The sequence below is a fragment of the Streptomyces sp. NBC_00223 genome, from assembly GCF_036199905.1.
GTDB lineage: Bacteria > Actinomycetota > Actinomycetes > Streptomycetales > Streptomycetaceae > Actinacidiphila.
Genome location: NZ_CP108109.1, coordinates 1,949,304 through 2,410,676, shown reverse-complemented (window position 1 = coordinate 2,410,676; position 461,373 = coordinate 1,949,304). Strand labels below are relative to the sequence as shown.

The following is a 461,373-nucleotide window of genomic DNA, read 5'->3' as shown; positions in this document are numbered from 1 at the left end:
GGAGAGATAGGACTTCGCCTGGGCCTCGATACCGGCCAGTTGCCTGGCGTAGTTGCTCGTGGCGGAGGCCCAGTGCTCGCCCGAGGAGTCCACCGTGTCGCCGTAGTACGCCTTGATCTGGGAGACCACGTCGGTGAGGTTGGGGATCTCCTTGTCGCTGCGCGGTACGGAGTTGTTCGCGGTGGCGGCGCCGACGCCGTAGAACGTGGCGCCCAGGGTGACCGCGGCGGCGGTCACGGCGAGCGCTCGGGCGCGGGCGGACAAGCGGGCACGGGGCATGACGGTGCTCCTTCAACGCTGAGTTGGTGCCGCGAAACGTAGACCCCAGCATCAGGGCAGGTCAAGCCTTGTCTACGCGCGTGGTGAAAACCCGGGCCGCCACCCGGTGCTAACGCCCTGTTCAGGGGCCCGTCACCACCCCGAGGCAGTCAGAATCCGGCTCGCGGCCGCCGCGGAGTCCACCAGCGGATGCAACGCCAGCGCGCGCAGCGCCGCCGTGCGCGAACCGGTGGCCGCCGCCTCGATCACCGCCCGCTCCACGGCTTTCAGCGCCAGCATCAGCCCCGCCTGGTGCTCGTCCGGCGGTGCCACCGGCAGCGGCCGCGCCCCGAACGCCCCGACCTCGCACGGAACTTCGACCACCGCGTCCGGGTCGAGGACAGAAACCGCCCCGCCGCCGGGCACATTGAGGATCAGTACGGTCCGCTCGTCGCGTGCCACCGCCCGCATCAGCGCCAGCGCCACCCGGTCGTAGCCGCCGCCGTCCAGGTCGTGCGGGTCGCGCTGCCAACCGCCGCTGGCGGCACGGCTGTCGGCCATGTACGTCTCCTCGCGCTCCCGCCGGGTCCGCTCCCACAGCCGGTACGCCTCGGCCGGTGACGCGTCCGCCGACGCGAAGAAGTCCGACTGCTGCCGGTCCAGGAACTCCCCCCGGGTCGCGGCCGCTTCCCGTACCGCGGCCAGGGCCTCGCGCCGGAAGTAGTAGTAGTGCAGATACTCGTTGGGCAGCGAGCCGAGCGCCGCCAGCCATTGCGCGCCGAACAGCCGGCCCTCCTCGAAGGTGCCCAGCGCGGCCGGGTCCGCGAGCAGCGCGGGCAGCAGGTCGCGGCCGTCCACGGTCAGCCGTCGCAGCCAGCCCAGATGGTTCAGGCCGACGTAGTCGTAGCCGAAGCCCGGCGCGTCCGGGTCCGCGCCCGCCGCCCGCGCCGCCCGCCGGACCAGGCCCACAGGCGAGTCGCAGATGCCGATCACCCGGGGACCCAGCACCCGGGACATCGCCTCGGTGACCATGCCCGCGGGATTGGTGAAGTTGATCACCCACGCGGAGGGCGCGACCGCCTTGACGCGTTCGGCCACCTCGACGGCCACCGGCAGCGTACGCAGCCCGTACAGCACCCCGCCCGCGCCCACCGTCTCCTGCCCGAGCACCCCCTCGGCCAGCGGCACCCGCTCGTCGCGCACCCGGCCGGCCGTGCCGCCGACCCGGATCGCCGAGAAGACGAAGTCCGCCCCGCGCAGGGCGTCGTCCAGGCCGGTGGCGACCCGTACGGCCGGCCCGCCGGGACCCGCCCCCGCCAGCACCGCCCCGATCACCCGCAGCCGCCGCGGGTCCGTGTCGTACAGCACGACCTCGTCCACCGTCGGATCGTCCCGCAGTGCCCGCAGGACCAGCGGCACCCGGAACCCGCCGCCGCCCAGAATCGTCAGCCTCATCAGATCTCGTTTCCTCACGGTCCCACGGCGGTGCTACGCCTCCGCCCGGTCATCGTGCACAGTGTCAGCCATGGACGACCAGCCCGTTCTCGACCCGCTCGGCGCTCTGCGCACCCCGGGGGATCCGGCGACCGACGTCTACCTGACCGGCACCGTCTTCCTCGACATCATCTTCACCGGCCTCGACAGCGCCCCCGTGCGCGGCACCGAGTCCTGGGCCCGCGGCATGGGATCGAGCCCCGGCGGCATCGCGAACATGGCCACCGCGCTGGCCCGGCTCGGTCTGCGCACGACGCTCGCCGCGGCCTTCGGCGACGACATGTACGGCGACTACTGCTGGGACAGCCTGCGGGCGGGCGAGGGCATCGACCTCACCCCGTCCCGGCGCATCCCCGGCTGGCACTCGCCGGTGACCGTCTCCATGGCCTACGAGGGCGAGCGGACCATGGTCAGCCACGGCCACCGGGCGCCCCCGCCCGAGGGCGCGGTGCCGGCCTGCCCACCGCCGGCCCGGGCGGCGGTCGCCTCGCTCGGGCGGCGCGGCGAGCACGGGCCGGGGGAGGGCGAGCAGGAGTGGATCGCCGAGGCCGCCGCCACCGGCACCCGGATCTTCGCCGACGTCGGCTGGGACGAGACCGGCCGCTGGGACCCCGCCGACCTCGACGGGCTGCGGCACTGCGCCGCCTTCCTGCCGAACGCCGAGGAGGCCATGCGCTACACCCGCGCCGCCTCCCCCCGCGAGGCCGCCCGCAGGCTCGCCGAACGCGTGCCGCTGGCGGTCGTCACCCTGGGCGCGGAGGGCGCCTACGCGGTGGACTCCGCGAACGGCGAGACCGCCGAGGTGCCCGCCCTCGCGGTGGAGGCGCTGGACCCGACGGGCGCGGGAGATGTCTTCGTCGCCGGGTTCGTCACCGGCACGCTGGCCGGCTGGCCGCTCGCCGACCGGCTGGCCTTCGCCTCGCTGTGCGCGGCCCTGTCCGTCCAGGAGTTCGGCGGGTCGCTCTCGGCGCCCGGCTGGATCGAGATCGCGGGCTGGTGGGAGCAGGCCAAGGCGTACGCGGGGCAGACCGCGGACCACCGGGAGGCGGTCTGCCGCTACGGCTTCCTCGAAGCGCTGCTGCCCACCGGGACGCGGCCGTGGCCGCTGCGGCGGGCGGTCCCGACGATCGGTTTCCGCCCGGCCTGAGGGCCCGCTCGCGCGGCGGGTTCGCGGCCCGGTGCGGGTGGCTCCGGGTCCCGGGGCGCCCGGCCCCTGCCCCGGGCCACCTCCGACGGCCGGTTCCGTCCGGCATCAGGGGCCGCTCGCGCGGCGGTTCTCGGGGCCCTTGCTGACCCGACAGTCGGCTACGTGGCTCTCGCCACCCGGCTTCGTGGAGCGCAGTGGCGGCCCGGTGCGGCTGTCTCCGGGTTCCGGGTGCCCGGTCCCTGCCCTGGGCCACCTCCGACGGCCGGTTCCGTCCGGGGTGAGGGTTCGCTCGCGCGGCGAGTTCGCGGGCCCTCGCTGGTCCCGCAGTCGGCCATGTGGCTGTCGCCATCCGGCTTCGCGGCGCGCAGTGGCGGTCCGGTGCGGGTGGCTCCGGGTTGCGGGGTGCCCGGCCCCTGCCCCGGGCCACGTCCGACGGCCGGTTTCCGCCCGGCGTGACGGGTCGCTCGCGCGGCGGTTCACAGGGCCCGGGGCCCGGCGGCCTGCTACCGGGCCCAGGCGGCCCGCCCCCGGGGCTCCGACGCCGCCCATACCGTCCGTAATCACCCGTCGGGCCCGGCCGCGAGGCCGCCCGTACGACCCCACCGGCAAATCCCCTCGGCGGGCGGCGCCCCGAGTCGTAGGCTTGGTAGCCCAAGGGCCCTCCGGGCCCTCGATCAGCAGAAGGCGGGATGAGCAGGCCTTAGCGCCGGCCCATGACTCAGACACCGACAAAGCAGCAGCCGCAGCCGCCGCAGCAGGCGCGCGCCCACTTCGTCGTACCGGCCAAGCACCCCATGGTGACCGTCCTGGGATCGGGAGACGCCCTTCTGCGCGTGATCGAGCAGGCGTTCCCGGCCGTCGACATTCACGTACGCGGCAATGAGATCAGCGCCGTCGGCGACGCCCCCGAGGTCGCGCTCGTGCAGCGGCTCTTCGACGAGATGATGCTCGTGCTCCGCACCGGCCAGCCCCTGACGGAGGACGCCGTCGAGCGCTCCATCGCCATGCTCCGGGCCAACGGCAGCGCGGTGGACACGGACGCGGAGACCCCCGCCCAGGTCCTCACGCAGAACATCCTCTCCAGCCGCGGCCGCACGATCCGCCCCAAGACGCTCAACCAGAAGCGTTACGTGGACGCGATCGACCGTCACACCATCGTCTTCGGCATCGGCCCGGCCGGTACCGGCAAGACGTATCTGGCCATGGCCAAGGCGGTCCAGGCCCTGCAGTCCAAGCAGGTCAACCGGATCATCCTGACCCGGCCGGCCGTCGAGGCTGGCGAGCGGCTTGGCTTCCTGCCCGGCACCCTGTACGAGAAGATCGACCCGTATCTGCGCCCGCTCTACGACGCGCTGCACGACATGCTGGACCCGGACTCGATCCCCCGTCTGATGGCCGCCGGCACGATCGAGGTCGCCCCCCTCGCCTACATGCGCGGCCGCACCCTGAATGACGCGTTCATCATTCTCGACGAGGCGCAGAACACCAGCGCCGAGCAGATGAAGATGTTCCTGACCAGGCTCGGGTTCGACTCCAAGATCGTCATCACCGGTGACGTCACCCAGGTGGACCTGCCCAGCGGGACCAAGAGCGGGCTGCGCCAGGTGCAGGAGATCCTCGACGGCGTCGAGGACGTCCACTTCTCCCGGCTCACCAGCACCGACGTGGTCCGTCATAAGCTGGTCGGACGCATCGTGGACGCCTACGAGCGGTACGACAACGCCGTCGCCGAGGCCACCACGGATCGCGCCGGCAACCGCTCGGGCAACGGCAGGTCCGTCGCCAACGGCAACCGCGCCAGGACCAACGGAAAGTAACCAACCCACCCCATGGCGATCGACGTCAACAACGAGTCCGGCTGGGAGATCGACGAGCGGGCGGTCCTCGACACCGCCCGCTACGCCCTCCAGCGCATGCGCATCCATCCGCTCTCCGAACTCTCGGTGATCGCGGTGGACGCGGACGCGATGGAGCAGCTTCACCTCCAGTGGATGGATCTGCCGGGGCCCACGGACGTCATGTCCTTCCCGATGGACGAGCTGCGTCCCGGCAAGGAGGACGAGGAGCCCTCGCAGGGGCTGCTCGGTGACATCGTGCTGTGCCCCGAGGTCGCGAAGAAGCAGGGCGAGGACGCGCCGACCAAGCACTCGATGGACGAGGAGCTGCAACTGCTCACCGTCCACGGCGTGCTGCACCTGCTCGGCTACGACCACGAGGAGGCGGACGAGAAGGCCGAGATGTTCGGTCTCCAGAAGACGATCCTCGACGACTGGCGGGCCGAGCGCGGTCTGGACGGGCCCTCGCCCGCTCCCACCACCCACTGACGGCGACGGCACCCTTCGGATGATCGTCTACGCCGTACTGCTCGTCGTCGTCGCCTGGCTGGCCGCCTGCGCGGAAGCGGGTATCGCCCGGATCTCCCGCTTCCGCGCCGAGGACGCGCTGCGTTCGGGCCGCAGGGGCGCCGCGAACCTGCTCGCGGTCGCCGCCGACCCGACGCGCTACCTCAATGTGGCGCTGCTGGTCCGGGTCGCCTGCGAGACGTCCGCGGCGGTGCTCATCACCGTCGTCTGCGACCGGCACTTCACCGCGACCTGGCAGGTGCTGTGCGTCGCGATCGGGGTGATGGTCCTGGTGTCGTACGTGGCCGTGGGCGTCTCGCCGCGCACGATCGGGCGTCAGCACCCGATGAACACCGCGACCGTCGCGTCCTACGTACTGCTGCCGCTGGCCCGGGTGATGGGGCCCGTGCCCGGGCTGCTGATCCTGATCGGCAACGCGCTCACGCCCGGGAAGGGCTTCAAGCGCGGGCCGTTCGCGAGTGAGGCCGAGCTGCGGGCCATGGTGGACCTCGCGGAGTCGCAGTCGCTGATCGAGGACGAGGAGCGCCGGATGGTGCACTCGGTCTTCGAGCTGGGTGACACGATCGTGCGTGAGGTGATGGTGCCGCGCACGGAACTGGTCATGATCGAGCGGTTCAAGACGGCCCGTCAGGCGATGACGCTGGCGCTGCGCAGCGGCTTCTCGCGCATCCCGGTCACCGGGGAGAGCGAGGACGACGTGGTCGGCTTCGTCTACCTCAAGGATCTCGCGCGGCGGGTGCACATCAACCGGGAGTCCGAGAGCGATCCGGTCTCGTCGCTGATCCGGCCGGCGGCGTTCGTGCCCGACACGAAGAACGCGGGGGATCTGCTGCGGGAGATGCAGCGGGACCGCAACCATGTCGCGGTCGTGGTGGACGAGTACGGGGGTACGGCGGGGATTGTCACGATCGAGGACATCCTGGAGGAGATCGTCGGCGAGATCACCGACGAGTACGACCGGGAGACGCCGCCGGTGGAGGAGCTGGGCGAGGACCGTTACCGGGTCACCGCGCGACTCGACATCGGTGACCTGGGGGATCTGTACGGGGTGCTGCTCGACGACGACGATGTGGAGACGGTCGGGGGGCTGCTCGCGAAGGCGCTCGGGCGGGTGCCGATTCCCGGGGCGACGGCGGTGGTCCCGCTCCCCGAGGACGCGTCCCCGGCCGGCCGGCACCCGGCCGCCCTCCGCCTCACCGCGGAAACCCAGGCCGGCCGCCGCAACCGCATCGGCACGGTCCTGGTAGAACCCACCCCCCCCGCTTCCAGCCCGGCCTAACCACCCCCGCCGTGCCCCGGCGCTGCCTCTCCGCCTCCGGCGCAGACTTGTGACGACGGCGTCGCCCCTCACTTCTCCGCCGCGACGGCGGGACGCGGGACGGCGCAACCCGGCGGTGCCGAACCCGCCGCCGTGGCGGAAAGTGGGGGTGACGCCGAGTCACAAGGTACCGCCGGGGGCGGAGGGGGAGAGGAAGGTGCGGGCGTGGTGGGTGAAGGCGCGAGCGGCCGGCCCGGCAGGGGCACCCGTGCGCCACGCCAGGACCAGCCTTGACCTCAGCGCGGGGCGCGCGACCCGCACTACCCGCACGCCCGGAGACGCCGCCGCCAGAGACTCCGGCAGCATCGCCACCCCCAACCCCTGCGCGGCGAGCGCAACCAGTACCTCCGGATTCCCCGCCTCGAACCCGATCCGGGGCCTGAACCCCGCCGCCGCACACCCCGCGTCCACCGCGGCCCGCAACCCCGTCCCCCGCGGCAGCGTGATCAACGGCCGTTCGGCCAGCGCGCCCAGCGCCACCGACGTACGCCCGGCCAGCGGATCCCCGGGCGCCACGGCCGCGACCAGTTCCTCGTCGCGGACCGTCTGCGTACCGACCCCCTCGGGCGCGTCGCCCGCCAGCCCCGCGAACGCCAGGTCGTAGCGCCCGTCGAGCAGCCCCCGCAGCAGCCGGTCCGACGTGTCCTCGGCGAGCGTGATCTCCACCCCGGGGTGCGCCCGGTGGAAGCCGGCGAGCAGCCCGGGAACGTTCATGTCCGCGCCCAGCGAGGTGACCGTGCCGATCGCGACCCGCCCCCGGACCAGCCCGGACAGCTCCTGGACGATCAGCCGCGCCCCGGCCACCGCGTCGAGGGCGGCCCGCGCGTACGGCAGGACCGCCTCCCCCGCCTCGGTGAGCCGTACCGTACGGCCCGTACGGTCGAACAGCGGCTGCCCCAGCTCCCGTTCGAGCTGCTTGATCTGCGCGCTGACGCCCGGCTGGGCGACACGCAGCCGGGCCGCGGCCCGCGTGAAGCCGCCCTCGTCGGCCACCGCCACCAGGTATTCGAGCTGCCGCAGTTCCATAACCAAACATGCTAGCTCGCAGAAGATCCAGATCTTGGACTTATGGAACGCGGCCCCCCACCATGGAAGGGAAGGCGCAGGAAAGCACACCGCACGGCGTACCGAACGGCACACCGCACGGGGGACGAACGAGGGAGAACCACCATGACCGAGAACCGTGAGCGGGCCACCCACCCCGAGGACATCGCCCGGCTGTTCGTGGCCCGGGTGAACTCCGGTGATCTGGACGGGATCCTGGAGCTGTTCGAGCCGGACGCGGTGGTGGCCTTCCCGATCGACCACCCGTCGCAGGGCACCGCGGCGCTGCGCGAGCTGTACGCGGGGCTGCTGGCGGCCAAGCCGGTCTTCGAGGTCGAGGAGCCGCTGCCCACGCTGATCAGCGGGGACCTCGCGCTGACCTCGACCCGCCCGAAGGACGGCACCGGGGGCCGGGTCCAGGTCGCCCGCCGCCAGCCCGACGGCAGCTGGCTGCGTGTGATCGACCGCCCGGAGTCCTGACCCCGCGCAACCCGGGCCGGCCCGGGGGCCGGCCGCGCTCAGAACGAGATCTGCCCGATCATGCCGAACAGATTCGTACTGACCGACTGGATCGACGTGGCCAGGCTCGTGTCGGAGAGATAGAAGCCGAAGGCCCCGCAGGCCAGCGCGTGCGAGAACTTGAGCGAGCCGCTGCGGTGCAGGAAGAACCAGGCGACGGCGAGCGCGATGACCAGGGGCAAGTGCAGAAACATGGCGTACCACCTCGGGTGAGGACGCTGCTGGCCCCAGGCTAGGCGCGGGTCGCCGAACGCGCATGTGCAACCGCGCAGGGTGACGGACCGAGGCGACGCCCTATGATCGCCCGTATGAGCGAACCGCAGCCGCAGGGCGCCGCCGCCCCCGCCGCCCCCGAGAACCCCGAAGACCGCAAGCTCATCACGCTGGCCAGGTCCGCCCGGGCCCGCAACGGCGTGTCGGAGGGCGCGGCCGTACGCGACGAGACCGGCCGCACCTACGTGGCCGGTTCCGTGACGCTGGAGTCGCTGCGGCTCACCGCGCTGCAGACCGCCGTGGCCATGGCGGTGGCCAGCGGCGCGGAGTCCCTGGAGGCGGCGGCGGTCGTCACGGCCGCCGACCGCGCGGCTGACACCGACCGGGCCGCCGTACGCGACCTCGGCGGCCCGGACACCCCGGTGATCGTCGCGGGCCCCGACGGCACGGTACGGTCCACGGTCACCGCGGGCTGAGCCCCGGCCACCGCGCACACCACCGCGCGGGAAGCCCGGCCCCGGCCCCGGCACAGCGCCCGGCCCGGCTCACAGCGCGTCAGGCCCGCGTTCCCCGGTCCTGACGCGCACCGCCGTCTCCACCGGCACCGACCACACCTTGCCGTCGCCGATCTTCCCGGTCCTGGCCGCAGCGACCAGCGCGGCGATCACCGCCTCCGCCTCCGCGTCCTCGACCAGCACCTCGACCCGCGCCTTCGGCACGAGGTCCACCCGGTACTCCGCGCCGCGGTAGACCTCGGTGTGCCCGCGCTGCCGCCCGTAGCCGCTCGCCTCGGTGACGGTCAGGCCCTGCACCCCCATCTCCTGGAGGGCCGTCTTCACGTCGTCCAGCTTGTACGGCTTGATGACGGCGGTGACCAGCTTCATGCCAGTGGGCTCCTGTCCTGGGCGGATGAGACGGCGCGTGTGGCGGCCGAGTGCGACATTCCGTGCGTGAGTACGCCGTGATCGTAGGCGGTCTCGGCGTGCACGGTCAGGTCCAGCCCGGTGCGTTCCTGCTCCTCGCTCGCCCGGAAGCCCATCAGCCGCTCGACGGCCAGGCCGATGCCGTACGTCATGGAGAACGCGTACGCCCCGACCGCCGCCACCGCGACCGCCTGCCGGCCCAGCTGGCCGAACCCGCCGCCGTACAGCAGGCCCTCCCGGCCGCCGGTCATCGTGGCCGTCGCGAGCAGGCCGATCAGCAGGGTGCCGACGATGCCGCCCATCAGGTGTACGCCCACCACGTCCAGCGAGTCGTCCACACCCCAGCGGAACTTCCAGCTCACCGCGTACGAGCAGACGATGCCGGCCGCCAGGCCCACCGCGACCGCGCCGATCAGGTCCACGCTGCCGCACGACGGGGTGATCGCCACCAGGCCCGCGACCGAACCGGACGCGGCGCCCAGCGTGGTGGCGTGGCCGTCCCTGCGCTTCTCGACCAGCAGCCAGCCCAGCAGCCCGGTGCAGCCCGCGGCCTGGGTGTTGAGGAAGGCGGCGGCCGCGAGCCCGTTGGCGCCCATCGCCGACCCGGCGTTGAAGCCGAACCAGCCGAACCACAGCAGGCCCGCGCCCAGCAGCACCAGCGGTACGTTGTGCGGCCGCATCGACTCCTTGCGGAAGCCCAGCCGCGGTCCGAGCACGATCGCCAGTGCGAGACCGGACGACCCCGAGCACACCTCGACGACCGTGCCGCCCGCGAAGTCCAGTGCGTGCAGTCTGCTCACGATCCAGCCGCCGGTGCCGAACACCCAGTGCGCGACGGGTACGTATACCGCCAGCGTCCACACCAGCACGAAGACCATCCACGCGCCGAACCGGGCCCGGTCGGCGACGGCCCCGCTGATCAGCGCGGCCGTGATGATCGCGAAGGTCAGCTGGAAGGTCGCGAAGAGCAGCGTCGGCACATGGCCGGTGACCGACTTCGGCCCGATGCCGCGCATGCCGAGGTGGTCGAGGTTGCCGATCAGGCCCAGGCCGTCCGCGTCCCTGCCGAAGGCCAGGGTGTAGCCGGCGATCAGCCACACCACCGTGACCAGCGCGATCGACACGAAGCTCATCATGAACATGTTGAGCACGCTCTTGCTGCGGACCATGCCGCCGTAGAAGAGCGCGAGGCCGGGCGTCATCAACAGCACCAGGGCGGTGGCGGCAAGCAGCCAGGCGGTGTCGCCCGCGTCGAGAGCGGGCTGACCGGCGGACAGGAGCAGCACGGGGGCTTCCCTTCGATCGGCGGTTACGAAGAGAGTCGGCCGCGCGCGTTACCGGATGTGGGCATATGTGTTTCCGCCGTGTTTCGTGTTGCGCGGGGGTTGCGAGGGGGTTTCGGTGCGTTCGGCGGGTCCGGGCCGCGCCCTGTCTCCGGCCTTGTCATGGCCGGTGCGCGGCCGGGCGTGCTCGTACCCCTTCCGGATCGGGGAGAATGGGGCCATGAGCGCTCGTACCCCTGCTTCTCCCGCTGCTCCCCGGACCGCTGCCGACCCCGCGCACCGGTCCGGTTTCGCCTGCTTCGTCGGCCGTCCCAACGCCGGGAAGTCCACCCTCACGAACGCTCTGGTCGGCCAGAAGGTGGCGATCACCTCCAACCGGCCGCAGACCACCCGGCACAGCGTGCGCGGCATCGTGCACCGGCCGGACGCGCAGCTCGTGCTCGTCGACACCCCCGGGCTGCACAAGCCACGTACGCTGCTCGGCGAGCGGCTCAACGACGTCGTGCGCACGACCTGGGCGGAGGTCGACGTGATCGGCTTCTGCCTGCCCGCCGACCAGAAGCTCGGTCCTGGCGACACGTTCATCGCGCGCGAGTTGGCCGGGATCAAGCGGACCCCGAAGATGGCGATCGTCACCAAGACGGACCTGGTCGACGCGAAGGTGCTGCGGGAGCAGCTGCTCGCCGTCGACAAGCTCGGCCGGGACCTGGGCATGGAGTGGGCCGAGATCGTGCCGGTCTCGGCGGTCGGCGGTGAGCAGGTCGACCTGCTGGCCGACCTGCTGATCCCGCTGCTGCCCGAGGGGCCGATGCTCTACCCCGAGGGCGACCTGACCGACGAGCCCGAGCAGGTGATGGTCGCGGAGCTGATCCGCGAGGCCGCGCTCGAGGGGGTACGGGACGAGTTGCCGCACTCCATCGCGGTCGTCGTGGAGGAGATGATCCCGCGCGAGGGGCGCCCGGAGAACCGGCCGCTGCTCGACATCCACGCGAACCTCTACATCGAGCGGCCGAGCCAGAAGGGCATCGTCATCGGCCCCAAGGGCGCGCGCCTCAAGGAGGTCGGCATGAAGTCCCGCGCGCAGATCGAGGCGCTGCTGGGCACGCCGGTCTTCCTCGACCTCCACGTCAAGGTGGCGAAGGACTGGCAGCGCGACCCGAAGCAGCTCCGCAAACTCGGCTTTTAGCCCTCCCGGCGGGAAGTCCCGGGGCCGGCGCGGCCCCCAATCGCGCCGGCCCGGCCAGCTGTCCGGAGGCCGGCGTGGCCCCTGGGGGTACCCCTGGGCGAAGCCTGGGGGAGGAACTGCGCGGGCGACCCACCACCGGCCCGGTGGTCGGGCGCGGGTGTGTGTGGGCGCGTCCCCGATTTTCCGCCGCAGCGGTGTTCAGCCACGGTGGTGTGGCCCGGCGGTGTTGTTCCGGCCGGTTGGGTGCCGCCGGGTTCCGGCGTTCCGCTTCCCGCCGTTGCGGCGGTTCAAGGGGGGCGCCCTTTGCCCTGTCCGGGCGTGGGATTGCGGGGAGGCGTGCGTCCCCGATTTTCCGCCGCAGCGGTGTTCAGCCACGGTGGTGTGGCCCGGCGGTGCCGTTCCGGCCGGTTGGGCACCGCCGGGTTCCGGCGTTCCGCTTCCCGCCGTTGCGGCGGTTCAAGGGGGGCGCCCTTTGCCCTGCCCGGGCGTGGGATTGCGGGGAGGCGTGCGTCCCCGATTTTCCGCCGCAGCGGTGTTCAGCCACGGTGGTGTGGCCCGGCGGTGCCGTTCCGGCCGGTTGGGCACCGCCGGGTTCCGGCGTTCCGCTTCCCGCCGTTGCGGCGGTTCAAGGGGGTGCCCTTTGCCCTGCCCGTGGGGGCGGGGGTTGTGGGGCCAGCTGCCCCCCGGGCGCGCGCGGGGGTTGTGGCGGGCCGCCCGCCGGGCGGAGGGGGGCCACGGCCCGCGAGGGCTGGGCGGATGGTTGGACACTCCCCAGTGGCCCTACGTGCGGTCGCTTTCCGCGAGGTGGGGGCTCGCCGGGTCCAGGCGGGGGCTGGAGCTCTTCAGGGTGCGGTGGATCGGGGCCGTCTCCGTGTGGCGCACACCGGGCAGTGCCGCGACCGGCCCGGTCACGTAGCGGTAGAGCGCCTCGGAGTCCCGGCAGTTGACCGTCGCGTAGATGTTCGTCGTTCCGGTGGTCGCCCCCGCGAAGGCCACCTCCTGGTGCGCCGCCAGCGCCTCGCCCGCCTCGGCCAGCCGGGACGGCTCGACCTCCATCCACAGCGCCACCCGCAGATCGGGCAGCAGCGCCCGCCGGTTGAAGTCGAGGTCGTAGTAGAGCGCGCCGGACGCCCGCAGCTCCGACAGCCGGCGCCGTACGGTCGACCGCGACCAGCCCGTGGCGGCGGCCAGCTCCGCCGTGGGCGTGCGGCCGTCGATCGAGAGCAGTTCGAACAGCCGCAGGTCGCCCTGGGTGACCCGCACCGGGTCCGTCATTGAGGCGACCAGCGGCCGCGGCGGCGCGTCCTCCGGGGTCAGCGCGCGCACCTCGTCGGGCGTCAGCGGACCCTTGCGGCTGACCGGACTCAGATCGCGCCCGAAGAAGACGTGCAGCATCGCGTGCGCGGTCACCTGGAGCACCTGCGGGGTCCGCGGCAGCTTCTGCAGCAGCGGCGCGTCGCCCCGGCCGGGGGTCGCGGCCTGCGCGAGGCAGAAGATCTCGGTGCCGCCGGAGAGCAGGCTCACCCACCGGGTGTCGGTGCGCCGGGCCAGCGCCTCGCCGATCGCCCCGGCCGCGTCCGGCGTGGAGCGCACCCGCAGCAGCCACATCGTCAGCCCGACCCGCAGCGGGTCGGCCAGACCCACCACCCGGAAGGTCGCCGTGGACCGCATCCGGCCGTAGCGCCTGGCCACCGTCTGGTCCGAGACGCCCAGCACCTCGCCGATCCGGCGGAAGGGGGCGCGGCCGTCCACCTGGAGGGCCTGCACGATGCGCTGGTCGAGTTCGTCGAATCCGCTCATCGGGCGCCATGTGGTGTCGGAATCCATCCCAGAAGGCTAGAGGATGTCGGATTGTGGCGTAACCAAGCCGGTGGCTGCGGTAACGGCCGGGCGTGCCGGATTGTGGGACCGCCACACTCCCACGATCCCGAAACGGAGTCCCCTCCCATGCGTAAATGGCTGCCCCTCGTGGCGATCTGCCTGGGCGCCTTCATCCTGCTGGTCGACGTCACGATCGTGAACGTCGCCCTGCCGAGGATGGCCGACGAACTGCACGCGTCCTTCGCGTCACTCCAGTGGGTGATGGACGTGTACGCGCTCGCGCTCGCCGCGCTGCTGATGGTCGCCGGTTCGCTCGCGGACCTCTTCGGCCACCGGCGGCTGTACGCGGCCGGGCTGGTCGTCTTCGCCCTGGCCTCGCTGGGCTGCGCGCTCTCGCCGAACGCGGCCGTGCTGATCACCTTCCGGGCCGTACAGGGCGTGGGCGGCGCGGCGATGTTCGCCACCTCGGCGGCGCTGGTCGCCGCGACCTACCAGGGCCGGGACCGCGGGGTCGCCTTCGGTGTGTGGGGCGCGGTCAACGGCGCCGCCGCCGCGGCCGGCCCCATCATGGGCGGGCTGCTCACGCAGGGCTTCGGGTGGGAGGCGATCTTCCTGGTCAACCTGCCGATCGCGGTCGTCGCGGTGGCGCTGACCCTGCGGGTGCTGCCCGCCGGGCGGCGCGGCGCGGGCCGGATCGACCTGCCGGGCGCGACGACCTTCACCCTGGCCGCGGCCGCGCTCACCTACGCGCTGATACGCGGCGGCGAGCATGGCTGGAGCGGTCGGCCGACGCTGGCCGCCTTCGTGGTCGCGGCGCTCGCCTCGGTGGCCTTCGTGGTCGTCGAGCGGCGGTCCGCGCACCCGATGCTGGAACTCGCGCTGCTGCGGCGGCCGTCCTTCGCCGGTCTGATGGCCGGCGCGCTGCTCTACCAGGCGGCGGCGTTCAGCGGACTGGTCTTCGTCTCGCTGTGGCTCCAGAACGTGCTGGGCCTGAGCCCGGTGCGCGGCGGGCTCGCGGTGATGCCGCTGGCCGGTACGGCGTTCGTGGCGGCGGCGCTGTCCGGGCGCTTCCTGCACGGGGTCGCGCCGCGGGTGCCGATCGGCGGCGGGCTGCTGCTCATCGCCGTGGGATCGCTGACGATGGGTCTGACGATCTCCGAGGGCTCCGGGCAGTCGGCGCTCTTCGCCGGTCTCGCGATCGTGGGCGTCGGGGTCGGCGTGGCCACGCCGGTGATGGTGTCGGCGGCCGTGGAGTCGGTGCCCCCGCAGCGGGCCGGAATGGCGGGCAGCGCGATCAACACCTCCCGGCAGCTCGGGATGACGCTGGGCATCGCGCTGTTCGGGGCCGTCTTCACCAGCCGGCTGCGCTCGGTGCACGGTGTCCGGGCGGCGTACGCGTCCGGGCTCGACCGGATCTCCTTCTACGCGGCGGGCGCCGCTCTGGTCGGCGGGGTGCTCGTACTCGCCCTGGTCCGCGCCTCGCGCCACGCGGAGGCCGTCCCGGCGCCCGCGCCGCAGGCCAAGGTCCCTACGGCCGGCTGACGCGGGGATCGCCGTGCCCGTCCCCCACTGCGACGGGCACGGCGACGTGTCACCCCCGGCGTACGGGCTCGGCGCCCACCGGCTCCGGCACCGACTCCCGTACCGGCGTCGGCACCGACTCCCGTACCGGCTCCGGCGCCCGCTCGTCGCCGAGCCGCCCGCGCAGGGCCTCCAGGCCGACCAGGTCGTCCGGGCGGGCGTCCGGCACCGAGGTGTCGAAGCGGGCCAGCGCCGGAAGGCGCATCGCGAAGACCGCGACCGCGGTGAGGACCAGCGCGAACAGGACGTACGCGAGGGCCAGTCCCCGCCCGGGCCCGGTGCCGACGACCCGGCCGACGGTGTCCGCCAGCGCGCCGTGCGGACCGAGGCCGGACTGCAGGGCGTGCGCCACCCCGGGGCCCACCAGCAGATAGCCGAGGGGCATCGTGCACCAGGCGAAGACCGTGTTGACGGCGAACACCCGGCCGTGGAAGCGGGCCGGGATCTTCACCTGGATGATCGTCGCGTAGATGGTGTTCATCAGGGTCAGTCCGAGGAACATCCCGAACACCCCGGTGGCCACCAGCGGCAGCGACGGGCGCAGCCCGGTCAGCAGGAAGCCCGCCGTCATCAGCAGGAAGCTCAGCAGCACCCCGCGCATCCTGCGCTGCGCCGGGCCGCCCCAGACGGCCATCAGCACGCCGCCGAGGGCGATGCCGAACCCGCCGGCCAGCGAGACCCGGGCCACGTCCCCGAGGTCGCCGAAGCCCAGCACCATCGGCTGGAAGAAGATGAACATCGGCCCGACCAGCAGATTGGTCCCGGCGAAGAACATCAGCATGGCCCGGAATCCGGGGTTGCCCATCGCCAGCCGGAATCCGGCCCTGATCTCCTCGCCGACGCTCTCCCGCCGCCGCCAGCCCATGTTCTGCGGGAACCTCAGCGAGCCGGTGACCGCCACGGCGACCACGTAGCTGCACACGTCGACGACCAGGATGCCGCGCAGCCCGATCGTGGCCAGCGCCGCGGTCGCCAGCAGCGGTACGGCGAACTGGGCGATGCCGGTGCCCGCCTGGATCAGTCCGTTGGCGTGGCCCAGGAACCGCTTGGGGGCCAGCTGCGGCACGGCGGCGGAGTAGGCGATGCGCTGGAAGGTGAGGGCCACCGAAAGCAGCGTCATACAGGTGTAGACGGCGGGTCTGCCGAGGCCCCCGGAGAGCAGCAGCAGGAGCATCGTGCCCTGGACGGCGCCCGCGCAGACGTCCGCGACCAGCATGACCCGCCGCCGGCTGAACCGGTCGGCGACCGCTCCGGCCAGCGGCGCGGTGGCCAGGCCCGGCAGCAGTGCCAGGGTCGCCAGCAGGGCCAGTTGGAGCAGGGAGTCGCTGCTGAGGAAGAGCCACAGCGGCAGGGCGAACTCGGTCAGCGCGCTGCCCGTCATGGAGACGAGCTGACCGGCGGCCACGGCCAGGAAGCGCGGCATGCTCGGCGCGGGGGCCCGGTCGCGGTCCTTCCCGGGGGCCGGGGTACGGGGATCGGCCGTCCCGTCGGTGTCGCGCGAGACGCCCGCCAGGCGCCAGGTGGACGGGTCCGGGCCGGAGCCCTCCGGGACCTCGGACCCGGGTTCGGCTTCCGCGTCCGACAGCTGCGGGTGGATTCCCGTGACGATCGCGGCCACCTCGTGGGCCCGGTACTTCAGGAAGTAGTGCCCGGCCTCGTCCAGGACGACCAGCGCGGTGGTCGGCGTGACGAAGTGCCACTCCTTGAACCGCTCGCCGTAGTACATGGTCATGTCGTCGCGTTCGCCGACGACGGAGATCACCGGGGCGGTCAGCCCGGGGCCCCCGCCGGCCATGACGCCGCTGAAGTACTCCTCGGCGTCGAGGCTGTCGTCGCGCATGTCCTTGACCATGCGGCGGGCCTGGCCCGGCTCGATGTCGTCCAGGCTGACGCCCAGTGAGGTGAGCCAGTCGCGGTAGCGGCGGTCGCTGCTGAAGCGTTCGAGGGACGTCATCAGCCGTACGACGGGCCCGCGCGGGCGGGCGAAGGGGAAGATCGCGCCGGTGTAGACCGCCACCGCGGGCCGGCCCGCCTCCTCCAGGGCGAGGGCCAGCGCCACGGCCAGCGCGCCGCCCACCCCGCAGTGACCGTAGAGCGCGACCGGGCCCGTGACCCGTTCCATGATCTCCTCGACCACCCGCGGGACCAGCTCGGGCAGGGCCGGGCGGCGGCCGGTCAGCCCCATCTCCTCGCCCGTGCCGGCCAGCGCGAACAGCGAGTGCCCCGGCGGCAGGGCGTCGGCGAGCGGCTGGTAGACGGCGGCGCTGCCGCCGCCGTACGGCACGCACATCAGGGTCAGTTCCGGTGTGACGCCCTCGGGCGGGGCCGGGGTCAGTTCGTGCAGCGCCCCGGCGGGCGGGCGGTCCCCCGCCGGGGTGTCGATCAGCGCGGCCAGACCCCGCACGGTCGGGTACTTGAAGAGGTCCATCAGCGACAGCGTCCCGGCGTCCGCGTACTCCTTGCGGAGCTTGGCGATGACCCGGATGCCGAGCAGGGAGTGCCCGCCGAGCGCGAAGAAGTCGTCGTCCCGGCCGGGTTCGGGGCCGCCCAGGATCTCCGTCCACACGGCGGCGACGGCCCGTTCGGCGTCGGTGGCCGGCGCGCTGTGCGGCACGTCGGTCGCCGGGCCGAAGGCGGGCGCGGGCAGCGCGCGCCGGTCGAGCTTGCCGGTCGGGCCGGTGGGCAGGGCGTCGAGGGCGACATACGCCGACGGCAGCATGGAGTCCGGCAGCATCCGGCGCAGGCCCTCGCGCAGCAGTTCGCGCAGGGCGCCCGCGCTCTCCTCGGCGGGCAGGGCGCCGGGGGCCAGGACCACGTAGGCGACCAGCCGCCGGTCGCCCGGGCGGTCCTCGCGGATCGTCGCGGCGGCGTCGGCGACCTCCGGCAGGGCGCGCAGCGCGGACTCGATCTCGCCGAGCTCGATCCGCAGGCCGTGCAGCTTGACCTGCTGGTCGGTCCGGCCCAGGTACTCGATCGTGCCGTCCGGCAGATACCGGGCGAGGTCGCCGCTGGCGTACATCCGGCTGCCCGGCGGGCCCCACGGGTCGTCACGGAAGCGCTGCGCGGTCAGCTCGGGCAGCCCGAGATAGCCGCGTGCCACCCCGGCTCCGGCGATGTGCAGTTCACCGGGCATGCCGACGGGTACGGGGGTGCCGTGCGGGTCGAGCAGATACGTCCGCGTGTTCTGGATCGGCCGCCCGATGGGGGTACGGCGCAGCCCGGCCAGGTTCTCGGCGGTGCAGGTCCACGAGGTGCAGTCCACGGCGGCCTCGGTGGGCCCGTAGAGGTTGTGCAGGGCGCAGCCGCCGAGCCGGTCGAGCAGCCGGCGGGCGAGGTCGGCGGGCAGCTCCTCGCCGCTGCACATCATGTGCCGCAGGCTCGTGCACCGCTCGACGTCCTCCTCGGCGAGGAAGACCGCCAGCATCGACGGGACGAAGTGGATCACGGTCACGCCGTGGCGTATCACGGTGTCCCGCAGATAGCCGCCGTCCTTGTGGCCGCCGGGGCGGGCCATCACCAGCCGCGCGCCTTCGCGCAGCGGCCAGAACAGCTCCCACACGGACACGTCGAAGGCGGCCGGGGTCTTCTGCAGGAGGGTGTCGCCGTCGCCGATCGGGTAGGCGCGCTGCATCCAGTCCAGCCGGTTGTGGATGCCGCCGTGGGTGTTGACGACGCCCTTGGGCCGGCCGGTCGAACCGGAGGTGAAGATGACATAGGCGGCGTCGTCCGGCCCGGCGTGGGACGGTCCGGCGTCGTCCGTACCGCTTTCTGACGGCTCCCACAGCCTGGCGTCGTCCAGGCTCAGCACCTGGGTGCCGGCGGGCAGTGTCTCCGGCAGCCGGTCGCGTACGGCGTCCTGCGCCAGCAGTACGACGGGTTCGGCGTCCTCCACCATGCCGGCCAGCCGCTGCTCGGGGTGGTCGGGGTCGAGCGGCAGATAGGCCGCGCCCGCCTTGAGGATGCCGAGCAGCGCGGCGACCAGATGCCAGGACCGCTCGGCGCACACCGCCACCACCGCGCCCGGTCCGACCCCGGCGCGGCGCAGTCGGGCGGCCAGCGCGGCTGCCCTGTCGTTGAGTTGACGGTATGTCAACTCCTCTGCTGGGGCTCCGGGTTCGGGGCCGTCCACCACCAGGCAGACGGCGTCCGGGGTGCGGGCGGCCCGCTCCTCGATGGGGCCGTGCAGGGTACGGGGTCCGTCGAGTTCCCGCGCGGTGTCGTTCCACTCGTGCAGTACGGTCCGCCGCTCGGCCTCGTCCATCAGGTCGAGGCGGGAGACCGGCAGGTCCGGGTGGAGCACGATCTGCCGCAGCAGCCGCTCGAAGGTGCCGGCCAGCCGGGCGATGGTCTCTTCGCGGAACAGGTCGGTGCCGAAGGTGAAGAACCCGTTCACCTCCTCGCCGTCCTGCCGCAGATACAGCTCGACGTCGAAGCGGGTGGAGCTGGTGAGGGCGGGGCGGTACTCGGCCGTGAGGGCGTCCGGGTCCGTCGCTGCGGCGTCCCCCGTGGTCTTGGTCCGCTCGTAGTTGAGCAGCGTGAAGGACGTCTGGAAGACCGGCGGCCGGCTGAGGTCGCGGGGCAGGCCCAGCTCGTCCACCAGCTGCTCGAAGGGCATCTCCTGGTGGACCATGTCCTCCAGGAAGCGTTCCCGCGTGGCGGTCAGCAGGGCGGTGAAGGACGGGTCGCCGGTCAGATCGGCGCGCAGCGCCAGGACGTTGGCGAACAGGCCGGTCAGCGGCTCCAGTTCGGGCAGCGTACGGCCCGCCACGGTCGAGCCGACCGCGAAGTCCTGCTGCCCGCACCAGCGCGAGAGCAGCACTTGATAGGCGGCGAGCAGCGTCATGTAGGGCGTGGCGCCCCGGGCCGCGCCGAGGGCGAGCAGCGCCTTGCTCAACTCCCGGTCGATACCGATGCCGTGGCCTGCACCGCGGAAGCTCGGCTCGGCCGGCCGGGTGAAGTCCGTGGGCAGGTCGAGCGGGGGCACCCCGGCCAGCCGCTGCCGCCAGTGCGCGAGGTCGGCCTCGCGGACCGCGCCCTGGTAGCGGGACCGCTGCCAGGCGGCGAAGTCGCCGTAGCGGACCGGTGGTTCGGGGTCCTCGCCGATGGCCGGGGCGCGGTCCTCGCGGTAGGCGGCGAGCAGTTCGCGCAGGAAGAGCTCGCTGGACCAGCCGTCGGACACGATGTGGTGGTGCACCAGGACGAGAACCTGTTCGCCCTCGTCGTCACCCGCGGCCGGGTCACCGGGCGCGCTCAGCAGGGCCGCGCGCAGCACCGGGCCGGTGGCCAGGTCGAAGGGCCGGCCCACCTGCTCGTCGATCCACCGCGTCAGCTCCCGCTCCCGTTCGGCCGGGCCGAGTCCGGGCGCGGTGGCGCGGACGGTGAGCCGTACACCCCCGTCGGCTTCGACGACGGCCAGCGGGGAGCCGTCGGGACCGGCGGGGAAGCGGGTGCGCAGACTCTCGTGCCGCGCGACCAGCCGGTCCACCGCGCGCGAAAGACGGTCGGCGTCGACGGTCCCGCGCAGCCGCAGCACCTGGGGGATCGTGTACGCGGTCGAGCCCGGCACGAGCTGGTCCATGAACCACAGCCGCTCCTGCGCGAAGGACGGCGGCGGCTGCTCACCGGCCGGCCTGCGCGGCACGGTCAGCCGGGGCGTCCCCACCGCCGACCGCGCGGCCCGCAGCCTGCGGGCCAGCAGTTCGGCCCTGGCCGCCGCCGCTCCGGCGGGCGGCGCGGTGCCGGTCGGCCGGTCATCCTGGGGCTTGGGAGTGGTCGTCGTCATCCGGCCGGGGTTCCTTCCTCGATCAGGGTCTCGACCTCGGCGTCGCTCAACGCCTCGATCTCGGCGAGCAGCAGTTCCTCGACGGCGGCCGCGGTGCCCTCCACGGTCGTCGCGCCGAACAGGATCCGCACGGGCAGGTCGATACCGAGGGCGGAACGCAGCCGGGCGAGCACCCGGGTGGCGAGCAGCGAGTGCCCGCCGAGGGCGAAGAAGTCGTCGAACGCGCCCACCCGGGTCAGCCCGAGCACATCCGCCCACGCCTCGGCGACCAGGTGCTCCGCGTCGGTCCGCGGCGCGGTGTACGGGACGCCGGCCGTCTCGGCGGGCCCCCCGGCGCCGGGTGCGGGCAGCGCCGCCCGGTCGACCTTGCCGCGGACGGTGAGCGGCAGCCGGTCGAGGAACACGCAGGAGTCCGGCACGAGATGGGCGGGCAGGAGCCCGCGCAGGTGCCGCAGCAGCTCGGCGCGGTCGGGTCCGGCGCGGTCGGGTCCGGTGCGGTCCGGTTCTGCGGGGTCGCTACGGCTGGGCTCCGCGGGGTCGGTACCGCCGGGCCCTGCGGGGTCGGCACGGTCGGGCTCCGCGGGCGCCGGGCGGCGGACCACCCAGGCGGTCAGCGACTGCCATCCCGCGTCGTCGTGCAGGTCCACCACGGCCTGGGCCACGCCCGGGTGACGCAGCAGCGCGGCCTCCACCTCGGCGGGCTCCACCCGGTGGCCGCGTACCTTGATCTGCCGGTCGCCGCGCCCCAGGAACTCCAGGGTGCCGTCCGGGCGGACCCTGGCCAGGTCGCCGGTCGCGTACATCCGGCCGCCCGGCGGGCCGTACGGATCGGCGGCGAAGCGCTCACCCGTCAGTTCAGGCCGGCCGAGGTAGCCGTCGGCGAGGCCGGCGCCGGAGAGCCACAGTTCGCCCGGCACCCCGGGCGGCACCGGGCGCCGGGCCGGGTCGAGCACATAGGCTCCGGTGCCGCTCAGCGGCAGTCCGATGCCGGGCCGGGTGAGCGCGTCGACCGGGCCGAGGCGGGTGGCGGTGGCGATGACGGTCGCCTCGGTGGGCCCGTAGGTGTTCCACAGCTCGACCCGGTCGCCGAACCGCTTCCGCCAGGCCGCCACCCCGGCGCTCTGCGCCTGGTCCCCGCCGAGCACCACGGTCCGCAGCGCGGGCGGCCAGCCCACCGCGGGCCCGGCGTCGACCAGTTCCTGCCAGTACGCGGTGGGCAGGTCGAGCACGGTGACCGTACGGCCGGCCGGGCCGCCCAGCCAGTCGGGCAGCTCGGCGGAGGGCACGGGCAGCAGCACGACGGTGGCCCCGGCGGTGAGCGCGGGGAAGATCTCCTCGACGTGCGTGTCGAAGCCCAGCGCGGCGAATTGCAGCACCCGGTCGCCGGGCGCGAGCCGGTACGCCGTACGCATCCAGTCGACCCGGGCCGCGAGCGCCCGGTGCGGGACGGCGACGGCCTTCGGCTCACCGGTGGAGCCCGAGGTGTACAGCACATAGGCGAGGGCGTCGGGCCCGGGGCCGGGCGGCAGTTCGCCGCCCTCGGCCGCCTCGACCGGGGGCAGTACGGCCACGGGGACGGCGCAGTCCGCGGGCTCCGCGCCGCCCTCGGCCAGGACGGCGGTGGCGCCCGCCGCGGCCAGCATGTCCCGCAGCCGGTCCGGCGGCAGGGCGGGGTCGAGCGGCAGATAGGCGTGTCCGGCCAGCAGCACGCCCAGCATCCCCGCGACCGTCTCGGCACTGCGCCCGCCGCACAGCCCGACGGGCGTACCGGGACGCACCCCGAGCCGGGTCAGCCGACCGGCCACCGCGCGCGCGGCCGCGAGCAGTTGGCGATACGTCAGGGCGCGTTCGCCGTCCTCGACGGCGGGCGCGTCGGGCGTAAGCTCGGCCTGCCGCGTCAACAGCGCGACGACGGTGGCGAGTTCGGGGCGGGTGGTGGCGTCGGCGGTGGGCCCGGCGACCGGCCCGGCGGGCGTGGCGCCGACCGTGGTTTCGGACGTGGCCGCGTCCGGTCCGGCGTTCCGGTCGGTGGTCGGTTCGGTGGGCGTGGTGCCGGTCGTGGCGGCAGATGTGGCCGCGTCTGGCCCACCGTCTCGGTAGGCGGCTGGCCCGGCGGGCGTGGCGCCGACCGTGGCTTCGGACGTGGCCGTGTCCGGTCCGGCGTTCCGGTCGGTGGTCGGCTGCCCGGTGGCCGGGCCCGCCGTCGGCCCGGCGGTCGTAGCGCCGGATGTGGCGTCGGCCGTCGTACCCGTTGCGGCCCCGGCCGTCGTACCGCCCGTCAGGGCCGAGCCCTCCAGGGGCGGGCCGAACAGCAGGGAGCCGTGTTCGCCCGGTGCCAGCAGGGGCAGTTCGGCCACCGGCAGGTGCGGCTCGCGGACGGCGGCCTCGGCGAGCAGTGGGAGCCGGTCGAGTACGGTCCGGGCGGTGGCGCCGTCGAGCACCGCCGGGTCGAAGGTGAGGACGAGGTCAAGGCCGTCGGGCGCGGGCCAGGCGTCGAGGGAGAGGTCGTAGGGGCTGGGCGGCGGGTCGCCCGGCACCGGCTCCAGGACCGGGCCGGCCCCCTGATCCGTACCCGTCCGGCCGAGGGCCGCCTCGGTGTGGAGGTTGAACCACGTGCGGAACAGCTGGCGTTGGTCGCCGTCCCGGGCCGTGCCGAGCGCGCCGAGAAGTTGCTCGTACGGCACCTGCGGGTGGGTGAGCGCGCCCGTGACGGTCTCCCGGGTGCGTTCCAGCAGGCCGGCGAAGGTCACCTTGTCGCCGAGATCCGCGCGCAGCGGCAGGACGGCGGTGAAGCAGCCCGCCAGCGCCTCGTCCTCGACGCGTTCGCGTCCGGCCGTGGGCGCGCCGACCACGATGTCCCGCTGGCCGGTGTGCCGGGCGACGAGCACCTGGTACAGGGCGAGCCACGCCATGAAGGGGGTGCAGCCGTGCGTCCGGGCCAGCCCTTCGACGGCGGCCGCGGCGGCCGCCGGTATCCGGGTCCTGACCGGCTCGGCGTCCGCCGCCCGCCCGCCCGGCCCGGGGGCCGGCGCGAACGGCAGCCCGGGGCCGGGCGGCGCGGCCAACTCAGCGGTCCAGTACGCCAGGGCCCGGTCGGCGGCCGGCCCCGTGGCCCGGGCCCGCTGCCACATCACGTGGTCGCCGAAACTCCCCTTGAGCGGGGGCAGTTCGGCCTCCCGTCCCACAACGGCGGCCGTGTGCACGGCGGTCAGCTCGTCGAGCAGGAGTTGGATCGACCACCCGTCGGAGACCAAGTGGTGGGCGCCGAGCAGCAGTACGTACGCGTCCTCGGCGGTGCGGTAGAGCGCCACCCGCAGCAGCGGACCCCGGTCCATCCGGTACGGCTCGGCGCCCCGCCGTACGGCGGCGCGTTCGGCCTCGCCCTGCGGGTCGGCGGCGCCGCGCAGATCGTGCAGCTCCACGGGGACATGGGCGCGGGCGGCCACCCGCTGCACGGGCGCGCCCTCCACCTCGTGGAAGGACGCGCGCAGCGGCTCGTGCCGGGCGACCACGGTGTCCACCGCACGCCGCAGCGCCGCGACGTCCAGGCCGCCGGTCACCCGCCGTACGGTGGCCAGGTTCTCCGAGGTGTCGTCCGGGTCGAGGCGCTGGAGGAACCACATGCGCTCCTGGACCGGCGTGAGGGGGTATTCGCGCTCGGGACCGCCCGAGGCGCCCGTACCCTGAGCGCCGTCCGGGCCGGCCGTGTCGTACGCGGGGATGCCGCCGGCTTCATCGGACATGGCGTTCCTCCTCCAGGAGAGCGGTGAGGGCCGCGCCGAAGCCGGCCGGGGTGGGGGAGTCGAAGAACACCCGGATCGGCACCTCCGCGCCGAAGCGCTCCTCGATCCGGGCGACGATCCGGACCACGGCGAGCGAGTCGCCGCCGAGCGCGAACAGGTCGCCGTGGTCGTCGACGTCGTCGCGGCCCAGCACCTCGCGCCACAGGGCCCGCAGTTCGGCGACGGTCTCCGCTTCGCGGGCGGAGGGCGGCGGGTCGCCGTCCCCGGCTTCGGCGGTACGTACGGGCGGGAGGTCACCCGCGGCCGGCTCGTGGTCCCGGCTGAGGTCCCGGTCCCGGTCCTGGTCGCGTTCCGGGTTTCGCCACGCCTCGGCGGTCCGCAGCTCGCCCACCGGCTCCTGCGGCCGGGCGGCGAGCAGCGCGTACAGCTCCGTCAACTCCTGGGCCAGCAGGTCGACCGCCTGCCGGGAGAACCGTTCCAGCGGATACGTCAGCACCAACTCGGCGCCCTCCGGCCCTACCGTGGCGGCGAGCGTGAAGTCGTAGGCCGTGCTGTTCACCTCGCGGCCCCAGGGACGCTGGGCGAAGCCGGGGCCCCAGCCGTGCGCGGGATCGTCGGGGTAGGTGAGCGCCTCCTCACGCTGTACGAACAGCACCTGGAACAGCGGGTGCACGCCCGGCGCGCGCCTGGGTGCCACGGCCGAGACGACCTGGTCGAAGGGCGCCGCCTGGGCGAAGGCGGCGGCGAGCGTGTCCCGGACCCGTACGGCCAGCCGGCCGAAGTCCGGGGCGGCGGCCACGGAGACGCGCAGCGGCAGCAGATCGGTGAAGCAGCCGACCACGTCGTCGAGTTCGGGGTGCGAACGGCCGCCCCAGACCACGCCGACCGTCAGGTCGTCGCGGTCGGCACAGCGGCCGAGCAGCACCAGGAATCCGGCCAACAGGGCGGTGTGCGCGGTCAGTTGGCTGCCGGTGCCGCCCGCAGAACGCAGCCGGTCGAGTGTCGCGGCGTCCACGTGGGCCAGCGCGGTCGCGGTACGGCGTTCGCCCGGGTGGGGGCGGCGGGCCGGCGCGGGCAGATCGGCGTCGAGCAGCGGGGGAGCGCCCGCCAGCCGGTGGCGCCAGTACGCGAGCCGTTCGGGCAGCACCCGGTCCAGTCGGCGCCGGGACCAGGCGGCGTAGTCCGCGTAGTCGGCCCGGTCCGCGCCGGGCGGGGCCTGCGGCGGCTGTGCGTCCGTTGCCAACGCCCGGTAGGCGGAGGCGAGTTCGGCGAGCAGGATCTCCATCGAACGCCCGTCGGCCGCGATGTGGTGGCAGACCAGCAGCAGCCGGTGGCTGTCGGGCGCCAGCCGCAGCACGGTCAGCCGCAGCATGGGTCCGGTGGCCAGGTCGAACCGGTGGTCGCCCGCTTCCACGGCGAGCGACTGCGCGACGGGCTCGCGCTCGTCCTCGGGGAGGACCGAGAGGTCGACCGTGTCCACGAGGGCGTTCGCCTCGCGCGGGGTCAGGGGGGCGGCGGGCGGGATCTGGCGCGGCTCGCTGCCCTCCGCGGTGTAGCGGGTGCGCAGGATCGGGTGGCGGTTCACCACGGTGGCCAGCGCGGTGGTCAGCCGGGCGGGTTCGAGCGGCCCTTCGAGGGCCAGCGCGGCGGTCGACGGGGGCACGACGCCCGGCTCGCCCATCCGCTCCGCCAGCCACACGCGCCGCTGCTCTGCCGAGCACTCCAGCGGGCGCCCGTCCCTGGGCTGCCGCGGAATCCCCCGCTCCCCGCCCCCGGCCCGCCGCCGCGCGGCCAACAACCGCAACGCCAAAGCCCGCCGCCCGCCTCCGGCGGTCGCCTCTACGTCGGCCCGCGCGGCCGGCGCGGCAGTCGTCCGCACATCCGCCCCTACGGGCTCGGGCGCCCGCGCCTCCGCCGGTGTGCTCATCGGTACGGGCCCGGGCGGATGTACGTCCGCCGCTATCCGGTCGGTCTCCTGGGCGGCCGCCAGTTCGGCCCCGGCTGTCGGCCATGCGTCTGCCGGTGCCGAGCCGACGGGTGCGTGTGCGGGCGGCTGCACGGCCGTTGGAGCGGAGGCGGCGGTTCGTGGCGGTGCGTCCGCCGGACGGTGGCCGGGTGCCTGTGTCGCCACCGGCGCGTGTGCGGGCGACCGAGCGTCCGCCGCTGCCCGGCCGGTCGCCTGGGCGACCGCCAGTACCGAGCCGACGTCGGCTGCCGGTACCGCCGCCACTGCCTGGTCAGTCGCCCGGGAGGCCGCTATTACCGAGCCGACGGGTGCGTGTGCGGGCGGCTGCACGGCCGTTGGAGCGGAGGCGGCGGTTCGTGGCGGTGCGTCCGCCGGACGGTGGCCGGGTGCCTGTGTCGCCACCGGCGCGTGTGCGGGCGGCTGTACAGCCGCCGGTGTGTCTCCGGCCGTATGGGTGTCCGCCTGCGCGGGCGCGGCAGTTGGCGATACGTCGGCCGACGTGGGGTCGGCTGCTTGCGCGGTCTGCGGTTCGCGCGCGGGTGGCTGCACGCCCGCAGGAGCGGGGGCGGTGGACGCGGTGTTCGGCTGTGCGTGCGTGGCCGGTTGTATGTCCGCCGGTTCGGCCCCGGCCGTCGGTGCGTCCGCCGGTGTGGGCTCGGCCGTCGGCCGTACGTCTGCCAGTACCGGGGCGGCGCGTGCGTGTGCGGGCGGCTGTACGGCCGTCGTCGGGGTTGTCGCCGATGCGGGATCGGGCCGTACGGGCTCGGGTGGGCGTACCGTCGGGGCGGGTTGGGTGGAGCGGGGCTCGTTGGAGACTTGGGTCATCGGTCGTCACCCGCTGCCAGGGGCAGGGGCGTTTCGAGGCCGTCCTTGACGCCGCGCAGGAGCGCCACCACGTCTCGGCCGTTGACCAGCCGGTGGTCGAACGCCGCGCCGACCTGCACGAGGCTGCGTACCCGTACCGCCCCCTCGTCGTCGGGCACGGCGACCCGGCGGGGAGAGGCCAGGGACAGCGCGCACGCCTGGCCGGGGAAGACGATCGGCAGGGCGAAGGACACCCCGGGGTCGGTGTGCAGCGTGAGGGTGATGTTGGCGCCCTGGAGGTCCCGGTCGCGGAAGGTCCCGCGCAGCGCCGTCATCCGGTGGGCCATCAGTGCCCGGGCCAGTTCGCCGAGCCCGGCCCGGTCCGCGTCGCGCACGACGGGGACGAACAGCCCGTTGCCGAGGTCGAAGGTCACCCCGATGTGCGCGCCCGGCACGAGCCGGGTGGCGGCGCCGTCGTCGGTGAGCGCGGCGAAGCACCCGGGGTCGGTGGCCCGGCGGGCGGCCAGCGCGGCGAGGGTCAGTTCGGCGAGCCCCACGAGGGTGCCGAAACGGGCGGACAGCGCGCGTGCCTCGGCCAGCGCGTCCGTGACGTCCACCTCGACGGCGGTGAAGGCGGCGGGCACCTCCCGGTGCGACGAGGTGACGGTGGCGGCCACCGCCCGTTGCAGCCGGGACAGCGGGGCGATCACCGTCCCCGGCGGGTCGGCCTCGGGCGCCCGCCGCGCGGCCTGCCCCGAACCGTCCGAATCCGAAGACGTCTCCGCCGCCCCGGCGGCGGCCCGCGCCGCGGCCAACTGCTCGACCTCCGCGCGCCGCACCAGCGGCACGCCCAGGGCCCGTACGGCCTCCTCCGGTATGCCGAGTTCGGCCAGCAGGGCGCGCGCGGGGGCGGTCACCACGGGCCCGGGCCCGTCGGCCGTACCCGGCGCGGTCACAGCGGCCGAAGCGACCTGCGCGGCCGAAGCGACCCGCGCGGCGGCGGCGAGCGTCGCCGTCCGCGAGGCGTCCAGCGCCCCGGCGTCCTCGTGCAGCCGGGCCAGCAACGCGCCCGGCGCGTACTCCCGCCCGGGCTCCGCCAGGATCTCCACCAGGCCGCCGGACGGGGCCGGCAGCTCCTCCACCGCCTTGGAGGTCTCCACCTCCAGCAGCGGATCGCCCTCGGCGACCTTGCCGCCGTCGGGCACCGCCCACTCCAGCAGGACGTACGCGGCGTCGTTGTTGTTGATCTTCGGCATGCGGTACTCGGTCATGGCCGCCGCTCCTGTCCGTGGTGAACTGCGTGGTCGGCGTGGTCGGCGGTCATCGCGAGGACGGCGCCGCGGATGTCCCCGGCGCTCGCGAACACCCGCTCCTCCAGATGGGGTGCGGCGGGGATCACGCTGTCCGCCGCGCTCAGCACCCGGACCGGCCGGCCGAGCGTCGACCACAGCCGGTCGTGCAGGACGTGCGCGACCTCTGTGCCCCAACTGCCGCCCGGCGTACCGTCCTCCACGACCAGTACGGCCGGGGCGTCGCCGCACAGCGCCGCGAGTCCGTCCCCGTCCAGCGGGTGCAGTTGCGCCGGTACGAGCAGCCGGCAGCTCACCTCGTCCTGGAGCAGCAGCTCGCGCACCGCCTCCAGGGCCCGGTGGGCGAGGCCGCCGGGCGCGATCACCACCGCGTCGAAACGCTCGATACCGGCCGGTCCGACGACCGCCAACGCCGGTTGCGCGCCGACCAGTTCGTAGCGCAGCACGTCATCCACCGTGCCCCCGGTGAACCGGCGTTCGGTGTAGAGGATCTTGTCCTCGAACAGCACGGCGGGACCGCCACGGCCGAGCGCGTGCCGCAGCAGCGGGCCCGCGTCGTGGAACGGCGTGAGTTCGTACAGCGCCAGGTCCGGCACACCGAGCAGATGCTTCTGCGGACTCTGGCTGTGCGTCGGCCCGTAGCCCCGGCGGCCGCCCACCGGGCAGCGGATCAGCAGCGGTACGGGCACCGGACGGCCGTACATGGTCACGGACTTGGCGGCGAAGTTGACCAGTTGGTCGAAGGCGAGCGTGACGAAGTCGCCGAACATCATCTCCACCACGGCCTTGCCGCCCGCCAGCGCGATGCCCGCGCCCGCGCCGACGATGCCGCCCTCGCTGAGCGGGGTGGAACGTACCCGGTCGCCGAAGCGGGTGGACAGCCCCCGGGTGATCTTGAACGCGCCGCCGTAGGGGTCGCTGACGTCCTCGCCCAGCAGCTGGACGGAGGGGTCGGCCTCGAAGAGGTCGTGCAGCGCGCGGTTGAGGTTCTGGGCGACGCGTTCGCGGGCGGGGCCGTCGCTGTCCGTGGGGGTGGGCGTGGGCGTCGGTACGCCCGGCGCCCTGTCGGCGGTCGCGCCGACGGACGCGGCCCGCCCGTCGGACGGCGGCCGCGCGGACACCTCGGCGACCAGGGCGCGTACGGCGTCGGCCTGACGGGCGTCCCACTCCGCGAACCGCTCGGGGAACGCCGCCGCGTACCGCGCGTACCAGTCCTCCGCGCGCAGCGCCGCCACCTCGTCGGCGGACCGGGTGTCGTCGCCCTTGCTGTGCGGGCCGAGCCGGTCGGTGGCCAGCTCCACCACCAGCGGGCCGTGGCCCTCGCGCACCCGCCCGATCAGGGGGGCGAGTTCGGCCCGCAGCGCGGCGACGTCCCGCTGCGCCGAGTGGTGGTAGTCGGCGCCGAAGGCCCGGGCGCGGTCCCGGATGGTGCCGGCGAGCTGAGCGGAGGTGGGCGTGGACTGCGCGATGCCGTTGTTCTCCACCACGACCACGACGGGCAGCCGCCACAGCGCGGCCATGTTCAGCGCCTCGTACACCGAGCCCTCGCCCCACGTGCCGTCGCCGACGAAGGCCAGCGCGAGGGCGCCGGGCCGGGTGCGGCGGCTGTGCAGGGCGGCCCCGACGGCGACCGGCAGGCTCTCGCCCTGCACACCGGTGGACAGATAGCCGCCGGCGTATACGTGCTGGCTGCCGCCGACCCCGCCGCAGACCGCGCCCGCCCGGCCCATGACCTCGGCGAGCAGGCCCTCGGCGTCACCGGTCCTGGCCAGATAGTGGCCGTGGCCGCGGTGGTTGCTGAAGACGAAGTCGTCCGCGCGCAGCAGCGGGGCGACGGCGACCGGGACGTACTCCTGGCCCAGGCAGGTGTGTGTGGTCCCGCTGATCCGGCCCTCGCCGAAGAGGGTGAGCAGGGACTGCTCGAAGTGGCGGATCAGCAGCAGGAGTGCGAGGTCCTGGTCCGAGGGTTCGGACGACTCGGAGGATTCGGTGGGTTCCGGGAGTTCCGACGGTTGCGAGGGCTCGGGGGCTCCGCCGCGCGTGGTGGGTGCCGCGGTTCTCAACATGGCTGTGCGCCCTCTCCGTTCGTTGCGTCGGCCGTGACGGACCGGGGGTCCGGGGCGGCCACGCCGTATCGTTCGTCCGCGCCGGGTCCGGTGCCCGCGTCGGCCTTCACGGCGGTCGGGACCGGGGCCGTGCGCAGGGCGGCGGCCCGCCGTGCCGCCAGTACGCGCAGTGCGGCCGTGCGGGTGGCCGTGGTGTGACGGGGCCTGGGGGAAGGGGAGCCGGGGGTGTCGTCCGTGATCTCGACGTCCCGTAGGGCACGTTCGAAGTCGCCGGGGTCGATCCCGGTGACAAAGCTCTCCGCGGCCGCCCGGGACGCCCGAGCCCGGTCGTCGTAGTGCGCCCGGTCGGTGAGGAGTCGGTCCAGGGCCGTACGCCACGGGCCGAGGTCCTGCTCGGGGACGACGGGGACGGGCCTGGCCTGTCCCTCGCGCGCCGCGTACCGGGTCACCCGGCGTACCGGCAGCAGACCGGGGACCCCGAGCTTGGCCTCGCCGAGCCCGCCGACCGCCGACGCCAGCACCGGGATGCCGCGCAGCATGGCCTCCACGCAGGTGTAGCCGAAGGTCTCGTCCCAGAGCGAGGGCATCAGCAGCACACCGGTACGGCGCAGCACCTCGTCGATGTCGTCCACGGGTGCGACGGTCGTGATGTTGGGCCGCCGCCGCAGCTCGGCCAGTTCGTCCGGCTGGGTGCCCCAGGTCGGTACGGCGAGGAACGGGGTGTCGGGCAGCGCGTCCGCGAGCGCGAGCAGCACGGTGATGCCCTTGTAGCCACAGGGGTTGACCATCGTGACGGCGCCCCGGCCGAAGACGCCGTACGCGGGGAACGGGCCGCTCCCGTACACCTGCGGGTACACCAACCGGGCCCGCAGTCCGGCGTGTTCGCGTACGTAGTCCTGGCCGGCCTTGCTCACCGCGATCACCGCCGCGGCCTTGCGCACCAGCCGGGTGCCGGCCTCGCTCGGGTAGAACGCGCCCGGCCCGAAGGGGAGTTGCTGGAGGGTGTGGACCAGGTAGACCACCCGCGTGGGGGTGGCCGCGAGGGCGGCGCCGAGCATCATGTGCCCGGGGTCGTCGCCCGGTACGAGGGTCCGGTCCGGTACGAGGTCCCGTGCGACGGTCCGTACCCGGGCGGGCAGCAGCGACGGCGAGCGGACGGCGTGCACGGTGACGCCGCGGTGGGTGTAGACGACGGCGTCGGGGCCGTCGGACAGGAGGGTGACGCCGCGGGCGAGCAGGGCGTCGGCGGCGGCGCCGGGGTCGGCGTCGGGGCCGGGGTCGGCCGTGCCCGTGTCGTGGGTGGCGAGTGCGCCGGTCAGGGGGCTCACGACATGGCAGTCGTGGCCGCGGGCCGCCAACTGTTCGAGCAGCAGGCGGTTGGAACGGTTGGCGCCGCCGTGCGAGGGGAGGTGGATGAGGTTCTGCGCGAGCAGAATCCTCATCCGCCCGCCCCGGCTGCCTCCGACGGCGCCGCCCGTCGCCGCGACGCCGGGCCGCGACCCGCTGTTACCACGAACATCCGGCTCAACCGGGCTGGCCGGTATGCGAGTTGCCGCGGTCCGCTCGTCCGGCCCACCGGCCACGGTCGCCGCCGCGGGTGCGCCCGGCTCGGTGCAGTCGTCCGGCGAGGACGGGTGGTCGGCCGCCTCGGACAAGCCGCCCGGCGTGCGGGCCCTGGCCGAGCCGGCCTCCTCGGGCGTGACATCCGCCGCCGCGCGGGTGCGGGTTGAGGTGGTCCGCTCGGGCGGGTTGGGGCCCGTGGACAGGCGGTTGGCCGAGGCGGGCCGTACGGACTCCGCGCCCGGTTCGGCCCTGCTGCCCGGGGCGGGCAGAGCGTCCTGCTTGGGCAAGTCGCCCGGCGGGTGGGCCCCGGCCGAGCTGGGCGCCTCGGGTGCGCTGATCGATGCGGCGGGGTGGGACCCGGCTGTCGGGGGCGGTAGGGGGAGGCGGTGGCGGAGGCGGGTCAGGAGGTGGGCGCGTTCGGCGGGGGGCAGGCCGCGGAGGCGGTCCGCGAGGGCCGCGCCGCCGCGTGCCGGCCGGGCACCGGACTCGCGCCCGTGCGGGAGCGCCGCGAGCAGTTCGGCCGCCACCTCCAGGGCCGGACGGCCCTTCCCCGGCCCGGCGACCGCCCGCACCCGCGCCGAACACCCCGTGTCGCGCGCGGCGGCCCGTATCCGGCGCGCCAGCACGTCCGGCTGCCAGTCGGTGGCCGGCACCGCGTGGGCGAGACCGTGCCGGGCGAGCCTGGCGGCGTTGTCGGGCCGGTCGATCCCGTCGGCCATCAGCACCTGCGGCGTACCGGCCGCCAGCGCACGCGCACACGTACCGATGCCGCCGTGGTGCACGATCGCGGCGGCCTTCGGCAGTACGTCGGCGTAGCGGAGCCCCGGGCTCCAGCGGACGTTGCGCGGCAGCCGGGCGGGCAGCAGCTCACGGTGGCGGGCGACCAGGACGGTGGGCAGCTCGCTCAGCTCCGCGGCCGCCACCAGCGCCGGGTAGTAGTCGGGGCGCAGCATGCGCCCGGTGCCGCCGGTCGCCAGGACCGGGCGGACCTCCTCGCCGAACAGCTCGTTGAACGCGGTGAGGGAACCGGCGGCCCCCACGCCGCCGGTCCCCGTCGTGGCCCCCAGCGCGTCGGACGCTCCGTCCGCGAGGGGGAATCCGGTGAGCACGACCCGGTCGGGCGAGTGGTGGCCGGCGGCGTCGAACCAGCCCGGCCAGAGCCCGATCTCGGTGTCGCACCCGGCGAACCAGCCGCGCCACTCGTCCAGCGGGGCCAGCCCGAGCCGCCGCCGTACGTCGGCGAACCCCTCGGCGAGCTGGGTGCCGTAGACATGGGCGGCCACGGGCACTGCGGCGAGCTGGATCGGTGCCACCGCCACCCAGGCGACGGGCGCGCCGAGCAGTTCGGCGGCGAACCGTACGGAGACCGCGGAGGTGTGCCGGCCGACCAGTACGGTCTCGCCGGGCCGGTGCAGCCTGCGCAGCGCGGCCGTCTCGGTGACGATCTGCTCGAAGAGGCCGTTGCGGCGGTAGAAGGCGTCCCACGGCTGCCGGTCGCCGCCGAGCAGCGTGGGGGTGTCGGCGAGAGTGCGCTCGAACTCGGCCTCGCCGTCGATCGGTTCGAAGCCGAGACCGGCGGCGAGCGCGGCGTCGCGGTAGGGGGCGTGGGTGAGCAGTACGGCCCGGTGACCGGCCCTGGTCAGCGCGGCACCGAGGCCCACGAACGGGAGGACGTCGCCGTCACTGCCGTGCGTGACCAACAGGAAGAGAGCCATGGCGCGTTACGACTCCTCCGCGAGGAGCACACGGATCTCGTCGTCGCTCAGTGAGTCCAACTCGGCCACGAGCGTGTCCAGTTCGTTCGGGTCGACCCCGGCCAGCAGCAGTTCCTCGACGGCCGCGGCGGCGTACGAGACGGAGAAGCCGCCGGTGAAGAGCTGGTCCATGGGCAGTTCGACGCCGTAGGTGTCCTGGACGCCGCCCAGGAAACGGACCAGCGCGAGCGAAGTGCCGCCCACGTCGAAGAAGTCGGCGTCGAAGCTTGGTGGTTGCCGGCCGAGGGCGTCGGCCCAGAGCCGGGCGATCCCCTCCTCGACCGGGTGGGCGCCGGGGTTCTCCGCGGGACCGGTGACGGCGCTCATCGCGGGCCTCCCCGGCCTGCGACACCGTGGGGGGCACACGCGACATCCATGGCGGATCTCCTTGCGGGTAGTACATGAGCTGACGTCCTGACGGTCCGTCACCACACCGAAGCGGGGATGCGGATGGCGTTTTCGGATGCGGCCGGCGGGTGGGGCGGCGATCCGGCGGACGGACGACAGGTATCCCGGGAGATGGCGATGCCAGCAGCGTGGGAACGCTCCCACTTCGACCCTGATCTAACCTGTGACCCCCGTGATCAACCGACATTTGAACAAGTGCCGCAGGTGCTGTCAACGTATCGAACGGTGTTAACTTTCGGCGGTTTTTCGAACACGTTCCGCGATGTCCGGGGCTCCGGCGTGCGGGGATCGCCGTTGACCTGCGCGGGGTCGGTCACACCCGAATCGGCGGTCGGCGACTCCTGAAACCCCTGGTGGGCGTGGTGGTTCTGGGGTTGGGAATCGGCGAGCGGGTCGTAGGGGTCGGCGGCAGGGGGTGCGGGGACGTGTGCGGCTCGCAGTGCCCGCCCGTGCCGCCGCCCGCGCCGCCGATCCGCCATCCGCGCCGTATCCGGATGTACTCACGCTGCCCGGAGCGTCCCGCGGCCCGGGGCGGGGCATCGTAGAAGGGAGCGCGCCGGACCGGCGTACTCCTGGTACGAGAGGACGGTAGGCGGGACATGACGGTGAAGATCCTTCTGGTGACCGGCGACGCGGCCGAATCGATGGAGGTGTTCTACCCGTACCAGCGGCTGACCGAGGAGGGGTACACGGTGGAGATCGCCGCGCCCTCGCGGAAGAAGCTGCGGTTCGTGGTGCACGACTTCGAGGACGGCTTCGACACCTACACCGAGAAGCCCGGGTACACCTGGCCGGCCGACCTCGCCTTCGAGGAGGTCGACCCGGCGCAGTACGCGGCACTGGTCATCCCCGGGGGCAGGGCGCCCGAGTATCTGCGCAACAACCCGGCGCTGCAACGGATCGTCGAGCACTTCTTCCAGCAGGACAAGCCGGTCGCCCAGATCTGCCACGGCCCGCTGATCTCGGCCGCGGCGGGCGTGCTGTCCGGTCGGCGTACGGCGGCCTACCCGGCGCTCGAACCCGATGTCGTGGTGGCCGGGGCGCAGTACCAGGACGGTGACGCGGTGGTGGACGGCACGCTGGTCTCCGCTCGGGCCTGGCCGGATCACCCCGGGTGGATGCGGGCGTTCATCGACATCCTGCGCAAGACCGCGCCGCCCGCCTGACCCTGAGGGCCCGATTCCGCGCGGCCCGATCCACGCGTTCCGGCTCCGGTGGCGTACGGCCCACCGGTCAGCCCTCCCGGGGCCGGTTCGGCCCGGTGGCCGAGGACAGCCGAACCGCTCACCTCGCCCGGTGGGGAGTGCGGGCGCCCGAAGGCCGGGCGTCGGGGATGTCCGCCTTGGCCGCGCTGAGCGTATCGCCGGGAATGATGACCAGCCGCTCGTCGGCCCGGAGGGTGACGCCGTCGGGCAGCCGAGTGGCATAGGCGGCGGTGAGGTCACGGCCGATGACGGCGATGTCGCCGTTGTCCAACTGCCAGATGTCCGGGGACTTCTTCTCGTTCTGCGAGTTGCCCGGTTCGGCTGCCGACTTCCCCAGACGGTATGTGAACAACGCCGACGGATCGGCTTCCCACGATGGGGCCATGGCGGCCTCCGGCTTCCCGGGCGATGTCACGGACGGTTGTCACCAGGATACCGGGAGTCGACACCCCCGGCACAGTCCATCTTTCCGCCGTCCGGACCTGGGCCGCGCCGGCGACCGGAACAGGCCGATGTCACCGGCCGGAAGTCGTCCAGTCGGCGAGTTCCGTGACGAAGTCCGTGTACGAGCGGTTCCTGCCGTCCGGCCGGGTCAGGAGCCCGAGAGCCTTGGCGGCTTCCGCGATCCGCGGGCCGTCACTCTCTCGGAACCGCGGGGCAGGGAGGGTGCGTTGCAGCATTTCTTTGGGATTCGCGAGTGCGCCGGTGTCCTTGCCCTGCATGGCGGATGGGATCTTCCATCGGGACTGCACATGAGCGAAGGCGTCCGGGAAGAGCATCAGCCATGCCTCCGACTCGAAGGCGGTCAGTGCCAGAGCACAGTCGCAGGGGCTCTGCCGGCGTAACTCCCCAGCGATGCTCCTGCGTATCGCCTCGTACTTCGCGTCGGTCACACCGTCGAGATCCTCGTGAACGACGAGCCCGAGCAGATCCGCTCTCGCCCGGAGCGCACGGCCCTTCGCCTTGCCGATCAGCGTCCTGACCCGGTCGGCCCGGGTGGCGTCGTTGGAAGCGCCCCTGAGTCGTACCTTGTCGGTGATCTCCACCATTTTGACGTTGCCGATGTGCGCCCGGATGACCTGGGCGACGATCCGGCAGTCATTGCTGTCCTCGCCGGCCAGCACGATGACGCCGCGCCCCCGTGAGTCACGCGAGGCGGACTTCGCCTCCTTGCTCACAGTTCGTCTCCCGTGAGGTCGCCGCCGAGTACACCGGAGAACCACAACTCGCCCAGTGCCTGGTCCCCGGTTTCCTTGACGATCTCGTGCACGTCCTTCGCCGATATGGCCGGAATGATCGAAGCGCCTTCCCGGTCGCGCTCGCAGATGACGAACTCCTCGGGACGGAGACGGTCGACGAGGGCCGGAGAGTGCGTGGCGACGATGTACTGGCTGCGCTCACTCGCCTCTCGCAGCCGTTCGACGATGAGCCGGAGTGCCTGAGGATGGAGTCCGTGGTCGATCTCCTCCACGCAGGTGAGCGCGGGGGGATGGGGGTCGTAGAGCAGCGCGAGAAGTCCCAGGAACCGGACCGTTCCATAGGACGCGTCGGCCAGCGGGGTCGTTCGCCGCAGACCGCGTTCCTGGAGATGGACGGCGATATGGTGAGCCGATCCGCCGGTCGCGTCGAAAACGATGTGCTCAAGCTGAGGAAGCACGGTCCTGGCGTCTTCGAGAAGCCGGTCCCAGAGGTCCTGGTTCCGCTGGAGTTGGAAGAAGAAGGCGGCGAGGTTCCCGGCGTCGGGGGTGAGCGGGAGTTCGTTTCTCGGCGGAATGCGGGCCGGCGAACGGGCGGCGTCGACGTTGACGTCGAAGACCCGGAACGAGGAGAGCCGGTCGGCGACGCGTGCCACCTCGTTTCCGCCCTCCGACTCCGCAAGGCGCGGCAGCGTCGACAGGCCGCTGCTCAGCCGCTGGATCCCGATTTGTTTCTCGGACTCCTCAGCGGCGTTGGTGTCCGTCACCGTGGCTCGTTCGCTGGAGATGGTGATACGGCGCCCCTGGCCCTGGGTGCGTTTGAAGGCGAACTTTTCGCGTCGGGCGAGTGCGTAACCGGGTAGTTGGTTGGGCGCGGCACGTCGGTGAACGGTGAGTTCGTATGCGTCGGGTGCGGTCTGGCTCGAGTGAGTGGTCCAGGTGGCCTTGAGACCGATACGCATCGACGTCGGTGGTTCGGTACCGCCCCAGAACGCCACCTCGTCAAATCCGCCCCGCCTGGACAGAGCCGGCTCCAGATCGCTCTGGATGATGTCGGCCAGGAAGTCGAAGACCTTGAGCACATTCGTCTTGCCCACGCCGTTCGGCCCCACGAGCACGGTCAGGGGCCCCAACGGGATGGTGACATCCCGCAGACTGCGGAAGTTCTGCACATGCAGTTCGAGCAGGCGGCCGGTCATGAGGGGAACTTATCGGAAGGGTCCGTCATGGCGGCCTCATTCAGGCGCATTTCGCAGGGCGTGGGCCGCGGCGGGAACGCGGCCGAACGCCTGGCGCCGGGGCCGGAGGTCTTGCAACGAGGGGGCGCGCACGACAGCGGGCCCTCGACTGACGTGACCCTGGCGGACGAGGAAGATCACCCATGTGGGTGAGTGATCATCCGGAAATCGGAGGGGCGCGACAAGGGGGCGGTCAGGCCGACGCCCCGGTTCGGCCGCGGCAGCGCCGGGTGCTCGCCCGCGTACGGCCTGCGCCCCGCCCACACCGCCTACGCCCGGCCCGCCTGCGCGTACGGCCCGCGCCCTCCGCCCGCGCGCGGGCGGAGGTGCTAGGCCCCCTCGTTCAGGATTGTCCGGATCAACTCTCGTTGGGGCGGGGTGAGATGAGGGTCCGCGCAGTGGAAGGCGCGGGAGTCCGCGGTGATGTCGTAGGAGAAGCCGTCCGGAATCGGGCGGTGGGGCGGCGGCGCCGGGGGAGCCGCGAGGATCTCCGCGACCAGTGACTCCAGCCGGGCCCCGCCGGGGTGATCCGCCGTGTCGACCACGGCCCGGCGGGCGATCCCCGCGAAACCGCCCGAGCGGACCACCTCGATACGCACAGCGCTTATGCCTCCTGCGTCTGGTCGCTGCCCGGCGCCTGGTGCGGCACCTCGGCGACCGCGGGAGCCGCCACGGACACGCCCACCTGCTCCCACGCGTGCCGTACCGCCTCGACCTGGTCCCCGTCACCGTAGCGGGCCTTGGCCGCCGCCGTGGTCGCCGCCGCGAAGTCGGCGAACTGCGCCTGCGCGGAGAGCGATCCGCCGGTCAGCGTGTCGTACCAGATCTGGCCGGCCTGCTCCCAGGCGTTGCCGCCGAGGGTGCTCGCCACGAGGTAGAACGCGTGGTTGGGGATACCGGAGTTGATGTGCACCCCGCCGTTGTCCTGCGAACCGGACACATAGCCGTCCATCGTGCCCGGCTGCGGGTCCTTGCCGAGCCGCGGGTCGTCGTACGCCGTGCCCGGCTCCTTCATCGAGCGCAGCGCCGTGCCGTTGACACCGGGCGCCAGCAGGCCCGCGCCGATCAGCCAGTCGGCCTCCTCCGCGCTCTGCCCGAGTGTGTACTGCTTGATGAGGCTGCCGAAGACGTCCGAAACCGACTCGTTGAGCGCGCCGGACTGCCCGTAGTAGTCGAGGTTCGCGGTGTACTGCGTGACGCCGTGGGTCAGTTCGTGCCCGATGACGTCCAGCGGGATGGTGAAGTCGAGGAAGATCTTGCCGTCGCCGTCGCCGAACACCATCTGCTCGCCGTTCCAGAAGGCGTTGTTGTACCCCTGGAGGTAGTGGACGCTGGCCACCAGCGGCAGTCCGCGGTCGTCGATCGAATGCCGCCCGTACGCCTTGAGGTATGTCTCGAAGGTCGCGCCGAGCGCGTCGTACGCCCGGTTGACACTGGCGTCCTTCGTCGGCTTGTCGCCCTCGCCGCGCACCTTGCGACCGGGGAGCGTGTCCTTGTGCTTCGCGTCGTCGATGGTCCGGCGCGGCTGGTCGGACGCGACCGCCCCGATCACCCCGGTGGTGCCGATGACCGTGGTCAGCCGGCGGCGGGTGCGCTCGCGCGCGTCGTGTTCCAGCGTACGGCGAGCGAGTCCGGCCAGGTCCGGGTCACCGGCCTGGGCGAGCTTGTCGAGGACGTGAGGCGGCACGATCGTGCAGAAAACTCCCATGCACCCACTGTGACTCTCCGGCTACGCCATGTCACTGGTTTGCGCCATGATTGACGAAAAGGAGGGAATCATCACGGTTTTACTGGACAGACCGGGCCGTCTTGCATACTGAGAGGAAGTACGCATCGGCTGCGTGATCCCGCCGTACTCGGCTAAGGTCGACCCATCATGCGTTTCGGGCTGCTTCTCCTTAGCTGCCGCGGCGAGGGCCTGTAGTCATAGGCCGACCCCCTCCCCGCGGAGTTCTGGCGTGCATCGCCGTCGGCCGCCCCGAGCGGAGCCCGAGGAGCCAGAGCCCATGTCCACCCCGAATCGTGTAGGCCGCCCCACGCCCATCACCACGGCGACCGCGACCCAGCGCCCCACCGCGATGCCGATCCACAAGTACGGCCGGTACGAGGCGGTGGACATCCCCGACCGCACCTGGCCCGACGCCCGCGTCACCAAGGCCCCGCGCTGGCTGTCCACCGACCTGCGCGACGGCAACCAGGCCCTGATCGACCCCATGTCGCCCGCCCGCAAGCGCGAGATGTTCGACCTGCTGGTGCGCATGGGCTACAAGGAGATCGAGATCGGCTTCCCGGCCTCCGGCCAGACCGACTTCGACTTCGTGCGCTCCATCATCGAGCAGGACGCGATCCCCGAGGACGTGACGATCTCCGTCCTGACCCAGGCCCGCGAGGAACTGATCGAGCGGACCGTGGAGTCCCTGCGCGGTGCCCGCCGGGCCACCGTGCACCTGTACAACGCGACCGCCCCCGTCTTCCGCCGGGTGGTCTTCCGCGGCACCCGTGAGCAGGTCAAGCAGATCGCGGTGGACGGCACCCGGCTGGTGATGGAGTACGCCGACAAGCTGCTCGGCGACGAGACCGTCTTCGGCTACCAGTACAGCCCGGAGATCTTCACCGACACCGAGCTGGACTTCGCGCTGGAGGTCTGCGAGGGCGTGATGGACGTCTGGCAGCCCGAGGAGGGCCGCGAGATCATCCTCAACCTGCCCGCCACCGTGGAGCGTTCCACCCCCTCCACGCACGCCGACCGCTTCGAGTGGATGTCCCGCCACCTGTCGCGGCGCGAGTACGTCTGCCTGTCCGTGCACCCGCACAACGACCGCGGTACGGCGGTGGCCGCCGCCGAGCTGGCGCTGATGGCCGGCGCCGACCGGATCGAGGGCTGCCTGTTCGGGCAGGGCGAGCGGACCGGCAACGTCGACCTGGTCACCCTGGGGATGAACCTGTTCAGCCAGGGCGTCGACCCGCAGATCGACTTCTCGCAGATCGACGAGATCCGCCGCACCGCCGAGTACTGCAACCAGATGGAGATCCACCCGCGCCACCCGTACGCGGGCGACCTGGTCTACACGTCCTTCTCCGGCTCCCACCAGGACGCCATCAAGAAGGGCTTCGAAGCCATGGAGGCGAGCGCGGCCGCCGCCGGGAAGACCGTCGACGAGATCGAGTGGGCGGTGCCCTACCTGCCGATCGACCCCAAGGACGTCGGACGCTCCTACGAGGCCGTCATCCGGGTCAACTCGCAGTCCGGCAAGGGCGGCGTGGCGTACGTGCTCAAGAACGGGCACAAGCTGGACCTGCCGCGCCGGATGCAGATCGAGTTCTCCCGGATCATCCAGACCAAGACCGACAGCGAGGGCGGCGAGGTCACCCCGGCGCAGATCTGGTCGGTCTTCCGCGACGAGTACCTGCCGACCCCCGACAACGCGTGGGGCCGGATCACCCTGCGCTCGGCCCAGACCTCCACCTCCAGCGACGGCACCGACGCGCTGACCGTCGAGGCCGTGGTCGACGGCGCCGAGACGGTGCTGACCGGTACCGGCAACGGTCCGATCTCCGCCTTCTTCGACGCCTTGGCGTCGATCGGCATCGACGCCAGGCTGCTGGACTACTCCGAGCACACCATGAGCGAGGGCGCCTCCGCGCAGGCCGCCTCGTACATCGAGTGCGCCATCGACGGGCGGGTGCTGTGGGGGATCGGCATCGACCCCAACACGACGCGGGCCGCCCTCCAGGCCGTGGTCTCCGCCGTCAACCGCGCGGGCCGCTGATCCGCCGATCTCTCGCGTGGCGACGGCCGCGACCGCCCTTCGGAGGGTGGTCGCGGCCGTCGCGCGTGGGGGGTTCGCGGGGCGCGTACGGGGTCGGTACGGCGGTGTGTCCGGGCCGCTTCCGGGCGCCGTCGCGGCGGGCGCGTACCCGGATTGGGGCCGATTCGTGCCCTCTCGGAGAGCACATCGGGCGAAACAAAGGTGAATTGCCCCCGTACGCGGTACTGACGGGCCTCGTTGATGTGGCTAACATCACGCGTACGGCACCGTTGCCGGGGCGTTTGCGCGCGCGTGCGGGCCGACTGAGGTGCGTACCGGGACGAAGACGGCCGGAGGGTGCGATGAGGTTGGGGCTTATCTGGGGTGTGCGCACGTCCTGGCACACCGAGGACGACGGTGAGTTCTACTGCCCCGACTGCGGCGGTGACCGGGCGTACCACCGCAGGACCGGCACCCGCAGGCTGACCGTGCTCAATGTGCCGCTGCTCGCCCGCGGGCCGGCCGGCACGGTCATCGAATGCACGGCCTGCCACCGGCAGTTCGGGCCCGAGGTGCTGCTCTGTCCGACCACCACGCGCTTCTCTGCGATGCTGCGGGACGCCGTGCACACGATCGCGCTCGCCGTCCTGACGGCGGGCGGCGCGTCCGAGCGGCCCACCCGTGAGGCGGCGGTCGGCGCGGTGCGTTCGGCGGGCTTCACGGACTGCACCGAGGACCAGTTGCTCGGGCTGCTCGCGGCGATCGTCGCCGACGAGGGGCGCTTCCGCCGCTCCGACGAGCTGGGTCCCGACTCCTTCGCCGAGGCCGTCGACGGCTGCGGCAGCTGGCTCTCCATCGAGCTGCACGAGGCGCTGGAGCCGCTGGCCGACCATCTGGAGCAGCTGGGGCGCGAGCGCGTGCTGCTCCAGGGCGCGCACATCGCGCTCGCCGACGGGCCGTATCTGCCCGCCGAGCGGGATGTCCTGGAGGCGGTCGGGCGGTGCCTGTCGCTGCACACGGACGACATCGACCGCCTGCTGAAGGCCGCGGCCGCGGCCGCCGCCTGACGTACTCCCGGGGGAGTAACGGCGGGCCGGCCGTCATCCCCCGGGCGTCACCCGGATCCCCCCACGGCCCGACGCGGTCCCCACCTGCCACGGGGCACCCTTCCCCCATGCCCCGCGCCACGTCTTCCGCCCCCGCGCCCCACCCCGCCCGCCGCACGCTGCTCCCCTTCGTCGCGGACCCCTTGCGCCCGCGCCGCCCGCGGCCGGGCCTGCCAGGCCGCTACGGCGTGCTCGCTGTGGGTATATGCGGCCTTCCGGGGTCCGGTTCGGTTGCCGGGCAACGTCGCCGTTGGTCGAGGGCAGCGACGCGGGCTGCGCCCGGCTCTTCGCCGGCCAGCACGGCCGCCGCGGCGGGGTGCTCGGGGGTGGGGGACGTTCTGTCCCGCCCCCGGTCGGCCACCGGGGGCGCCTTGTCCGGAGAGGCGGGCCCCCAGGCACGGGTGCGCCTGCGGCCCGGGGCTGTTCGCGCGTCGCTCGACGTGGGCTGCCCAGGCCGGTGTGCCGCGCGCGGTCCGACCCGTCGGCGTCGGTACGGGCGGCCTCCGGCCCCCGGCCGGGGTCGCTCGGCCACTGGTCGGCCACCGGGGGCGCCTTGTCCGGAGAGGCGGGCCCCCAGGCACGGGTGCGCCTGCGGCCCGGGGCTGTTCGCGCGTCGCTCGACGTGGGCTGCCCAGGCCGGTGTGCCGCGCGCGGTCCGGCCGTCGGCATGGCACACGACCCCCGGCCCCCCGCAGGGTGCCTGCGGCGGTCCCGCCGCAGGACTTCGCTGCCGTGCGGCCTCCCGGCCCGAGGTTGGCAGCCTTTTGGGCGGCGTGGGGTCGGTAGTGTCGTAAGGGTGGGGGCGTTTTCGTAGGTCCGGGGGGCTGGCCCTGACGCCGACGAGCCCGTTGGGTCGTCAGGGCGTTGCCGATTCGGGGGGTGATCGAGGAGGGAGGGTCGCGTGGCTTTCAGGCTCGCGTTGCGGCGCGCGTCCTTCGTTCCCGTGGGGCGGGGGCCGCGGGTCTCGCGGAACGACGTCGCGCTCGCCGCGCTCGTCCTCGCCGTCGAGGCGGCGCTCGCCGTCACCCTGCCGGAGAGCGCCGTCAGCCACCACCCCGACCTGCTCGGATGGGCGCTGCTCGTGGGCAGCGCCGCCACGCTGGCGTGGCGGCGGCGTGCCCCGATGTGGTGCCTCGTCGGCATGGTCGCGTGCGTCGCGCCCTACCACGCCATGGGGAACACCCAGACCGCGCCGATCCTCTCCAGCGTCGTCGCCCTGTACGCGCTGGCGGTCGCGGGCCCGCCGGTCCGCACGTATCTGGTCGTACCGTCCGTCGTCCTCACCATGTCCGCCGTGATGTCCACCGTCGGCAAGCCCCACGCGGGCGGCGAAATGCTGCAGAGCGCCGGGTGGATCGTCGCGGTCGCGGTCGTCGGCGAAGTCGTCCGCACCCACCGCAACTACGTCGCCGCCATCATGGAACGCGCCGAGCGGGCCGAACGCACCCGCGAGGAGGAGGCCGCCCGCCGGGTCGCCGAGGAACGGCTGCGGATAGCCCGCGATCTGCACGACCTGCTCGCCCACAGCATCACCCTGATCGGCGTCCAGACCTCCGTGGCCGCGCACATCCTGCTCGCCGACCCCGACCGGCTGGACCGTACGGCGGTGGCGGGCGCGCTCGACACCATCGCGGCCACCTGCCGGGAGGCCCGCGCCGAACTGCGGACCACCCTGCGGGTGCTGCGGGCCGACGGCGACGGGCCGCTGCCCGACCTGGCCGGCATCCCGGCCCTCGCGAAGGCCGCCGAGGCCGCGGGCGCCCGGGTCGAGCTGACCATGGACGGTACGGCCGCCCCCGGCACGGCCGCCCCGGACACCGGTACGGACGCCCCGGACACCGGTACGGACGCCCCGGACACCGGTACGGACGCCCCGGACACCGGTACCGCCCCCGCCCACGCCCCCGTACCGCCCGCCGTCGGCGCCGCCGCGTACCGGATCGTCCAGGAGTCGCTGACCAACGCCGTACGCCACGCGGGCGCCGCCGCCGGGCCGCGGATCAGCGTCCGGGTGGACCGTACGGCCACCGCCCTGCGGCTGCGGATCGTGGACGACGGCTCGCACGCCGTACGGGTCCCCTCGCCCCGCCCGGAGGGCTTCGGCATCGCCGGCATGCGCGAGCGCGCCCGCAGCGTCGGCGGCACCCTCACCGCGGGCCCGCGCCCGGACGCCCCCGGCTTCGCCGTCACGGCGGAACTGCCCCTCACCGCGGAGGCCCCGCGCGCCACAGAACCGCCGCCCACGCCACCGCCCACGCCCCCGCTCGCCGCAGACCACCAGGGAGACCCCCGATGACCGTCCCCGCGCCGCCCAGGGCGGAGCCCATCCGCGTGCTGCTCGCCGACGACCAGACGCTGGTGCGCGCCGCGTTCGCGATGCTCGTGGAGTCGGCCCGGGACATGGAGGTCGTCGGGCAGGCCGCGAACGGCCTGGAGGCCGTCGACCTGGCCCGTACCGCCCATCCCGAGGTGATCATCATGGACATCCGGATGCCGGAGCTGGACGGCATCGAGGCCACCCGCCGGATCGCCGCGGACGATCGGCTCGCGGGCGTCCGTATCCTCGTCCTGACCACGTACGACGACGATGAGCACGTGGTCGCGGCGCTGCGCGCGGGCGCGTCCGGCTTCATGGTCAAGGACACCCGGCCCGCCGAACTCCTCGACGCGATCCGTACCGTCGCCGCCGGGGACGCGCTGCTCTCGCCCGGGCCCACCGCCCGGCTGATCGCCCGGGTGCTGCGGCTGCCGGACCGGCCGCCGGCCGCCGCGCCCGTACCGGCCCGGCTGGCGTGCCTGTCCGACCGCGAGCGCGAGGTGCTCACCCTGGTCGCCCGCGGTCTGAACAACGCCGAGACCGGCGAGGCACTGGGCCTGAGCCCGCTCACCGCCAAGACCCACGTCAGCCGGATCATGGGCAAGCTGGGCGCCCGCGACCGGGCCCAACTGGTCATCACCGCCTACGAGTCCGGGCTGATCTCACCGGGCGTGGACCGCTGAGCCCACTGTCCCGGCCCGCTGATCGCGTCGCGCCCGGGCCGTTGCGACCCCCGTACGGCCCGCTGATCCTCCCGCCACGGACCCCTGAGCCGTCCCCTGAGCCGACCCCCGAGCCGCCCGCCCCGACCGCGGCGGCCCGCCCGGCGCCGCCGTACGGGAGAATGGCCGCATGAGTCTGTTCCGCGACGACGGCATCGTGCTGCGCACCCAGAAGCTGGGTGAGGCGGACCGGATCATCACCCTGCTGACCCGCCGGCACGGCCGGGTGCGGGCGGTGGCCAGGGGAGTGCGGCGCACGAAGTCGAAGTTCGGCGCGCGCCTGGAGCCGTTCAGCCATGTCGACGTGCAGTTCTTCGCCCGCGGCGGCGAGCTGGTCGGCCGCGGACTGCCGCTGTGCACCCAGAGCGAGACCATCGCGCCGTACGGCGGCCCGATCGTCGCCGACTACGAGCGGTACACCGCGGGCACCGCGATGCTGGAGACGGCGGAACGCTTCACCGACCACGAGGGCGAGCCCGCGATACAGCAGTATCTGCTGCTGGTGGGCGGTCTGCGCACGCTCGCCGCGGGCGAGCACGAGGCGCGGCTGGTGCTGGACGCCTTCCTGCTGCGCTCGCTGGCCGTCAACGGGTACGCGCCGAGCTTCGACGACTGCGCCCGGTGCGGCATGGCCGGGCCGAACCGGTTCTTTTCGGTCGGCGCGGGAGGAGTCGTCTGCGGCGAGTGCCGGGTGCCCGGAAGCGTCGTACCCTCACGGGAGTCACTGGAACTGCTCGGCGCGCTGCTGGGCGGGGACTGGGAGACCGCGGACGCCTGCGACCGCCGCCACTGCCGTGAGGGCAGCGGGCTGGTCGCGGCGTACCTCCAGTGGCATCTGGAGCGCGGTCTGCGGTCGCTGCGGTTCGTCGAGAAGTAGCGCCGGGGAAGACGGCGCAGGGAGATGAGCGCCGATCCGGGGCTCACACAGCTGTCAGGAGTAGTACGACCATGGCACGTCGCGGGATTCTGACCCGTCATCGCAGCTCGTACCGGACGCCGGACCCGCATCCGTCGGGCGCGCGGCCGCCGAAGATCCCCGGGGATCTCGTACCGAAGCATGTCGCGGTGGTCATGGACGGCAACGGGCGCTGGGCGCAGGAGCGCGGGCTGCCGCGCACCGAGGGGCACAAGGTCGGCGAGGGCGTGGTCCTCGACGTGCTCAAGGGCTGCCTGGAGATCGGCGTCAAGAATCTGTCGCTGTACGCCTTCTCCACGGAGAACTGGAAGCGGTCGCCCGAGGAGGTCCGCTTCCTGATGAACTTCAACCGCGATGTGATCCGCCGCCGCCGCGACGAGATGAACGAGCTGGGCATCCGTATCCGCTGGGTCGGCCGGATGCCGAAGATGTGGAAGTCGGTCGTCCAGGAGCTCCAGGTCGCCCAGGAGCAGACCGTCGACAACGACGCGATGACGCTCTACTTCTGCGTCAACTACGGCGGTCGCGCGGAGATCGCGGACGCGGCGCAGGCGCTGGCCCGCGATGTGGCCGAGGGGCGGCTGGACCCGGCGAAGGTCAACGAGAAGACGTTCGCGAAGTATCTGTACTACCCGGACATGCCGGACGTGGATCTCTTCCTGCGCCCGAGCGGTGAGCAGCGCACCTCCAACTACCTGATCTGGCAGAGCAGTTACGCGGAGATGGTGTTCCAGGACGTGCTGTGGCCGGACTTCGACCGCCGTGATCTGTGGCGGGCCTGCCTCGAATACGCCCACCGCGACCGCCGCTTCGGCGCCGCGCTCCCCAACGAGCCGACGTCGTAACCCGACCGGGAATCACCACCGGCGGGTGACAGACCGTGGACGGCCCGTACAAGCGTTACGGCAGGCGCTTGATGAAGGCGGGCGCCACGGTACGGATGGTCTCTTCGGGGATGTCGCCGGCATGGGCGTCAACGGCCAGGTTGACGCCGGGTGCGGCGGCACCTCCGAAGAGGTCGCGAAGGTGACCGAGGCCCTCCTTGGCGACAGTGCCGATACGCGGGTGCTCCACAAGGGCAGCGAAGGAGGCTGCTACCTGGGCGGCCGGAACAGCCGCCATGATGCGGTAGACATCGCCTGCGTCCTTGTTCGTAAGCCGGTCCGGACGCCGGTCGGCCTCGGCGACTCGCTCACTGATCTTGTAGGCCTTGGCGACCAGCAGAGCGGCCGACCCGGCGACGTGGGTGCTGATCCCGCGCTGGTCGCCGGGTTCGAGGCTGGTGATGAGCATGGGGGAGCGATCGACTGCGCTGACCTCCAGGCCGGGCGTCCATCGAGCGGACATCTCGCCGTGCGGAGGGATCTTGGCGCTTCTCCTGCCGATCCTGGTGGCCAGTTTCTTGGGAATCAGCAGATCCAACTCAACCCGGACGGTCAGTTCGCCGACCCGTTCCGGCCGACCCCAGAGGCCGGGCTGATTCTCGTAGAGCAGGTCGAACCCGGCGGCCCGCAGCGCCTCGTCAAGGTGCGGCTGATCCCCGAGCTTCAGCGGGTCGATGCTCAGATCGCCGTCGGACGTGAATGGGGCGTTGCGCATTGAGGCGTTGGGCGTCCGAAGGTAGACGGCCTGAGCCCCTACGACGGTGAGTGCGTCCAGGTGATCGTGAAGGGCTGTGAGGCCGTCGAGCAGGACGCGCCGTGCGACGATGTCCAACTGCCGTCGGTCAACACCATCGGGAACCTTGGACATACCGCTCCTGCTTATATCTGGTCATACTGTCAGGAATGTCATTCTATAGGTGCTAGACCGTGGACACGTCGGGGAGTTGGGCTGCTCGCCACGACTTTTCGTGTGTCCGCATGTACGTCAGAACGGCCTCCCCCTCAGCGGGCATTCGTCCCGGGCCGGAGAGACAGTCCAGAACAAGCTGGCTCAGGGCGACCCGACGCAGCCCCTTCATGTCGGCGGTTCGTGCGAAGACGACCTCGTCATGGGCACGCAGCAGCAGCACATTGGCGCCCTGGTCCACGCGGAGCAGTCCGAGGCGGTCCCCGAGGTCGTCGGGAGTGTGCGGACCATGGGGGACGTAGAGCATCAGTTGTCCTCCGACGGCCAGAGGCGCCACTGAATGAGCGGCGTACGAGCCGGTGACGGCCACTCGACCGCGCTCTTCACCGGTCATGCCGCGCAGGGTCGCGAGCGTCGCGTCGATGCCATTCGGGGAGACCATGCCGACGTAGGGGTTGTGGCGCAGCAGATTGAGCTGCTCCGCGCGGGCCCGTAGCAGCTGGACCCAGTCCACAGTGGTGATGATCCGGCCTTGGCGCCGGATCAGAAGCTGATCCTCCAGCGTGCCCAGGAGCCGTGATACGTAGGGAAGGCTGAGGCGGGCGGCTTCGGCCAGTTCTCCGGCCCGGTACGGAGGGGACACGTCCGCGAGGAGTCGGACGAGCCGGCCAACTTTCGGTCCCGCCAGTGTGGCCTTCTCGCTGCGCCTGTTGACGGAGCGCGGTGAGCGGGCGTCCCCCTGTGTGCGGATGACAATCGTAGGCCGGGGGGTGCGCAGGGATACGTTTCCTGTGAAGTCCAGGTAATTGATGTCGTGCTCGCGCAGGAGCTCTTGGACGCGCGGTGAGATCCATGGGGAGATCACCAGCGGCGACGTGTAGTGATTCACCTGCCGCAGCAGGTCCAGCTTGGGCAGCAACTCCGTTTCGACCGTGCGGGGAGTAACGCCGTCCCTCACATCGACCAGCAGTTGGGCGACGTGTCCATCGCTCGTCGGCTTCAGTTCGACCAGGGCGTCCACATGACGTGTCGTGCTTCTCGCCGCGGCCGTCGGGTCCGCCCTGAGTGTGACCTCCCAGGCCCCTCCCAGCAGGTCGCGCAGGGCCTGCAGGCCCTTGCTGAGGGAGTTCTCGACAGGTGAATCGTTGGAGTCCACGGTGACAGTGTGACACAAGAAAGTTACGGAAAGAAGAAAACTTGCCCGGATGGGCTACTTTCCTGGTCTGGGAAAGTCTTCCTTTTGGGCAAGTTTTCTCTTTCTCAAGGCTTGCTCGATCGGGGCAAGTCGCTCTCGGGGCAACCGGCCCGCCCGCGCCCGGGGGTCAGCAGCCCAGCAGGCGGGAGCCGAGGTAGGTCTCGACCTGGTCGAGCGAGACCCGCTCCTGCTTCATCGTGTCCCGCTCCCGCACGGTCACCGCGTTGTCGGTGAGCGTGTCGAAGTCCACCGTGACGCAGAACGGCGTGCCGATCTCGTCCTGGCGGCGGTAGCGGCGGCCGATCGCGCCCGCGTCGTCGAACTCGATGTTCCAGTTCCTGCGCAGCGCCGTCGCCAGGCCCTTCGCCTTCGGCGACAGCTCGGGGTTGCGGGACAGCGGCAGCACGGCGACCTTGACCGGGGCCAGCCGCGGGTCGAGCCGCATGACCGTGCGCTTCTCCATGGCGCCCTTGGCGTTGGGCGCCTCGTCCTCGTTGTACGCGTCGAGCATGAAGGCCAGCATCGCCCGGTTCACACCCGCCGCGGGCTCGATGACGTACGGGAACCAGCGCTCGCCCGCCTCCTGGTCGAAGTAGGAGAGGTCCTGGCCGGACGCCTTGGAGTGCGAGGAGAGGTCGAAGTCCGTACGGTTCGCCACGCCCTCCAGCTCGCTGAACTCCTGGCCGCCGAAGTTGAAGCGGTACTCGATGTCAGCGGTGCGCTTGGAGTAGTGGGAGAGCTTCTCCTTGGGGTGGTCGAACCACCGGATGTTCTCCTCGCGCAGGCCCAGGCCCGTGTACCAGTTCCAGCGCTCCTGCATCCAGTACTCGTGCCACTTCTCGTCCTCGCCCGGCTTGACGAAGAACTCCATCTCCATCTGCTCGAACTCGCGGGTGCGGAAGATGAAGTTGCCCGGCGTGATCTCGTTGCGGAACGACTTGCCCATCTGGGCGATGCCGAACGGCGGCTTGCGCCGCGAAGTCGTCTGCACCTGGGCGAAGTTGGTGAAGATGCCCTGCGCGGTCTCGGGCCGCAGATACGCGACGGAGCCCGCGTCCTGGGTCGGGCCGAGGTGCGTCTGGAGCATGCCGGAGAACTGCTTGGGCTCGGTGAACGCGCCCTTCGTACCGCAGTGCGGGCAGTTGATGTCGGCGAGGCCGTTGGCGGGAAGCCGGCCGTGCTTGGCCTCGTACGCCTCCTCCAGGTGGTCCGCGCGGTAGCGCTTGTGGCAGGAGGTGCACTCGGTCAGCGGGTCGGAGAAGGTGGCGACGTGACCGGAGGCCACCCACACCTCGGGGGCGAGAATCACCGACGAGTCGATTCCCACCACATCGTCACGCGAGGTCACCATGGAGCGCCACCACTGGCGCTTGATGTTCTCCTTGAGCTCGACGCCCAGTGGCCCGTAGTCCCAGGCGGCCTTGGAGCCACCGTAGATCTCACTGCTCGGGAAAACGAAGCCACGGCGCTTGCTCAGGCTGACGATGGTGTCGATCTTGTCGGCTGCCACGGTGCTCTCTTCAGTACGGCGAAGCGGTCAGTTGTCCCAGATTACCGGCGAGTGCGGGGCGCATATCAAATCCGTTCGGCGGGCTGCAAGGACGTGCGGGGGGCGAAGCGTCACAAAGAGCGGAGATTGACAATCGTTTCCACATAAGATGAAAATGACAGTCATGAAGAAACACCGTTCCCTGATACCCGCCACCGCCCTCGCCGCCGTGGCCGCGCTCGCCCTCCCCGTACTGTCCGGGTGCTCGGGCTCCACCGCCGCGGACGGCAAGAACGAGGGAAAGGTGCAGGTCACGGCCTCTTTCTATCCGCTGGAGTTCCTGGTGGCCCAGATCGGCGGCGACCATGTGCGGATCACCGACCTGACCAAGCCGGGCGTCGAGCCGCACGACCTGGAGCTTGCCCCCCGGCAGATCGCCGCCCTGAGCCGGTCCGACGTGGTCGTCTATCTGCACGGCCTCCAGCCCGCCGTCGACAGCGCGATCACCCAGGCCGGGGTCCGGCACACGGTGGACGCGGCGAAGCTCACCTCGCTGGAGGAGCACGGCACCGAGGTCGACGGACGCCGGCACACCAGCGGCGACAACGGCAGCGGCGGCGACAGCGAGGACGACGCCGGCGCCGACCCGCACATCTGGCTCGACCCGGTGAAGTACGCCGAGGTCGCCCGGGGCGTCGGCAAGGCGCTGGAAGAGGCCGACCCCGCCCACGCGGCCGCCTACGCCAAGAACACCGACACTCTGGTCGGCCGGCTCCACGTACTCGACGGCGAGTTCGCCACCGGCCTGCGCGACCGTACCTCCGACACCTTCCTCACCACCCACGCCGCCTTCGGCTACCTCGCCGAGCGCTACGGCCTGGTCGAGGAGGCCATCAACGGCATCGACCCCGAGAGCGAGCCCAGCGCCGCCCGGATGAAGGCCCTCCAGGACCTGGCCAGGGACAAGCACGTGACCACCGTCTTCTTCGAGACGCTGGTCAGCGACCGTACGGCGAAGACGCTCGCGGGCGATCTGCGGGTACGCACCGACGTGCTCGACCCGATCGAGGGCATCACCGACAAGTCCAAGGGCACGGACTACTTCGAGGTCCAGCGGAGCAATCTGCAAGCCCTGCGGGCCGCGTTGGGGGCCAAATGAAGAGGCAGGGGCAGGGGCAGGGGCAGGGGCAGGGGCAGGGGCGGGGGCCCGGGCCGGGGCCGGAAGAGGTCGTGCGCCTGCGCGGCGCCACCGCCCACCTGGGCGCCCGCCCGGTGCTGCGCGGAGTCGACCTCAGCGTCGGCCGCGGCGAGGTCGTGGCGCTGCTCGGCGCGAACGGCTCGGGCAAGTCGACGGCCGTACGCGCGGTGCTCGGCCGGGTCCGGCTGACGGCCGGCACCCGGGAGCTGTTCGGCACGCCCGGCGCCCGGTTCCGGCAGTGGGCGCGGATCGGATACGTGCCCCAGCGGACGACCGCGGCCGGCGGGGTGCCCGCGACCGTACGCGAGGTGGTCTCGTCCGGGCGGCTGGCCAGGACCGGGCTGCGGCCGCCGCGCCGGGCCGACCGCGGCGCGGTGGACCGGGCGCTGGCGCTGGTCGGCATGGCGGACCGGGCCCGGGACTCGGTGGACGCGCTGTCCGGCGGCCAGCACCAGCGGGTGCTGATCGCCCGGGCGCTGGCCGCCGAACCCGAACTGCTGATCATGGACGAGCCGATGGCCGGGGTGGACCTGGCCAGTCAGCGGATCCTGGCCGCCACGCTGCGCGAGCAGGTCGCCGCGGGCGTCACCGTCCTGCTGGTACTGCATGAACTCGGGCCGCTGGAGCCGCTGATCGACCGGGCGGTCGTGCTGCGGGACGGCTGCGTCGTGCACGACGGCGCTCCGCCGCAAGGCGTCGGGCAGCACGCGCTGCCCGGGCACGACCATGTGCACCCGCACGCGGGCCCCGGCGCGGTCGTGGCCTCGGCGTCGGTCACGGCGAAGGGGCTGGTGCGCTGATGGAGATCCTGGACTACGCCTTCATGCAGCGGGCCCTGCTCGCCGCCCTGCTGGTGGGCGTCACCGCGCCCGCGGTCGGCATCTACCTCGTCCAGCGCCGCCAGGCGATCATGGGCGACGGCATCGGGCATGTCGCCCTGACCGGTGTCGCGCTCGGCTTCCTGCTCCAGGTCAGCCCGGTGTGGATGGCCGTTGCGGTCTCCACCCTGGGCGCGATCGTCATGGAGCTGATCCGCTCCTACGCGAAGGCGCGCGGCGACATCGCGCTGGCCATGCTCTTCTACGGGGGCATGTCCGGCGGTGTGATGATCATCTACCTGGCGCCGAACGGGTCCAACGCCAACCTCACCACCTATCTCTTCGGGTCGATCAGTACGGTCGCCCCGCAGGACATCCCGCCGATGATCGCCCTGGCGGCCTTTGTGCTCCTGGTCACCCTGGGGCTGCGGCGGCAGCTGTTCGCGGTGTGCCAGGACGAGGAGTTCGCGCGGGTGAGCGGGCTGCCGGTGCGGGCGCTGAACCTGCTGCTCGCGGTGACGGCCGCGGTCACCGTCACGGTGGCGATGCGGGCGGTCGGACTGCTGCTGGTCAGCGCGCTGATGGTGATCCCGGTGGCCGCCGCCCAGCAGGTCACCCGCGGCTTCGCCTGGACGCTCGCGGTGTCGGTGGCCATCGGGGTCGTGGTGGCGCTGTCCGGCACGGTCTTCTCGTACTACGTGGACGTGCCGCCCGGGTCGAGCATCGTGCTGGCCTCGATGGCGGTCTTCCTGGTCATGGCGGTGGTCGCGGCCCCGCTGACCGCGAGACGGGCCCGGCGGGCGGCGGCCGCGGAGGCGCACGGCGGCCTGGACGTGGAACTGCCCGCCCCGGACAAGGCGGTGGAGGTGCCCTCCTGAGCGGCGCGGCCTGGCACAATGGGCCCTGTCCGGACACATGCGCGAGGCGCCCGGCGCGGAAGCCGAGCATGTCCGGCGGGACCGAGCACGACTGAGAACGACCGAGAAAGGGAGGCACCGGTGAACACCACCAACCATCCCGTGCGTGGCCGTTCGACCCGGCAGCGGGCCGCGGTGGCGGCAGCCCTCGACGAGGTCGACGAGTTCCGCAGCGCGCAGGACCTCCACGACCTGCTCAAGCACCGTGGGGACTCGGTCGGCCTCACCACTGTCTACCGGACCCTCCAGTCGCTCGCCGACGCGGGCGAGATCGATGTGCTGCGCACCGGCGACGGCGAGTCGGTGTACCGCCGCTGCTCCGGCGGCGGCCACCACCATCACCTGGTCTGCCGGGTGTGCGGCAAGGCCGTCGAGGTCGAGGGGCCCGCGGTCGAGAAGTGGGCGGAGACGGTCGCCGTGGACCACGGCTTCGTGGACGTGGCCCACACGGTGGAGGTCTTCGGCACGTGCGCGGACTGCGCCGCGGCCGCGGACGCCGCCGACCCGGCCGCCCAGAGCTGAGCCCGGTCGCCGCCGCGCCGGGCCTCCCCGCCCAGAGCTGAGCCCGCGTGCAGCGCCTGGGCGCTGCCGCGTCACCGCCACGCCCAGGTCGGGCCGACGCCGCAGGACGGTCGCGGCCGGTGCGAGCAGACCGACCTCCTGGGTTACGGAGTCCGTCGGCACGGTCCGGCGGCGCTCCCAGGGTTCTCCCTAGTCCTGGCCGGGACGGGCTCCCGGTGCGGATGGCGGGTGCTCTCATGTGTTCCGCCTGTAGGAACAGGTGGAACACCATATGGGGGGCACCATGATGGACCGTCTTGACCGTGGCCGGCCGGACACCGGCGACCGGCCCCGCGGTGGGAGGCGTACGGGCCTGAGACTGCTCGCGCCGGTCGTCTCAGCGGCCGTCGCGGCCGTCGCCACGGTGGCCGTCACACCTTCCGCCGCGGTGGCCGCGAGTGCCACCGACTCGATCACGCTGTCCTGGGGCGGTAACCCGTACGGAGAGCTGGGCAACGGGACCACCAGTACCACGAGCACTCCTCCCGGCCAGGTGATGTCCGGGGGCGGCCTGGTGCAACTGGCCGCCGGCGCACAGTCCAGCCTCGCGCTGACCTGGGACGGCCAGGTCCGCAGCTGGGGCTACAACGCCCACGGCGAACTGGGCGACGGCACCACGACCGACCGCAGCACGCCGGTGACCGTCCCCGGGCTGAACGCGGTGGTACAGGTCTCCGCGAACTCCTACGACAGCGCCGCCGTGCGGTCGGACGGCACCGCGTGGACATGGGGCTCCAACGATGACGGCGAACTGGGCGACGGCACCACCACGGACCGTCACTCCCCGGTCCAGGTGAAGGGCCTGACCCACGTACGGCAGATCTCCGTCGGCTACCTGCACGACCTGGCCGTCCGGACGGACGGCACGGTATGGGCCTGGGGCCTCAACAACCACGGCCAACTGGGCAACAGCGCCACCACCTTGAGCACCGTGCCCGTGAAGGTGGCCGGCCTCACCGGGATCGTCCAGGTCGCGGCGGGCGACGACGACAGCTTCGCGCTGCGGTCGGACGGCACGGTGTGGGCCTGGGGCGCCAATCCCGACGGTGAGTTGGGCGACGGCACCACCGTCTCCCGGAGCACCCCGGCGAAGGTGACCGGCCTGTCCGGCGTGACGCAGGTGTCGGCCGGTGTCGGCCACGTCGTGGCCCTCCGGTCCGACGGCACCGCGTGGACGTGGGGCTACAACGACGACGGTGAGTTGGGCGACGGCACCACCGTCTCCCGGAGCACCCCGGCGAAGGTGGCCGGCCTGACCGGCGTGACGCAGGTGTCGGCCGGCACCTGGCAGACCGCGGTCGTCCGGTCGGACGGCACCGTCTGGTCGTGGGGCAGCAATCTCTACGGGCAGCGTGGCGACGGCTCCTCGGCCGCCCAGACCGACACGCCCGTCATGGCGTCGGTGAGCGGGGTGACCCAGGTGGCCGCCGGCGGCACCCACACCCTGGCGCTCAAGGCGCTGAGGCCGATCAGCAAAACCGCTCCCACTGTCAGTGGCAAGACCGCTGACGGCAGTGTGCTGAGCGCCGCGCACGGCACCTGGACCGGCACCGGCCCGATCACCTACACCTACCGCTGGCAGCGCTGCACCGCCGACGTGTCCTCGTGCCCGGACATCGCGGGCGCGACATCGGCCACCTACCGGCTCAAGCACGCCGACGTGGGCAGCCGTATCCGCGTGGGTGTGTCCGCCGGCAACCTCGGCGGTACGGCCAGGCCGGTGCAATCCCTGACCACGGCCGTGGTCAGGAAGGCCCCGCCGGTGAACAAGAAGGCGCCGACGGTGACCGGTACGAAGACCAGCGGCAAACTCCTCACCGGCCACCCCGGCACCTGGACCGGCCTGACCCCGATCACGTACGCCTACCGCTGGCAGCGCTGCACCGCCAAGGGCACCGGCTGCAAACCCATCAGCGGAGCCACCCACACCACCTACCGCCTCACAGCAAAAGACACAGGCAAACGCGTACGCCTGAACATCACCGCCACCAACGCCGACGGCCACACCACAGCCCACTCCCCGGCCACCCCGGCGATCAAGAAAAACTGACAACCACCCGCACCCCCGGCACCACAGAACACAGCACCACCCACCCACCGCATCGCCGCCCACACCAGCGGCGATGCGGCCACTCCACAGCTCTCCTCGATCCACCCGGGCACGGTTACTCTCATCGCCAATGGAGACATTCGTCGGCAGGCGGCACGAACTGGCCGTTCTGCGAGCCGCGTTGGAGAGCGCCCGAGCGGGTTCGGCCCAATTCGTCCTGGTGGAGGGCGACCCCGGCGCGGGCAAGTCGACGCTGCTCGCGGAGTTCACCGGCCGGACGGCGGGCACGCGCGCCCTGTGGCTGCGCGGCGAGGAGGACGAGCGGCTGCTGACCGGCGCGGCCCTCGACACGATGGTGCGGAACACGGGCGCGGCGCGCAGAAGCGCGCCCCCGGCGTCCGGCGGGCACCCGCGCTCTCCGCTGCGCGACGCCGCCGAGCTGATCGACCTGCTCGGCGCGCTCCCGGCGACGGCGACAGGGACGGGGTCGGCGCCAGGGACGGGCACGGGCACCATGGCGGCAACAGAGGTGACGGCAGGCTCGGGGCCCGGGGCCGTCGTCCTGATCGTGGACGACCTGCAATGGCTGGACCAGCACTCCGCCGAGGCGTTGCTGCTCGCCCTGCGGCGGTTGCGCAATGACTGCCTGCTGACGCTGGCCACTGTGCGCAGCCGCTCGCTGCCGGTGCTGGGTGAGCCGTGGCTGCGTTTCCTGAACGGTGATCCCCTGGTGACGCGGCTGCCGCTGGGCTCGTTCAGCGTCTCCGACATCTGGAAGCTGGCGTCGGTCCGGGGCACCGCGGTCACTCCGCAGGTCGCCGCCGCGGTGCTCCGGGACACCGGCGGGAACCCGCTGCACTGCCGGCTGGTGCTTGACGCCCTCGACCCGGCGGCGCGGGCCGGGCTGACCGCGGACCTGCCGACCCCGGTCTCCATCGACCAGATGGTGCGGCACCGGCTGAACGCGCTGTCGGCGCCGGCCCGGGCGGTCGCCGAGGCGGCGGCCGTACTGGGCCCGCGCCCGCCGCTGCGGGACGTGGCCGTGGTCGCCGCCGTCGACGACCCGTCCGGGGCCGCCGCCGAACTCGCCGCGGGCTATCTGCTCGACGAACAGCCCGGGACGGCGGACGCCGAGGTCCGCTTCACCCACCCGCTGATCCGGCGCGCGGTCGAGGCGACGATCCGCTTCGAGCGCCGCCGGGAGCTGCACGCCCGGGCCGGCACCCTCGGCGGCCCGGTCGGTCTGGCCTACCGGGCCGCCGCCGCGTCCGGCCCCGACGACCGACTGGCCGCCGAACTGGAACAGGAAGCGCGGAACGCGGCGGCCGCGGGCGCGGTCGAGCCCGCCGCGGAGCTGCTGCGCCGGGCCGCCGGGCTCTGCGGCGACGCACGAGAAGGCCACCGGCTGATGCTCGACGCGTTCGAGACGCTGCTCGACTCCGGCAACGCGGGGGCCGCCGAACCGTTCGGCCGCCGGTTCCGTGCCGAGGCCGCACCCGACGCGCGGACCGCGGCGCTCCTGGGCCGCCTCGACATGCTCGGCGGACGCGTCGCCGAGGCCGAGCGGCTGCTGGACCACGCCTGGCACACCCGCGACGGCCAGGATCGTGGGCCAGGACCGCGCGCCGGTCCCGGGCCCGCCCCCGCTCCCGCTCCCGGCCCGGACCGGACCCTGTCGGCGGTGGCGACGGGCGCCGCGCAGCTGGCCAACTTCCTGGTACTGATGGGCGACGGCGACGGCGCCGGGCGGTGGATCGGCCGCGCCATCGACATCGGAGGCGCCGAGAACTGCGCCACCGCCTGCGTGCTCGGCATCGTCCGGGCCATGGTCGGGGATCTGGCCGCTGCTGCCGACGCCTTCGCCCACCTGCCGCAGGCGTCGGTGCGGACCCGTCCGGAGGACACCGACGCTCTCACCATAAGAGGCCTGGTCCGGACGCTCGGCGAGGACTTCTCCGGTGCGATCACGGACCTGTCGGTCGCGTGGTCAAGGACGCGTTCCGGCTGGCCTTCCAGGCTGGCCAGCCAGACGCTGACCTTCCTCGCCGACGCCGAGTACCGGCAGGGCCACTGGGGCGACGCGGCCACCCACACCGAACTGTCCGTGTCGCTGGCGCACGACGCCGACCGCGTGTGGGAGCTGCCCTTCATCCACGGCTATGCCGTCCTCGTACCCGCCGCCTGCGGCAACACCGGCCTCGCCCAGGCACACGCGGAGGCCGCGCGGTCCTCGGCGATCGCGGTCGGCATACCCGCCGGACTGGTGACCGCCAGCGCGGCCTGCGCCGTCGCGGCCGGTGCGCGGGGCGACCACAGCGGTGTCCTGGCCGCGGCGGAGCAGTTGCGGGCCATCGGGGACCCGGCTCCCTTCGACAGCCTCGGCCTGTGGGAGTGGCGGCCCGCCGAGATCGAGGCGTACCTCGCCCAGAAGCGGTGGACGGAGGCCGAACGCGCGCTGGACGAAATGGACCGGATGCCGAGCCGTTCCGCGACGGCCACCCGCGCCACCGAGGCGGCCAGGCTGCGCGCCGGACTGGCCCTCGCCCGCCACAACCCGGCCGCCGCGGCCATCGCCTTCGAACGGGGACGCGCCGCCGCGCCCCGCGCCGGCCGGTACACCCGCGCGCTGCTCGACCTGGAGGAGGGCCGCCGGCTGGCGGCCGGCGAACGCCGCCGCGCCGTCGCCCTGCTCACCTCCGCCCGCGAGGTCTTCCGTACGCTCGGCGCGCGCCCCGCACTGGCGGCGGCCTCGCGTGAACTCGCCTCCCGTGACGTACTGGTGCCGGCCGCCCCGTCCCGCAGGATCAGCATCACCCCGGCCCAGGCGTCCGTGGCCCGACTGGTCACCGCCGGCCGCTCCAACCGGGAGATCGCCGCCGAACTCGTGGTCAGCGTCAAGACGGTGGAGTACCACCTCGCCCAGATCTACGCCGCCAACGGCATCCGGTCACGCACCGAACTGACCGCGCTGCTGGTGGCCGGCGGCTGGCCCGGCGCGCGCTGAGCGGCGCCCCGCGCTCGGTCCCGGCGTGTTCCCGAAGCGGTTCCGCGGCGGGCGCGACCGTGTCCGTGGAGTGGCCGCATCGCCGCTGGTGTGGGCGGCGATGCGGTGGGTGGGTGGTGCTGTGTTCTGTGGTGCCGGGGGTGCGGGTGGTTGTCAGTTTTTCTTGATCGCCGGGGTGGCCGGGGAGTGGGCGGTGGTGTGGCCGTCGGCGTTGGTGGCGGTGATGTTCAGACGTACGCGTTTGCCCGTGTCGGCTGCTGTGAGGCGGTAGGTGGTGTGGGTGGCGCCGCTGATGGGTTTGCAGCCGGTGCCCTTGGCGGTGCAGCGCTGCCAGCGGTAGGCGTACGTGATCGGGGTCAGGCCGGTCCAGGTGCCGGGGTGGCCGGTCAGGAGTTTGCCGCGGGTCTTCGTACCGGTCACCGTCGGCGCCTTCTTGTTCACCGGCGGGGCTTTTTTGACGATGCCGGTGGTCGTGGACCAGATGGGTCCGTTGGTGCCGCCGAGGTTGCCGGCGGACACGCCCACACGGATGCGGCTGCCCACGTCGGCGTGCTTGAGCCGGTAGGTGGCCGATGTCGCGCCGGCGATGTTCGGGCAGGAGGACACGTCTGCGGTGCAGCGCTGCCAGCGGTAGGTGTAGGTGATCGGGCCGGTGCCGGTCCAGGTGCCGCGGGTGGCGCTCAGCACACTGCCGTCAGCGGTCTTGCCACTGAGGGTGGGAACGGTCTTGTCGTACGGGCTCAGTGCCAGGAGCACCAGAGAGTGGACCTCGCCGGCGGCCACCTGGGTCGCCCCGCTCACCGACGCCATGACGGGGGTGAGCGAGCCGGGGTCCGGGGACCCGTTGCCCAGTTCCCCGAACATGTTGCTGCCCCACTCCCAGACGCTGCCGTCGGACCGGACGGCGGCGGTGTGGTAGAAGCCGGCCGATATCTGGGTCAGGCCGGACAGGCCGGCGACCTTCACCGGTGCGGTGGTGCTGGTGGCCGTGCCGTTGCCCAGCTGGCCGTCGGCGTTGTAGCCCCATGTCCTGGCGGTGCCGTCGGACCGGAGGGCCGCGGCGTGCAGGGTGCCGGCCGATATCTGCTTCACGCCGGTGAGGCCGGGCACCTTCGCCGGTACGCTGCGGTCGGTGATCGAGCCGTCGCCCATCGTGCCGTAGCCGCCGTAACCCCAGGCCCACACCGTGCCGTCCGACCGCAGCGCGAGGCTGTACTCGAAGCCCGCCGCGACCTGGACGACATCGGTCAGACCGGACACCTTCACCGGTGCGTGGCGTGTGGTGGTGGTGCCGTCGCCCAGTTCGCCGTCGCCGTTGAGGCCCCAGGCCCACACGGTGCCGTCCGTCCGCACGGCCAGGTCGTGCTGGTAGCCGACGGAGATCTGCCGTACGTGGGTCAGGCCCTTCACCTGGACCGGGGAGTGGCGGTCGGTCGTGGAGCCGTCGCCCAGTTGGCCGTAATAGTTGGAGCCCCACGTCCACGCGGTCCCGTCCGACCGCACAGCCGCGCTGTCGTAGCCGTTCGCGGCTATCTGCACCGCACCGTTCAGTCCGGACACGGTCGACATGGTGGTGCGGTTGAGGGTGCTCCCGTCGCCCAGTTCGCCGTAGGCGTTGTAGCCCCAGCTGCGGACCTGGCCGTCCCAGGTCAGCGCGAGGCTGTGCTCGAATCCCGCGGCCAGTTGCACCATGCCGGCCCCGGACGCCACCTGGATGGGCAGGATGCTTTTGCCGCTGCTGCCGCCGTTGCCCAGCTCTCCGTAAGCGTTGCTGCCCCAGGACAGCGTGATCGAGTCGGTGGCGCTCGCGGCCACGGCGGCGGAAGGTGTGACGGCCACCGCGGCGACGGCCGCGACGGCCGCGGAGACGACCGGCGCGAGCAGTCTCAGGCCCGTACGTCTCCCACCGCGCGGCCGGTTGCCGGTGTCCGGCCGGCCACGGTCATGACGGTCCATCATGGTGCCCCCCATATGGTGTTCCACCTGTTCCTACAGGCGGAACACATGAGAGCACCCGCCCGCGGTAACCGGGGGCCCGTCCCGGCGAAGACTAGGGAGAACCCTGGGAGCCCGCGCCGCGGACGCCGCGCCCGCGGGCGCCGACTGCCCGTCCCGGCGCCGGTCGACCCGGCCGTACCGGGGTACGCGGCGGCGCTGCACGGGGTCGAACTGCTGGGCCCTGTGCCGGTGGTGTGTCACTGAGGCGAGGACGCTCCCGCCGAGGCCGGCGGGGCCGGAGCCGGGTCGGGGGCGGAGCCGGGTCGGGGGCGGGGCCAAGGGGCGACGCTGCCGCGACCGGGCGGTCGGTGTACGGGCCGCGAGCGGTCTGTCGGTCGGCGGAGCCGGCGCGTCGAGGTGCGGGCAGACGTGCGGGCCGATGTGCCGACCGAGGTGCGGGCTGAGGTGCGCGTCGAGGTGCGGGCTGAGGTGCGCGTCGAGGTGCGGGCGGATGTGCCGACCGAGGTGCGGGCTGACGTGCGGGCCGACGTGCGCGTCGATGCGCCGACCGAGGTGTCGATCGAGGTGCGGGCTGGGGTGCGCGTCGAGGTGCCGATCGAGGTGCGGGCTGAGGTGCGGGCAGACGTGCCGGACGGCCGGTTGCGGCGGCGCCGGACCTCAGCCCCGGGCCAGGGCGGCCGCGAGATCGGCGCGGCGGGTCACGCCGAGCTTGGCGAAGGCACGGGCGAGATGGCCGTCGACGGTCCGGGGCGAGACGGTGAGCCGTTCGGCGATCTGCCGGCTCGACAGGCCGCTCACGGCCAGCCCGGCGACCTCGCGCTCGCGCCGGGTCAGCGGCGAGGGCAGGGCGCAGGCCAGGAGCGCTGCCGTGACGGGCCGGCCGCACCGGTCGGCCAACGCCGCGGCGCGTGCCCGGGCGAGGTCGGCCGGGCGCGACAACCCCGCGCGTTCATGGGCGCCGGCCGCCTCGGCGGCGGCTTCGGCGGCGAGCAGCAGCGCCCCGAACTGCTCGAACCGCGCCGATACCGCGTCGAGCCGACGGCCGTCGTCGTCGCGCACGGCAAGGGCGTGGTCACGACAGCACACCGCGAACGGGCCGTCCGTCAGCGCCGTGGCGGCAGGCAGCAGGCGTGCCGCCGGACCGGCCCGGCCCAGGCGCAGGGCGTCGTGCAGGGCGGCGACTTCGAGGGCGTGCCGACCGCTCCGCCGGGCCTGCTCGGCCGCTGCCAGGGCCAGATCGCCCGCACGGGTCGACTCCCCGCGTGCGTGAGCCACCCATGCCTCGGCCAGGCCCACCAGCGGCGCGAAGGCGCGGTTCCCGGCGGTCAGGTACGTCGACGCCCGGTCCAGGGCCGCCTCGGCTCCGGCGAGATCCCCGGCCTGGGCGCAGGTCTGGGCCAGGCTCGCCAGCCCCAGGGGAAGCGGCCCGGTGGCCCCCTTCCGGGGGAAGGAGGCGGCGGCTTCCCGCAATCGGTCCCGCGCGACCGGGAGGTTCCCGGCCGCGAGCGCGGTGAAGCCGAGCAGTACGCTCGCCAGCGCCGTGGCGGTGAGCTCCCGGTGTGCCAGGGCCTCGTCGTACACGGATCCGCCGAGCTGCTCGGCCCGCGCCAGATCCCCCATGAACACGTGGGCGAAGGCGATGTCGGTCACCAGCCGGGCCCGGCTCACGGGCTCGGTGTCCGGTGCGACCGCCACCGCCGCCAGGGCGGTCTCCGCCCAGCCGAGCGCTTCCGCCGCCCGACCGCACAGGACGAGCGCGGGCACTACCGCCGTCAGCGTCCGGACCACGTTGCCCGGGGCGGCGTCGGGGTGGCGAAGGACCGTGTCGCCGGTGGCCACCGACTCCGGCGCCCGGCCGTCCAGCAACTGGACGGCGGCCCGCAGAGCGGTGAGTTCGTGCCGCGGTGCCGGGTCCGCGATGACGTCCTCGGCGTCGAGCAGCACTCGCTCCGCCCGGGCGGCCAGCCCGCGTCCCCAGAACAGGGACACCGCGGTCGCGAGCGCGACCCGGGTCCGCTCGGCGTCCGAGGCGGCGAGCAGGGAGAGTTCGGCCAGCAACCGGTCCGCGCTGTCGGCCCGCCCCTGCCAGGCCAGGGTTTCGGCCAGCAGCAGCCCGCCCTCCAGCCTGGCCCCCGATTCCATGGCGGCCCGGGCCAGTTGCTCCGCCAGGGCGGCGTCCTGGAACGTGTGGGTACGCCGTGCGGCCCGCAGATAGAGATCGGGGTGGTCACGGCTGCCGCTGCGCAGCCGCCACACGGCCACCCGGATCTCGTCGCGCCCCCGCCGAGGACCGGCGTCGGCCGCGTCGGCGAGCCGTCCGCACAGCGTCCCGACCCGCAGGGACCCGAGCCCGGCCCGGACGACCTCCCCGTGGAGGGGGTGCGCGATCCGCAGCAGCCGGTCCGTGTCGTCGTGGTGGACCGACACCAGGCCGCGCTGTTCCATGGACTCCAGATCGGCGTCCGGCACCAGGTCCGCCGCGTGCCGCAGCCGGAGGGGTTCGCCCAGGGCCAGCAGTTCCAGGATCTCCCGCTCGGCGGGACCGACCCGGCCGAGCCGGGAAGCGACCAGGTCGGCCAGCCGGGCGCCCGGAGCGGGCCGGTCGTCCCATCGCCACACGCCCGCGCTGCTGTGCAGTGCCCCCGTCGCCAGCGCGTCCTGGATCAGATCGTGGAGCACCAGCGCGTTTCCGCGGCTGAACTGCCATATCTGTTCCAGGGTGAGCCCGGCGACGTGGCCGCCCAGGACGGTCCTGACCAGCTCGGCGGTCTCCGCGTGGTCGAACGCCTGGATGTCCACCCGGCGCACGGACCCGTCCTGCCACGCGCCGTCCTGCCACAGCCTGGACACCGAGTCCGGGACGGTCTCGCCCGAACGGACCGTCAGGACCAGCCGGGCGTCCGCCGTGCCGACCAGGTGCAGCAGAAGCAGCGCGGAGCAGTTGTCGAGCAGATGGGCGTCGTCCACGCCGAGCAGGAGGGGCCGGCCCCCGGCGCGCCGCGTCACGGCCGCGGCGATCGCCCGGCTCACCCCGAGCGGATCGCGCGCCTCCACGGCGTCCGGCAGCAGCCCCGCGACCGCGCCGAAGGGGATGTCGCAGGCGCCGGCCGTCGCCACCACCCACCGGGTGGCCATTCCGCCGGCCGCCGCTCGTCGCAGAACCTCCCTGGCCAGCCGGGTCTTGCCGACCCCGGCCGGGCCCGCCAGCACGACTCCGCGCGGGTGCGCCCCTTCGGCCGAGAGCGCGCTCTCGACCAGAGACAGCTCCCGGTGCCGGCCGGTGAAGGACCACGCGTTGTCCATGGCGACGGAGCTTAGAGGCTTCGCGGACACCTCCGCCCACCCTGTCGCTGGGGCTCCCCACGCCGCCTGTCCGCGCGAATTCCCCTGTGCGGTATCCGCAGGCCCTTACCGAAAAGCAGGTAACGACTACTCGGTTTTTCACGCGGCCCCGCTTCTACGCTCCGCAGGGTCACAGCACGAGCAGCGGCAGTGCACCCGCACCGACCGGCCGCTGGCATTCAGGGGGAATGATGAAGATCGTCAAGGCACTGGCCGTATGCGCGGTGGTCGGGCTGGCCGCCGGCTGCTCGTCCGGTTCGGGGTCCGGCCCGGGGTCCGACCCGGCCGTCAAATCCACCGGCAGCGCGCAGACAGGAGCGAAGACGGGGGCCAAGGACTCCGGGGCCTGCAAGGGGACCATCGGCGTCACCTTCTGCTACCGGATCAAGATCTCCGGGGCGGCCACGGCCGACGGCACCGCCACCGGCGGCGGCCCGCACGGCACGTGCGCCGACTGGGTCAAGGGCGAGTCGGGCTCCAGCGGCCTCGAACTGGTGATCCCCACCACCGGACTCCTGCTGAGCACCCCCAGGGTGATGATGAACGACGTCATCCTCACCGGGTACACCGGACCCGGCACGTACTCCACCGACCAGGTCACCGCCGAGGCCGGATTCGGCATGGTGATCGACGACAAGCAGTTCGACATGGACTCGACCGACGGGACGACCGCCTCGGTGACCGTCAACGCGGACGCCTCCGGGACAGCCACGTTCAAGAAGCTGGAGATCCGGAGCGAGCCGGCACCGCGTCCCGCCGTGGACGCGACCTTCTCCTGGACCTGCGCCGACTGACACCCCCGTTCCCGTCCTGCCCGGGTCCGGATACGGGAGCCGGACCCGCCGTACGGGACCCGCACGGCGGGCCGGACCGGAAGCCCGTCCCGTACGGACACGGACCGACCCTCCGCCGTACGGGACAATGGACGGCATGACCGCTGACGCCACCTTGACCCGGCCCGGAACCAGCGCGCTGCGCATCGGCCCGCACACCGTGCACCCGCCGGTCGTGCTCGCCCCGATGGCCGGCATCACCAACGCGCCCTTCCGCACGCTCTGCCGGGAGTTCTCCGGCGGCAAGGGCCTGTTCGTCAGCGAGATGATCACCACCCGCGCGCTGGTCGAGCGCAACGAGAAGACCATGCAGCTCATCCACTTCGACGCCACCGAGACCCCGCGCTCGATCCAGCTCTACGGCGTCGACCCGGTGATCGTCGGCAAGGCCGTACGGATGATCGTGGACGAGGACCTGGCCGACCACATCGACCTCAACTTCGGCTGCCCGGTGCCCAAGGTGACCCGCAAGGGCGGCGGCTCCGCGCTGCCCTTCAAGCGCAACCTGCTGCGGGCGATCCTGCGCGAGGCGGTCGGCAACGCGGGCGACCTGCCGGTCACCATCAAGATGCGCAAGGGCATCGACGACGACCATCTGACGTACCTCGACGCGGGCCGGATCGCGGTCGAGGAGGGGGTGACGGCGGTCGCGCTGCACGGCCGTACCGCCGCCCAGCACTACGGCGGCACCGCCGACTGGGACGCCATCGCCCGCCTCAAGGAGCATGTGCCCGAGATCCCGGTGCTCGGCAACGGCGACATCTGGTGCGCCGAGGACGCGGCCCGGATGATGCGCGAGACCGGGTGCGACGGTGTGGTGGTCGGGCGCGGCTGCCTGGGTCGGCCCTGGCTCTTCGGCGATCTGGTGGCGGCCTTCGAACCCGGCGGGCCGGCCCCCGCCACCCCGGACTTCGGGCAGGTCGCGGTCGTGATGCGGCGGCACGCCGAACTGCTCGGCCAGTGGCTCGGCGACGAGGCCCGCGGAGTGATCGACTTCCGTAAGCACGTGCCCTGGTACACCAAGGGCTTCTCCGTCGGCTCCGAGCTGCGCCGCGCCCTGGCGACGTCCTCGTCGCTGGCCGAGATGGACGAGCACCTGGCACGGCTGGACCACGCCCAGCCGTGGCCCGCGCACGCCGACGGGCCGCGGGGGCGGACGGCGGCGGGCAAGCGGGTTGTCCTGCCGGACGGGTGGCTCGACGACCCCTACGCCTGCGCTGCGCTGAGCGAGGACGCGGAGTCCGCCACGTCCGGCGGCTGAAAGCGGCCCCGTTAGGGGCGCGAGGAACTGCGCGGGCAACCTGCCACCGGCCCGGTGGTCCGGACACGGCAGCAACAGCCCCTTTGAGTCGGTGACGACCCGCGGCCGCGTCGTGGCCGATCGCGCAGTTCCTCGCACCCCTAGCGGAGCGTAGACCGCGTACGTTCGGAGGATGAGACAGCACATCAGCGTGCCGCGTGATTCGCGCCACGCTTGATAACCCTCGCGCTCAAACGAGCGCACAAAAGAGCACTGCACCTCTCGAATGAATGGCACTCAGTGCCACCCCACCGCCTCCAGGCAATCACATCAACCCTCACTCACCGTACACAGAACCGATCCTGCGGCTCGCTCAGCGAAGCCGTCCCTTCGACTCGTGAACGAGTACCGAACCTCCCGCGTCTGTCCGCCGACATTGGATCTGTCGGCAGACGGGCGGTTACACCCGTGTGTCGTGCTGATGGACGTACTGGGATGCCTTCGAGATGGGTACGCTCCCCGCCGTCAGGGCATCCCGGACGCGAGGAGTCGAAGACCCGTGTCGGCACGACAGAAGAAGCAGAAGTTCGTCTACGACTTCACTGAGGGCAACAAGGACCTCAAGGACCTGCTCGGCGGGAAAGGTGCGAATCTCGCCGAGATGACCAACCTCGGACTGCCGGTCCCTCCCGGCTTCACCATCACCACCGAGGCGTGCAGGGTCTATCTGGAGTCCGGAGCGGAGCCCTCCGCGCTGCGCGACGAGGTGAGTGCGCACCTCGACGCGCTGGAGCAGCGGATGGGCAAGAAGCTCGGCCAGCCGGACAACCCCCTGCTGGTGTCGGTGCGTTCGGGCGCGAAGTTCTCCATGCCCGGGATGATGGACACCGTTCTCAACATCGGTCTGTCCGACGCCTCCGTGGTCGGACTCGCCCAGCAGGCGGGCAACGAGCGGTTCGCCTGGGACTCGTACCGCCGCCTTGTGCAGATGTTCGGCAAGACGGTGCTGGGCGTGGACGGCGAGCTGTTCGAGGAGGCGCTGGAGGAGGCCAAGCGGGCCAAGGGGGCCGACAGTGACCTCGGCCTGGACGCGGCCGACCTGCGGCAGCTCGTGGACGACTTCAAGGCGATCGTCGCCAAGGAGGCCGGGCGGGACTTCCCGCAGGAGCCGCGCGAGCAGATGGACCTCGCCGTCCGCGCGGTCTTCGACTCCTGGAACACCGACCGGGCCAGGCTCTACCGCCGCCAGGAACGTATCCCCGGCGACCTCGGCACCGCCGTCAACGTCTGCTCGATGGTCTTCGGCAACCTCGGCCCGGACTCCGGCACCGGGGTCGCCTTCACCCGTGACCCGGCCAGCGGCCACCAGGGCGTCTACGGCGACTACTTGCAGAACGCGCAGGGCGAGGACGTGGTGGCCGGCATCCGCAACACCGTGCCGCTCGCCGACCTCGAAGCCGTCGACCGGACGTCGTACGACCAGCTGTTGACGATCATGGAGACGCTGGAGACGCACTACCGGGACCTGTGCGACATCGAATTCACCATCGAGCGCGGGCACTTGTGGATGCTCCAGACCCGGGTCGGCAAGCGGACGGCGGCCGCCGCCTTCCGGATCGCCACCCAACTCGTCGACCAGGGGCTGATCGACGAGGCCGAGGCGCTGCGGCGGGTGAACGGGGCCCAGCTCGCGCAGCTGATGTTCCCCCGCTTCGAGGAGTCCGTGGCCGACAGCGCCGGGGTGCGGCGGATCGGCTGGGGCATCGCGGCCTCGCCGGGCGCGGCGGTCGGCAAGGCGGTCTTCGACTCGTACACGGCGGTGAAGTGGTCGCGCTCGGGCGAGCGGGTCATCCTCATCCGCCGCGAGACCAACCCCGACGACCTCGACGGCATGATCGCCGCCCAGGGCATCCTCACCTCCCGCGGCGGCAAGACCTCGCACGCGGCGGTCGTCGCCCGGGGCATGGGCAAGACCTGTGTGTGCGGCGCCGAGGAGCTGGAGGTCGACACCAAGCGGCGACGGCTGACCGCTCCCGGGGGAGTGGTGATAGAGGAGGGCGACCTCATCTCGATCGACGGCTCCACCGGCAAGGTGTACCTCGGCGAGGTGCCGGTCGTGCCGTCCCCGGTGGTCGAGTACTTCGAGGGCAGGATGCACGCGGGCGCCGAGGAGGCCGACGAACTCGTGCGGGCCGTGCACCGGATCATGGCGTACGCGGACCGCAGGCGCCGGCTGCGGGTGCGGGCCAACGCCGACAACGCCGAAGACGCCTCGCGGGCCCGGCGGTTCGGGGCGCAGGGCATCGGGCTGTGCCGGACCGAGCACATGTTCCTGGGCGAGCGGCGGGAGTTGGTCGAGCGACTGATCCTCGCCGACACGGACGCCGAGCGCGAAGAGGCGCTGGGCGCTCTGCTCCCCTTGCAGAAGGCCGACTTCATCGAGCTGTTCGAGGCGATGGACGGACTGCCGGTCACCGTACGGCTGCTGGACCCGCCGCTGCACGAATTCCTGCCGGACATCACCGAGTTGTCGGTCCGGGTCGCGCTCGCGGAGTCCCGCAAGGACGCCAACGAGAACGATCTGCGGCTGCTCCAGGCCGTGCACCGGCTGCACGAGCAGAACCCCATGCTGGGGCTGCGCGGGGTGCGGCTCGGGCTGGTCGTCCCGGGGCTGTTCGCCATGCAGGTGCGGGCCATCGCGGAGGCCGCGGCCCACCGCAGGTCGGTCAAGGGCGACCCCCGGCCGGAGGTGATGATCCCGCTGGTCGGCACCGTGCAGGAGCTGGAGATCGTACGCGAGGAGGCCGACCGGGTGATCGCCGAGGTCGAGGCGGCCACCGGTACGCGGCTCAACCTGTCCATCGGCACGATGATCGAGCTGCCGCGGGCCGCGCTGACGGCCGGTCAGATCGCGGAGGCGGCCGAGTTCTTCTCCTTCGGTACGAACGACCTGACCCAGATGGTGTGGGGCTTCTCGCGCGACGACGTGGAGGCGTCCTTCTTCACGGCCTACCTGGAGAAGGGCATCTTCGGGGTCTCCCCGTTCGAGACGATCGACCGGGACGGCGTGGGCGCGCTCGTACGGTCGGCGGCCGAGTCCGGGCGGGCCACGCGCCCCGGCCTCAAGCTCGGGGTCTGCGGGGAGCACGGCGGCGACCCGGAGTCCGTCCACTTCTTCCACGAGGTGGGCCTGGACTACGTCTCCTGCTCGCCGTTCCGCATCCCGGTGGCCCGGCTCGAAGCGGGGCGCGCGGCGGCGAAGTCCGCGGAGGCGGGCACCCGATGACCACCTGACCGGGCCGGACCCGGACCCGTCGGCGGAGGCCTTTGCCCTGGGGCCTACCCTCACCGCCCGCCCCCGGGACCCGGCCCACCCCGCCGGGGACGGCGCTTCGTGCGGAGGCGCCGTCCCCGGCCTTTTCATTCATGTGAGCACCGACTTCCGGCAGGCCCGGCAGGCCCGGCGGGCCCTTGGTGTGCGGCTCCGCGAGCTGCGCACCGAGGGCCGCTGTCCTGGACGAGCGACCAAGTCCTGCCCCCGGGGGCTGCCGGAAAGGCGGCTGCGCCGCCGATCCCGGGCCGATCCCGGGCCGACTCCAGCCGGATCCGGACGCACACCATGAGTACCGCGAGGCCGGACCCGCCCCCGGACCCGCCCCCGGACCCGCGCCGGATCCCCCGCCGGACCGGCGCCGGACCTGCCCCGGACCTGCCCCGGACCCCCCCGCCGGACCCGCCGCCGGACCCGCGCCGGCTCCCCGTAACAACACCCGGCTCCCCTCCGGACCCGCATCCCGTGAGTGGGCCACGGAAAATGGTTGTACGGTAGTAATCATTAGACGAATACAATCATGGGAGTCCACTGAGATGCCCGAGCCGACGTACCGGCGGCGCATGCTCGTCCTGGCGATCTGCTGCATGAGTCTGCTGATCGTCAGCCTGGACAACACGATCCTGAACGTCGCCCTGCCGTCCATGCAGAGGGACTTCCACTCCTCGATCTCCGGACTCCAGTGGACGATCGACGCCTATCTGCTGGTCATCGCCTCGCTGCTGCTGCTCTCCGGGTCCACCGCCGACCGGATCGGGCGCAAACGGGTCTTCCAGACCGGGCTGGTGCTCTTCACCACCGGGTCGCTGCTGTGCAGCCTCGCGCCCGGCCTCGGCTGGCTGATCGCCTTCCGGATGGTGCAGGCGGTCGGTGGCTCGATGCTCAACCCGGTGGCGATGTCGATCATCACCAACACGTTCTCCGACGCGCGGGAGCGGGCGAAGGCGATCGGGGTGTGGGGCGGCGTCGTCGGCATCAGCATGGCGGCGGGCCCGATCGTCGGCGGAACGCTGGTGCAGTCGGTCGGCTGGCGGTCGATCTTCTGGATCAACCTGCCGATCGGGCTGGCCGCGCTCGCGCTGACCGCCCGCTACGTCCCCGAGTCGCGGGCGGCCCGGGCCCGGCGGATCGACCCGGTCGGCCAGGTGCTGGTCATCGCGCTGCTCGGCCCGCTGACCTACGGCATCATCGAGGGCTCGCACGCGGGCTGGGACTCCCCGCTGATCATCGGCTGCTTCGCCGTCGCGGCGCTGGCGGTTACATCCCTGGCGGTGTACGAGAAGCGGCGGATCGACCCGCTGATCGACGTACGGTTCTTCCGCAGCGCGCCCTTCAGCGGGGCCACGGCCATCGGGGTGAGCGGCTTCGCCGCGATGGGCGGCTTCCTCTTCCTCAACACCCTCTACCTTCAGGACCAGCGCGGTCTGTCCGCCCTCGACGCGGGTCTGTACATGCTGCCGATGGCCCTGACGTGCCTGATCTGCGCGCCGATCTCGGGGCGGCTGGTCGCCTCCCGGGGGCCGCGGATCTCGCTGGTCCTGGCGGGCTCCGCGATGACCGTGAGCGGGGTGCTCTTCGCGGCGCTCGACGCCCAGTCCTCGAACGTGCTGCTGTTCACCTCGTACGTCCTCTTCGGGGTCGGCTTCGGCCTGGTCAACGCGCCGATCACCAACACGGCGCTCTCCGGGATGCCGCGCGCCCAGGCCGGGGTGGCCGCCGCGGTCGCCTCGACCAGCCGGCAGATCGGGCAGTCGCTGGGCGTCGCGGTGGTGGGTGCCACGCTCGCCGCGGGACTGCACCTGACCGCCTGGTGGATCATCGCGGGCTGCGGCGCCTGCGTGCTGGTTGTGGGTACGCTCACCAGCGGCCGCTGGGCCCGCGGCACCGCGGAGCGTACGGCCGCCGGCCTGCGGGAACCCGAGGCGGACGAGACCCTGATTGCGGTGAAAGCGTCATGACGACCACTCCTGGGACCACCACGGCCGACGCGACCGCGTCCGCGTCCCACCAGGACGAGAGGGCCGAGACCGCCGAGCGGGTCTGGCGGAACATGCGGACGCTGGTGCTGGAGCGCAACGAGCGCCGCAAGGAGACCGCCGACGCGCTCGGCATGAGCTTCTTCCGGGTCAAGGCGCTGCGCCGGATCGTCACCGCCCCCGCCCGGCTCAGCGAACTCGCCGACCGGCTCTCCTCCGACCGGCCGTACCTCACGCTGGTCGTGGACGACCTCGCCAAGCGCGGCCTGGTGGAACGCCACCCGGACCCGACGGACCGCCGCGGCAAGATCGTCCGGGCCACGTCGGAGGGCCGGGCGGCCGCCGCCCGCGCGGAGGCGATCCTCGGTACGCCCCCGCCCGCCCTGACCCGGCTGTCCGCCGCGGACCTGGCGGAGCTGGACCGTATCGCGGCGATCCTGGCCACCGAGTAAGCCGGAGCCGAGTTCGTACGTCCGTACGTCCGCGCGCCCGAAGCCCCGCACGCACCAGGCGCCGCACCGGCGGCGCGAGCGCGCGGTCGCCGTGCGCGGGGGCGAAATCCGGTGGCTGCGGCCTGCGGTGGCCCGTAGCATCCGCGCGTGACCGAGAACGCGCCCGACACGGCGGACCCCGAGAGCTACGAGGACACCGGGAATCCGGCCGGGGAGGACCGGGAGATCTGCTGGCGGGGCCGGAAGGTCGCCTTCACGCCGCTCGACGCCGACGACGCCGAGCTGATCCAGCGCTGGCGCTTCGATCCCGTGGCCGCGTTCGAGATAGATTTCTGGCCGCGCTCCCTGTCGGCGCTGCGCGCGCGCCTGGAGGTGGACCGCGACGACGGTGACCGTGACGACTTCCTCATCCTGCTGCCGGACGGCACCCCCGTCGGCCATGTCGCCCTGGTCGAGCAGGACATCGTGGAAGGTACGGCGGAGATCCACATGATGCTCGACCCGGGTCACCGGGGGCAGGGCCTCGGCACGGACGCGCTCGACGCGCTGACCGACCTGGCCTTCGGCGAGCTGCCCATGCACCGGCTGGAGGCGGTCACGCACTGCGCCAACGAGGCCGCGCTCGGGGTGCTGGCGAAGTCCGGCTTCGTACGGGAGGGGGTCCGCCGGTCGGCCTGTCTGCACCGGGGCCGCCGGCACGACGTGGCGGTGCTGTCCCTGCTCCGCCCCGAATGGGAGGCCCAGAACCGCCCCCGTTCCTGGGATCTGTGACCGCCCGCCGGCCTGACCCGCCCCGACGCGGCCGGTCAGGACGAGGAGTTGCGGATCGCGCGGACGATCAGGGCCACGACCGCGATTGCCGCGAGGATGCCGAGGACCGCCCACAGGCCGCCGCCCGAGCCCGAGCCGCCGCTGCTGTGAAGGCCGTGCGAGTGCGAGCTGTGGGTGTGCCCGTGCGAGTGAATTCTGCTGACCAGACTGAGTCCCCCGGATTTCATAGCCCGGATTCTAGGCGGCGGCCGCCCCCGCGCGGTGTCACAGCACTGTCACAGCGAACCCGTGCACGGGGCGGGTGGCACCCGCGCCGGGCCGGTGACGCCTGGCCTCCGGGCCGCTCCCGGCCCCGGGCCCGGCCCCGGGGCCCCGGGCCCACCGCCGGCTCGCCCCCGGACCCGCTCCCGGGCCGCCGCGGGCCCCGCGCGCGAGCGGAACCGCGGGCCGCTCGCGGCGAACTTTCGATCGACCATACGAATGTTTCCGGTGCGGCGCCATGGCCGAGACCGTAGTGGGGGTCTCGGGTGGGAGGGGGTGCCGGGGCTACGATCGCTGGCATGAGTGCCCCAAGCGTTCAACACCCTCGTGACGACCAGCCGGAAACCCCCTCCGACGGTACTGCGACGCTCGCCGAGATCGCCCGCGCCGCGGGCGTCTCGGCGCCGACTGTTTCGAAAGTGCTCAACGGCCGCGGCGATGTCGCCCCCGCCACCCGCAGCCGGGTGGAGGAACTGCTGCGCAGGCACGGCTACCAGCGGCGGCGCGGCAGTATGCAGCCCGCGCCCCTGCTCGACCTGGTCTTCCACGAACTGGAGAGCTCCTGGGCGATGGAAGTCATCCGCGGCGTGGAGAACGTCGCCCGCGACGAGGGCCTGAGCGTGGTCCTCTCGGAGTCCGCGGGCCGCCTCAGCCCCGGTCAGACCTGGGTCGACGGAGTCCTCGCCCGTCGGCCCACCGGTGTCATCCTCGTCCTGTCCGGCCTCGCCCCCGCCCAGCGCGCCCAACTGATCAGCCGGGACATCCCCTTCGTGGTCCTCGACCCGGCCGGCGACCCGGGCGAGGACGTGCCCGCGATCGGCGCGACCAACTGGCAGGGCGGTCTGGCCGCCACCCGCCACCTCCTGGAACTCGGCCACCGCAGGATCGGCGTGATCGGCGGCCCGGACGGCATCATGTGCAGCCGCGCCCGTATCGACGGCTACCGCGCCGCGCTGGAGACCGCGGGCATCCGCTACGACCCGGCGCTCATCAGGGGCGGCGACTTCCACCACGAGGCCGGCTACACCAAGGGCCTGGAACTGCTGCGGCTGCCCGACCGCCCCACCGCCGTCTTCACCGGCAACGACCTCCAGGCGCTCGGACTGTACGAGGCCGCCCGTGAACTGGGCCTGCGCATCCCCCGGGACCTGAGCGTGGTCGGCTTCGACGACCTGCCGCTCGCCCGCTGGATCAGCCCTCCGCTGACCACCGTGCGGCAGCCGCTGACCGAGATGGCCGAGGCCGCCGCGCGGCTGGTGCTCGACCTCAGCAGAGGGCGGCAGCCCAGCACGCTACGGGTCGACCTGGCGACACGGCTGGTCGAGCGGGCCAGCAGCGCGGCCCCGCCGCCGGCCGCCGCGGAAGTCGCGGTCCCGGAAGGTGCGGTGCCGCACGTCGTGGTCCAGGGAGGGGCGGCGGACGCCGGGACGTCCGAAGTGCGGTGAAAGGCGGAGGTGTTGACGGCCCGGCGGGGCGGTCATAGGGTCGGCGCGCAGATCGGAATTACTCCCGAAACTTTCGAGGCGTCTCATGCCGGAGCTCGCCCCACCCGCCCGGGCCGTGTCCGACGCGGACACCGCCGGGGCCGCGCCGGGCCCGGGGGTGGCGCCCGGGCGGCGGGGCGGGGCCAGGACTTCCGGAACCTGGACCTCAACCGGGGCTGCCGGAACGGGAGTCGGGCCCGGGGGGAGGACGGCGACCGCACGCGTCGTCCACTCCGTCGGTGACACCCTCGCCGTCCGCGCGGCGGGCACCGAGATCCTGCGTCACCGCTACCGTCCGGTGCCGCACCCCACCGAGTGCCCCAGCCCGTTCGCTTCCCCGCTGCGCACACTGGCCGGCCGCCCGGTCACGGCACCCCAACCGTCCGGCCGGCTCCCGTCCGGGCAGGGCTCGTACGAACTGGGCCCGCACGAGCAACACCCGTACGTTCAGCGACCGTACGACCAACCCCGGTACGAGCAGCGCCCGTACGACCTCCGCGCGTACGGCCGCTCGCACCCGTACGGCCAACCGTGCCCGTACGACCGCCGGTTCGAGGGGGCGGGACCGGCGCGTCCGGCCGGGCGGGAGCCGCCCGACGGCGGGCACACCCACCACGGGCCCGGCCACGGCTACGCCGAACCGCCCGGCGTCGGACGGCTCGACCGCACCGGCTTCACCGCGCTGGCCGCGAACGGCAGGACCGCCTTCACCGAGACCGTCGACTGGCTGACCGAGGGCGGCGAACGCTGGATCGCCGAGGAACGCTCCTGGGAGATCCGCGACCTCGACACCGAAAACGGCTGCTGGACCCTGGAGTTCCGCACCGCGCTGCTCAACGTACGCGGCCGAACCCTGCACTTCGGTGCTCCCGGCGCTCAACAGCCCGCCGCCTGCGGTGCCTTCTGGCGTGGCCCGAGCGACTTCGCCGGGGGCGCGGTGTGCACCCCGGACGCCGAGGGCGACGCCGTCACCGGCCGCCGCGCGCCCTGGCTCGCCCGTACCGCCGAACCCCGGGGCGCCGGCGGCCCCGGCGCCCACCCGGGGCCCGCCACCCTGGTCTTCGCCGCCGACCCCCGGCTGCCCGGCGGCGCGCCCCGCTGGTCGGTGCGCGGTGGGCCGGCCCCCGTCGTCAGCCCGTCCCTCGCCCTGGGCGGCGCGCTCCCGCTCGCCCCGGCCGCCGCCCTGCGGCTGGCCTATCGGCTGGTGATCGCCGACGGGGTGTGGGACCGCGACCGTATCGCCGCGTATCTGGCGGCCCACCCCTGGTGAACCGCGCCTCGGCGGGGCGAGTGAATGCCCAGGACGTTACGGACACCAGGGAATGTGCGGCCGGATTGACACATCCGGCCCACCCGTCCGTATGAACACAGGAAGAATCGCCTGTATCAGGGTGCGCCCCCACGCGCACCCGACTGCCTGATCCAATCCCCCACTTGGAGAGAGGTACCCCCGATGTTTTCGAAGCGAGTCCAGAGGTCCGCCGTCGGCGGATCGGGCGTCGCGCTCCTGGCGGTCGCCGCGACGCTCGTCGCCGTCGCCATACCGTCGGCCCACGCCGCCGGCGCGCCGCTGCGCGACCTCGCCGATGCCAAGGGCATCTACATGGGCACCGCGGTGACCGCGAGCAAGCTCAGCGGGACCTACGCCGACATCGCCGGACTCCAGTTCAACTCGATCACGCCCGGCAACGAGATGAAGTGGGACGCGGTCGAGAAGACCCGCGGCACCTACAACTGGAGCGGCGGCGACGCGGTCGTCAACTTCGCCCAGCCGCGCTACATGCAGGTGCGCGGCCACAACCTGGTGTGGCACAGCCAGTTGCCCGGCTGGCTGACCTCCGGCAGCTTCAGCAACACCGATCTGCACAGCATCCTGGTCAAGCACGTCACCGACGAGGTCACCCACTTCAAGGGCAAGATCACCCACTGGGACGTGGTCAACGAGCCCTTCAACGAGGACGGCACCTACCGCGCCGACCTCTGGTACAACCAGCTCGGCGTCTCCTACATCGCCGACGCGCTGACCGCCGCGCGCGCCGCCGACCCGGCCGCCAAGCTCTACGTCAACGACTACAACATCGAGGGCACCGGCGCGAAGAGCGACGGCATGTACAACCTCGTGAAGTCGCTGAAGCAGCAGGGCGTGCCGATCGACGGAGTCGGCTTCCAGGGGCACTTCATCCTCGGCCAGGTGCCGTCCACCTTCAAGGCGAACCTCCAGCGGTTCGCCGACCTCGGCGTGGACGTGGCCATCACCGAGCTGGACATCCGGATGACGACGCCTGCCACGGCCACCACCCTCCAGCAGCAGGCGAACGACTACACCACGGTCGTCAACGACTGCCTGGGCGTCTCCCGCTGCAAGGGCATCACCGTCTGGGGCTTCACCGACAGCGACTCGTGGGTGCCGAGCACCTTCCCCGGCCAGGGCGCGGCGACCCCGTACGACGAGAACTACCAGCCCAAGCCCGCCTATTACGCGATCCAGACGGCGCTGGGCGGCAGCGGTACGGGGACGACCCCGCCGAGCAGCCCGACGGCCCCGGGCACGCCTCCCACCACGCAGCCGCCGGTGACCCCGACGTCGACCACGCCGACCCCCGCGCAGCCGGGCTCGACCTGCGCGGTCAACTACGCGGTCAACCAGTGGAACACCGGCTTCACGGCGAACATCACGCTCACCACCACCTCGGCGGCCGACGGCTGGGTCGTGAAGTGGACGCAGTCCGGCGGGACACAGACCGTCACCCAGGCGTGGAACGCGACCATCACCAAGAGCGGCACGACCTACACCGCCACGAACCTGTCGTACAACAACCGCCTTCCCAGCGGCGGCGGCACGGTGACCTTCGGCTTCAACGCCGACTGGTCGGGGTCCAACCCCGCGCCGACCGGATTCACCTTCAACGGGCTCGCCTGCACGCTCAGTTGATCTCCCCGCGCGGCTGATGACCACGGCCCGCCGGGCACCCCTCGTATCAGGAGGGCGCCCGGCGGGCCGTGTCGCGCGGTCGACTCAGGCCACCCGCACCTGATACGTGGCCACCGCCACCGTGTCGTCGTCCAGGCAGTGCCCGTCCGCGAGGTCGAACCGCTGCTTGAGCAGCGGCGAGGCGACGTACGGGCGGCCGTCCGCCGACCCGACCAGGCCGTGCGCGAGCACGCCCGCGCCCGTGAACGGGTCGACGTTGCCGATCGCGTGCAGCCGGTCCGCGCGGTCGCGGAAGAGCGCGGCCTGGGCGCCGTCGGGGAGCAGTACGGCCACCCCCCGTCCGGGTTCGAGCAGTTCGGGCGCGCACACCGGGAACCAGCCGTACGCGGTGCGCAGTTGGACGCTGCCGGTGCCACTGATGACGCGGGCGGCGGGAGCGGTCGGAGCGGTCGGATCGGTCGTGGCGGTCATACGGTCACCGTTTCCGGGACGGCCGGCAGCACCGGCGCGGGCTTGATCTGGTCGCGCTCGGCGACGAACCGGACGGTCGGGTCCGGGGTGTCGGGCGCGTTGACGAAGGACACGAACCGGCGCAGCCGCTCCGGGTCGTTGACGGTGTCGGCCCACTCGTCGCGGTAGCCCGCGACATGCTCGGCCATCAGGGCCTCCAACTCGTCGCAGATGCCCAGCGAGTCGTGGACGACGACCTCGCGGACGTGTGCCAGACCGCCCGGTACGCGTTCCAGCCAGACGCTGGTGCGCTCCAGGGGGTCGGCGGTGCGGATGTAGAACATCAGGAACCGGTCGATCAGCCGGACGAGTTCGGCGTCCGAGAGGTCCTGGGCGAGCAGATCGGCGTGGCGCGGGGTGGCGCCCCCGTTGCCGCCGACGTACAGATTCCAGCCGTTGGCGGTGGCGATCACCCCGAAGTCCTTGCTGCGCGCCTCCGCGCACTCGCGCGGGCAGCCGGACACCGCGGACTTGAGCTTGTGCGGCGAGCGCAGTCCCCGGTAGCGCAGCTCAAGATCGATCGCCATCCCTACGCTGTCCCGCACGCCGAACCGGCACCAGGTCTGCCCGACGCAGGACTTCACGGTCCGCAGCGACTTGCCGTACGCGTGCCCGGACTCGAAGCCGGCGTCCACCAACCGAGTCCAGATCAGCGGCAGTTGCTCGACCCGGGCGCCGAGCAGATCGATCCGCTGGCCACCGGTGATCTTCGTGTAGAGGCCGAAGTCACGGGCCACCTCGCCGATCACGATCAGCTTGTCCGGGGTGATCTCGCCGCCGGGGATGCGCGGCACGATCGAATAGGAGCCGTTCTTCTGCATGTTGGCGAGGAAGTGGTCGTTGGTGTCCTGGAGGGCGGCCTGTTCGCCGTCGAGCACATGCCCGGGGGCGCCGATGGCGGTCGCGAGCGAGGCCAGGATCGAGGCGACCGCGGGCTTGCACACCTCGCAGCCCTCGCCGCCGCGGGCGCCCTCCCGGCCGTACCGGTCGAGCAGTTCGCGGTAGGAGCCGATGCGCAGCGCGAGCACGATCTCGTACAGCTCGGCGCGGGTCCGCGCGAAGCAGCCGCACAGGCCCTTGTCGACGGTGACGCCGTTCGCCTCCAGCTCCGCGGACACCAACTGGCCCAGCACCTTCACACAACTGCCGCAGCCCGTACCGGCCTTGGTGCACTTCTTGACCTCCGGCACCGAAGCGCACGAGTGCTCGGTGACCGCGCCGCGGATCGTCGCCTTGGTGACGTTGTGGCAGCCGCAGATCACCGCGGTGTCCGGCAGCGAGGCCGGGCCGAGCGAGACGGCGCCGCCCGCGCCCGCCGGCAGCACCAGATGCTCGGGCGCGACCGGCGGCACCGAACCGGTCAGCGACCGCAGCACCGCGTACGACTCGGCGTCGCCGACCAGGATCCCGCCGAGCAGGGCGCCGTCCGCGCCGACCACCAGTTTGCGGTAGACCCCGGAACGGGCGTCGGAGTAGACGACGTCGAGGCAGCCCTCGGCGGCGCCGTGCGCGTCGCCGAAGCTCGCCACGTCCACGCCGAGCAGCTTCAGCTTCGTGGACAGGTCGGCGCCGGTGAAGGCGGCACCGCCGGAGGCGCCCGCGATGACCTCGGCGGCGGTCTCGGCCATCTCGTTGCCGGGCGCGACCAGTCCGTAGACCCGGCCGTCGGCGGCCTGGGCGCACTCGCCGATCGCGAAGACCGCCGGGTCGGCCGTACGGCAGGAGGTGTCCACCACGATCCCGCCGCGCTCGCCGACCGGCAGCCCGCAGGCCCTGGCCAGTTCGTCACGCGGCCGCACCCCGGCGGAGAAGACCACCAGGTCGGTGGGGAGCGCCGAACCGTCCGACAGCGCCATCGCGGTCACCCGGCCGCCGGGGCCGGTCACGATCTCCCGGGCGCCGACGCCCGTACGCACCCGGACGCCCAGGCCCTCGACACCGCGCCGGAGCGCCTCGCCGCCGCCCTCGTCCACCTGCGCCGGCATCAGCCGCGGCGCGAACTCCACCACGTGCGTGTCCAGGCCGAGCCCCTTGAGCGCGCCCGCCGCCTCCAGGCCGAGCAGCCCGCCGCCGACCACCGTGCCGGTCCGGGCTCCGGCGGCGTACGCCTCGATGGCGAGCAGGTCCTCGATCGTGCGGTAGACGAAGCAGCCCGCCGCGTCCCGGCCCGGCACCGGGGGTACGAACGGGTACGAGCCGGTGGCCAGCACCAGCGTGTCGTAGCCGAAGGTCAGGCCCGAACGGGCGGTCACCGTACGGGAGTCACGGTCCACGGCCACCGCGGGGTCGCCGACGCGCAGCTCGATACCGTGCCGCTCCATGAAGCCGTCCTCGACCAGGGAGAGTTCCCCGGGAGTGACGCCCTCGGAGAAGTACGAGGTCAGATGGACCCGGTCGTATGCCGGGCGGGGCTCCTCGCACAGCACGACCACCCGGGCGCGTGCCGTCACGCCGCGCTCGGCCAGCGCCTCAAGGAACCGCTGGCCGACCATGCCGTGACCGACCAGCACGATCGTCGTCCTCGGTGTGCTCGAAGCCATCGTCAGTCACCTTCCGTCGGCGGGCGGACCCTGTCCCTGACCGGAAGCGTGCGCGGCCGCTGTTTCCCGCCCGCATCCCCGCCATTACCCGGGCGCAACGGTGCGCTCATCGCCGCGGGCGCCGGGCTGTGAGCGTCCGCGCGTCCGGTTCCGTCCTCGATTGCCGGACGGGCTGAAAATCAGCCCGTCCGGCGATCGAGGACACCGCGCGGCATGACCGGATCGTTCCGCACCGGGTCACGATCATGCCTGGCCCGGCACCCCGGCTCGGAGCCATGCTCGGGGCATGACCACGAACCAGAACCCCGGCGCCACGGGCGCCCCCTCGACCGGTACCGCGCTGATCGTCATCGACGTCCAGGAGTCCTTCCGGCAGCGCGAGAGCTGGCAGGCCGCCTCCGACCCCGAGGTGGCCCAACAGGTCGCCAGGCTGGTCGACTTCGCCCGCGGGCGCGGCGACCTGGTGGTGTGGGTGCTGCACACCGAGCCCGGCGGCGGCACCGTCTTCGACCCGACGCTCGGCCATGTCCGGCTGATCGACGGGCTCACGGCGGCGGACGGCGAGCCCGTACTGACCAAGACCTCGCACAACGCCTTCACCACCACCAACCTCGGCCAGATCCTCACCGAGCGCGGCATCCGCTCGCTGATCACCTGCGGCATCCGCACCGAGCAGTGCGTCGAGACCACCACCCGGCTCGCCTCCGACCTCGGCTACGACGTCACCTTCGTGATCGACGCCACCGCCACCGAGCCGATCCCCCACCCCGACGCGCCCGTCGGCCGCCCGCTCGCCGAGGTGCTGGCCGACCCGCTGACCCTGCTCCCCGCCGACGTCATCGAGCGCACGCGCTACGCTCTGGAGGGCCGTTTCGCCACTGTCACCACCGTCAAGGAGCTGACCGGATCGTGACCCGGGTGGTCTTCCTGCTCGTCCCGAGGGTGCATCTGCTCGACCTCGCGGGCCCGGCCCAGGTGTTCTCCACCGCCGCCGACTACGGCCTCGGTTACGAACTGCACTTCGTGGCCGAGCGGGAAGACGTCCCCAGCGCGCAGGGGCTGCCGCTGCGGGCGGCCGTCGACTGGCCGCCGCTGGAACCCGACGACCTGCTGATCGTCCCCGGCTGGCGCTCGCCCACCCTGCGGGAGACCGGCGAGGTCTCGGCGCCGGTGCTGCGGCGGCTGCGCGACCACCACGCCGCGGGCGGCACCGTCGCCAGCGTCTGCGCGGGGGCGGACGCGCTCGGCCGGGCCGGGCTGCTCGACGGCCGCCGCTGCACCACCCACCACGACGTGCAGGACGAACTCGCGCTTCGCCACCCGCGGGCCACCGTCGTCCGCGATGTGCTCTACGTCGTGGACGGCCGGGTCGTCACCTCCGCGGGCATCGCCAGCGGTATCGACCTCGCCCTGCATCTGCTCGCGGTGCGCCACGGGCCGGGCGCGGCCGCGCGGGTGGCCCGGCAGATGGTCGTCTACGCCCGGCGCAACGGCGACGAGCAGCAGGTCGGCGCCATGCTCCGGCACCGAGGCCACCTCAGCGACGCCGTCCACCGCGCCCAGGACCTCATCGACGCGCGCTTCACCGACCGCCTCACGCTCGCCGGCCTCGCCGCCCGGGCCGGTCTCAGCGAACGCACCCTGACTCGCCGCTTCACCGCCTCGACCGGGCTCACCCCGCTGCGCTACCAGCAGGAACTGCGGGTCGAGCGCGCCGAGCACCTGATCTCGCAGGGCACGACCGTGGAGTCCGCGGCGCGGGCGGTGGGGTTCCAGGACGCGCGGATGCTGCGGCGACTGCGGGCGCGGGTGGCACCGGGGGCGGGCGGGAGCGCGGGGGAGGCCGATGCGGACCGGCGTCCGGCGGCCGGGGACCCGGGTCCGGGCGGGCGCGGGGGTGCCGGGGACCCGGGTCCGGGCCGGCGCGGTGGTGCGGGGAACCCGGGTCCGGGCCGGGCTGCGGCGGGCGGGGGCGGTACGGCCGATTCCGGGCGGTCCGCTCCGGCCGGGCGGTGACAGGGTGAAGGCATGGACTTCTTCGACTCCTTCCCGCCGCCGCCCCCGCCCCCGAGGCCCGTACGGCAGCGCCGTCGGTCCTGGTACCAGCCCGACCATGTCCTGCCCGCGTCCGTGCCGGGCGAGGCGCTGCTGATCCGTACCGACGACGCCGCCGTGTGGGTCGGGGCGATACGGGTGTACCCGAACGGCTTCGAGTTCGCCCTGCGCGCGGTCCGCCGGGAACTCCCCGACGGCTCCCCGCGGATGGGCCGCCCCTTCCCGCACCACCACCCGGACCCGTTCCGCGCCGAGGACCGCGACACCGGGCTGCGGCTGGGCGTCGAGTACGCGGACGGGCGGCGGGCCGCCACCGGGGACGGCCTGCCGTACGCCCGGGCGCAGATGTCGGAGGACCCGGGGACCCTGCGGATCATCGAGCACGGGGGCGGCGGCAGCGATCTGCGCTGGGACGCGCAGTTCTGGGTGTCCCCGCTCCCGCCGGACGGGCCCGTGACCCTGGTCGGCGCCTGGCTCGACGCGGGCGTGGGCGAGCGGCGGGCGGAGCTGGACGGCACGGCGATCCGGGCCGCGGCGGACCGTACGGTCGTGCTGTGGCCGGAGGACGAGTACCTGGACGACGAGCGGGGCACCACCCGCGGTGTGCTGATCGTCGAGAGCCCCGACCCGCCGGAGCCGGCCGAGGGATGAAGGTCAGCCCTCCGCGGCGGGCCGTACGGTCGCGGTCGGCTCGTGGCGGACCGGGAAGTTGACCGAATTCGCGATGAAGCACGTGCGGTGGGCCTCGTCGTGCAGCGCCAGCGCCTTCTCCGTCATCCCGGCCTCGGCGACCTCGACGGCGGGCCGCAGCACCGCCTCGGTGAAGTGACCGCCGCCGTCCGCCGTCTGGGCCATCGTGCCGGTCGCCCGGTCGGTGTACGCGGTCACGGTCACGCCGTTCACCGCGCACAGGTGCAGATACGCCAGCAGATGACACTGCGACAGCGCGGCGAGCAGCATCTGCTCGGGGTTCCAGCGGGTGGCGTCACCGCGGAAGGCCGGGTCGGCGGAGCCGAGGACGGCCGGCACGCCCGGGGCGCGAACCTCGTGGGACCGCTCGTAGGAGCGGTAGGTGGCCGTACCGGTGCCGGTGTTGCCGGTCCAGACGAGTTCGGTCTCGTAGCTGTGGCGCAGGTGGGACGGCATGAGGGTTCCTCCCGGGCGGACATCCACTGGACTGTTCATCGTATCGGCGTCAGGGGCAGGAGCCGGGGACGCCGACGGCGTCAGCGGGCGGGTACGGGCGCCGGTGTCGGGGAGGGCGCGGCCAGGGCACGGGCCACCCCGGTCTCGTGGGGGCCGAGGAAGTGCGGGTCGGGCCGTACGGTCAGGTCGAACGCCGCCTTGTCCGCGGCGAGCAACTCCCGGGCGCCGCCCGCGAACCAGGTCACGTCGTGCTTCTCGTCCACCCCGACGCCGTACGCGTCGATCCCGGCCGCCCCGCACAGCGCCAGCGCCCGGCGGATGTGGAACCCCTGGCTGACCAGCACCGCCCGGTCCACCCCGAAGATCCGCTTCGCCCGGCTGCACGAGTCCCAGGTGTCGAACCCGGCGTAGTCCAGCACGACCTTGGCCCGCGGTACGCCGTGCGCCGCGAGATAGGTCCGCATCGCGCCCGGCTCGTCGTACGAGGTACGGCTGTTGTCGCCGGTCACCAGCACGACCTTCACCTTGCCCGCCGCGTACAGCCGGGCCGCCGCGTCCAGCCGGTGGGCCAGATACGGCGACGGCCGCCCACCCCACAGCCCCGCCCCGAACACCACCGCCACGGGCTCGCTCGGCACCTCCGCCTCCGACCGCACCCGGTCGTCGGTGGTGAGCCGCAGCCAGGTGGCGGGCAGCAGGGCGAGTACGCAGACCGCGACCGTCCACCGGAGCAGCCGGCGCCGGCCGTGCCGGGTGCGCGGCAGGCGGAGCCGTGCCCACGGGGGTGTGCGCATACCGGTCCTCCGCGGTGGCCGACGGTCCTCTACACCGTGAGGGACGTGTGCCGGGTCCACGCGGTTGCCGTGAACTCGCGGGCGGCCGCCCGGACATACACGGCCGCGGCCAGCCACGCCAGGGCGAAGGCGTCCGGGTCGGCGGGCAGCATCGCCCCCAGCGCGTCCGGGCGGCGGGCCCTGGCGGTAGCGGCGAGCGCGGCCGCGCAATCGGCGGCCGTCGGCAGCCCGGCCGCGCGCAGCCGGGCCGGGAGCGCGGGGTCGACCGCCGCGGCGGCCACGGCCCGGCCACCCGCGACGGCCCGGCCGACCGTACGGTTCAGCAGATCCCACTCGACGGGCGGCAGCGCAAGCGCCACGCCCGGCGGGGGGTCGGCGGACGGCGGGGGGCCCGGGGGCAGACGGTCGAGGCCCAGATGGAACGGGGTGCCACCGAGCGACAGGGCCAGCGCGGTCAGGCCGGTCGGCCGGTCCGCGGCCAACCGCCCGACCACCCGTACGCGCGCGCCCGCGTGCCGGATCAGCAGCCGCAGATTCTCCGCGTACGCCAACTCCGGTCGCTCGTCCGGCGCGTGGAGTACGGGCGCGGGGCCGCCACCGGACTCGCCGGTCGACAGCGCGAGGGCGGGCCGCCCGGCCACCACCGTGACCGTACCGGTCAGGAAGAGCAGATCGCCGCCGGCCGGGCGCTGGTCCACGGGGATGTCCCGCCAGGCCAGCGCGGTGCGTATCTGTTCGTCCACGGGCCGCGCCCACAGCGCGTCGAACGGTGCCTCGTCCCAGCCCGCGCCCGGCGCCGCGACCGAACGCAGCCCGGCGCCGCCGCCGATCCGGCCGTCCTCGGTCACGGTCGCGCCCGTCGCGATCAGCCCGCCGCCGCGGCCGAGTTCGCGCAGGGTCAGCGCCGCGCCGCCGGGTACGCGGGCCGCCGCCGAGGCCGCCACCCGCTCGGGGCCGCCGGGCGCGACGACCGCGACCGTACGGAACTCCCCGTCCGGGGTGGCCAGATACGCCGTCGCCCCCGCGTACCCCGACGCCGTCACCACGGGCTCGGTGAACAGGCCGTACAGCCGCAGCGATCCGGCGGCCCGGTACGTACGGCGGGCCGTCCCCGCCGCCTCCCGCGCGGCGGCCGAGTCCGGGGCGTCCCGTACGGCTCTCGCCTCGCCGAGCAGCGCGGCGAGGTCGTCCGTCAGATCGGCCAGCCGGAAGGCGCTGTCCGCGTCGGCCGCCTCGGTCAGCCGGCGGGCGACCCGGGTCGCCGTCGCGGCGGGCCGGTGGAGGCCCGCGAGGCGGGCGGTGTGGGCGGCGTGCAGCAGCCCCGTCCGGGGGAGGGCCGAGGTCCGGGCGCCCGCCTCCAGGGCGGCGACCGCGGCGGTCCACAGCGCGTGTGCCGCGCGGGCCGCGCGGGCCGCGCCTGGCGCGGCCGTGGGTGCCGGTTCCGGCTCTGCCGGCTCCGCCGCGGGGGTGTCCGCTTCGGCCAGCGGGGCCGCGGCGAGGACCGCGGCGCGGTGCAGGCAGGCGGGGGCGAGCAGGCAGGTGCAGGTCACCGCGTCGGCGGTGGTGATCGTGCCGGTGGGGGAGAGGGTGAGGGTCACTGTCGTGTCGGCGTCGACGTGGAGGGTGAGGGCGTTGCCGTCGCGGGTGGCGTCCCACGTCCTCGCCTTGGCGGCGGTCACCTCCAATCGCTTCCGCAGCCGCGGGGGCAGGGCGTTCGTTGCCTCGGCGGCGGCGTTTGCCGCCACGGGCGGCAGCGGACTCGTCATGCTGCGGTTCCCTTCCAATCTCTACGCGAGCGCGCCCCACTGCGTGGGGCCTTACGGGGTGCTGCCCCGACGTTCTCCGCAACGTGCACGTCCGTGGCGGGTGTGTTTCCCTCCCGGCCCACCCGTGCGGGGTCGACTCCGTCTACGGTTCGCCCGGTACGGCGGGTGCGGGTTCGTCCGGGGTCGGGCCTTTTCATCCCCGCCCCGCCCACCCGTGCGGGTGCGTTTCCGTCTGCGGGTGCAACCGGTGGGTGGGTCGGGGCCAGTCCGGAGGTATCTCCTCGAACTGCGAACGTTTCCGTTTCGTTTTCGGCTTCACCGCCGGTGTTGCGTTCGCAGTTCTGCGGGGACACCTCCTCCCCGTCCCCTCCGGCATCGTTGGCGGCTGACGGCCGCGGGGTGGTTGAGGGGGCTGCCCCTACGTCCCCCGCAACGTGCACGTCCGTGGTGGGGGTGTTTCCCGCCCTCCCCCAGAGCTTCGCCTGGGGGTACCCCCATCTCGCTTCGCTCGCCCGTGCGGGGTCGACTCCGTCTGCGGGTCTTCTTGTGGGCCCGCGTCGCCATCGGCGGCTGTCGGTTCTTACGGGGTGGCCAACTGGCAGGTCGGGATAACCCACACGCTTCTCCGGTCGGACCCGGTTTTTTGACCACCCCCAGCGACCGTTCGCCGCCAACCGGTCGGAGGGGACGGGGAGGAGGCGTCCCCGCAGAAATGCGCAAACTCCCGTTACCCAACCTGGGAAAACGCCACATGCGCAGTTCGAGGAGTCACCTCCGGACTGGCCCCGACCCGACCACCGGTTGCACCCGCAGACGAAGACGCACCCGCACGGGTGGGCGGGGTGGGAACGAAAAGCCCCCCACGCCAGTGGGCGCACCCCGCGCAGGGGCCCCTCACGGGGCCCGGACCTTCGCCGCGACCCACCGCCCCAACTCCAAAGGACTCAGCGCGGCGACCGACATACCCGCCGCCACCAACTGACCCGCCACCCCCACGGAGTACCGCGGCCTCCCCGCCGCGTCGAGCGACGCGCACCCGAGGACGTGGCACCCCGAATCCACCAACGCCCGTACCTCCGCGAGCAGCGCCCCCACCGGCCCGCCCTCCTCGAAGTCACTGATCAGGACGACGATCGTCCGCGACGGCACCGTCACCAGCGAGCGCGCGTGCCGCAGGCCGTGCGCGATCCGCGTACCCCCGCCGACCCGCACCTCCAGCAGCAGGCTCAGCGGATCGGCCACCTGGTCCGTGAGGTCCAGCACCTCCGTGGAGAAGGCCACGAAGTGGGTGCGGAGGGCCGGCACCCCGGCCAGGACCGCCGCCGTGACCGCCGACCAGATCGTGGACGCCTCCATGGACCCCGAGACGTCGACGACCAGCACGATCCGCCAGTCCGCGGCCTTCCGCGCCCGGGTCCGGAAGACCGGCCGCTCCGGAAGGATCGTCACCCTGCCGTCGGCCGGATCGCGGCGCGCGGTCGCGAGATTGGCCCGTACGGTACGCGCCAGGTCCAGCGGTCCGCCCGGGCGGCGGGTCGGGCGCGGGTGGGTCAGGCCCGCGAGCGCCGGACGCAGCCGGGTGGCCAGCGCGTCCGTCAACTCCCGTACCAGCCTGGCCACCAATGGCCGCAGTCGCGCCAACTGGCCCTCCGGCAGGCCGCCCGCGTACGACAGCACCGTACGCAGCAGCTCCACCGAGGGCCGGGCCGCCGCCGGGTCCAGCTCAAGGGCCGCGTCCATCCGGCCCGTCGCCGCGGCCGCCGCCAGCACCTCTTCGCGTACGCCCTCGCCGAAGAGCGCCGCCAACTCCTCCGACCAGCCGCGGACATCGGGGTACGGCGGCTCGCTCCCGGCGCCCCCGCCGCCACCGGCCCCCGCCCCTTCGCCGCGGCCGGTCCCGTACAGCTCGTCCAGCGCCGTGGCGATCCGCCCCGCCCGACCGGTCCCGGACGCCCGCTCGTCGAGCCGGCCGAGCAGCAACTGCCAGCGCAGGTCCGGGGTGAGGGAACCGGCCTGCGGCGCGGGGTCCGCGGCCGTGTCCTGCGGGGCCGGCTCGGCCACGACCGGCGGCGGGGGCAACAGGCCCAGTCCGGCCAGCACTTCGCGGGCCGCCAGGTCCGCCGCCGCGTGCCGGGCGAGCGTGGCCGGGTCCGGGGTCCGGGCGGGCAGTCCCGTCGTGCGGACGGTCGTGAGAAGGCGGTCGCGGGCCGCGGGGGACAGGGCCTGGAAGCCTTGGCGCAGCGCGGGCAGTCGGGTGAGGAACGGCCGGTCGGGCAGCGACTCGATCCGCGCGGTGAAGGGTTCGAGCAGCGGGCCCGCTTCGAGGAGCGGCCCGGCCGCGGTGAGCGCGCCGGTCAGATACGCGGCCAGATCCGTGCGGAGTTCGGGTGTGGTCGCGCTGTCCGTGCGCGAGGCCAGCAGCGTGCCGAACGCGGCGGCCCCGCTCTCGCCGAGCAGCACCCGGGCGGCCGCCGCGGCGCCCCGGATCAGCGCGGTGCCCTCGGCCGCGAGCCGGTCGAGCGCGTCGGTCATCCGCAGGCCCGGCGTGGCCCGGGAGGCGAGTTCGGCCAGCGCCAGGGCGTCCGCCGGGTCCTCGGAACCGGCCAGCCCGTCCAGGGCGCGCACCCCGGCCGCCGCCAGCTCGGCGAGCGCGGCGGACACGGCCGCCGTCTCCCACTCCGCGGGCAGCCCGGGTACGAGCCCGGCCGCGATCCGGTCCAGCAGCGCCATCGCGGCGAGCAGTTCGGGCAGCGTGCCGGTGGCGGGCAGCAGCTGGGCGCTCTCGTCGAGCCGGTCGGCGGCCGGGCCGGTCAGCCCGCAGTGCGCCGCGTCGGCGAGACCGGCCAGCACCTCGGCCGCCGTCGGCCCGCCCTGCCGCCGCTCGCTCAGCGCCCGCTGCCGCAGCAACCCCTCGGCGGCCTGCGGCAGTTCGCTGCCGTGCGCCGCCACGGCGTCGATCATCGCGGCGGTCGCGGGCGTCCACCCGACCGTCCACCGGGTGCCGACCCCCGCCGCGCCGCCGGTGCCCGCCACGTCCGCCGGCTCCCCGTACGGCACCCGGCAGACCGCCAGTTGCCGCAGCGCGATCTCCCGCCGCCGGTCCAGCGGCGAACGGTACGGGTCCAGCCGCAGTTCGCGCCGCTCCGGCGCGGCCGGCCCCGGCAGCCCGAGGTCGGCGAGCAGCCCCTCCACCGCCGGGCCGAGGCCGGAGCGCGGGGTGCCGGGGGCGAGCCGCCCGTGCCGGGTGCCGACCAGTACGGTCTCCAGGGCCCGGGCCACCACCCGCCCCCGGCCGAGCAGTTGGCCCTGGGTGAGCACCGTCTCCACGGCTTCCAGGAGTTCGCCCCGCCCGGCCGCGGGCAGGCCGCGCAGTGTGGCGAGGTCGCGGGCGTGCCGGACAACCTCACGGGCGTCCGGCGGCCCGCACGGATGACCGGCCGCCCGTACGGCCGCGCAGATCCGTACCGCCGTGGTGACCAGCAGGTCGTCCAGCCGCGCCGGGTCGCCCGCCGCGAGCAGCACGCCCTGCTGCCACTCGGGGTCGCGGATGCCCGCCGGGTAGCCCGAACGCTCGTCCAGCAGCGGATACGCGTACGGCACCAGGGAGGTCGTCACCGCCACCGGCTCCGTCTCCACCGGTTCCTCGGACGCGGCGCCCGGGAGCAGCGCCGGGCCGTGGAAGGCGCCCACGAGCGCGGCGGTCCGCTTGCCGGGGTGTTCGGCCAGCCGCCGCCGCATGTGCGCCTCGCGCCGCAGGTCACGCGGGTCCAGCCGGCCGGACTCCGCCGTGTCCCGGCGCAGCGCCCACCCGACCAGCAGCGCCGCCCGCCGCAGCTCCTGCGGGCTTCCGCCGGGCGCGGCGGCCTCCACCAGCCGGTCCCACAGGTCCTCGCCGCCCCCGGCCCGGGCCCGCAGCGCCCGCTCCAGCGGCCGGCCCCCGGTCCCGGACGGGTCCGGGGAGCCGGGGTGCGCGCCGCCCCCTCCGCGGCGCGCACCCCCGGCCGGCGGGCCGTCCGCCGCGTCCCGGCCCGGTCCCGCCCCGACCGGCAGATCGAAAGGGACGACCGGCACGCCCGCCTCCCGGGCCCAGCGCAGGGCGGCCAGTTCGGGCGAGAAGTCGGCGAACGGCAGGAAGACCAGCCCGCCCGGGCCGTGGCCCGCCAGGGCGACCGGCGGCCGGGTCTCCGGGTCGGCCAGGAACGGAATCCAGTTGGTGAAGTCCGAGGGCAGCTCCACGAAGAGCACCTCGGGCGCCGCGTCTTCCAGCAGCTCGGGCATGGCGGCTGCCAGCGCGGGCGAGTGGTGCCGTACCCCGATCAGATACGGCGTCCGGTTCTCCGTCAGCTCTTCCATCGCGTCCTCGGGTGTCAGGTGTCCCATCACTGCCTCCGGTCGGTCGCTCCCGTCCTTCGCGCCCCTCGGCGCCTTCTTCTCAGCCGAGCGCATCGCGCAGCTCCCACAACGTGCGCCACAGCGGCGCGCCCTGCTCGGCCCGGCGGCGGACCGGGCCGTCCCAGTAACCGAGCAGCCGGGCGTGGTCGGCCGGGTCGTCCTTGCGCACGGTGCCGAGCAAGTGGCCGGGCAGCGTGCGCAACGGGTCCCGGCCGTCCGGGAGATACGCCGCCCCCAGGCCCATGGACGTGGCCACGTGGACCGCCTCGGCGGTGCTCATCACCGTGGAGGGCCGCTCGATCTCCCAGCCCTCCGCGCTCTGCCCGGTCCGCAGATCGCGGAAGGCGGTGACCAGCGCCTCCAGCACGGCCTGGTCGACCGTGAACCTCGCCCCGGAGCGGGCCAGCGCCGCCGTCGCCTGGGAACGCACCAACTCGGTCTCCGCGTCCAGGTCGGTGATCGGGCCGACCGTCTCGAAGTTGAAGCGCCGCTTGAGCGCCGCGGACATCTCGGAGACCCCGCGGTCCCGGAGGTTGGCCGTGGCGATGACGGTGAAGCCGGGCGCCGCGTGGACCGTGCCGCCGTCGCCCTCGGCCAGCTCGGGCACCGCCATCCGCCGCTCGGACAGGATCGACACCAGGGCGTCCTGCACCTCGGGCAGACAGCGGGTGACCTCCTCGATCCTGGCCACCGCGCCGCGGGTCATGGCGGTGAGCACCGGGGAGGGTACGAGGGCGTCGGGGCCGGGGCCCTGGGCGAGCAGCATCGCGTAGTTCCAGCCGTAACGCAGCTGGTCCTCCGTGGTGCCCGCGGTGCCCTGCACGGTCAGCGCGCTGCTGCCGCACACGGCGGCCGCCAGCAGCTCGGACAGCATCGACTTGGCGGTGCCCGGCTCGCCGACCAGCAGCAGCCCGCGCTCCCCGGCGAGGGTCACCACACAGCGCTCGACCAGCGCCCGGTCGCCGACGAACTTCCGGGTGACCGTGAGCCGTTCGCCGTCCGAGGCCCGGTGCAGCGGCTCGCCGCCGGAGCCGCAGACGAAGGTCACCACCGCGCGCGGGGTCAGCCGCCAGCCAGGGGGCCGCGGCCCGTCGTCGTAACCGGCCAGAAAGGCCAGCTCGGCCGCGTGGCGGTCCTCCGGCAGCTCGATCTGCCGGGCCGCCGGCCGTGTCTCGGTGCTCATCGCCGGGCCCCTCCCCGTCCGGTCCGCCGCGCGGCGAACTCCTCGAATCCGGGCGCGTCGCCCGCGATCACCCGCTGCCACGCCTGCCGCAGCAGCTCGGGCACCGGCCGGTCGGGTACGACGAACCCGTCGTAGCCGTCCGCCGGGAACAGCGGGGTCTTCCACGTCTCCATCGGCAGGCTCGGCGCCTTGGCGTCGAGCCAGCCGCCGGGCAGGAAGAGGGTGCGGCCCGCGCGGGCCCGCTTGGCCTCCACCACCAGGTCGGTCGCGGCCAGTTCGGCGCGGGTCCGCTTCATACGGGCCGGCTTCCACCCGGTCCACACGGTGACCTGACGGTCGGTCGGATCGGGCAGCGCCAGCAGCATCAGATAGAGCGCGGCGGCGTCCTCGGACAGCCCGAGCCGCGCGGACGCCTCCGTGACCAGCTCGGGCGCGCTGTGCGCCGGGCAGTGCGGCCGGCCCGCCGGGCCGTCGGCCGCCACCAGCTCCGTCAGACCGTCGCCGACCACCTCCCGCAGCGCCCACAGTGTGCGGGCGGCGGGCCGCAGCCCGGTCAGCAGGGTCAGCGCCGGGTGGCCGGGGCCGCCGTCGGGGGACGTGCCGGGCAGCAGGGCCGAGGTCCGCAGCCATACGTTCTCGCAGTGGCCGTAGCGGTCGGGCAGCAGCACGATCGCGGGTCCGGCCGTCACGAATCCGTCCCGGTCCGCGCCACCGGTGGCCGGCAGCCCGTACGCCTCCCGGACCGCCACCGAGGACGGCTTGCCCTCCGAGGTCCAGTCCGCCTCGGCGTGCAGCAGCAGTCCGTCGTCGGCGAGCCGGGCCCGCAGCGCCCGCAGGGTGGCGGGCAGCACCGCGCGCAGCGGGTCGCCGTACGGCAGCCGGTAGGCCAGCCAGCGCAGGGCGCGGACGTGGTGGCTCAGCTCGCCGCCGGTCAGCAGGGCGTTACGGTCCTCGGGGGCGAGCAGGCCGTCGACCAGCCGCTGCCGGGTGCGGCCGGTCAGCTCGGGTTGCAGCTCGGGGTTGAGGGCGCGGACGACGCTGTTGCCGAGGTTCGCCTCCCGGTCGGCGCGCTGGAACAGCTCGATGGAGACCGGGCGTTGTCTGCCGCGCAGCGCGATCCACTCGGCGGCGAGCGCGTCCGGGTCGAAGCCGTCGCGCCACAGGAGGTCGACGGCCTCGGGGTCGGCGGGCACCAGCCGGGCCAGCAGCCGGACCCGCTGGGAGGTGACCACCGGCCGCAGCGCCTGACGCGCGCCGGCCGCGACGGTCGGCCGCAGCCCGGCGAGCGCCAGCACCTCGGGGGAGGGCAGGCTCTCGGAGCCGAAGCTGTCGGTGCCGGTCAGCCCGAGCAGCAGCAGCGCGGCCGAGGAGGCGTCCACCCCGGTGAGCTCAGCGAACCGCTCGGCCGCCGCCGGACGGTACGGCACCGGGCCGTTCTCCCGCACCCGCGCGACCAGCCGGCGGATCGCCGCGGTGCGCTCGGGGTCGTCCGGGGCGCCGAAGGTGGTCTCCTTGACCAGCTCGAACCCTTCCCAGGGCCCGAACCTCCCGTCCGGCGCGTACTCCACGCCGGTCCAGTGCTGCCGGTTGGCGGGCACCCAGGAGAAGTCGAGGATCAGCAGCAGCCGGCCGCCCGCCCGGTGCACCCGGACAAGGCCCTCGCCCTTCGCCGGGGCCGGTCCGCTCAGCTCGACGGCCCGCAGTCGGCCGCGCGGGTCGGCGAGCGGGGCCGCGCCGCCGGTCGCCTCGTCCAGGAACTCCAGCAGCGCGGCCCGGTCCTCGTCCGGGGTACCGGGCGAGGCGGCCCGCTGAGCGGCGGCGGCCAGACCCGGGCCGATCAGTGACGACCAGCCGACCAGCGAGCCGTTGAGCGGCAGGGTGGCCGGGCCGGGCGGGACGGCGGCGGTCAGCGCCCGGCGCACGGACTGCGCCAGCTGCCGCAGCGGCCCGCCCGCCGGCGGCTCCGCGCCCGGAGCGGCGCCGGCCAGCAGCCCGTGCAGGGCCCGCATCTGCTCGACGGCGGCCGGGGCGTGCCGCGTGGAGCCCGACGAGCGGTAGGAGTTGCCGCCCGACTGGAGCCCGGCCAACGCGACGTTGAGCGGGCCGTCGAGGGCGTGTACGACCGGGACGGTGCCCGCGTCGGCGGGCTCGTCCGCCTTCGCCAGCCGCTCGCCGAAGGCGGCGATCCGGCCGGCCGCGCGGGCGGCCTCGGCGGCGAGCGCGGCGATTCCCTTGACCAGGGCCGGGTGCGTGACGCCCGGCAGCACCCGGCCTACGGCGGCGACCGCGTCGGCCTTCTCGTCCGGCAGCGCCGCGAGCAGGGCCGCGGCCTGCCGGTCGGTGACGGCCCGCAGCACCGCGGACCCGGCCTCGTCGCGCGGGCGCAGCGCGTGCCAGTACCAGACCGGCGGGACGAGTTCGGTGCCGCCCGTGTACTGATTGCCGCGCGCGCCGCCCTCCACCAGGGCCAGTTCGACCCCCGCGGGGTCGAACAGCCGCACGGTCTCCGAGGAGTGGCCCGCCGTCACCGGGTGGAGCACCGCACCCCCCGGCAGCCGCAGCGGCGGCAGGGGCATGGGACCGCGCCCGTACCGGAAGCCGTCCATGCCGTCCGGGCAGGGCAGCGCGCGGCTGCGGGTGCCGTCCACCGAACAGGCGGTCAGGGTGCGGGCGGCCGGGTCGTACCGCACCCACCAGCCGAGCAGACCGTCCTTGCTGCCGAACGGCGAGCCCTCAAGACCCGGCTGGACCGGCAGCAGCCGGGACGACGCCTCCATCAGCGCGGCGTCCGGCACCCCCTCGCCGAGCGCGCTGTCGAAGAAGCCGGGCACCGAGGCGCGGCCCCGGGTCGCGGTCGCCGGGTCGTACTCGTACCAGCGCTGTTCGTGCAGCACCCAGTACGAGATACCGTCCGAGGCGACCGGACGGCGGTCGCCGAAGGACCGGTCGCCCGCGAGCATCGGGCGGGTGCCGAAGAAGCGGCCACCGCCGGGCAGCGGCAGCGACACCGTGCCCGGACCGCGCCACGGCGTCTCCAGCGTGCCCTTCGGGGGGAAGACATCGGCGGGCCGGCCCGACCAGGCGGCCCGGCGGTCGTCACCGCGCCCTGAGGCGATCAGCCACTGTCCGTCGGTCCAGCGCAGCACCGCCCGGTCCCAGCCGTAGGTGTGGGGGGCGGGCAGCGCGAGCGTACGGTCGTCCAGCACCCCGTCCGGGCCCACGGCGATCCCACGGGTGCCCTGCACGACCAGCAACGCGGGCCAGGCGTCGTCCAGATGAGGTCCGTCGGCGGGCTGGGTGCCCGGCGGGGTGGACGGCCGGATCACCTTCACGGCCTCGTCCAGCGCGGACCAGCCCAGCTCGTCCAGCACACCGGCCCGCAGCGCGCCTGCCAGGACGGGCGCGACGTCGAAGGCGGCGATCCGCGCGGACGCGGCGGGCGCGGTGGCCAGCGCCGCGTGCGACGTGAACCGGGACAGCCGGTTCAACTGCCGCTCCAGCTCCGGCAGTCCGAGCGGACGGCCCAGATCCTCCGCCCGCTCGGCGAGCCAGGACCCGGCGACCGGCCCGAGCACCGGGTCCGCGGCGATCCGCTCCAGATGGCCGGGTCCTTCCGAGCCGGCCGCCGCCTTCTCGACGGCGGCCCGCAGCAGCGGCGCGTACCGCGGGTCGGCCGCGACCGCCGCCAGGTCGCGGCGGCCGGGCTCCTTGTCGTCCAGCCACTCCGCCAGGTCGAGTGCGGTGCCCCGGCGCGGATCGGTGACCGGCACGCCCGCGGCCAGGCAGGCGTCCAGCAGGTCGAGCGCGACCTCGTGGTGTCCCTGCTCGGTGGTGAGCCGGACCGGCTCCCCGTCGCGCACGAGCCGCGGGGCCAACCGCTCCACCAGGTCCAGCTCCGCCGCGATCCGCCCGGCCCGCCGCCAGTACCCCCGCTGCCGGTGCCAGGCCCACGCCCCGAGCCATTCGGCGGCCCCCGGCGCCTCCTCGCAGGCCGCCGCCGGGTCGGTGAGCAGGGCGAACGAGCCCGCCGCCGCCAAGGTGTCGAGCCACATCAGGTACGCCGCCGGGGTCCGGTCGCCCGCGGTCGGCAGCACATGGAGGAGCCGGGCGCGGACGGCCGGGCTCTGCCGGGCCGCGGCGACCAGCGCCGGGCGGACCGTCTTCCAGAACGACTGCGGGGCCCGTGCGACGGTCCCGGAGGGCAGCAGCTCCGTGACGAGCGAGACCTCCTCCGCGAAGACATCGCGGCCCGCCGCCTTCGCCAGGCGCCGCAGATCCTCGACCATGCCCGCGTAGGGCGCGAGGCCGGCCGCGCCGCGCTCCAGGCACAGGACGCGGAACTGCTCGAACGCCGCCGCCGGATCGAGCCGTTCGGCCAGGCCCTTCGCCTGCTCCCGCAGGGTCTTGCCGCTCAGCGCGCCCGCCGCCGCGAACTCGAGGAACACCTCCCGCAGCCGCTCCTCGTCCACCTCCAGCGCGTGCCGCCGCTCGGCGTCCCGCGCCTTGCCGAAGAACGAGGACGCGTACGTCGGCGACTCCGCGGCCACGAAGAGCCGGGCCACCTGCTCGTAGTACGTCGGCAGGAAGTGCGGCACCGAGCGGTCCAGCCGCGTGGCGATCTCGTCGAAACCCTCCTTGGCGTGGCCCGGCTTGGTCGCGGCCATCCGCGCGAGGCGTTCCATCTCCTTGACGACGGCCAGCGCGTGCCTGCCGTTCGCCGGGTCGTGCACCAGCGCCCAGGCGGGGAAGCCCAGCGACTGCCGCGCCACCCGGCCGACCCGCTCACCGCCCTCGGCGGCGAACCCCAGATACTCCAGCGCCAGGTCCTCGGCCTCGCCCAGCGCCTCGGGCACCAGACGGACCACGGTCCGCCCGTCCAGCGCCGGGTGCCGGTAGCCGCGCGCGGCCAGCACGTCGCCCTCGGCCGGCACGTCGCCCTCGGCCGGGAGCCCGGGCGCCGGCGCGCCGAGCGGCAGCACCGCTCCCGCCTCCAGCAGATCCCGCTCGTTCACCGGTCCCCCTCCTCTTCCTCGTCCACAACCCGTCCCGCGTACAGCAGCGAGGCCATCCGCTCGCCCTCCGACCAGGCCACCGGCCCGACCTCGCCCAGCCGCAGCCGGGCGCCCCGCTCCCCGTGCCACTCCAGGCCCCCGGTGACGGACTCCGCCTCCGGGTAGTCGTCACCGAGCCACAGCGCCGCCTCCACCGTCCGGCCGTCCTCCACGACCTGGCAGACCGCGTGGCCGCCGCGCACCCGGTAGCCGTGCTGCGCCGCGCGGGCCGTGGCGTGCCGCAACTCCTTGAACCTGCCGCCCGCGTACGTGTCCAGCGCGTACGCCCCCGCGTCCACGCCCGGCTCCCGCCGCCACACCTCGCGGAAGAGCTGGCCGATGCTCTGGGCCACGTCCAGCTCCGCGGCGAACTCCCGCAGCTCGCCCAGGTCGGCGGGCTCCACCAGCAGCACCGGGTGCGGTATCAGCACGGACCGCGCGGTCAGCCGCACCGAATCCCCCGCCAGGTCCACGACGCCGAGGCCGCGCTCCGGATCGGCGTCCCGCAGAAAGCCCGCGCGGGTCAGATCGGGGCCGCCGTCGGGGGCGGCCGGGGCCACCACCAGATCGCGCAGCGCCTTGCGCCAGGCCGCGTCGGGCCACACCCGGGCCAGCAGCGCGGCGGGCACCGGCAGCGACCGCACCAGCCAGGTGTCCGCCTGCGCCAGGCACTCCCGCTCGTGCCGCTCCAGCCACTCCGCGAGCTGCCGCAGCCGTACGACCTCGGGGTCGTCCCGCAGCTTGCCCGGCACCTGCTTCAGCGCGCGCCCCGCGGCATTGCGGCACACCACCTTCGCGCCGTCCAGCGCGACGGCGTACCCGCCCGCCGCCGTCTCGATCCACCCCATGACCCGGCCTCCCCGACCTTCCGTCTGCGATGTGGATCACATTAGAAGCCACCACTGACAATCGGTCCCCGAGACCGCCATGACCCCCTTCCCACCTGTGGGTTTTCCCACGACGGCCCGTCCGTGGCCGCTTGTTGGCCGCCTGTTGGCCGCCCGTCGAGTGCCCGTCGGGCGCCCGCGGCCGGCCCTGCCCGGCCGGCCCCGGCGGTTCCGGTCACCGGTCGCGGCTCCGGGCCGGCCGGGGACGGGCTGTCCCGGCCGCCGGGTTCCCCGTGGGAACATTTCCCTGACCAGGGAGTACCGGAGAAGGAGACGTGTCTGCCCATGTTCGACGCCCTGAAGAACCTCAAGGACAAGGCCGAGGAGGTCGCCGAGGCGCACGGCGACAAGATCTCCGAAGGGCTGGAGAAGGTCGGCCACCTCGTCGACGAGAAGACCGGCGGCAAGCACGGCGACAAGATCGACACGGCGGTCGACAAGGCCCAGGACTTCGTCGAGAAGCTGGGCGAGAAGAAGAAGGACTGACCGTCCCCGACGGCCGTGGACCGGTCCGGGTACCGCGCTGCGGTACCCGGACTGTTTCCTTACGGGCCCGACCCGCCGACCGTCCCGCTTCCGCGTGGCAGCGGCCCCCGGGGGCAACTACCGGACGCGCGGGGGGTGTTCACTCCATGACGCCGAGGTGGTTCGCGGCGCCTCCTCGCCATTCGATGAGGAACAGGGAGGAGTCGTCGCTGGTGATGCCGCCGCGCTCGCGTTTGAGTTCGTGCGAGAGGGTACGTGCGATCGCGCGGACTCCTCCGTTCGCGTGGGCACGTACGGTGCGGTTGATCGTGTCGATGAACTGAGCCTCGCCGAACGGGTCTCCGCCGACGTGGTGTTCTTCGATCAGCCCGTCGGTGAAGCACAGGAGCCGGTCGCCGGGCTGGAGGTGACGTTCGCTCACCCGCGGCGGTTCGCCGCCGCAGCCCAGGGGCAGGGTCGTCGGGCCCTCCAGCCGTTCGTGTACGGAGCCGGCCCGGATCAGCACCGGCGCCGGGTGGCCGGCGTTGACCCACTTCAGATGACCGGTGGCGACATTGAGGTGCATCATCTGGGCGGTGACGAAGTGGTCGGGGCTGAACTGCTGCTCGATGGCCCGGTCCATGAACGCGTACATCTGCGACAGGTCGGTGTTGGCGCGCCGGGTGTGCCGGTAGGCGCCGATCGCGACGGTGGCCATGGTCGCGGCGTCCAGGCCGTGTCCCATCGCGTCGATCATCGCGGCGTGCAGGATGTCCCCGTTGAGGGCGTAGTCGAAGCTGTCGCCGGCCACCCGGTAGGCGGGCTCCAGGATTCCCGCGACCTCGACCTGGGGAACGGTCATCGACAGCGGGGGCAGCAGCGACCACTGGATCTCGGCCGCCACGCTCATCGGGGCCCGGCGTCTGGCCTGGAAGAACTCGTCGGTGTAGGCGTCCTTGGTGACGATCATGTCGGCGACCAGAGCGGCCAGTCGGCGCAGCAGCCGCCGGTCGTCGTCATCGACACGGTCGAGGGTGACGACCATGACCCCGATCTGGTCGCTGCCGTCCAGCAGCGGCAGATACATCCGGACGCCGTCGTTCTCGGCGACCTCCACGGACCGGCGGAGCAGAAAGGACTCACCGGCAGGGGAGCCCACGACCGGCTCGGGACCGGAGATGGTCAGCCGCCGGCCCGGCAGGGGCACGAGCAGCAACTGCTCGTAGTCCTGCAGGAGGATCGAGACCTCCCGGCCGCCGATCCGGCTCACCTCCTCGGCGACCAGCGGAGCGATCAGCTGCGCCGGCATCTCGTGCGCCCGGTCGAGCAGGGTGCCCAGCAACCGCTCGCCGAACCCCTCGGACCGGTCCTCCCTCAGACCTCCACCGCGCCGCCGCCGACCGATAGCCACAAGCCGTCTCCTTTCCCCGGCCCGAACGCGCCGAAATCGGGCCGGCCGCACGCGAAGCCGACTCTCACGCCCCTGAACCCTCTGCCACCGGCCCGGGCCGGATGCCGATATGTCCCCCGAAGCGTGCCATCAACCCCCGCCACCACCGTTCTCCCACACCGTCCCGCCCCCGGCGCGGTGCGCCTGTGTCCTCGGGCCCGGCCGGCTCGCACCGGCCTGGCCGGAACCGGTCCCGAACCCCTACGGGAGGGTGCGGTGATCCGCGATGCTTGACGCATGCTGCTTCCCGGCGCCGGCGCGCGAACCGAGCTGATCGAGGTCGTCCGCGTCACCTCGGCCACGCGGGACGTGTTCCCGGGCCCGCTGGACGGTGAGGACGTCGCACTCTGGGCGGAGGACGAGGTCCGGCAGGTGCCGGCGTTGATCACCGAACTGCCGGAAGGCGCGAGGCGGCGCTGCTTCACCCCGGGCTGGGGCATCCGGGCCCACGGCGCCACGGCCCTTCTCTTCGAGATCTCCTTCTGCTTCAGCTGCAACGGAGCGCGCCTGTGGGGACCCGAAGTCCCCGCCGAACACGAGGACATTCATGTCTTCGACGCGGACAGCCCGTCAGCCCACGCACTGCTCAGCCGCTTCCGCGCCGCCGGGTCGGGTTGACAGTTGATCAACACGACGCGCACCCAACCGAACACACCGCCGCGGCATCTCCGGCCGGCCGGGCGGAAACCGACCCCCGCCGCCCGGGCCGACACCGGTCCGGAAGCCCGGCGGCCCGGCGACAATCAGCTTCGGAGGCTGCTGTGATCTCCCCGCGTCTGCCGTTCTTTCTCTACGGGACGCTGCTGCCCGGCGAGCGCAATCATCGGCTGCTGCTGCACGAGCACTCGCTGTCCTGGACCCCGGCCGTGCTGCACGCCGCCCTGCTCTTCCAGGGCCCCGGCTACCCCTACGCGGTCCCCGACCCGACCGGCGCCGGGACCGTGCGCGGCGCGGTCGCCGTACTCGACGGGCCCAGCGCGGCGGCGTACGAGCAGGTGCTCGCGGCACTCGACCGGCTGGAGGGATACGTCCCGGGCAGCGCGGCGAACCATTACGAGAGAGCGCGGCGGAATGTGCTGACCGAAAGCGGCGAGATCGACGCCTGGGTCTATTTCGCCGCCGACCGTACGGCCCGTGAGCTGCTGCTTTCCGGCTCCCGGATCGACAGCGGCGACTGGCTGGACCGCGCGGAACCGTAGGCCCGCCGCAAGCCCCGCCGCAAGCCGCGTCGAACGCCGCCCGGCCCCTCACCGGAGGCGGAAGCCCCCGTGAGAGCGCCGACATCATCCGTGACCGGCCCGAAACGGTCGCGCAATCCGCACCCCGCAGGATCGTTGTATGACGATTCCGACAGCGCCGACCCGCCGGCCGGCCCTCGTGGCCGTCGCGCACGGCAGCCGCGACCCGCGCGCGCTGCGGACCGTACGGGCGCTGCTCGACCGGGTCCGGGCCCTGCGCCCCGGCCTGGACGTACGCCTCGGGCACATCGAGCTGAACGATCCGCCGCTCGCCGACACACTGGCCGGGCTGAGCGGCGAAGCCGTCCTCGTACCGCTGCTGCTCGGCCGCGGCCACCACGTCAAGCGTGATCTGCCCGCGGCGCTCGCCGCCGCGCCGCACCTGCGCGGCGTGGTCGCCCCGGCGCTCGGCCCGCATCCGCTGCTCGCGCTGGCGCTGCACGCCCGGCTGCTCGCGGCCGGCTGGGACGCCGAGGGCCCCGGGCAGGCGGTCGTGCTGGCCGCCGCCGGGTCGCGCGACCCCGACTCCGCGGTCGACACCGCCAGGACCGCCGCCCTGCTCGGCGCGCGGCTGGGCGGCGTCCCGGTCGTACCCGCGTACGCCTCGGCCGCCGCGCCCACGGTCCCCGAGGCGGTCGCCGCGCTCACCGCGCGGGGGCTGCGGCGGATCGCGGTCGCCGCGTACTTCACCGCGCCCGGCCGCTTCGCCACGCAGAGCGTGGGCGCCGCGCCCTGGATCGCCTCGGCCCCGCTCGGCGCGCACCCGGCCATGGCCCGGCTGGTCCTGTACCGCTACGACCAGGCCCGCTACGACCAGGCCCGTCACGATCAGGCCATCTCCGCCACCCCCGGCGCCCATCGGCTGTTCGCGGTCGGAGCCCCCTGACCGGTTACGGTCGTTCTTATGAACGGCAACGATGCGGCGACCGCGTACCCCTACGCCGACGCGGACACGGAACGCTACGTGCCCGAGCCGGAGAAGCGCCCCGGCCGCACCGCCTTCCAGCGCGACCGGGCCCGGGTGCTGCACTCGGCGGCGCTGCGCCGACTCGCCGGGAAGACGCAGGTCGTGGACCCGGGGGTGGGCGGCAGCGCCGTCACCGACACCAGTCCGCGGACCCGGCTCACCCACTCCCTGGAGTGCGCGCAGGTCGGGCGTGAACTGGGCGCCGCGCTGGGCTGCGACCCCGATCTCGTGGAGACCGCGTGCCTCGCGCACGACCTCGGGCACCCGCCCTTCGGGCACAACGGCGAACAGGTACTGGCCGAGTTCGCCGCGGAGTGCGGCGGTTTCGAGGGCAACGCGCAGAGCCTGCGGCTGCTGACGAGGATTGAGCCGAAACGTTTCTTCGACGCCCCCGGCGGCGCCCTCGTCAGCGTCGGCCTCAACCTCACCCGGGCCGCCCTCGACGCGGCGACCAAGTACCCCTGGCCGCGCGGCGGCCACCCCACGGCCCCGCACAGCCGCAAATTCGGCGTCTACGAGGACGACCTGCCGATCTTCCGCTGGCTACGCGAGGGCGCGCCGGACGAGCGGCGCTGCTTCGAGGCGCAGGTCATGGACTGGGCGGACGACGTCGCCTACTCCGCGCACGACGTGGAGGACGGCCTCCAGGCCGGGCACATCGACCCCCGCGCGCTGCTGTCAGGCCCGGAACGCGCCGAGGTCTTCGCCTGCGCGGCCGCGCGCTACGCCCCGCCCGGCACGGAGTCCGACGCGCTCGCCGAGGCCCTGGACCGGCTGATCGGCCAGCCGTGGTGGCCCCGGCGCTACGACGGCTCCGCGCTCGACCAGGCCCGGCTCAAGGACGCGGCCTCGCAGCTCATCGGGCGGTTCTGCCAGGCCGCGGAGAGCGCGACACGCGAGTGCTACGGGGACGCGGGGCTGACCCGGTACGGCGCCGAGCTGGTCGTCCCGGCGCAGCAGCGCCTGGAGTGCGCGGTGCTCAAGGCGGTGGCCGACTGCTGCGTCATGCAGCGGGCCGCGCAGGCGCGGCGCCGGGCGGAGCAGCGGGTGGTGATAGGCGAGCTGGCGGAAGCGCTGCTGGCGCGGGCGCCGGAGGGGCTCGATCCGCAGTTCAGGGGGATCTACGAGGACGCCTCGGACCCTTTGGTGCGCAGGCGTACGGTCGTGGACCAGATCGCGGCGCTGACGGACGCGGCGGCGACGGCCCTGCACGCGCGCCTGGCATAGTCGCCGGGAATGCCCCGGAGCGGCGCCGCGAACCTCCCGCGGACGACGCGCCCACGACACCCGTACGGCGCGGCGCCCTTCCGGAGGGACCCGGCGTGCGGGACGCTGACGTGCGGCACGCGCGCGGACGGACCCGCGCGGGTATCCAGGGAACAACCCGCAGGGGAGGCGCACAGTGGTGGACGCACACCAGACCTTCGTGATCGTCGGAGCCGGGCTCGCCGGGGCGAAAGCCGCCGAGACCCTTCGCTCCGAGGGATTCACCGGCCGGGTGATACTGATCGGCGACGAGCGCGACCACCCCTACGAACGGCCACCGCTGTCCAAGGCGTTCCTGGCCGGCAACGCGGAGCGCGACTCCGTCTTCGTCCAGCGCAACGCCTGGTACGCCGAGCACGACATCGAACTGCACCTCGGCCAGCCCGCCGTGCACCTCGACCGCGCCGCCCACACCGTCACCCTCGGCGACGGCACCACCTTGCAGTACGACAAGCTGCTCCTCGCCACGGGCAGTGAACCGCGCCGCCTCGACATCCCCGGCACCGACCTGGTCGGCGTCCACCACCTGCGCCGCCTGGCCCACGCCGAGCGGCTGAAGCACGTCCTGGCCAGCCTCGGCCGGGAGAACGGCCATCTGGTGATCGCCGGGGCCGGCTGGATCGGCCTGGAAGTGGCCGCCGCCGCCCGCGGCTACGGCGCCGAGGTGACGGTCGTCGAGCCCGCGCCGACCCCGCTGCACTCCGTGCTCGGCCCCGAACTGGGCGCCGTCTTCACCGATCTGCACACCGAGCGCGGGGTGCGCTTCGCGTTCGGGACGCGGCTGACCGGGATCACCGGCCAGGACGGCGTGGTGCTGGCCGCGCTCACCGACGACGGCCAGGAGCACCCCGCGCACGACGTGCTCGCCGCGATCGGCGCCGCCCCGCGCACCGCGCTCGCCGAGGCCGCGGGGCTGACCCTGGTGGACCGGGCCGACGGCGGCGGTATCGCGGTCGATGCCTCCCTGCGCACCTCCGATCCGGACATCTACGCCGCCGGGGACGTCGCCAACGCCGAGCACCCGCTGCTCGGCCGCCGGCTGCGGGTCGAGCACTGGGCCAACGCCCTCAACGGCGGCCCCGCGGCCGCCCGCGCGATGCTCGGCCAGGAGGTCTCGTACGACCGGGTCCCGTACTTCTTCTCCGACCAGTACGACCTCGGCATGGAGTTCTCCGGCTGGGCGGCGCCCGGCTCGTACGACCAGGTGGTGTGCCGCGGGGACGTCGGCAAGCGGCAGTTCATCGCCTTCTGGCTGAACGAGGGCCGGGTGCTCGCCGGGATGAACGTGAACATCTGGGACGTCACCGAGCCCGTCCAGAACCTCATCCGCTCCGGCCGCCCGGTCGACCCCGAGGCGCTGTCCGACCCTGCCGTACCGCTAGCCTCTTTCCTGGACTGATCAGGAAGGACACCCGTATGCGGACCGCCGTCGTACCCGTCGAGGAGATCTTCGCGCTGCGATGGGCGGTGCTGCGTACCGGGCTGCCGCGCGAGACCGCCGTCTATCCGGAGGACGCGCACGAGGGTGTCTTCCACATAGCCGCGTACGACGCCGAGGGCGCCGTACGCGGCTGCGTGACCTTCTTCCCCGACCCGCTGTCCGGCGACGCGGCCCCCGCGTACCGCTTCCGCGGCATGGGCACCGCCCCCGAGGTGCGCGGCCAGGGATACGGTGTCGCGGCCCTGCGGGCGGGGCTGCGCGAGGCCGCCGCCCGGGGCGCCGGGATCGTCTGGTGCAACGGCCGGATCGCCGCCGCCGGCTTCTACGAGCACGCCGGTTTCACCGCGATCGGTGAGCAGTTCGAGCTCGCGCCGAGCGGTCTGCACTACCGCTTCGTCACCAAGGATCTCGGCCGGCCGTAGCAGTCGGCCGCGGCGCCGGATCGCGCGGTCCACGGCCCTGTGATGTCCGGGCAGGGGACCGCGCGGCCGTCACTTCGACAGGTAGAACGCCAGCAGTCCCGACGCGTCCATGTCCAGCGCGGGTTCCGAGCTCTGCCACGACCTGACGTCGTCCACATAGCGGCTGCCGTGCCCGTTGAAGGCGCCGAACGGGTCCGCGCCGCCCGCCGGGCAGGCCCGCATGCCGTCCATGTAGTCGCCGAGGCCGTCGCTGAACTGCTCGGCGCCGTTGGGCCCGTTGACGATCGCGCCGACTTCGAGCGGCCGGGAGCCCTTCAGACCGCCCGCCAGGTTGCCCAGTTCACCGGCCGTGCACCTGGGGAAGGTCTTCCCCTCGCCGACCATGAACGACGTCCCCCAGGCGTTCGCCCCCAGCAGCCAGCCGAACTGCTGCGTGCCGAACCTGTCGTACGACGCGTCGCCGGTCACCGCCTTGTACAGCCGGACCGTGGCCGCCAGACCCATGGTGTGCGAGTCCGCGTCGAAGTCGTCGTAGACCGCGCCCGCGTGGAAGGGGTCGGCCTTCGCCCGCTGCTGCCCGGCCTTGATCTGGCCCTTCACATAACCGATGAGCTGCTGATACGTCACCGCCAGGCCGTGCTGCCTGCCCGCCGCCTTGAGCGCGCGGGCGAGATCGAGGTCGGCGAGCGCGCTGGTGTCGTACATGTTGAGGGTGTCCGCGCCGGCCTCGCTCTGGTGACCCTTGGCCCAGTGGGCGGCCTGCGCGAGCCACTGGGAGGCCCGCGGGTCGTGCAGCTTCTGTGCGGCCAGGGCCAGTTCGGCGCCGCCGAGGGCCAGGTCGTCCTTCCAGCTGGTCTCCGGGTAGTAGCCGTACGGCACGGTCGTCACCAGGGTGCCCGGCTTGGTGTCGGCGAGGGCGTAGATCTGCGCGGCCGTCCGCAGATACCCGCGGGCCTTCGCCGGGCTGGTACGGGCGTAGCGCTGCGCGCCGAGCGCGAAGTCGGCGGCCAGCCGGCCCGCCTGGTTGGGGCTGATCTTCGCGCCGGGCGCCCCGGCCCGGAAGACCGGCCGGTTCTTCAGGAACGGGTGCGCGGAGTCGGTGTCGTCCTTCTCCGGCAGCCGCCACACGTCGTGGTCGCCGACGACGCTGCCGCTGTCCGTACCCGAGCCGAGTCCGACCTGGATGTAGAGGGTGCGGGTCTTCTCGTCCCACATCTTGTCCAGCCAGTCCAGGCCGTGCTGGGCCTCGGCGGTCAGCGCGGCCGGCGGGTGGGCGCCGCTCTGGCGGGCGGCGATCTGGAGCGCGGCGACGGCGTAGGAGGTGGTCTCGGTGAATTTCAGATAGTCGCCCGCGTCGAACCAGCCGCCGGAGACGTCCACCGGGCCGCCGATCTTCTTCGGCGCGGCCTTGATCGTGTCGCCGTCGGGGTCGGTGAAGGTGGGCCAGGCGTAGACGGCGGCCTTGGCGTCGTTGAGGTGCGCGGGCTTGCGGTGCAGGGCGCCCGGTACGGTGTGCGCGCCGTCGCGCTGGGCCTGGAAGAAGGCGGTGGCGTCGGCGGCGGGCTTGCCGAAGACGGCCGCGCGGGAGCCGATGGTGAAGGCGGGGGAGGAGGCGGTGGCCGCGCCGCCGACGACCAGGTGGTAGCGGCCGTGCCGGTGGACCTTGCTGAAGTCGATCAGATAGACCGCCGGGTAGCCCTTGTTCCACTTGCCGAGGCTGCCGCCCGTGCGGCCGTGGGCGGCGACCTTGCCGTGGCTGTCGAGCAGCTTCCAGGACGCGTTCGACACCTTGCCGTGGGCCAGCAGGAAGGCTTCCTTCGCGGCGCCGTCCGCGTAGCCGGCCTGGTTGACCCGGACCAGTCCGGTGGTGGCGGCCTGCGCGGTGTCCGCGCCTTCAGCCAGGGCGAGCGCGGCCACCAGCGCGGCGGCGGTGACGGCGGTCGTGACGACGGTGGCCCTGCGGGCGGCGATGGGCATACGGGCGCGGCTCCTTGACAAGTTAGGAAACCTTCCTAATAAATGCCGAAGCTAGTCCTCCCCTTTCGAGCCGGTCAATACCCGTGCGGCCGGCACGCGGGTTTGTACGGACGCCCGTCCGGGCGGGGGGTCGCGCGACGTCGTGCCCGTGCCCGTGCCGGGCGGCGTGCGGTTTGTGCGGCTGCCCGCGCCGGGCGGTGCCCGCGGCCGCGCCCGCGTCGGGTGGGGTTCCGCGCCGCGGAGGTGGGCTTCGGTCCGCGACCGAGCTGGTGGGTGTCCGACCGGGCCCGTACGCTGCGCCGGGTTGTGTGGGTGCCCGCGCCGGGCACTGTCGCCTGTGTCCGTGCCGGGCGGGGTTCGCGCGTGATCGGCGCGGTGGCGATGCCCGTGCGGAGGGTGCGCCCGTACGGTGCCGGGTTGTACGCGTGCCGGGTGGTGTCCCCGGCCACGTCGGGTGGGGGTTCGCGCTGCGGAGACGGGTTTCGGTCCGCGACCGGGCCCATACGCTGCACGGGTTTGTACGGATGCCCGTCCTGGGCGGGGGCCGCGCGTATCCGGCGCGGGCCGGTATCCGTGCGGGTGCCCGCGCCGGGCGGCGCTCGCGGCTGCGGCCGCGGCGGGCGGCGGTTCGCGCCGCGGAGACGGGCTTTGGTCCGCGACCGAGCTGGTGGGTGTCCGACCGGGCCCGTACGCTGCGCGGGGTTGTGCGGCTGCCCGCGCCGGACGGTGTCCGCGCCTGTGTCCGTGCCGGGCGCGAGGGCCGCGCGTATCCGGCGCGGGCCGGTATCCGTGCGGGTGCCCGCGCTGGGCAGTGGCCGCGGCCGCGGTGGGTGGGGTTCGGGCGGAGGCCGGAGCCCGTACGTGTCCGAGCGGGCCCGTAGACTGCACGCGTGGCAGGCAGGATCAGGGACGAAGACGTGAAGGCGGTACGGGACGCCGTTCCGATCGATGCCGTGGTCGCCGAATACCTCCAGCTCAAGAACGCCGGCGGCGGCAATCTCAAGGGCCTGTGCCCCTTCCACGACGAGAAGTCCCCCTCCTTCCAGGTCAGCCCGGCCAAAGGTCTATACCATTGCTTCGGGTGCGGGGAAGGCGGCGACACGCTCGCGTTCGTGATGAAGGTCGATCATCTGACCTTCGCCGAGACCGTGGAGCGCCTGGCCGCGCAGGCCGGGATCACGCTGCGGTACGAGGAGGGCGGGCACAGCCACGGCCGGCAGCAGGGCGACCGTATCCGGCTGGTCGAGGCACACCGGGCCGCCGCGCTCTTCTACGTCGAGCAACTGGGCGGCGCCGAGGCCGAGATCGGGCGGAAGTTCCTCGCCGAGCGCGGCTTCGACCAGGCCGCGGCCGAGCACTTCGGGGTCGGCTACGCGCCCGCCGGCTGGGACCACCTCGTGCGTCATCTGCGCGGCAAGGGCTTCACCGACAAGGAGCTGATGGTCGCCGGCCTGGCCTCGGAGAGCCGCCGCGGCGGCGCCATCGACCGGTTCAGGGGCCGGCTGATCTGGCCGATCCGCGACATCACCGGCGAGGTGATCGGCTTCGGCGCCCGCAAGCTGCGCGAGGACGACCAGGGCCCGAAGTACCTCAACACCTCCGAGACCCCGCTCTACCACAAGTCCCAGGTGCTCTACGGGATCGATCTGGCCAAGAAGGAGATCGCCAGGACCGGCCGCGCGGTCGTCGTCGAGGGCTACACCGATGTGATGGCCTGCCATCTGGCCGGGGTCACCACCGCGATCGCCACCTGCGGCACCTCCTTCGGCGGCGACCACATCAAGATCCTGCGCCGGCTGCTGATGGACAACTCCACCGCCGAGGTCGTCTTCACCTTCGACGGCGACGAGGCCGGGCAGAAGGCCGCGCTGCGCGCCTTCGAGGACGACCAGAAGTTCGCCGCCGAGACCTCGATCGCGATCACCCCCGGCGGCATGGACCCCTGCGAACTGCGGCTCGCGGAGGGCGACGCGGCCGTACAGCGGCTGATCGACACCCGTACCCCGCTGTTCGCCTTCGCCCTGCGGTCGATCGTCGGCCGCTACAACCTGGACACGGACGAGGGCCGGGTGGCGGCGGTCGACGCGGCCGTCCCGGTGGTCGCCGCGATCAAGAACCAGGCGCTGCGCGACCGTTACGCGATCCGGCTGGTCGGGATGGCCGGGATCGCCACGCAGTCCGAGGAGCAGTCGATGATCCGCCGGGTGCGGGCGATGTCCCGGGCCAGGGCGGCCGGGGGAGCGGCGCCGGAGCGCGGACGGCCCGCGCGGGGGGCGTACGCGCAGCCGCAGACCGCCCCCGCCGCGCCGCGCGGACCCCGGCTCGATCTGCGCAGCCCCGCGCACCGGGTCGAGCGCGAGCTGCTCAAGCTCGCCCTCCAGTACCCGCAGCTGGTCTCCCCGGCCTTCGACGCCTATGGCGAGGACGAGTTCACCGGCCCGCCGTACGCCGCGGTACGCCGGGTGATCATGGAGGTCGGCGGGGTCGAGCGGGCCGACGGCGACTATCTGACCCGGGTGCGCGAGGCCGCGCCCGACGACACCGTACGGATGATGATCACCGAGCTGGCGGTCGAGCCGGTGATGCACAAGGTCCCGGAGCTCTACGCGGGTGAGGTGCTGGTCCGGGTCCGGGTGAACGCGGTGGAGCGCCGGATCGGCCAGGTCCACGCGACCCAGGCCCGGCTGGCCGCGCAGGGCGTCCCCGCCGACTCCCCGGAGACGATCGCGGTCAGGAACGAGCTGTGGGCGCTCCAGCAGTACGGCCAGCGGCTTCGCGTCCAGGGCGCGGCGGCGCTGTAGCGGGGGGCGTACGGAGGCGTACGCGGGTGCGGAAGAGGGGAGCCGGGGGTACGCCATGGCGCCCGCTCGCCCGTGTCCGGCGGACCGTACCCTTCCGCGTCACCAGGCGGACGCACGTGGTGACGTGGCGTGAAAAAGGGGGCGCACGACCCTCGTAGTGGGGGTGCGTCGTGAGCCACACTGGGTGGGCGCCCGGCCCTGACGCTCTTCGAGCCCAACGACGCGCTCACCGCGGAGGTCGCTTCCGTGCAGCCCCATACGCAGACGCAGATCGAGACGCAGACACCGCCCGACTTCCCGGTCCTCCCATCAGTGGCCGAGGTGGTGGGCACGGCGCCCCCGGTGGCCCTGGCCACGGCGCCCCCGGTGGACGAGCCGGGCCCGCTCGGGGTGCCCGGCCGGCGGCAGGACGACGTCGCCCTCCTGGAGGTCCCGCTCCTGGCGGCCCCTCTCCTGGAGATCCCGCCCGAAATCCCGCCCGACCTGCTGGCCGAGGCCCCGCCCGACCTCCTGGCCGATATGCCTGATGTCCCGTCCGAGATCCTGCCCGAGATCCTTCCGGAGACCGACCTTGAGGACGAGCCGGCGCCGCGCCCGCTGCGCGCCGAGTCGGCCGGCCCCTCCGCCGATCTGTTCCGCCAGTATCTGCGCGAGATCGGCCGTATCCCGCTGCTCACCGCGGCCGAGGAGGTCGAGCTGGCCCGCCGGGTGGAGGCCGGGCTCTTCGCCGAGGAGAAGCTCGCCGCCTTCCCCGTACTGGACTCGCAGCTCGCCGTGGACCTCGACTGCCTGGTCGTCCGGGGCCGGATGGCCAAACGCCGGCTGATCGAGGCCAATCTGCGGCTGGTCGTCTCGGTGGCGAAACGTTACATCGGACGCGGGCTGACCATGCTCGACCTGGTCCAGGAGGGCAACCTCGGGCTGATCCGCGCGGTGGAGAAGTTCGACTACGCCCGCGGCTACAAGTTCTCCACGTACGCGACCTGGTGGATCCGCCAGGCCATGTCACGGGCGCTGGCCGACCAGGCACGGACGATCCGGGTGCCGGTGCACGTCGTGGAGCTGATCAACCGCGTGGTCAGGGTCCAGCGCAGACTGCTCCAGGAGCACGGCCACGAACCCACCACCGAGGAGGTCGCCGCACAGCTCGATCTCACCCCGGAACGGGTCTGCGAGGTGCTGCGGCTGGCCCAGGAACCCGTCTCGCTGCACGCGCCCGTCGGTGAGGAGGACGACGTCTCGCTCGGCGACCTCATCGAGGACGGCGACGCCGCCTCACCCGTGGAGTCCGCCGCCTTCCTGCTGCTGCGCGAGCACCTGGAGGCCGTGCTCTCCACCCTCGGCGAGCGCGAACGCAAGGTCGTCCAGCTGCGCTACGGCCTCGCCGACGGCCGCCCCCGCACGCTGGAGGAGATCGGCCGCATCTTCGGCGTCACCCGCGAACGCATCCGCCAGATCGAGTCCAAGACGCTCGGCAAGCTCCGCGACCACGCCTTCGCCGACCAGCTCCGCGGCTACCTCGACTGAACCCGAGCCGCCCGGGCCCGTGAAGGTCCTCAGCCGTCCCCGCGCAGCCGGGACAGCGGCCGCGGAGTGACGATGAAGCCCTCGGCCCTGGCACTGGCCAGTCCGATCCGCGGCAGATGCGCGCTCTTGGCGAAGAGCAGGAAGCGCGGCTCCCAGATCGGCCGGTACTTCGCGTTCGCCCGGTACAGCGACTCCAGCTGCCACCAGCGCGAGAAGAACACCAGCGCCGACCGCCACAGCCGCAGCACCGGCCCCGCGCCCAGCCGCGCGCCGCCCTCGAACACCGACCGGAACATCGCGAAGTTCAGCGAGAGCCGCTCCACGCCCACCTCGCGGGAGCGCTCGATGAGGTCGAGGACCATGAACTCCATCAGGCCGTTCTCGCCGTCCCGGTCCCGCCGCATCAGATCGAGCGACAGCCCCTTGGGCCCCCACGGCACAAAGCTCAGCAGCGCCCGCAGCTCGCCGTCCCCGTCGTGGCACTCGATCATCACGCACTCCCCGTCGGCGGGGTCGCCGAGCCGGCCGAGCGCCATCGAGAAACCGCGCTCGGTCTGCCCGTCCCGCCACCGGTCGGCCGCCGCGATCAGCTGGGCCATGCAGCCCGGCGAGATCTCGCGGTGGCGGCGGATCCGGGTGGTGTAACCGGCCCTGCGCACCCGGTTGTACGCCTGCCGCACCCCCCGCATCGCCCGCCCGTCGAGGGTGAACTCGTCGGTCTCCACGATCGCCTCGTCGCCCAGCTCCAGCGCGTCCAGGCCGTGCCGCGCGTAGACCGTGCCGCCCTCCTCGCTCGCGCCCATCACCGCGGGAATCCACGCGTGGTCGCGGGCCTCCATCAGCCAGGCGTCGATCGCGCCCGGCCACGCCTCCACGTCACCGATCGGGTCGCCCGCGGCCAGCGCCACCCCGCCGACCACCCGGTAGGCGACGGCCGCCTTGCCGCTGGCGGAGAAGACCACCGCCTTGTCACGGCGCAGCGCGAAGTAGCCGAGCGAGTCACGGGCGCCGTGCCGTTCCAGCAGGGCCCGCAGCCGGTCCTCGTCGCCGCGGCTCTGTAGCTCACGGCCGCGCGGGGAGCGGAAGAGCGCGTAGAGCACGGTGAGCAGCAGGACCAGTCCGCCGAGGTTGAGCCCGGCGTTGACCAGCGTGTTGGCGTGCAGATTCGGCTCGATGTCGGAGTTGCGGCTGAGCGTGGTCAGCCGCAGCGCCACGTACCAGACCCGGTCGCCGACGCTCGCGCCGTCCGGGCCGACGGCCGTCACCAGGGTGGTGCCGACCAGGACGGACAGCAGCGCGCCGACCCCGAGGACGGCGAGCGCGAGCTGCGGGTTGGTGCGGTCGCCCTTGCCGTGGAACTCGCGCCGGCCCAGCAGTGCGAAGGCCAGCACCACCAGGGTGATCGCGGTGGAGACCCAGTTGAAGGGGTGCCGCCGGAAATCCGCGTAGCACAGGCCCCACACCGACAGGATCGCGTAGCCGCCGCACAGCACGACGAAGACCAGCCACGCCACCCGCTTGCGCCGGGCCAGCATCATCGCCATGAACACCGCGGCAGCCGCCGAGCCGAAGCCCGCGAAGAGCATGAACGGGGTGAACAGCTCACCGCTGTTGTGCGTCGACACCTCCTGACGGACGGTCAGGGACACCGCCGTGGTCAGGTTGAGCAGCCCGATCACCCGCAGGTACCAGATCGGCACCCGCGCGCCCCGCCGCTCCAGGGCCGTACCGCCGCTCGGGCAGTGCGGCCCCGGATCGGCCGATGGGGTACGCCCGTTACGTCCCTTGCCGCGTGGATCCGCGCCCTGGGTACGGGCGTGCGGGGGCGTGGTGACGGTACCGCTCATGATCTCTGCCTTCCGGGCCGACCGCCCTGAATCGTGTCCCCGGGCCCCTGAGGCCGCGCGGGAACGCGCGCACAGGCTACCAACGCCCCGCGCTCCCTTACCCCGCGCGGGTCCACCCCGTTCGTCCCCCCGGCCCGGCCGGCCCGGCACGTCAGTCCACCTCGGCCACCGCCTGGGCGAACTGCGCCGCGTACAGCCGGGCGTACGCCCCCTGCGCGGCGAGCAGTTCGGTGTGCGTGCCGTGCTCCACGATCGAGCCGGATTCCATCACGAGGATGACATCGGCGTCGCGGATCGTGGACAGCCGGTGGGCGATGACAAAGCTGGTACGGCCGTGGCTGAGCTTGGCCATCGCGCGCTGGATCAGCACCTCGGTACGGGTGTCGACGGAGCTGGTCGCCTCGTCCAGCACCAGGATCACCGGGTCGGACAGGAACGCCCGGGCGATGGTGATCAGTTGCTTCTCGCCCGCGCTGACGCCCGTGCCCTCGTCGTCGATGACCGTGTCGTAGCCGTCGGGCAGGGTACGGATGAAGCGGTCGGCGTGCGCGGCCCTGGCCGCGGCCTCGATCTCCTCGCGGTTCGCGTGCTCGGAGCCGTAGCCGATGTTGTCGGCGATCGTGCCGCCGAACAGCCAGGTGTCCTGGAGCACCATGCCGATCGAGGAGCGCAGCTCCTCGCGGGACATCGCGGCGATGTCGGTGCCGTCCAGGGTGATCCGGCCGCCGGAGACCTCGTAGAACCGCATCAGCAGATTGACCAGGGTGGTCTTGCCCGCGCCGGTCGGGCCGACGATCGCGACCGTGTGGCCGGGCTCCACCGACAGCGACAGACCGTCGATCAGCGGCTTCTCGGGGTCGTAGCGGAAGGCGACGTCCTCGAACGCCACCCGGCCGTGCAGCTCCTCCGGGCGGGCCGGCGTCTTCGGCTCGGCCGACTGCTCGTCGGCGTCGAGGAGTTCGAAGACCCGCTCGGCCGACGCGACCCCGGACTGGATCAGGTTCGACATGCTCGCGACCTGCGTCAGCGGCTGGCTGAACTGCCGTGAGTACTGCACGAACGCCTGTACGTCCCCGATGGACAGCGCGCCCGACGCGACCCGCAGTCCGCCGACCACCGCGACCAGCACGTAGTTGAGATTGCCGATGAACATCATCAGCGGCTGGATCGTGCCCGATATGAACTGGGCCTTGAAACCGGACCTGTACAGGGCCTCGTTCTGCTCCTCGAAGGCCGCCGCGGACTCCTCGGCGCGCCCGAAGACCTTCACCAGCGAGTGGCCGGTGTACATCTCCTCGATGTGCGCGTTCAGTTGCCCGGTGGTCTTCCACTGCTGCACGAACTGCGGCTGGGCGCGCTTGCCGACCTTGGTCGCGACGATCATCGTCACGGGCACGGTCACCAGCGCGACCAGCGCCAGCAGCCAGGAGATCCAGAACATCATGGCCAGCACACCGACGATGGTCAGCACCGAGTTGACCAGCTGACCCATGGTCTGCTGCATCGTCTGGCCGATGTTGTCGATGTCGTTGGTGGCCCGGCTGAGCACTTCGCCGCGCGGCTGCTGGTCGAAGTACGACAGCGGCAGCCGGGACAGCTTCTCCTCGACGCTCTCCCGCAGCCGGTACACCGCCCGGTTGATGACCTTGGTGGCCGTGCGCATCTGCATCACGCTCAGCAGCGCGGCGCACACGTACACCCCGAGGGCCAGCAGCAGGATCATGCCGATGGCGTGGAAGTCCATGCCCTGGCCGGGGGTGAAGTCGATGCCCGAGAGCATGTCGGCGACCCCGCCCTTGCCGTGCTCGCGCAGGTAGTGCAGGGCCTGGGCCTTGGTGGTGCTGTGCCCGGTGTCGCCGAGCTGCCGGCCGATCACGCCCGCGAAGATCAGGTCGGTGGCGTGCCCGAGGATACGCGGGCCGGTCACGGTGAGGGCGACGCTGGCCGTGCCGAGCGCCAGCACCGCGTAGAGGAACCAGCGGTCGGCGCGCATCAGGCCCACGAGGCGCCGCAGCGACCCCTTGAAGTCCATCGAGCGCTCGATCGGCCCGCCGCTCATGAAGCGCGCGGGTCCGCCCATGGGCGCGGGTCCGCGCCGGATGGGTGTCTTCTGCAACGAGTCGTCGCTCATGCCGCGGCCTCCTGCTCCGTGAGCTGCGACAACACGATCTCCCGGTAGGTCTCGTTCCCGGCCATCAGTTCGGTGTGGGTGCCCGTGCCGACGACCCGGCCCTCGTCCAGGACGACGATCCGGTCGGCGTCGCGGATCGTGGACACCCGCTGGGCGACGATCACCACGGTCGCCTGCGCGGTCTCGCTCGCCAGCGCCCGCCGCAGCGCCGCGTCCGTCGCGTAGTCCAGCGCCGAGAAGGAGTCGTCGAACAGATAGATCTCCGGCCGGCGGACCAGACATCGGGCGATCGCCAGCCGCTGCCGCTGCCCGCCGGAGACATTGCTGCCGCCCTGGGCGATCGGCGCGTCCAGCCCGCCTTCGAGCCCTTCCACGAAGTCCTTGGCCTGCGCCACCTCCAGCGCGTGCCACAGCTCCTCGTCGCTCGCGTCCGGCTTCCCGTAGCGCAGATTGGTCGCCACGGTCCCGGAGAACAGATACGGCTTCTGCGGCACCAGCCCGACGGTCTCGGCGAGCAGCGCCGGATCGATGTGGGCGACGTCCTCGCCGTCGACCAGCACCCGGCCGCCGGTCGCGTCGTACAGCCGGGGGATCAGGCCGAGCAGGGTGGACTTGCCGCTGCCGGTCGAGCCGATCACCGCGGTGGTCTGGCCGGGCCGGGCGACGAGGTCGATCCCGCGCAGCACGGCCGCCTCGGCGCCCGGGTAGGCGAACTCGACGCCGGCCAGCTCCAGGTGGCCGTGCCGGCGTAGGTCCGTCACGGGCGCGGAGGGCGGTACGACGCTGGAGTCCGTGCCCAGCACCTCCTGGATGCGCTCGGCGCACACCTCGGCGCGCGGCACCATCATGAACATGAACGTGGCCATCATGACCGACATCAGGATCTGCATCAGATAGCTGAGAAACGCGGTCAGCGCGCCGATCTGCATCCCGCCGCTGTCGATCCGGTGGGCGCCGAACCACAGCACGGCGACGCTGGAGATGTTCACCACGGCCATCACGACCGGGAACATCAGGGCCATCAGCCGGCCGGTGGCCAGGGAGACCGCGGTCACGTCCTCGTTGGCCCGGTCGAAGCGCCGCTGCTCGTAGTCGTCCTTGACGAAGGCCCGGATGACGCGGATGCCGGTGATCTGCTCGCGCAGCACCCGGTTCACCGTGTCCACGCGGCGCTGCATCGTACGGAACAGCGGGCGCATCCTGCGGATGATCAGGCTCACCGCGATGCCCAGCGCCGGGACGACCGCCAGCAGCAGCGAGGACAGCGGCACGTCCTGGCCGAGCGCCATGGCGATGCCGCCGACGCACATGATCGGCGCGGACACCATCAGGGTGAACGACATCAGCACCAGCATCTGCACCTGCTGGACGTCGTTGGTGGTACGGGTGATCAGCGAGGGCGCGCCGAACTGGCCGACCTCGCGGGACGAGAAGCTCTGCACCCGGTCGAAGACGGACTTGCGGATGTCCCGGCCGACGGCCATGGCGGTCCTGGCCCCGAAGAAGACCCCGCCGATCGAGCAGCACACCTGGGCGACGGTCACCGCGATCATGACGCCGCCCAGGGTCATGATGTAGCCGGTGTCCCCCTTGACCACGCCGTTGTCGATGATGTCCGCGTTCAGGGTGGGCAGATAGAGGGCGGCGATGGTCGCCACCAGCTGGAGCAGTACCAGCAGCCCGATGGGGCGCTTGTACGGTCCGATATGGGACCGGAGGAGTCGGATCAGCACACTGAATACCTCGGTGTCGGCTCTGTCGGCATGACGATGGAACGCCGACTGTGGCAGGGACGTCCACCACGGAAGGACGCGTCAGCCGTACGGCGGGTTGACATGCCCGGCGCTCCGGTCGTCACAGGCGCCCGGCGTGCGGGCACGGGGGCGTGGCACGGGCGGACGTCGCCGTTGCCCGGCGGGCGTCGGCGCGCAACCCTATCTTCCGGGGTCGGCGCAACGCACGGGGTTTGTGGCGACGAGAAATCGAAGCGGTCGGGCCCACGACGGCGTGGGCCCGTGACGACCCCACCCCGGCTCGCGCGGCGCCCACGCGGGCGGCCTCCCGGCCCGGGACTCCTCGGGCTCGGGGGGTGCGCCCCGGGTCACGACTTCTTGGGCTCGCGCTCCTGCGCGCCGGGGCCGGGCGGCGGCCTCCCTGCGACGTAGCTGTAGAGGCCCGTGCTCGTCGGATATGGCCTTCCCGCCGGGCCTCTCGGGTCCGGTCCCGTCCCGGGCTTCCGTCGCCGCGCGGCCGGGGCCTCGCGGGGGTGCCTGCCCCCGCTGTTCGTGGCCCGGGCCGGGTCGGGCTCCGCGGGTGCCCGCACCCGTCGCTGCTCCCCGGCGCCCGAGGCGTTCCTCAGGGCTGGGCGAAAGCGCCCGGGTGGGTGTGCTCGCGGACGGCCACGTACTGCTGGCGTACCGCCGAGCCCACCGCCGTGTCGTCACCCGGGTCGAGCAGCCGGGACTCCGCGCCCGGCCAGTGCGGCGGCTCGCTCTGCGACTGCGAACCCAGCACCGCGCCCAGCGACCAGGCCGCCTGCCGGGCCGCGCCCAGCGCCGCGTACTCCGCCGCGGGCGGTACGACCACCAGCGTCCCGAACAGCGCGGGCGCGATCGCCTGGACCGCGGGCAGCTCGGCCGCCGCGCCCAGCAGAAACACCCGGCGCACCTCCGCGCCCTTGTCCCGCAGCACGTCGAGCGCGTCCGTCAGCCCGCACAGCATGCCCTCGAACGCCGCCCGCGCCAGGTGCTCCGGCTTCATCGAGTCGCGCCGCAGCCCGGCCAGCGTGCCCGCGGTGTGCGGCAGGTCGGGGGTCCGCTCGCCCTCCAGATACGGCAGCAGCACCAGCCCGTACGCCCCCGGCGTCGAGCGCAGCGCCAGCTCCGACAGGCCCGCGAGATCCGTTCCCAGCAGGTCCGCCGTGCCGCGCAGGGCCCGTACGGCGTTGCGCACCTGGACCAGCGGCAGGTGGTGGCCGGTCGCGTCGGCGTAACCGGTGACCGTACCGGTCGGGTCCTTGAGCGCGTCGTGGTGCACGGCGAAGACCGTGCCGCCGGTGCCGAGCGAGACCACCGCGTCGCCCGGGCCGAGGCCCAGGCCCAGCGCGGCGGCCATCGTGTCGCCGGTGCCGGCCGAGATCAGCAGGCCCTCGGGGGTCTGGCCGGCCGGTTCCGCCGGGGCCAGTACGTCGGGCAGTGCCACCTGGTGGCCGAGGGCCAGCTCGACCAGGTCCGCGCGGTACTCGCCGGTGGACGCCGACCAGTAGCCGGTGCCGGAGGCGTCACCGCGGTCGGTGGTGCGGCGGGCGGGCCGGCCGAGCAGTTGCCACACCAGCCAGTCGTGGGGGAGCAGCACCTGGGCGATGCGCTTGGCGGCGGCCGGTTCGTGCTGGGCGAGCCAGCGCAGCTTGGAGACCGGGTACGCGGCCTGGGGCACCGAGCCGACCGCCTCCGTCCAGCCGGCCGGGCCGCCCAGCTCCTCGGTCAGATCCGCGGCCTGCACCTGCGCCCGCTTGTCCCCGCGCAGCAGCGCCGGCCGTACGGTCACCCCGCCCGCGTCCAGCGCGAGCAGGCCGTGCTGCTGCCCGGAGATCCCGATCGCCTGCACACCTTCGAGCACCCCGCCGGACGCGGCCTCGCCCAGCGAGAGCAGCCATGCCTCGGGGTCGATCTCGGTCGGCTTCTCGCCTTCTCCGAGCGGGTGCGGGGCGTGCCCGTGCCGGAGCACGGCCCCGGTGTCGGTGTCGCACACGACGATGGTGGTGCCTGTGGTCGAGCTGTCTATCCCGGCGACTTTCCCCATGCCGCTGATGATGCCCCACCTCGGGCCCCCCGCGCCTCACCGAACGGATTCCCATGGCCGTTCGGCGGCCTTTCGGGGGGCCTTCGCCGGTCAGGTGTTCGAAGTGCCCCACTCGTCCTCGGGCGCGCCGCCGTTGCGCAGCGCCCGTACCTTCTGCCGTACGGCGGACGGCATCCGTTCACCGAACCGGCTGTCCACGCTGTCGGCCGCCTTCGAGGCGGCGCTGCGCCCCTGCTGGCGGGCGCTCTCCGCGGTGTTGCGCACCGCGGGGTTCTTGGCGATCTGCTGTGCCTTGGCACGCAGCTGCTCGTACCGCTCCCGCCCGGCGCGCGCGCCGAACACGTAGCCGACGAGGGCTCCGGTGATGAACGTCAGCCGGTAGCGCATGGCTCCACCCTTCTCCGTCCTTCTCGGACTCTTCGGCGCCTACCCAGCGTCCTGTCCGGCAACCTCGGCGCAAGCGGTTGGCGGAGCACCCCCCCACTTGCGCTAATGTATGTGTCGCACCGGATGCGCGCTCCTCGGGAAGCTTCCGAGGGGTGCATTCGGCGCAGGCAGAGCGATCCCCTGTAGCTCAATTGGCAGAGCAGCCGGCTGTTAACCGGCAGGTTACTGGTTCGAGTCCAGTCGGGGGAGCTCGGTCCCCTGTAGCTCAATTGGCAGAGCAGCCGGCTGTTAACCGGCAGGTTACTGGTTCGAGTCCAGTCGGGGGAGCGCCGGATCAGGACCCTTCGGGGTCCTTTTTCATGCCCTCGGGAACCGTGCGGCCGTGCCCCGATGTCCACTTGACGACGTGTCTGTGACCCGCGAGGGCGACAGATCGTATGAGCAGCTATGCTGCGGCAGACGGCGCGCACGGCGTGCCGTACGGGGCGGTAGCTCAGCCGGTTAGAGCAGCGGACTCATAATCCGTCGGTCGTGGGTTCGAGTCCCACCCGCCCCACTCGGCGGAATTGCTCTGACCTGCGGAAACGCCAACTTCAGAGGCTTGGGCCGAGCCGGACGCCACACAGGCCGCCTCCTGTGACGGCTCCTATGGCTTCCTTCGAACCCAATCAGCGTAAGTCCGCAGACTGCTCCCACGCGGTCGTCCGGCGTGCCGGCGGTCCCCGCGCGGGAGGCGGTTCAGGGCATCGCCTCCCGCGGCGTGGTGGATGCCCGCGGCGCCGCTCAGCGCCAGTTCCAGCAGGGCGGCAGCCAGGTCTGATATGTGGACCGGGCAACGGATGTCGTCGGTGAACAGGGTTCCGTCGAGCGCGCCTGCGGCGAGTTGGTGCACCGGACGCTCGTGCACGGAACGACCGTGGCCGATGATCAGCGACGTGCGGACGACTGCGGCCTTCGGGTGCACCGCGAGAACCCCGGTCTCCGCAGCGGCCTTGGCCGCACCGTACGGGGTGACGGGGTCCGGGAGACAGGACTCGTCGTAGTGGACGCGGCCGCGCCATCGGGGTTCGAGGTAAAGCTGCTTCGGCTCGTGGCCTTGGAGCACCAGGAGCCCGACCAGGGTGTTGCCCGTGACGGCCACCCAGGTTTCGTACTGCGGCACGAGCACGCGGGCGAACCAGGTTGTCGGTGTAGTCCAGCTCCGGGTTGCGGACCATCGCCGTGGGCACGGCCTGCGGGTCGTGGATGGTGACGGTGGCGCCGGCCTGCCGGAGGGCCTGGGAGAGGGCGAGGGCCGGGGACTCGCGTACATCGTTGGTGCCGGGCTTGAACGCGGCGCCCCACACGGTGACCCGGGCGCCCTTGATGGGGCGCTCGCCCAAGGCGCGGGTGATGAGGCCGAGGGCGACGTCGCCGCCCGCGGCCTCGCACATGTCGGCGACGGCGTTGATGTAGCTGATCTTCAAGCCGAGGAAGGTGTTCGCGGCGCCCTTGGCCAGTTCGGCGGTGTGCGGGTCGGTGACGAAGATCGGCACGCCCGCCTCGATGATCCCGGCGTACACGGCGCGGATCGCCTTCTCGCCCTCCGCGGTGGTGACACCGGCGATGAGGCGGTCCGGGCGCAGGGTGTCCTCGACGGCGTGACCTTCGCGCAGGAACTCCGGGTTCCATACGACGTCGACCTGTTCGCCGGCGGGGGCCAGGCGCTGGGCGAGGGCGGTGACCTGGTTGGTGGTGCCGACGGTGACGGTGGACTTCCCGACGATCGTGCACGCCCGGTCGAGGTGGGGGGGCGAGCTGACGGACCGCGCCGAAGACCTGTGCGGTGTCGTAGGAGCGGCCGTCGGCGTCGATGGGGGTACCGACGCCGATGAAGTGCGGCCGCGGTGGACTTGTACGCCGTCGGCGTCCACTGGGCCCTGGGGGACGCGGGCGCCGCGCTGGAGTCCGGCCGTGATCTGCGCGAGGGGCAGTTCAACACCACCGAGCGCAAGGGCAGGATGCACACCGACCTCGGCCGGGCATGGTGGCAGTGGGGCAAGTCGGAGCAGACGGCCGCCGAGCTGCTGTCGGCGGCGCGCGTCTCCCCGAGCGAAGTGCGGGACCGGCCCGCGATCCGGCAGATCGTCAGCGACCTACGGTCCCGTCACCCCCGGGTGACGGGCGTGCGCGAGCTGGTAGCGGTTGTGGGCTCGGCGGCCTGACAGATCCTCGACTACGCCTCGGCCGAGAACCCGCCATGGGCACCTTCGGCCGATCGCGACGGCCCCGCCGAAGGCCGGCGCGGGTCCGGATCGCCGGAGGCACGGAGTCGATCGTGACGGCCTCAGCCCTGTCTATGACCGCCGTGTCACGGTAGGCAGACCGCCGTGGTTCTGTCTGTGCACGGCTCGGCTCGGTCGTGGCAGGTCCCGACTCGGAGTCTCCCCGAGCCACAGCCACCCTGAGGATCTGTTCCGCGCGTGCCGAGGACAGTCGCATTGTGCCGTACGGACCCACCGAGTATCCGGTGCGATGCCCGCGCAGATGCGGTTCCGCCACCGCTTGCACGCCTGCGTGCACCTCCTGCACGTCGTTCAGGGGAAGCGCGTGCAGCTCTTCCTTCCCCTCTCAGCCGAGATCACGGAGCACGGCCCGTGCTTCACCTGGGCTTGGCGTTTTTGATCGGCCGCGGGCGAGTGAAATCAGGGCATTGATTCCTGAATCTTCGGCGTCGTGAGCTCGGCTCGAGTGATACCGACCGCGCGGAGCTCCTCGATGACGATTTCGAGGACGGTGCGGGCCATGAGTGGGAAGACGTCACCCTTGCAGTCCAACCAGATCAGGGGGGCGTCCTCATCGACGGCTACGTAGTTCGGCGTGTACCAGGGCCCAGGAGGGCCAGTGAGTCCGACTGTGATATCCGGCTGCACGCTGCCGTCGTTGGCGACGAGGTAGAGGCGCGGTTTTGCCGCATTCAGGGCGACAATCGCGCGGGCCGGATCATCGCAATGCACAGCGATACGCCAGTCCTGGTGATCAGCGATCCACCGGTCGACGTCGTATTCCATGATGAGGATCGGCAACGTCAGGTGGTCCACGACGATACCGTCCGGGTCGCTGAGGGACGCCGCCCCCTCTGCCATCCAGCGCGCGGCCCCGCCGTCAGCCTCCTGCGCGTAAGCCTCGGCCGCGTGCCACACCGTCGCGCGGTCGCCGTTTCGTGCGATCTCGAACGGGATTTCCGCATGCCGACGTTCATCGACGCCAGCCGTCGCAACAATCCGGCATCCGAGCTCGAGTGCGGCTTGCGGGTCGTTGCCGAGTGCTGCTATCAACTGATCTCTATCCACCAGCCATGTCTACCAGAGCCCTCGGACATGCCAGCCGCGAGCGCAGCCATCGACAACACCAGCGAACCCGAGCAGCGCTTCGTCCGCGAGGCCGACGACCCAGTTCGAGCGGGCTTACATGGCCTAGTTCAGAGAATCCTTCGTCCGATGCCCGATGCTTTGGCCCGACCCCGCCCAGCGTGACCGGCTCGTTGAGATCACGGAGACGGTCATCCGCATCTGATGGCGGAACTGGCACTTGATCAGGTCCCAGTCGATTGTGTGCTTGCCCGGCTCCCCGAACAGCGCGTCGATGTGCCGTACTCGGCCTGCTTGGAGGGCCGGTAGAAGGTCAGTTCTTTCCAGTTCCTGACCCCGGGCATCAAATTGAAGCCCAGCAGGTGGGCGAGTGCAAAGACCGGGAAGCTCTGGCCCTGCGTAGCTGCGTGCACGGTGTTCGTACCAGGTCCGGAGGGCTTCGCGTGATCGGCTGTGTCAAACCTTGATCGGAAGTGGCGAGCTGTGTGGCGAACGCTTAGCCGCTCCCGATCGAGCCGCATCGAGGAGGGCACAGCCGGACGGGAACGGCTGGATATGTCCGTATGGCAGAGGGGGCGGACGTGCGGCCCACGCGTCACAGCCCTGTGACAACGTGTGCAACCGCCCTGAGCATCCGTCACACTCTCCCTGACCACCAAGGGGGAGAACCATGCACACACGCACCACCGTTGCGATCGGGCTCGGGCTGGCGGCCGGCGCACTCGCGCTCACCGGCTGCTCCAGCGGCAGCGCGCACAGCACGCCCGTGCACAGCGCCACCGTCCGAGCCACGCCCGCCACCGTGCCCGCCGCAGCAGCCGCACCGAAGTCGAAGCTCTCCGTGGACGCCAAAACCGCCGCGTGCTGGTGGGCAATCCGCGACCAGTACGCACCCGGCACCGCCGAGCTCACCGGCGCGCCAACGCCGCCGCCCCAGTGCGCCGGCCTGGATGCGGACGACCTCTCCGACGTCGTCACGGACGTCATCAAGCACCAATCGGACTGACCCGGGCTTTCCCGGAGTCTGCCGGGGTCGGAACATCCGCGACCTGGGATAACCGGAGCCGCCGACCGGACGAGGCTGAAATTCGCCTGGGCGGCCATCGCCGACCCTCTCCCGACCTCACCGTCCGCCCGCGCGCCGGGCGATCCCGCCGCGAGCCTTCGAGTCCGGCCCTGGGGACCGGCAACCTGCGCGGGCAGTGCTGGGCGAAGCAGCGTCCCTCGGCGAGCCGCCCCCGGAGCACGGGCGTCCGGGGTGAGCAGGGTGCCGTCGGCCGCAGGCGGCGATGGCTCAAATGTTGCAGATATGCAATAGTTGCGCCATGCGCGGCGATGCTCTGGGGGTGCTCTCGGCGGTCGCCCAGGTCCAGTGGGGCCTGGTCACGGCACGCCAGGCTGTCCACGAAGGCGTTCAGCGGTGGGACCTGAGTCGGCTGGTCGGCGACGGGGCGCTGGAGGCCGTCGGGTACGGCGTGTACCGCGTCGCCGGTGCTCCGACGTCGGAGCACCTGGAGCTGAAGGTGGCCTGGCTGCAACTTGCACCCGACGTGGTCGCCGAGGACCGGACGGCCGCGCAGGGGGTGGTCTCCCACGCCAGTGCGGCCGCACTGTACGGAGTGGGCGACTTCGAGCCGGAGCACTTCGAGTTCATCGTTCCGCGGCGCAAGCGCACCCGGCGCCCCGACGTCGTGCTGTACACCCTGACGCTCGATGAGAGCGACGTGGACTGGGTCGATCAAATGGCGGTGACCCGGCCCACCCGGATGGTCGGCGATTTGATGCGGGACCGTCACGACGGCGAGCACGTCGGCCGTGTGCTGCTCGACCTGCTCGACAAACGTCAGGCCACACCCGCGCAGCTGGCCGCGGCGACCGAGCCCCATGCCGCGGCCTACGGGCTGGCGGGCGCCGACGGCAAGCGGCTCATCACTCATCTCATGTCGCTGGTCGGCACGCCCGGTCAGCGCTTTTCCGGGGGAATCTGATGCCCGAACCAGCCGAGCGGTCCTTCCCCTACGCGACGCCGCGAGCCTTCGAATCCGCACTGACCGCCCAATTCAAGATGCTGGCGGCCGACAGCCCTCACAGCCACAGCCAATTACGGCGCCAGTTCGCCTACGACCGACTGCTGGCCCGCTGCTTCGCCGCTGCCGACGCCCACAGGTGGGTCCTGAAGGGCGGTATCTCCATGCTCGCCCGCCTGCGGCAGGCCCGGCACTCGGCCGATGTCGACCTGGTCACCCTCGCCGAGGACCTGCCCACCGCCTTGGAGGGAATGCGGGCAGCCGCTGGAGTGGACCTCGGCGACTTCTTCCTCTTCGACCTGGGCGAGCCCAGTCATCTGGTGCAGGGTGTGGAAGGCGTCCGGGTTCCGGTGACGGCCCGCCTCGGTCGGCGTCCGTACGAGACTTTCCACGTCGACCTCGTCACCGCGGTTCAGATCACTGGCGTCCCGGAGACCGCGTCTCCGATCGTGGCGGTCGACATCCCGGGACTCGTCCGTCCCGACTACCGTATTTATCCCCTGGCGGACAGTGTCGCCGACAAGGTCTGCGCCATTCTGGAACGTCACCAGGGCCGCCCCAGCACCCGGTTCCGTGACCTGGTCGACCTTGTGCTGGTCGCCCGCAACCGCGAACTGAACGCGGCGCAATTGCGTACGGCCTTGATCTCCGAGCACCGTCGGCGCGCTTCCGGAAGTGGGCCGACTCGATGTGCCCGACCTGGCGCTGTGGGAGGGCGGATACGCCAAGGCCGCGTCCAGAGTTCCGGGCCTGGACGGTTTTCGAACTCTGGAACCCGCCGTCACCCTCGCGAAGGCGTTCGTCGATCCCGTGCTCACCGCGGAACGATCGACGGGCACATGGGATCCCACCGCGACCGACTGGACCGACTGACCGTCGGGGGTGGTCACGCGCGCAACGGACTTGGGAGGCGCGGTGTCGGCGGGCCGGGTTCGGGTGGGTCGTGCGGGGTGGTGAAAGGGCGTGTGGCGGTGGGGAGTTGGCCGGGGGTGGGCGTTTAGTCTGGGTGGTTACGGGCGGGGATCTGTCGTCTGTGCACGTGCGGTGGCATCCTGGGACGAAGGGACCTTCCATGTGTGGATCGTGCGGCTCCAGTGATGGGAGACGGCTGAACAATGGCAACTGGCAGTGCAACAAGTGCGGAGGGGTCACCGCAGGCTGATGCCTGGGAGGCCATAGATCCGGAGACGCGCGCCCGGCTGCCGTTCCTGGGCCCCGAGGACTTCATGATCGGTACGACGCCGGAGCAGCGCGAGGACTGGGCGCGGGCGATGGCGACGCTTGAGCGCGCGGAGCGGTTTCGCGCCACGTGAATTGCGCTGCGTGAGCAGAACACCCCGACGGCCCCCGATCGCTCCCGGTCGGGGGCCGTCCGCGCGTCGGGCGGTCGGCGGAGGTCGATCGCGCGGACGGGCCGGCCGGCGAGTCGGCTCCGGCTCCGGCGGCCGGCGTCGTGGCGGGCCCCGGGGCCGGGCCTGGTGCGGGTATGGGCCCGGCGGTCGTGGTGGTGGGCGCCGCGGGGCCCGCCGGAGGCGCCGGGGTGGTCATCGGGCCGTGCCCGGGGCATGAACGATCTTGTCACCGCCGACGACATCGCCGTGGACAGTGCCGACCTCGATGGTGCTGCCCCGCGCGGGGCAGCAGCGGCCAGCCGGGCGGACCCGGCGGCCCGCAGTACGTCCCGCAGCGGCCGCGCGTCCACGAGCCGGAAGGCCGTGTTGATCGCGTCGCCCGACCAGCCGAGTCCGTCTCGCTCGGCCAGGCCCTGGCGCAGCGCCGGCCGGATCCGCAGGGCGTGGGCGGCGCTGTGGAAGGCGGCCTGCTCGCGCAGCGCGTCGTCGAGCGCGCGGACGAAAGGACCGGCCAGCCGTACCGGCGCGACCGTGGGCGGCACAAGCATCAGGATGCCGTCGCCGCGGTCCTCCCACACGATCTCCCCGGCGGGTACTCCGGCCGCTTCGAAGGCGCTGTGCACCACGTCGTACATGGCCGCCCGCAGGGACCGCTGGACGGGATCGGGCCTGGTGCTGAAGTTCTCCACGTCCAGTACCAGGATCCGGTAGTGCGGCGCTTCGGATGTCATCGAGCTCCTCCCGCATCACCGGTCGCTGTCCGGTTGGTCCTGTCCTACGGCACGGTTCGGAGCCCGTCTGCGCCAGATGGCGCACAACGCGGCGGACCGGGCGGCGGGGACACCGACCTCCCACCCGGGGGGCCGACTTGGGGTGCACGCCGGCCCAATAGCGGACCTGTGCGCCCATGTCCGGACCTGTGCGCCCGTATCCGGACCTGTGCGCCCGTATCCGGACCTGTGCGCCCATGTCCGGACCTGTGCGCCCGTACCGGGCCGGCCCGGTACGGGCGCACAGGTCCCGAGAGCCCGACCGGGTCAGCCGCCGGGGGTGTTCTCGCCCTGGGTGCAGACGACGTACAGCGTGAGGTTGGCCGGCTCCGCGTGGTGGTGCCGGTCGACCGGCTTGACGAGCTTGCGGACGGCGACCGTCCAGCCCGTCGCGTCCGCGGTCGGACGGCTCGCCAGCACGTCCGACGGAGTCGACTCGAAGTGCCGCCCCGCGCCGGGCGAGACGGAGAAGCCGCCGCCCATCGCGTTCTCCTCGGGCGGACACATCAGCGTGCGCGGAGCGCCGTCGGCGCCCTTCACGATCAGGTTGCCGGTCACCGCCTGCGGTTGGACGGCGTTCTGCGGGGCGGACACCGCGCTGTTCGCGGTCACGGCCACGAGTACGGCCGCGCCCACGGCGGCGGCGACCCGGTAGTGGGTCCTGCTGATCACGGAATGCGCTCCTTCCAGTTCCAGGGAAGCGGTTTTCGGTCATTGCAGCACGGCCCCGCGCGGGTGGGACCGGGAAGGGAGTTCGACACGCAGAGTCACCACGAAGGGGTGATCGCGCCGATCGTACGGCGGTGTTCGCGTCCAAATCACTACTGTACGTGATTGTCTCGTCGCCGTACGCGTCAGTCGCCCGGCGTGCGGCTGTCGTATGCGCGTGCGCCCGAGGTAAGGAGTTCCATGTCCCGCAGGAGACAGTCGCAGGTGCTGGCGGCCTGTGCCGCCGTACTCGCCTTCACGACCACCACCGTCCTGACCACACCCCTGTCGTCCGCCTCCGCCGCGTCGTCCGCCTCCGGCCCCCTCGCGGGCAAGGGCGGACCGCGGATCACGCAGGACGAGGTGCGCTCGGAGGTCAGGCCGGAGGAGGTCAGGGCGTTCGGCCAGCCCGCCGCCGAATCGCTGGCCAAGGACCGGATCGGCCTGCGCGCGGTCCAGACGGACTACCCGCAGACCACCCGTACCGCCCGGCTCAAGGCGCTCACCGAGTCGCAGGCGGCGGCCAACGAGAAGTTCGACCCGGCGAAGTTCGGCAGGTTCACCGACTACTTCTCCAGCCCGGACTTCGGCGTGCACGTCGCCCTGCTGCCCACCGGCAAGGTGCTGCTGTTCTCGTTCGAGAGCGTCGAGGACAACCCGCAGAAGGAGACCGCGCCCACCGATGTCATCGGCGCCGCCAACGCCGGCCGCGCGTATGTGTGGGACCCGGCGCGCGGTGAGGGCCCGGACGCCTTCAAGGCCGTGCCGCCGCCGATCGTCGACATGCCGGACGGCACCGACGAGCCGCGGCCCGCGCCCTTCTTCTGCGCGGGGCACTCCTACCTGCCCAACGGCATGGTCGGCGTCTTCGGCGGCAACCTCGGCGGCAACGGCGGGACCGGCGCCAAGCTCTCGCTGATCTTCGACCCGTGGACCGAGACCTGGCACCGCGAGCAGGACATGTCGGTCGGCCGCTGGTACCCGACCGTGGTGACCGGCGCCGACGGCCGGCAGGTCATCATGTCCGGCCAGTCCGAGCTGGGCTGGGGCACCCCCACCCCGGTCATCGAGCAGTTCCCCCAGAAGAGCGTCCCCGTCTCCTACGACCCGGCCCACGCGCCGGACAACGTCGCCGTCGACAAGTGGAAGGCCGACGCGCCCTACCGGATGGACTACCCGCAGCTGTTCTCGCTGAACGACGGCAAGATCTACGGCTTCGGACGTGACGCCGACCAGCAGTGGCTGTTCGACCCGGCCACCCAGTCCCGTACGTCGCTGCCCGACCGGCCCGACGGGGGCCTGCGCAACTACGGTTCGGCGGTCGCGCTGCCCAACGGCGCCGCGGGCCCGAACTCCGCGCTGGTGCTCGGCGGCAACCGCAACGACCCCAACACCTATCTGTTCTCCGGCGGCAAGTGGAGCACCTCCACCCCGCGCGCCTTCGGCCGCACCCAGGACGACACGCTCATCCTGCCGGACGGCAATCTGTTCACGGTCAACGGCGCCTACGACATCCGGGACTACGGCAACGGCCCGTACAACCCCAACGCCGACCTGAAGTACCGTCAGACCGAGCTGCGCGACGCCGACGGCAAGTGGACGCTCGGCCCGGTCCAGCGCCTGCCGCGCGGCTACCACTCCAACGCCGTCATCCTGCCCGACGGCCGGATCATGGTCACCGGTGACGAGCTCCAGCAGATCGCCAACAACCCGGACATCAAGTCGGGCCAGAACGGCACCATCGAGATCTACGAGCCCGCGTATCTGCACCAGGGCGCCCGGCCGGTGCTGAGCGCCGCGCCCACAGGCCCGGTCGGCTACGGCACCAATCTGCGGGTCAGCACCACCACGCCGACGCAGGTCAGCCGCGCGGTGCTGCTGGCGCCGATCACCTCGACGCACTCGGTGGACACCAGCCAGCGGTATCTGGACCTGCCGATCGCCAGCCGCGCGGGCAACCAGCTCGTGCTCAAGGCCCCGCCGTCCGCCAAGGCGGCCCCGCCCGGCTACTACCTGCTCTTCCTGCTCAACGACAAGGGTGTGCCCAGCGTCGCCAAGTGGGTCCAACTGGCGCCCGGCGCCTGACCTGCGGGCGCCCGATCCTCGGGCGCCCGACCCCCAGTGCCCGACTCTCCCCGGTGCCCCGGGCGGCCACCGCCCGGGGCACCCCTCCGTACTCCACACCCGCCCCGCGCTCATGCCCGACGGAGACCACGATGGCCGCAGACCTGAAGTTGCGAGAAAGCACCGAGATCCAGGGCGACATCCTCGCCGGATTCAAGAAGGACCATGTGACCATGCTGTTCCTCCAGTTCGGGGACCTCATGGCGTCCCGGTCCTGGCTGGAGGACATCACCCCGCAGATCGCCACCACCGCGCAGGTGGCCGCGTTCAACAAGGAGTTCAGCGAGGCCCGCAAGCAGTCCGCGGGCGACGACCCCCGCAGCTACAAGGCCCTCTGGCTGGGCCTCGGCCTCACCCACGAGGGCCTGAAGTTCCTCACCGCCGGCCAGGAGGTGTTCCCCCGGGTCCCGGTCGGCACGACGATCGAGGCGTTCGTCCAGGGCCCGTACGAGCGGGCGCTGGCGCTCGGCGACACCGACGACAGCGACCCCAAGCACTGGCTGTTCGGCAACAACCACCACCGGACCGTGCACGCGGTGCTCACCCTCGCCGCCGACTCCGAGGCCCAGCTGACCACCGCCCTCATGGCGCAGCGCGAGGCCGCCTCCAGGGCCCGCGCCCTGATCGTCTTCGAGCAGGCGGCCGCGACGCTGACGGGCGGCCGCAGGGGCAAGGAGCACTTCGGCTTCAAGGACGGCGTGAGCGAGCCGGGCGTACGGGGCTTCGACGAGGAGGACCCCGAGCGCAAGGGCTACGCGAAGGGCCACCCCGGCACCCGGCTGATCGACGCCGGGGAGTTCGTCATCGGCGAGGAGCCGTCCCCCGCGCACTCGCCGGACACCTACGCCCGTAAGGACATGCCGGCCTGGATGAACCACGGTTCCTTCCAGGTGATCCGCCGGCTCGAACAGGACGTCCCCGGTTGGTGGGCCCAGGTGTCCGACGCGCTGCGGACGCTGATCGACCGCAAGGTCGTACCGCAGGGGACGAGCACGGAGTGGCTGGCCGCGCGGATGGTCGGCCGCTGGCGCTCCGGCGCCTCCGTGGCCAAGTGCCCGGTCAAGCCGATCACCACCCCGGACGCCGAACCGGACAACGATTTCAGTTACGCCGACGACCCCGACGGCATCGGTACGCCGCTCTTCTCGCACCTGCGCAAGAGCAATCCGCGCGACGGGCTGGTCGACGGCGGTGAACTCGTCGACGAGAAGTTCATCGACGCCCGCCGGATCATCCGCCGCGGTGCCCCGTACGGGCAGCCCTTCGACCCGACCTCGGACGACGAGGGGTCCTCGCCCGACGCCTCCCGCGGGCTGATGTTCGTCAGCTACCAGGCCGACCTGGTGGGCCAGTTCGAGTTCATCCAGGCCGACTGGATCAACGACCCCGACTTCCCGCACGGCCGCGAGGACCGGCCGGGGCCCGACGCCATGGTCAGCGGCAAGCTCGCCGACACCAACGACGGGAAGGTGAGCTTCGAGAGCCACTCACCGTCCGGCGAGCGGCAGGCCACCACCTTGAACCTCAACCAGTTCGTCAGGACCCGCGGCGCGGTCTACGCCTTCGCCCCCGCCATCAGCACCCTGCGGCTGCTCTCCCAGGGCTGTCTGAACGGCGAGAGCCCGGCCGGCCGCTGAGCCGCCGGAGTTCCTTCGCCGGGGCCGGCCATGTCGACGCCGTGCTGGCCCGCCCCGGCTTCCGCCGACGCCGGGCAGCGGGTCAGTTCAGGTCCTCGGCCGCCTGCCGGTAGTCGGCGGCCTGGGACGGGCCCATGACCCACGAGACGCGGACCAGGGAGCCGCCCACGTAGAAGTGGTACTCCTCGGCGGCCGGGCCCTGCGCGTGGGCGACGATCTCGTCGGCGCGGGCGTGCGCCTCCGCCGGGGTCGCGAAGGTCTCGATGCTGCCGCCGCGCTCCACCGCGTCGTCCGCCTTGCCGTCGACCTCGGCGGGGGGCACGCGGGAGTCGGAGAACGCGATCTTCGACGAGTATCCGTCCTTGGTGCCGAGCAGGTGCTCCGGGTCGGTCGTCTTGTTGTAGACGACCGTGGTCTGCATCGTCGAGACTTCCTTGGCCAGGGCGGTGGCGACCTGCTCGGCGGTGCCGAGACCGACGACCGAGGACTTCTTCGCCACGTCCGTCCCGGCGTCGCCCTTGCCGCCGCCGGACGAGCAGCCGGCCAGGAGCACACCGGCAGCGAGCAGGGCCGCTGTAGTGGCGCGGAAGTGCATGATCCCCCCAGAACGGGTAGTGAGGGGCACACCGTACGCCCGCGGCGCGGCGGGGGGCAGAGCCTTGTCACGACGTTGCCCGTCCGTGCCTTTCATGTGATCACTCCGACATGACGGGACATGTCATTTGCCATCCCCACTGCCGACAGGCCCCACACCCCTCACCCGTCACGCCCCGGGTAAGCCCCACGACCCTGCGTCCCGGACCGGTTCGCGCACCCGGCCGGGGCCCCGGCCCGACCCCGCCCCGCGGCCGGCACTCGGGCACCGCCCGCCGGGAGCGGCACCCGCGCCCGCGGCCCGAGCGCCCTCGGGCGTCGGCGCCGAATGTGCCCGGAGGCCGCCGGGAGCGACTGCGCCGGGCATGCCGGAAGACCACCTACCGCTGTAGCGCGGGCGACGGCACGCGACAACCGTCCTGCGACGGCCCCGCAGCGGCCCGGGGCGCCCTCGGGCGTCGGCGTCGGCGCCGGCTCGGAGTGTGGCCCGGGCCGGTGGGCGGGTGCGGTCGGCCGGGGGCGCCGGTGTCGGGGGACGGGCGCGGAGGGCGGGGTGGGTCAGAGGGGGGTGCGGGTGACGTTGAGGCGGCCGGTCTGGTACTCGGGCGTCAGATCCACCTGCACGCGATGCGTCGTCCCGCGCTCGACCCCGCCGCCGGCCTCCGCCGTGACCACCCCGATCCGCAGTCCCCCCTGGGCGGAGCCCGACTTGTGGACCTGCACGGTGAACTCCAGGCTGACCTTCTCCACGGTGAAGCCCAGCGCCTGGTCCCTGGCCTCCTCTCGGGCCTGCTCCAGCTCGCCCCGGATCTGGCGGATGACCTCGGCCAGGCCGACGAACTCCGTCGGGTCCCCCATGGCGTACCTCCGGGCGGATCGGCGTCGCGGGCGTCAATTGTACGGCTTTCGAAGGGACATGGCGGTGCGTCAGGCGTAGAGTGAGGCCCATGGAGGCCGATGGGGGAATCGGTGTCGGGTCCTCTCTGGAAACACCGCACTGGGCCGCACGGATCAGGCGGGCCGACGGAAAGATCGCCGGCACCGGAATCCTGCTGAGCCCCGACCGGGTCCTGACCTGCGCACACGTGGTCGCCGAGGGAGAGCGGGTCACCGCGGAGTTCGTGGGGGCGCCCGGCCATGTCGTGCCGTGCGTGCCGGCCCGGGTGCTAGCGGGCGCGTACCGCCCGGAGACCAGGGACGCGGACGGCGACCCCAGTGGCGACGTCGCCCTGCTCAGACTCGACCGCCCGATGCCCGTACAGGCGGCCACCTCCCTCTACCGGCTCTCCGCGCCCAACCGCCAGGTGCGGATGTACGGCTTCCCCGAGTCGTACAACGGCGGCATCTGGCTGCGCGCCACCATCATCGGCGGCTGCGGGCGCGACGGGCAGGTGCAGTTGGCGCCGCACACCCCCGGCGAGCTGGCCCGCCCGGGGTTCAGCGGCGGCGGTGTGGTCGACATCGTGACCGGCGAGGTCATCGGCATGGTGCTCAGCAGCGCGCCCGAACGCGCGGGCGGCGGCTTCTCGTTCATGAGCCCCGCCGAAACGATCGTGCAGCACCTTCCGCGGGTGGCCGCCTGGACCCGCGGCCGTACCGCCGTGGACGAGCAACTGTACTCGAAGGACTCCGACGACGAGGAGCCGCCGCTCGACGAGCAGTTCGCCCAGCGGCTCGCCGACTGGCTGCGCGGCGACGCCCGCGACCTCCGCGATTCACGCGACCACCGGGACCCCCGAGACCCCCGCGACGGACGCGACGGGCGCGACCCCCGCGCCCGCCCCCTCCGCCGCGACAGCCGCCAGGTGAAGATCAGCCTCGTCCGGCCCGGCGACCGCGCCCGCGCGGCCACCCTGCGCCGCGCGATCACCCTGGCCGACCGGGAGTTACGCACCGGCGTCTCCGCCGACCGCGCCTCGCTCGACCCGCCGGAGACCGTACCGGCGGCGGGCGGGCTCGACCTCGCGGTGGACGCCACCGGCCACAGCACCGAGCGGATCGCGGAGCGGATCGCCGAGCGGATGGGCCTGTGGCACCACGGGGAGCGCCCGGTCACCGAGCAGATCAGGTCCGCCCGGCAGACCCTCACCCTGGTCATGGTCGGCGTGGACGAGGCCGCCGACCCCGCCGGCCTGCTCGACCTGCTGGCGCTGCTGCGCGAGCAGGGCAGCCGGCTGCTGCTGGTCTTCCGCGCCGTCGGCCCGCACTACGCCCGCGCGAAGAGCGAGCTGGTGACCGGCCCCGACGAGCGGCGGCGGGCCCGGCTGGCCGAGCGGCTGACCGAGATCACCGGCCCGCTGGCCGAGGCGCTGCACACCCGCGCGGCCCGGATCCGCACCGACACCGACCGGGCGGTGGCCGCGGTGATCCGCGCGCACACCGTACGGGCGGAACTGGGAGGCGCAGCAGGAGCGGGCGGCGGGCGCGCGGGACCCGGGCCGGGGCGGGACCTGGCGCGATACGAGCGGACCGTCGACCGGGCACAGGCGCGGGTCCGGCAGACCATCGAGCGGCTGGACGAACTGCTCGCCAGGCGCGACGAGTTACGCGGCAGGCTCGGCCCGTACCACGCGCTGCACCGGGACGCCACGGACCACGAGGACCTGGAGGCGGAGGCCCACTATCTGACCGCCCACCGACTGCTGCACGACGAGCCGTGCGACCTGGCGGCGGCCGAGGAGGCCGTACGCGCCTACATGGACTTCGTGGAGCGGGATCGGGACCGCCCGCCCGACCGTGACCGCCGTCCGGACCGCCCGCCCGAACCGGACCGCCCGCGTCACCCGGACCGCCCGCCGGAACCGGACCGCCCGCGTCACCCGGACCGCCCGCCGCACCGGGAGCCCCCGCCGCCCCCCGAAGGTGGTGACCCCTCATGACCGCCCCGGCCGCACTCCTCGGCCCCTGCCCCCGCGACCCCTGTCCTGGCAGCATCACGGTCACCGGCTTCTGCGACACCTGCCTGCGCCGCCCGCCCGCCGCAGCGCCCGACCCCGGACCGCCGCCGGACGTGCGGCCGCAGGACGTACCCGGCCCGCGCCACGCCCCCGCGACGGCGGGCGGTCTTGACCGGGACGGCCTGGTCCAGCTGCCGGACATCCCCGAACCCGCCCTCGCCGAGATCGTCCGCACCACCGCCCGCCCGCCGGACGGCGGTCGGCGCTGCGGCGTGGAGAAGTGCGCCGGCACCATCGGCGTGGCCTACGACGGCGGTCCCGTGCCCGACCACGGCTTCTGCCCGGTGTGCGGGACGCCGTACTCCTTCCGCCCGCAGCTGCGGCCGGGCGACGAGGTCGGCGAGCAGTACCGGGTGCTCGGCTATCTCTCGCCCGGCGGCACCGGCTGGGTCTACCTCGCCGAGGACATCCAACTGCCCGACCACCGCGTGGTGCTGAAGGCGCTGATCAACACCGGTGACGCGGTCGCCCGCAGGCGCGCGGTCGAGGAGCGCCGCTCGCTGACCACGCTGCACCACCGGGACATCGTCCGCATCATCACCTCCAAGCAGCACCGGGTCGCCGGGGACGCCGAGCCGACCGACTACATCGTCATGGAGTACATCGGCGGCCGACCGCTGGACCAGCTGCTGCGGGCGCCGGACGAGGAGCTGGCGGAGCTGTTCGGGGAGCCGTTCGGCATCGACCATGTCCTCACCTACGGCTGCAAGATCCTCGGCGCCCTGGAGTATCTGCACGACCAGGGGCTGCTCTACTGCGACATGAAGCCCGAGAACGTCATCCACTACGGGCGCGAGATCAAGGTGATCGACCTGGGCGCGGTCCGCCGGATCGACGACGGCGCCACGGGCCTCGTCTACACCCCTCGGTTCGCACCGCCCAGGCGCGAGCGCGAGAGCCGGGGCTTCGCGGTCGACACCGACCTGTACACCGTCGGGCGGACACTCCAGGCGCTGGCCGCCCGTACCGCGCCCGCCGCCGGGCTCGCCGCCCGCTCCTTCGACCGGCTGATCGGCCGGGCGACCCACGACGAACCGGCCGCCCGCTTCACCTCCGCGCCGCAGATGTCCCGGCAGCTGTGGGAAGTGCTCAGGGAGCACCGGGCGCTCAGCGGGCACGAGCAGTACCCCGAGCGGTCCACCCGGTTCGAGCCCAACGCGGTGCTCTTCGGCGCGGCCCTCGGCACGGTCCCCTCCCCGGCGCACTGGACCGGGCGGACCGGCGAGGCCCCGCCGGACCTCGCCATCGGCCCGCCCGGCCCGCAGGAGGCCGCGCGCGGACTGCCGGTGCCGATACCCGACCCCGCGGACCCCGCCGCGGTGCTGCTCGGCCCGCTCGCCGCCGGGACGCCGGAGCGGATCGCCGAGCGGGTACGGCGGGACCCGGCGATGCGTACGGTCGAGGTCGCCCTGTGGCTCTGCCGCGCCTATCTGCGCCGCCCCGACCCCGGCGGGACGGAGGCGGCCCGCTGGCTCGGCGAGGCGGCCGCGCTGATGGGCCCCGACCTCGCGGGATACGACTGGCGGCTGGCCTGGCACCGCGGCCTGACGCATCTGACGGAAGGCCGGGTCAAGAACGCCCAGGGCGAGTTCACCGCCGTGTACGCCACCGTGCCGGGCGAGTGGGCGCCGAAGCTGGCGCTGGGCTACTGCTCGGAGGCCCTCGGCGGCCGCGCGCGGGAGACCGAGGAGTTCTACGAGGCCGTCTGGGAGCGCGACCGTGCCCAGGGCAGCGCCGCCTTCGGGCTGGCCCGGGTCCATCTGCGCCGCGGCGACCGGGAGCGGGCCGTCCAGGTGCTCGACCAGGTCCCCTCGACCTCGCGGCACTACGACGCGGCCAGGATCGCGGCCGTCCGGGTCCTCGCGGGCCGGCCGGCCGGGGTCTCCCCGCCGCCGGCGGCGCTGCGCGAGGCCGCCGCCCGGCTCGCCGAGCTGCGGCTGGGCGAGGCCAGGGACCGGCTGATCGCCGAGACCCGGGAGAACGTGCTGGCCGCCCTTCCGGCGGACGGCGGCGGGGACTTCCCCGTCCTGCCCGAGGGCGACCTGTTCGCGGGGGCCGACAGCAGACGGCGGCTCGCCGAACTGCTCTACGGCTCGCTGCGCGGGCTCGCCGACCGGGCGCACGACGCCGACGAGCGCGGCGACCTGCTCGACCGCGCGTACGCCGTCAGGCCCGAGACCAGATTCTGAGGCACGCCGGGGGCGTGCGGAGCAGCGGTGAGGAGGAGGCACGGGCACCGTGGACACGCAGGGGAAGCCGGGTACGACGATCGGCCTCGATGTCAGCCGGATGAGGTACCTCCCGGCCCGGGCGGGCGTGCAGGAGCTGCACGTCATCGTGACCGTCCGGGTCGAGGGGGCGGGCGGTACGGGCGCGGGCCCGGGACTGGCCGAGGTGCTGGTGATCGACTGCTCCAGCTCGATGGACCGCCCGGAGGAGAAGTTCCGCGCGGCGAAGAACGCGGCCGTGGCGGCGCTGCGGATACTGCCCGACGGCACGCCCTTCGCCGTCGTCAAGGGCACCCACGAGGCCGAACTCGCCTACCCCGCCGCCGGACCCATGCCCGCGGCCACCCCCGCGCTGCGCGCGGAGGCCGAACGCGCCGTCCACGGCCTGCTCGCCGCGGGCGGCACCTGCGTGGGCAACTGGCTCGACCTGTCCCGGCGGCTGCTCGCCGAGCGGCCCGCGCCGATCCCGCATGTGCTGATGCTCACCGACGGCCGCAACGAGCACGACGAGCGGCGGCCGCTCGCGGGCGTGCTCGACGACTGCGACGGGCGGTTCGTCTGCGACGCGTGGGGCATCGGCGACGGCTGGGACGCTCAGGTGCTGCTCGGTGTCACCCGCAGGCTGCACGGCACCGCCCACGGCGTACGGGAGGAGGCGGCGCTGCCCGGCGAGTACCGCGAACTGGTCCGCGGTCTGCTCACCAAGAGCGTGCCCGAGCTGGTGATCCGCGTCACGACCCCGCCGGGCAGCACGGTCCGCTACCTCAAGCAGGTCTATCCGACGGAGGTCCCGCTGCCGCGCACGGCCGATCAGGACCCCGGCTCCGGTACGGGCACCCCCGGGTCCCGCTCCGGCTCGTACGGCTTCGTCACCAAGGCGTGGGGCGACGAGACCCGCCGCTACCAGCTGTGCCTGACCGTCGACCCGGCCGGGCGCCCGCAGGGCGAACCGCTCCAGGTCGCGGTCGTCGCCGCCGAACTGCCCGGCGGCGGCCCGGCGACGCTGTCGCCGCCGAGCCCCTGCGTCGTGCAGTGGACCGACGACCCGGTGCTCTCCCGGCAGGCGGACGACCAGGTGCTGCACTTCACCGCCTACCAGCGGCTCGGGCAGGCCGTCGCGCGGGCGGCCGACGCCTACCGCCAGGGGCAGCCCGGCCGGGCCGAGGAGCGGCTGGGCGAGGCCGTCGCGCTCGCCCACGGCCTCGGCGCCCGGCGCCAGCTCGCCGAACTGCGCAGGCTGGTGGAGATCCACGACGCCGCGGCCGGCCGGGTCGAGCTGCGCCGGGAGCTGCGACCGGTCGACTTCGAGCATCTGATCACCTCAAGCAGCTACAGCACCTACGGTCCCGGCGGCGGCGCCGACCCGGAGGCCGGCCCGCCCGCCGGCGGGCTCGCGCCCTGCCCGCACTGCGAGCGGCCGATCCCGGTCGGCGCCAGGTTCTGCCCGCACTGCGGACGTCCCCCGGAGGCGGCATGAGCACCACCGCCCGCGATCTGGCCGGCCGGCTGTGGCTGCTGCTGGCGCTCGGCGCGGTCACCACCGTCGCGCTGTTCGGCGCGTACCGGGGGGTGCACGCCGACGCCGTACCGCTGTCGTCCTCCAGCGCGTCGGGGGTGCTGGCCGTGGACACCGCCAAGTACGCCCTCGCGCGGGCCCAGGAGGGCGCGCTGCGGGACGCGGCGAGCGACGGGGCCGGCACCGGGGACTTCCACACCCAGATCTCGGTCGCCAACGCGAGCCTGGCGCGGGCCGCCGCCGACGACGTCACCGGGCTGACCGGACGGCAGACCCTCCAGACGGTCGTCGGGCTGATCTCCGTCTACAACGGCCTGATCGAGAACGCCGCGCAGCAGCCCAGGAACTCCCCGCTGCGCGACGCCTTCACGCACTACGCGCAGAGCCTGCTCGGCACGGACGACGCGGCGGCCACCGGCACCCCCTCGGCGTCGGCCGACCCCTCGGTGATGGGCCGGCTCAACGCGCTCCAGCACGAGCAACTGGCCGTGGTGGACCGGCAGGCGTCCTTCGGGCCGCTGCTGTGGCTCGGCTGGGCGGTGGCGCTGGCGCTGTGTGTCGCGCTGCTGGCCGCGCTGGCCGAGGCGCACCGGTTCTCCCGGGCGCGCTTCCGGCGGCGCTGGAACCGTCCGCTGGGCGCCGCCGCCGTGCTGCTGGTGGCCGGGACGGCGGTCCTGGCGCTGTTCACCCGGTGGACGCACGCCGGAATGGCCGACTCCCGCGCGGAGTTGCGCCGCCCGCTGACCGGCACGGGCATCCACCGGGCCGGTACCGACGTGGCCGGCCATCTGGCGGGCGTCGGCTTCCGCGCCGCCGCGGCCGGGTGGATCCTGGCCGGAGGGGCCGTACTGATGCTGCTGATCGCCCTGGGGCTGCTGCCGAGGATCAACGAGTACCGCTTCAGGACGTCCAGGTGAGGCGGCCGCGCAACCGCACCCTGGGCGTGCTCGCTGTGTGCCTGGCGCTGCTGGCCGGGGCGGGGGTCGTCGCGGTACGGGCGGCCACCGCGTGGCACGGCTCGGTGACGCTGCTGGCCAACTGGACCGGCCGCGACGAGGACCAGTTCCGCCGCAAGGTGCTCGACCCGTTCGAGAAGAAGTACCGGATCCACGTGGTCTACCAGGGCAGTTCGGCCGAGAGCCAGGTGCTGGCCGCCGATGTGGAGTCCGGTACACCGCCCGACCTCGTGGTGCTGCCCGGTCCGGGCGAACTGGCGGACTACGCGCGGCAGGGCCGGCTCGTACCGCTGGACGGCCTGGTGCGCGCGGCGGACTTCGGCGCCACCTGGGCGCCGAAGGCGAAGGGCGCGGACGACCGGGTCCACACCTACTGGGTGCCGGTGAAGGCCGACCTCAAGAGCATGGTGTGGTATCCGTCCGGGCTGGCCGCCGACCGGCTCACCGCCCTCGCCGGCCAACCCGCCTCCTGGTGCCTGGGCATGGGCTCGGACGCGACCTCCGGCTGGCCGGGCACCGACTGGCTGGAGGACATCCTGCTCCAGCAGGCGGGCCCGGAGGTCTATCAGCGATGGGCGACCGGCCGGCTCACCTGGAAGGACCCGCGGGTGCTGCGCGCCTGGCGGACCTGGGGCACGCTGGTCGGCGCGGGCCGCGAACCGTACGCCCGGCGGGCGCTGATCACCGACTACGACGCCGCCTCCGCCGGGGTGGCGGCCCACCCGCCGACCTGCCGGCTCGAACACCAGGCGACCTTCGTACGGGGCAGCAAGGCGTGGCAGACCGTGGGCGCCGCCTACACGCACTCCGCGGCCCTGATCCCGGGCGCGGCCGTGGACTCCGCCGCCTGGGAGGTCTCCGGCGACCTGGCGGCCGTGCTCCGCGACACCCCGCAGGCCGGAAAGCTGATCGGCTACCTCGCCTCGGAGAGCGCCCAACGGGCCTGGAGCACCACGCAGGCGGGCTTCTCCGCCGACACCCGCGTGCCGCTCTCCGCCTACGCCCGGCTCGGGCCGACCGCCGAGAGCATCGCCCGGACGCTGAGCGACCCGCACGCCGTCCGCTGCTACGACGCCTCCGACGCGATGCCGCCCGCGATGCGGGACGCGTTCGATCTGACCGTGCTGCGCTTCCTGGCCGACCCCTCGACGCTGGACGGCCGGCTCACCGTCCTGGACGACATACGCACCCGCGCGGGCAGCGCCTGGCTGCCGACGGTGTGCGGGGGCGGCTGACCGGGCGGCTGACCGGGCGGCTGACCGGGCAGTTGGGGCTGAGCCACGGGCGGCTCAGCCGAAGAGCTGCCCGCCCCAGTCCTGTCCGGCCGACAGCCCCGGCGGCGTGACGAACAGCCCGCTGCCGATGTGCTGGATGTACTCGTTGAGCGAGTCGTGCGCGCCCAGCACCCGCTGGAGGGTGATGAACTGGTCCGGGCTCTTCATGAACGCGATGAAGAACAGCCCGCCCAGCAGGTCCCCGGTCTGCGGGTCGATGCCGTCGGTGTACGAGTAGCCGCGGCGCAGGATGCGCAGCCCCTTGTTGTTCTCGTGGGCGGCGAGCCGGATGTGCGCCCTGGCCGGGATGACATAGCCGGTGTCCGACCGGGCCGAGAAGTCCGGGGTGTCGGTCTCCTTGCTCCCGGTCAGCGGGGCCCCGGAGCCCTTGAAGCGGCCGAAGACGTCCTGCTGGTCGCCGAGCCGGTCGCGGTCCCACTGTTCCATCCGCATCTTGATCTTCCGGCTGACCAGGTACGAGCCGCCGCGTATCCAGCGCTGCGGCTCCTCCTCGCCGATCCAGACGTGCTGCCCCATCATCGCGGTGTCGGTCGCGTCGATGTTGCGGGTGCCGTCCTTGAAGCCCATCAGATTGCGCGGGGTGGCCTGTTGCGGGGAGGTGGAGGAGGTGCGGCCGAAGCCGAGTTCCATCCAGCGCGGCACGACCGTGCCGAAGCCGAGCCGCCGCAGGTTGCGTATCGCGTGGAAGGCGACCTGCGGGTCGTCGGCGCACGCCTGTACGCACAGGTCGCCGCCGGTGACGGCCGGGTCCAGATTCTCCCCGGGCAGCCGCGGCAGCGTCTTGAGCGCGGAGGGGCGGCGCTTGGCCAGGCCGAAGCGGTCGTCGAAGAGCCCGGGGCCGTAGCCGAGGGTGATGGTCAGCCGCCCGGGGGTGAGGCCGACCGCCTCGCCGGTGTCGTCCGGCGGGGTGTTGACGTCGCCGACGTCGCCGGGCACCGGCTCGCCCCGGGTCATCGCGACGGCCGCCGCCGTCCAGGTCTTGAGCAGGTCGGCGATGTCCGCCTTGCTCGCGGTCGGTGTCACGTCGAAGGTCGCGAAGCACAGCCGGTCCTGCGAGGGGGTGGCGATGCCCGCCTGGTGGCTGTCGTGGAAGGCGACGGTGGCCGCCCCGGCGTCGGGCTCCGCCGCGCCGGACCCGGGGGAGCCGGAGTTCCCGTCACGCGTGGCCAGCACGGCGCCGCCCGCTCCCAGGGCGGCGCCGGCCACGGCCGCTCCGGCCCCCACCGCGCCGAGGAGGCGACGCCTGCTGACGGCGGGGACCTGCTCGGGCGCGCGGTCCTCGGGGGTGATGTCCGGAGTGTCGGTCACAGGTCAGGCAATCTTTCCGGCGAGCTTGGAGACGGCCTCGGCGTAGGCGTCCACGGTCTGGGACAGGGTACGCCGCTGGTCCGCGGTGACCTTGCGGTAGTCCACGTAACCGGTCTGCTCGTAGCCGGGCTTGGCCACGTACTTCGCCAGCGCGTCGGCGGTCTGCTGGTAGCGGGTGGCGATGGTGTCGGCCAGCTCCGGGTCCTTCTGCTTCAGCGTCGGCAGCAGCACGGAGACGGCCTCGTTGGCGCCCGCGAGGTTGCCCTCGAAGTCCAGCAGGTCGATGTGCGAGTAGCGCTCCTCCTCGCCGGTGATCTTGGAGGACTGGATCTCGTTGACCAGGTCGGTGGCGCCGTTGGCGATCACCGCGGGCTGGTACTCGACCGTCTGCACCTTGGTGTACAGGTTCTGCACGTCCGCGTTGAGCTGGTCGGCCAGCTTCTCGGTGCCGGCCAGCGACTTCTTCTCCCAGATGGCCTGCTCAAGGCGGTGGAAGCCGGTGAAGTCGGCCGGGGTGGTGGCGTCGTCGGCGCGGCCGTCGATCCGGCCGTCGATGTCGCCCCAGATCTCGGCGGTCGGCTCGACACGCTCGTAGTGGATGCGCGCCTTGCCGTAGAGCACCCGGGCCCGGTCGAGGTCGCCGGCCTTGACCGCGGCGGTGAAGTCGGCGGTGGAGGAGACCAGTTCCTTGACCTCGCCGTCGATCCAGGTCGCGTAGCCCTGGGTGGCGGCGACCAGCTGCGGGTCGTCCTTCCAGGTCTTCTTGGCGGCGCCGGTGACCGTGAAGTCGGTGTGGTCGGTGCCCGCGTTGGGGCAGTAGACCTGGTACTTGCCCGCGTCCAGGGTGAGGGTGAAGTCCCCCGAGAGGCCCGGCGTCAGGTTCTCCTTCTCGCCGAGCATCTTGCCGCCGTCCATCACCTCGGCCTCGGTGACCTTGCCGGAGTTCTTGTTGTGGACCTTGAACTTCACCGTGCCGGCCGGGACGGAGGCCGGGGTGGGGGCGCAGTCCTTGTCCGTGATCTCGATGCTCACGTTCGAGGTCTTGTCGCCCGCGCCCTTGGCGTCGGCTCCGGAGGAGTTCTTCGAGTCCCCCTTGTCACCGCCACAGGCGGTCAGCAGCAGACCCGCGGATATCACGGTCGCGGCGCAGACCAGGACACGGTGGTGGGCGGCACGGGGGTTCACTTTCGGCTCCTGTCGGAAGTCCCGCGCGGCGCACGGGGGAAGAAGAGAAGAGGGGCAGAGGGGCAGAGGGGCAGAGGGGCAGAGGGGCAGAGGGGAAGAGGGGCGAGGGGTACGGGCGGACGGTCGGGGGAGTCGGGGCCTCAGCCGGCTTCGGCCTGTACGGCTTCCGCTTGAACGGCCTCGGGACGCTGCGCGGGGGCCTTGCGCCTGCGGGCGGGCCACAGCACGAGCAGCGACATCGGGATCGCGTAGACCAGCCAGCCGGTCACCATCGGCCAGTTGGGGTTGGACTGGATGCCGAGCACACCGGTGACCACCGAGGACAGCGGGGTGCCGGGCCGGACCAGCCAGGACAGGTCGAACGCCTGCGAGCCGCGGTCGAGCCAGCCGCCTTCGTACGCGGTCATCAGCGCGGTGGAGACAAGCCCGGCGGCGACCAGGACCAGCACGAAGCCGGTGATCCGGAAGAAGCGGGAGAGGTTGATCCGCACCCCGCCGCGGTAGATGCCGTAGCCGATCACGGCCGCGAGCACGACGCCCAGCGCGGCGCCGGTGCCGCCGTACGCGGGGTTGTCGCTCTCGTTGAACGTCGCGAGCAGGAACACCGCGGTCTCGAACCCCTCGCGCAGCACGGCGAGGAAGGCCATCAGGACCAGGGCGGAGGCAGAACCGGAGGACAGCGCCCGGCCGGCCGCGCCTTCCAGGTCCTTGCGCAGGTCGCGCGAGTGCCGGCGCATCCAGATGATCATGTAGCTGACCATCACCACGGCGACCGCGCCGACGACGGTCTCCAGCTGCTCCTGCTCCTTCTGCGGCAGGTCACTGGAGAAGATCTGCAGGCCGACGCCGACCGCGACGCAGATCGCGACGGCTGTACCGACTCCCAGCCACACCTTCCGCAGTTCGTCCCGCCGGCCCTGCTGGCCGAGGAAGGAGGCGATGATGCCCACGATGAGCGCCGCCTCCAGGCCTTCTCGGAGTCCGATCACGAATGTGGGGAGCATGGGGGTCCTTCTGGATACCGGATCGGCCTGTCAGCCAAGCCTGCCCTTTGTTAGGTCAGCCTAATTAGAACGGTCTCGCCCGCTTGTACGTCAAGCCACGCACTTCCGCAAACCTGGGCATAGTGGGCGGTCGGATGACGGAAATCACGTGGATTTGACGGGCTCTTTGCCTATGGGGCCGTGGCCGGAAGGTGAAGCGGAAGGGGCGGGCGCTCCCGTACGGCGGCGGCGCGCGTCCGGGTGGACGGCCGCTCCGGGGGTACGTGAGATGTCGCCAGGAGGCCCCCACCTGCGCGGATTTGGGACGGGCGGGAGTTTCACGACAAAGCCATGACAAGCGGAACCTCGGGGTTCCCTTGTGCCTCAGCAGTCCCCTAGGGTCCATCCCGCCATGAACTACTGCCAGACCTGCCGACGCCATCTCAACGGCGCCTACTCGTGCCCGGGATGCGGTGCTCCCGTGGACCCCGCCGCGGAGCCTCCGGCGGAGACCACGGTCCGGCTGCCCGCCGTCACGGGGGAGGGGCCGGGCGCCGGGCTCCTTGCCGGGGAGGGCGCGCAACTCCCGCCGCCCGAGGAGGCGTTCGCGTCCCGGTCGGCCGAGGCGCCGCGCGGCCGGACCCGGCGCGGGCGGCAGCGGTTCGCGGTCTACGGAGTGGGCGCCGTCGCGGTGGCGGGCGCGCTCGCGATGTTCTCCATGGCGGCGCTCTCCGGCGGTACGGGCGGCGGTGATCCGGCTCCCGCGCCCTCGGTCCAGCTGCCCCCGCCGCCCACCGCCACGGCCTCCGCCCCCGGCCGGGCGGCCCCCTCCACGCCGTCCGCCGGCCGTACGACGACCCCGCCGTCGGCCACCGCCCCGCCCACCGGGTCCGCGTCCGCCTCCGCCTCCGCCACGCCCTCGCGTCCGACGGCGTCCGTCACCGGCACCGTCGCACCCGGCACCTCGGCGCCCGCCGGCGCCGACCCGACGGCCACCGCGACCCGCACCCCCACCGAGACCCCGGCGAGTCCGCGGCCGACGGACGAGCCGTCCGCGACGGCGACGCCGTGCAAGCCGGTGCTGTGGTGGTGCGCGTGACCCGCCGGGCGGGCTGAGGCTCACCAGGGCGGGCGCGGGCCCGGGTTCAGTGCTCCTGCTCGGGCCCCAGCATCCGCTGGAGCAGATCGCGCAGCGACGTACGCTCGCGCTCCGACAGCTCCGCGAGCGGTTCGCGCGCGAAGTCCAGTGAATCCCGCACCTGTTCGGCCGTCTCGCGCCCCCGCGCCGTGGCCGCGGCCAGCTTCACCCGGCGGTCGGCCCTGTCCGGCAGGCGCTCGGCGAGGCCCTGCGCCTCCAGCCGGTCGACGATCCCCGTGACGTTCGACGGCTCGCACTTGAGCCGCTGCGCGACCTGCCGCATCGGCAGCGGCCCGGCGGCCAGCAGCGCGAGCACCCGGGCCTGCGCGCCGGTCAGCCGGTGCTCGGCGGCCGCCACCTCGTACTCGTGGTAGTAGCGCGCCACCACGGTGCCGATCAGGTCGACGACCTCGGCGGTCAAAGGGTCCATTCGGCGGGTCATTGGACAAGACTACTCCGATGCTTGACATCATGAAACATTCGGGTCGATGATTAATTCATCACCTCAACCTTTGCCATGGTCACGCTGTGGCGGGAGGAGTACCACCCCATGCCCACGAGCCGCGAATGGCATCTGACCGCACGGCCGCACGGCGAGCCGGTCCCCGGCGACTTCGCCCTGGTCGAGACCGAGGTCGGCAAGCTGGGTTCCGGCCAGATCCTGGTCCGCAATCTGTATCTGTCGGTGGACCCGTACATGCGCGGCCGGATGAGCGACGCGAAGTCGTACGCCCCGCCCTACGCGCTCGGCGAGCCGATGTTCGGCGGCGCCGTCGGGCGGGTGGTGGCCTCGCGCGCGGAGGGGATCGCGGTCGGCGACCATGTGCTGCACGGGCTCGGCTGGCGGGAGTACGCGCTGCTCGACGCCACGCACGCGGCCGTCGTCGACCCGGAGGCGGCGCCGCTGTCCGCGTACCTCGGGGTGCTCGGGATGCCCGGGCTCACCGCCTACGCGGGGCTGCTGCGGGTGGCCGGGTTCGCCGCGGGCGAGACGGTGTTCGTCTCCGGCGCCGCGGGCGCGGTCGGCAGCCAGGTCGGCCAGATCGCCCGGCTCAAGGGCGCCGGGCGGGTGATCGGCAGCGCGGGCTCGGACGAGAAGACCGCGCTGCTGGTGGCGGAGTACGGCTTCGACGCCGCGTTCAACTACAAGAAGGGCCCGGTGGCCGAGCAGTTGGGGGCCGCGGCGCCCGACGGCATCGACGTCTACTTCGACAACGTCGGCGGCGAGCACCTGGAGGCGGCCATCGGCGCGCTGCGGCTGCACGGCCGGGTGACGATGTGCGGGGCCATCGCCCAGTACAACGCCTCCGAGCCGCCGCCCGGCCCGCGCAACCTCGCCCAGCTCATCGGCAAGCGGCTGACCCTGCGCGGGATGCTGGTCGGCGACCACCACGACCTCCAGCCGGAATTCGTCCGCGAGGTGGGCGGCTGGCTGCGCGAGGGGAAGCTGCGCTACCGCGAGACGGTGATCGACGGAATCGAGAAGAACGTCGACGCGTTGCTGGGACTGCTGCGCGGCGACAACATCGGAAAGATGGTCGTCCGTCTTCCGGAGTGACGGGCAGGCGGTCCCTGGGACCGGCAGGCGGTCCCTGGGGTCGGCAGGGGGTCCTCGGGCCCTTGCCCGCCGGTCCGTGGGGACGGCCGGCCCGCGCGCGTACGACACAACACCCAGTGGGAGGACCCGCTCATGAGCATTCAGTCCGTGGACGTCCTGTACACCGCCGTCGCCACCGCGGAGAACGGCCGCGACGGCCGGGTCTCCAGCGACGACGGCAAGCTCGACGTCGTCGTCAACCCGCCCAAGGAGCTGGGCGGCAGCGGCGCCGGCACCAATCCGGAGCAGCTGTTCGCCGCCGGGTACAGCGCGTGCTTCCAGAGCGCGCTCGGCGCCGTCGCCCGGCAGGCCAGGACCGACATCTCCGGCTCGCGGGTGACGGCCAAGGTCGGTCTGGGCAAGACCGGGTCCGGCGGCTTCGGGCTCACGGTCGAGCTGGCCGTGTCCCTGCCGGGCGTGGACGGGGACACCGCGAAGGACCTGGTGGAGAAGGCGCACCAGGTGTGCCCGTACTCCAACGCCACACGGGGGAACATCGCGGTGGAGCTGACGATCGTCTGACGGCGCGGTGCCCGACCGGCTGACGGTCCGGCCGGTGCGTGTGGGCACGTCCGGTCGGGTAAGGGTCGCACTCCCCGGAGTGCGGCCCTTACCCGTTCACGTCGCCGGCCGCTCGGCCCCGGCGTCGGCCCCGGCGTCGGCCTCGGCGGGGGCCGCGTCCTGCGGCGGATTCAGCAGCGTCAGGAAGTCACGGAAGGCGGCGGGCATGTCCACGGCCGCCGGGTCCAGCAGCCACTGCACCTGGAGGCCGTCCATCACGGCCGCGAGCAGCGTCGACGCCTGCTCCGGCGTGAGCCCGCCCGGCAGCCGGTCGCCGAACTGCGCGCGCAGCGCCTCCGCACCCCCCTCGCGCACCTTGGCGTAACGGTCCCTGAAGTACGCCTGCGCCGGGTGGCCCTCGGTCACGCTGTCGCCCACCAGCACGGTGAACGCCTGCACGATGCCGGGCCGGGTCGCGTTGTACTCCACCAGGTTCGCCACCACGTCGAGCGGCCAGGCCCGTCCGTGCAGCGCCGCCGACGCCACGTCCCACTGGTCGCGCGCTTCGAGCACGGCCACCAGGAGGGCGTCCTTGGTGGGGAAGTAGTGCATCAGACCCTGCTGGGTGAGGCCCACGCGCTCGGCCACCGCCACCAGCGTCGCGCCCCGGTAGCCGCGCTCGGCGATGACCTCCGTCGCGGCCTGGATGATCTCCGCACGCCGTGCGCCGCGGTCGCCCCTGGTCCTGGTCACGCCCCCAGCCCCCTTCCCGGTGCTTGCGAAGAGCGTACAAGATAACGTAATGGTAACTTTGCCTACCCTTGGACAGGCGTGGGGGCGGTGACGGACCAGGATGGCGACCCAGAGGCGGCCGGGGGCGGTTCCGTACGGGGGAGGGCCGTACGCGGGAGGGCGTTACGCCGCACAGCGCGCCGCACGCGCCGGAAACGAGCACGGCCGCGGGCCAGGGGACAGGCACCGCGAACGACGACGGGACGGGGACGCACGATGACGCCGTACGCGCAGGGAGCCGAGGCCGAGCGGGAGCGGGCCGTCGAGGCCGCACTCGGCAGGCTCGGTCTCGACGCGAAGACGCGGCTGCTGGCCGGTCAGGACATGTGGACGCTGCCCGCCCTGGGCGAGATCGGCCTCGGTTCGCTGGTGATGTCCGACGGCCCGATCGGCGTACGCGGCAGGCGCTGGACCACGGACGACCCCTCGGTCGCGCTGCCCAGCCCCACCGCGCTGGCCGCCACCTGGGACCCCGCGCTCGCCCGCCGCGCCGGGCGGCTGCTCGCCCAGGAGGCCCACCGCAAGGGCGTCCATGTGCTGCTCGCGCCGACCGTCAATCTGCACCGCAGCCCGCTGGGCGGACGGCACTTCGAGGCGTACAGCGAGGACCCGTTCCTCACCGGCGAGATCGGCACCGGGTATGTGCTCGGGGTGCAGGACGGCGGGGTCGGGGTCACCGTCAAGCACTTCGTCGCCAATGACGCGGAGACCGACCGCTTCACCGTCGACAACCGGGTCGACGAGCGGACGCTGCGCGAGCTGTACCTCGCGCCCTTCGAGACGATCGTCGCGAACGCCCGTCCGTGGGGCGTCATGGCCGCGTACAACTCGGTCAACGGCGTGTCCATGACCGAGCACGACGCGCTCGTCAACGGCGTGCTGCGCGGCGAGTGGGGCTTCGACGGCGTCGTCGTCTCCGACTGGCTCGCCGCGCGCTCCACGGTCGGCGCGATCCGCGGCGGCCTCGACATCGCCATGCCGGGGCCGTTCACGGTCTACGGCGAGGCGCTCGCCGCCGCGGTCAGGGCCGGTGAGGTGGAGGAGAGCCTGGTCGACGACGCCGCCCGGCGGGTGCTGCGGCTGGCCGCGCGGGCCGGGCTGCTCTCCGGGACGCCGGCCGCCGTCGCGGTCGCCGAGCGGCCTCCCGGGATCGACGGGGACATGCTGGCCCGCGAGCTGGTGGCACGCGGCTGCGTGCTGCTGCGGAACGAGGTGCGGGGGGCGGCGCGGGTGCTGCCGCTCGACCCGGCTCAGCTGTCCGGTCCGGCTCGGCTGTCCGGTCCGGCCGGCGCCGCGGGCTCTGCTGACACCGCCCTTTCCGCCGCCTCTGCCGCCGGGCGCGGGATCGTCGTGATCGGGGCCGCCGCCCGGGACGCGCGCATTCTCGGCGGGGGTTCGGCGCAGGTCTTCCCCGACCATGTCGTCTCACCGCTCGACGGACTGCGGGCCGCGCTGCCGGACGGGGTGCCGGTGACGTACGCGCTCGGCGCCGACCCCAGCGAGGAACTGGCCCCGGCCGGGCCCGGGTTCACCCTGCGGGCGGTCGCGCGGGACGCCGCCGGGCGCGAACTCGGCGCCGAGGCCCTGCCCGGCGGCCACTTGCAGTGGCTCGGCGACCTGCCGCGCGGGGTCTCGTACGAAGAGCTGCACACGGTCGAGGCGCGCGGGGTGTTCGTCCCCCGGGTGAGCGGGGCGCACCGCTTCGGTACGCGGGGGACCGGCGGGTTCCGGCTCACCGTCGGCGGGCGGGTGCTCTTCGACGGGGAGCAGGCGGACGGCCACGGCGACCCGTTCGAGGCGTTCTTCGGGCAGCCGACCGAACGCGGGTCCGTGGAACTGGTGGCCGGCCGGCCCGTTGAGGTCAGTCTGCTGCACACTCCGCCCAAGGGGCTCGAACTGCCCATCCAGGCGGTCGGGTTCACCCTGCTGCACGGCGAACCCGAGCGTGACCCGGAGGAGTTGATCGCGGAGGCCGTCGAGGCGGCGGCCGCCGCGCACACGGCGATCGTGGTCGTCGCTACGACCGAACGGGTGGAGTCCGAGGGGTTCGACCGCTCGGACCTGCGGCTGCCCGGGCGGCAGGACGACCTGGTCGCGCGGGTCGCGGCGGTCAACCCGCGGACGGTCGTCGTCGTCAACTCCGGTTCGCCCGTGGAGCTTCCGTGGCGCGAGGACGTGGCGGCCGTGCTGCTCGCCTGGTTCCCCGGGCAGGAGGCGGGCGCGGGGCTGGCCGACGTCCTGCTCGGCGTCGAGGAGCCCGGCGGCCGGCTCCCCACGACCTGGCCCGCGCGGCTCGCGGACGCGCCGGTCACCCGGGTCACCCCCGAGGACGGCGTACTCCCTTACGACGAGGGGCCGTTGATCGGCTACCGGGCGTGGGAGCGGCGCGGCGACCCGGCCCCGGCGTATCCCTTCGGCCACGGACTCGGCTACACGGAGTGGGAGTACGTGTCGCTCACCGTCGAGCCGGGCGACGCGGAGGAGGGCGTCCTCGCGACGGCCCGGGTCCGCGTACGCAATCGCGGGACGCGCGCGGGACGTGAGGTCGTCCAGCTCTACGCGTCCGCCGGTCCTGAAGGGGAGCCGGGCCGGCGCCTGGTCGGCTTCGCCTCGGTCCGCGCGGCGGCGGGCCGTACGGTGGAGGCGGTCATCCCCGTCCCCCACCGCGCGCTGCGCACCTGGTCCCCCACCGGCTGGAACCTCCCCCCAACCCCCCTCACCCTCCACTGCACCCCTTTGCCCCCCGTAACTCTCCCCACCTAGCCCGCCCGGCGTCTGAGGTAGGCAGCACAGAGGCCCGCCCCCATCGTCTGGGGCGGGCCTGGCAGCCACTTTTCACGGACCGAGGCACTGTCCGCCGAGCCGGGGACGGCGTGGGCTGAGCCCGTGGGACGGATCAGCCGAGGACGTAGGTCTCGTCACCGAAGTCGGCGACGATCTTCAGCTTGCCGCCGAGTGCCTTGACATAGGCCGCGAGAGTATCGACCTCACTGCGCTCGAACTGGCCCTTCTCGATTCGGGAAACACGACCCTGAGTGACACCCATGGCTTCGGCGACCTGCACCTGAGTGGCGTGCTGCCGCTTGCGCAGCTCGGCGAGGCGATGCACGCGGGAGGCGGTGATCATCGCCTGCGCGCCCAAGGCGATCTGCTCCTTCTCGTCATCGGTGAAGGCGAAGTCCTTGGTCAAGTCTCCCCAGGAGGCGGCCTGCGGGTCCTTCAGGTGATCAGTCATCGTTTCCCGTCCTCTCCTTCGATGCGCTTCAGGTGATCTGCGTAGGCCTGTTCCGCCCGCGGTACCGCGGCACGGTACCAGCCGGACCAGTTGCCCGCTTTGTCGCCGCCGACCAGGATCACGGCTTGGCGGTCAGGGTCGAAGACGAACAGTAACCGCACTTCCGTGGCCCCGGCCGAGCCGGGACGGAGCTCCTTGAGGTTGGAAAGCGCCGAGCCCTTGATCGTGTCGACCAGAGGTCGGCCCAGAGCGGGGCCCTCCTCCTGGAGAGCGGCGACGGCCCGGCTGACCTGGATGAGGGTGTCCCGGTCGCTGCGGCGTAGGCCGTGAAGCCACGACAGAGCCGGCTCGACCACAACGATCTCCCAAGCCATACACCTGACCCCCATCCCCACTTATTACACCAGTAGCATACACCATCAGCGTCATAATTTCCGGCTACTGGTCCCCGCACTACGACCGTCGGCCACCTTCCAGCCCGCCCGGCGTTTGAGGGCGAATCTGAGCCCGCGCGGCGATTGAGCGCATATCCGAGCCCGCCCGGCGTTTGAGGGCAGAGGCGTGGAGCGAGGGTGGGCGCGGAGGCAGATCCAAGCGTGCCCGGCGATTGAGGGCGGAAAGGGGTGCGCGGGTCAGGCCGTCGCGAGCTCGGGGAGGGGGGCCGCGTCCGCGGCCTCGCCGTCGTAACCCTCCGCGGAGCGGACCTCGCGGGGCAGGAAGAAGGCGAGCGCGAAGGCCAACCCGATCAGCCCCGCCGTGCACAACGCGGTCGTCGACGCCGCCGACAACGCCGCGCCCACATGCCCCGCACCCCCGACCGGCGAGGTCCCGAGCACGTTGAAGAAGACCGTCCCGAGCACCGCGATCCCCAGCGTCATCCCCAGCTGCTGCAACGCCTGAAGCGTCCCGGACGCCGACCCGATCTCCCGCGCGTCGACCCCGCTCAGGATGATGTCGAAGAGCGGCACGAAGATCATCCCCATCCCGGCCCCGCCCACCAGCAGCGGAGCGACGAAGTCCCAGTGGGTGATGCCCGCGCCCGCCCACTGGAAGACCCCGTAGAGCGCCAGGATGCCGCCGCCCATCAGCAGCAGCCCGAGGTGCAGCACCCGGCGTCCCAGCCGCCGCATGCTCATCGCGCCGAACGCGGACCCGAACAGCGCCCCCACCGCCCACGGCGCCGTGGTCAGGCTGGAGTGCAGCGCGCTGTAGCCGAGGCCGAGTTGGAGGAAGACCCCGAGGGTCAGGATCATGCCGCCCATGGACGCGGTGAAGGCGATCGCGAAGCCGACCCCGGAGACGTACGCCCGCTTGGTGAAGACGCTGGGCTCGACCAGCGGGGTACGGCCGGCCCGGCCGCGCAGCACCTGGTGCCGGGCGAAGACCCCGAGCACCGGGAAGGCGGCCACGAGCATGACCAGCGTCCAGGCGGGCCAGCCCAGTTCACGCCCCTGGACCAGCGGGAAGACCAGCAGGAAGGCGCCCGCGCCGGCGAGCAGCACGCCCACCGTGTCCAGCCGGGTGCCGCGCGCGGTCGGCGTGACGTCCGGCAGGTACTTCGCGCCCATGAAGAGCGCCAGCGCCCCGATCGGCAGGTTGATGCCGAAGATCATCCGCCATCCGGTCCCGAAGAGGTCCGCGTGGATCAGCACCCCCGCGACCACCGGTCCGAGCACCGCGGACAGGCCCATCATCGGCCCGAAGATGCTCCACGCCTTCTTCGTCTCGGCCGGCCCGAACAGGTCCCGGGTCAGCCCGAACCCCTGCGGCAGCATCACCGCCCCGCAGGCCCCCTGCACGATCCGCGCGGCGATCAGCGTCGAGGGCGTCTGCGCGACAGCGCACAGCATCGAGCTGAGCGTGAAGCCCGCCACCCCGGCCAGCAGCACCCGCTTGCGCCCGTACATGTCACCGAGCCGCCCACCGGTCAGCAGCGCCACGGCCATCGCCAGGGTGTAACCGGCGGCGATCCACTGGAGGTCGGCGTACGACCCGCCGAGCCCGGTACGGATCGAGGGGGCCGCGACATTGGCGACCGTGGAGTCCAGCAGGTCCATCATGCTGGCGGCGAGTACGGCGACGTAGCCGAGCCAGCGCCCGGGCAGGGCCGGGGGCGGCCCTCCGGCGGCGGTGGGGAGGTCGGGGGCGAGCTGGTTCGTGGTGTCCATGGGGAACACGCTAGGAAGCCTCGCGGTCAGCTTCTGTCCGCGTTGACCCGCCGGTCAGAGCGGATCGCGTTCCCGTCGCCGCCCGTTCACCGCTACGCCGGGGTGAACGCCACTCCCGCGAGAATCCGCGCGAGCGCCGCTTCCCCCCGCTCGTTCGGGTGGAACCAGTCCCACGTGCTGAGGTCGTCCTTGGTGAACCGGTAGCGGAAGACCGCGCCGTCGTCGTACCGGCAGCGCTCGTACCGCGCGCACACCTGTCCGAGCGCCGAGTTGTACGCGATCACCCGGTTGCGTACGGCCGTACGTCTGCTGTGGGCCGCCGCGCTGTGCGAGTCCGGGTCGTCGAGCATCGTCGGGCACAGGCCGAGCTTCCAGACCTCCTTGCCGAGCGGGTCGCCGCGCCCGACCGACCAGAGCCGCTGGAGGTCGGGAATGCTGGCCACCAGCACCTGGGTGCGGGGCAGTACGCGGTGCAGATACGCCAGCGCGCGGTCGAAGTCGGCGCGGAAGTCGGCCACCGGGGTCATGCCGCCGACGGTACGGGCGCAGGCGTCGTTGGCGCCGATCAGCACGGTGACCATGGCCGGGCGGTGCGCCGCGGCGGCCCGCGCCTGGGCGGGCAGGTCGGCGACACGCGCACCGGTCCCGGCGAGGTTCCAGCTGCTGGCGGCGGGTGTGGCGAGCCGCCGGCCGATGCTGTCGACGGCCGTACGCGAGCCGGTCGCCCAGGAGACCTCGGGGCAGTCGGAGAGCGGATGGCAGGCGTCGAAGCCGCGGGTGATGGAGTCGCCGAGGGCCGCGACGGACGGCGGGCGGGTGTTCCACGGCCGGGCGGGCGCGGCCCGGTGTTCCGCGCCCGGCCCGCCGGGGGAGTGCGAGGAGGGCGCGGGGCGCGCGGAGGCGGTCGTCGCGCCCCCGCCCCCTCCGTGCGGCGGTGAGCCGCCCGTCGAGCAGCCGACCAGCAGAAGGGCGGTCACGGCGAGTGCCGACCAGTAGCGCGACCGTGTCCGCATGGTGCCATTCCCTCCGACGAGTGGGTGACATCCGGTACGAGCCCGACGGTACGTCACTCTCTCCAAGACGCCGCACGGTAGCTTTTTCCCTGACAGCCGCGTGAACTGACGGGAGGTCGGCGACGGTCGGATGTCACAAGTGAATGTTGTCCCGTTTGGGATGAATAGTGCAGAATGAATGATGTTGCCCCTGGTTCATCCGGTTCGGGTGTGAGGCCGCTGGGGAAGGCGAACCTCGTCCCACACTGGAGGTACCGGTGACGACACGTGGAGTTCTGTACGTGCACGCCGCGCCGCGCGCGCTGTGCCCGCATGTCGAGTGGGCCGTCGCGGGCGTCCTCGGCGTGCGCGTCAGCCTGGACTGGATTCGTCAGCCCGCCGCTCCCGGCACGTGGCGCGCCGAGTTCTCCTGGCAGGGCGAGCCCGGTACGGCCTCGAAGCTGGCGTCCGCGCTGCGCGGGTGGCACATGCTGCGGTTCGAGGTCACCGCGGAGCCGTGCGCCACGGCGGAGGGCGAGCGGTACAGCGCCACGCCCGAACTGGGCATTTTTCACGCGGTGATCGGTATGCACGGTGACATTTTGATCCCCGAGGATCGGCTGCGCGCCGCGATGCAGCGGGCGCGCCGGGACGAGGCGGATCTGGAGAGCGAGCTGGCGAAGTTGCTGGGGAAGCCGTGGGACGACGAGTTGGAGCCGTTCCGCTACGCCGGCGAGGGCGCGCCGGTCCGCTGGCTCCACCAGGTCGTCTGAGGGTCCCTCAGGGCCGGGCGGCTGAAGGTCGTCACCGTCCGGGCGGGGCAGTCTGTGCCGTGTCCGGACCACCGGCCGGTGGTGGGCTGATCGCGCAGTTCCTCCCCCAGGCTTCGCCCGGGGGTACCCCCAGCGCCCCTGACGGGGCACGTCCTGTCCGTGGCTGAACCGCGGCGCCATAGCCTGCCGCGACTTGGCGGCCCGTTTAGGGGCGCGAGGAACTGCGCGGCCAGCCACGACGTTGCTGCGGGTCGTCACCGTCCCGAGGGGGCTGTTGCTGCCGTGTCCGGACCACCGGGCCGGTGGTGGGCTGATCGCGCGGATTCTCGCGCCCCTCGTGGCCGGGGCGCGGGGGCACGCATAGCGTGGGGGGATGGCTGAAACTCTTACCGTCGCCGTCCTCGGCACCGGCATCATGGGTGCCGGAATGGCCCGCAACCTGTCCGCGGCCGGACACGAGGTCCGCGCCTGGAACCGTACGATCGCCCGCGCCCAGCCCCTCGCCGCCGACGGCGTCCACATCGTCGCCGACCCGGCGGAGGCCGTACGGGACGCCGACGCCGTCGTCACCATGCTGCTCGACGGCCCTGCCGTCCGCGAGGTGATGGAAACCGCCGCGCCCGCGTTCAAGGACGGCGCCGTGTGGGCGCAGACCAGCACCGTGGGCCCCGAGGCACAGGCCGAACTCGCCGGGCTGGCCAGCGAGCACGGCCTGCTCTTCCTTGACGCGCCCGTGCTCGGCACCCGGCAGGTCGCCGAGTCAGGACAGCTCACCGTGCTGGCCGCAGGCCCCGTCGCGGCCCGCCCGGTCGCCGACCGGGTCTTCGACGCGATCGGCCGCACCACCGTCTGGCTCAGCGAGGACGCCACCGACGGCTCGGCGAGCAACCTCAAGCTCGTGCTCAACAGCTGGGTGCTCGCGGTCACCAACGCGACCGCCGAGGCGATGGCGCTGGCCAAGGGCCTCGGCGTCGACCCGGACCACTTCTTCGACGCGATCGACGGCGGCCCGCTCGACCTGCCGTACCTGCGGACCAAGGCCGCGGCCATCCGCGCCGCCGACTACACGCCGAGCTTCACCGTGGAGGGCGCGGGCAAGGACCTGCGGCTGATCGTGGCGGCGGGGGAGCGCAACGGCGTACGGCTGGACCTCGCCGCGGCCGGCGCCGAGCGCTTCCGGCGGGCCGCGGAACAGGGCCACGGCGCCGAGGACATGGCGGCCTCGTACTTCGCCAGCTTCGACGGCGAGCCCCCCGCGTAACCCCGGCCGTACGCCCGCGCGGCCCCGGCCTGCGGCACACAACCGCGCAAGCCCCCGGACAGCAGAGCGCCCCGGTCGGGCGAACCGGCCGGGGCGCAGCTGACGTATCGGCTGACGTACCGTCAGCGGGCCACCGTACGCAGTGCGAGCACCACGTTGTGACCGCCGAAGCCGAAGGAGTTGTTGAGCGCCGCGATACTGCCCTCGGGCAGCGGGCGGGGCTCCGCGCGGACGATGTCCGCGTCGGCCTCCGGGTCCGGGTCGTCGAGGTTGATCGTCGGCGGGGCGATCCGGTGGTAGAGCGCCAGTACGGTCGCCACCGTCTCGATACCGCCCGCGCCGCCCAGCAGATGGCCGGTCATGGACTTGGTGGCGGAGATCGCCATGTGGTCCACGTCGTCGCCGAAGACCTTGCGCAGCGCCTTGATCTCCGCGACGTCGCCCTGCGGGGTCGAGGTGGCGTGCGCGTTGACGTGCACGATCTCGGCCGGCTTGAGGTCGGTGTTGTCCAGCAGGTTGTTCAGCGCGGCCGCGATCCCGCGGCCGGACGGCTCCGGCTGCGTGATGTGGTGGGCGTCGGAGGAGATGCCCTGGCCGACCGCCTCGCAGTACACCCGCGCGCCGCGCGCGGCCGCGTGCTCGGCCGACTCCAGCACGATCACGCCCGCGCCCTCACCGAGCACGAAGCCGTTGCGCCCGGAGTCGTACGGCCGCGAGGCGCCCTGCGGGTCGTCGTTGTTCTTGGACATCGCCATCATGTTGCCGAAGGCGACGATGGGCAGCGGGTGGATGGCCGCCTCGGTACCGCCCGCGACCACCACGTCGGCGCGGCCGGTGCGGATCATCTCGACCGCGTAGCCGATCGCCTCGGCGCCGGACGCGCACGCGCTGACCGGGGTGTGCACACCGGCCCGGGCGTTGACGTCGATGCCGACGTTCGCCGAGGGGCTGTTGGGCATCAGCATCGGCACGGTGTGCGGGGAGACCTTGCGGACACCCTGCTGCTTGAGCACGTCGTACTGGTCGAGCAGAGTCGTTACGCCACCGATGCCGGAGGCGATGACCGTGCCGAGCCGGTCCGGGTTCACCGCCGGGTCGTCCCCGGCCTTCGCGGTGAAACCGGCGTCCGCCCATGCCTCGCGGGCCGCGATGAGCGCGAACTGAGCGCTGCGGTCCAGCTTGCGGGCCAGCGGGCGCGGCAGCACCTCGCCCGGCTCCACGGCGATCCGAGCGGCGATCCGCACGGGCAGCTCGGCCGCCCAGTCCTGCTTCAGCGTCGACACGCCGGACCGGCCGGCGAGCAACGCCTCCCAGGTCGACGCGCTGTCGCCACCCAGCGGTGTGGTTGCTCCGATACCGGTGACGACCACGGTGCGATTGGTCGGGCTCACAGGAATTGTCTCTCCACGTCTAGAAGGGCGGGCGACAGGCGCGTCGTCCCGAGGGTCGGGTCCGAGGGACCGGCTCAGCCCTGAGCGTTCAGGATGTAGTCGACAGCGTCGCCGACCGTCTTGAGGTTCTTGACGTCGTCGTCCGGGATCTTCACGCTGAACTGCTCCTCGGCCGCCACGACGACCTCGACCATGGACAGCGAGTCGACGTCCAGGTCGTCGGTGAAGGACTTGTCCAGCTGGACGTCCTCGGTGGGGATACCGGCGATCTCGTTCACGATCTCGGCGAGACCGGCGACGATCTCTTCCTTGGTGGCCATTTTTACGGCGCTCCTTGATGTGTCTTCGACGGTGTGTCTGTGGCGGTACGGCGTACGGGACCGCACGCCGCGAGGTGATGTGACTAGGGGAGAGTAACGACCGTGGCCGCGTAGACCAGACCCGCCCCGAAGCCGATGACCAGCGCGGTGTCCCCGCTCTTGGCCTGACCGGTGGCGAGCAGCCGCTCCATGGCGAGCGGAATGGACGCGGCCGAGGTGTTGCCGGTCGTCTCGATGTCGCGGGCCACCGCGACATGCTCGGGCAGCTTCAGCGCCTTGATCATCGAGTCGATGATCCGCATATTGGCCTGGTGCGGGATGAAGGCGTCGAGCTGGTCGACGGTGATCCCGGCGGCGTCCAGCGCCTCCTGGGCGACCTTCGCCATCTCGAACACCGCCCAGCGGAAGACCGCCTGGCCCTCCTGCGTGATCGCCGGGAAACGCACGTCCTCGGCGGGCGTGTCGCGGTAGACCTCCCACGAGACGGTCTGCTTGATCGTCTCGGACTTGTCGCCCTCGGAGCCCCAGATCGTCGGCCCGATGGCCGGCACCTTGGACGGCCCGACGATGACCGCGCCGGCGCCGTCGCCGAACAGGAAGGCCGTCGCACGGTCCTCCTTGTCCGTCAGGTCGCTCAGCCGCTCCACGCCGATCACCAGGACGTGTTCCGCGGTGCCGTCGGTGACCATGCTCTTGGCGAGCGTCAGACCGTAGGTGAAGCCCGCGCAGCCCGCCGAGAGGTCGAACGCGGCCGGCTTGCCCGCGCCGATCCGGTGGGCGATGTCGGTCGCGACGGCCGGGGTCTGCTTGAAGTGCGAGACCGTCGCGACGATCACCGCGTCGATGTCGGAGGCGGCGATCCCCGCGTCCGCGATGGCCTTGCCGCCGGCCGCGAGCGACATCTCCGCGACGGTCTCGTCCGGGCCCGCCCAGTGCCGGCTGGCGATCCCGGAACGTGACTTGATCCACTCGTCGCTGGAGTCGATGTGCTCAAGGATCACCTCGTTGGGCACCACACGGGTCGGGCGGTAGCCGCCCACGCCGAGGATCCGCGCGTACGGTGCGCCCTTGCTGGGGCTGATCTTCGCTGTCATCTCTGCGAGGGCTCCTCTTCGGCTTGGGCTTGTGCGGTGCCGCCGAACTCGGCGACCAGTGCGCGGGCCGCTTCGAGGTCGTCCGGCGTCTTCAGCGCCAGCGTCCGTACCCCGGGCAGCGCGCGCTTGGCCAGACCGACCAGCGTGCCGCCGGGGGACACCTCGATGATCGCGGTGACCCCGCGCTCCTTGAACGTCTCCATGCACAGGTCCCAGCGAACCGGGTTGGACACCTGCGCGACCAGCCTTCGGACGATTTCGGTGCCGCCGCCCACCACGTGGCCGTCCGTGTTGGACACGTAGGGCAGGGTCGGGTCGGCGACGTCCAGCGTCGGCGCCAGCTCCTCCAGCGTGGCGACCGCGGGGGCCATGTGCCGGGTGTGGAAGGCGCCGGCGACCTTGAGGGGCATGACCCGGGTCTTCTCGGGCTTGTCCGCGCTGAGCGCCGCCAGCTGCTCGGCCGTGCCCGCGGCGACGATCTGACCGGCGCCGTTGATGTTCGCCGGGGTCAGGCCCAGGCCCGCCAGATGGGCCAGGACGGCCTCGGGGTCGCCGCCGAGCACCGCGGACATCCCGGTCTCGGTGACCGCGGCGGCGTCCGCCATGGCCCGGCCGCGGGCGGCGACGAACGTCATGGCGTGCACGTCGGACAGCACCCCGGCCAGCACGGCCGCGGTGATCTCGCCGACGCTGTGCCCGGCCACCGCGTCGGGCGTGACGCCCAGCTCGCCGGCGGAGAGCAGGCCCGCGGCCACCAGCAGCGGCTGGGCGACCTTCGTGTCGCGGATCTCGTCCGCGTCGGCCTTCGTGCCGTAGTGGGCGAGGTCCAGGTCAGCGGCGTGCGACCAGCCCGCGATGCGGTCGGCGGCACCGGGGAGGTCGAGCCAGGGAGCCAGGAAGCCGGGCGTCTGAGCGCCTTGGCCGGGAGCGACGAGTACGAGCACCTTCACACTCTCTCTCGCGGGCGGGCAAGACCGCCCGTGGGGACAGGGACCAAGAACTGTCAGGTGATTTGTGAGTGTCCAACAAAAAGTCAGGGCGTGCGATCCGCCTGGGAGAGTCGGCCCAGGATGAGCGCGATGCGCAGGGTGAACGCGGAACGGACGTCGGACGGAGACCATCCGGTGACATCGGTCACACGTCGTAGCCGGTAGCGGACGGTATTGGGGTGCACGAACAGCATCCGAGCGGCCCCCTCCAAGGATGACGCCTGCTCCAGGTAGACACTCAGCGTCTCCAGCAGCGCGGAGCCCGCTTCCTCCAACGGCCTGTAGATCTCCTCCACCAACTGATCACGCGCGTAACGGTCACCCGCCATCGCGCGCTCCGGCAACAGATCGTCCGAGAGTACGGGACGCGGGGCGTCGGGCCAGGCCGCACACGCCTTGAGTCCGGCCGCCGCCGCCTGTGCCGAACGTGTGGCCGACAGCAGGTCGCCGACCACAGGCCCGGCCACCACGGGACCCGGCGCGAACGGCCCGATCAGCGCCTTCGCCACCCGGATCGGATCGTCGTCGCCGCCCGCGATGACCACCAGCCGCTCGCCGAACACCCCGGTCAGCACCTGGACCTTGGCGTGCCGGGAGGCCCGCCGGATCGCCTCGACGGTCAGCTCGCTGTCGCCGTTCGGCGCCGTGCCCAGCACCACGACGATCTTGTCGGGGGAGCTCCAGCCCAGCGCGGCGGCCCGCGACAGCACACCCTCGTCGGCCTCGCCGGAGAGCACCGCGTTGACCACCAGCGACTCCAGCCGGGCGTCCCAGGCGCCGCGCGCCTCCGCGGCCTGCGCGTACACCTGCGCGGTGGCGAAGGCGATCTCCCTGGCGTAGACCAGCAGCGCCTCGCGCAGCACGCTCTCGTCGCCGGGCGCGGCCACCTCGTCGATCGCCGCCTCCATCACCTCGATGGTGGTGCGGACCATCTCCACGGTCTGCCGCAGCGAGATCGCCCGCGTCAGCTCACGCGGCGCCGTGCCGAAGACATCCGTGCTGATCGCCTGCGGCGCCTCGGGGTGCCGGAACCACTCGGTGAACGCCGCGATGCCGGCCTGGGCGACCAGACCGATCCACGACCGGTTCTCCGGGGGCATCGCCCGGTACCACGGCAGGTTCTCGTCCATCCGCGCGATGGCGTTCGCGGCGAGCCGTCCGGCGGACTTCTCCAGCCGGCGCAGGGTCGCGGCGTGGTCGCCGCGGGGAGGTTCGGCGGGGCGTTGCGAGGGATCGGGCACGGGACCAAGCCTGCCTTATCGGCCGCGCCGCGCGGAGGGTGGGTACGGGGTTGCCCGCCGGCCACGGCCGCCCGGCCGGGGCGAGGGGCCGGTACGGCGGGGGACGGGGAGGCGGTACGGCGGGGGAGCGCGGGCCGGTACGGCGGGGGAGCGGGGGCCGTACGGTACCGGCGCCGGGGGCCCGTACGGTGGGGGCATGATCGACGTACGGCGTGCGGCGGACCGCTACCGCGGCGGGGACCCGGCGCAGGGCGTGGACAGCCGCCACGCGTTCTCCTTCGGCCCGCACTACGACCCGGACAATCTGCGCTTCGGACTGCTGCTGGCCTGCAACGAGGAACGCCTCGCCCCCGGCGCCGGCTTCGCCGAACACCCGCACCGCGACACCGAGATCGTCACCTGGGTCCTCGCGGGCGCACTCGAACACCGCGACGCCGAGGGCCGTACCGCCCGGCTGCGCCCCGGCGACCTCCAGCACCTCAGCTCCGCGGGCGGGGTGCGGCACACCGAGCGCAACGCCGGGGACACACCGCTGCGCTTTCTGCAGATGTGGCTGCACCCGGACACCTTCGGCGGCGACCCCGCGTACACCGCCGTCACCGACCCCGCCCCGCCGGGCCCCGGCCTGCGCCCGCTGGCCTCGGGCGAGCGGGAGGCGCCGGTACGGCTGCGGCAGCGGGCCGCGACCCTGTACGCGGGCCGCCCGGCGGAGGCCGACGCCGTCGCGCTGCCGGAGGCGCCCTACCTGTACGTCCACGTCGTGAGCGGGGACGTGCGGCTGGGCGGCGCGAGCCTGGGGCCCGGCGACGCGGCCCGGATCACCGGCGAGCGGGGGGTACGGGCGCGGACCGGGGGGCCGGCGGAGTACCTGGTGTGGGAGATGCACGGGGAGCCGACGTACGGCTGAGGCGGCCCGCGGCTGAGGGGCCACGGCCTTTCGCCGATCTCCCCCGTCAGCGGCTGCTCGTACGGCGTCGCCCGCTCAGCCGCGCAGCTCGGTCAGCACCGCGTCCGTGAGCTGCGGCCACAGCGGCAGCGCCCACGGCCCGAAGGCGCGGTCGGTGAGCACCACGCACGCGGCCCCGGCCACCGGGTCCACCCACAGGAACGTGCCCGACTGCCCGAAGTGGCCGAAGGTAGCCGGGGAGGAGAGCGAGCCGGTCCAGTGCGGGGACTTCGCGGCCCGGATCTCGAAGCCGAGCCCCCAGTCGTTGGGGTTCTGGTGGCCGTACCCCGGCAGGACGCCCTTGAGGCCGGGGAACACCACGGAGGTCGCGGCCGCCACCGTCGAGGGGTGCAGCAGACGCGGCGCCTGGAGCTCCGCGGCGAACCGTACGAGGTCCTCGACGGTCGACACGCCGTCGGCGGCGGGGGAGCCCGAGCCCTCCAGGGAGGTGGCGGTCATGCCGAGGGGTTCGAGCACCGCCTGCCGCAGGTACTCGGCGAAGGGCATCCCGGCGGCCTTCGCCAGGGTCTCGCCGAGCACGTCGAACCCGGCGTTCGAGTACAGCCGCCGGGTGCCGGGCGCGGCCATCACCCGGTGCTCGTCGAAGGCCAGGCCCGAGGCGTGCGCGAGCAGATGGCGGACGGTGGCGCCCTCGGGGCCCGCGGGGTCGTCCAGTTCGAAGACGCCCTCCTCGTAGCCGACCAGCACGGCGTACGCGGCCAGCGGCTTGGTGACGGACGCGAGCGGGAAGCGCCGCCCGACCTGCCCGTACGTCCCCGCGACCGTCCCGTCCCGCCGTACGACGGCCCCGGCGGCGGCCCCCACCGGCCACCCCTGCATGATCCCCAAACTCTCCATCCCCCGACCCTACGTGCCCCTTGGGGGACGCCGAGCGCCCCCCAGGGGGCGCGAGGAACTGCGCGCTCAGCAGGCCACCGGCCGGTGGCCCGGACACGGCAGCAACAGCCCTTCCTGGACGGTGACGACCTGCGGCCTCGTCGTGGCCGCTCGCGCAGTTCCTCCCCCAGGCTTCGCCCGGGGGTACCCCCAGCGCCCCTGATGGGCCGCCTTGCGGCGGCGGGCTGTGGCGCCATGGCTTGGCCACGGACAGGACCACCCCCCAGGGGCGCGAGGAACTGCGCGCTCAGCAGGCCACCGGCCGGTGGCCCGGACACGGCAGCAACAGCCCCTTTGGGCCGGTGGCGACCTGCGGCCTCGTCGTGGCCGTTCGCGCAGTTCCTCCCCCAGGCTTCGCCCGGGGGTACCCCCAGCGCCTGATGGGCCGCCTCACGGCGGCAGGCTTGAGGTGTCGCACCTTGGCCACGGACAGAACCGTCCTCAGGGGCGCGAGGAACTGCGCGAGTAACCCACCACCGGCCGGTGGCCGGGAACGTACCCGAACCCAAGCGGCGGGTGGCCGGGGCCCAGGGGCCCGGTGGCCGGGGACGGGCCGGGACCACAGCGCCCGGTGGCCGGGCAACCCACCGCGCCGGAGGCGACTTGCTTGGAGTGCACTCCAAGGTCTTAGCGTGGAAGCCATGACGGTCGTGCACGTGGCGAAAAGACAACCGAGCAGAGTGACCAGCTGTTCCGACCCCGACGAACATCTGCGGCCCGACGGACAGGACCAGTACACGATCAGTGAGGTCGCCGACTTCACCGGGCTGACCGCGCACACCCTGCGCTGGTACGAGCGGATCGGCCTGATGCCGCACGTGGACCGCTCCCACACCGGGCAGCGCCGGTTCAGCAACCGCGACCTGGACTGGCTCGCCTTCGTCGGCAAGCTGCGGCTGACCGGGATGCCGGTGGCCGACATGGTGACGTACGCCGAGATGGTCCGGGCCGGCGACCACACCTACGCGGACCGCAAGGCGCTGCTCGAAGCCACCCGAACGGACGTATTGCGGCGGATCGCCGAGCTCCAGGACACCCTGACCGTGCTCGACTTCAAGATCAGTACGTACGGGGGCGCCGAGAACCTGGCCCCGGAGAGGACGGCGTGATGACCGGTACCGGATCCGAGCCGGCCCCTGAACGGCTGGGCACCGAACGGCTCGGCGCGGACGGCCCGCTGGTCGGCGCGCAGGGCCTGGGCTGCATGGGCATCAGCGAGTTCTACGGCGAGACCGACGAGGCCGCCGCCCGCGAGACCCTGGAAACCGCGCTCGACCTGGGCGTCACGCTCTTCGACACCGCCGACATCTACGGCAACGGCGCCAACGAGGAGTTCCTGGCGCCCTTCGTCCGGGCGCACCGCGACGAGATCACGCTGGCCAGCAAGTACGGCATCGCCCGCAAGGTCGACGACCCGAACTACCGCTCGGTGCGCAACGACCCCGCGTACATCCGGCAGGCCGTCGAGGCGAGCCTGCGGCGGCTGGGCACCGACGTGATCGATCTGTACTACATGCACCGCCGTGACCCCCGGGTGCCGCTGGCCGAGTCGGTCGGGGCGATGGGCGAACTGGTGGCCGAGGGCAAGGTCCGTCATCTGGGGCTGTCCGAGGTGACGGGGGCCGAGCTGCGCGAGGCGTACGCGGTGCATCCGATCGCCGCGTTGCAGTCCGAGTGGTCGCTGTTCAGCCGGGACGTGGAGCGGTCGGCGGTCGGGGCGGCGGCCGAACTGGGCGTCGCCTTCGTGCCCTACTCGCCGCTCGGGCGGGGTTTTCTGACGGGCGCGTTCCAGGACGCGGCGACCGATCTGACCAGCGGGGACTTCCGGCAGTATCAGCCGCGCTTCACCGGGGAGAACGCCCGGCGCAACGCGGACCTGCTCGACCCGATCCGCAAGGCGGCGAAGGCGCACGGCGCGACGCTCGGGCAGATCGCGCTGGCGTGGGTGCATCAGCGGGCGGATGTGCACGGGCTGCCCGTGGTGCCGATCCCGGGCACCCGGAGGGCGGAGCGGGTGCGGGAGAACACGGCGGCGGCGCGGATCACGTTGCACGACAGCGAGCTGGAATGGCTGGAACCGATCGCCGCGGAGGTCGCGGGTGACCGCTATCCGGACATGAGCAGTACGTCGGCGGCGCGCGAGTAGCGGCCTGCGGCCCGCAGGGGGGCCGTTGGCGCGCATTGCGTTCGTGAGAGGGTCTCACCGACCGGATGGGCTCTCACCAACGCGATCGATCCGCGGCTCACGTTCGTGAGAGGGTCTCACGAACCTGAGCCCGCGCCGGGGCACCTGGGCGGCCTTCCGGCCCGCACCGACCCCTGGCTTCGCGTTCGCTAGAGGGTCTAACAAACCTGAGCGCCCTCCGGGTTGGAGCGCTCGCCTTCGCTAGACCCTCTAACAAACGCGAACGCCCGCCCGCCCCCCGCCCCCCGCGCTACGGGCGGACGCGAACGGCGCGGATGGCGGACAGGACGGACGCCGCGAACGGCAGCGACTCGTGCACCGGCCCGTAGCCCAGGCCGAAGATCACCGCCGCCGGGTCCTGGTCCGCCGGCCCCGGCTCCTGCCCCGGCGCCCCACCGTTCAGCCCGCCTTCACGCCGCAGCAGCCGCAGGTGACCATGCAGCAGTTCGGGCGAGCGCCAGTCCACCCCGCTCAGCTCCTCCACCGGAAAGCTCTGGTCGCCCGCCTTCCACTTCGCCGTCGACGCGCCCGTCCAGAACCACCGGAAGCTCACCGTCCGCCCGTCGAAGAACGCCTTCGCGTCGTACGCCTTGAAGGAGCGCGGCCCGGCGGGCGCGGCCACCAGGAAGCGCCCGGGCGGCTCGGGATCGCGTTCGTCCGCGGGACCCAGGATCTCGCGCAGCTCGTCCCGGTAGAACTCCGCGAGCGTGCGGGACTGTTCGGGCAGCACCAGCCGGTACGGGTCCGCGGTCTCCTTGAGCTGCCCGCCGGCCGCCTCGATCAGCGGGTCGGCCCCCGGCCGGGGCACCGCGCGCAGTACGGCGGTGCCGCGCCGCCCGTCCTCCAGCTCGACGCTCTCCAGCGCGCTGTGCGGGATGTGCCGCTCGCCGAGCGCCTGGAGCAGCCGCGAGCCCCGTACGCCCCGCGCGTACCGGATCACCACTTCGTCGGGTTCGAACTCCCATACGGCGTTGTTTCCGGCCAGCACGTCACCCATGGGGCTCACCCTATTGCCGGGTCCGCCTCGGGGCCCCTTCGCCGCTGAGCGCGTCATCGAACGCCCGCACCGCGCGCTTGGGCGCCGTACGCCGCCACGCCTCGGTGATCAGCTCGCCCAGCTCCTCCCGGTCGACCCGCGCCAGGGCGACCCGGACCCAGCCGTAGCGGCCCACATAGGGCGCGGGCGAGAAGGTGTCGGGTTCGGCGGCCATCAGCTCGCGCTGCTCCTCCGGGGACGCCTTCAGCGAGACATGGACGCCCTCCGGCCTGCCCATGGCGAAGATCTTCTCGCCGACCCGGAAGGTGTGCTCGCTCCCCCAGGTGATCCGCTCGTGCGCCCCCGGGAGTGTCAGCGCCAGGCCCCCGAACTCCTCGAAAGTCACCATGGGCCCAGCGTAGGACCGCTCACCGACAACGGCCGTTCACGCGGGGCGCGGTGGGCCCGGAAGGCGGCCGTCGGGCCGGGCCGGGGCCAAGGAGGCGTCAGGACGGGCAGAGAAGGGCCCAGAAAGGGCCCACAGCGGCCCCACAGCCGCCTCAGCGCAGCCCGGCGGTGCAGGGATCCTCGTCCTGGCAGGCGACGGCCCCGTAGTCCCCCAGCGCGATTCGGGCGAAGTTGGCGAGGCTGGCCGTACCGGGGGCGAAGTAGCCCGCGTGCCCGCTGGCGCCCGCCGAACTGGTCACCCGGGCCCCGAAGGAGTCGGAGACCGGATCGGCGCCGTGCCCGAGACCCGCGAACTCCAGGTGCGGCACGTCGCTGATCCAGTCGTTGTCGTCCCTGGCCGCCCAGACATGCGCGCTGGTGTGCAGATCGGCGGCGTGCCGGGCGCGCATCCCGGGACTGCCGAAGACGGCGATGTCGGCGACCCGCCCGCGCGGCAGATCGGGCGCGGCCACCCCGCACAGTACCGACCCGTAGGAGTGGCAGAAGAGCGAGACCTCGGCGTGCCGGGGGAGCGAGGTGAGCAGCGCTTCGAGCCGTACGGCCCCGCGCGCGGCCAGGGTGCCGGTGGAGGCTTCCAGACCGATCCCGTTGGGCGTGGTGTAGTCGGCCCAGGCGATCACCGCGGTACGCGCCCGGGGCTCGTCGTGGCGCTCGGCCCCGTACAGCGCGCGGGCCATGCCGACCGGCGCGGTGTACGGCTTGGCGGGCCGCTCGAAGTTGAGGATGTCGGTGTCGACGCCCGGTACGACCAGGGAGATCCGGGTCGCGGTGTCCAGGTCGCCGAGGACCTCGGCGACCCGGCCGGTGCCGGTGGGGTCGAAGGCGAGGATCTGGCGGCCGTCGGCGAGCAGCGAGGTGTAGCGGCGGACGAGGTCGTCCGCGCCCCGGCGGCCGACCGGGGTGAGCTGGTCGCTGTGGGCCCGCGCGGTCTCGGCGGTGCGCTCCTGGGACATCGCCTTGCGGTTGGCCCGGTAACGCAGGTTCAGCGGAGCCCCGTTGAGATTGCCGACCACCAGCGGGTAGCGGTCGGCGAGCCGCAGCCGCTGGGCGCCGGTCAGCGAGGCGAAGAAACGGCTGATCGTGCCGGGCGCGGCCAGGGGGTCGGGGAGCTTGCGGGTGCCGATCGTGCCGGTCACCCAGGCGGCGATCGCCGCGGCCCGCGCGTCGGTGACATCCGGTGGCCGCACGGCCGTCCAGCCCGTCGTGGCCAGCATGACGAAGACGACCGCGAGGGCCAGCAGGGCACGGATGGAGGTGGGGCTCAGACGCGCGGAGTACAAAGTCACTCGCAGATGCCTCGCGATTTCGTGCCGGAATCAGCCGGACGGCAGGGGAACGCGCGTACCCGCCGGTTGACGGCCGTTCCTGCGTCCAGCGTAGAAGACGCGGACCGCCTCCCAGCACACAGCCGCCCCGCACACCTCCGCTGACGCCTCACACCCGCCCCCGGGACGCCCGGGGGAACGCCTGGGGGAACGCCCGGCCTTTACGCCCCCAGGACCGCCCGGCGTGCCGCCCACCCGCCGTCCCCGGGCCCGGAACCCCGGGCCCGGAACCCCGGGATACGTTCCGCGTGCCCCGAAAGGCCCACGCCCCGGCGTGCCGTTCGGCAGCCGCATGGCCTCCGGCTTGCGCCGCCCCCGGGTGCGGACACGTCTCTGCCCCGGGCAGGCCCCGGACGGTGGGGGCCGCGAACGGGGGTGCGGGCCGGAGCCCCCACGAAAAGCCCCGTACGCACACCGGCGCCGCTCGCCCAGAACGTCTGGGCGAGCGGCGCCGGTGTCACGTTCCAGCCGCGGGAGCGGGCTACGCGTCGCCGCCCGCCGCCCCCGGGTGCGCCGCGGCCACGTCGAGCAGCTGATAGCGGTCCACCGCCTGCTTGAGCACCGAGCGGTCGATCTTCCCGTCCCGGGCCAGCTCGGTCAGCACCGCCAGCACGATCGACTGCGCGTCGATGTGGAAGAACCGGCGGGCCGCCCCGCGCGTGTCGGCGAAACCGAAGCCGTCCGCGCCCAGGGAGGTGTACCGGCCCGGCACCCAGCGCGCGATCTGGTCGGGCACAGAACGCATCCAGTCCGACACCGCCACGAACGGCCCCTCGGCCCCGGAGAGCTTGCGCGTCACCCACGGCACGCGCTGCTCCTCCTCCGGGTGCAGCAGGTTGTGCTCCTCGACGGCGACGGCCTCGCGCCGCAGCTCGTTCCAGGAGGTCGCCGACCACACATCGGCCCGTACGTTCCAGTCCGCGGCCAGCAGGCGCTGCGCCTCGACCGCCCACGGCACCGCGACACCCGACGCCATGATCTGCGCCGGGGTCGAGCCGGCCGTCCCCGCGCTGATCCGGTGGACGCCCTTGAGGATGCCCTCGACATCGACGTCCGCGGGCTCGGCCGGGTGCTGGATCGGCTCGTTGTAGACCGTCAGGTAGTAGAAGACGTCCTCGCCGGGCCTGCCGTCCGCCGTCTCGCCGTACATCCGGCGCAGACCGTCCTGGACGATGTGCGCGATCTCGTACCCGTACGCCGGGTCGTAGGCCACACACGCCGGGTTGGTGGACGCCAGCAGCTGGGAGTGACCGTCGGCGTGCTGGAGACCTTCACCCGTGAGGGTGGTACGGCCGGCGGTCGCGCCGAGCACGAAGCCGCGCGAGAGCTGGTCGGCCATCTGCCAGAACTGGTCGCCCGTGCGCTGGAAACCGAACATCGAGTAGAAGACGTACACCGGGATCAGCGGCTCGCCGTGCGTGGCGTAGGCCGAACCCGCGGCGATCAGCGAGGCCGTGCAGCCCGCCTCGGAGATGCCGTCGTGCAGCATCTGCCCGGTCGGCGACTCCTTGTACGCGAGCAGCAGTTCGCGGTCGACGGACTCGTACTGCTGGCCCAGCGGGTTGTAGATCTTCGCGCTCGGGAAGAAGGCGTCCATGCCGAAGGTGCGGTACTCGTCGGGCGCGATCAGCACGAAGCGCTTGCCGATCTCCTTGTCCCGCATGAGGTCCTTGAGCACCCGGACGAAGGCCATGGTGGTGGCGATCGACTGCTGGCCCGAGCCCTTCTTCGCGGTCGCGTACGCCTTGTTGTCGGGCAGCGGCAGCGGCTTGGCGCGCACGATCCGGGTCGGTACGTAGCCACCGCAGGACTTGCGGTGGTCGTGCATGTACTGGATCTCCTCGGAGTCCCGGCCGGGGTGGTAGTACGGCGGGTAGCCCTCGTCGAGCCGCTGGTCGGTGATCGGCAGGTGCAGCCGGTCCCGGAAGCGCTTGAGGTCGTCGACCGTCAGCTTCTTCATCTGGTGGGTCGCGTTGCGGCCCTCGAAGTTCGGGCCGAGCGTCCAGCCCTTGATCGTCTGGGCCAGGATGACGGTCGGCTGGCCCCTGTGCTCCTTGGCCGCCGTGTACGCCGCGAAGATCTTGCGGTGGTCGTGGCCGCCGCGCCCGAGGTGCAGGATCTGCTCGTCGGTGAGGTTCTCGACCATCGAGCGCAGCCGCTGGTCGTCGCCGAAGAAGTGGTCACGGATGTACGCGCCCGTCTCGGTGGCGTACGTCTGGAACTGGCCGTCCGGTGTGATGTTCATCTTGTTGACCAGCACACCGTCGCGGTCCTGGGCCAGCAGCGGGTCCCAGGAGCGGTCCCAGACCAGCTTGATCACATTCCAGCCGGCGCCGCGGAACTGCGACTCCAGCTCCTGGATGATCTTGCCGTTGCCGCGCACCGGGCCGTCGAGCCGCTGGAGGTTGCAGTTGACCACGAAGGTCAGGTTGTCCAGGCCCTCGCGGGCGGCGATGGACAGCTGGCCCAGCGACTCGGGCTCGTCCATCTCGCCGTCGCCGAGGAAGGCCCAGACGTGCGACTTGGAGGTGTCGGCGATGCCGCGCGCCTCCATGTAGCGGTTCATCCGCGCCTGGTAGATCGCGCCCAGGGGGCCCAGGCCCATGGAGACGGTCGGGAACTCCCAGAAGTCCGGCATCGAGCGCGGGTGCGGGTAGCTGGACAGGCCCTCGGGCGCCTTCGACTTCTCCTGGCGGAAGCCGTCGAGCTGGGCCTCGGAGAGCCGGTCGAGCAGGAAGGCGCGGGCGTAGATGCCCGGGGAGGCGTGGCCCTGGAAGAAGACCTGGTCGCCGCCGAGGCCGTCGTCCTTGCCGCGGAAGAAGTGGTTGAAGCCCACGTCGTAGAGCGACGCGGAGGAGGCGAAGGTCGCGATGTGGCCGCCGACACCGATTCCGGGACGCTGCGCGCGGGAGACCATCACCGCGGCGTTCCACCGGGTGGCGTTGAGGATCTTGCGCTCGATCTCCTCGTTGCCGGGGAAGAAGGGCTCGTCCCTGGTCGCGATGGTGTTGACGTAGTCGGTGCTGCGCATCTCGGGCACCGCGACCCGCTTCTCGCGCGCGCGCTCGATGAGGCGGAGCATCAGGTAGCGGGCCCGCTCACGGCCGCGCTCGTCGATGGCCGCGTCGAGCGAGTCGAGCCATTCGGCCGTCTCCTCGGGATCGAAATCCGGGACCTGGCTCGGAAGGCCGCCAATGATGATCGGGTTGCGATCGTGTCCGGAAGCCACGCTGTTCCTTCGCTGATAGGTGGTGCTCTGCTGGGAGTACGCCGCTGGGTCGCGCCGCATCCATCGTGTACCGCGCCGTTCGAAACGTCATCTCTACTGAGCGGTAACCCTCAGCGGGCGGCCATCCGGGAACTCTACGCCCAGTCGGACGTACGACCGACGCGTGCCTCCAATCACGCACAACACCGGCAAACCGTCGTGATCTGCGTCACCATGGGGGGTACGGGTTGCGGGGAAGACGGTCGAATCGTCACTGTTTCGACCCTCTCGTACGCCGGGTACTTGCGCGATCCGCCGCGCCCGTGTGGACTACCGCCAATAACCCGCACTGTCGCGGGCACATACAGACTCAGACACCAGGACAGAAAGTCCCCATGACAGGAGGCAAAGCGTGAGCGCGACCGCGGACCACGCGGAGGAGCGGACCAACCCGGCGAGCCGGCTTGGTTTCGAGCCCGGACAGGTGGTCCAGGAGCTCGGGTACGACGAGGATTGCGACCAGGAGCTCCGCGAGGGTATCGAGGAGCTCACGGGCGAAGAGCTCGCCGATGAGGAGTACGACGACGTGCCCGACGCCGTCCTGCTGTGGTTCCGCGAGGACGACGGCGACCTCACCGACGCACTCGTCGACGCGACGTCGACGGTCGACCCCGGCGCCCCCATCTGGCTCATGACCCCGAAGACCGGGCGTGACGGCCATGTCGAGCCCAGCGAGATCGGCGAGGCGGCCCAGACCGCCGGACTGGCCCAGACCAGCAGCGTCAACGCCGCGAAGGATTGGACGGGCAGCCGGCTGGTCACGCCGAAGGCGGCGAAGGCCGGCAAGCGGTAGCGGGATACGGCAAGCGGTAACGCGGTACGGTGCCGCCGTAGTGGGTTGCGGCCCTCGGCCCGCCCGCGCCGCCGTCGTGGCTTGTCGCCCGGTTTCTCCCCCAGGGCTGCGCTCTGGGGGAGGAACCGCGCGCTCAGCCGGCCACCGGCCGGTGGCCGGCGGCGTGCGGCCGCAATGGCGGGACCGTCCAGCGTATGGAGCCGCGCATGCCGATCGACGCGGGCGAGCCCGCCCCCGACTTCCAGCTGTACGACCAGCACGGCAGGACCGTGCGGCTTGCGGACTCCCGGCACCGCAAGCATGTCGTGCTGCTCTTCTTCCCGTTCGCCTTCACCAGTGTGTGCACCGGTGAACTGCGCGCGGTCCAGGCCGAGTTGCCTGCCTTCCAGAACGACGACGTGCAGCTGCTCGCGGTCTCCTGCGACTCCATGCACGCCCTGCGGGTCTTCTCCGACGCCGAGGAGCTGGACTTCCCGCTGCTCTCCGACTTCTGGCCGCACGGAACCGCCTCACGGGCCTACGGAGTCTTCGCCGAGGACAAGGGCTGCGCCCTGCGCGGCACCTTCGTCATCGACAAGGAGGGCACGGTCCGCTGGACCGTCGTCAACGGTCTGCCGGACGCCCGTGACCTCCGTGAGTACGCAAAGGCGCTCCAAGCCCTGTAGCCGGGGGGAACCCCTCACTAAGCTCTGAACGTTGATCCGGTACAGCCGGTATACATCCGGAGCGCCCTGTACAGACAGTACGCACGGCACATACACACCACAACGAGTGGGAAACGGACGGAGGACTCGTGGGAGTCAGTCTCAGCAAGGGTGGCAATGTCTCGCTGACCAAGGAGGCACCCAATCTCACGGCGGTCGTCGTCGGCCTGGGATGGGACGCGCGTACGACCACGGGCAGCGACTTCGACCTGGACGCGAGCGCGCTGCTCACCAACGACCAGGGCAAGGTGCTGTCCGACCAGCACTTCGTGTTCTTCAACAACCTCAAGAGCCCGGACGGCTCGGTCGAGCACACCGGCGACAACCTCACCGGTTCGGGCGACGGCGACGACGAGGTGATCAACGTCAATCTGGCCGGGGTGCCGGCCGACGTCGCCAAGATCGTCTTCCCGGTCTCGATCTACGAGGCCGAGTCCCGCCAGCAGAGCTTCGGCCAGGTGCGCAACGCGTACATCCGCGTGCTCAACGCGGCCGACCAGCGCGAGCTGGCCCGCTACGACCTGACCGAGGACGCCTCCACCGAGACCGCGATGGTCTTCGGCGAGCTCTACCGGCACGGCGCGGAGTGGAAGTTCCGGGCCATCGGGCAGGGGTACGCCTCCGGGCTGCGCGGCATCGCGCAGGACTTCGGCGTCAACGTCTGACCCGTACGACCGTCCACCAACCGCGGGGAGGAAAGAACCACAATGGGTGTCACGCTCGCCAAGGGAGGCAATGTCTCCCTCTCCAAGGCCGCGCCGAATCTCACCAAGGTGCAGATCGGCCTGGGCTGGAGTGCCCGTTCGACCACCGGAGCCGACTTCGACCTGGACGCCAGCGCGCTGCTGTGCGCGAACGGCCGGGTGCTGGGGGACGAGTACTTCGTCTTCTACAACAATCTCAAGAGCCCGGAGGGCTCCGTCGAGCACACCGGTGACGAACTGGTCGGTGGCACCGGTGGTGACGACGAAACGATCCTGGTCGACCTCGCGGCCGTCCCGGAGCGGGTCGACAAGATCGTCTTTCCGGTCTCGATCTACGAGGCCGATTCCCGTGCGCAGACCTTCGGCCAGGTCAGCGGGGCCTATATCCGGGTGGTCAACCAGGCGGACGACGCCGAGCTGGCCCGTTACGACCTGACCGAGGACGCCTCGACCGAGACGGCGATGATCTTCGGTGAGCTCTACCGCTACGGCGGCGAATGGAAATTCCGGGCGGTGGGGCAGGGGTACGCCTCCGGGCTGCGGGGCATCGCGCTGGACTTCGGGGTCAACGTTTCGTAAAGTCGCGTACCGCGCGGAAGCCCCCGTGGTCGTAAAAAGGGCGTCACAAGGGATTGGGTGGGTAGCACGTGCTCCTCAGAACATTCGGCTGGTCGTTCGGCGTCACCGCCGCGGGCCTGGCCCTGGCCGGCGTCCTCTGGGGGGGAAAGGGACTCGCGATCGTCGCGATCCTGTCCATCCTTGAGATCTCGCTCTCCTTCGACAACGCCGTGATCAACGCCGGCATTCTGCGCAAGATGAACGCGTTCTGGCAGAAGATGTTCCTCACCGTGGGCGTGCTCATCGCCGTCTTCGGTATGCGGCTGGTCTTCCCGATCATCATCGTGGCGGTCACCGCGAAGCTCAGCCCGTACGAGGCGGTCAAGGTCGCGATCAACGACCACGACCGTTACGAGTCGCTGGTCACCGGGGCCCACCCGGCGATCGCCGCCTTCGGTGGCATGTTCCTGCTGATGATCTTCCTCGACTTCATCTTCGAGGAGCGGGAGATCACCTGGCTGTCCTGGCTGGAGAAGCCGCTGGCCAAGCTCGGCAAGCTGGACACGCTTTCCGTGGTGGTCGCGATGGTCGTCCTGGTCATCGCCGCCACCACGGTGGCCACGGGGGTGCCGCTGCACGGCGGCGGCCATATCGACAAGGCCGAGACCGTGCTGCTCGCGGGCGTCGGCGGTCTGATCACGTATCTCGTCGTCGGCGGCGTCTCGGGGTTCTTCGAGGAGCGGCTCGAAGACGATGACGAGGCCGATGGGGCCGACGGTGACGAGGCCGGCGGCGAGGGTGCGGCCGTCGAGAAGAAGAGCGGTCCGAGCAAGGGTCAGGTCGCCGGGCTCGCGGGCAAGGCCGCGTTCTTCATGTTCCTGTACCTGGAAGTGATCGACGCGTCCTTCTCCTTCGACGGTGTGGTCGGCGCCTTCGCGATCAGCAACGACATCTTCGAGATCGCGCTGGGTCTGGGCATCGGCGCGATGTACATCAGGTCGCTGACCGTCTTCCTGGTCCGCAAGGGCACGCTGGACGACTACGTCTACCTGGAGCACGGCGCCCACTACGCGATCGGCGCGCTGGCCGTCATTCTGCTGGTCACCATCAAGTACGACGTCAGTGAGATCATCACGGGCCTGGTCGGTGTTGTTCTGATCGCTGCTTCGTACTGGTCCTCGGTGGTACGCAACCGCCGGGACGGGGAAGGATCGAAGGAGTCGGACGACACGTCGGAGGCCGTGACCCGGGTCTGACCCGGTCACCCGCTTCAGCGCTGCCCTCGCCGTCCGGCGGGGGCAGCGTCGTGTCGGGCGCGAGGTGGTGTCCGTCCGGTGGACGGCGACAACAAGGGGAGGGTGACGAGCACATGTCCTGGTGGAAGTTCCTGCGGCCCAGCGGCGCCCAGCGGTTCGACGTGGCCAACACCCACATCGTGGAACTCACCAAGCGGCGGCCGGAGATCTCGCTGACCAAGCAGGGTGCCGCGGTCGGCAACATGCGGGTCAATCTGTCCTGGCAGATGCGGACGTCGGACACGGGTGGGTGGACGGCCGAGCGTGGCGGCTTCTTCAGCCGCCAGTTGGACGTGTTCAAGCCGCGGGTGGTGCAGGCGGCCGGGCCCGCCATGGTCAATGTCGACCTCGACCTGGCGTGCATGTACGAACTGGCCGACGGCTCCAAGGGTGTTGTGCAGCCGCTGGGCAAGCTCCACGGCGACCTGGACTCGCCGCCCTATGTCCAGATGAGCGGCGACGACCGGTTCGGCGGCACGTCGGGCGAGACGCTGTACATCAACTTCGACAAGCGCGACGAGTTCAAGCGGCTGCTGGTCTTCGTCTACATCTACGACGGCACGCCGGCGTTCGACCGCACGCACGCGAAGGTGGAGATCTTCCCCGGCTCGGGCCCGCGGATCGAGATCCCGCTCACCGAGCGGGAGCCGCAGGCGAGGTCGTGCGCGGTGGTGCTGATCGAGAACCGCAAGGGCGAGCTGATCGTGCGGCGCGAGGTCAAATACGTCTACGGCTTCCAGGCCGAACTGGACCGCCTCTACGGCTGGGGCCTCCAATGGGGCCGCGGCTACAAATCCAAGGTCTGACCTCCCGTCGGCCCGCCCCCCGATCCGCCGCCCACCGGGAAGTCCGGCGCGCTGCCCCGCCAGGGGACTCCCTCCGGCCGGTGCGCCGGTTCCCGCCGCCATGCCGGCGGAGCCGGATTACCCGCCGCAGGCGTGGCTTCGGCGGTCGCCGAGATTCACCGGCTGGCAGCCGCCGCGTGCTGCCCAGCCCCGGAGGCGCATCCCGCCGGGGCCCGGCCCACCGCCCCCGCGATGGCGGGGCCCTGGGGTACCTGCCGGACGCTGTCCGGCGGCCGCCGGAGGACCGGCCGTGCGTTCCGCCACCGCCCGGCGTTGATGGGCCGGGCGCCGCCCGCCCCCGGTTCGGCCTCCATCGGCGTGCCGCAGGCAGCCGCCCGCCGGGCCCGGTCCGCTCGCCGCAGGCGTGGCTCCGGCGGCGGCCGCCGCACCCCCCGCCGGGGGTGTTCTCCCGTCGGGCGGGCAGCGCCGACTCCCGTGTGGCGGGGCGCCCGGCGTGTCCTGCCGCCGCGCCCCACCCGCCCCGTGCCGGGGCCGCCGCGCCCGGCCTACCCGCCGTAGGCGTGGCTTCGGCGGTCGCCGTCGTATCCGCCCCCCCGCCGGAGGCGGGGTCCGTCGGCCGGGGGCCGGGGCAGACGCGGCGTGGGGTGCGGGGAGTGGGGCCGTCAGCGCCGGGGCGGTGACGGGATCGCACCGGTTGACCCAATTCGCTTGCGACGCAAGGGAATTGATGCACTCTTGGTAACCACTGATCCGTTGAGTGCTTACTGAGCGGCCCACGGGGGGACGACTTGCCGGACTGGCCTGGGCGGTCCATACGGGACCAAGCGATCAGGACGTACGCGGACCCGCACCTGATCCGGCAGCCGGGTCCGGTCGTATCGCTGCCCGCCCTACTGCTGCTCGGCGGCCGCGGCAGCGGCAAGACCTCGCTGCTGCGTCACCTGGAGCACTGGGGCCGCGCCGCCCCCCTGGCCGCGCTCGACCTGACGGCCATGGAGAAGGACGACAAGACCCTCTTCGACGTCCTCGCCGATCTCGCTTTCCAGTTACGGGCCCGCAAGGACGACGTCCCCCCACTGGGCTTCCCCTCCTTCAACGTGCTGCTGCTCGCCGCGGCCGCCGCCGTCAACACCCGTGACCGCGCCGCCGCCGTCGCCCAGATGCAGGCCCTGCTGCACGGCCTGGGCCGCCAGGAATACTCGTACGAGTCGCTGCAACCCCTGCTCGACGACGCCGCGGCCGTCACCGGAGGGCTGCTCCCCGGCTGGGCCACCCAGATCGTCCCGCTCATCCGCGGCACCCAGCGCATCCAGGCCAGGATCAGGATCAACCGCCGGGTCGCCCGCGCCTCCCGGGACGTCGGCGGACCCCGTGCGGGCGCCGACTTCCTCGTGGGCGTCAACCGCCTCTTCCACACCTACCCCGAGCAGCGCCAGGAGGCCGAACGCCTGCTGTTCGAAGCGTTCCTCGCCGACCTGCGGGCCGACTACGAGCACCGGGCCGGCCACGGCCGCCGTACGACGCACTGCCTGGTGCTGCTCGACAACGTCGACTGCGCGCTGGGCGAATCCTTCCTGCAGCTGCTGCTCGACGCCCGCAGCGGAGTGCCGGGCCGGCCCGGCCGTACCGATCCGCTGCTCGTCCTGACGGCCGCCCGCCGCCCGCCCGAGGCGCTGGTCCGCGAGGAGCGGCGGCTGACCGCCCCGGCGGACTACACCGCGAGCTGGGCCGAGGACGAGGGCCGGTTCACCCCGGTCTCCGTGGGACGGCTGCGCGTCGGCCTGCTGCGGGACCTCAGCCGCGCCGAGGTCGAGGGCCACGCCAAGCTCGTGCTCGCCGGGTTACCCGACGGCGCCCTGCGGCCCGACGCGGACAACTCCTCGTACTGGCTGGGCTGGAACGTGCACACCGCGACCCGCGGGCAGCCCGCCGCCACCGGGGCCGTACTGGACACGCTGACCCGTTTCCCGGCCGGGACGCCGTGGGACGAGCGGATGCAGCGCTGGCCCGCGCTGCCCGCAGCCTCGGACGCGCCGGCCGCCGAGCGGGAGGGCCGACCCACTACGGTCGCCGACGCCCTGCTCGACCTGCTGCTGGCCGACAGCGACGCCGGACTGCGTACGGTGCTGCCGCGGGCCGCCGCCGCCCGTACCCAGGGCCAGGCCGAGGCCGCGGCGCGGCTGTGGCGCAGTGTGCCGCCCGCGCTGCTGCGCAGGTTCGAGGACGGCGGGAAGGTCGTCTACCACCCGGCCGTACGGTTCCTGCTGCTGCGCAGGCTCGACGCGCGCGGCGGCGCGGACGGGCCCGGCTCCTGGGACGGCGCCCACACCGCGCTGCGGGACGCGGCCGCCGACGAGGACGAGGGCCGAACCGCCACCTACCACGACCTCGCGCTCGGGCGCCTGGACGCGGCGGTGGATTTCCTGCACGGGCGGTTCCACACCGTGCCCGCCGAGCGCTGGTGCGACGACCTCTCCCGTATCCAGCGCGCCCCGGCCCGCAGGCCCGGCGACCGCCCGGAGGCCGCGCGCGAGCGCTACATGCGGCTGGTCGGCACCCCGTCGGGCGACGAGGCCCGCCAGGCGATCACCCGGCTGCTGGCCGCCGGGTGGATCACCACGCACCCGCGGGCCGATCCGTACGCCGACTCCTACGAGGACCCGCTCGGCGACCCGTACGCGGAGCTGTACTCCTACATCGCCGACGAGTTCCGCACGCTGCGGCGGCTGACCCGGGCCGAGCCGGACCGCGACGTGTTCAAGGCCAAGGCCACGCTGTACGAAAGGAAGCCCTGGTGACCGACGGAACGGACGAGGCCCTGCCCGCCTTCCAGGTGCCGCGCCCGCCGCGCAGGCGCTGGCCGTGGATCGCGCTGGCGCTGGTGGTCGTCGCGGGCGCGGTGTTCGGCGGGGTGAAGCTGTTCGGCGCGGACGACCCGTGCGGGAGCGGGCGGCACCGGGCCGGGGCGCTCGACGAGTGCATCGGTGTGAGCGACGGCTCCTACGTTTTCGAGCCGTCGCTCGCGACCGTCATGGGCAAGATCCACGCCGAGAACCAGGCGGTCGAGAAGTCGGGCAAGAAGTGGGTCGACGTCGCCTATGTCGAGCCGATCACCACCGACCTCACCCAGGAGGCCGTCAAGTACGGCGTGCGGGAGGAGCTGGAGGGCGCGTATCTGGCGCAGTTGCAGCTCAACGACGCGCAGTTGGGCGGGCACGGCGACACCCCGCAGATCCGGCTGCTGGTGGCGAACATCGGGCTGCGCTCGGAGCAGTGGAAGCCGCTGACCGACCGGCTGATCGCGATGACGAAGGGCGAGCATCCGCTGGTCGCGGTGGCCGGCTTCGGGCAGAGCCGGGGCGGGACGCTGGACGCGGTGAACGCGCTGCGCGCGGCCAAGGTGCCGATGATGGGCGCGACGGTGACCGCGGACAATCTGGCCTCGGCGGCCCAGGTGGGCTTCTTCCGCGTCTCGGCGCCCAACTCCGACCAGGCGAGCGCGGCCGTGCGCTACCTCAGGCAGCAGCAGACGGCGCACCCCGGCTACCAGGTGCTGGTGGTCCGCGACCGCGCCGAGGACGACATCTACAACACCTCGCTGTACAAGGACTTCGAACGGTCCGCGGCCGCCCAGCACCTCACGGTGATCCGCGGCGACCGGGAGTACGTGTCGGGCGCCGACGGCGTCAGCAACGCCTTCTCCGCGGTGGCCGACCAGGTGTACGACATCAAGCCGGACGCGGTGTTCTTCGCCGGCCGGGGGATAGACCTGCGCAACTTCATCACGGCGATGGCGGTGCCCGAGCGGCGGTCCGAGACCACGGTGGTGACCGGGGACGACGGGATGGGGGTCTACTCGGCGGGGGACGAGGACAAGGCCGCGCGTGAGCGGTTCGTGACCAACTGGAAGAACAGCGGGGTGAACGCGCTGTACACCGGGCTCGGCCACCCCGAGCTGCCGGGGAAGGTCTATCCGGACGGCCATGACCCGTATCCGGGCTTCCGCGACCTGTACCAGCAGCACTTCGGCGGGGGCGAGGACGCGGGCGACGCGGAGTTCCAGGACGGTCAGGGCATCCTCGGGCACGACGCGGTGTGGACGCTCGGCGTGGCGATCCGCAACGCGGCGGGCGACGGCTCGGCGGTCGTGAACACCGGCAGCACGCTGAACGCGCTGGTGAGCGGGACCACGGTGGCGGGCGTCACCGGCCCGATCGAGCTGGGCTCGGACGGCAATCCCCAGGACAAGCCGATGGCCCTGGTCCACCTGGAGCCCGACGGCACATTCGCCTTCCAGGCAGTCATCCACCCCTGACGCCCCCCGCTCCCGCGGCCGGCGCCCGGCGGTCACCCCCGCGCGGGTTCGTCACGCCTGCGCGCGCGGCGCGCTCTCCCTGCGGCGAGTCCGCCCGCGTGGGCGGGTGGCAGGGCTCCGCGTGGGCCGTGCCGTCGCGCGATTGGTGCGGGCGCGTGCCGGGCGCGGGCGCGTTCTTACGTTGGGGGTGGTGGTCAGGGGGTGGGTTGGAATTGGGGGCCCTGTGGGGGGAGGGTGAAGCCCGAGGTGCTGTCGCCGGGGGCGGATGTCGCGGCCGCCGCGCCGACCGGCTGGGGGTAGCCGTAGGCGGGGAAGCTGCGCTGCGGCTGCTGATGAATCGGCGCCGGCGCCGGCTGGGGGTAGCCGTACGCGGGCTGCTGCGGCACGTGGCCGGGCGCGGGGGGCCCGAGCGGGTAGCCGTACGCGCTGGTCGGCTCGGGCTCGGCGGTGACCGGCCCCGAGGCGGGCGGCGCGGGCGGCGCCGGGGAAGTGGCCGGCGCGGCCTCCGGCTCACCGTCGTCCACCGCGATCCCGAACTCCGTGGCCAGCCCGACCAGCCCGGACGCGTACCCCTGCCCGAGCGCGCGGAACTTCCACCCCGCGCCCTTGCGGTACAGCTCACCGCAGATCAGCGCGGTCTCGTGCCCGGTGTCGGGGACGACGTCGAAGGAGACGACCGGCGCGGCGTGCTGCGGCCCGGCGGTGTCGTAGAGCACCAGCGACAGGCCCTCGACCTGGCGGAAGGGCCCGCCGTCGCAGGAGGCGGCCAGCACCACCCGGTCCACACCGGGGTCGAGCGCGGAAAGATCCACCTCGACCGTGTCGGTCAGCCCGTCCGGCACCCGCTTCTTGGGCAGATGGCGGGCCAGCCCCGAGGGATGGCGCGGCGCGTTGTAGAACACGAAGTCGGCGTCGGAGCGGACCCGCCCGTCGGGTCCGAGCAGCAGCACGGAGGCGTCCACGTCCGGGGCGCCGGGCCGCGGGCTCCAGCGCAGCACCGCCCGGATGCCCGAGGCGTCCAGGGGGATGTTCGAACCCTTCACCATCACGTGCGTCATAGCGGCCATCCTGCCCGTATCGCGGTCCGGCCCACAACGCCGTGCACCGGCCCGTTCGGCGCGGACCCGCACACCGTACGCGGCGCCGCGCGCACACCGCACGGATCCGGCCGCCGAGGCCGAATGGCCGCTGCTCCGTCCGCCGGAACGGTCCGACTTGTCGGCCATACGGTGGACCTGCACCGGTTACCTGTTTTTCACACGCGGAGGGAACCTCCGTCAGGGTCCCGCACGTACGATAATCGGCCAGATGTCTCCTGGATCGTCACCCTGAAAGGGGGGGTATGCGACACTTCGGTCACCTCACCGCTGACCTCAGAGGTGAACTCTTCCACCGTGAGCCACAACAGTTCACCGCTGATTCAGCTGCGCATACGCTCGCGGTCGCGCTCGGCGCCACGCTCTACAGCCCCGCCACCCGCCCGAACCTCGCCGACGATGTGCTCAAGCAAGCCGCCCGTGGTGTGGTGTCCATGGTTCTCTGCCTGGAGGACTCCATCGACGACCGGGACGTCGTCGCAGGTGAGGCCAATGTCGTCCGGCAGTTCGCCGATCTCGCCGCCCGGCCGGACGTCGCCGCCGCGCTCCCGCTGATCTTCATCAGGGTCCGCACCGCCGACCAGATCACCGATCTCGTGGCCCGGCTCGGCGACACCGTACGGCTGCTGTCCGGATTCGTACTGCCGAAATTCACCGAGGAGAGCGGGGTCCCCTTCCTCGAAGCGCTCAGCCGCGCCGAGGCCGTCTCGGGGCACCGGCTGTTCGCCATGCCCGTCCTGGAATCCCCGGAACTGCTCCACCTCGAAAGCCGGGTCGAGACGCTGTACGGCATCTCGCGCACGGTCGACAAGTACCGCGACCGGGTCCTCGCGCTGCGGCTCGGCGTCACCGACTTCTGCTCCTCCTACGGGCTGCGCCGGGCCCCCGCGATGACCGCGTACGACGTGCAGATCGTCGCCTCCGTCATCGCCGACGTGGTCAATGTGCTCGGCCGTGCGGACGGCAGCGGCTTCACCGTGACCGGGCCGGTCTGGGAGTACTTCCGGCACCACGAGCGCATGTTCAAACCGCAGCTGCGGCGCAGCCCCTTCACCGGCACCGCCGAGGATCTGCGCGACACCCTCATCGAGCACGACATGGACGGCCTGCTGCGCGAGATCGAACTCGACCGCGCCAACGGCCTCCAGGGCAAGACCTGCATCCACCCCAGCCATGTCCCGGTGGTCAACGCGCTCAGCGTCGTCACGCACGAGGAGTTCTGCGACGCCGCCGACATCCTGCACGAGGACCGCAGCGGCGGGGGCGTCCTGCGGTCGGCGTACACCAACAAGATGAACGAGGTGAAGCCGCACCGCGCCTGGGCCGAGCGCACCCTGCGCCGCGCCGAGGTCTTCGGGGTCGCCCGCGAGGAGATCAGCTTCGTGGAACTGCTCTCCGCGATCGTGCCGCAGTCCTGACCCCGACCAGCACCCGACCAGCACCCCGCCTGTTTTCCGCCCGCTCCGAGCTCCCGCCCCCGCCCCCGACTCCGACCCCGGAAGAACGGACACCCCACCCGTATGGCAACGAACGCGCCCTGGTCCGGCCAGTGGGTCGCCGACCGGCTCGGCATCGCCCTGCACGGCGAGGGCCTGCACGGCCTGCTCGGCCTCGCCCTGCGGCGCAACCCCAAGCGGGCGCATCTGCTCGTCTCCCACGTCCTGGGCAAGCACGTCCCCCAGGACCCGGAGACCGTCTACGGGCACGCGTACGCGCTCGGCGAGCGGGTGCGTGACCTGCTCGGCCCCGAGGAGGCGGCCCGGGCGGTCGTCGTCGGCTACGCCGAGACCGCGACCGGGCTCGGGCACGCGGTGGCCGACGGCGTGGGCGCGGCGCCCTACCTCCACTCGACCCGCCGCGAGGTCCCCGGGGTCACCCCCCGCGGCGGCTTCGAGGAGGAGCACAGCCACGCCACCGGCCATCTGCTGCTGCCGGAGGACCCCGCGCTGCTGGCGGGCGGGGGGCCGCTGGTCCTGGTCGACGACGAGTTCTCCACCGGCCGCACGATCCTCAACACCATCCGCGACCTGCACGGACGCTCCCCGCGCGGGCGCTATGTGGTGGTCTCCCTCACCGATGTGCGCGGGCCGGCCGACCGCGACCGGCTCACCGCCTTCGCGGCGGACCTCGGCGCCCGTATCGACGTGATCGCGCTGGCCACCGGCACGGTGTCGCTGCCGGACGGCGTGCTGGAACGCGGCCAGGCCCTGGTCGCGGCCCACACCCCGCCCGCCGCGGACACCCCCGCGAACACCCGGGCCGGGAAGGCCGAGCGGGTCGACCTGGAGTGGCCCGCGGGAGTCCCTGACGGCGGACGGCACGGCTTCTGGCCCGAGCACCGGGCCCGGCTGGAGGCCGCGCTGCCCGCGATGGGCGGACGGCTCGCCGCCGCGCTGCCGCCCGGCGCCCGCCGGGTGCTCGTCCTCGGCAACGAGGAGCTGATGTACGCGCCCCTGCGCCTGGCCCGGGCGCTGCGGACCGCGCTCCCGGACGCCGAGGTGCGCTACTCCACCACCACCCGCTCGCCCGTCCTGGCCGTGGACGACCCCGGGTACGCGATCCGTACCCGGCTCGTCTTCGCCGCCCACGACGCGCCGACCGACGACGGCTCGCGCGAGCGCTACGCGTACAACGTGGCCGGCGGCGGCTTCGACGCCGTCGTGTGCGTCGTGGACTCGGCGGGCGACACCGACGCCCTGCACGGCGCGGACGGGCTGCTCACGCGGCTCGCCGCGCACACGGACACGGTGGTGCTCGCCGTCGTGCCGTCGTACCGACCCGAGGGGAACACCCGCACCATGAGCGACACAGCGCCCCCGGCGGCCGGCCGGCTGCCCGAACCCCTGCGCGGCCCGGACTTCTCCTCCTACGCCGCCGAGGACGTCGGCTGGCTGCTCAAGGACATCTCCGACGTGGAGTTGGAGGCCCCGACCGAGGAGCGCGAGGAGGCCATCCAGAGCGGCGGCGCGCACTACGCCGAGTCGCTGCCCGTGGAGTACCAGCCGAGCGAGGAGTACCAGGAGCTGTTCCGGGCGGCGCTGGCCACCTCCGCCGGGCGGATCGCCCGCGCGGTCGGGGCCGTCACCGAACTCGTACTCGAAGAGCGCGGCCCCGACGCCGTGCTGGTCTCGCTGGCCAGGGCCGGCACCCCCGTCGGTGTGCTGATGCGCCGCTGGGCCCGCTACGCGCACGGCCTCGACCTGCCGCACTACGCCGTCTCCATCGTGCGCGGCCGCGGCATCGACCACAACGCGCTGCGCTGGCTCGCCGCCCACCACGACCCGGCCGACGCCGTGTTCGTGGACGGCTGGACCGGCAAGGGCGCCATCACCCGCGAACTCGCCGCCGCCGTAAGGGAGGTGGCCGACGGCCGGTTCAACCCGGACATCGCGGTGCTCGCCGACCCCGGCGGCTGTGTGTCGACCTACGGCACCCGCGACGACTTCCTGATCCCCTCTGCTTGCCTCAACTCCACGGTCTCCGGGCTGATTTCGCGTACAGTGCTGCGCGCCGGGCTGATCGGCCCGGACGACTTCCACGGCGCGAAGTTCTACCGCGACCTGGCCGGCGCCGATGTCTCCGCGCTGTTCCTCGACACGGTGTGCGCCGCCTTCGACACGGTCGCGGGCGGGGTCGCCGAGGACGTCAAGTCGCTGCGGTCGCAGGACCGTCGGCCGACCTGGGAGGGCTGGGCGGCCGTCGAGCGGATCAGTGAGGAGTACGGCATCAATGACGTGAATCTCGTCAAGCCCGGTGTCGGCGAGACCACCCGGGTGCTGCTGCGCCGTGTCCCGTGGAAGGTCCTCGCCCAGCGCGGTGCGGGCGCCGACCTGGACCACGTACGCCTGCTGGCCGCCCAGCGCGGGGTGCCGGTCGTGGAGGTCGACGGCCTGCCGTACTCCTGCGTCGGACTGATCCACCCCCGCTACACCCGTGGCGCGACCGGTGTGGACGGCCGGGCGGTGAGCGCCAAGTGACCCGCGAGACCGACCCGTTGGGGCTGCACGCCCGTACCCTCGTGGCCAGCGACCTGGACCGCACGCTGATCTACTCCAGCGCCGCCCTCGCGCTGACCATGACCGACGAGCGCGCCCCCCGGCTGCTGTGCGTCGAGGTCCACGAGGCCAAGCCGCTCTCCTTCATGACCGAGAACGCGAGCCGGCTGCTGGTCGAACTCGCCGACACCGTACGGTTCGTGCCCGTCACCACCCGCACCCGCAAGCAGTACCGCCGGATCAGCCTGCCGTGCCGCCAGCCGCGGTACGCGATCTGCGCCAACGGCGGGCATCTGCTGGTCGACGGCCGTACCGACCACGACTGGAACGCCGAGATGCGCCGCCGTCTCGACGACGGCTGCGCGCCGCTGGCCGAGGTCCGCGCGCACCTGGCGGCCACCGCCGACCCCGCGTGGCTGCGCAAGGAGCGCGTCGCCGAGGAGCTGTTCACCTACCTGGTCGTGGACCGGGAACGGCTGCCGGCCGGGTGGGTCAAGGAACTCGCGGTGTGGGCCGACGAGCGCGGCTGGACGGTCTCGCTCCAGGGCCGCAAGATCTACGCCGTGCCCAAGCCGCTGCGCAAGAGCGCCGCGCTGGCCGAGGTGGTCCGCCGTACCGGCGTCCAGCAGGTGCTGGCCGCGGGCGACTCGCTGCTCGACGCCGACCTGCTGATGGCCGCGGACGCGGGCTGGACGCCCGGCCACGGCGAACTCGCCGACACCGGCTGGACCGCGCCGCACGTCAGCGCGCTGGGCACGGCGGGCGTCGCGGCGGGCGAGGAGATACTGCGGCGCATGCTGGTCCGGGCGACGACCGCCTGAGCGGGGGCGTTCGCCGGGTCGCGCAGCCGGCCGGCCGCACGGTGTCCTCGATCGCCGGACGGGCTGATTTTCAGCGCGACCGGCGATCGAGGACGAACCGGCGGCAGGCCGGTGTCACGCCTGGCGGCCCGGGACGACGACGCGGGTGCAGTGCTCCCGGCCGCCCTCTATCCGGCGGGCGTTGGGCCGCTCGCTCGCCGCGATGAAGGCCAGCGCCTCGCTCTCCGTACGGCCGCCGCGCACATGCCGGCGCAGCAGCCGCCGCTCCCGCAGCCGGCGCGGCGCGTCGACGTACCACAGCTCGTCCAGCAGATCGCGGACGTCCACCCAGCCGGGGCCGTCGTCGGCCAGGTAGTTGCCCTCGGTCACCACCAGCCGGGCGTCCGGCGGGACGACCAGGCCGGCCGCGACCGGTTCGTCCAGCTGCCGGTCGAAGTCGGGCGCGTAGACCGGGCGTTGCCGTTCGGCGCGCAGCCGCCGCAGGAGCTGGACATAGCCGTCCACGTCGAAGGTCTCCGGCGCGCCCTTGCGGCCGCGCAGCTCCAGCCGGTCCAACTGCGCGTTGGACAGGTGGAAGCCGTCCATCGGCACATAGGCGGCGGTGTCCGGGCCGAGCCGGTCGTTGACCCCGGCGACCAGCCGCCGGGCGAGCGTCGACTTGCCCGCGGCGGGCGCGCCCACCAGCCCCAGCAGGGCCCTCCGGCCTGGAATGCTGGGCGCCAAGGCCACCGCGTCGTCGACGAGCACCTCGTCACCCTACGTCTCCACCCCGGGAGAAGTCCTTGTCCGAGAGCAAGAACCCCCAGCTCACGCCCGAGCTGTACGCATACGTCCTCGCGCACAACCCGCCGCTGGACCCCGTACAGCGCGAACTGGTCGAGACCACCCACCATCGGCTCGCGGACGTGGCCGGGCTCCAGACCGCCGAGGAGCAGGGGCCGCTGCTGGCCTTCCTGGTCCGGCTGACCGGGGCCCGGCAGATCGTGGAGGTCGGTACGTTCACCGGTTACTCCACCCTGTCCATGGCCCAGGCGCTGCCCGCCGACGGCAGGATCATCGCCTGTGACATCTCCGAGGAGTGGACCGCCGTCGGCCGTGAGGCGTGGGCGAAGGCGGGGGTGGCCGACCTGATCGACCTGCGGATCGCCCCCGCGATCGAGACGCTGCGGGCGCTGCCCGACGGCGAGTGGATCGACCTGGTCTTCCTCGACGCGGACAAGGGGTCGTACGTCGACTACTGGGAGGAGCTGGTGCCGCGGCTGCGCCCCGGCGGGCTGCTGGTCGTGGACAACACCCTCTTCCACGGCGAGGTCACCGACCCGGCGGCGACCGGTGACGCGCCCGCGATCCGCGCGTTCAACGAGCGGGTGCGGGCCGACGAGCGGGTGGACGACGTGCTCCTCACCGTCGCCGACGGCCTCACCCTGGCCAGAAAGCGCTGACCGCCTCCGTCGCGGAAGCGCTGACCGCCTCCGGCGCGGAAGCAGCGCCGCGGCCCGCGCCCGGCGCCTCTGCATTGCGGGCGGCCTGCCCGGGGTGACGTGGCCAGTACGGGTTGTCGTGCGGCCGACCCGCCGGTCACCTGCTGGCGAAGGGCCGCAGGCCGAGGATGCCGAGCGCCAGGAGTACCGGGCCCGTCGGCCCCCGCGCCGAAGTGGCCCGGCCGAACCGGTCGGTCTCCGGTCCGGGCTCGGACCGGCCGCCGGGCGGCCGGGTCGCCTTGAGGGCGGTCCGTCCGGGGTGACGGGGCCGGTACGGGTGGCCGACCCGCCGGTCACCCTGCTGGCGAAGGGCCGCAGGGTGACCGGCGACGCCGAGGGCCAGGAGGAGTACCGGGCCCGTCGGTCCCCGCGCCGAAGTGGTGAGCCTGGCCGGGTCCGCCCGGCCCTGCGCCCAAGTGGCCCGGCCGAGGCGGTCGGTCTCCGGTGCGGGCCGGGCCCGGCAGCCTTGAGGGCGGCCTGCCCGGGGTGGCGGGGCCGGTGCGGGTTGTTGTGCGGCGATCCGCTGATTCCCGTGCCGACGGGGTGGCTGTCGGGCCCGCGTCGACGTGGCCCGGCCGAGGGGGTCGACGGCGGGCGGTGGTGGACGCGAGGGGTTCGCGGGCTGTGGGCGGGCGGCACCGCTACGCTGGGGCCATGCCCCGTTACGAGTACCGCTGCAAGGCGTGCGGCACGACCTTCGAGCTGCGCCGCCCGATGTCCCAGTCCGGCGCCCCGGCGCCATGCCCCAAGGGCCACGCAGACACCGTGAAGCTGCTCTCGACCGTCTCGGTGGGCGGCGGCGCCTCCTCCGCGGCGGCCCCCGCCCCCGCGGGCGGCGGAGGCGGCGGATGCTGCGGCGGCGGTTGCTGCAGCTGAGGACGTGACCGGAAGCGGCCGGGCCTCAGCGCCCCGCCGCGCGGTCCTCACGGATGTTGGACACGACCCGGTTCGCGGTGTCCCGCACGGCCGCGGTCTCGGTGAGGAACGCCCAGTAGTCCGGGTGCCGCCCCTCCAGCGCGGCCAGCGCGCGGTCCAGCCGGGCCACCGCCTCGTCCAGCGGGCGGGCGTGCCGCGGCTCCGGTGTCGCACGCCCCTGCATCGCCAGCCGCTGCGCGTCCCGGATCACGAACCGGGTCTTCTCGACCTCGGCCTTCGGGTCCTTGCTGACCTCGTTCAGCCGCCGCAGCCGGTCACCGGCCGCGCTCACGGCGCCGTCCACGTCGTCCATCAGCACGCGCACGGTCGCCAGCCGGGCCGTCGCGTCCGCCCACCGCTGCTCGGCCCTGGCCTTGCGCGCCTCGGCCAGCGCGTCCTCCGCCTGCCGTACGGCCTTGGCGGCCTGCTCCGGCACCGGCTGGAGATCCTGCCAGCAGGCCAACGAGAACCGCCGGCGCAGCTCGCTGAGCACCGGCTGCACCCCTTCGGCCCGGGTGCCCAGGGCCTGGACCCGGGTACGCAGCGACACCAGCCGCTTGTCGATCTCCCGCGCCTGGTCGGGCAGCCGCTCGGCCTCGGCGCGTATCGCCTCCGCGCGGCGCCGCAGGTCGTCGGCGCGCTGGACGGTCTCCTGCACGCCGTGCTTGCTCGCGCCCTCGTTCAGCTTGGTCAGCTCGGGCCCGAGGGCGGCCAGCCGGGCCGCCAGGTCGTCGGCCCGCAGCCCGGCCGCGCGGACGGCGTCCAGCGCGTTGCTCGCCGCGAGCAGCGTCTGCTTGGCCTGCTCCCGCGCGGGCGCCAGCCGGGCGAGCTGTGTCTCGGCCTTGCCCAGCAGCGGGCCCAGGCTCGACGAGAAACGGTCGAGCTCCGCCCTGGCCTTCTCCAGCTCGTCCTTGGCCTTGGTCAGCTCGGTACGGGCGCGGCCGGCCGCCCCGGCGTCCAGCTCGTCCCGGTCCAGGTCGTGCGCGTCCACGGTCGCGATGTACGCCCCGCTGACCTGGTCGATCCGCTCGCCCAGGGCCCGGAAACCGGCCAGCGCGCGGCGGGCCTCGGCGGTGTCGTCCACGGCGGAGATCGTCTCTATCGCGATCTCCAGCTCGCGCTGGGCCGTGTCCAGCTCGTAGAACGCCTGTGCGGCCGCGTCCTTCGCCGCCTGGGCCTCCGCACGCAGATTGTCGCCGCGCCGCCACCACGAGCGTGCCGTCGTCAAGTGACTCTCCCCGTCCCAGCCGTCAAACACCGTTCGGTCCATCCTCCCACCCGGCCGCTCGGAACACACGGCCCGGTCGCTTTCGAGGCGGTTGCGGGCGCGGGGCCGCGGCAGGGTAATCTGTGACGTCGCAACCTCTGGGGCGTGTAGCTCAGTGGTAGAGCGCCGCCCTTACAAGGCGGATGTCGGCGGTTCGAAACCGTCCACGCCCACGACCGGCCCGTCGCCCTCCCGGCGACGGGCCGCCGCGTTTTCCGGGCCCGTACCGCTTTGTCCGGTCGTCCGGCGCCGGGGCTGCTCGGGGTATTAATCGCACAAGAAGTCGATGGTTTGACATACGAATGACCCCTTCGGGGGAACGTGACGACGGGCCCGGGCGGGTCCCGCGCGGCATCCTGACGATGAGCGGATGAGCACTCCATGGGGGAAGCGCGCCCGTTTACGGGCGGCGCTGTCCGTTCTGTTCGTCACGGCGACGGCGACACTCTGCTGGGGCCTCGGCCCCCCGGCCTCGGCCTCGCCCAGACATCCACCCTGCCCACGCCACCACTGCACGGCGGCCACGACCCCGCCACCGTCCGTGGACCCGCCACCGACCCCAGTCCCGTCGCCGTCCCCGTCCCTGTCTTCGCCCCCGTCCCCGGCCCCATCGCCGTCCCCGTCCTCGACCCCGTCCCTGGCCCCGGCCGCGCCTCCGTCCCCATCGCCGTCCGGGTCCCCGTCCTTGTCCCCTTCCCCGTCCCGGCCGTTCACCCCGACGCCCGCCCTGTCCCCACACCCCGGTCGTACGGCCGGCGGGCCCGCCTGGTCCGCGCCCGCGCCCATCACCGGCCCCGGACACAGACCTGGGCACGGCCCGGGACACGGCCCCGGACATGGCCCGGGACATGGACCCGGGAACGGCCCGGGACACGGACCCGGGCACGGGGACCAGTGGTGGTACGGCGACGGAGACCACTGCGGACGGTGGGTCTGGTCCTGGGGCTGGTCCTGGATCTGGCATCACCCGCACCCGTGCCCGACGCCCACACCCACACCCACGCCCACCCCTACTCCTACGCCCACCCCGACCCCGACCCCGACACCCACCCCGACCCCTACTCCTACGCCCACCCCGACCCCCACACCCACACCGCCGAAGCCCACGCCCGCGCCGACCACCACACCGCCGCCCGTGATCGCACCGGCGGCCCCCGCACCGCCGCCGCCCCCGGCCCCCCGGCCGGCACCCGTACCCACGGCGGCGCCCACCCCTGTCCCCACCACACCCGCTCCGAGCGCGCGGCCCGCGCCGCCGCCGGCGCCCGCCGCCGTGCACTGGCCCAAGCGGCCGCCCACGGCCGGCCCCACGGTCCCGCACAGGTCGAGGCCGCTCACGAGCACGATGCTGCTCACCACCGTGCCCGCCCTGCTCGCCGTAGCGGTGCTGCGGCCGGGCTCGGGCAGCTACCGCAGGAACAACTGACACACAAGGGGGAGTTCGGTATGTCGCAATGGCTCGCACTGGTCATCGCCATGGTCGCGGTGTGCGCGGTGGTGCTCGGCGTCGTCGTGCTGAGGCAGCGCAAGATCGCCGAGGACGACGACCCGTCGGAAACACCGGATGTCATCGAGTACATGGTCATGATGATCGGCGTGGTCTACGCGATCGTGCTCGGTCTGGCGATCGCCGGCGTCTGGGAGGGCCTGGGCGGCGCGCAGGCGGACACGCTCGCCGAGGCCCAGGCGCTGCACGAGGTGAAGTCCCGGGTGCAGGTGTACCCGGCGGACGTCCGCGACAAGATCCGCGCGGACGTCGACACATACGCGGCCTACGTGGCCGACAAGGAATGGCCGTACATGCGGGACCACGGCGATCTGTCGCCGAAGGGCACCGCGCTGCTCGACCAGGTACGCACCGACGTCACACAGTTCGACCCGAAGAGCGACCTCGCCGCGCAGGCGTACCAGCCGGTGGTGGACGAGGTCGCGGCCGCCGATGAGGCCCGTGCCTCGCGCGGCCAGAACGCGGGGGCGACGATGCCCGGCATCGTGTGGTTCGGCCTGATCACCGGCGCGCTGGTGACGGTCGGGCTGATCTTCACCCTACAGATCCGGCATTCGGCCAGGGAACTGCTGCTGGCCGGGCTGTTCAGCGCGCTGATCGCCTTCCTGCTGTTCCTGATCTGGGATCTGGACGCGCCCTTCGGCAGCGGCCTGGCCGTGTCGGCGGACGTCTTCCGTGACCTGGTGCTCAACAACGGCTGAGCACAACGGCTGGGCACGACGTCTGAGCACAACGGCTGAGTACGACGTCTGAGCACAGCGCGCGACATGAAGCGGCTCCCCACCCGCCCGGGTGGGGAGCCGCTTCGGTGCGCGGGCCGGAGGCTCAGCGCCAGTGGGACACGTTCACGTTCTCCAGCACGCCCAGCGCGTCCGGCACCAGGACGGCCGCCGAGAAGTAGGTGCTCACCAGGTAGCTGATGATCGCCTTCTCGTCGATGCCCATGAAGCGGACGTTCAGCCCCGGCTCGTACTCGTCGGGCAGGCCGGTCTGGTTGAGGCCGATGACGCCCTGGTTGTCCTCACCGGTACGGATCGCGATGATCGAGCTGGTGCGGGCCGGGCTGATCGGGATCTTGTTGCAGCTGAGGATCGGCACACCGCGCCAGCCGGGGACGGTGTGCCCGTGCACCTCGACCGGGTCGGGGTAGAGGCCGGCCCGGGTGCACTCGCGGCCGAAGGCGGCGATGGTCTTCGGGTGGGCCAGCAGATAACGGGTGTTGCGGCGGCGGCTGATCAGCTCGTCCAGGTCGTCGGGGAGCGGCGGGCCGGCGTGCGGCTGGATCCGCTGCTCGTACTCCGCGTTGTTGAGCAGCCCGAACTCCGGGTTGTTGATCAGCTCGTGCTCCTGGCGCTCGCGCAACGCCTCGACGGTGAGCTTGAGTTGCTGCTCGGTCTGGTTCATCGGCTCGTTGTAGAGGTCGGCGACCCGGCTGTGCACGCGCAGCACGGTCTGGGCGACACTCAGCTCGTACTCGCGCGGCCTGACCTCGTAGTCGGCGTAGGTGGCCGGCAGCGCGGACTCGCCCTTGTGGCCCGAGGCAAGCTCGATCGCGGCCTCACCGCGCTTGTTGACCCGCTGGGCCGGGAGCGTGAGCTGGGTCTCCAGGTGGGTGCGCAGCGACTCCGAGACGCTGAGCAGCGACTGGAGCGAGGTGCGGGGGAGGGCGAGCACGGTGGTGGCGGTCGCGGCGCGCGCGGTGAAGTCCCACACGGCGTCGTCGGAGAGCAGCGCCTCGTCGCCGAAGTGGTCGCCGTCGGCGAGGACGCCCAGTCGGTTCTGCTCGCCGTACGAGCCCTGGCCGAGCTTCTCGACCTTGCCGTGGGCCAGCAGGAAGACGGTGTCGGCGGGGCGCCCGAGCTCGGCGATGACGTCACCGGGCTCGTACTCGCGCTGGACGAAACGATCCGCCAGGGCGCTCAGGGCGCCGACGTCGCCGAACGACCTGAGCACCGCGATCTCGCCCAGCTCCTGCGGGATGACCCGGACCTCGGCCCCCGTCTTGACGAAGGTCACCCGGCCGTCGCCCACCGAGTAGCTGAGCCGGCGGTTGACCCGGTAGGTGCCGGCGTTGACCTGCACCCACGGCAGCACGCGCAGCAGCCAGCGGGACGAAATGCCCTGCATCTGCGGCTCGGACTTGGTGGTGGTCGCCAGATTCCGCGCGGCGGCCGTGTCGAGACTCGTACGCGCCTGGCCGTCCTGCGAAGCGCTCGGCGCGGTGTCCTGGCCGGCATCGACCGACATGGGCTGTCCTTCCCGTAAGGAGGTGATACAGCCCCGATTCTTACGTTCACCCAGCGTGCTGACTATTGCCGGAACGAGTGAGAATACTTTCGGAAATCACGGTAATTCCGCCCCCAAATCCCACATGTTGGACCGAACGCGCGTGCGCCCGCACGGCAGGACGAAGGTCGCTCGCACGGGCCGGGCAGGCATACGGGACAGCGCGCGCCGACGGACGTACGGACCGGCCGCCGGGGGAGGCGCGGAAGGGCGTAATACGCAGAGCGCCGAGCGCTCAGAGCGCCTCGATGACCGAACCGCGGTCCGGCGGCGTCCCCTGCGGCGGAATCGTCAGCGGCACGGCCGCGAAGGACGCCGCCTTCATGGCCAGCCGGCGCTCCCGCCGGAAGACGAGCCCGGCGAAGGCACCCGCGCCCAGCAGCGCCACCAGCGACATCAGGGTGCCGAACCAGCTGGCACCGAGCCACTTGCCGCCTATCCAGCCCAGGCCGACGCTGTACGTCGCCCAGCACACCCCGGCCAGCGCGGACCAGGGCAGGAAGTCCCGCGGCCGGCGCCGGGACGTGCCCGCGGCGAGGCTGACGACGCTGCGTCCGGCGGGCGCGAAGCGGGCCAGCACCACGAAGGCGCCGCCACCGCCGATCAGCACCTGGCCGAGCCGTTCGTGAGCGGTCGACAGCCGCCGTGAGTTCGCCACCCTGCGGTCGAACCACTCGCCGCCGCGCCAGGCCAGCCGGTACGCGAGGACGTCCCCGGCGCAGGACGCGGTGGCCGCGCACGCCAGCAGCACGAGAATGTCGAGGATGTCACCGGTGCCGGAACCGGCGGAACCGGCGGTGGCGGCGCTGATCACCAGCACACCGCTGGGCAGGACCGGGACGAAGACGTCAAGGAGCACGGAGAGCGCGACGAGGGCGTAGATCCACGGCCAGTCGAACAGGGAGCCCAGGCCTTGCAGCACTTCGCCTTCCCGCCCTTCGCCGGTCCTGCCCGAGTCGTGCCGTGGTTCGCCGTGCCGTGCTGCTCAGAAGCCCTTCGCGGAGTGCCCGAAAGCCGTCCGGCGAGGCCGCGTCAACAGCGCCGGAACTTGATTCACCTTCAGCCGTACAGCGTACGCCAGTGATGACCTTCGGTTCCGTCGGGGAGACGTGACCTACTAGACAATCACGGCGTCATTACGGCGGGAATAGATCAACGGAAACGGTTCAGCATCCCTTTGTCCAGGGCGGTTCGGCCCCCACGACCGCCCGCCTAGAGTGGCGCCGTGCCCGTCGCGTCCGCCTCCCTGCTGCCCGTCGACCGCACGCTGGGAGTCGTCCTGGCGGTGCTGCTGGTCGCGGGGACCGGGATCGCCGCGTACGCCCGGCTCGCCGACACGCACGAGAAGTACGCCCGCGGCATCGCCACCGCCGGTGTCCGGGCCGCCGTACAACTCGCCGCGGTCTCCGCGCTCATCGGCTGGGTCGTGCGCCACCAGGCGGCCCTGCTGGGCTTCGTGGCCCTCATGTACGGCGTCGCGTCCTGGACCGCGGGCCGCCGGATCACCCGCAACGCCACCTGGCGGTGGGTGGCCGTACCGGTCGGGGCGGGCGCGCTGCCGGTGGTGGCGCTGCTGGTGCTGACCGGTCTGGTGCCGGTGAACGGGATCGCGCTGATCCCGGTCGCCGGCATCCTCATCGGCGGCGGGCTGACCGCGACCGTGCTCGGCGGGCGCCGGGCCCTGGAGGAGCTGGCCGGGCGGGCGGGGGAGGTCGAGGCCGCGATGGCGCTCGGCTTCACCGACCGGGACGCGCGGATGGAGATCGCCCGGCCCGCGGCGTCCGGCGCGCTGATCCCGGGGCTCGACCAGACCAGGACGGTGGGGCTGGTCACACTGCCGGGCGCCTTCGTCGGCATGCTGCTCGGCGGGGCGAGCCCGATCACGGCCGGGGCCGTGCAGTTCTTCGTGCTCATCGCGCTGATGGCCGTCCAGGCGGTGTCGGTGTCCGTGGTGCTCGAACTGGTCGCCCGTGGCCGGATCACCCGGACGACGTAGCCCGGTCCGATGCCTCCGGTAGAGTGACGGGCAGCAGAAGGGGAGTAGCTCTTCGCCGGACCGTCGACATACTGCCCGGATCGTTCGCGAGAACGGCCGGGCCGGCGCCCGGAGGCGGTGTACCTCGCGTACACCCGCCAGCGAGACCTTCGGCCGCAGTGTCCAGACGCTGCCGTGCCGAAGCGACCCCCGCTCCTCCTTGTGGTCCTCCCGGTACGGCTGCCCCGACCGAACGAGGAACCCTTCCGTGTTCAGCATCACCGTCACAGCCGTCGTCTTCGGCGTGATCTTCCTGGCCGAACTCCCCGACAAGACCGCCCTGGCCGGGCTCATGCTCGGCACCCGCTACCGCGCGTCCTACGTCTTCTGCGGGGTCGCGGCCGCCTTCGCCGTCCATGTCGCGCTCGCCATCGCCGCGGGCAGCCTGCTCACCCTGCTCCCGCACCGCTGGGTGCAGGGGGTGGTGGGCGTGCTCTTCCTGGCGGGCGCGGTGATGCTGCTGCTGGCCAAGGGCGACGAGGACGAGAAGGTACGGGCCCCCGCCGACCAGAGCTTCTGGAAGGTCGCGGGAACGGGCTTCATGCTGATCCTGGTCGCCGAGTTCGGCGATCTGACCCAGATCATGACCGCGAACCTGGCCGCCCGTTACGACAACCCGATCTCGGTCGGCATCGGCGCGGTCCTGGGCCTGTGGGCGGTCGGGGCGCTGGGCATCTTCGGCGGGCAGCTGCTGATGAAGCGGGTGCCGTTGCGGCTGATCACGAAGGTCGCGGCGGCGGTGATGGTCGTACTGGCCGGGTTCAGCCTGTACGAGGCCGCGGCGGGCTGAGGCGCGCCACGGGGGCTGCGGCCCCCGGTCAGCCGATCGTGACGAGGAGGCCGCCTTCCGGGGCGGCCTCCACCCGTACCTGCTCCAGGGAGTCGACGTGCGCGGTCGGGCCGTGCGCGGCGGCGCGGGGGCCGACGCCGATCACCCGCATCCCGGCGGCCCTGGCGGCGGCGATACCGACCTCGGCGTCCTCGAAGACCAGGCACTGTTCGGGGGCGAAGCCCAGCTCGGCGGCGCCCTTGAGGAAGCCCTCGGGGTCGGGCTTGCTCGCGCTGACCCGCTCGGCGGTCACCAGCACGGACGGCAGCGGCAGCCCGGCGGCGCGCATCCGGGTCACGGCCAGCCCCTCGCTCGCGGAGGTCACCAGCGCGTGCGGGTGCCCTTGCAGGGCGGCGAGGAAGGCGGGGGCGCCGGGTACGGGGACGACGCCTTCGATGTCGGCGGTCTCCTCGGCGAGCATCAGCGCGTTCTCCGCGTGGTTCTCCGCCATCGGGCGCTGCGGGAGGAGGGCGGCCATCGTGGCGTGGCCCTGCCTGCCGTGCACGACCTTCAGCACGGCGGCGGGCGCGAGGCCGTGGCGCTCGGCCCAGCGGGTCCAGCAGCGCTCGACGACCGCGTCGGAGTTGACGAGGGTGCCGTCCATGTCGAGCAGCAGGGCGCTCGCGCTCAGGCGTGCGGGCGGGAGGGACGGCATGGTGCTCCTTACGGTGAACGTACTCAGTGGCCCCGCCCGTCGGTCAGGGAAGACGGGCGGAGCCACTTTGTTTCTCCACTATACAAATCCGTTACGTCCCGCGCCAGCCCCCTCCGGGTGACGGTTCGCGCACGGGCGGGTGGCGGGAAGGCGAAGCGGAGGGAACACCGGCCGGGTCGGCGACGTAATCTCGCGCGCATGGCCACACCTTTCGGGCCCGCCCACTTCCAGCTCGTTCTGCTGCGCCGCATGGCGGACCACCAGCCGGGCCTGGTCGAAGACGCCCTCCGGGCGCTGGGCGCGACCCACGCCGACCTCAGGGACGCCCACCGCCGCTGGCAGGCGCGCCTGCACTCCCGTACCTTCCCCGGCGGCGAACGCCGCTACCGTACGGTCCTCGGCCCGCCCGAGTCCGAGCGGGAGCAGCGCCTCGGCGACCTGACCTGCCGGGCCCTGCTGTGGCCCGTGCCGCTCTGGCCCGAGCTGAGGTTCGAAGTCCTGTGCGCGCCCGGCGCCGGGGCCGCGATCTGGAACGAGTGGCTGGTCCGCGCCCCCGGTGCCCCCGCGCCCGCCCTGCGTACGGCCGCCGACCTGACCCCCTGGTCGTGCACGGTGGACGACGCCGCCCGCGCGTTCCCCCCGGCGGCCCCGCTGCCCGCCGACGCCCCGACCAGGGCCCGGTTGGCGCTGACCGACCCGGAATCGGGCCGACGGGTCGTCGCCCACTTCACGTGGGGGCTGTTGCAGTACGTCGTGACGGAGCCGTAGGGCCCGGGCGCCGGAGGATCCGGAAGATCCGGAAGGTTCAGCGCCAGGAGCCCTGGCGCTCCAGCACCGTACGGGTGTGCGGGCCGTAGACACCGCTGGGGTCGCCCTGGACGCCGTACCAGACCTGGAACGTCGCCACGGCCGCCTGGACCTCGCGGTCGAAGACCCCGTTCGCGGGCTTGTCGTAGTACCAGAGCACCTGGCTCAGCCGCTGCTGGAGGTCGACGACCGCGGGTCCGGTGTCGCCGATCCGGAGACTCGCCGTCATCGGGGCGACCGGCGGCTCCGGCGTGGTGGTCGGCGTCGGGGCGGAGGCCGGGGGCGGCGGCGGGGGGATCGCGGCGGCCGGGGTGCCCGCGGAGGGCGGGGGAATCGCGGAGGCCGGAGTGTTCGGCGGGACCGAGACCGGCGTGGAGACCGTGGGGGTCCCGCTGGGCGTGGCCGTGGGACCGGCCGTGGTCGCCGTCGCGGTGGGGGCGGCCCGGTGGGTCATCGGGGGCGCCATCGTCGAGGTCGCCAGGGCCGCGTCCGTCGGCAGCGTCACGTCCGGCATCGCCGTGCCCTGGTCGGGCAGCGCCAGGTCGGTGGTGTCCTGCTCGTGCCCGGCCATCTGCCCGGTGACGGCCACCGCGCCCGCGGCCAGCGCGGAGGCCGCGACCGCCGCCGCGGCCACCACGATGCCGCGCTTGCGCCGCCGGTGCCTGCCGTGTCCGGTGCCCGGCTCGGCGTAGGCCGGGGCCGGCTTGTCCTGCGCGTACTCCAGGCCCGAGTAGAGCGCGGGGAACAGGCCGAGATCCGCGGTGGCGGGACCGCCGGCGTCGTCGGCGAGCAGCGGCCGTACGGTCGTCTCGCCCGGCGAACCGTCGGGCTCGGCCACGTACGGGCGGATGCGCAGCGGGTGGAAGCCCTCGGCCGCCGCGACCGCGGCGGCCCGCTCGGCCGAACGCTCGGCGGCGCGTATCTCGCCGGTCCCGGTGTCCTCGTCCGTCGCGGGGGACGGCTCGGGGGCCTGGGCGGGGGACTGCGCGGGGGCCTGTGCGGGCACGGTCGGCGCCTCGGGGGTCATGGTCGGTCCCTGGACAGTCGTGGTCGGTCCCTGGGCGACGGCGGGCTCGGCGGCGACGCCCTGGCCGACGGCGGGATGCTCGACGGGGCCGTTCGGGTCGACGGTGCTCCGGCCGGTGGCGGCATGCGCGATGGCACCGCCACCGAGCACATTCGGCTCGGCCGGCTGTTCCGGCTGCTGCTGCGGCGCCACTGGGTTCCCCTCCCCGTCGTTCGCGCGTTCGCAACGACAGGGCGATTATGCCGATCTCTCCCGCGTCCGCACACCCATGGTCCGTACCGGTGGCGGAGCATGGCAGGCCATAACCGTACAAACAGTGCGAATATGAAGTGCTGACCGTCGGGGGATGACGGGAGGAGCCGTTTCATGGCCCAGGACACCACCGCCACCGAGGGCCCGGCGGCGGCAGAACCGGGCGAGCATCAGGACCGGCGCTCGGTGCGTATCGCGATCGCCGCGCTGGCGCTCGGTCTGTTGCTGGCCGCTCTCGACCAGACCATCGTGTCCACCGCGCTGCCCACCATCGTCAGCGAACTCGGCGGCATCGACCACCTGTCCTGGGTGGTGACCGCCTACCTGCTCGCGTCCACCGCCGCAACTCCGCTGTGGGGCAAGCTCGGCGACATGTACGGCCGCAAGCGGCTGTTCCAAATGGTCATCGTGCTCTTCCTGATCGGCTCCGCGCTGTGCGGAATCTCCCAGAGCATGGCCGAGTTGATCGCCTTCCGCGCCCTCCAGGGCCTGGGCGGCGGCGGGTTGATCGTGCTGTCCATGGCTATCGTCGGCGACATCGTGCCGCCGCGCGAACGGGGCCGCTACCAGGGCGTGTTCGGCGGGGTGTTCGGCGCGGCGAGCGTCCTCGGGCCGCTGCTCGGCGGGGTGTTCACCGAACAGCTCTCCTGGCGCTGGGTGTTCTACATCAACCTGCCGATCGGCGTCGTCGCGCTCGGCGTCATCGCGGCCGTGCTGCACATCCCGGCCCGCCGTACCACCCACCGGATCGACTACCCGGGCATGGTGGTGGTCGCCGCGGCCGCGACCTGCCTGGTGCTGATGACCTCGCTCGGCGGCCACACCTGGCCGTGGTCGTCGCCCGGCATCATCGGGCTGGCCGTGGCGGGAATCGTCCTGATCGGGATCTTCGTGCTGATCGAGCGGCGGGCGCAGGAACCGGTGCTGCCGCCGCGGCTCTTCGGCATCCGTACGTTCGTGCTCTGCTCGGTGATCTCCTTCGTCATCGGCTTCGCGATGTTCGGCGCGATGACGTATCTGCCGACGTTCCTCCAGGTCGTGCACGGCTATTCGCCGACGCTGTCCGGCGTGCACATGATCCCGATGGTGATCGGCCTGCTGATCTCGTCCACCGGCTCCGGGCAGATCGTCAGCCACACCGGCCGTTACAAGGTCTTCCCGATCGTCGGCACCGGGGTCACCACCATCGGTCTGCTGCTTCTGCACCGGCTCGACGAGACCACGTCCACCTTGGTGATGAGCCTGTACTTCCTGGTCTTCGGCCTCGGTCTCGGCCTGGTGATGCAGGTGCTGGTGCTGGCCGTGCAGAATTCCGTCGGCTACGAGGACCTGGGCTCCGCGACCTCGGGCGCGACCTTCTTCCGTTCCATCGGCGCGTCCTTCGGTGTCTCGGTGTTCGGCACGATCTTCACCAACCAGCTCGTGAACCGGCTGACCTCGGCCCTGCGCGGGGTGAAGCTGCCGGCCGGCATCGACCCGGCGCGGCTCCAGGCCGACCCGACGGCCATCGCTCGGCTGCCGGCCGCCGTCAAGACGCCCGTCCTGCACGCGTACTCGCTCGCCATCACCACGGTCTTCCTGTGGGCCGTACCGGTGGCACTGGTCGCCTTCGCCGTCTCCTGGTTCCTCAAGGAGGTGCCGCTGCGCGGCTCGGTCACGGTGCCCGACGCGAGCGAGACCTTCGGCACGAACCCGGTGGAACGCTCCTCGCTCGACGAGATCGCGCGCTGTCTGTCCGTCCTGGGCAGCAGGGAGGCCCGGCGGGACCTCTATGTGCGGATCACCAAGATGGCCGAGGTGGACATCCACCCCGCGACGAGCTGGCTGCTGCTGCGGCTCTCCCGTGAGGGGGAGATCGATCCGGTCGAACTCGCCCGGCACTCCACGGTGCCGTGCGAGGTCATCGAGGGCGCGGCGGAGGAGGTCGAGACCCGCGGCTACGGGCGCCGCGAGGGCAATCCGCTGGTCCTGACGGAGTCGGGCCATGCGATGGCGCGGCGGCTGGCGGAGGCGAGGCGGTCGGTGCTGGCGGGGTTGCTCGGGGACTGGGATCCCGCGTTGCACGCGGAGCTGGCGGAGTTGGTGCGGAGGTTGAGTGTGGAGCTCAGTGGGGGGGAGACGGATCGGCCCGAGCGGCGCTTTGGGCCGGGGACGGTGGGGCCTTAGCGTGCGGCCTGCACGCCCACTGGCGTGGGGGCTTTTTGTTTCCCGCCCGCCCACCCGTGCGGGGCCGACTCCGTCTGCGGTTCGCCCGGTTCGCCGGGTGCGGGTCCGTCCGGGTGCGGGCTTTTCGTTCCCGCCCGCCCACCCGTGCGGGTGCGTCGTCGTCTGCGGGTGCAACCTGTGGGCGGTTGCGGGGCCAGTCCGGAGGCGACTCCTCAAAATGCGCAAGCGACGTTTCCCAGGTTGCGTAACGGGAGTTTGCGCATTTCTGCGGGGACACCTCCTCCCCGTCCCCTCCGGCCCGGTTGGCGGCGAACGGTCGCGGGGGGTGGTGAAAAACGTCCGACCGGAGAAGCGCCCAGCTTGTCTCGACCTGCCAGTTGGCCACCCGTACGAACCGACAGCCGCCGACGGCGACCCGGCCCCACAGGAAGACCCGCAGACGGAATCGATGCTGCACGGGTGGCGCGGGCGGGAAACACCCCCGCCACGGACGTGCACGTTGCCGGGGGCGTCGGGGCAACTCCCCGTCACCCCCCCACGGCAAGTGGGCGCTTCCCGCGCAGGGGACGTTTGGGGGGTGGGATGGGGGCAAGTCGACGGAGGGAGTGGAGAGGCAGGAGGATCCCATGTCCACAACCGCAATCATCATCGTCGCCCTGGTCGTGATCGCCGCCGCGATCGCGACCTTGACGGCGCAACGACGCGGCGGCCACGTCGGGTTGAAGAGAAAGTTCGGGCCCGAATACGACCGCACGCTCGCCCGGCACGAGGGCGACGTCAAGGCGACCCGGCACGAGTTGGCCGAGCGCGTCGAGCGCTACGGCGACCTCGACCCCCACCCCCTGACCGCGCGGGAGCGCGAAGCGTACGAGGCCCGGTGGACGCGAACGCAGGCGAGGTTCGTCGACGAGCCCGGCGCCGCGCTGACGGAGGCGGACCGTCTGGTCGGCGCTCTGGCGGCTGAACGGGGTTACCCCGGACGGGAGTCGTCCGAGCACTTCGACGCGCTCTCGGTGCACCACCCGCACCAGGTCCAGGGCTACCGGCAGGCCCACGAGACGACCGGGAACGGCCTCGACGACGGCAGCGCCACGGAGGACCAGCGCCAGGCGCTGATCGGCGCACGCGAACTCTTCGACGAACTCCTGGGCGACGCACCCGAGAAGCCCGAGCGGATGTCGGAGGACGTGACGCCGGAGGACGTGACGCCGGAAGAAGAAGCGACGCCGACAGGCGATACGCGCCGCCCGCTCGCGGACCGTTTCGCCGCGCTCACCGGAGGCACCCGCAAGGACCGCAGCGAGCACCTGTAACTCACCCGAGCCCGACGAGGAGACGAAGACGATGAGCTTCAACCGCAGCCGTACAGAGGGCGATTCGCGTACCGAGCCGGCGCCCCCGGACGCCCCCGCCGGAAGGCCGGACCGGCCGGAGCACCAACCGGCCCAGCCCACGCCGAAGGCGATCCCGCAGGAACCCCCGCGGCCGCCCGTACCCGAGACCCCCGCCGCGCCGGACCCCTCCGGCGCGGACGAGATCGACCGCCTGCAACGCCGCATGGATCGCGCGGTCGGCGGCTTCGTGGACGACCCGCGCCGCGCCGTGCGCGAGGCCGACGCCGTACTGGACGAGACCGCCCGGCGGCTGACCCGGCTGCTGGAGGAGCGGCGCGAGGCGCTGCGCGGGAGCTGGCACGAGGACAACGGGACCCGTACCGGCACCGAGGAGCTGCGGGTCGTGCTCACCCGCTACCGGGACATGACCCGGGAGCTGCTGCACGTCGGCTGACGCGTGTCCGCCGTGACGTCAGGCACGCCTGCCCCCGGACGCGCCGGAGTTGGCGTGTCCGGCGGCTACGGCCCTCGCGTGCGCGGTGGGTCCCCCCTTGAGGAACTGAAGGAACCGCGCCAGATCCTTGCGGGTCGTGGTCAGGACGATCGCGGGGTTGTCGCTCTCCCGGAGGAGAACCGCGCCCCCGTGTGCGGCCAGTTCGAGGCAGTCCCCCCCTTCGTTGGAGTACGTGGACTTCTGCCAGGTCAGGGGCGCGGTCATGGGTAGTCGGCCTTTCAGAGGTCTCGGGCGACGCGGTGGATGAATTCACGTGTCCGGGACCGGTCGAGAGCCTCCTTCGTGAGGTTGTCGAACAGGGTGCGGTACTTGGCGAGGTGCGGCGCCGCGTGCAGGAGGCTGAATCCGTGCGCGGAGTCGATCTGGACGGTGTCGAGTTGGAGCACCGGCCCGCTCGCGTAGAGCGACGCGTGGCCGGAACCCATGTAGGCGTCCGTCGCGAACGGGATCACCCGCAGGCTGACGTGCGGCAGATGGCTCAGTTCCTGGATGTGCTCCAGTTGGGCCTTGGCGACCTTCGGCCCGCCGAACCGCATCCGCAGCGCGGCCTCGTGTATCACCGCCTCGACCGGCGGCGCGGCCTCCCGGTGCAGAATCCCCGAGCGGTCGAGCCGGTGGGCCACCCGCGCCTCCAACTCGTTCTCGGGCAGCGGCGGAATGGCGTAGCCGAAGACCGTGCGGGTGTACGACTCGGTCTGGAAGATCCCCGGGATGTGGGTGACCTGGATGGTGCGCAGCCGGGTCGCGTGGTGCTCCATCTCCGAGATGTCCAGCAGGCCGGCGGGCACGATTCCCCGGTACTGCTCCCACCAGCCCTTGCGTCCTTGGCTGTTGGCCATGGTGACGAGGGCGTCGATGAGCGCGGTGTCGCCGCACTCGTAGAACGTGGCCAGGCGCCGTAAGCGTTCTTCGCTCACGCCGAGGCGGCCCGCCTCGATGTGGCTGACCTTCGCCGGGTCGGTGCCGAGCAGCCGCGCGGTGTCGCGCGCGGTGATGCCCGCCGCCTCCCGCATTTTCCGTAGCTCCGCACCGAGGCGCTCCTGGCGGGCGGTTGCGGTGCTTCTCAGCGGCATGGTGTCCCTTCTTGATGCTGGTTCTGAGTCTGCCGTTCCGCTCTCGCGGGGTCCAGATCGTTTCCGGAAAATTCGGAGACAATGTTGCAGAGGTGCACTATTGCCCCATAACGCCTTGATGATATTGCTCTGGCACAGTCAACTCCCTTATTGGGCGGGTCTGTTGATCGGGTACACCCACAAGGAGGACCGGGCGGGGAGGGTGGGGCGGATCAGTGCTGCTGCGTCGTAAGAGTCAGCAGAGATATCCGCTTCTCACGGGGTGAACCTGGTTGCGGAAAGTGGACGCCCCCGGCGCGGCCCCCTCCCGCGGGCCCGCGCCGCCGGCGGCCTGCGCGTTGTTCGCTCCGCCCGCCCGCACCATGCGTTCTGCATGCTCATGAGATGACAATGGTGACTTCTCCGGGCTCCGCCCGACATGCCAATCTCTCCCCGTCGCCACAATGAAGGGGGGATTGATGGACAACCGCTACGAGGTTTTCTGCCTCGCGGACCGTCACTTCTACGAGAGCCTCGACCGGCTCTCCGCTGAATCCATTGGATCCGGCGAATCCGGCGACCGGCCCACCGGCGGCGTGTCGCTCTTCGAGACCGCGCAGCGCGAGACCCCGCCGGGCTGGCGCCGTCTGCGCACCGGGGACTGGCTGCACATCGACCCGCCGGCCGGCGCGGCCGCCTACCCCCTCCAGGGCTGGAAGATCCATGTCTCGGCCGGTCTCGACAACGCCGACAAAGTGGCCGCCAAAGTCTGGGACTACTGCGTCCCCCGGGGAATACCCTTCAAATTCGTGCCCGGCAGGCAACTGCTGCACCTGCGCAATTCGAAATACGCGGGACGTGACTCCAGCGGGAAATTCGTCACGATCTATCCGCCCGACGAGCAGGCGCTCCGGACCGTGCTCGAAGAGCTGGGCGAACTGCTCGACGGCGAGCCCGGCCCCTACATCCTCACCGATCTGCGCTGGCGCGAGGGGCCGCTGTACGTACGGTACGGCGCCTTCGCCAAGCGTTTCTGCGTCGGGGGTCGCGGCACCCTGGTGCCCGCGGTCGAGGACGGCGAAGGGCGGCTGGTCCCCGACGACCGGTCGCCCGCCTTCCGCATACCGTCCTGGGTGACCCTGCCCGGGTTTCTGGCGCCGCACCTCGCGGCCCGCAACGCCACCACCGTCGCCGACCTGCCGTACCGCATCGAGAAGGCGCTGCACTTCTCCAACGGCGGTGGGGTGTACGTCGGCACCGACACCAGGTCAGGCGAGAAGGTCGTCCTCAAGGAGGCCCGCCCGCACGCCGGGCTCGCCTCCGACGGCGCCGACGCGGTGACCCGGCTGGAACGCGAGGCGGACGCGCTGCGGCGGCTGACCGGACTCGGCGTCGCCCCCGAGGTGCGCGACTGGTTCACCGTCGGCGACCACAGCTTCCTCGTCATGGACTTCGTCGAGGGCAAGTCGCTCAACTCGTTCTTCGGCCACCGCCATCCGCTGCTCACCCCGGACCCGGACCCGGCCGCCGTCGAGGAGTTCACCCTGTGGGCGCTGCGCATCCACGCCGGCGTGGAACGGGCGGTGGCGGCGGTGCACTCGCGCGGGGTGGTCTTCAACGACCTGCACATGTTCAACATCATGGTCGGCCCCGACGAGGAGTCCGTGACGCTGCTGGACTTCGAGGCGGCGGCCCCGGCCACCGAGAACGGCCGCCAGGCCATGGCCCACCCCGGTTTCGTCGCGCCGCCCGACCGGCGCGGGGCGGAGGTGGACCGCTACGCCCTCGCGTGCCTGCGGCTGGCCCTCTTCCTGCCGGTCACCACGCTGTTCGCGGTGGACCGTACGAAGGCGGCGCACCTCGCCGAGGTGATCGCCGGACAGTTCCCCGTACCGAGGGGCTTCCTGGACGAGGCGGTCGCGGAGATCACCCGAGGCGCGGAGCCGCCCGCCGTGCCCCCGTTCGTCTTCGGCGCCGAGGCGCCCCGGTCCGCCGCCGCCTCCTACCTCCCCGCCGACCCCGCCGACTGGCCCGCCGCCCGCGACTCCATGGCCGAGGCGATCCTCGCGTCGGCCACCCCGGACCGCGAGGACCGGCTCTTCCCCGGCGACATCGCGCAGTTCTCCGAGGGCGGCGGCCTCGGTCTCGCCCACGGCGCCGCCGGAGTGCTGTACGCCTTCGCCGAGACCGGACTGCCCCGCTACGAGCAGGGTGAACGCTGGCTGCTCGACCGTACCGAGCACCTGCCCAACGGCATCCCGCTCGGCCTGTACGACGGCGTGGCCGGCCTGGCGTACACGCTGGAACGGCTCGGCCACACCGAACGGGCGCTCGCCCTGATCCGCACCCTGCTCGCCGAGAACTGGCAGCGGCTGTCCTCCGACCTGTCCGGCGGGCTCGCCGGGATCGGCCTGGTCCTCGACCACCTCGCCCGTACCACCGGCGAAACGGTCCTGCGCGAGCGGGCGTTGGAGGCCGCGACCCTCGCCGCCGGACGTCTCGCGCAGATCCAGGAGCACGACACCCGGACCGTACGCAGGGCCGGCCTGATGCGCGGCGCGACCGGCCCCGCGCTGCTCTTCCTGCGGCTGTACGAGTGCACCGGCGCCCCCGCGCTGCTCGGCCACGCGGCCCGCGCGCTGCATCTCGACCTCGACGCGTGCGTCACGACCGCGAGCGGCGCCCTGGAGGTGGACGAGGGCTGGCGCACGATGCCGTACCTCGGCGACGGCAGCACGGGCATCGGCATGGTCCTGGACGACTTCCTCGGCCTCGCCCCGCGCGCCGCCGAACCCGACCTCGGCACCGGCGCGCCCGAGGGCACCGCCGCCCGCTTCGAGCAGGCGCGGACCGACATCGTACGAGCCGCCACCGCCCGTCTCTACGCCCAGCCGGGGCTGCTGGCCGGGCGGGCCGGGATGATCCTGCACCTCGCCCGCACCACCGCGCCCGGCGTGCCCGAAGTGGCGCTCGCCGAGCAGGTGGACGCGCTCGGCTGGTACGGCATGTCCTACGGCGGACGGCTCGCCTTCCCCGGCAACCAGATGATGCGGCTGTCCATGGACCTCGGCACCGGGACGGCGGGCTGTCTGCTCGCCCTCGGCGCGGTCTTCGGCGAGAGCCCGTCCCGGCTGCCCTTCCTCCCGCCGCTGTCCGCGGTGGGCCCCTGATCCGGCGCCGGGCCACTCCGGAGCCGTGCACCACCCCTGTTCCGAGCGAAAGGACAAGCTCTCATGGCACTTCTCGACCTGCAGGACCTGGAGCCCACCGACGAGGGTCACGGCGGCGGCGAGCCGGCCAGCTCGCTCAGCCTGATCGGCTGCGTCAGCACGGTCAGCTTCCTGCTCTGTCTCTGATCAGACCTCCGCGGTGGGCGTCGCCCGCAGGGCGTCTCCCACCGCGGCCCTGAACCCCCTACGACGGCCGTCGGCCCCGGACCCCCGCCACGGGCCCGGGGCCGAGCGTCACGGCCTCCGGCCCGGGCCCGCCCACGACCGCCGGCCTGCCACCGAAGGCCGGTACCCCGGCACCTGGTTGGCGCCACCACCGTGGTGGACCGCCACACCCTCGCGCCGCTGCTATTCCGGCCCGCGTATGGCCCGACGGTCACCCTGCGGGCCGCTGCCCGGGTGGGCCGTCGGCCGTTTCGGAGCAATCCGGCTCCGGGCGGGCCCGGTGACCCGGTTGCTGTCGGCTCGGGCTCGCGGTTCGGTCGGGGACGTCGCTTCGGCAAGTGGTGGCCGGGTTCGGGGGTTGGCGGTCCGGGTGGGCCCGGGGACTTCCCGATCGTCGTCGGGGCAGCGGCTCGGCCGCCGGCCGATTGGACGCTCCGAGCGCCACATTCGGCGGCCGCGGCGTGGGCCGCCTTGATGGGAGGAGGACCGGATGGTTCAGGCTGTCACCGCCACTACCGCGCGCGCAGCGGGTCGCGGGGATCGCGTGCTCGTGGGGGCCGCGCGGCGCGGGTGGGGGAGGGTGGGCGGGGTCGCGCTCCTCGGCGGTGCGTCCACCGCCCTCGTGCTGCTGCTGCCCACCGCCCTCGGCCACGCCCTGGACCAAGTGCTCAGCGGCCGCCCCACCGGCCAGTGGGTCATCGTGTGCGCCGCCGTCGTCGCGGCCCAGGTCCTGGTCGGCGCCGCCGCCGACATGCTCGCGGCCACCACGGCCGCGAGCCTCACCGCCGGCCTGCGCCGCCGCGCCGTACGGCACGTGCTGGACGCCGGCCCGCCCGCCGCGCGGGAAGGCGGCGGGGACCTCGTGACCCGCCTCGTCGGCAACGCCGCCGACGCCGGCGCCGCCCCCACCGCCGCCGCCGCGCTCCCCGCAGGACTCGCCGTACCGCTCGGCGGCATCGTCGCCCTCGGCCTCACCGACCCCTGGCTCGCCGTCGCCTTCCTCGCCGGCGCCCCGCCGCTGATCCTGCTCGTACGCCGCTTCGCCCACGCCTCCTCCGACAGCATCGCCCGCTACCAGGACGCCCAGGGCCGGATCGCCGCCCGGCTGGTCGAAGCGCTCGGCGGCGCCCGTACGATCGCCGCCGCCGGCACCGAGGAACGCGAGAACGCCCGCGTGCTCGCCCCGCTGCCCGAACTCAGCGGCCAGGGCCACCGGATGTGGCGGGTCCAGGGTCGGGCCACCGCCCAGGCGGCCGTACTCGTACCGCTGCTCCAGATCGTCGTGCTCGCGGTCGGCGGCCTGCGGCTGTCCCAAGGGGCGCTCAGCGTGGGGGGGTTGCTCGCCGCGTCCCGTTACGCCCTGCTGGCCAGCGGCGTCGGCATGGTGGTCGGCCAACTCGGCGGCCTGGTACGGGGACGCGCCGCCGCCAACCGCCTCGCCGCCGTCCTGGCCGTCCCCGCGCCCGCCCACGGCGACGCCAAGCTGCCCGAAAACGCCCCCGGCACACTGGAGTTGCGCGCGGTCACCGTCGTACGCGGCGGCGAGACCGTACTCGACCGGCTCGACCTCACCGTCCCCGGCGGCACCTGCGTGGCGGTCGTCGGCCGCTCGGGCTCCGGCAAGTCCGTGCTGGCCGCGCTCGCCGGACGCCTCGCCGACCCGACCGCCGGCACCGTCCTGCTCGACGGCCGCCCGCTGCCCGAACTCACCCGCGCCGAACTGCGCGACGCCGTCGGCTACGCCTTCGAACGTCCCGTGCTGCTCGGCGACACGATCGGCGACGCCATCGCCTTCGGACCCTTCCCCGTCCCCGCCGAGCAGACCGTGAGCGCCGCCCGGGCGGCCGGCGCCGACACCTTCGTACGCCTGCTGCCCGGCGGATACCGCACCCCCCGCGCCCAGGCCCCGCTGTCCGGCGGCGAGGTCCAACGCCTGGGCTTGGCACGGGCGTTCGCGCACGCCGGACGGCTGCTCGTGCTGGACGACGCCACGTCGAGCCTCGACACGGTCACCGAACTCCACGTCGCCCGCGCCCTGTTGCACGACCACAAGGCCCGCACCCGGCTGCTCACCACCCACCGGGCCGCCACCGCCGCCCGCGCCGACCTGGTCGCCTGGCTCGACTCCGGCCGGCTGCGCGCGCTGGCCCCCCACGACGTCCTGTGGCCCGACCCCGACTACCGCGCCCTGTTCGCCGCGGAGGTGCCGTCCGGTGACTGAACCCATGAGCCTGCGGGGGTACGTGCGCGGCCGGACGGCCGTACTCGCGGTGCTCGGCTGCTGGTCGGTGCTGGAGGCCGGGCAGACGTTCCTGGTCGGATACGCGCTCGCGCGGGCGCTGGACGACGGCTTCCTGCGCGGCCGGGCCCAAGTCGGCATGGGATGGCTCGCGTTGGGGGCGGTGGCCGTACCGGTCGGCGCGTACGGCACCGCGCGGGTCTTCCGCGCGCTCGCCGCCTTGGTGGAGCCGCTGCGGGACCTGCTCGTACGGCGGGTGGTACGCGGCGGGCTGCGGGAAGCGGTGTCCGCCGGGCGGGCGGGCGACTCTGGCGTCGTGTCCCGGCTGACCCAGCAGGTGGAGATCGCCCGGGACGCCTTCGGGGGCCTCGTCCTGGTGCTGCGTTCCTTCGTGTTCACCGCCGCGGGCGCGCTCGCCGGGATGTGCGCGCTCGCGCCCGTCCTGCTGCTCGTCGTCGTGCCGCCGCTCGTGGTCGGGGTCGGGCTCTTCGCTGCGGGGCTGCGGCCGTTGGCCCGCCGCCAGCACCGCTATCTGGCCGCCGACGAGGCCCTGTCCGCGGAACTCGGCACGCTCGCCGTGGGGTTGCGGGACATCACCGCGTGCGGCGCGGAGCCGCTGATGGCCGCCCGCGCGGACGAACGTATCGACGCGGAGCTGAAAGCCGCCCGCACGCTGGCCCGTTGGGGTGTGCTCCGGGCCGCGTCGCTCGCGGTGGGCGGCCAACTTCCCGTCGTGCTGCTGCTGTTCGGCGCCCCCTGGCTGCTCTCCACCCATCGCGTCACCCCCGGTGCGCTGCTCGGCGCGCTCACCTATCTGACCCAGTCGCTCCAGCCCGCACTCCAGAACCTCGTGCACACGCTCAGCGCGGCGGGCACGCGGCTCGGTGTCGTCATCGCCCGGGTCGCCGGGCCGGTGCCGCCCGCCCGCCCGGCCCCCGCGCCGAACTCGCCCCAAACTCCGCACGCCGTACTGGAGTTGCGCGGGGTGACCTTCGCCTACGGGCCCGGGGCGCAGCCCGTGCTGCGCGAGTTGGACCTCACGGTCGCGCGCGGCGAGCACCTGGTCGTGGTCGGGCCCAGCGGGATCGGCAAATCGACGCTGGCCGGGCTCGCGGCCGGGCTGCTGCGGCCCGACGGCGGGCAAGTACGGGCGCTGGAGACGCCCGCGCTGGTCCCGCAGGAGGCGTATGTCTTCCGCGGGACCGTACGCGAGAATCTGCGCTATCTGTGCGCGGACACCGTGCCGGACCGGGAGGTGCGGGCCGCCGCCCGCACGGTCGGCGCGGACCGGCTGGTCGCGGCGCTCGGCGGCCTGGACGGTCTGGTGGAGCCCGGCGAACTGTCCGCCGGGCAGCGGCAGTTGATCGCCCTCGCCCGTACGTATCTCGCCCCGGCGGCGCTGGTGCTGCTGGACGAGGCGACCTGTCACCTCGACCCGGCGGCGGAGGCCGTCGCGGAGGCCGCGTTCGCCCGGCGGCCCGGGGGGACGCTCGTGGTGATCGCCCACCGGATCAGCTCGGCGCGGCGGGCGGACCGGGTGCTCGTGCTGGACGGGACGCACGCGGTGTGCGGCACGCACGAGGATCTGCCGGGGCGGTCGGCGCTGTACCGGGACCTGGTGGGGGGATGGTCCGAGCAGTCCGCCTCGGGCGGCGGGCCCGGGGGGTCGGTGGGGGGTGGGGTTACGGGTGCGGGTACGTCGGTGGGTGCGGCGGGTACGTCCGCGGGTGCGGCGGGTACGTCGGCGGGTGCGGGTGCGGGTGCGGGTGCGGGTGCGGCGGGTGGTGGGTCACACCCAGCCGGCGACCCGGGAGATCCGGATCGCGTCCACCCGGTTGCGGGCCCCCGTCTTCCGGGTGATCGCGGCGAGGTAGTTGCGCACGGTGCCGTCGCACAGGTGCAGGCTGCGGGCGATCTCGGTGACGGACGCTCCCTCGGCGCTCAGTGAGAGCACGCCCAACTCCCGGCGGGTCAGCGGCATGTCGGCGGCCCGCAGGAATTCCACCGCGAGCGACTCGTCGATGAACCGTTTCCCCAGGGCGGCCTGCCGTACGGCCGTGGGCAGCCGGTCGGCCGAACGGTCCTTGTTCACGAAGCCCAGCGCCTGGGCCTCGTACGCCCGGCGCAGGTCGCCCGGTTTGCCCGCGCCGGTCAGTACGACCAGGGCGCAGCGGCGGCCGGGCACCGCCTTGACCGGGCTGGAGAGCCCGCCGGTGTGCCGGCGCCAGCCCGGACAGTCCGCGTCCACGACGCAGACGTCCGGGGGTAATGCCCGGGCCGACTCGCACAGGCGCGGCCATGCGGTGTCCGCCACCTCGAAGTCGGGTTCCTTGCCCAGCAGTGCCGCCAGCGCGGAACGCAGCAGGCTTGTGTCATGGGCCACCAGTACGCGTATCACTCGGCTCACCTCGCGTCGTCGCTTCTTCGCGTCGTCCCTGTCGCCCCCGTTGTCCCCGTCCCGCCGGGGGGCGGCCGCGGGCGGGCCCACGGACGAGACGCTGCGACCCCCGGCAAGCGCGTTCCATTCCTACCCGAGGGTGGCGGTGAATCGGCCTCCGCTTCGGTCCGGGCCGAAGCAGTCGCCCTGCGGCGGTAGCCGCTGGGGGCGTACGAAAGCGCTGCGCGCGCCCTCCAAACGGGTGAACCCCCGCGAATCCTTCAGCGCGCGTCCCCACCCCACGCTAATGGGGCCAACGCCCCCCGGGCCCCGGGCCCGCCGCCCTGGCTGAGCGGCATCGGGCACCGCCGCACTCGACCGCGGCGGCTTGTCGGACGGGCCCCGTCACCCCTGGCCTGGGCCGAGCCGCATTCGGCACCGCCGGTCCCCGCCGCCGTGGTTGCACTTGATTGCGGCGGCTTGATGGGTGGCCGCCCGCCCACCCTTCGGCCCCGGGTTGTGGGCTCGCCCCGATCACCCATGGCCTGGGCTGGGCTGTGTTCGGCACCGCCGGTCCACGCCGCCGTGGTTGCGCTTGGCTGCGGCGGCTTGATGGGTGGCCGCCCGCCCACCCTTCGGCCCCCGGGGCCCGGCCCGCCGTGTTTGGCATCACCGGTTCGCGCTGAGAGGCGAGCGTTCGCCTTCGGCCCGCTGGGCGTGTGTGAGGGGCCGGGACCCCTTATTTCCGCCGCAGTGGTGCTCAGCCGGGATGGCGTGGTTCGGCGGTGCCGGACCTCGCTCGGGCTCGGAACCGGCGGTCCGCGACGCTGTGGTCGCGCTCCGCGCGGGGGGTCCTGCGCTCAACGTCTGGGCTGAGCTGTGTTCGGCACCGCCGATCCACGCCGTCGTGGTTGCGCTTGATTGCGGCGGGTTGGTGGGTGGCCGCCCGCCGATCGCCCCGGTCCGGTGGGGTCGTGAGGGGGTCGGGGTTCCTTATTTCCGCCGCGGCGGTGTTCGGCGGTGCCGGACTTTGCTCAGGCTCGGCATCACCGGTTCACGTCGAGAGGCGAGCGTTCGACCTTCGGGTCGCCAGGTGCGTGGGGGCCGGGGCCCCTATTTCCGCCGCGGCGGTGGCGCGGTTGTCGGGGGCGGGCCCGATGGGGTTATTCGGGGGCCGTCGGAGACAGGAGTGTGCAGGCCGTGCGGAGGTCCGTCGTGACCTGGGGGACCGTCGCGCGGCCGGAGAGCCACGCGACGAGCGCCGCGTGCCACGTGTGCTCGATCACCCGTACGGCGGACATCTGCGCGGCGGACGGCTCGCCGTCGAGCCGCATCGCGTCGACGATGATCGTCGTCGTCAGCGCCGACACCGTGTCGACCTCCGCGCTGACCGACCGGTCCGCGAAGATCAGCGCCCGGACCATCGCGTCGGCGAGCTGCGGCTCGCGCTGAAGCGCGCGAAAGGCCCGCAGCAGCGTCTCGGCGACCCGCTCACCCGGCCCCGCCGCGGCCGGCGGCCGCGTCCGCAGCGCCTCGTGCAGCTGCCCGAGCTGGTCCTCCATTGTCGCGACCAGCAGATGCACCTTGGACGGGAAGTACCGGTAGAGCGTCCCGAGCGCGACCCCCGAGATCTCGGCGACCTCCCGCATCTGCACCGCGTCGAACCCCCCGGCCGACGCCAGCCGCGTACTCGCGTCAAGGATGCGCCGCCGGCGGGCCTCCTGCCGCTCGGTCAGCGGCGCCGCCGACGTCCTGGGGGCTGCGCGCTCTGCGCTCATCTGTGCCACTCCGCTGTCCCTCGTGCGCCGTTCGTGGCGCGCGCCCGGCCCCGTGCTGTGTGCATGATGGCAGGCGGGTGCCGTGGTGCGAATCGCCCGGAACGCTCCGGAGGGACCTTCCGGCGGCCGGCCGATTCGCCTTCTGTACGATCGAGTCTGAAACTTGTTCTAGATTAGCGCGACCGGTTACGCTCCGGCTCAATCGCAGCGAGAAGGGGGCCGGAGTGACCTCACAGGCCAGGCCGCTACGGATCGCCCTGCTCAGTTATAAGGGCAACCCCTTCTGCGGCGGCCAGGGCGTCTACGTACGGCACCTCTCCCGCGAACTGGCCGCGCTCGGCCACCGCGTCGAGGTGATCGGCGCGCAGCCGTACCCCGTCCTGGACGCGCTCGGCGACGGCGTGACCCTCACCGAGCTGCCCAGCCTCGACCTCTACCGGCAGCCCGACCCCTTCCGCACGCCCGCACGCGGGGAGTACCGCGACTGGATCGACGCGCTGGAGGTCGCCACGATGTGGACCGGCGGCTTCCCCGAACCGCTCACCTTCAGCCTGCGGGCCCGCCGCCATCTGGCCGCGCGGCGCGGCGACTTCGACGTCGTGCACGACAACCAGACGCTCGGATACGGGCTGTTGGGCCTCGGTATGCCGCTGGTCACCACGATCCACCACCCCATCACGGTCGACCGCCGGCTCGAACTGGCCGCCGCGCAGGACTGGAAGCGGCGGCTGTCGTTGCGCCGCTGGTACGGCTTCACGCGGATGCAGAAGCGCGTCGCCCGGCGGCTGCCGTCCGTGCTCACCGTCTCGGGGTCGTCCCGCGACGAGATCGTCGAGGATCTCGGCGTACGTCCCGACCGTATCCACACCGTGCCGATCGGCGCCGACACCCGGCTGTTCTCGCCGGACCCGGCGGTACGGGAGGTGCCGGGGCGGATCGTCACCACGTCGAGCGCCGACGTACCGCTCAAGGGCCTGGTCTTCCTGGTCGAGGCGCTGGCCAAGCTGCGGGCGCAGCGGCCGGAGGCGCATCTCGTCGTGGTCGGCAAGCGTCCCGAGGCGGGGCCGGTGGCTGAGGCGATGGCCGACTTCGGGCTGGGCGACGCCGTCGAGTTCGTCAAGGGCATAAGCGACGAGGAGTTGGTCGACCTGATCCGCAGCGCCGAGGTGGCGTGCGTGCCGTCGCTGTACGAGGGGTTCTCGCTGCCGGCGGCCGAGGCGATGGCGACGGGGACGCCGCTGGTCGCGACCACCGGCGGCGCGCTCCCGGAGGTGGCCGGGTGCGACGGCGAGACCTGCCTCGCGGTGCCGCCCGGCGACGCGGGCGCGCTGGCCGCGGCTCTCGAACGGCTGCTCGCCGACCGCGAGTTGCGGGGACGGCTCGGTGCCGCGGGCCGCGCCCGCGTGCTGGCCCGCTTCACCTGGACCCGCGCCGCCCAGTCCACGGCGGACCTCTACGCCGAGGCCATCGCGTCCCACGCGCCAGGACGCCCGGCCGCGCTCGCCGACCGGCCCCGCGCCGAGCCGGCCCGCGTCGAGGCCGTCGGTGGCATGCCGTACGGGGAAGAGGTGCCGTCCGTCGGGGACGGCGCCGGGACGGAAACGCCCGTGGGGAGCAATCGCTGATGCTGACCGTCGACTTCACCCGCTTCCCGCTCGCCGCGGGCGACCGCGTACTCGACCTCGGCTGCGGCGGCGGCCGGCACGCCTTCGAGTGCTACCGCCGCGGCGCCCGCGTCGTCGCGCTCGACCGCAGCGCCGAGGAGATCCGCGAAGTCGCCAAGTGGTTCGCGGCGATGAAGGAGGCGGGCGAGGCGCCGGAAGGGGCCTCCGCCGTCGCCATGGAGGGCGACGCGCTCCAACTCCCCTTCCCCGACGAGAGCTTCGACGTCGTCATCATCTCCGAGGTGATGGAGCACATCCCCGACGACAAGGGTGTGCTCGCCGAGATGGTCCGGGTGCTGCGCCCGGGCGGCCGGATCGCCGTGACCGTGCCGCGCTATGGTCCGGAGAAGGTCTGCTGGGCCCTGTCCGACGCCTACCACGAGGTCGAGGGCGGCCATATCCGTATCTACAAGGCCGACGAACTCCTCGGCAAGATGCGGGAGTCGGGCCTCAAGCCGTACGGCACCCACCACGCGCACGGTCTGCACGCGCCCTACTGGTGGCTCAAGTGCGCGGTCGGCGTGGACAACGACCAGGCCCTGCCGGTGAAGCTGTACCACAAGCTCCTGGTCTGGGACATCATGAAGAAGCCGCTGGCCACCCGGCTGACCGAGCAGGCGCTCAACCCGCTGATCGGCAAGAGCTTCGTGGCCTACGCGACCAAGCCGCGCCTGCCCGACCTGGCCGCGCCGGCCGCAGAGCCCGTACAGACCGCCGGGCCCGTACAGACCGCCGGGCCCGCACAGGCCGCCGCACAGGCCCCCGCCACCCCGTCCGGACTCACCGAGGACGAGGAAGCCGCCAAGTGACCGCCCCCAGACGCGGTCAGGGCCGCGCCGAGCGGCTGACGCTCCCCGGCGTGCTCACCGAGGAGCAGGCGGCCGCCACCGTCGCGGGCATCCTCGCCGTGCAGCGTCCGGACGGTGCCATCCCGTGGTTCCGCGGCCACCACCTCGACCCCTGGGACCACATCGAGACGGCGATGGCCCTGGACGCGGCGGGCGAGCACGAGCGCGCGGAGGCCGCGTACCTCTGGCTGGCCCGGCACCAGAACCCGGACGGCTCCTGGTACGCCGCCTACCAGGACGGGGACGCCGAGCGCCCGACCGACCGGTCCCGCGAGTCCAACTTCTGCGCCTACGCGGCCGTCGGCGTCTGGCACCACTACCTCTCCACCGGCGACGACACCTTCATCGAGCGGCTGTGGCCCACCGTGTGCGGCGCGATCGAATTCGTGCTGGCGCTCCAGCAGCCCGGCGGGCAGATCGGCTGGAAGCGCGAGCACACCGGCGAGGCCGTGAACGACGCGCTGCTGACCGGGAGTTCGTCCGTCCACCAGGCGCTGCGCTGCGCGCTGGCCATCGCCGAGTACCGCGAGGAGCCGCAGCCCGACTGGGAGTTGGCCACCGGCGCCCTCGGCCACGCGATCCGCCGGCACCCCGAACGGTTCCTGGACAAGAGCCGTTACTCGATGGACTGGTACTACCCGGTGCTCTCCGGCGCGCTGCGCGGCCCGCGCGCGGTGGCCCGTATCGAGGAGGGCTGGGCGCGCTTCGTCGTGCCCGGTCTCGGGGTGCGCTGCGTGGCCCCCAACCCGTGGGTGACCGGCGGCGAGAGCGCCGAACTCGCCCTGGCCCTGTGGGCGGTGGGGGAGTCCGACCGCGCGGTGCGCATCCTCGCCGATATCCAGCACCTTCGCGCGGACGACGGCATGTACTGGACCGGCTATGTCTACGACGACGCCGCCGTCTGGCCGGTGGAGCGTACGGCGTGGACGGCGGCGGCGCTGTTGTTGGCGGTGGCCGCGCTCGGGGGGGACGAGGCGACCACCGCGGTCTTCGGGGGCGAGCGGCTGCCGGTCGGGCTGTCGCCCGGCTGCTGCTGACCCGGCACGGCCGTGAACGGGCCGCTGGTGAGATATGACGGGACGTCAGGCCCGGTTGACCCGGCCCGCGATCGCGTGTGCGATCAGTAGGTAAACGGCTGCGGGCAAGCCGTAGTTGAGGACGGTGCGCCACTTGGCGTTGTCCGGCGTGAACAGGTTCTTCGACCAGCCCGCCAGCCAATCGGCCGAGTGGTGGACCCAGTTGACCAGGTCGTTGGCCCGGTTGGCGTCGAAAACGAAGAACATGATCCACAGGACGAGGATCAATGCAGCGATGTCTGCGGCGATAAGGATGATCGCCGCGGCGGGGTTGCCGCCATAGCGTCTGGCCATGACGACCGCCTTGCCCCGAAAGGCAGGTTGAAACTCCCGGCGCCGACTCGCCGTTCGGTGAACCGCGAACGGCTCCCGGCGGCCCCCACACAAGCCCCGGACGCACGAAAGCGGCCGGCCGCCCCCGTTCACCGGGGCCGGCCGGCCGCTTTCACAGCAGGGCCATAGCCAGGGCCATAGCCAGAGGCCGAGCCGCAGGCTCAGCCGCGCTGAATCCCGCTGCTGTCCTGGAGCAGACCGCGCCGCCCGTCCTGGGTCTGCGCGATCAGCGCGGGCCCGCGCTGGTCCACGGCCAGGTACCAGGTGCCCGGCGTCAGCTCGGCGATCTGGCCGCCCGAGCCGTCCTCGGCGAAGAGCGGACGCGGCACCGGCACGGCGAACCAGAAGGACGAGAAGTCCGCGGCCGGCTGCGGCGCGGCGGCAGGCTGCTGGGCAGCGGCACCGTACGGCGCCTGGCCGCCCCCGTACGCCGGGTCGACGGACTGGGCGCCGCCCGGGTAGCCGTAACCGGCCTGCGGCGGACCGGCCGCGTACGGCTGCGCGCCGCCCGGCAGACCGGCGCCGTACTGCTGGACCGGGGGAGCGGCGGGCAGCAGCGGGGCCTTGAGCGCGGGCAGCCGGTCGGACAGGATCGCGGCTGCCGCGATGCCCACGCCGAAGATCAGCGTCAGCCAGGCCCCCGCGCCCCTGCTCATGCCGTCCGTGTTGTGGAAGAGCGTCGACCACACAGCCGTCCACCCGACGAAGACGGACAGGGCGGTCGCCCACTGGGTGAGCGACAGACCGAGCAGCTGGCGCCCGGTGAACTGCCCCGAGCGGGCGGCGATCACCGCGGCCGCGGCCGCGACGGCGGTCAGCGTCACCGACGGCAGGATCGGGAAGAGGTTGGAGTCCCACGAGTTGAACGACTTGTCGATCCCGATGCCGATGTCGTAGGAGAAGAACGGCAGGAACGAGGCGATCAGCAGCAGTACCGCTGCTCCGATCACCGCGCCGTCTCCTCGGGTCAGGGAGCGGATGTTCACGTCAGGTCCTGTCCTTTGTCAGTTCGGTTTCGGTCGTTCGGCGATGGTGTGGATTCCGTACGAGCGCCGCGTCGGTCGGGTGCCGGGGCGCAGTGCCAAGGCGCCGGTCGAACGCGGGGCGCGGAAGCGGGTGCCCCATCGTACGGGTGTGATCTTCGGCCAGGGAACGGGTATGGGCATTGGTGCACGATCCATACCGGACTGCTACAGCCCTGTCACCTCATCCCTTTCACTGGGCTTGCCGGGCTTGCCGAGTTCGCCGGTCCTGCCGGACCCCTGGAGCTCGCCGTGCTCTTCGGGCTCGCGGAACCGCTCGCCGAGCCGCCCGGACTCCCCTTGCTCTCCAGGAAAGTGGTGAGGCCGTCGGCGATCCCCATCGCAGCCTTCTGCCGCCAGGCCGGGTCCGTCAATGCCTTGGCGTCGTGCGCGTTGCGCATGTTGCCGCACTCGATGAACACCTTCGGCACGGTCGAGAGGTTGAGCCCGCCGAGGTCGTCGCGGACCGTCAACCCCTTTCCGCCGCCGAGGTAGTTCGCGAACGGCTCACCGGTCGCGGCCGCGAAGTGCGTACGCAGCGCGTTCGCCAGCCGCAGTGAGGGCGCCGCGATGGCCCGGGTGTCCGCGCCGCCCGCGTGCAGCGACTTGGGGGCGATGACATGGAAGCCGTACGCCGTCGCCGGAGCGCCGTCCGCGTGGATGGACAGCGCGGCGTCGGCGTGCGCTTTGTTGCCGATCTCGGCGCGCTCGTCCACGCAGGGGCCGTACGGGCGGTCGCCGTTCTGCGTCAGTGTGACCTTCGCGCCGCGCGCGAGCAGGATCGCCTGCACCCGGCGGGAGACGTCGAGGGTGTACTCGGCCTCGGGGTAACCGGCGTCGGTCTCCGTGCCCGTGGTGTCGCACTCCTTGCGGTTGGTGCCGATGCCGACGGGACGGTTGATCTCGGTGGTGTGCAGGTGGTTGGTGGGGTTGTGGCCCGGGTCGAGCACGACGACCTTGCCGGTCAGCGGAAGCGTTTCTGCCGAGGGGCCGGTCGCGTTGCCGCTCTGACCGGCCGCGTTCGCCGCGTCCCCGGGGACCGTCCCGCCGGTCGCCGAGCCGGCCGCACCACCGTTCGCCGAGCCGTCCGCCGAGCCGTCCGCCGCCGGGGGAGTCGTACCGCCGGCCGCCGTGTCCCGCGGGTGTCCGTCGCCCGAGCCGCCGGACGCACGGTAACCGAGCCAGCCCGCGAGGCACACCGCCGCGGCCGCGACGACCGCGACGAGCCGAAGGCTGCCCCGGCCGCCCCCACGTGACTCGTTGCTGAACACGCCCGCGACTCTATCGGCCCGCCGAACCGCCTCGCACCGGCCCCGCGGGGACGTCTCTTCGTACGCCGCCGGTCACCGTATGCGGTCGCGCGGGGGTACGTCGGCCGGTACGTCACCGGCCGCCCACCGTACGAGGCCGTCGGCCGCTCACCGTACGAGGCCGGGACCCGTCACCGTACGAAGCCGTCGGCCCCACCGCACGAGGCCGGGGCCCGTCACCGTACGAACCCGGACTCCGTCACCGTACGAAGTCGCCCGGCTCCCGGCGCAGCACCCGCAGCGAGCGTGTCACGGACACCTCCGTGAACACCCCCGAGGCCAGCGCCCGCCGGAAGATCCGGTAGGGCGCCTGGCCGCCGTCCGCCGGGTCGGGGAAGACGTCGTGGATCACCAGCAGGCCGCCCTCGGCGAGCAGCGGCGCCCAGCCCTCGTAGTCGGCGTTCGCGTGCTCGTCGGTGTGGCCGCCGTCCACGAAGACCAGGCCGAGCGGCTGCCGCCACACCTTCGCCACCTGCGGCGACCGGCCGACGACCGCGATCACGTGCTCTTCGAGCCCGGCCTCGTACAGCGTCCGGCGGAAGTGCGGCAGCGTGTCCATCCGGCCGGTGACAGGGTCGACCAGCGAGGTGTCGTGGTACTCCCAGCCCGGCTGCTGCTCCTCGCTGCCGCGGTGGTGGTCGACGGTCACCGCGACCGTGCCCGCGCTGCGGGCCGCGTCCGCCAGCAGGAGCGTGGAACGCCCGCAGTACGTGCCGACCTCCAGCAGCGGCAGCCCGAGCACGGCGGCCTCCTTCGCGGCGGCGTGCAGCGCGAGCCCCTCGTCGAGCGGCATGAACCCCTTGGCGGCCTCGAAGGCCGCGAGCACGTCCGTCATGCCCCCACCCTATGAACTGCCGCCCGGGGACCGATGGACCAGGGCGTACGGGACTCGCGGACCAGGGCGTACGGGACAGGGGTCCGAGGACCGAGGACCGTGGTCGGAGGGCGGGGGGCCACGGGCCCCGGTCGTACGGACCGCCGGTGCGGGTCGAAATCCCGATGCTCCGGCGGGCCGGGGGGTGCAGCATGGCCCCCATGAGCGAACTCGTGGGGGAACGGCGGCGGACCGGCGGCGGCAGCGGTACGAGAGCGGCCCCGCCGGCGTGGGCGGTGCTGCTCGCGGTCTGCGCCGGGCAGTTCCTCGTCGTCCTCGACGTGTCCGTGGTGAACGTGGCGCTGCCGTCCATGCGCGCCGATCTGCACCTCGGCCAGACCGGGTTGCAGTGGGTGGTCAACGCCTACGCGCTGACCTTCGCCGGATTCCTGCTGCTGGGCGGCCGGGCCGCCGACCTCTTCGGGCGCAAGCGGGTCTTCCTGGTCGGGCTCGCGCTCTTCACCGCCGCCAGTCTCGCGGGCGGGCTCGCGCAGGACTCCTGGATGCTGATCGCGGCCAGGACCGTGCAGGGCGTCGGCGCGGCCGTGCTGGCGCCCACCACGCTGTCGATCCTCACCACGTCCTTTCCCGAGGGGCCCGAGCGGACCCGGGCGATCGGTACGTGGGCGGCGGTCGGCGCGGGCGGCGGCGCGGCGGGCGGCCTGGTCGGCGGCCTGCTCACCAGCTATCTGTCCTGGCGCTGGGTGCTGCTGGTCAACGTCCCGATCGGCGCGCTGGTGCTGCTCGGCGCCGCGCTGTGGCTGACCGAGAGCCGCGCGGGGACCGCCCGCCGGCTCGACGTACCGGGCGCGATCCTGGTCACCGGCGGGGTAGCGGCCCTGGCCTACGGGATCGCGGAGAGCGAGTCGTACGGCTGGTCGTCGCCGGTGTCGTATCTCCCGCTGGCCGGCGGGCTGTTGCTGCTCGCCGCCTTCGTCGCGGTGGAGGCCCGTACGGAGCACGCGCTCATGCCCCTGCGGCTGTTCAGGATCCGCTCGGTGTCCTCGGCCAATGTCGTACTGCTGGCGTCGGGCGCGGTCACCTTCTCCACGTGGTACTTCCTGTCGCTCTACATGCAGAACGTGCTGCACTTCAGCCCCGTCAGGACCGGGCTGTCCTTCCTGCCGCACACCGTCTCCATCATCATCGGCTCCAAGTTGGCGCCACGGCTGATGAGTTACGTCGACGGGCGGATCGTGGGCGCGGCCGGTGGACTGCTGGCGGCGGGCGGTCTTGCGTGGCAGAGCACGCTCACCGTGCACGGCACGTTCCTGGGGACGATCCTGGGGCCGGGCGTACTGACGATGTTCGGCGCGGGGCTGCTGATGACGCCGATCTCGGCGGCGGCGACGTCGGGGGTCGGGATCGGGGAGCAGGGGGTCGTGTCCGGACTGCTCAACACCTCACGGCAGTTGGGCGGGGCGCTGGGGCTGACGATCCTGGCCACGACCGCCGCGGACCGGGCGGCGTCGCGTACGGCTGGAGGCGCGGGGGCGGGGCAGGCGCTGGCCTCCGGGTACGCGCTGGCGTTCGGGGTCGGGGCGGTGTGCCTGGCGGTGGGGACGTGCTTGATCGGGCTGCTGCCGAAGCCGGGGCCGCGGCCCGCGTAGGGGTGGGCTGCTTCGGGTGCGTGGGCGGCGGGTCCGTGGCTACAGCCAGCCGTTCTGGCGGGCGGCCCTGACCGCTTCCATACGGTTGCGGGTGCCCGTCTTGCCGATCGCCGCCGAGAGGTAGTTGCGGACGGTGGACTCCGAGAGGAACACGCGGGCGGCGATGTCGGCGACGGTCGCGCCGTCCGCGGCGGCGTTGAGGACGTCCTGCTCGCGCGGGGTGAGCGGGCTCGGGCCCGCGCTCAGCGCCGCAGCGGCCAGGGCGGGGTCGATCACCCGTTCCCCGCGCAGGACTCGGCGGATGGCGTCGGCCAACTCCTCGACGGGGCCGTCCTTCACGAGGAATCCGGCCGCTCCGGCTTCCATCGCCCGCCGCAGATATCCGGGCCGCCCGAAGGTCGTCAGTATCAACACCTGGCAGGACGGGAGCCGTTGGCGCAGTTCCGCGGCGGCGTCGAGGCCGCTGCGGCCGGGCAGTTCGATGTCCAGCAGCGCGATGTCCGGGCGTACGGCCAGCGACTCGTCCACGATCCGGTCGCCGGCGGCCACTTGTGCGACGACCTCGATGTCGTCCTCCAGGTCGAGCAGCAGCGCGAGCGCTCCGCGCATCATTCCCTGGTCCTCGGCGAGCAGCACACGGATCGTCTTGGCGCCTGGCCCGCGGTTCATCTCGTCCACGGAGAACAGGGTATGGCCGACGGCCCTCCGTCCCCCCGCTCAGTGCCCGCGCCGCCGCACCGGGCGCCGGGTCGCGGCGGCGCGCCGCCACCGCAGCCCCCGGCAGCCGGGCAGCGAGAGCCCGAAGTGCGCCCCGCACCGCGCACACCACGGCAGCCCGCTCTCGGGGTCGGTGGGGCACTCGGCTTCGCAGCGTGGGCACTTCGGCACGGGACCCACTCTCAAGCACTCAGCTCGTAGTCGCCGGCCTTCACCGCGTCGGTGAACGTGACCCACTCGGCAGCCGTCATCGTGGTGCGGCAGCGCCTGGACGCCTCCGGACGTGCGGAAAACCCGCCCGACACCTGGGCGACCAGGGGCCTGTGAACCGTCTGCGCGGACTTGCGCGTGCTCACCCGAGAGAGTCGACTGCCGATGTGATCAGCGCACGCGCAGCGGCACCGTAGACCGCCAAGTCGGCCAGATCGGCGAAGGTCCGGGCGTACATGCCGATCTCGTGCGGCTGCGTGACGGTCAGGAAGGCCGAGACCAACTCGACGTTGACCTGGGCGTCATCGAAGATCCAGAAGTCTTCGACAGGCCACAGCGCGGTCCGGTCCGCGCTGAGCGGGATCACGCCCAGGCTCACGTTCGGCAGCGTGGTCAGCGAGAGCAGGTGACCGAGTTGACCGGCCATGGTCGCGGCGCCGCCGATCCGGTGCCGCAGGGCGCTCTCCTCCAGGATCACAGCGAAGCGGCGCGGTCCTTCGCGCAGGATTCGCTGTTTGTCCACGCGCACTTGAACGGCTGCTTCCAGGTCGTCGGGCAGCGCGCGACGGTCCCGAATCGCTCGGAGCAGTGCCTCGATGTACGCGCGCGTCTGGAGCGGCCCGGGGACGAGCCATGACGAGTAGGCGCGGAAGTGCCGCGTCCGCTCCCACAGCGGGATGACCGACTCCTGCGCACGCCGCAGCCCGGACCGTTCCAGGCGTCGCCACTCGACATACGCGCCGTGGATGTTGCGCGCGGTGGCGATCAGGTCGGCCGTCTGGTCCGTGGCACCGCAGTGCAGCGTGTACGCGCGCAGGTCGTCGTCCGACGGTGCGGTGCGCCCGTTCTCGATACGGCTGCACTTGCTTTCATGCCAACCGGCCCGGGAGGCGAGCTGTCGCGCCGTCAGTCCGGAATCCTTCCGGATTTCACGCAGCCGCTTGCCGAGAGCCTGCCGGGCCTGCTGGACGCTGGACGATGAAGTCACGTTCGACCGTTCCGGGTACGTGCGGTCAGACCGGCCGGTACTCCCCGTGCGGGGTGGCGCGTTCCCATACGGCGGCGAACGCGGACACGCACAGCCCCGCCACGGCAGGGTCGGTGACCAGTTCTTCGCCGGTCATCGTTCCGTCCCCCGCGAAGTGGTTGAACAGGACCGACGTGCCGTCGAACAGCCAGAAGTCGTTGCCGGGCAGCGCCAGGTCCGATGCTCGTCGGCGAGGCAGCCAGCGTACGGCCTCACCGGCCTTGACGTTGTGCCCGCCGGTCAGCTCGTACTCGTACCGCACGTACGGGGAGATCGGCTCGGAGACGATGCGCGCCCGGCGTACGTCCACGCCACGGACCACCGACGCGGAGACGAGATCGATCCACCAGGGCCAGCGCTCCGCGGGATCGAAACGGTTGCCCGAAGTCCACTCCTGGTAGTCGCCATCGAGCCCGTACGCGTCCCTCATCTCCAAGTGAAACGCGCTGTGTTGAGCGGAGCGGAACAGATCCTCAAACGCCGGCTCCGTCGCCACTGCTCACCTCCGGGAAGAACCGCATCATGCGCCTGGGGAACTCGATCACCGTTTCATGATCCGGGATGTTCATCTGTGCCAGCCGCTCAGCGTCGGTCACGCGCCACCCTTGCAGGATGTAGTTCCCGGTCTCGTCGTCCAAGTACACCGTCGGAGAGCCGTTGTTGGGGCTCTCCGGGTCCTTGCCCAGCTGACGTAACGCCATGGTGTCCTCCACTGCCTCGGGTGAGGATCGACATGACCGAGACTGCGTCGCCCGGCCGCAGCACGCCAGCGACTTGCACAGGCTTCTACGCGATGTTCGGGTACGCCGAAAGTCCCTGCGCAGTCGCGGCCACCGAAGCCCCCCGGTAGCCGGGCCCGGCCCCAGTAGGGTGAAGTCCGTGCGATTCATGGTGTCGGCCGATTCAGTGCCTGTAACGGTGCAATTCGAACCTTCGGGGGCCGAGTACGTTGTGCGGGCGGGCGATCATCTGATCGTTGAATGGCCTGATGGGCCGGGTGGTCTGCTGGGGGGAATCGATCACTCCCCGGACGGTCTCGTCATCAGCGAGCCGGGCAATGGACTGTCCCGCATCTGGAACTCAAGGGGCGAGGAGCTCTCCATTCTGGGATGAGCGCGGCGGCTTGCGTGACGGGCGACGTCGGGGCGAGTGAGGTGGGCTGGACGGCGGGGCCCGCGCTTGGGGGGCGCGGGTCCCGGCGGGTCCGTTCCGCACCGCGGCGCTGCGGGGGCGCCGCGGAGTCAAGCCGGAGACGGACCGCCTCATCCGCGCGGGGCGAACCTCTGTTCCCGCGCGCACGAGGAGTCGGTGAGGAGAGCGCCGTGGAGGTTGTCAATTCCTTTGTGTACGTCGTGATGTGCGTTCATGCTGGTCGGGCCCGCAGGGTGGTTACTCTGGGTGATCTTGCCGGGTTAGAGGGGGAGGCGGTCGGGAAAGGCGAGCATGAAGTGGTTCATGGCGCGCTTCCAGCCGAGGGTGCCGGTGCCGCGGACGCGGCCTTGGGGGATGGGGCCGTCGCCGTCGATGTGGCGGCCCTCGATGCGGCGGATGCCGAGGTAGAGGAGCTTGATGGCGGCGTCGTCGGTGGGGAAGTGTCCGCGCGTCTTGGTGATCTTGCGGAGCTGGTAGTTCAGGGATTCGATCGCATTTGTGGTGTAAATTACCCGCCTGATGTCGCGGTCGAAGGCGAGGAAGGGGATGAACTCCTCCCAGGCCCGCTCCCAACTGGCGATCAAACCGGGGTAGTTCTTGCCGTAGTTCGTCCTGAGCTCGTCCAGTGCGGACAGGGCCTCGGACTCGGTCGCGGCGGTGTAGATGGGCTTGAGGGCGGCGGCGACCTTCTTGCGGTCGGTGTAGGAGACGTATTTCAGCGACGCCCGAATTAGGTGGGTTACGCAGGTTTGGACCAAGGCCTTGTCCCAGACGGTATTGATGGCCTCGGGTAGGCCGGTCAGGCCGTCGCAGCACACGATCAGCGCGTCCCGCAGGCCGCGGTTCTTCAGCTGGGTGAGCACGTTCAGCCAGAACTTCGAGCCCTCGGTGTCCTGGATCCAGATGCCCAGCACGTTCTTGATCCCGTCGACGTCCACGCCGATGACCAGGTGGGCCGACTTGTTGGCGACCATGCCGCCGTCGCGCACCTTCACGCTCAGCGCGTCGATGTAGAGGATCGGGTAGATCTCGTCAACTGGCCCGTTCTGCCAGGCAGTTATCTCATCGGCCACCACATCGGTGATCTTGGATACGAGGGCCGGGGAGACCTCGGATCCGTAGACCTCCTTCAGGTGCGCGGAGATGTCGCGGGTGGTCATGCCGCGGGCGTAGAGCGACAGGATCATGTCGTCGACCTGAGCCAGACGCCGCCGCCCCTTGGGCACGATGACCGGCTCGAAGGCGGCCTTGCGGTCCCTGGGCACGTCCACCGTGACCGGCCCCGCGGTCGTGGTGAGGGTCTTGGGGTAGCTGCCGTTGCGGGAGTTCCCACTGCCCCTTCCGGCCGGGTCCCCGGACTCGTAGCCCAGGTGATCGGCCATCTCGACCTGCAGGGCCCTCTCCAGGACCGCCTTCATCATCTGCTGCAACAGCCCGCCGGCCCCGTCGATGCCGACACCGGCCTCCTCCGCGTCCGCCAGCATCCGGTCGATCGCGGCGGGCGACAGGGCCCCCGCCAGGCGCCGGCCCGCCTCCTCGCGACTGTCCATGGACTCGGCATGCGGGCTGATCTCGTTCATCAAGTCACTCACTGTGTGTCACAAACTCCAGGTCAGGACGGGCCCGACTAGCACCCAGCAAGACCATCACTTACACAAGGAAGTGAACACCCTCGCGCCGTGGTCCGCACGGCACCCGATCAGGTCCTGGACGAGATAGCCGCGCGCCGAATACGCCGCCGCCGCGGCCTGCGCCTCCGCCGGTTCGGGGTGCCGGGCCAGCCCCTCCCGTGCCAGCCCCGCCCGTTCCGCCGCGTTCAGATCACCCGGCATCGGCGGCGCCACGTCATCCAGCGTGAACCTCAGCCACGACAGCGCCTCCTCCGGTTCCGCGAACGTGGCCACGTACACACTCCGCGGCCGGAACACCCACTCGCGGACCACCAGCGGCGAGGCCGGCGACGTACCCACCGGCCGCGCCACCCCCGTGACCACGGACGTGTGCCAGTGCGTGGTCATCACCCCGCACCACCGGCGCTCGCCTCAACGCCCGGCCCCAGCTCCGGACCCGGGCCCAGCGCCGCCCACACCATCTTCCCCGGCCCGTCCCGCTTGACCGAGCCCCACCGCCCGCACGTCATCGCGTCCACCAGCGCGAGCCCGCGACCCCTGTCCTGGTCCGGCGCCGCTGCCGCCGCCCGCAACGGCTGCTCCTCGTCCTCCGCGTCGTGCACCTCAAGGACGACGCCCCCGCCCTCGACGCGGAACACACTCACGCCGACCAACCGCCCCGGCACATAAGCGTGTTCCACGGCATTGCCCATCAACTCCGAGAGCGTGAGCCCGGCCGCGTCGACCAGATCGTCCAACTCCCATTCCCGCAGCGTCACTTCGAGTGCGTGCCGGGCCCGGTGGACGCTCCGGAACGTAGCCGGCCACATCCGCTGCGGCGGCGAATACAGCCGGGACGCCCCCGCGCCACCACCGGGAAACCCGACCGCCACCGGCGGCGCTTCCGTTGTCCCCATCGTGTGAACCTTCCCTAGCCACCTGCTCGGACCTGGCACTCTGTGTGCCCAACCCCTCACAGGATGCGCTACTGCGCGCTAGTATCGGTAGTTCATCTCCCCTACAGGAACAGAGCTGGGAAAGCGGGTTGCGCACGGTGACCGAACCGAAGTCCCTCGATCCATTTCAGAGTCCTGACGCCTACTACGGCTCGGAATTGCGACGGTTGCGCGAAGCGGCAACCTTGTCCCAAGACCGGCTTGGCGCACGAGTGTTCGTTTCCGGCGCGTATATCGGCCAAATCGAAACGGCCGTGCGCAAACCCCGACTCGACCTTTCCGTACGTCTGGACGCGGCGCTGGAATCCGGCCAGCACTTGGAGCGGCTGTGCCGGATGGTCCAAAAGTCCAGGCCGTTGTACACGAACGGCCACGCGACGTACTTCGCCCAGGCTGCCGATCACGAGTCGCGTGCGTCCGCCATCTGCGAGTACGCGCCCAGTTTCGTTCCTGGTCTGCTCCAGACGGAGTCGTACATTCGCGCGGTTGTCAAAGCCGCCAACCCGCGCGCGTCAGCCAGTGAGGTCGACAAGCTGGTGCAGACGCGGCTCCGGCGGGCGGCGCTCCTGGACGACTCAACACGTCCCGAGTTCTGGGCGGTTCTGCATGAGAACGTGCTGCGTATCCCGGTCGGCGGTCCGGCTGTCATGGCCGAACAGCTGGCTTTCATCGCCGAGCGAATCCGCGCGGGGCGGGTCATGGTGCAAGTGCTTTGCTACCAGAATGGCGCGAACGGGATGATGGCGGGCATGATGTCGCTGATGTCCTTCCCGGATGCTCCGGCATTGGCGTACGAAGAGGGCCTGCACTCCGGCCAAATTCTGGACGAGAAGGACGTGGTGGCCCTCTACGAGAAGTCGTACGATCTCGCCAGGGCCGTCGCGCTGTCGCCGGAGGCGTCCCTGGCCCTGTTGGACTCGGCGGCGGAGGACTACGCGAATGCAGCACAGCAGCCTTGATCTGAGCGTCGCCCGGTGGCGCAAGTCGTCCCACAGCAACGGAACCGGCGGTAGCTGCGTGGAAGTAGCGGACGGCTTCGAGGGTGTGCAGCCGGTCCGTGACTCCAAGGACCCGAACGTCCCGGCCCTGGTCTTCCCGACGTCGACTTGGTCGACGTTCGTGACCGCCGTGAAGTCGGGCCACTTCCCCGCCTGACCCCTTCCGGGGTCCTGTCGGCGGTCCCGCCTACCCGCGAGGGTTCGCGGGGCCGTCGTCACTCGAAGCCGTTACGCCCAGCACTCTTGTGGTCCACTGACATCAGGGTCGGTGCCCGCGGCCTGGTCGGCGGAACGGTCGAGGTCACCAGCCGGGCCACCAGCGAGACACAGTCTGTGCCGGTGGCCGAGGCGGCGGACCATGTCCGCAAGCTGCTGACCGCCGCTGCGTGAGGCATTGGCTTGTCGGCTGCTCAGGCGATGGAACGACTCGGTGAGGAATCAAGCCTCACGCCGAGCACGCAATAATGCAGAACATGCAGAGACCGCTGGTTCTCTTCGACCTCGACAACACCCTCGTGGACCGACAGAGGACGCTCGCCGACTGGGTCGCTGAGTTCGCTGGTCGGTACGGGTTGGGGGACGAGGCGCAGGCGTACGTCCTGGGGATGGCGTCCGAGCGGGCGTATCCCTCCACGTTCGACGCGATCCGGGCCCGTTACAGCCTGCCTTTGTCGACTACCGAGTTGTGGGACGCGTACTGCCGCGACATGGCGGCCATGGTGTCGTGCCCGGGCGAGGTCCTGGAGGGGTTGGACACGTTGCGTGCGGCCGGCTGGCGGGTGGGAGTGGCGACCAACGGTGCGGCGGACATCCAGTGGGCCAAGCTGAGGGCCACCGGTATCGCCGATCACGTAGACAGCGCCTTCGTCTCCGAGGAAGCCGGCGCGCGCAAGCCCGAGCGTCGGCATTTCGCCCTGGCCGCGGCCCGGTGCGGGGCTGTGCTGGGCGATGGCGGCTGGATGGTGGGCGACAACCCTGTCAATGACATCGGTGGCGGGCACTCTGCCGGGCTGCGGACTGTCTGGGTCGGCAACGGCCGTTCCTGGGCTCCGCACGTCCCCGACCCCGATCACACGGTTCCCTGCGTGCGCGCCGCCATCGACCTCCTGCTTCGACACGGCGCAGATCGGGTAGGGGCGGCGTCATGACGGCGACCATCGGGCTACTGCACCCAGGCAGTATGGGGGCCGCCTTCGGCGCGCAACTCCGGGCTCGCGGCCACACAGTGCTCTGGTGTCCCGACGGCCGTAGCGAGGCGACCCGTCTCCGAGCAGAAGGCGCCGAACTTCATCCCGTCGCGCTCCCCGAACTCGCCGCTCGTTCCGAGGTGCTGCTCTCCCTCTGCCCACCTGCCGCAGCAGAGGAGGTCGCAGCCCACGTCGCGGCAGTTCGGACCGGCACGGACGCGATCTACGTCGAAGCCAATGCCGTGGTGCCGTCACGCATGCAGCGCATGGCCGAGCTACTCGAACCGATGCCGGTGGTCGACGCCGCAGTGGTCGGGTCTCCCCCGAGTGGTGGCAAGACGCCGATGCTGTACCTGGCCGGTGCCGGCAAACAGACCGACCGGATCGTTGACCTCTTCGCGGAGACCGATGTCCGGACGCACGTCCTCGGGGGTCCCTTTGGCGCGGCCTCCGCGTTGAAGCTCGCATACACCAGCTACCAGAAGGTCTCCCGAGTGCTGGCCGCCGTGGCTTACGGAGCGGCCGACGCTTACGACGTCGGGGACGAACTGCTGGCGATCGCGGCCAAGCGCACCCGCAGCTATCTCGTCGAGACTGACTACATCCCCAAGACCGCCGCCCGTGCCTGGCGCTGGGGCCCGGAGATCGAGGACGCGGCTGCCCTGCTCGCCGACGCCGGATTGCCGGACGCTCTTATGTACGCGGCTGCGGCCACACTCGCTCGGTGGGGCGACAGCAAGGACCAGGCACTCACCATCGCCGAGGCGTTGGAGGCACTGCGCGTGACACCGGAGGACCCGAGCTGAGCCTCCGGGCCGGTTGAGTCGAGCCGGTTGAGGATACGGCCTCGCAACGGTCAGGGCTGAGTCGCCGCACTTCGGATGAAGGCGTCGATCTGCTGGGCCGCTCCCCAGGGCTTCGTCACGTCCGTGTCCACCCGGACCTCCCACCCGGCCTGCGGGTACGAGGCGAGGTCCACCTGAGTGGCGTCCCACGCGGCCAGCCGAGCCGCCGTGTCGGTGTCGCCCCGCTGCCGCGACCGCTGGGCCGTGGACGCCCTCGAACACCACAGCAGCACGCGCACCCAGCGCGCCGGGAAGAGGGTGCCTACCCGCTCCACCCCTGCTACCTGGCCGAGGTGGACCACCGGTACCTTCCCGCCCTCCATGGCTTGTTCGAGACCGGGCCGGTCGACGACGTAGACGTTGCCGTACCGCTCGTTGCGGTAGATGACGTCTTCGCGCGCTTCAAGACTGGCCAACTGTTCTTGCGTGCCCATCCGGTAGCCCGCGAACTTGCCGCCGCCGACCTTGAGGCGGTTGAACGGGACGTATCGCGCGTCGAGTTCGGCCATGGCCGCAGTGACCGTGTCCTTGCCCGCCGCCGGCGGACCGTAGAGCAGAATGCCCGGCCTCACGGGAACACCGTCCCGAAGACCTGGCGTACCTGATCCGTGAGGGAGATTGCCGCACCGAGCCGGTTGTCGACGACCAAGTGAGGAACGACGGGCTTCAGTTCGAGGTCGAGTCCTGCGGCGTACGCCTCCCAGTTCTGGAGTTTCCAGCTGTCCCGGGCGGCGGACCGGAAGCTGACGTGCTCGTGCATCGTGTCGAGGTCGCACTGGATCCAGACGACAACGACGGTGACGCCGCGTGCCTCGCAGCGGTTGATCAGGCGCCGCATCCACCGGGGGTCGGTGGCCTCGGCGACGAACGGCGCGGTGAGGACGGTGCTGATCGCGCAGTCGATGTTCGCGTACGCGGTCTCCAGCAGGCACTGGTACTCCAGTGGGCGGACCTGCTGCCGGTAGATGTCGGTGTGCCGGTCGTTGGGGTCGCTGCCCAGCTCCACGAGGAGGCGTTCGACAAGTGGTCGCGTGATCGGGTCCTTGTCGAGGACAGGCCAGCCGGTGAGCTGGGATATGAAGCGGGAGAACTCCGACTTCCCGCTTCCCGCGTAGCCTCCGACCATCATCAGCGTCGGCCTGTTCGGGTCGCCGCCGGTGTGACGCCGTTTCCAGGCGTCGAGGATGCGTTGCTGTACGCCCAGTCCGTCCATGTCCTGTGTTGCGGGCGTGAGCTGGAGCAGGGCGCGCTCCACGGCCAGTACGTGGGAGCCGTCGTGCGGCTCGCTCGACGCCGTGAACGAGAGCTTCGTGGCCTCGTCCGGCAGAGCGTGACGGAATCCGAGTTCGGGCTCGGTCGCGCGGTACATCAGGCAGTAGGCGCGCCGATAGTGCGGACCGGGGTAGACCTCGCCCTGCTCGTGCTGCCACAGCGTCTGGAAGTTGGCCGCCGGCGCGGTCAGTCCGGCGGTTCGGGCCACCTCGCGGAGACGCTCACCCGCGCCCTCCAGCGTCAGGCCGTGGGCTTCACGTTGCTGCCGCAACTTGTCCGGGCGCCAGCCCGGGCGACTCTTCCCCGCCACGCCTACCGCCTGCCCATCAATGGTCATGATCGGAAGCCTAGGCAAGCCTCTCATGAACCCGTGTGCAAGCGGATGTTGAAGAGCCTGGCCGGCCGACCACGCCCCTGTGATGAGGAGTTTGGGCAACTGTTCGTGATACTCCGCGGCGCCCCGAACCGCTGTGATGGTTCGCACCGACGCAGTCCTCACGGAACGGCTTCGGTGCCCAGTTGCCCGTACCCGACCGGAAGGGGGATTTACGGTGGCCGTCAGTGTCGCAGTCCTGCTCCTCCTCGGCACCCTCGTCACGGCCCCGAGCGCAATCGAACGGACCTCGGCCGCAGCACAGTTCGCCGCGATCTTGCACGTAAAGCCCGTGACCGTCGAGACGACGCTGACCGACAGTTGGCCGGTCAGACACGACGGACGTCTGCGGTCCACCGCAGAAGTCGCCGCCCACCAGGCCCTCTACTGCGGTGACGGTGGCGGTGACGAACTGGCCGGCGCCCAGCGTGCCGGGATGCGCGCGGTGCGCGTCGCCCGCCGGGGCGGGCCCGCCGGCCTCGCACTCGGTGAGATCGCCTGGTCCGGCACCTCGATCCCCGAGGTGGAGGCTCTTCCGTCCTTGTTGAGCAGCTGGAGGGACCGGTGAGCGTCCCTTACGGATGGTCGGTCTCGAAAGGCGTCCTCGGCTGGGCCCCTGCGCCCGTCGGCGTACTCGCGGTGCGCGGTACGACACACGTTGCGGTGCACTACACGGGCGTCTGCGGAAGCGATGTCGCGAAGCTCGGCCGGCCTTGGCAGGGGCAGTTGCCGGAGCCGTGGTATCCCGGTCACGAGATTGTCGGAATCGACAGGGAGACCGGCGGCTGGGTCGCCGTCGATCCGCTGGTTCCCTGCCGCTCGTGCAGGTACTGCGGGCGCGGGCAGGTGCACCTCTGCCCGGAACTGCGACGCGTCGGATGGGACCTGCCCGGGGGGCTCGCCCACGAGGTGAGGGTGCCCCGCGGCAACGTCGTCCCCCTGCCCGCGCTCCACGATCCGGCGCACGGCGTCCTTGCCGATCCCATGGCTGTGGCTTTGCACGGCGTCCGCTGCGGCCTCCCGGCAGCCCCCGGGCGGCTCGGCATCATCGGTGGCGGTGTCCTCGGGGTCTGCACGGCGATCTGTGCTGCGGGCGCGGGATGGGACGTCCACATGCTCGTCAGGAAGCCCTCGCAGTCCCACCAGTTGAGCTACGTGCTCCCCTCGCACATCAACCTCCATGCCGATGAGCTGCCACGATGCGACGTCGTCGTGGATGCCGCATCCGGTGACAGCGACGCCCCCGTACGCCAAGCGCTGAAGGCCGTCCGTGACGGGGGAACCGTTCTCGTGCAGAACGCCTATGCGCCCCAGGTGATGCTCTCCGTCGCCCTGCGGGAGATCTTTCGGCGCTCAATCACTCTGCGCGGCTCCTTCTCGTACTGCCGCGCGGACGGCCACGACGACTTCAGGGACGCCGTCGGCATCGTCGCCAAAGGCGGCGACTGGGCGGCCCTCATGACCCGGGACCGTTTCCCTCTCGGCGATCTCCCGCAGGGGCTGATGGCGCTGAGGAGCGGAGCCCGGCATCGCCCGTTCAAGCTCCTCCTCACGTCCCACACCTGATGGAAAGGAAGGCGACACCGTGTCGACGACAGCACCCTTACTGGTCCACAAGATCAACTCTCCTGACGACATCGCACCCGAGATCGTCCGCGACGGCATCGCGCACATCCTTGCGTTACCGGAGAGCCACACCCGGGACGCGATGCTGGCCAGCGTCCTCACCGGCCTGCTGCTCCGGGGGCCGCGGCTGACGGAGGTGGAGGCGGCGGTCCTGGCGGCGACCGCCCTGGACCGACCCGGCTGGGCCTTCCACCAGCCCCCCGCCGGCACGCGGTTCGTCGGCTACACCGGCAGCGGGAAGAAGACCTTCAAGACCATCAACCTGAGCACGGCCGCCGCACTGGTAGCGGCGGCTGGAGGAGCGCACATCGCGAAGCTCGGGTCGCGCAGCGCGTCGTCGAAGACCGGATCCCGCGACTTCATCGACCTGGTGGGAGCCCCGTGCGACGCGGTCCCGCACCAGGAGATGGTCGACATCACCGCGCAGACCGGCTTCGGGTTCTTCTCCATCGAGAACCGCATACCGGAGTTCGACCGCCGTTACGGAGGCAGGTTCCACGCCGTACACGCCCTCAGCCTGGCGTTCCCGGCCCTCCTCAGCCCGGTCACCTGCCCCGCCTACGTCTACGGTCTGGCGCACCCCGCCGTCAGCGTTTCCGCCTGGCTGCTGTCCCGGCTCGGCCTGCCGGACGTGACCGTCGTCAACTCCAGTACGGGCCGGACGGTCCAGGTCGATGAGCTGCTTCCCGGAAGCACCGCGCGGGTATGCCGGATCAGCGCCGGTCACGAGAACCCGGCCTTCAACGACGACGTACGCAAGTGCGCTGCCACCATGCCGCAGAACCTCATCTCGGTCACCCAGCACGAGGAGCCCCTGGAGAACGTTGCTGCCGCGATCCGCGTGCTGGCCGGCCAGGACACCAGTCAGGCGCGAAACGCTGTCGCCCTCAACGCGGCCCTCCTCATGGTGATGTCCGAAGCGGCCCCCACCATCCAGACCGCCTTCGGCAAAGCACTCACCATCATCGAAGCGGGCGCCGGCTTGGACACGCTCCAGAAGTTCGTACGGCTCACCGGCGGTGACCCGCACCAGCTCCGCTCACTCCTGCGGCCCGTCTCGCCTACGCCCCTCCGCGCCATCTCTGGCGTCAAGGAGTCGACCCCATGCTGACGCACGACGAACTCCCGATCGTCCACCTCGTCCTCAACACCGACTGCAACGCCTGGGACCTGGCACCGACCAACACATCTCCAGGCGTGTGCCGCTTCTGCTACCGCGAGCGCAACAGGGTCAGTACCGACGCGGACACGGTCCGCCGTGTCATCGACCGCCTCCGCTCGGAGTCCGAGGCCTACCGGTGCGTCTTCACCGGCGGCGACCCCGTGATGCCGTACGACAACCACCTGGAGGCTGCTCTCCGGCACGCCACCGAGGCGGGCTTCGAGACCAACCTCCACACCAACGGGCTGCTCCTGGGCGAACGCTACGCCGGCATCCTCGACCACGTGACCGTGTACTCGCTGGCGGTCGACGGCCCGGACTCCAGGACCGCCGACTGGTTCCGAGGGCAGGGGTACTTCGAACGCTTCCTGTCCAACGTCGACCTTCTCGCCGCCGACCAGCGGCGGCTGGCGTTCAACACCTTCACCACGGCCGTCTCGGTGAAGGAGCTGCCGCGCATGGCGCTGCTCATCGCCGAAGTGTCCCGGCGAACGGAAGTCGAGTACTGGCTGATCTCGCAGTACCGCCCCGTCGGACGCACAAGCGCCCGCAAGGCGGAGATCTACGGCTTCGACAGGCGAGACTTCGTCCAGGCCGTGGACGACCTGCACGGCGACGTCAACGGCGTGACCGTCTACGCCCAGCCGACACGTGCCCCGGAGGACCCGTACCCGTTCCGCGTCTGGGTCCTCGCCGACGGCACGGTCACGGCGGACCTCGGCAGCGTCGCGGCACCTCGCAACGCCGTGCTCGGCAACCTGCTCGTCGACGGGTTCGAGCCGCTGGTCCGCCGAGCTTTCGCCCTCCGTGAGCAGACACCCCGGGAAGGAACCGCATGAAGTTCGACACCGCGTACTACGACAGTGTGATCGACCAGCACCGCTACGAGCGGCTGGGACTCGGCGCCATCGACTTCGGACTCGCGGGGATGAGCCCCGACGACCTGCGCACGAAGTGGATGTGCCACACCGGAGCCGGCAACTTCGCGGAGGCGGTCGCCATGGGCGAGCCGGCGACGGTCACCACCGGCGTCGGCCTCGGGGGACCGCCCCACGCCGGCACCCTCTTCCAGCTGCTGCGCGCGGTCAAGCTGCAGCAGTGCGGGCTCGACGTCCAGATCGTGCTGGGGGACCTGGACTCCTACAACGCCCGCCGTACGCCCCTGGACTCGGTGCGGCGGCTCGCAGACAAGTACGAGGAGTTCGTCCTCCGGCTCGGGTTCGACGACGCCCGCGGCGTCCTACGCAGACAGGAGGGCAAGACCGACGTCATGGCCACCGCGTTCCTGCTGTCGCGCCACCTGGACGACGCCGACTTTCAATGGGCGGAGGAAGACCTGGCCGGTCTCTACCGCAACCACGGCGTCTTCGACCACCTCAGTTACGGGATGAAGCAGGCCACGCTGCTCATGGCCGCGGACTTCGTCCACCTCCTCCTTCAGGGGCGCCACGTCCTCGTGTCCCTGGGGGTCGACGAGCACAAGTACGTCGCCCTCGCGCGACGCGGAGCGGAACGCTGGGGCCTGCCCGCGGAACATCTGTCCGGCATCTACACCAAGATGATCCCCGGCCTCGGCGGCCTCCCGAAGATGAGCAAGAGCATCCCCGGCTCAGGCATCGACGCCTCCCTGCCCGCCGAGGACATCCGAGCCCTACTGGGTACCGACACCGACACCGCGCCCTCCGACGACGGCTCGGCACTTCTCCAGATGTACGCGTGCCTGCCCGAGGTGGACGGACCGGGGTACGACCGGGCGGCGGCTGCGCGCCGAGCCGGAAGTTCCGAGTGGTCGGCCATACGCGAGCAGCTGGTCGAGCGGATTCTCTCGCTGTTCTCCCACTGGCCGAAGTGAACAGGGAGCCTCTCATGCACGCAGACACCTCGGCCCCTCACCAGCCCATCGGCGGCCCCGAGACGTACTTCATCAGGAACGGCTACCGCGGCCGGAAGGAGGTGGAGTACTTCACCGACGAGACGGACGACACGGTGACCTGGCAGCCCGACGTCTACCCGTACGCCGCCGCCCGGGCCAGTGAACTCGGCCGCGACGTGGTGATCGACATCGGCTGCGGACGGGCCGGCAAGCTGGCGTCGCTGGCCTACGGATACCCGGACTGGACGTTCATCGGCGTGGACTTCGGGGACAACCTCGTGTGGTGCCGCGACAACCACCCCTTCGGCGAGTGGATCGAGGTAGACCTGGAATCGGCCGAGCGACTGCCCATCGACGCTTCCCTCGTACGCCGTTCGATCGTGGTCTGCTCCGACGTCGTGGAGCACCTGCTGGACCCGGCTCCGGTCCTGTCACTGGTCCACGGCCTCCTCGTGGAGGGAGGCGCAGTCGCCGTACTGTCCACGCCCGCCCGCGAGTGCCGCAGCGGCTACAACGCTCCTGGCCCGCCCCGCAACCTCAGCCACGTCCGGGAATGGGCGAGCGACGAGTTCCAGGCGCTGTTGAAAGCATCGGGATTCGAGATCCGCCACGCGGGGCTGACGCGGAGCGACGACGCTTCCAACGGACTGTCCACCCAGCTGCTTCTCATCGGCACGGCCGAGACGCAAGGGGGTCGGCGGTGACAGCGAAGCCCCGGCTCGACGCACTGCGTGTCGTCCACCTCCCGGCGCGCACCCCGTACGCCCGGAAGCTGCGCAGCCGCGACTTCCGCATCCTGAACGGCACCGAGATCGCCGACGGCGACATGGTGCCGGCGGCGGTCGACGCGACCTGGCTCCTCGACCACCGCCCCTTCACATGGCTCGATGTGCTTCATCTGCACCACATCGACTTCGAGGATCTGGCCACCTTGGAGCGCCTGCTCGACGCCTGCTCGCGCGAGGGGGTCAATGTCGTCTTCACCGCTCACGACACGCTGCCCATGGTCGGCGGCGCCGAGGACTTCACCGCACGGCTGCGGACGCTCCACTCGGCCGACGTGGACTGGGTCTGCCTCACCGCGGGCTCCGTCACCAGGCTGACCGAGATCCTCGGCGCGCGTCCCCACGCGGTTGTCATTCCGCACGGATACGTCGCGGCGCCGGAGGCCCTTGCCGGCCTGGAACGCGAGCCGAGCGCCTCGCCCCGGTATCTGATGTACGGGGCCTCCCGTGCCGGCCGCGACCAGTTGTCCACCATGGCCAACTGGAGCCTGGGCGTGACCGACCCCGACAGCATCCTCCATGTCCTTCTGCGGGCTTTCAGCCCCGCCGACTTCACCGAGGGTGGCCGTGCCCCGCGCCTCCTGGAGACGGCCGGGCGCGACCCCCGCATCCGTCTGACCATGCGCCCGTACCCCACGGACGAGGAAGTGGTCAGGGCCGGCCTAGCATCGGACGCGCTGCTTCTCCCTTATCTCTGGGGCAGCCACTCCGGACAGCTGGAGTTGGCCTTCGACCTGAACCTCCTACCGGTCTGCTCCCTCACTGGGCACCTGCACGAGCAGTACGAACAGCACCGGGGGCTCGTCGAAGAACCCGAATGGTTCGACTGGTCCCAGGGGCACCCCAACCTCTTCGGCGAGAAGTTCCTCAGCGCCCTTGAGGAGGCTGCGGCTCGGCTCGGCTCCGAGCGCCGCGGCGTGGACCACGAGTTCCTCGACTACAGGGCCTACGAACATCAGGAGATCCTGGAACAGTACGGCCGTCTGTACGGAGGCGACCGGTGGTGAGTGCCCCACCGCGCATCTCGTGCGTCATCCTCTGCCACAACTACGGCCGCTATCTCGACCAGGCCATAACAAGCTGCATGGAACAGGAACCCGGAAACTTCATCCTTCAGGAAATCATCGTCATCGACGACGGCTCCAACGACGAAACCGAAGAGGTGTGCCTGCGCCACAAGGACGACGTCAAGGTCATCCGGAGACAGCGGCAGGGATTCGCGCAAACCCTGACTGACGCCTTTCTCCTCGCCACCGGCGACTGGGTGGCTCTGCTCGATGCCGACGACTGGTTCCACCCTTCGAAACTGCGCACGTGCGCTGAGGCGATGGCGGGCGGGGCGCTGTTCATCGAACACTGGGAGAACGTGGTCGACTCCGACGGAAATCCGATGGTGAAGGAGCCGCACCCCGGCGGGAATACCAGCACGTTGGTCGTTCATCGCGAAGCCGCCAGGAGCCTGCTGCCCGCGGCCAACGAGATCTTCTTCCATGCTTTACGTGAAGCCGGCCACGGAATTGTGCTCTCCACCCCCTCGACCTTCTACCGTATCCACCCGAGAAGCATGACCGACCGCAGCACGCCAGGCGTGTCACAGGACTACCGAGCTGAAGTCTGCACTGCCCTTGCCGACCGCCTCCAGGCAATGCGCGGAGATCCCCCCGACTGGGCGACCAGCCGCCGACTTCAAAGGATTTCCCTGCATTTCCGCACGATCGCTCTCGGCCATCAGATCGAATCCACCATGCAGCGAGGTCGGCGTCTGCCCGCGATGCTCCTGATTCCGGGAATGCTCATCAGCACTCTCCGTGCTCGGGATTCAATAGCGCCGTGGCTCCGGTCTCTGTCCAGCGTGATCACAGGGCGGCCGATCGTGCGGCTGAACGCGAGGCAATGACGGAAGCCTCGGCAGCGATCATTTCAGCGATGAGCAGCCAGTGGCGATGATAAAATCGCCACTTCCAACCCCCTACTGGTCAGGCCAGTTGTCCGACCCAGGAGCGTACAGGCGCTATGAGCCGTTTGAGTGAGTCCGTCACCCGTGTCATGCACATCCTCGATGGAGCGGACCTGGGCGCGGACTATACGGTCGCGCAACTGCTCGTCGAGACAACATCACGGCGCTCCCTGGACCTCTCCGACCTCACCCCGCAGGAACAAGCAGCCCTGGTCGAGGGTCGTGCGAACCACCTGATCCCCTCGGCCGCGGTGCTCGCCGAGAAGATCGAAACCGCACGGGACGCGGGCCGCCCGTTTGTCGTCAAGTACGGCATCGACCCGACCTCGCCCGACGTCCACCTCGGCCACGCGGTGCCGATCATCATCGCGAGCCGGTTCCAGCGGATGGGTCACCACGTCGTCTTCATCATCGGTGATGTCACGGCCAAGATCGGTGACCCGTCGGGCCGCTCCTCGGATCGACCGACCCTCACTGACGAAGACATCGCCCACAACCTGAGCGGCTACCGGCAGCAGGTCACGCCGTTCATCGACTTCGAGCGTGCCGACCTGCGCTTCAACGGCGAGTGGCTGAACAAGGTCACCCTGCCGGAGCTCGTCGGCGTCCTCGCCCGGGTGCCAGTGTCCATGTCGCTCCAGCGCGAGGACTTCCGCACCCGACTCGCCGACGGCCAAGGCTTGTCCGTCGCCGAGTTCGTCTACTCCGTCGTCATGGCCTGGGACTCGGTGGCCATCGACGCCGACGTCGAACTCGGCGGTGTGGACCAGCTCCTGAACCTTCAGATGTGCCGCAAGGTCATGGAGATCTCAGAGCAGACGCCCGAGGTCGTCATCACCACCCCGCTCATCGAGGGCACCGACGGTACGGGCTCCAAGATGAGCAAGAGCAAGGGCAACTACGTGGGCCTGGCGTCGTCGGCGGACGACGTCTACGGCCGTCTGATGTCCATCCCCGACCACCTCACCGAGCCCTACCTCCAGCTGCTCACCGAGTGGACGGACGACGAGATCCGCGTTGTCACCAAGCGACTGGAGGAGGGCACCGCGCACCCGATGGCGATCAAGCGCATCCTCGCCGGCGAAGTGGTCGCCGCTCTTCACGGCCTGGACGCTGCCGCAGCCGCTCGCGCGGAGTTCACAGCGCGCTTCTCCAAGCGCTCCTTCGGTGACGTCCAGAACATCCCCGTCGTCTCCCTGAAAGACCACGCGGAAGACGTCCTGGGGGCATTGATCAGCCGCACCTTGGACTTCGCCTCCAGCGTCTCCGCCGTCCGGCGTGTGGCGCAGCAGAACGGCCTCCGCCTCATCCGCGAAGCAGACGGAGAGCAGCAGGCCACCCAGCTCACCGAGGCTTCCGTGCAGCAGACGCTCGGCGAGATCGTGGAGGAGGCTGGGTCACTCGACGGTGCGGAGCTGTACCTGAAGGTGGGCCGGAAGGTCGTTCGCATCGACGTATGAGAACCGCCGCGGCGCCGAACCACCCAGGTGGGTCGGCGCCGACTGCTTTGTCTTCCCGCGCGGGCGCGCGGTGGCCACCTCCTTCGGGTTGGTGCCCGGGTGGGTTGTGGGAGGCCGGGCGTGGCGGGCGGCTGGGCGGGAGCGTGGCGTTGCGGCCGGGGGCGGCGGGGAGGTGAGCCTCGTGGCGGAGGCGCCAGAGGAGGATGTCGGTGAGGGAGTCGGCCGTCGCGAGCTCGCGGTTGTCCACAGCCCTGTGGAAGGAGGGCGGCGGGGTCGTGGCCGACCTGGGCACGGGTATCGGGGGACAGGCCGGCGATCGCGGCAGACCGGACAGCGAGCCCAAGGTGAAGCTACGTCGAAGCTCAGTTTCCGAGTCTTCCGCATCGGGCGGCGACACGCGCGTCAAAGGCGTGGAAGACGCGCGCGATCCGGACGACTGCGTGAGTGCGACGGCTCCTGGTAATCGGAGGTCCAGCGCCAGGACATGATCGGCCGTCAGCCCCGGCACTCCGGCCATCCGCTCCGCCAGGCTCAGGCTGTCCAATGGAATGATCCCCCGGATCACCTGGCCGATCCATGACTCCGAGCGTCCCACCGCGGCGGCGAGTTCGTGCTGCAGCAAGCCGTTGCTCTGCCGTCCGGCTTCAATACGTCGGCCGATGACCTTGTCGATCTCCCCCGCTGGACACACCCCAGGGTCTGTGACCTTGTCAATACGGACAGCAATCGCATGCGTCGGTACATCTCCGTCGACAGGTGATTGCCGGCTCTTCACCTGAGCCGTGGGAAAGTCGTCGTCTAGGCGTCTCGTCGGCGGTCCCGCCTACCCGCGAGGGGTCGCGGGGCCGTCGTCGCTTTCGGTGTCGTCCGTACGGGGTTCCGCGCGGTGGAAGTCCTCCCACGCCCGGCGTTGGATCTCCCCGGCCCCGCCGTCGCCCAGGACGCGTTCGACCTGCTCGGCGCCCCCGGGCACGGGCGGCGGCACCCGCGTGATCGTGTCGTAGAGATACCCGCACGCCTCGGCCTCCGTAAGGAAGTCGGCCATCGTCGTGTCCGTACCGCGCTGCCGCATGCCGACCACCCACCGGCCGTCGTCGCCCCCCTCGCGCCGCAGGTAGTACGCGGCGTCGAGCGCGAGGGTCGCCGGGTGGACGCCGGGGATGTCGTAGAGCGCGTCCGGAACGTTCTCCCGGCGCAGGCGCTCGGTGAGTTGGGCCCTGTTCATCGCCTGACCTTATGCCTCGGCATTTACGCTTCGGCCTCGTCGGAACACCGCAGGGCGGGCCCCCGGCAGTTGCCGAAGGCCCGCCCACAGGCGCTGTGTCGGGGAAGTAGCGGACGTACCTCGTCAGTTGAGCGCTTCGAGGTCGCCCGCGGTGATCAGCGCCGGAATCCGGTCGGCCGTCATGTACTGGAGCCCCAGCCCCGGTTGGCCGAACCACGGCCGGATCGGGCCGGCCTGAACGGTGAAGTCCTTGGTCACCTTGTACAGGTGGTAGCTCTGCGGGTACGCCGTGTCGAACTCGTCGAGGTTGCTCGGCGGGATCGCGCGCTTGGCGTACGGAGTGCCCGCCGGGGCGAGGAAGTTGCCGCGGCCGCTGCCGAAGAGGTCGACCTTCTGGCCGACGTGGAGGACGAGCGGCTTCTCGATCGGCTGGCCCTTGCTGTCGAGCGCGAAGCCGTCGTGGTCCGGGTACCACCAGCCGGACGTGCCCGCGACCGGGTCGGTCTGCCAGTAGCAGCCGAGGAACCAGTACGTGGAGCCCGTGTCGCCCTCGCGCCGGTAGTCCTTGAGCATGTCGCCGATGGCGCCGGTCTTGGGGAGCTTGTCGGGGCCGAGCCGCCAGTCACCCAGGAAGTACGTCTCCAGCGGCGGATTGGGCGCGGTGTTGGTGCCGCGCGTCCGCCCGTCGGTCGGGCAGGTCACGGCCGCCCGCGCCCGGTTCCCCTCCGCCTGTACGGTGGTCGGTACGAGGCCGACCAGGAGGAGCGACGCGAGCGCGCCCCACACCAGTTGTCGCAGTACCCGCATTCGTGGTCCCTTCTGCGCCCGGCCCCTGCCCGGAGCCGACGATGCACGCGAGCATGACGTTTTCGAACGCGGAGCCGTCCCGTCGAACGGGTGACCCCACGTCATCGCTCACCCAACTACCGTCGCCCGCGCCGCACCCGCGCATCCCGAATTTCCCACCCGAACGCCCCCTGAAATTCCCCCAGTTGGCCTAGTGCCCGGGGCGTGGCCGGCCCGAATCCCGCCCCCGCCGATGCGCCCGGCGAGGGGTCGGGTCAACCTGCCCTCAGGGCACGGTGATCGGGCCGAGCAGGTGGCCGGTGGCCGGGCGCCGCCACACTCCGGTGCTCTTCGTCGGGGCGCGGAGACCTCCGTACGGACGCACGCCGGCGCGGGGGCGAGCGGGACAGACCGGGGCGGGACGGGCGGGTCAGCGGTAGTGGCGGTGGAGTTCGTTGGCGTAGTGGCGGCCCAGGGTGGGGGCCGCGGTGTGGAGCCAGTCGGTCAGGGCGGTGGTGCCGGTGGCCGGGCCGTCGGTGTCGGCGAGGCCCGAGGACATCGCGCCGAACTCGTCGGCGGTCAGCAGCCGGTCGCGCAGCGCGACGCCGAGCGCGGCGGACAGCGGCGGGAGTGCCCGGGGCGGGACATGGACGATACGGGAGTGGCTGCCCACCGCGTCGGCGACCGAGCGCACCATGGCCTCGAAGGTCGGCCGCTCCGGCCCGACCGCGTCCAGAACGGTGTCGCCCGCGTCCTGCGACCGCGCCCCCTCGGCGACGCACAACCGCGCGAGGTCGTCCACATGGATGCCCCGAATCCGGTATTTGCCGTCCCCGCCGACCGCGAAGACCGGGATACGCCGCAGCAGCCACGCGATGTTGTTCAGCAGAACTCCCCGGCCCAGGGCGGTGTCGTTCAGTCGCTTGGTCCGGTTTGATCACGTGATGCCGAGGGTGGCGAGCGGGCGGGTGGCGTCGCGTGCGTGGTGGCGGAGACTGGCGGCGATGCCGGTGTGTCCGGCGAGGCGGAGGGCTCCGATGGCGAGGTTGCGGAGGCTGGCCATGGCTCGTGGGGCTGTGCCGGTGCGGACGCGGGAGGCGTCCTCGGCGTAGGTGGTGTCGCGTATGTGGTGGAGTTGGTTCTCGATGCCCCAGTGTCCGCGGACGTGGTGCGCGATTTCGTCGGCCTGTGCTTGCTCGGCGGCCAGGTCGGTGACCGCGTAGACGCGTTCGAGAGTGACCTTGCCAGTGGCGACGATGCGGCGGCGGCGCACGATCTGGACGGCCTGCGCGGCGTGCGGGAAGTCCAGGTCGGCGACGGTGGCGGTCTTGACCCGGCGGATCTCGTTGCGGCCGTGCGCGGTGGCGCGGGTCTTGTCCAGCAACGGCACGTCTCGCCAGGGCAGGTGCTTGAGGCGTTTGTGCAGCAACGGCTGGTTCCCCTTGATCACGGCGATGTAGTGGGCTTTCTTGTCCTCGACGAGGAAGCGGGCGTGCGCGGTCTGGGAGTGCAGGGCGTCGAAGGTGACCACGGTGTCGGTCAGGTCGAGCTCTGCGAGCAGGGGCCGGAAGACGGTGATTTCGTTGGTCTTGCCGTCCACCTCGCGCTGGGCGGTGACCAGGCCGGTGCCGGTCATCGCGGCAAGGAGGTGGACTTGGCTGCCGTCCGCGCGGCGGGCGCCCCGCACCGTCTTTCCGTCCACGGCCAGGGAACGCCGGGACTGCTTGAACAGGTCCTGGTCCCTCGGTGTGCGGCCGGGGTCCCGAGCGGCGAGCCAGGTGCCGATCGCGTTGTCGAGTGCGTTGCCGTCGATGCGTTGCAGGATTCGGCGCACGGTGGCCTCGGCCGGAGCGGTCGGGCCGCTGGGTTCCCGGTTCGGGCCGCCGAGGGCGGCAAGCACGGTGGCCGGGGCGTCTGCGGCCCACTCCGCGATCGCGGTCAGGGATCTCGCGCCGGCCAGCACCGCGCAGGCGGTCAGCGCGAGGACGAAGGCGAGGGGATGGCGGCGGCCCTTGGCCCGGCGCGGATCGGGTACCACGGCGAGACAGTCCAGCAGTTCCGGATGTTCCTCGGGCGCGGGAGGCCGGGCGGTAGTGAGCTGGCCCAGACTGGCAGGGATGGGCGATGATGAGCGGCCAGGCACGGTCTTCCGTTGCGGTGATCAGGGACTCGACACCTCATGATCACCCGGAGGCCGTGCCTGCCTCCGTTCCGGCCCGGTCTACGGATATGGCGGCCAGCCGAGCCACATGAATCGCCATCAAGCCGGTCAGACCGTCTGAACGACGCCGCCCTGCTCCCCGGCCGCCGAAGAGAATTGCCGGCCGCAGCACCGAATACGGAATCCCGACGTCCGCCAGCGCCTGTTCGGTCCGCGCTTTCTCGCGGAAATAGGGGTACGGCGAGTCGGCCGCGGGATGGGTGATCGACACGTGCACCACGCGCCGTACTCCGGCGTCGGCGGCGGCTCGGAAGAGGGTGCGGGAACGGGCGGTCGCCGTCCGGTGGTCGAGTGCGCCCCGACCGAAACGCACCCAATAGGTGTTGTAGAGCGTGTCGGTGCCACGCAATGCGTCGGTGAGTGCGGCCGGGTCGTGGAAATCGAGCGGCCGGACCTCGACGGTGCTGCCCGCGGGGGCCCGGTCCGGGTGGCCGGTCAGCGTCCGCACCCGGCGGCCCGCGGCCTGCAACCGGTCGGCGATCGCGGCGCCGGAGTAGCCGAACGCGCCGGTGACGGCGTCGAGTGGTGCCTGGCTGCCGCCCGGGGCGGGCGGCGAGGGATGGGTCATCAACTCTCCCTGCTGGATTCGTCCTTACCGTTCCTGCGCTCTGCACGCGCGCTCGTGTGGCGGCCGAACCTCAGCCGCGGGATGCGGCTCGCGACCCGGTCGGCGTGGTCGAACAGGCGGGTGGCGGCCGCACGGTCGCCGTCCAGACTGGCCAGCATCTCCAGGCCGAGGTAGAGGGCGACCACGCCGTGCGCGAGGTCGTCGGCTGGCAGTTTCCCGCCGAAGGGCACTCCGCTCACCGCGTCCCGCAGCGAGTCGGCGGCGAACCGCCGCCAGGGCGCGATCCGTTCGGCCACCTGTGGCCCGAGCCCCGGGGTGGACTGGGCGGCGGCGATCATCGTGGCCAGCACGGCGACGTGGCCCTGGTCCAGGTCCTCCGCCAGCACACTGCGGGCGGTGCCGAGCAGGGCGCCCAACTCCCCGCCCGCGCGCTCGACTGCCGCCCGGTACCGCTCGTGTCGCTGCGCGCTGACCCGGTCGAGGGCGGCGAGATGGAGGTTGACGACGGACCCGAAGTGGTAGAAGACGAGCGCCTGGTTGCAGCCGGCGCGCCTGCCGATCTCCCGCGCGCTGGCCTGCGCGAAGCCCACGTCCCGCAGAGCCTCGGCGGCCGCCGTGATCAGGGCCTCCCGGGTGCCCGCCGCGTTCTCCGCCTTCTGGTCGGCCTTGGGCTTCGGTCCTGACTTCGCCATGCCGCTCCCGTACGGGTGTTGGTTCGGGCGCCGGCGGTGGTGCCGGCGGTGGTATCGGTGGTTGGTGGTGCCGTTGCTCGGCGCGTGTCTGAGCAACTGCTCAAACCGTACCGCCGACCCGCTCCCCGGGCCAGTCGTCAGTGCCACCTTTTCCGCCCCAGACTGCACTGTTGTGCACGGCACCCGATCGGTCCTACGATTTGAGCAACTGCTCAAACGTGGAAATGGTGACGCCCACCCGCGAAGCCCCGGAGCCCCTGCCGAACCGTCGTCCCCACACCCGACCGCACCCGACCGAAGGCTGATGCCGCATGGACGCACCACACTCCGCTCCGTACGACCAGCCGCTCCCGCAGCGGCCGCCCGCCCGCCTCCGGCCCGGTGGCGCCCTCGCCTGCGCGGCGTTGGCCACCGGCGTGGCGGTCCTTGTCCTGGCGATGGTCCTGCCGATCGAGACGGTCGACTCCGGCCACCCCGGCCGGCAGCCGCGCGACACCCTCTACCAGGTGCACGGCGCGCTGGTCCTGCTGCCGGCCGCGGTGCCGCTGCTGGTGGCCGCGCTCGTCACCGCCGCGCTGTACGCCGGCCGCCACGACCGCCCCCGCTGGGCCCTGCCCGTCGCCTGGGTGCTGTCGATCGCCCTGCTGGGCACGGCTGTCGCGGGCTTCCTCACCTTCCTGATCGGCATCTTCGTGGTGCCGACCGGCGTCCTGCTGGCCATGGCCACGTACGAGGCGCAGCACGGCCGCCACCCGTAGGCCGAGTGTCCGGGGCGTGGTTGGCCCGAATCCCGCCCCCGCCGCGGGCCTCGGTGCGGGTCTCGGCGCGGACCTCGCGTTGGCCGCGCGCCCTACGCGCACCTCGGGTCCGGTACGTGGCCGTCCGCACGTCAGACGTCGTGCGATGGCCCGGCCCGATAGATTTGATCCATGTCACGCACGGTTCAGCGCATCACCGTCAGCGGCTACAAGTCGATTGAGAAGGTCGAACTGGACCTCGGCCGGATCACCGTCCTCGTCGGCCCCAACGGCGCGGGCAAGAGCAATCTGATCGAGGCGGTGGAATTGCTCGGCCGGGTGGCCGACCAGGATCTGCGGCTGGAGGTCGGGCTGCGCGGTGGCGCCGAGGCCATGCTGCACGACGGTGCGAAAGGGCCTGCGGCCCGCATGGTGCTACGGGTGGAGGCCGTCGACGGCGGTGTGCGGAACGCCTATGAGGCCACGCTCGTCCCGGCCGCCCAGGGTGAGCTGATCTTCGAGAGTGAAGTCGTGGAGTTCCATGACAGCGCCCGCTCCGAAGAGCCGTGGACAGAGGTCATCGGCCAGGGCCACCGGGAGTCACGTCTGACGGCGGAGGCCGAGAAGGGCCGGCGGACGGGCGTCGCGGCTCGGCACACGCTGCGTATCCTGCACGGCTGCCGCGTCTACCACTTCCAGGACACCACGGCCAACGCCCCGGTGAAGCAGGCGGGTTACGCTTCCGACTCGGTGGCCCTGCGTCCGGACGCGGGCAATCTCGCGGCCTTTCTGCTCCGGCTGCGCGAGGAGCACACGGCGGAGTACCGGGGCATTGTGCGTACGGTGCAGTCCGTCGCGCCCTTCTTCCGCGACTTCGTGCTGACCGAGGACACGAGCGGGCGCGTACGGCTTCGGTGGAAGCAGACGGATTCGGACACGGTGTTTCCGGCCGAGGCCCTTTCCGACGGTACGTTGCGGTTCATCTGCCTGACCACGCTTCTTCTCCAGCCGGAGCCGCCGGCGCTGCTGGTGCTCGACGAACCCGAACTCGGGCTGCACCCCTTCGCCATCACCGTCCTGGCGGAGCTTCTTCGCTCGGCCTCGTCCCGCAGCCAGGTCCTCGCGGCCACGCAATCCGTCACCTTGCTGGACGAATTCGAGCTCGGCGAATTGGTCGTCGCCGAGCGGGCCGACGGCTCCACGCGGATCCGTCGGCCCGACCCGGAGGAGCTGGCGGTCTGGCTGGACGACTACTCGCTCGGCGACCTGTGGTTGAAGAACCTCCTGGGCGGCCGCCCCAAGCCCGACCAGCCCCACCGGGCGGCGGTGACGGCGGGTTTCCAGCGGCTCAGGCAGCCGACCCCCTGCTAGGGCGGGGTGGCCGGCCGGGAGTCGGGGCGGCGGCGTGGGGGGTGAAGAGGAAGTGGGACATGTCGCCGTCCAGATCGATAGTCAGGGTCGCGTTCAGGGCCTTGGCGATGCGGGTCAGCAGGGGGAGGGTCGGGACGGAGTCGCCGCCCTCGATCGTGGAGATCTGCGGCGGGGACATGTCGGCACGCCGGGCCAACTCAGCCTGGGAGAAGCCGAGGTGCGTACGGCGGTCGTAGACGGCCTGGCCGAGGGCGAAGGCGTGGCCCGCCGCGACGTACGCGGGCGACTCCTCGACGCTCTCGCCGAGGAGCGCCTTGGTCCGGCGGGTCTTCCACTGGGAGTGGTTCACTGTCCGTCCTCCGGGAGGCGGTCGTAGGTGTGTTGGCCGACCCCCGCGGGCGGGTCCTCGACGGGGAGGGTTGCGGTCAGGCGGAAGCCTGTCGGTGGGGTCGGGGCCGCCGTGAGGGAGCCGCCCGCCGCGGCGAGGCGTTCGGTGAGGCCGCGCAGGCCCGTGCCCGTACGGGCCTGGATTGCCGTGCCGCCGGCCGCGGGAGCCGGCCCGCGCCCGTCGTCCGTGATCGTCAGCCGCGCGTACCCCCCTTCCGTCCGCAACTCGACCGTCACCCGCCCCGCCCCGCTGTGCCGTACGACATTCGTGACGCCCTCCCGTACCACCCACCCGAGCAGCGCCTCCGTCTGCGGCGGCAGCGGCGGCCCCGACTCCCGTACGACGGCCTCGATGTCCGACGCCGCCAGCACGGACCGCGCCCGGTCCAGCTCCGTGGACAGGCTGCCCTCGCGGTAACCCGTCACCGCCTCGCGGATCTCCGTCAGCGCCTGCCGCCCGACCGCCTCGATGTCGGCGACCTGCGCGAGCGCCGCGTCGAGATCACGCGGCGCGAGCCTGCGCGCCGCCTCGGACTTCACCACGATCACCGACATCGTGTGCCCGAGCAGATCGTGCAGATCGCGCGAGAACCGCATCCGCTCCTGCGCGACCGCCGACCGCGCCAACTCCTGCCGAGTCGCCTTGAGTTGGGCCACCGCGTGGAAGAGCGTGATGATCACCGAGACCACGAGCCCGGACAGGAACGTCCCGTACGCCAGACTCGCCGTCGTCCAGAACCCCGTGTGCCGCAGCCCCGCGATGGTCCCGGCCGCCGCGCTCAGCGGCATCAGCATCAGGCCCAGATGACGGCGGCTCCTGGACATGCTGCCGACGCCGAGCGAGACGAGGACGAACAGCAGCATGAAGTTGCCGCCGTAGCCGATGGCCAGCGCGAGCGTGGTGCCCGCGAGGGCGGCCAGCAGCCGGAACGGCACAGGACCCGACCGCCACCGGTCGCTGAACGTCGTGCGGATCGTGGCCACGTACAGTGCGCAGAAGACGGCGAGTCCGGCGGCGGCCGGCCAGGGGTGGCCGATCTCGCCGGTGAGGATGTCGGCGGCCGGGCCGATCGCCATCAGCAGCCACGGGTAGAGGGAGCTGCCGTCGAGGCCCTTGAGGTGCTCGATCTCCTCGTCGAAGTTCTGCGGCTTCCGGAGCCACCAGGATCGGCGGCACTCCTTCTCGACGGGGGCAGCGGTGGCGGCGGTCGCGGCCCTCGCGGCGTCCGACGTCCCCGCCACCCCCGCCGCAGCCGACGTTCCCGCGCCCACTCCGTCCACGCTCACCACCGTCCGATCACCTCGCGCGTCCGCCCGCCGGCCAGGCCGCCTCACGCCGTCCGCCCGCCTCACGCGGTCCGCGCACCACGCCGGTACGACACCACCGCGTAACCGGCGAAGACCAGCAGCCATCCGCCGAGCACGGCCACCGTACCCGCGCCGGGCGCACGGTGGTCCAGCACGCTCCACCCCAGGTCACCGAAGCGCGCGGTCGGCGTCCACCGCGAGATCGCGGCCAGCCAGCGCGGAAACACGTCGGCCGGCATCCACAACCCGCCGATCACCGAGAGGCCCATCATGCACGCCATGCTCACCACACCGGTGCTCTGCGCGGTGAGCCCGTAGCCGTTGCCGAGGCCCAGCAGCGTGAACGGGATCGTCCCGACCCACAGCAGCACCGGCACCACCGCCCACTGCCACGCGTCGAGCCGTACGCCGTTGATCAGCGCGCCCGCCAGCAGTACGGAGGTGATCGCGGGCAGTACGGTCACCGACGCGGTCAGCGCGCGCCCGACGACCACCTGCAACGGGCTCAGCGGCGTGACCCGCAACTGCCGCAGCCAGCCGCGCCCCTTGTCCTCCGCGACCCCCGGGCCGATCCCGAGCGCGGCGCCGAGCGCGCCGTACGCGGCCATGCCGATCATCGAGTAGCGCGCGTAGTCCTGTTTGGCGCCGGGGTCGTCACCGGCGACGCCGAGGTTGGTGAAGAGCAGATACATGGCCAGGGGCATGCCCACGCCCATGATCACGTAGCCGCCGTCGCGCAGGGTGCGGCGCACTTCGAGGCGGACGTAGGCGAGGGTGGGGCGGAGGTACGAGGCCGGGCGCGTGGGCCCGGTGGGGGTTACGGCCGGGGTGGCGGTGGCGGCCGGGGCCGTGGTGGGGGCGTTCATCGTACGAACTCCTTGTCCAGGTGCGCGGCCGCCGCGGGCGCCGGGTGCGCGGTCAGGGTCAGGAACGCGTCCTCCAGGCTGGCGGGCGCGACCGTCAGGCCGTGGCAGCGGCCCGCGTTCACCAGGGCGACGACCGTGGCGTCGGAGTCGCCCGTACGCAGCAGGGCCCGTTCGCCCCGGATCTCGACGGCCGTCACCCCGGGCAGCGCGCGCAGCCCCTCGGTGCCGGCGCCCGCCAGGTCGAAGGAGACGAGCGTGCCGCCCACGCGCTGCTTGATCTGCTCGCCGGTGCCGTCGGCGACGACCCGGCCCCGGTCGAGGACGACGATCCGGTCGGCGTTCTCGTCGGCCTCCTCCAGGTAGTGCGTGGAGAACAGCACGGTGTTGCCCCGGGCCGCGTAGCCGCGCATCGAACGCCAGAAGGCGCGGCGGGCCTCGACGTCCAGGGCGGCGGTGGGCTCGTCGAGCACGATCAGCTGGGGGTTGCCGGCGACGGCGAGCGCGAAGCGGAGGCGCTGCGCTTGGCCGCCGGAGAGTTTGTCCACGCGGCGGGCGGCGAGTTCGCCGATCCCGGCGAGGGCGAGGGCTTCCTCGACGGGCATCGGGCGGGGGTACGTGGACGCCACGAAGCCGACCCACTCGCGGACGGTGACCCGGGGGATCGGCTGCCCGTCCTGGAGCATCGCCCCGACGAGGCCGCCCCTGACCGCGTCGTGCGGTGCCCCGCCGAACAGCCGCACGTCGCCGGTGTCCGGCTGGTCGAGGCCGAGCAGCAGGCTGATGGTGGTGGACTTGCCGGCGCCGTTGCGGCCGAGCAGCGCGCAGGTTTCGCCGCGGCCGATCGCGAGGTCCACGCCGGCGACGGCGTGGACGGCGGCGAAGCGTTTGTGTACTGCCGTGAAATGTACGGCGGGTGGGGTGGGTGGCATGGGGACGACGCTACGGAGCCGCTGGGCGCGGCGGCAGAGGCGAATGTCCGCGGCCTCCTATGACAAATGTCCTGCGGCCCGCTCCCCGCGCGACCTCTGCCGGGCCCGCCACCCTGCCCCGGGGCCTGCGGCCCGCTCCCCGCGACCCCGCCGGGCCTCCCGGCCCGTCACCCGGGACCTCTGCCGGGCCCTCCGGCCCGGCCCCGCTGCCTCGACCCCCGGTCGGCCCGCCGTTCGCGCCCGCCACCGCCCTGCGGGCGGTCACTGCTCGGCCTTCAGGCTGCCCTGTTGCTGACTCACCTGCGACCGTCGATCGCCGTCGTGCCGCCCGTGCGGTCGGCGGGGTCCGCCCTGCGGTCGTGGTGCTGGTTGGGGCTGATTCGGCTGCGCTCGCGGACGGGGGCGCGGTGGTACTGCTCGCGCGGGCAGCTGGCATGCCCCCGAAGGGCCTGGCCGCCCGCCGTTCGCGCCCCGTCGCCCGCCCTGCGGGCGGTCGCTTGCTCCGCCCGCAGGGCGCCCTGCGACCGTCGGCCGCGGCCCGCCCCGCGCGGTCGTGGGGCTGGCTGCGGCTGGTCCGGCTGCGCCTAGCGGGTGCCCGGTCGCGGTCGTGCTGCTCGCGCGGGCAGCCGGCCCGCAGGCCCCGGGCCCGGCCGGACCGCAGTTCGCGCCCGCAGGTCCGCCGCCCGCAGGCCGGCTTGTGGTCGTCGCGCCTGCGGCCGCCGGTCGCGGTCGTACCGCCCGGGCGGATAGTCGGCGCACCCCCGCCGGGGCCCGGCGGTGGCGGGGGTGGGATCAAAGGCGCCGCGCGAGGCGTTACTTGGGGTTCGGGCGGCGGTGTTTGCCGTGGGGCTCGGTGGACGTTTCGGTGGCGCGTTCGGTCTCTTCGGGTGAGGCCGGCCCGCGGTGGCGGCCCGCGAGGTCCTCGGCCGTGTGGTCGGTCGTGGTTGCTTCGGACATCCGTGTTCTCCCCGTGATTCGTCACGGCTGCCGGGTGACGGCTGCCGCCGGAATTGTGCGCAAGGGTGACCACGTGCGGTGATACGCCGATCGGCCCCGGTCACGGTGGGTACCCGTGCGCGCGACTTCGGGTGAGTGTACTGACGCCCGGGGCCGGTTTCCTACCCGCCTCGACCCCGATGATCGGCATCACCCGGTTTCATGGGGAGCCCAGCCGTCCCCTGTCGCCACCTTCGGCGGAGCCGAAATGCCTCAATGTCCAGGTGCCACGTGGACGCGCGAGCCGTCAGCGGATCGGAGTCACCGAGTATGTCCAGATTTTTCTGGACGTTGCGTCGACATAGGCCAGGGCATTTTTCTCCTCGCCGGACACGGATATACGCCATACTGCTCTCCACTGCCCGTGCTCCGAAACGGCCATCAATTCTGCGGTCTTGGTGGCCACTGTGTCCTGGAATATTTCCTTGAACCGTATGGTGGTGAAGAGCGCGTCGAGCGCTTGGTCCCGAGATATCGAGACTGCGGGAACCGTGGGATCCGGCACGGGATCGGCAGTCAGTTGGGAAATCCTTCCCGACGGGCCGATCTGGATGTCCAGACGCATCGGCATCAGTACGCCCGCGCGGTAACGCCGCCAACTGAACATCCAGCCGAGTTCGGCCCTTTTGCCTACAGGGAAAACACTGACGTGGGAGTCGGCTGTTCCCCATGCTGCGTGCTTCTTGGCATATCGTGACGCCAATCTCCTGGCGTCGCTTTCGTCGAAAGTGTCGCTGACCGGGTCGTCGAGCGGATAACCGTTCGACAGTTCATCGGTAGACGTGGTAAGACTCGCTGTTAATTTTTCTTTGTCCGGCCAATTCATTTCGACAAAACCGGTAGGAAACGCGGCCATTACCGTACCGCTGCCTCCGGGGCCACCGCTGAAGAATTGAACGGACTTGATCTCGTAGTGGTCACCAAAATACTCATGGACGGCCGACTCGATTGCCTGCTGCTGTGCGCCGCTTGCCTGTTTGACTGCGAGCGTTCCGTTGACAACGTCGGGCGTGATTCCCACAAGAGAAAACGTCATCACCAGAGTTGCGAACACGCCGAGTGCGGCGTACGACTCCCTGCGTGTCACTGCAAGGAACCTGACGTCGTCGATCTGTCGGACGGCGAGCATAAGAACTGCAATTAGGATGCCAACACACAAGCCGGCCGTATTCATCACCACGTCACTTGTGTCACAACCCCGGCCCAGTACGCGAAGGGCTCCCTGCGTTGTTTCTATCGTCACGGTCAACAATGTGCCGAGGCCGACGACAAAAAGTACTCTACGTGTGGCCAGTGCCCCGAAAAACCCCATGGGGGCGTACATCGCGGCGTTCAGCAGGCCCTGCTCGGTGAAGAAGGGCTCCCAGAGATCGCGGTTCACTGTGCACATCGGTGGGCTCGTGGACGGAACCGGACCCCAGAGAGTAAGGGTGACGATGCCGACGGTGCTGCCGATGAAAAGCGCACAGAAAATTGGCCTCCGCGTTCTCTGCCGCGCGATTGCGTACCCTGCAGTCGTGCATAAGATCGCCAGGGTGATGGCGAACGCGATAAATCCGGCATGGCCGCGGAAAACTGCATAAAGCAATGGGGATTCACCTGTTGGGTCGATGGTCGGTTCTGCGGCTGTGTGCCCCACCGAATTCGGTGGGGCACACAGGTCAAGAATTTTAGCAGTTGGAATCGCTGGGAGTTTGATATGTTGTGCCACCGCTGAGCAGGAGACCGACGACGGGACCGCACCCGGAAGGCGCAGTCCACACATGCTGTGCTACTGCCGCCGTGGTTATCGTCTCAGACGGAGCCCAAGTGTTCTTCCCATTGTATAGGTATCCGATTTGGCCGTGATCGCGCCTCCGCTCGACTCCCAGTACTCGGTCTGAACACCTCCGCCGCCCGTCAGAAGGACGAGAGTGCCATTGCTCAAATGCGTGCACACAACGCCGGGTGCCGCATGTCCGTCATGCGGGCAGGAGAAACTGGCGTTAGGTGTGACCTGAGGTGACTCCGCAGCGTTGGCGGCAGGCGTCGCCAAGGCCATCGGAATCAGTGATGCCGCGAAGACGATAGCGGCATAATGCGCTCGATTATTCATTGATTGCTCCTTTTTCGGTTGCAGTGATCAGCGTAGGCATCCCGATGCATGGCAGCTCAAAATTCTTGTCGGCGCAAGTGGTGTTATTTTGCCAATTTGTACGCGACTGCTGCTGTAGCCGGGCCAGGATTGTTTTCTGATTTGTCTGGAATTTAACGCAATGCTGCGTGCTGCAATGAGATCGAATGGCTATATAAGGGTCAGGATGAGCGTAAGAAGAGGTTTTCCGGAACTACACGCCTGGTGGAGTGAAGCGAAACGACTAAGACTGAGGCAGGCGTGAGATCGCTTGGTGATGCTGAATGGAAAATTCCGCATAGCGGTGGCTGGACAGCGGCCGTGTGAGGTTCGGGACAAATTTTCCGACTGCTGGGAGCGTGTTTTGGTTCTGGCGTGTCAGCTGTTTCGGGGGGTCTTCGGATCTGGGCGGGCCTGCTGCGGGGGACGGCTGTCCGTCCGATCCGACCGGCGATGAGTCGGCGTACTGGTCCTACATCTGGTGGCACGACGGCGGCCCTACGAACAGGGTGGATGATGTGGCCGCGAGCCAAGATCCGGCGGGTCGAGGGCTGGAGTCCGACGGCCACTACCTGTTCCTGGCCTCCAGGCCCGCCTTGCCAACGACTACGAGCGCCAGGTTTGCCCATACAGCGACCATGATTCGCCGGGGCGTGACTGAGGTGACGGTCCGCCAGCCCGCCGGCGGAGGGCCCGTCGCCGGCTCCGGACCACGCTCCTCTCCGCCGAAGCGCACTTCGCGGTAGGCGTTATCGGCCGCTGGTCGCCACCTGTCGCAGGCTTCTTCCGCGTCCCCTACCCCGCGTGGCGCGCCAACGGCGCCTGCTGGAGGGGGAGGACGGACAGGGGGGCACGCCGGGCCATCGGCCGGACACGTTTCGGCGCGGGCGGCCGAAAGGCCGCCTCGGCGGGCTCGCCGTACGAGAGCAGACCGCACGCCGTACCGCCCCCGGCGTAAGGGACCCGCAACGGCCCGCCCGGCAGCCACAGCGCCGACCGCCCGACCCACCCGCGCGGGGACGTACGCCAGTGCATCTCCCGTTCGCCCGGCCGCCACAGCGCCAACGACTCGGCGCCGCCCGGCACTTCGCCGCGCAGCGCCACAACCACCGCTTCGGGGGACAGCACTTGCCCCGGCTGCGCCGCGACCGGGGTGAGCTGCACACCGGGCACCCGCAGCGTCTCGGGGAAACGCACCGGCCGCCTGCTGCCGAGCACACCCCACCCGAGCCTGGCCTCACCGGTCGCGTCGCTGCGCAGGAGCAGCAGCCCGCTGTCCGGCTCGGCGAGCAGCAGCCGGTCGTCGCTGTCCTCGGTGAGCTGGAGCAACGGGCTGGTCGTACCGGTGTGCAGGTCCGCGGCGACCGCTTTCGTACGGCCGTCGAGCGTACGGTCGAGCGCGAGCAGCCGGCCGGTCCGGTCCAGCCAGACGCCGCCCGTGCAGCGGCCCTCGACGGTCGTCACGCGGACCGGCCGGCCCTTCCCGGCGTCGGCACCCGCACCCGTACCGGCACCCGCACCGGCGCCGTGGACCCGCCAGACCGTGGACACACCGTTCTCGTACGTGAGCGCGAAGGCCGCACCGGGCGCGGGCGGCAGCAGCCGTACCTCCTCGCCGGGCAGCGAGCACAGCGGGACCTCGGCGGTGCCGGGGCCGGCCGGGTGGAGCAGGGCGAGGTCATGGCGGTCGGCGACGCGGCGCCGGATCAGTACGCGGCCGTCGGGCAGCGGCAGCACCTGCGTACCGGGTTCCTCCGGCTGGGCGCCGGGGAGCGAGACGGCGTACGGCTCCGGGCCGCCCAGCGTCCAGCGCTCGGTGAACCAGCCCCCGCCCCCGGGCAGCGCGGCCTCCGCGAGGCAGGCGGCGTACGAGCCGTCGGCGGCGATCGTGAAGCCCGCACGGCGTACGACGCGGGCGGTGGCGGGTCCCGGAGGCATCGAGGCCGGGGGAGCGGGTGCGATGGTGCGCGGCGGGATGTCCTGGGGAGCAGCAGTGACGGTCATATCAGTCCACCTCCGGCACAGGACGGTACTTTTCGTACTTCCGGACGATCGGCGGAAGCGGCGCGGCTTCACCCATAAGAATGCGGATTCCGCCGAACCGCCCCCACACGGGCCCGACGTATGGAAAGCGGCCCGTGCGTGAGCACCGGTCGGCCCCGTGCGCGACCCCTCCGCGAGCCCGGTCGGCTCCGCCCGCGACCCCTCCGCGAGCCGGTCGTCCGGGGGCCGGGGCCGGACGGGGGTGCCGGGCGTGCGGGTAACCTTCGTACCGTGCCTACCGTGTCCGATCTCATCACCGCTCTCGACGCCCTCTGGCCCCCGGAGCTGGCCGAGCCGTGGGACGCGGTCGGCCTGGTCTGCGGCGACCCCGCCGCCGAGGTGTCGCGCGTGCTGTTCGCCGTCGACCCCGTGCAGGAGGTCGTCGACGAGGCGATCCGCATCGGCGCCGACCTGCTGATCACCCACCACCCGCTCTACCTGCGCGGTACGACCACCGTCGCCCCCGTCGGCCCGGCCGCCTTCAAGGGCCGGGTCGTGCACGACCTGATCCGCGACGGCGTCGCCCTGCTCGTCGCCCACACCAACGCCGACCGCGCCGACCCCGGTGTCTCCGACGCGCTCGCCGCCGCCGTGGACCTGCGGGTCACCGGCCCGCTCGTACCCGATCCGACCGACCCCGCCGGCCGCCGCGGCCTGGGGCGGCTGTGCGAACTGGACGCCCCCCTGACCCTCGCGGAGTTCGCCGCGCGGGCCGCCCACGGGCTGCCGGCCACCGCCGCCGGGCTGCGGGTCGCGGGCGACCCGGACACCCCGGTCCGTACGGTCGCGGTCTGCGGCGGCTCCGGCGACAGCCTCTTCGCCGAGGTCCGCGCGGCCGGCGTCGACGTCTACCTCACCGCCGACCTGCGCCACCACCCGGCGTCCGAGGCCCGCCAGACGGGCACGCCCGCCCTGGTGGACGCCGCACACTGGGCCACCGAGTGGCCGTGGTGCGCCCAGGCCGCCGGCCAGCTCGACGAGATCTCCGACCGGCACGGCTGGGCGCTGCGTACCCACGTCTCGTACGCGGTCACCGATCCCTGGACCGCGCACGCGCCGTCCACCCCGCCGCACCACTCTTCCCGCGTCCCTTCCAGCAGCCCAGGAGCCCCCCGCTGAACGCCGCGCCCGCCGACCAGATCCGACTCCTCGAAGTCCAGGCCCTCGACTCGCGTATCGCGCAGCTGGACCACAAGCGCAAGAACCTTCCCGAGCACGCCGAACTGGAACGGCTGGGCGCCGACCTCGCCCAGCTGCGCTCCCTGCTGGTCGCCGCCAGGACCGAGGAGAGCGACACCGCCCGCGAGCAGACCAAGGCCGAGCAGGACGTCGACCAGGTGCGGCAGCGCGCCGCCCGCGACCAGCAGCGGCTGGACTCCGGGGCCGCCACCTCCCCGCGCGACCTGGAGAACCTCCAGCGCGAGCTGGCCTCGCTCGCCAAGCGCCAGTCCGACCTGGAGGACGTCGTCCTTGAGGTGATGGAGCGCCGCGAGGACGCCCAGACCCGGGCCACCGAGCTCGCCGCCCGGGTCGAGTCGGTGCAGGCCAAGGTCGCCGACACCGAGGCCGGCAAGGCCGCCTCGCTCCACGAGATCGACGCGGAGGGCTTCACCGCCGCCAAGGAGCGGGAGATCATCGCGGCCGCCGTCCCCGACGACCTGATCAAGCTCTACGACAAGCTGCGCGCCCAGCAGGGCGGTATCGGCGCGGCGCGGCTCTACCAGAAGCGCTGCGAGGGCTGCCGGCTGGAGCTGAACATCACCGAGCTGAACGAGGTGCGGTCCGCGCCCTCCGACACGGTGGTGCGCTGCGAGAACTGCCGGCGCATTCTCGTGCGTACCGCGGACTCCGGGCTGTAGGCGCGGTGGCCTCCGCGGCGGGTTCCGGACCTGGCGTCGCCGGTACGGCGGCGTCCGTTTCGGGCACGGCGGCGTCCGCGTCCGCTGCGGGTCCGGCGGCGTCCGCGTCCGCTTCGGGTACGGCGTCCTCCGCCGCGGGCCGGGGGAGTTCCGCGCCCGATCTGGGGCGGCCGACGACGTTCCTGCTGCTGCGGCACGGGGAGACGGCGCTGACGGGGGAGAAGCGATTCTCCGGCAGCGGGGGAAGCGATCCCGCGCTGTCGGAGACCGGCCTCGTCCAGGCCGCCCGGGCCGCCGAGGCGCTGGCCGTACGCGGCCGGGTGGACGCCGTGATCAGCTCGCCGCTGACCCGCTGCCGGGAGACGGCCGCGGCGGCGGCGTCCCGGCTCGGCCTCGACGTCTCGGTCGAGGAGGACTTGCGCGAGACGGCCTTCGGCAGCTGGGACGGCCTCACCTTCGCCGAGGTCCGGGCACGTTTCCCCGGGCAGATGGACACCTGGCTCGCCTCACCCGCGGTCGCGCCGCCCGGCGGGGAGAGCTTCGAGGACGTCTCCGCGCGGGTCGAACGCTGCCGTGACGAGCTGCTGGCCGCCCACCGCGGCCGCACGGTCCTGCTGGTCAGCCATGTGACGCCGATCAAGACCTTTGTGCGGCTCGCGCTGGGGGCCCCGCAGGAGACGCTCTTCCGTATGTACCTCGGACCCGCCTCCCTCTCGGAGGTGGCGTTCTACGGCGACGGCAACGCGTCGCTGCGGTGCTTCAACGAGGAGGCGCACCTGCGGGGCGACGCTCAGGGCGTCTGACGGGTCCGGGGCCGGGTCAGGCGCCGGGTCCGGGGTTTCAGGCGCCGAGTTCCGCCGCCGCGCGGGCCAGCGCGGTCACCTCGTCCCAGGCGCGGGCGCGCAGCAGATGCGGCGGGACCATCCACGTACCGCCCACGCAGGCGACGTTCGGCAGCGCGAGATAGTCCTTGGCGCGGGCCGCGTCGATGCCGCCGGTCGGGCAGAAGCGGGCGCGCGGCAGGGGCGAGGCGAGCGCCCGCAGATACGCGGTCCCGCCGGCCGCCTCCGCGGGGAAGAACTTCATGTCGGTGACGCCGCGTTCCAGCAGCCCCAGCGCCTCGGAGACGGTCGAGACGCCCGGCAGGAAGGGCAGCCCGCTGCCGCGCATCGCCTGGAGCAGCCGGTCGGTCCACCCCGGGCTGACCAGGAACCGGGCCCCGGCGGCGCTCGCGGCGGTGACCTGGTCGGGCGTCAGTACGGTGCCGGCGCCGACGAGCGCGTCGGGCACGTCCCGCGCGACCGCCCGGATCGCGTCCAGCGCGGCGGGCGTACGCAGCGTGATCTCGATCGCCGTGAGGCCGCCGTCCACGAGCGCGCGGGCGAGCGGCACGGCGAGGTCCGCGTCCTCCAGGACGACCACGGGGATCACCGGCGTACGGCCGAGCTCGAATTCCATACGGCTCATCTTCCCGGCGGGCGCCACGTGGTGCAACGGGCGTTGCGTATGATGCAACGCTCCCTTGGTGGTCAGTGGACCTCGGACACCAGCACGTCCAGCCGGGAACCGTCCTGCTCGACCGTGAAGCCGAGGTCGCGCAGCGCGTCCGCCAGGTCGGCCGGCGTCCCCGGGTCCGCGCCGGACGTGAGCAGCGCCCGTACCAGCCGCCCCTTCGTCGCCTTGTTGAAGTGGCTCACCACGCTCCGCTTCTCGACCCCGGCCACGACCGTGACCTGAAGCACCCGTACGGTCGCCGTCCGCCGGGCCGCCTCGCCGCGCGGCTTCCACGCCCCCGCGTACGCCGACGAGCGCAGGTCGAGCACCAGTCCGTCGCCGGCCTCGGCCGGGAGCACCGCGTCCATGTGCGGCCGCCAGTACGCCGCGAGCCCGCCCGTCCCCGGCAGCCGTACGCCCATCGCGCAGCGGTACGACGGGATGCGGTCGCCGAGCCGTACCGCCCCCCACAGCCCGGAGAAGACCAGCAGCGAGCGCCGGGCGCGGCGCCGGGCGGTCGCGTCGAGGGTCGAGAGGCCGAGGGCGTCGTAGAGCACGCCGGTGTACAGCTCCTCCGCCGGGATGGCCGGGGCGGCGAGCAGGGCCGCGTTCTTGGCGATCTCGCCGCGCAGCCCGGGGCTGAGGCCGAGTACTTGGGCGGCCTTGTCCTCGTCGCCCTGGCACAGCTGCGTCAACTCGTCGAGTACGGCCGCCCGCGCGTCGTTCAGCCCGGGCAGCGACAGCGCGTCGAGCGCGACCGGGCGCCCGCGTACGGCGGTGGCCTTCCCCTCGGACGGCGGCAGCAGGACGAGCACGGCGACTCCTTCTCGGGCGGGCGGTCGGTCCGGGAACGGTCCGGTGACCCACAGCAGCCTACGGGTCGGGCGGGGGCGCCCGCGGTCCGCGGCGGGGGTGCGTCACGGGGTCCGTACGAGCGACTACGATGGCAGGTACGGCAGACGAGCCGGGCGGACGGCCGCGTCGGGACTCTCGGGTCCCGCCGAGGAACGTCCGGGCTCCACAGGGCAGGGTGGTGGGTAACGCCCACCCGGGGTGACCCGCGGGAAAGTGCCACAGAAAACAGACCGCCGGGGGCCGTAAGGCGCCCGGTAAGGGTGAAACGGTGGTGTAAGAGACCACCAGTGCCCAGGGTGACCTGGGCAGCTAGGTAAACCCCACCTGGAGCAAGGTCAAGAGGGGCCGTAGCGATACGGCCCCGCGCGGACGTTCGAGGGCTGCCCGCCCGAGTCCGCGGGTAGACCGCACGAGGCTGTCGGCAACGGCAGCCCTAGATGGATGGCCGTCTCCCGGCCGGCCGCGAGGCCGCCCGGCGACAGAACCCGGCGTACAGCCCGACTCGTCTGCCCCCACCTGCGGCTTCGCCCGCGAAAGGGCCTCCGACCTGCGTCGGAGGCCCTTTGAGGTCTTTCAGCGGGTTGCTGTCTTAGGCGGCGGAAAGTCCCTGGGCGCCCCCTCGGGCAGAGCTGAAAGTCCCTGAAAAGTCCCTGGGGCGGGTAGGTGCGGAGGGCAGCGGACCAGGCGGTTCGCGGAGGTGGCGGGAGAACACACGCACCACCCTCGCCCCCGCAGCAGTTGCAGCCCTGGTCGAGATGAGACGGGTGTGGTGGCTGACCGGGCCCCGGGCCGGGACTATCTTGCAGCGGGCAGCTGACCGGGCCGCCCTGGCAGTCTCCGTCTCAATCGGACCAGGAGAAGAGGTCGTACGGGCGGGTCACGGTCGGATGGATCGTCAACCTGGTCGCTGCTCGGCCGGTCAAGGAACGAGTGCGAGTCCAGAACTGCCCACTGCTATCTGGGGATTGTGGACACCATGGCCATCAGAACCGGAGAATCCGGCGAAGGCTGGCTTGTTCCGATGTCGGCATAGCCCCACGCTTTGTAGAGGGCGTGGACTTTTCCTTCGCCCGCCAAGGGATTGACCATGAGAGTCACCTGGGTCTCGGAGCGCTGAGCCAAGAGGTCATCGTGAATCCTGCGGGAGGCTCCCGTCTTGCGCCACGGCACGCGAACCATGATCTCCTTGAGGGCCACCGTGGGGATTTCCGTGAGCGAGTCCGGAACTGGGCTGGTGACTCGCTTCCAGTAGCGGTCACCCTGATTGATGGTGTTGGCGTACGCGTATCCAACGGCGTCTTCCCCGTCGTAGCCGACGACGGCTTCCCAACCCGGCTCGGACGCGTGCCGGGCCAGACGTTCTCCGTATCGTTCGACCGAGTAGTGCGGATCGTGAAGGCGATCGGCTCGCACCTCTGCGTAGACCTGGATCAAGGTGTCCCAAACAGGCTCGATCTCACGGAAGTGGCGGAGGTCGATATCTACTGAGGTCACAAGGAATCCCCTTCAGGGTTGGTGTATTCATCCCATATCTTCTCTTCTTCGCTGTGGGGAGCCATGGCGCGCAGCTTGCTGCCGAACTCTTCCAGCATTCGGGTCACTCGCGGATGTGAACTCTTCGTACTGATGGCCGTGGAAACCGCGTGCTCAAGGTCGCCCTGGCCGAGTTGGGCGTGAGCGAGGCGAGCGGTGGCGATAGCCCGACTTCGCAGCATCTGAGGGCGAAGTTGCGCCATGCCGCGGTGAGCGTGGGCCTCGGCGCGTTCGTAGTTGCCCAGCGCCAGATGAGCGGTGAGGGCAAGGCTTTCAATCTCGGCCTGGTCGAAGAACGCCCTGATCCAGGCCGGCCGTTCATCGTCCAGATTGGCCCGGCTGTAGGCGGCTCGTGCTTGGCCGATGGCGCGTTCCACGGCCACCGCATCTCGTGTGAGTCCGAGAATCGCGGCGTGTCTTGCGTGACCCAAGGAGGCAAATAAAGGGTCTCGGCGGGCTACGGACAAGTTGCGGGCCACGTCATTCGCGGCGAGAGCGTCTATGGGGCGTCCGAGGTGGCGGTAAAGACTCCCTGCGTGGGACCAGATCCGGAACTGGATTGTCGGGTCGCCGGACATCGCTGCCAAGGTGGACGCGCGATCAAGATAGCGCTGAGCTTCGTTGAACCGGCGGCCGTCGATCGCGGCCCACAAGGCGCTGGAGGTAAAGCTCGCCGCGGAGGCGTAGAGACTGTTGCGAACCCTCTGGCTGGTAGCGCCTCGTTGCAGAAGTGACAGGGATTCCCCGGCCAGGGCGGAGGCGAGGGTCTCAATACTGATGAGGCCGCCGTACTTGTGATCTTGATCGATGATCGTGGTGAGCTTCGCTTGCAAGCGAGCGACATCGCTTGCGCCGACCTGCTTGGGTGCGGTGAGGGCGGGGACAACGACTGCGGTTGCCGAACCCGCTGCCGATGCCATGAATGTGCGACGCCGCACAGGGTCCTCCTGCGGTGCTGCGGAGCGTGGTGGCTTGAACCCTAAGTCTTCAACAGGGCAGCCGAAAACCATCTCCAGAGCGGCGCACGTACGCCCAATGGGGCGCTTCGTGCTTCCGCTCAGCAGGTTGCGGACGGTGCGGTCGGAGACGTCCCCGGGCCGGCCTGTGATCTTGGCCAGGGCGTCGTTCATTCGGGCTGCAAACTCCTCTTGAGTCAGCCGCAGTTCAGCCATACGGCTCATCAGGGTGACGTTCACTCCCATGAACAGAACGTAACTGCATCGATACGACTCGCGCCAGGGCCCTGGTAATGAGATCGCAAAGTTTTCCGGGTGGGACGGCCAGGGACTTCTCATCCCTTCCTGTTTCCGCTCCGTGACGGTCCGTTCACTGGTCTACAGCCGCTACCAACTCCGGGGCACCGGCAGGGGTGCGGCACCGGTCCGTGAATCGGCGAGAGGTGTGACCACCATGGCTCCCAGCTTCCTCCAAAGCAGGCTGGATCTGGCGTGCGAGCCTTCCGCTGTTCGGTATGCCCGAGGGCACGCGGAGGACACCCTTCGCCGCTGGGGCATCCCCGTGGAGGCGGCGTTCGACGCGCTGACCGTCGTAGCCGAGTTGGTGACCAACGCCGTCCGACATGCGGGCGGTGCGGCCGAGCCTTTTGACCCTGTGCAGGGACAGCCGAAGGTTCGTTCGTGCTCTCTGACCATGTGGATCGCATCCAGCAGTCTCTACATCGCGGTCTACGACGAAGACAGGAGCCCTCCCATCCTGCGCCCGCTGTCCGACGACGCCGAGAACGGTCGTGGTCTGCGACTCGTAGCCGGGCTCAGCGAAGGTGCCTGGGGATTTCAACTCACGGCCGACAACCGCGGAAAGCTCGTCTGGTCCCGGCTTCGGTTGCCGGTGCGTCACATGAGTCCGGTGCAGCCGGCCTGTGAGCCCGTCGATGGCCGGCCCGATACCGCGCACCCCAGGGCGTTAGATCGAAGTGCTCGGCCCAGCAAGTGGAGCAGGGCGAGCGCATGAGCTTGGAGACGCTGACACGAAACGACAACGAGACCTTGGTCCGCGTCCTCCAGGGGTTGCGCCGCTCGGAGGACACGGAGCCCTCGGCAGCGGAAACACCGCTTATGGCCGCTGTTCTTGATGACCTCGAAGCGGTACTCGGAGAGTATTCCGATCTCGCTGATGATGAGGTCTGGTCTCTGATTGGACGACTGCGTGAGACTTTCCTGAGATTTTTCGCGCTGGCCGCTCAGATACACCCGGGGTTGAGTCACGGGCTGGTTTCTCAAGCACACGGCTTGGTCTCCGAGCAGCCCTTGGGAGAATACGTCTCAGCTCTGGGATACCTGCGTCGTCTGGCAATCACGCTCCAAGACTTGATGGAGCACTTCATGGGCTACGTGCGAACCGGCGGCCCCTAAGACTCCGCTCCGGTCACCAGGCCCCAATGCGTGCCCGTCGCGCTTCCACCCCCCGTGCTACGGGCGTGGGCCTCGTGTGGCCGGAGCGGCACCAACCTCACCAGCTGAGCAGCGAACGTTGCGAGAAAGACAAAAGAGATGACGAAGGCGGAAATCTCGACCCCCGTACGGCATGTCTGCGGCAGTACGGCCGGCATGCCGCAGCGGTTCGTCGGCCGGGTGCTCGACCTCGCGCCGGGATACAGGCCCGAGGACGTGGAACGGGATCTCCGCTGCACGCTGGAAAAGCATTCGATTCCGATACATCACGCTCTCGTGCTGGATTTGGAGGGCCCAGAAGTCAGTGGTGTATGGGCTGTCTGGGATTCAGGGGATATGGCGTTCTCCCTTGCGGTGCTCCCCGACTGCCTTGAGAAAAGTAGAGACGGGATGCAGTCTTGCGCTGAGTTCGCAGAACATCCCGGGGGCCACACATGGGAACTTACCGAACCCCCGCTGAGAGGCACTGTGTTCGACCCATCCGCTTCTCGCAAATTCGGTCCCTCGTAGCTCATCAGGCAGAGCCCGCACGGTGCCGGCATCCGGCAGCAATCGCACAGCACCGAAGAGACCCCGGTTCGAGTCCGGGCGAGGGAACGCAGCGCTACAGGGCGCCGGCAACCAACAGAACGAAGTGCATCAGGAGAAGGGGAAGGTAGATGGGTAAGGCGAAGCCGACCATCGCGGCGGCGAAGGCTGCGGTCAAGCGGGACTTGAGGAAGAGCGTCAACCCGCCGACGGGGGCACGGTCGCAGGAGTCCATCGGGGAGAAGTACATCCGCAACCACACCCCCGAGCGCCTGTACGGGCCGAAGGACAAGGACGAGTAGTGCCTGCCAAGAGGGACGTACCACCCGCCCCTGCCCCGGCTCCCTACCCGGTTCCCCCGGGCGGGCCGGCCCCGGCTCCCCGCTGAGAGGCACCAATGCCTGCGTTACCCAGGTACAGGCCCCACGCCCAACTGACGCCCGAGCAGATCTTGGCCCTCGGGAAGGCGATGCAGTCCCGGTATTACGGCGGGGACTCGATCCGGGACCTCGCACACGAAACGGGGCGGTCTTACGCCGCGACCCACAAGGCACTGCGCGCGGCGGGAACGAAGTTCCGAGGCAAGGGCGGGGACAGACGCTCCGAGGACTTCAGGGAGAAGAAGCACATGGACATCGACTGGACGGAACCGCCGCGCCGGCGGATTGTCGCCCAGGCCGTCATCCGCAACACCCGCGGAGGCGTCCTCCTGGTCAACACCAACTCACGTGACTACTGGCACCTGCCGGGCGGCGGAGTCCACGCCAACGAGGACCCGCACATCGCCTGCCAACGTGAAATCCATGAGGAAACCGGCCTCGACCTCCCGCTCGCCGGGCTGCTCCTCGTGGACTACGTACCGGCGACCGACACCGCCGCCGAGGGGATCAGCCTCGTCTACGACGGAGGGATCATCCCCGGCGACACGAAAATCGTCCTGCCGAACACGGACAGGCCCGGAGACAGGCCCGAAGTCATCAGTACGACATGGGCCGATCCCCACGACCTGAGCCGCTACACCACCCAGGCACACCGCGCCCAGGCCGCTCTTCGCGTCCTCGCGCACGCGGATGCCGCCCGCTACCTCGTGAAGGGAAGGCCCGTCCTCCCCTCCACGGCCTCGCCCGCGGCTGCCTGAACTCCCGCCTCCGCGAACGCGCCCTGCGGGCATGCCCGCAGAGATCTCGCGGAGGCGGGCACCACCGGCACTCGCGCGGGCACAACGAGTTCCCACCGTGGCCACGCGCCTCTTACGTGGTCGTGGTGGGTCGCAAGAAGCAAATTCAGCGATGAAAAGGAGAGCACGATGGCGCAACTCTTGGAACGCGGCACCCTGGTGCCGCAGGCGTTCCCGATCGCGGTCGGTCGGACGGTTGGCGCCCCGGCGGTGTCGCCGGTGCGGCCCTTCGGTCTTTCCAGGGCCGTCCCGGTAGTGCCGGAGCTGGAGGGGCTGCCGGCCCTTTCGCTCTGCCCGGAGCGTCAGATCAACGTCACCCCGGACGGGGAGCCGTTCGTCCACGCCCCGTCCATGAAGACCGCGTTCACCACGCAGTCGCAGACGCGCGAGGACAGCCAGCTCGCCACGGACACCGAGAACGACACGGACTGACAGCGGCACAACAGGAGGATTGACCGATGACGGTCCTGGTGCTGACCCGCCCGACCGACGCAACCGCTGACCTCGTGATCTCGGAACTCAACGACCGGGAAGTCCCCGTTGTCCGAATGGACCCCGCGGAATTCCCCGAGAACGCGACGGTCACCGCGCGCATCAGTTCGCCGCACAGCGAATGGGAGGGAACCATACGCGGCCGGCACCGGGACCTCGTTCTTCGTCAGGTCACCTCCGTGTACTACCGGCGTCCGTCGCCGTTCCGGCCGCACTCCGGCATGTCGGAACAGGACGCGCAGTGGGCGTCCGCCGAGGCCCGAGCCGGCCTCGGCGGACTGCTCACCTCCTTGGACTGCCTGTGGGTGAACCACCCGCAGCGGAACGCGTTGGCCGGCGTCAAACCGGTCGCACTTTCCATGGCGGTCCGGTGCGGTCTGGCCGTTCCCCGGACGCTGATCACCAACGACGCACAGGAGGCCCGAGCCTTCATCGAGGCACTGCCCGGACACGTCGCCGCGTACAAAGCCCTTGGCTCAGTCGGCCCCAGCGACAGCGACGGGAAACCGACAGCGTTGTGGACAACCCAGGTCTGTTCCGGCGACTTGGACGACTCGGTCGCCCTGACCACTCACCAGTTCCAGGAGTGGATCACCAAGGCGTACGAAGTCCGGCTGACCGTCGTCGCGGACCGGATGTTCGCGGCGCGGATTCGCACCACCTCCGAGCAGGCGCCCGTCGACATCCGTACTGACTACGACAGCCACGTCTACGAGCCGTGCGACGTACCGACCGCCGTCGCCTCGGGGGTCCGGAGACTGCTGGAAGCGTTCGGCCTTCGTTACGCGGCCATCGACTTCCTCGTTGACGATGACGGCACCTGGTTCCTGATCGACCTCAACCCGAACGGCCAATGGGCCTTCATCCCCGAACTGCGCACCCCCATCACCCACGCCCTGGCAGACCTCCTGGAGGGAACCACCGCATGACCACCGCAGTACCGGCCGCCGACGAACTGCGCCGCCTCATGACCGAACGCCTCGTAGCCGAAGGAGCCCTGCACTCCCCGGCCTGGCAGGAAGCGTTCGCCGCCGTCCCCCGGCACGCGTTCGTGCCCGAGTTCACCATGCGGGCCCGGGGCAGCACGTTCCACTACAGCCGGGACGACTCCTCCTGGATGGCCGCCGCCTACCAGGACGTCTCCCTCATCACGCAGTTCGACGTGACCGACACCGCCACCAGTTCCTCCACCGCGCCCACCGTCATGGCGCGGATGCTGGAAGCCAGCGGCGCCCAGGACGGGGACAGCATCCTGGAGGTGGGCACCGGCACGGGCTACAACACGGCCCTGCTCTCCCACCGGCTCGGCAGCGAACACGTCGTCTCCGTCGACGTGGACCCCACCCTCGTGAACGCGGCACGGAACCGCCTCCAGGCCGAGGGCTACACCCCGACCCTCATCGCGGCCGACGGCATGGCCGGACACCCCGAACGCGCCCCGTACGACCGGCTGCTGGTCACCTGCGGTGTGGACCGTCTCCCCGACGCGTGGCGCGAGCAGGTCCGCCCCGGCGGGGTCATCGTCGCCGCCGTCGGCTTCGGCATCGCACGCCTGACCGTCAGCACCGACCACAGCGCCCACGGGCACTTCCTTCCGGACCTGACCGCATTCATGAGCGCCCGCGACACCGCGGACACGGTTCGAGACACCGCCAGGCAGCACTTCGCCATGCTCGCCACCGCCACCGGCAACACCCGGACCATTTCCCTCCCCACGAACCTCGACGCCGACGGCCCCGCGTTCCTCGTCTCGCTCGCCCAGCCGGCCGTCACGCAGATCACCCTCACCGACGACGCGGAGCAGCACCTGCGATGCCTCTACGACCCGAAGTCCGGATCGTGGGCCCGCATCATCCAGACCGATCCCCGGGCCGCCCAGCTCGTCCACGACGGGCCCCGCGACCTCTGGGCCGAGCGCGAGTCCCTGCTCACCGACTGGGTGACGCACGGAAGGCCCGGCCTCGACCGCTACGGCCTGACCATCGACACCACCGGAGCCCACACCCTCTGGCTCGACGCCCCCACCGGCCCCTCCTGGAGGCTGGCGCCCGCCAAGCCGCTCACACATCCGTGAAGGAATGAATCAATACGCTGACAGCGGCGGCCCAGCCGTCTCCCTCCGGTGTCGACCGGGCCGCCGCGTAGAGCCTCGCGCCGACAGCGCCTTACCCGCCTCTGCCCCGGGAACCAGACTCGTCATGCCCCACCGCCGACGAAAGGGAGGCGTTCGGTGTCAGTCCCGATGATTTCCGTGACGGCTATGTACACATCGAGCGTCAAGTCCTGATGCTCAAGTCACAGTTGTACTTCGGCCCACCGAAGGGTGGAAAGGAGCGGGACGTACCGGTGGCACCGGCGCTGGAGAGCCGACTGGTCACCCACCAGCAGCGATTCGAGCCAGTGGAGGTCACGCTGCCGTGGCTGGACCCGGAAGAACCCGACCTCGCCCGGGACGCCCGGCGTAAGGTCACCGTTCGACTGCTCGTCTGCACGACGCGTCATGGTGCGATCAACCGCACCACATGGAACACCAAGACATGGAAGCCGGCACTCGCCGGCGCCGGAGTGATCCCGCCCTTGCCGAAGCAGGAACCGGGGGCGATGCCTTCGCGGGTGTGGGAGCCGAGCAGGGAGCACGGCTTCCACGTTCTGCGCCACACGTACGCCTCGGTGATGCTCGAAGCGGGTGAGTCCATCGTGTCGCTGGCGAACTGGCTGGGCCACTCCGACCTGGCGTTCACGCTCCGGACCTACGCGCACTTCATGCCGCAAGCCGGCGCGCGGGGACTGTCCGCCATCGAGTCGTGGTTCTCGGGCCTCGACCGGGGGTGACGGGCCGGAGCCCGCCGGAAGTCCCTGAGAAGTCCCAGGGATGTGGACCGGGCCCGGAAGTCACACAAATAGCAGGTCAAAGCCGTACTGGCTCAGTAGCGGAAGAGAACCCGGCGTACAGCCCGACTCGTCTGCCGCTCCCTGCCGTTTCGCTCACAAAAGGGCCTCCGACCTGCGTCGGAGGCCCTTTGAGGTCTGTCAGCGGGTTGCTGTCCCAGGCTGCGAAACGCCCCTGGGCGCCCCCCTCGGGCAGAGTCCGCCCCGGCGCCCGACCTTGCGAAAAGGTAAGGGAATTTCCTCACCGGCGTGCAATGACCGATGCGCTGGAATGGCGCTCGTCGCCGCGCACACTCTCGCCTCGTTACCGGCGTGAGAGCGGCGGGCCCATTCCCCCCGCCTGTCCACACAGGCGGGCCGGCTTGCTCTCGGAGGTATTCATGAATCGATCCGCGCACTGGCGTCGCGGCCTGGCCACAGCGGCGGTCGCTCTTCTCCTGGCAACCGGCGCGGCGGCGTGCGGCGGGAGCAAGGGCGAGTCGGCGGGCGACAGCGGCTCGGCGGATGCGGCGACGGGGGTGAAGTACGCGGCGTGCATGCGTGAGCAGGGTGTCGAGGTCGCGGATCCGAAGCCGGGTGATGTCCCGAAGATCCCGGAAGGCGTCGCTCAGGACCTCCTGGTCAAGGCGGCGAAGGTGTGCGGACAGGCCCCCGGATCGGACGCGGGCCGCGTCGACGACGGCGGCGGCCTGTACCAGGACCCCAAGGTGCAAGCGCTCAGCCTCGAATTGCAGAAGTGCATGCGCGACAACGGCTGGAGCCCGCCCAAGCCGCAGGAGGAGAACGGATCCGTGTCCCTGGACGCAGGCGACCCCGCCTACCAGCAGGCGAAGAAGGCCTGCAAGACGATCACTGACGAACTCGACCGGTACTTCCAGCAGGGGAACGGGCAGTGACGGACACCCGGCACACCGCCGCCGACGTGACGCCGGTGGAGGACGGGCCGACCGGAAAGCCGCCCCGGACCCGCCACCGGCGGCGGGTACTCGTCGTGCTGGCGGCGGCCGCCGTGGTCATGGCACCGCTCGCCGTGGTGCTCCACGCGCGGACGGATCAGCCCGCGCGCCCGGCGCCGCAGGGACCGCTACCCCCCGCCACGGAGAAGATCACCCGAGGCGATCTGGTCTCGGAGATCCGGGCGGCGGGCAAGGTCGAGTTCTCCGGTAGCCGTGAGGTCAGGAACCAGCTCACCGGCATCATCACCCGGCTGCCGTCGGCGAACAGCGTCGTAGGCCCGGGCGGGCGCCTGTACTCGGTCAACAACATGCCCGTCTTCCTGCTGCGCGGTTCGCTGCCCGCCTGGCGGGAGTTCGAGCCGGGCATGGAGGACGGCCCGGACGTCCGCATGCTGGAGGAGAACCTGGTGGCGCTCGGATACACGGGCTTCACCGTGGACGACGAGTTCACCGCGCTGACGCAGGCCGCGGTGAAACGGTGGCAGAAGGACAACGGGCTGCCGCAGAGCGGACGGATCGAGCTGGGGCGCGTGGTGTTCACACCGGGCTCACTGCGGATCACTTCGGCCGGCGCGCAGCCGGGCGACCCAGCGGTTCCCGGCCTGACGGTGCTGCACGCCAGCGGTTCCCGGCAGCGGATCGCCGTGGAGGTACCGGCCGGGGACGAGGACCTGGCCGTCAAGGGCGCAAAGGTCCGGATCGAGCTGCCCGACGGCCGGCAGACCGGCGGGCGCATCTCCTCCGTGGGCGCCGAGAAGCAGAACAAGTACAACAAGACGGTCGTCCCGGCGAACGTGGACCCCGACTCACAGGAGGCCCTGGCGAAGCTGCGGAACGCGGGCGTTCTCGTCGTGCTGAAGCGCCTGGAGGCCAGGAACGTGCTGTCCGTGCCCGTGACCTCGCTCCTGCCCGTGTCCGGCGGCGGCTACGCGCTCCAGGTCGTGCAGGACGGGAAGGTGCGCAGGGTGAAGGTGCGCACCGGCGCGTTCGCGGGCGGCAGGGTCGAGATCAGTGGTCCGGGCGTCACCGAGGGCCTGCGTGTGGGGGTGCCGAAGCTGTGACACCCCTTGCTCCCGAAGCCACATCGGTCCTGTCCGGCAAGGCGGTACCCGTTGTCGCCCTGACGGACGTCAGCCGTTCCTACGGTTCAGGACCGCACCAGGTGCATGCCCTGAGAAAGGTGACAACGGCCATCGCTCCCGGTGAGCTGATCGCCGTCGTCGGGCCGTCCGGGTCCGGCAAATCCACACTGCTGAACCTGATCGGCACCCTGGACCGCCCCAGCGGGGGCCGCCTCGTCGTGGACGGGCACCAGGTGGACCGGCTCGACGACCGCGCCCTGTCCGCGCTGCGCGCCCACCGCATCGGTTTCGTCTTCCAGCAGTTCCACCTCGCCGAAGGGACCCGGGCCGTGGACAACGTCGCCGATGGCCTGCTCTACACGGGCCTGCCCCGGAGCAGACGACGGGAGCGGGCCGAGGCCGCGCTGCACCGGGTCGGCCTCGGTCACCGGGTGGGTCACCGGCCCCATGAGCTCTCGGGAGGCGAGCGGCAACGCGTCGCCATCGCGCGTGCCGTCGTGGGCGGTCCGGCGATCCTGCTGGCGGACGAGCCCACCGGGGCCCTGGACACCCGTTCCGGCGCGCTGGTCGTGGAGTTGCTCCGCGAACTGCACAGCTCGGGCACGACGGTGGTGGTCATCACCCACGACACGGCGTTGGCGGCGAGCCTGCCCCGCCGGCTGGTCATGCGGGACGGGCAGCTCGTCGACGACTCCGGCGTCGTCGTCCCCGGACCACGACCCGACGGAGGACCACGACCCGACGGCGGACCGCGACCCGACAGCGAACCCCGACCCGACGGAGAACCGGGCGGAATCGGATGAACGCCGCACGCTCACGTCTGCGGGGCGCGGATCTCCTGCGACTGGGTGCGAACGGATTGAGCACGCGACCGCTGCGTGCCGTCCTGTCCGCCACCGGCATCGCCATCGGTATCGCCGCGATGATCGCCGTCATCGGGATCTCCTCCTCCAGCAAAGCCCAGCTCCAGGCCGAGCTGAACAAGCTCGGCACCAATCTGCTGACCGTGGCACCGGGCACGAACCCCGACACCCAGGAGGAAGTGCCCCTGCCCGTGGCCGCGGTGGACACCATCGCCCGCGCCGACGGTGTCGACTCGGTCAGCGGCACGGCAGTCCTGAAGGACGCCAACGCCTATCGGAACGCCCACGTGGATCCCGCCGAGACGAACGGCCTGTCGGTGGTGGCCACCGACACCCGTCTGCTGCGAACGCTGAAGGCGCACGTAGCCCGCGGAGGCTGGCTGGACCGCGCACCGGACCGCTATCCCACGACCGTCCTGGGCGACCGGGCGGCGTACCGGTTGGGGGTCGCGGGCCCCGGTGAACAGGTCTGGATCGGCGACCGGTACTTCACCGTCCTCGGCATCCTCGACCCGGTGCCGCTCGTCCCGGATCTCGACATCTCCGTCCTCGTCAACGACAAGGCAGCCCAGCGGCTCCTGGGCTTCGACGGCCATCCGACGACCGTCTACGAACGTTCCGCCGACAACCTCGTCGAGTCGGTACGCGGGTTGCTACCGCGTGCGGTCAACCCGGAGAACCCCCAGTACGTCACCGTGAGCCGGCCGTCCGACGCGCTCCGGGCCCGGCGGGCCGCCGACGCCTCGTTCAACGGCCTGCTGGTCGGACTCGGCGCGGTGGCCCTCCTCGTCGGAGGCATCGGCGTCGCCAACACCATGGTCATCGCCGTCATGGAGCGCCGAGGGGAGATCGGGTTGCGCCGTGCCCTGGGCGCGGCTCGGCGGCACATCTCCTGGCAGTTCCTCGTGGAGGCGCTCCTCCTCGCCACGATGGGAGGGCTGGGCGGAACGGCGCTCGGTGCCGCGGTGACCTCGGGTTACGCTGTCAGCCAGGGTTGGCCCACCGCGATTCCGCTCATGGCGCTGACCGGCGGCCTTGCGGCGACAGCGCTGATCGGCGCGGTCTCCGGGCTGTATCCGGCCCTGCGGGCCGCTCGCACACCGCCCACCGCGGCGCTGTCCGCGCCGTAGTCCGACGCGCCTGTCGCTTCCCGGCGGGCACCGGATGTCACAGGACCCGCGCCCGCCGTCCGGCACCTTCCGCGTACGTGGGGGCACGCGGGGCGAAAGCCGATGGAAGGAGAGCGCGTGCGCGTGCTGATTGTCGAGGACGAGCAGTTCATGGCCCAGGCCCTGGTGACCGGTCTGCGCCGGGAGGCCATGGCCGTCGACCACGCGCCCGACGGGGAGACCGCCCTTGAGCAGCTCCAGTGGCACGACTACGACGTGGTGGTCCTGGACCGCGACCTGCCCGGCATCCACGGTGACGAGGTGTGCCGTGTCATCACCGCCGAGCACAGCACCGTACGCGTCCTGATGCTCACCGCGGCCGCCTCGCTCGACGACCGCGTCGACGGGCTGCGGCTGGGCGCGGACGACTACCTCCCCAAGCCGTTCGACTTTCCCGAGCTGGTCGCGCGGCTGCACGCGCTGCACCGCAGGTCGGGGACGCCGCCCCCGCCGGTACTGGAGTGGGCGGGCCTGCGACTGGACCCGTTCCGCCGTGAGACCTACCGCGACGGCCGGTATCTGCGCCTGACCCGGAAGGAGTTCGCCGTGCTCCACGTCCTGATGGCCGCGCAGGGCGGTGTGGTCAGTGCCGAGACGCTGCTGGAAAAGGCGTGGGACCAGCACGCGGACCCGTTCACCCAGGCCGTCCGCGTCACCGTCTCCACCCTGCGCCGCAAGCTCGGTGATCCCGCGCTCCTCCACACCAGACCCGGCGCCGGCTACTACCTGCGGCGGCTCTCGTGAGGGCCGCCGCCACCCACGCGCGGCTGACGATCCGCACGCGGCTCACCCTCACCTACGGCGGGCTGTTCGCGGCGTCGGCCGCGGCCATGATCGGGTTGCTGTACCTGTTCATGATGTACGGCCCGAGCTACTCCCCGACGCTGACCAGCACGATCTCCGTGACGAAGTGCGGGGCCGCCCTCTGCGGGGCCGACAGCCATGCCTCCGGTGCGGGAGCGTTCGCCAAGCCCACCAGTCCGGGACTGCTGGCGTTCGAGGTGAGTTCCAAGGCCGACTTCCTCCAGGCGCTTGTCCTCTTCAGCGCCGTGGCGCTGCTCGTCCTCATGGTGATCGTCCTGCTCGTCGGCTGGGTCGTGGCCGGCCGGATGCTGGCTCCCCTCCAGAAGATCACCTCCACCGCGCAGGGCATCGCCGACTCCACGTTGCACGAGCGCATTCCCCTCGACGGGCCGCGGGACGAGATCAGAGAGCTCGCGGAGACGTTCAACGCGATGCTGCGCCGTCTGGAGCAGGCGTTCCAGGCCCAGCGCCGCTTCGCGGCCAACGCCTCGCATGAATTGCGCACCCCGCTGGCGAGCATGCGGACCATCTTGCAGGTCACTCTCGCCGTGCCCGACCCGGAGCAACTGCGGATCGCCGGGCCTCAGTTGCTCGCGCTCAACCAGCGCTCCACCGAGATCACCGAGGCGTTGCTGACGCTGGCGCGGGCCGATCACGGCGCGATCGCGCACGAGGAGGCCGACCTCGGCTCCCTGGCACACGAGCTGTGGGTGCAGTCACGGCCGCAGGCCGAGCAGGCCGGGGTCACCGTCGCGGAGCCCCGGGGCCGGTCCACGGTGTGGGGTGACTCGGTCCTGCTGAGGCAGCTCATGCGCAATCTCGTGGACAACGCCATCAGGCACAACCACCGCGGCGGCACGGTGACAGTCGGCGTGGCGGAGACGGACAGCGGCGAGGCGAGTATCCGGGTACGCAACACCGGGCCGGAACTCGGTCAGGACGAGGTCGATCGCGCCTTCGAACCGTTCCATCGCCTCGACACCCGCAAGGAGAGCCGGACGGCCCGTCCGGGCGGGCACGGCCTGGGACTCGCCATCGTCCAGTCGATCGTGCGCGCCCACGACGGCACACTCACGGCAACGCCGCTGCGACCCAACGGGCTGGAAGTGACCGTACGCCTGCCCGGCCCGCACCATCGGGTCGACGCGGAGCCGCACTCCCCGGCGGCCGACGCCGGCCACCGGTGACAGGGACCGGCCGTCGACGTCGGTGGGGCCGCCGCGGCGTTCAGCGGTCGGCGGCCCCGGGGTCCGGCCAGTCGAGCAGGCGCGCGCCGAGGGTCGCTGTCTGAAGCGTGTACCGGTGCCGCGGGTCGACGGGATTGAACCCGGTGAGGCGGTGGATGCGTTCCAGCCGGTACGTCAGTGCCCGCACACTCAGCGACAGGCGGCGCGCGGTCTCCGCCGCCACACACCCCGTACCGAAATACGCGGCGAGAGTGTCGATGTACGGCCCCGGGCCCCCGCGGGCCTGGACCAGCCGGCCGAGGGTGGCGTGCACCAGGTCCACGAGCGCCTGCCGGTCGCGCAGGACGACGGTGTAGACCAGCATGTCGGACGCGCGGAGCAGCGGTTCGGCCATTCCCGTGCGCTGGGCGATGTCCAGGGCGCTGAGGGCCTCCTCGTAGCCGTGGGCGATGCCGCCGAGCCCCGGCCTGGGGCGGCTGATGAAGACTCGGCCGCTGTCGGCCGTGTCGTGCGCGCGCCGGGCGAAATAGGTCAGGACGTCGTCCTGGTCTCCCGGGGCGATGCACACCAGGCGGCCCCGGTGGGTCGTGAGCAGGAGCCGGCGGCTCTCGAAACGGGCGAACAGCTCGCTCTCCACCGCCCTGGACCGGGGATCCGCGGCCTCGTAGGGCCCCGGTCCCTCCGCCACCGCGACCGCGTAGGACCTGGACACGCGCAGTCCGAACCGCTCGGCCCGTTCGGCGAGGGTTCCCAGGTCGCCCGGACCGTGGAGGAGATCCTCGACGAACGCGCGCCGGGCGGCCTCCTCCCGGCGGACGACGAGCCGCTGCTCGCGCTCGTACCCCTCGGCAAAGGCGTCGAATGCCTGCGCGGCGGCGGCCAGCACGGTGTCCGGGGCCGCCGCGGCCGGGAAGCCGGCCCCTCCCGCCGTGAGATGCCCGCGGACGAGGGCACGCCATCCGTATCCCGCGACGGCTGCCTTGGCTCCCAGCGCCCGCTGGGACAGCAGTTCCTCACGAGTGAGACGGCGGCCGGTGCTGGATGCCCCGGCCAGGATCCGGGCGTAGCCGTCGAGGAATTCCTGCGGTATTTCCGTCGCAACCATTGCTGCCTCCGGGATCTGTGAACAGGCCGAGGCCCTCGGTCTCGGCGGGGAGTCTCAGCGTGCGCGGGGTCGCCCGCGCGCGGACACGGCGGCCGCCGGCGGCCCCGGCGTCCGCGCGCCCTGCGCTCAGGGGTGGGCGGAGGCGGCGTCGACCGGTTCGGGCGCGGGGGCCGCCGGGGGTTCGGGGGTGGGGCCGCCGGTGCGCCGGGAGAGTCTGCGGACGATCGGCTCGGTCCACCGGGCGGCGAGCGGGCCGACGATAACGAGGATCAGTACGTAGGCGGTGGCCAGTGGGGCGATACGGGGCTCGACGGCGACGGTGAGGCCGGCGATGACGATGGAGAATTCGCCGCGGGCGACCAGCGTGCCGCCCGCCCGCCAGCGGCCCGCGGATCTGATGCCGGCGCGGCGCGCGGCAAACCAGCCGGTGGCGATCTTCGTCGCGGTGGTGACCGCGGCCAGGATCAGGGCGGGGACCAGTACGGGCGGGATGTCGGCCGGGATGGTGCTCAGCCCGAAGAAGACGAAGAAGACCGCGGCGAACAGGTCGCGCAGCGGGGTGAGGAGGTTGCGGGCTCCTTCGGCGACCTCGCCCGAGAGCGCGATACCGACCAGGAAGGCGCCGACGGCCGCGGAGACCTGGAGCTGCTGGGCGACGCCGGCCACGAGGAGTGTCAGACCGAGGACGACCAGGAGCAGCATCTCGGGATTGTCGGAGGAGACCGCACGGCTGATCAGCCGGCCGTGGCGCAGGGCGACGTAGAGGACGACGCTGACGGTGCCCAGGGAGATCAGCAGGGTGAGCGTGCCGCCGGCCAGGCTCACGCCCGCGAGCAGGGCGCTGAGGATCGGCAGGTAGACGGCCATCGACAGGTCTTCCAGGACCAGGACGCCGAGGATGAGGGGTGTCTCGCGGTTGCCGAGGCGGCCGAGGTCGCCGAGGACCTTGGCGATCACCCCTGACGAGGAGATCCAGGTGACACCGGCCAGGGCGATGGCGGCCACCGGACCCCAGCCCAGCAGGAGCGCGGCGACGGCGCCCGGCACGGCGTTGAACACGAAGTCGACGGCACCGATCGGGTACTGCGTCTTGAGGTTCGTGACGAGTTCGGAGGCGGTGTACTCCAGCCCGAGCAGGAGGAGGAGCAGCACGACGCCGATCTCCGCTCCGGTGGCCACGAATTCCTCGCTGGCCTGGAGCGGGATCAGTCCGCCTTTGCCGAAGGCCAGTCCCGCGAGGAGATACAGCGGAATCGGGGAGAAGCCCACCCGTCCCGCGAGCCGGCCGAGGATACCCAGGGCGAGGATGATCGCCCCGAGTTCGATGAGCATGTCGGAAGTGTTGTGCACGGCCTTCTATCCTCCGGTGATCAGCTCGGCGACGGCGTCGACGCCCTCGCGTGTGCCGACGACCACGAGTGTGTCGCCGACGGCGAAGCGGAAGTCGGGCGTGGGTGAGGGCTCGGCGGAGGTCCGGCGGAGCACCGCGACGATGGAGGCGCCGGTCCGGGTGCGTGCCTGCGTCGCACCGAGCGTCCGCCCGACGTACGGCGACCGCTTGGTGATCGCGATGTGCTCGGTGACGAGGTCGATCTCCAGGTGCTGCTGGAGGTGCGCCACCGCGTCGGGTGTCAGCAACTCGCCCAGCTCGGTGGCCTCCTGGGGGGTCAGCGAGGTCGCGTCCTTGCAGCTGTCGTCGTCCTCGGGGTCGTGGAATCCCAGGAACCGCCGACCGTCCTGGTGAACGACGACCGACAGATGCCGGCCGGACTCGGTGGTCATGTCATAGCGGGCGCCGATGCCGGGAAGGGGGGTCTTGCGGGCGCGGGCGCGGGAGGTGTGCTCCATCAGAGTGCTCCATCGGGACGCGGGTACGGGGACGCCGATGACAGGCGTCATCACCAGAGTCAAGCAGCTGTGGCTGCGGCCCTGCGTATCCGCAGTGGTCTGTGCCGAGAGGTGGGGTGCGGGGCGCGCCGCGGTGCCGACGCCGCTGCTCTTCGAAGAGAGCAGGGCGCTGTCAGCAGCTTTGTGCGGCGGCGGTGTCCGTATCGGGAACGGAGTCCCGGGCCGCGTTGTCCACACGCGAAGCCCGGGGAACGTACGGTGTGGCCGCCCAGGGGATGACCGTCCCGGCGACGGGGGTGCTCACGGGGAAGACGTCCTGGTTCATGGCGTGTTCCCCCTTCCCCTGTGGCCGACCGGTTCCTTGCGCTGCGGGTGGCAGATCCGACCCGAGGCAATGTAAAGAGCTGGTCAACAGATTACCACATGATGATAGGCGCAAAGCTCCCTTTGGAGGCATAATGCGCACCGACCGGACGTGAAATCCTGGGTTTCGCAAGGTGAACGCCGCATGTCCGGACTGCGGCGGCCGGACTGGGGCGGCCGGGCAGTACGGGCGGTACGACGCCTACGGGCGGACCGGTCGGCTCTTCGGCGTAGATTGCGGCGTTCGTCCCGGGCCGTACCGCTGTGCCTGCCACGCTGTGGAGCCTCCAGAAGTATCCGGCACGGGTACGGGCACGGTGGCGTGTGGGAGGCCGCGTGAGCCCTTACGGCCGGACAGGCTCACGCAGGCAGGAGAAAAGACCATGGTGGTATCCAGGCTGTTCCTCAAGTCGGCCCTCTGTGCGGTCGTGGCGTTACTTTTCGCGCTGACCATGAACCAGTCGGCGTACGCGTGGACGTGGGGCTCGAACGTCACGGTCTACAGCGTGTCCGGACTGTGCGTGCAGGGCTCCGCGGGCATCGACCACGCCCAGCCCAATGTGTTCTCCGGCAATCTGGCCTACGCGAACACCTACGCGCTGGGCACCGGCTGCGTCGGCGGCCTGACCAAGTCGGGCAATGCGGCCGCGGTGCGGCTCGACGTGGAGCGGTGGAACGGCTCCGCCTGGGTGGTGTGCCGCAGCACGGACTGGCTGTACGGCCCGACCGGCGTCAGCGGAGGCGACACCGGCGGCCCCTACGGACCGAGCCAGGTCTACAACTACGGCGGCGCCGCGTCCTGCGGCGCGGGCTACTACGGCACCCTGGCCTACGCGTACGTGACGGACGGCACGGCGTGGCGCGGCGGCAGCGTGTGGTCGGGGTACGAGTACGTCTCCTAGAGCTCGCCCGGTCGATCGTGCGCGGAGCCGGGACGGTGAGGGCGGCGGCGGTGCTCGTGCCGCGGCGGACGCGGGCGGCGTACTGATCACTCCGGTCGATCACTCCGGTGCTGCCCCCTGGACAGCCGGCGCTACCGCCTCTCCTTCTCGTACTTGATCGACCTGCCCTCGTTCAGCCGCTGGACCAGTTCGAAGGCGGTGAGCGCGAGCGGCATGAGGTCCGCGGTGCGCAGGCTGTCCTTCATCCGGCGCAGCTCGGCAACGAGGGCGACCTCCTCCTTGCCGGGCCCGCCCACCCGGTCGTCCACCGAACCCAGCGCGCCGAGGGAGCCGTGGATGTGCGCCCAGTCCTCCTTGTCGACCTCGGCCTTCTCCACCTCGTTCAGGTGCTTGTAGTTCCGCAGCAGATCCTTGCCGGCCGGCATGCCCACCAGCCACTGGTACCGGGTCAGCGGGATCGCAGCCTCGCTGCGCTGACCGGCGTCCCCGTGCTCGACGGTGTTGGGGTACACCCGGGCCTGCCGGTCGGCCGGGTCGAAGCCGGCCGCCCTCAGGACGAACGCGGCGAACTCGTCCGGGTGCGCGCGGAAGTGGACCCGGAGCGGAAGGGGCAGCAGCGTGAAGTTGTGGGCGAAGGACGTGCGGGACATCAGACCGCCCGCGATCGACTTCGAGTTCGCCCTGGCCGGCAGTTCGTCGCCGTACGCCAGGTAGCTGCCGACCAGGGTGGTCAGACCGACCAGCGCGTCCGTGGAGGCGCCACCGGTGATCTCCTTGCCGAGGTTCCTGGCCTGCGACTCGGCCTGCTGACGGACGGTGTCGACCACACGCAGGCCGTCCTGGTGCAGGTCCGCCTTGGCCTCCTTGCGCTGCTCGAAGGCGGAGCCCGTGGAGTTCCAGGGACGCGTGGCCGGCACGTTGAGGTACTTCCACAGCCGGGGCAGCTCGTCCAGCTTGAAACCGCCGGTCATCTGCGGTGCGTAGATGATCTCACCGCTCAGCGGGAACACCATGATCCCGGGGTCCGCCGTGAAGCCCCCGAGCACCACCTCCTGGAGCGGGAAGGACTCCTGGTCCTTCCGGGCGTCCAGGGCATTCGAGACCCGGGTGATCTCGCCCATCACCTGGAGGAGTTCGTCCCTCGTGCTGAGCGGATCGGTCACCCACTCCAGGGCCGAGCCGCCCGTCGGGCTGACGTCCGAGGTGAGCCGGTAACCGGTGCCCCGGCCGACGGTACCCATCTTCGGGACGTCACGGCCGCGGATGGGGGTCTCCCGGATCTCGCCGTTGCCCAGCAACGGCAGGGCGGCTTCCTCCTTGTGCCGCGCGTACTCGGCGGGCTTCTCCTGCCGCGCCCGTTCGAGCCGCGCCCTGCCCGCGTCGGTGGCCGCGAACCGCGGAGGGTCGGTCGGCCGGGTCCTCGGCAGGGCGGTGAGCCACTCGTTCCTCAGCTCGTCGCCGGGCCTGGCCAGTTCGGTCTCGTCCAGCAGATCACGGAATTGCAGGCGGGCCATGGTCAGGAGGATCTGCACGCCGAGCATGCCGTCACGCCGGGAGACCTCGTCCTGGTACCTCTGCTCGTCCTCGTCGTCGAGGCCGGTGTGGTCGCGCACCCGCCACTGCGACTCGAACTCGAAGCCGACGCGGCGCTGGACCGCCGCGCGGTGCGCGGTGCCGTCGTGCTCCTCGCCGTCGCTGGCGGAGCGCTGGACACTCTCGCCGCGGGCGACCCGGGCGCCGACGTCGGACGCCTCGCGCTCCCACCTGTCGCCGGGGTCGCTGAGGCCGGCGGGGGCGCCGCGCTGGGTGGTGTGGTGGATCTCGTGGGCCATCGTCTCGACATCGCGCAGGACGCTCGCGTTCCGGACGACGATGGTGTCGCCGACGGTGTACGCCTTGGCGTCGATGCCCGCGGCGGCCTGCTCGTCGACCGAGACCCTGATGTGGTCGAGCTTGGTGCCGAAGGCGTTCTCCATGGTCCGGCGCACACCGCCCGGCAGCCGGCCGCCGCCGCGCTCGGCCGTTCGCGCGGCCTCCCGTACGGCGTCGGGCCGGTCCGTCCCGCCGCCCCCGGAGCGCTGCACGGCGGCGTGGTCGGCGCCGCGCCGGTTCCGCTCGTACGCGACCATCCGCGTGACGGCCGCGTTGCCGATCGACCGTTGCAGGGCACCCAGCGCGCCCGCCTGCGGCGGCCTGCCGCGTCCGGCGGTGGCCATGCCGGTGGTGAGCGTGCCGGGAGTCCGGACGGCGCCGCGGGGCTTGGCCTGTTCGCGGTCCGGACCGGCGTTCCGTCGGGGCTCGGTGGTGTGCCGCATGAAGGATCCGTTCGAACGAGATCTCTCGCACCGTTTCGGAAGTGACCCTGGTGACCCTGCCGCAGGAGAGGTCGCGGGGGAAGAACGAAAAGGGCGGACAACGGGCCGGGCCGGGCTGCCCGTTCGGGCAGCCCGCCGGCGCTCGTGTCGGTCGTGCTCAGCCCCGCTGGAAGAACTCCACCTCGGCGACGGCGACTTGACGACCCGCCGTCAGACCCGTGACGGACCCCAGCACCAGCCGTACGTTCACCACGTCGCTGAACCCCAGCGGAACGGTCTGCCCGCCCGGCTTGTCGCTGAGTGCGAACGTCTTGCGGTGCACCGTGCCGTCCGCCGACGTCACCTCCAGGTCCATCCGGAGCGCCCGGGCCTCCCGGTCGTACTGTTCGGGCGACTTGGAAGCGCCGTTGGTGACGATGATGTCGACGAGCCGGAACGGCGTGCCGAAGCCGTAGTTCACCCAGGCGCCCGCCCCCGGCGCCCCCCAGTAGCGGTTGCTGAGGCCGTCCGTGGTGTTCGACGCCGGATGCGACGGCACCTGGGCGCTGGCCGTCACACGCACCGGGGTGACCGCCTTGGTGCCGTCGAGCTTGTCCCGGGTGTCCTCGAACAGGGCGCGCGCGGCGGGCACCAGCAGGACCGCGGCCGCGCACAGCGCGACGACCACGGCCAGGGCCACCAGCAGCCGGACCGCCCGTCCGGAGCCCGCCCGCACCCGGCGGCGGAACGGCCAGACGGTACGCCACCACGGCAGCGGGGCCTCGGCCGCCGCCGGGTCCAGCGGACTCGCGCAGCGGCGGCAGAAACGGCGGCCCGGCAGATTGGGCGTGCCGCACACGGGGCACGGCGGCCCGACCACCTCCTCCGGTGCCGAAACCGGGCGCACGACCGGGCGCGCCGCGACCGGCTTCGCGGGCCGCACCGCTGCCGGCTGCGGCTCGACCGGCTCGACCGGCTCCCCGGCGGCCGGGGCGCCCCCCGGCGGTGCGAGCCCGGCCGGCTCCCGCGCCGCCGGACCGGCGGGTGGGGCGGACGTGCCGTCCGCGGTCTGCGCCGCGGGGGCGGTGGTCGGCTCGGACGCGCCCTGCGGGTCGTGGGACCAGCCGAGATACGATCCGCAGTTGCCGCAGAAGTCGTCGGCGGGACCGTTGGACGCGCCGCACGTGGGGCAGTCGCGCACGGGTCACCTTCCTTCGTCGGCGGGCGGGCCGGGCAGAAACTCCACCCGGCAGGAAACATGCACCGGGCACAGGGCCCGTACGACGTCACGGACCCGGTCCTCGTCCACCTCCGGATCGCGGTCCGGCCACACCCGCACCACCACCTCGCCGGACGGCTCCGGCGGCGGCTCGGCGCCCGCCGTCCGGGACCACACCACTCCGCCGTCGCCGGTGACGTCGGCGTTCACCGCGAGCGTGAGCCGCAGCCGCTCGACCAGGCCGCGCCGGGTGCCGCGCAGGCGATGCAGCTCCACCGCCCGCAGCACCGCCTCGCGGCGCAGCTCGGCGGACCACCGCGGGTCGTCCGCGGCGCCCACCCACGAGGCCAGCCAGGCCACGAAGTCGAGCGGTGCCACCCGCGGGTCGAAATAGGCGGGCAGGTTGTCGAGGGTGGAGAACACCGGGGCGAGCACCGTGTCCAGACCGGCGGTGAACCGCTGCGCGAAGTCGTCGTCGGCGTACAGCGCGGGCAGCAGCCCGCCGATCGGATACCGGCTGGGCAGACCGGCCACCGCGGCGCGGCTCACGCTCCCGCCCCCGGCTCGACGGCCTGGACGACGACCTGGTGCTGATGGGAGAAGACCAGCGCGTCCGGGGCCACGTCGACACGGCTCACCGGCGCGCCGCGCCGCCCGGTGACCGGATCGGCCGGGAACAGCCGGATCTCCTCCACCAGCGCGGCACCCGCCGCCTGTTGCAGCACGCCGAACACCTCCCCGTACTGCACCGGCCGCCCGAACGGCCACCCGTCGCCGTCCGGGCCGCCGTGCAGCGGGTTGAGGTGCCGGAACAGCGCGGCCAGCGCCGCCTCCCGCACCCGGTCGGTGTCGCCGGGCGCCGCCGCGAGCCGGGCGACCACGGTCACGCCCTGGTAGGCGGGCGGCTCCACCACCAGCCGGGTGCCGATCAGCCGCCGCTCGTCCAGGCTTTCGGCGATCGCCCGGAGCACCTGCTCCGACGGGATCAGCTGCTCGAAGCGGAGCAGGTCGCCCTCGTCGGCCACCGCGTCCGGCACCACGAGCACCCGTACGGCGCCCGCCCCTTGCGCGGCGGGCACACAGCGCACCCGGCGCACCGACGGGGCCGCCTGCCGGCTGATGATCTCGTAGTCCTCGGCGGTGACCGCCCGTTCCTGCATCCGCAGGACGTCGGGGGCCCGCAGTCTGGCGTGGTCCAGGGTCTCCCCGTCCACCCCGCCGCGCGCCGCCTCCCGGTTGGCGACCCGCGCGATGTACGGCACGGAGCTGCGCAGCACCGAGATCGCGCCGCGGGCGACATTGCCGGCCGGGCCGCCGCCGGTGCGGTAGCGGGACACCCGGATCCGGGCACCCTTCTCGGGCACCGCGCCGCACAGCCGAAGGGTCCCGTCCGGTTCGCGCAGCGCCGGCGGGAAGGAGAACTCGCCCGTGGTGGCGTCCACCCGGACATGCCGGTCGGCCGGGCCCGACCGGCCGAAGTGCTCGACCACCTCCCAGCGCTGCCACCCCTCGGCGGAGGAGACCTCCACCACCGGTGGCCCTCCGTCGAGGAGTACCGGCACGCGGCTGAGCCGGAACGTCTGGCCCGCGACCCCCTCCGACGTGCCGATCGGCACATCGGTGACGGTCTCGGCGTGCTCCACGGAGGTGGTGCCGCCGACCGTGAACACCGTGGCCTCGCGGATCGTGGGGGACTCCGAGTAGAACGGCTGGCCAGGACCGGCCTCGGTGACCCGGCAGCGCAGCCAGCCGGCCCGGTTCCCGCCGACCACGGACGCCGTATGTCCGGCCGGCACGTACACGATCACCTCGCCGGGCCGGTTCAGACCGCCGGTGGTGTCCGTGCCGGTCTCGCACTCGCGCCAGCCGCCGCCGTCCCACGCCTCCCACACCAGGGGCGGTTGGCGCGGGTCCACGCCGACGCCCTCCACCCGGCTGTCCAGGCGCACCGCGAGCACACAGCGCGGCACCGCGGTGGGCAGCCCGAACAGCAGCGCGTCACCGGGCTCGGGAGCGGCCTGGAAGCACGGCACGTCGCGGCCCTCGGACAGCGTCCCGGTCCTGTCGGTCTGCGCACCGCCGCGGGGCGCGGTCACCAGCCGGACCAACTCGCTCGGCAGGATGTGCAGTTCGTCCGCGGTGGCGAACACCACCGGCTCGTCCGTCTCGCCGTCCGCGGTGGTCACCTCGGTGCCGGCCGGCAGTGTCACCGTGTCCGGCTGCGGCGCCGACAGCCAGAAGTCGACCTCGGCCGAGCCCGCTGTCGGCGGGAACAGGCGGATGCCCAACAGGTCCAGGAACGCGAGGTAGTTCTTGTCCGGCACCCGGTTCAGCCGGTACAGCAACTGGTCCACCAGGTAGGCGAACGTCTCGATCAGGGTGACCCCCGGGTCGGAGACGTTGTGGTCGGTCCACTCCGGGGCGCGCTGCTGCACATAGCGCTTCGCCTCGTCGACGAGCTGCTGGAAGCGCCGGTCGTCCAGGTTGGGGATGGGGAGGGCCATCAGTCCGCCACCGCTTCCTCGGCCCCCTCCTCGGAAGGGATCGTGTAGAAGGGAAAGACCAGGTTGCGCCGGTCGTTGGTGGAGCGGATCGTGTAGCGCACGTCGATGTAGAGAGTGCCGTCGTCCACCGCGTCGAAGGCCACCACCACGTCGTCCACCGCGATCCGCGGCTCCCACCGGTCGAGCGCCTCACGCACCCGCTGGGCGATCCGCCCCGCCGTGGCTCCGTCGCCGGGCGCGAAGACGTACTCGTGGATGCCGCAGCCGAACTCCGGGCGCATCGGGCGCTCGCCGGGCGCGGTGCCGAGCACCAGCCGGATCGCCTCCTCGATCTCCCGCTCCCGTTCCACCATGCCGATCCCGCCGGTCGGCCCGACCCGCAGCGGGAACGCCCAGCCGCGCCCGATGAACCGCTCGCTCACAACGGGCCCCCGATCAGCACGTTCACGGCGCCCAGGGACACGGTCGCGGTGCACGCCGTGAGGTCCCGCATCCGCGCGGCCGGCAGCCCGCCGATCAGGACGACGCCGGTCGTGAGCGCCGCGGGGTTCGGCAGGATCACATTGGCCGGGCCGAGTTCGACATGCGGCGGGCACACGTGCAGGCTGCCCTCGACCGCGGCGGGCCGCCCGCCGATCAGCACCCGCACGACCGCGGCGGCGGCCGGGGGCGGCGGGGCGGTGATCACACCTCCGTGACTGGTGGGGTCGCCGATACGGGCGGCAGCGGGCATAACGGGCTCCTGGAAGAAGGTCACGGCCCTCACGGGCCTTGCGTCGGACGGCAGTCGATGGGGCGGCGAGCGAGTGGGCGGCGGTTGGCGGGCGAGTGGGCGGGCGGTCGGCGAACGGGTGGTCGGGCAGGCGGCGACCTGGCGTGCGGCAGGCGTCAGTTGATCCGGACGAGATCGGCCTTCAGCACCCCCAGCAGTCCGCCGTCGACGGTGACGTCCGTCTGCCCGGTCACGCTCACCGACCGGCCGCCGACCGTGACCGCCGTGGTGCCGTCGATCTCCACGGTGTTCCCCCGCACCCGGACCGTGCCGGTCCGCGCGTCCAGCGTGATGCCGTCCTCGTCCAGCAGCACCGAGGACAGAGCGCGCCGTCCCCCGGCCGCGTACACCGTCAACTCGATCGTGTTGTCGCGGTCGTGCAGCAGGATCTCCAGCCGCTCGTCGGCCGTGCGCAGCCGCACCCCGGACGGGCCCGGCGCGGGGGCGTCGAGCAGCTCCACCCGGTGGCCCGAACGCGACACCACCGAACGCCGGTTGACCTTCCCGCTGGTCGAGTCCACCAGGGGCACATCGTGCGGCGAGGGGTGGTCCACACCGTTGTAGAGGCCGCCGATGACGTACGGGCTGTCCAGCAGGCCCTGTTCGAAGCCCACCAGCACCTCGTCGTTGACCTCGGGGCTCACCACGCCCCCGCCGCCCTTGCCGCCCCACTGCACGGTCCGCACCCAGTCCGTCACGTAAGTGCCGTCCAGCCAGGGGAACCTGAGCCGGACCCCACCCTGTTCCGCGCCGTTCGGCTCCCGCACATCCGTCACCACCCCGATCGCCAGCCCCGGGATGCGCGGGCCGCGACCGGGCGCGTTCGCACCGGTCACCAGGCCCGCCAGCGACCGGTCCGGGCTGGCACTGACCCACACCGTGGTCCGGTAGCCGTTGTGCGGCTCCAGGCTGTGCTGCACCGCGGTGGCCGTGTACCGGCCGGAGAACGCCTTCCCCACGTTGCCCAGCGCGACCGGCAGCCCCGCCCGCAGCCGCGGGTTGCCCTCGGCCACCGCCTCCAACTCCGCGAAACCGGCACTGACCTGGGCGGCGACGGCGTCCGCCACCGCCGTCGTCTCGGCCTGGGTACCGTACGGGGTGTCCGTCACCGTCAGCTTCGCCGACGCCCCGAAGCGGAGGCCGAACTCCGGGGCGAGCCCGGGCAGCACCGTCTCACTGGTCACCGACGGGTGCCGGGCCACCAGCGGGGTCCTGGTGGTGACGTCCCACCCCCGCACCTCCACCGAGGCCGCGCCGTCCGCGCCCGACAGCGCGGCACGCAGCGCCAGCAGATTGCGCCCGTACTCCAGCACCATCGGATTCTGCGTGGCCGGGGTCGACGGCGCGGGCGCGCCCGACGCCCGCTCCGGCCGGGTGAACTGGAGCACGCCCTGGTCGTCGACCCGCACCTGCGCACCGCTCTCGGCCGCCAGATACTGTAGGAAGTCCCAGTCGGAGACGTTGGCCTGCGACAGCTGCCGGTACGTGACCGGCGCCGCCTCCACCGTCCCGCAGGCCAGACCCGCCCCGACGGCGACCTTGCGGACGATCGCGGCGGCCGTCATGTTCCGGTACGCCACCACCCGCCGGCCGCGCTGCAACCGGTGCGCGCGGGAGTACGCCCTCAGCACCGTGAACGAGCCCGTGCCGTCCCGGTCGATCTCCACCGCCGTGACCTCGCCGTTGAACAGCCGCTCACGCCCCTGCCCGCCGGCGGTCACCACGGACACCCGCAGCGGCGTGCCCAGGGTGATGCCCGTGGACGCCAGGAACTCGTTGTCGGGATCGCGGTAGGTGAGCACCGCCGTGTCCGGCAGGCCCACGTTCTCGTCCACCAGGCAGCTCACCAGCTGCGCCGCCCAGGTCGCCGGCAGCTCGCCGGGCGCCTCCACCACGGGATCCGCCGCGAACGCCCGGCCGCCGCGCGCCTCGGGCGTGCTCACCGCTCCCCCTCGTCGTCCGCGTCCCCCAGCGCCGGCACCATCAGTACGGTGCCGGGGGCCAGGGCCATCGGGTCGTCGATCCCGTTCGCCTCGGCGATCATCCGCCAGGCCGTCGCGTCGCCGTACTCCCGCCAGGCCAGCAGCGCCAGGCTGTCCCCGGCCACCAGGGTGTGCGTGCTGCGGGCCCTGCGCGCACCGGAGGTGGGGTTCTGGCCCGCCGGGTCGACGCTCGCCTCCTCGACCGAGAGCGCGCAGGTCGCCCGCAGCGGCCGGCCGTCCACGTCGAAGAGCGTGTACGTCACCGACAGGCTCGACAGCACCCCGTCGAACGCGGTCGTCCGGGCCGTGCCCCACTCGAACCGTACCCACGGGCTCGCCGGCTTCTTCCGCGCCAGACTCGCCGGGGTCGGCACGCACGCCTTCATCAGCTTCTCCACCGCCTGCTCGACGGAGTCGTCGTGGGTCGAGGTCGCGTCGAGGAAGACCTCCAGGCTCAGTTCCCGAGGCCCGCTCCCCACGAACTCGGGCAGCGCCGACTGCCCGGCCATCCGCGACGGGCTGCGCCGCCACTCGGTGGTCTTGCGCAACTGGAGCGTGGTCGGGTTGAACTGGAGGGTGAGCTGCGCGATCGTGCCACCGGGCTTGGCCCCGACCGCCGAGGGGGGCTCCTTCAGCGTCAGTTGAGCCCGGGCCCGGCTGCTACGGCTCGCGGAGGACATGACCGGGGACTCCTTCCGTACGGATCGTGGCGGGGCTGCTGAGGGGGCTGATGACGGGGCTGCTGACTGGTCGGATGTGCCGCGGAGGGGGTATCAGGAGGAGGTATCAGGAGGGACGCAGCCCCTCGTGGGCGATCTCCAGCGTCTCCACCGCCGGCTGCGAGGAGGACGGGTCGAAGGACGGCCCCTGCCAGCGCACCGGCACGATGCCGAGCACCTGCCAGCTGATGATCCGGGTCAGATCCGGCTTCAGCGCCACGATCTCGCCGTCCTTGGGCTCCACCCGCCGCAGCGTCTCGTCGAGCCAGCGCCCGATCTTCGCCGTGTCGGAGGTGACCGGCCGGGTGAACGTGATGTTCGACCAGCTGACGCGGCCGGGCAGTTGCCAGGTGAAGCCGTTGTTGCCGCCCTCGGCGTAACTCTCCATCTCCACCTCGGCGCCCATGCCGGAGCAGGTGTGGAAGGCGCCCAGGTCGTTGCCGCCGATCGCGAGCCGGAAGAACACGCTCGTCGCGAAGATGTTGTCCGTCATCCGTTGGCCATCCGTTCGGTGTCCTCAGCGGCGTCCGTCGTAGGGGCGGCCCGTGCGTTCCCGGCCGCGTCGCAGGTCGGTGCGCAGCAGACGGGACACCGGCTCCAGCAACCGCCGCGCCAGGTCGTCCAGGTCGATTCCGGCCTCCTGGGCCGGGACTGCGGCCGCCCGGCCCGTCGTCGCCTTTCCCCACGCGGCCGGTGGCGGCGCGCTGGCGGACCGTTGGCGCGACCTCACCGGCACCCCGGCCGGTACGCCTTCGGCTCCGGTCACCTCCCGCTGCACGACCGGTACGGCCGGGCCCGCGGGACCGTGGCCCGGCGCCGCCGAGGTCATGCGGTCGGCGCGGACCACGGGCACGGAGGAGACGGGGGACGTCAGCGGCGCGGGCGGGCGGTCCCGGAGCGTGGGCGCCTGCGGGCCGGACACCGACAGCGCGCGCGGACGACCTGTGGCGCCCGCGCCGGCGACGGCTCGCTGGACGGGGGCGTCGGGGCGTACGACGGGAACAGCGCGGGCCGGGCGCGCGGGAGCGGCGTCGAGCGCGGGCGAGCGGTGCGGGCTCGCCGAGGAGGGCGGACCGGCAGGGGTTCGTGGGAGCCGCGGTGCCGCGGGTCCTGCGGACGGGTTCGTGGCGGAGGCGCGTCGCGTGTCCGGTACGGGTACGGGCGCCGGTTCGCGGCTCCAGGACGCGGGTACGACGGGCGGCCGGCCGGCGCGGGCGCCCGAGGACGCCGCGGCCGCTTCGGGAGCGCGGGTGTGGACGCCGAGCGGGCGCGCGGCGAGCAGCGCGAGGGTGCGGGGCGCCGATGGCGCGGGGGTACGCGTGCCGACGCGGCCCGGCCCCACGGCCCGCGCGACGACGAGCGGTTGTGGCGGCCTGCGGTGGCCGGGGGTCGGTGCCGTCCGCCCGCCGGGTGCGCTCGTCGGCTCAGTCAGGGTCCGCTGTACGGGGGCGTGTTCAGCCGGGTCCTGTCGCGGGCCGGTCCGCCTCAGCGGTACGGGGACGGGGGCCTGCGGCGAGGAAACCCCGTGGGCCGCAAGGGTGTTGGCGACCGGGTCGGCCCCGATGCCGCCCGCCGCGCCCAGCAGCGGCCCGACGTCCGCGCGGGCCTCGGGAGCGGGCCGCGGACCGGCGGGGGAGCGCTGGACGTCCCGCGTCGTCGGGCGGGGGCGGGGGCCTTGGCCGGCATCCCGGGACGCCTCGGCGGTCGGCGGCATCGCAGGCAGGGGCGCGCCCAGACCACCGCGAGTACGCGCCCCGGAGGGGCCCGATCGGTGGGAAGGTGCGGGACCTGGGGCCTCCGCGTGGCGCTGTACGACCGGCAGTTCCGGCCCGCTCGTGCCGGGGGCCGCTGCTGCCGGGTGGTTCGGCCGGGGCCCGTTGGGTGTCAGCGGCTTCGCGGTGGGGGGAAGTTCGTTGAGGGGTGTGCCCAGACCGCCGCGGGTACGTGCCCCGGACGCGTCCGGTCGGTGGGAAGGTGCGTGGCCGGGGGTGTCTGCGTGGCGCTGTACGACCGGCAGTTCCGGCCGGCCTGCGCCGGGGGTGGCTGCTATCGGGTAGTTTGGCTGCAATTGATTAGGCGTCAGCAGATGTGCAGCCGAAGGAAGTTGGTCGGGGGCTGCGCCCAAGGTCGCCCGGCCGGCGCCCGATTGCGCGTGGTTCCCGGCGGGCGGCGTGACCGGAGTGGCTTCCGGCGTCGGCCCGGACGCAGCCGCGACAGTCGGCCCGGGATCGGGGGCGTTCGCGTGGCGTTGTACGACCGGCAGTTCCGGCCCGCTCGTGCCGGGAGCCGCTGCTGCCGGGCCGTTCGGCTGGAGCACGTTGGGCGTCAAGGGCTTCGCCGTGGAGGGAAGTTGGTCGAGGGGTGCGCCCAGGGTCGCCCGGCTGGCGTTCGGCTGCGCGTGGTTCCCACCCGGTGGCGTCAGCGAAGTGGCTTCCGGCGTCGGCGCGGCCGCGACGGTCGGCCCGGGATCAGGGGTGTCCGCGTGGCGTTGTACGACCGGCAGTCCCGGCCCGCTCGCGCCGGGGGCCGCCGCTGCCGGGTGGGTCGGCTGGGATTGATTGGGCGTCAGCAGATCTGCGGTGGGGGGAAGTTGGTCGAGGGGTGCGCCCAGGGTCGCCCGGTCGGCGCCCGGTCGCGCGCGGTTCCCGGCGGGCGGCGTCAGCGGAGGAGCTTCGGGCGTCAGCGCCGTGATCCGGCGCACAGGCCCGGGTACCCGCCGGGCGACGGTCAGCGAGGGGCCCAGTGGCCTGGGGCGTACGGGCGCGGCATCCGCGTCCCGCGGGCTGGTGACTCGCGGCACACGGCTCGCGTCCCCGTCGCGTGCGTTGGGCGGCGTCACGGAGGCGGCATTCGTGCCCTGGGAGCGGGTGGCTCGTGAGGCGCGGTTCGCGTCCGCGTCGCGGGTCGGCACCACGGCGATCCGCCGTACCGGCGGAAAGCTCGTTCCGGCCGACGGGCGCCGGGCGGCGGCCGGTTCCGCCGCGCCCGGCCGGACAGGCGACGGTGGGAGAACGAGGGGCGCGGCGGCCGAGGTGGCGCGTCCGGTCGGGGCAATCGGGGTGCGTTGGACCGGTGGCGTACCCGTTCGGTCCGCGCGTCCGGGCGGGGTGACCGCACCCCGTTGCAGTGGCGGCGTACCGGTGTGGTCCCCGTGCCCGGTTGGGCTGACCGTGGCGCGTTGGACCGGCAGCGTACCCGTTCGGCCCGCGTGCTCGGTCGGGGTGACCGCCGTGCGCTGGACCGGCGTACCCGTTCCGCCTGCGCGCCCGCTCGAACTGGCGGAAGCCGCGCCCGCCGAACGTGCCGGGGAGGTACGGGCGGACGCGGCGAAAGGCCCGCCCCCAGCGGTGGCCGGGGCGTCGGGCGCGGTGTCGGGCCGCGACGCCCGCAGCAGCAGCGGGCCGCCGTCGGCGCGGGCGCGGGCGCCGAGCGGCGGTCCGGGACGCGCGACGCCGTGGACCAGTCCGACCGGTGCGGAGGGCAGCAGGGCGTGGCCGAGGCCCGTGGCCAAGGACGGGTTCTGCCAGGACGCGAGGCCCGCGCGGAAGGCGAGTCCGCCGCTCACGCCGAGCCGGTCGCGGGCCACGGTCACCGTCAGCGGCGGCGGCGCGGTAAGGCGCCACCCACCGTCCCAGTCCGCGGGTATGGAAGCAGCCCCGGCCCCGTCCACGGGCGCGCCCGGGGAGCCGGGAGCGGTTTCGCCCACCGCGCCCGCCGCACCCGGCACGCCCACCGCACCCGGTGCCGTACCCGGCGCCGCGCCCACCGCCGTACCCGGCACGCCCGCCGCGCCCGGCGCCGTTCGCGTCCCGCCGTCACCGGCCGCCCCCCTGGCCCGGCGGCGCAGTCCGTCCCGCCATACCATCTCGTCAACCACCTTCGTTCAAGCGGGTGTTGATCTGGGCGATCTCGGCCACCCACTGCGTACGCTCGGCGTGGGTGAGGTCGAGGATCTCCTCGCGCTGCCAGTGGAAGTGGTAGGCGATGTACGCGATCTCCTCCCGCAGCCGGGGGAGCGCGTACGTCACGATTCCCCCAGGCGCCCACCTGAGAGGTCGACCTCGAAGGCGCCGTCGCAGTGCGGGCAGGTCACCGCGGCGCGGGTGTGCCCCTCGCTGTTGACCCGGCGGTAGAAGTCCTGGAGGAACGCGACGTCGGTGGCGTACATCCGCTCCACGATCCCCGCGTGCACGTCCGTGACGGTGCCGAGCCGGGTGATGACCTGGCTCAACAGCACCACGCTGAGATAGGCCGGGTTCTCCTTGACCCGCAGGTCGATCTGCGGGCGCAGTTCGTCGCGGGCGGTCGCCAGCCGCATCGACCCGTGCCGGTGCACCGTGCCCGCCTCGTCCACGTACCCGCGCGGCAGTTCGAACTCGAACTCGGTGCGCAGTCCATGGCTGTCGGCTGTCGCGGGGCGGGGGCCCGGGACATGCGGCTGCTCGGGAGGCGGCGCGGGCGCCGTCGCCTCAAGGATCTCCTCCAGGCCGCCCGCCGTCACCGTACGACGCCTCATTCGACGACGATCTCCTCGAACACGATCGTGACGGACTCGGTGGCGGCGGAGGACTCACCGGCCTTGAGCGACGGCCCCTCCCACTTGGAGGCCCAGCCCTGCATCAGCTGGATACGCCGGACCGTGTCTCCCTGGGAGTCCTTGATCTCGATGGTCAGATTCTGCCGGGCGGTGTCGACGGCGCCCTTGTTGAGGGTTTCCTTGATCCAATTGGTGAACTCGCTGCTCTTGTCGAGTCCGCGGGTGATCGTGACCTCGCCGGCCTGCCGGGCGCCGGGCTGCTTGCGGATGATCTGCTTGCCCTCGGCGGTGACCTGCCGGACCTCGACGACCTCCTCCTCGACGGTCAGTCCGCTGATCTCCTGGATCGACTCCACCAGATAGCCGCCGAGCTGCACGCCGAAGACGTGGGTGGAAAGAGCATCGCCCTCTGCCATGGCTGTCTTTCACCTTTCCTTGCCGGACCCGCGGGTCACTCGTCGATGAGGCTGGTGCTGTCGGAGAACTGGGCGAGCCGGAAGACCACGAACTCGGCCGGCTTCACCGGCGAGACACCGATCTCACAGACCACACGGCCCTGGTCGATGGACTCCTGCGGGTTGTTGCCGCGGTCGCACCGCACGTAGAACGCCTCCTCGGCCGTGCGGCCGAAGAGCGCGCCCCGGCGCCATTCCTCGGTGAGGAACGCGGTCACGTTGCGGCGGATGCTGGACCACAGCCGGTCGTCGTTCGGTTCGAAGACCACCCACTGGGTGCCCAGCAGGATGGACTCCTCCAGGTAGTTGAACAGCCGCCGCACGTTCAGGTAGCGCCAGGCCGGGTCGGAGGAGAGGGTACGGGCGCCCCACACCCGGACGCCGCGCCCCGGGAACGCGCGCACGCAGTTCACCCCGATCGGGTTGAGCAGGTCCTGCTCGCCCTTGCTGAGCCGGATCTCCAGGTCCACCGCGCCCCGGACCACCTCGTTGGCCGGCGCCTTGTGCACACCGCGCTCGGTGTCGCTGCGCGCCCACACACCGGCGATGTGGCCGCTCGGCGGGACGGTGGTGTTGTGGCCGACCGCCGGGTCGAAGACCCGCACCCACGGGTAGTAGAGGGTGGCGTAGCGGGAGTCGTACCCCGCCTCGTCGTTGCGCCAGGTCCGCACCTGCTGGGCGCTGAGTCCGGGCGGGGTGTCCAGCACCGCCACCCGGTCGCCCATCTGCTCGCAGTGCGAGATCACCGCGAGCTGGACGGTGCGCACGCCCTCGGCGTCGATGTCGCCGCGCTGGTAGGCGGCCATCAGGTCGGGGACCGCGACCATGGTGACCTCGTCGATGGCCTCAAGCCCCGCGAACCCCGTCCGGGCGGACGCGTCGCCGACGTACTCGGCCGGGTCGATCCCGGCCACCTCGCCGGCGGCGGGCGCCGCGGGGTCGGGCAGGGCCGCCGTCTGACTGGCGGGCCGGGTCTGGGCGGTGTCGCGCTGCTCGGTGACCTCGATCAGCCTGGAGGCCCGGACCTGGCCGACCACATAGGCCTTGACGCTCCTGCGGGTGGAGACGTTGTACGTCTCCAGCACCTGGTCGCCTTGGCGGACCAGCAGCTTGAAGCGGTCCTCGGTCGGGTTCTCGCCGTCCGGGTCGGCGATCTCCACCGACAGTCCGGACGTACCGGGCCGGGCCGCGAACAGGAACCCGCCGAGCGCCACCGGCTCGGCCGCCGGGATCTCCCGGCCGGTACCGGCCGCCGGAGCGGAGGAGTCGTCGCCGGACCCGCCGATCCGCACCACGTACGCCGCGCCGCCGCCGTTGGAGAAGTACCCGTACACGGCGTGCGCGAGATAGGTGCCCTCGGTGAAACCGCCGAACCGCTGCACGTACTGGTCCCAGTTGGTCACCAGGGTCGGTTCGTGGAACGCGCCTTTCCGGGCGAACCCGACGAACGCGGCCACGGCGGTGCCGACCCCCTCGATCGGGCGGGCACCGGACTGCACCTCCTCCACGTACACACCCGGGGTGAGGTACGTCGGCATGCTCGCTCCTTCACGTTCCCATCGGATCGCCTGCGTCAATGCCGAGTCTCCGAGGCCGGTCCGGCGCGGCGACAGGGGCAGGGGGGCGTGACCGGGGGCAGCCCGGCTGCCTGTCCGGACGCCCGCGCGGACCCTCCGGGCGCCACGGAGGGCGACCCGGCGGTGCCCGCGCGGACCTGGACCGGCCGGTCTCCGGGCGCTCCACTGGAGGGCGGCGGCAGAGGAAGGCCCGGCCGGTCGGCCGCCCTGGACGGCGGAGCCGGACCCGGGCCGGAAGCGGGACACGGCGGCGTACGGGCCGAGCGGCACCGTGCGGGGGCGGGCAGGTCCGCCCTCAGGCCGGCATGTCCCGCAGCCACGGCCCGAACTCGTCCTCCAGGACCAGTCGTCCGAGCTTGCGGTACTCCTGCGCCACCGCCGTCACCAACTGCCCCATGGTCAGCGGCTCCCCGGTCTCCGCCGCGATGTAGGCCGCGGTCACCGCGCAGGCCCGGATCGAGCCGCCGGCCAGTTCGAAGCGGTCCGCGCAGAAGACGAGGTCCAGGTCGTCGGCCCGGGGCAGCCGGTCGCCCAGGCACCGCTCCCACAGGGCCAGGCGCTGGCCGGCCTCGGGCACCGGGAAGTCCGCGACCACGTCCAGCCGGCGGGTGAACGCCTCGTCCAGGTTGGCCCGCAGATTGGTGGTCAGCACGGCGATCCCGTCGAACGACTCCATGCGCTGGAGCAGGTACGCCGACTCGACGTTGGCGTGCCGGTCGTGCGCGTCCCTGACCTCGGACCGCTTGGCGAAGATCGCGTCGGCCTCGTCGAAGAGCAGCACCGCGTTGACCGCCGACGCCTCGGTGAAGATCCGCTCCAGGTTCTTCTCCGTCTCGCCGACGTACTTGTCGACGACCGTGGACAGGTCGACCACGTACAGATCCATGCCGAGGTCCGCCGCGACCACCTCGGCGGACATGGTCTTGCCGGTGCCCGACCCGCCCGCGAACAGCGCGATCACACCGCGCCCCCGGCCCCCGCCCGGCCGCATCCGCCACTGTCCGAGCACCTGGTCCCGGTGGCGGGCCCGGACGGCCAGTTCACGCAACCGTCGGAGGGTCGGCGCGGGCAGCACCAGGTCGTCCCAGCCGACGTCAGGCACCACCCGGCGGGCCAGCCGGGCGAGCCCCGCGCCGTTCTGCGCCCGCGCGGCGGACCGCAGATCGTCCGGGGAGAGCGGGCGGCCCGCCAGCGCGGCGGCGCGCACGGCGGCCCCGACGGCGCGACGCAGCTGCCCGCCGTCGAGCCGGTGCGCGGCGACCGCCCGGGCGAGCCCGTCGGCGTCCCCGGCCGCCGACCCGCCGGCGCCGGCCCGGTCCAGGGCGTGCCGCCAGCGCGCGGCCCGCCGGGCCGGTGAGGGCGGATCCACCGCAAGCACGACCGGCGTCTGCGCCGCCCACACCGGATCCCAGCCGTCCGTGCCGTACGTGAACAGCGGGATGCCGCGCAGCGCGGCGCAGAACGCCCGTACCCTCCTTGACCGTTCGCCCGGCTCCGGGGGCAGCGCCTCCAACGGGCCGAGGACGACACCCGCCCCGGTGAGCCGGGCCTCCAGGGCGGCCACCCCGGCGAGCACCGGCACGTCGCCGGAGTGCCGGGACAGCGCCGCCGCGTCGAGGACCAGCGGCCGCAGCCCGGCCGCCCGCAGGGCCGCGGCCGCGAGCCCCGGCGCGTCGCCGCCCCGGTCGAGCAGGTGCACCAGGCCCGTTCCCGAGCGGGCCGCCGAGGCCGCCCGGCGGACCTCCTCGGCCTCGGCCGTCGGGTCGTCCACGGCCTCGCCGAGCACCCCGGCGAGCCGGGCGTCGGGCTCGGTACCGCCCAGCAGATGCGCGGTGACCCGGTCCGGGACCGCCAGCGCCCGGGACAGCACGGGGCGGTCCTGCTCGGTGACCTCCAGCAGACCGCCCGCCACCAGGGACGCCGTCGGGGAGAGCCGGAACCGGGCGGCCGACGCCGACGCCAGCCCGCACAGCTCCAGGGCCAGCCCGACCGTCGGCCGACGCCGCGTCAGGTCGTCGTTGAGGTAGCCGTACAGCTGCTCGAACCGGGCGTCCAGGTCCGGGGCCATCGCGACCAGCAGCAGATCCGTGTCCAGCGGCGACAGCCCGAACTCCGCGGCGAGCACGCCGAGTACGGACCCGGGCGGTAGAAGCGGCGGCTCGTCCCCCGGCAGTTGGAGCCCGCCCGGCGAGTCCAAGATCCGCCGCACCGCCTCGGGGGAGAGGTACTGGCCCCGGTAGGGGTCGTCGGGGTCGGGATCGGCGGCGCGGCGCTCCGCGACGGCGTACCGTACCCGCTCCTCGACGAGTCGCAGCCGCGACCAGAGGGGATCGGCCCCGGCGGTGGCCGGCTCAGGAGGGCCGGCGGTGTGGAAAGCGACGGCGGCGTCGAAGGTGTCCGCGGTGCCGGTGCCGGTGCCGGTGCCGGTGCCTGAGTCGGCGTCGGCTTCGGCGTCGACGGTGCCGGTCACGGCTGGCGGCCTCCCCTGCGGCGGCGGGCCGGCGCGGGGCGCCGCTCACGCGGCCCGGCGAAGCCCTCAGGCCCCGGGTCGTCCAGCTCCTCGTACCGCAGCCGGCGGCCCGGCACCGGATCGGCGCCCCCGTTCCGGGCGGCCGAGCGCACCACGAGCCCTTCGGTCACCGGCGGCGCGGCGGCCCGGCTCACCCCGGCGAGCGGGGCGCGCACCCGCACGCCGAGCGACGCCTTGAGTTCTCCGCCGAGCGCCGACCACACGTCGGCGGCGGCCGGCGCGTCCAGCCGTGCCCCGCTGGCGTCCAGACCCACCGTCAGGCCCAGCTCCGCGAGGGAACCGGTCAGCAGCCGCTCCGGCAGCGCGTCGACGGCCACCAGGGTGGCCAGCACCTGCGAGAGCAGCCGGTGCTCGTCCTGCGGGCGGCTCGCCCACGCGGTGACCAGGAAGGTCAGCTCGAACCAGCGCGGCGGGGTGCGCCGCGCCACCACGTACCCGTCCTCGTCGTGGACCTCCCCGGCGCCGCTGCCGCGCCGGGTGGCGTCCTCCCGGATGTCGTACAGGAACACGCAGACCGTGGGGGCGTTGCGGCGGGCCGCCCACTCGCGGGTGGGCGCGTCGAAGACGATCTCGACGCCGGACGCTTCGAGCCCGGACTCGGCGAGCAGGCCGCGCAGGGCCTCGTCGACCTCGTGGATCACCGGCGGTTCACCTCGTCGGGCGGCTGCATGGTGCCGTCCACCACCAGGAAGCCGGTCTTCACCGCGGAGAACCCGGAGCCCCGCGCGGTGATGGTCCGCGGCCCCGTCTGGTCCTTGGCGAGGATGAGCAGCTGTCCGATGAACGTGCCGTCAGGGCCCGGCACGGTGGGCACGGCGGCCGCGGTGATCCCCGGGTTCCAGGTGAACCGCACCGGAACCCCCGGCGGGAAGTCCTTGCCGCGTACGGAGGTGACGAAGCCGGGCTTGCCGATGTCCGGTACGGCGACGATCCGCGGCTGGAGGATGCGCAGCGTCGTGTGCGCCTTGTTGTCGCCCGGGTCGGCGTCCGTCCCGGTGGTGGTGAGGACACCCGTGATCCGCGCGGTCAGCGCGTGGTCGGGGGCGAGCACCACCTGTACGGTGTCGGCGGCGCCCGGTGCCAGGTCCGGCAGCGCGCACAACCAGGAGGTGTCGCAGCCGGGCGGCGGCCCGCCGTTCGGGATGCCGGCCGGCAGTCCGAGGCGCAGCCGCAGCCCGGTCGCCGTCGCGTCGCGGCCGTTGCGCACGGTGTACGTAACCACGACCCGGCCGCCCACGTATCCCGGGTTCGGCCGGGCGGTGACACGGACCCCCGGCCCCGCCTTCGGCGCGGGCGCTGTGGGGGGCGTCGTCGGGGGCGGACTCGGCGGGGACGTGGGCGGCGAGGTCGGCGGGGACGTCGGGGGAGACGTGGGCGGGGACGTCGGGGGGGACGTCGGCGGAGCGGCGTCCTGCACCGGCACCACGGTGCTGGCGGTGTTGTCGCCCGGCTGCGGGTCGAGGACGTCGCCGGCCACCGACCAGTCCACCGGCTGGTCGCCGACGATGCTCCCGGTGAGCGTCACGGTCACCGGCACGCTCGTGCCGGGCGCCACCACCCCCATGTCGCACTGGAGGGACACGGCGTCGCAACTGCCGCCGGGGAAGTCGACCCCGGTGACCGTCACACCGGGCGGCGGAACGAAGGTGAGCGTGGTGTCCGGCGAGGCGGCCGGACCGCTGTTGACGACGTCGAGGCCGATCTGGGCGGCCGTGCCGACGGTCACCGGGGGCACCGTGTCCGGGGCGCGCACCGACAGGTCCGCCAACGGCTGGACGCTGGGCTCCTTCTGACGGCCCGGCAGATCCGCCGTCAGCGGTGTCAGAGCCCCGCTCGCGACGTCCACCAGGCTGAGTTTTTCCGGGGAGTCGGCGGGCAGACCGTTGCGGGAGCTGATGACCAGCCCGGTGCCGTCCTCCGTCCAGGCCGCGTCGCGCGGCTGGTGCGGTCCGGTGACCGAGGTGTCGGGCAGTTCCTGCCGGCAGGCGTCGGCGGTGCCCCGGGCGGCCTCGGGCAGTACGACCTCGCAGTCGTCGCCGGACGCCGAGGCGAGCAGGATGCCGTTGCGCTCGTCGACCACCCCGCCGCCGTTCTTCCGGTTGAAGGTGAGGGAGCGCCCGTCCGGGGAGAACGACGGGCTGTCGTCGATGACCGCGCAGGTGCCGGGGCAGATCAGCGCGCTGAAGTCGCGCTCCTGGTCGAGGCTGTTCAACGGCACGGTCCAGATGTGCTTGCTGCCGCCGACCCCGTCGATCACCTCGTCACGGGTGAAGGCCAGCGTCGTGCCGTCCGCGGACCAGGTGGGCTGGGCGTCGCCGCCCGGCTGCCCGTCCGGCGGGATCTCGTACAGGATCGCGCCGGTGGTGAAGTCGGCGATCAGGACGCGGCCGGGTCCCGAAGCCGAGCCGACGCCGCCCGGCGAGGTCCGGGTGAAGGCGAGGTACCTGCCGTCCGGGGAGACGGCGGGGTCGGTGTCCCAGTCGTCCGCACCCCGCCCGGCCAGGTCCATCGGCTCCGGGTGGGAGCCGTCGGCGTCCACCGTCCAGATCCGCTCGATCCGCCGCCCGTCCGAGCCGTCCTCGAACCGGGTGACCACGATGCGCCGGCCGTCGGGCGTGTAGCTCTGCCGCTCGGTCCACGGGTCGTATCCGGCCGCCGGCTGGAAGAGCGGGTCCTTCGACGGGTCGGTGTTGGTGTCGGCCGCCGGGTCCTCGTTCAGCAGGGCCAGTCCGAGGTCGCGCGGGTCGGCGCCGTCCGCGCGGATGTCCTGGAGGGTCACCACGTGCGGCCCGGACGCGGTGGTGCGGTCCACCACCGGATAGCCGCCGTCCAGCGGGCCGACCCACGTCGCCGAGCCGACTTCCCGGTCCTCGCTGAGCACCAGCTCCGGGGTGTCGGCGGAGTGGGCCGGCGCCCGGAAGACATGCTCCCAGTCGCCCTCGCAGCCACAGGTGCGGTCGGGGCTGAGGAACAGCACCCCGTCCCCGTCGGGCAGCCAGGCTGCCCCGTGGGTCCGCCACTGTGCCTGGTCGCCCGCCAGCAGCGGCTGGTCCCCGGCGTCCCCGCCGGTCACCCTCAGCCGCGGGCCCGTCGCCGCGTCGGCGGTGAAGGTGTACGCGAGGAGGTCCCGGTGCGCCGGGTCGTCCACCGGATTCCACACGGGCTCCGTCGCCGTACCGCCGTTCGCGCCGGTGATCCGGGTCGCGGCTCCGCCGGCCGGCGGGCGTACGTAGATCTGCTGCCCGAGCGCGGGATCGCCGTTGCCGGAGTACGCCAGAAGCGTCCCGTCCGGTGACACGGTCGGGCTCTCCTCGTCGGACGGCGTGTCGGTCAGCCGGGTCAGGCCGGTGCCGTCGGTGCGCACCAGCCACAGGTCGCGCTGCGTCCCGCCGTCCGGGCCGCCCGGTTCCGCCGAGTCGAACACCACGGCCGCGCCGTCCGGGGTCAGCCGCGGATGGGCCGCGTCCCGGCCGCTGGTCAGCTTGCGCACCGACCCGTCGGCGGCCCGCAGGTAGACCTGCGGACACTTCTCGTCGCGCCGGCTCGTGAACACCAGCGTGTCCCCGAGGGCGGCGGGATCGACGTCGAAGTGCGTGGGGCCCGCCCCGAACAGCGGGTCGCTGGACGTGGTGGTGGCGACCCGGCCGAGGCTGCGGTGGTCGGTGCCGGCGTAGGCGATCCGGGTGGCGGAGGTGTCCGCCAGGGGAACGGCCGTCACGTCGTCCGACGCCGGCCGGGGCTCGGAGTCGCCGGAGGCGGAGGCCACCGTCCCCGCGAGCAGCGGGACCAGCAGGAGCAGCGACACGCCGAATCCGCCCAGTCGGCGCTGCCTGCCCGGGCCAGCCGTGCCGTCCACGTCCACCTCGCAGTCTCCGGACACCTGGATGTGCCCCTGGATGTCCCCCTGGATGTGCTCCGTCACTGTGCGGCACGCGCTCGTGCGCGCGGCAGGGCGGCCGGTCCGTGCCCGGGGGAAGCACGGGCTGTGCTTTCGGGCAGGGCCCGGGGCCGGGCGGGCTTTCGGGCAGCGCCCGGGGCCGGGCGGGCTTTCGGGCAGCGCCCGGGGCCGGGCGGGCTTTCGGGCAGGGCCCGGGGCCGGGCCGACCCCCGGCCGGTCAGATCAGCCCGTTGCGCAGCGCGTACCCGACCGCGTGGGCCCGGTTGCGCAGATGGAGCCGCGTGGTGATCTCGTGCAGCACGTTCTTGACGGTCCGTTCCGAGTACGAGGTCGTCTGCGCGATCTCCGCGGTGTCGAGCCCCTCCGACACCAGGCGGAGCATGTCGGCCTCGCGCGTGGAGAGCGCGGACAGCGACAGACCGCGCGGATCGAGCGTCGAACGCTGGAAGTTGCCGACCTGGGTCAGCAGCGTGCCGAGCAGGTCGCCGGGCAGGACGCCTTCGTTGTTGGCCATCGCGAGCACCAGGTGCAGCAGCCGGTCCTGGTTCGCCTCGGCGCGCCGCAGCACCCCGGTGACACCGCACTCGACCACGCGTTGCAGCGCCGTGGAGTCGAACGTGCCGACCACCAGGCCGGTTCTGGTGGCGGAGTTGCGCCGCATCCGCTGCAACAGGGCGATGACGGCGTCGTCCACGGCGTCGACGATCACGAGCGAGGTCTGCGCCCGTTCCGCGTCGGCTTCGGTGAGCAACTCGACCTCGGGGCGCTGGCGCAGTTGGTGCACGACGCCGATGTACAGGACCTGGTCCTGGGCGTGGACGGCCACGCTCACACGCGGCGTCCGGTCGGCCGGGACAGAGACGGACAGGTGGGGTGCGGGGACGGACACGTGAGGTGCGGGGACGAGCGGGGTGTCTTTCGCGGAGCCGGACATATCGATGCGTTCCACTTCGTGACGATGGTCGGGCAGGAGCGGGAACTGCGGGAACGGCAAGGCGTGGAAGCGAGGTGGGGGAGCGGGGGAGGGGAAGCGAGGTGGGGAGCGTCGGTGGGGGAGCGAGGCGGGAAGCGGGGGCGTGGGCGTGGGCGTGGACGTGGACGTGGGTGTGGAAGCGAGGCGGGGGCGTCGGTCCGGCGGGGCGCGTACGGCGCGGATCCGCCTCAACCGGCGGGCCGTTCGAGGCGGCCGCCCTTGACCACCCGGGGCACGCCGACTGCCCCGGTGTTGCCCTCGTACCTCTCCTCGCGCCCCGGCCGCGGTCCTACCGTCGTGGCGTGACGCCACCCACAGCCTCTTCCGGAGCCGGAGCGCCGGGACTCGACATCCCGGCGGTGACGGTGATGCCCGGCGGTACCGCCTCGACCGTCCTGACCGTCCGCAATGACACCGACATCGTCGAGGCGTACACCTTGGAGGTCGTCGGCGACTGCGCGGCCTGGGCCGCCGTCGAACCCGAGCGCGTCTCCCTCTACCCGGGCACCTCCGAGACGGTGACCATCCGACTGAACCCGCCGCGTTCCCCCGAGGTGCGGGCCGGTGACATCCCCCTGGGCGTACGGGTGCTGCCCGCCGAACACCCCGAGTCCGTCACGGTGCCCGAAACCACCGTGCACGTCGAGGAGTTCCATGAACTCCGCGCCGAACTGCTGCCGCACCGCCGACGCGGCTGGCTGCGGGGCCGCTACCGGCTGGCCGTACGCAACGAGGGCAACTCCCCGGCCCAGGTGGCCTTCACACCAGAACAGGCGGGAGAGGAACTGCGGTTCGCGTTCTCGCCCACCGAACTGCGACTGGAACCGGGGGAGTCGGCGCAGACCCTGCTGCGGGTACGCGCGACCGGCCGGCCGATCTGGTTCGGCAAGCCGGTGGTCTGGCCGTTCACCGTGCACGTCAGCGACACCTCGGTGGCGCAGGGCACCGATCGGGCCGCGGCCGGACAACCGCCGCTGCTGGAGGCGCAGTTCGTCCAGATCCCGGTCTTCCCCAAGTGGCTGCTCGCCCTGCTCGCACTCCTGATCGCGCTGGTACTCGCCTGGTTCGCCCTGGTGCGTCCGGTGGTGCGCAGCACGGCCAAGCAGGCCGCCGACGCGGTGGCGCATCAGAGCCCCACACCCGTCGGCACCCGGAACGGGCAGCCGCCACCCGATGGCTCCGGCCCGGGCACCAGCTCCCCGCAGGCCGGCGGCGCGACCGCGCAGCCGGGCAAGGGAACGGCATCCGGCGGAACCGGCGGTACGGCGGGCGGCGGCGGGCAGCAGAGCTCGGCCACCATCGACGTGCAGGTGTCCGGCGGGAAGAGCAAGACCGGCGACTACGTGGTGCCCCCGGGCAAGGTCTTCGGCGTCACGGACATCGTCGTCGCCAACTTCCAGGGCGACGAAGGGGTGATGACCATCGCTTTCGGCGACCGGAAGATCACCACCATCGCACTGGAGACTTTTCGCAACCAGGACTACCACTGGGTCACCCCCATCGAGATCCCTGAGAACGCGACCGTCACGGTGAACGTGACCTGCGCGAAGCCGGGCACACCGGCCACCGGGCGTCAGGCACAGCAGTGCCACGAGATCCTGAACGTGAGTGGTGTGCTCATCGACACGCAACCCTGACGTGCAACTCGTGGGACATCGTTCGCCTGGTGAGGCGCGAGAGGAAGGGGCAAGCGCGGCTCCGTCCGAAAATCGACTGGCGGTCTTCCGCGGTCCCAAGGAGCCGGCCGGGACTCGGCGTTCCCGAACGCGGTTGCCCGGTAAGGCTTTCCGCGCGCTGTCGTCCCGGCCGCCCGGTGCGTCGGCGGAAGTGGGTTGGCCTGTTCTCGACCGGCTTGTTTCACGGACGCGCACGCCGGTGAAGTGCTCCAACGCGCCTGTTGCGAGCCGCGGTCGGCCCGGTTCGAGCCGGAGCGTGTCCGGCCCCCGCCCGCCCGTCCGATGCGCCGGCGCGAGTGCCCCGCGGCGCGCCCCTCCGCAGGAGTCGTCACGGTCGCGGGGCCGTCGTCTCTGTGACCGCGCCTTCGAGAGCCCGGCCGAAGCGCTGCCGAAGCCCTGCCGGGCCGCCACGCAAAGGGGCGGTCCGCCGACAGATGGCGGACCGCCCCGGGCGTCCGGCGGCTACGGCCTCCGGATGCCCGATGTGTGTGGCCTTGCGGCCTGATCCCGGTCGGACGACCGGGCCGGTGTCACGAGAAGCGCGGCTTGCCCGCGGCCTGCCAGGAAGTGGCACCCGTGTCGTAGTTCGCTCTGACCACGACCGCTCCGACGTTCCAGGCGCTCAGATCCTGGTCGAACGAGGAGGCATTGAAGAACGTGGTGTTCATGTCCGTCACGCGGGAGGTCTTCCACCCGCCGATGGGCTGGTTGAAGGCCAGGGCCCTGGAGAACGTCGCGCTCAGGGTGGTCACGTGGGAGGTGTCCCACCCGCCGATGGGCTGGTTGAACGACGACGCACCGAAGAACGTACTGTCCAGGTCGGTCACCTGCGAGGTGTTCCACCCGCCGATGGGCTGGTTGAACGCGGTGGCCGTGGCGAAGGTGCCGCCCAGGCTGGTCACGTGGGACGTGTCCCAGCCGCCGATGGGCTGGTCGAACGACGAGGCTCCGTAGAACAGGGAGTCCATGGTCGTCACGTGGGAGGTGTCCCAGTCACCGATGGGCTGGTCGAACGACGACGCGCTGTAGAACGTGCTGTCCAGGTCGGTCACGTGGGAGGTGTCCCACCCGCCGATCGGCTGGTCGAACGACGAGGCCCAGCGGAACGTGCCCTGGAGGGTGGTCACGTGGGAGGTGTCCCAGCCGCTGATGTCGCCGTTGAACGAGCCGGCGCCGCTGAAGGTGTAGGCGAGCGTGGTCACACCGGGCGGGGGCGTCGCCACCGAGGTGAGGTTGGAGGCGTCCTGGAACGCCCCGCTGAGGTCGGTCGTACCGGTCCCGGCGTCCCAGCGGTCCACCCGGGTCAGGCAGTCCGCGCCGGAGGCCGGCGCGTGCAGGGCCGGGATGGTGCCGGTCAGGGTCACCTCGTGGACGCCCGCGGTGGTGAAGGTGCGTGTCGGGGCGTCGGACAGGGCGACCGGGGCGTCGCCGTCACCCCAGGAGATGGTTCCGTCGGCGCCCGGCGTCGACAGCGTGACCGGGTCCTCGATGTCGCAGTACGCGGCGGAGGTGTCGAAGACGAGGCGCAGCGACGGGGTGTCGGACGACGGGTCCGGCGTCGTCGGGGTGGACGTGGGAGTCGGGGTCGGCGTGGGGGTGGGCGTCGGAGTCGAGGTCGGGGTCGAGGTCGGGGTGGGCTTGGGGGTGGGCGTCGGAGTCGGCTTCGGGGTCGGCTTGGGGACGGTGACGGTGAAGGAGGACGACGCCTTCTCCAGGGCCCACGTCGCCTTCTTCGACAGAACCCGGTACGTCCCGGCCGCCTTCGGCGTGGTGTACGAAAGGGTCTGCGACCCGCCGGTCGTCTTCGCGGTCACCGTGGTGACAGCCTTCCAGGACGAGCCCGACTTGACCTGGAGGGCCACCTTCTGGCCGAAGACCGGTGACACCGCCACCGAGACCTTCTTGGTGGTCACGGCGGGCTTGGACACCTTCACGGACGACGCCACGACCTTGGTGGTCCTGGCCGCCGTGACGGTGGCGCCCTTGTGCCGGAGCACCTGGTACTGCATCTTGTACGCGCCCGGCTTCGCCACGAGCTTGCCCGGCACCAGGGAGACACAGGCATTGCCCTTCTTCGGCTTCGCCGAAGTGGTCTTCCATGCCTTGCCCACCAGGACCCGCGCCCGGATCGTCACAGCGTCACGGATGTTCGTCGGACAGACCTTGACCGCCTGAGCCCGGCTCAGGGAGGACCCCGAAGGCGACACCCGCACGCCGGGCTTGGTTGACACGGCCTGCGCCGGTATCGCCGTGCCCACCAGACCGAGTACCACGGCAACCACCACCGCGGCACCGTTTCCCACAGACAGTCTTCGCATGAACCGGTCTCCAACACAGAGGGACAGAGTGACCGGAATTGATCACCTGGTCGGAGAACCGTACTGGCCCTTGGCCTCGCAAAACACCCCCTTCGGCAGCTCATATACGGCGGCGACACCTGATACATCCGGATTGAGACCGATCCATGCCGGTTCTGCCGCCCGAAATCACCCCGCTGGCACGATACCTTCCGCCCCAACCTCCCCTCCTGACCGATCACATCAGGCCACCAGGTCAGCCCGCGGCCCGGAGGGGCGCTTCGAGCGGGCGGCTAGTGATGGCCGGCGGTGGCGAGTTCGTCTTCGAGGTCGACGACGGTCACCTGGTTGAGTTCGATGGCGTATTGGGCGCCGAGGAAGTAGTGGCGTTGGGGGTGGTTGAAGGGGATGATCGCCTGTTTCATTGCGGTGCCGCCTGGGGTGCGGGCGGGTGTGATGGTGAATCCGGAGATCGTGTAGGGGGTGCCGAGCATTCCGACCACACGTGGTGCGGCGACGCGCATGGCGACGAAGGCGTTGCGCTTGAGGTGGGGGCACAGGTCGATGGCGGTTTTGGCGTGGCGCAGGCAGACGGGCGGCTGGAAGGTCCGCAGGCCCTCCAACTGGCTCGCTTCGGGGTGGCCTTGGGTGCTGGGGACGTCGATGAAGAGGGTGCCGTGTTCGTTGTGGCTGGGCTGGTTTTTGCAGACGTGGCAGAGCATGTGGGTGGCGCATTCGCGCTGGCGGGAGGGATGGACCTGTTTCCAGTGGGGTTTGCCGGTGGGCCAGTTGGTGGGGTTGCGGGTTTGGGTGACGCGGGCGTAGAGGATTCCGCTGGGGTCGCGGTCGTCGTCGTGTTCGTCGGCGTAGCACAGTCCCAGGCCGTTGCGGAACGGCCGCAGGGCGAGGGAGTGGTCGGAGACGTCGTGCTCGTTCTCGCGCAGGGTGATGAAGGGGACGGGGGTCACGGGTCGGGGTCTTCCTGTGGGTGGCGGCGGTGTTGCGGGCGGAGGGTGCTGGCCGGTCCTCCGCCCGCGGTGCGTGTGCGCTATGCGGCGGTGCGGGTGAGGTGGTCGGTCAGGCGCGCGATGTACGGGAGGGGGAGGCCGTGCAGGAGGATGGCGGCTTCCTCGCGGCACCGGGGGCAGTACGGGGTGTAGGCGGCGTCGACGTCGCCGCCGCCGGTGACGGTCTTCACCGCGTCGGTGATGCGTGCGGCCAGCGCCTCGCACCCCTGGGGGTCGTCGGAGTAGTCGGGGCCGTTTCCGGTCTCGCCGGTCAGCAGGCGCAGGAGGGTGCCGACGTCGGGCACGTCGATGGCGCCGAAGACCACGGTTCCGGCGTCGACGTTGACCTGTTCCGCGTTGAGGCCGTGGGCGACGAGGGCGAAGCGCAGGTCGTCGGCGGCCAGGTGCAGGCGGGTGTGGCCGGTGGTGATGAGGTCGGCCAGGCGGGACACGGTGGCGTGATCGGCGTCGCCCAGGGGGTAGCGGGGTCCGTCAACCCCGGTGCGGGGCGTGCCGGGGTTCAGCTCCAGGCCGACCGCGCGTGCGGTCTCCCGCAGCCGGTGAGCGGCACTGCCGGAGACGGGCGCGACGACGGGCACGGGGGTGCTGTGCCGGGCGGCGACGATGAGCTCGGCCAGCGCGCGCACCGCCACCTCGTCCGCCTCCCCCAGCAACACCCGACCCCCGCCGGAGGCGTCGCCGGACTCCTGGGGCGACAGGTGAAGGCCGGCGGTACGGGCCACGGTCATCAGCCGCACCCGCGCCCGGACGCCGGCCGAGTACGGCCCGCCGACGTGGGACGCGGCGACGGCGGCGGTGTCATTACCGTCGAGTAAAGGGGCTGACGAGGTGTGATGAATCGAGTGCAAGGTCATTCCTCTGCTCGTGATGGGGCGCTCCGGTAGCGGACGCAACCGGAGAAGTCAGTACGTGGCAGGCGTTGCCCGCCGGGTTACGGGCACGGCGTCGGCCCTGGCCGGGGCCCGCCAGCTCAACGGGGGAGATCCAGCAGTTGAGATCATCGGCCTCAGCGGGCAGGGGCGGCCGGGCCGTACCAAGCCTTCGCAGGCTTCCGTTCCAGGGCGCTGGTTCTTCACGCGCTCACCGCGTCTCGCCAGTCCGAGACAGAACGCGGGTCCTGTAATCCTCGGTGGCCCGGGGCCGGCCCCTCTCGATCCGCAGACGCTGAAGGCTGCTGCCGAACGGTACTGCCCTCGACCGTGAGCCTCGCCCAGACCACCTTCCCCGGCCGCGGAGCCACAACGGCGTACCCCCACCTGCCCTCGCTGAGCCCAGCGACCAGTTGAAGACCACGTCCGTTCTCGGCATCGAGAGAAACGTCGCGCAGCACGGGGAGTTGGTCGTTCTGGTCGCGGACGCAGATGACCAACTCGTGCGTAGCGACCCACAGGAACAGCGCGCACATCCGAACCTTCGGCTGGCCACCGCTCGGGTCGAAGGGTTCAGCGAAGTCGGCACCGGCATGCCGTACGGCGTTGGTCACCAACTCGTCCACGATGACGAGGGCGTCGGCCACCACACTGCGGAGTAGCCCCCACCGACGCAGTACATCCCGCGCGTGTGCAAGGGCGTACCGAGTGGCGGAGGACTCGCAGGCCAAGTCCAGCGTGCTTTGGAAGCCGGAAGCCACGGTCACACCTCTCGCCTGTGTGCGGGGACCTGGCGAAGTGAAGTCCACAGGTCCGGGAGCAAAACTGCTGTCCTGGAAAGTGAACGAGGCATCGGCTGCTCGCGGGAGGAAACTCCCCTGATCGCTCGATCACGGGCAACCGGAAACTTTCTGGGGCGATCGGCCCCCGATCTTCACTCAGTGCGGACGACATGGCTACCGTGGGTGGCGTGGCAGGCAACGAACTGTTTCAGCGCAAGATGGCCGAGAAGGGCCTCACGCAGGTTGAGTTGGCCGAGGCGCTCAATGACTGGTTACAGGCACACGGACACGAGGGCACCGTCAGCGACCGAGTGGTGAGGTACTGGCTGACCGGAAAGACTCGTCGACCGTGGGAACGCACTCGGCTTGCCTTACAGGCAGTATTCGGGTGTTCCCTGGAGGAGTTGGGCTTCGTGCCACCAGCTCGTACCAGTCCGTCACGCCCCTCGGAGCAGCCCGTGAACCGCAGGTCGTTCCTTTCCGTAACTACTGCCACCGCCAGTTCGCCGCTCATGGGAACCGCTCCCTCGTCAGTGGGCTTCACAGAGGTCATGGTCATCCGCCGCAAGCTCGACGCCTTGAACGCTCTGGACCAGACGCAGGGCGGCCATGACGGCTTGGAGCGGGCGGCGTTGGACACGGCAGCCGAGGCCCTTTCGTTTCAGCAGAGGGCAGCCAGCCAGCGCATGAGGCGGAGGCTGTTCAGTCTGGCGGCCGATCTGACGGCCACGGCAGCGTGGACAGCCCTCGACGCCAGACAGTTCGTACGTGCCCGAAAGCACTTGGACCAGGCGCTGAGCCTGGCCGGCCTGGGGCAGGACAGCGTGACGGAACTCCGCGTGTGGAAGACGCTGGCGATGCTCGGCTTCAACACGCACCAGTACACGGACTCGTTGGCAGCGGCTCAGGCCGCCCAGCGGACAGGTGTCGCCCGCCGCGACCCGATGTACGCGGCGATCGGCCACACTCAAGCCGCGGTAGGTCACGCGGCTCTGGGCGATCGTCAATCAACTCTGCGCAGCCTCGGCTACGCAGAGGAGTCTCTTGCCAAGGTGACCGTTGACGAGCGGCCTACATGGGTTGCCTTCTTCGGCCCTGGGGAGCTGTACTCGGTGGTCGCCAGCACACAGCAGCACCTGTCGCGGCCGGCGGAAGCTGAAGCCGCGTCGTACCGTGCGCTCACAGCTCTTCCTGAGCAATTCCGTCGTAACCGGGCCTCTGTCACTGCCCGACTCGCCATCTCGCTCGTGCACCAAGGAGAGATCGAGCAGGGGTGTGCCAAGGCTGAGGAGGTCTTCCAACTCATGGATGGCCACCCGCTCCCGGGCCGTCTGCGATCCTTGATCGGCGACTTCTACCGTGACCTCCTCACTATGGCTCCGGACACCAATGCGGCGCATGAGTGGGGGGACCGCTTCCGAACGGAATGGATTTAAGCCGACGTGACCGAACTCCGCAGGTATACCACCGAAGACGTGCCGTCGATCAGGCAGATGCTGATCGACGTGCACGCCGACGCATTCGCCGGCCAGATGGACGACGATTTCCACCGACGCTTCCCATGGTTTGTTGATCAATGGGGTGGGCGCAAAGACTTCGCCTGCGTAGTCGGATACGAAGCTGAAGAGCCGGTCGGCTACGCCTACGGTGCTCCTGCGACAGAAGGGCGGGAGTGGTGGCGTGAATTCATGCCTGCACCGGCCGATCCGGCTACATTCTCTCTTTCTGAATTGATGGTCCGGCCGAGGTGGCGTAAGAAGGGCATCGCCGAGCTTCTGCACCGGGCCCTGCTGGACGGTCGATCGGAAGCGATGGTGGCGCTGTCGGTGGACACGGCTCACCCTCGTGTCCAGGCGCTCTACGAGTCGTGGGGTTATCGGAAGGTGGGAGAGTCGAGGCCCTTCGCCGACTCCCCGCTGTACGCGATGATGGTCGCCGACCTTCCACTGACCTCTCGGCCGGCCAAGGCCTGATCTCTCACCGCCCGAGCCGAGCGAGGATTTTCCTCTCCTTCTCCGGCGCGATCCCGTGATCGAGCCAACGCGGATGTTCTATTGGGATACCACCCTGGCGCAGCCAGTCCCAGGTGTCCGCGACAGTGTCGGCGAGCGGCCGGCAGGTGAGGCCCGCCGTCTGAGCCCGTTCGGACGAGACGCGCCAGACGCCGGCGTTCGTCCGCCACAGGGGCAGTTCCGTCCACTGCTGAACGCGTTCGTTGGTGAGAACGTCATCGGGTGCCCAGACGAGGTGGCCTCCTGAGCCAGTGACGTTCAGACATGACTCCAGGAGCGTTCTCATGGTGTCCCGACCGAGAGGAGCGACCACGTTGTACGTTCCCGCACCAACCGTTGTGGCCTGATCCAAGGCGAAGCTGGCGACATCTCTCACATCTACAGGCTGGATGCTCTTGTCCGGGTCGCCGGGCGCGAGTATCGCTCCGCCCTGGGCGGCGCGATTCAACCACCAGGGCAGGCGGCCTACGTATTCACCCGGGCCCAGGATGACGCCGGGGCGCAGAATTGACACACGTTCAGCCCCGAAGGCGGCCTGAACGGCCCGCTCCGCACCGGCTTTCTGGCGGCCGTAGTACCAGTCGGGGCCATCCCAATCTTCTGGAAGTCGCCCGTAGTCAATGTCGGCGTCGGCAGGCCCGTCCAGGACCTCCGAGTTTTCCGTCAGTGGCTCGTCCGGCCAGCCCTTGTAAGCATTCACGGTGGAGATGTATACGTAACGTCCCGTCACGGGTGCCAGGCATTTCGCACCTGCGAGGACATCGCGCGGCGCCAGTTCGGACGCAGACGTGTCGACCACCATGTCCCAGGGGCCAGACCTGGACTTGGCAAGCCGTGCGAGATCAGCGGCGACCGTGCGATCTCCGTGTATCTCCCGGACACCGTCGGCAGCTACACCGGACCTGCCCCGGTTGAAGGCGGACACCGTCCAGCCCCGGGCAACCGCCTCCTCCGTGACCGCTTTGCCCAAGAACCAAGTCCCGCCCAGCACAAGAACGTTCATGCGTACGATCTTCCCCGCCCGCAAGCTGTTGGCGCCAGGCGGGAGAAGGAGGCGCGCGCTCGCCGGGTGTCCGTCAAGGCCGTCACGTTCGACCCGCTGGGCCGCGTACACCACCAGCGCCGCCGTGCTCGGCGACGCGTTGGTACCCCTAGTAGGGGCGATGAGGGCCGGTCGGTCCCCTGATTGAGGGCGGGGTGTGGATCTAGTTGTGACCCCTGGTAGGGGCGATGAGGGACCCGTCGAGGTGCCTCTGCCCGTACGGCCGGACGTGGTGTTGTGACCCCTCGTAGGGGCGATGAGGGACCCGGATTCATGTGGCGGTCTCTCGCCGCGCACTACTCGTTGTGACCCCTCGTAGGGGCGATGAGGGACCGCGCGCCGCTCGGTAACGAGGTCGGACAGGGCGTAGTTGTGACCCCTGGTAGGGGCGATGAGGGACACTCGCCGGGCCCGAGCATGGTGTGCTTGTCCACCAGTTGTGACCCCTGGTAGGGGCGATGAGGGACCATCCAGGCCGCAGCCGAGAAGTACCTCGCCCAGATGTTGTGACCCCTGGTAGGGGCGATGAGGGACCGCGGCGTACCGGGCGTCGGCCAACTGCTTCTCGGCGTTGTGACCCCTGGTAGGGGCGATGAGGGACGAGCGGCGGCGGCCCGCTTGTAGTCGCCGCTGTGGTGTTGTGACCCCTGGTAGGGGCGATGAGGGACCGCGGCGACGAACTATTCGGTGCAGTCAACGGCGCGGTTGTGACCCCTGGTAGGGGCGATGAGGGACGCGTCAGTTCAACACCATATGGACGGCGCTGAGTAAGTTGTGACCCCTGGTAGGGGCGATGAGGGACCGCCTCGTACGCCTGCTGAGGCACCACGCCGTTGCGTTGTGACCCCTGGTAGGGGCGATGAGGGACCCGTGGTGTTCTTCCACAACCAGGCCAACGTGGTGTTGTGACCCCTGGTAGGGGCGATGAGGGACGGTCCGGCTACCAGGGATGGGCCGGAAACACTCCCTAGTTGTGACCCCTGGTAGGGGCGATGAGGGACCCGCCCGCCGTGACGGCAGGGGCGCCGAGACCATCCCGTTGTGACCCCTGGTAGGGGCGATGAGGGACTGCTCGACGTCGCCGGACAGACCCAGGAGATGCGCAGGTTGTGACCCCTGGTAGGGGCGATGAGGGACCCCATGGGGTGAAGAAAGGGGACCGCCACATGCTCGCGTTGTGACCCCTGGTAGGGGCGATGAGGGACGATCACGAGCACCACCCGCACATCGTCCGCGCTGCTGTTGTGACCCCTGGTAGGGGCGATGAGGGACTGCGTCTCCGTCGTCTGGTCCACCACCAACATCGGGTTGTGACCCCTGGTTGGGGCGATGAGGGACGCGTGAAGCCCACCAGCACCATCACCACAGCGCTCGCGTTGTGACCCCTGGTAGGGGCGATGAGGGACCTCATGTATGCGGCCATCAGGCGGCCTCCTCGACCTTGTTGTGACCCCTGGTAGGGGCGATGAGGGACCTGGCACAGCATCGGACGAGTGAAGTCGTCACGAACGTTGTGACCCCTGGTAGGGGCGATGAGGGACCCGACCTACGGACGGCACCGCAAGGCCAGCGCCACGTTGTGACCCCTGGTAGGGGCGATGAGGGACCGGACCGCGACCCCGCGACCGGCCTTACGGTCGTCGCGTTGTGACCCCTGGTAGGGGCGATGAGGGACCGCCGTGGACGACCTGGTGTGGACGCCGGTGCCCGGGTTGTGACCCCTGGTAGGGGCGATGAGGGACCGTACACCGCCACCGACTCACGCATGCCGTTCGCCCTGTTGTGACCCCTGGTAGGGGCGATGAGGGACTCGGCCGTCATCCATGCCGGCCCGGGCGGCTCCACGGGTTGTGACCCCTGGTAGGGGCGATGAGGGACCAGGCAGCTGTCAGACCAGGGCGGCGGCACGGAAGAGTTGTGACCCCTCGTAGGGGCGATGAGGGACCGCCGTTACCCGTGTGACGTGCACCCCGGTGGACATGTTGTGACCCCTCGTAGGGGCGATGAGGGACGCAGACCGACATCACGGCCGTCCGGGTCTACGCGTAGTTGTGACCCCTCGTAGGGGCGATGAGGGACACCGGTCTCGGCGAGGGTCCGCAGGATCGTGACCGCGTTGTGACCCCTCGTAGGGGCGATGAGGGACCGCGGTCGTCGGCCGCGATGGGAAACTCACCGCCCGGTTGTGACCCCTCGTAGGGGCGATGAGGGACCCGGGGAGCTGAGGCCGCGGGCCCGCATCTTCTTCTTGTTGTGACCCCTCGTAGGGGCGATGAGGGACTTGCTCTCCGGGGCGGTCGTATCAGCCTCGTCGTCATGTTGTGACCCCTCGTAGGGGCGATGAGGGACTTGAGGCGGCGGGCCCGCCGGACCGCCTGCGCGTCATGTTGTGACCCCTCGTAGGGGCGATGAGGGACCCGCGCACGCCGCCGCCATCGGCCGGGCCGTCCTCGCGTTGTGACCCCTCGTAGGGGCGATGAGGGACCGGACCGGGTGAACCGCCCATGGGACTGGAGGAGGAGTTGTGACCCCTCGTAGGGGCGATGAGGGACCGGGCGACCGCGGCCGATACCGGCACCTCCGCGGCAAGTTGTGACCCCTCGTAGGGGCGATGAGGGACCCGTGGGCATCGAGCGCTCCGCGAGGCGGCTCCTAGTTGTGACCCCTCGTAGGGGCGATGAGGGACTCCCAGTCGCTGTCCTGGAGGCCCTTGATCAGGTCGCGTTGTGACCCCTCGTAGGGGCGATGAGGGACCGGCCGCGGTCCGAGCAGCGAAACGCCCCGCTCTTCATGTTGTGACCCCTCGTAGGGGCGATGAGGGACCCCAGGGTAAAGCCGCAGTTCGCAGCGGCTTCCGCAGGGTGGTGGTGGAGGGTTTTTGCAGTGGACCTCCGGTCGTGCGTGCCGGCCCGGTGTGGCGCTGAAAAACCGTGGTGGCCGGCGCCTGACGGACCGGAGGCTCGTAGGTTCACAGGATACCGCTCGGTGCCGGCTCCACCGCGCCCCATTCCAGGCGCCGGGGCGAGGCACCGGGCGGGAACGAGTAGACGAGGACGCTGTCGTAGCCCAGGTCGAGGACGTTCTCGACATCGGCCTGGAAACGGCGGAGCTGGGCATCACTCAGCCGGCCCTCGAAGACGCTGCGCTGGACATGGTGAAGGTATTTGCGGCAGGTCCGCAGAATCTTCGGGTTCCGCTCGGCGAGAGTGTCGTACACGACCACCACGTACATGCCGCACCTACCACCAGATACGGAAAGGCTTGTACACAGAGCCTTCCAGACAGTGATGGGTCAGAGCCAGAGCGTCCAGGTACAGCAACTCGTCATAGGCAACATTCCGCCCCAAAGTACGGTGAGCGACGGTCACGAAGTTGAGCTTCGCGGCGCCGAGGTCGACCGGCGGGTTGCGGTGTAGGACGTGTCGTGAACTCGCCGAACTGCACGGCTGTACTGAGGTACTTGATGTGGACGCCACCGACGTCCTCGTAGCCGATCACGGGATTCGGCCGCAGAGTAGCGGAGGGGTCCGCGGGGCATGGTGATGTCGGCCCTGCGGGCGGGTTCGCCTACGAAGCGTTGAGGATGTTCTCGGCAAGGGTTGCTTCCTTCTGGGGTGGCTGTCACTGGAAGCTGCCACCGGCAAGGAACGGCCGGGTGGGGACCGCACGGAACCCTGAGAGGGGAAATGCCTCCACAGCCCCGGCTACGGCCCGGTGCGGACGGTAGAGGGTGCCAGTGGGGTGAAAGCGTCCCCTTGGAGGGGCGATGAGGCTGACCAAGGGCGGCACCTAGCACCAAGCCAGACAATTGCGACCCCGTTCGACGTGCCAAGCACAACCATCCGGGAGCAAGGCTGTCAGCCTAACCGGCACGTGCTCGGTCGGTCCCGGTAGGGGTTCTGCCGTGAACCGAGCAAGGATCGACATGCTTCTGTCTTGTCTACCTTGTTGCTACTCCACGCTACTACCGGTTTGCAATCTGATGATCAGTCGGCTACGTTCGGCTCCACTTCGGGGTCAATGCCTGTAGCGCCGCCCTGGTGACACTCTCTCAGGGGGCACTGACAATGCCGCGCCTCACGTGTGTGACCTGCGATTTTCTCGTATCTACTGGAACGGAAGGGGGTGAGGCGGTGCGTTTACGAGTTGAGTTCCACACGGGGGCCCCGGAACTGCCGTGGAGGGACGTGCTGGCTCCCGGGCGGGCGCTCGCGTACGCCCTGTTGGAACAGAAGGCGCCGGTTTTGGGGGCGGCACTTCACCAGAAGGGCTGGGGGCCCTTCGGCATGGTGCCGTTCGGCTACGGCGCTCCGGTGTTCCCGGCTGCCAAGCGGCGACGTGGCGTGTACGCCGCTAACGGACCGGGCGTTGTCGAGTTGGGCAGCCCGCTGATGGACGTGGTGGAGGGCTGGGCCGCCGGGTTGAGCGGCATGCCGGTGCTGGCGTGGGGGGCCACGGCGTTCATCGTGGATCGGGTGGTGCCGGTGGAAGCGCCGGAGTTCGCCTCCGGGCGCGCGGTGTTCCGTACGGCAACCCCGGTGGTCACCAAGACGGTACTTCCACGCACCGAAGACGGTCGGCAGAACGGGTCGCCGTGGCGTCTGCCAGGGGAGCCGGAGTGGGATGTCTACGTGCAGAACAACCTGCGTCGGAAGGCGGAGACGCTCGGCCTGCCGCCCGACGTAGTGCTGGAGCGGGTGAGCTGGGTCGGCCCGAAGCGCTCCTTCGCCGTGGCCGGTGCAGCGGGCGGGGGCGGCAAGAAGCCCGGTGCCTGCGTGGAGGTCACGGTGACCGGCGCCCCGGAGACACTCTCCGCCATCGCCGACTGGGGGCTCGGCCAGGCCAACTCCGCTGGTATGGGGTGGATCGGTGCTTGAATACGAGGACTCGGCCACGCCCACCGTGAATCCGGCTGCACGCCCGGACCTCACCGTGGAGTTGACCGCCAGCCCACTTCAGAGGATCGGCGCCTTCGCCTTGGCCGTCCTGGCCTCAGCATCGTCTCCGGGCGAAATCACCCCGGACGGCCTCGTCCGGGCAGTCGACCGTATGACGACCGACCTGCTGGGCACGACCGGTTTGGCCAAGGCAGCAGAGCCCGGCGGCTTCTGGCTCAGTGCCAGCTACATGCTGTGGCCCAACTCGAAGATCAACCCGACGGCCCGGGCCAAGCAGAGCCCGGAGGAGCGGCGTCGGCAGATCAGGGCATGGCGGTCACCGGAGGCTGCATTCCAGCGGCTCGGCGTGCCGTGCGCGTACTGCGGACGGGAGGCGTGCGACTGGTACGGCAAGGTCGACATCCCGCTCGGCGCCAGCGTGGCACACCGCAACACCACTGCTCCCGAGCATCAGGGAACGCCCCTGTGCTACCCGTGCGTGGCGTGCCTCTGGGCGTTTCCGTACGGAGCCCGCCTGGCAGGCGGCCGGGCGGCGGTAATCCACTCCTGGGACGACGCCTTCCTCGGCCGGATCACACATTTGGCAGTGCAAGCCACACGCCAGGCCGCAGGGGCGAGTTCCGCCGCGAGGGGCACCAAACCAGGGCCGTACGAGAGAGAGTTGACGGTCCTCAGGGCAGTGCGCGGGTACGGGTATCGCCTCACAGCGCCCGTTGAGTTGATCGTGCTCTCCAACAGCAACAAAGAGCAGCTTCTGGTGACTCAGGAGATGGGCCAGCCGATCGCCGAGTGGCTGCGTTCGACCGTACGTAAGGCCAATCGCGCTGCGGGTTATGCCGCCTTGACTGCGACTCAGGCCACCAAGCAGGTCCCGGGCGAGGCATTCCTGGCCAAGCGTGTCTTCACACGGCCCGCTCAGGTGCTGGGCGCCGCGGTCGCTCACCTGCTGGCCCAGTCCGCCGCGGCTCAGGGCGTGATCCCGCCCGAGGTCCCGGCCCTCAGCCCGCTTCTGCGTTCCTACTGCAACGAGGTGCTCTCCATGGACGAGAAGGATGTCGAGCGGATCACGCAACTGGCGGCAAGGCTGGCCCTGCTGCTCGGCCGGGACAGCAGGCCCGGCCCGTTCCGCGACTTCATCCGCGCGAACAGCCGAGGCGGGAACCTGTACGGCTGGTTCCGCTCCAAGGCGGTGGACTGGCAACTCTTCCCCCGGCCCGAGGGCGCCGACCGAGTGCTGCTCCCCGTCCGCGACTATCGCCTGCTCTTCGAGGACGAGAGGTCCTGGTCCTGGCGCCGACTGCTCACCTTCGCGGTCCTTGAGGCGCTGGCCGAGGCCGGATGGGAACCGAAGGGCTCGACCGAGGAACTGCGTGAACTGAGGGACGACCTGGCGGAGTCCGCAGTCAATGACACCGAAGAGGGATGAGGGAGACGACGATGACATTCCTGGTGGGCCAGAGCATCCTGTCCATCAAGGCGGGTGCTCCGAACAACGGGCGCGGTGAGGACAACCGCGGCATGGTCAAGCAGTTCAAGAGCGGCGGTGACACGTACCCGTACGTTTCCGCTCAGGCCGCTCGCCGGTGGATGCGCGAGAGCCTGCCCGCTGGTGAGGCGACTTCGCCGGTGGTTCGCAGCGGCGAGGGCAAGAAGCAGCAGGCGTACACGGCGGGCCGCCCCGACCTCTATCTCGACGACGACCTGTTCGGCTACATGATCGCTGTCAAGGCGGACGAGGCAGGCGCGAAGAAGGGCGAGTCGAAGACGTTCATGCGCGACACCGTCCTCGCGACGGGCACCTTTGTGGCCGTAGTCCCCAGTACCCCGGTGATGGACTTCGGGACGATGAGCCGCGACTTCGAGCCCGGCACCCATCCGGTCATCCATGAGCACGAGATGTACACCGCTGACCTGGCCGGCGACCTGCTCCTGGACCTGCCCCGGGTCGGAACCTTCGAAGTAGGGGGCAAGACCACCAAGTCCGCTCTCCCCTCCGCGACAGCCGCTGACGTCGCGGAAGCGGGCGGTGTGAGCGTCACCGTGCGCGGGGTGGACTGCGTACGTCTGCCGATCGGCGAACGCCGCCGCCGGGTGGCCGTTCTGCTGCGCACGATCGCCGTGGTCAAGGGCGGCGCCAAGCAGTCCGCGCACTACGGTGATCGCACACCGGGCCTGATCATCCTGGCACCCATCAAGGGCGGCACCAACCCCTTCACGCGGGTGGTGCGCAACCGGCAGCGGGCCACGTACTTCGACAGCGAGATCCTCGCCGAGGAAATCAAGGCGTGGGAGGACGAACTGGACGGTCCTGTCCTCATCGGCTGGGCCCCGGGCTTCCTCGGCGACCAACGCGACCGCGCCACTACCGACCTCGCCACGTTGATCAAGGAAGAGAAGCTCGTAATCGGCCACCCCCGCACCATCCTCAACGATCTGGCCGACGACGTCGAACGCGGCGACCACGACGACTGGTTCGACGACGCCCCGGCTGCCTGACAACCCATCGGCGCAGCCTCATCGCCCCTCGAAGGGGACACACCTCGCCCTACCGAACGAACACCACTCGTTCGCCACCCGCAGTGAGGAAGTGCCCCCATGCCTCAAGCTCTGGAAATTACCGTCACCGCCCCGGTGGTCAGCTTCCGCAACCCCCTCTACGACGGGCTCCAGGTCGGCCTGCCCTGCCCGCCGCCCTCCACTGTCGGCGGCCTCCTCGCCGCAGCCGCCGGAGGCTGGGACCGGGTGCCCTCCACCACCCGCTTCGCCATGGCCTTCCACGCCGCCGGACACGGCACGGATCTGGAGACCTACCACCCGATCGCTGCCCCCGGCACCGAGACCAACACCACTATCAAGGACCGCGACTTTCTCGCCCGGACCACACTCACCGTCTGGCTCACCGACGACCTCGACCGGTGGGAGCGTGCGATCCGTCGCCCGGTCTGGCCGCTGCGCCTCGGCCGCAGCCAGGATCTCGTCGCCGCTCGCACGACCCGCGTCGAACTGCGTCCCGCCGCTGGCTTCCAGGGACGCGCTCTCGTCTCCGACACCCTGTCTGCCACCACAGGCACCCGCATGCGGCTGACCACCGCGGTATCGCACGATCGCTCCCGCACCCGCTGGGAGGGGTATCGCTACGCCGCCGACGGCTCATCCGCCCGCATCGACAGCGCGTTGGCAACCCCCACGGGGCAGGCGGTAGCCATGCTGCCGCCCACCCACCCCGACCAATTCCTCGCCGACTGAGCACCGGGAAGCCCCGTGCCACCGCTGCGGGCCAAGAGCCCCTCCCGCCCCGGACAGCCCGGGGAACTCCTCATCGACCACCTGCGCAATACCCTCATCGCCCTGGAGCAGATCCGAGCTCGTATCGGGAACATCCCGGGCGTCGCCGACGAATTCTGGACGTGGGCAGCTCTGGCTGCCCTCATGCACGATGCCGGCAAGCTGCCGCACGGCTTCCAGCGCATGGTCGGTAACACCGCTGAGAAGGCACAGCCCTGGCGTGAGCGTCACGAAGTCCTCTCCCTCGGCTTCGTCGAACACCTTCTGGCCCACCTGCCCGCCGAAGACCGCATGTGGATCGCCTGCGCCATCGCCGGACACCACCGCCCCTACTCCGGGCAGATGGCCCCCCGGGCACTCCTCGCCCAACTCGGCGACGACGACGCCGAAGACTTCTTCGAACGCTTCACTCCGGCCGATACCGGCCACCTCGTCGGCCTGCTGAACTGGCTGCACACCACCGCCAGCCACCACCGGCTTCCCATACGGCCCCACATCCCCGACATCGGCGTACGGGACCTCACGGACGCCGCCTTCACCGCGTTCACCCGCCTCATGGACCGCTGGGAATTCGCACTCGATGACGAAGACCCCGACGGCCGGACCGCCACCCTGCTCCTCGGGGCCGTCACCATGGCCGACCATCTCTCCTCGGCCCACTCGCCGCTCGACACCCTTCACCCCCTCCGCGCCGACTACCCCCATGCCCTGGCCAAACGGCTCGCCGCAGGCGGCCACGGTCTCCGACCGCAGCAGGAAGACGCCGCACACACCAGCGGCCACCTGCTGCTGCGGTCGTGGACCGGAAGTGGCAAGACCGAAGCAGTCCTCATGTGGTCCGTTCGGCAGACAGCCGAACTGGCCGTACTTCGCGGTGGCACGCCGCGCGTGTTCTATCTCCTGCCGTACCTCGCCAGCATCAACGCCATGACCAGCCGACTCGAATCCGAACTTGACGCACCCGGCCGCATCGGCGTCGCCCACTCCAAAGCCGCGTCCTACCACCTTGCCCGATCACTGGAAGACGGCTGCCCGACCAACGACGACCTCGGCCTCGACCTCTCCCAGGCCGCCGATGCGGCAGCCAAAGCCCACTCGCGGGCACAGGCAACCAAGAATTTCCGCGAACTCCTACGCGTCGGCACGCCGTACCAACTCCTGCGCGGATTTCTCGCCGGCCCCGCACACGCTGGCATCCTCACCGACAGCGTCAACTCCGTGTTCGTACTGGACGAACTGCACGCCTACGACGCACGCCGACTCGGCATGATCCTCGCAGCGATGCGTTTCTGGCACGACGCCGGCGGACGCATCGCTGTGATGTCCGCGACTCTTCCCGAGGCACTTGAATGCTTCATCCGCAGGACACTCGACAATCACATCACCCTCGTCGAACCAGCCGCGGACGCTCCCGCACCGGTACGCCACCAACTCCACCTGCGCGACGCCCACCTTACCGACGACGCGACGATGGACGAGATCCGAGCAGAACTCGCCGCAGACCGCTCCGTTCTGGCGGTGGCCAACAACGTCCGCGACGCCATCACCCTCTATCAGAATCTCGAACCGTTCTGCTCCGCTCTGCACGGAGAAGGCTCAGCCCATCTCCTGCACTCCCGTTACCGCCGTAAAGACCGGGACGCCATCGAAGCAGCCCTCCTCGCCCGCTTCGGCGTCAACCGTCCACGACGCCCCGGACTCCTTGTCGGCACCCAGGCCCTGGAGGTTTCCCTCGACCTCGACCTCGACGTCTGCCACACCTCCGCCGCCACCCTCGAAGCACTCTTCCAGCGCTTCGGCCGCGTCAACCGCCTCGCCGCCAGACCCCCTGCCCCCGTCATCGTCCACCAGGCCTCCTACACCACTCGCCGAGGCACCGGCGAGAAACTCTGGGCCGACGGCGTATACGACGCCGAACCCACTCAACTCGGATGGAACATCCTCACCCGCCACGACGGCCAGACCATCAACGAACAGACCGTCACCGACTGGCTCAACGAGGTCTACCGAAACGACTGGGGCACCCAGTGGCGAGCAGACGTCGAAACCAGCCTCACGCAGTTCAAGGAAGCCTTCCTCAAGTTCAACACCCCATTCGCCGACCGCTCCGAACTGGCCAAAGAATTCGACGCCCAGTTCGACGGAACAGAGGCGATCCTTCTTGCCGATCTACGTGATTACGAAGCTGCCCTAAAGCTGGGCAACGCCCACAAGTCCAGCCGCCTCCACGCCGACCAATACCTCATCCCCCTACCCCACTGGGCCGCCGGAAAGGGCCATTACGACAAACGCATGAACATCCGCATCATCGACGCAGAATACGACCCGAAACTCGGTCTCCAGGAAATCCACCACGACCACCGGCAGACCTACCAAGCAGGAGAAGTCCTGTGATCGGTTACGAGGACGTCGGCGGCGTCCACATCAAGTACCTGTACCACTGCCGCCGCCAGCTGTGGCTCTACCTGCGCGGCATCCGGCCCGAGCACCTCAACACAGCCGTGCAGCTCGGCGAAGCCGTCCACGACACGTCGTACACCCGCAACACACCCGTCGATCTGGGCGCGGCCAAGCTCGACTTCGTCGACGGCGGCCACTGGGTGCACGAGGTCAAGTCCTCCGGGCGGCCGAGCCCGGCCGACGAGGCCCAGGGCCGCCATTACTGCCAGCGGCTGCACCGCGTGGGCATCGATGCCCAGGGCGCGGTCCTCCACTATCCCAAGACCCGCCGTACCCAACGCTTCCCCTACACCCCCGAGGCCGCCCGTCAGGCCGACGAGGACATCCGCGACGCCCTGACCGTCGCACGCGCCCCGGCCTCCCCCGACCGCCTGGCTCGATCCGCCTGTCGGGGATGCAGCTACACCGACTACTGCTGGACGGAATGAGATGCCCGCTGCCGCCAGGACCTACTGGCTGACGAGCCCCTGCCGCATTCGCCGCAAGGACGAATCGCTGATCATCGAACGCGACAACGCCGCGAACGTCCACGTCCCCGTCACCGACGTACGCGACATCGTCGCCTGCGCCGAGACCGACCTGAACACCTCGGTCGTCGCCCTCCTCAACCGCCACCGCATCAACGTCCACCTCCTCAGCTACTACGGCGACTACGCCGGGTCCCTGCTCACCTCCGAGACGAGCACCTCCGGCGAGACCGTCCTGGCCCAGGCCAGGGTCGCCCAGGACCCGCACACCAGCCTCGCCATCGCCCGCAGCATCGTCGACGCCTGCGCGTTCAACGTCCGCCGCGTCGTCGACCGCAAACTCCTCAACCGTCCCTACACCGTGCTCCAGGAATCCATAAAGAACAGCACCAGCCAAGCCCACCTCATGGGCGCCGAAGGCACCTTCCGTCGCTCCGCCTGGGAGGTCATCGACACCAAACTCCCCGACTGGCTGCAACTCGGCGGCCGCAGCAGACGACCGCCCAAGAACGCCGGCAACGCCTTCATCAGTTACGTCAACGGCATCACCTACGCCCGCGTCCTGACCGCGGTCCGGCTCACCCCCTTGCACAGCGGCATCGCGTTCCTGCACGGGACCATGGAGCGGCAGCGGCATTCGCTCGTACTGGACCTGTCGGAGATGTTCAAGCCCCTGATGGCCGAGCGCCTCCTGCTGAGGATGGCCGGCCGCAACCAGCTCAAGGAGCACCACTTCGACCGCGACACCAACCAGGCCATGCTCAGCGACGCCGGGCGGAAGTTCGTCGTCCAGGCCGTCCGCGACGAGTTCGCCGTGACCGTCGCCCATCGGACCCTGGGGCGGAATGTCGCCTATGACGAGTTGCTGTACCTGGACGCTCTGGCTCTGACCCGTCACTGCCTGGAAGGTGCCGCGTACAAGCCCTTCCGTATCTGGTGGTAGCGGCGGCATGTACGTAGTGGTCGTCTACGACACCCTCGCCGAACGCAACCCGAAGATCCTGCGGACCTGCCGCAAATACCTCCACCATGTCCAGCGCAGTGTCTTCGAAGGCCAGTTGAGCGATGCCCAGCTGCGCCGCTTCCAGGCCGACGTCGAGAACGTCCTCGACCTCGGCTACGACAGCGTCCTCGTCTACACGTTTCCGCCCGGTGCCTCGCCCCAGCGCCTGGAATGGGGCGCGGTGGAGCCGGCACCGACCGATATCCTGTGAGCCACCGACCACCTGGGTCCAAGAAGCCCCGGCCGCCGGGTATTTCAGCGCCACACCGGGCCGGCACGCACGACCGGAGGTCCACTGCAAAAACCCTCCGCCACCACCCCACGGAAGCCGCTTTGAGCTGCGGCTTTACCGTGGGGTCCCTCATCGCCCCTACGAGGGGTAACAACAACAGGACGAACCGGCTGTCGAACAGCCCGTCAGTGTTGTCCCTCATCGCCCCTACGAGGGGTAACAACAACTGGTGCAAGCAGGGCAAGATCGAGGCCGTCCGCCAGTCCCTCATCGCCCCTACGAGGGGTAACAACGATGGGCCCTCACCGGCTGGTCCGACCTGAGCCCGGGTCCCTCATCGCCCCTACGAGGGGTCACAACACGGCGTTGACCGTGCGGCCGACCGCGTCGTACAGGGGTCCCTCATCGCCCCTACGAGGGGTCACAACACGAAGTGAACGTGTGCGCTCCCTGTGCATACGGGGGTCCCTCATCGCCCCTACGAGGGGTCACAACGCCTGGACGACCTCCCCCGGCAAGGGGGAGCAGATCGTCCCTCATCGCCCCTACGAGGGGTCACAACCAGCACACGGCGATCTCGGACGGGTAGAGCGGGCTGGTCCCTCATCGCCCCTACGAGGGGTCACAACACGCGCATCCCGCGACGCTCCATCTTCATGCAGACGGGTCCCTCATCGCCCCTACGAGGGGTCACAACGCGTACCTCGTGTCTTTCGTCGGCCGTGCCCCGGGGGTCCCTCATCGCCCCTACGAGGGGTCACAACGAGACGGCGGAGGACTGGGAGCGGCAGGTCTGGGCGGGTCCCTCATCGCCCCTACGAGGGGTCACAACGCGTTGTCGAAGCCGCCGTACGTGCCTGTCAGAGAGGTCCCTCATCGCCCCTACGAGGGGTCACAACCTGCGGACGAGGTACGCCCGGCCGCAGGACCGGCACGTCCCTCATCGCCCCTACGAGGGGTCACAACAGGTCATCGACCACCGTGGCCGTACGTCCTCAACGGGTCCCTCATCGCCCCTACGAGGGGTCACAACACTGGGCAGCCGGTGACCAGGTCCCGGGGCAGCCGGGCCCTCATCGCCCCTACGAGGGGTCACAACGCCTTCTCCGCCCGTCCGGCGTAGCTCCCGGCGGCGGGTCCCTCATCGCCCCTACGAGGGGTCACAACGCGAGCCAGTCAACGAGCGTCCGGTGCTTGACGTGTCCCTCATCGCCCCTACGAGGGGTCACAACGGGTGGACGCCATCCGGGCAGGTATGCGGCGTCATGTGTCCCTTATCGCCCCTACGAGTCCCCAGGGGCCGGTACACGTTCCCTACTGGGTCACCGAGATGCTCGCCGAATACTGGACGCCCGCACGCGACGACGCCTGACGGCGCCTCGCGGTCGGCCCTGGCTTGTCGGCTCCAGGCCGTGAGTGCTCTGACCGGGAAGGTTCGCCGGGTTGGCGGTCCCAGCGGCGGCCGTCGAACGGGAAGTGCGCGGGGAGACCGGATGGGGCGGCAAGGTCGGTTCACTGATTGACGGCGGGGTGGATCTACGAAGCGGCCCCGGGTCGGAGGGTCCTGATCCTCACCTACGGCCGCGCCGTGCCCGGCCCGTACCGCGAGCCCGTCGCACGCCACGAGCACAAACGCATCGACCTGAGGGACGTTCCGGCGGCCAAGTCGTCCCGGCCACACCCCGCCGTGGTCGAAGCGGCAGGCCCTCCCCGGCGGGGCCTGCCGTACTGCTCCGCCCGGGGCGGCGGCGACGCGTCACAGCGCGGCCGGCGAGAACCGCTGTTCCAGGCCGCGCAGGACCTGGACCTGGGCGGTGGCGTGCGACCGCAGCAGCTCGCCCAGGCGCTCCGCGTGGGCGGCCGTCGAGCAGTACACCGGGACGGCGAGCGCGAACTGCCCGCGGTGGGGCACGATCACCGGTTGGGGCCCCCGGTACCCGTCGGCGATCACCGGGTCCGGATCCGGCTCCGGGACCTCGGCCGAGGCCAGCGGTGCCACGTACAGCGGGCTCGCGCCGAGCCTGGCCATACGGCGGCGGCTGTCCTCACGCGACGCCTCCTTCAGGGCCCGGCCGACCTCCGGATCGCTCAGGGCGTCCCGGATCCGTTTCGCCACCCTGGCGTCCGGCGTGACCAGCAGGTTGGCCAGGTGCCGGGGGCCGACGCCGTAGCGTCGGGTCCCGGCACCCTCGAAGACCGAGACGGTCCGCGCGGTGGTGGTCCGCACCCGGTGCCCGGCCTGGGTCAGCCGGAACCACAGGTCCCAGTCCTCCAGGCCGGAGGTGACGACCCAGCCACCGACCGACTCCGGCAGACCGCGCCGGTGCGCGACCCGGCTCGGCTCGAACAGCGGGTCGAGGATCTGCAGTTCGGGGTGCCAGCACATGTCCCACCAGGCGCTGCTCCGGACGACCGCGCCGGAGTCGTCCACCGCCCGGTATCCCGTGGCCGCCCAGTCGGCCCCGTCGGCCTCGTCGGCGAACAGCGTCCGGAGCCACGCCAGATGGTCGGGGCGCCAGACGTCGTCGTGGTCGAGATAGGCGATATGGCTGCCCCGGGCCCGGCGCAGGCCCTCCTGCCGGGGGCCGCTGGGATGACCGGACCGCTCCAGCTCGAACACCCGGATACGGTCGTCGGTCTGGGCCAGCGCCGAGACCACCTCGACGGTGTCGTCGTCGCTGCCGTCCGACAGCACCAGCAGTTCCCAGTCGCCGACGGTCTGCGCCAGAACGGACCGCAGGGTCGGCAGGATCCGGACCGAGCGGTTGTAGGTGGGGCAGATGACGGAGAAGGTCACCGGGTTCGTCACGGCTGCCGCTCCCACAGCGGCAGGGTGCAGGCCCCGGTCGCGGCGGCCCGCCGGGTGACGAGCAGGCCGGCGTGCCCGGTGCCCAGGTCGAGCGAGAGCTTCAGTTCCTCGTTGCCCAGGGTGACCTGCTCGGAGCCGAGCCGGGTGAGGTACCAGTCCGACTCCCGCAGGCAGCGCTCGACGGTCCGCCTGGAGGCGGGGTCGTCCGGGGTGACCGCGGTCAGCAGCTGCACCTGTCCGGCCCGGCCGCTCAGCAGCCCGTTGTGGATCGCGGTGGTCTGCCGGGCGATCCGTACGATCCGGTCAAGGGCGGCGGTGAACCGGCCGCTGCCGGTGAGCCGCTCGTGGTCGTACAGCGCGAACGCGAGCCCCAGGGCGCCGTTGGCGATGCCCGCGCCGAACGCCGGCAGCGCCCCCCGGACCGGGACTCCGCCGGGCGCGAAACCGAACCGGCCGACTTCCAGGTCCAGCAGCCGGGTGGCCAGCTCCTCGTACTCCGGGTTGTCCAGCGCCCGGCCCGCACGCACGGCGAACGACGCGAGCCCGGCCGCTCCGGCGACCAGCCCGGGCACCGGATGGTCGCCGCCCTCCTCGGCGGCCTTGGCGACCCGGGCGGCCAGCTCGTCCACCGCCTCCAACTGCCCTCCCTCGTGGAGCAGATACGCTCCCAGCCCGCTCAGACCGCTGCCCAGCGAGAGGTCCTGGGTGTCCGCGGCGCGGCTGAGCGCCAGGCGTACGCAGTGGTCCGACAGGTCGGGGTCGATCTGCTCGGTGGCGTAGGCGATCCCGGCCAGGCCGCTCCAGAAGCCGGGCGGCAGATCGGCGGCGGCGTGCACCCGCTCGCGCAGCCAGCCCAGGTCGTCGGGGTCGACGGTGCCGCCGGACGAGTGCAGGGCCCACAGCATCCCGGCCGCGCCGTAGGCGAGTCCGAGTCCGCCCGAGGGCTCCAGGAACTGCCGGATGTCGCCCGGGAACAACCGGTCCTCGCGCTCGGGCGAGCGCCAGCGGCCCAGGCAGGCGGCCAGCTGCTCCGCCGTCCAGGCGCTCTCCGGCGAGAGCCCGACCTCCTGCGCGGGGCCGGCCTCCAGGGCGGGCGCGACCTCCTCCGCGTGCCCGGCTTCCCGCGCGGGCGCGACCTCCAGCGCGGGCCCGCGCCCGGCATCGTCCGGGCCCGCGGAGCCCTGGCCCAGCTGCTCGTCGATCCCCTCGAAGTACCCCGGCGGCAGGTCGAATTCCTCGACGGCGGCCGCGCACAGCTGGGCGGTGCGGGCCCGCCCGTGCGGAACGAGCCGGGTGAGCGGCATCAGCAGACCGAGCCGGATACAGCCCAGGGCGAAGAGGTCGACCGCCCGGCCCCGGTAGCCGTCGGGTGCCCGGAAGCCGAAGACGCCCATGGTCTGGACGTAGTCCGTGAGGTCGCGGGAGGCGTTCTCGAAGTCGATGAAGTGCACCCGCTGCTCGTCGTCCACGATGATGTTGCCGGGGTGGAGGTCACCGAAGACCCAGCCGCGCGCATGCATCTGCCCGACCGTGTCGGCCACCTGAGCGGCGATCGCCCGGGCCCATTCCGCGTACTCCCCACGGGTCATGGTGCTGTCGGGGCTGATCAGGGGGTTGCGCTCGAAGGCCAGCTCCATCAGCGGCCTGCCCTCGACATAGGCGCGGCCGAGGAACTTGTGCTCCACTCCGTCGACATAGGCGTCCACGGCCGGAATTCCCGGCAGGCCCGCCAGGTCGAGCAGGGCGTCGCGCTCCCGCTCGAGCCGGGTGAGGGCGTCCTGTCCGCTCTCGTCGAGGCCGCAGTAGGGCCGCGCCTCCTTGAGCAGAATCGTTTTGCCCGGGGTGTCGCGGCGCTCGCCGAGATACACCCCACCGCCGTTGGAGAAGTGCACGGCCTTGCGCACGGCGTAGGGGAAGCCGGTCAGGGTGCGGCTGCCGCGCAGGGCGATCGACTCCTCCAGCACCGGCGGGATCTGCGCCCAGCTCGGCGGGTGGAAGCCGGGGCGGCGCTCGTCGGGGACGAGATTGCCGTCCGGGTCCTCGACGCACTCCACCCGCCGCCCGCTCGCGTCGGTGGTCTGCCGGGAGACGAAGGCCCCGTACCGCACGTACAGCGGCCCTTCCAGATACCGCAGGTCGGAGAGGATCGTCGGGCCCGGCTCACCACCCGTCAGCGCGTCGAGCCCGCCCAGCGCCGAGGCGAACACCTCGTCCGACGGCGGGTACAGGGTGATGAACTTGCCGCTCCCGCCGCGGTCCGCGTACTTGCTGTTGCGGCGGGTCAGCGCCGGGAGGCCGGAGAGCGCCTTGAAGGGGATCCGGTGGGCCAGGCAGTACGCCGACACCGTCCGCAGCAAGTGCTCGGCGTTCTCCGTCGTGGCGCTGACATGGATCTTCCAGCCCTGCCAGCGCAGTTCCGCGCCGCCCGGGGTGTACATGACCCACTCCGCCCGCAGCCCACGCGACCAACCCTCGGGAGCCGGGTCGCGGTGCAGCCCGAAGAACCTGCCCGTGTCGTCGGGGGAGTCGGTGTCCCTCCGCTCGTAGAAAGGGGACGACGGCAGGCAGTATTCGAGGTAGGTCAGGTACATTTCGGTTCCCGTCGTCAGTCGAACGTGGCGAAGAGGGGCCGCACGAAGCGCTCGTAGGCCCAGCGTGGGAGCACCACCGACCGCGAGTGCAGCCGTACGCTGCCCTGCTGGGTCGTGATCGGGCCGTCCACTCGGAGCAGGTACCGGTCCCCGGGAACCTTCACCCCGTCGGCGGTCACCGGAATCAGACCGGTGAGCGGGATCATCATCGGGCTGCCCTGCGACACGGCCACCGTGGCGGTGCCCACCGTGTGGTGCAGTACCATGCCGGCCTTCAGCAGCTCCACCCGGTCGCCGGCCCGCACGGGCCGGTCGTCGACACCGGACGGGACCATCAGATAGACCCGGCCGTCCGCGGCGACCTGGTAGGAGCCGACCCGGCTGTACGTCATGTGGATGCCGGCCACGGCCGTCAGCAGCGCGGCGACCACCACGAGCAGCGCCGCCACCCGCCACGGGCGCAGTCGGGCCGGCCGCAGCGCCCGTACCAGCCGGATGCCCGCCTTCACCCCTACGAGGGCGACGAAGCCGGTGATCGTGGCGGACAGCGCGACTCCGAAGTAACCCAGCGACAGCAGCGAGTTGAGCCACTGGCCCAGCGCGCGTACCACCAGGGCGATCGGAGCGATGGCGCAGAGGAAACCGAACCACGGCAGCCAGCTGGGCTCCTGCGACCGGATCCGCTTCCCGGACAGCAGCGCGACGAAACGGTCCCGGAGGGAGGCCAGGGCCGTGTCGCGCAGGTTCGGCCGGTCGAGATAGCTCATCAGGGCGATGTAGCCGTCGAGTTTCACGAACGGCACCACGTTGACGACGGCTGCCGCGACGTTCACCACCGCGAAGAGCATCAGTACGTCGCCGGTGTTCCCGCGGCCCGCGAAGGCGGTGGAGCAGGCCGCGGCGCCGCTCACCCCGACCTGGACCATGATCCCCGCCAGGGCGACCCGGGCACGTTGGAGGTGGTTCAGCCGCCAGGCGTCGGAGACGTCGCAGAACATCGCCGGGGAGAGGTAGAAGAGCATCACACCGAGGCGACCGGGACGCCCGCCGTAGTGGGCGAGAAGGCAGGCGTGCCCCAGTTCGTGGGCGACCGTGGTGACCGAGACGGCCGCCAGGATCACGAACATGGTCTGTAGCGAGACCGGCCGCCCGAGCACGTCCGCCAGATGTGCGCGCTGAGTCATCAGCGCGACGGCGCCGGCGGCGCCCAGGACACCGACCAGGACGGCGAGCGTCCGCGCCGACACCAGCCGCAGACCGGTGATCCGGTGTGCCAGCCGGGTGCCGGAACGCAGCACCGTGAACTGGAAGGTGAACGGCGGTACGTACTTCAGCCGGCGTGTTCTGCGCACCTGCTGCCCGGGGTCCTGCCGGTCCACCAGGTGCGCGTCGTCCAGGGTCTTCAGCGCGGCGCGTACGGCCTGCTCGGTCCAGGGCGCGCCCATCCGGTCGGCCAGTTGCGCCGCGTCGCCGTCACCGTCGAGACGGCCGGCGAGTGTGGCGAGATCGGCTCCGACCCGGAAGTACTGGTGCTCCCCGCGCTGGAGCAGCCAGGGCTGGCCCTCCTCCGACGGGGCGTGCACCTGGACTCCGTCGTTCAGCCGGGGACGTTCCAGATAGGCGGTCGAAACCGGCTCCGTACCGGCCGTCTCCTCCTGTGCCCTGCGCAGCGCGAGGCGCATCGGGCTCATCCCACGTCCCGGCGGAAGAAGCTGGTCCGGGCGGCGAGGCCGAGGCCCGCGATCCACACGGCGCAGACGCCCAGGGCGGCGCCGACCGGCAGCAGATCCGGCTTTCCGTCGCGGTAGACCGAGCTCAGCGCGATCGTGAAGAGGAACTGGGCCACGTCGGGCACCAGCCGCTGGATCGCGGGCTCCACACCCACCACCATGATCACGATGGCGAGGACCGAGAGCGTCTGGTTGCGGACCAGCCAGCCGACCGCCAGCCCCCACAGGCCGGCCAGCATCATGCAGGCCGCGACGCCCAGCAGGGTCTGGGTGCATCCGCTGTCCCAGACCAGCTGCGCGTTGGAACGCAGCGCGACCAGCCCGCTCAGCCCGGCGCCGACGACCGCCACCACGGCGAAGCCGGCCGAGGTGAGCACCGTGGCCACCAGCTTCGCGGCGAAGGCCTCACGCCTGCCGCCGAGGGCGAGCACCGTACGGGAGATCGTGCCCTGCGAGAAGTCCCGCGTCACGATCATCGCGCCCGCGATCGCGGAGAAGAGCAGCAGCATCATCCAGGCGCGGACGACCTGGCCCGTCACCGCGCCCGAGCCCGGCGGAAGCGGGATCTTGACGCCGTCCACGTAGTAGCCGTAACTGGTCAGGACGCACCACAGCACGCCTCCGAGCACCAGCCCGAGCATGGCGCGGCCGCGGGTCACCTTCAGCATTTCGGCACGTGAGTGACGTACCAGCGTTGCCGTGGTCATGATCTGTCATCTCCCCGCGATCTCGAAGAACCGCTCTTCCAGCGACCGTTCGCCGCCCTGGGTGAGGTCCGTGAGGGACCCCGTGTGCACGATCCGGCCCTCGTCGAGCAGCAGCACGTCGTCGACGGTGTTCTCCATCTCGCCGAGCTGATGGCTGCAGACCAGGACGGTCCTGCCGGACGCGGCGAGCTCCCGGATCAGCTTCCGGATCCAGCGGATGCCGTCCGGGTCGAGGCCGTTGGCCGGCTCGTCGAGCAGCAGCAGCTCGGTCGTGGGCGACAGCAGGGCGATGGCGAGCCTCAGCCGCTGCCGCTGACCGGTGGAGAGCTTGCCGCACTGCTGGCGCTCGTGACCCTTCAGGTCGACCAGGCTCACCAGTTCGGCGACGCGGTCGGGACCGATGCCGAGAGCCTGGGACCAGATGGCCAGCTCGCCGCGGACCGTCGTGGACGGGTAGAAGCCCACCGTGTCCATCGCGACACCCACCTGATGCGCGAGCTGCGGCCCCGGCGCCCGGCCCAGCACCTCGACGGTGCCGGAGTCCGGAGTGGCGATCCCCAGCAGTGTCTTCATCAGGGTGGTTTTGCCCGCGCCGTTGCGGCCGAGCAACCCGACGACCCGTCCCCGGGCGACCTCGAAGGTGACGTCGACGAGGACCTGGCGGTCACCGTAGGACTTGGACAGTCCCTCGACTCTGATGGCGGGCTGTTCAGTTGCCATGGCTCACCAGCACCTTGACCAGAGCCCCGATCGCGCCCGACGCGACCAGGATGCCGACGATGAGCAGCCCGAAGTAGACCCACCGCGCCCAGGAATCGCCGAGCAGGATCACCGCGATGACGCCCAGAGCGGCAAGCAGTCCCAGAAGGGCGAGCAGGATGGTTTGAGGGGGTATGTTGGTTTCTTGCCCGTTCATGTTTCTCCAAGCTCTGGGTACGGTGGTACCCCCGTGCCGGGGCATCGCGACTGCCCCGGCACGGGTCACTCAGCAACGATCAGGTGGCGACGATGACCGAGGCCACCGCGGTGTAGACAGCGGCAGAGCCCACGGCCACCGCGACCACGGCGGCAGTTGCCTCGAAACCGGCGACGACACCGCTCCAGAAGCCGGGGGCCTCCAGGGTCTCCAGTTCCTGCAGCGCGAGCTCCAGGCCCGCGTCGTTCATCAGGTCGCTGTTCTGCATGGTTCTTCCCTCCCTTCATCGACTGCGTGGTGCAACTACGTGGTGTGAAACGGACTCCGGGACGATCAGGTGGCGACGACGGCGGCGGTCAGCGCGTAACTGCCGTAGGCGACGGCACTGGCCGCGACCACACCGACGACCACACCCACACCGGTCCAGAAGCCGGGGGCCTCCAGGGTCTCCAGCTCCTGCAGACCCAGCTCCAGAGCGGCGATCTCGTGATCGACCGAGGACTTCTCCAGGACGTTCATATACGTTCCTCCTCTCCGTACCTCGCAGTGATCGGCTCACCCGCACGAACGCGGGGGGCCGGAAATGATCAGGTGGCGACGATGGCCGAGGCCACCGCGGTGTAGACGGCGGCGGAGGACACGGCCACCGCGACCACGGCGGCGGTTGCCTCGAAACCGGCGACGACACCGCTCCAGAAGCCGGGGGCCTCCAGGGTCTCCAGTTCCTGCAGCGCGAGCTCCAGGCCCGCGTCGTTCATCAGGTCGCTGTTCTGCATGGTTCTTCCCTCCCTTCATCAACTACGTGGTGTGAAACCAACTGCGGGACGATCAGGTGGCGACGATGGCCGCGGTCAGCGCGTAGCTGCCGTAGGCGACGGCACTGGCCGAGACGACACCGACGACCACACCCACACCGGTCCAGAAGCCGGGGGCCTCCAGGGTCTCCAGCTCCTGCAGACCCAGCTCCAGAGCGGCGATCTCGTGATCGACCGAGGACTTCTCCAGGACGTTCATGTACATTCCTCCTCTCCCTACCTCGAAGTGATCAACTCACCCGCGTGAAAGCGGGAGTCCATGGGTTGCGGGGGCGCTGCGCACACCGCGCAGAACCGCGCGGACGTCGTCGGCGGCGACGCCGCCGAGCATGGGCAGTCCGCCACCCCACATACGGACGCACGACAGTGCGACCGTCTCCACGTCGTGGTCCGACAACGGGCTCAGGGCGGGAACGCCCAGCCAGTCGAGCCACTCCGGGAAACCTGTTCCGGGCTCCGGTGCCACCGGCACCGGAATCTGCTCCCGCAGCACTGCCCACATCTGCTGCGCCCGTTGGGCGGAGCCCAGCGCCGGGCCCTCCGCCAGCCGCCCCCAGTAGGCCGGTATCAGGTTGGCCAGGGCGGCCATCTTCCGCACACCGAGGTGCTGGGAGAGGTTGTTGCCCAGGAACCATGCCTTGACGGTGAACGCCGAACGGTCGCACAGATTCTCGTCCCGCTGCGTCTGCGCGCTGAGCAGCGCCAGCCGCGCCCGGACCGGCGCCGTCGCCTCGCCGGTCCGGCGGATCCGGCACAGCAGCCCGGTCACCTCCGCGGCGTCCCGCAGCACCTGCCGGTCGGTGTCGGTGAGCGGCCCCCGCGCCCCCACCATCGGGCCCACGAACCGCAGAAGGATCTCCAGACACCCCTCGACCAGGACCTCTCCCGGCATGCCCGCGGTAGCCCGGGGGTCGAGCACCGCGACGTCCGGCTGCACGGAGAGACTGGTGTAGACGCGTTTGGCGGAGCCGCCGTCCACGAAGCTGACGATTCCGCTCACCTCGGCCGCCGTCCCGACCGTCGTCGGGACGGCGATCAGCGGTGCGGGCCGCGGACGGTCGGGGCCGATCACCCAGCCGCTGCGCTGCCGGGCGGACAGAACCCGCTCGGCCAGCGGATCATGCAGGGCCAGCGCCAGTTTGACGCAGTCCAGCAGCGAGCCGCCGCCCATCGCCACCACCGGTTCACCGCGGCCCAGCCGGCCGGCGAGATCGCGGGCGTCCGCCAGCGAACCGGTGCGGTCCACCGCCAGCAGACGTACCGTCACCCCGCGCGAGGCCAGCGCCTCGCAGCCGGCGGCCAGTCCGGCGTTGCCCTCGATCGCCGCGTCGTAGGCCACGGTCGCCGCCGTGAAGCCGTACTCCCGGACCACGTCCGGCAGGACGTCCAGTCCGGTCAGCACCCGGCAGCGGCTGATCATCCAGGTCATCCGGCGCTCGCCTCGCGCCGGACGCGTGCCGAGAAGGCCGCGACGCCGTCGCGCACGATCGACACCAACTCGTCGATCTCCGCCGGGGAGTAGGTGAGCGCGGGGAGGAGCTGGACGCCGTTCGGTCCGCCGTGCACCTGGGCGCCCGCGCGCCGGATCTCCCGGACCAGCGGCAGCACGTGGACCGGTCCCAGCGGTCCGCCGTGCACCGGGTCGGCCAGGACGACCGCCCGGAAGCAGCCCGTACCGCAGGTCGTCAGCACCGCCGGGTCCTCGCTTTGCCAGCGGGTCAGCGCCGCGTCGAGCGCGGCGGCCGCGGTACGGCCCGACTCCAGGGCGCCCAGCCGCTCGAACTCGTCCAGCGTCGCGATCACCGCCGCCGCCGTCACCGCGGTGCCGGCCTGCGTCTCCCCGTGCAGCAGAACGGCTCCGGTGTCACGGAACCGGTCGGCGACCCGGTCGCGGATCAGCAGCGCGGAGGCGGGCATGGTGCCGTTGGTGAGGCCCTTGGAGGCGATCAGCACATCCGGCTGCCGGGTCCAGCCGTCGGAGGCGAACATCCCGCCGGTCCGGCCGAAGCCCGTCGCCACCTCGTCGGCGACCAGCAGGGCCCCGGTCTCGTCCGCGAACCGGCCGAGCTGCTCGACGTACCCCGCTTCCAGGACCACCGCCCCGTTGCCGAGCACCGGCTCCACCACGATCGCGGCGATCTGCCGCCCGAAGGCGGCGAACAGCGCCTTCAGCGCGGTCTCGTCGTTCGCCGGGACATGCCGCACCAGCCGGGTGTCGACGCCGTACGCGCGCTGGCCGAGATCCTCGCCGGTCAGGGCGTGCGCCCCGAAGGTCAGCCCGTGGTAGCCGTCCTTCAGCCCGACGACCAGCTTGCGCGCCGGATCGCCACCGAGCTCGTGGTACTGGCGGGCGAGCTTCATCGTCAGGTCGTTCGCCGTGCCCCCGGAGACCGAGAAGATCACCCGGGCCCAGTCGTGCGCGCTGGCGGCGATCAGCCGTTCGGCGGCGGTCCGGGCCGGGGCGTTCTCGTAGCGGAAGACACCCGCGTACGACAGGGACCCGAGCGCGTCGGCGACCGCGGCGGAGATGGCCTGGTTGCCGTAGCCGAGATTGGCGTTCCACAGGCCACTGGTCCCGCAGAGCACCGTGTTGCCGTCGGCGAAGGTGATCCGGTGGCCTGAGGTCCGGACGACACAGATACCGTCGTCGTCCGCGTCCGCCAGCGGCATCATCATCGGCCACAACGTCCCGGTCACCGGGCCTCCTTCACGGCGCGCAGCAGCATCCCGGCATAGCGCTCGCCCGGCGCGGCCGGCAGCGCGGAGCAGCCGACGGTGAAGCCCGCGGCCTCCAGATCGGCCACCAGCTCCTGGGCGGGGACCAACCTGATGTACGAGTGGCACACGGTCCGGCCGTGCTCGTCGTCCGTCGAGATCACGACGGTGTACCGGCCGCACCGATCGGGTGCCACCAGGTCGTACACCCGGTAGACCCGGCCGGACATCCCGGCGGCGTCCAGCACCCGCTCGTCGAGAGCGACGGCCGCCGGGTCGAGCTGCACGGTGGTGAGGACGAACAACCCGCCGGGCTCCAGCGCCTCCCAGGTGCGGCGCAGCATGGCCTGCCGCTGCTCCCGGGTCAGCAGCGAGACGCTCGTGGTGCCGAGCACCGCGACGCCGACCGGCCGCGGCGCGGTGTAGGTGGTGATGTCGCCGTGCACCACCTCGCACCGCTCGGCGGCTGCCCGGGGCAGCCGGCCGAGCCGTTCGCGCAGCAGGGCGAGCATGGACGGCGAAAGGTCGACGGCGATCAGGTCGCGGCGCAGGCTCAGCAGCGGGACGGTCAGCCGGCCGGCCCCCGCCGCGAGCTCCAGTACGGTGCCGCTGGTCCGGCGGACCTCGCGCACGATCTCCGCGACCTCGGAGGTGTCGCCCATGGTGAAGTCGTGGTACGTGTCCGCCCCGCGCGGGTCGTACATGTCGCAGACGACCAGGGGGCCCGGCAGGGACCGCAGCGTCCGTACCGCCTGCGCGGCCTGCGAGCCGGCGAGTTCCGGCGGCAGTCCGGCGACCGCTTCGAGGCCGAGGGGGAGCGCGCTCATGAGACGGCCCGCCCGGCAGCGGCTTCGAGGAAGCGGCGGGCCTCCGCCACGGCGGGGCTGTCCTGGTCGTCCGCGTCGGGCCGCACCAGGACACGCTCAAGGGTGCGGGCGGTGTCCGGGGCGGCCTGGAAGACCCGGCTGGTCGACGGCGCGTAGACGTAGTGCTCGTCGGCCGACTCCAGCAGGACCGGCGCCAGGGGGTCGCACAGGTCGGGGGCACCGGCGCCCAGCTCCAGCCCCTCGTTCAGCCGCATGCCGAAGCCGGAGACCTTGACGTTCTGGCGGCCCCGCGCCCGCAGCGACTGCACGGCCTGGAGCGCCGAGTGGTAGCGGGCGAGCCAGTGCCGTTCCCGTACCGCTTCGGCCGCGGCCCGTCCGCCGGGGATCCGGCTCGGGTCGGGGGCCGAGTCTTCGAGCGCCTCCCAGCCGGCGTCGGCCTTCCCCAGGACGGTCCCGAGCAGGCCGACCCGCACCCCGTGGTCCGGGCCCACGTACAGGCGCAGACTCCGCCCGTCCTGGGGGGCCCGCCCGCCGAGCACGGCGACGTCGGCGAGCTGTACGGCCGGATTGGTCAGCACCTCCGACCACACGCCCTGGTGGAGCGCCTGTTCCGCGTCGGCGACGAACGCCTCGGCGTCCTCCCCGTCGGCGACCCGCACCACGGTCGGCCCGAGCAGCGCGAGGAAGCTCGCGATGCTGTACGCCTGCACCTGGAGAAAGAAGTCCTCTCCGAGCTGGACCTCGGAGCCCGGCTCGGTGAAGGAGCCGTGGTACGGCACCACCGTGACACCGTCGACCGGTGCGGCCGACGGCGCGTACACCACGCCCTCCGGGGCGACCAGGCCGCCCTTGACAAGCCACTCCAGATCGGCGCCGTCGGCCAGTACGGCGACGGCCGCGCCGCGCTCGGGGAGTTCGAGCCCGTACGACCGGCCGGTCACCCAGGCCATCAGATGCTGCTTGCGGGCGTTCATGAAGCGTCCCTCTTCCCCAGGAGCTTGAGAATGGCGGCGAGTTCGCGTACGGCGACCTGCGGTCCGTGGACGGCCGACACACCGGTGACGTTCAGTACGACCTCGTCGACGCCGGCCTGTTCGTAGGCGGTGAGCCATTCGGCGAGTTCATCGGGATCGCCGTAGAGAAAGCCCTGACGCTTGATCAATTCATTGGCGTCGGACGCGAGTTCACCCGTGATGTCGAGCCCGGCGCCGCGCAGCATGCTCTGGTAGTGCGGAAGTGACAGATGCGCCTTGTTGCTGGCCAGTGCGATGGCCACCGGGTCGCGGTCGCCCTGGGCCAGCGCGACGGGAACGATCGCGGCGATCCGCGGAGCCGTCCCGCGCTGCGCCCGCCGGGCCCCTTCGGCCATGGCCGGGGCGATGGTCTCCTCGATGTAGTGCGCCGGGGTGAGCCAGGTGATGGCCACATCGGCGACCTCGCCGGCGAGGCCCGCGGCGGCCTTGCGCAACACGCCGAGGCCGACCTCGACCCGCGGCGAGGGGAACGGGTCGAGCTGCCCGTGGATGTCGAAGAACTCTCCGGACCGGTCGACCACCTCACCGTCGAGCAGTTGGCGAACAGCGGTCAGATACTCCCGGCAGGCCCCCAGTTGGCTGCGGTACTCCTGCCCCATGATCGCCCGTTGCAACTGGAGGGCACCGGCGCCGAACCCGGCGGTCACCGGCTGGCCGGTGGTCAGGGCGAGCGAGCGCGCCTGCACCGCCGCGTCATAGGGGTGCCGGAAAGGCATGAGCGAAACGCCGAAACCGACCGGGAACCGGAATCCGGCACCGGCCAGATAACTGTAGATGTGGTGCCCTTCTGTCAGCAGCCCCTGCCCTTGCCAGAGACGTGCCGCGGACGACCAGTTCACCAGCCCGGCGAACGGAAGTGCCTGTTCCGGTCGCTTCGGAACAAACGGGAGCATTACAGAGAGCTTCATGACTACGCTTCCAGTGAGGGAACCGCTGAAATTCTCCCGGACGGAGGCGCCGGGATGCACCTGAAACCTCGGAAATATAAGTCGAGCAAAATTCGGAGATATCACCGGGTAAATTCCGGCAGCCCGGCTCGACCCGCGCCGGGAAATCGGCACAGGGGGTCAGGGAAAGGAGTTCCGACTCGACCGACGGACCTCGCCGCGATTGTGCGGCGGCACGTCGACGCGCAGTCCTACCTGGGCGTGGGGCGGTAGCTCAAGCTACCGACATCCCGCTTCACCGAGGTGAGGTGTCGAACCGTGGTGCAGTCGGCGAAAGCCTTGGCGCACTGGAATTTAAACACAGCAGTCCCCCCGCGTCATATTGGACGTAAAACGTCGACCGCATCATTTTTCCCCGCACACAGCCGCCTGCGCACGGGTGTTTCGACCCAGATATGTGTCGAGTGTGGAAGCCCGGGGCCGACCATTGTCTTGAGCCCGGAACCCGTACTTCCAACCGAAGCGGAAAACTCCCCACTCGCCTTGATCCGCTTGGTGAGCAGAGGTTTCCATCGAGATCGGCGAAACTCAATCACCCAGTTGCAACTGTGACGTAGATCACTCTGCTGAAATGTCCGGTTTATTCCCTGTTCTTGGTACGGACTATCCGCCGCACGCCCCCGACGTGGCTGTTTAGGACAGCCGCCGAGCTGCGTCGATGCCGGCCGGGGTGCCCGCTTCGTCCTCCGGCCGGCTGCCGCGGCCCTCGTAGGAGGAACTGGCCGCGCTGGTGGTGGAGTTGAAGCCGCTGGAGGCCGGAGCGGCCGGTGCCGGGCCGGGAGCCGTCCCGTCACCGCGCCGGCCGTACCGCTTTTCGGCCAGCCTCGACGACCGGCTCCTTCACCGTGCGGGCGGTGTGCGGGCGGCGTGCGGGCGGAGTGCGGGTACTTCGGAACCGGCGGTCGGCCGCTCACCAGGAGTCGCCCGGAACGTTTCCGCCTCCCGATGTCGCAATCGAGTAGGGAGGTCCGGGCCGAATCCCGCTATTCCCGCGGTGGTGTCGATTGACAGAGCCGAAGAGTATCAGTGTTCATCTGCCGGCATTGCCACGGGCGCGGTCCATCACCGGTCGCGTTCGGCGCTCAGTTCCTCCACGTCCGCGTCGGGGAACCCGTGAGCGGTGGCGACGAAGGCGAAGTCCTCGGCGAACTCCTCGCGCGCGACCGTCTCGATCTCACCGCCCACAACCTCGAACGCGTCCCGCAGGGCATGGAACTCCTCAGTGGCAGCGGCGGTGAGTGCGTGGAGGGGAGCGAGATCGGGCGGCTGCTCATCGGAACAAGCGCCAGGATGGAATACCTCCCCTTCGGCGGCACGACTCCGTGGGCGGCGTTCAGTTGGTTCACCGGCGATGACCTGGACCATTCTCATGGGGAGTGAGGAGTCAGCCGTGTGCCGGACGTACGCGAGGACAGAACGGGGCGTCAGAACCAAGCCCCACGATGCCTGGCAGCTTCAGTTCCTACCGGCCGAAAGGCGTGGCCGCCCGGATCCGGCGCGAAGTTCGACCTCTTGGCACGACGCACGCTCGGATCTTCTCCCGATCCGGGACCGAATGCGTGCGGAATTCCTGATTTCGCCTCCATTCCCGGGCCGCTTTTCCTTCCTCGACGAGGAGGGAACTCCAACCGACGGCATCGAGAAAGAAATCCCTTGCAAGGCTCCACCGATCACCGCTGCTATTGCCGCGACGCCGAGACCGGCAAATCCTTTCGGGCAATGTCACCGCTGCCCGGGGTCGGTCAGCGCGATGCTGACGGTGCGGGTGGGGTGTGCGGCACCGGGGCCGCGCTGTGCGGGACTTGGGGTGGGGCCGTGCTGATCAGGAGGACCGTCATGATCAGGACGCCCGTGACGCCCGCGAGTTCGAGCAGGACGGAGCGGCGTATGCCCGGGGCTCCGGGGGGCTTGCCGCGCCGTACGCGAGTGCGGGTCCCGGCGGCAATGGCCAGCACCAGCAGGAACAGCGCGACCTTGGCCAGCAGCAGCTTGCCGTAGTGCGTGCCGGTCAGGGCGTCCGTGCTGCCGACCTCGCGGTATGCCTGGTAGAAGCCCGTGGCGGCCAGCACCACCACCGCCGACAGGGCGAGCCGCGAGAAGCGCCGGGCGGCGACGGCCAGGCCCGGGTCCACACCGCGGGCCATGAGGACGGCGAGGGCCGCCATCCCGCCCACCCACACCGCCATCGCCGTGACGTGCAGCGCGGTGACCACCAGGGCGAGCGGTACGAGCGGTTCGCTCGGCGCGTGGCTGATCTCGCTCCAGGTGAGGGAGAGCAGAAACGTCAGGGCTACGGCCGCCGCTCCGCCCGCGCGCCGGTGCCGCAGTATCCCGTCGCCGACCGCCGCGATCAGCGCCAGGAGCATGATCCGGGCGACGAGCGTGTGCCCTGTGTGGGTGGACAGCGACGCGGAGAGCAGTGGCCGATCGAAGGTGGACCTCAGGGACTCGCCCTGGGTGGAGGGCCCGTAGACGAGGAGCTGGATCAGGGTTCCGGCCAGGAGTACCGCCCACCCGGCGGTGGCGGGCCACCGTACGCGGGCCCAGGAAGGCGGAACGGCTTCTTCTTCCGCCGGCCCTTCCGCGCCCGCGTCCGAGACCGTGACCGTGCCCGCGTCCGCGCCTACGTCCGCGCCCGCGTCCGCGACCGGCACTGGTTGCCCGTCCGCTTCTTCTTCCGCTCGCCCGGCGCCGGGCACCGTACCCGGGTGGGTGCCGGCGCTGTGATCCGCGTCCCCGCCCCCGCCCCCGCCGGATTCCGGCAGACAGTACAAGCGGACCGCCGCGAACCCGACCATCCCGGCCAGCCCGGCGAAGCCGAGCCAGATCGCCACGTCGAGGACCGCGTCGGTCAGCCGGTTCTGACCGCCGGTCCCGCCGGTCCCGCCCGCCGCGCGGGCGGTTCCACCGGGGGCGCCCACCGAGAACGTGACCGCGCCGGACGTCGTGTGGCCGTCGTCGGCCGCCGTGGCCCGCCAGGTGGCGACGAACGTGCCGTGCCCCGGCTCCTCCCGGGCGAGCTGTACGCGTATCCGCTCGCCGCCCGAGCCCGCGACCGCGGAGATGGTCCGGTCGACCCGGTGCCCGCTGGGCGCGATCACCGTGACGGAGCTCAGTGCGAGGGTGACCCGTTCGGAGAAGACAAGGGTCAACTGATGAGGTTCGCCCACGACGACGGCCCGGTCGGACGGCGAGGAGGCGACGAGGTCGGCGTGCGCGGCGACCGTGCCGGGCAGGGCGAGGATCGCGGTGAACGCCAGGGCCGCGGCGAGCGCGAGCACCCGCGCGACCTTGCGGGCGGTTGTCGCGCGTCCGGGAGTCCGGGCCCCGGGACTCGCGCGTCCGGGTGTCCGGGCCCCGGGACCCGGTGTCAGTGGCATGAGCCCGCGGCCCGTCGCTGCTCGATCAGCCGGTCGGCGCCGAGCCGGTAGTCGGCCACCGTGCCCGCATCGGGGGCGAACCGCCAGTGTCCCGACTGGTACAGCAGGGAGTTGCTGCCGGTGACGTCGGCGCGGTGCCAGGTGATCCGTACCGTCGTCGGATCGGTCACCGTACCGCTGTCGATCACGTAGGGGACCCCGATCGCCGGTCGGCACGCGGTGTTGACGCGTACGAACTCGGCCTGCGGAACGGTCCGTTGGGCGCTCGCTGTCCACAGGTCCCAGGCTTGTGCCCAGCCTCCGCCGGACAGCAGCCCGAACTCCTGCCGGGCGACGGCGTACGCCTGCTGCGACTGCGGTGGAGTCGGCCCGCCGGAGCCGGTGTTGACGCCGGCGTCGGGGTCGTGGTGGGACGGACCGGACCGTACGGCGGCCACGGTGACGAGCGCCAGGCAGGCCGTTCCGAGGACCACCCATCGCTTCGGTACGCGGTGCAACGTCCCCTCCCTCACGTGTTTCTCCCCGGTCTCGCAACCGGCGGGCAGACGGCGGGCGGATCTCACCGGGCAAGAGGGCCTGCCCGGGGGGACCCGCCGTGGTGACCGGTCGATCAGTCGAGCGATCGATCGATCGGCTGGTCAGCCGGTCAGTTGGTCAGCCGGTCGGTGCCGTAGTGCTTGATGAGGGAATCGTTGGCCTTCAGGTCGAGGTCGGCGGTGAACTTCAGCGAGTCACGGATCTGGCTGTTCGTGATCGCGGAGGAGGGGACGCCGCCGAGCGTGTACGTGAAGGACTGGCCGGGCGCGATCTGCCGCTCGGCCAGGGTCACGTCGTGGAAGCCGAGCCGCGCGATGTAGAAGGACGTCCCGTCGCCGCGCGGCACCTCCAGGTAGTCCTGCTGCGGGTGGCCGTACGACTGGGTGGCGGTGTAGCCGTGGTCGTCCGAGCTGGACGGCGCACGGAAGACCAGGACCGCGCAGTCGGTGGAGAGCGTCTGGGACGAGGTGTTGGTGAACACGAAGTTCCAGTCGCCATACCACTGGTTGCCGGTGAAGGTCACGTACTCGGACAGGCCGACGTTGCTGGTGAACTGCGTGGTCAGCGGCTCGCTGAGGATGGGGTTGGCGCCGCTGATCGGGTGGTCGACGCCGTTGGCGCAGCGTTCGAGGGTCGAGGCGTACTGCGAGGGCTGGCCGGTGGCCACGGCCTGGGTGAAGGTCGCCGGTCCGGCGCTCACCGCGGTGGTCGTGTTCGGGTCGGCCGAAGCCGGGCTCTGGCCCGCGAAGGCCGCCAGCCCGGCGAGGAGGAGGACGGTACCGAGGCTGGCGGCCAATCCGCGTCTGGTGGACTTTCCGTACATCGTGGGTCGTTCCCTTCGATCGCGAACGATGAGGCGTGCGACTCCCGGTGGGCACCGGGGGTCGGTGGGGGCACGGGGCACGGTGTCGTCCGACACCGGTTGCTCGCACCTTGTCGACGCGCGGACGCGGGGTGTCGCTTGCCGTGCGGGGCGCCGCCGCCCAAGGGCTGACACGGCCCGACACGTCATGCACACGACACTTCGCGGCCTCATTCGTACGGTTGCACTCGGCGGCTGCTCGCGCAAGGGTCTGGACCAATGAGGTCTGGACCTTTACCTTTCCATGCCTGGTGACAGCCTTGCGGTATGCCCGCAGTGCGATGTCTCCCGGGGAAATTGGTCTACTCCAGTGCGCTCCACGTGGGGCGCTTGACATCGATGGTCGAGCCCGTATTGGTCCACCCCCGCATGGCCGCTGTGGGCGTCAACCCCGAAGGGGGAGCGGTCCGTGGGGTGGCGGGAGGGCCGGCGACGAGGCTTCTCTCGCATGGGCGGAGAAGGCGGCGGCCGTCAGCTGACCCGGGCGCGGTCGGACGGGTGCCGGTGGAAAGTGATCGAACGTCATGGCGTATTACCGCCAGACGTGTCGTCCGCCCGCGATCACGCTGGGGTCATGAACAAGTGCGAAGGCAAAGTGGCTCTGGTCACCGGCGGAAGCCGCGGCATCGGCGCCGCGGTGGCGATGAGGCTGGCTCGGGAAGGTGCCGATGTGGTGCTGACCTATGAGCGCGACTCGGAGAGCGCGGCCGGGGTGATCGACCGAATCAGGGCGGAGGGCCGTCGGGGTCTGGCCATCAAGGCCGACAGCGCCGACGTCGCCGCTGTGACCGGGGCGGTGGACGAGGCGGCCGCGACGTTCGGCGCCCTCGACATCCTCGTCAACAACGCGGGCGTGTTCCTGGTCGGACCGGTGGAAGACCTCGGGCGGGCGGAGTTCGACCGAAGCATGGCGGTGAACGTACGGGCACCGTTCTTCGCCTCGCAGGCGGCGGCGCGGTACATGGGCGCCGGAGGGCGCATCGTCAGCATCGGCAGCAATGTGGCCGAGCGGACCGTGTTTCCCGGCTTCAGCCTGTACGCGATGGGGAAGACCGCGCTCGTCGGCATGACCAAGGGCCTGGCGCGCGATCTGGGGCCGCGGGGTATCACCGTCAACCTCGTTCACCCGGGCCCGACCGATACGGATACCAACCCCGCCGACGGACCCAATGCCGACGTGATCCGCGGACTGACCATAGTGGGGCACTACGCCGACCCGGACGACATCGCTGCCACCGTCACCTATCTGACCGGCAGCGACGCCCGCTACATCACCGGAACCACGATCAGTGTCGACGGAGGCTTCGCCGTCTGAAGTTGCCGGAGTCCTTGACGGGCCGCTGTGGCGAGGCCCTTGGAGAGCCCCGACCACGTGGTGACGCCCGGCGTAGTGGTGCGCGTCCGTGGATCGGGGGGACGGGTGCCCGGGGCTACCGCGGATCGGCGGTACGCCGCTGCGACGGCGGGAGCAGGAGCACTTCGAGCGCCGCGGCGCAGGCGTGGGCGCGGACCAGGAACCACGGCAGACGCGTGTCCGTGAGGACGTCGGGGGTGGAACGCAGGGCCAGCGCGGCGTGCGCGTGACCGTCGGCGTCCAGGACGGGCACCGCGACGGTCCGCACACCGTACGCCGACTCGCCGTCGTTGAGCGCGTGTCCCGCGACCCGCGCCCGGTCCAACTCGGCCTTCAGTTCGTCGAGTCGAGTGATCGTACGGTCCGTGTGGGCGCTCAGCGGCGGCAGCGCGTCGAGGTCCTGCTCGCCGGGGTGCGCCCAGGCGAGCAGGACCTTGCCGAGCGCGGTGGAGTGCAGCGGGCGGCGCAGCCCGAGCCCGGCCGCCGGGTTGACGGAGCCGCCGACCAGGATCAGCGCGTGGGCGCCGCTGCGGATGGCGAGATCGGCGGTCGTGCCCGTCGCCCTTGCCAGGGCGTCGAGTTCGGGGACCACCCGGTGCATCCCCCTTTGGTGCAGGGAGAGTTGGCCGAGTTCGGCGACGGAGGGGCCGAGGCGGTAGCGGGCGCTGTGCTCGTCCTGCTCCAGAAAGCCGGCCGCCACCAGGGTGCGGGCCAGCCGGTGTGCGGTGGAGACGGAGAGGTCCATCCGGCGGGCGAGTTGGGACGCGGTCAGCTCTCCCACGTTGTCACGGAAACAGTGCAGCAGTCCGAGCGCCCGGGTGACCGCCTGTGCGCCCGCGGGCGCGTCGGCGGCAGCTTTCGGCCGCGCATCCGTCGTCATGAGGCAAGCATGCGGACGCTGCCACATTCTGGCAACTGTTGCCAGAACATTGCGCCACGTCGCGTGGTGTGAACTCTGCACCCCTTATCCCATCCCACATCATGGGAAAGGTTGCTCTGGGCCGAATGTGTGTGCCAGCCTCCCTCTCAAGCCACTCGACACGCCAGGAACCGGAAGGGAGCAGACCGCGATGACGACACCTCGCCTGCTCAGCGCGTTCCGGCAGCTGCTGGTGGCCCGGCTGTACCTGGACCTTTCACGGTCCCGCGGCGCTTCCTGTCGCTGACCCCCGCGACGTCCGCGCCTTCGTACGACTTCTCGCCTGATGGCGTCCCCGCGTTCCCGTCCTGCCGCCGTCCCGCGCCTTGATGCCCGCGCGTCCGCGCCCCTGCCTCTCTCCCGCCGGCCCGTCCGGCCCCGCTGTCTGGAGCACCCATGTCCGATCCGGACGAGATCTGGTTCACCCGCTGCCCCGTGCCGACCGCCACCGGGATCGCCGCCGACCGGGGCAGCCTCGCCGCGGAGTTCGCGCCCGACGGCATCACCGTGCGTTCGCTGCAAGACCTGGGCGAGCGCGACGGCGACGGCCTGTCGCGGAGCCACTTCACGCACGAACTCACCGCCCTCTTCCGCGAGGGCGGCAATGTGCCCGCGCTGTGGGCGCGTTCGCGGGGCGAGTCCACCAGGCTGATCGCGCTGACCTGGATCGAGGAGCGCCAGGCCGTTCTGGTCCGCGAGGACAGCGAACTGCGCTCCCCGGAGCAGTTGGCCGGCAAGCGGCTCGCCGTCCCCCGCCATGACATCGCCATCGACTTCTGGCGGGCGATGGCCCTGCACGGCCACGCCGGAGCGCTCGGCCTGGCCGGCCTCTCCCTCTCCGACGCCGAACTCGTCGAGGTACCCGGCGTACGGCAGGGGCAGTGGGAAGGCGAACTGGCCGCGCTGCGGGACGGGTTGGTCGACGCCGTCTACGTCAAGGGGGCGCTCGCCGTCGAGACCGCGCGTCGTTACGGTGCCAAGGTCGCCATCGACCTCGACGCCGCGCCCGACCGGCGGTCCCGGGTGAACAACGGGACCCCGCGGCCGATCACCGTCCACCAACGGCTGCTCGACGAGCGCCCCGACCTCGTGGTCCGCTTCCTCGCCGTGCTGCTGGAGGCCGCGGACTGGGCCGCCCACCACCCCGTCGACCTCGCCCGGATCCTCGGCGCCGAGACCGGCGCCGGGCCCCAGGGGGTGGCCGGCGCCTACCGGGCCGGCACCGGCGAGAGCTTCGGGCTCGACCTCGGCCAGGAGCGGCTGGAGCTGCTGGCACGGCAGGAGCGCTTCCTGCGTGACCAGGGCTTCCTGCCGGCCCCCGTCGACGTCGGCGCCTGGGCCGACCACGAGCCCCTGCGGCTGGCCCATGAGCTACGGGCCGCCCGCGCCGCCGAAGCCGGGACCGTACGGGCACCCGCGACCGGCAGCGCGTCGGCCGTGACCGGGCCCGCGCCCGCACCCCTTTCCACCTGACCCCCTCCATCACCTGATCTTCAGCCGACCTCGGCCACCGACCCTCTGGAGCACATCCGTGAACGCCCGTCAGATCGCCCTCGCCACCACCTCCCTGCTCGCGGCGCTGGCACTGGCCGCCTGCTCTTCCTCCTCCACCGGGTCGACCCGGGCCGACACCGCCGTCGACGGCGGTGCCACCATCACGGTGCGCATCCCCGACGGCGGCAACTCCGGCGTCCTCGCCTTCGGCAGGAAGGACGGCTCGCTCGACCAGGCCCTGGCCAAGGTGCACGCCAAGGTGGCGTGGACCGGCACCTCCGGCGCCTTCGCCCCCGCGGCGCAGGAACTCGACGCGAACGCGCTGGACTTCGCCGAGGGCTCCATCACCTCGGCCACCGCCGCGCTCGCCCAGTCCCCGGGCTTCAAGCTCTTCGCCGCCGTCGCCCCCGACGAACTGGGCGAGGGAATCCTGGTGAAGAAGGACTCCGGCATCAACACGATCAAGGACCTGATCGGCAGGAAGGTCGCCGTCTGGCACGGCGGCACGAGTGAGTACCTGCTGCTCAAGGCCCTTCAGCAGCAGAACATTCCCGCCGACAAGGTCGAGCGGGTCTACCTCCAGCCCAACCAGATCGGCCCGGTCTTCAACTCCGGACAGGTCGCCGCCTGGTCCACCTGGGCCACGTACTCCGTCCCGACGATCGCCAACTCCGGTGCCAAGTTCCTGACGACCGGTGGTGAGGTCGGCTCCGACAACTACGCGGTGTGGGCCGTGCGCACCGGCTTCGCCGACCAGCACCCCGAGGTCGTCAAGGCGCTCTACACCTACCTGCACGAGGCCGGGCTCAAGCAGCGCGCGAACCCCGAGGCGTACCTCAACGTCAAGACGACCTCGGGCCCCGAGGCCATCAGCGACGCGCAGAAGGCCGTCGAGCTGCCGATCGACAAGGCGCTCGGCACCGCTGAGCCGATCGGCGAGACCGAGCTGAAGTCCTTCCACACCGTGGCCCAGTTCTTCGCCGACCAGAAGATCATCAAGGGCTTCTTCGACGTCAAGCCGTATGTGATCGACGTCGACTCCCTGAGCGAGACCGCCAAATGACCACCCTCACCATCGGTACGTCGACCGATCCCCAGGCACCGGGGCTGGTCGCACCTCGCCCCCGCAACGCCCGCCCGCGCCGACGGGCGGTGAGCATCGGACTGCGGGTGCTCGGCCCGATCGTCCTGCTGCTGGGCTGGACCTGGGCGTCCGCCTCCGGCGCGCTCAGCCCCACACTGCTCGCCTCACCCCACCAAGTCCTCTCCGCGCTGCGCGAGTTGTGGACCGGCGGCCAGCTCGGCGACGCCCTGTCCGTCTCCCTCACCCGGGCCGGTCTCGGCCTGGCCATCGGGGTGACGGCCGGGCTGGTGCTCGGCGTGATCACCGGCTTCTCCCGGCTCGGCGAGGAACTGCTCGACTCCTCCTTGCAGTTGCTGCGCACGATCCCCTTTCTGTCCCTGGTCCCGCTGTTCATGGTGTGGTTCGGGATCGGCGAGACGGCCCGGGTCGTCCTGATCGCGGTCGCCACCAGCTTCCCGATGTACGTCTCGACGTCCGGCGGCGTCCGCAACACCGACCGCAAACTCGTGGAGGCCATGCGCAGTTTCGGCATGGGCCGCCTCGCGCTCGTCCGGGAGGTGGTGCTCCCCGGCACGCTGCCCGCGCTGCTGTCGGGCCTGCGCCTGTCGATGACCCTCAGCGTGATCGCCCTGATCGCCGCCGAGGAGATCAACTCCACCGCCGGAATCGGCTATCTCATGTCCACGGCGCAGGAGTACTCCCGTACCGACATCCTCACCGTCTGCATCCTCATCTACGCCCTGATCGGGCTCGTCGCGGACGGTGTGGCCCGGCTGCTGGAGCGGCTGCTGATGCCGTGGCGCAACCAAGGAGCCACGCGATGAGCGAAACGCTGGCCGGCCCCGCCCACGGTCCCGCCAACGGGCCGGCTCACGGCACATCGCGAGGCCGGGCCGCCGACCGTCCGTCCGATCAGGCCGGTCCGTCCGATCAGGCCGGTCCTTCCGATCAGGCCGGACCGATCGACCAGGCCGGACCGACCGACGCCGTACGCACCGAGGCCGCCCCCGCCGAGGGTGCCCGTACCGAGGCCGCCGTCCGTATCCGCGGCCTGCGCCGTACGTTCGGCGACCGCGACGTCCTCGACGGCCTCGACCTGGACATCGCCCGGGGCGAATTCCTCGCGCTGCTCGGCGCCAGCGGCACCGGCAAGACCACCCTGCTGCGCATCCTGGGCGCCCTCGACCGCCACGACGCGGGCAGCGTCCTCGTCCCCGAGTCGCGGACCATCGTCTTCCAGGAGCCGAGGCTGGTCCCGTCCAAGAAGGTGCTGGCCAATGTCACCGTCGCGCTTCCGCGCGGCCCGCACACCAAGGAGACCGGGCGCCGCGCGCTGACCGAGGTCGGCCTCGACGGGCACGCCGACGCCTGGCCCGGCACCCTGTCCGGCGGCGAGGCCCAACGCGTCGCCCTGGCACGGGCGTTGGTCCGCGAGCCCGAACTGCTGCTGCTGGACGAGCCGTTCGCGGCACTCGACGCGCTCACCCGGCTGCGTATGCACGATCTGGTCGGCGAACTGTGCCGGCGCCACCGGCCCGCCGTCCTTCTGGTCACCCATGACGTCGACGAGGCGATCAGGCTGGCCGACCGGGTGGCCGTCCTGCGCGACGGACGGCTCGCGAGCGACGAGCGCGTCACCATCGACCACCCGCGCGACAGCGCCGACCCGCGGTTCGCCGCCCTGCGCACCCGGCTGCTCACCGAACTCGGCGTCCACCGGACCGCGCCCGCCACCGCGCAGGCCGCCCCCGCCGCAGACCCCGCCACTGACCTCGTCATCGCGCCCGCTGACCCCGCCACCCCGGCGGCCACCTCCAAGGAGTTCCCCGCATGACCGTCAACATCGGCGTCCACCAGGCCAATCCGTCGCTGTACCACCTCTCCCGGCTCGGCCTGCTGGAGGACCTGCTGCGCCCGGTCGGCGAGACCGTGGCCTGGCACGCGGTCGGCGGCCTGGCCACGGGCGCGGCCCTCGCCGACGGGACCATCGACTTCGGCGGCACCGGCTCCACCCCGCCGCTGTCGGCGCAGGCGGCCGGGCACGACCTGGTCTACGCCGCCGTCTCGGCCCCGCGCCCCGGCCACGGCGCCCTGCTGGTCCGCGCCGACAGCGACATCGCGTCCACGGCCGACCTCAAGGGACGTACGGTCCACCTCGCCATCGGCTCCTGGCAGACCCACTTCCTCGGCAAGTCCCTCTCCCGGCACGGCCTTTCCTACGGCGCCGACATCACCGCCGAGCGCTCGGCCGACGACTCCTACGCCCGTCTGCTGGACGGCCGGATCGACGCCTGGGTGGCCCAGGGCGCCGAACTGGTCGCCGCCCGGCGTGAGGGCCGGGTCCGTACCCTCGCCGAGGCCGGCGACCTCATCGCCGACCGTTCGGTGTTCTTCACCCGCCGGGACTTCGCCGACAGCCACGCCGACCTGGTCGGACTGATCACGCAGGCGCTCCAGGCCGCCGACGACTGGGCCGCGGGCCACCTCGACGAGGCCGCCGCCATCGCCGCCGACGACCAGGGCGGTACGGTCGCGGACTGGCAGGAGGCGCTGGCCGTACTGCCGTGGCGGACCGAACCGGTCTCCGACGCCTTCCTGGCCGAACAGCAGGAGGCCGCCGACATCCTCGCCGAGGCCGGCTTCCTGCCGCGCGCCGTCACCGTCGCCGACGCCCGCCACCCCGGCCTCAACGCCGCGGCCGCGCAGGCTCTGGCATCCCGGGAGAAGTGACCATGACCAGCCCCGAATTCCTCTGGTACATCATCCCCCGCGAAGGCGCCTACCCCTGGGAGCCGGCCGGCCGCCGCAGTGTCGACCTGGCCTATCTCCAGCAGTTGGGCGTCGCCGTCGACCGGCAGGGTTACGACGGCGCGCTGTTCGCCACCGACCTGTACGACGTATGGCCGCTCGCCAGCGCGGTCGCCGCCGTCACCCGGCCGAGTTTCAAGCCGCTGCTCGCGGTGCACCCCGGGCTCGTCTCGCCCACGCAGCTCGCCAAGATGGCCCTCAGTTTCGCCCATCTCTTCGGCCCGGACCGGCTGCGCTTCAACGTCGTCAACGGCTCGACCGAGCAGCTGCGTCAGGCCGGACTCCAGCTCGAACACGACGAGCGCTACCAACTCAGCGCCGAATACTGGGACATCGTCAAACGGCTGACCGCCGGTGAGGTGTTCGACCACAAGGGCCGCTTCTACGAGCTGACCCAGGCGGGCGCCTCGCTGCGCGAACTCACCCCGATCCAGGGCGGAGTGCACACCCCGCTGTGGTTCGGCGGGTCCTCCCCGGCCGGCATCGAGATGGCAGCCGAGCACGTCGACGTCTACCTCACCTGGGGCGAACCGCAGCACCTGCTCAAGGAGAAGCTGGACCGGGTCCGTGAGCGCGCCGCGCACTTCGGCCGCGAACTGCGGTTCGGGCTGCGGCTGCACCTGATCGTCCGGGACACCGAGGAGCAGGCGTGGGCCGCCGCCGACCGGCTGCTGGACGTCACCAGCCAGGCGACGTACACCCGGATGCTCGGTGACCCGGAGATCAAGGACGGCGAGGGCTGGGCACGGCAGTTCCGCCAGCACGGCGGGCGTGTGCCCAAGCACGCACGGGAGTTGGAGAAGCACCCCAACCTGTGGCCGGGCATGAGCCTGTTCCGCCCCGGGCCCGGCACCGCCGTGGTCGGCAGCACCGAGCAGGTCATCGAGCGGCTCAAGGAGTTCCAGGGCCTGGGCGTCGACACGTTCATCCTGTCCGGGAACCCGCTGCTGGAGGAGTCGTACCGGATCGCCGAGACCGTACTGCCGGCGCTGCGCGAGAACGCCGGGGGCCCGGGGGACACGGTGGGCGCGGGGGACGCGAAGTGACCTTGCTGGAGGACGCCCGCTCGCTGGAACTCGACCGGCTGCGCCGCGACCTGCACGAGCACCCCGAGACCGGCCTGCACGTACCCCGCACCCAGCAGGCCGTGCTCGCCGCGCTCGACGGCCTCGGGCTCGACCTGCGCACCGGCACGGCGCTCACCTCCGTGGTGGGCGTCGTGTCCGGTGCGCGGCCGGGGCCGACCGTGCTGCTGCGCGCCGACCTGGACGCGCTGCCGTTCCCGAACGGCCCCCGGCACGCCTGCGGCCACGACCAGCACGCCGCGATGCTGGTCGGCGCCGCACGGCTGCTCGCCGCCCGGCGGGACCGGTTCGCGGGCGACGTCCTGCTGATGTTCCAACCGGGCGAGGAGGGCCACGACGGCGCGCGCCTGATGCTGGAGGAGGGGCTGCTCGACACCACGGGCAGCCGTCCGGTGGCGGCCTACGCCCTCCACTCCAGCGCCGCGTCGGCTCGGGGGCGGTTCAGCAACACCGCGGGACCCGCGCTGGCCGCCAACGGCAGTCTCGCCGTCACCCTGCGCGGCGCCGGCGGTCACGGGGCATGGCCGCACCGGGCCCGCGACCCCATCCCCGCGACCGCCGAACTGATCACCGCGCTGCACACGGTGACGGCACGTCAGTTCGACGCCTTCGATCCGGTCGTGCTCACCGTCGGCACGGTTCACGCGGGTACGCAGGCCAACATCATCCCGGAGCGGGCCCGTATCGAGGCCACGCTGCGCGCGCTGTCCGACAGCACCCTCGCCCGGCTCGCCGCCGTCGCCGAGCGCACCGCCCTCGGCATCGGCGCGGCGCACGGCCTGGACGTGGAGGTCGCGTACGTCCCCGGATACCCGGCCACCGTCAACGACGAGTCCGAGGCCGATCGGGTGGGCGCGGCCGTCGCCGAACTCTTCGGACCCGAGCGCTTCGTCCGTGACACCCGCCCGGCCCTGGTCTCCGACGACATCGGCCGGGTGCTGGCCGAGGTCCCGGGCGTCATGACCGGCCTCGGCGCCTGCCCGCCCGACCGCGACCCGGCCACGGCCCCCGGCAACCACGCGCCCGACGCGGCCTTCGACGACGCGGTCCTCCCCGACGGCGCCGCCCTCCTCACGGAGCTGGCCCTGCGCCGCCTCGCCGAACCCGCCGCCTGACCCTCCCCCCAGCACGCGGCACGGCCCCCGGGGAAGGGCCGTGCCGCGTACTGCCGTGCCGCGTACGGCCCGGGGGAGGAGCGGCCGCCGCTGCTGTACGGGCGTTGAGCGCGGACACGCTGCCGAGCCGAAGTCGTCCACGTACAGCTTGCCGGTGAGCACGTCGAGGGCGGGGTTCCGCGGGCGGCCGCCCACCGCGACGGTCGCCTTGAGCACGCCGGTACGGGAGTTGTGCTCGGTCACCGTGCCATCCCCCCGGTGCACCCGGAACGTACCGCGCAGGGTGTCGAAGGCGAGCCGTACGGGCGTCGCGCCGGTGGCCACCTCGCCGGGGCGCCTTGCCGGTCAGGGCGGCGGAGACCGGCAGCCGCGCACCCCCGCTCCCGCGTCGTGAACCCTTTTCCGGTCGGATGGCAAGTACAGGTGACCGCTGTTCTTCTCCTCCGACCCCATGGACTGCTGATGACCGATTCGCTGTGCCGGTCCTCCCCGGAGACCGGCCCGCCCGGTGCCGACGCGGCGGCGGACGCGGATGCCGCGGTGATCGCGGCGTCGCTCGACGACCCGGAGCGCTTCGCCGCGCTCTTCGACCGTCATGCCCCCGCCATCCACCGGTACGTCACCCGGCGGCTTGGATGTGACGCGGCCGACGACATCACCGCCGAGACATTCCTGACGGCCTTCCGGATACGGGCCCGCTACGACAGCGGGCGCGCCGGTGTACGGCCGTGGCTGCACGGAATCGCGGCCCGGCTGATCAGCCGGCACCGCCGCGAGGAGGTCAGGGCGCTGAAGCTGCTGGCCCGCACCGGGCACGACCCGGTGGCCGAGAGCTGGACCGACTCCGCCGACGACCGCCTCGTCGCCCAGGCCGCGTTCGGCCCCCTGGCCCGGGCGCTGGCCAAGCTCTCCGAAGGGGACCGGCACGCGCTGCTGCTCCTGTGCTGGGCCGACTTCACCTACCAGGAGATCGCCCAGGCCCTGGACATCCCCGTCGGCACCGTCCGCTCCCGGCTCCACCGCGCCCGAGGGAAACTCCGCGCCGCCGGCAGCGCGCCCGGCCCCGTCAAAGAGACGTCCGCACCGGCCGAACCGTCAGCACTGTCCGCACCGCACGTACCCGAAGGGGACCCGGCATGAACGAGCTCGACCGACCGCGCGCCCTGCGCGCCGACGCCCCCCTGCCCGACAGCGACCGGCTCGCGCCGCAACGGGCGGCTCTCGTCCAGGAGTTCGCGCGCGAGGCCGCCGGCCGGCCGGCGGCCTCGCCCCGGATTCCGTCCCCCCGCCGCAGGGTGGTCCTGGTGGCCGTCGCGGCGACCGCGGCCCTCGCCGTGACCGGCGGGGTCCTGGCCGCCCTGCCCGGCGACGGCACCCCCACGGCAACCCCCGGACAGCACGCGCCCACCGGCAGGCAGGTGCTGTCCGCCCGGGCCTCGGCCGACACCCTCGAACTGGCCGCGGCCACCGTCGAGAAGTTCGGCGCGGCCGAGCCGGGCCCGAAGCAGTGGGTCTACGAGAAGAGCACCGGCCTCAGGCCGGGCGAACCGCAGACGTCGGAGAGCTGGACCCGTTGGGACGGTACGGGCGAGGCGCATCTGCCCGGCACCCCTCCCGACGGTGATCGCACGGGCTTCGACCCGGACAAGCTCCAGGTCTGGTACGGGCCCAACCAGGAGGCGAAGTGGAAGAAGGAGGGCTACGACGACCGTTCCCAGCGTCAGTTCTACGACTTCCTCGCCACGCTGCCGAGCGACCCCGACCTGATGATGCGGCGCATCCGTGAGAAGCACGCCATCGGCGACATCAAGGGCGAGACCGCGGCCGAACGCGACTGGCGGGAGATCGACGTCCTCTACCGTTCCGTCCTGATCCCGCCCAACGCCCAGGCCGGCCTGTTCCGGGCCCTGGCCAGGATCCCCGGCGCCCGGGTGGAACAGAACATCAAGGACCCGATCGGACGCCCGGCCATCGGCGTGACCGTCACCTACACCCGGCCCTCCGCCTCCGGCCACCTGGGCAAACAGGAACTCTTCTTCGACCCCCGCACCTACGCCTACCTGGCGGAGATCGACCGCGCCGCGCCGATCGATCCCCCCAAGGGCCTCCCCTCGGCCAAACCCGCCCCGAACCGGGCCTCCGGCTCCGTGTTCATCACCGCCCGCAACGCCTGGGGCGTCGTCGACAAGCCCGGCGAACGCCCCTGACTCCCGGCGGGCCGCTGTCCGTTACGGCACCGGGCCGTCCCACAGATCGGTGCTGTGGGCGCCGACCAGAGCGCCGATACGGGTGAGGACGTCGTCGGCGGCCCGCGGGCCGAGGCGGCGTCCGTCCCGCAGCCGCAGGGCGACATGGTCGGCGGCGGCCTCCCTGGCGCCGATCACCGCCTGGTACGGCACCAGGCGGGCCTCCCGGACCCGGGCGCCGAGGGTGCCGTGCTCCGGCCCGGAGATCTCCGCGCGCAGCCCGAGGCCGGCGCAACGCCGTACCAGCGCCTCGGCGTCGGGCAGTTCGGCCGCGGAGACGGGGAGGACCACCAGTTGGACGGGGGCGAGCCAGGCGGGGAAGGCCCCGCCGTGCTGCTCGATGAGATGGGCGACGGCCCGCTCCACGCTGCCGATGATGCTCCGGTGGACCATGACCGGCCGGTGTTTCGCGCCGTCCGCGCCGATGTAGTGCAGATCGAACCGCTCGGGCTGGTGGAAGTCGATCTGGACGGTGGACAGGGTGGACTCCCGGCCGGCGCCGTCGACGACCTGGACGTCGATCTTGGGGCCGTAGAACGCGGCCTCGCCCTCGGCCGCCTCGTAGGGAAGTCCGGAGCGGTCGAGGACATCGGTGAGCAGGGCGGTCGACCGCTGCCACATCTCGGGGGCGGCGACGTACTTCCCGCCCGGGCCGGGAAGGGAGAGCCGGTAGCGGGCCGGGCTGATGCCGAGCGCTTCGTACGCCCGGCGGATCATCTCCAGGGCGGCCCGCGCCTCGTCGGCGGCCTGGTCCAGGGTGCAGAAGATGTGCGCGTCGTTCAGCTGGATGGCCCGGACACGGGTCAGCCCGCCGAGCACGCCCGACAGCTCCGAGCGGTACATGCCGCCCAACTCGGCCATGCGCAGCGGGAGTTCGCGGTAGCTGTGGGAGCGGGACCGGTAGATCACCGCGTGGTGGGGACACAGGCTCGGCCGCAGGACGACCTGCTCACCGCCCAGGTCCATCGGCGGGAACATGTCGTCGCTGTAGTGCGACCAGTGGCCGGAGATCTCGTACAGCTCCCGCTTGCCGAGCACCGGCGAGTAGACGTGCCGGTAGCCCGCCCGCCGCTCGGCGGCGCGGATGTACTCCTCCAGGGTGTGCCGCACGGCCGCGCCGTCGGGCAGCCAGTAAGGCAGCCCCGCGCCGATCAGCGGGTCGGTGTCGAACAGGCCCAGCTCGCGGCCGAGCTTGCGGTGGTCGTGCATGGCGGTCTCCTCGTGTACGGAGGGCGAGTGACCGCAAGGCGAAGCCCCGGGGCACTCGCCCCGGGGCTTCGGACCAAAACAGCTGTCAGCGCGCCGGGACACTCTCCGGCGTCGTCGTCATGGCAGCGCGCTTCATGCCGACCACGCTAGCAGAGGAGGCGGGACGGCCGCGCGGCCGTTTTCCGCAGGCCGCCGCGATCCGGACCGAACGGTTCTCCGGGACCGCCGGGTGGAAACAGTTGACCCTGGGCTCTCTCCAGGGCGTGGCCGACACCCCACCCCTTGCCGTCATTGCAATGAGGGCCGGAATTTAACAATGGTTGGTCGGCCGCTGCCAGGAGAGAAATAATTGGGGATCTTTTTATGAATCCTCTTCCGGGTGCCGGTCTCCGCCCGCGTGATAACCGCTTCGAAATGCCACTGTCAAGCATGACTTTTCGGGCACAAGGGGTGATCGGCATCGACGCCCGCGTGGTGTGGGTGCCGTATGCCGCACCCTTCCGTACAACCGGATCGGTGTGGCCGTCTGCGTATATCGGCGGGAACAGCCGCGGGCGGGAATGTGTCTCGCTATAGAGTCCGGCCGGGGATGTCCGGACGAGAAAAAGGAATACGATGTTCCGAAAGAGGCGCGGCGGTCCGCGGATGCGAGGGCATGTCCGCCGTATGACGGTCACGGGGGCCGCGGCCGCGGTCATAGCCGGTCTGCTTCCGCTCGCCACGAATGCGGCCGCCGCGCCGGAGTCGGCTCCGGCCACCGTCACGAAAGCCGGTGCCCTGGCCGGGTCTTCGGGGGTGGATGACGGGTCGGTGTCGGAGGAGGACCGGGCGTTGGGGGAGGCGCGGTCGTCGGGTGTGGCGGTGGAGGTGGTGTCGGCGCGGACGGAGTTGTCGGATGAGTGGGCGGATCCGGATGGTTCGTTCGCGGTGCGGCGTTACGGTTCGCCGGTGCGGGTGTTCCGGGGTGGGGTGTGGGTGGCGGCGGATCCGTCGTTGGTGTTCGCGGGGGACGGGAGTGTGGTGCCGCGGGCGGTGTCGGTGGCGGTGGTGTTTTCGGGTGGGGGTACGGGTCCGCTGCTGTCGGGGGTGAAGGACGGGCGGACGCTGACGCTGTCGTGGCCGTCGGCGTTGCCGGTTCCGGTGCTGGAGGGGAATGTGGCGACGTACGCGGATGTCCTGCCGGGTGTGGATGTGCGGCTGAAGGCGGAGGTGGAGGGGTTCTCGCAGCTGATCGTGGTGAAGTCGGCCGCCGCCGCGCGGAATCCGGCGCTGGCGACGTTGCGGTACACGATGAGTACGGTGGGGCTGTCGGTGGCCTCGGACGCGGATACGGGCAGTATCACGGCGACGGATCCGGCGGGGCAGACGGTGTTCACCAGTCCGACGCCGCTGATGTGGGACTCCACCACGCAGACCAGCGGCACGACCGGCACGGCCGCCGCCAAGTCGGCCAGGGCCAGGGCCGGGACTCTGGCTGCCGGTGATGCGGGTGGTGTGTTCGAGCCGCCGCCGGGTGCGCGGGACGCGCAGATGGCCACGTCGGTCAGCGGCAGTACGCTGTCGATCACCCCGGACCAGGCCCTGCTGACCGGTGCCGGTACTCAGTATCCGGTGTACATCGATCCGTCGTGGGCGTGGGGCAAGCGGCAGAACTGGACGCGGGTCTACAAGAAGTACCCCACGACGTCCTTCTGGAACGCCAACGAGGTCGCCCGCGTCGGGTACGAGGCGGAGACGAACGGGCTGTCGCGGTCGTTCTTCCAGTGGGACATCTCGAACATCGAGAACGCCGGGGTGATCTCCTCGACGTTCCGGATCAAGAACACCTGGTCGTGGTCGTGCCAGGCACGCCCGGTCCAGCTCTGGCAGACCGGCCCGATCACCTCCCGCACCACCTGGAACAACCAGCCCGCGAAGATCGGCTCCTCACCGCTGGCCACGGTCGACCAGTCCAAGGGCTGGGGCAGCGCCTGCCCGGCCGGCAACCTCGAATTCGACCTCACCCCCAGGATCAGGGACGCCGCAGCACACGCCAACGCGAGTGTCACCCTGGGCCTGTACGCCGCGGACGAGTCCGACACCTACGGCTGGAAGAAGTTCGACCCGAAGACCGCCGTCCTGGAGACCACCTACAACCACGCTCCCACCGCTCCCGCCGACCCGGGCACCAACCCCAGGACCTCCTGCGGCGCCGGCGGGCTGATCGGCAACACCACGGTCAGTCTGCACGCGACAATCGACGACCGGGACGCCGGCAACCTCACCGCCCGCTTCCAGGTCTTCCCCGCAGGGTCCACCACACCGGTCGTCAACACCACCGTCCCCGCGCTCAAGGGGCGGGTGGCCACCCTGGTCGTGCCCGACAGCAGCCTGCCCACCGGCACGTACACCTGGAAGGCCAACGCGACCGACGCGATGAACGCCACCTCGCCCTGGTCGGCGACCTGCACCTTCACCGTCGACCGCACCCGCCCCGCCCGGCCACCACTGATCAACTCCACCGTCTTCCCACCCGGCGACAACGGCTGGCCCACCACCACGGGAACCGCACGGCAGCCGGCGCCGTTCTCCTTTGCCGCCAACGGGGTCACCGATGTCGCCAAGTACTACTACTTCACCGACTGGGACCCCTCGCCGCGCGACAAGGAGGTGACTCCGGGCGCCGGTACGAGCGTCACCCTGACCCCGCCGGGTGCGGGCCCGCACTTCGTCTACGCCTACAGCGCGGACAGCTCGGGCAATGTGTCCGACACCGCCACCTATCTGTTCTACGCGGCCGGTTCGGGGGTCCGGGACGTCCCCGGTGACCTCAACGGCGACGGCAACGACGACATCTGGAACATCGACGTCAATGGCGCGCTGCTCACCTACGCGGGCCAGGGCAACGGCCAGTTCGCCTCGGCGTCCAACGGCGGCGGGTCGTTCTCCGGCGCGCGGCTGACGTACCGCGGCGACTGGGGACAGGACGGCTACAACGACCTGATCGCCCTCCAGCCCAACGCCACCGGCACCGCCAAGAACCTCTGGGAGTACCCCAACAACGGCTCCGGCATCGCCACCGTCGCGGGGGTCGACGGCGGCAAGCAGCCGCTGACCGTCGCCTGCCCGGCCGTCACCGCACCCACCGACGACAACCCCGACGGGTGCGCCACGGGTGACGACCACTGGCACGACGCCGACCAGATCATCGCCCCCGGCGACCTCAACGGCGACGGCGCCCCCGACCTCCTGGTCAAGGAGGGCACCCTGCTGTGGGCCTACTACGGCGACCGCGCCACCAAACGCCTCGACATCCACGGCGACCCCGTCCTCGTCGGCGGCGCCGACTGGAACAAGTACACCGTCATCGCGCCCGGCGACATCAACAACGACGGCTACCCCGACCTCTTTCTGCGCGAGGACACCACGGGTGACCTCTACCGGGCTTACGGCGGGCCGGGCGAGCAGTCGGGCGTCGTCAACCCCGCCACCTGGGGCAGTCCGGACGCGCGGGTGAAGATCGGCAGCGGATTCCCCGCCGCCACCTACCCCGTCATCGAGTCCGTCGGCGATCTGACCGGAGACGGTGTCGCGGACCTGTGGGGCCGCCGCAGCGACAACGCCCTGCTCGGCTGGCCCGGGGCGACCACCGGCACCGGCGGATTCTCCTTCGGCGCCGGCTTCCCCATCAGCGCCACCTCACCGGTCGGCGCCCCCGGCGGAACCCCGGGCCGGCCCGACATGAGCGGTGACGGCCTGGCCGACATGGTCGTGCAGACGCCCGACGGCACGCTGTCGATCCGCCGCAAGATCTCCGGCAACCAGTTCTTCGACACCGGGACGCAGGTCAGCTGGGGGTGGCAGGACTACTTCGGCCAACCCGGCCAGGGCGTCCTGTACTTCGCCGACATCGACGGGGACGGGACCAAGGACCTGATCGCCCTGGACACCGACGGAAACATCACGGTCCGCAGGAACAACCGGACCGGGACCGCCTTCGACTCGGGGACGTTGATGAGTTCGCATTGGTCGAATTTCCTGGGTCAGCCGGGTCAGGGGCGGTTGTACTTCGCCGATGTCACGGGTGACGGGAAGGCGGATCTCATCGTTCTTGGGACGGATGGTGATCTCACGGTCCGTAAGAATATGGGGACGTACTTCGATTCGGGGACGTTGATGAGTTCGCATTGGTCGAATTTCCTCGGTCAATCGGGTCAGGGGCGGTTGTACTTCGCCGATGTCACGGGTGACGGGAAGGCGGATCTCATCGTTCTTGGGACGGATGGTGATCTCACCGTGCGTAAGAATATGGGGACGTACTTCGATTCGGGGACGTTGATGAGTTCGCATTGGTCGAACTTCCTCGGTCAACCGGGCCAGGGGAAGCTGTACTTCGCCGACGTCACCGGAGACGGCAAGGCCGACCTCGTCGTCCATGAAACGGACGGCGCCGTCTCCTACCGCGTCAACCTGGGCACGTACTTCGACGCGGGCCGGGAGGCCAGCGCCCACTGGTCGAACTTCCTCGGCGGTCCGGGCAAGGGGCTCCTGTACTTCGAGTGACCGCGGCAACGCGTAAGGCGGGGAGCACCGGATGTCCCGGTGCTCCCCGCCCGCGGTGTACGTACCCCGTGCACCCAGCCCGCCCGGCGTTTGAGGGCAGTGGCGTGGCGAGGGTGAGGAGGTCGACCACATCCCAGCCCGCCCGGCGTTTGAGGGCAGGTAAGCCCGCGCGGCGTTTGAGCGCAGCGCAGAAAACCTAGGCGTCCGCCGCGCAGCGAAAACCCCCGTGCGCGGTCGTACTGTCCGCCGTATTGGACGTACGCGCAGCGACCCGGTACCGGTTGCAGTACGAGTGGTGGCACAGGTACGAGCCCCCGCGCAGCACCCGGTTCTCCCCCTCACCCGGCCCCACCGGATCCGTGCGGGTCTCGGGCCGGTCGGCCGCGTGCCAGTCCGCGGAGAAGCGGTCGGCGCACCACTCCCAGACATTGCCCGAGGTGTTGTGGAGCCCGTAGCCGTTGGGCGCGAAGGCGTTGACGGGCACGGTGCCGCGCCGGCCGTCCGTCCGGCTGTCGTGCACCGGGAAGGCGCCCTGCCAGATGTTGCAGCGTTGCCGTCCGTTGGGCGTCAGCTCGTCGCCCCAGGGGAAGCGGGCCCGCACCAGGCCGCCGCGCGCGGCCTTCTCCCACTCGGCCTCCGTGGGCAGCCGCTTGCCGGCCCAGGCGGCGTACGCGCTCGCGTCGTGCCACGAGAGGTGCACCACCGGGTGGTTGCCGCGCTCGCCGACCGAGGAGCCGGGGCCCTCCGGTGTACGCCAGCAGGCCCCGCTCACCCCGCGCCACCAGGGCGCGCCCGGCACCCGGCCGGGGAGCACGGCGTGCCGGGCCGACGGGGGTACGAAGGCGCCGAACACATAGGACCAGCCGCTCAGTTCGGCCTGGGTGCGATAGCCGGTGGCCTTGACGAAGACGGCGAACCGCGCGTTGGTGACACAGGTCGCGTCGATGTGGAAGGCGCCGACCTCGACCTCGCGCACGGGCCCCTCGCCGTCGGCGGGGAAGGCGTCCGTGTCGTCCCCGCCCATCAGGAACGGGCCGCCGGGGATCGCCACCATGCCGCGCAGCACCTCCGCCCGGGTGCGGGGCGGGACGGCGAAGTCCGCCGGGGGAGCCGCGAACGGCTCCTGCGGGGTCTCGGGGGCGGGGCCGCAGCAGGCGCTCATGACGTGCTCCCGGAGGTGAGGGCGCTCCCGAGCCCGCCGGGCGGGGGCGCGAGCCGGTCGAGCAGTTCGTCGACCTGTTCGCCCGCCGCCCGCAGCAGCATGGCGACCGCGCCCCGGGCGGCCGAGTCGTCGCCGAGCGCGGACGCGCGCACGGCCGTACGGCGTCCGGTGGCGGGCAGGGTCAGCGCGGCCAGCTGCTCGCGGACCGTGCCGAGCACCAGGCCGTCCAGGGCGGCGAGTTCGCCGGCGATCACCACGCACTCGGGGTCGGTCTGGGCGGCGAGCGCGGCCAGTACGCGGCCCGCCGTCGCGGCCGCCTCCCGCACCACGGCGACGACCTCGGGGTCACCGGAGGCGGCGAGCGCCACGAGGTGGTCGGCGTCGCGCACGGCCGCGCCCCGGGCGCGGCACTCGGCGAGCAGCGCGGAGAGTCCGATCGCGCCCTCCAGACAGCCCCGGCCGCCGCAGTAGCAGGGCGGCCCCTGCGGGTCGACGCTGGTGTGCCCGATCTCCCCGGCGGCGCCGTGCGCGCCGCGCACCAGCCGGCCGTCGATCACCAGCCCGCCGCCGACGCCTTCCGACCAGCGCAGATAGACGATGTCGGAGCGGCCGCGCGCGGCGCCCCAGGCGACCTCGGCGAGCGCGGCCAGCCGGGTGTTGTTGTCCGTGGAGACGGGCGCGCCGAAGTGCCGGCCGAGTGCGGTGACGATCCGGGCGGCCGCCGGGGCCATGGCGCCGGCCTCCGGGTCGGCCGGGTCGTGCACGGGTCCCGGCAGCCCGAGCCCGATGCCCTTGACGGGCGCGAGGCTGATCCCGCGTTCCCCGACCAGCTCGCCGACGGCCCCGATGACCGCCGCCACCCGCTCGTCGGGCCCGGTGCCCGCGGGCAGCGGGGCGCTGCGCCGGGCGACGATCTCATGGGCGTGGTTGGCGACGACGATGTGCATCCGGGTCCGCAGCAGCCCGACGCCGATCAGCTCGGCCCCGCGCGGGTTGAGCGAGACGGCCGTGGCCGGCCGGCCGCGCCCGCCCGGCGGCTCGGACCCGGGCTGCTCGATGACCGCCTCGCGGGCGAGCAGGTCCGAGACGATCGTGAACAAGGTGGTGCGGGAGAGCCCCACCCGCTCGATCAGCTCGGCCCGGCTCAGCGCGCCCGACCGCCGCAGCTCGCCGAGCACGGCTGCCTCGTGGGCGGAGCGCAGGCGCTGGAGGGCGGCTCCGCGTCGTTCTGCCATGCCCGCATGATCGGCCGCCGCGAGCGATTCTGTCAAGTCTCGGGATAAAATCATCCCCGCTGCTCAGAGCGGTGCGGCCGGGGAAGAGCGGGCCCTTTGGTCAATTAGTCCCGAGGGTTGACTAAAACCGGGAGGGCTCCTTACGGTGCCGGTGAGCCCACCATGCGACGACGGCACCCGTGACCGGTGCCAGCGAGGGAGCGGACGGCCAGTGAGCCCGCAGAACATCCTGTTCCTGATGACCGACCAGCACCGGGTGGACACCCTCGGTGCCTATGGCAACACCCTCGTCGACACCCCGGCCCTGGACGCCCTGGCGGCCGAGGGGACGCGTTTCGACCGCTTCTACACCCCGACCGCGATCTGCACCCCGGCCCGCGCCTCGCTGGCCACCGGGCTGCACCCGTTCCGGCACGGCATGCTCGCCAACCCCGAGCGCGCCTCCGGCGGGCAGAACGAACTCAACGAGAGCGACCCGCTGTTGTGGCGGCAGCTCAAGGAGCACGGCTACCGGGTCGGCCACGCCGGCAAGTGGCACATCGGCCGCGAGCACGGACCCGAGCACCACGGCCTGGACGGCGAGCACCTGCCCGGCGCGCTCAACCCCGTCCACCACCCCTCGTACGAAAGGTGGCTGGCCGAGCGCGGGCTGCCGCCCTTCGCCGTGCGCGAGCCGGTCTTCGGCACCGCCGCCAACGGCGTCGGGCGCGGCCATCTCCTCGCCGGCCGGCTCCAGCAGCCCGCCGAGGCGACCTTCGAGGCGTTCCTCACCGACCGCACCCTGGAGCTGCTGGCCGAGTACGCCGCCGAACACAAGGCGACCGGGCGGCCGTTCATGCTGTCCTGCCACTGGTTCGGACCGCATCTGCCGTATCTGGTGCCCGACGCGTACTACGACCTCTACGACCCGGACTCCGTCCCGCTGCCCGCCTCGATGGCCGAGACCTTCGCCGGGAAGCCCGACGTCCAGCGCCGCTACAGCGAGTACTGGTCGTCGGACTCCTTCGACGCCGCCGCCTGGCGCAAGCTGATCGCCGTCTACTGGGGCTATGTCACCCTGATCGACCACCAGGTCGGCCGCATCCTCGACGCCCTCAAGGAGCACGGCCTGTGGGACGACACCGCCGTGTTCTTCACCGCCGACCACGGCGAGTTCACCGGCGCCCACCGGCTCAACGACAAGGGCCCGGCGATGTACGAGGACATCTACCGGATTCCGGCCCTCGCCCGGGTGCCGGGAGCGCCCGCCCAGGTCAGCGACGCCTTCGCCACGCTCACCGACCTCAACCCGACGATCCTGGACCTCGCGGGCCTGCCCGCGCCCGAACGCTGCGACGGCGAGAGCCTGTTGCCGCTGCTGCGCGGTGACGAGGCGGGCGCGGCGGCCGTACGGGACCGTCAGGAGGTCGTCGCCGAGTTCCACGGCCACCACTTCCCGTACGCCCAGCGCATGATCAGGGACCACCGCTACAAGCTCGTGCACAACCCGGAGAGCGTGCACGAGCTGTACGACCTGGCGGCCGACCCGTACGAGCTGCACAACGTGTACGAGGCCCCGGCCTACGCGGGGGTGCGGCGGGACCTTGCGGCGCGGCTCTACCGCGAACTGCTGCGCCGAGGCGACCCCGCGCACAGCTGGATGGGCTACACGGCCGACATCGGCGACGGCCGCGCCCCCGACGTGGACGGGGTCGCGGAGGAGATCGCCTGACCCCGTCCACCCCCCGCCGACCCAACCCTCGCCCGTACAGCCGCTGTTCGTACCGCCCCTGTTCGTACGCCCCCACCGCGCGCCCACCGGAGCGGCGCGCCCCGAACCACCCCGGAGGCCACCATGGCAAGCCGTGACCCGATGCGCCCCAACGTCCTGCTCATCCTCAGCGACGACCAGGGCCACTGGGCGCTGGGCTGCGCGGGCAACGACGAGATCCGCACCCCGCGGCTCGACGCGCTCGCCGCCGAGGGCACCCGCCTGGAGAACTTCTTCTGCACCTCACCGGTCTGCTCCCCGGCCAGGGCCAGCCTGTTCACCGGTCAGATCCCGTCCCGGCACGGCGTGCACGACTGGCTCTCCGGCGGCCACGCGGGCCCGCGCGGCACGGACTTCCTGGCCGGGCAGCGGCTGTTCACCGACGAACTCGCCGACGCGGGCTACCGGCTGGGCCTGTCCGGCAAGTGGCACCTCGGCGCCAACGACCGTCCCCGGCCGGGCTTCACCCACTGGTACTCCCACGAGAGCGGCGGCAGCCCGTACCACGGCGCCCCGATGTACCGCGGCGGCGCCCGCGAGCCCGCCGACGGCTATCTCACCGACCTGCTCGCCGACGACGCGGCGGACTTCCTGCGCGCCGAGACCGGCCACGACGCGCCCTTCTATCTCTCGCTGCACTTCACCGCGCCGCACAAGCCGTGGAAGGGCCAGCACCCGCCGCAGGTGGAGAGCCTGTACGCCGACTGCGCCTTCGACAGCTGCCCGCAGGAGGAGCCGCACCCCTGGCAGCCGACGGTCGACGGGGTCCCGGTCGGCGGCGAGGCCGATGTACGGGCCGCCCTCGTCGGCTACTTCGCGTCCGTCACCGCCATGGACACCGGCATCGGACGCGTCCTGGACACCCTGGCCGAACAGGGGCTCTCCGACAGCACCCTGGTCGTCTTCTCCAGCGACAACGGCTTCAACTGCGGCCACCACGGCATCTGGGGCAAGGGCAACGGCACCTTCCCGCAGAACATGTACGACACCTCCGTGAAGGTCCCCGCGATCATCGCCCAGCCGGGCCGGATCACCGCGGGACAGGTGCGCCACGAACTGCTCTCGGCGTACGACTTCGCCGCCACCCTCCTGGAGTGCGTCGGCCTCGACCCCGAGCCGTACGAGCACGGCCCCGGCCGCTCCTTCGCCGGGCTGCTCCTCGACGGCGACGGGCGCGTCCCCGGCCGCCCCCGCCCGGTGGTCGTCTACGACGAGTACGGGCCGGTGCGGATGATCAGGACCGCCGAGTGGAAGTACGTCCACCGCTATCCGCACGGCCCGCACGAGCTGTACCACCTGGCCGCCGACCCCGGCGAGCGGGTCAACCTCGCCGCGAGCAGCGCGCACGGCGAACGGATCGCGCGGCTGCGGCGGCGGCTCGACGCCTGGTTCAAGGAGCACGCCGACCCCGCGCGGGACGGCAGCCGACTGCCCGTCACCGGGGCCGGCCAGTCCGCGCCCGTGGACGACGACCCGCTCGGCGCCTTCGACGTCCCCGACGACTGGGACGAGCCGAACCGACTGTCGAGTCCTTCTTGAATCGTCCTTCCCCGGGCCGCTCTGATGCTGGCGACCCCCTCCCTTCCAGGAGCCCGGCGAGCCCGTACCCGGAGGACACATGTCGGACCAGCCCCAAGGATTCACCCGGCGCAAGGCACTGATCACCGCCGCACTCGGATCGGCGGCGGTAGGACTTCCGGTGGCGGCCGCGACCCCCGCGGCCGCCACCGCGCCGCCGGACACCGCCTCGGCGCCCGTATCCGCCACTGCCGCCACGCTGTTGACCGTCGAGGACCAGGCACTCGCCCTGGACCCGCCGGTGTTCCTCTTCGAGACCCGGGTGCCCGAGCAGGTCCGCCCCGGCCCCGGCTCGCGGGTGGGCATCAGCGACACCACCGGCCGGATCGGCCCGCACTCCCTGCGCTGGGGCTACCGCCCCGGCGCCACCCTCGACGTCCGTGCCCCGCTGCGCTACGAGCCCGCCGCCTACCGCGACGGCGACGAACAGGCGTCGATGGGCACCGTCGACACCTTCGCCGTATGGATACACAACGACCGGGCGATCGACGACGTGCTCCAGATCGAGTTCGGCCGCGGCGACCGCGTCAACGCCTGGTGCCGGGTCCACCTCGGCTTCACCGGCTGGCGCACGGTGTGGGTGCGCTACGGCTACGACCTGTCGGGCAAACCGCAACAGGGCATGGACACCCTGCGGTTCGTCGCCCCCCAGCGGTCCGGCGCCGGAACCCTGCACCTGGACCAGCTCATCCTCAACACCGAACTGCGCCCCGACCACCCCACCCGCGACCGCCAGGTGCCCTTCGTCAACCGCGAGGGCGACCGGGCCGCCAACGCCCACTGGCTCGCCCTGCTCACCTACGCCGACCGGCTCGCGGCCCACCCGCTGCCCACCCCGGCCCCCACCGCCCAGGAGACCGCCGATCTCGCCGAGGTGACGGACCGTTACTACGCCCTGGTCCGCAAGCCCGCCACCAAGGCCGACGACGCCGCGGTCGCCGCGCTGACCGCCTCGGCCGACGACCTCGGGGTGCCGCGCGAGGGCGAGAACGTCCCCGGCCGGGCCATCGACTCCTACCAGACCGAGATCTACCCGCCGGCCATCGCCACCGCGCTCAACGCCTTCGTCGCCGGTAGCCCGCTGCGCACGGTCACCGACCTGATGTACCAGGTCGCCTGTGCCTACGACGCCGCGACCGACGCCCCGCACAAGACCCAACTCGCCGACCTCTACGTGCGCATCCTCGACCATGTGCACGAGCAGGGCTGGGCGGCCGGCAGCTGCCAGGGCACGATCCACCACCTCGGCTACCAGTTCCGCGGCTTCTACGACTCGGTCTTCCTGATCCGCGACGCCCTCGCCGAGCGCGGACTGCTCGACGCCGTGCGGGAGGACCTTTCCTGGTTCACCGGACTCGGCCGGCTGCTCCAGGACTTCGACGACGCCGAGTCGTACGGCGGCATCTTCGACATCCTCAACACCAACCTCCAGGGCATGCTGGCCACCGCGCTGCTGATGCCCGCCCCGGCCGCCCGGGTGGCCCATCTGCACGCGCTGCGGCGCTGGCTGGACGCCGCGCTGACCGTCTCGCCGGGCATCATGGACGGCTTCAAGGCCGACGGCTCGGTCTTCCACCACCTGGGCATGTACCCGGACTACGCCCGCGACGGCTACAAGGGGTCGAGCCCGAGCGTCGCCGCCCTCAGCGGCACCGCCTTCGCCGTCGGCCCGGCCGCCCACCGCCTCTACCGCGACGCGCTGCTGCGGATGCGGGTCTACGCCAACCAGGCCGACTGGCCGCTGTCGCTGGCCGCCCGCCACCCCACCGGACTGACCGCGCTCGCCCTGCCGCCCTACCAGTGGCTGACCACCGCGGGCACCCCGGAGGGCGACAGGCCGCTCGACCCCGAGGCGGGCGCCGCGTTCCTGCGGCTGCTGCCCGACAAGCCGAGCACCGCGCAGAAGAACGTCGCCAAACAGCTCGCCGCCGCCGGTGTCCGGGCCGAGGCGGCACCGAGCGGCAGTTGGGCGATGAACCACTCCGCGCTCGCCCTGCACCGCCGCGACGACTGGCTGGTGGCGGTCCGCGGCCACAACCGCTACCTGTGGAGCGCGGAGATCTACTCCACCGACAACCTCTACGGCCGCTACACGACCTACGGCCAGATCCAGGTGCTCGGCCGCGGCAATCCGGTCGACAACCTCTCCAGCGGCTTCGTCCAGCCCGGCTGGAACTGGAACCGCTGGCCCGGCACCACGGCCATCGACCTGCCCTACGACGAACTGCGCTCGAATCTCGCGGGCGCGATCGAGCAGATGCCGCTCAGCGAGTCGCGGTTCGGCGGCGCGGGGACCCTCGACGACCGGCACGCGGTGTTCGCGATGGATCTGCGCGAACACCCCGTCTACAACCCGTCGCACCGGGCCCGCACCTCGGTGTTCCTCTTCGACGAGCGGGTCATCGCGCTCGGCTCCGGCATCCGCAACGACGACACCCGCCACCCGACCCGTACCACGCTCTTCCAGTGCCACCTGGCTCAGCGCTCCGACCCGGTGGTCCACAGCGCGCTGGGCGCGATCTCCGACTTCCCCTATGTCTCGGACCGCGCCCAGGCCCGCTCCGGCTGGCTGATCGACCCGGCCGGCAACGGCTACTGGGTGCCGGCGGGCCAGCGGCTCGCCCTCACCCGCGACGCCCAGACCGCCCCCGAGCAGGGCACCGGCGTGCTGGGCACCGCCGACTTCGCCACCGCCTGGCTCGACCACGGCAGCGCCCCGCGCGGCGGCCGCTACGCGTACGCGCTGATCGTGGACGCCACCCCGGAGTACATGACGGACTTCGCGGCGAGAATGGCCGACCCGGCCACGGCGCCGTACACCGTGCTGCGCCAGGACGACGGCGCGCACATCGTCCGCGACCGGGCCACCGGGATCACCGGGTACGCCGTCTTCGAGCCGCAGCGCGCGCTGGGGTCCGGCGGGCCGCTCTCGGCGGTGGACACCCCCTCGCTGCTGCTGGCCCGCCGCGACGGCGACGACCTGGTGGTCTCGGTCACCGACCCGGACCTGCGGCTGTACGAGGGCCGGGACCGCGACCAGTACGACCGGCACGGCAGATTCACCGGTGTGCTCAGCCCGTTCGCAAGGCCCTGGCGCAGCGCCGAGGGGCAGACCCACCGGCTGCGGCTGACCGTACGCGGCGCCTGGCGGCCGGCCGCGCACGACTCCCGGGTGCGGACCGAGCGCCGCGGCGGCGCGACCGTGGTGGAGGTCGCCTGCCGGCTGGGCATCGGGACGCAGATCCGGCTGACCCCCAGGTGACAGACGGCCGCCGGGCCGGTTCCCCCGAGTCCTTCGACCCGGCGGAACCGGCCCGGCGGCCGTTCCTCACCCGTTCACCCGCTCATACGCTCTGGCGCGCGGCCCCCACGGCGACCGGCCCGCCCGCGGTCGCGGACGCGTACGCGGCGAGCACCATCTCCACCACATGCCGGCCGTGCGCCAGCGACACCCGGGGGACGGCCCCGCCGACCACGGCGGCGAAGTCGGCGAGCTGGGCGTAGAAGGCGTCGGGAATGTCGCTGGGCCGCGGGGTGTGCACCTGGCGGGTACGGCCGTCGACACGTACGAAGGTGCCCGCGCGCGGATCGGCGACCACCGTGCCGCGTTCGCACACCACCGTCAGCTCGTCGACCTTGCGCGGGGTGTCCGACATCACCGACACGGTGGCCAGCGCGCCGCTGGCGAGGCCCAGCGCCACCGAGCCGTCGGTCTCCACGGGCGCGCCGAACCGCTCGGTGGTGGCGGCCGTCAGGGACACCGCGTCCGAACCGGCCAGCCAGACCGAGCGGTCCAGACAGTGCGCGCCTATGTTCATCAGCGCGCCGCCGCCCGCCAGTTCACGGGAGAAGAACCACGGCGAGCGGGTCCCCGGCCGGTAGTCCGTGCTGCGGTAGTCGTGGACGGCCACCGGCGCGCCCAGGGCCCCGCCGGCGATCGCCGTCTCGGCGGCCCGCTTGTCGGGCAGGAAGTGCTGGATGTGGCCGACCGTCAGGGTGACCCCGGCCCGCGCGCACGCCTCGGCCATCAGGTCGCAGTCCTCCAGGGTGGTGGCCATCGGCTTCTCCACCAGTACGTGCAGCCCGGCCTCCGCGGCGTCCAGCACCATCCGGCTGTGCAGCGCGTGCGGGGTGTTCACGACGACCGCGTCGACCGCACCGCAGGCGAGCAGATCGCGGTAGTCGGTGAAGGTCGCCGCCCCGTACGGTCCGGCCACCCGCTCGGCCGCGTCCTCCCGCAGGTCGCAGACCGCCGTCAGCCGGGTGTCCCCGAGCCGGTCAGCGGCCATGGCGTGCAGGTCCGCGACCGCGCCGGCGCCGATCAGTCCGATGCGCATGGATCTCCTTGTCGATGGGTTTGACGGCCCCTCGGTGCGCGTTCACGCACCCGGGCGGGCCACCGCCGCGCCGCAGGAGGCGCGGATGACGATGCGCGGGCGCAGCAGCACCTGGTGCAGAGGGCAGGCGTCGCCCTCGGTGAGCCGGCGCAGCAGCACCTCGGCCGCCATCCGGCCGACCCGGTACTTGGGCGGCGCGACCGCGGTGAGCGGCACCTCCGCTATGTCCGCCGTCTCGTCGTCGTACGAGACCAGGGCGAGCTGCCCGGGGATGTCGGTGCCGTGCCGCCGGGCGGCGGCTTCGAGCAGGATCGCCTCGCGGTCGCCGAAGACCAGGGCCGCGGTCGTCCCCGACGTGGTCAGGTCGCCGATCATCCGGTCGGCGAGCCCCGGGGTCCACTCCGCCTTCTCCGCCTCGTGGCTGAAGCCCGGCGGCAGTCCGAGGTCGCTCATGGCCCGCTGGAAGCCGAGCGCGACCGCGACCCCGGTGGGGTTGCGGCTGCGGGTGATCAGCGCGATCCGCCGGTGCCCGAGCCGGTGCAGATGCAGCACGGCGTCGTAGGCACCGCCCAGGTGGTCGGAGCAGACGTGCTCGGTACGGTCGCCGGGGCCGGAGCCGATCAGCCGGCGTTCCACCAGGACCGCGGGGACCGGCAGGGCCATCAGTTCGCCCGCCCGGACCGCCGGGTCGTCGATGCCGGTCAGCGTGGGCACGAGCAGCAGGCCGTCCACCCCGGAGTCCAGCAGGAATTCCAGGTCGCGGTCCTCCTCGGCGCGGTCGTAGTGGTACGTGGCCAGTTGCAGGCCGACGCCGGCCGCGGACAGCGACTCCTCGATGCCCTGGAGCACCCGCGGGTAGTACAACTTGGTGTCGGGAACGAGGACGCCCACCGTGCGGCGGGTGCGCGGCGGTTGGTGCCGGGGGCTCGCGACGAAGCTGCCGGAGCCCTGTCTGCGCACCACCAGGCCCTCTTCGACCAGCAGGTCGAAGGCGCGCCGTACGGTGGTCAGCGAGAGCCCGGTCTCCTTGGCGAGCCCGCTCTCGGTCGGCAGTTTCGCGGCCGGCGGCCAGTCCCCGGCCAGGATGCCGCGGCGCAGATCGGCCGCCAGCGCCTGGAACTTGAGGTTGCGCGCCGCGGCGTCACGGACCGAGCCGGACCCGCGACGGCGGTTGCCCGGACGGGGTGAGTCGCCCATGTCGGCCCTCCGCTCGTCTCGCCTCGAATCCTGATGTCGCCCGATTGTTTCGCCGTACAAGAGAGTAATAAAGAGGTAATCGAAGACGGGTTCCGCCGCGGTCCCGGCCAGGGAGAACCCCGGTCGGATCACAGTTGCGCATCCTCGGCGCCGGAGAGGTGACCGGCCCCCGAATACGTCTTGAATGCTCTCTTCGGTGCTCGTGAAAGTGTGGCGTACAGAGCAGTCCTCCACTGCCCCTCTTCAGAGGTGGGAACTATGGGTACGCAAGCCGCACGTCATCGCTGGAACGTGCCGATAGCCCTGGGCGCCGTGGGCGCCCTCGTGTGCGCCGCGACGGCGTGCTCGGCTACCGGTTCCGGTTCTTCCGGCAACGGGTTCACCTACTGGTCCATGTGGAAGGAGGGTGAGCCGCAGCAGAAGGTCATCGCGACGGCCGTCGCCGACTTCGAGAAGCAGACCGGGATCAAGGTCAAGGTCCAGTGGCAGGGCCGCAACAACCTGCAGAAGCTGGTGCCCGCCCTCAACACCAACAGCGTGCCCGACCTGGTCGACGGCCCGTATGTGAAGATCGTCCCGGCGCTGGTCGCCACCAAGCAGGCGCTCGGACTGCGCGCGGCCTACGACACCGAGGTCGACGGGACCACCACCGCCGGGCAGCTGATCCCGGCCAAGTACCTCAAGTCCGTCGACATCGACGACGCGTCCGGCCAGCCGTGGATGCTGCCGTACAGCCTCACCTCGGACGCCGTCTGGTACAACGCCGCGACCCACCCCGAGCTGAAGACGGACCCGCCCAAGACCTGGGACCAGTTCATCGCGCTGCTCGACCGGCTCAAGCAGGCCGGCGAGACCCCGCTCGCCGCCGACGGCGACATCACCGGCTACAACGCGGCCTTCCTGTCCACCCTGATCGTCCGCAACCTCGGCCCCGGCGGGCTGCAGAAGGTCGCCGCGGACAAGACCGGCAAGGCGTGGGAGCAGCCGGCCGTGCTCGACGCCGCCAAGAAAGTCGAGCAGTTGGTCAGCGGCGGGTATCTGATCAAGGGCTACAACGCGAGCAAGTGGCCCGCCCAGCAGCAGAAGTGGGCCGACAACAAGGCCGCCCTGATGTTCAACGGCTCCTGGCTGCCGACCGAGACCTCGACCTACGCGGCCAAGGGCTTCCAGTACGCCGCCTTCCCCTTCCCGGCCACCGACGCGGGCCAGGACAGCATGCGCGCCGACTTCGTGGGCTTCGCCGTCCCGAAGAAGGCCCACGACGCCAAGGACGCGCAGAAGTTCGCCGCCTTCCTGCTCAACAAGAAATACCAGGACGCCCTCGGTGTACAGGCCAAGGTCATCCCCGTCCGCGCCGACGCGGGCACCTCACCGGAAATGGCCGACGTGAAGAAGGCCCTGGACACGGCGGGCTCCTTCCACCAGCAGAACGACGGTGTCGCCTTCCCCGGTTACAACGAGAAGCTGTTCTGGGCCAAGGACGACGACCTGTTCTTCGGCAAGGTCTCCGCGGAGAAGTTCACGCACGAGATGCAGGAGGCCCAGGCCGCCTACTGGAAGGACCAGCCGCAGTGACGACCACGCCGACGCTCCCCACCGACGCCCCCGCGACCGGCCCCGCGCGGCCCGGCCGGCGGCGGGCGGGGAGCGCCTCGGGCGGCGGGACGTTCGCCGAGCAGCGCCGTAAGCTCCTCATCCCCTTCGTCGGCCCGGCGCTGCTGTTCTACGTCGTGCTCTTCGTGGTGCCCATCGGCGGCGCGATCTGGATCAGCCTCCACCACTGGGCGGGCTCGGGGCCGATGACCTGGGCCGGACTGGGCAACTACACCCGGCTCTTCCACGACGACCTGTTCATCAAGTCGCTCGGCAACACGCTCAAACTGCTCTTCTTCGTCGGCATCGCCGTCTTCGCGCTCAGCTTCGCGCTGACCCTGGTCCTGCGGGACATGGTGGGCCGCAAGGTCGTCAGGTCGGTCATCTTCTTCCCGCACCTGGTCAACGCCCTGGTCTACGGCGTCCTGGTGGGCTTCCTCTTCAACCCGGACGGCCTGGCCAACTCCCTGCTCGCCCACCTCGGGATCTCCTCGCCGCCGCAGTGGCTGGCGCAGGACAACCTCTTCCCGCTCATCATGGTCACGATGGCCTGGATGACGACCGGGTACTTCACCACCATCCTGATGGCGGGCGTCGACCGCATCCCGATCAGCTACTACGAGGACTGCGCCCTGGCCGGCGCCAACGCCCTCCAGCGGCTGCGGTATGTCATCCTCCCGCTGACCTGGGACGTCTTCGGGGTCTGCGCGGTGCTGTGGACCATCTCCTCGGTGAAGATCTTCGAGATCGTCTGGATCTTCGGCGGCAGCAGCGGCAACGGCATCCCGCCGACCAAGACCTGGACCTCCGCGGTCTACACCTACGCCACGGCGTTCTCCGGCGACTCCGTGCCCTCCTACGGGGCCGCCACGGCGTCCGCGATCCTCTCCCTCCTGCTGGTCACCGTGCTCGTCGTGCTGCTCCGGCGAGTGATGCGCCGCGAGGCCGTCGAGTTCTGAAAGGCACGTGCCCATGAGTACCTCCCTCCCGGCCGGCAGGTTCCGCAGGCGACGCGGCCCCGCCCCGCTCGGCGGCCGGGGTCCGCTGCGCACGGCCGGAGTGGCCGTGACGTGGGTCTTCGTCGCCGCCAACGTGGCGGCCCTGCTGTGGCTCGTCCTCCAGGCCTTCCGCGACACGCGCTCGATCCTCGCCTCCCCGTGGGGCCTGCCGCACTCGCTGTCCCCGCACAACTTCGTGCACGCCTGGAACGCGAGCGGCTTCGGGCGCGCGGCGGTCAACTCCGTCCTGGTCACCGGGGTCTCCTCGGTGCTCACCGTGGCCGTCGCCGCGCCCGCCGCGTACTACCTGGCCCGGCAGGAGTCCCGGCTCAGCCGCGGCCTCACCCTGTTCTTCGTACTCGGCCTCGGCGTGCCGGTGCAGGTCATCCTGATCCCGCTGTTCGTCATGCTCAACCGGGTCTACCTCACCGACAGCCTGCTCGGCCTGAACCTGGTCTACATCGGCGTCTCGATGCCGTTCACCGTCTTCCTGCTCACCGGCTTCTTCCGCTCGCTGCCGAAGGAACTGGAGGAGGCCGCGGCCCTGGACGGACTCTCCCCGGCCGGCACCTTCTGGCGCATCATGCTGCCGATCGCCCGCGGCGGCCTGGTCACCGCCCTCGTCCTCCAGATCATCGCGCACTGGAACGAGACACTGCTCGCGCTGACCCTGCTCCAGACCACGGACAACTACACCCTGCCGGTCGCGCTGATCTCCTTCGTGCAGCAGCAGACCTACAGCGGCGCCGACTGGGGCGGCCTGTTCGCCGGGCTGTGCGTCATCGTCCTGCCGATGCTCGTCGTCTACGTCTGGCTCGGCCGGCGGCTGACCGAGGGCCTGACCCTGGGGATGGGCAAGTGACACCGCGCCCGGCCCGCCGCCCCAACCTCCTGCTGGTGATCGCCGACCAGTGGCGGGCGAGCTGCCTCGGCGTCCTCGGCGAGGACCCCGTGCACACCCCCGTGCTCGACGAACTGGCCGCCCGCTCCCGGGTGCTGACCCAGGCGGTCAGCAACTACCCGGTGTGCAGCCCCTGCCGCGCGATGCTGATGACCGGCCGCTACCCGTACGACAACGGGGTGCACCTCAACGTCAACTCCGCCACCGCCCTGCTGGGCGTCGGGCTGCGCCCGGAGACCCCCTGCTGGTCCGACGCGCTCGCCGACGCGGGCTACGCGCTCGGGTACATCGGCAAGTGGCACCTGGAGGCGCCCGTACCCGAGGACGCGGCCGCGGGCGAGGGACCGCGGGCCGACGGCGTGGTCTGGGACGCGTACTCCGCGCCCGACCGGCGGCACGGCTTCGGCTTCTGGTACTCCCACGGCTGCTGCGACGACCACGCCCGCCCGCACTACTGGACCGGCGACGCCCCGCGCGAAGCGCGCCTCGACGTCGACCGCTGGTCGCCCGAGCACGAGACCGACGTCGCTCTGGCCTTCCTCGCCGGCGCCGCCCCCGAATCCCGCGAGCGGGACCGGCCGTTCGCCCTCGTGATGTCGTACAACCCGCCGCACCAGCCGTTCGAGCAGGTGCCGGAGCGGTATCTCCCCCGGTACGAAGGGCGTTCGCCGACCGCACTGCTCCGGCGCCCCAACGTCGACCCGGACCACCCGGCCACCGCCGAGGCCGCCCGCGCCGCGCCGTACTACTACGCGGCGATCACCGGCGTGGACGAGCAGATCGGACGGCTGCTCACCGCCCTCGACGAGCACGGGGTGACCGAGGACACCTGGGTCGTCTTCACCTCCGACCACGGCATGCAGCTCGGCAGCCACGGCCTGATGTACAAGAACGTGCCGTACGAGGAGTCCATGCGGGTGCCGTTCCTGATCAGCCGGCCCGGGCACATCGCACCCGGCGAGGACGACCTGCTGCTCAGCTCACCGGATTTCGCGCCGACCGCGCTGGGGCTGCTGGGGGAGGCCGGCCGTATCCCCGAGGGCACGCGCGGACGCGACCTCTCGCCCGCGCTGCTCGGCGACTCCCGCGCCGTCCGCCCCGCCGCCGCGCTCTACCTCGGTCCGGCCAGGGAGCCGGGCGACGACGACGTACGCGGGCTGCGCACCCACGACGACAAGCTGGTGTGCGCCTACGGGCCCGACGGCACGCTCACCACCCGGCTGTTCGACCTGGCGGCCGACCCCGGCGAGACCCGGGACGCCGCCGGGGACCGGCCCGAGCGCGTGACGGCCCTCGCGCGGGACCTGCTCGCCGAACTGGACCGCACGGGAGACCCCTGGGCGGGGCGCGGGGCACTGGCGGGGGCGTACGGGGGAGGTGCGCGGTGAGCGCCGGGGGCCCGCGCGGTGGCGGGCGGCCGAACATCCTGCTGCTGATGACCGACCAGCACGCCGCCCACATGCTGAGCTGCGCGGGCAACGACCAGGTCGCCACTCCGAACCTCGACCGCCTCGCGGCCCAGGGCACCCGCTTCCGCCGCGCGTACACCGCCTTCCCGCTGTGCGTCCCGGCCCGCAGCAGCCTGCTGACCGGCCGTCACCCGCACTCCCTCGGCGTCAACGGCAACGCCGCCGCCTTCTGCGACCCGGACGCCGCCGACCCCGGACAGCGGCCCGACAGCCTCGGCCGGCTGCTGGGCGCGGCCGGTTACGACACCGTCTACGCGGGCAAGTGGCACGCCCGCGCGGCGAGCGCGACCCCCGAGGACGGCTTCACCGTGCTGCGCCCCTTCGGCGACGCCGGGCTGGCCGCCGCCTGCGCCCGGTGGCTGGCCGCCCGGGCGCCCGAGGAGCGGCCCTTCGCGCTCATCGCCTCCTTCGACGACCCGCACACCATCTGCGAGTACGCCCGCGCGCAGCCGATGCCGTACGGGGACGTGCCGCCGGTCCCGGTCCGCCGTACCCCGCCGCTGCCGGCCAACTTCGGCTCCTTCCCGTACGAGCCGGAGGCGGTCAGGCACGAACAGGCCGTCCAGGCCGCGATGTACGGCACCGCCGCCTACGCGTACGACGACTGGCGGCGCTACCGGCACACCTACGCCCGGCTGGTCGAGCGGGCCGACGCGCACCTGGGCGTGGTGCTCGACGCGCTGGAGGCCGCCGGGCACGCCGACGACACGCTGGTGGTGTTCACCAGCGACCACGGCGACGGCGACGCGGCGCACGCGTGGAACCAGAAGAGCGCGCTGTTCGAGGAGGCGGTCAAGGTGCCGCTGATCGTCCGCCCGCCCGGCGGGCTCGGGTCCGGCCGGGTCAGCGACGCCCTGGTGTCGACCGGCCTCGACCTGCTGCCCACCCTGTGCGGGGCGGCGGGCGCCGCGACGCCGCCGGACCTGCCCGGGACCGACCTCGGGTCCCTGGCGGGCGGTTCCGGCCGGGACGGGGCCGTGGGTTCCGGCCCGGACCAGGTCGTGGGTTCCGGCCGGGACCAGGTCGTGGTGGAAACCCTCTTCGAACGCGGCTCCCCGCCCCTGACCCGCGGCCGGGCCCTGATCACCGACCGTTACAAGTACACGGTCTACAGCTGGGGCCACTGGCGCGAACAGCTCCACGACCTGCGCGAGGACCCCGGCGAGACCAGGAACCTCGCGGTCGAGGAGCGCTATGACCCGGTGCGCGAGGAGATGCGCGAGCGGCTGCTCGACTGGTGTCTGCGCACCGAGGACACGGCCTTCCTCAAACGGCTGGTGCTGCCCGCCTCGGCCGGGCCCGAGGTGCGGGAGCGGATCTTCGCGATCCCGTACTGAGCGGGTGGCTGTTTTTGGCGGATCTGGGCGGGGCGGACGTGGTGGGAGAGAGGGTCGTGGCGGGCGTGGGGAATGGTGGCGGGCCCGTGGTGGCCGTCGACCTGGGCGGTACGGAGATCAAGGCCGCCGTGGTCGCGCCCGACGGGCGAGTGCTGCACCGGGTGCGCCGGCCCACCGGCCGCGAGCGCGGGGGCGCGGCGGTCGTGGACACGGTCGTGGAGACGGCCGCCGCGCTCGTCGCCCGGTGCCCCGAGGTGGCCGGGGCCGCCGCCGTGGCCGTCGGTGTCGTGGTGCCCGGCATGGTGGACGAGGCCGCCGGGCGGGCGGTGTGGTCCGCGAACCTCGGCTGGCGCGATCTGCCGCTGCGCGACCTGCTGACCGAACGGCTCGGCCTGCCGGTGGCGTTCGGCCACGACGTACGGGCGGGCGGACTGGCCGAGGGCGTGCTCGGTGCCGCCCGAGGGCGCGGCGACTTCCTCTTCGTGGCCCTTGGCACGGGCGTCGCCGCCGCGTACGTGGTGGACGGCCGGGCGGTCCGGGGCGCGCACGGCGGGGCGGGCGAGCTGGGCCACCTGGTGGTACGGCGCCGCGGCCCCCGCTGCGGCTGCGGCAACCGGGGCTGCCTGGAGACCCTTGCCTCGGCCTCCGCCCTGGCCCGCCGCTACACGTCGGCGTCCGCGGCCACGGGGGAGCCGCGGACGCCGGTCACGGCCGAGCGGGTGTGCCGGCTGGCCCAGGACGGCGACCCCGTCGCGGTCCGGGTGTGGAACGACGCGGTGACGGCGCTCGCCGACGGCCTGGCGGTCTGCGCCACGCTCTACGACACGTCCCTGGTCGTGATCGGCGGCGGCCTCTCCCGCGCGGGCGCCGCCCTCTTCGACCCTCTCCGCTCAGCCCTGGCCGCCCGCCTCACCTTCCAACCCACCCCCACCCTCCTCCCCGCCACCCTGGGCCCAACAGCCGGCACCCTGGGCGCCGCCCTCCTGGCCCTGAACCTCAAACCCACCCCGCCCGGCAACTCCCCTCCAAGCCCGCCCGGCGTTTGAGGGCAGCGTTGTCCGCGAGGCCGCGCGGGTTCACCAAAACTCAGCCCGCCCGGCGTTTGAGGGCAGCCTCAGCCGGGCCGGCGTTTGAGGCCAAACCCAGCCCGGCCGGCGATTGAGGCCAGAGCGGCCCGGGCGCCGCCGCTCGCCGCGCCTCGTACTCCCGAACCGTCGACAATGGACGTGCGAGCCCCCCCGCCCTTGCCCGCCCACCCCGGGGGGTGACAGGACAGGTGATGCCGTGGCATCCAACCCCAGCCGCCCCACAAGCAACCGCGCCGCACCCCCCACCCGCGACAGCGACTTCCCCTTCGTGGGCCGCGAGCGCGAGCTGACCCGCGCGCTCGACGTCCTCGCCCACCACCCCGCCGTCCTCCTCGTAGAGGGCGAAGCGGGCGTCGGCAAATCACGCCTCGTGCACGAAGCCGTCACGACCCTCACGGCCGAAGGCCACCCCGTCCTCGTCGGCTTCTGCCAGCCCCTGCGCGAGCCGGTCCCGTACGGCCCGGTGATGGACGCCCTCCGCAAGGCCGGCGGCCTGCTGCCGCCGGCCGAGGAGCTGCCCCCGACCGTCGGCGCCCTCGCCCCGCTGCTCCCGGACCTCGCCGACCGCCTGCCGCCCGAGCCCGCCCGCCCCGAGGACGCCCGGGCCGCCCGCCACCAGCGCGTCCAGGCCGTACGGGCCCTGCTGGAGGTCCTCGGCCCCGCCGTCCTCGTCGTCGAGGACCTGCACTGGGTCGACGAGGCCACCCGGGAGCTGCTGCTCCTGCTGGCCCGCGACCTGCCGGACAACCTCGGCCTCGTACTGACCTACCGCGCCGAGGACGTCCCCTCGGGCGGCCATGTGCTCGGGTCCGCGTACCGCCGGCCGCCGGGGACGTACGGCGACACGATCCGGCTCGGCGCGCTGTCGGAACAGGGCGTCGGGGAGCTGGCGGCGGCCGCCCTCGGCCCGGGCATCGCGCCGCCGCTGGTCCGTATCCTCTTCCACCGCAGCGAGGGCCTGCCGCTGGTCGCGGAGGAGGACCTGCTGACGCTGCGGGAGCGCGGCCGGCAGGTCGGTACGGTGAGCCCGGAGGCGTTCGCGGCCGATCTGGAGCACGCCGAGGTCCCCCGGGGGCTGCGCGAGGCGGTCAGCGAACGGATGGCGGGCCTGTCGCCGCCCGGCGTGGCGATGGTGGAGGCCGCGGCCGTACTCGCCGTGCCCTCGGCCGAACCGCTGCTGACCCGGGTCGCGGGGCTGGACCCGGAGGAGGGGGCCGCGGGCCTGACGGAGGCGCTGCGGGTCTTCCTCCTGCGCGAGACCGGCTCCGCGCAGTACGTCTTCCGGCATGTGCTCGCCCAGCAGACGGCGTACCGGCGCATCCCCGGGCCCCGGCGGCAGCGGCTGCACCGGCGGGCGATCGAGGTGCTGCGGGCGCAGGAGCCGCGGCCGCTGATGCAGATCGCCCACCACACGCTCGCCCTGGGGGACCGGGAAGGGTGGCTGACCTGGGCCGAGGCCGCCGCCGACCAGGCCATCGCGGTGGGCGACAGCGGCACCGCGACGGCCCTGCTGCACGAGATCCTGGCCCAGGACCGGCTGCGCGCGGGGCTGCGCAGCCGGGCGGCGCTCGCGCTGGCCCGGATCGCCGCGCAGGGCGTCGACATCGCCAACAGCACCCGTGTGCTGACCCGGATTCTCGACGATCCGCGGCTGCCGGTCGCGGACCGCGGCGAGGTCCATCTGGGCCTGGGCATGCTCATGGTCGGCCAGGCCGGCGACCGGGCCGGGTTCCGGGAGATCGAGAAGGCCGCCGAGGAGCTGGCCGACCGGCCCGAGCGGGCGGTACGGGCGATGGTCGCCATGGCCATCAACGAACGGGACGGCGCCGCGCGGCACGCCGACGCGTGGCTGGACCGCGCCGAACGCGTACTTCGACGGCACCCCGACGCCACCGCCCGCGCCGCCGTGCGCGCCGCCCGGCTCACCCTGCTGGCCCGGGAGGGCGACCCGTCCGTCTGGTCCCTCGTGGCGGAGCTGCCGCGGCACTCCGAGGACGTCGAAGTCCTCAAGCACACGACCCGGACCCTGTACAACGTCGGCGACCTCGCCATCGAGCTCGGCCACGACCGGCGGGCGGCCGAGCTGCTCGCCGAGAGCCAGGAGCTGGGCAAGCGGGCGGGCCACCAGTACCTGGACTTCTACGTCCGTATCGACCGGCTGCGGCTGGCCGCTCTGGCGGGCCACTGGGCGGACATCGAGGAGCGGTTCGCCGCGCTCGGCGCCGAGATCCCCGACCTGTCGATGGCGGCGGACGAGCGGACGCTGACCTCGGGGACGCTGGCGACCGCGCGCGGGGAGTACGGCCGCGCGCTGGCGCTCTTCGCCGGGGCGGCGGAGGCGGGGGAGAAGGAGGGCCAGGTCACCACCGTGCTCAGGGCGGCCGCCGGTCTGGCGGCAGTCCACCTCGCCCGGAACGATCCGGGGGAGGCGTGGGAGTGCGCCGCCCCCGCGGTGGCGGCGCTGCGCGAGGCCGGGGCGTGGGCGCGGGGCGCGGGCCTGGTCCCCGTGGCCGTCGAGGCGGAGCTGCGCCGCGACGACCGTGAGGCGGCGCAGCGGCTCGCGGACGACGCCGGGCAGGGGCTCGCGGGTCGTGACGCCCCCGCGGCGACGGCCGAACTCCAGGTGGCCCGAGGGCTGTTGCTCCTCGGCGCCGATGACGCGGCGGCGGGCGAGTGCTTCCGGCGGGCCCGGCTGATGTGGGAGGAGATCGGTCGGCCCTACCCGGCCGCGCGGGCGCTCGAAGGCGTGGCCGCCGCTGTCGCTCCCGGCGATCCCCGGGCGGCCGCCGCGGACCTCGGCCGCTGCGTCGAGGAGTACGCGCGGCTCGGTGCCACGTCCGACCACGCGCGCTGTCTGCGCACGCTGCGGGGGCTCGGACTGTCCCAGCCGTCGTCGCGCGGCCGCCGCGGCTACGGCGGCGAGCTCTCGCCGCGCGAGCGGGAGGTCGCGGAGCTGCTGGCGCAGGGCCTGAGCAACCAGGCCATCGCGGAGGCGCTCTTCCTGTCACCCCGCACGGTGGAGCACCACGTGTCCCGCGTCCTGAACAAACTCGGCGTCACCCGCCCCAACGTCCCCCCACCTCCGTAGCCGCACGCCCGTTTCGTCCGGGGCAGGGTCAGCGTGTGCGACGTCCGCGACGAGGCCGGGCCGGCGGGCCGGTGTCAGCCCGCGACGGCGTGGGCCCGGGCGCGTACGTGCTCACGCAGCGAGGGCAGCTCCTCGATCCGGCAGCCGTGGGCGCGGATCCGTCGGACGATGTCCTGCGCCTTGCCGTCGTCCAGGGACAGCACGAAGGGGCCGGGGAGCAGCACCACGTCGTAGTGGCCGTTCTCGACCGCGCCGAGCAGCCGTTCCAGCTGGGGCAGCGGGCCCCGGGACAGGCAGCCGTTGTCGAAGAACACGTCGGGGGCGGGCAGCGACAGATTCCGGGCGTGCTGGAGCACGGCCCGGTAGTGCGGGCCGGTCTGCCACGTGTCGTACGGGTGACACCGCAGGTAGACGGCGGTACGCACCTGGTTTCCCTGCCCACGGCGACCGGTGAAGGGCATGGCATTCGCTCCCATCGCGACGAGGGCGGACACCGGGGGCGGCCTCCGCGACCAATGCTTCGTGCTTCCAGCTAAGGGGGTCGGCCACCGCGGTATCAATGCGTACCGCTACCCATCCGGGCCGCGAAACCGTACGTACCGCTCCCCGCGGTGGGCGAACCCGGGCGGCGGCCGCGCGGTGTCACGGCGGTACGAGTCGCCCTGGCGGGCGGGCGCCCCGGGTGGGCGTGGGCGCAGACTCGCCCGGGGCGGGCGGATCCGTGGGGACGGCTGCGCGAGTCGCCCTGGCGGGCGGGCCCCCGGTGGGCTTCGGCGCAGACTCGCCCAGGGTGGGCGGATCCGGTGGGACGGCCGTGCGGTGTCACGGTGGTACGAGTCGTCCTGGCGGGCGGGCCCCGGGTGGGCGTCGGCTCGCCCGGGGTGGGCGAACCTGCGCGGACGGCGGCGCGAGTCGCCCTGGCGGGCGGGCCCCCGGTGGGCGTCGGCGCAGACTCGCCCAGGGTGGGCGGATCCGGTGGGACGGCCGTGCGGTGTCACGGTGGTACGAATCGCCCTGACGGGCGGGCCCCGGGTGGGCGTGGGCGCAGATTCGCCCGGGGCGGGCGGATCCGGGGGATGGCCGCGTGGTGTCATGGCGGCGCGAGTCGTCCTGGCGGGCGGGCCCCGGGTGGGCGTCGGCTCACCCGGGGTGGGCGAGCCCGGGCGGACGGCGGCGCGAGTCGCCCTGGCGGGCGGGCCCCCGGTGGGCGTCGGCGCAGACTCGCTCGGGGTGGGCGGATCCGGTGGGACGGCCGTGCGGTGTCACGGTGGGACGAGTCGCCCCGGCGGGCAGGGCCCAGGTGGGCGTTGGCTCACGTGGGGGCCGCGGGATCCGCTTCCGCACCCTGACCTTGCCGGGCAGGCGGGGTCGTGCGGGCAAACCTCGCGGTGGGCAGCTTCACCCCTTCGCGTGATGTGCTCGGGTTTTTCCCGCGGTGGACCGCGGGGAAAGCGCCAGGATCGGTGCAGCACGCCGCACCGCCCGGACCACCCGCGCGCGGACCCGGCCGACCCGGAAGGCCCCGTACCCATGCGCGCTTCGGCCCCACCCCGCCCCCGGCCCGGGCGGGAGCCCCACGCGCACGGCCCCTCCCGCCGCCGCCCGCCGCCGGGGCCCAGCGGCCCCCTCCCGGAGCGCCCGTGCGGCTGACCGTCACCCGTGACGACCTGGCCCGCGGCCTGGTCGAGGAGCGCGTCGGCGGCGTCGTCGACGCGCTGCCGCTCCCGCCGGGCACCCGGCACGGCGTCCTGGTCTCCGTACTCGAAGCCGTGGCCAACGCCATCGAGCACGGCACGACCCCCGACGCGCCGACGGCCGGAGGGCCGGACAGCGGTACGGCCCGGGTGGAGATCGAGGTGACGGCCGACCGGTTCGTGGCGACCGTGACCGACCGGGGCCCGGGGTTCGACCCGGCCGGCTGCCCCGATCCCCGCGACCCCGGACGCCTCCTGCTCTCCTCGGGCCGGGGCCTGCTCCTCATGCGCCACTTCATGGACAGCGTCGACTACGCCTTCCCGCCCGACGGCGGCACGACGGTCACGCTGCGCAAAGCCATCTCCACCGCCCACTCATCGGGCGCCAACCCCTCACCAGCAGAAGGAGAACCACCCATGGCGGTCACCCAGCGCGTCAGCGGCGGAGTCACGGTCCTCGACGTCGGCGGCAGGATCACGATCGGCACCGGCGATGTGGAACTGCGCGAGGCGGTCGCGCGGGCGCTCGACGAAGGTGCCACCAAAATTGTCCTGAATCTGGAGAAGGTCACCACGATCGACTCCTCCGGCATCGGCGAACTCGTCAGCGCCTACACCCGGGCGACCAACCGAGGCGCCCAGCTCGCCCTGTCGAACGTCCCGCCCAAGGTGCTGGACGTCCTCCACATCACCCAGCTGATCACCGTCTTCGAGGTGTACGACAAGGAGTCGGAGGCCGTCGCCGCGCTCTGACCCCGCCGGGAGCCCCCGCGGCCGTCCGCCACGGGCGCGGGGTCCCGCACGATCGCCGACGTCCGCCCGGGTGCGTAGTCGCGGCCGAGAATGATCGAACGGGCCTTCGGTTCGCCCGAAGTCCACCGGAATCGCCTGACAGTCACGCACTGCCTGTGAGCACAATGAAGCTATGGGTAGCGAAGAACAGATGGCACCCGACCATCTGATCATGAGGGTCCAGGTGGACGACCACCCGGTCGCGGCCGCGATCGAAGCCGACGCGGCCGACGCGGCGCGCCGCTATACGCACTACATCATCCGCGGCCCGGTGTTCGGCCTGGCGGCCAAGGAGCCGGAGGACGCGGGCTGGCGGGTGATCGCACCGATCGCCGACGGCTTCCCCCAGATACCCCGGGACGCCCTCAACTCCCTGCTGTGGATGAAGGCGAAGGACGACACCGACGACCCGGCGGTCCGCCGGGAGCTGCTGGCGGCGGTGGCCCGCCTGGAGACCGAGCCGATCGACGAGATCGACGTGCTCGGCGTGCGCTACCGGGTGGTCAGGGGCGACGAGTTCGTCTACACCGACCACGACGGCCTGGAGCCGCCGCGCCCCGCCGACACGGACGCCCTCGTGCCCGACTGGGGTGAGTGCGTCCCCGAGCCCGAGGTCGACAGCCAGTTCGTGATCGACCACTCCGCGGCCACCGGGGTGGTCGCCAGCGCCGAACGCCTCGCGCTCCAGGAACTCCGCTACAGCAGCGAGCGCTATCCGGCCGACGTCAGGGCGGATTCGCTGCTGGCCGTGGAGACACACCCCGGTGTCGTCCTGCTCCCGCCCACCTTCCGCGCGGTGGAGCGCACCGACACCGGTTGGGAACCGCTCACCGGCGTCCTGGCCACCCCGCACGCGGCCCGCAGGGCGCTGGTCTCCGCGCTGACCTGGCTGTGGCCGCGGATGTACCGCCTCGACGCGGACGAGCAGGCCGAGTACGCGCGCGCCGCCGAACAGTTCAAGTCGGCGGGCCGCGCGAACGAGTTGAACGTCTTCGGCCGACGCTTCGCGATCGTACGGATCGGCCGCATGGTCCGGATCGGCCTTGACGGCCCCGAGCCGCCGAGGCCCTCCGACGAGGACCCGTACGGCCCGTCGAAGATCCGCCCGACGATGGACGAGTACGGCACCATCACGTACGAGGAATGAACTCCCTGACCAGCCAAGGCCGTTGACGATCCGCGCCGGACGGCGCCCGGTGACGGGGGCCTGCCGTGATCGCCCCGAACCGGTCCCCGCAGACCAGCGGCCAAGCCCTGAAATCGGTCATCGGATGTCTCCGGTGCGAATTGGTCGGATCAACTCCCGTCTTCCCGGCGAAAAGACCATCAAAGTGGAGGTAACTCCGGGAAAAGCTAGGACCCTTGACGTCTCCTTGGATTCAGGAGTTGAATCGCCGCGCACCGGGACCCCGGTTCCGGAAGTGCTCAGCGTGGTGCGTGTGATTCGACCCCCGCGCGCCTCCCCCCACCGCAGGCATGCGTATTGGAGCGATTCCCATGGGAGTGTCACGTCGTACATTCATCGCCACGGTCGCCGGCGGATCGGCCGCGGCCGGTCTCGCCGCGCTCGGCGCGGCCCGGCCCGCCGCGGCCGCCGGCGCGACTCCCGCCGCCAGTGCGGCCGGTGACGTGGTCGGCAAGGTGACGGTCGGCTACCAGGGCTGGTTCGCCTGCCCCGGGGACGGCGCCCCGATCAACGGCTGGTGGCACTGGAGCCAGAACTGGGGCCAGTCGCCGTCGCTGTCCAACAACTCCATCAAGGCGTGGCCGGACACACGCGAGTACACGAAGACGTACCCGACCGCGTACCCCAACCTGGGCAACGGCCAGTCGGCGGCGCTGTTCTCGTCGTACGACCAGCAGACCGTCGACACCCACTTCCTGTGGATGCAGCAGAACAACATCGACACGGCGGCGTTGCAGCGGTTCAACCCGACCGGGGGCGAGGGTCCGACCCGTGACGCGATGGCCACGAAGGTACGCAGCGCCGCCGAGTCGCACGGGCGCAAGTTCTATGTCATGTACGACGTTTCCGGCTGGACGAACATGCAGTCGGAGATCAAGACCGACTGGACCAACAAGATGAAGGCGCACACCGCGTCCTCGGCGTACGCCAAGCAGAACGGCAAGCCGGTGGTGTGTATTTGGGGCTTCGGCTTCAACGACAACAACCACCCGTTCAGCGCCGACGCGTGCCTTGACGTCATCAACTGGTTCAAGGGACAGGGCTGTTACGTCATCGGCGGAGTGCCGCGCGAGTGGCGTACCGGCACGGGCGGCTCGCGGGCCGGATACGCGGACGTCTACCACGCGCTGAACATGATCTCGCCCTGGATGGTCGGCGCGATCGGCAACGTGGGCGACGCCGACAACGCCTACACCAACTACACCGTCCCCGACCAGGCCGACTGCAACGCGCACGGCGTCGACTACCAGCCCTGCGTCCTGCCCGGCGACGTCTCCGCCCGGCAGCGCGCGCACGGCGACTTCATGTGGCGGCAGTTCTACAACGTGGTCAGGGCCGGGGTGCAGGGCATCTACATCTCGATGTTCGACGAGTACAACGAGGGCAACCAGATCGCCAAGACCGCGGAGAACTCCTCGATGGTCCCGGCCGGTTCTGGCCTGTGGGCGCTGGACGAGGACGGTACGGCGTGCTCCTCCGACTACTACCTCCGCCTCACCGGTGACGGCGGGCGGATGCTCAAGGGCCAGATCGCCCTGACCGCGACCCGGCCCACCCAGCCGGTGGTGGGGACGTCGCCGGGCGGCGGTACGGGGACGGTGGTGAGCCTGCGCGCGCGGGCCAACAACCTGTACGTCACGGCGGACAACGCGGGTGCCTCGCCGCTGATCGCGAACCGTACGGCCATCGGGGGCTGGGAGCAGTTCGACCTGCTGGACGCGGGCGGCGGCAATGTCGCGCTGCGCGCCCACGCCAACAGCCTGATCGTCACCGCCGACAACGCGGGCGCCTCCCCGCTGATCGCGAACCGTACGGCGGTCGGGCAGTGGGAGAGCTTCCAGCTCGTCCACAACTCCAACGGCACGGTCAGCCTCAAGGCGCTGGCCAACGGGCAGTACGTCACCGCCGAGAACGCCGGTGCGGCCGCTCTCGTCGCCAACCGGGCGACCATCGGGACCTGGGAGCAGTTCGACCTCGTCACCAACTGACCCCGGCCCACCCCCAGCTCCCGTGCCCTCGCCGGCCGGCCACCTTCCCCGGCCGGCGAGGGCACGGGTCATGTGCGCGTTCGCCGACGCCGCCGGCGCTGCTGGCCTATCCCCGGCCGATGTACGGCATGGTCGTCGCCATGACCGTCGCGAACTGCACGTTGGCCTCCAGGGGGAGTTCGGCCATGTGGCGGACGGTACGGGCGATGTCGGCGACGTCCATCACCGGTTCGACGGCGGTCGTGCCGTTCGGCTGGAGGATGCCGGTACGCATCCGCGTGGTCATGTCGGTGGCCGCGTTGCCGATGTCGATCTGACCGCAGGCGATGCGGTACGGACGGCCGTCCAGGGAAAGGGACTTGGTCAGGCCGGTCAGCGCGTGCTTGGTGGTGGTGTACGCGACGCTCTGCGGGCGTGGCGCGTGGGCGGAGACGGAACCGGTGTTGATGATCCGCCCGCCCTGCGGGTCCTGCGCCTTCATCTGCCGGAAGGCGGCCTGCGCGCACAGGAAGGCGCCGTGCAGATTGACGTCGACGACCGCGCGCCACTGGTCGTACGGCAGCTCTTCCAGCGGGACGGCCGGGCCGAAGGTTCCCGCGTTGTTGAAGAGCAGGTCGAGGCGGCCGTGGCGGGTACGGATCGTGTCGAACAGGGCGGTGACGTCCGCCGGACGGGTGACGTCGCAGGGTACGGGGAAGGAGCCGGGCGCCCGCTCGGCGGTCTCTTCCAGGGGGTCGGGGCGGCGGCCGGCGAGGGCCACGGTCCAGCCGGCGGCGGCCAGTTCGATCGCGACGGACCGGCCGATGCCGGAGCCCGCGCCTGTCACCACCGCGACCCGCTCGATGTCGTCGTTCATGGCAGGGGAGGGTATGCGGTGCGACGATGAGCGGGGCGCATTGGCGGGTCGCGTCCCGCGCCCCGCCCGGATCCGTCACGTTTCGCCTGGAGGCACCTCATGTCGTACGCCGACGCGCTGTCCCCGCAGGAGGTCACGGAACGGCTCGCGGAGCTGCCCGGGTGGGAGCTGTCCGAGGACGGTACGGAGCTGCGGCGTACGTACCGGCTGGCGCATCTGCCCGCGGCGATCTTCGCGCTGCACATCGCGGGGATCCAGGCGGAGCTGAACCACCACTCGGACCTGACCCTGGGTTACGACAGCTTGGGCGTGGCCATCACGACCCACGCGGCAGGCTCGCGCCTGACCACGAAGGACTTCGACCTGGCCACCCGCATCGCCACGATCGCCCCCACCCACGGCGCCACCTGATCCCCCCTCAGGTCGAGACAGCCTCGACGCGAGCGCGCCCCTCGCTCCCGCCGCACCGGCACCCACGATCCGGAAGGCGCTGGCGTGCACCTTGCTCCCACCGCACCGGCGCCCAAGGTTCGGAAGGTGCTGGCGTGCCCCTTCTTTCCCGCCGCGGCGGGGCTTAGCCACGGTGGCGTGGTTCGGCGGTGTCGTGCCGGGGTGCGGTGTGTTCGGCACCGCCGGGTCGCGCCGTCCGGGCGTGCCGCCGTCGCGGCGGATGGAGGGGGACCTGCCGGTCCCCTTCACCCTGGCCTGGGTTTGGGAAGGCTCGGGCGCGCCCTGTCCTCCCGCCGGAGCGGCGCCAAGGTTCGGAAGGTGCTGGCGTGCCCCTTCTTTCCCGCCGCGGCGGGGCTTAGCCACGGTGGCGTGGTCCGGCGGTGTCGCGCCGGGGTGCGGTGTGTTCGGCACCGCCGGGTCGCGCCGTCCGGGCGTGCCGCCGTCGCGGCGGATGGAGGGGGACCTGCCGGCCCCCTTCACCCCGGCCGGGGGTTGGGAAGGCGCGGGCGCGCCCTGTCCTCCCGCCGGAGCGGCGCCAAGGTTCGGAAGGCGCTGGCGTGCACCTTCTTTCCCGCCGCAGCGGTGCTCGGCCCCAACGGCGTGGTTCGGCGGTGTCGTGCCGGGGTGCGGTGTGTTCGGCACCGCCGGGTCGCGCCGTCTGGGCGTGCCGCCGTTGCGGCGGATGGAAGGGGACCTGCCGGCCCCCTTCACCCCGGCCGGGGGTTGGGAAGGCGCGGGCGCCAGCCGATCGGTACCGCCGGGTCGCGCCGTCCGGGTGTGCCGCCGTTGCGGCGGATGGAGGGGGACCTGCCGGCCCCCTTCACCCCGGCCGGGGGTTGGGAAGGCGCGGGCGCCAGCCGATCGGCACCGCCGGGTCGCGCCGTCCGGGCGTGCCGCCGTCGCGGCGGGGTGAAGGGGACCTGGCCGGTCCCCTTCACCTGCGCCGGAGGCGGGTGGCCGGGGTTGGAGCCCGGCGGGGAGGTCAGTCCACGCCGGGGTAGTGGACGCCGATGCGCTCGCGAATCGCGTCAAGCGTCCGCATCACCGAGAGCGTCCCGTCGAGCGGGACCAGCGGCGACTCCGTCTCCCCCGCCCGGAGGGCCCGCATCACCTCCACCGCCTCATGCCTCATCGTCCCCCGCTCATGATCCTCACTGACCTCGGACAGCCACACCGTCCGCGGCTCCTCGTCCCTCCGGTGCAGCACAAACCGATCCGCGTGGAAGAACCCCTCAGGTATCTCGATCCGCCCATGGGTGCCCGCGATCATCGCCGGCGCCCCCGTATCGGCGGTCATCGTGCACGTCAACGTGGCCACCGCCCCGCTGTTCCACCCGAGCACGATCCCCGTGTTCGCGTCCACCCGCTCCGGCGTGAGATGCGCCCACGCCTCGACCGCGTCCGGCTCACCGAGGATCAACTGCGCGAAGGACACCGGGTAGACCCCGAGGTCGAGCAGCGCCCCGCCGCCCTGCGCGGGGTCCCGCATCCGGTGCTCCGGCGGAAAGTCGTTCGCGAACCCGAAGTGCGCCGAGATGTGGTGGACCCGCCCGATCGCCCCGTCACGGATCAACGCGGCCATGTGCCGTACCAGCGGGTTGCAGTACATCCACATCGCCTCCATCAGGAAGAGCCCGCGTTCGCGCGCGAGGTCCACCAGCTCCCTGGCCTCACGGGAGTTCAGCGTGAACGCCTTCTCGCACAGCACCGCCCGCCCCGCCTCCAGGCAGAGCCCGGCCGCCGCCCGGTGCGCGGAGTGCGGCGTGGCCACGTACACCACGTCCACCTCCTCGTCCGCCGCCAGCTCGGCCCAACTGCCGTACGCCCGCGGGATTCCGTACCGCTCGGCGAACGCCTTCGCGCCCTCCGCCCGGCGCGAGGCCACCGCGACGACCTCCGCGTCGGGCAGCGACTTCAGCGCCTCCGTGAAGGTCGCGGCGATACCGCCGGTCGCCAGAATGCCCCAGCGCACGGGTCGTACCGCACCCCCCGCCGCGGAGTTCCCGGAGGAAGCGCCCCCGGCCGGACCGGCCCCGCTCTGTGTCGCGTCACTCATCCGTCAGCCCTCAAATTCGTACGTCGTCGTCCCGGATCACTGAAAGAATAGGCGTCGGATTCAACTACCTACATGGAGAGTGCCGTGCGGGACGCCGGGCCGAGGGCCACCACGAAGATCACCACCGACGCCCCCACCGTCAGCACAGCCGCCAACCGCGACGCCGCGCGCCGTACCGGCCTGCTCGTCACCCTCGTCCTGGGCGGCCTCACCGCGCTCCCCCCGCTGTCCATGGACATGTACCTGCCCGCGCTGCCCCAGGTCACCGACGCCCTGCACAGCCCCACGGCCACGGTCCAGCTCACCCTCACCGCCTGCCTGGCGGGCATGGCGCTCGGCCAGATCGTCGTCGGCCCGCTCAGCGACCGCTGGGGACGCCGCCGCCCGCTGCTGGTCGGCATGGTGATCTACGTACTGGCCACGGCGGTCTGCGCCTTCGCCCCGAGCGCCCCGCTGCTGATCGGCTTCCGCCTGGTCCAGGGCCTGGCCGGGGCCGCCGGCATCGTCATCTCCCGCGCGATCGTCCGCGATCTGTACGACGGCCTGGAGATGGCCCGGTTCTTCTCCACCCTGATGCTGATCTCCGGCGTCGCGCCGATCATCGCCCCCGTCATCGGCGGCCAGATCCTGCGGCTGACCGACTGGCGCGGAGTCTTCGCCGTCCTCACCGTGATCGGCACGCTGCTCACCCTGGTCGTATGGCGCTGGCTGCACGAAACGCTGCCGCCCGAGGAACGCCACGCGGGCCGGCTGTCCAGCACCTTCGGCTCGATGCGCGTCCTGATGGCCGACCGGGTCTTCGCGGGGTACGTGCTCGCGGGCAGCTTCGCCTTCGCGGCGCTGTTCACGTACGTCTCCGCCTCCGCGTTCGTCATCCAGGACATCTACGGCGCCTCCCCGCAGACGTTCAGCCTGCTCTTCGGCGTCAACTCGATCGGCATCGTGGCCGTCGGCCAGCTCAACGGCAAGGTGCTGGTCGGCCGGGTCGACCTGGACAAGGTGCTGGCCGTCGGGCTCGTACTGATCACCGCGTCCTCGGTGGCGCTGGTGCTGCTGACCACCGGGGTCTTCGGCCGGGCCGGGCTCTTCTCGATCTCCGCCGCGCTCTTCGTCCTGATGTCGTCCATGGGCCTTACCCTGCCCACCACCAACGCGCTGGCGCTGATGCGCACCCGGCACGCCGCCGGAGCGGCCTCCGCGCTGCTGGGCACGTCGTCCTTCCTGATCGGCGCGGTGATCTCGCCGATGGCCGGGATCGCGGGCGACGGCACCGCCGTACCGATGGCCGTGATCCAGCTGACCTGCTCTCTTGCCGCGCTGGGCTGCTTCGCCGGGCTCTGCGTACGGGGGCGGCGTACGGTGGAGTGACGGAGGGTCCCGCAGTCCTCAGGAGGAAGCCATGTCCGACGTTCCGGACGAGAGCACCTGGGCGTTCAAGACCGCCGACAGTACGCTGCACACCGGTGCCGAGCAGACCGTGGACCCGGAGGATCTGGTTCTGCTCTCCGGCCGGGAACCCACGCCGGAGCTGATCGAGAAGGCCCGCAAGACCCTGGAGGAGTATGGCGCCGCCGCTGTCGAGAGGTTCCTGCCGTGAGGCGGGGCTCGACTCCGACGAGCTGAGCCGGATCGTCCCGGCGCTGGCCGCGCACCTGGAGCCGGCCCATGGGCGCCCGTGGTGCGCGGGCGCGGTCGTGCTGGCCGGGCGGGGCCGTACGGTCGCCCTGCACGAGGCGGTCGGCTGGGCGGTCCGCTACGCGGCGTACGACGAGCACACCGACCGTGGCGTCGAGCTGCCGCGCGAGCGGTGGGTGCCGGTCCGCCCCGACACCCTCTTCGACCTCGCCTCGCTGACCAAGCTCTTCACCGCCGTCGTCGCCGTTCAGCAGGTCGAACGCGACACGCTCGCCCTCGACGCGCCCCTCGCCTCGTACGTCCCCGGCCTCACCGCCGCGGCCGCGCACGGCATCACCGCGCGCCACCTGCTCACGCACACCTCCGGCCTGCGCCCGGAGCTGCCGCTGTACGACCTGCCCGACCCGGCCGCGCGCGCCGCCCGGCTGGCCGCCGAGGAGCCGCTGACCGCGCCGGGCACCGCCGTCTGCTACTCCGACCTCAATCTGCTGCTGCTCCAGACCGTCCTTGAGCACATCACCGGGCGGCCGCTCGACCGGCTGGTCGCCGAGGACGTGACCGGCCCGCTCGGCATGACCGACACGTGCTTCGCACCGCCCGCCGCGCTGCTGCCGAGGACCGCCGCGACCGAGGACCAGCGGCGGCCGTGGGGCAAGCTCGACCGGGGTCTCGTGCACGGCGTCGTCCACGACGAGAACGCGTACGCGATGGGCGGGGTCGCCGGGCACGCGGGCCTGTTCTCCACCGCGTGGGACCTGGCGCTGTTCGCCCGCGCGCTGCTGGACGGCGGCGCGGGCGTACTGGCCCCCGAGTCCGTACGGCTGTTGCTGCGCGGCGACCCCCGGCCGCTGGGCTTCGAGGCGGACCAGCCGTGGTTCATGGGCGAGTTGGCGGGGCGCGGCGCGGTCGGCCATACGGGGTTCACCGGTACGAGTCTGGTACTGGACCCGGTGACGGACACGTTCCTGGTGCTGCTCACCAACGCCGTGCACCCTGCCCGTACATGGCGCGTCGGCAACGCACCGCGCGCGGAGTCCGCCACCCACCTCGCCCGCGCGGCGGGCGCGACAGCGGTGGTCCCGTCACCGTAACGGGCCTGCGGTGGGGGGTTCTTCGAGGTGGGTGATGGTGAAGTCGTGGAGGGTCATGAGGAGTTGGGCGGCGAGGACCCAGGGGAGGTGGGGGTGGCCGTAGGGGTAGTGGCCGACGTGGACAGTGAGGGGTGTGGGGTGGGCGGGCTGGTAGAGGGCGCCGTTGACGCCGTAGGGGGTCCAGGCGCGTACCCGCAGGGCGACGCTGGCGGTGCGCAGGTGGGGGCAGGCGTGGACCGAGCGGTGGGCGCAGGGCAGGCAGACCGGGGGGTGGGCGGTGCGTTCCTGGCCGCGTCGCAGGTGGGGGTCGTCGGGGTGGGCGTCGATGAGCCAGAGCACTCCGTCGGCGTTGCGGTCGGCGGGGCCGCCGCAGATCTGGCACCGCAGTCCGCCCATCGCGATGCGCTGCCGCAGGCCGTGGACCTTCCCCAACTGCGGTAGCCCCCGGCCGGGTTCGGACGGCTCACGCCGCCACAGCACCCCGTGCCCGTCCCGGTCGAACGACCGCTCGTCCGCATACGCGATCCCCGGCCGCTTACGCCCGACCACCACGGGCATCGCCGCCGGCCGCTCCCCACTCCACCGCGCCACGTACGGCACCCCGTCGGTCCGCCCCCGGTTCTGCGACGCGCCGCCGACCCTGGCCGGTACCGGTGAGGCGTCGGCCGTTGCCCGTTCCCCGGCTCGGCGGGCGGGGTTAAAGTCGTCCACGTTCAGCCTGCTTTCTCCAGGTTGAGCCATGCCCCCGGACCGGTCGCACGGTCGCGGGGGTCCCGTTTCGCTCTAGGCAACCGGTTGGTCACGCACAGCGGTACTGTGGAAGCCGACGTGGGTTTCAAGAGCGTTAAGCGTGCGGGAGTGGGGGCGGAGGCATGGGTGACCGGCGGCCGAACGAGGGACTGAGGAGGCTGCACCGGGAAACCGGCTGGACGCTGCGGCAGTTCGCCCTGGCGGTCAACAGGCTGGCGACCGAACGGGGGAGGCCGACCCGGTACGAGCCGCCGTCCGTGCACCAGCGGCTGGCCGGGCATCTGCCCCGCGACGAGGCCCGCCCCCTCATCCTGGAGGCCCTGGCCCGCCACCTGCACCGCCCGGTCACCCACGCCGAAGCCGGATTCCCGCCCCCGCCCACGTCCGGGGCGGACGTGGGCACGGTGGAAGGACTGTTGGACCTGGGAAGGAGCGACATGGACCCTTCACGTCGGAGCGTTGTCGGTGCGTCGCTTTTCTCGGCGGCGTTGGCCGTTCCGGGCTGGCAGGACGTCATCGGGCGGATGGAGGCGATTCAGCGTGGGCAGGTGCGGCGTATAGGGGTGCCGGAAGTCGACATGGTCGTTGCCATGACGGAGCAAATGTCGAACCTTGACGATCAGTTCGGCGGTCGGCATGCCCGTCCGATGGCGGCTGCCTTTCTGGTCAATACGGTGGCACCGTATTTGAGGGCGGATGCGACCGAGGAAGTGCGTAGGGCGATGATGTCCGCTGCTTCACACCTGTGCTGTCTGACCGGCTACATGGCTGTGGACGAGGGCATGCACGGTGTCGCCCAGCAGTATTACGTGAAGGCGTTGGAGCTTGCCGGTGCGGCCGAGGATCACATGAGGTTTTCCGGCGCGCTGCGGGAGATGAGTGTCCAGGCAGTGGACTTGCGGCACGGCCCGGAGGCGCTACGCCTCGCCGATGCCGCGGCCGCCGCGTCTCCGCAGGCAGGGCCACGTATGCGCGCGTTCCTCGTGGGACAGCAAGCACATGCGTCGGCTCAGGTCGGCGACCGCAGAAATGCCGTGGCGTATCTCCGTGACGCCGATACGGCCATGGAGAAGGCGGAGTCCGGGAATGTGCCCGGGCGCTACACCCCCGCGGCCCTCCAGGACCACATTAGTCATGTCCGTTTCGAACTGGGAGACATGGCAGGGTCGGTCGAGGCTTTGAAACAGGCCGACAGCATGCGCGCCGGAATCTATCGTGGAACTCGGGTGAGGAAACGCGGGCTTTTGGCCGAACATCAATTCGCCATCGGTCACCTTGAAGCGGCCTGTACGACATGGCACATGGTGCTGGACGATTTCCCCTCGGTCCACTCCGGCCGGGCCGACCAGCGCGTCAGGGAAATGTTCCGACTGATCCGCCCCCACCTCAAGAATGCGACCGCGCGCGGCCTCCACGAACGCGCCCGCGTCGTCGCCCCCAGACTCGCGGCCTGAGCCGCGTGGACGCGTTCCCGCCCGGGCCGGCCGTCGGCGCTATGGAAGCGCCGTTCAGCCTGGCCGTGGCGGACGCGGGGCATCAGATTTCCGGGTCTGTGTGCCAGAGGGACTGGCCGAAGAGGTCGAAGTCTCAGGCGGCGAGAATCGCTGTGGCGCGTTCTCGGAAGTCACGAACAGCGGGGACGGCGTTGTGGGCCCGCATTTTGGCAGCTAGTTCGAGCAAGGGGCCGGTAGAGCGGTGGGAACTGATGTCCACAGTGAGGTCCAGGGCTTGGTCGGCTGTGGCACATGCGCGTTCCAAGTCGTTCTGGCGCCACTGTGCGTCGGCTTGTCGGGACAGGAAAAGCGCGTGCGTGCGCACCCGGTCAGCGGGGTACAGGGATGCGGCCTCTGCGAACACGGCTTCGGCCCGGCCAGGTTGATTCATGTCCAAGTGAGTGGAGGCGATGGCGCCGAGAAGTTCGCAACGGTCGTACCAGTACACCCAGTCCGGGTCTTCATCGACGGCGTGATCGCTGGCGTCGAGGAGTTCGGCAGAGCGGTCGAGGTCGGCCCAGCAGGCCGGGTCGTTCTGGTGAGCACGGGCTCGGGCGCGGCGGCTGAGGAGCATGGCCATGACCCGGTCGGTGGTGCGGCCCCGGGCGGCGGCGAGTGCCGCGGTCACCATGGCTTCAGCGTCCGCCGGGCGCTCGGTGTTGTAGGCGGCGATCGACCAGAAGGCCAGCACATGGGCGCCGAGGGCGGCATCGGATGCGGCGTGTGCGGCATGCAGCGCGGCGTCGAAGGCGTCGTCGGGGCATTCGCCTCGGGTGTCGAAGGCGGCCCAGGCGCGCATGCGGGCGAAGTCGGCGGCTGCGGCATGCAGCCGGACGCCGTGGGCGTCGGTGTAGCTGCGGTCTTTGAGGAGCCGGGCAACCATGCCCATGCTGGCGTGGGCTTCCTCAAGGAGTTGGCCCCCTCCATTGGTGTCATCGGTGTGCCGCAGTTCGCGCACTCGGCGTTCGATATGGGCCACGGCGGTCTCGCCGATGCGCTGGCCTTGGGAGATCTGGCCTGCTGCAGCCGGGTCGGCGGTGAGCCACGACATCAGCGAGGCGGTGAGGGTGGCTCCGGTCAGGAAAGTGAAACTCCTGCGGTCAATCTCCATGTCACTCCCGGACACTTCGTAAAGCGCCTCGACGGCGCCGGAGGCGTTCCAGCAGTGGTGGGTGGGCTGTTGGACAGGGTCCGCGGACAGCCAGTTCGGCCACGGCTGCTGGGCTGCAACTTCTTCAGGAATACCCAACAGTTCGGCGATGAGAACTTGCGTGGGTCGGTCGGGTCGGCGTCCGTGCTCCCAGCGCAGCACCCCGTCCTTGCCCGTGCCGAGGCTGATGCCGCGTGCACGGCCCAACTCGCATAAGCGAGTGGCGAGGTCGGTGCGGGACCAGCCGCGAGCCGTGCGAGACCGCTCCAGCAGGTGCATGAGACGCCTCCGCCCGTCGCATCAATGTGCAGACAGTAAAGCGCGACGGTATCGGTCACAGCTGACTCACGGAAGGGCCATCTGGGGTGCTCTTGGGGTGCTCCTCACCGCACCCGCAGAGCATCCGCCTGCAACCTTCCGCCTCCGCTGAATTGCCCGCACAGTAATGATCCCGGCACATGGTGTGACCGATCCGGACCTGGATCAACATGACGGGTTCACCGCCACCGGCCGTTGCCGGCGAGCAGCAGGTCACCAGTCGTCGATCCTGAGGGCCGGGGCACGCTGCTGGTCGCGCTGAACGCCAGTCGGTGGGTCGGCAAGGGACGACCACCGGACCGCTTGCAGGACACTCTCGGCCTGCCGGGACCTTAACCGCACATGGTAGGAGGCGTGTTGGCGTCCGTCCTCAGCCGACACCGGCGATACCCGACATGGAGAGGACTCTTATGACTGCTCTGCCCTCGGACTCTGTCGGGGCACCGATCGCCCTACCCCCACCCGGTGTGAGTGCAACTGACCGCTCATCGCGTCCATCGGCATATCGCCCGGCCTCGGTCGCGGCGGATGCCTTCTTCGCGAAGCTGGCACTCGACCTTCCCGCCAGTGACGCCGCCAGCATGGTGATCACGCATCTGCTGCCCGGTCAGATGAACTTCCTCGCCGCGCTGGGACGTGTCGCCACGGTGGAGGCGGTCCTGGCCAAACCCAAGTCCGCCGACCGGCGCACGCTGGAGGAAGTCACGGCGTCCTACCGCTGTGATCCACTGGACCGTGAGCGCTTCGCTGACCCCGAGTGGCTGGTGCCGTACTTGGAAAGGCGTGCGGCAGGGCGTCCCCTGGTACTCGCCGATGTCGGCGGGTACTTCGCTCCGGCACTCGCCGAGGCTTGCGCCGCTCTACCCGGGCAGATCGCCGGTGTGGTGGAGGACACCGAGAACGGTCTGCGCCGCTACCTCGAACTGGACGCGTTTCCTTGCCCGGTCTACAGCGTGGCCCGCAGCCCGCTGAAAGAACCTGAGGACCGCTTGGTCGGGGAGGCGATCGTCTTCTCGGCCGAGACCCTGCTGCGGCGACTGGGGGAGGTTCTGCCGGGGAGGCGTGCCTGTGTGCTCGGCTTCGGGAAGATAGGCGCGGGGATCGCGGCGGCGTTGCACGCTCGTTCCGTACAGGTGACGGTCCAGGACATCGACCCGATCCGGCAGGCGCAGGCCGTTGCCATCGGCTACGGCGCGGCGGATCTTCCCCGGGCGCTCGGCCACGCCGATCTGGTGTTCAGCGCCACAGGAAACCGCGCGATCGGTATGGAACATCTCGCGATGTTGCGCGACGGTGCATTCCTCGCCGGGGCCACGTCGGCGGACGATGAGTTCGACCTTACGGCCCTGGCCAGCCCGCGCGCCGGATTCGAGCGCCAAGACCTCATCCCCGGCGTGACGCGTTACGCCCGCTCGGACCACGCGTTCTGCCTCCTGGGCAACGGCAACGCGGTCAACTTCCTGCACTCCTCGGCGGTCGGGCCGGCCATCCACGTCATCAAGGCCGAGATCGTGGCCGCGGCATCGCTGCTGGCCGGTGAACGGCACCAGCCGGGCCTGTACGAAGTGCCGGCCACGACTCGCACCCGAATTGCCACAGCGTGGCTGGAGGCATTCCGGCCCTCCGCCACAGCCGGCCCGGCTTTGGGAACCGATCGAAGGGTGGAAATGCGGTGATCATCGCGATGGAGGGCGTGAGCTGCACGGGCAAGTCCACGCTGGCCGCCAACGTGGCCGCCCGGCTCGGATGGCAGACGATCGGCTGTTATTACCACGTGGCAGATGATCCGTCTGTCCTCGGGGCGCCGATCGCCCGGTCGGACACCGAACTGCTCAACGCCCTTACCGCCCACCTGGGCATCGAGCAGGAGCGCCACCGGCAGGCCACTGCGGCGCTTGCCCAGGACGGCGGAGTGATCATGGATCGCAGCGTCGACACGCTGCTCGCCCACGCCCGGGCTATTGGCCGGCTGCGCAGACTGGACGTCGACGCGCGGGCCCGCGCCGCAGTCGCCCGGCAGGTCACTGCCAGCGCTGCGGTGGTTCCCGACCTCACGCTGCTGCTGACCGCCGAACCGGCCGCACTGGTCCGGCGGGCGGCCTCTCGTCCGGGCCTACCTCCGATCTACTACGACCCGAAGTTCGCCGAGCACTTCAACGGCCACTTCACCGACCCGATCAGTCCGCGCTGTGTCCGGATCCGCGCGGACGCCGCCCCGGACCAGATCCTGGAAATGGCGCTGGCCCAGGTGGCCATGGTCGGGAGGACGTGAGGTGTACGCCTTCGGGCTGTGCGTGGACGAGCGCTATCTGCTGCCGTCCCTGGTGACCCTGTCCTCGCTGGCCGACAGCCTTACCCCCGCCGCGCGGCGGGAGGCGGCGGTGCGCGTCCTCACCCTCGACCTGACGCCTCAGCACGCCACTACTATGGCGGACCTGGTCCGACGGGCCGGCTTCGGATCCTTCGACCTGCGGTGGGCCCGACCCATGCGCACGGCGCTGATGGCTGACGACGACTACATCACCGTGACCGCGTACCTGAGGTTCAACTTCACAACAGTGTTCGTCGACCGCCCCTACCTCATCTACATCGACGCCGACACCCTCGCACTTGACGACATGTCGCTACCCCTGGGACGGCTCCGTGGGAACCAACTGGGCTTGGTCGCGGATGAATTCAACCCGGCCATCGGCCAGTGCAAGGCATTGCCCGGACTCGCCGATGACCGTCCCGACCTGCACGGCCGCCCGTACTTCAACTCCGGCGTGTGGTGGCTGCCGACGACGATGCTTGCCCCGGTGCGCGCCGGTGTCCGCCATGCCCTGCGCAGCGGAGGCAAGTACATCTTCCACAACGACCAGGATGCGCTGAACCTGTGGCTGCTCGACCAAGACGACGTGGTGCAGCCGGTTCCCGGACGGTTCAACCGCTTCGAACTCGCCCGCTTCCTCGAACGTAGCAACTGGACCCGCCGCTACACCACCCGCTCCCCGCACGCCACGGACACCGCGCTCCTGCACTTCGTAGGGAGCGCCAAACCCTGGCTGCCCAACTGTCCGACCACTGCCGAAGTATCGCTGTACCGCTCGCAGTTGTGGCGCACGCTGGGGCATCTCGATCGCCTCGGTGACCTCAGCCTCCACGCGCCGCCCTTCCGGACGCGGCCGTGACCGGAACGCTCGGCAGGCAGACCCTGGACGCGGCGTGCCGGGACTTGCTCGGCACAGCCGCCATCGACGCGCACCGCCTCACCCAGGCACCCCGGTCAGCGGTCTACCGGACGACGCTGCGGGCCTCCGGGCTGCCTGCCAGCGTGATCATCAAGCTGCACACGGGGTCCGCGAGCTGGAAAGCGGCCAAGGAACACCGGGTCGTCACCGCGCTCGCCGGCTCCGCACAGCTCGGCCTGCCCCGGGCGTTGGCCTGCGGCGCCGTGGCCGGCGCGGACGTGACCGCGCTGGTCCTGGAGGATCTCGGGAGGCTCAGCCTCCACGAGGCCGTACGGACCGGCGACTGGCCGCGCCATCAGGCGCTGCGGTTGCTGGGGCACCTGTTGCGCGAATTCCACCGGCTGCCGCGCGGCGCGCAGCCCGGCGCCAGAAGGGCGTTCGCCGAGCAGGTCACCGTACTGCTTGCGCGTCTTCCCGAACCCCTGCGGGTGGCCACGCGCGGGGTGCTGCTCCGGGCGGTCGACCTCGCCGAGACCCATGACCAGGTCCTGTGCCATGGCGACCTCCACCTCGGCAACGTCGTGCTGCCGGCCACGGACCCGCGTCCGCACCTCATCGACTTCGAGCAGACCGCCCCCGCGTTCGCCGAGTACGACGTCGCGCAGGGCGTGGTCACCTGCGGCGTCCTCGCTGCCGGCGACCGGGAGCTGATCGCCGCCGGATACGGCGGCGGCCTGGACGACGGCCTCCTCACCCACCTCATCGTCTTCCACACGCTGCGGGGATGGCTGTACGCGGCCGTCCGCGAGAAGCGGGACACACAGCTGTGGCAGACCCGCCTGAACACCGCCCTCGACCAGTACAGCGCGCTGACCTGACCCCGGACGAGGAAGGAGAACGGCCATGGACAACCCGGTATCCGCACCGTTTCCGGTGCTGTCGGTGGTGATCCCCGCCTTCAACGAAGAGGACTACCTGCCCAGGTACCTGCCGACCGTCGCCGTGTCCCTGGCCCACTGGGAACGGGAGAGCGGTCAGCGCGGCGAGATCGTCGTGGTCGACAACGCCAGCACCGACGCGACCGCTCAGGTCGCGGCAGGCCTCGGCGCACGGGTGGTGCCCGAACCGGTCCGCGGCATCGGCAGGGCCCGCAACACCGGCGCCGCAGCCGCCCGCGGCACCTATCTGGTTTTCATCGACGCCGACGTCGACTTCCCCGCCGACGGGATCCGGGACGCCGCCCGCCACCTGGACTCCGGCGCCTGTGTGGGCGGTGCGATACCGCCGCTGTACGAGCCGGACAAGCCCGGCACCCGGCTGCTGGTCGCGGCCTGGGGCCTCTACCGCCGCTTCCGCGGCGGCGCTCAGGGCGTCACGCAGTTCTGCACCCGCGAGGCGTTCGACACACTGGGCGGCTACCGGCCCGACCTCTACATGAGCGAGGACGTGGAGTTCTTCGCCCGCCTCACCCGATTCGGCAGCCGCACCGGCGCACCGGTCGTCCACCTCACCCACCTGCGGGTCCGCCCGTCCCATCGCCGTTTCGAGCGCTGGCCGAGCTGGCGGATGATCTGGTGGGCCAACCCGATCACCGCACACCTGTTCCTGTCCTCCCGCCGGTTCTGGCGGCACTGGTACGACACCCCCGTCCGCTGAGAGGACCGTCCAACGTGACCTCCACCCAGAACCGGCCCGTGCTCCCGGTGCCCGACGCGGCCGGCGTCTACACCTTCCCCGACGACCTCGCCCGTGCCCATCAGCACCACCAAGACCAGCTTGCCCTCCGCCGCAGCACCGGGGACCGCGCCGTCGTCCAGGTCACCGCCCCGTACGGCAGAGGCCGCTATCTGATCGAGCAGCGCCGCCCGTCCGGGCGGCCTCTGGTGGTCCTCGAACCCCACCACGACGACATGGCCCTGTCCGCCGGCGGACTGCTGCTGTCCCGGCCCCGCCCCCTCACCGTGATCACCGTGTTCACCCGGTCGACCAGCGCCGACCGGTCCGTCCAGCAGGCACATCCCGGCGAGGACGCCATCTCGCGGCTACGCGCCGAGGAATCCCACCAAACCCTGAAAGCACTGGGGGCCGCCCGCACGCTGCTCGGCCACAGGGACGCCCGGCCCCCGTACCGGCCCTACGACCCGGCGGTCCTCGACCAGGTCACGGAGGACTTGGAACATGCCCTCGCCGGGATGGGTGAGGCCGAGCTGCTGGCTCCGGCCGCCGTCACCCGCCACCCCGACCACCTCCTCGTCCACGAAGCGGCCCGACGACTGGGATGCCGCTGGTTCTGGGACGACGTCGCGTTCTGGCAGACCTACGGCCTGTCCGCCGACGACCGGCACCTCTTCCACGCCCGGGTGGGTGACAGCCTCGCCGCGGAACTGGCTGACATCACCACGGTGCTCCTCGACAAGCTCACCCTGCTCTACCTGCACGCCTCACAGCTCCAGCCCCTACGGGCGATGTACCGGCCGCTGCGCTACGCCTGGACCACCGCCGCCGAACTCCGAGGTGACGGCGACCCGGTCCGCTTCGCCGAACGGTTCTACCGATGGGAAACGCGATGACCCCAGCCGAGACGGGCACAGTGCTGTTCGCCTGGCGGCGCATCCCGCCGCCGTTCCTGATCGGCGGCGCCGAAGTCTCTCAGCAACTCCTCGCTGAAGAGTTTGCTGCCGCCGGCTGGCGGACGGTCTACCTCGCTTCCCACGAACCACCGTGGAGCGGCGCCTCCGACCTGCCGAACATGCTCGGCCACCTGGACGGCGCCGGCACCACGGTTGAGCGTTCGGCAGACGGCGCGGAGATCCGCTACGCCTGGAACGGCATCGAGGTCCGGGCCGTGCCGCAGGCCCGACTGGCCGCCGCACTGAGCGGCGCGCTCAAGGAGCTCGCGCCCCATCTGGTCATCACCTCCCAGGAGGGATCTGCCGAACTTGCCCGGACCGCACGCTCCCGTGCGGCCGTGGCCGGATGGCTGCACTCGGTCTCCAAGACCGGTCTGCACGTTCTGGACGGCCGTCCCCAGTACGCTCTGGCCACCTCTGAGTTCGTACGGTCCCGCATTCCGGACGCCCGGACAGCGACTCTGTTCTACCCGCCCTTTGCCCGCCCCGGCCCCGGCGACTGTGGTGTCGATGAGGAGCGTGACAGCGACCTACTCATGGTCAACCCGGTACCCGCCAAGGGCTCCGACCTTCTGCATCATCTCGCTGACCTGCTGCCTGATCGGCACTTCACCCTGGTCGAGGGCTGGTGGGACACCTCGGCCGAATTCGCGGACCACCCCAATGTCACCTACCTGCCCCGTACCTACGACATGAACACCCTCTACGCCCGGCACCGGCTGCTGCTCGTGCCGTCGGTAGTCGAGGACGCCTTCCCCCGCGTGATCATCGAAGCCGCCCTCGCAGGACTTCCCGCCCTCGGCTCCCTTCGGGGTGGGATCCCCGAGGCCATCGGGCCACAGGCGCTGCTCGCCCCAGCCGACGACGTCCCGACCTGGGCCTCGCTCATCCGCTCCCTCTGCCCGACACGGTTGGCCTGCATAGGTGACCATGCCCGTCTCAGGGCCGCTTCGTTGACGCGACCCTGCCTGCCCGAGCTCCGGGCCGCCGGCATCATCCCGCCGTGAGCCCACTCAGGACACGAGGGGCACGACTACGAGGAGGCGGTGAAGGCGTCCCGCACGGTGTCGCGCGAACCAGCCCACCACTCCAGCAGCCTCTCACCGGACGCCCACAGATGGTCCGGGCCGTGGTCGTCCTTGTCGTAGTGCCACTGGAGCTGCCAGAAGTCCGTCATCCGCTTCCACCACAGCCGCTCTACGGCATCCGCGAGATCCGTGTCCGAGATCGGTACCACGGACCGGTAGCCGGAGATGAACGCCGCCACGTGGCCGAGATCCATGCGGCCGTCCCCTGTGCTGAACTGCACCTGCGCGCTGCGCACGACCTCCTCGCCGTACGGACGCACTCCGAGCCGGTCCCAGTCGAGTACCGCCGAGACCACGGAGTCCTGCCACAGCAGGTTCAGATGCTGAAAGTCCCCATGCGTCCACCCCACTGTCCCGCGCGGCACCTCATCCGCCGGACGGTGCTCGGCCCACTGGGTGATCAGCACCTTCCGCCGGTTGAGTGCGGTGGCGGCAGCCAGGTCGAACGGCGACGGTTCCTCCAGCCGTGCGACGACCTCCAGGAAGCGGTCGGCCTCCGCCAGAGCGGACTCCGGCCGGGTCACCTTCGCCCGGGGGACCTCGACCGCTGAGGGCAGAGCCGCCTCCGGAGCCGCAAGACCCTGGTGGATCTCTCCGAGCAGCACACCGAGCCGCCCGGCTTCGTCCGCTTCGAGCGTGGCGCCCGGCCGGTGCGCCCCCGCCGCCCAGGCCAGCAGGCAGTAGCTGCGGCCGTCGACCTCGACCACCACATCCCCTGACGTGCTCGGACGCGGTGCGCACACGGGTAGTCCTGCGGCGGCCAGCGGCTGGAGGACCCGCAGACTTCTGCGAGCCTTTGGCACCGGCACGTCCACGATCTGCTTCAGCGCAAACTCGCCCTGCGCGGTCACGATGCGCCAATTCCGGTTCATCAACCCCTCGGCCAGATACCTGACGTCATGGATCTCACCGAGCCCGTACGCCGTCACCAAGGTCGGAAGATCATCCGTGGTGTCGCCGGGCCATACGCGTCCTTCTTCCTCACCAGCCACTGAGGCAGGCTATCGAGCCGCGCCACAACACGAGGACGTCTCCCCGCATCGCCCCGGCGCACGACAATGCTCCGGCTCCGCCGAACCAGGCAGCACGACAATGCGGCTACGAACGCGCCCGCGTCGTCGCCCCCAGACTCGCGGCATGAGCCCGTAACACAGCGGTGGGCTCACCGTTTCGGTCGGTGAGGAACGCTGGCGCGCTCCTCACCTGAGCGGAGCGGCGGGGGTCAGGACGACGTGGTGGGCAGGGGCTCGTCGAGTAGGAAGGCCCGTAGCAGCGCGGTGTACAACTGGGGGCGGCCGCCGGCGATGGAGTGGCCGGCGCCCTGGACGACGACGAGCCGGGAGTCCGGGAGGACGTGCCGGTACTCCTCGGTGACCTCGGCTTTGATGAAGTCGCACGAGCCGCGCATGATCAGCGAGGGGACGTGGACCCCGCGCAGCACCGGCCGCGGGTCGGGTATCCGTTCGAAGTCCTTGGCCGTCATCTGGTTGCTGTAGAACCCCTGGGGATTGTTGTGGGCGGTGGTGGGCGGCGCCCCCGCGCAGGAGGCGGTGTCCTTGCCGAGCAACGCGACCTCGTGCATCCAGTGGTCGAGTTCACGGTCACCGACCAGGGCATGCGCGGCAGCGGGGTTGACGCCCATCAGCAGACTCGCGGCGATGAGCCGGGGCTTGGTGTTCAGCTTCTCCTTGGCGGCCTTCTCGGCGGGCGTCAGCCGGGTCCACGGGTCGCCCGCCGTCGAACCGGGGTACTCATGGCCCCACAGGGCGCCCGGTGAGGTGAACACGGCCTTCGCCACATGGTCGCCGTGCGCTGCCATGTACTGCGCGGCGAGTGAACCGCCCCACGACTGCCCGACGAGGACGATCCGGTCCGCGCCGAGCGTGCGGCGGATCGCGTCGAGGTCGGCGACCTGGCGGGCGACCGTGTAGCCGCTGATGTCCTTGAGCCGGGTGGACCGGCCGGCGCCGAGCTGGTCGTAGGAGTAGACGTCGAAGCCCGCGGCGGCCAGTTCCCGGCCGCCCGCCGGGATCCCCTCGGCCGGGGTGCCCGGTCCGCCGTGCAGGAAGACCACCGGTGTCGCCCTGACCGGCGCGGCGGCCGGGACATGGACGTAGGCGATGCGCGAACCGGTCGCCAGGCTCCAGAACTTGACGCCGGGGGGAACCGGGCCGGCCGCCGAGGTGGGCATCGGGCGGAAGACGGTGACGGCCGCGAGCACCGCGACAGCGGTGGTGAGCACGGCCGCGAACAGCCCCGCGGCTCGCCAGCCCTCGCGGCCGAGCAGGCCGAACGCGGCCCGGCCGAGCAGAACACCGGTCAGTCCGGCGACCGTCAGCCCCGCGAGCGCGAGCAGCGGAACGACCGCCGTGACGGTGGCCGTGAGCAGGAGACCCGCCGCTGCGGCGAGTGGCGCCAGCAGCACGGTGACGACGAGAAGCGCGCCGCCCAGAGAGCGTCGAAGAGGGGTGTGTGCCATGTCTCCGAGGCTAGAAAGCCGCGAGCGCCGAACCGTCGTGCGCCGGAACGATCCCCGGCCGTCCGGCAGCCGTCGTCCGGCGGGGTGCCGGCCCCGCCGGGGGAGGGGGGTCAGCGGGCGCCGGGGGACGGGGTCAGCCGGCGCCGGGGCGGATCAGGCCCGTCTCGTACGCGGCGATGGTCGCCTGCACCCGGTCGCGGACGCCCAGCTTCCCGAGGACCACGGCCACATGGTCCTTGACGGTCCCCGTACTGATCCCCAGCTCCGCGGCGATCTCCGCGTTCGTCAGACCGTGGGCGACCTGCCGAAGGACCTCGGTCTCGCGCCTGGTGAGCCGGCTCAGCCGGGCCCCGTCGAGCGGACCGGGGTCCTGCGCGAACCGGTCGATCAGCCGCCTGGTCACCGCGGGATCGAGCAGCGCCGCCCCGGCCGTGACCACGCGCACCGCGTCGATCACCCGCTCCGGATCGGTGTCCTTCAGCAGGAAGCCGGCGGCGCCGGCGCGCAGTGCGGCGTACACGTACTCGTCGAGGTCGAACGTGGTGAGGACCACGACCCGGGTCGCGGGGGACCGCGCGCTGATCCGGGCGGTCGCCGTCAGGCCGTCGCAGCCCGGCATCCTGATGTCCATCAACACCACGTCGGGGCGCCGTTCCAGGGCCAGAGCCACCGCGGCGTCGCCGTCCGCCGCCTGCCCGACCACGTGCAGATCGGGCTCGGCGTCGATGATCGCCGCGATCCCGGCCCGTACGACCGCCTGGTCGTCGGCGATGATCACCGTAGCCATCGTGAGGGGAGCACCTCCGGCAGCCATACCCGCACCCGTCCGTCGCCAGCAGTCGAGAGCGTACCGCCGGCCGCGTCGGCCAGCGCCCGAAGCCGCCGCTCCACGCCGGATTCAGCCGGCCGTGGACCACGCACCTCGATCCCCTCCTCGCCGCGGAGCACGCCCAGGGTCACCCCTTCGGTCATCAGCAGCGCCGCCGCCCGGAAGGCGGCGACCTCGACGGCGGGCGGCGCGGGGCGGGCCGCCCCGCTGAAGCGGACGGTACCCCCGTACCGGCCCGCGAGCACCGCGATGCCCGCCACGGTCGGCGGCGGCGCGCCCTCCCGCGGTCCGCGCAGATCGGCGAGATCCTTCCGCAGCGCGGCCAGCGCCGATCTGGCCTCCGTCAGCACGGTCTCCAGCCGGCCGGCGTCCGCGGCGGCGATCACGGCCCACGCGTGCCCGCGCGCGGTACGCCGCAGCCCGGCGGCCACCCGCCGACGCTGCTCCCGCACCGCCGTGTCGGCCTCGTGCTCCAGCAGTCGCCGGCTCCGGGTGGTCGCGGCCGCACGGCGGGCCCGCCGCGACGCCGCGAGCAGCCCCAGCGCCCAGACGGCGAAGGCGGGAACCGCGAGTCCCGCGGAGAGCACCGCCCAGGCGGCCGCCCGGTCGCCGGTGATCCCGCTGCCGCCGGCCAGGGCCAGGCCACCCACCGCGGCGACCGCGAGCGCCGCCGGCGGGCCCGAACGGGTCGGCAGGTAGCAGCCGACGCTGTACACCAGCGTCAGCTCCACCCACCCGTACACGAGGAAGATGTCGCTGACCGGCGGCTGCGTCCATCCCGCCAGGTCGCAGCCCTGCCACAGCACCAGGGCCAGCAGCACCGCGGCCAGGGCGCGCCCGGGGAAGCGCGACCGCCAGCCCAGCGGCAGGGCGTGCAACCCCGACAGCGCCACGACCGACACCGCGGGGAGCAGCCCGACGAAGGAGTCGTCGGGACTTCCGGCCGACAGCAGTCCCGCGCCCAGCGACAGGGCGACCGCGAGGACCACCAGCGCCCAGTCGAGCGCGCTCGGTCCGCGCCAGCGGGGCCACCGGCGCGTGACGGGCGGCGCGGCCGCGGGCAGTTCGGCGTGTACGGTCCAGCCGCTGCCGGTGGGACCGTACACCAGCGTCCCGCCGGCGGCGGCGACCGCCGTGCGCAGCCCGATCAGGCCGTGACCGGTACCGAGGCCGGGTGCGGCGGCTGTTCCCCCGCTGTCTGTCACGGTGACGGTCAGGCCGGTGCCGGTGCGGGTGCGGGTGCGGGTGCGGGTGCCGGTGCCGGTGGCGGTGGCGGTTTCGGTTCCCGTGTCCGTGCCTGTGCCGACGTGGACCCGCACTGCCGCGCCGCCGGCGTACCGGGCCGCGTTCGTGAGCGCTTCCCGGGCCACGCGGTAGGCCAGCGCGGCGAGTTCGGGCGGGGCCGCGTCCGCCGTGCGCACGTAACCCGCGCCGTGGTCGGCGGCCAGCGTACGGAGGTCGGCGAGCGTATCCGCCGTATCCGGCGCCTCCGCTGTATCGGGCGCCTCCAGTGCCGTCAGCCGGTCCAGTTCGGCCACCGCCTGCCGGCCGGCGTCCGTCGCGTGCCGCAGCGCCTCCCTCGACCGCTCCGGATCGGCCAGCCGGAGCGCGGCGGCGGCGGACACGACGATCCCGGTGAGCCGGTGTGCGCAGACGTCGTGCAGCTCGGCCGCCAGCCGGTCCCGCTCGGCGAGCGCGGCGAACCGCGGCACCTCGGCGGCACCGGCGCGGTAGGCGGCCACCGCCGTCCGGCTCGCCCGGCGGCGGCGGCGCGAGCGGCCCGCCGCCCACGCGACGGCGGCGCCGCCCGCGGCCACCAGCGCGGTCCCGACCACTTCCCGAGGTGACCCCTCCAGCGCGGCGGCGGTACCCGTCACCACCACGACGGCCGCGGCCGCTCCCGCGACGGCGGGCCCCGCGGTGCGGCGCACGGCGAGTGTGTACAGGCCCACCAGCACGGCGACCGCCGGGACCACGACGCCTTGACCGGCCGCGATCCAGGCGCCCATCGGTACGGCCGCCAGGGTCGCCACCAGTGCGAGGACCGGCGCGGACGTGCGGAACACCAGCGCGGCGCACGCCACCCCGGTGCTCACCCCGGCCTGAGCGCCCACGCCGGTCCCCGCCGCCAGTTGTGCGCCGGCCAGCAGCACGGGTAGCGGCAGGTCCCGCCAACGCGGCGGCCCCTCCAGAAGGCCGAGCGGCCGGCCGGCGCGGAGTGTGCCGAAGCCTTCGGTCATCAGCGTCGGGACCTGCCTTCGGAAGGACCGGTGCGCGCAGGGAACGCGGCGGTATGCGAAAGGGAGCCGGGTTCACCGGTCTCCCCATCCTCCCCGATCCCCCCGGCCCCGCGCCGCCCCCACCGCCGCCGCTGCGGCGTTCGGCCGCTCGACTCGCCGAGCCGTAGCCCGAGTTGCCGGTGGCCGGCTCCCCCTGCCGGCAATCGGCCACGTCCCGTACTGACCGGGCGCTGCCACCGCGCTGCGAACCGGCGACGGATCGGCTCATGCCCCTGGCCGGCGGCCCGCGCGCTACGACGCCGTGAGCGGAACAGTCTCCAGCACGTCCCACCGGTACTCAGCTCCGCACCTGCGCAACTCCACGAGTTGGACATCGGCAACGATCAACTCGACACTGGGCAGCGAACGCAGCGAGGCCACCGTCTCGATGACGGGGGCAGCCTCCCGTCGGCGGTTGTTGTACGCGAGGCTGAGGTGCGGTCGGAAACCGGCGGTCTGCTTCTTCACCGGCAGGCCCATCGCCGTGTTGGCCGCGACGAGCACGGCATGCAGCTGAACCAGCGGTTCCCACGGGCTGAGCGTCAGCCGTACCGCTCCCCGCGAACCCGACAGCGGAGTCGCCCGCAAGGTGAAGGGCCCGGGCAGCATGGTCCGGGCCGTCTCGACCAGTCGGCGCAGCCGCGCGCTGTCCACGGAGTCGGCGGAACCCACTCGGACGAGCGTCGCGTGCAGCCATTCAGCGGGAACCGGGTCGAGGCCGAGCGGAGACAGCACCTCCTGGCAGCGGAGTACGAGTTCGCCGAGCGGCGGAACGTCGCGGAATGCGAGCAGCCAGTGGTAGGCCCGCGTGCCGCCCGACCAGCCGGGCCGTGACCAGTGGTCGGTCATCTCGTCGAGCGCGTCGAAAGCGGCCCAGTCGTGGGCCGTGATGGCCTTGGTGTCGTTCAGATCGCCGGGAGGGTCCACCGGGAAGGTGGCGGGGTGGGGCGTGAGCAGAGGCACCCGGAGGACCGTAGACGGGTCCCTCGGCCGGCACAAGCGCGGCGGCGGGCGGAGGTTGACCGCTTGCTGCCTCGCCGGGCAGTTCGGCGAGCCTTCGCGGCCGCCGAGCATTCAGCACCCGGCAGGCCCCCGGGCGCGGTTACGGCGTCGTGTTGGATTCGATCTGGTGGATGAGGCGTTTGAGGTGGGTGACTTCGTCCTGGAGGGCCTGGTCGCCGACGGGGGTGAGGGTGATCCACGTACGGGGGCGGCGGCCTTCGTAGCCCTTCTCGATGTGGATCAGTCCGGCCTTCTCCAGGACGGCGAGGTGCTGGCCGAGGTTGCCGGCGGTGAGTTCGAGGGTGGTGCGCAGGAAGCCGAACTCGGCGCGCCTGGCCTGGTGGACGACAGTGAGGATGCCGAGGCGTACGCGCTGGTGGACGACGTCGTTGATGTCGTTCACGGGGTGCTGGTCGGGCTGAACGGTCATGACTCGCCGCGCAGACGCGGCAGTTGGGCCAGGGCGAAGCCGAGGGCGCCGAGCAGGAGGAACACGCCGGTGACGGCCAGGCCGGGCAGGGCCGACCACGGTGAGGTGACGGCGATCCCCGACCAGCCGGAGGTGATCGGTGCCAGTGCGATGACCAGGTAGGCCAGCGTGAAGAGCAGCAGGGCGCGGTTGCGTTCCACCCAGGACAGCACCAGCAGCGGCAGCCCGATGGCGGCGGACTCCCCGCCGAGCCGGCTGAGGAACTTCGCCGTCCCCGAGCCGGGGTCGGCGTGCAGACCCCAGAACTCGACGGGGTCGCCGATCGGGGAGTGCAGGATCCACAGGGCGTGCGCGGCCATGAGGACGGCGATGCCGATCCCGGCGAGGACGTACGGCCGGACGGGGGTGCCGACGCCGTGGTGGGTGGAGCGGCGGATGTAGAAGAACGCGGTCGCGGCGTAGACGAGGACGAGCCCGAGCGTCCAGTAGAGCAGCGACCCCTGCCTGGTGGCGGCACAGCTCGCGAGCACGACCGTGTCGGCGGGCGGGTGGATCGCCGGGCAGGCGACGGGCCGGATGCTGAAGGTGAAGCGGTTGACGAGGATCGCGCCCAGCGTCAGCGCCCCCAGCAGCAGAAGGGGGAACCAGGAGGCCCGCTGGACCGCGCGAACCCTACGGGTGAGGTCGCCGAGGCCGGCGAGGACTTCATGGGGGGTGCGCGGTGACGGCACCGATGCGTCTGTCATACATTCAGCTTTGCATTACAGACCAGTCGTGACAAGAGACTGCTCTGAAGACACCGAGAACACGCGAATCGCCCCTTCCCCCGGCCGAATCGCCCCTGCGCCCCCGCGCCCGCCGCCCTCGCGCACTTCGCCGCAACCCTCGCCGGGCCCACGGCGACCGCCTGAACCGACCGGGCACCCCCGCGTGGCCACCGTGGGGTCGGCCGCGCCGGGAGCCCGGGCCTCTGATCGGAGGGGGTCAGCGGAAGACGCCCGTGTGGCCCAGGGAGTAGCGGCCCGGCTGGGGGTAGACGGCCAGGCCGTGGGGGCCGTTGCCGACCGGGATCTTCGCCAGCGTGCGGCCGGTCCGCGTGTCGAGCGCGTACACCTCGGAGTCGTACCGCCCCGACAGCCACAGCACCTTGCCGTCCGCCGACACCCCGCCCATGTCCGGGCTGCCGCCGCCGTCGATGTGCCACTTGGTGGTGAGCTGGCCGGTCGCGAAGTCCAGCACCGAGATCGAGCCCTCGCCGCGGTTGGTGATGTACATCGACTTCGAGTCGCGCGAGACGTACAGACCGTGCGCGCCCTTGCCGGTGGGCAGCAGCGTCGGCCGGGAGAAGGTGTCGCCGTTCATCACCCATACGCCGTCGGTGGCCATGTCGGCGATGTACCAGGTCTTGCCGTCGGGCGAGATCTTCACGTCCTGCGGCATCGCGCCGTCCCTCGGCAGCTTCTGCTGCGCGACCACCTCCATCTTCGCGGTGTCGACCTTGAGCAGATCGCCGGAGAACTCGCACGAGACGATGAAGTACCGGCCGTCGGGCGAGAAGTCCGCGTGGTTCACGCCGTAGCAGTCGACCGGCACGGTCTTGACGGTCTTCATCGTGTGCGCGTCCCGGAAGACCAGCTCGCGGTCCATCGAGGCCATCACCACGGCGTACTTGCCGTCCGGCGTGAAGTACAGGTTGTACGGGTCGTGCACGTCGACCGTCCGGCCCACCTTCCCCGTGGCCGGGTCGATCGGGGTGAGCGTGTTGCCGAGGTCGTTGTTGACCCACAGCGTCTTCAGGTCCCAGGACGGTACGACGTGCTGCGGCTGCTCGCCGACCGGGATGGTCCTGATCACCTTGTACGTCTTCGGGTCGATGACCGTGACCGAGTTGGACTCGGTGTTCGGTACGTACACCCGCGACGGGAAGTCCCGTACCACCGGGGACAGCGCGTTCGGCCGGTCGGCGGCGTAGAGGTCGTTCTGGTCGAGCAGCGGCGGCATGCCGGGCAGGGGGGCGCGCCTCAGCGCGGTCACACCGTTCGGTACGGGCACGGCGCCGACGTCCGTGCCGGTCGTCGCCTGGGCGGCCCGCGCCTTCTTGACGGCCGGCGCGGACGTCCGGGTCTGCGCGGTGGAATTCCCGCAGCCGGTAGCGGCGAGCGCGGCGGCGCACACGGCGCTCACGGCGAGCACGGCGGACGACAGGGGCCGCCGGGCGGAGGGTCGTCGGGTGGACGGCTGCCGGGTGGCGGGGCGCCGGGCGGGGGACAGGGGCCGTCGGATCACGTCAGCAGCTCCGAGGTCGTGACCGCGCGCAGACCGCGGCGGTGCAGGTCGTCGAGGATTCCGGGCAGCGCGGCGACGGTGCCGCGGTGCCCGAAGTGCAGGGAGACCACCGACCCCGGCGCCGCCTGCCGGGCCACCGCGGCCCGTACGGCGTCGGCGCCGGGGTCGGTGTAGTCGAGCGAGTCCACGTCGTACGACAGCAGGTGCGCGTACCCGGCCTGCTGGGCGAGCCGTACGACCAGCGGGGTCGTCAGCCGGGCCTTGGACGGCCGGAACCAGCGGCCCCGCGAACCGGTCAGCGTCTCCAGCCGCCGCGCGCAGTCCTCGATCTCGGCGCGGGCGGTGTCGGCGTCCATCGCACCGATGTTCCCGTGGTTCATGGTGTGGTTGCCCAGCTCGTGGCCGCCGTCCAGGACGCGGCGGGCGAGCTTGGGGTGCTCGTCGAGCCAGCTGCCGACCGCCAGCACGGTGACGTGGACGCCGGCCTTCTCCACCTCCGTCAGGAGTGCGGTGGCGAGCGCGGGTTCGCCCTGGCCGTGGAAGGTCAGGGCGAGGCGGGGGCGGTCGCGCGGGCCGTGCTCGATCTGGTCGGGCAGGCCGGGCGGCAGCGGGGGCGGTGACGGCGGGGACGTGGACGCGGGCTTTGGTGTGGGCGTGGGCGTGGGCTCCGCCGCGGCGGCGGGCGTGGGCGGCCCGTCGGTCGGGTGTGCGGAGGTGGCCGGTACGGTCTCGGGCGGCGGGCCATGGCCGTCCGCGCATCCGGCGAGGAGTGCGCCGGAGGCGGTGACCTGGAGGATATGGCGGCGTGAGAGCGACATCGAGGTCACTTTAGGGTGCGCTGCGCTGTTTGCCCGGATCTCCGAGCATATTGTCGCACGAATGGCCGGGGGTCCGGAGCCGCGGCCGACCGACCACGGCGCCTGCGGGGTGCTGACGGCCTGTCGGTGTGTCGGGCGGCGCTCGACGCGCGCGGTTCGTGGTCCACGCATCCCGGATTCGGGCGTCCGACCTCTGCCGGCTCCGGACGTGGACCCTGCCGTGGGTACGGGCGTCGGTGCTGGATGTGCTGACGGTCTGTCGGTGTGGTTGCACCTGACGGGTGGGGCTCGCGGTCCTACGCGTCCCGGGTGCCGGCGGTCGGCGGCTGGCGTCTGCGACTTCGGACGCGGCGCTTCCCGTGGGTACGGTCCGCGCGTCGGTGCTGGGTGCTGACGGCTCGTTGGGATGTCGGGCGCGTTGGCGGGTGCGGTTCGTGGCTCACTGTCCTGGGCGTCCCGGGCTCGGGCGCTCGGTTGGTGCGCCTTCGAATGCGGCGCTTCCCGTGGGTACGGTCCGTGTGTCGGCGCCGGTCACTGACGGTTCGTCGGGGTGTCGGGCACCTGGCGGGCTCAGTTCGTGGCCACGTGTCCCGGGCTCGGGCGTCCGACTGTCCGGCGGTCCGTGGTCTGCGGCTCAGCGCCTGGGGGCGGACGTCAGCAGCCCGTCCCGGGCACTTCTCGTACGGCGGACGGTGCTCGCGCGGAGCTGCCATCATGGGCCCGATCCGGGCCGGAGCAACCGACGCGCTCGGCGGCGACGACTTGGGGGGCCGCGTGACGGAGACGGCGGGCAGTGCGGAAGCGGCGGCCGGGCGGAGCCCGGCGGGCGGACCGGCGGCAGGGGCCCATGCCCCCGCGTCAGCCGGGCCGGGCGAGGCGGGCGTGTCGGCCCGAGCAGCCGAGCCGACCGTGTCGGCGACTCCCGCGGCACGCGTAACCCCCGAGCCGACCCTGCCGGCGGCGGCGCCCGCGCCGCGCGTAATCCCCGAGCGGAGCTCGCCCCCCGCGCCGCGCGTAATCCCCGAGCGGAGCTCGCCCCCCGCGCCGCGCGTAATCCCCGAGCGGAGCTCGCCCCCCGCGCCGGGCGCGACGCCCGCCGTAGGCGCACCCCCCGCGTCGGGCGCGACGCCCGCCGTAGGCGTACCCCCCGCGTCGGGCGCGACGCCCGCCGTAGGCGTACCCCCCGCGCCGGGCGCGACGCCCGACGCGGGCGCACCCGCCGGGCCCAGCGTGGCCCCCACGCTCAGCGCGACGCCCACCCCGGGCGTCGTCGCGACCCGTACCGCCGGATTCCGCGAAGCGCTGCACGCCCTCCGCTCCGCCCAGAAGACCGCCAAGGGCGTCTCCCTCTACTCCCGCCACATCAACCGTCCCGTCGGCCGGGTCCTCGCGGCAGGCGCGTACCGACTCGGCCTGACGCCCAATCAAGTCACCCTGATCAGCGCCGCGTTCAGCTACGGCGCCATCGCCGCGCTCGCGCTGTCCGCCCCCTCCTGGCCCCTCGCGGTCGGCGTCTACGCCGCCCTCGCCCTCGGTTTCGCCTTCGACTCCGCCGACGGCCAGCTCGCCCGGCTGCTCGGCGCGGGCGGCCCGGCGGGGGAGTGGCTGGACCACGTCGTGGACTGCGCGAAGATCACCGCGGTGCACGCCGCCGTACTCGTCACCTTCTACCGCCACTTCGCCCTGCCCTCGGACGGCTGGCTGCTGCTGCCGCTGGGCTTCCAACTCGCCGCCGTCCTGATCTTCTTCGGCGGCCTGCTCACGGACAAGCTCAAGCCCAAGGCCAGGTCCGCGACACCCCCGGCCACCCCCTCGCGGCTGCGCGCGGTCGCACTGCTCCCCGTCGACTACGGCGTCTTCTGCGCCGTTTTCCTGCTGCTCGGCAGCGAACGCGCCTTCCGCTACGGCTACTCGGCGCTCTTCGCCGCGCACGCGCTCTTCCTCGTGGCCTTCCTGACCAAGTGGTTCAGGGAGCTCAGAGCGCTTCCGACGAGTTGACCCGGCCGGGCGTCAACGGTCCCGCCAAGGCGTCAAGTGCCTTGCGCAGCTGCGTACTCGACGTGTGCACGGTGTAGGGGAAGTAGACGATCTCGACGCCCACCGTGGCAAAGTCCCGTTCCAGTCGACGGCCCTTGTCCGTACCGCGCCAGTCGTCGCCCTTGAACAGCACGTCGAATCTGACCTGCCGCCATGTCTCCAGCTTGTCCGGCACGGTCTCCACGAAGGCCGCGTCCACGAACCGTACGCTGCGGACGATCTCCAGCCGTTCCACCAGCGGCACCACCGGGGCTCTGCCCTTGGCGAGTTGGGCCATCTCGTCGGAGACCACGCCCGCGACGAGGTAGTCGCACTGACTGCGGGCGTGCCGAAGGATGTTGAGATGGCCCACGTGGAAGAGGTCGTAGACCCCGGGCGCGTAGCCGACACGGTGTAACACGATTCGACCCCCCAGCCGTACAACGCGCGCAGCCGTCGCCGAGTCTTAGACGATAGCCCGGCCCTCGCGCGGCCCACGCGCGATTGACGAAAGTCCGTGCGGGGCAAGCGTCCGTATTCCGTATGAGGACAGGGTGAACGGCTAAGGTGAGCCCTTGTTCATCTCTGGGGGGAAGGGACACTCCGTGGCCTTGTCCGGTGCACACCGCCGCCTGCTGCTGGTCTCCACCAACTACGCGCCGGAGCACGCCGGGATCGGGCCGTACGCGACCCAGATCGCCGAGCACTGGGCGGCCGGCGGGTCCGAGGTGCATGTGCTCACCGGTATGCCGCACTACCCCGCGTGGCGGCTCGACCCGGCGTACGCGGGCGTACGGCGGGTCGTCGAGGAGCGCGGCGGAGTACGGGTGCACCGCCGCAGCCATACGGTGCCGCCCCGGCAGACCGCGGTGAAGCGCGCGCTGTACGAGGCGTCGGTGCTGCGCGGCGCCCTGTCCGCGCCGCCCGAGATGGAACGGCCCGACGCGGTCGTCGCCCAGATGCCGAGCCTGGCCGGCGGTGTCGCGGGGGCGCGGCTGGCCGGGCGGTACGGGGTGCCGTTCGTGCCCGTCGTGCAGGATCTGATGGGCGCGGCGGCGGCGCAGAGCGGTATCCGCGGCGGCGGGGCGGCGGCGGTCGCGGCCCGCGCGGTGGAGTCGTACGCGCTCAAGCGGGCGGCGCTGGTCGGGGTCATCCACGACACGTTCGTGCCCAAGGTCGCGGCGATGGGGGTGCCGGAGCGGCGGATACGGCTGGTGCCCAACTGGTCCCACGTACAGCGCCCTTCGCGGCCGCGCGCCGAGATGCGGGCGCGGCTCGGGTGGCGTCCCGGGCAGACCGTGCTGCTGCACTCCGGCAATATGGGGCTCAAGCAGGGTCTCGAAGTGCTGGTGGACGTGGCCCGGTTGGCGCCGGAGCTGCGGGTCGTACTCATGGGGGACGGCAATCAGCGCGAGCAACTGCGTTCGCTGGCCGGGGGGTTGCCCAACCTGGACTTCATGGCTCCGGCGGACGACGCGGACTTCGCGGACGTGCTGGCCGCGGCGGACGTGCTCGCGGTGACGCAGCGGGGGTCGGTGCTGGACATGAGCCTGCCGTCGAAGCTGACGTCGTACTTCGCGGCCGGGCGGCCGGTGGTCGCGGCGGTGGCGGCGGACAGCGGTACGGCGCTGGAGATCGCCCGCTCGGGCGCGGGCGTGGTGGCGCCACCGGAGGATGCGGGTGGGCTGCTCGCGACCGTACGGGCGCTGGTCGCGGACCCTGCGCGGGTCGAGGCGCTGGCCCTGCGCGGGCCCGTCTACGCGGACGCGCACCTCAGCAGGGCGGCGGGCCTTGCCCGCCTGGACGCGCTCCTCGCCGAGGCCCTGGGCACGACGCCGCCCCGCCCAACCACCCCACCCCTGCCGCCGGCCCGCCCCGAACCGGGCCCCCACTCGGCGTGGCGCCCGTCCGCCGAACCAGACCCGTCCACGTCCGTGGGCGCGCCCCCAGGCGCGACCGGCAATACAGCCCCGCCGCCCGCCACCGCGAGCGAGGATACGGACGCGGCCGCATCGCCCGCCGCAAAGGCGGTCCCGCCGCAGCCCGTCGGCGCCCCGGAGCCGGCCGCATCCGCGGGCGCGCAACCCAGCTCGGGCGGGGGCGAGTTGGCCATTGCCGACGGCGACTTGGCTGCGCAGATCCCTTCGGCGGCCCCCGCCGAGGACGACCTCGCCGCTCCGGCTGCCGTTCCCGCTTCCGGCGGGACATCGGGTCCGGCGCCCGGCACCGACGTGGGCGGTGAGTCCAACTCCCCGACGGGTGCGGGCGCACAGCCTGCCGCAGCTGAGGTCACGGAGCCGGGCGCCGGGGCTGAAGCCCGGTCGGGCGCCGTGGCGCGTGCTGCTCAGGACCGCGCGGAAGCGGCTCGCGGTGGCGAGGCTATGACGAAGGGGGGCGTGGGGAAGTGAGTGATGTCAGTGGGGGCGGGTCCGACGAGCCGGATCTGCTGCGCGACCAGATCCGCCAGTTGACGCGCTACCGCGCGCTCCTCGTCGCCGGCGTACTCCTCGGCCTCCTCGGCGGAGCCGCCCTCGCGGCGATCGGCACCGACACCTACGCCGCCACCAGCGAGGTCATGGTCAGGGCCGCCACCACCGACCCCTTCGCCGGCGGCACCACCGCCGACAAGGGCATCAACATCGGCACCGAACGCCAGACCGCGATGAGCACCACCGTCGTGGACAAGGCCGCCGCCGCCGTCAAGGAACAGCCCCGCACCCTCCAGCGCTGCCTACAGGTCACCAACCCGCCCAACACCCTCGTCCTGCGCTTCACGTGCAGCGCCGACAGCCCGCACGCCGCCGCGACCTGGGTCAACGCCGTCACCAAGGCGTATCTCGACAACCGCGAGGCACAGACCACCTCGACCATCAAGAAGATGGTCACGGGCTACCAGGACCAGCTCAACCCCTTGGTCAAGCAGCGCAACGACCTGCTCGACCAGATCCACGGCACCGACAACAGCCAGGTCGTCGGCACGCTGGTCTCCGTGCAGACCAACCTCCTCGGCCGGATCACCGAACTCAACGGCGACATCAGCGGGTTGCGTGCCCTGGACACCACCCCGGGCCTGGTCATCAAGCCCGGGGTGGAGCCCGAGGCGCCCACCGGTCCCGGACTGCCGCTGATGCTCGGTCTCGGCGGCGCCGTCGGCATCGCGCTCGGCCTGCTCGCCGCCTGGGTGCGGCTCGTCTTCGACCCGACCGTACGGTCCGAGAGCGAGGTCGTCCGCGCCCTGGACGCGCCCGTCCTCGGCACGCTGCCCCGGGTACGGGGACGCGCCGCCGACCGCGACCAGCTCTTCGCCGAGGGACAAGCGGGCGGCCGCCTCGCCGAGGAGTACCGCGCGATCGCCTTCCGACTCGCCCACGACAAGCGCTTCGCCGAACGCCGCCGACTGCTCGTCGTGGCCCCGCGCGGTACGGGCGGTACGGCCGCGGCCGTCGCCGTCAACCTGGCCGCGTCCTTCGCCGAGATGGGCAAGGAAGTGCTGCTGGTCGAGGCCGATCTGCGGACGCCCTCCCTGTCGGCGCGGCTGCGTTCCGCGGACGGCACCAGGCCCGGCTGGGCGCGTTCACCCGGGCTCGGGCAGGGCGGCGGAGGCTGGCCCGCCGGACACCAACTGCCCGTGGACGCGGGCGAGTCCGGCTCCTTCGACCTCGTGCCCGGCCGCCGCGTGCGCAACGTGGCCCGCGCGCTCACCTCCTCCCCGGCCACCCGACTCTTCGCCGAGGCCGACGAACCCGGGTCGGCCGTCGTCGTCCTCGCCCCCGCCGTCCTCACCTACGCCGACGCCCTCGCGCTCGTCGACCGGGTCGAGGGCGTGGTCGTGGTCTGCGACCCGGGCGGCGTCCACCGCGCCGACCTCGTACGGGTGCGCGACCTGGTCTCCGCGGCGGGCGGCGCCGTCCTCGGCGCGGTCCTGCACCCGGCGGAGGAGGGTACGGGCGGCCGCCGTCGGCTGCCCTTCCGGCGCCGCGCCACGTCCGCGGTGCCCGCCCCCCGGGCCGAACTGCCCGCGGAACCCGGCACGTCCACCACCCCGGAGCGGCACCCGGTCCCTTGACAGGCCCCGCCCTGCGGCCCGCCACGGCCGCGGGCCCCGGGGCCGAGCCAGACCCGTACGGCCACGACGCCCACCAACGCCCCTACGCCGCAGGCCCGTACGCCGATCCGCGCGCCAACCCCCCTGACGACAAGCGCCTGTACGACGGCCCGCGCGACGAACACCCTTACGGCGAAGAAGCGCACGACGACCCCCACAGCGACCCCCACGGCGACTCCCACGGCGATGAGCCGCCCGGCGGCCTCGGCGCCAAAGCCGCCATCGCCAGCTCCGTCGCCGACCAGGGCGTCGCCGCCTTCACCAACATCATCGTGCTGGTGGTCGCCGCCCGGCTCTCCACCGCGGCCGCGTTCTCCGTGTTCTCGATGGTCTACATGGTCTTCACGGTCCTGCTGGGCATCAACGTCTCCTACGTCGGCCAGGCGCTGGTCCTGGAACGCGGCTCGCGTCGGGTGCGGTCCGCGTGCCGCTCGGCTGTCGCCTTCACCGCCGCCGCCTCGACCGTCCTGGGCCTGGGCCTCGCCGCCGGCCTGTTCTTCGTACCCGGCGACACCGCCCGGGGCCTGGCCGTACTCGGCCTCGTCCTGCCGATCGCGCTCACCCAGGACGGCATGCGCTTCTGCTTCTCCGCGCTGCGCCTGCCGCACCTCGCGCTGGCCGCCGACACCGTACGGCTGCTGGTCGCCGTGCCCGCGCTGGCCGTACAGCCGCACGGCGCGGGGGCGGTACGGCTGGTCGCGGTGTGGGGGGTGTCGGCGCTGCCCGCGCTGCTGCTGGGGGCCGCGCTGCTGCGGCCGCGGCTGCGGGGCGCGCGGGCGGACCTGCGGCCGTACGTGCGGCGCGGGCACCTCGGGCAGCGGTTCGTGGTCGAGTTCGGGGTCGGCAACGCCACCAGCCAACTCGCCGTGGTGGGCCTCGGTCTGTTCGCGGCGCCGCTCGCGGTCGGTGCCCTGCGCGGCGCGACCACGCTGTTCGGGCCGATGAACGTGCTGTTCAACTCCGCGACCGCCTTCGGCCCGCCGCTGCTCAACCGGGTACGCGGCACCGACGGCAAGGTCCGCGCGACCGCCGTGCTGGCCGCCGCGTTGGCCGCCGTCGCGGTCGGCTGGACGGCCGTGCTGATGCTGCTGCCCGCGCGCGCCGGCCGCCAACTCCTCGGCGCCACCTGGGCGTCGTCGTCCGCGCTGCTGCCCGCCTCCGGCAGCCAGTACGCGTGCATCGCGCTCGGCACCAGCGCCCTGCTGACCCTGCGCGTGCTGCGGCCACGGGCGACGCTGCCGATCCAAGTGGTGTTCTCGCTCGCCTCGGTGGCCTTCATGCTGGCCGGTTACCGCATGGACGGAGTGCTCGGCGCCGCCTGGGGACTCGCCCTGGGCTCCGCGCTCAAGGCCGTCGCGCTGTGGCTGCGGATCGGTTCCGTACGGCGTGAACGGCCGCCCCTGGATGGCGATTTGACGCCCGGGGCCGACGTCAGCGCAGGATCTTCCGCCGGTCCTCGCTGAACGTCGTCACCAGCGCCAGGCACACCACCGCGATCCCGATCCGGCCCGCCGCCTGGAGCAGCGGCCCGCGCAGCAGGATGAACGAGTATCCGGCGACCAGCGGCACCACCACGGCCGCCATCGTGCCGGGCCGGCCCTGTTCCAGGGTGCGCAGCGCGTATCTGCGGTCGGCGCGCGCACTGCCGTAGCCCAGCGCGAGGAAACCGGCGGCCATCCCCAACGGGCCGAAGTCCAGCCAGAGTTCGGCCCACAGCGGGGAGGACAGGTTGGTGTTGGTCATGCCCATCCAGCGGCCGACCCGCACCCCGGAGTCCAGCGGCTTGCCGTGCCAGACCGAGCGCGGCACGAAGAAGAAGACGTCGCCGGCCAGTTGGCGGCCGTGCGCGTGCCCGGCGCCGGAGTCCACGAAGGTCAGCGTGTTGGCGAACATCCCGACCTGGTCGTAGTCCTTGAGCGTCAGCGGCTCCAGCGCCGACGAGGACTGCACCGGACGGCGGCCCCCCGTGTCGTAACGGTAACGGTCGAGGAACGGGAAGAGCAGCAGCGCGGCGACCACCCCGACCACCAGCGCGGACCGGTACACCACCGGGCTGCGCGGGAAGGCGGTGAACAGGATCGAGAACACCACGGTCAGAAACCAGTAACGCGGGTTGGAGACCGGGTTGTTGACGATCGCGTTGACCACCACGAGCCCGGCGAGCGCGCCGATCGCCGGGAAGCTGCGGCGGGCCCGGCGCGAGGTGGTCATCCAGCGGATCAGGAAGAGCAGCGCGAGCAGCGCGGGTACGGTGCCGAAGCCGCGGACCAGGGCCGAGCCGACATGGCTGTCGCCGCCGGTGCCGGCCAGTCCGCTGGCCCGCACGGACGCGCTGATGTCCTGGCGGCTGGTGAAGAACACCGCGGGGCCGCCGAGTTTGATCACGCACAGCGCGCTGCCCGCGTACGCGACCAGGATCAGCAGCCACAGCCGCCGCCTGGCCACGGACGCCGGCGGCCGGGGGCGGCGCGGCCGGGGCGGCGGGCGGTGGCGGGCCAGCAGCGCGCCCACGTCGAAGACGACACAGCCGGTCAGCACCAGGGCGAGGGCCGCCACGGTGTCGGAACGGTCGCCGACCACCGGGGTCGGCACCTGGCCCAGTACGTCCTGGGTGAGCGGCGCCACGCCCATCGCCACGTACACGAAGAGCCAGAACGCGCCCTGGATCAGCCGCCGTCGGCGGGTCAGCACCATCGCGGACAGCCGCGCGCCCGCGTAGACGGTCAGGGTGAGCTGGAGCCAGTACACCGAGTCGCGCGGGCCGCCGCCGGGCTGGGCGGTCACATAGCCGGGCAGCAGGGCGGTCAGCGCGATCACCAGCGGGACGGCCAGGGCCCGGGACAGCGCGGCTCGCGGTACGCCGGGGTCGGGTGCCTTGGCCGCCGACTCCCTTGCGCCGCCGGGTGTTTCCCCCGGCGTGTCCGGCTCCGCCGAGTCCGGCTCGCGCGCGTGCCGCTCTTCCGCGTCCAGCGCCATGCCGCCCCCCTTCCGCTGACGGCGAGTCTAGGGAAGGTCGGCTGCCGGGCGTGGCGCTTCCGGCCGCGCGGCGGTTCGGAGGGCGCCGTGCGGGCGGCCGGTAGCGGTCGTGCGCCTGGCCGGTAGCCGTCGTACGGGCGGGCGTACGTGAAGCCGGCGCCGTACGCGCCCCCGGTCGGTCTCCGCGTCCCGCGCCGCCCGTCACCCGCCCTCGTACGCCTTCCGCAGCGCCGCGATGTCGAGCTTCTTCATCGACAGCATCGCCGTCATCGCGCGGTTGGCGCCCTCCTGGTCGGGGCCGCCGATCAGCTCGGGCATGACGGTCGGCACGACCTGCCACGACAGCCCGAAGCGGTCCTTGAGCCAGCCGCAGGGGCCCTCCGAGCCGCCCTCGCTCAGCACGGACCAGTAGTGGTCCACCTCGGCCTGGTCGGCGCAGCCGATCTGGAACGAGATCGCCTCGCTGAAGGTGAAGTCGGGGCCGCCGTTGATGCCGACGAACCGCTGGCCGTTCGCCGTGAACTCCGCCGTGACGACCGTGCCGGGCTCGCCAGGACCCGCTTCGGTGTAGCGGGTGACCGGACCCAGCGTCGAGTCGGGGAAGACCGAGACGTAGAAGCGCGCCGCCTCCTCGGCCTGTCCGTCGAACCACAGGGACGTGGTGAATCCGGGCTCTGCCATGACTGCCTCCGGGTGGTGCGTGGGTGTGCGCGGGTGCGTACGGGTGTCTGTGTGTCCGTGGGGCGCGCGGTAGGGCCGTCGCGTCCCCTCGTGCAACTAGACGGACCGGGCGGCGCGAACTCATCGGTCACGGCCGGGCGGGTCCCCCGGATGCCGTACCGGGCGGGCGGGCCGCCGCTAGGCTGGGCGGTCGGCGGCGGTCCGCCGGGGCGCGGGCTCCGCGTGAGTGGCCCGGGGGCTCCGCGCGAGGGGCGCGGGGGAGTCCGTAAAGTCCGGGATTCTGGGGAGTCCGGGTAGGTCCGGGAGTCCGGGGAGGGGAAACGCGGTCGTGAGGGTTCTGCACGTGGTCACCCTGCACACGCCGACGAACGACTTCGGCGGGCCGACGCGGGTGGCGCTGAATCTGTCCAAGGGGCTGCGGGAGCGAGGCGTCGACGCCCGGATCGCGACCCTCGGCGACGGGTTCACCGGGCCGCTGCCGTCCGAACTGGAGGGCGTACCGTCCTTCGTCCACCAGGCCCGGCATGTACTGCCCGCCTTCGAGGTCAGCGGGATCACCTCGCCGGGGCTGCTGGCCAGGGCCCGGCGGATGGTCAAGGGCGCGGACGTGGTGCACGTCCATCTGATGCGGGACCTGATCACGCTGCCGTTCGCGCTGATCGCCCTGGACGCCGGGGTGCCGCTGGTGATCCAGACGCACGGCATGATCGACCCGACGGAGAAGCTGTTCGCGAAGGCCGTGGACGTACTCGGTCTGAAGCGGGTGCTGCGCAGGGCCGACGCGATCCTGTACCTCACGGAAATGGAACGTGACGGGGTGCAGGCCGTCGTCCCCGACACCCCGCTGACCACCTTCCACCGCCTGGTCAACGGCGTCGCCCTCCAGAACCGCCACCCGCCGCGCGAGGGCCGCCCGCCCACCGTGCTCTATCTGGCCCGCGTGCAGCAGCGCAAACGCCCGGAGGACTTCGTCTCGGCGATCCCCACCGTGCTCGCGGCGTACCCGGACGCCCGCTTCGTACTGGCCGGGCCCGACACCGGCGGGCTGACCGGGCCGATGCGGGAGCTGGCCACACGGCTGGGCGTCGGCGACGCGCTGGAGTGCGTCGGCGCGCTCGGCCACGAGGAGGTGCTGCGGCAGCTGCGCGACGCCGATGTGTACGTGCTGCCGTCGGTGGTCGAGCCGTTCGCCGTCTCGATCCTGGAGGCGATGTCGGTCGGGCTGCCGGTGGTGGTGACCCGTACAGGCGGGCTGTCGCCCGAGGTGGAGGCGGCCGGCGCGGGGCGCCTCACGGCGAGCGACCCCGACGCGGACAACGGCCCCCTGGTCGGGCGGGCGGTCGTCGAACTCCTCGACCCCGAGGCGAACGCGGCGGCCTCCGAGGCGGCCTGGCAACTGGTCCGCGACCGCTTCTCCCTCTCCGCGGTCGTCGACTCCCTCCTCCCCGTCTACACCACCCTCCACCCGCCCCATGCCTGAGCCGCACGCCGCCGGCCACCCACCGGCCGGTTCATGTGGATGACGGCATTCGCGGGGAGCGTGGACAACGGCGATGCTCTCCTCGGGGGAGACGTGGGTACGCAGAGGGTTGCGCATGGTTGAGAGGAAGCCATACGTGCACTCATTCCCAATGAATGGGACAAAACCTCCTTTTGGACTTGGCCTGGTTGTGCTGCGCGGCATCTGGTCGGTCGCTGGAGTTCGCCATTGACGGGAATCCCGGCGCTCTGCGCGCTCTGGACGTGCATCACCGCTCGCAACGACGAACTGGCCTTTCCACGAGGTCCGCTCCTGCGTCCCGTGGACCCGCAGATCGGGGCCAGTCGATGACCACACTCCACCCATGACCCATGACCTTGCCCACTGGCCCTGCCGCCTATCGGCCCGCCCCGGTGGAGCGTATTCCGGGACGGGCCGAGAGCGTGCGGGGCCGCTGGACGCGCGTGATGAGTCAGTCGAGCTGCACGACGGTCGGGCTTCCCCCGACCGCTGCCGCGTCGGCGAGTGGTAGGGCTGTGGGGTAGGTGTGGACGTCGCTCACTTGGCCGTTGGCGTATTCACCGTAGGTGCCCGCACTGATGCGTCGGCCGATCTGGACCGGACCGGCGGCGTTCCATGCCTGCCCGGCGTAGGCGGTTGCGCCTGCGAGATGACCGTTCACGTAGAGGCTGAGCTGTTTGGCACTCGCGTCGTAGACGCCCACGAGGTGCGTCCACTGCCCGGTCCAGCCGCTTCCTGACCCCCGACCCGGTCTTCGAGGCCGGCGATCCCAACCAGATGGGCGGCTACGCCTACGCCGGCGACAACCCCGCCAGCGGCTCGGACCCCACCGGGCTGATGCGTGACGGTGGTGGCGACTGCGCCGCCATCCAAGCATGCAATCAAGGGCCTGTCCCACTGCCGCAGGGAAGTGAATCCTCGTCGACCGACAACTCCAGCGGGAACACCCCGGCCACCAGTCAGAAGAGCGGCGGAGGCGGTTGCCACGGTTGGGCGGGCTGCGCAGGTCACTACCTTGAGAAAGCCGCACCCTACGTGGGCGTAGCCGTGGTGGCCGTCTCCGCGTATACCGTCGCCGGAGCCTGCACCGTGGAATCCGGCGGTATCGCGGGCGTTGCCTGTATCGACGCCGCCACCGCGGGGACAGTCGCCGTGTGTGGTGCTTTCCTAGGAGACTGCGGCCAGGGCCCTGACGGCGATCCCACCAGCGAGGAGGCCGGTGAAGACGCCGGTGCGGCCAAACAAGCCGAACGCGACGGCGCCGAGGCGAAGGCCCCGACCGCCGGCACGAAGGCCTAAGACGACGCGGTGGGGGACGGCACCCCGGCCCCCGCCGACAACTGGGAAGCCGACCCCACCCAGAACCAGGCCGTCGCCGAACCGAGTGAGCCGGCAGTCGGAACGGGCAAGCCAACTGCCAAATCAACCGCCCAGAAGTCGGAGCCGACGCTCAGACAACATCTGACGGATCTTGGCAGGAAGCATATTGCTCATGTACAAAGAAACCTGAAGGAGGATGAGGATCTTCCTGGTGCGTTCAGCGTAGGCCGCGATCGAGAAACGGGTCAGATCTTCTATGGTGCGAGCGGGCCGTCGACTGGGTTGCACTCTGATGTACAAACAGCCCTTCCCGGCGAGTCGCAACTTGAAAACGGACGCCCGCCGGGCGTTTGCGCCGAAGCGCGGATGTGCACGAACGCACTGAACGCTGGAGTGAATCCAAAGAATTTGGACATCATCACACTGAATCAAAAGGGCAAGAAATTTAAGATGTGTCCAAATTGTCTTACTTGGGTTCCGGAATTTGTTGGGGAAGTGTTGACGGGATGACTGACGCGTCTAATGATTCAAGGTCTACGGCACTTGCGGAGGTGCTAATCGGAGCCCTGGAGGTCGAGTACGAAGATTTCGATTTGGAGGAGGCGTGTGCCTCCTATGTTGAATCTGGATACGAAGTAACCATCTGGCTCCGCAGATTTCTGGAGAATTATGCGGGAATCACGATCAGGTGGCCAGCGTCACGTGGAACATGGGTGAATGAACTCACCACGTCGATCGAATCTGCTCTGGACGCGTACCCTGGAAATGTTAGGAACTATTCCCGACGTCTCGGGCAAGACGTTCTGCCGATCGGTATGGCATTTGCCACGGAAGAGCGTCTGCTCCTTGCTGAGAACGGTGATGTTTTTCTTGGAGGGGATGCTGGCCTCCAGTGGGTTTCCAATGGTTTCGAAGAAGCCCTGCGGGCGCTCATTTCCAATGAATGGGATAAAACTTTCTTTTAGCCGCGGCTTTGATTGTAGTGCGCTGTATCCCGGGTATCGCCGTGTCAGTTGACGCGGGCGGGGTTGGCGGTGATCAGGCTGTCGCGGACGGCTTGTTCCATGACGCGGACCAGGACGGCGAGGGTGTTCTTCACTACCGGGCGGCCCTCGCCGTCGGCGATCCAGGCGTAGAGGGTGCGGTCGACGGTGCCGTTGGTGACCATGGTGATGGGCAGGTGTCCGAGTGCGGGGACGACGCGCAGCCGCCAGCCAGGTGACCTGGGAGGAGCCGCAACCTTCGAGGGTTGTATTCCGTCCGAGTTGGAAGTTGGCGTGGAACTGATCCTCGATCCACCGCGTGGTGATCGGCCTGTGGACGGAGAAATGGGAAGAGGTGCCCGCTGAGCTGCGATGATGGGAGTTCCTACGCTTCCACCACGCACGATCGGCAAGGCACCTCTGAAGTGAAAGTCTCCCACAGGCCCGCGGGGATGTTCGCCGCGTTCGACGACCCCGACCTGATCGCACATGCCGGGCTGGTCCCCACGATCCGGCTGGCCGAGCGGTGCGGACTGCCCGCTCTGGTGGCCGCGAAGGTGAAGCTGTCCGGCGCGAAGAACGGCGCCGGTACGGCCGCCGGGGCGAAGGCCATGAGCATCGTGGGCGGGATGGTCGCCGGGGCGGACAGCATCGACGACCTGGACGTGCTGCGCCACGGCGGGCTGCCCCGCCTGTTCGGCGGGGTGCGTGCCCCGTCCACGCTGGGCACCTTCCTGCGCGCGTTCACCTGGGGCCACGTGCGGCAACTGGAGTCCGCCACCCGGGCGTTCCCTGCGACCTCGCCGCGCACACCGGCCTGGTCCCCACCGGGGACGAGGTGGTGTTCGTGGACATCGACTCCAAGGTCAAGCAGGTCTACGGTCCGGCCAAGCAGGGCGCCTCCTTCGGCTATACCAAGCAGCGCGGCCTGCACTTCCAGATCGTGACCGCCAAGACGGGCACCTGCGCGCCGGTGATCGTGGCAACGAGGCTGCGCAAGGGATCGGCGAACTCCGGCAAGGGTGCGGCGAGTCTGCTGCGCGAGGCGCTGGCCACGGTGCGGGCGATGGGTATCACCGCGCAGATCATCGTCCGCGCCGACTCCGCATACTTCTCCCACAAGGTCGTCGAGGTCTGCCGCAAGGCCGGCGCACGCTTCTCCCTCGCGGTCGCGGTCAGGAAGAAGATCCGTGAGGCCATCGCGGACATCGCCGAGGACGCCTGGACACCGATCAAGTACGCCGCTGCCGTCTGGGACGCCGAGGAGGAACGCTGGATCTCCGACGCCGAGATCGCCGAGGTCCCCTTCACCGCGTTCACCAGCAAGAAGAAGGCGTTCCACACCAGCGCCCGGCTGATCGTGCGCCGGGTGAAGCGGCTGAACCCCAAGAGCGTGCCCGAGGGGCAGGCCGAGCTGTTCGGCGTCTGGCGCCACCACGTCATCTTCACCGACAGCCCGTTCGTCCTGGCCCAGGCCGAACCCATGCACCGCGAACACGCCCAGGTCGAGCAGGTCTTCGCCGATCTGGAAGACTCCGCGCTCGCCCACCTGCCGTCGGGGAAGTTCACCGCGAACGCCGCCTGGCTCACCCTCGCCGCCACCGCCTACAACCTCACCCGCGCCGCCGGCCACCTCGCCTCCGTCTTCCACGCCAGGGCACGGACCGGCACTATCCGCCGCCACCTGATCAACATCCCCGCCCGGATCGCCACAGGCGCCCGCCGCCTCACCCTCCACCTCCCCCAACTCTGGTGCTGGCAGGACGACTTCACCGACCTGTGGACAGCGACCGGACAGCGCATGCGCACCTGACCCGTGCGACCGTCCCGCCCGCCCACGAACCGAAAGACCTCGGAGACCCCGCACCGGACGGCCACCCGGCGATCACCACTGCCCGCAACCCGAAAAACACCCAGAACCCGCCCGACACACGTGATCAAAATTCACGCGGTGGATCGAGGATCAGACGGAACCATTCGACGTTGCGCCGGATCGTCTTCGCTACGATCCCGGCCCGATTGAGGAAGTACGCAGCACGGCGGCTGGATCCCCGTGAGTCTTCGCCGACGCCAAGATCGGCATTTCAGGTCCGGCAGGATGTCCGGACTGGTGAGGAACTGTCCGCTCGGCTGTGGCGGCCAGGAACTCGGCGCCCGGCCACGCCGGACCGGCCGTCCGCGCGGTGATACCGGCGCCGGGCGGGGCAGGCCGGAAGTTGGGGTCCGCGTCAAGGCCGGGCCGGGCGCGGGCGGCGCGTAGGGTGCGGGCATGTCGCGTGATACGTCTTCGTACGACGCCGTGATCGTCGGCGGTGGGCACAACGGGCTGGTCGCCGCCGCGTACCTGGCCCGCGCCGGGCGCCGGGTGCTGCTGCTCGAACGGCTCCCGGCGACCGGCGGCGCCGCCGTTTCCACCCGGGCGTTCACCGGGGTGGACGCCCGCCTGTCGCGCTACTCGTACCTCGTGAGCCTGCTGCCCGCGAAGATCACCGACGAGCTGGGACTGCGCTTCGCGGTGCGCCGCCGCCGGATCTCCTCGTACACCCCGCGCGGGAACGGCGGCCTGCTGGTGGACGCCGGGGACGAGGGCAGGACCCGCGAGCAGTTCGCCGAACTCACCGGCTCAGACCGGGAGTTCGAGGCGTGGCAGCGCTTCTACGGTATGACCCGCCAGGTCGCCGAGAAAGTCTTCCCGACCCTCACCCGGCCACTGCCCACCCGCGCTGAGCTCAAGCGGACGATCGGCGACGACGCGGCCTGGGAAGCGCTCTTCGAACGCCCGCTGGGCGAGACGGTGGAAGCCGTCTTCGCCGACGACCTGGTCCGCGGGGTGGCGCTCACCGACGCCCTGATCGGCACCTTCACCCACGCCCATGACCCCTCGCTGCGGCAGAACCGCTGCTTCCTCTACCACGTGATCGGCGGCGGCACCGGCGACTGGGACGTGCCGGTCGGCGGCATGGGAGCCTTCACCGACGCGCTGGCGGACGCCGCCCGCGCGGCCGGCGCGGAGATCGTCACCGGCGCCGAGGTGACGGCGATCACCAGCGACGGAAAGACGGCGGAGGTGACGTACGAAGGCGGTACGAGCGGCGCCCCCGGCCCCACCGCCCCCGGCCGCGTCGGCCCCCGTACCGTCGGCGCCCGCGACGTCCTGGTCAACGCCTCCCCGTACGCCCTGGCCGGCCTCCTCGGCGAGACACCGCCCGAGCGGCCCGAGGGCGCCCAGCTCAAGGTCAACATGCTGCTGCGCAGGCTGCCCCGGCTGCGCGACGCCTCGGTCGACCCGCGCGAGGCGTTCGCGGGCACCTTCCACATCGCCGAGTCGTACGGGCAGCTCCAGCGCGCGTACGACCAGGCCGCCGCGGGCCTGCTGCCGGACGCGCCGCCTTCGGAGATCTACTGCCACACCCTGACCGACCCCTCGGTGCTGTCCCCCGAACTGGCCGACCAGGGCATGCACACGCTGACCCTCTTCGGCCTGCACGCCCCCGCGCGGCTGTTCGCCCAGGACCCCCAGGGCGCCAAGGAAGCGCTGCTCAGGGCCACCCTGGCACAGCTCGACGCCGTACTGGCCGAGCCGCTGGCCGACTGCCTGGCGCTGGACGCGGACGGGAAGCCGTGCCTGGAGGCGAAGTCCCCGGTCGACCTGGAGGCCGAGGTCGGGCTGCCCGGCGGGCACATCTTCCACCGCGACCTGTCCTGGCCCTACCGGGAGGACGACGTGACACACACCACGGGGGCTTGGGGTGTCGGCACCTCGTATGCGAACGTCTTCCTCTGCGGCGCGGGCGCGGTCCGCGGCGGCGGGGTCAGCGGAGTCCCCGGGCACAACGCGGCGATGGCGGTACTGGAGAAGGCACGATGACGTACAGGCCCTCGATGATCCACCGTGACGGCGCCGGCCGGCGGACGATCGGCCGGCAGTGGCTGCGCGGCGGCGGCAAGTGGCACACCCTGCCCGAGGGCGCCGAGGTGCCCCGGCCCCGGCGCCGCACCGCCGATGTCGTGGTCGACTGCGCGGTGTACGTGGACGGCGGCCGGGTGGCCTCGCTGCCGCCGCAGGACGCGCTGACCGAGGCGCGCAAGCGCGACGGCGGCTTCGTCTGGATCGGCGTGCACGAGCCCGAGGCCGAGCACCTGGCGGAGATCGCCGCGGACTTCGGCCTGCACCCGCTGGCGGTCGAGGACGCGGTCAAGGCCCACCAGCGGCCGAAGCTGGAGCGCTACGGCGACACGCTGTTCATGGTGGTCAAGACGATCGTCTTCGTGGAGCACGAGAAGTTCACCGCGACCAGCGAGGTCGTCGACACCGGTGAGCTGATGATCTTCCTGGGTCCGGACTTCGTGGTGGTGGTACGGCACGGCAGCGCGCCGGGGCTCGCCCGGGTCCGGCAGCAGCTGGAGAGCCGCCCGGAGATGCTGGCGCACGGACCGGTGTCCGTGCTGCACGCCATCACCGACCAGGTCGTGGACGACTACCTCGACGTCGCGGACGCGCTCGAACTCGACGTGGACGAGCTGGAGTCCGATGTGTTCTCGGCCGCCCACGGCGACGACGCCGAGCGGATCTACCAGCTTAAGCGGGAGCTGCTGGAGTTCAAGCGCGCGGTGCATCCGATGGGCCGGCCGCTGGAACGGCTCAGCGAGGACGCCGACCCGCTGATCGGCACGGAGATGGGCCGCTACTTCCGGGACGTGTCCGACCATCTGACCCACGTACGGGACCGGCTGGCCGGGTACGGCGAGCTGGTGGACGGGCTGCTCGCGGCGAATCTCAGCCAACTCGCGGTGCAGCAGAACGTCGACATGCGGCGGATCAGCGCCGGCGCCGCGCTGCTGGCCATTCCGACGATGATCGCCGGGTTCTACGGCATGAACTTCGACCACATGCCGGAGCTGCGCTGGTCCTTCGGCTACCCCCTGGTGCTGGCCGTCATGGTCACCCTGTCCGGCCTCGGCTACCGCGCCTTCCGCCGCTACGGCTGGCTGTAGGCCCCCCTTTTTGCCGCCCTCTCGCCTCCGGTCGCTTATACCCAGTGTCGACAGTCGATCATGCTCGCCCCCTCGTTCCTCGGGGGCTCCGCGTGTTCTCCTTTTCGACACTGGCGCGCCCTTTGGCTCGATGGCTACACGGGCGTGACCGGGAGCTGTTCTCGACGTCGCCGCTGGCGCCTCGGCGCGTGCCGGTTGTTCCGCGGGCGTTATTCAGGGCCGGCCGCAGGCCATTCCGTGCCCCAGTCCGCCGCGCGGGCCGCGCGATACGCGTCGCCGTGGCGCTTGGTGACCGTGGCGCGGGACAGGCCGTCGTCACGGGTGCACAGATCGAGCAGCACCAGGCCCTTGCGGATCTGCGGGTGCCGTACGACCCGGTTCGCGGCCGGCCGCGCGGGCACGGCGGCCGGGCGCACGGCCGCCACGTAACTGAACTTCTCGTCCTCGTACGGCAGGGTGCCGCCCTTGATCTGGCGGTGCAGCGAGCTGCGCTGGACACGCGCGGCGAAGTGGCACCAGTCGCCCGCCCCGACCGGGCAGGCCGCGTCGTGCGGGCAGGGCGCGAGCACGGTGAGACCGGCCGCGATCAGCCGGTCGCGGGCCTCGATGATCCGGGCGTAGCCGTCGGGCGTGCCGGGCTCGGCGATCACCAGCGCGCCGAGGGTCGCCTCGGCCGCCGCGTCGACCAGTGAGGCGCGGTCGGCGGCGGTGAGTTCGCCGATCACGTACGAGAGCGTGACCAGGTCGGACGCGGGCAGCGCGGGGGCGCCGCCGAGCGGGGTCCTGGTCCAGCGGGCCTCGCGTACGGCGGGCGCGTCGGCGGACCCGGCCAGCGCGCCGCCGAGGGTGAGGGCGGCCTGCGACCAGTCGAGGACCGTACTGGCGTGCCCGCCGTCGGGCCAGGCGTCGGCCACCGCCCAGGTGGCCGCGCCCGTGCCGCCGCCGAGGTCGAGATGCGTGCCCGGGGCCCACCCACCGGCCCGGTCGCGCAGCGCGCCGAGCGCGGACCGGACGGCGGCGTAGGTGGCCGGCATCCGGTAGGCGGCGTACGCGGCGACATCGGCCGCGTCCCGCAGGATGGGCGCGGCGGTCGGCGTCGTACCGCGGTAGTTCTCGATCAGCCGCTCGACGTGCGCGGACGCCCGGGTCGGGGCGGTGGCGCGGAGCTGTTCCGTGAGGGCTTCGCGCAGGTCGTCGGGGAGGTGCACTGTGGACACAAGGCAGTATTTTAAGGGGGCGCGCACGCGGGCGCGGACATGTCACCGACCTTCTACCCTCCGTGCCCGGGGGTAAGTCATAGCGCGTCAACTCGGTCATAACATCGGCTCGAATATGCGCAATCCGCAGCGCACACCTGCCTTGTTGGCCTAGCGTTCGCTGGTATCACGGTGTACCGGTACTTGGGGAAGTACCGGAGCGCCCAGTCGGTCGCGATGTGCCAGGGGGGTCCATGCGGCGTATCGGAACAAACCCGGCAATACCGGTGATTCCTATAGAGAGCGAACCGAGACCAGGGCGGGGCGGAGCTCCGCACACCTTCGACACACGGGCATCGGGTACCACCGATGCCCTTGGCATGCCCGGCACGTATCGGACCCGCGCCGGACACGGAGCGCACGGCCGGCACACCGTCCACCGGGCCCACAGCACCTACGGCGACAAGGCGGCCTGGTATCTGCCACTGGCCCTGGCGGTGGACGCGCTGGGCATCGCCGTCCCCGTCGTGATGCTGCTGCGCCACACCGAACAGCCCCACCCGCTGGTCTGCGCCGTGGTCGCCGCGGCCTCCTGGCTGGTGGTACGGGTCTGCCGGCGGCGTTACGCGGCCGACGCGCTCGGCGAGACCAGCGGGGTGCTGGCCGTGCTCGGCGACTGGCTGGTGCTGCTCGGCGTCCTGGCCGTGCTGCGGACCGCGTTCGGCGAGATCGTCCGTCCGTCGGTGGCGCTCGCCGCGCTGACCGCCGGGCCGCTGCTGACCCTCGCCGGGCGCAAGGCGACGTACCACCACCTGATCGCGGCCCGGCGCTCCGCCCAGGCCGTGCGCCGGGTGCTGGTGATCGGCGAACCGAGCACCGCCGACCATGTGGTGGGCCACCTCGCCGCCAGGACCGAGCACGCGTACGTGGTGGTCGGCGTCGTGCCGGTGGGCAGCGCCAAGCTGGAGTGCGGGGCGCCGGTCACCGAGCGGCTGCCCTCGGTCGAGCCGCGCGGCCCGGCCGAGGACGCCGAGTCCGTACTGCGCGCGGTGCACGAGCTGCACGCCGAACTCGTCCTGCTCTCCCCGGGACCCCGGCTGCACGCCGAGCGGCTGCGCCGGCTGTCGTGGGCGCTGCACGACGCCGGGGTGCCGCTCGCGGTGCTGCCCGGCCTGGTCGACGTGGCCGTCCGCCGGGTCCAGGTGGACGCGCCGGCCGGGCTGACCATGCTGCACATCGCCCCGCCCGCCCGGCGCGGCGTCCAGATGGCGCTTAAGACCGCGCTCGACCGCAGCGGCTCGGCCCTCGGGCTGTTGATGCTGCTGCCGCTCTTCGCGCTGACCGCCGCCGCCATCCGGCTCACCTCGGCCGGGCCGGTCTTCCACCGGCAGACCCGGTTCGGCAGGCACGGACGGCCGTTCGTCATGTGGAAGTTCCGCACGATGGTGGCCGACGCCGAGTCCCGCAAGGCCGAGTTGGAGCGGACCGGCGCCAACGAGAACGACGGCCTGATGTTCAAGATGCGCCGCGACCCGAGGGTCACCGCGGTCGGCCGGGTGCTGCGCCGCTGTTCACTGGACGAACTCCCGCAGCTGGTCAACGTCCTGCGCGGCGAGATGTCGCTCGTCGGCCCCCGCCCGCCGCTGCCGGACGAGGTCGCCCGCTACGACGAGGTGGAGCTGCGGCGGCTGGCCGTCAAGCCGGGCATCACCGGGCTGTGGCAGGTCAGCGGGCGCAGCGAACTGTCCTGGGACGAGACGCTGGCGATCGATCTGCGCTACGTCGACAACTGGTCGTTCACCGGCGATGTGGCGGTGATGGCCCGTACACTGCGGGCGGTGGTCGACGGACGCGGAGCGTATTAGTGGGGTGTCGCGCGGGAAGACATCGAGCAGCGGGCCGCCGGGTGGCGACCCGCTGTTCAGCGACCCGCCGCCTGCCGCGTGACGGCGTGGGCCACCGCTTACCGGCACCACGCCTGCCCGAACTCCGGCCGCCCGGGGCCCGCTTACCCCGCCGCCGCACGCTCGGGTGCGGACCGCCACTGCCGGTAGACCGCCTCGACGCCGTCGCGCAGCGCGATCCTCGGCCGCCAGCCGAGCGCCCGCAGCCGGGAGACGTCGAGAAGCTTGCGCGGGGTGCCGTCCGGCTTGCTGGTGTCCCAGCCGATCGCCCCCCGGTAGCCGACCACTTCCCTTACGGTCTCGGCGAGTTCACGGATCGTCAGGTCCTCGCCGCAGCCGACGTTCACCGGCTCGTCGCCGTCGTAGCCGCGCAGCAGCAGCGCGCAGGCCGACGCGAGATCGTCCACGTGCAGGAACTCCCGGCGCGGAGTGCCGCTGCCCCACAGCGTCACCTCCGGTACGCCGTCCCGCTCGGCCTCGTGGAAGCGGCGGATCAGCGCGGGCAGCACATGCGAGGTGGCCAGGTCGAAGTTGTCGCCGGGACCGTAGAGATTGGTCGGCATGGCGGAGACATACGCGGCGCCGTACTGCCTGCGGTAGGACTGCACCTGGATGATTCCGGCGATCTTGGCGAGCGCGTACGCCTCGTTGGTGGCCTCCAGCGGGCCGGTGAGCAGGGCGTCCTCACGGATCGGCTGCGGGGCCAGCCGGGGGTAGATGCAGCTGGAGCCGAGGAAGAGCAGCCGGCCCACCCCCGCCGCGTGGGCGCCCGCGATCACGCTCAGCTGGATCTTGAGGTTGTCCTCCAGAAACTGCACGGGGTAGGTCGAGTTGGCCATGATCCCGCCGACCCGGGCGGCGGCCAGCACCACCGCGTCCGGCCGGGCCTCGCGCAGATACGCGGCGGTCGCGGCCGCGTCCCGCAGGTCGAGCGCGGACCTGGGCCGGGTGAGCACCTCGTGGCCGTCGGCGGTCAGCCGCCGGGTCACCGCGGAGCCGACCAGGCCCCGGTGACCCGCGACGAAGATCCGGGCCGTGGGCGCCAGCAGTTCGGTCATGGCACCGGATTGTGCCAGCCCACTTCGCCCGCCTGTGCGAAAACCCGGAGATTTCATCGGAAACCGCGGCAATACCCGACCAGTTGGGGGTTTCACATGGGCAGAACCGCGCTCATCACCGGTGTCACCGGTCAGGACGGCTCCTATCTGGCGGAGTTGCTGCTGTCCAAGGGCTATACGGTGCACGGCATCGTCCGCCGCTCGTCGTCGTTCAACACCGAGCGGATCGACCACATCTACCAGGGCCCCCAGGAGCGCAACCGCTCGCTGCTGCTGCACCACGCGGACCTGGCCGACGGGGTGGCCCTGGTCAATCTGCTGCGCGACATCCAGCCGGACGAGGTCTACAACCTGGGCGCGCAGTCACACGTCCGGGTGTCCTTCGACGCGCCCCTCTACACCGGCGACGTCACGGGCCTGTCCACGTTGAGGCTGCTGGAGGCGGTCCGGGCCAGCGGCATCGAGGCCCGGCTGTACCAGGCGTCCTCCTCGGAGATGTTCGGCGCGGCCCCGCCCCCGCAGAACGAGCGCACCCCCTTCCACCCGCGCAGCCCGTACGGGTGCGCCAAGGTCTTCGGCTACTGGGCGACCGTCAACTACCGCGAGGCGTACGGGATGTACGCGGTCAACGGCATCCTGTTCAACCACGAGTCACCGCGTCGCGGCGAGACCTTCGTGACCCGCAAGATCACCCGCGCGGTGGCCCGGATCAAGGCGGGCCTCCAGGACCGGCTCTACCTCGGCAACCTGGACGCCGTCCGCGACTGGGGCTACGCGCCGGAGTACGTGGACGCGATGTGGCGGATGCTCCAGCGCGACGAGCCCGACGACTATGTGGTGGCCACCGGACAGGCCGCCACCGTACGGCAGTTCGTCGAGACGGCCTTCGCGCACGCGGAGCTGGACTGGGCCGAGCATGTCCGCTACGACCCCAAGTACGAACGTCCCAGCGAGGTCGACGCGTTGATCGGCGACGCGGCCAAGGCCCGTGAACTCCTCGGCTGGGAAGCGCGGGTGGAGGTGAACGAACTCGCCCGCATCATGGTCGACGCCGACATCGGACAGGTCACCGACCAACTCGCGGGCGACACCGTACGGATCGACCGATGAGAACCGCGGCTCGGCCGATGAGAACCGCGGCAGGGAAGGCACGATGTCACGTCAGCAATCGCGCAGGGGAGCAACGTATGCGTAAATGGCCGGTGTTCACCACAGCCCTCGCCCTCGCGGCGGCGACCCTGGGCACGTTGGCGCCGCAGCAGGCGACCGCGCTCCAGGCTCCCGTCGCGCTGACCGCAGAACCGCTGAGCACCTATCAGACCAATGGCATCGTGTGGGCGATGGCCCAGGCGAAGGGCGTGGTCTTCGCCGGGGGCACCTTCACCTCGGTCCGGCCGCCCGGCGCGGCGGCGGGCACCGGCGAGATCCCGGCCGCCAACTTCGCCGCCTTCAACGCCGCCACCGGCGCACCGACCGGCTGCAAGCTCAGCTTCACGGTCGGCTCGGGCGACGCCACCGTCCGCGCGCTGGCCGTCTCTCCCGACGGCAAGACGCTGTACGCGGGCGGCTTCTTCGGCGCGGTCAACGGCGTCGGGGTGAGCAGCCTCGCCGCGATCGACATCGCCACCTGCACCCCGAGCGCCACCTTCCACCCGGCCGTCACCGCCACCGTACGGACCATCGTGCCGACCGCCGGCGCGGTGTACTTCGGCGGCGACGTCACCGCGGTCGCGGGCCAGACCCGGCACCGGTACGCGGCCGTCGACACCACGGGCGCGCTGCTGCCGTGGGCGCCCAACGCGGACAACCCCGGGCGGGCGCTGGCCATCACGCCCAACGGCAAGGACGCCATCCTCGGCGGCGACTTCAACGTCGTGGACGGCGTGGCCTCGCACTCGCTGGCCGTGGTCGACACCGGCACGGGCGCGCTGGTGAAGTCCTACCCGGCGGGCTTCATCGACGCGACCTCGGTGACCAAGACGATCATCGTGGACCCGGTCAGCAACAGCTTCTACACCGGCAACGAGGGCACCGGCGGCGGGGTCTTCGACGGCCGTATCCGCTTCAGCCTCACCGACTTCAACCAGGTCTGGCGGGACAACTGCCTGGGCGCCACGCAGTCGTTGCAGGTCTACAAGACCGTGCTGTACAGCGGTTCGCACGCCCACGACTGCCTGAGCATGGGCGAGTACCCCAGCGGTGTGCGCAAGCACCTGCTCGCCGAGCCGGTGGGCGACCCGCATCTGCTGGCCTGGTTCCCCGACACCAACGACGGCATCGGTGAGCAGATCGGCCCGCGGGTGATGGCGCTGTCGTCCGTGGGCTCCGCCGACTACCTGTGGGTGGGCGGGGAGTTCACCAAGGTCGGCGGCGATCCGCAGCAGGGCCTCACCCGTTTCTCCAACGGCCCCGACACCGTCGCGCCCACCCTGCCGCAGACCTCGGTGACGAGCATCAACCCCACATCGGTGAAGGTCTCCTGGCAGTCCAGCACCGACGCCGACGACACCGTGCTGACCTACCGGGTCTACCGCAACGGCGTGACGACCCCGGTGTACACCGTCACCGCCAGCTCCCTGCCGTGGATCCGCCCGCAGCTCAGCTACAACGACACCAATGTCACGCCCGGGGTGAAGTACACCTACCGGGTGTCGGCGAGCGACGGCGTCAACACCAGCGCCCAGTCGCCCAACGCCGCGGCCACCGTGCCCGCCACGGCGGAGGCGTACCCGACCAAGATCCTCGCCGACGGCGCCAATCTGTACTGGCGTTACGACGCGGCCAGCGGCTCGTACAACGCCGACTCCTCGTCCGCCGACAACGGCGGCGTCAGCGTCGGCGGCCCCACACACGGCGTCGCGGGCGCGATCCCCGGCAGCTCCAAGTCGTACACCTACAACGGCTCGACGCAGTTCGCCTACAGCGACCATCTGCGGCCGAAGCCGGCCACCTTCAGCATCGAGACCTGGATCAAGACCACCACGACCACCGGTGGCAAGATCATGGGCTTCGGCAACAACACCACCCAGAACAGCGGCCAGTACGACAAGCACATCTACATGACCAACAGCGGTCAGCTGATCTTCGGCGTCAACCCCGGCTCGCTGAAGACCATCACCACGTCCGGCAAGTGGAACGACGGCAAGTGGCACCACATCGTCGCCACCGAGGGCAGCACGGGGATACGGCTCTACGTCGACGGCACACTGCGGGCGTCCGACACCTCCGTCACCTCCAGCGAGAACTACTCGGGCTACTGGCGGATCGCACAGGACAACCTCAAGGGCTGGCCGTCGCTCCCGACCAGCCAGTTCTTCAACGGGCAGATCGACGAGACCGCCGTCTACCCGACCGCGCTGTCGGCGGCGCAGATCGCGAACCACTACGCGCTGGGGACCGCGAAGTGACCCGTTCCCACCGTGCCACCGCCGCCGTCCTTGTGACGGCGGCGGTGGCCGCTCTGCTCGGCGGGTGCGGGGGAGGGGGCGGGCACGACAGCGGGGCCCGGGCGACCCCGGGGCCGGCCTCGGCTCCCGCTTCGGTGTCCGCCGGGGCGCTCCCGGACCCGCCCGCGGTCCCGGATGCCTCCGGCTCCGCGCAGAGCCCGGCCGCCGAGACGCCGACCGGGCGTCCCGCCTCGCCCGGACCCGCCGCCGAGGACGCCCCCAAGGTGCCCGACGCCCGGATCACCAAGCCCGGCGGCGGCACCTTCACCAAGCCGCAGAAGTCGTATCTGTCCGGCCGGGTGCCGGAGGGCACCGACCCCGTCGCCGTGCTCGAAGGCGGCCAGGAGCTGTGCGAGCGGCTGGCCCGTACCGCACAGGTCGACCCGGACGCGGCGGCCAGCGCGATCCTCACCGGCGACATCAGCCGGGCGGGGGCGGAAGCCGCCGTACGCAGCCTGTGCCCCGACCAGCGGCCGGTGCTCGACGCCGCCGACCGGGGCTTCCCCGACGGCGGCTTCTCGGTCGCGGCCGAGCCCGTGCCCGGCACCTCTGTCGCGCCGGGCGCCTACCACGCGCCGAACCCGTCGCCGACGTGCACCTGGCGGGTGTTCGACGCGAAGGGCGCGACCCTGTCCTCGGGCTCCGGCGGCAGCGCCGCCGACGCCCACCTGACCGTCACCGCCGCCGCGGACGGTGTCACCTCCAGCGGGTGCTACGCCTGGCTGCCCTCCGGAGGGACCCGATGAACCGACTGCCCCTCGTGGTGGCCATCCCCACGAAGAACGAGGCGGAGAACATCGCCCGTACGGTCTCCTCGGTCATCGACCATGTCCTCGCGGTGATCGTGGTCGACTCGCACAGCACCGACGAGACCTGTGAGATCGCCGCCAAGCTCGGGGCCGAGGTGGTCGAGTACACCTGGGACGGGAAGTACCCGAAGAAGAAGCAGTGGTGCCTGGACCAGGTGCGTACGGAGATCCCGTGGGTGCTCTTCCTCGACGGGGACGAGACACCGAGCCCGGCGCTGCTGGCGGAGCTGCGGACGGTCTTCGCGGCCGGACCGCCCTCGGTCGCGGCCTTCGACATCCCGCTCGGCTACTGGTTCGCCGGGCGGCGGCTGCGGCACGGCTACACCATCGTCAAGCGCGCGCTGATGGACCGTACCCGCTGCCACTTCCCGGAGGTCGGCGACCTGGACGCGCCGGGCATGGGCGAGCAGGAGGGGCACTACCAGCCGCTGGCGCCGTCGGCGGCGCGGCTGCGCTCACCCATCGAGCACGAGGACCTGGACCCGGTCCGCACCTGGTTCGAGCGGCACAACCGGTACTCCGACTGGGAGGCGTGGCTGGAGCGGAACCCGAAGGTCAAGGAGGAGATCCGGCAGGCCAAGACCCGTCAGGGGCAGCTCTTCCACAAGGCCCCGTTCAAGCCCCTGGTCTCCTTCGCCTACGCGTACGTCTACAAGCGCGGCTTCCTCGACGGCCGGGCGGGCCTCGACTACGCGATAGCCATGAGCTTCTACCGCTGGCAGATCGCCCTCAAATCCCGCGAGGCCGAAGCGGGTGGTGGTCCCGGCGGGCGGTGAGCGCTCCTACCGGGGCGGCTACTTGGGCGGCCGCGGCATCCGGACGACGGCCGTCCCGCCGTCCAGGTCGACCGTGGTGCGGTGCGGCGGGGCGCCGTCCTCGTCGCCGTCCCGCATCACCAACGCGGACTGGCGTTCCTTCAGCTCGTTCTGCTTGCCGGGCGAGAGGCTCGCGTGCAGCATCTCGAACCCGGTCGCCGATATCTGGCCCTGACGTGTGCTGCCGCGCCACGGCAACAGACCCGCGCGCCCGGCGCGCAACATCAACTGGTCGGCGAACGCCAGCACGGTCAGCAGGATGACCATGCCGGGCAGCGTCATGAAGACGACGAATCCCATCCCCCGAGTATGAGGCCAAACTCAGCCCGCGCGGCGTTTGAGCGCAATCTCAGCCGGGCCGGCGTTTGAGGCCAAACCAAGCCCGCCCGGCGTTTGAGGGCACGGGCGGGCGCCCGGTCAGGCCGCGTGGAACTCCATCGTGCAGCACTTCACGCTGCCGCCGGCCTTGTGCAACTCCGACAGATCCACGGGCACAGGAGCGTACCCCCGCCGCCTCAGCGGCCCCCTCAATCCCGTCGCCCCGCGAGGCAACAGCACGTTGCGGCCGTCGCTGACCGCGTTCAGCCCGAACGCGGCCGCGTCCGTCTCCGTCGCCAGCAGCGCGTCGGGGAAGAGCCGGGCGAGGACCGCGCGGCTGCCGGGCGAGAAGGCGCCGGGGTAGTACATGACCTCGTCACGCGCGTCGTCCAGCACGGCCAGCGCCGTGTCGAGGTGGTAGTAGCGCGGGTCGGTCAGCTCCAGGCTGATCACCGGGCGGCCGAAGAACTCCTGTGCCTCGTCGTGCGCGAGCGGACTGCTGCGGAAGCCCTGACCGGCCAGGATCCAGGAGGAGGTGATCGCGAAGTCGCCCTCGGCCTCGTTGATCTGCTCGGGCTCGCGGACCTCGGTCCAGCCGCGGGACCTGAACCACGCCAGGTGCGCGGGGGCCTCCGCGGTCCGCTGCGGGTTGGCGAACCTCGCGCCCAGCACCCGGCTGTCCACGACGGTGGCGCCGTTCGCCGCGAACACCATGTCGGGCAGGTCCGGGACCGGGTCGAGGATCTCCACGGTGTGGCCGAGCGCGCGGTAGCGGTCGCGCAGGTCCTCCCACTGGAAGAGGGCGAGGGCGGAGTCCACCGGCTTGGTCGGGTCCATCCACGGGTTGATGGAGTACGTGACGCGGAAGTGGGTCGGCGGACACATCAGGTAACGGCGGGGTGTGGCGATGCGCACGGGAGGCTCCTCGGAGGGTGGTTGAGTGCCTGGCCGCCTCCGGCGGACGGTCGGTCCATCGGGGGTGGTGAGTGCATTGTGCGCCGAGATCCGCTCGGCGGCACGGATTCGGCGTTACGTCAGCCTTGGGGGTGACGCTCTCTGCCCTCAAGCGCCGGGCGGGCTCGGCCTTAAGCGCCCGCCCGGCAGGGGGGTCTCAGCGTTTCGGGAGGATGAGGGGGAGGCCGGTGCGGGGGTGGGGGAGGATCTCGACCGGGTGGCGATAGACCGCGCTGAGCAGCGCCGCCGTCAGGACGTCCGCCGGCGGCCCGTCCGCCGCGATCCGCCCGCCGGACAGCACGGCCACCCGGTCCGCGTGCGCGGCCGCGAGCCCCAGATCGTGCAGCACGATCACCACCGCCCGCCCGAGCCCGGCCTGCTCGCGGCAGACCCGTAGCACCAGCTCCTGGTGGTGCAGATCGAGCGCCGCCGTCGGCTCGTCGAGCAGCAGCAGCGGCGCCCGCTGCGCCAGCACCCGGGCCAGCGCCACCCGCGCCCGCTCGCCGCCCGAGAGCGACGGATACGGCCGCCCCGCGAACGCCGTGACCTCGGTCGCGGCCATCGCCTCGGCCACCGCCGGATCGTCCTCGTCGGCGAGCGCCGTACCCGCCCAGGGCGCCCGGCCCATCCGTACGACCTCGTCCGCCGTGAACGGGAAGGCCAGCGGCGCCGACTGCGGCAGTACGGCCCTGCGCAGCGCCAGCTGCCCCGGCGACCAGGCGCGCACCGGCTGCCCGCCGACCGCCAGCTCGCCGGACTCGGCGGGCACGTCCCCGGCGAGCGCGCCCAGCAGCGTGGACTTGCCGGCGCCGTTCGGGCCGACCAGGGCGAGCACTTCGCCCGCGCGCACGGGGAGTTCGACCCCGTCGAGCACGGACCGCTGCCCGAGCCGCACCCGCAGATCGCGCGCGTAGGCGAGGAGGTCGCCCGGCTGCGGCGGCGCGGGCGGTACGGGACGGCCGCGGCGGGCCAGCCGGATCATGATGCTCATGCCCAGCCTCCCTGCCGGCCGCGCGTCCTGCGCAGCAGCCAGAAGAAGAAGGGGCTGCCGACCAGCGCGGTCAGCACCCCGAGGGGGAGTTCCGCCGGCGAGGCGAGCGTCCGGGCCCCGAGGTCCGCGGCCACCAGCACCAGCGCGCCGCCGAGCGCGCTGCCCGGTACGAGGAAGCGGTGCCCCGGCCCCGCGGCCATCCGCAGCAGATGCGGGACGACCAGGCCGACGAAGGAGACGATCCCCGCGACCGCGACCGCGGCGGCGGTCAGTAGCGCCACCACCAGGATGAGCGTCATCCGCATCCGTTCCACGTCCACACCCAGGTGCCGGGCGGGCCGTTCGCCGAGGGCCAGCAGATCGAGCCGGCGCGAGAAAAAGGGCGCCACCAGAAGTCCGGCCGCCGCGCAGGGCAGTACGGCCAGGACCTTGGGCCAGGTGGCCTGCGCGAGCGAACCGAGCTGCCAGAAGGTGATCTGGGTGAGCTGCGCGTTGTCGGCGTAGAAGACGAACAGGCCGATGGCCGCGCCCGCGAAGGCGTTCACCGCGATGCCGGTGAGCACGAGGGTGACGACCTCGGTCCTGCTGCCGGACCGGGAGAGCCCGTACACGACGAAGACGGTCACCAGGCCCGCGGCGAAGGCGCACACGGTGACCGTCCAGTTGCCCGCGAAGGTCAGCCCGAGGGCGATCGAGCCGACCGCGCCGACCGCCGCGCCCGAGGAGATCCCGATCACCCCGGGCTCGGCCAGCGGATTGCCGAACACGCCCTGCATCAGCGCGCCCGCGCATCCGAGGGACGCCCCGACCAGCAGCGCGAGGACGACCCGGGGCAGCCGTACGTCCCACAGCACGGACTCGGCGACCCGGTCCAGCCGGTGACCGCCGAGGCCCGCGCGGTGGGCGACGGAGGCGAGCACGTCCCCGGCGGGTATGTGGTACGCGCCGATACCGGCGGACATGACGCACAGCACGAGCAGTCCGGCGGCCAGCAGGGCGGCCAGCAGCGGTCCACGCCGGGGCGCGCCCGCCTTCTTGGCCGACGCCGTGTCAACCACCGCCTCCGGCAGGGGAGTCGGGGCCTCGGCGGCCGGCTGCTTCGGGTGCGGGGGAGGTGTGGGCGTACGCATCGGCGGGGTCACTTCTGGTTCTGGTGGATGCCCGCGGCGAGTTCGCGCAGGACCGTGTCGGTGCGGGGGCCGAAGTTGAGCAGGGTGCCGTCGTCGATCGCGACGACCCGGTGGTCGAGCCCGGCGGGGGTCTGCGCGACGCCCGGCACCTTCTCCAGGCCGGTGACCCCGCCCACCGACTCAAGTCCCTTCGTCATGACCAGGATCACGTCGGGCGCCGCCTTCACCAGCGCCTCACTGGTGATGGGCGTGAAGTCCTTGTTCAGGCCGGAGGCCACCCCGGCGTCGATCCCGCCCGCCGCGTCGATCAGCGAGTCGGCGCCGGAGCCGCGCCCGCCGATCAGATACACCGCCGCCGTACCGCGCAGGTACAGGAAGGCGACCTTGGGCTTGGCGGTGCCGGTCGGAAGGTCCTTGCGCACGGCGTCGATCCGCTGCGCGGTGCGCTCGCGCAGCCGGTCGCCGGCCTCCTTCACACCGAGTGCCGCGGCCACCGCGTCGATCCGCGGGCCCACCGCGTCCAGCGAGGTCGCCGCGGGCAGGACCACCAGCGGGACACCGGCCTGCCGGATCTGCTGGATCGCCTCGGCGGGACCGGTCGTGGCCTCGGCGAGCACCACCGTGGGGTGCAGCGAGAGCACGCCCTCGGCGGAGACGTCGTGCGCGCGGGTCACCAGCGGCAGACGGGCGGCCTGCGCGAAGGTCGCGGTGACATCGCGGGCCACCACGTTCTTGCCGAGCCCGAGCGTGAAGACGATCTCCGAGAGCCCGCCGGTGAGCGGCACGATCCGGTCGTCACTGCCGACGGTCACATTGCGGCCGTCGGAGGACCGTACGGTCGCGGGCAGCACCGGGGCGGGGGTGCCGGTGAGCGGTTCGATCGTGTCGGCGGGGGCCGGCGCCGTGGCGGTGGCGGGGGCGGCGGCCGGGGAAGTGCCGCCGCCCCCGCAGGCGGTGAGGGCGAACGCGAGGAGCGCGGCCAGCAGGACGGGCAGCGCCCACCTCTTACCGGATGCGGGCCGAACCGCCCCTGGGCGCCGGGAAGTCGGCGCCGAGCCCGGACATACGGAAGCCGGGGCCGCGGCCGTACGCCGGAAGGCCGGCGCCGTACCCGGTCTTGCGGGAGCCGGCCGCCCTCCGCCGGTCCGCCGCGTGTTTCCTCTGGTCACTGCCCACCCCTGCCTGTTGCCTGCCGCCTTTGGTCCGATAGCTTAGGTTAGCCTTACTTTACGAAGCCAGCCCGGAGGGGGTCCCATGCCGTTGTTCCGTCATGCCCGCGGGCGGTCCGTCGCCGTACCGGCGGTGGTGACCGCCGTACTCGCGGCGCTGCTGAGCGCGCTCGCCCCGGCGACCGCCGCCCACGCCGCGCAGAGCCGTACCGTCTCCGGAGGGCGGCTCGACTGGGGCATCAAGGCGTCCTTCCAGAGCTATGTCACCGGGCCCATCGCGCAGGGCAGTTGGAACCTGACGGGAAGCGCCGGCACCATCGGCAGCTCCCAGTTCCGCTTCCCCTCCGCGCAGGGCTCGTACGACCCGGGGACGGGCACGCTGAACGCCGGCTTCCAGGGCGGCGTCCACTTCGTGGGGCACAAGCAGTCCAACGGCGTCTACCAGTTGGACCTGACGATCAGCCGTCCCACCCTCCGGCTGTCCGGCCACTCCGGCACGCTCTACGCCGACATGCGCAGCAAGGACAAGGACAGCGGCAAGGTCACCACCTCCTACCAGGTCCCGCTGGCCAACCTCGCGCTCGGCGGCGTCACCACCAGCGGCGTCACCGGCCCCCGGTTCGCCCTCAACGGCGTGCCCGCCACCCTCAGCACGCAGGGCGCCCGCGCCTTCGCGGGCTACTACACCGCGGGCACCCCACTCGACCCCGTCAGCTTCTCGGTGGACCTCCACTCGCCGCCTGCCAAGACCACCGCGCCCGTGAGGACCACCGCGCCCGCGACGAAGACCGCCAAGCCGGCCACGGGCAAGCCCGCGACGGAGAAGCCCGGCACGGTCGTGGACGCGGCCGTCGACTGGGGAGTGCGCCGCACCTTCCGCGAGTACGTCACCGGGGACATCGCCCAGGGCCACTGGACGCTCGCCGGCGGTGCCAAGGACGGCGGCGCCCTCTTCCGCTTCGGCGCGGGCCACGGCACGTACGACGCCAAGAAGCACACGCTGGACGCCGCTTTCACCGGCTCCCTGCGCTTCGTCGGCATGCGCGGCTCCGACGGCGCCTACGGCCTCGACCTGACGATCAGCGCGGTCCGGGTCACGGTCGCGGGCGCCAAGGGCACGCTCTACGCCGACGGTGTGCCGTTCGTCACCTTCACCGCGCCCGCCGCGCTCGTGGCCGAGAAGGGTCTGATCTCGGTGGCCGAGGCGCCCACGAAGCTCACCGCGCAGGGCGCCGCGAAGTTCAACGGCCTCTACACCGCGGGCGCTTCGATGGACCCGCTGACCCTCTCCGTCGCCCTCGACAAGGCGGCGGCCCTGCCCGCGCTGCCGAACATCGGCTCGGACCCGACGACTTCGGACCCGACCGCCTCGACCTCCCCCTCGGCCGCCGCGGTCGAACCGTCCGCGCGGCCCACCGACCACACCGAGAAAGCGGCCGCGGGCTCCGATGCCCACGTCGGCGCATGGGCCGCGGGAGCGGCAGCCGTGCTCGCCGTCGCCGCCCTCGGCACCGCCGCCGTCCTACGGCGCAGGCGCCGCGCGTCCACCGGCTGACCGCCGGCGAACGCCCGCCGCATTCCCGATCCACCGTCACGCACCACTCGTTGAGGAGAAGAACACCCCATGACTCCCCGATACCGTTCCAGAGCGCTCGCGCTGGCCATCGCCGCCACCACCGCCGGCGGCGCCGTCGCTCTCGGGCTGCCCGCGCTCGCCGTCGCGGCCGACGCGCCGCCCACCCTGCCGCTGACCGGCGGCACGCTCGACTGGGGTGTGAAGCAGTCCTTCCGCTCCTACGTCACCGGGCCCGCGGCCGGCACCATCAGCACGACGGACGGCGCGACCACCAACGCCGACGGCACGTTCCGTTTCGCCAACGGCGTGGGCACGTACGACACGGGCACGCACGGGGTGACGGTGGCCTTCAACGGCAGCGTCGAGTTCCTCTCGACCCTGCACGGCTTCGACATCAAGCTGGCCGACCTCAAGGTGAAGACGGTCGGCACGTCCGGCACCCTCACCGCGGACGTCACCTCCGCGGGCAGCACGGCGGACGACGTGGCGTTCGCCTCGCTCGACCTGTCGGGCGTACGGCCGGGCGCCGGCGCCGACGGCGCGATGACCTTCGACGGCATCCCGGCGACGCTGACGGCCGAGGGCGCGAGCGCGTTCAACGGCATGTACAAGGAAGGGGCGACCCTGGACCCGGCCAGCCTCTCGGTGGTCGCGGGGAAGGCGCCGACGGACCCGCCCACCACGGAGCCGGGCACGGACCCCGGTACGGATCCCGGTACGGATCCGGGCACTGACCCGGGTACGGACCCCGGCACCGATCCCGGCACGGACCCCGGCACCGACCCGGGTACGGATCCGGGCACCGACCCGGGCACTGACCCCGGTACGGACCCGGGCACTGACCCCGGCACGACCCCCACCACGCCCGCGACCCCGGGTACGGTCGTCGACGGCAACCTCGACTGGGGCGTCAAGGAGTCCTTCCGCACCTACGTCACCGGCCCTATCGCCGAGGGCAAGGTGGAGCTGACCGACGGCGCCACCGGGACCGCCTCCGGCTACCGCTTCCCCAAGGGCGCCGGCAAGTGGGACGCGGACACCAAGGCGCTCAACGCGTCCTTCTCCGGCGGCGTCCGCTTCCTCGGCCACCTCCAGCAGGGCACGTACGCGCTCGACCTGAAGTTCTCCGACCTCAAGGTCACCACCAAGGGCACGACCGGCACGCTCACCGCCGACGTCAGCGGCAAGGACCTGACGACGGGCAAGGTCAGCACGTACGACGACCTGGCCGTGGCCACGCTCAGCGGGGTGGCGCCGACCACCGACGGCGATGTCGTCACCATCTCGTCGGCGGCCGCCGTGCTCACCGAAGACGGCGCGAAGGTCTTCAGCGGCTTCTACAAGAGCGGCGACGCGCTCGACCCGGTGACGGTCGCGGTCTCGCTGGAGGACGGCGCCGGGCTGCCGACGCCGCCCGCGACGTCCGGCGGCACGAGCGGCGGGGACACGACGGGTGGTTCGGCTTCCGGCGGTTCCGGCTCCGGCTCCGGCGGGACCGGTCCTGACGACGTGTCCACGGTCGGCGGCAGCGGTGACAGCTCCGGCGGGACGCTCGCGGCGACCGGTTCGGACACGCCGAACTTCGCGCTGCTCGCGGCGGCCGGGGCGCTCGTGGTGACCGGTGCGGGGGCGACCTTCACGGTGGCCCGCCGCCGGAGCGCCTGACGGTCCGCCACCTCCCGATCTCGCGTCCGACAACGCGAGCGCCGGGCGGGGCCCCGCCCCGCCCGGCACCCCAGCCCTACCGGGCGGGCCCCATCCGCCCCCGCGCAGCGGCCTGCGGCCAGCGTCTTGCCGTACGGCGTCCGCGCGGCGCGGGGCCCTCGCCGTTCGGCCGTCACACTGCCGTCGGCGTCCTGCCCCGGGGCGGCCCGCTCCCGTCGAGCGCGCACGCCCTCGCGCAGAGACTTGCGGACTCCGCCCGGCGCGCGCGGCTCCGGCGGGGCCGGGGTGGTTTCTGCCCGGCGAACCCGGCTGCGGCGGAGTGGTGCTGCCCATGCCGGGCGCCGAGGTCCGTGAAGTCCCGCCCTGCGGTGTGGCCGTTGCGGCGCAGGCGTCACCCAGCCTTCGACCGTTCGGCCGGGGAGCGGGGCCGCCCCCGGCCCCTGCGGCGGCCCGCTCCTGTCGAGCCCGCACGCCCTCGCGCGAGGCTTGGGGCTCCGTCTTGCCGTGCGGCGTCCGCGCGGCGCGGGGCCCTTGCCGGGCGGGCGTCACACTGCCGTCGGCGTCCTGCCCTGGGGCGGCCCGCTCCCTTCGGGCCCGCACGCCCTCGCGCAGAGGCTTGCGGCCTGCGCCCGGCGCGCGCGGCTCCGGCAGGTCCGAGGTGGTTTCTGCCCGGCGAACCCGGCCGCAGCCTCCGTCTTGCGCGCGGCTCCGGCCGGGGCCGTTCCCTCCGTGCCGGGCGTCGGGGTCCGTGAAGTCCCGCCGTGCGGTGTGGCCGTCGGTGGGCGGGCGTCGCCCAGCCGTCGGCGTCCTGCCCCGGGGCGGCCCGCTCCCGTCGAGCGCGCACGCCCTCGCGCAGAGGCTTGCGGCCTGCGCCCGGTGCGCGCGGCTCCGGCGGAGCCATTCCCCCCCGTGCCGGGCCCCGGGGTCCGTGAAATCCCGCCCTGCGGTGCGGCCCCCGCCGGGTGGCGGTCGCGGCGGCCCGCAGTCTCCGTTCCCGCGTGCGCGGCCGCGGTGCCGCACCTTCCGTGCGCGGCCGCGCACGCGCAACTTCGTACCCCCGCCGGCGCGTGGCCCCCCGCCCGGGTGGGCGCCGATCCGGTGGGCCGGACAAAATCCGTTGCCCCGCGGAGCGGGGCACGGGGAGCATCCCGCCCGTGACCCGCACTCTTCTTCCCGACCTCGCCCCCTGGCGCACCTCCCGCGACTTCCGCCTGATGTGGGTGTCCGGGGTCATCACGACCTTCGGCAGTTTTCTGACCCTGGTCGCCCTCCCCGTACAGATCAAGGACCTCACCGGCTCGGCCGTGGCCGTCGGCGCGGTGGGGGCGGTCGAACTCGTCCCGCTGATCGTCTTCGGCCTGTACGGCGGCGCCCTCGCCGACGCGATGGACCGCAAGGTCCTGATCGTCGCCACCGAGGCGGCCCAGGGACTGCTCGTCGTGGGGCTGCTGCTCAACACCCTGCTGCCGCACCCCGTGCTGTGGCCGCTCTACGCCGTCGCGGCCCTGTCCAGCGCCCTCACCGGCCTCCAGCGGCCCGCGCTCGACTCGATCGTGCCGCGGATCGTCCCGCGCGACCAACTCACCGCCGCGGCCGCGCTGAACGCCCTGCGCTGGCAGATCGGCGCCATCGCCGGCCCCTCCCTCGCCGGACTGGTGATCGCGTACGCCGGGCTGCCGTGGGCGTACGGCATCGACATCGTGACCTTCGCCCTCTCCGTCGTCCTCGGCCTGGGCCTGCGCCGCTCCCCGGCCGCGCACGACGCCCGCCCGCCGTCGCTGCGCGGGATCGCGGAGGGCGCGCGGTACGCGTGGAGCCGCAAGGAACTCCTCGGCACGTACGCGATCGACCTCGCCGCGATGTTCTTCGCGTACCCGGCGGCGATCTTCCCGTTCCTCGCCGACGACCTGCACGCCCCTTGGTCGCTCGGCCTGATGTACGCGGCCGGGTCGGTCGGCTCGCTGCTGGTCAGCCTCACCAGCGGCTGGACCTCACGGGTGCACCGGCACGGCCGGATGGTGGTGGTCGCGGCGCTGGGCTGGGGCGCGGCGATGGCGCTGGCGGGCTGGTGCGCGCAGGTGTGGCTGGTGCTGCTGTGCCTGGCGGCGGCGGGCGGCTGCGACATGATCAGCGGGGTCGGGCGCTCCACGATGTGGAACCAGACGATCCCCGACGAGCTGCGCGGCCGGCTGGCCGGAATCGAGCTTCTGTCGTACTCCGTGGGCCCGCAGCTGGGCCAGGTCCGCTCCGGCGGGGTGGCGGCGCTCAGCTCGGCCCGCACGTCGGTGTGGTCCGGCGGCCTCGCGTGCGTGGCGTCGGTGGCCCTACTCGCCGCGGCCCTCCCCAAGCTGCTCGCCTACGACGCGGCCCCCGTCGCCGCGCCCCCGGCCCCCGCGACCCCGGCTCCGCAGCCGGACGCCCCCTGACCGGCCGGGCCGCGCCGGGCGTCAGTCCTGGGCGTCCCACTCGTCGTTGCGGCTGGCCACGCAGCCCCACCGCGTGCTCAGCCCGTCTCGTCCAGGAAGCCGGCCACCAGCGGCAGGCGCCGATGACGGCCCAGCTCCGAGTGCAGGCCGGCCAGTGTGCTCGACGCGCGCGCGGAACTGACGCCGCCCATCAGTTCGACAGCCTGCCGGGCGGTCTCGACCGCGCCGTCGATGTCGCCGAGCGCCAGGTACGCCTCGGCGCGGCGGGCTTCGTAGATCGCGGCACCGCGCGGTTCGTGGGCGTCGTAGGGGTCCGGGTGGGTCGAGGCAGCGGCGAAATACGTGAGCGCCCGCTGCGGGTCGCCCAGGCGCTGCGCGGCCGAGCCCGCAGACTGGAGGATTTCTCCGGCCGTGATCCAGTACATGGACGGCAGGTCCTCGCCGGCCGGGACACCTGCCTCGTACGCGGCCAGCGCGCCGTCGATCGCCCGGTACGCCGCCGAGGCGTTCCCCGCGACGGAGTGCGCGCGCGCCCGCCGGATCAACAGCAGCGACACCACGCGCGGCGAGCGAATCCGGTCGCCTGCGAGCGCCTGGGAGACGAGGTCGATCGCGCTGCCCGGGTCCGGGTGCTCGCAGCCGTACCTCACGTTCGCCCAGAATGCGGCGGCGACCGCTCCGGCCGTCGGGTCCCCGGCCTCGCCCGCGGCGTGCAGGGACCCGGCGAAGTGCCGTTCGGCCGCCCCGATGTTCCCGTTGTCGTAGGCGCACCACCCGGCCAGCCGGGACGCCTCGGCCGCCGCGGACCACAGGCGGCGGCCGGTCTCCATGGTGTAGCTCCGCTCTTGCAGCAGCCGGGCGATCAGTCGGATTTCCGCGCGGGCCGCGTCGTACACGTGATCGGCGCCCAGGTCGTCGTCAAGGCGCCGTAGTGCCGCGAGGCGTGTGTCGAGGTGGTCGGCGGTCTCGGTCCCGATGCGGCGGCCGGAGGTCTGGGGCAGTGCCGGCAGCGCGTTGGCCCACTGGGCGATGACCGCTGAGACCGTGCCGGTCGAGGCGATCAGCATGCGGCGTCGGTCCACGGGTCCTCCGTCGTCAAGGGCAGCAAGAGCGCCTGCCGCAGTCCACGGTGCGGTCCACGCGGCGTGGTCGTCGCGCAGTCCGAGTGCCAGCCACTTCGGCCAGCCTCGCGTCACCACTTCATGAGCGGGGATGCCGAGCACGGCGGCCATCGCGAGTTGTGTCTGCTCGTTGGGGACCTGCGGCCGCTTCGCCCGGGTCCACCGCGAGACTTTCTCCTTGCGGGTGGCGAAATCTCTCCCGTACCCACGCTTGATGTATTCCGTCTTCACTCGCCGCAGGTACGTCTGCGCTGTCCATCCGCGTGCGGCTAACAGCTGGGTCAGCGGGTGGCGGTCTTCCATCGGGTCGTTCTCCCACTCTTCTGAACTGCCTTCAGTGTGGACCGGGTTCGGCCCTATGGGGAGGTCCGGAGCAACCGGAGCAACGGGGGGCAACCAGAGGCAACCGGGGGCAACCGGAGGCAACCGTCCGGTACTTCCGCCCTGTGTGCCCGAGCCGCTGTGATGGGGGCAGGCCGACAGCGCGAGGCCCGTAGGGGGCCTGGTGCTGGGCCTACCGGGCCTGCCTGACGGCCCGCGTGCATTGGTCGTGTCCTACGCCTGCGGTTGTCGCGCTGGGCGTGGAGGTGAACCTGTGCTGTCCGCTGATGGCCGGCGCCCGGATCGGGCGGCTGGTGAAGGAGAGTGCCGTGATCAAAGAGGGGACGGGGCTGTACGTCGAAGGACACCCCGTGAAGCCGTTCCACGGAAAGTACGCGGTGAAGACACCGGACGTCTTCACCCTGGCCCGGGAAAGGTGGGCGGCGGCCGGCCTGGATCCGGATGCGCCGTACCTGCCGATGCGGGTTGAGCTGGAGCTGACCACGAAGTGCGACGACTCGTGCCCGTCCTGCGGCATGGGGGCGCTGCCGCTGGAC

373 protein-coding genes, 4 tRNA genes, 1 other RNA gene, 12 pseudogenes and 2 CRISPR repeat arrays (2 of these 392 running past the window's edge) are annotated in these 461,373 nt (G+C 72.1%); of the genes and pseudogenes, 201 read left to right on the top strand and 189 right to left on the bottom strand.

From position 1 onward, the window contains the following. Positions 1-279, bottom strand: partial view of an HAD family acid phosphatase gene (locus OHA30_RS10095; protein ID WP_328913485.1) — the 5' end (the start) only. The gene continues 528 nt to the left of window position 1, outside the view; only the first 279 of its 807 coding nucleotides appear in the window; its start codon is at positions 277-279; the stop codon falls past the left edge of the window. A gap of 132 nt (positions 280-411) precedes the next feature. Further along, a complete protein-coding gene (locus tag OHA30_RS10090) occupies positions 412-1,713 on the bottom strand; it encodes a family 4 glycosyl hydrolase (RefSeq protein ID WP_328913484.1) in 1,302 nt (433 codons plus the stop codon). 70 nt (positions 1,714-1,783) lie between these two features. Between OHA30_RS10090 and OHA30_RS10085 the strand changes: the two genes are divergently transcribed. The 4 genes from OHA30_RS10085 (at position 1,784) to OHA30_RS10070 (ending at position 6,541) form a co-directional block, all read left to right on the top strand. Continuing rightward, complete coding sequence (locus tag OHA30_RS10085; RefSeq protein WP_328913483.1) at positions 1,784-2,899, top strand: carbohydrate kinase family protein; 1,116 nt, start codon at positions 1,784-1,786, stop codon at positions 2,897-2,899. 713 nt (positions 2,900-3,612) lie between these two features. Further along, positions 3,613-4,716, top strand: a complete 1,104-nt coding sequence (locus tag OHA30_RS10080) for a PhoH family protein (protein WP_328913482.1) — start codon at positions 3,613-3,615, stop codon at positions 4,714-4,716. 12 nt (positions 4,717-4,728) lie between these two features. Further along, positions 4,729-5,223 (top strand): rRNA maturation RNase YbeY, encoded by a 495-nt coding sequence (gene ybeY / locus OHA30_RS10075; RefSeq protein WP_328913481.1) that lies wholly within the window; start codon positions 4,729-4,731, stop codon positions 5,221-5,223. Between the two features lie 19 nt (positions 5,224-5,242). Further along, positions 5,243-6,541: a hemolysin family protein gene (locus tag OHA30_RS10070; RefSeq protein ID WP_328913480.1), complete on the top strand. Its 1,299-nt coding sequence runs from the start codon at positions 5,243-5,245 to the stop codon at positions 6,539-6,541. 159 nt (positions 6,542-6,700) lie between these two features. Here OHA30_RS10070 and OHA30_RS10065 read toward each other — a convergent pair whose 3' ends face one another. After that, complete coding sequence (locus OHA30_RS10065; protein ID WP_328913479.1) at positions 6,701-7,606, bottom strand: LysR family transcriptional regulator; 906 nt, start codon at positions 7,604-7,606, stop codon at positions 6,701-6,703. A 144-nt stretch (positions 7,607-7,750) separates the two neighbouring features. Here OHA30_RS10065 and OHA30_RS10060 point away from each other — a divergent pair, with 144 nt between their 5' ends. Next, positions 7,751-8,104, top strand: coding sequence for a YybH family protein (locus OHA30_RS10060; RefSeq protein ID WP_328913478.1), 354 nt, complete (start codon positions 7,751-7,753; stop codon positions 8,102-8,104). A 38-nt stretch (positions 8,105-8,142) separates the two neighbouring features. Here OHA30_RS10060 and OHA30_RS10055 read toward each other — a convergent pair whose 3' ends face one another. After that, complete coding sequence (locus OHA30_RS10055; protein ID WP_328913477.1) at positions 8,143-8,337, bottom strand: hypothetical protein; 195 nt, start codon at positions 8,335-8,337, stop codon at positions 8,143-8,145. Between the two features lie 114 nt (positions 8,338-8,451). On the opposite strand from OHA30_RS10055, the gene OHA30_RS10050 reads away from it, so the two are divergent. Beyond that, positions 8,452-8,832 (top strand): cytidine deaminase, encoded by a 381-nt coding sequence (locus OHA30_RS10050; RefSeq protein WP_328913476.1) that lies wholly within the window; start codon positions 8,452-8,454, stop codon positions 8,830-8,832. A gap of 69 nt (positions 8,833-8,901) precedes the next feature. On the opposite strand, the gene OHA30_RS10045 is transcribed toward OHA30_RS10050, so the two are convergent. Further along, on the bottom strand, positions 8,902-9,240 hold the full coding sequence (locus OHA30_RS10045; protein WP_328913475.1) for a P-II family nitrogen regulator: 339 nt from the start codon (positions 9,238-9,240) through the stop codon (positions 8,902-8,904). Further along, on the bottom strand, positions 9,237-10,565 hold the full coding sequence (locus tag OHA30_RS10040; RefSeq protein WP_405785629.1) for an ammonium transporter: 1,329 nt from the start codon (positions 10,563-10,565) through the stop codon (positions 9,237-9,239). Before OHA30_RS10040 ends, OHA30_RS10045 begins: the two co-directional genes overlap by 4 nt. A gap of 217 nt (positions 10,566-10,782) precedes the next feature. Here OHA30_RS10040 and era point away from each other — a divergent pair, with 217 nt between their 5' ends. Next, complete coding sequence (era, locus tag OHA30_RS10035; RefSeq protein WP_328913474.1) at positions 10,783-11,748, top strand: GTPase Era; 966 nt, start codon at positions 10,783-10,785, stop codon at positions 11,746-11,748. A 780-nt stretch (positions 11,749-12,528) separates the two neighbouring features. On the opposite strand, the gene OHA30_RS10030 is transcribed toward era, so the two are convergent. Then, positions 12,529-13,575: an Lrp/AsnC family transcriptional regulator gene (locus OHA30_RS10030; protein WP_328913473.1), complete on the bottom strand. Its 1,047-nt coding sequence runs from the start codon at positions 13,573-13,575 to the stop codon at positions 12,529-12,531. Positions 13,576-13,695: 120 nt separating this feature from the next. Here OHA30_RS10030 and OHA30_RS10025 point away from each other — a divergent pair, with 120 nt between their 5' ends. Further along, a complete protein-coding gene (locus OHA30_RS10025) occupies positions 13,696-15,111 on the top strand; it encodes an MFS transporter (RefSeq protein ID WP_328913472.1) in 1,416 nt (471 codons plus the stop codon). A gap of 49 nt (positions 15,112-15,160) precedes the next feature. On the opposite strand, the gene OHA30_RS10020 is transcribed toward OHA30_RS10025, so the two are convergent. The 7 genes from OHA30_RS10020 to OHA30_RS09990 all read right to left on the bottom strand — a co-directional run bounded on the left by OHA30_RS10020 (position 15,161) and on the right by OHA30_RS09990 (position 34,465). Then, positions 15,161-20,932 carry a non-ribosomal peptide synthetase/MFS transporter gene (locus tag OHA30_RS10020; RefSeq protein ID WP_328913471.1) on the bottom strand — a complete coding sequence of 1,924 codons (5,772 nt, stop codon included), beginning with the start codon at positions 20,930-20,932 and terminating at the stop codon, positions 15,161-15,163. Then, complete coding sequence (locus tag OHA30_RS10015; protein ID WP_328913470.1) at positions 20,929-24,675, bottom strand: amino acid adenylation domain-containing protein; 3,747 nt, start codon at positions 24,673-24,675, stop codon at positions 20,929-20,931. Before OHA30_RS10015 ends, OHA30_RS10020 begins: the two co-directional genes overlap by 4 nt. Further along, positions 24,665-26,602: a condensation domain-containing protein gene (locus OHA30_RS10010; RefSeq protein WP_328913469.1), complete on the bottom strand. Its 1,938-nt coding sequence runs from the start codon at positions 26,600-26,602 to the stop codon at positions 24,665-24,667. The genes OHA30_RS10015 and OHA30_RS10010 overlap by 11 nt, the downstream gene beginning before the upstream one ends. An 860-nt stretch (positions 26,603-27,462) precedes the next feature. Next, the gene (locus OHA30_RS10005) at positions 27,463-28,716 is read right to left on the bottom strand and encodes a 2-oxo acid dehydrogenase subunit E2 (protein WP_328913468.1); all 1,254 of its coding nucleotides are present in this window, start codon (positions 28,714-28,716) and stop codon (positions 27,463-27,465) included. Beyond that, on the bottom strand, positions 28,713-30,821 hold the full coding sequence (locus tag OHA30_RS10000) for an alpha-ketoacid dehydrogenase subunit alpha/beta (RefSeq protein WP_328913467.1): 2,109 nt from the start codon (positions 30,819-30,821) through the stop codon (positions 28,713-28,715). Before OHA30_RS10000 ends, OHA30_RS10005 begins: the two co-directional genes overlap by 4 nt. Continuing rightward, positions 30,815-34,099 carry a nucleotide disphospho-sugar-binding domain-containing protein gene (locus OHA30_RS09995; protein ID WP_328913466.1) on the bottom strand — a complete coding sequence of 1,095 codons (3,285 nt, stop codon included), beginning with the start codon at positions 34,097-34,099 and terminating at the stop codon, positions 30,815-30,817. The genes OHA30_RS10000 and OHA30_RS09995 overlap by 7 nt, the downstream gene beginning before the upstream one ends. Positions 34,100-34,105: 6 nt before the next feature. Then, entirely contained in the window at positions 34,106-34,465 is a 360-nt protein-coding gene (locus OHA30_RS09990) for an acyl carrier protein (RefSeq protein WP_328913465.1), read from the bottom strand. Positions 34,466-35,145: 680 nt separating this feature from the next. Between OHA30_RS09990 and OHA30_RS09985 the strand changes: the two genes are divergently transcribed. After that, positions 35,146-35,712 (top strand): DJ-1/PfpI family protein, encoded by a 567-nt coding sequence (locus OHA30_RS09985; protein WP_328913464.1) that lies wholly within the window; start codon positions 35,146-35,148, stop codon positions 35,710-35,712. Between the two features lie 118 nt (positions 35,713-35,830). On the opposite strand, the gene OHA30_RS09980 is transcribed toward OHA30_RS09985, so the two are convergent. From OHA30_RS09980 to OHA30_RS09960, 5 genes are all read right to left on the bottom strand, one after another. After that, positions 35,831-36,136, bottom strand: a complete 306-nt coding sequence (locus tag OHA30_RS09980) for a hypothetical protein (RefSeq protein WP_328913463.1) — start codon at positions 36,134-36,136, stop codon at positions 35,831-35,833. A gap of 130 nt (positions 36,137-36,266) precedes the next feature. After that, a complete protein-coding gene (locus OHA30_RS09975; RefSeq protein WP_328913462.1) occupies positions 36,267-36,929 on the bottom strand; it encodes a hypothetical protein in 663 nt (220 codons plus the stop codon). Further along, on the bottom strand, positions 36,926-38,146 hold the full coding sequence (locus OHA30_RS09970; RefSeq protein WP_328913461.1) for an AAA family ATPase: 1,221 nt from the start codon (positions 38,144-38,146) through the stop codon (positions 36,926-36,928). The genes OHA30_RS09975 and OHA30_RS09970 overlap by 4 nt, the downstream gene beginning before the upstream one ends. 368 nt (positions 38,147-38,514) lie before the next feature. Next, positions 38,515-38,784: a protealysin inhibitor emfourin gene (locus OHA30_RS09965; RefSeq protein ID WP_328913460.1), complete on the bottom strand. Its 270-nt coding sequence runs from the start codon at positions 38,782-38,784 to the stop codon at positions 38,515-38,517. Positions 38,785-38,789: 5 nt separating this feature from the next. Continuing rightward, positions 38,790-39,893: a M4 family metallopeptidase gene (locus OHA30_RS09960; protein WP_328913459.1), complete on the bottom strand. Its 1,104-nt coding sequence runs from the start codon at positions 39,891-39,893 to the stop codon at positions 38,790-38,792. A 298-nt stretch (positions 39,894-40,191) separates the two neighbouring features. Between OHA30_RS09960 and leuA the strand changes: the two genes are divergently transcribed. From leuA to OHA30_RS09930, 6 genes are all read left to right on the top strand, one after another. After that, complete coding sequence (leuA, locus tag OHA30_RS09955) at positions 40,192-41,955, top strand: 2-isopropylmalate synthase (RefSeq protein WP_328913458.1); 1,764 nt, start codon at positions 40,192-40,194, stop codon at positions 41,953-41,955. A 341-nt stretch (positions 41,956-42,296) separates the two neighbouring features. Beyond that, on the top strand, positions 42,297-43,001 hold the full coding sequence (locus OHA30_RS09950) for a TerB family tellurite resistance protein (protein ID WP_328913457.1): 705 nt from the start codon (positions 42,297-42,299) through the stop codon (positions 42,999-43,001). A 940-nt stretch (positions 43,002-43,941) separates the two neighbouring features. Then, a complete protein-coding gene (locus OHA30_RS09945; RefSeq protein ID WP_405785631.1) occupies positions 43,942-45,336 on the top strand; it encodes a sensor histidine kinase in 1,395 nt (464 codons plus the stop codon). Next, positions 45,333-46,040: a response regulator transcription factor gene (locus OHA30_RS09940; RefSeq protein ID WP_328913456.1), complete on the top strand. Its 708-nt coding sequence runs from the start codon at positions 45,333-45,335 to the stop codon at positions 46,038-46,040. The genes OHA30_RS09945 and OHA30_RS09940 overlap by 4 nt, the downstream gene beginning before the upstream one ends. A 169-nt stretch (positions 46,041-46,209) precedes the next feature. Then, a complete protein-coding gene (gene recO, locus OHA30_RS09935; protein WP_328913455.1) occupies positions 46,210-46,956 on the top strand; it encodes a DNA repair protein RecO in 747 nt (248 codons plus the stop codon). A 71-nt stretch (positions 46,957-47,027) separates the two neighbouring features. Continuing rightward, a complete protein-coding gene (locus tag OHA30_RS09930; RefSeq protein WP_328913454.1) occupies positions 47,028-47,840 on the top strand; it encodes an isoprenyl transferase in 813 nt (270 codons plus the stop codon). Between the two features lie 55 nt (positions 47,841-47,895). On the opposite strand, the gene OHA30_RS09925 is transcribed toward OHA30_RS09930, so the two are convergent. The 3 genes from OHA30_RS09925 to OHA30_RS09915 form a co-directional block, all read right to left on the bottom strand. Continuing rightward, positions 47,896-48,747, bottom strand: coding sequence for a hypothetical protein (locus OHA30_RS09925; protein WP_328913453.1), 852 nt, complete (start codon positions 48,745-48,747; stop codon positions 47,896-47,898). A 52-nt stretch (positions 48,748-48,799) separates the two neighbouring features. Next, the gene (locus OHA30_RS09920) at positions 48,800-49,942 is read right to left on the bottom strand and encodes a hypothetical protein (RefSeq protein WP_328913452.1); all 1,143 of its coding nucleotides are present in this window, start codon (positions 49,940-49,942) and stop codon (positions 48,800-48,802) included. A gap of 166 nt (positions 49,943-50,108) precedes the next feature. Then, a complete protein-coding gene (locus OHA30_RS09915; RefSeq protein ID WP_328913451.1) occupies positions 50,109-51,491 on the bottom strand; it encodes a glycine--tRNA ligase in 1,383 nt (460 codons plus the stop codon). 163 nt (positions 51,492-51,654) lie between these two features. Here OHA30_RS09915 and OHA30_RS09910 point away from each other — a divergent pair, with 163 nt between their 5' ends. From OHA30_RS09910 to OHA30_RS09885, 6 genes are all read left to right on the top strand, one after another. After that, positions 51,655-52,629, top strand: coding sequence for a metal ABC transporter substrate-binding protein (locus tag OHA30_RS09910; RefSeq protein ID WP_328913450.1), 975 nt, complete (start codon positions 51,655-51,657; stop codon positions 52,627-52,629). Beyond that, positions 52,626-53,468: a metal ABC transporter ATP-binding protein gene (locus OHA30_RS09905; protein ID WP_405785632.1), complete on the top strand. Its 843-nt coding sequence runs from the start codon at positions 52,626-52,628 to the stop codon at positions 53,466-53,468. The genes OHA30_RS09910 and OHA30_RS09905 overlap by 4 nt, the downstream gene beginning before the upstream one ends. Further along, positions 53,468-54,364, top strand: coding sequence for a metal ABC transporter permease (locus tag OHA30_RS09900; protein ID WP_328913448.1), 897 nt, complete (start codon positions 53,468-53,470; stop codon positions 54,362-54,364). Before OHA30_RS09905 ends, OHA30_RS09900 begins: the two co-directional genes overlap by 1 nt. Positions 54,365-54,484: 120 nt before the next feature. Continuing rightward, on the top strand, positions 54,485-54,925 hold the full coding sequence (locus tag OHA30_RS09895; protein WP_328913447.1) for a Fur family transcriptional regulator: 441 nt from the start codon (positions 54,485-54,487) through the stop codon (positions 54,923-54,925). A 283-nt stretch (positions 54,926-55,208) separates the two neighbouring features. After that, positions 55,209-57,014, top strand: coding sequence for an RCC1 domain-containing protein (locus OHA30_RS09890; protein WP_328913446.1), 1,806 nt, complete (start codon positions 55,209-55,211; stop codon positions 57,012-57,014). A gap of 130 nt (positions 57,015-57,144) precedes the next feature. Continuing rightward, on the top strand, positions 57,145-60,018 hold the full coding sequence (locus OHA30_RS09885) for a helix-turn-helix transcriptional regulator (RefSeq protein WP_328913445.1): 2,874 nt from the start codon (positions 57,145-57,147) through the stop codon (positions 60,016-60,018). Positions 60,019-60,171: 153 nt separating this feature from the next. Here OHA30_RS09885 and OHA30_RS09880 read toward each other — a convergent pair whose 3' ends face one another. Then, positions 60,172-61,989, bottom strand: coding sequence for a hypothetical protein (locus OHA30_RS09880; protein ID WP_328913444.1), 1,818 nt, complete (start codon positions 61,987-61,989; stop codon positions 60,172-60,174). A 645-nt stretch (positions 61,990-62,634) separates the two neighbouring features. Continuing rightward, positions 62,635-65,280 (bottom strand): LuxR C-terminal-related transcriptional regulator, encoded by a 2,646-nt coding sequence (locus OHA30_RS09875; protein WP_328913443.1) that lies wholly within the window; start codon positions 65,278-65,280, stop codon positions 62,635-62,637. 227 nt (positions 65,281-65,507) lie between these two features. Here OHA30_RS09875 and OHA30_RS09870 point away from each other — a divergent pair, with 227 nt between their 5' ends. The 6 genes from OHA30_RS09870 (at position 65,508) to OHA30_RS09845 (ending at position 73,922) form a co-directional block, all read left to right on the top strand. After that, positions 65,508-66,113 carry a hypothetical protein gene (locus OHA30_RS09870; protein ID WP_328913442.1) on the top strand — a complete coding sequence of 202 codons (606 nt, stop codon included), beginning with the start codon at positions 65,508-65,510 and terminating at the stop codon, positions 66,111-66,113. A 136-nt stretch (positions 66,114-66,249) separates the two neighbouring features. Continuing rightward, positions 66,250-67,413: a tRNA dihydrouridine synthase DusB gene (dusB, locus tag OHA30_RS09865; RefSeq protein WP_328913441.1), complete on the top strand. Its 1,164-nt coding sequence runs from the start codon at positions 66,250-66,252 to the stop codon at positions 67,411-67,413. Between the two features lie 538 nt (positions 67,414-67,951). After that, the gene (ppdK, locus tag OHA30_RS09860) at positions 67,952-70,678 is read left to right on the top strand and encodes a pyruvate, phosphate dikinase (protein WP_405785633.1); all 2,727 of its coding nucleotides are present in this window, start codon (positions 67,952-67,954) and stop codon (positions 70,676-70,678) included. A 581-nt stretch (positions 70,679-71,259) separates the two neighbouring features. Continuing rightward, positions 71,260-72,681: an MFS transporter gene (locus OHA30_RS09855; RefSeq protein WP_328913440.1), complete on the top strand. Its 1,422-nt coding sequence runs from the start codon at positions 71,260-71,262 to the stop codon at positions 72,679-72,681. Next, a complete protein-coding gene (locus OHA30_RS09850) occupies positions 72,678-73,151 on the top strand; it encodes a MarR family winged helix-turn-helix transcriptional regulator (protein ID WP_328913439.1) in 474 nt (157 codons plus the stop codon). The genes OHA30_RS09855 and OHA30_RS09850 overlap by 4 nt, the downstream gene beginning before the upstream one ends. Before the next feature lie 147 nt (positions 73,152-73,298). Continuing rightward, positions 73,299-73,922 (top strand): GNAT family N-acetyltransferase, encoded by a 624-nt coding sequence (locus tag OHA30_RS09845; RefSeq protein WP_328913438.1) that lies wholly within the window; start codon positions 73,299-73,301, stop codon positions 73,920-73,922. 35 nt (positions 73,923-73,957) lie between these two features. On the opposite strand, the gene OHA30_RS09840 is transcribed toward OHA30_RS09845, so the two are convergent. Next, entirely contained in the window at positions 73,958-74,149 is a 192-nt protein-coding gene (locus OHA30_RS09840) for a hypothetical protein (protein ID WP_328913437.1), read from the bottom strand. Between the two features lie 333 nt (positions 74,150-74,482). Here OHA30_RS09840 and OHA30_RS09835 point away from each other — a divergent pair, with 333 nt between their 5' ends. The 3 genes from OHA30_RS09835 to OHA30_RS09825 all read left to right on the top strand — a co-directional run bounded on the left by OHA30_RS09835 (position 74,483) and on the right by OHA30_RS09825 (position 78,599). Beyond that, on the top strand, positions 74,483-75,628 hold the full coding sequence (locus OHA30_RS09835; RefSeq protein ID WP_328913436.1) for a LacI family DNA-binding transcriptional regulator: 1,146 nt from the start codon (positions 74,483-74,485) through the stop codon (positions 75,626-75,628). A 337-nt stretch (positions 75,629-75,965) separates the two neighbouring features. Beyond that, positions 75,966-76,937, top strand: a complete 972-nt coding sequence (locus OHA30_RS09830; RefSeq protein WP_328913435.1) for a DUF6807 family protein — start codon at positions 75,966-75,968, stop codon at positions 76,935-76,937. 183 nt (positions 76,938-77,120) lie between these two features. Beyond that, positions 77,121-78,599, top strand: coding sequence for an endo-1,4-beta-xylanase (locus OHA30_RS09825; protein WP_328913434.1), 1,479 nt, complete (start codon positions 77,121-77,123; stop codon positions 78,597-78,599). A gap of 84 nt (positions 78,600-78,683) precedes the next feature. Here OHA30_RS09825 and nirD read toward each other — a convergent pair whose 3' ends face one another. Then, on the bottom strand, positions 78,684-79,070 hold the full coding sequence (nirD, locus tag OHA30_RS09820) for a nitrite reductase small subunit NirD (protein ID WP_328913433.1): 387 nt from the start codon (positions 79,068-79,070) through the stop codon (positions 78,684-78,686). Continuing rightward, positions 79,067-81,649: a nitrite reductase large subunit NirB gene (gene nirB / locus OHA30_RS09815; RefSeq protein ID WP_328913432.1), complete on the bottom strand. Its 2,583-nt coding sequence runs from the start codon at positions 81,647-81,649 to the stop codon at positions 79,067-79,069. Before nirB ends, nirD begins: the two co-directional genes overlap by 4 nt. 286 nt (positions 81,650-81,935) lie before the next feature. Between nirB and OHA30_RS09810 the strand changes: the two genes are divergently transcribed. The 3 genes and pseudogenes from OHA30_RS09810 (at position 81,936) to OHA30_RS09800 (ending at position 84,355) form a co-directional block, all read left to right on the top strand. Continuing rightward, positions 81,936-82,562, top strand: a complete 627-nt coding sequence (locus OHA30_RS09810) for a cysteine hydrolase family protein (RefSeq protein ID WP_328913431.1) — start codon at positions 81,936-81,938, stop codon at positions 82,560-82,562. Then, positions 82,559-83,464 (top strand): annotated as a pseudogene (locus OHA30_RS09805) (GlxA family transcriptional regulator); the annotation flags it as partial. The gene OHA30_RS09810 and the pseudogene OHA30_RS09805, both read left to right, overlap by 4 nt. A 213-nt stretch (positions 83,465-83,677) precedes the next feature. Further along, positions 83,678-84,355, top strand: a complete 678-nt coding sequence (locus OHA30_RS09800; RefSeq protein WP_328913430.1) for a hypothetical protein — start codon at positions 83,678-83,680, stop codon at positions 84,353-84,355. A gap of 3 nt (positions 84,356-84,358) precedes the next feature. Here OHA30_RS09800 and OHA30_RS09795 read toward each other — a convergent pair whose 3' ends face one another. From OHA30_RS09795 to OHA30_RS09765, 7 genes are all read right to left on the bottom strand, one after another. Then, positions 84,359-84,850 (bottom strand): OsmC family protein, encoded by a 492-nt coding sequence (locus OHA30_RS09795; RefSeq protein ID WP_328913429.1) that lies wholly within the window; start codon positions 84,848-84,850, stop codon positions 84,359-84,361. Between the two features lie 80 nt (positions 84,851-84,930). Then, complete coding sequence (locus OHA30_RS09790; RefSeq protein ID WP_328913428.1) at positions 84,931-85,644, bottom strand: SanA/YdcF family protein; 714 nt, start codon at positions 85,642-85,644, stop codon at positions 84,931-84,933. Between the two features lie 29 nt (positions 85,645-85,673). Then, positions 85,674-87,410, bottom strand: coding sequence for a hypothetical protein (locus tag OHA30_RS09785; protein WP_328913427.1), 1,737 nt, complete (start codon positions 87,408-87,410; stop codon positions 85,674-85,676). An 894-nt stretch (positions 87,411-88,304) separates the two neighbouring features. Next, entirely contained in the window at positions 88,305-91,790 is a 3,486-nt protein-coding gene (locus tag OHA30_RS09780; protein WP_328913426.1) for a DUF5682 family protein, read from the bottom strand. A 52-nt stretch (positions 91,791-91,842) separates the two neighbouring features. Next, positions 91,843-92,985 carry an ATP-binding protein gene (locus OHA30_RS09775; protein WP_328913425.1) on the bottom strand — a complete coding sequence of 381 codons (1,143 nt, stop codon included), beginning with the start codon at positions 92,983-92,985 and terminating at the stop codon, positions 91,843-91,845. Then, positions 92,982-97,997 (bottom strand): hypothetical protein, encoded by a 5,016-nt coding sequence (locus tag OHA30_RS09770; RefSeq protein ID WP_328913424.1) that lies wholly within the window; start codon positions 97,995-97,997, stop codon positions 92,982-92,984. Before OHA30_RS09770 ends, OHA30_RS09775 begins: the two co-directional genes overlap by 4 nt. Next, the gene (locus OHA30_RS09765) at positions 97,994-98,884 is read right to left on the bottom strand and encodes a DUF4132 domain-containing protein (protein WP_328913423.1); all 891 of its coding nucleotides are present in this window, start codon (positions 98,882-98,884) and stop codon (positions 97,994-97,996) included. The genes OHA30_RS09770 and OHA30_RS09765 overlap by 4 nt, the downstream gene beginning before the upstream one ends. 324 nt (positions 98,885-99,208) lie before the next feature. Here OHA30_RS09765 and OHA30_RS09760 point away from each other — a divergent pair, with 324 nt between their 5' ends. Next, entirely contained in the window at positions 99,209-99,409 is a 201-nt protein-coding gene (locus OHA30_RS09760; RefSeq protein WP_328913422.1) for an antitoxin, read from the top strand. Positions 99,410-99,548: 139 nt separating this feature from the next. Here OHA30_RS09760 and OHA30_RS09755 read toward each other — a convergent pair whose 3' ends face one another. Further along, entirely contained in the window at positions 99,549-100,799 is a 1,251-nt protein-coding gene (locus OHA30_RS09755) for a PP2C family protein-serine/threonine phosphatase (protein WP_328913421.1), read from the bottom strand. A gap of 276 nt (positions 100,800-101,075) precedes the next feature. On the opposite strand from OHA30_RS09755, the gene OHA30_RS09750 reads away from it, so the two are divergent. The 6 genes from OHA30_RS09750 (at position 101,076) to OHA30_RS09725 (ending at position 106,172) form a co-directional block, all read left to right on the top strand. Next, a complete protein-coding gene (locus OHA30_RS09750; RefSeq protein ID WP_328913420.1) occupies positions 101,076-101,456 on the top strand; it encodes a hypothetical protein in 381 nt (126 codons plus the stop codon). A 143-nt stretch (positions 101,457-101,599) separates the two neighbouring features. Then, complete coding sequence (locus OHA30_RS09745; protein ID WP_328913419.1) at positions 101,600-102,037, top strand: gamma-glutamylcyclotransferase family protein; 438 nt, start codon at positions 101,600-101,602, stop codon at positions 102,035-102,037. A 139-nt stretch (positions 102,038-102,176) separates the two neighbouring features. Then, complete coding sequence (locus tag OHA30_RS09740) at positions 102,177-102,962, top strand: sirohydrochlorin chelatase (protein ID WP_328913418.1); 786 nt, start codon at positions 102,177-102,179, stop codon at positions 102,960-102,962. A gap of 18 nt (positions 102,963-102,980) precedes the next feature. After that, a complete protein-coding gene (locus OHA30_RS09735) occupies positions 102,981-104,270 on the top strand; it encodes a deoxyguanosinetriphosphate triphosphohydrolase (RefSeq protein WP_328913417.1) in 1,290 nt (429 codons plus the stop codon). A 175-nt stretch (positions 104,271-104,445) separates the two neighbouring features. Further along, entirely contained in the window at positions 104,446-105,708 is a 1,263-nt protein-coding gene (locus OHA30_RS09730) for an NAD(P)/FAD-dependent oxidoreductase (RefSeq protein ID WP_328913416.1), read from the top strand. 17 nt (positions 105,709-105,725) lie between these two features. Next, complete coding sequence (locus OHA30_RS09725) at positions 105,726-106,172, top strand: GNAT family N-acetyltransferase (protein ID WP_328913415.1); 447 nt, start codon at positions 105,726-105,728, stop codon at positions 106,170-106,172. A 69-nt stretch (positions 106,173-106,241) separates the two neighbouring features. On the opposite strand, the gene OHA30_RS09720 is transcribed toward OHA30_RS09725, so the two are convergent. Then, positions 106,242-108,149, bottom strand: a complete 1,908-nt coding sequence (locus tag OHA30_RS09720) for a glycoside hydrolase family 9 protein (protein ID WP_328913414.1) — start codon at positions 108,147-108,149, stop codon at positions 106,242-106,244. 890 nt (positions 108,150-109,039) lie between these two features. Between OHA30_RS09720 and dnaG the strand changes: the two genes are divergently transcribed. Further along, positions 109,040-110,950, top strand: coding sequence for a DNA primase (gene dnaG, locus OHA30_RS09715; protein ID WP_328913413.1), 1,911 nt, complete (start codon positions 109,040-109,042; stop codon positions 110,948-110,950). A gap of 246 nt (positions 110,951-111,196) precedes the next feature. Then, positions 111,197-112,477: an RNA polymerase sigma factor gene (locus tag OHA30_RS09710; protein ID WP_328913412.1), complete on the top strand. Its 1,281-nt coding sequence runs from the start codon at positions 111,197-111,199 to the stop codon at positions 112,475-112,477. A 29-nt stretch (positions 112,478-112,506) separates the two neighbouring features. Here OHA30_RS09710 and OHA30_RS09705 read toward each other — a convergent pair whose 3' ends face one another. The 5 genes from OHA30_RS09705 to OHA30_RS09685 form a co-directional block, all read right to left on the bottom strand. After that, entirely contained in the window at positions 112,507-114,324 is a 1,818-nt protein-coding gene (locus OHA30_RS09705; protein ID WP_328913411.1) for a phosphatidylglycerol lysyltransferase domain-containing protein, read from the bottom strand. Positions 114,325-114,475: 151 nt separating this feature from the next. Further along, the gene (locus OHA30_RS09700) at positions 114,476-116,404 is read right to left on the bottom strand and encodes an ABC transporter ATP-binding protein (RefSeq protein WP_328917795.1); all 1,929 of its coding nucleotides are present in this window, start codon (positions 116,402-116,404) and stop codon (positions 114,476-114,478) included. A gap of 47 nt (positions 116,405-116,451) precedes the next feature. Next, complete coding sequence (locus OHA30_RS09695) at positions 116,452-118,188, bottom strand: ABC transporter ATP-binding protein (RefSeq protein ID WP_328913410.1); 1,737 nt, start codon at positions 118,186-118,188, stop codon at positions 116,452-116,454. Positions 118,189-118,810: 622 nt separating this feature from the next. After that, on the bottom strand, positions 118,811-120,256 hold the full coding sequence (locus OHA30_RS09690; protein WP_328913409.1) for an FGGY family carbohydrate kinase: 1,446 nt from the start codon (positions 120,254-120,256) through the stop codon (positions 118,811-118,813). A gap of 90 nt (positions 120,257-120,346) precedes the next feature. After that, the gene (locus tag OHA30_RS09685) at positions 120,347-120,643 is read right to left on the bottom strand and encodes a YtxH domain-containing protein (RefSeq protein ID WP_328913408.1); all 297 of its coding nucleotides are present in this window, start codon (positions 120,641-120,643) and stop codon (positions 120,347-120,349) included. A gap of 176 nt (positions 120,644-120,819) precedes the next feature. Between OHA30_RS09685 and OHA30_RS09680 the strand changes: the two genes are divergently transcribed. From OHA30_RS09680 to OHA30_RS09670, 3 genes are all read left to right on the top strand, one after another. Then, positions 120,820-120,892: transfer RNA gene (locus tag OHA30_RS09680), tRNA-Asn, on the top strand. Positions 120,893-120,897: 5 nt separating this feature from the next. Beyond that, positions 120,898-120,970, top strand: a tRNA-Asn gene (locus tag OHA30_RS09675). Between the two features lie 155 nt (positions 120,971-121,125). Next, positions 121,126-121,199 (top strand) — tRNA-Ile (locus OHA30_RS09670). 90 nt (positions 121,200-121,289) lie between these two features. On the opposite strand, the pseudogene OHA30_RS09665 reads toward OHA30_RS09670, so the two are convergent. Both OHA30_RS09665 and OHA30_RS09660 read right to left on the bottom strand, forming a co-directional pair. Next, positions 121,290-121,694 (bottom strand): annotated as a pseudogene (locus OHA30_RS09665) (sugar nucleotide-binding protein); the annotation flags it as partial. Positions 121,695-121,881: 187 nt separating this feature from the next. Further along, positions 121,882-122,556, bottom strand: a pseudogene (locus tag OHA30_RS09660) (UDP binding domain-containing protein); the annotation flags it as partial. Here OHA30_RS09660 and OHA30_RS09655 point away from each other — a divergent pair. Beyond that, positions 122,524-122,847: pseudogene (locus OHA30_RS09655) on the top strand (transcriptional regulator); the annotation flags it as partial. The pseudogenes OHA30_RS09660 and OHA30_RS09655 overlap by 33 nt on opposite strands. Before the next feature lie 480 nt (positions 122,848-123,327). Here the strand turns inward: OHA30_RS09655 and OHA30_RS09650 are convergent. Beyond that, entirely contained in the window at positions 123,328-123,975 is a 648-nt protein-coding gene (locus OHA30_RS09650; protein WP_328913407.1) for a hypothetical protein, read from the bottom strand. 242 nt (positions 123,976-124,217) lie between these two features. After that, positions 124,218-124,514, bottom strand: a complete 297-nt coding sequence (locus tag OHA30_RS33950; protein WP_405786126.1) for a Tn3 family transposase — start codon at positions 124,512-124,514, stop codon at positions 124,218-124,220. A gap of 149 nt (positions 124,515-124,663) precedes the next feature. Here OHA30_RS33950 and OHA30_RS09645 point away from each other — a divergent pair, with 149 nt between their 5' ends. The 6 genes and pseudogenes from OHA30_RS09645 (at position 124,664) to OHA30_RS09620 (ending at position 128,083) form a co-directional block, all read left to right on the top strand. Continuing rightward, positions 124,664-124,999, top strand: coding sequence for a hypothetical protein (locus tag OHA30_RS09645; protein ID WP_328913406.1), 336 nt, complete (start codon positions 124,664-124,666; stop codon positions 124,997-124,999). Positions 125,000-125,318: 319 nt separating this feature from the next. Then, the gene (locus tag OHA30_RS09640; protein ID WP_328913405.1) at positions 125,319-125,981 is read left to right on the top strand and encodes a type IV toxin-antitoxin system AbiEi family antitoxin domain-containing protein; all 663 of its coding nucleotides are present in this window, start codon (positions 125,319-125,321) and stop codon (positions 125,979-125,981) included. Further along, positions 125,981-126,631 (top strand): annotated as a pseudogene (locus OHA30_RS33945) (nucleotidyl transferase AbiEii/AbiGii toxin family protein); the annotation flags it as partial. The gene OHA30_RS09640 and the pseudogene OHA30_RS33945, both read left to right, overlap by 1 nt. A 64-nt stretch (positions 126,632-126,695) precedes the next feature. After that, positions 126,696-126,893 (top strand): hypothetical protein, encoded by a 198-nt coding sequence (locus OHA30_RS09630; protein WP_328913403.1) that lies wholly within the window; start codon positions 126,696-126,698, stop codon positions 126,891-126,893. A gap of 242 nt (positions 126,894-127,135) precedes the next feature. Further along, on the top strand, positions 127,136-127,333 hold the full coding sequence (locus OHA30_RS09625) for a hypothetical protein (RefSeq protein WP_328913402.1): 198 nt from the start codon (positions 127,136-127,138) through the stop codon (positions 127,331-127,333). Between the two features lie 252 nt (positions 127,334-127,585). Further along, complete coding sequence (locus tag OHA30_RS09620) at positions 127,586-128,083, top strand: hypothetical protein (protein ID WP_328913401.1); 498 nt, start codon at positions 127,586-127,588, stop codon at positions 128,081-128,083. A 326-nt stretch (positions 128,084-128,409) separates the two neighbouring features. On the opposite strand, the gene OHA30_RS09615 is transcribed toward OHA30_RS09620, so the two are convergent. After that, the gene (locus OHA30_RS09615) at positions 128,410-128,814 is read right to left on the bottom strand and encodes a hypothetical protein (RefSeq protein WP_328913400.1); all 405 of its coding nucleotides are present in this window, start codon (positions 128,812-128,814) and stop codon (positions 128,410-128,412) included. A gap of 237 nt (positions 128,815-129,051) precedes the next feature. On the opposite strand from OHA30_RS09615, the gene OHA30_RS09610 reads away from it, so the two are divergent. Continuing rightward, complete coding sequence (locus OHA30_RS09610) at positions 129,052-130,935, top strand: galactose oxidase early set domain-containing protein (RefSeq protein ID WP_328913399.1); 1,884 nt, start codon at positions 129,052-129,054, stop codon at positions 130,933-130,935. Between the two features lie 131 nt (positions 130,936-131,066). Continuing rightward, complete coding sequence (locus tag OHA30_RS09605; protein WP_328913398.1) at positions 131,067-132,611, top strand: Dyp-type peroxidase; 1,545 nt, start codon at positions 131,067-131,069, stop codon at positions 132,609-132,611. Positions 132,612-132,693: 82 nt separating this feature from the next. Here the strand turns inward: OHA30_RS09605 and OHA30_RS09600 are convergent, their stop codons facing one another. Beyond that, positions 132,694-133,206 carry a hypothetical protein gene (locus tag OHA30_RS09600; protein WP_328913397.1) on the bottom strand — a complete coding sequence of 171 codons (513 nt, stop codon included), beginning with the start codon at positions 133,204-133,206 and terminating at the stop codon, positions 132,694-132,696. A gap of 557 nt (positions 133,207-133,763) precedes the next feature. Next, positions 133,764-134,063 carry a trypco2 family protein gene (locus OHA30_RS09595; RefSeq protein ID WP_328913396.1) on the bottom strand — a complete coding sequence of 100 codons (300 nt, stop codon included), beginning with the start codon at positions 134,061-134,063 and terminating at the stop codon, positions 133,764-133,766. An 89-nt stretch (positions 134,064-134,152) separates the two neighbouring features. On the opposite strand from OHA30_RS09595, the gene OHA30_RS09590 reads away from it, so the two are divergent. The 5 genes from OHA30_RS09590 to OHA30_RS09570 are packed head-to-tail and all read left to right on the top strand — an operon-like array spanning position 134,153 to position 142,097. Then, positions 134,153-136,084, top strand: coding sequence for a S1 family peptidase (locus tag OHA30_RS09590; protein ID WP_328913395.1), 1,932 nt, complete (start codon positions 134,153-134,155; stop codon positions 136,082-136,084). Then, the gene (locus OHA30_RS09585) at positions 136,081-138,351 is read left to right on the top strand and encodes a tetratricopeptide repeat protein (protein ID WP_328913394.1); all 2,271 of its coding nucleotides are present in this window, start codon (positions 136,081-136,083) and stop codon (positions 138,349-138,351) included. Before OHA30_RS09590 ends, OHA30_RS09585 begins: the two co-directional genes overlap by 4 nt. A 49-nt stretch (positions 138,352-138,400) precedes the next feature. Then, the gene (locus OHA30_RS09580; protein ID WP_328913393.1) at positions 138,401-139,867 is read left to right on the top strand and encodes a VWA domain-containing protein; all 1,467 of its coding nucleotides are present in this window, start codon (positions 138,401-138,403) and stop codon (positions 139,865-139,867) included. Further along, a complete protein-coding gene (locus OHA30_RS09575) occupies positions 139,864-140,823 on the top strand; it encodes a hypothetical protein (protein ID WP_328913392.1) in 960 nt (319 codons plus the stop codon). The genes OHA30_RS09580 and OHA30_RS09575 overlap by 4 nt, the downstream gene beginning before the upstream one ends. Further along, positions 140,820-142,097, top strand: coding sequence for an ABC transporter substrate-binding protein (locus OHA30_RS09570; protein WP_328913391.1), 1,278 nt, complete (start codon positions 140,820-140,822; stop codon positions 142,095-142,097). Before OHA30_RS09575 ends, OHA30_RS09570 begins: the two co-directional genes overlap by 4 nt. 54 nt (positions 142,098-142,151) lie before the next feature. Here OHA30_RS09570 and efeB read toward each other — a convergent pair whose 3' ends face one another. The 3 genes from efeB to efeU all read right to left on the bottom strand — a co-directional run bounded on the left by efeB (position 142,152) and on the right by efeU (position 145,654). Next, positions 142,152-143,465 carry an iron uptake transporter deferrochelatase/peroxidase subunit gene (efeB, locus tag OHA30_RS09565; RefSeq protein WP_328913390.1) on the bottom strand — a complete coding sequence of 438 codons (1,314 nt, stop codon included), beginning with the start codon at positions 143,463-143,465 and terminating at the stop codon, positions 142,152-142,154. Positions 143,466-143,468: 3 nt separating this feature from the next. Further along, positions 143,469-144,650, bottom strand: a complete 1,182-nt coding sequence (gene efeO / locus OHA30_RS09560; RefSeq protein ID WP_328913389.1) for an iron uptake system protein EfeO — start codon at positions 144,648-144,650, stop codon at positions 143,469-143,471. 140 nt (positions 144,651-144,790) lie between these two features. Then, positions 144,791-145,654 (bottom strand): iron uptake transporter permease EfeU, encoded by an 864-nt coding sequence (gene efeU, locus OHA30_RS09555; RefSeq protein WP_328913388.1) that lies wholly within the window; start codon positions 145,652-145,654, stop codon positions 144,791-144,793. Positions 145,655-146,045: 391 nt separating this feature from the next. On the opposite strand from efeU, the gene OHA30_RS09550 reads away from it, so the two are divergent. After that, positions 146,046-146,732: an SCO2400 family protein gene (locus OHA30_RS09550; RefSeq protein ID WP_443045049.1), complete on the top strand. Its 687-nt coding sequence runs from the start codon at positions 146,046-146,048 to the stop codon at positions 146,730-146,732. A 46-nt stretch (positions 146,733-146,778) separates the two neighbouring features. On the opposite strand, the gene OHA30_RS09545 is transcribed toward OHA30_RS09550, so the two are convergent. Continuing rightward, positions 146,779-147,213 (bottom strand): MarR family winged helix-turn-helix transcriptional regulator, encoded by a 435-nt coding sequence (locus OHA30_RS09545; RefSeq protein ID WP_328913386.1) that lies wholly within the window; start codon positions 147,211-147,213, stop codon positions 146,779-146,781. 108 nt (positions 147,214-147,321) lie between these two features. Between OHA30_RS09545 and OHA30_RS09540 the strand changes: the two genes are divergently transcribed. Both OHA30_RS09540 and OHA30_RS09535 read left to right on the top strand, forming a co-directional pair. Beyond that, positions 147,322-148,329 (top strand): NADP-dependent oxidoreductase, encoded by a 1,008-nt coding sequence (locus OHA30_RS09540; RefSeq protein ID WP_328913385.1) that lies wholly within the window; start codon positions 147,322-147,324, stop codon positions 148,327-148,329. A gap of 132 nt (positions 148,330-148,461) precedes the next feature. Beyond that, positions 148,462-148,890: an organic hydroperoxide resistance protein gene (locus OHA30_RS09535; RefSeq protein ID WP_328913384.1), complete on the top strand. Its 429-nt coding sequence runs from the start codon at positions 148,462-148,464 to the stop codon at positions 148,888-148,890. 96 nt (positions 148,891-148,986) lie between these two features. Here the strand turns inward: OHA30_RS09535 and OHA30_RS09530 are convergent, their stop codons facing one another. Next, positions 148,987-149,622: a TetR/AcrR family transcriptional regulator gene (locus OHA30_RS09530; protein WP_328913383.1), complete on the bottom strand. Its 636-nt coding sequence runs from the start codon at positions 149,620-149,622 to the stop codon at positions 148,987-148,989. A gap of 255 nt (positions 149,623-149,877) precedes the next feature. Here OHA30_RS09530 and OHA30_RS09525 point away from each other — a divergent pair, with 255 nt between their 5' ends. Then, entirely contained in the window at positions 149,878-152,424 is a 2,547-nt protein-coding gene (locus tag OHA30_RS09525) for a beta-glucosidase family protein (protein WP_328913382.1), read from the top strand. 133 nt (positions 152,425-152,557) lie between these two features. Here the strand turns inward: OHA30_RS09525 and OHA30_RS09520 are convergent, their stop codons facing one another. From OHA30_RS09520 to OHA30_RS09505, 4 genes are all read right to left on the bottom strand, one after another. Continuing rightward, positions 152,558-152,896, bottom strand: coding sequence for an XRE family transcriptional regulator (locus OHA30_RS09520; protein WP_328913381.1), 339 nt, complete (start codon positions 152,894-152,896; stop codon positions 152,558-152,560). Next, positions 152,893-153,270, bottom strand: coding sequence for a type II toxin-antitoxin system RelE/ParE family toxin (locus tag OHA30_RS09515; RefSeq protein WP_328913380.1), 378 nt, complete (start codon positions 153,268-153,270; stop codon positions 152,893-152,895). The genes OHA30_RS09520 and OHA30_RS09515 overlap by 4 nt, the downstream gene beginning before the upstream one ends. A gap of 258 nt (positions 153,271-153,528) precedes the next feature. Then, entirely contained in the window at positions 153,529-155,064 is a 1,536-nt protein-coding gene (locus OHA30_RS09510; protein ID WP_328913379.1) for an MFS transporter, read from the bottom strand. Positions 155,065-155,156: 92 nt separating this feature from the next. Next, complete coding sequence (locus OHA30_RS09505; RefSeq protein WP_328913378.1) at positions 155,157-156,077, bottom strand: SGNH/GDSL hydrolase family protein; 921 nt, start codon at positions 156,075-156,077, stop codon at positions 155,157-155,159. Positions 156,078-156,334: 257 nt separating this feature from the next. Here OHA30_RS09505 and OHA30_RS09500 point away from each other — a divergent pair, with 257 nt between their 5' ends. Continuing rightward, positions 156,335-156,829, top strand: a complete 495-nt coding sequence (locus tag OHA30_RS09500) for a DUF3145 domain-containing protein (protein ID WP_328913377.1) — start codon at positions 156,335-156,337, stop codon at positions 156,827-156,829. Positions 156,830-157,202: 373 nt separating this feature from the next. Then, the gene (locus OHA30_RS09495; protein ID WP_328913376.1) at positions 157,203-158,090 is read left to right on the top strand and encodes an NAD(P)-dependent oxidoreductase; all 888 of its coding nucleotides are present in this window, start codon (positions 157,203-157,205) and stop codon (positions 158,088-158,090) included. 122 nt (positions 158,091-158,212) lie between these two features. On the opposite strand, the gene fabF is transcribed toward OHA30_RS09495, so the two are convergent. The 5 genes from fabF to OHA30_RS09470 form a co-directional block, all read right to left on the bottom strand. Continuing rightward, positions 158,213-159,481: a beta-ketoacyl-ACP synthase II gene (gene fabF, locus OHA30_RS09490; protein WP_328913375.1), complete on the bottom strand. Its 1,269-nt coding sequence runs from the start codon at positions 159,479-159,481 to the stop codon at positions 158,213-158,215. Positions 159,482-159,555: 74 nt separating this feature from the next. Next, positions 159,556-159,801, bottom strand: a complete 246-nt coding sequence (locus OHA30_RS09485) for an acyl carrier protein (protein WP_328913374.1) — start codon at positions 159,799-159,801, stop codon at positions 159,556-159,558. 83 nt (positions 159,802-159,884) lie between these two features. Beyond that, positions 159,885-160,895: a ketoacyl-ACP synthase III gene (locus OHA30_RS09480; RefSeq protein ID WP_328913373.1), complete on the bottom strand. Its 1,011-nt coding sequence runs from the start codon at positions 160,893-160,895 to the stop codon at positions 159,885-159,887. Next, positions 160,892-161,839 carry an ACP S-malonyltransferase gene (locus OHA30_RS09475; protein WP_328913372.1) on the bottom strand — a complete coding sequence of 316 codons (948 nt, stop codon included), beginning with the start codon at positions 161,837-161,839 and terminating at the stop codon, positions 160,892-160,894. Before OHA30_RS09475 ends, OHA30_RS09480 begins: the two co-directional genes overlap by 4 nt. Positions 161,840-161,928: 89 nt before the next feature. Then, a complete protein-coding gene (locus tag OHA30_RS09470) occupies positions 161,929-163,125 on the bottom strand; it encodes a PucR family transcriptional regulator (RefSeq protein ID WP_328913371.1) in 1,197 nt (398 codons plus the stop codon). A 196-nt stretch (positions 163,126-163,321) separates the two neighbouring features. Between OHA30_RS09470 and OHA30_RS09465 the strand changes: the two genes are divergently transcribed. Then, positions 163,322-164,032: a pirin family protein gene (locus OHA30_RS09465; protein ID WP_328913370.1), complete on the top strand. Its 711-nt coding sequence runs from the start codon at positions 163,322-163,324 to the stop codon at positions 164,030-164,032. Between the two features lie 75 nt (positions 164,033-164,107). Here OHA30_RS09465 and OHA30_RS09460 read toward each other — a convergent pair whose 3' ends face one another. Further along, entirely contained in the window at positions 164,108-164,929 is an 822-nt protein-coding gene (locus tag OHA30_RS09460) for a serine hydrolase domain-containing protein (RefSeq protein WP_328913369.1), read from the bottom strand. Positions 164,930-165,609: 680 nt separating this feature from the next. On the opposite strand from OHA30_RS09460, the gene OHA30_RS09455 reads away from it, so the two are divergent. After that, positions 165,610-166,077: a MerR family transcriptional regulator gene (locus tag OHA30_RS09455; RefSeq protein ID WP_328913368.1), complete on the top strand. Its 468-nt coding sequence runs from the start codon at positions 165,610-165,612 to the stop codon at positions 166,075-166,077. Next, on the top strand, positions 166,077-167,114 hold the full coding sequence (locus tag OHA30_RS09450; protein WP_328913367.1) for an aldo/keto reductase: 1,038 nt from the start codon (positions 166,077-166,079) through the stop codon (positions 167,112-167,114). Before OHA30_RS09455 ends, OHA30_RS09450 begins: the two co-directional genes overlap by 1 nt. A 289-nt stretch (positions 167,115-167,403) precedes the next feature. Here the strand turns inward: OHA30_RS09450 and OHA30_RS09445 are convergent, their stop codons facing one another. The 4 genes from OHA30_RS09445 to aceE all read right to left on the bottom strand — a co-directional run bounded on the left by OHA30_RS09445 (position 167,404) and on the right by aceE (position 173,151). After that, complete coding sequence (locus tag OHA30_RS09445; protein ID WP_328913366.1) at positions 167,404-168,150, bottom strand: DUF4429 domain-containing protein; 747 nt, start codon at positions 168,148-168,150, stop codon at positions 167,404-167,406. 10 nt (positions 168,151-168,160) lie between these two features. Further along, complete coding sequence (locus OHA30_RS09440) at positions 168,161-168,538, bottom strand: MmcQ/YjbR family DNA-binding protein (RefSeq protein ID WP_328913365.1); 378 nt, start codon at positions 168,536-168,538, stop codon at positions 168,161-168,163. Positions 168,539-168,689: 151 nt separating this feature from the next. After that, a complete protein-coding gene (locus OHA30_RS09435) occupies positions 168,690-169,883 on the bottom strand; it encodes an alpha/beta hydrolase (RefSeq protein ID WP_328913364.1) in 1,194 nt (397 codons plus the stop codon). Positions 169,884-170,403: 520 nt separating this feature from the next. Further along, a complete protein-coding gene (gene aceE, locus OHA30_RS09430) occupies positions 170,404-173,151 on the bottom strand; it encodes a pyruvate dehydrogenase (acetyl-transferring), homodimeric type (protein WP_328913363.1) in 2,748 nt (915 codons plus the stop codon). 391 nt (positions 173,152-173,542) lie between these two features. Here aceE and OHA30_RS09425 point away from each other — a divergent pair, with 391 nt between their 5' ends. The 8 genes from OHA30_RS09425 to OHA30_RS09390 all read left to right on the top strand — a co-directional run bounded on the left by OHA30_RS09425 (position 173,543) and on the right by OHA30_RS09390 (position 182,365). Beyond that, entirely contained in the window at positions 173,543-173,983 is a 441-nt protein-coding gene (locus tag OHA30_RS09425; RefSeq protein WP_328913362.1) for a DUF3052 domain-containing protein, read from the top strand. Positions 173,984-174,189: 206 nt separating this feature from the next. Next, positions 174,190-174,648, top strand: coding sequence for a peroxiredoxin (locus OHA30_RS09420; RefSeq protein ID WP_328913361.1), 459 nt, complete (start codon positions 174,190-174,192; stop codon positions 174,646-174,648). 128 nt (positions 174,649-174,776) lie between these two features. Next, positions 174,777-175,352: a TerD family protein gene (locus OHA30_RS09415; RefSeq protein ID WP_328913360.1), complete on the top strand. Its 576-nt coding sequence runs from the start codon at positions 174,777-174,779 to the stop codon at positions 175,350-175,352. A 42-nt stretch (positions 175,353-175,394) separates the two neighbouring features. Continuing rightward, on the top strand, positions 175,395-175,970 hold the full coding sequence (locus tag OHA30_RS09410; protein ID WP_328913359.1) for a TerD family protein: 576 nt from the start codon (positions 175,395-175,397) through the stop codon (positions 175,968-175,970). Positions 175,971-176,038: 68 nt separating this feature from the next. Beyond that, positions 176,039-177,205 carry a DUF475 domain-containing protein gene (locus OHA30_RS09405; RefSeq protein WP_328913358.1) on the top strand — a complete coding sequence of 389 codons (1,167 nt, stop codon included), beginning with the start codon at positions 176,039-176,041 and terminating at the stop codon, positions 177,203-177,205. A gap of 113 nt (positions 177,206-177,318) precedes the next feature. Beyond that, positions 177,319-178,050 (top strand): TerD family protein, encoded by a 732-nt coding sequence (locus tag OHA30_RS09400; RefSeq protein ID WP_328913357.1) that lies wholly within the window; start codon positions 177,319-177,321, stop codon positions 178,048-178,050. 788 nt (positions 178,051-178,838) lie between these two features. Beyond that, on the top strand, positions 178,839-180,848 hold the full coding sequence (locus OHA30_RS09395) for an ATP-binding protein (RefSeq protein ID WP_328913356.1): 2,010 nt from the start codon (positions 178,839-178,841) through the stop codon (positions 180,846-180,848). Then, entirely contained in the window at positions 180,845-182,365 is a 1,521-nt protein-coding gene (locus OHA30_RS09390; RefSeq protein WP_328913355.1) for an ABC transporter substrate-binding protein, read from the top strand. Before OHA30_RS09395 ends, OHA30_RS09390 begins: the two co-directional genes overlap by 4 nt. Positions 182,366-182,559: 194 nt before the next feature. On the opposite strand, the gene OHA30_RS09385 is transcribed toward OHA30_RS09390, so the two are convergent. Further along, positions 182,560-183,423, bottom strand: coding sequence for a TerD family protein (locus OHA30_RS09385; RefSeq protein WP_328913354.1), 864 nt, complete (start codon positions 183,421-183,423; stop codon positions 182,560-182,562). Positions 183,424-183,707: 284 nt separating this feature from the next. On the opposite strand from OHA30_RS09385, the gene OHA30_RS09380 reads away from it, so the two are divergent. From OHA30_RS09380 to OHA30_RS09370, 3 genes are all read left to right on the top strand, one after another. Continuing rightward, positions 183,708-184,880, top strand: coding sequence for an HpcH/HpaI aldolase/citrate lyase family protein (locus OHA30_RS09380; RefSeq protein WP_328913353.1), 1,173 nt, complete (start codon positions 183,708-183,710; stop codon positions 184,878-184,880). A gap of 102 nt (positions 184,881-184,982) precedes the next feature. After that, positions 184,983-187,439, top strand: a complete 2,457-nt coding sequence (locus OHA30_RS09375) for a phosphoribosyltransferase (RefSeq protein ID WP_328913352.1) — start codon at positions 184,983-184,985, stop codon at positions 187,437-187,439. A gap of 17 nt (positions 187,440-187,456) precedes the next feature. Then, positions 187,457-188,278 carry an HAD family hydrolase gene (locus OHA30_RS09370; RefSeq protein WP_405786127.1) on the top strand — a complete coding sequence of 274 codons (822 nt, stop codon included), beginning with the start codon at positions 187,457-187,459 and terminating at the stop codon, positions 188,276-188,278. A 114-nt stretch (positions 188,279-188,392) separates the two neighbouring features. Here OHA30_RS09370 and OHA30_RS09365 read toward each other — a convergent pair whose 3' ends face one another. Further along, positions 188,393-189,025: a nucleoside/nucleotide kinase family protein gene (locus tag OHA30_RS09365; RefSeq protein ID WP_328913350.1), complete on the bottom strand. Its 633-nt coding sequence runs from the start codon at positions 189,023-189,025 to the stop codon at positions 188,393-188,395. Positions 189,026-189,060: 35 nt separating this feature from the next. Between OHA30_RS09365 and OHA30_RS09360 the strand changes: the two genes are divergently transcribed. Further along, positions 189,061-189,720: an O-methyltransferase gene (locus OHA30_RS09360; RefSeq protein WP_328913349.1), complete on the top strand. Its 660-nt coding sequence runs from the start codon at positions 189,061-189,063 to the stop codon at positions 189,718-189,720. A gap of 693 nt (positions 189,721-190,413) precedes the next feature. Beyond that, positions 190,414-190,635, top strand: a complete 222-nt coding sequence (locus OHA30_RS09355) for an FmdB family zinc ribbon protein (protein WP_328913348.1) — start codon at positions 190,414-190,416, stop codon at positions 190,633-190,635. Between the two features lie 25 nt (positions 190,636-190,660). Here OHA30_RS09355 and OHA30_RS09350 read toward each other — a convergent pair whose 3' ends face one another. After that, positions 190,661-191,902 carry a hypothetical protein gene (locus OHA30_RS09350; protein ID WP_328913347.1) on the bottom strand — a complete coding sequence of 414 codons (1,242 nt, stop codon included), beginning with the start codon at positions 191,900-191,902 and terminating at the stop codon, positions 190,661-190,663. 140 nt (positions 191,903-192,042) lie between these two features. On the opposite strand from OHA30_RS09350, the gene OHA30_RS09345 reads away from it, so the two are divergent. Both OHA30_RS09345 and OHA30_RS09340 read left to right on the top strand, forming a co-directional pair. Continuing rightward, positions 192,043-192,114 (top strand) — tRNA-Val (locus OHA30_RS09345). A 1,273-nt stretch (positions 192,115-193,387) separates the two neighbouring features. Beyond that, entirely contained in the window at positions 193,388-194,149 is a 762-nt protein-coding gene (locus OHA30_RS09340) for a bestrophin-like domain (RefSeq protein WP_328917794.1), read from the top strand. Between the two features lie 124 nt (positions 194,150-194,273). Here the strand turns inward: OHA30_RS09340 and OHA30_RS09335 are convergent, their stop codons facing one another. Together OHA30_RS09335 and OHA30_RS09330 are read right to left on the bottom strand one after the other, a co-directional pair. After that, positions 194,274-195,695 (bottom strand): family 2B encapsulin nanocompartment shell protein, encoded by a 1,422-nt coding sequence (locus tag OHA30_RS09335; protein ID WP_328913346.1) that lies wholly within the window; start codon positions 195,693-195,695, stop codon positions 194,274-194,276. Between the two features lie 274 nt (positions 195,696-195,969). After that, positions 195,970-196,656 (bottom strand): DedA family protein, encoded by a 687-nt coding sequence (locus tag OHA30_RS09330; RefSeq protein ID WP_328913345.1) that lies wholly within the window; start codon positions 196,654-196,656, stop codon positions 195,970-195,972. A gap of 303 nt (positions 196,657-196,959) precedes the next feature. On the opposite strand from OHA30_RS09330, the gene OHA30_RS09325 reads away from it, so the two are divergent. Together OHA30_RS09325 and OHA30_RS09320 are read left to right on the top strand one after the other, a co-directional pair. Beyond that, a complete protein-coding gene (locus OHA30_RS09325) occupies positions 196,960-197,730 on the top strand; it encodes an ABC transporter permease (protein ID WP_328913344.1) in 771 nt (256 codons plus the stop codon). 247 nt (positions 197,731-197,977) lie between these two features. Then, the gene (locus tag OHA30_RS09320) at positions 197,978-198,559 is read left to right on the top strand and encodes a TMEM165/GDT1 family protein (RefSeq protein WP_328913343.1); all 582 of its coding nucleotides are present in this window, start codon (positions 197,978-197,980) and stop codon (positions 198,557-198,559) included. Positions 198,560-198,587: 28 nt separating this feature from the next. On the opposite strand, the gene OHA30_RS09315 is transcribed toward OHA30_RS09320, so the two are convergent. Beyond that, positions 198,588-199,253: an HAD-IA family hydrolase gene (locus tag OHA30_RS09315; RefSeq protein ID WP_328913342.1), complete on the bottom strand. Its 666-nt coding sequence runs from the start codon at positions 199,251-199,253 to the stop codon at positions 198,588-198,590. 198 nt (positions 199,254-199,451) lie between these two features. Between OHA30_RS09315 and OHA30_RS09310 the strand changes: the two genes are divergently transcribed. After that, positions 199,452-200,021, top strand: coding sequence for a hypothetical protein (locus OHA30_RS09310; protein WP_328913341.1), 570 nt, complete (start codon positions 199,452-199,454; stop codon positions 200,019-200,021). 37 nt (positions 200,022-200,058) lie between these two features. On the opposite strand, the gene OHA30_RS09305 is transcribed toward OHA30_RS09310, so the two are convergent. Next, positions 200,059-201,279, bottom strand: a complete 1,221-nt coding sequence (locus OHA30_RS09305; RefSeq protein WP_328913340.1) for a peptidoglycan-binding domain-containing protein — start codon at positions 201,277-201,279, stop codon at positions 200,059-200,061. Between the two features lie 159 nt (positions 201,280-201,438). Here OHA30_RS09305 and OHA30_RS09300 point away from each other — a divergent pair. From OHA30_RS09300 to OHA30_RS09290, 3 genes and pseudogenes are all read left to right on the top strand, one after another. Continuing rightward, positions 201,439-203,505, top strand: a pseudogene (locus tag OHA30_RS09300) (MFS transporter); the annotation flags it as partial. 626 nt (positions 203,506-204,131) lie between these two features. Further along, complete coding sequence (locus tag OHA30_RS09295) at positions 204,132-204,818, top strand: hypothetical protein (protein ID WP_328913339.1); 687 nt, start codon at positions 204,132-204,134, stop codon at positions 204,816-204,818. 31 nt (positions 204,819-204,849) lie between these two features. After that, a complete protein-coding gene (locus OHA30_RS09290) occupies positions 204,850-205,293 on the top strand; it encodes a hypothetical protein (protein WP_328913338.1) in 444 nt (147 codons plus the stop codon). A gap of 18 nt (positions 205,294-205,311) precedes the next feature. Here the strand turns inward: OHA30_RS09290 and OHA30_RS09285 are convergent, their stop codons facing one another. Together OHA30_RS09285 and OHA30_RS09280 are read right to left on the bottom strand one after the other, a co-directional pair. Then, positions 205,312-205,557 carry a DUF397 domain-containing protein gene (locus OHA30_RS09285; RefSeq protein WP_328913337.1) on the bottom strand — a complete coding sequence of 82 codons (246 nt, stop codon included), beginning with the start codon at positions 205,555-205,557 and terminating at the stop codon, positions 205,312-205,314. A gap of 14 nt (positions 205,558-205,571) precedes the next feature. Further along, entirely contained in the window at positions 205,572-206,426 is an 855-nt protein-coding gene (locus OHA30_RS09280; RefSeq protein WP_328913336.1) for a helix-turn-helix domain-containing protein, read from the bottom strand. Between the two features lie 458 nt (positions 206,427-206,884). On the opposite strand from OHA30_RS09280, the gene lanKC (OHA30_RS09275) reads away from it, so the two are divergent. The 4 genes and pseudogenes from lanKC (OHA30_RS09275) to OHA30_RS09260 all read left to right on the top strand — a co-directional run. Beyond that, positions 206,885-209,575, top strand: a complete 2,691-nt coding sequence (gene lanKC / locus OHA30_RS09275) for a class III lanthionine synthetase LanKC (RefSeq protein ID WP_328913335.1) — start codon at positions 206,885-206,887, stop codon at positions 209,573-209,575. A 63-nt stretch (positions 209,576-209,638) separates the two neighbouring features. Continuing rightward, positions 209,639-209,761 (top strand): SapB/AmfS family lanthipeptide, encoded by a 123-nt coding sequence (locus OHA30_RS09270; RefSeq protein WP_328913334.1) that lies wholly within the window; start codon positions 209,639-209,641, stop codon positions 209,759-209,761. A 529-nt stretch (positions 209,762-210,290) separates the two neighbouring features. Then, positions 210,291-212,021 (top strand): ABC transporter ATP-binding protein, encoded by a 1,731-nt coding sequence (locus OHA30_RS09265; RefSeq protein WP_405785634.1) that lies wholly within the window; start codon positions 210,291-210,293, stop codon positions 212,019-212,021. A gap of 4 nt (positions 212,022-212,025) precedes the next feature. Continuing rightward, a pseudogene (locus tag OHA30_RS09260) lies at positions 212,026-213,402 on the top strand (ATP-binding cassette domain-containing protein); the annotation flags it as partial. A 426-nt stretch (positions 213,403-213,828) separates the two neighbouring features. On the opposite strand, the gene OHA30_RS09255 reads toward OHA30_RS09260, so the two are convergent. Further along, positions 213,829-214,437 (bottom strand): response regulator transcription factor, encoded by a 609-nt coding sequence (locus OHA30_RS09255; RefSeq protein ID WP_328913332.1) that lies wholly within the window; start codon positions 214,435-214,437, stop codon positions 213,829-213,831. A gap of 1,142 nt (positions 214,438-215,579) precedes the next feature. Continuing rightward, the gene (locus OHA30_RS09250; RefSeq protein WP_328913331.1) at positions 215,580-216,194 is read right to left on the bottom strand and encodes a TetR family transcriptional regulator; all 615 of its coding nucleotides are present in this window, start codon (positions 216,192-216,194) and stop codon (positions 215,580-215,582) included. Between the two features lie 224 nt (positions 216,195-216,418). Here OHA30_RS09250 and OHA30_RS09245 point away from each other — a divergent pair, with 224 nt between their 5' ends. From OHA30_RS09245 to OHA30_RS09235, 3 genes are read left to right on the top strand one after another with little or no spacing between them, the layout of a single operon-like run. Beyond that, complete coding sequence (locus tag OHA30_RS09245) at positions 216,419-217,819, top strand: glycosyltransferase family 4 protein (RefSeq protein ID WP_328913330.1); 1,401 nt, start codon at positions 216,419-216,421, stop codon at positions 217,817-217,819. Next, a complete protein-coding gene (locus OHA30_RS09240; RefSeq protein ID WP_328913329.1) occupies positions 217,819-218,667 on the top strand; it encodes a class I SAM-dependent methyltransferase in 849 nt (282 codons plus the stop codon). Before OHA30_RS09245 ends, OHA30_RS09240 begins: the two co-directional genes overlap by 1 nt. Beyond that, positions 218,664-219,743, top strand: a complete 1,080-nt coding sequence (locus tag OHA30_RS09235; protein ID WP_328913328.1) for a prenyltransferase — start codon at positions 218,664-218,666, stop codon at positions 219,741-219,743. Before OHA30_RS09240 ends, OHA30_RS09235 begins: the two co-directional genes overlap by 4 nt. 45 nt (positions 219,744-219,788) lie before the next feature. On the opposite strand, the gene OHA30_RS09230 is transcribed toward OHA30_RS09235, so the two are convergent. From OHA30_RS09230 to OHA30_RS09215, 4 genes are all read right to left on the bottom strand, one after another. Then, positions 219,789-220,076, bottom strand: a complete 288-nt coding sequence (locus OHA30_RS09230; RefSeq protein WP_328913327.1) for a hypothetical protein — start codon at positions 220,074-220,076, stop codon at positions 219,789-219,791. 200 nt (positions 220,077-220,276) lie between these two features. Then, positions 220,277-221,101, bottom strand: coding sequence for a hypothetical protein (locus OHA30_RS09225; RefSeq protein WP_328913326.1), 825 nt, complete (start codon positions 221,099-221,101; stop codon positions 220,277-220,279). 215 nt (positions 221,102-221,316) lie between these two features. After that, positions 221,317-222,408 (bottom strand): N-acetylmuramoyl-L-alanine amidase, encoded by a 1,092-nt coding sequence (locus OHA30_RS09220; protein ID WP_328913325.1) that lies wholly within the window; start codon positions 222,406-222,408, stop codon positions 221,317-221,319. 238 nt (positions 222,409-222,646) lie between these two features. After that, positions 222,647-223,282 (bottom strand): class I SAM-dependent methyltransferase, encoded by a 636-nt coding sequence (locus tag OHA30_RS09215; RefSeq protein WP_328913324.1) that lies wholly within the window; start codon positions 223,280-223,282, stop codon positions 222,647-222,649. A gap of 200 nt (positions 223,283-223,482) precedes the next feature. Here OHA30_RS09215 and OHA30_RS09210 point away from each other — a divergent pair, with 200 nt between their 5' ends. Next, positions 223,483-224,931 (top strand): MFS transporter, encoded by a 1,449-nt coding sequence (locus tag OHA30_RS09210; protein ID WP_328913323.1) that lies wholly within the window; start codon positions 223,483-223,485, stop codon positions 224,929-224,931. 39 nt (positions 224,932-224,970) lie between these two features. Here the strand turns inward: OHA30_RS09210 and OHA30_RS09205 are convergent, their stop codons facing one another. From OHA30_RS09205 to OHA30_RS09185, 5 genes are all read right to left on the bottom strand, one after another. Then, on the bottom strand, positions 224,971-225,600 hold the full coding sequence (locus tag OHA30_RS09205) for a response regulator transcription factor (protein ID WP_328917793.1): 630 nt from the start codon (positions 225,598-225,600) through the stop codon (positions 224,971-224,973). 230 nt (positions 225,601-225,830) lie between these two features. Beyond that, the gene (locus OHA30_RS09200) at positions 225,831-226,004 is read right to left on the bottom strand and encodes a hypothetical protein (protein WP_328913322.1); all 174 of its coding nucleotides are present in this window, start codon (positions 226,002-226,004) and stop codon (positions 225,831-225,833) included. Next, the gene (locus tag OHA30_RS09195; protein WP_328913321.1) at positions 226,001-226,846 is read right to left on the bottom strand and encodes a helix-turn-helix domain-containing protein; all 846 of its coding nucleotides are present in this window, start codon (positions 226,844-226,846) and stop codon (positions 226,001-226,003) included. Before OHA30_RS09195 ends, OHA30_RS09200 begins: the two co-directional genes overlap by 4 nt. Before the next feature lie 25 nt (positions 226,847-226,871). Next, complete coding sequence (locus OHA30_RS09190; protein WP_328913320.1) at positions 226,872-227,315, bottom strand: DUF6879 family protein; 444 nt, start codon at positions 227,313-227,315, stop codon at positions 226,872-226,874. Positions 227,316-227,358: 43 nt separating this feature from the next. Next, a complete protein-coding gene (locus OHA30_RS09185) occupies positions 227,359-227,586 on the bottom strand; it encodes a hypothetical protein (protein WP_328913319.1) in 228 nt (75 codons plus the stop codon). Positions 227,587-227,764: 178 nt separating this feature from the next. Here OHA30_RS09185 and OHA30_RS09180 point away from each other — a divergent pair, with 178 nt between their 5' ends. Next, positions 227,765-227,998, top strand: a complete 234-nt coding sequence (locus tag OHA30_RS09180; protein ID WP_328913318.1) for a hypothetical protein — start codon at positions 227,765-227,767, stop codon at positions 227,996-227,998. 299 nt (positions 227,999-228,297) lie between these two features. On the opposite strand, the gene OHA30_RS09175 is transcribed toward OHA30_RS09180, so the two are convergent. The 3 genes from OHA30_RS09175 to OHA30_RS09165 all read right to left on the bottom strand — a co-directional run bounded on the left by OHA30_RS09175 (position 228,298) and on the right by OHA30_RS09165 (position 230,564). Further along, positions 228,298-229,617 carry an IS256 family transposase gene (locus OHA30_RS09175; protein WP_405785635.1) on the bottom strand — a complete coding sequence of 440 codons (1,320 nt, stop codon included), beginning with the start codon at positions 229,615-229,617 and terminating at the stop codon, positions 228,298-228,300. Positions 229,618-229,683: 66 nt separating this feature from the next. Further along, positions 229,684-230,055, bottom strand: a complete 372-nt coding sequence (locus OHA30_RS09170) for a hypothetical protein (protein WP_328913317.1) — start codon at positions 230,053-230,055, stop codon at positions 229,684-229,686. Beyond that, positions 230,055-230,564 carry an ATP-binding protein gene (locus OHA30_RS09165; RefSeq protein ID WP_328913316.1) on the bottom strand — a complete coding sequence of 170 codons (510 nt, stop codon included), beginning with the start codon at positions 230,562-230,564 and terminating at the stop codon, positions 230,055-230,057. Before OHA30_RS09165 ends, OHA30_RS09170 begins: the two co-directional genes overlap by 1 nt. A gap of 137 nt (positions 230,565-230,701) precedes the next feature. Between OHA30_RS09165 and OHA30_RS09160 the strand changes: the two genes are divergently transcribed. From OHA30_RS09160 to OHA30_RS09140, 5 genes are all read left to right on the top strand, one after another. Beyond that, positions 230,702-231,562 (top strand): helix-turn-helix domain-containing protein, encoded by an 861-nt coding sequence (locus OHA30_RS09160; protein ID WP_328913315.1) that lies wholly within the window; start codon positions 230,702-230,704, stop codon positions 231,560-231,562. Continuing rightward, the gene (locus OHA30_RS09155; protein WP_328913314.1) at positions 231,543-231,758 is read left to right on the top strand and encodes a DUF397 domain-containing protein; all 216 of its coding nucleotides are present in this window, start codon (positions 231,543-231,545) and stop codon (positions 231,756-231,758) included. The genes OHA30_RS09160 and OHA30_RS09155 overlap by 20 nt, the downstream gene beginning before the upstream one ends. Before the next feature lie 86 nt (positions 231,759-231,844). Further along, positions 231,845-231,991: a hypothetical protein gene (locus OHA30_RS09150; protein WP_328913313.1), complete on the top strand. Its 147-nt coding sequence runs from the start codon at positions 231,845-231,847 to the stop codon at positions 231,989-231,991. Positions 231,992-232,074: 83 nt separating this feature from the next. Beyond that, positions 232,075-232,749 (top strand): HAD family hydrolase, encoded by a 675-nt coding sequence (locus OHA30_RS09145; RefSeq protein ID WP_328913312.1) that lies wholly within the window; start codon positions 232,075-232,077, stop codon positions 232,747-232,749. Further along, complete coding sequence (locus tag OHA30_RS09140; RefSeq protein WP_328913311.1) at positions 232,746-233,594, top strand: DUF1932 domain-containing protein; 849 nt, start codon at positions 232,746-232,748, stop codon at positions 233,592-233,594. Before OHA30_RS09145 ends, OHA30_RS09140 begins: the two co-directional genes overlap by 4 nt. Before the next feature lie 50 nt (positions 233,595-233,644). Here OHA30_RS09140 and OHA30_RS09135 read toward each other — a convergent pair whose 3' ends face one another. Together OHA30_RS09135 and OHA30_RS09130 are read right to left on the bottom strand one after the other, a co-directional pair. After that, the gene (locus OHA30_RS09135; RefSeq protein ID WP_328913310.1) at positions 233,645-234,205 is read right to left on the bottom strand and encodes a guanylate kinase; all 561 of its coding nucleotides are present in this window, start codon (positions 234,203-234,205) and stop codon (positions 233,645-233,647) included. Continuing rightward, positions 234,202-235,242, bottom strand: a complete 1,041-nt coding sequence (locus tag OHA30_RS09130) for an AAA family ATPase (protein ID WP_328913309.1) — start codon at positions 235,240-235,242, stop codon at positions 234,202-234,204. Before OHA30_RS09130 ends, OHA30_RS09135 begins: the two co-directional genes overlap by 4 nt. Positions 235,243-235,456: 214 nt before the next feature. Here OHA30_RS09130 and OHA30_RS09125 point away from each other — a divergent pair, with 214 nt between their 5' ends. The 9 genes from OHA30_RS09125 (at position 235,457) to tyrS (ending at position 244,141) form a co-directional block, all read left to right on the top strand. Continuing rightward, positions 235,457-235,846 carry a hypothetical protein gene (locus OHA30_RS09125; RefSeq protein WP_328913308.1) on the top strand — a complete coding sequence of 130 codons (390 nt, stop codon included), beginning with the start codon at positions 235,457-235,459 and terminating at the stop codon, positions 235,844-235,846. Beyond that, positions 235,843-236,844: an alcohol dehydrogenase catalytic domain-containing protein gene (locus tag OHA30_RS09120; protein WP_328913307.1), complete on the top strand. Its 1,002-nt coding sequence runs from the start codon at positions 235,843-235,845 to the stop codon at positions 236,842-236,844. Before OHA30_RS09125 ends, OHA30_RS09120 begins: the two co-directional genes overlap by 4 nt. A gap of 19 nt (positions 236,845-236,863) precedes the next feature. Continuing rightward, on the top strand, positions 236,864-238,015 hold the full coding sequence (locus OHA30_RS09115; RefSeq protein ID WP_328913306.1) for a hypothetical protein: 1,152 nt from the start codon (positions 236,864-236,866) through the stop codon (positions 238,013-238,015). Further along, complete coding sequence (locus OHA30_RS09110) at positions 238,009-238,905, top strand: radical SAM protein (protein WP_328913305.1); 897 nt, start codon at positions 238,009-238,011, stop codon at positions 238,903-238,905. Before OHA30_RS09115 ends, OHA30_RS09110 begins: the two co-directional genes overlap by 7 nt. Then, positions 238,902-239,918: a hypothetical protein gene (locus OHA30_RS09105; protein ID WP_328913304.1), complete on the top strand. Its 1,017-nt coding sequence runs from the start codon at positions 238,902-238,904 to the stop codon at positions 239,916-239,918. Before OHA30_RS09110 ends, OHA30_RS09105 begins: the two co-directional genes overlap by 4 nt. Before the next feature lie 14 nt (positions 239,919-239,932). Continuing rightward, positions 239,933-240,643: a methyltransferase domain-containing protein gene (locus OHA30_RS09100; protein WP_328913303.1), complete on the top strand. Its 711-nt coding sequence runs from the start codon at positions 239,933-239,935 to the stop codon at positions 240,641-240,643. Next, entirely contained in the window at positions 240,640-241,731 is a 1,092-nt protein-coding gene (locus tag OHA30_RS09095) for a hypothetical protein (protein ID WP_328913302.1), read from the top strand. Before OHA30_RS09100 ends, OHA30_RS09095 begins: the two co-directional genes overlap by 4 nt. Continuing rightward, on the top strand, positions 241,725-242,621 hold the full coding sequence (locus OHA30_RS09090) for a glycosyltransferase family 2 protein (protein WP_328913301.1): 897 nt from the start codon (positions 241,725-241,727) through the stop codon (positions 242,619-242,621). The genes OHA30_RS09095 and OHA30_RS09090 overlap by 7 nt, the downstream gene beginning before the upstream one ends. 116 nt (positions 242,622-242,737) lie before the next feature. Then, entirely contained in the window at positions 242,738-244,141 is a 1,404-nt protein-coding gene (gene tyrS, locus OHA30_RS09085) for a tyrosine--tRNA ligase (RefSeq protein WP_328913300.1), read from the top strand. On the opposite strand, the gene OHA30_RS33940 is transcribed toward tyrS, so the two are convergent. The 7 genes from OHA30_RS33940 to OHA30_RS09055 all read right to left on the bottom strand — a co-directional run bounded on the left by OHA30_RS33940 (position 244,026) and on the right by OHA30_RS09055 (position 249,633). Then, positions 244,026-244,832 (bottom strand): helix-turn-helix domain-containing protein, encoded by an 807-nt coding sequence (locus OHA30_RS33940; protein ID WP_443045127.1) that lies wholly within the window; start codon positions 244,830-244,832, stop codon positions 244,026-244,028. The two genes, tyrS and OHA30_RS33940, sit on opposite strands and share 116 nt — an antisense overlap. A gap of 132 nt (positions 244,833-244,964) precedes the next feature. Beyond that, positions 244,965-245,366, bottom strand: a complete 402-nt coding sequence (locus OHA30_RS09080; RefSeq protein WP_328913299.1) for a hypothetical protein — start codon at positions 245,364-245,366, stop codon at positions 244,965-244,967. 123 nt (positions 245,367-245,489) lie between these two features. Further along, a complete protein-coding gene (locus tag OHA30_RS09075) occupies positions 245,490-246,173 on the bottom strand; it encodes a TNT domain-containing protein (protein WP_328913298.1) in 684 nt (227 codons plus the stop codon). A 409-nt stretch (positions 246,174-246,582) separates the two neighbouring features. Next, positions 246,583-246,954, bottom strand: a complete 372-nt coding sequence (locus OHA30_RS09070) for a hypothetical protein (protein ID WP_328913297.1) — start codon at positions 246,952-246,954, stop codon at positions 246,583-246,585. 135 nt (positions 246,955-247,089) lie between these two features. Next, a complete protein-coding gene (locus tag OHA30_RS09065) occupies positions 247,090-248,190 on the bottom strand; it encodes an ISAs1 family transposase (protein WP_328913296.1) in 1,101 nt (366 codons plus the stop codon). 145 nt (positions 248,191-248,335) lie between these two features. Beyond that, positions 248,336-248,941, bottom strand: coding sequence for an SDR family oxidoreductase (locus OHA30_RS09060; RefSeq protein ID WP_328913295.1), 606 nt, complete (start codon positions 248,939-248,941; stop codon positions 248,336-248,338). Further along, the gene (locus OHA30_RS09055; RefSeq protein ID WP_328913294.1) at positions 248,941-249,633 is read right to left on the bottom strand and encodes a TetR/AcrR family transcriptional regulator; all 693 of its coding nucleotides are present in this window, start codon (positions 249,631-249,633) and stop codon (positions 248,941-248,943) included. Before OHA30_RS09055 ends, OHA30_RS09060 begins: the two co-directional genes overlap by 1 nt. A 311-nt stretch (positions 249,634-249,944) precedes the next feature. On the opposite strand from OHA30_RS09055, the gene OHA30_RS09050 reads away from it, so the two are divergent. Then, positions 249,945-250,391, top strand: coding sequence for a hypothetical protein (locus OHA30_RS09050; protein WP_328913293.1), 447 nt, complete (start codon positions 249,945-249,947; stop codon positions 250,389-250,391). 171 nt (positions 250,392-250,562) lie between these two features. Next, on the top strand, positions 250,563-251,741 hold the full coding sequence (locus OHA30_RS09045) for an AAA family ATPase (protein ID WP_328913292.1): 1,179 nt from the start codon (positions 250,563-250,565) through the stop codon (positions 251,739-251,741). Here OHA30_RS09045 and OHA30_RS09040 read toward each other — a convergent pair. The 7 genes from OHA30_RS09040 to OHA30_RS09010 all read right to left on the bottom strand — a co-directional run bounded on the left by OHA30_RS09040 (position 251,719) and on the right by OHA30_RS09010 (position 260,344). Next, positions 251,719-252,090, bottom strand: a complete 372-nt coding sequence (locus OHA30_RS09040; protein ID WP_328913291.1) for a helix-turn-helix domain-containing protein — start codon at positions 252,088-252,090, stop codon at positions 251,719-251,721. The genes OHA30_RS09045 and OHA30_RS09040 overlap by 23 nt on opposite strands. Then, positions 252,087-253,415 carry a sensor histidine kinase gene (locus OHA30_RS09035; protein WP_328913290.1) on the bottom strand — a complete coding sequence of 443 codons (1,329 nt, stop codon included), beginning with the start codon at positions 253,413-253,415 and terminating at the stop codon, positions 252,087-252,089. Before OHA30_RS09035 ends, OHA30_RS09040 begins: the two co-directional genes overlap by 4 nt. Positions 253,416-253,477: 62 nt before the next feature. Further along, positions 253,478-254,302, bottom strand: a complete 825-nt coding sequence (locus tag OHA30_RS09030; protein ID WP_328913289.1) for an ABC transporter permease — start codon at positions 254,300-254,302, stop codon at positions 253,478-253,480. Continuing rightward, positions 254,299-255,231, bottom strand: a complete 933-nt coding sequence (locus tag OHA30_RS09025) for an ABC transporter ATP-binding protein (protein WP_328913288.1) — start codon at positions 255,229-255,231, stop codon at positions 254,299-254,301. Before OHA30_RS09025 ends, OHA30_RS09030 begins: the two co-directional genes overlap by 4 nt. Positions 255,232-256,044: 813 nt before the next feature. After that, positions 256,045-256,188 (bottom strand): hypothetical protein, encoded by a 144-nt coding sequence (locus OHA30_RS09020; RefSeq protein WP_328913287.1) that lies wholly within the window; start codon positions 256,186-256,188, stop codon positions 256,045-256,047. A 286-nt stretch (positions 256,189-256,474) separates the two neighbouring features. Further along, positions 256,475-257,938: a VanZ family protein gene (locus OHA30_RS09015; protein WP_328913286.1), complete on the bottom strand. Its 1,464-nt coding sequence runs from the start codon at positions 257,936-257,938 to the stop codon at positions 256,475-256,477. Between the two features lie 1,197 nt (positions 257,939-259,135). Next, positions 259,136-260,344, bottom strand: a complete 1,209-nt coding sequence (locus tag OHA30_RS09010; RefSeq protein ID WP_328913285.1) for a hypothetical protein — start codon at positions 260,342-260,344, stop codon at positions 259,136-259,138. A 270-nt stretch (positions 260,345-260,614) separates the two neighbouring features. Here OHA30_RS09010 and OHA30_RS09005 point away from each other — a divergent pair, with 270 nt between their 5' ends. The 3 genes from OHA30_RS09005 to OHA30_RS08995 are packed head-to-tail and all read left to right on the top strand — an operon-like array spanning position 260,615 to position 263,045. Next, the gene (locus OHA30_RS09005) at positions 260,615-261,502 is read left to right on the top strand and encodes a Nif3-like dinuclear metal center hexameric protein (RefSeq protein WP_328913284.1); all 888 of its coding nucleotides are present in this window, start codon (positions 260,615-260,617) and stop codon (positions 261,500-261,502) included. Next, entirely contained in the window at positions 261,499-262,242 is a 744-nt protein-coding gene (locus OHA30_RS09000) for a zinc ribbon domain-containing protein (protein ID WP_328917791.1), read from the top strand. The genes OHA30_RS09005 and OHA30_RS09000 overlap by 4 nt, the downstream gene beginning before the upstream one ends. Before the next feature lie 5 nt (positions 262,243-262,247). Further along, the gene (locus OHA30_RS08995) at positions 262,248-263,045 is read left to right on the top strand and encodes a histidine phosphatase family protein (protein ID WP_405785638.1); all 798 of its coding nucleotides are present in this window, start codon (positions 262,248-262,250) and stop codon (positions 263,043-263,045) included. Positions 263,046-263,082: 37 nt separating this feature from the next. Here OHA30_RS08995 and eda read toward each other — a convergent pair whose 3' ends face one another. Beyond that, positions 263,083-263,700 (bottom strand): bifunctional 4-hydroxy-2-oxoglutarate aldolase/2-dehydro-3-deoxy-phosphogluconate aldolase, encoded by a 618-nt coding sequence (gene eda / locus OHA30_RS08990; protein WP_328913283.1) that lies wholly within the window; start codon positions 263,698-263,700, stop codon positions 263,083-263,085. A 71-nt stretch (positions 263,701-263,771) separates the two neighbouring features. Next, a complete protein-coding gene (yaaA, locus tag OHA30_RS08985) occupies positions 263,772-264,551 on the bottom strand; it encodes a peroxide stress protein YaaA (RefSeq protein ID WP_328913282.1) in 780 nt (259 codons plus the stop codon). A 145-nt stretch (positions 264,552-264,696) separates the two neighbouring features. Between yaaA and rnpB the strand changes: the two genes are divergently transcribed. After that, positions 264,697-265,100, top strand: an RNA gene (rnpB, locus tag OHA30_RS08980) — RNase P RNA component class A. 445 nt (positions 265,101-265,545) lie between these two features. Here rnpB and OHA30_RS08975 read toward each other — a convergent pair. Together OHA30_RS08975 and OHA30_RS08970 are read right to left on the bottom strand one after the other, a co-directional pair. Next, positions 265,546-266,085, bottom strand: coding sequence for a GNAT family N-acetyltransferase (locus tag OHA30_RS08975; protein ID WP_328913281.1), 540 nt, complete (start codon positions 266,083-266,085; stop codon positions 265,546-265,548). Then, positions 266,082-267,326 carry an XRE family transcriptional regulator gene (locus OHA30_RS08970; RefSeq protein WP_328913280.1) on the bottom strand — a complete coding sequence of 415 codons (1,245 nt, stop codon included), beginning with the start codon at positions 267,324-267,326 and terminating at the stop codon, positions 266,082-266,084. Before OHA30_RS08970 ends, OHA30_RS08975 begins: the two co-directional genes overlap by 4 nt. Before the next feature lie 208 nt (positions 267,327-267,534). On the opposite strand from OHA30_RS08970, the gene OHA30_RS08965 reads away from it, so the two are divergent. The 15 genes and pseudogenes from OHA30_RS08965 to OHA30_RS08900 all read left to right on the top strand — a co-directional run bounded on the left by OHA30_RS08965 (position 267,535) and on the right by OHA30_RS08900 (position 279,682). Further along, positions 267,535-268,095, top strand: a complete 561-nt coding sequence (locus OHA30_RS08965; RefSeq protein WP_328913279.1) for an ATP-binding protein — start codon at positions 267,535-267,537, stop codon at positions 268,093-268,095. Continuing rightward, positions 268,092-268,496, top strand: coding sequence for a DUF6415 family natural product biosynthesis protein (locus OHA30_RS08960; RefSeq protein WP_328913278.1), 405 nt, complete (start codon positions 268,092-268,094; stop codon positions 268,494-268,496). Before OHA30_RS08965 ends, OHA30_RS08960 begins: the two co-directional genes overlap by 4 nt. Positions 268,497-269,194: 698 nt before the next feature. Next, complete coding sequence (locus OHA30_RS08955) at positions 269,195-269,365, top strand: hypothetical protein (protein ID WP_328913277.1); 171 nt, start codon at positions 269,195-269,197, stop codon at positions 269,363-269,365. A 95-nt stretch (positions 269,366-269,460) separates the two neighbouring features. Beyond that, positions 269,461-269,652, top strand: a pseudogene (locus tag OHA30_RS33935) (helix-turn-helix domain-containing protein); the annotation flags it as partial. A gap of 39 nt (positions 269,653-269,691) precedes the next feature. Beyond that, the gene (locus tag OHA30_RS08950) at positions 269,692-270,201 is read left to right on the top strand and encodes an NUDIX hydrolase (protein ID WP_328913276.1); all 510 of its coding nucleotides are present in this window, start codon (positions 269,692-269,694) and stop codon (positions 270,199-270,201) included. 168 nt (positions 270,202-270,369) lie between these two features. Continuing rightward, positions 270,370-270,672, top strand: a complete 303-nt coding sequence (gene tgmA / locus OHA30_RS08945; RefSeq protein ID WP_328913275.1) for a putative ATP-grasp-modified RiPP — start codon at positions 270,370-270,372, stop codon at positions 270,670-270,672. Between the two features lie 26 nt (positions 270,673-270,698). Beyond that, positions 270,699-271,661 carry an ATP-grasp ribosomal peptide maturase gene (gene tgmB / locus OHA30_RS08940; protein ID WP_328913274.1) on the top strand — a complete coding sequence of 321 codons (963 nt, stop codon included), beginning with the start codon at positions 270,699-270,701 and terminating at the stop codon, positions 271,659-271,661. Next, on the top strand, positions 271,658-272,806 hold the full coding sequence (locus OHA30_RS08935) for a methyltransferase domain-containing protein (RefSeq protein WP_328913273.1): 1,149 nt from the start codon (positions 271,658-271,660) through the stop codon (positions 272,804-272,806). The genes tgmB and OHA30_RS08935 overlap by 4 nt, the downstream gene beginning before the upstream one ends. 272 nt (positions 272,807-273,078) lie before the next feature. After that, a complete protein-coding gene (locus OHA30_RS08930) occupies positions 273,079-273,564 on the top strand; it encodes a tyrosine-type recombinase/integrase (protein WP_328913272.1) in 486 nt (161 codons plus the stop codon). 437 nt (positions 273,565-274,001) lie between these two features. Further along, positions 274,002-274,517: a hypothetical protein gene (locus tag OHA30_RS08925; RefSeq protein ID WP_328913271.1), complete on the top strand. Its 516-nt coding sequence runs from the start codon at positions 274,002-274,004 to the stop codon at positions 274,515-274,517. Beyond that, on the top strand, positions 274,514-275,638 hold the full coding sequence (locus OHA30_RS08920; RefSeq protein WP_328913270.1) for a peptidoglycan-binding protein: 1,125 nt from the start codon (positions 274,514-274,516) through the stop codon (positions 275,636-275,638). Before OHA30_RS08925 ends, OHA30_RS08920 begins: the two co-directional genes overlap by 4 nt. A 29-nt stretch (positions 275,639-275,667) precedes the next feature. Then, positions 275,668-276,462, top strand: coding sequence for an ABC transporter ATP-binding protein (locus OHA30_RS08915; RefSeq protein ID WP_328917790.1), 795 nt, complete (start codon positions 275,668-275,670; stop codon positions 276,460-276,462). Next, positions 276,459-277,652: an ABC transporter permease gene (locus OHA30_RS08910; RefSeq protein WP_405785639.1), complete on the top strand. Its 1,194-nt coding sequence runs from the start codon at positions 276,459-276,461 to the stop codon at positions 277,650-277,652. Before OHA30_RS08915 ends, OHA30_RS08910 begins: the two co-directional genes overlap by 4 nt. A 117-nt stretch (positions 277,653-277,769) precedes the next feature. Then, positions 277,770-278,435, top strand: coding sequence for a response regulator transcription factor (locus OHA30_RS08905; RefSeq protein ID WP_328913268.1), 666 nt, complete (start codon positions 277,770-277,772; stop codon positions 278,433-278,435). After that, positions 278,432-279,682 carry a sensor histidine kinase gene (locus OHA30_RS08900; protein ID WP_328913267.1) on the top strand — a complete coding sequence of 417 codons (1,251 nt, stop codon included), beginning with the start codon at positions 278,432-278,434 and terminating at the stop codon, positions 279,680-279,682. The genes OHA30_RS08905 and OHA30_RS08900 overlap by 4 nt, the downstream gene beginning before the upstream one ends. A gap of 40 nt (positions 279,683-279,722) precedes the next feature. Here OHA30_RS08900 and OHA30_RS08895 read toward each other — a convergent pair whose 3' ends face one another. From OHA30_RS08895 to OHA30_RS08885, 3 genes are all read right to left on the bottom strand, one after another. Beyond that, a complete protein-coding gene (locus OHA30_RS08895; RefSeq protein WP_328913266.1) occupies positions 279,723-280,787 on the bottom strand; it encodes a PucR family transcriptional regulator in 1,065 nt (354 codons plus the stop codon). A 126-nt stretch (positions 280,788-280,913) separates the two neighbouring features. Next, complete coding sequence (locus OHA30_RS08890; RefSeq protein ID WP_328913265.1) at positions 280,914-282,137, bottom strand: cation:proton antiporter; 1,224 nt, start codon at positions 282,135-282,137, stop codon at positions 280,914-280,916. Between the two features lie 6 nt (positions 282,138-282,143). Next, entirely contained in the window at positions 282,144-282,635 is a 492-nt protein-coding gene (locus OHA30_RS08885) for a cation:proton antiporter regulatory subunit (RefSeq protein WP_328913264.1), read from the bottom strand. A gap of 746 nt (positions 282,636-283,381) precedes the next feature. Here OHA30_RS08885 and OHA30_RS08880 point away from each other — a divergent pair. Further along, positions 283,382-283,900, top strand: a complete 519-nt coding sequence (locus tag OHA30_RS08880) for a hypothetical protein (RefSeq protein WP_328913263.1) — start codon at positions 283,382-283,384, stop codon at positions 283,898-283,900. Positions 283,901-284,031: 131 nt separating this feature from the next. Here OHA30_RS08880 and OHA30_RS08875 read toward each other — a convergent pair whose 3' ends face one another. The 18 genes from OHA30_RS08875 to OHA30_RS08790 form a co-directional block, all read right to left on the bottom strand. Beyond that, positions 284,032-286,215: an eCIS core domain-containing protein gene (locus OHA30_RS08875; protein WP_328913262.1), complete on the bottom strand. Its 2,184-nt coding sequence runs from the start codon at positions 286,213-286,215 to the stop codon at positions 284,032-284,034. Positions 286,216-286,372: 157 nt separating this feature from the next. Continuing rightward, the gene (locus OHA30_RS08870; RefSeq protein ID WP_328913261.1) at positions 286,373-287,395 is read right to left on the bottom strand and encodes an NADase-type glycan-binding domain-containing protein; all 1,023 of its coding nucleotides are present in this window, start codon (positions 287,393-287,395) and stop codon (positions 286,373-286,375) included. A 3-nt stretch (positions 287,396-287,398) separates the two neighbouring features. Then, positions 287,399-287,962, bottom strand: a complete 564-nt coding sequence (locus OHA30_RS08865) for a phage tail protein (protein ID WP_328913260.1) — start codon at positions 287,960-287,962, stop codon at positions 287,399-287,401. Then, positions 287,959-289,917: a putative baseplate assembly protein gene (locus tag OHA30_RS08860; protein WP_328913259.1), complete on the bottom strand. Its 1,959-nt coding sequence runs from the start codon at positions 289,915-289,917 to the stop codon at positions 287,959-287,961. The genes OHA30_RS08865 and OHA30_RS08860 overlap by 4 nt, the downstream gene beginning before the upstream one ends. Further along, complete coding sequence (locus OHA30_RS08855) at positions 289,917-290,339, bottom strand: GPW/gp25 family protein (RefSeq protein WP_328913258.1); 423 nt, start codon at positions 290,337-290,339, stop codon at positions 289,917-289,919. The genes OHA30_RS08860 and OHA30_RS08855 overlap by 1 nt, the downstream gene beginning before the upstream one ends. Then, positions 290,336-290,650, bottom strand: a complete 315-nt coding sequence (locus OHA30_RS08850; RefSeq protein WP_328913257.1) for a PAAR domain-containing protein — start codon at positions 290,648-290,650, stop codon at positions 290,336-290,338. The genes OHA30_RS08855 and OHA30_RS08850 overlap by 4 nt, the downstream gene beginning before the upstream one ends. Before the next feature lie 155 nt (positions 290,651-290,805). Further along, a complete protein-coding gene (locus tag OHA30_RS08845) occupies positions 290,806-292,632 on the bottom strand; it encodes a VgrG-related protein (RefSeq protein WP_328913256.1) in 1,827 nt (608 codons plus the stop codon). Further along, positions 292,629-293,351 carry a CIS tube protein gene (locus OHA30_RS08840; RefSeq protein ID WP_328913255.1) on the bottom strand — a complete coding sequence of 241 codons (723 nt, stop codon included), beginning with the start codon at positions 293,349-293,351 and terminating at the stop codon, positions 292,629-292,631. Before OHA30_RS08840 ends, OHA30_RS08845 begins: the two co-directional genes overlap by 4 nt. A gap of 106 nt (positions 293,352-293,457) precedes the next feature. After that, the gene (locus OHA30_RS08835; RefSeq protein WP_328913254.1) at positions 293,458-293,883 is read right to left on the bottom strand and encodes a phage tail protein; all 426 of its coding nucleotides are present in this window, start codon (positions 293,881-293,883) and stop codon (positions 293,458-293,460) included. Positions 293,884-293,907: 24 nt separating this feature from the next. Beyond that, positions 293,908-295,104: a hypothetical protein gene (locus OHA30_RS08830; protein WP_328913253.1), complete on the bottom strand. Its 1,197-nt coding sequence runs from the start codon at positions 295,102-295,104 to the stop codon at positions 293,908-293,910. Positions 295,105-297,259: 2,155 nt separating this feature from the next. Beyond that, entirely contained in the window at positions 297,260-297,418 is a 159-nt protein-coding gene (locus OHA30_RS08825; RefSeq protein ID WP_328913252.1) for a DUF6760 family protein, read from the bottom strand. Next, positions 297,415-297,906 (bottom strand): hypothetical protein, encoded by a 492-nt coding sequence (locus OHA30_RS08820; RefSeq protein WP_328913251.1) that lies wholly within the window; start codon positions 297,904-297,906, stop codon positions 297,415-297,417. The genes OHA30_RS08825 and OHA30_RS08820 overlap by 4 nt, the downstream gene beginning before the upstream one ends. After that, entirely contained in the window at positions 297,903-298,343 is a 441-nt protein-coding gene (locus OHA30_RS08815; RefSeq protein ID WP_328913250.1) for a phage tail protein, read from the bottom strand. Before OHA30_RS08815 ends, OHA30_RS08820 begins: the two co-directional genes overlap by 4 nt. A gap of 35 nt (positions 298,344-298,378) precedes the next feature. After that, positions 298,379-299,920 carry a phage tail sheath family protein gene (locus tag OHA30_RS08810; protein WP_328913249.1) on the bottom strand — a complete coding sequence of 514 codons (1,542 nt, stop codon included), beginning with the start codon at positions 299,918-299,920 and terminating at the stop codon, positions 298,379-298,381. 334 nt (positions 299,921-300,254) lie between these two features. After that, entirely contained in the window at positions 300,255-302,273 is a 2,019-nt protein-coding gene (locus OHA30_RS08805; RefSeq protein ID WP_328917789.1) for an ATP-binding protein, read from the bottom strand. Between the two features lie 152 nt (positions 302,274-302,425). Continuing rightward, entirely contained in the window at positions 302,426-303,130 is a 705-nt protein-coding gene (locus OHA30_RS08800) for a DUF4255 domain-containing protein (RefSeq protein WP_328913248.1), read from the bottom strand. Further along, the gene (locus tag OHA30_RS08795; RefSeq protein WP_328917788.1) at positions 303,127-306,345 is read right to left on the bottom strand and encodes a hypothetical protein; all 3,219 of its coding nucleotides are present in this window, start codon (positions 306,343-306,345) and stop codon (positions 303,127-303,129) included. The genes OHA30_RS08800 and OHA30_RS08795 overlap by 4 nt, the downstream gene beginning before the upstream one ends. A 259-nt stretch (positions 306,346-306,604) precedes the next feature. Next, positions 306,605-307,321 (bottom strand): helix-turn-helix transcriptional regulator, encoded by a 717-nt coding sequence (locus OHA30_RS08790; protein ID WP_405786132.1) that lies wholly within the window; start codon positions 307,319-307,321, stop codon positions 306,605-306,607. 389 nt (positions 307,322-307,710) lie between these two features. Between OHA30_RS08790 and OHA30_RS08785 the strand changes: the two genes are divergently transcribed. Then, positions 307,711-308,997 (top strand): COG1470 family protein, encoded by a 1,287-nt coding sequence (locus tag OHA30_RS08785; RefSeq protein ID WP_328917787.1) that lies wholly within the window; start codon positions 307,711-307,713, stop codon positions 308,995-308,997. Positions 308,998-309,566: 569 nt separating this feature from the next. Here the strand turns inward: OHA30_RS08785 and OHA30_RS08780 are convergent. The 4 genes from OHA30_RS08780 to OHA30_RS33930 all read right to left on the bottom strand — a co-directional run bounded on the left by OHA30_RS08780 (position 309,567) and on the right by OHA30_RS33930 (position 313,991). After that, positions 309,567-311,171, bottom strand: coding sequence for a BspA family leucine-rich repeat surface protein (locus tag OHA30_RS08780; protein WP_328913247.1), 1,605 nt, complete (start codon positions 311,169-311,171; stop codon positions 309,567-309,569). Between the two features lie 455 nt (positions 311,172-311,626). Then, the gene (locus OHA30_RS08775; protein WP_328913246.1) at positions 311,627-312,301 is read right to left on the bottom strand and encodes a hypothetical protein; all 675 of its coding nucleotides are present in this window, start codon (positions 312,299-312,301) and stop codon (positions 311,627-311,629) included. A gap of 80 nt (positions 312,302-312,381) precedes the next feature. After that, complete coding sequence (locus OHA30_RS08770; protein ID WP_328913245.1) at positions 312,382-313,209, bottom strand: hypothetical protein; 828 nt, start codon at positions 313,207-313,209, stop codon at positions 312,382-312,384. A gap of 224 nt (positions 313,210-313,433) precedes the next feature. Next, positions 313,434-313,991 carry an ATP-binding protein gene (locus tag OHA30_RS33930; protein WP_443045042.1) on the bottom strand — a complete coding sequence of 186 codons (558 nt, stop codon included), beginning with the start codon at positions 313,989-313,991 and terminating at the stop codon, positions 313,434-313,436. A gap of 209 nt (positions 313,992-314,200) precedes the next feature. Between OHA30_RS33930 and OHA30_RS08765 the strand changes: the two genes are divergently transcribed. Together OHA30_RS08765 and OHA30_RS08760 are read left to right on the top strand one after the other, a co-directional pair. Beyond that, the gene (locus OHA30_RS08765; RefSeq protein WP_328913244.1) at positions 314,201-315,448 is read left to right on the top strand and encodes an XRE family transcriptional regulator; all 1,248 of its coding nucleotides are present in this window, start codon (positions 314,201-314,203) and stop codon (positions 315,446-315,448) included. Between the two features lie 57 nt (positions 315,449-315,505). Continuing rightward, entirely contained in the window at positions 315,506-315,985 is a 480-nt protein-coding gene (locus OHA30_RS08760; protein WP_328917786.1) for a GNAT family N-acetyltransferase, read from the top strand. Between the two features lie 4 nt (positions 315,986-315,989). Here the strand turns inward: OHA30_RS08760 and OHA30_RS08755 are convergent, their stop codons facing one another. Both OHA30_RS08755 and cas2 (OHA30_RS08750) read right to left on the bottom strand, forming a co-directional pair. After that, entirely contained in the window at positions 315,990-317,027 is a 1,038-nt protein-coding gene (locus OHA30_RS08755; protein WP_328913243.1) for an NAD-dependent epimerase/dehydratase family protein, read from the bottom strand. 138 nt (positions 317,028-317,165) lie between these two features. Beyond that, a CRISPR array of direct repeats spans positions 317,166-319,889; the repeat unit is 31 nt; unit sequence GTTGTGACCCCTGGTAGGGGCGATGAGGGAC. A gap of 145 nt (positions 319,890-320,034) precedes the next feature. Further along, positions 320,035-320,298 carry a CRISPR-associated endonuclease Cas2 gene (cas2, locus tag OHA30_RS08750; protein WP_328913242.1) on the bottom strand — a complete coding sequence of 88 codons (264 nt, stop codon included), beginning with the start codon at positions 320,296-320,298 and terminating at the stop codon, positions 320,035-320,037. A gap of 955 nt (positions 320,299-321,253) precedes the next feature. On the opposite strand from cas2 (OHA30_RS08750), the gene OHA30_RS08745 reads away from it, so the two are divergent. From OHA30_RS08745 to cas2 (OHA30_RS08710), 8 genes are all read left to right on the top strand, one after another. After that, the gene (locus OHA30_RS08745) at positions 321,254-321,943 is read left to right on the top strand and encodes a CRISPR-associated endoribonuclease Cas6 (protein ID WP_328913241.1); all 690 of its coding nucleotides are present in this window, start codon (positions 321,254-321,256) and stop codon (positions 321,941-321,943) included. After that, on the top strand, positions 321,936-323,390 hold the full coding sequence (locus OHA30_RS08740) for a hypothetical protein (protein ID WP_328913240.1): 1,455 nt from the start codon (positions 321,936-321,938) through the stop codon (positions 323,388-323,390). The genes OHA30_RS08745 and OHA30_RS08740 overlap by 8 nt, the downstream gene beginning before the upstream one ends. Positions 323,391-323,401: 11 nt before the next feature. Then, on the top strand, positions 323,402-324,460 hold the full coding sequence (cas7i, locus tag OHA30_RS08735) for a type I-B CRISPR-associated protein Cas7/Cst2/DevR (RefSeq protein ID WP_328913239.1): 1,059 nt from the start codon (positions 323,402-323,404) through the stop codon (positions 324,458-324,460). Between the two features lie 99 nt (positions 324,461-324,559). Then, complete coding sequence (gene cas5, locus OHA30_RS08730) at positions 324,560-325,210, top strand: CRISPR-associated protein Cas5 (protein WP_328913238.1); 651 nt, start codon at positions 324,560-324,562, stop codon at positions 325,208-325,210. Positions 325,211-325,225: 15 nt separating this feature from the next. Then, complete coding sequence (gene cas3 / locus OHA30_RS08725; protein ID WP_328913237.1) at positions 325,226-327,643, top strand: CRISPR-associated helicase Cas3'; 2,418 nt, start codon at positions 325,226-325,228, stop codon at positions 327,641-327,643. Next, positions 327,640-328,137 (top strand): CRISPR-associated protein Cas4, encoded by a 498-nt coding sequence (locus tag OHA30_RS08720; RefSeq protein WP_328913236.1) that lies wholly within the window; start codon positions 327,640-327,642, stop codon positions 328,135-328,137. The genes cas3 and OHA30_RS08720 overlap by 4 nt, the downstream gene beginning before the upstream one ends. A 1-nt stretch (position 328,138) precedes the next feature. After that, on the top strand, positions 328,139-329,119 hold the full coding sequence (cas1b, locus tag OHA30_RS08715) for a type I-B CRISPR-associated endonuclease Cas1b (RefSeq protein WP_328913235.1): 981 nt from the start codon (positions 328,139-328,141) through the stop codon (positions 329,117-329,119). 7 nt (positions 329,120-329,126) lie between these two features. Further along, the gene (cas2, locus tag OHA30_RS08710; protein WP_328913234.1) at positions 329,127-329,390 is read left to right on the top strand and encodes a CRISPR-associated endonuclease Cas2; all 264 of its coding nucleotides are present in this window, start codon (positions 329,127-329,129) and stop codon (positions 329,388-329,390) included. Positions 329,391-329,535: 145 nt separating this feature from the next. Further along, a CRISPR array of direct repeats spans positions 329,536-330,643; the repeat unit is 31 nt; unit sequence GTCCCTCATCGCCCCTACGAGGGGTCACAAC. A 524-nt stretch (positions 330,644-331,167) separates the two neighbouring features. Here cas2 (OHA30_RS08710) and OHA30_RS08705 read toward each other — a convergent pair. The 19 genes and pseudogenes from OHA30_RS08705 to OHA30_RS08615 all read right to left on the bottom strand — a co-directional run bounded on the left by OHA30_RS08705 (position 331,168) and on the right by OHA30_RS08615 (position 349,242). After that, positions 331,168-332,220 carry a glycosyltransferase family 2 protein gene (locus tag OHA30_RS08705; RefSeq protein WP_328913233.1) on the bottom strand — a complete coding sequence of 351 codons (1,053 nt, stop codon included), beginning with the start codon at positions 332,218-332,220 and terminating at the stop codon, positions 331,168-331,170. Continuing rightward, positions 332,217-334,811: a class III lanthionine synthetase LanKC gene (gene lanKC / locus OHA30_RS08700; protein ID WP_328913232.1), complete on the bottom strand. Its 2,595-nt coding sequence runs from the start codon at positions 334,809-334,811 to the stop codon at positions 332,217-332,219. The genes OHA30_RS08705 and lanKC (OHA30_RS08700) overlap by 4 nt, the downstream gene beginning before the upstream one ends. A gap of 14 nt (positions 334,812-334,825) precedes the next feature. Beyond that, entirely contained in the window at positions 334,826-336,502 is a 1,677-nt protein-coding gene (gene mpaP / locus OHA30_RS08695) for a daptide biosynthesis intramembrane metalloprotease (protein ID WP_328913231.1), read from the bottom strand. After that, on the bottom strand, positions 336,499-337,248 hold the full coding sequence (locus tag OHA30_RS08690) for an ABC transporter permease (RefSeq protein WP_328913230.1): 750 nt from the start codon (positions 337,246-337,248) through the stop codon (positions 336,499-336,501). Before OHA30_RS08690 ends, mpaP begins: the two co-directional genes overlap by 4 nt. A gap of 6 nt (positions 337,249-337,254) precedes the next feature. Next, complete coding sequence (locus tag OHA30_RS08685) at positions 337,255-337,968, bottom strand: ABC transporter ATP-binding protein (protein WP_328913229.1); 714 nt, start codon at positions 337,966-337,968, stop codon at positions 337,255-337,257. Then, positions 337,958-338,164: a hypothetical protein gene (locus OHA30_RS08680; RefSeq protein WP_328913228.1), complete on the bottom strand. Its 207-nt coding sequence runs from the start codon at positions 338,162-338,164 to the stop codon at positions 337,958-337,960. The genes OHA30_RS08685 and OHA30_RS08680 overlap by 11 nt, the downstream gene beginning before the upstream one ends. Before the next feature lie 79 nt (positions 338,165-338,243). Beyond that, positions 338,244-338,432, bottom strand: a complete 189-nt coding sequence (locus OHA30_RS08675; protein ID WP_328913227.1) for a hypothetical protein — start codon at positions 338,430-338,432, stop codon at positions 338,244-338,246. A 65-nt stretch (positions 338,433-338,497) separates the two neighbouring features. After that, the gene (locus OHA30_RS08670) at positions 338,498-338,683 is read right to left on the bottom strand and encodes a daptide-type RiPP (protein ID WP_328913226.1); all 186 of its coding nucleotides are present in this window, start codon (positions 338,681-338,683) and stop codon (positions 338,498-338,500) included. A 68-nt stretch (positions 338,684-338,751) separates the two neighbouring features. Next, positions 338,752-338,940, bottom strand: a complete 189-nt coding sequence (locus OHA30_RS08665; protein WP_328913225.1) for a hypothetical protein — start codon at positions 338,938-338,940, stop codon at positions 338,752-338,754. Between the two features lie 52 nt (positions 338,941-338,992). Then, entirely contained in the window at positions 338,993-339,178 is a 186-nt protein-coding gene (locus tag OHA30_RS08660; protein WP_328913224.1) for a daptide-type RiPP, read from the bottom strand. Positions 339,179-339,214: 36 nt separating this feature from the next. Next, the gene (mpaC, locus tag OHA30_RS08655; RefSeq protein ID WP_328913223.1) at positions 339,215-340,408 is read right to left on the bottom strand and encodes a daptide-type RiPP biosynthesis dehydogenase; all 1,194 of its coding nucleotides are present in this window, start codon (positions 340,406-340,408) and stop codon (positions 339,215-339,217) included. Next, entirely contained in the window at positions 340,405-341,676 is a 1,272-nt protein-coding gene (gene mpaD / locus OHA30_RS08650; RefSeq protein WP_328913222.1) for a daptide-type RiPP biosynthesis aminotransferase, read from the bottom strand. The genes mpaC and mpaD overlap by 4 nt, the downstream gene beginning before the upstream one ends. Further along, positions 341,673-342,521, bottom strand: coding sequence for a daptide-type RiPP biosynthesis methyltransferase (gene mpaM, locus OHA30_RS08645; protein ID WP_328913221.1), 849 nt, complete (start codon positions 342,519-342,521; stop codon positions 341,673-341,675). Before mpaM ends, mpaD begins: the two co-directional genes overlap by 4 nt. Further along, entirely contained in the window at positions 342,518-343,495 is a 978-nt protein-coding gene (gene mpaB, locus OHA30_RS08640) for a daptide biosynthesis RiPP recognition protein (RefSeq protein WP_328913220.1), read from the bottom strand. Before mpaB ends, mpaM begins: the two co-directional genes overlap by 4 nt. After that, complete coding sequence (locus OHA30_RS08635; protein WP_328917785.1) at positions 343,492-344,448, bottom strand: LLM class flavin-dependent oxidoreductase; 957 nt, start codon at positions 344,446-344,448, stop codon at positions 343,492-343,494. The genes mpaB and OHA30_RS08635 overlap by 4 nt, the downstream gene beginning before the upstream one ends. Positions 344,449-345,564: 1,116 nt before the next feature. Then, positions 345,565-345,774: pseudogene (locus OHA30_RS08630) on the bottom strand (DUF5713 family protein); the annotation flags it as partial. Positions 345,775-346,244: 470 nt separating this feature from the next. Beyond that, positions 346,245-347,783, bottom strand: coding sequence for a copper resistance CopC/CopD family protein (locus OHA30_RS08625; protein WP_328913219.1), 1,539 nt, complete (start codon positions 347,781-347,783; stop codon positions 346,245-346,247). Between the two features lie 89 nt (positions 347,784-347,872). Next, positions 347,873-348,355, bottom strand: coding sequence for a hypothetical protein (locus tag OHA30_RS08620; protein WP_328913218.1), 483 nt, complete (start codon positions 348,353-348,355; stop codon positions 347,873-347,875). Between the two features lie 173 nt (positions 348,356-348,528). Further along, positions 348,529-349,242, bottom strand: coding sequence for a hypothetical protein (locus tag OHA30_RS08615; protein WP_328913217.1), 714 nt, complete (start codon positions 349,240-349,242; stop codon positions 348,529-348,531). A gap of 613 nt (positions 349,243-349,855) precedes the next feature. On the opposite strand from OHA30_RS08615, the gene OHA30_RS08610 reads away from it, so the two are divergent. Continuing rightward, on the top strand, positions 349,856-350,596 hold the full coding sequence (locus OHA30_RS08610; RefSeq protein ID WP_328917784.1) for an SDR family NAD(P)-dependent oxidoreductase: 741 nt from the start codon (positions 349,856-349,858) through the stop codon (positions 350,594-350,596). 115 nt (positions 350,597-350,711) lie between these two features. Here OHA30_RS08610 and OHA30_RS08605 read toward each other — a convergent pair whose 3' ends face one another. After that, positions 350,712-351,515 carry an IclR family transcriptional regulator gene (locus OHA30_RS08605; protein ID WP_328913216.1) on the bottom strand — a complete coding sequence of 268 codons (804 nt, stop codon included), beginning with the start codon at positions 351,513-351,515 and terminating at the stop codon, positions 350,712-350,714. 435 nt (positions 351,516-351,950) lie between these two features. Between OHA30_RS08605 and OHA30_RS08600 the strand changes: the two genes are divergently transcribed. The 9 genes and pseudogenes from OHA30_RS08600 (at position 351,951) to OHA30_RS08560 (ending at position 361,347) form a co-directional block, all read left to right on the top strand. Continuing rightward, positions 351,951-353,027 (top strand): ABC transporter substrate-binding protein, encoded by a 1,077-nt coding sequence (locus tag OHA30_RS08600; RefSeq protein WP_328913215.1) that lies wholly within the window; start codon positions 351,951-351,953, stop codon positions 353,025-353,027. A 58-nt stretch (positions 353,028-353,085) separates the two neighbouring features. Continuing rightward, on the top strand, positions 353,086-354,111 hold the full coding sequence (locus tag OHA30_RS08595; RefSeq protein ID WP_328913214.1) for an NrtA/SsuA/CpmA family ABC transporter substrate-binding protein: 1,026 nt from the start codon (positions 353,086-353,088) through the stop codon (positions 354,109-354,111). Continuing rightward, positions 354,108-354,956 carry an ABC transporter permease gene (locus tag OHA30_RS08590; RefSeq protein WP_328913213.1) on the top strand — a complete coding sequence of 283 codons (849 nt, stop codon included), beginning with the start codon at positions 354,108-354,110 and terminating at the stop codon, positions 354,954-354,956. Before OHA30_RS08595 ends, OHA30_RS08590 begins: the two co-directional genes overlap by 4 nt. Continuing rightward, positions 354,953-355,693, top strand: a pseudogene (locus OHA30_RS08585) (ABC transporter ATP-binding protein); the annotation flags it as partial. The gene OHA30_RS08590 and the pseudogene OHA30_RS08585, both read left to right, overlap by 4 nt. A gap of 269 nt (positions 355,694-355,962) precedes the next feature. Next, positions 355,963-356,862, top strand: a complete 900-nt coding sequence (locus OHA30_RS08580) for an ABC transporter substrate-binding protein (protein WP_328913212.1) — start codon at positions 355,963-355,965, stop codon at positions 356,860-356,862. A 2-nt stretch (positions 356,863-356,864) separates the two neighbouring features. Continuing rightward, positions 356,865-357,986 (top strand): LLM class flavin-dependent oxidoreductase, encoded by a 1,122-nt coding sequence (locus OHA30_RS08575; RefSeq protein WP_328913211.1) that lies wholly within the window; start codon positions 356,865-356,867, stop codon positions 357,984-357,986. After that, positions 357,983-359,140: a M20 metallopeptidase family protein gene (locus OHA30_RS08570; protein WP_328913210.1), complete on the top strand. Its 1,158-nt coding sequence runs from the start codon at positions 357,983-357,985 to the stop codon at positions 359,138-359,140. Before OHA30_RS08575 ends, OHA30_RS08570 begins: the two co-directional genes overlap by 4 nt. 462 nt (positions 359,141-359,602) lie before the next feature. Continuing rightward, positions 359,603-360,280: an RNA polymerase sigma factor gene (locus tag OHA30_RS08565; RefSeq protein ID WP_328913209.1), complete on the top strand. Its 678-nt coding sequence runs from the start codon at positions 359,603-359,605 to the stop codon at positions 360,278-360,280. Next, positions 360,277-361,347, top strand: a complete 1,071-nt coding sequence (locus tag OHA30_RS08560) for a CU044_5270 family protein (RefSeq protein ID WP_328913208.1) — start codon at positions 360,277-360,279, stop codon at positions 361,345-361,347. The genes OHA30_RS08565 and OHA30_RS08560 overlap by 4 nt, the downstream gene beginning before the upstream one ends. 21 nt (positions 361,348-361,368) lie before the next feature. On the opposite strand, the gene thrS is transcribed toward OHA30_RS08560, so the two are convergent. Further along, positions 361,369-362,697, bottom strand: a complete 1,329-nt coding sequence (gene thrS / locus OHA30_RS08555) for a threonine--tRNA ligase (protein ID WP_328913207.1) — start codon at positions 362,695-362,697, stop codon at positions 361,369-361,371. 564 nt (positions 362,698-363,261) lie between these two features. Between thrS and OHA30_RS08550 the strand changes: the two genes are divergently transcribed. Next, positions 363,262-367,137 carry an FG-GAP-like repeat-containing protein gene (locus OHA30_RS08550; RefSeq protein WP_328913206.1) on the top strand — a complete coding sequence of 1,292 codons (3,876 nt, stop codon included), beginning with the start codon at positions 363,262-363,264 and terminating at the stop codon, positions 367,135-367,137. A 196-nt stretch (positions 367,138-367,333) separates the two neighbouring features. Here OHA30_RS08550 and OHA30_RS08545 read toward each other — a convergent pair whose 3' ends face one another. Both OHA30_RS08545 and OHA30_RS08540 read right to left on the bottom strand, forming a co-directional pair. Continuing rightward, on the bottom strand, positions 367,334-368,299 hold the full coding sequence (locus OHA30_RS08545) for a formylglycine-generating enzyme family protein (protein WP_328913205.1): 966 nt from the start codon (positions 368,297-368,299) through the stop codon (positions 367,334-367,336). Beyond that, entirely contained in the window at positions 368,296-369,534 is a 1,239-nt protein-coding gene (locus OHA30_RS08540) for an ROK family transcriptional regulator (RefSeq protein ID WP_328913204.1), read from the bottom strand. The genes OHA30_RS08545 and OHA30_RS08540 overlap by 4 nt, the downstream gene beginning before the upstream one ends. 211 nt (positions 369,535-369,745) lie before the next feature. On the opposite strand from OHA30_RS08540, the gene OHA30_RS08535 reads away from it, so the two are divergent. The 3 genes from OHA30_RS08535 (at position 369,746) to OHA30_RS08525 (ending at position 376,124) form a co-directional block, all read left to right on the top strand. Further along, positions 369,746-371,245: a sulfatase-like hydrolase/transferase gene (locus OHA30_RS08535; RefSeq protein ID WP_328913203.1), complete on the top strand. Its 1,500-nt coding sequence runs from the start codon at positions 369,746-369,748 to the stop codon at positions 371,243-371,245. A 123-nt stretch (positions 371,246-371,368) separates the two neighbouring features. After that, a complete protein-coding gene (locus OHA30_RS08530; RefSeq protein ID WP_328913202.1) occupies positions 371,369-372,823 on the top strand; it encodes a sulfatase-like hydrolase/transferase in 1,455 nt (484 codons plus the stop codon). A 79-nt stretch (positions 372,824-372,902) separates the two neighbouring features. Then, the gene (locus OHA30_RS08525) at positions 372,903-376,124 is read left to right on the top strand and encodes a chondroitinase family polysaccharide lyase (protein ID WP_328913201.1); all 3,222 of its coding nucleotides are present in this window, start codon (positions 372,903-372,905) and stop codon (positions 376,122-376,124) included. Between the two features lie 82 nt (positions 376,125-376,206). On the opposite strand, the gene OHA30_RS08520 is transcribed toward OHA30_RS08525, so the two are convergent. Continuing rightward, the gene (locus OHA30_RS08520; RefSeq protein ID WP_328913200.1) at positions 376,207-377,199 is read right to left on the bottom strand and encodes a Gfo/Idh/MocA family protein; all 993 of its coding nucleotides are present in this window, start codon (positions 377,197-377,199) and stop codon (positions 376,207-376,209) included. 42 nt (positions 377,200-377,241) lie between these two features. Then, entirely contained in the window at positions 377,242-378,396 is a 1,155-nt protein-coding gene (locus OHA30_RS08515) for a GntR family transcriptional regulator (RefSeq protein WP_328913199.1), read from the bottom strand. A 258-nt stretch (positions 378,397-378,654) separates the two neighbouring features. On the opposite strand from OHA30_RS08515, the gene OHA30_RS08510 reads away from it, so the two are divergent. From OHA30_RS08510 to OHA30_RS08480, 7 genes are all read left to right on the top strand, one after another. Further along, positions 378,655-379,971, top strand: coding sequence for an ABC transporter substrate-binding protein (locus tag OHA30_RS08510; RefSeq protein ID WP_328913198.1), 1,317 nt, complete (start codon positions 378,655-378,657; stop codon positions 379,969-379,971). Next, on the top strand, positions 379,968-380,948 hold the full coding sequence (locus OHA30_RS08505; protein ID WP_328913197.1) for a carbohydrate ABC transporter permease: 981 nt from the start codon (positions 379,968-379,970) through the stop codon (positions 380,946-380,948). The genes OHA30_RS08510 and OHA30_RS08505 overlap by 4 nt, the downstream gene beginning before the upstream one ends. Positions 380,949-380,961: 13 nt before the next feature. After that, positions 380,962-381,849 (top strand): carbohydrate ABC transporter permease, encoded by an 888-nt coding sequence (locus OHA30_RS08500; RefSeq protein WP_328913196.1) that lies wholly within the window; start codon positions 380,962-380,964, stop codon positions 381,847-381,849. After that, positions 381,846-383,276, top strand: coding sequence for a sulfatase family protein (locus OHA30_RS08495; RefSeq protein ID WP_328913195.1), 1,431 nt, complete (start codon positions 381,846-381,848; stop codon positions 383,274-383,276). Before OHA30_RS08500 ends, OHA30_RS08495 begins: the two co-directional genes overlap by 4 nt. Then, positions 383,273-384,694, top strand: coding sequence for a sulfatase family protein (locus tag OHA30_RS08490; protein WP_328913194.1), 1,422 nt, complete (start codon positions 383,273-383,275; stop codon positions 384,692-384,694). The genes OHA30_RS08495 and OHA30_RS08490 overlap by 4 nt, the downstream gene beginning before the upstream one ends. Positions 384,695-384,780: 86 nt before the next feature. Then, positions 384,781-385,740, top strand: coding sequence for an ROK family protein (locus OHA30_RS08485; protein ID WP_328913193.1), 960 nt, complete (start codon positions 384,781-384,783; stop codon positions 385,738-385,740). 238 nt (positions 385,741-385,978) lie between these two features. Then, positions 385,979-388,870 (top strand): ATP-binding protein, encoded by a 2,892-nt coding sequence (locus tag OHA30_RS08480; protein WP_328913192.1) that lies wholly within the window; start codon positions 385,979-385,981, stop codon positions 388,868-388,870. 74 nt (positions 388,871-388,944) lie between these two features. Here OHA30_RS08480 and OHA30_RS08475 read toward each other — a convergent pair whose 3' ends face one another. Next, positions 388,945-389,331, bottom strand: a complete 387-nt coding sequence (locus OHA30_RS08475) for a hypothetical protein (RefSeq protein ID WP_328913191.1) — start codon at positions 389,329-389,331, stop codon at positions 388,945-388,947. A gap of 1,179 nt (positions 389,332-390,510) precedes the next feature. Between OHA30_RS08475 and OHA30_RS08470 the strand changes: the two genes are divergently transcribed. The 3 genes from OHA30_RS08470 to OHA30_RS08460 all read left to right on the top strand — a co-directional run bounded on the left by OHA30_RS08470 (position 390,511) and on the right by OHA30_RS08460 (position 394,530). Continuing rightward, positions 390,511-391,317, top strand: a complete 807-nt coding sequence (locus OHA30_RS08470) for an anti-sigma factor antagonist (RefSeq protein WP_328913190.1) — start codon at positions 390,511-390,513, stop codon at positions 391,315-391,317. A 172-nt stretch (positions 391,318-391,489) separates the two neighbouring features. After that, positions 391,490-392,503 (top strand): DUF5954 family protein, encoded by a 1,014-nt coding sequence (locus OHA30_RS08465; RefSeq protein WP_328913189.1) that lies wholly within the window; start codon positions 391,490-391,492, stop codon positions 392,501-392,503. Between the two features lie 350 nt (positions 392,504-392,853). Continuing rightward, positions 392,854-394,530 (top strand): xylosidase, encoded by a 1,677-nt coding sequence (locus tag OHA30_RS08460; RefSeq protein WP_328913188.1) that lies wholly within the window; start codon positions 392,854-392,856, stop codon positions 394,528-394,530. A 106-nt stretch (positions 394,531-394,636) separates the two neighbouring features. Here OHA30_RS08460 and OHA30_RS08455 read toward each other — a convergent pair whose 3' ends face one another. Continuing rightward, positions 394,637-395,386 (bottom strand): SDR family oxidoreductase, encoded by a 750-nt coding sequence (locus OHA30_RS08455; protein WP_328913187.1) that lies wholly within the window; start codon positions 395,384-395,386, stop codon positions 394,637-394,639. 99 nt (positions 395,387-395,485) lie between these two features. Here OHA30_RS08455 and OHA30_RS08450 point away from each other — a divergent pair, with 99 nt between their 5' ends. Continuing rightward, a complete protein-coding gene (locus OHA30_RS08450) occupies positions 395,486-395,797 on the top strand; it encodes a 4a-hydroxytetrahydrobiopterin dehydratase (protein ID WP_328913186.1) in 312 nt (103 codons plus the stop codon). 1,021 nt (positions 395,798-396,818) lie between these two features. Here OHA30_RS08450 and OHA30_RS08445 read toward each other — a convergent pair. Further along, on the bottom strand, positions 396,819-397,808 hold the full coding sequence (locus tag OHA30_RS08445; protein WP_328913185.1) for a Gfo/Idh/MocA family protein: 990 nt from the start codon (positions 397,806-397,808) through the stop codon (positions 396,819-396,821). A gap of 156 nt (positions 397,809-397,964) precedes the next feature. Here OHA30_RS08445 and OHA30_RS08440 point away from each other — a divergent pair, with 156 nt between their 5' ends. The 3 genes from OHA30_RS08440 to OHA30_RS08430 are packed head-to-tail and all read left to right on the top strand — an operon-like array spanning position 397,965 to position 400,618. Continuing rightward, positions 397,965-399,260: a multidrug effflux MFS transporter gene (locus OHA30_RS08440; protein ID WP_328913184.1), complete on the top strand. Its 1,296-nt coding sequence runs from the start codon at positions 397,965-397,967 to the stop codon at positions 399,258-399,260. Positions 399,261-399,291: 31 nt separating this feature from the next. Continuing rightward, positions 399,292-399,489 (top strand): hypothetical protein, encoded by a 198-nt coding sequence (locus tag OHA30_RS08435; RefSeq protein WP_328913183.1) that lies wholly within the window; start codon positions 399,292-399,294, stop codon positions 399,487-399,489. Further along, positions 399,455-400,618 (top strand): serine hydrolase domain-containing protein, encoded by a 1,164-nt coding sequence (locus OHA30_RS08430; RefSeq protein WP_328913182.1) that lies wholly within the window; start codon positions 399,455-399,457, stop codon positions 400,616-400,618. Before OHA30_RS08435 ends, OHA30_RS08430 begins: the two co-directional genes overlap by 35 nt. Here OHA30_RS08430 and OHA30_RS08425 read toward each other — a convergent pair. After that, positions 400,610-401,329 carry a hypothetical protein gene (locus OHA30_RS08425; protein ID WP_328913181.1) on the bottom strand — a complete coding sequence of 240 codons (720 nt, stop codon included), beginning with the start codon at positions 401,327-401,329 and terminating at the stop codon, positions 400,610-400,612. The two genes, OHA30_RS08430 and OHA30_RS08425, sit on opposite strands and share 9 nt — an antisense overlap. A gap of 161 nt (positions 401,330-401,490) precedes the next feature. On the opposite strand from OHA30_RS08425, the gene OHA30_RS08420 reads away from it, so the two are divergent. Then, positions 401,491-402,822, top strand: coding sequence for a tetratricopeptide repeat protein (locus OHA30_RS08420; RefSeq protein WP_328913180.1), 1,332 nt, complete (start codon positions 401,491-401,493; stop codon positions 402,820-402,822). A 133-nt stretch (positions 402,823-402,955) separates the two neighbouring features. Here the strand turns inward: OHA30_RS08420 and OHA30_RS08415 are convergent, their stop codons facing one another. After that, the gene (locus OHA30_RS08415) at positions 402,956-404,290 is read right to left on the bottom strand and encodes a helix-turn-helix domain-containing protein (protein ID WP_328913179.1); all 1,335 of its coding nucleotides are present in this window, start codon (positions 404,288-404,290) and stop codon (positions 402,956-402,958) included. A 506-nt stretch (positions 404,291-404,796) separates the two neighbouring features. Between OHA30_RS08415 and OHA30_RS08410 the strand changes: the two genes are divergently transcribed. Genes OHA30_RS08410 through OHA30_RS08380 form a run of 7 tightly spaced genes read left to right on the top strand, consistent with a single transcriptional unit; the run spans position 404,797 to position 411,136 of the window. After that, positions 404,797-406,005, top strand: coding sequence for an adenosylhomocysteinase (locus OHA30_RS08410; protein ID WP_328913178.1), 1,209 nt, complete (start codon positions 404,797-404,799; stop codon positions 406,003-406,005). Then, entirely contained in the window at positions 406,002-406,601 is a 600-nt protein-coding gene (locus OHA30_RS08405) for a hypothetical protein (RefSeq protein ID WP_328913177.1), read from the top strand. Before OHA30_RS08410 ends, OHA30_RS08405 begins: the two co-directional genes overlap by 4 nt. A gap of 1 nt (position 406,602) precedes the next feature. After that, positions 406,603-407,499 (top strand): glycosyltransferase family 8 protein, encoded by an 897-nt coding sequence (locus OHA30_RS08400; RefSeq protein WP_328913176.1) that lies wholly within the window; start codon positions 406,603-406,605, stop codon positions 407,497-407,499. Beyond that, on the top strand, positions 407,496-408,377 hold the full coding sequence (locus OHA30_RS08395; RefSeq protein WP_328913175.1) for a phosphotransferase family protein: 882 nt from the start codon (positions 407,496-407,498) through the stop codon (positions 408,375-408,377). Before OHA30_RS08400 ends, OHA30_RS08395 begins: the two co-directional genes overlap by 4 nt. A gap of 25 nt (positions 408,378-408,402) precedes the next feature. Beyond that, positions 408,403-409,155 carry a glycosyltransferase gene (locus OHA30_RS08390; RefSeq protein WP_328913174.1) on the top strand — a complete coding sequence of 251 codons (753 nt, stop codon included), beginning with the start codon at positions 408,403-408,405 and terminating at the stop codon, positions 409,153-409,155. 14 nt (positions 409,156-409,169) lie between these two features. Next, the gene (locus OHA30_RS08385) at positions 409,170-410,069 is read left to right on the top strand and encodes a PIG-L deacetylase family protein (RefSeq protein ID WP_328913173.1); all 900 of its coding nucleotides are present in this window, start codon (positions 409,170-409,172) and stop codon (positions 410,067-410,069) included. Next, a complete protein-coding gene (locus OHA30_RS08380; RefSeq protein WP_328913172.1) occupies positions 410,066-411,136 on the top strand; it encodes a glycosyltransferase in 1,071 nt (356 codons plus the stop codon). Before OHA30_RS08385 ends, OHA30_RS08380 begins: the two co-directional genes overlap by 4 nt. Positions 411,137-411,162: 26 nt before the next feature. Here OHA30_RS08380 and OHA30_RS08375 read toward each other — a convergent pair whose 3' ends face one another. From OHA30_RS08375 to OHA30_RS08335, 9 genes are all read right to left on the bottom strand, one after another. Continuing rightward, on the bottom strand, positions 411,163-412,209 hold the full coding sequence (locus OHA30_RS08375) for a phosphotransferase (protein ID WP_328913171.1): 1,047 nt from the start codon (positions 412,207-412,209) through the stop codon (positions 411,163-411,165). A 230-nt stretch (positions 412,210-412,439) separates the two neighbouring features. Next, complete coding sequence (locus OHA30_RS08370; RefSeq protein WP_328913170.1) at positions 412,440-413,696, bottom strand: alpha/beta hydrolase; 1,257 nt, start codon at positions 413,694-413,696, stop codon at positions 412,440-412,442. A 133-nt stretch (positions 413,697-413,829) separates the two neighbouring features. Continuing rightward, positions 413,830-414,483 (bottom strand): response regulator transcription factor, encoded by a 654-nt coding sequence (locus OHA30_RS08365; RefSeq protein WP_328913169.1) that lies wholly within the window; start codon positions 414,481-414,483, stop codon positions 413,830-413,832. Further along, on the bottom strand, positions 414,471-416,765 hold the full coding sequence (locus OHA30_RS08360; RefSeq protein ID WP_328913168.1) for a sensor histidine kinase: 2,295 nt from the start codon (positions 416,763-416,765) through the stop codon (positions 414,471-414,473). Before OHA30_RS08360 ends, OHA30_RS08365 begins: the two co-directional genes overlap by 13 nt. Positions 416,766-417,056: 291 nt before the next feature. After that, a complete protein-coding gene (locus tag OHA30_RS08355; protein ID WP_328913167.1) occupies positions 417,057-417,767 on the bottom strand; it encodes a 2'-5' RNA ligase family protein in 711 nt (236 codons plus the stop codon). Positions 417,768-417,906: 139 nt separating this feature from the next. Beyond that, on the bottom strand, positions 417,907-418,236 hold the full coding sequence (locus tag OHA30_RS08350; RefSeq protein ID WP_328913166.1) for a winged helix-turn-helix domain-containing protein: 330 nt from the start codon (positions 418,234-418,236) through the stop codon (positions 417,907-417,909). Beyond that, on the bottom strand, positions 418,233-418,982 hold the full coding sequence (locus OHA30_RS08345) for a hypothetical protein (RefSeq protein WP_328913165.1): 750 nt from the start codon (positions 418,980-418,982) through the stop codon (positions 418,233-418,235). Before OHA30_RS08345 ends, OHA30_RS08350 begins: the two co-directional genes overlap by 4 nt. 238 nt (positions 418,983-419,220) lie before the next feature. Next, on the bottom strand, positions 419,221-420,429 hold the full coding sequence (locus OHA30_RS08340; protein WP_443045126.1) for a YVTN family beta-propeller repeat protein: 1,209 nt from the start codon (positions 420,427-420,429) through the stop codon (positions 419,221-419,223). Between the two features lie 89 nt (positions 420,430-420,518). Beyond that, the gene (locus OHA30_RS08335; RefSeq protein WP_328913163.1) at positions 420,519-421,340 is read right to left on the bottom strand and encodes a polysaccharide deacetylase family protein; all 822 of its coding nucleotides are present in this window, start codon (positions 421,338-421,340) and stop codon (positions 420,519-420,521) included. Positions 421,341-422,642: 1,302 nt separating this feature from the next. Here OHA30_RS08335 and OHA30_RS08330 point away from each other — a divergent pair. Next, positions 422,643-423,338, top strand: coding sequence for a CDP-alcohol phosphatidyltransferase family protein (locus OHA30_RS08330; protein WP_328917782.1), 696 nt, complete (start codon positions 422,643-422,645; stop codon positions 423,336-423,338). Here OHA30_RS08330 and OHA30_RS08325 read toward each other — a convergent pair. Then, positions 423,316-423,780 carry an adenylyltransferase/cytidyltransferase family protein gene (locus OHA30_RS08325; protein ID WP_328917781.1) on the bottom strand — a complete coding sequence of 155 codons (465 nt, stop codon included), beginning with the start codon at positions 423,778-423,780 and terminating at the stop codon, positions 423,316-423,318. The genes OHA30_RS08330 and OHA30_RS08325 overlap by 23 nt on opposite strands. Positions 423,781-423,994: 214 nt before the next feature. Here OHA30_RS08325 and OHA30_RS08320 point away from each other — a divergent pair. The 3 genes and pseudogenes from OHA30_RS08320 to OHA30_RS08310 form a co-directional block, all read left to right on the top strand. Next, positions 423,995-425,185 (top strand): annotated as a pseudogene (locus OHA30_RS08320) (glycosyltransferase family 4 protein); the annotation flags it as partial. 575 nt (positions 425,186-425,760) lie between these two features. Beyond that, the gene (locus OHA30_RS08315; protein WP_328913162.1) at positions 425,761-427,422 is read left to right on the top strand and encodes a lipopolysaccharide biosynthesis protein; all 1,662 of its coding nucleotides are present in this window, start codon (positions 425,761-425,763) and stop codon (positions 427,420-427,422) included. Positions 427,423-427,682: 260 nt separating this feature from the next. Next, entirely contained in the window at positions 427,683-428,924 is a 1,242-nt protein-coding gene (locus tag OHA30_RS08310) for a hypothetical protein (RefSeq protein WP_328917780.1), read from the top strand. On the opposite strand, the gene OHA30_RS08305 is transcribed toward OHA30_RS08310, so the two are convergent. Then, on the bottom strand, positions 428,893-430,437 hold the full coding sequence (locus OHA30_RS08305) for an O-antigen polymerase (protein WP_328913161.1): 1,545 nt from the start codon (positions 430,435-430,437) through the stop codon (positions 428,893-428,895). The genes OHA30_RS08310 and OHA30_RS08305 overlap by 32 nt on opposite strands. A 201-nt stretch (positions 430,438-430,638) precedes the next feature. Further along, on the bottom strand, positions 430,639-431,118 hold the full coding sequence (locus tag OHA30_RS08300; protein ID WP_328913160.1) for a VOC family protein: 480 nt from the start codon (positions 431,116-431,118) through the stop codon (positions 430,639-430,641). Positions 431,119-431,446: 328 nt separating this feature from the next. On the opposite strand from OHA30_RS08300, the gene OHA30_RS08295 reads away from it, so the two are divergent. Then, a complete protein-coding gene (locus tag OHA30_RS08295; RefSeq protein WP_328913159.1) occupies positions 431,447-432,598 on the top strand; it encodes a glycosyltransferase in 1,152 nt (383 codons plus the stop codon). A gap of 472 nt (positions 432,599-433,070) precedes the next feature. Here OHA30_RS08295 and OHA30_RS08290 read toward each other — a convergent pair whose 3' ends face one another. After that, positions 433,071-433,496: a LamG-like jellyroll fold domain-containing protein gene (locus OHA30_RS08290; protein WP_328917779.1), complete on the bottom strand. Its 426-nt coding sequence runs from the start codon at positions 433,494-433,496 to the stop codon at positions 433,071-433,073. Here OHA30_RS08290 and OHA30_RS08285 point away from each other — a divergent pair. The 3 genes from OHA30_RS08285 to OHA30_RS08275 are packed head-to-tail and all read left to right on the top strand — an operon-like array spanning position 433,397 to position 434,904. Beyond that, complete coding sequence (locus tag OHA30_RS08285) at positions 433,397-433,918, top strand: hypothetical protein (RefSeq protein ID WP_328918105.1); 522 nt, start codon at positions 433,397-433,399, stop codon at positions 433,916-433,918. The two genes, OHA30_RS08290 and OHA30_RS08285, sit on opposite strands and share 100 nt — an antisense overlap. Before the next feature lie 9 nt (positions 433,919-433,927). After that, positions 433,928-434,449, top strand: a complete 522-nt coding sequence (locus OHA30_RS08280; protein ID WP_328913158.1) for a hypothetical protein — start codon at positions 433,928-433,930, stop codon at positions 434,447-434,449. Then, positions 434,446-434,904 carry an SUKH-3 domain-containing protein gene (locus tag OHA30_RS08275; RefSeq protein WP_328913157.1) on the top strand — a complete coding sequence of 153 codons (459 nt, stop codon included), beginning with the start codon at positions 434,446-434,448 and terminating at the stop codon, positions 434,902-434,904. The genes OHA30_RS08280 and OHA30_RS08275 overlap by 4 nt, the downstream gene beginning before the upstream one ends. Before the next feature lie 44 nt (positions 434,905-434,948). Here OHA30_RS08275 and OHA30_RS33925 read toward each other — a convergent pair whose 3' ends face one another. Next, positions 434,949-435,107, bottom strand: coding sequence for a hypothetical protein (locus tag OHA30_RS33925; RefSeq protein ID WP_405785642.1), 159 nt, complete (start codon positions 435,105-435,107; stop codon positions 434,949-434,951). 240 nt (positions 435,108-435,347) lie between these two features. On the opposite strand from OHA30_RS33925, the pseudogene OHA30_RS08265 reads away from it, so the two are divergent. From OHA30_RS08265 to corA, 3 genes and pseudogenes are all read left to right on the top strand, one after another. Continuing rightward, positions 435,348-436,735 (top strand): annotated as a pseudogene (locus OHA30_RS08265) (IS1380 family transposase). A gap of 456 nt (positions 436,736-437,191) precedes the next feature. Continuing rightward, positions 437,192-438,790 carry a phytoene desaturase family protein gene (locus OHA30_RS08260; RefSeq protein WP_328913156.1) on the top strand — a complete coding sequence of 533 codons (1,599 nt, stop codon included), beginning with the start codon at positions 437,192-437,194 and terminating at the stop codon, positions 438,788-438,790. Beyond that, positions 438,787-439,917 carry a magnesium/cobalt transporter CorA gene (gene corA / locus OHA30_RS08255; RefSeq protein ID WP_328913155.1) on the top strand — a complete coding sequence of 377 codons (1,131 nt, stop codon included), beginning with the start codon at positions 438,787-438,789 and terminating at the stop codon, positions 439,915-439,917. Before OHA30_RS08260 ends, corA begins: the two co-directional genes overlap by 4 nt. Positions 439,918-440,126: 209 nt before the next feature. Here corA and OHA30_RS08250 read toward each other — a convergent pair whose 3' ends face one another. Next, positions 440,127-441,134: a small ribosomal subunit Rsm22 family protein gene (locus OHA30_RS08250; RefSeq protein ID WP_405785643.1), complete on the bottom strand. Its 1,008-nt coding sequence runs from the start codon at positions 441,132-441,134 to the stop codon at positions 440,127-440,129. 359 nt (positions 441,135-441,493) lie between these two features. Here OHA30_RS08250 and OHA30_RS08245 point away from each other — a divergent pair, with 359 nt between their 5' ends. Further along, entirely contained in the window at positions 441,494-442,978 is a 1,485-nt protein-coding gene (locus tag OHA30_RS08245) for a sugar transferase (RefSeq protein WP_328913154.1), read from the top strand. A gap of 143 nt (positions 442,979-443,121) precedes the next feature. Here the strand turns inward: OHA30_RS08245 and OHA30_RS08240 are convergent, their stop codons facing one another. Then, positions 443,122-444,075, bottom strand: coding sequence for a GDP-L-fucose synthase family protein (locus tag OHA30_RS08240; RefSeq protein ID WP_328913153.1), 954 nt, complete (start codon positions 444,073-444,075; stop codon positions 443,122-443,124). Positions 444,076-444,171: 96 nt separating this feature from the next. Here OHA30_RS08240 and gmd point away from each other — a divergent pair, with 96 nt between their 5' ends. The 4 genes from gmd to OHA30_RS08220 all read left to right on the top strand — a co-directional run bounded on the left by gmd (position 444,172) and on the right by OHA30_RS08220 (position 449,106). Then, positions 444,172-445,185 (top strand): GDP-mannose 4,6-dehydratase, encoded by a 1,014-nt coding sequence (gene gmd / locus OHA30_RS08235; protein ID WP_328913152.1) that lies wholly within the window; start codon positions 444,172-444,174, stop codon positions 445,183-445,185. 77 nt (positions 445,186-445,262) lie between these two features. Beyond that, positions 445,263-447,482 carry a LamG-like jellyroll fold domain-containing protein gene (locus tag OHA30_RS08230; protein ID WP_328913151.1) on the top strand — a complete coding sequence of 740 codons (2,220 nt, stop codon included), beginning with the start codon at positions 445,263-445,265 and terminating at the stop codon, positions 447,480-447,482. Next, a complete protein-coding gene (locus OHA30_RS08225) occupies positions 447,479-448,267 on the top strand; it encodes a hypothetical protein (RefSeq protein WP_328913150.1) in 789 nt (262 codons plus the stop codon). The genes OHA30_RS08230 and OHA30_RS08225 overlap by 4 nt, the downstream gene beginning before the upstream one ends. Beyond that, the gene (locus OHA30_RS08220) at positions 448,264-449,106 is read left to right on the top strand and encodes a glycosyltransferase family 2 protein (protein WP_328913149.1); all 843 of its coding nucleotides are present in this window, start codon (positions 448,264-448,266) and stop codon (positions 449,104-449,106) included. The genes OHA30_RS08225 and OHA30_RS08220 overlap by 4 nt, the downstream gene beginning before the upstream one ends. A gap of 18 nt (positions 449,107-449,124) precedes the next feature. On the opposite strand, the gene OHA30_RS08215 is transcribed toward OHA30_RS08220, so the two are convergent. From OHA30_RS08215 to OHA30_RS08195, 5 genes are all read right to left on the bottom strand, one after another. Further along, a complete protein-coding gene (locus tag OHA30_RS08215; RefSeq protein ID WP_328913148.1) occupies positions 449,125-449,445 on the bottom strand; it encodes a DUF6191 domain-containing protein in 321 nt (106 codons plus the stop codon). A 117-nt stretch (positions 449,446-449,562) separates the two neighbouring features. Beyond that, entirely contained in the window at positions 449,563-450,468 is a 906-nt protein-coding gene (gene ddaH / locus OHA30_RS08210) for a dimethylargininase (protein ID WP_405786137.1), read from the bottom strand. A 106-nt stretch (positions 450,469-450,574) separates the two neighbouring features. Next, positions 450,575-451,408, bottom strand: coding sequence for a heme ABC transporter ATP-binding protein (locus OHA30_RS08205; protein ID WP_328913147.1), 834 nt, complete (start codon positions 451,406-451,408; stop codon positions 450,575-450,577). After that, a complete protein-coding gene (locus OHA30_RS08200; RefSeq protein WP_328913146.1) occupies positions 451,405-452,538 on the bottom strand; it encodes a FecCD family ABC transporter permease in 1,134 nt (377 codons plus the stop codon). The genes OHA30_RS08205 and OHA30_RS08200 overlap by 4 nt, the downstream gene beginning before the upstream one ends. An 8-nt stretch (positions 452,539-452,546) precedes the next feature. Next, positions 452,547-453,533 (bottom strand): heme/hemin ABC transporter substrate-binding protein, encoded by a 987-nt coding sequence (locus OHA30_RS08195; protein WP_405786138.1) that lies wholly within the window; start codon positions 453,531-453,533, stop codon positions 452,547-452,549. A gap of 259 nt (positions 453,534-453,792) precedes the next feature. On the opposite strand from OHA30_RS08195, the gene OHA30_RS08190 reads away from it, so the two are divergent. From OHA30_RS08190 to OHA30_RS08180, 3 genes are all read left to right on the top strand, one after another. Further along, on the top strand, positions 453,793-455,262 hold the full coding sequence (locus OHA30_RS08190; RefSeq protein ID WP_328913145.1) for an HtaA domain-containing protein: 1,470 nt from the start codon (positions 453,793-453,795) through the stop codon (positions 455,260-455,262). Between the two features lie 69 nt (positions 455,263-455,331). Next, positions 455,332-456,948: an HtaA domain-containing protein gene (locus OHA30_RS08185; protein ID WP_328913144.1), complete on the top strand. Its 1,617-nt coding sequence runs from the start codon at positions 455,332-455,334 to the stop codon at positions 456,946-456,948. Positions 456,949-458,162: 1,214 nt separating this feature from the next. Next, positions 458,163-459,374: an MFS transporter gene (locus OHA30_RS08180; RefSeq protein ID WP_405786139.1), complete on the top strand. Its 1,212-nt coding sequence runs from the start codon at positions 458,163-458,165 to the stop codon at positions 459,372-459,374. 77 nt (positions 459,375-459,451) lie between these two features. Here the strand turns inward: OHA30_RS08180 and OHA30_RS08175 are convergent, their stop codons facing one another. After that, positions 459,452-460,726 (bottom strand): transcriptional regulator, encoded by a 1,275-nt coding sequence (locus tag OHA30_RS08175; protein WP_328913142.1) that lies wholly within the window; start codon positions 460,724-460,726, stop codon positions 459,452-459,454. Positions 460,727-461,145: 419 nt separating this feature from the next. Between OHA30_RS08175 and OHA30_RS08170 the strand changes: the two genes are divergently transcribed. Beyond that, positions 461,146-461,373, top strand: the 5' portion of a protein-coding gene (locus tag OHA30_RS08170; RefSeq protein WP_328913141.1) for a hypothetical protein. Its footprint extends 963 nt past the window's final position; the window shows 228 of its 1,191 coding nt (coding positions 1-228); it begins with the start codon at positions 461,146-461,148; the stop codon falls past the right edge of the window.

Excerpts from the sequence above, each read along its gene's own strand:
- OHA30_RS10090 (WP_328913484.1), bottom strand. The coding sequence starts at position 1,713 with ATGAGGCTGACGATTCTGGGCGGCGGCGGGTTCCGGGTGCCGCTGGTC.
- OHA30_RS10085 (WP_328913483.1), top strand. The coding sequence starts at position 1,784 with ATGGACGACCAGCCCGTTCTCGACCCGCTCGGCGCTCTGCGCACCCCG.
- OHA30_RS10080 (WP_328913482.1), top strand. The coding sequence starts at position 3,613 with ATGACTCAGACACCGACAAAGCAGCAGCCGCAGCCGCCGCAGCAGGCG.
- ybeY (WP_328913481.1), top strand. The coding sequence starts at position 4,729 with ATGGCGATCGACGTCAACAACGAGTCCGGCTGGGAGATCGACGAGCGG.
- OHA30_RS10070 (WP_328913480.1), top strand. The coding sequence starts at position 5,243 with ATGATCGTCTACGCCGTACTGCTCGTCGTCGTCGCCTGGCTGGCCGCC.
- OHA30_RS10065 (WP_328913479.1), bottom strand. The coding sequence starts at position 7,606 with ATGGAACTGCGGCAGCTCGAATACCTGGTGGCGGTGGCCGACGAGGGC.
- OHA30_RS10060 (WP_328913478.1), top strand. The coding sequence starts at position 7,751 with ATGACCGAGAACCGTGAGCGGGCCACCCACCCCGAGGACATCGCCCGG.
- OHA30_RS10055 (WP_328913477.1), bottom strand. The coding sequence starts at position 8,337 with ATGTTTCTGCACTTGCCCCTGGTCATCGCGCTCGCCGTCGCCTGGTTC.
- OHA30_RS10050 (WP_328913476.1), top strand. The coding sequence starts at position 8,452 with ATGAGCGAACCGCAGCCGCAGGGCGCCGCCGCCCCCGCCGCCCCCGAG.
- OHA30_RS10045 (WP_328913475.1), bottom strand. The coding sequence starts at position 9,240 with ATGAAGCTGGTCACCGCCGTCATCAAGCCGTACAAGCTGGACGACGTG.
- era (WP_328913474.1), top strand. The coding sequence starts at position 10,783 with ATGAGCGCTCGTACCCCTGCTTCTCCCGCTGCTCCCCGGACCGCTGCC.
- OHA30_RS10030 (WP_328913473.1), bottom strand. The coding sequence starts at position 13,575 with ATGGATTCCGACACCACATGGCGCCCGATGAGCGGATTCGACGAACTC.
- OHA30_RS10025 (WP_328913472.1), top strand. The coding sequence starts at position 13,696 with ATGCGTAAATGGCTGCCCCTCGTGGCGATCTGCCTGGGCGCCTTCATC.
- OHA30_RS10020 (WP_328913471.1), bottom strand. The coding sequence starts at position 20,932 with ATGACGACGACCACTCCCAAGCCCCAGGATGACCGGCCGACCGGCACC.
- OHA30_RS10015 (WP_328913470.1), bottom strand. The coding sequence starts at position 24,675 with ATGTCCGATGAAGCCGGCGGCATCCCCGCGTACGACACGGCCGGCCCG.
- OHA30_RS10010 (WP_328913469.1), bottom strand. The coding sequence starts at position 26,602 with ATGAGCACACCGGCGGAGGCGCGGGCGCCCGAGCCCGTAGGGGCGGAT.
- OHA30_RS10005 (WP_328913468.1), bottom strand. The coding sequence starts at position 28,716 with ATGACCGAGTACCGCATGCCGAAGATCAACAACAACGACGCCGCGTAC.
- OHA30_RS10000 (WP_328913467.1), bottom strand. The coding sequence starts at position 30,821 with ATGTTGAGAACCGCGGCACCCACCACGCGCGGCGGAGCCCCCGAGCCC.
- OHA30_RS09995 (WP_328913466.1), bottom strand. The coding sequence starts at position 34,099 with ATGGCTCTCTTCCTGTTGGTCACGCACGGCAGTGACGGCGACGTCCTC.
- OHA30_RS09990 (WP_328913465.1), bottom strand. The coding sequence starts at position 34,465 with ATGAGCGCCGTCACCGGTCCCGCGGAGAACCCCGGCGCCCACCCGGTC.
- OHA30_RS09985 (WP_328913464.1), top strand. The coding sequence starts at position 35,146 with ATGACGGTGAAGATCCTTCTGGTGACCGGCGACGCGGCCGAATCGATG.
- OHA30_RS09980 (WP_328913463.1), bottom strand. The coding sequence starts at position 36,136 with ATGGCCCCATCGTGGGAAGCCGATCCGTCGGCGTTGTTCACATACCGT.
- OHA30_RS09970 (WP_328913461.1), bottom strand. The coding sequence starts at position 38,146 with ATGACCGGCCGCCTGCTCGAACTGCATGTGCAGAACTTCCGCAGTCTG.
- OHA30_RS09960 (WP_328913459.1), bottom strand. The coding sequence starts at position 39,893 with ATGGGAGTTTTCTGCACGATCGTGCCGCCTCACGTCCTCGACAAGCTC.
- leuA (WP_328913458.1), top strand. The coding sequence starts at position 40,192 with ATGTCCACCCCGAATCGTGTAGGCCGCCCCACGCCCATCACCACGGCG.
- OHA30_RS09950 (WP_328913457.1), top strand. The coding sequence starts at position 42,297 with ATGAGGTTGGGGCTTATCTGGGGTGTGCGCACGTCCTGGCACACCGAG.
- OHA30_RS09940 (WP_328913456.1), top strand. The coding sequence starts at position 45,333 with ATGACCGTCCCCGCGCCGCCCAGGGCGGAGCCCATCCGCGTGCTGCTC.
- recO (WP_328913455.1), top strand. The coding sequence starts at position 46,210 with ATGAGTCTGTTCCGCGACGACGGCATCGTGCTGCGCACCCAGAAGCTG.
- OHA30_RS09930 (WP_328913454.1), top strand. The coding sequence starts at position 47,028 with ATGGCACGTCGCGGGATTCTGACCCGTCATCGCAGCTCGTACCGGACG.
- OHA30_RS09925 (WP_328913453.1), bottom strand. The coding sequence starts at position 48,747 with ATGTCCAAGGTTCCCGATGGTGTTGACCGACGGCAGTTGGACATCGTC.
- OHA30_RS09910 (WP_328913450.1), top strand. The coding sequence starts at position 51,655 with ATGAAGAAACACCGTTCCCTGATACCCGCCACCGCCCTCGCCGCCGTG.
- OHA30_RS09905 (WP_405785632.1), top strand. The coding sequence starts at position 52,626 with ATGAAGAGGCAGGGGCAGGGGCAGGGGCAGGGGCAGGGGCAGGGGCGG.
- OHA30_RS09900 (WP_328913448.1), top strand. The coding sequence starts at position 53,468 with ATGGAGATCCTGGACTACGCCTTCATGCAGCGGGCCCTGCTCGCCGCC.
- OHA30_RS09890 (WP_328913446.1), top strand. The coding sequence starts at position 55,209 with ATGATGGACCGTCTTGACCGTGGCCGGCCGGACACCGGCGACCGGCCC.
- OHA30_RS09885 (WP_328913445.1), top strand. The coding sequence starts at position 57,145 with ATGGAGACATTCGTCGGCAGGCGGCACGAACTGGCCGTTCTGCGAGCC.
- OHA30_RS09880 (WP_328913444.1), bottom strand. The coding sequence starts at position 61,989 with ATGGGGGGCACCATGATGGACCGTCATGACCGTGGCCGGCCGGACACC.
- OHA30_RS09875 (WP_328913443.1), bottom strand. The coding sequence starts at position 65,280 with ATGGACAACGCGTGGTCCTTCACCGGCCGGCACCGGGAGCTGTCTCTG.
- OHA30_RS09870 (WP_328913442.1), top strand. The coding sequence starts at position 65,508 with ATGATGAAGATCGTCAAGGCACTGGCCGTATGCGCGGTGGTCGGGCTG.
- dusB (WP_328913441.1), top strand. The coding sequence starts at position 66,250 with ATGACCGCTGACGCCACCTTGACCCGGCCCGGAACCAGCGCGCTGCGC.
- OHA30_RS09855 (WP_328913440.1), top strand. The coding sequence starts at position 71,260 with ATGCCCGAGCCGACGTACCGGCGGCGCATGCTCGTCCTGGCGATCTGC.
- OHA30_RS09850 (WP_328913439.1), top strand. The coding sequence starts at position 72,678 with ATGACGACCACTCCTGGGACCACCACGGCCGACGCGACCGCGTCCGCG.
- OHA30_RS09840 (WP_328913437.1), bottom strand. The coding sequence starts at position 74,149 with ATGAAATCCGGGGGACTCAGTCTGGTCAGCAGAATTCACTCGCACGGG.
- OHA30_RS09835 (WP_328913436.1), top strand. The coding sequence starts at position 74,483 with ATGAGTGCCCCAAGCGTTCAACACCCTCGTGACGACCAGCCGGAAACC.
- OHA30_RS09825 (WP_328913434.1), top strand. The coding sequence starts at position 77,121 with ATGTTTTCGAAGCGAGTCCAGAGGTCCGCCGTCGGCGGATCGGGCGTC.
- nirD (WP_328913433.1), bottom strand. The coding sequence starts at position 79,070 with ATGACCGCCACGACCGATCCGACCGCTCCGACCGCTCCCGCCGCCCGC.
- nirB (WP_328913432.1), bottom strand. The coding sequence starts at position 81,649 with ATGGCTTCGAGCACACCGAGGACGACGATCGTGCTGGTCGGTCACGGC.
- OHA30_RS09810 (WP_328913431.1), top strand. The coding sequence starts at position 81,936 with ATGACCACGAACCAGAACCCCGGCGCCACGGGCGCCCCCTCGACCGGT.
- OHA30_RS09800 (WP_328913430.1), top strand. The coding sequence starts at position 83,678 with ATGGACTTCTTCGACTCCTTCCCGCCGCCGCCCCCGCCCCCGAGGCCC.
- OHA30_RS09795 (WP_328913429.1), bottom strand. The coding sequence starts at position 84,850 with ATGCCGTCCCACCTGCGCCACAGCTACGAGACCGAACTCGTCTGGACC.
- OHA30_RS09790 (WP_328913428.1), bottom strand. The coding sequence starts at position 85,644 with ATGCGCACACCCCCGTGGGCACGGCTCCGCCTGCCGCGCACCCGGCAC.
- OHA30_RS09785 (WP_328913427.1), bottom strand. The coding sequence starts at position 87,410 with ATGACGAGTCCGCTGCCGCCCGTGGCGGCAAACGCCGCCGCCGAGGCA.
- OHA30_RS09780 (WP_328913426.1), bottom strand. The coding sequence starts at position 91,790 with ATGGGACACCTGACACCCGAGGACGCGATGGAAGAGCTGACGGAGAAC.
- OHA30_RS09775 (WP_328913425.1), bottom strand. The coding sequence starts at position 92,985 with ATGAGCACCGAGACACGGCCGGCGGCCCGGCAGATCGAGCTGCCGGAG.
- OHA30_RS09765 (WP_328913423.1), bottom strand. The coding sequence starts at position 98,884 with ATGGGGTGGATCGAGACGGCGGCGGGCGGGTACGCCGTCGCGCTGGAC.
- OHA30_RS09760 (WP_328913422.1), top strand. The coding sequence starts at position 99,209 with ATGTTCGACGCCCTGAAGAACCTCAAGGACAAGGCCGAGGAGGTCGCC.
- OHA30_RS09750 (WP_328913420.1), top strand. The coding sequence starts at position 101,076 with ATGCTGCTTCCCGGCGCCGGCGCGCGAACCGAGCTGATCGAGGTCGTC.
- OHA30_RS09740 (WP_328913418.1), top strand. The coding sequence starts at position 102,177 with ATGACGATTCCGACAGCGCCGACCCGCCGGCCGGCCCTCGTGGCCGTC.
- OHA30_RS09735 (WP_328913417.1), top strand. The coding sequence starts at position 102,981 with ATGAACGGCAACGATGCGGCGACCGCGTACCCCTACGCCGACGCGGAC.
- OHA30_RS09725 (WP_328913415.1), top strand. The coding sequence starts at position 105,726 with ATGCGGACCGCCGTCGTACCCGTCGAGGAGATCTTCGCGCTGCGATGG.
- OHA30_RS09720 (WP_328913414.1), bottom strand. The coding sequence starts at position 108,149 with ATGCCCATCGCCGCCCGCAGGGCCACCGTCGTCACGACCGCCGTCACC.
- OHA30_RS09705 (WP_328913411.1), bottom strand. The coding sequence starts at position 114,324 with ATGAGCGGTACCGTCACCACGCCCCCGCACGCCCGTACCCAGGGCGCG.
- OHA30_RS09700 (WP_328917795.1), bottom strand. The coding sequence starts at position 116,404 with ATGGGCGGACCCGCGCGCTTCATGAGCGGCGGGCCGATCGAGCGCTCG.
- OHA30_RS09690 (WP_328913409.1), bottom strand. The coding sequence starts at position 120,256 with ATGGGGAAAGTCGCCGGGATAGACAGCTCGACCACAGGCACCACCATC.
- OHA30_RS09685 (WP_328913408.1), bottom strand. The coding sequence starts at position 120,643 with ATGCGCTACCGGCTGACGTTCATCACCGGAGCCCTCGTCGGCTACGTG.
- OHA30_RS33950 (WP_405786126.1), bottom strand. The coding sequence starts at position 124,514 with ATGCGGCTCGATCGGGAGCGGCTAAGCGTTCGCCACACAGCTCGCCAC.
- OHA30_RS09645 (WP_328913406.1), top strand. The coding sequence starts at position 124,664 with ATGCACACACGCACCACCGTTGCGATCGGGCTCGGGCTGGCGGCCGGC.
- OHA30_RS09640 (WP_328913405.1), top strand. The coding sequence starts at position 125,319 with ATGCGCGGCGATGCTCTGGGGGTGCTCTCGGCGGTCGCCCAGGTCCAG.
- OHA30_RS09625 (WP_328913402.1), top strand. The coding sequence starts at position 127,136 with ATGGCAACTGGCAGTGCAACAAGTGCGGAGGGGTCACCGCAGGCTGAT.
- OHA30_RS09620 (WP_328913401.1), top strand. The coding sequence starts at position 127,586 with ATGAACGATCTTGTCACCGCCGACGACATCGCCGTGGACAGTGCCGAC.
- OHA30_RS09610 (WP_328913399.1), top strand. The coding sequence starts at position 129,052 with ATGTCCCGCAGGAGACAGTCGCAGGTGCTGGCGGCCTGTGCCGCCGTA.
- OHA30_RS09605 (WP_328913398.1), top strand. The coding sequence starts at position 131,067 with ATGGCCGCAGACCTGAAGTTGCGAGAAAGCACCGAGATCCAGGGCGAC.
- OHA30_RS09600 (WP_328913397.1), bottom strand. The coding sequence starts at position 133,206 with ATGCACTTCCGCGCCACTACAGCGGCCCTGCTCGCTGCCGGTGTGCTC.
- OHA30_RS09595 (WP_328913396.1), bottom strand. The coding sequence starts at position 134,063 with ATGGGGGACCCGACGGAGTTCGTCGGCCTGGCCGAGGTCATCCGCCAG.
- OHA30_RS09590 (WP_328913395.1), top strand. The coding sequence starts at position 134,153 with ATGGAGGCCGATGGGGGAATCGGTGTCGGGTCCTCTCTGGAAACACCG.
- OHA30_RS09585 (WP_328913394.1), top strand. The coding sequence starts at position 136,081 with ATGACCGCCCCGGCCGCACTCCTCGGCCCCTGCCCCCGCGACCCCTGT.
- OHA30_RS09575 (WP_328913392.1), top strand. The coding sequence starts at position 139,864 with ATGAGCACCACCGCCCGCGATCTGGCCGGCCGGCTGTGGCTGCTGCTG.
- efeU (WP_328913388.1), bottom strand. The coding sequence starts at position 145,654 with ATGCTCCCCACATTCGTGATCGGACTCCGAGAAGGCCTGGAGGCGGCG.
- OHA30_RS09550 (WP_443045049.1), top strand. The coding sequence starts at position 146,046 with ATGAACTACTGCCAGACCTGCCGACGCCATCTCAACGGCGCCTACTCG.
- OHA30_RS09545 (WP_328913386.1), bottom strand. The coding sequence starts at position 147,213 with ATGACCCGCCGAATGGACCCTTTGACCGCCGAGGTCGTCGACCTGATC.
- OHA30_RS09540 (WP_328913385.1), top strand. The coding sequence starts at position 147,322 with ATGCCCACGAGCCGCGAATGGCATCTGACCGCACGGCCGCACGGCGAG.
- OHA30_RS09535 (WP_328913384.1), top strand. The coding sequence starts at position 148,462 with ATGAGCATTCAGTCCGTGGACGTCCTGTACACCGCCGTCGCCACCGCG.
- OHA30_RS09525 (WP_328913382.1), top strand. The coding sequence starts at position 149,878 with ATGACGCCGTACGCGCAGGGAGCCGAGGCCGAGCGGGAGCGGGCCGTC.
- OHA30_RS09520 (WP_328913381.1), bottom strand. The coding sequence starts at position 152,896 with ATGACTGATCACCTGAAGGACCCGCAGGCCGCCTCCTGGGGAGACTTG.
- OHA30_RS09515 (WP_328913380.1), bottom strand. The coding sequence starts at position 153,270 with ATGGCTTGGGAGATCGTTGTGGTCGAGCCGGCTCTGTCGTGGCTTCAC.
- OHA30_RS09510 (WP_328913379.1), bottom strand. The coding sequence starts at position 155,064 with ATGGACACCACGAACCAGCTCGCCCCCGACCTCCCCACCGCCGCCGGA.
- OHA30_RS09505 (WP_328913378.1), bottom strand. The coding sequence starts at position 156,077 with ATGCGGACACGGTCGCGCTACTGGTCGGCACTCGCCGTGACCGCCCTT.
- OHA30_RS09495 (WP_328913376.1), top strand. The coding sequence starts at position 157,203 with ATGGCTGAAACTCTTACCGTCGCCGTCCTCGGCACCGGCATCATGGGT.
- OHA30_RS09485 (WP_328913374.1), bottom strand. The coding sequence starts at position 159,801 with ATGGCCACCAAGGAAGAGATCGTCGCCGGTCTCGCCGAGATCGTGAAC.
- OHA30_RS09480 (WP_328913373.1), bottom strand. The coding sequence starts at position 160,895 with ATGACAGCGAAGATCAGCCCCAGCAAGGGCGCACCGTACGCGCGGATC.
- OHA30_RS09465 (WP_328913370.1), top strand. The coding sequence starts at position 163,322 with ATGATCGACGTACGGCGTGCGGCGGACCGCTACCGCGGCGGGGACCCG.
- OHA30_RS09460 (WP_328913369.1), bottom strand. The coding sequence starts at position 164,929 with ATGGAGAGTTTGGGGATCATGCAGGGGTGGCCGGTGGGGGCCGCCGCC.
- OHA30_RS09455 (WP_328913368.1), top strand. The coding sequence starts at position 165,610 with ATGACGGTCGTGCACGTGGCGAAAAGACAACCGAGCAGAGTGACCAGC.
- OHA30_RS09450 (WP_328913367.1), top strand. The coding sequence starts at position 166,077 with ATGACCGGTACCGGATCCGAGCCGGCCCCTGAACGGCTGGGCACCGAA.
- OHA30_RS09445 (WP_328913366.1), bottom strand. The coding sequence starts at position 168,150 with ATGGGTGACGTGCTGGCCGGAAACAACGCCGTATGGGAGTTCGAACCC.
- OHA30_RS09440 (WP_328913365.1), bottom strand. The coding sequence starts at position 168,538 with ATGGTGACTTTCGAGGAGTTCGGGGGCCTGGCGCTGACACTCCCGGGG.
- OHA30_RS09420 (WP_328913361.1), top strand. The coding sequence starts at position 174,190 with ATGCCGATCGACGCGGGCGAGCCCGCCCCCGACTTCCAGCTGTACGAC.
- OHA30_RS09410 (WP_328913359.1), top strand. The coding sequence starts at position 175,395 with ATGGGTGTCACGCTCGCCAAGGGAGGCAATGTCTCCCTCTCCAAGGCC.
- OHA30_RS09400 (WP_328913357.1), top strand. The coding sequence starts at position 177,319 with ATGTCCTGGTGGAAGTTCCTGCGGCCCAGCGGCGCCCAGCGGTTCGAC.
- OHA30_RS09385 (WP_328913354.1), bottom strand. The coding sequence starts at position 183,423 with ATGACGCACGTGATGGTGAAGGGTTCGAACATCCCCCTGGACGCCTCG.
- OHA30_RS09380 (WP_328913353.1), top strand. The coding sequence starts at position 183,708 with ATGCGACACTTCGGTCACCTCACCGCTGACCTCAGAGGTGAACTCTTC.
- OHA30_RS09375 (WP_328913352.1), top strand. The coding sequence starts at position 184,983 with ATGGCAACGAACGCGCCCTGGTCCGGCCAGTGGGTCGCCGACCGGCTC.
- OHA30_RS09355 (WP_328913348.1), top strand. The coding sequence starts at position 190,414 with ATGCCCCGTTACGAGTACCGCTGCAAGGCGTGCGGCACGACCTTCGAG.
- OHA30_RS09340 (WP_328917794.1), top strand. The coding sequence starts at position 193,388 with ATGTCGCAATGGCTCGCACTGGTCATCGCCATGGTCGCGGTGTGCGCG.
- OHA30_RS09335 (WP_328913346.1), bottom strand. The coding sequence starts at position 195,695 with ATGTCGGTCGATGCCGGCCAGGACACCGCGCCGAGCGCTTCGCAGGAC.
- OHA30_RS09315 (WP_328913342.1), bottom strand. The coding sequence starts at position 199,253 with ATGCCGTCCCTCCCGCCCGCACGCCTGAGCGCGAGCGCCCTGCTGCTC.
- OHA30_RS09310 (WP_328913341.1), top strand. The coding sequence starts at position 199,452 with ATGGCCACACCTTTCGGGCCCGCCCACTTCCAGCTCGTTCTGCTGCGC.
- OHA30_RS09295 (WP_328913339.1), top strand. The coding sequence starts at position 204,132 with ATGTCCACAACCGCAATCATCATCGTCGCCCTGGTCGTGATCGCCGCC.
- OHA30_RS09290 (WP_328913338.1), top strand. The coding sequence starts at position 204,850 with ATGAGCTTCAACCGCAGCCGTACAGAGGGCGATTCGCGTACCGAGCCG.
- OHA30_RS09285 (WP_328913337.1), bottom strand. The coding sequence starts at position 205,557 with ATGACCGCGCCCCTGACCTGGCAGAAGTCCACGTACTCCAACGAAGGG.
- OHA30_RS09280 (WP_328913336.1), bottom strand. The coding sequence starts at position 206,426 with ATGCCGCTGAGAAGCACCGCAACCGCCCGCCAGGAGCGCCTCGGTGCG.
- lanKC (WP_328913335.1), top strand. The coding sequence starts at position 206,885 with ATGGACAACCGCTACGAGGTTTTCTGCCTCGCGGACCGTCACTTCTAC.
- OHA30_RS09270 (WP_328913334.1), top strand. The coding sequence starts at position 209,639 with ATGGCACTTCTCGACCTGCAGGACCTGGAGCCCACCGACGAGGGTCAC.
- OHA30_RS09265 (WP_405785634.1), top strand. The coding sequence starts at position 210,291 with ATGGTTCAGGCTGTCACCGCCACTACCGCGCGCGCAGCGGGTCGCGGG.
- OHA30_RS09250 (WP_328913331.1), bottom strand. The coding sequence starts at position 216,194 with ATGAGCGCAGAGCGCGCAGCCCCCAGGACGTCGGCGGCGCCGCTGACC.
- OHA30_RS09240 (WP_328913329.1), top strand. The coding sequence starts at position 217,819 with ATGCTGACCGTCGACTTCACCCGCTTCCCGCTCGCCGCGGGCGACCGC.
- OHA30_RS09230 (WP_328913327.1), bottom strand. The coding sequence starts at position 220,076 with ATGGCCAGACGCTATGGCGGCAACCCCGCCGCGGCGATCATCCTTATC.
- OHA30_RS09215 (WP_328913324.1), bottom strand. The coding sequence starts at position 223,282 with ATGACGGACGTGCTCGCGGCCTTCGAGGCCGCCAAGGGGTTCATGCCG.
- OHA30_RS09210 (WP_328913323.1), top strand. The coding sequence starts at position 223,483 with ATGAGCGAACTCGTGGGGGAACGGCGGCGGACCGGCGGCGGCAGCGGT.
- OHA30_RS09205 (WP_328917793.1), bottom strand. The coding sequence starts at position 225,600 with ATGAACCGCGGGCCAGGCGCCAAGACGATCCGTGTGCTGCTCGCCGAG.
- OHA30_RS09190 (WP_328913320.1), bottom strand. The coding sequence starts at position 227,315 with ATGAGGGACGCGTACGGGCTCGATGGCGACTACCAGGAGTGGACTTCG.
- OHA30_RS09185 (WP_328913319.1), bottom strand. The coding sequence starts at position 227,586 with ATGGCGTTACGTCAGCTGGGCAAGGACCCGGAGAGCCCCAACAACGGC.
- OHA30_RS09175 (WP_405785635.1), bottom strand. The coding sequence starts at position 229,617 with ATGAACGAGATCAGCCCGCATGCCGAGTCCATGGACAGTCGCGAGGAG.
- OHA30_RS09170 (WP_328913317.1), bottom strand. The coding sequence starts at position 230,055 with ATGACCACGCACTGGCACACGTCCGTGGTCACGGGGGTGGCGCGGCCG.
- OHA30_RS09165 (WP_328913316.1), bottom strand. The coding sequence starts at position 230,564 with ATGGGGACAACGGAAGCGCCGCCGGTGGCGGTCGGGTTTCCCGGTGGT.
- OHA30_RS09155 (WP_328913314.1), top strand. The coding sequence starts at position 231,543 with ATGCAGCACAGCAGCCTTGATCTGAGCGTCGCCCGGTGGCGCAAGTCG.
- OHA30_RS09145 (WP_328913312.1), top strand. The coding sequence starts at position 232,075 with ATGCAGAGACCGCTGGTTCTCTTCGACCTCGACAACACCCTCGTGGAC.
- OHA30_RS09140 (WP_328913311.1), top strand. The coding sequence starts at position 232,746 with ATGACGGCGACCATCGGGCTACTGCACCCAGGCAGTATGGGGGCCGCC.
- OHA30_RS09130 (WP_328913309.1), bottom strand. The coding sequence starts at position 235,242 with ATGACCATTGATGGGCAGGCGGTAGGCGTGGCGGGGAAGAGTCGCCCG.
- OHA30_RS09110 (WP_328913305.1), top strand. The coding sequence starts at position 238,009 with ATGCTGACGCACGACGAACTCCCGATCGTCCACCTCGTCCTCAACACC.
- OHA30_RS09105 (WP_328913304.1), top strand. The coding sequence starts at position 238,902 with ATGAAGTTCGACACCGCGTACTACGACAGTGTGATCGACCAGCACCGC.
- OHA30_RS09100 (WP_328913303.1), top strand. The coding sequence starts at position 239,933 with ATGCACGCAGACACCTCGGCCCCTCACCAGCCCATCGGCGGCCCCGAG.
- tyrS (WP_328913300.1), top strand. The coding sequence starts at position 242,738 with ATGAGCCGTTTGAGTGAGTCCGTCACCCGTGTCATGCACATCCTCGAT.
- OHA30_RS09080 (WP_328913299.1), bottom strand. The coding sequence starts at position 245,366 with ATGAACAGGGCCCAACTCACCGAGCGCCTGCGCCGGGAGAACGTTCCG.
- OHA30_RS09075 (WP_328913298.1), bottom strand. The coding sequence starts at position 246,173 with ATGCGGGTACTGCGACAACTGGTGTGGGGCGCGCTCGCGTCGCTCCTC.
- OHA30_RS09060 (WP_328913295.1), bottom strand. The coding sequence starts at position 248,941 with ATGACCCATCCCTCGCCGCCCGCCCCGGGCGGCAGCCAGGCACCACTC.
- OHA30_RS09055 (WP_328913294.1), bottom strand. The coding sequence starts at position 249,633 with ATGGCGAAGTCAGGACCGAAGCCCAAGGCCGACCAGAAGGCGGAGAAC.
- OHA30_RS09050 (WP_328913293.1), top strand. The coding sequence starts at position 249,945 with ATGGACGCACCACACTCCGCTCCGTACGACCAGCCGCTCCCGCAGCGG.
- OHA30_RS09045 (WP_328913292.1), top strand. The coding sequence starts at position 250,563 with ATGTCACGCACGGTTCAGCGCATCACCGTCAGCGGCTACAAGTCGATT.
- OHA30_RS09030 (WP_328913289.1), bottom strand. The coding sequence starts at position 254,302 with ATGAACGCCCCCACCACGGCCCCGGCCGCCACCGCCACCCCGGCCGTA.
- OHA30_RS09025 (WP_328913288.1), bottom strand. The coding sequence starts at position 255,231 with ATGCCACCCACCCCACCCGCCGTACATTTCACGGCAGTACACAAACGC.
- OHA30_RS09020 (WP_328913287.1), bottom strand. The coding sequence starts at position 256,188 with ATGTCCGAAGCAACCACGACCGACCACACGGCCGAGGACCTCGCGGGC.
- OHA30_RS09010 (WP_328913285.1), bottom strand. The coding sequence starts at position 260,344 with ATGACCGTCACTGCTGCTCCCCAGGACATCCCGCCGCGCACCATCGCA.
- eda (WP_328913283.1), bottom strand. The coding sequence starts at position 263,700 with ATGGAATTCGAGCTCGGCCGTACGCCGGTGATCCCCGTGGTCGTCCTG.
- OHA30_RS08970 (WP_328913280.1), bottom strand. The coding sequence starts at position 267,326 with ATGGGAGTGAACGTCACCCTGATGAGCCGTATGGCTGAACTGCGGCTG.
- OHA30_RS08965 (WP_328913279.1), top strand. The coding sequence starts at position 267,535 with ATGGCTCCCAGCTTCCTCCAAAGCAGGCTGGATCTGGCGTGCGAGCCT.
- OHA30_RS08960 (WP_328913278.1), top strand. The coding sequence starts at position 268,092 with ATGAGCTTGGAGACGCTGACACGAAACGACAACGAGACCTTGGTCCGC.
- OHA30_RS08955 (WP_328913277.1), top strand. The coding sequence starts at position 269,195 with ATGGGTAAGGCGAAGCCGACCATCGCGGCGGCGAAGGCTGCGGTCAAG.
- OHA30_RS08950 (WP_328913276.1), top strand. The coding sequence starts at position 269,692 with ATGGACATCGACTGGACGGAACCGCCGCGCCGGCGGATTGTCGCCCAG.
- tgmA (WP_328913275.1), top strand. The coding sequence starts at position 270,370 with ATGGCGCAACTCTTGGAACGCGGCACCCTGGTGCCGCAGGCGTTCCCG.
- tgmB (WP_328913274.1), top strand. The coding sequence starts at position 270,699 with ATGACGGTCCTGGTGCTGACCCGCCCGACCGACGCAACCGCTGACCTC.
- OHA30_RS08935 (WP_328913273.1), top strand. The coding sequence starts at position 271,658 with ATGACCACCGCAGTACCGGCCGCCGACGAACTGCGCCGCCTCATGACC.
- OHA30_RS08925 (WP_328913271.1), top strand. The coding sequence starts at position 274,002 with ATGAATCGATCCGCGCACTGGCGTCGCGGCCTGGCCACAGCGGCGGTC.
- OHA30_RS08910 (WP_405785639.1), top strand. The coding sequence starts at position 276,459 with ATGAACGCCGCACGCTCACGTCTGCGGGGCGCGGATCTCCTGCGACTG.
- OHA30_RS08895 (WP_328913266.1), bottom strand. The coding sequence starts at position 280,787 with ATGGTTGCGACGGAAATACCGCAGGAATTCCTCGACGGCTACGCCCGG.
- OHA30_RS08885 (WP_328913264.1), bottom strand. The coding sequence starts at position 282,635 with ATGGAGCACACCTCCCGCGCCCGCGCCCGCAAGACCCCCCTTCCCGGC.
- OHA30_RS08880 (WP_328913263.1), top strand. The coding sequence starts at position 283,382 with ATGGTGGTATCCAGGCTGTTCCTCAAGTCGGCCCTCTGTGCGGTCGTG.
- OHA30_RS08875 (WP_328913262.1), bottom strand. The coding sequence starts at position 286,215 with ATGCGGCACACCACCGAGCCCCGACGGAACGCCGGTCCGGACCGCGAA.
- OHA30_RS08860 (WP_328913259.1), bottom strand. The coding sequence starts at position 289,917 with ATGGCCCTCCCCATCCCCAACCTGGACGACCGGCGCTTCCAGCAGCTC.
- OHA30_RS08850 (WP_328913257.1), bottom strand. The coding sequence starts at position 290,650 with ATGCCCGCTGCCGCCCGTATCGGCGACCCCACCAGTCACGGAGGTGTG.
- OHA30_RS08840 (WP_328913255.1), bottom strand. The coding sequence starts at position 293,351 with ATGTCCTCCGCGAGCCGTAGCAGCCGGGCCCGGGCTCAACTGACGCTG.
- OHA30_RS08835 (WP_328913254.1), bottom strand. The coding sequence starts at position 293,883 with ATGACGGACAACATCTTCGCGACGAGCGTGTTCTTCCGGCTCGCGATC.
- OHA30_RS08830 (WP_328913253.1), bottom strand. The coding sequence starts at position 295,104 with ATGCCGCCGACCGCCGAGGCGTCCCGGGATGCCGGCCAAGGCCCCCGC.
- OHA30_RS08820 (WP_328913251.1), bottom strand. The coding sequence starts at position 297,906 with ATGAGGCGTCGTACGGTGACGGCGGGCGGCCTGGAGGAGATCCTTGAG.
- OHA30_RS08815 (WP_328913250.1), bottom strand. The coding sequence starts at position 298,343 with ATGGCAGAGGGCGATGCTCTTTCCACCCACGTCTTCGGCGTGCAGCTC.
- OHA30_RS08810 (WP_328913249.1), bottom strand. The coding sequence starts at position 299,920 with ATGCCGACGTACCTCACCCCGGGTGTGTACGTGGAGGAGGTGCAGTCC.
- OHA30_RS08790 (WP_405786132.1), bottom strand. The coding sequence starts at position 307,321 with ATGTCCGGCTCCGCGAAAGACACCCCGCTCGTCCCCGCACCTCACGTG.
- OHA30_RS08760 (WP_328917786.1), top strand. The coding sequence starts at position 315,506 with ATGCTGATCGACGTGCACGCCGACGCATTCGCCGGCCAGATGGACGAC.
- OHA30_RS08755 (WP_328913243.1), bottom strand. The coding sequence starts at position 317,027 with ATGAACGTTCTTGTGCTGGGCGGGACTTGGTTCTTGGGCAAAGCGGTC.
- cas2 (WP_328913242.1), bottom strand. The coding sequence starts at position 320,298 with ATGTACGTGGTGGTCGTGTACGACACTCTCGCCGAGCGGAACCCGAAG.
- cas7i (WP_328913239.1), top strand. The coding sequence starts at position 323,402 with ATGACATTCCTGGTGGGCCAGAGCATCCTGTCCATCAAGGCGGGTGCT.
- cas5 (WP_328913238.1), top strand. The coding sequence starts at position 324,560 with ATGCCTCAAGCTCTGGAAATTACCGTCACCGCCCCGGTGGTCAGCTTC.
- cas1b (WP_328913235.1), top strand. The coding sequence starts at position 328,139 with ATGCCCGCTGCCGCCAGGACCTACTGGCTGACGAGCCCCTGCCGCATT.
- cas2 (WP_328913234.1), top strand. The coding sequence starts at position 329,127 with ATGTACGTAGTGGTCGTCTACGACACCCTCGCCGAACGCAACCCGAAG.
- lanKC (WP_328913232.1), bottom strand. The coding sequence starts at position 334,811 with ATGTACCTGACCTACCTCGAATACTGCCTGCCGTCGTCCCCTTTCTAC.
- mpaP (WP_328913231.1), bottom strand. The coding sequence starts at position 336,502 with ATGAGCCCGATGCGCCTCGCGCTGCGCAGGGCACAGGAGGAGACGGCC.
- OHA30_RS08690 (WP_328913230.1), bottom strand. The coding sequence starts at position 337,248 with ATGACCACGGCAACGCTGGTACGTCACTCACGTGCCGAAATGCTGAAG.
- OHA30_RS08685 (WP_328913229.1), bottom strand. The coding sequence starts at position 337,968 with ATGGCAACTGAACAGCCCGCCATCAGAGTCGAGGGACTGTCCAAGTCC.
- OHA30_RS08680 (WP_328913228.1), bottom strand. The coding sequence starts at position 338,164 with ATGAACGGGCAAGAAACCAACATACCCCCTCAAACCATCCTGCTCGCC.
- OHA30_RS08675 (WP_328913227.1), bottom strand. The coding sequence starts at position 338,432 with ATGCAGAACAGCGACCTGATGAACGACGCGGGCCTGGAGCTCGCGCTG.
- OHA30_RS08670 (WP_328913226.1), bottom strand. The coding sequence starts at position 338,683 with ATGAACGTCCTGGAGAAGTCCTCGGTCGATCACGAGATCGCCGCTCTG.
- OHA30_RS08665 (WP_328913225.1), bottom strand. The coding sequence starts at position 338,940 with ATGCAGAACAGCGACCTGATGAACGACGCGGGCCTGGAGCTCGCGCTG.
- OHA30_RS08660 (WP_328913224.1), bottom strand. The coding sequence starts at position 339,178 with ATGAACGTCCTGGAGAAGTCCTCGGTCGATCACGAGATCGCCGCTCTG.
- mpaC (WP_328913223.1), bottom strand. The coding sequence starts at position 340,408 with ATGACCTGGATGATCAGCCGCTGCCGGGTGCTGACCGGACTGGACGTC.
- mpaM (WP_328913221.1), bottom strand. The coding sequence starts at position 342,521 with ATGAGCGCGCTCCCCCTCGGCCTCGAAGCGGTCGCCGGACTGCCGCCG.
- mpaB (WP_328913220.1), bottom strand. The coding sequence starts at position 343,495 with ATGAACGCCCGCAAGCAGCATCTGATGGCCTGGGTGACCGGCCGGTCG.
- OHA30_RS08635 (WP_328917785.1), bottom strand. The coding sequence starts at position 344,448 with ATGCTCCCGTTTGTTCCGAAGCGACCGGAACAGGCACTTCCGTTCGCC.
- OHA30_RS08615 (WP_328913217.1), bottom strand. The coding sequence starts at position 349,242 with ATGTACGGAAAGTCCACCAGACGCGGATTGGCCGCCAGCCTCGGTACC.
- OHA30_RS08610 (WP_328917784.1), top strand. The coding sequence starts at position 349,856 with ATGAACAAGTGCGAAGGCAAAGTGGCTCTGGTCACCGGCGGAAGCCGC.
- OHA30_RS08605 (WP_328913216.1), bottom strand. The coding sequence starts at position 351,515 with ATGACGACGGATGCGCGGCCGAAAGCTGCCGCCGACGCGCCCGCGGGC.
- OHA30_RS08600 (WP_328913215.1), top strand. The coding sequence starts at position 351,951 with ATGTCCGATCCGGACGAGATCTGGTTCACCCGCTGCCCCGTGCCGACC.
- OHA30_RS08590 (WP_328913213.1), top strand. The coding sequence starts at position 354,108 with ATGACCACCCTCACCATCGGTACGTCGACCGATCCCCAGGCACCGGGG.
- OHA30_RS08580 (WP_328913212.1), top strand. The coding sequence starts at position 355,963 with ATGACCGTCAACATCGGCGTCCACCAGGCCAATCCGTCGCTGTACCAC.
- OHA30_RS08575 (WP_328913211.1), top strand. The coding sequence starts at position 356,865 with ATGACCAGCCCCGAATTCCTCTGGTACATCATCCCCCGCGAAGGCGCC.
- OHA30_RS08565 (WP_328913209.1), top strand. The coding sequence starts at position 359,603 with ATGACCGATTCGCTGTGCCGGTCCTCCCCGGAGACCGGCCCGCCCGGT.
- OHA30_RS08560 (WP_328913208.1), top strand. The coding sequence starts at position 360,277 with ATGAACGAGCTCGACCGACCGCGCGCCCTGCGCGCCGACGCCCCCCTG.
- OHA30_RS08550 (WP_328913206.1), top strand. The coding sequence starts at position 363,262 with ATGACGGTCACGGGGGCCGCGGCCGCGGTCATAGCCGGTCTGCTTCCG.
- OHA30_RS08545 (WP_328913205.1), bottom strand. The coding sequence starts at position 368,299 with ATGAGCGCCTGCTGCGGCCCCGCCCCCGAGACCCCGCAGGAGCCGTTC.
- OHA30_RS08540 (WP_328913204.1), bottom strand. The coding sequence starts at position 369,534 with ATGGCAGAACGACGCGGAGCCGCCCTCCAGCGCCTGCGCTCCGCCCAC.
- OHA30_RS08530 (WP_328913202.1), top strand. The coding sequence starts at position 371,369 with ATGGCAAGCCGTGACCCGATGCGCCCCAACGTCCTGCTCATCCTCAGC.
- OHA30_RS08525 (WP_328913201.1), top strand. The coding sequence starts at position 372,903 with ATGTCGGACCAGCCCCAAGGATTCACCCGGCGCAAGGCACTGATCACC.
- OHA30_RS08520 (WP_328913200.1), bottom strand. The coding sequence starts at position 377,199 with ATGCGCATCGGACTGATCGGCGCCGGCGCGGTCGCGGACCTGCACGCC.
- OHA30_RS08515 (WP_328913199.1), bottom strand. The coding sequence starts at position 378,396 with ATGGGCGACTCACCCCGTCCGGGCAACCGCCGTCGCGGGTCCGGCTCG.
- OHA30_RS08510 (WP_328913198.1), top strand. The coding sequence starts at position 378,655 with ATGGGTACGCAAGCCGCACGTCATCGCTGGAACGTGCCGATAGCCCTG.
- OHA30_RS08500 (WP_328913196.1), top strand. The coding sequence starts at position 380,962 with ATGAGTACCTCCCTCCCGGCCGGCAGGTTCCGCAGGCGACGCGGCCCC.
- OHA30_RS08475 (WP_328913191.1), bottom strand. The coding sequence starts at position 389,331 with ATGCCCTTCACCGGTCGCCGTGGGCAGGGAAACCAGGTGCGTACCGCC.
- OHA30_RS08465 (WP_328913189.1), top strand. The coding sequence starts at position 391,490 with ATGGGTAGCGAAGAACAGATGGCACCCGACCATCTGATCATGAGGGTC.
- OHA30_RS08460 (WP_328913188.1), top strand. The coding sequence starts at position 392,854 with ATGGGAGTGTCACGTCGTACATTCATCGCCACGGTCGCCGGCGGATCG.
- OHA30_RS08455 (WP_328913187.1), bottom strand. The coding sequence starts at position 395,386 with ATGAACGACGACATCGAGCGGGTCGCGGTGGTGACAGGCGCGGGCTCC.
- OHA30_RS08450 (WP_328913186.1), top strand. The coding sequence starts at position 395,486 with ATGTCGTACGCCGACGCGCTGTCCCCGCAGGAGGTCACGGAACGGCTC.
- OHA30_RS08440 (WP_328913184.1), top strand. The coding sequence starts at position 397,965 with ATGGAGAGTGCCGTGCGGGACGCCGGGCCGAGGGCCACCACGAAGATC.
- OHA30_RS08435 (WP_328913183.1), top strand. The coding sequence starts at position 399,292 with ATGTCCGACGTTCCGGACGAGAGCACCTGGGCGTTCAAGACCGCCGAC.
- OHA30_RS08430 (WP_328913182.1), top strand. The coding sequence starts at position 399,455 with ATGGCGCCGCCGCTGTCGAGAGGTTCCTGCCGTGAGGCGGGGCTCGAC.
- OHA30_RS08420 (WP_328913180.1), top strand. The coding sequence starts at position 401,491 with ATGGGTGACCGGCGGCCGAACGAGGGACTGAGGAGGCTGCACCGGGAA.
- OHA30_RS08415 (WP_328913179.1), bottom strand. The coding sequence starts at position 404,290 with ATGCACCTGCTGGAGCGGTCTCGCACGGCTCGCGGCTGGTCCCGCACC.
- OHA30_RS08390 (WP_328913174.1), top strand. The coding sequence starts at position 408,403 with ATGGACAACCCGGTATCCGCACCGTTTCCGGTGCTGTCGGTGGTGATC.
- OHA30_RS08380 (WP_328913172.1), top strand. The coding sequence starts at position 410,066 with ATGACCCCAGCCGAGACGGGCACAGTGCTGTTCGCCTGGCGGCGCATC.
- OHA30_RS08370 (WP_328913170.1), bottom strand. The coding sequence starts at position 413,696 with ATGGCACACACCCCTCTTCGACGCTCTCTGGGCGGCGCGCTTCTCGTC.
- OHA30_RS08365 (WP_328913169.1), bottom strand. The coding sequence starts at position 414,483 with ATGGCTACGGTGATCATCGCCGACGACCAGGCGGTCGTACGGGCCGGG.
- OHA30_RS08360 (WP_328913168.1), bottom strand. The coding sequence starts at position 416,765 with ATGACCGAAGGCTTCGGCACACTCCGCGCCGGCCGGCCGCTCGGCCTT.
- OHA30_RS08350 (WP_328913166.1), bottom strand. The coding sequence starts at position 418,236 with ATGACCGTTCAGCCCGACCAGCACCCCGTGAACGACATCAACGACGTC.
- OHA30_RS08345 (WP_328913165.1), bottom strand. The coding sequence starts at position 418,982 with ATGACAGACGCATCGGTGCCGTCACCGCGCACCCCCCATGAAGTCCTC.
- OHA30_RS08335 (WP_328913163.1), bottom strand. The coding sequence starts at position 421,340 with ATGTCGCTCTCACGCCGCCATATCCTCCAGGTCACCGCCTCCGGCGCA.
- OHA30_RS08305 (WP_328913161.1), bottom strand. The coding sequence starts at position 430,437 with ATGGCGCTGGACGCGGAAGAGCGGCACGCGCGCGAGCCGGACTCGGCG.
- OHA30_RS08300 (WP_328913160.1), bottom strand. The coding sequence starts at position 431,118 with ATGGCAGAGCCCGGATTCACCACGTCCCTGTGGTTCGACGGACAGGCC.
- OHA30_RS08285 (WP_328918105.1), top strand. The coding sequence starts at position 433,397 with ATGGGCGGCTACGCCTACGCCGGCGACAACCCCGCCAGCGGCTCGGAC.
- OHA30_RS08290 (WP_328917779.1), bottom strand. The coding sequence starts at position 433,496 with ATGCTTGGATGGCGGCGCAGTCGCCACCACCGTCACGCATCAGCCCGG.
- OHA30_RS08275 (WP_328913157.1), top strand. The coding sequence starts at position 434,446 with ATGACTGACGCGTCTAATGATTCAAGGTCTACGGCACTTGCGGAGGTG.
- OHA30_RS33925 (WP_405785642.1), bottom strand. The coding sequence starts at position 435,107 with ATGGTCACCAACGGCACCGTCGACCGCACCCTCTACGCCTGGATCGCC.
- OHA30_RS08260 (WP_328913156.1), top strand. The coding sequence starts at position 437,192 with ATGTCGCGTGATACGTCTTCGTACGACGCCGTGATCGTCGGCGGTGGG.
- corA (WP_328913155.1), top strand. The coding sequence starts at position 438,787 with ATGACGTACAGGCCCTCGATGATCCACCGTGACGGCGCCGGCCGGCGG.
- OHA30_RS08245 (WP_328913154.1), top strand. The coding sequence starts at position 441,494 with ATGCCCGGCACGTATCGGACCCGCGCCGGACACGGAGCGCACGGCCGG.
- OHA30_RS08240 (WP_328913153.1), bottom strand. The coding sequence starts at position 444,075 with ATGACCGAACTGCTGGCGCCCACGGCCCGGATCTTCGTCGCGGGTCAC.
- gmd (WP_328913152.1), top strand. The coding sequence starts at position 444,172 with ATGGGCAGAACCGCGCTCATCACCGGTGTCACCGGTCAGGACGGCTCC.
- OHA30_RS08230 (WP_328913151.1), top strand. The coding sequence starts at position 445,263 with ATGCGTAAATGGCCGGTGTTCACCACAGCCCTCGCCCTCGCGGCGGCG.
- OHA30_RS08220 (WP_328913149.1), top strand. The coding sequence starts at position 448,264 with ATGAACCGACTGCCCCTCGTGGTGGCCATCCCCACGAAGAACGAGGCG.
- OHA30_RS08215 (WP_328913148.1), bottom strand. The coding sequence starts at position 449,445 with ATGGGATTCGTCGTCTTCATGACGCTGCCCGGCATGGTCATCCTGCTG.
- OHA30_RS08205 (WP_328913147.1), bottom strand. The coding sequence starts at position 451,408 with ATGAGCATCATGATCCGGCTGGCCCGCCGCGGCCGTCCCGTACCGCCC.
- OHA30_RS08200 (WP_328913146.1), bottom strand. The coding sequence starts at position 452,538 with ATGCGTACGCCCACACCTCCCCCGCACCCGAAGCAGCCGGCCGCCGAG.
- OHA30_RS08190 (WP_328913145.1), top strand. The coding sequence starts at position 453,793 with ATGCCGTTGTTCCGTCATGCCCGCGGGCGGTCCGTCGCCGTACCGGCG.
- OHA30_RS08185 (WP_328913144.1), top strand. The coding sequence starts at position 455,332 with ATGACTCCCCGATACCGTTCCAGAGCGCTCGCGCTGGCCATCGCCGCC.
- OHA30_RS08180 (WP_405786139.1), top strand. The coding sequence starts at position 458,163 with ATGTGGGTGTCCGGGGTCATCACGACCTTCGGCAGTTTTCTGACCCTG.